This is a genomic window from Streptomyces sp. AHU1 (assembly GCF_045343905.1).
GTDB lineage: Bacteria > Actinomycetota > Actinomycetes > Streptomycetales > Streptomycetaceae > Streptomyces > Streptomyces triticiradicis.
Window position 1 is genome coordinate 7,251,678 of sequence record NZ_CP174283.1, and the last position, 461,373, is coordinate 7,713,050.

Annotated in this window: 364 protein-coding genes, 4 tRNA genes, 8 pseudogenes and 1 riboswitch (2 of these 377 running past the window's edge); of the genes and pseudogenes, 212 read left to right on the plus strand and 164 right to left on the minus strand. The window is 72.1% G+C overall.

What is annotated here, in order from left to right; genetic code table 11:
- Together ACICHK_RS32145 and ACICHK_RS32150 are read right to left on the minus strand one after the other, a co-directional pair.
- Positions 1–227 carry the 5' portion of a helix-turn-helix transcriptional regulator gene (locus ACICHK_RS32145; protein ID WP_151473022.1) on the minus strand. It extends 637 nt beyond the left edge of the window, so the window shows 227 of its 864 coding nt (coding positions 1–227); its start codon is at positions 225–227; its stop codon lies beyond the left edge, outside the window.
- A gap of 168 nt (positions 228–395) precedes the next feature.
- A complete protein-coding gene (locus tag ACICHK_RS32150) occupies positions 396–1,232 on the minus strand; it encodes a helix-turn-helix domain-containing protein (protein ID WP_151473021.1) in 837 nt (278 codons plus the stop codon).
- Between the two features lie 488 nt (positions 1,233–1,720).
- Between ACICHK_RS32150 and ACICHK_RS32155 the strand changes: the two genes are divergently transcribed.
- Both ACICHK_RS32155 and ACICHK_RS32160 read left to right on the plus strand, forming a co-directional pair.
- Positions 1,721–2,026, plus strand: a complete 306-nt coding sequence (locus tag ACICHK_RS32155) for a 4a-hydroxytetrahydrobiopterin dehydratase (RefSeq protein WP_406839623.1) — start codon at positions 1,721–1,723, stop codon at positions 2,024–2,026.
- Between the two features lie 5 nt (positions 2,027–2,031).
- Positions 2,032–2,748 carry a class I SAM-dependent methyltransferase gene (locus ACICHK_RS32160; RefSeq protein WP_406839624.1) on the plus strand — a complete coding sequence of 239 codons (717 nt, stop codon included), beginning with the start codon at positions 2,032–2,034 and terminating at the stop codon, positions 2,746–2,748.
- A 37-nt stretch (positions 2,749–2,785) separates the two neighbouring features.
- Here ACICHK_RS32160 and ACICHK_RS32165 read toward each other — a convergent pair whose 3' ends face one another.
- Both ACICHK_RS32165 and ACICHK_RS32170 read right to left on the minus strand, forming a co-directional pair.
- On the minus strand, positions 2,786–3,277 hold the full coding sequence (locus ACICHK_RS32165; RefSeq protein ID WP_406839625.1) for a hypothetical protein: 492 nt from the start codon (positions 3,275–3,277) through the stop codon (positions 2,786–2,788).
- Positions 3,274–3,789 (minus strand): hypothetical protein, encoded by a 516-nt coding sequence (locus ACICHK_RS32170; RefSeq protein ID WP_406839626.1) that lies wholly within the window; start codon positions 3,787–3,789, stop codon positions 3,274–3,276. The genes ACICHK_RS32165 and ACICHK_RS32170 overlap by 4 nt, the downstream gene beginning before the upstream one ends.
- A gap of 39 nt (positions 3,790–3,828) precedes the next feature.
- Between ACICHK_RS32170 and ACICHK_RS32175 the strand changes: the two genes are divergently transcribed.
- Positions 3,829–4,773, plus strand: a complete 945-nt coding sequence (locus tag ACICHK_RS32175; RefSeq protein WP_406839627.1) for a helix-turn-helix transcriptional regulator — start codon at positions 3,829–3,831, stop codon at positions 4,771–4,773.
- Positions 4,774–4,899: 126 nt separating this feature from the next.
- Positions 4,900–5,244, plus strand: a complete 345-nt coding sequence (locus ACICHK_RS32180; RefSeq protein WP_406839628.1) for a hypothetical protein — start codon at positions 4,900–4,902, stop codon at positions 5,242–5,244.
- Between the two features lie 182 nt (positions 5,245–5,426).
- Here ACICHK_RS32180 and ACICHK_RS32185 read toward each other — a convergent pair whose 3' ends face one another.
- The 3 genes from ACICHK_RS32185 to ACICHK_RS32195 form a co-directional block, all read right to left on the minus strand.
- The gene (locus tag ACICHK_RS32185) at positions 5,427–5,984 is read right to left on the minus strand and encodes a hypothetical protein (protein ID WP_406839629.1); all 558 of its coding nucleotides are present in this window, start codon (positions 5,982–5,984) and stop codon (positions 5,427–5,429) included.
- A 180-nt stretch (positions 5,985–6,164) separates the two neighbouring features.
- On the minus strand, positions 6,165–8,846 hold the full coding sequence (locus tag ACICHK_RS32190; RefSeq protein WP_406839630.1) for a cellulose binding domain-containing protein: 2,682 nt from the start codon (positions 8,844–8,846) through the stop codon (positions 6,165–6,167).
- A gap of 140 nt (positions 8,847–8,986) precedes the next feature.
- A complete protein-coding gene (locus ACICHK_RS32195) occupies positions 8,987–11,911 on the minus strand; it encodes a glycoside hydrolase family 48 protein (RefSeq protein WP_406839631.1) in 2,925 nt (974 codons plus the stop codon).
- Positions 11,912–12,166: 255 nt separating this feature from the next.
- Between ACICHK_RS32195 and ACICHK_RS32200 the strand changes: the two genes are divergently transcribed.
- The 3 genes from ACICHK_RS32200 to ACICHK_RS32210 all read left to right on the plus strand — a co-directional run bounded on the left by ACICHK_RS32200 (position 12,167) and on the right by ACICHK_RS32210 (position 15,786).
- Positions 12,167–13,660, plus strand: coding sequence for a cellulase family glycosylhydrolase (locus ACICHK_RS32200; protein WP_406839632.1), 1,494 nt, complete (start codon positions 12,167–12,169; stop codon positions 13,658–13,660).
- A 342-nt stretch (positions 13,661–14,002) separates the two neighbouring features.
- Positions 14,003–14,956 (plus strand): class I SAM-dependent methyltransferase, encoded by a 954-nt coding sequence (locus ACICHK_RS32205; RefSeq protein ID WP_406839633.1) that lies wholly within the window; start codon positions 14,003–14,005, stop codon positions 14,954–14,956.
- Between the two features lie 128 nt (positions 14,957–15,084).
- Positions 15,085–15,786 (plus strand): SDR family oxidoreductase, encoded by a 702-nt coding sequence (locus ACICHK_RS32210; RefSeq protein WP_406839634.1) that lies wholly within the window; start codon positions 15,085–15,087, stop codon positions 15,784–15,786.
- A 51-nt stretch (positions 15,787–15,837) separates the two neighbouring features.
- Here the strand turns inward: ACICHK_RS32210 and ACICHK_RS32215 are convergent, their stop codons facing one another.
- From ACICHK_RS32215 to ACICHK_RS32230, 4 genes are all read right to left on the minus strand, one after another.
- Positions 15,838–16,533: a glycoside hydrolase family 75 protein gene (locus ACICHK_RS32215; RefSeq protein ID WP_406839635.1), complete on the minus strand. Its 696-nt coding sequence runs from the start codon at positions 16,531–16,533 to the stop codon at positions 15,838–15,840.
- 209 nt (positions 16,534–16,742) lie between these two features.
- Positions 16,743–17,534, minus strand: a complete 792-nt coding sequence (locus ACICHK_RS32220) for an aldo/keto reductase (RefSeq protein ID WP_151473052.1) — start codon at positions 17,532–17,534, stop codon at positions 16,743–16,745.
- A 295-nt stretch (positions 17,535–17,829) separates the two neighbouring features.
- Complete coding sequence (locus ACICHK_RS32225) at positions 17,830–19,656, minus strand: AMP-dependent synthetase/ligase (protein WP_406839636.1); 1,827 nt, start codon at positions 19,654–19,656, stop codon at positions 17,830–17,832.
- Positions 19,657–19,983: 327 nt separating this feature from the next.
- Positions 19,984–20,856 (minus strand): LysR substrate-binding domain-containing protein, encoded by an 873-nt coding sequence (locus ACICHK_RS32230; protein ID WP_406839637.1) that lies wholly within the window; start codon positions 20,854–20,856, stop codon positions 19,984–19,986.
- 144 nt (positions 20,857–21,000) lie between these two features.
- Between ACICHK_RS32230 and ACICHK_RS32235 the strand changes: the two genes are divergently transcribed.
- On the plus strand, positions 21,001–22,131 hold the full coding sequence (locus tag ACICHK_RS32235; protein ID WP_406839638.1) for a bile acid:sodium symporter family protein: 1,131 nt from the start codon (positions 21,001–21,003) through the stop codon (positions 22,129–22,131).
- A gap of 76 nt (positions 22,132–22,207) precedes the next feature.
- Here the strand turns inward: ACICHK_RS32235 and ACICHK_RS32240 are convergent, their stop codons facing one another.
- Complete coding sequence (locus ACICHK_RS32240) at positions 22,208–24,205, minus strand: exo-alpha-sialidase (protein WP_406839639.1); 1,998 nt, start codon at positions 24,203–24,205, stop codon at positions 22,208–22,210.
- Positions 24,206–24,439: 234 nt separating this feature from the next.
- Between ACICHK_RS32240 and ACICHK_RS32245 the strand changes: the two genes are divergently transcribed.
- Positions 24,440–24,982 (plus strand): isochorismatase family protein, encoded by a 543-nt coding sequence (locus tag ACICHK_RS32245; RefSeq protein ID WP_406839640.1) that lies wholly within the window; start codon positions 24,440–24,442, stop codon positions 24,980–24,982.
- 133 nt (positions 24,983–25,115) lie between these two features.
- Here the strand turns inward: ACICHK_RS32245 and fdhD are convergent, their stop codons facing one another.
- A complete protein-coding gene (fdhD, locus tag ACICHK_RS32250) occupies positions 25,116–25,979 on the minus strand; it encodes a formate dehydrogenase accessory sulfurtransferase FdhD (RefSeq protein WP_406839641.1) in 864 nt (287 codons plus the stop codon).
- A gap of 172 nt (positions 25,980–26,151) precedes the next feature.
- The gene (locus tag ACICHK_RS32255) at positions 26,152–27,123 is read right to left on the minus strand and encodes a 2-dehydropantoate 2-reductase (RefSeq protein WP_406839642.1); all 972 of its coding nucleotides are present in this window, start codon (positions 27,121–27,123) and stop codon (positions 26,152–26,154) included.
- 212 nt (positions 27,124–27,335) lie between these two features.
- On the opposite strand from ACICHK_RS32255, the gene ACICHK_RS32260 reads away from it, so the two are divergent.
- The 4 genes from ACICHK_RS32260 (at position 27,336) to ACICHK_RS32275 (ending at position 30,715) form a co-directional block, all read left to right on the plus strand.
- Positions 27,336–28,667 carry an OFA family MFS transporter gene (locus ACICHK_RS32260; RefSeq protein WP_406839643.1) on the plus strand — a complete coding sequence of 444 codons (1,332 nt, stop codon included), beginning with the start codon at positions 27,336–27,338 and terminating at the stop codon, positions 28,665–28,667.
- Positions 28,636–28,770 carry a hypothetical protein gene (locus ACICHK_RS32265; protein WP_406839644.1) on the plus strand — a complete coding sequence of 45 codons (135 nt, stop codon included), beginning with the start codon at positions 28,636–28,638 and terminating at the stop codon, positions 28,768–28,770. Before ACICHK_RS32260 ends, ACICHK_RS32265 begins: the two co-directional genes overlap by 32 nt.
- Before the next feature lie 136 nt (positions 28,771–28,906).
- Positions 28,907–29,854, plus strand: coding sequence for a beta-ketoacyl-ACP synthase III (locus ACICHK_RS32270; protein WP_406839645.1), 948 nt, complete (start codon positions 28,907–28,909; stop codon positions 29,852–29,854).
- A gap of 186 nt (positions 29,855–30,040) precedes the next feature.
- Positions 30,041–30,715 (plus strand): GntR family transcriptional regulator, encoded by a 675-nt coding sequence (locus tag ACICHK_RS32275; RefSeq protein ID WP_192582686.1) that lies wholly within the window; start codon positions 30,041–30,043, stop codon positions 30,713–30,715.
- Here the strand turns inward: ACICHK_RS32275 and ACICHK_RS32280 are convergent, their stop codons facing one another.
- The 5 genes and pseudogenes from ACICHK_RS32280 to frc form a co-directional block, all read right to left on the minus strand.
- Positions 30,716–32,110, minus strand: coding sequence for a low temperature requirement protein A (locus ACICHK_RS32280; protein ID WP_406839646.1), 1,395 nt, complete (start codon positions 32,108–32,110; stop codon positions 30,716–30,718).
- A 239-nt stretch (positions 32,111–32,349) separates the two neighbouring features.
- Positions 32,350–32,735 (minus strand): annotated as a pseudogene (locus ACICHK_RS32285) (MFS transporter); the annotation flags it as partial.
- A gap of 32 nt (positions 32,736–32,767) precedes the next feature.
- Positions 32,768–34,159: an OFA family MFS transporter gene (locus ACICHK_RS32290; RefSeq protein ID WP_151472998.1), complete on the minus strand. Its 1,392-nt coding sequence runs from the start codon at positions 34,157–34,159 to the stop codon at positions 32,768–32,770.
- 124 nt (positions 34,160–34,283) lie between these two features.
- The gene (locus tag ACICHK_RS32295; protein WP_406839647.1) at positions 34,284–36,431 is read right to left on the minus strand and encodes an acetate--CoA ligase family protein; all 2,148 of its coding nucleotides are present in this window, start codon (positions 36,429–36,431) and stop codon (positions 34,284–34,286) included.
- Between the two features lies 1 nt (position 36,432).
- On the minus strand, positions 36,433–37,665 hold the full coding sequence (gene frc, locus ACICHK_RS32300; protein ID WP_406839648.1) for a formyl-CoA transferase: 1,233 nt from the start codon (positions 37,663–37,665) through the stop codon (positions 36,433–36,435).
- 166 nt (positions 37,666–37,831) lie between these two features.
- On the opposite strand from frc, the gene sucC reads away from it, so the two are divergent.
- The 3 genes from sucC to ACICHK_RS32315 all read left to right on the plus strand — a co-directional run bounded on the left by sucC (position 37,832) and on the right by ACICHK_RS32315 (position 41,701).
- Positions 37,832–38,962, plus strand: coding sequence for an ADP-forming succinate--CoA ligase subunit beta (gene sucC, locus ACICHK_RS32305; protein WP_151472995.1), 1,131 nt, complete (start codon positions 37,832–37,834; stop codon positions 38,960–38,962).
- An 11-nt stretch (positions 38,963–38,973) separates the two neighbouring features.
- Positions 38,974–39,912 carry a succinate--CoA ligase subunit alpha gene (gene sucD, locus ACICHK_RS32310; protein WP_151472994.1) on the plus strand — a complete coding sequence of 313 codons (939 nt, stop codon included), beginning with the start codon at positions 38,974–38,976 and terminating at the stop codon, positions 39,910–39,912.
- Between the two features lie 190 nt (positions 39,913–40,102).
- A complete protein-coding gene (locus tag ACICHK_RS32315; RefSeq protein ID WP_406839649.1) occupies positions 40,103–41,701 on the plus strand; it encodes an aldehyde dehydrogenase family protein in 1,599 nt (532 codons plus the stop codon).
- A gap of 79 nt (positions 41,702–41,780) precedes the next feature.
- Here the strand turns inward: ACICHK_RS32315 and ACICHK_RS32320 are convergent, their stop codons facing one another.
- Positions 41,781–43,115, minus strand: a complete 1,335-nt coding sequence (locus ACICHK_RS32320) for a DUF2254 domain-containing protein (RefSeq protein ID WP_406839650.1) — start codon at positions 43,113–43,115, stop codon at positions 41,781–41,783.
- A gap of 142 nt (positions 43,116–43,257) precedes the next feature.
- Between ACICHK_RS32320 and ACICHK_RS32325 the strand changes: the two genes are divergently transcribed.
- A tRNA-Leu gene (locus ACICHK_RS32325) sits at positions 43,258–43,342 on the plus strand.
- Between the two features lie 223 nt (positions 43,343–43,565).
- Here ACICHK_RS32325 and ACICHK_RS32330 read toward each other — a convergent pair.
- Positions 43,566–44,798: an Ig-like domain-containing protein gene (locus ACICHK_RS32330; RefSeq protein ID WP_406839651.1), complete on the minus strand. Its 1,233-nt coding sequence runs from the start codon at positions 44,796–44,798 to the stop codon at positions 43,566–43,568.
- Between the two features lie 274 nt (positions 44,799–45,072).
- On the opposite strand from ACICHK_RS32330, the gene ACICHK_RS32335 reads away from it, so the two are divergent.
- Positions 45,073–45,867 carry an SGNH/GDSL hydrolase family protein gene (locus tag ACICHK_RS32335; RefSeq protein ID WP_406839652.1) on the plus strand — a complete coding sequence of 265 codons (795 nt, stop codon included), beginning with the start codon at positions 45,073–45,075 and terminating at the stop codon, positions 45,865–45,867.
- 112 nt (positions 45,868–45,979) lie between these two features.
- On the plus strand, positions 45,980–48,778 hold the full coding sequence (locus ACICHK_RS32340; RefSeq protein WP_406839653.1) for a SpoIIE family protein phosphatase: 2,799 nt from the start codon (positions 45,980–45,982) through the stop codon (positions 48,776–48,778).
- A gap of 54 nt (positions 48,779–48,832) precedes the next feature.
- On the opposite strand, the gene ACICHK_RS32345 is transcribed toward ACICHK_RS32340, so the two are convergent.
- Positions 48,833–49,714 (minus strand): ABC transporter substrate-binding protein, encoded by an 882-nt coding sequence (locus ACICHK_RS32345; protein ID WP_406839654.1) that lies wholly within the window; start codon positions 49,712–49,714, stop codon positions 48,833–48,835.
- Positions 49,715–50,034: 320 nt separating this feature from the next.
- On the opposite strand from ACICHK_RS32345, the gene ACICHK_RS32350 reads away from it, so the two are divergent.
- The gene (locus tag ACICHK_RS32350) at positions 50,035–50,853 is read left to right on the plus strand and encodes an acyl-CoA dehydrogenase family protein (RefSeq protein ID WP_406839655.1); all 819 of its coding nucleotides are present in this window, start codon (positions 50,035–50,037) and stop codon (positions 50,851–50,853) included.
- A gap of 47 nt (positions 50,854–50,900) precedes the next feature.
- Here the strand turns inward: ACICHK_RS32350 and ACICHK_RS32355 are convergent, their stop codons facing one another.
- Positions 50,901–51,590, minus strand: a complete 690-nt coding sequence (locus tag ACICHK_RS32355) for a GntR family transcriptional regulator (RefSeq protein ID WP_406839656.1) — start codon at positions 51,588–51,590, stop codon at positions 50,901–50,903.
- A gap of 316 nt (positions 51,591–51,906) precedes the next feature.
- Between ACICHK_RS32355 and ACICHK_RS32360 the strand changes: the two genes are divergently transcribed.
- From ACICHK_RS32360 to oxc, 5 genes are read left to right on the plus strand one after another with little or no spacing between them, the layout of a single operon-like run.
- Positions 51,907–52,386 carry an NAD(P)H-dependent oxidoreductase subunit E gene (locus ACICHK_RS32360; protein ID WP_406839657.1) on the plus strand — a complete coding sequence of 160 codons (480 nt, stop codon included), beginning with the start codon at positions 51,907–51,909 and terminating at the stop codon, positions 52,384–52,386.
- Entirely contained in the window at positions 52,383–54,002 is a 1,620-nt protein-coding gene (locus ACICHK_RS32365; protein WP_406839658.1) for a formate dehydrogenase beta subunit, read from the plus strand. The genes ACICHK_RS32360 and ACICHK_RS32365 overlap by 4 nt, the downstream gene beginning before the upstream one ends.
- Positions 53,999–56,869 carry a formate dehydrogenase subunit alpha gene (gene fdhF, locus ACICHK_RS32370; RefSeq protein ID WP_406839659.1) on the plus strand — a complete coding sequence of 957 codons (2,871 nt, stop codon included), beginning with the start codon at positions 53,999–54,001 and terminating at the stop codon, positions 56,867–56,869. The genes ACICHK_RS32365 and fdhF overlap by 4 nt, the downstream gene beginning before the upstream one ends.
- Before the next feature lies 1 nt (position 56,870).
- Positions 56,871–57,134 (plus strand): formate dehydrogenase subunit delta, encoded by a 264-nt coding sequence (locus ACICHK_RS32375; protein WP_406839660.1) that lies wholly within the window; start codon positions 56,871–56,873, stop codon positions 57,132–57,134.
- Positions 57,135–57,166: 32 nt separating this feature from the next.
- A complete protein-coding gene (oxc, locus tag ACICHK_RS32380; RefSeq protein ID WP_406839661.1) occupies positions 57,167–58,921 on the plus strand; it encodes an oxalyl-CoA decarboxylase in 1,755 nt (584 codons plus the stop codon).
- Positions 58,922–58,964: 43 nt separating this feature from the next.
- Here oxc and ACICHK_RS32385 read toward each other — a convergent pair whose 3' ends face one another.
- Positions 58,965–59,432 (minus strand): hypothetical protein, encoded by a 468-nt coding sequence (locus tag ACICHK_RS32385; RefSeq protein WP_406839662.1) that lies wholly within the window; start codon positions 59,430–59,432, stop codon positions 58,965–58,967.
- A 128-nt stretch (positions 59,433–59,560) separates the two neighbouring features.
- Between ACICHK_RS32385 and ACICHK_RS32390 the strand changes: the two genes are divergently transcribed.
- Complete coding sequence (locus tag ACICHK_RS32390) at positions 59,561–59,962, plus strand: hypothetical protein (protein ID WP_406839663.1); 402 nt, start codon at positions 59,561–59,563, stop codon at positions 59,960–59,962.
- A 19-nt stretch (positions 59,963–59,981) separates the two neighbouring features.
- Here ACICHK_RS32390 and ACICHK_RS32395 read toward each other — a convergent pair whose 3' ends face one another.
- Positions 59,982–61,601, minus strand: a complete 1,620-nt coding sequence (locus ACICHK_RS32395; protein WP_406839664.1) for an aromatic amino acid ammonia-lyase — start codon at positions 61,599–61,601, stop codon at positions 59,982–59,984.
- A gap of 67 nt (positions 61,602–61,668) precedes the next feature.
- The gene (locus ACICHK_RS32400) at positions 61,669–62,628 is read right to left on the minus strand and encodes a glycine betaine ABC transporter substrate-binding protein (RefSeq protein ID WP_406839665.1); all 960 of its coding nucleotides are present in this window, start codon (positions 62,626–62,628) and stop codon (positions 61,669–61,671) included.
- A 342-nt stretch (positions 62,629–62,970) separates the two neighbouring features.
- Between ACICHK_RS32400 and ACICHK_RS32405 the strand changes: the two genes are divergently transcribed.
- The 4 genes from ACICHK_RS32405 to ACICHK_RS32420 all read left to right on the plus strand — a co-directional run bounded on the left by ACICHK_RS32405 (position 62,971) and on the right by ACICHK_RS32420 (position 67,091).
- A complete protein-coding gene (locus ACICHK_RS32405) occupies positions 62,971–65,526 on the plus strand; it encodes an ATP-binding protein (RefSeq protein ID WP_406839666.1) in 2,556 nt (851 codons plus the stop codon).
- Positions 65,527–65,528: 2 nt separating this feature from the next.
- Positions 65,529–66,002: a roadblock/LC7 domain-containing protein gene (locus ACICHK_RS32410; protein WP_103552553.1), complete on the plus strand. Its 474-nt coding sequence runs from the start codon at positions 65,529–65,531 to the stop codon at positions 66,000–66,002.
- A 95-nt stretch (positions 66,003–66,097) separates the two neighbouring features.
- Complete coding sequence (locus tag ACICHK_RS32415; protein WP_151472980.1) at positions 66,098–66,529, plus strand: DUF742 domain-containing protein; 432 nt, start codon at positions 66,098–66,100, stop codon at positions 66,527–66,529.
- Positions 66,480–67,091, plus strand: a complete 612-nt coding sequence (locus ACICHK_RS32420; protein ID WP_151472979.1) for an ATP/GTP-binding protein — start codon at positions 66,480–66,482, stop codon at positions 67,089–67,091. The genes ACICHK_RS32415 and ACICHK_RS32420 overlap by 50 nt, the downstream gene beginning before the upstream one ends.
- A gap of 110 nt (positions 67,092–67,201) precedes the next feature.
- On the opposite strand, the gene ACICHK_RS32425 is transcribed toward ACICHK_RS32420, so the two are convergent.
- From ACICHK_RS32425 to ACICHK_RS32440, 4 genes are all read right to left on the minus strand, one after another.
- On the minus strand, positions 67,202–67,876 hold the full coding sequence (locus ACICHK_RS32425; RefSeq protein WP_406839667.1) for an ABC transporter permease: 675 nt from the start codon (positions 67,874–67,876) through the stop codon (positions 67,202–67,204).
- A complete protein-coding gene (locus ACICHK_RS32430) occupies positions 67,873–68,583 on the minus strand; it encodes an ABC transporter permease (RefSeq protein WP_406839668.1) in 711 nt (236 codons plus the stop codon). The genes ACICHK_RS32425 and ACICHK_RS32430 overlap by 4 nt, the downstream gene beginning before the upstream one ends.
- Positions 68,580–69,716 (minus strand): ABC transporter ATP-binding protein, encoded by a 1,137-nt coding sequence (locus ACICHK_RS32435; protein ID WP_406839669.1) that lies wholly within the window; start codon positions 69,714–69,716, stop codon positions 68,580–68,582. The genes ACICHK_RS32430 and ACICHK_RS32435 overlap by 4 nt, the downstream gene beginning before the upstream one ends.
- 204 nt (positions 69,717–69,920) lie before the next feature.
- Entirely contained in the window at positions 69,921–70,736 is an 816-nt protein-coding gene (locus ACICHK_RS32440; RefSeq protein ID WP_406839670.1) for a CDP-alcohol phosphatidyltransferase family protein, read from the minus strand.
- 108 nt (positions 70,737–70,844) lie between these two features.
- Between ACICHK_RS32440 and ACICHK_RS32445 the strand changes: the two genes are divergently transcribed.
- The 5 genes and pseudogenes from ACICHK_RS32445 to ACICHK_RS32465 all read left to right on the plus strand — a co-directional run.
- Positions 70,845–71,825: a zinc-binding alcohol dehydrogenase gene (locus ACICHK_RS32445; protein ID WP_406839671.1), complete on the plus strand. Its 981-nt coding sequence runs from the start codon at positions 70,845–70,847 to the stop codon at positions 71,823–71,825.
- 137 nt (positions 71,826–71,962) lie between these two features.
- A complete protein-coding gene (locus ACICHK_RS32450) occupies positions 71,963–72,361 on the plus strand; it encodes a 6-carboxytetrahydropterin synthase (RefSeq protein ID WP_151472973.1) in 399 nt (132 codons plus the stop codon).
- Positions 72,358–73,581: a glycosyltransferase family 4 protein gene (locus tag ACICHK_RS32455; RefSeq protein ID WP_406839672.1), complete on the plus strand. Its 1,224-nt coding sequence runs from the start codon at positions 72,358–72,360 to the stop codon at positions 73,579–73,581. The genes ACICHK_RS32450 and ACICHK_RS32455 overlap by 4 nt, the downstream gene beginning before the upstream one ends.
- Complete coding sequence (locus ACICHK_RS32460; RefSeq protein ID WP_406841375.1) at positions 73,509–74,510, plus strand: class I SAM-dependent methyltransferase; 1,002 nt, start codon at positions 73,509–73,511, stop codon at positions 74,508–74,510. The genes ACICHK_RS32455 and ACICHK_RS32460 overlap by 73 nt, the downstream gene beginning before the upstream one ends.
- Positions 74,511–74,800: 290 nt before the next feature.
- Positions 74,801–75,526, plus strand: a pseudogene (locus tag ACICHK_RS32465) (lysylphosphatidylglycerol synthase transmembrane domain-containing protein); the annotation flags it as partial.
- A 137-nt stretch (positions 75,527–75,663) separates the two neighbouring features.
- Here the strand turns inward: ACICHK_RS32465 and ACICHK_RS32470 are convergent.
- Entirely contained in the window at positions 75,664–76,428 is a 765-nt protein-coding gene (locus ACICHK_RS32470; RefSeq protein ID WP_192582684.1) for a creatininase family protein, read from the minus strand.
- Positions 76,429–76,466: 38 nt separating this feature from the next.
- Here ACICHK_RS32470 and ribA point away from each other — a divergent pair, with 38 nt between their 5' ends.
- The gene (ribA, locus tag ACICHK_RS32475; RefSeq protein ID WP_151472970.1) at positions 76,467–77,174 is read left to right on the plus strand and encodes a GTP cyclohydrolase II; all 708 of its coding nucleotides are present in this window, start codon (positions 76,467–76,469) and stop codon (positions 77,172–77,174) included.
- A gap of 171 nt (positions 77,175–77,345) precedes the next feature.
- Here the strand turns inward: ribA and ACICHK_RS32480 are convergent, their stop codons facing one another.
- Genes ACICHK_RS32480 through ACICHK_RS32490 form a run of 3 tightly spaced genes read right to left on the minus strand, consistent with a single transcriptional unit; the run spans position 77,346 to position 80,611 of the window.
- Positions 77,346–78,572, minus strand: a complete 1,227-nt coding sequence (locus ACICHK_RS32480) for a serine hydrolase domain-containing protein (protein WP_406839673.1) — start codon at positions 78,570–78,572, stop codon at positions 77,346–77,348.
- 30 nt (positions 78,573–78,602) lie between these two features.
- Positions 78,603–80,033 (minus strand): MFS transporter, encoded by a 1,431-nt coding sequence (locus ACICHK_RS32485; RefSeq protein WP_406839674.1) that lies wholly within the window; start codon positions 80,031–80,033, stop codon positions 78,603–78,605.
- Positions 80,030–80,611: a TetR/AcrR family transcriptional regulator gene (locus tag ACICHK_RS32490; protein WP_406839675.1), complete on the minus strand. Its 582-nt coding sequence runs from the start codon at positions 80,609–80,611 to the stop codon at positions 80,030–80,032. Before ACICHK_RS32490 ends, ACICHK_RS32485 begins: the two co-directional genes overlap by 4 nt.
- 73 nt (positions 80,612–80,684) lie before the next feature.
- On the opposite strand from ACICHK_RS32490, the gene ACICHK_RS32495 reads away from it, so the two are divergent.
- A complete protein-coding gene (locus ACICHK_RS32495) occupies positions 80,685–81,122 on the plus strand; it encodes a PPOX class F420-dependent oxidoreductase (RefSeq protein ID WP_406839676.1) in 438 nt (145 codons plus the stop codon).
- Between the two features lie 131 nt (positions 81,123–81,253).
- Here the strand turns inward: ACICHK_RS32495 and ACICHK_RS32500 are convergent, their stop codons facing one another.
- Positions 81,254–83,524 (minus strand): Dyp-type peroxidase, encoded by a 2,271-nt coding sequence (locus ACICHK_RS32500; protein ID WP_406839677.1) that lies wholly within the window; start codon positions 83,522–83,524, stop codon positions 81,254–81,256.
- A 330-nt stretch (positions 83,525–83,854) separates the two neighbouring features.
- Here ACICHK_RS32500 and ACICHK_RS32505 point away from each other — a divergent pair, with 330 nt between their 5' ends.
- Positions 83,855–85,756, plus strand: coding sequence for a galactose oxidase-like domain-containing protein (locus tag ACICHK_RS32505; RefSeq protein WP_406839678.1), 1,902 nt, complete (start codon positions 83,855–83,857; stop codon positions 85,754–85,756).
- 10 nt (positions 85,757–85,766) lie between these two features.
- Here ACICHK_RS32505 and ACICHK_RS32510 read toward each other — a convergent pair whose 3' ends face one another.
- The 8 genes from ACICHK_RS32510 to ACICHK_RS32545 form a co-directional block, all read right to left on the minus strand.
- A complete protein-coding gene (locus ACICHK_RS32510) occupies positions 85,767–86,222 on the minus strand; it encodes a tellurite resistance TerB family protein (RefSeq protein ID WP_406839679.1) in 456 nt (151 codons plus the stop codon).
- A gap of 193 nt (positions 86,223–86,415) precedes the next feature.
- A complete protein-coding gene (gene gnd / locus ACICHK_RS32515; protein WP_151472964.1) occupies positions 86,416–87,294 on the minus strand; it encodes a phosphogluconate dehydrogenase (NAD(+)-dependent, decarboxylating) in 879 nt (292 codons plus the stop codon).
- 7 nt (positions 87,295–87,301) lie between these two features.
- Entirely contained in the window at positions 87,302–88,951 is a 1,650-nt protein-coding gene (pgi, locus tag ACICHK_RS32520; protein WP_406839680.1) for a glucose-6-phosphate isomerase, read from the minus strand.
- On the minus strand, positions 88,944–89,879 hold the full coding sequence (opcA, locus tag ACICHK_RS32525; protein WP_406839681.1) for a glucose-6-phosphate dehydrogenase assembly protein OpcA: 936 nt from the start codon (positions 89,877–89,879) through the stop codon (positions 88,944–88,946). Before opcA ends, pgi begins: the two co-directional genes overlap by 8 nt.
- Positions 89,876–91,486 (minus strand): glucose-6-phosphate dehydrogenase, encoded by a 1,611-nt coding sequence (gene zwf / locus ACICHK_RS32530; protein ID WP_406841376.1) that lies wholly within the window; start codon positions 91,484–91,486, stop codon positions 89,876–89,878. Before zwf ends, opcA begins: the two co-directional genes overlap by 4 nt.
- A 257-nt stretch (positions 91,487–91,743) precedes the next feature.
- The gene (gene tal, locus ACICHK_RS32535; protein WP_406839682.1) at positions 91,744–92,913 is read right to left on the minus strand and encodes a transaldolase; all 1,170 of its coding nucleotides are present in this window, start codon (positions 92,911–92,913) and stop codon (positions 91,744–91,746) included.
- A gap of 595 nt (positions 92,914–93,508) precedes the next feature.
- A complete protein-coding gene (locus tag ACICHK_RS32540; RefSeq protein ID WP_406839683.1) occupies positions 93,509–94,918 on the minus strand; it encodes a glycoside hydrolase family 16 protein in 1,410 nt (469 codons plus the stop codon).
- 240 nt (positions 94,919–95,158) lie between these two features.
- Positions 95,159–96,454, minus strand: a complete 1,296-nt coding sequence (locus ACICHK_RS32545) for an Ig-like domain-containing protein (protein ID WP_406839684.1) — start codon at positions 96,452–96,454, stop codon at positions 95,159–95,161.
- 324 nt (positions 96,455–96,778) lie between these two features.
- Between ACICHK_RS32545 and ACICHK_RS32550 the strand changes: the two genes are divergently transcribed.
- Positions 96,779–99,475: an FAD/NAD(P)-binding protein gene (locus ACICHK_RS32550; RefSeq protein WP_406839685.1), complete on the plus strand. Its 2,697-nt coding sequence runs from the start codon at positions 96,779–96,781 to the stop codon at positions 99,473–99,475.
- A 503-nt stretch (positions 99,476–99,978) separates the two neighbouring features.
- Here ACICHK_RS32550 and ACICHK_RS32555 read toward each other — a convergent pair.
- The 3 genes and pseudogenes from ACICHK_RS32555 to ACICHK_RS32565 all read right to left on the minus strand — a co-directional run.
- The gene (locus tag ACICHK_RS32555) at positions 99,979–100,746 is read right to left on the minus strand and encodes an IclR family transcriptional regulator (protein ID WP_406839686.1); all 768 of its coding nucleotides are present in this window, start codon (positions 100,744–100,746) and stop codon (positions 99,979–99,981) included.
- A gap of 350 nt (positions 100,747–101,096) precedes the next feature.
- Positions 101,097–101,543 (minus strand): annotated as a pseudogene (locus tag ACICHK_RS32560) (hypothetical protein); the annotation flags it as partial.
- Positions 101,539–102,009, minus strand: a pseudogene (locus tag ACICHK_RS32565) (histidinol-phosphatase); the annotation flags it as partial. The pseudogenes ACICHK_RS32560 and ACICHK_RS32565, both read right to left, overlap by 5 nt.
- 316 nt (positions 102,010–102,325) lie before the next feature.
- On the opposite strand from ACICHK_RS32565, the gene ACICHK_RS32570 reads away from it, so the two are divergent.
- From ACICHK_RS32570 to ACICHK_RS32585, 4 genes are all read left to right on the plus strand, one after another.
- Positions 102,326–103,663 (plus strand): 6-phospho-beta-glucosidase, encoded by a 1,338-nt coding sequence (locus ACICHK_RS32570; RefSeq protein ID WP_406839687.1) that lies wholly within the window; start codon positions 102,326–102,328, stop codon positions 103,661–103,663.
- 199 nt (positions 103,664–103,862) lie between these two features.
- Complete coding sequence (locus ACICHK_RS32575; protein ID WP_406839688.1) at positions 103,863–104,804, plus strand: ABC transporter ATP-binding protein; 942 nt, start codon at positions 103,863–103,865, stop codon at positions 104,802–104,804.
- Entirely contained in the window at positions 104,801–106,186 is a 1,386-nt protein-coding gene (locus tag ACICHK_RS32580; RefSeq protein WP_406839689.1) for an ABC transporter permease, read from the plus strand. Before ACICHK_RS32575 ends, ACICHK_RS32580 begins: the two co-directional genes overlap by 4 nt.
- 4 nt (positions 106,187–106,190) lie before the next feature.
- Positions 106,191–108,947, plus strand: coding sequence for an alkaline phosphatase family protein (locus tag ACICHK_RS32585; protein ID WP_406839690.1), 2,757 nt, complete (start codon positions 106,191–106,193; stop codon positions 108,945–108,947).
- A 101-nt stretch (positions 108,948–109,048) separates the two neighbouring features.
- Here the strand turns inward: ACICHK_RS32585 and ACICHK_RS32590 are convergent, their stop codons facing one another.
- Both ACICHK_RS32590 and ACICHK_RS32595 read right to left on the minus strand, forming a co-directional pair.
- Positions 109,049–110,731, minus strand: coding sequence for a carbohydrate binding domain-containing protein (locus tag ACICHK_RS32590; protein WP_406839691.1), 1,683 nt, complete (start codon positions 110,729–110,731; stop codon positions 109,049–109,051).
- Positions 110,732–110,866: 135 nt separating this feature from the next.
- Complete coding sequence (locus tag ACICHK_RS32595) at positions 110,867–112,066, minus strand: ATP-grasp domain-containing protein (protein WP_406839692.1); 1,200 nt, start codon at positions 112,064–112,066, stop codon at positions 110,867–110,869.
- Positions 112,067–112,317: 251 nt separating this feature from the next.
- Between ACICHK_RS32595 and ACICHK_RS32600 the strand changes: the two genes are divergently transcribed.
- Positions 112,318–113,226: a metallophosphoesterase family protein gene (locus ACICHK_RS32600; RefSeq protein ID WP_406839693.1), complete on the plus strand. Its 909-nt coding sequence runs from the start codon at positions 112,318–112,320 to the stop codon at positions 113,224–113,226.
- Positions 113,174–113,917 carry a 4'-phosphopantetheinyl transferase gene (locus tag ACICHK_RS32605; RefSeq protein WP_406839694.1) on the plus strand — a complete coding sequence of 248 codons (744 nt, stop codon included), beginning with the start codon at positions 113,174–113,176 and terminating at the stop codon, positions 113,915–113,917. The genes ACICHK_RS32600 and ACICHK_RS32605 overlap by 53 nt, the downstream gene beginning before the upstream one ends.
- A 46-nt stretch (positions 113,918–113,963) precedes the next feature.
- Here ACICHK_RS32605 and ACICHK_RS32610 read toward each other — a convergent pair whose 3' ends face one another.
- Positions 113,964–114,200, minus strand: coding sequence for a hypothetical protein (locus tag ACICHK_RS32610; protein WP_151471208.1), 237 nt, complete (start codon positions 114,198–114,200; stop codon positions 113,964–113,966).
- 230 nt (positions 114,201–114,430) lie between these two features.
- On the opposite strand from ACICHK_RS32610, the gene ACICHK_RS32615 reads away from it, so the two are divergent.
- Complete coding sequence (locus tag ACICHK_RS32615) at positions 114,431–115,474, plus strand: alpha/beta fold hydrolase (protein ID WP_406839695.1); 1,044 nt, start codon at positions 114,431–114,433, stop codon at positions 115,472–115,474.
- A 48-nt stretch (positions 115,475–115,522) separates the two neighbouring features.
- Here the strand turns inward: ACICHK_RS32615 and ACICHK_RS32620 are convergent, their stop codons facing one another.
- Genes ACICHK_RS32620 through ACICHK_RS32630 form a run of 3 tightly spaced genes read right to left on the minus strand, consistent with a single transcriptional unit; the run spans position 115,523 to position 117,982 of the window.
- A complete protein-coding gene (locus tag ACICHK_RS32620) occupies positions 115,523–116,749 on the minus strand; it encodes an MAB_1171c family putative transporter (RefSeq protein WP_151471206.1) in 1,227 nt (408 codons plus the stop codon).
- A 13-nt stretch (positions 116,750–116,762) separates the two neighbouring features.
- Entirely contained in the window at positions 116,763–117,293 is a 531-nt protein-coding gene (locus tag ACICHK_RS32625; RefSeq protein WP_406839696.1) for a toxin-antitoxin system, toxin component, read from the minus strand.
- Positions 117,294–117,325: 32 nt separating this feature from the next.
- Entirely contained in the window at positions 117,326–117,982 is a 657-nt protein-coding gene (locus tag ACICHK_RS32630) for a helix-turn-helix domain-containing protein (protein WP_406839697.1), read from the minus strand.
- 269 nt (positions 117,983–118,251) lie between these two features.
- Here ACICHK_RS32630 and ACICHK_RS32635 point away from each other — a divergent pair, with 269 nt between their 5' ends.
- Positions 118,252–118,911, plus strand: coding sequence for a hypothetical protein (locus ACICHK_RS32635; protein ID WP_406839698.1), 660 nt, complete (start codon positions 118,252–118,254; stop codon positions 118,909–118,911).
- A gap of 28 nt (positions 118,912–118,939) precedes the next feature.
- Here ACICHK_RS32635 and ACICHK_RS32640 read toward each other — a convergent pair whose 3' ends face one another.
- Together ACICHK_RS32640 and ACICHK_RS32645 are read right to left on the minus strand one after the other, a co-directional pair.
- Positions 118,940–119,719 (minus strand): hypothetical protein, encoded by a 780-nt coding sequence (locus ACICHK_RS32640; protein ID WP_406839699.1) that lies wholly within the window; start codon positions 119,717–119,719, stop codon positions 118,940–118,942.
- Entirely contained in the window at positions 119,676–120,494 is an 819-nt protein-coding gene (locus ACICHK_RS32645; protein WP_406839700.1) for a FadR/GntR family transcriptional regulator, read from the minus strand. Before ACICHK_RS32645 ends, ACICHK_RS32640 begins: the two co-directional genes overlap by 44 nt.
- Before the next feature lie 122 nt (positions 120,495–120,616).
- Between ACICHK_RS32645 and ACICHK_RS32650 the strand changes: the two genes are divergently transcribed.
- Genes ACICHK_RS32650 through ACICHK_RS32665 form a run of 4 tightly spaced genes read left to right on the plus strand, consistent with a single transcriptional unit; the run spans position 120,617 to position 124,654 of the window.
- Complete coding sequence (locus ACICHK_RS32650; protein WP_406839701.1) at positions 120,617–121,690, plus strand: ABC transporter ATP-binding protein; 1,074 nt, start codon at positions 120,617–120,619, stop codon at positions 121,688–121,690.
- 31 nt (positions 121,691–121,721) lie between these two features.
- Entirely contained in the window at positions 121,722–122,930 is a 1,209-nt protein-coding gene (locus ACICHK_RS32655; RefSeq protein WP_406839702.1) for an ABC transporter substrate-binding protein, read from the plus strand.
- 7 nt (positions 122,931–122,937) lie between these two features.
- The gene (locus tag ACICHK_RS32660; protein ID WP_406839703.1) at positions 122,938–123,828 is read left to right on the plus strand and encodes an ABC transporter permease; all 891 of its coding nucleotides are present in this window, start codon (positions 122,938–122,940) and stop codon (positions 123,826–123,828) included.
- A 10-nt stretch (positions 123,829–123,838) separates the two neighbouring features.
- Complete coding sequence (locus ACICHK_RS32665) at positions 123,839–124,654, plus strand: ABC transporter permease (RefSeq protein WP_151471197.1); 816 nt, start codon at positions 123,839–123,841, stop codon at positions 124,652–124,654.
- Between the two features lie 100 nt (positions 124,655–124,754).
- On the opposite strand, the gene ACICHK_RS32670 is transcribed toward ACICHK_RS32665, so the two are convergent.
- The 4 genes from ACICHK_RS32670 to ACICHK_RS32685 form a co-directional block, all read right to left on the minus strand.
- Entirely contained in the window at positions 124,755–125,537 is a 783-nt protein-coding gene (locus tag ACICHK_RS32670) for an ABC transporter permease (RefSeq protein WP_151471196.1), read from the minus strand.
- Positions 125,534–126,526 carry an ATP-binding cassette domain-containing protein gene (locus tag ACICHK_RS32675; protein WP_406841377.1) on the minus strand — a complete coding sequence of 331 codons (993 nt, stop codon included), beginning with the start codon at positions 126,524–126,526 and terminating at the stop codon, positions 125,534–125,536. Before ACICHK_RS32675 ends, ACICHK_RS32670 begins: the two co-directional genes overlap by 4 nt.
- A 301-nt stretch (positions 126,527–126,827) precedes the next feature.
- A complete protein-coding gene (locus tag ACICHK_RS32680) occupies positions 126,828–127,670 on the minus strand; it encodes a hypothetical protein (RefSeq protein WP_151471195.1) in 843 nt (280 codons plus the stop codon).
- Positions 127,671–127,773: 103 nt separating this feature from the next.
- Positions 127,774–128,292 carry a toxin-antitoxin system HicB family antitoxin gene (locus ACICHK_RS32685; protein ID WP_406839704.1) on the minus strand — a complete coding sequence of 173 codons (519 nt, stop codon included), beginning with the start codon at positions 128,290–128,292 and terminating at the stop codon, positions 127,774–127,776.
- A gap of 393 nt (positions 128,293–128,685) precedes the next feature.
- Between ACICHK_RS32685 and ACICHK_RS32690 the strand changes: the two genes are divergently transcribed.
- From ACICHK_RS32690 to ACICHK_RS32740, 11 genes are all read left to right on the plus strand, one after another.
- The gene (locus ACICHK_RS32690) at positions 128,686–129,837 is read left to right on the plus strand and encodes an NAD(P)/FAD-dependent oxidoreductase (protein ID WP_406839705.1); all 1,152 of its coding nucleotides are present in this window, start codon (positions 128,686–128,688) and stop codon (positions 129,835–129,837) included.
- Positions 129,834–130,133, plus strand: coding sequence for a (2Fe-2S)-binding protein (locus tag ACICHK_RS32695; RefSeq protein WP_151471192.1), 300 nt, complete (start codon positions 129,834–129,836; stop codon positions 130,131–130,133). Before ACICHK_RS32690 ends, ACICHK_RS32695 begins: the two co-directional genes overlap by 4 nt.
- Positions 130,126–131,580, plus strand: coding sequence for an FAD-dependent oxidoreductase (locus ACICHK_RS32700; protein WP_406839706.1), 1,455 nt, complete (start codon positions 130,126–130,128; stop codon positions 131,578–131,580). Before ACICHK_RS32695 ends, ACICHK_RS32700 begins: the two co-directional genes overlap by 8 nt.
- A gap of 59 nt (positions 131,581–131,639) precedes the next feature.
- Positions 131,640–132,542, plus strand: a complete 903-nt coding sequence (locus tag ACICHK_RS32705; RefSeq protein ID WP_406839707.1) for a dihydrodipicolinate synthase family protein — start codon at positions 131,640–131,642, stop codon at positions 132,540–132,542.
- A 260-nt stretch (positions 132,543–132,802) separates the two neighbouring features.
- Positions 132,803–133,804, plus strand: a complete 1,002-nt coding sequence (locus ACICHK_RS32710; RefSeq protein WP_406839708.1) for a proline racemase family protein — start codon at positions 132,803–132,805, stop codon at positions 133,802–133,804.
- 118 nt (positions 133,805–133,922) lie between these two features.
- On the plus strand, positions 133,923–134,612 hold the full coding sequence (locus ACICHK_RS32715) for a GntR family transcriptional regulator (RefSeq protein WP_406839709.1): 690 nt from the start codon (positions 133,923–133,925) through the stop codon (positions 134,610–134,612).
- Positions 134,613–134,742: 130 nt separating this feature from the next.
- Positions 134,743–135,741, plus strand: a complete 999-nt coding sequence (locus tag ACICHK_RS32720) for a LacI family DNA-binding transcriptional regulator (protein ID WP_406839710.1) — start codon at positions 134,743–134,745, stop codon at positions 135,739–135,741.
- A gap of 240 nt (positions 135,742–135,981) precedes the next feature.
- Positions 135,982–137,334, plus strand: a complete 1,353-nt coding sequence (locus ACICHK_RS32725) for an ABC transporter substrate-binding protein (RefSeq protein WP_406839711.1) — start codon at positions 135,982–135,984, stop codon at positions 137,332–137,334.
- Between the two features lie 8 nt (positions 137,335–137,342).
- A complete protein-coding gene (locus ACICHK_RS32730; RefSeq protein WP_406839712.1) occupies positions 137,343–138,314 on the plus strand; it encodes a carbohydrate ABC transporter permease in 972 nt (323 codons plus the stop codon).
- Positions 138,311–139,186 carry a carbohydrate ABC transporter permease gene (locus ACICHK_RS32735; RefSeq protein WP_406839713.1) on the plus strand — a complete coding sequence of 292 codons (876 nt, stop codon included), beginning with the start codon at positions 138,311–138,313 and terminating at the stop codon, positions 139,184–139,186. The genes ACICHK_RS32730 and ACICHK_RS32735 overlap by 4 nt, the downstream gene beginning before the upstream one ends.
- Positions 139,187–139,225: 39 nt before the next feature.
- A complete protein-coding gene (locus ACICHK_RS32740) occupies positions 139,226–140,827 on the plus strand; it encodes a glycoside hydrolase family 13 protein (protein ID WP_406839714.1) in 1,602 nt (533 codons plus the stop codon).
- Positions 140,828–140,863: 36 nt separating this feature from the next.
- Here ACICHK_RS32740 and ACICHK_RS32745 read toward each other — a convergent pair whose 3' ends face one another.
- From ACICHK_RS32745 to ACICHK_RS32760, 4 genes are read right to left on the minus strand one after another with little or no spacing between them, the layout of a single operon-like run.
- Complete coding sequence (locus ACICHK_RS32745) at positions 140,864–141,673, minus strand: ABC transporter ATP-binding protein (RefSeq protein ID WP_406839715.1); 810 nt, start codon at positions 141,671–141,673, stop codon at positions 140,864–140,866.
- 23 nt (positions 141,674–141,696) lie between these two features.
- Complete coding sequence (locus ACICHK_RS32750; protein WP_406839716.1) at positions 141,697–142,515, minus strand: ABC transporter permease; 819 nt, start codon at positions 142,513–142,515, stop codon at positions 141,697–141,699.
- On the minus strand, positions 142,512–143,321 hold the full coding sequence (locus ACICHK_RS32755; RefSeq protein ID WP_406839717.1) for an ABC transporter permease: 810 nt from the start codon (positions 143,319–143,321) through the stop codon (positions 142,512–142,514). Before ACICHK_RS32755 ends, ACICHK_RS32750 begins: the two co-directional genes overlap by 4 nt.
- Positions 143,318–144,289: an ABC transporter substrate-binding protein gene (locus ACICHK_RS32760; RefSeq protein WP_406839718.1), complete on the minus strand. Its 972-nt coding sequence runs from the start codon at positions 144,287–144,289 to the stop codon at positions 143,318–143,320. The genes ACICHK_RS32755 and ACICHK_RS32760 overlap by 4 nt, the downstream gene beginning before the upstream one ends.
- Positions 144,290–144,474: 185 nt before the next feature.
- Here ACICHK_RS32760 and ACICHK_RS32765 point away from each other — a divergent pair, with 185 nt between their 5' ends.
- The gene (locus ACICHK_RS32765; RefSeq protein ID WP_406839719.1) at positions 144,475–145,290 is read left to right on the plus strand and encodes an IclR family transcriptional regulator C-terminal domain-containing protein; all 816 of its coding nucleotides are present in this window, start codon (positions 144,475–144,477) and stop codon (positions 145,288–145,290) included.
- On the opposite strand, the gene ACICHK_RS32770 is transcribed toward ACICHK_RS32765, so the two are convergent.
- From ACICHK_RS32770 to ACICHK_RS32780, 3 genes are all read right to left on the minus strand, one after another.
- Positions 145,241–146,194 carry a PDR/VanB family oxidoreductase gene (locus ACICHK_RS32770; RefSeq protein WP_406839720.1) on the minus strand — a complete coding sequence of 318 codons (954 nt, stop codon included), beginning with the start codon at positions 146,192–146,194 and terminating at the stop codon, positions 145,241–145,243. The two genes, ACICHK_RS32765 and ACICHK_RS32770, sit on opposite strands and share 50 nt — an antisense overlap.
- Entirely contained in the window at positions 146,191–147,255 is a 1,065-nt protein-coding gene (locus ACICHK_RS32775; protein ID WP_406839721.1) for a Rieske 2Fe-2S domain-containing protein, read from the minus strand. Before ACICHK_RS32775 ends, ACICHK_RS32770 begins: the two co-directional genes overlap by 4 nt.
- A 178-nt stretch (positions 147,256–147,433) precedes the next feature.
- On the minus strand, positions 147,434–150,265 hold the full coding sequence (locus tag ACICHK_RS32780; protein ID WP_406839722.1) for a hypothetical protein: 2,832 nt from the start codon (positions 150,263–150,265) through the stop codon (positions 147,434–147,436).
- Between the two features lie 359 nt (positions 150,266–150,624).
- Here ACICHK_RS32780 and ACICHK_RS32785 point away from each other — a divergent pair, with 359 nt between their 5' ends.
- The 3 genes from ACICHK_RS32785 (at position 150,625) to ACICHK_RS32795 (ending at position 154,227) form a co-directional block, all read left to right on the plus strand.
- Positions 150,625–151,086: a DUF3592 domain-containing protein gene (locus ACICHK_RS32785; protein ID WP_406839723.1), complete on the plus strand. Its 462-nt coding sequence runs from the start codon at positions 150,625–150,627 to the stop codon at positions 151,084–151,086.
- Between the two features lie 197 nt (positions 151,087–151,283).
- Positions 151,284–153,335 carry a phosphocholine-specific phospholipase C gene (locus ACICHK_RS32790; protein ID WP_406839724.1) on the plus strand — a complete coding sequence of 684 codons (2,052 nt, stop codon included), beginning with the start codon at positions 151,284–151,286 and terminating at the stop codon, positions 153,333–153,335.
- Positions 153,336–153,387: 52 nt separating this feature from the next.
- A complete protein-coding gene (locus ACICHK_RS32795; protein WP_406839725.1) occupies positions 153,388–154,227 on the plus strand; it encodes a phospholipid scramblase-related protein in 840 nt (279 codons plus the stop codon).
- A gap of 122 nt (positions 154,228–154,349) precedes the next feature.
- On the opposite strand, the gene ACICHK_RS32800 is transcribed toward ACICHK_RS32795, so the two are convergent.
- Positions 154,350–155,297: a hypothetical protein gene (locus ACICHK_RS32800; protein WP_406839726.1), complete on the minus strand. Its 948-nt coding sequence runs from the start codon at positions 155,295–155,297 to the stop codon at positions 154,350–154,352.
- The gene (locus ACICHK_RS32805; RefSeq protein ID WP_406839727.1) at positions 155,294–156,178 is read right to left on the minus strand and encodes a phosphatase PAP2 family protein; all 885 of its coding nucleotides are present in this window, start codon (positions 156,176–156,178) and stop codon (positions 155,294–155,296) included. Before ACICHK_RS32805 ends, ACICHK_RS32800 begins: the two co-directional genes overlap by 4 nt.
- A gap of 263 nt (positions 156,179–156,441) precedes the next feature.
- Between ACICHK_RS32805 and ACICHK_RS32810 the strand changes: the two genes are divergently transcribed.
- Complete coding sequence (locus tag ACICHK_RS32810; RefSeq protein WP_151471131.1) at positions 156,442–157,059, plus strand: TetR/AcrR family transcriptional regulator; 618 nt, start codon at positions 156,442–156,444, stop codon at positions 157,057–157,059.
- A gap of 196 nt (positions 157,060–157,255) precedes the next feature.
- Here the strand turns inward: ACICHK_RS32810 and ACICHK_RS32815 are convergent, their stop codons facing one another.
- Entirely contained in the window at positions 157,256–158,263 is a 1,008-nt protein-coding gene (locus tag ACICHK_RS32815) for a DUF2510 domain-containing protein (RefSeq protein ID WP_406839728.1), read from the minus strand.
- A gap of 642 nt (positions 158,264–158,905) precedes the next feature.
- Here ACICHK_RS32815 and ACICHK_RS32820 point away from each other — a divergent pair.
- On the plus strand, positions 158,906–161,572 hold the full coding sequence (locus ACICHK_RS32820) for an ATP-binding protein (protein ID WP_406839729.1): 2,667 nt from the start codon (positions 158,906–158,908) through the stop codon (positions 161,570–161,572).
- Positions 161,573–161,902: 330 nt separating this feature from the next.
- On the opposite strand, the gene pcaD is transcribed toward ACICHK_RS32820, so the two are convergent.
- From pcaD to ACICHK_RS32855, 7 genes are read right to left on the minus strand one after another with little or no spacing between them, the layout of a single operon-like run.
- Entirely contained in the window at positions 161,903–163,054 is a 1,152-nt protein-coding gene (pcaD, locus tag ACICHK_RS32825) for a 3-oxoadipate enol-lactonase (protein WP_406839730.1), read from the minus strand.
- Complete coding sequence (gene pcaB / locus ACICHK_RS32830; protein ID WP_406839731.1) at positions 163,051–164,400, minus strand: 3-carboxy-cis,cis-muconate cycloisomerase; 1,350 nt, start codon at positions 164,398–164,400, stop codon at positions 163,051–163,053. The genes pcaD and pcaB overlap by 4 nt, the downstream gene beginning before the upstream one ends.
- Positions 164,397–165,002 (minus strand): protocatechuate 3,4-dioxygenase subunit alpha, encoded by a 606-nt coding sequence (pcaG, locus tag ACICHK_RS32835; protein WP_406839732.1) that lies wholly within the window; start codon positions 165,000–165,002, stop codon positions 164,397–164,399. The genes pcaB and pcaG overlap by 4 nt, the downstream gene beginning before the upstream one ends.
- Positions 164,999–165,766: a protocatechuate 3,4-dioxygenase subunit beta gene (gene pcaH, locus ACICHK_RS32840; RefSeq protein WP_406839733.1), complete on the minus strand. Its 768-nt coding sequence runs from the start codon at positions 165,764–165,766 to the stop codon at positions 164,999–165,001. Before pcaH ends, pcaG begins: the two co-directional genes overlap by 4 nt.
- A 10-nt stretch (positions 165,767–165,776) precedes the next feature.
- Positions 165,777–165,902, minus strand: coding sequence for a hypothetical protein (locus tag ACICHK_RS32845; protein ID WP_406839734.1), 126 nt, complete (start codon positions 165,900–165,902; stop codon positions 165,777–165,779).
- Complete coding sequence (locus ACICHK_RS32850) at positions 165,899–166,546, minus strand: 3-oxoacid CoA-transferase subunit B (protein ID WP_406839735.1); 648 nt, start codon at positions 166,544–166,546, stop codon at positions 165,899–165,901. Before ACICHK_RS32850 ends, ACICHK_RS32845 begins: the two co-directional genes overlap by 4 nt.
- A complete protein-coding gene (locus ACICHK_RS32855) occupies positions 166,546–167,328 on the minus strand; it encodes a CoA transferase subunit A (protein WP_151471124.1) in 783 nt (260 codons plus the stop codon). Before ACICHK_RS32855 ends, ACICHK_RS32850 begins: the two co-directional genes overlap by 1 nt.
- Positions 167,329–167,577: 249 nt before the next feature.
- Between ACICHK_RS32855 and ACICHK_RS32860 the strand changes: the two genes are divergently transcribed.
- Complete coding sequence (locus ACICHK_RS32860; RefSeq protein ID WP_406839736.1) at positions 167,578–168,042, plus strand: MarR family winged helix-turn-helix transcriptional regulator; 465 nt, start codon at positions 167,578–167,580, stop codon at positions 168,040–168,042.
- A gap of 20 nt (positions 168,043–168,062) precedes the next feature.
- On the opposite strand, the gene ACICHK_RS32865 is transcribed toward ACICHK_RS32860, so the two are convergent.
- Complete coding sequence (locus ACICHK_RS32865) at positions 168,063–169,058, minus strand: DUF3048 domain-containing protein (protein WP_406839737.1); 996 nt, start codon at positions 169,056–169,058, stop codon at positions 168,063–168,065.
- A gap of 204 nt (positions 169,059–169,262) precedes the next feature.
- Complete coding sequence (locus ACICHK_RS32870; protein WP_406839738.1) at positions 169,263–170,333, minus strand: ATP-dependent DNA ligase; 1,071 nt, start codon at positions 170,331–170,333, stop codon at positions 169,263–169,265.
- A gap of 327 nt (positions 170,334–170,660) precedes the next feature.
- On the opposite strand from ACICHK_RS32870, the gene ACICHK_RS32875 reads away from it, so the two are divergent.
- From ACICHK_RS32875 to ACICHK_RS32895, 5 genes are all read left to right on the plus strand, one after another.
- Positions 170,661–171,239 carry a hypothetical protein gene (locus ACICHK_RS32875; RefSeq protein WP_406839739.1) on the plus strand — a complete coding sequence of 193 codons (579 nt, stop codon included), beginning with the start codon at positions 170,661–170,663 and terminating at the stop codon, positions 171,237–171,239.
- A 286-nt stretch (positions 171,240–171,525) separates the two neighbouring features.
- A complete protein-coding gene (locus ACICHK_RS32880; RefSeq protein WP_406839740.1) occupies positions 171,526–172,086 on the plus strand; it encodes a suppressor of fused domain protein in 561 nt (186 codons plus the stop codon).
- 200 nt (positions 172,087–172,286) lie between these two features.
- Positions 172,287–172,550: a hypothetical protein gene (locus ACICHK_RS32885; RefSeq protein ID WP_406839741.1), complete on the plus strand. Its 264-nt coding sequence runs from the start codon at positions 172,287–172,289 to the stop codon at positions 172,548–172,550.
- A 253-nt stretch (positions 172,551–172,803) separates the two neighbouring features.
- Entirely contained in the window at positions 172,804–173,835 is a 1,032-nt protein-coding gene (ligD, locus tag ACICHK_RS32890) for a non-homologous end-joining DNA ligase (RefSeq protein WP_406839742.1), read from the plus strand.
- A gap of 248 nt (positions 173,836–174,083) precedes the next feature.
- Positions 174,084–175,121 (plus strand): LacI family DNA-binding transcriptional regulator, encoded by a 1,038-nt coding sequence (locus ACICHK_RS32895; RefSeq protein WP_406839743.1) that lies wholly within the window; start codon positions 174,084–174,086, stop codon positions 175,119–175,121.
- Positions 175,122–175,212: 91 nt separating this feature from the next.
- Here ACICHK_RS32895 and ACICHK_RS32900 read toward each other — a convergent pair whose 3' ends face one another.
- On the minus strand, positions 175,213–176,004 hold the full coding sequence (locus ACICHK_RS32900; protein ID WP_406839744.1) for a VOC family protein: 792 nt from the start codon (positions 176,002–176,004) through the stop codon (positions 175,213–175,215).
- A 270-nt stretch (positions 176,005–176,274) separates the two neighbouring features.
- On the opposite strand from ACICHK_RS32900, the gene ACICHK_RS32905 reads away from it, so the two are divergent.
- Positions 176,275–176,520 carry a WhiB family transcriptional regulator gene (locus ACICHK_RS32905; protein WP_192582514.1) on the plus strand — a complete coding sequence of 82 codons (246 nt, stop codon included), beginning with the start codon at positions 176,275–176,277 and terminating at the stop codon, positions 176,518–176,520.
- Between the two features lie 208 nt (positions 176,521–176,728).
- The gene (locus ACICHK_RS32910) at positions 176,729–177,943 is read left to right on the plus strand and encodes an esterase/lipase family protein (protein WP_406839745.1); all 1,215 of its coding nucleotides are present in this window, start codon (positions 176,729–176,731) and stop codon (positions 177,941–177,943) included.
- A 126-nt stretch (positions 177,944–178,069) separates the two neighbouring features.
- Here the strand turns inward: ACICHK_RS32910 and ACICHK_RS32915 are convergent, their stop codons facing one another.
- The 3 genes from ACICHK_RS32915 to ACICHK_RS32925 all read right to left on the minus strand — a co-directional run bounded on the left by ACICHK_RS32915 (position 178,070) and on the right by ACICHK_RS32925 (position 181,814).
- The gene (locus ACICHK_RS32915; protein WP_406839746.1) at positions 178,070–179,047 is read right to left on the minus strand and encodes an acyl-ACP desaturase; all 978 of its coding nucleotides are present in this window, start codon (positions 179,045–179,047) and stop codon (positions 178,070–178,072) included.
- A gap of 211 nt (positions 179,048–179,258) precedes the next feature.
- Positions 179,259–180,035 carry a dimethylargininase gene (gene ddaH / locus ACICHK_RS32920; RefSeq protein ID WP_406839747.1) on the minus strand — a complete coding sequence of 259 codons (777 nt, stop codon included), beginning with the start codon at positions 180,033–180,035 and terminating at the stop codon, positions 179,259–179,261.
- Between the two features lie 144 nt (positions 180,036–180,179).
- A complete protein-coding gene (locus ACICHK_RS32925) occupies positions 180,180–181,814 on the minus strand; it encodes an ABC-F family ATP-binding cassette domain-containing protein (protein WP_406839748.1) in 1,635 nt (544 codons plus the stop codon).
- A 302-nt stretch (positions 181,815–182,116) separates the two neighbouring features.
- Between ACICHK_RS32925 and ACICHK_RS32930 the strand changes: the two genes are divergently transcribed.
- Together ACICHK_RS32930 and ACICHK_RS32935 are read left to right on the plus strand one after the other, a co-directional pair.
- On the plus strand, positions 182,117–182,803 hold the full coding sequence (locus ACICHK_RS32930; protein WP_406839749.1) for a GPP34 family phosphoprotein: 687 nt from the start codon (positions 182,117–182,119) through the stop codon (positions 182,801–182,803).
- 125 nt (positions 182,804–182,928) lie between these two features.
- Positions 182,929–183,765 (plus strand): isocitrate lyase/phosphoenolpyruvate mutase family protein, encoded by an 837-nt coding sequence (locus tag ACICHK_RS32935; RefSeq protein WP_406839750.1) that lies wholly within the window; start codon positions 182,929–182,931, stop codon positions 183,763–183,765.
- 16 nt (positions 183,766–183,781) lie between these two features.
- On the opposite strand, the gene ACICHK_RS32940 is transcribed toward ACICHK_RS32935, so the two are convergent.
- Positions 183,782–184,198 (minus strand): SsgA family sporulation/cell division regulator, encoded by a 417-nt coding sequence (locus ACICHK_RS32940; RefSeq protein ID WP_103551277.1) that lies wholly within the window; start codon positions 184,196–184,198, stop codon positions 183,782–183,784.
- Between the two features lie 298 nt (positions 184,199–184,496).
- Between ACICHK_RS32940 and ACICHK_RS32945 the strand changes: the two genes are divergently transcribed.
- Positions 184,497–185,603, plus strand: a complete 1,107-nt coding sequence (locus ACICHK_RS32945) for a WD40/YVTN/BNR-like repeat-containing protein (protein WP_406839751.1) — start codon at positions 184,497–184,499, stop codon at positions 185,601–185,603.
- Between the two features lie 36 nt (positions 185,604–185,639).
- Here the strand turns inward: ACICHK_RS32945 and ACICHK_RS32950 are convergent, their stop codons facing one another.
- Complete coding sequence (locus ACICHK_RS32950; protein ID WP_406839752.1) at positions 185,640–185,936, minus strand: YciI family protein; 297 nt, start codon at positions 185,934–185,936, stop codon at positions 185,640–185,642.
- A 210-nt stretch (positions 185,937–186,146) separates the two neighbouring features.
- On the opposite strand from ACICHK_RS32950, the gene ACICHK_RS32955 reads away from it, so the two are divergent.
- Together ACICHK_RS32955 and mmpA are read left to right on the plus strand one after the other, a co-directional pair.
- Complete coding sequence (locus tag ACICHK_RS32955; protein WP_406839753.1) at positions 186,147–186,836, plus strand: endonuclease V; 690 nt, start codon at positions 186,147–186,149, stop codon at positions 186,834–186,836.
- Positions 186,837–186,938: 102 nt separating this feature from the next.
- Positions 186,939–187,085 carry a morphogenic membrane protein MmpA gene (mmpA, locus tag ACICHK_RS32960; RefSeq protein WP_406839754.1) on the plus strand — a complete coding sequence of 49 codons (147 nt, stop codon included), beginning with the start codon at positions 186,939–186,941 and terminating at the stop codon, positions 187,083–187,085.
- 111 nt (positions 187,086–187,196) lie between these two features.
- Here mmpA and ACICHK_RS32965 read toward each other — a convergent pair whose 3' ends face one another.
- Positions 187,197–188,369 (minus strand): saccharopine dehydrogenase family protein, encoded by a 1,173-nt coding sequence (locus ACICHK_RS32965; protein ID WP_406839755.1) that lies wholly within the window; start codon positions 188,367–188,369, stop codon positions 187,197–187,199.
- 432 nt (positions 188,370–188,801) lie between these two features.
- Between ACICHK_RS32965 and ACICHK_RS32970 the strand changes: the two genes are divergently transcribed.
- The 4 genes from ACICHK_RS32970 (at position 188,802) to ACICHK_RS32985 (ending at position 194,667) form a co-directional block, all read left to right on the plus strand.
- Positions 188,802–189,938: a CaiB/BaiF CoA transferase family protein gene (locus tag ACICHK_RS32970; RefSeq protein WP_406839756.1), complete on the plus strand. Its 1,137-nt coding sequence runs from the start codon at positions 188,802–188,804 to the stop codon at positions 189,936–189,938.
- 118 nt (positions 189,939–190,056) lie between these two features.
- Positions 190,057–191,199, plus strand: coding sequence for an acyl-CoA dehydrogenase family protein (locus ACICHK_RS32975; RefSeq protein ID WP_406839757.1), 1,143 nt, complete (start codon positions 190,057–190,059; stop codon positions 191,197–191,199).
- A gap of 22 nt (positions 191,200–191,221) precedes the next feature.
- Entirely contained in the window at positions 191,222–192,436 is a 1,215-nt protein-coding gene (locus tag ACICHK_RS32980) for an acetyl-CoA C-acetyltransferase (protein WP_151471100.1), read from the plus strand.
- 38 nt (positions 192,437–192,474) lie between these two features.
- A complete protein-coding gene (locus ACICHK_RS32985) occupies positions 192,475–194,667 on the plus strand; it encodes a 3-hydroxyacyl-CoA dehydrogenase NAD-binding domain-containing protein (protein WP_406839758.1) in 2,193 nt (730 codons plus the stop codon).
- A gap of 194 nt (positions 194,668–194,861) precedes the next feature.
- Here the strand turns inward: ACICHK_RS32985 and ACICHK_RS32990 are convergent, their stop codons facing one another.
- Positions 194,862–195,560 (minus strand): MerR family transcriptional regulator, encoded by a 699-nt coding sequence (locus tag ACICHK_RS32990; RefSeq protein ID WP_406839759.1) that lies wholly within the window; start codon positions 195,558–195,560, stop codon positions 194,862–194,864.
- 152 nt (positions 195,561–195,712) lie between these two features.
- On the opposite strand from ACICHK_RS32990, the gene ACICHK_RS32995 reads away from it, so the two are divergent.
- Both ACICHK_RS32995 and ACICHK_RS33000 read left to right on the plus strand, forming a co-directional pair.
- Positions 195,713–196,192 (plus strand): macro domain-containing protein, encoded by a 480-nt coding sequence (locus ACICHK_RS32995; RefSeq protein ID WP_406839760.1) that lies wholly within the window; start codon positions 195,713–195,715, stop codon positions 196,190–196,192.
- Between the two features lie 118 nt (positions 196,193–196,310).
- On the plus strand, positions 196,311–197,234 hold the full coding sequence (locus ACICHK_RS33000; RefSeq protein ID WP_406839761.1) for an adenosine kinase: 924 nt from the start codon (positions 196,311–196,313) through the stop codon (positions 197,232–197,234).
- 70 nt (positions 197,235–197,304) lie between these two features.
- Here the strand turns inward: ACICHK_RS33000 and ACICHK_RS33005 are convergent, their stop codons facing one another.
- The gene (locus ACICHK_RS33005) at positions 197,305–198,825 is read right to left on the minus strand and encodes a M1 family metallopeptidase (RefSeq protein ID WP_406839762.1); all 1,521 of its coding nucleotides are present in this window, start codon (positions 198,823–198,825) and stop codon (positions 197,305–197,307) included.
- 182 nt (positions 198,826–199,007) lie between these two features.
- On the opposite strand from ACICHK_RS33005, the gene ACICHK_RS33010 reads away from it, so the two are divergent.
- A complete protein-coding gene (locus ACICHK_RS33010) occupies positions 199,008–200,975 on the plus strand; it encodes a Xaa-Pro dipeptidyl-peptidase (RefSeq protein WP_406839763.1) in 1,968 nt (655 codons plus the stop codon).
- 56 nt (positions 200,976–201,031) lie between these two features.
- Here the strand turns inward: ACICHK_RS33010 and ACICHK_RS33015 are convergent, their stop codons facing one another.
- Complete coding sequence (locus ACICHK_RS33015) at positions 201,032–201,994, minus strand: FAD-dependent oxidoreductase (protein WP_406839764.1); 963 nt, start codon at positions 201,992–201,994, stop codon at positions 201,032–201,034.
- Between the two features lie 66 nt (positions 201,995–202,060).
- Here ACICHK_RS33015 and ACICHK_RS33020 point away from each other — a divergent pair.
- Positions 202,061–202,546 (plus strand): annotated as a pseudogene (locus ACICHK_RS33020) (oxidoreductase); the annotation flags it as partial.
- A 243-nt stretch (positions 202,547–202,789) separates the two neighbouring features.
- A complete protein-coding gene (locus ACICHK_RS33025) occupies positions 202,790–204,430 on the plus strand; it encodes an ABC-F family ATP-binding cassette domain-containing protein (protein WP_406839765.1) in 1,641 nt (546 codons plus the stop codon).
- A gap of 118 nt (positions 204,431–204,548) precedes the next feature.
- Here the strand turns inward: ACICHK_RS33025 and ACICHK_RS33030 are convergent, their stop codons facing one another.
- Positions 204,549–206,945 (minus strand): Tex family protein, encoded by a 2,397-nt coding sequence (locus ACICHK_RS33030; RefSeq protein ID WP_406839766.1) that lies wholly within the window; start codon positions 206,943–206,945, stop codon positions 204,549–204,551.
- A 166-nt stretch (positions 206,946–207,111) separates the two neighbouring features.
- Complete coding sequence (locus ACICHK_RS33035; protein WP_406839767.1) at positions 207,112–207,978, minus strand: SCO6745 family protein; 867 nt, start codon at positions 207,976–207,978, stop codon at positions 207,112–207,114.
- 112 nt (positions 207,979–208,090) lie between these two features.
- Between ACICHK_RS33035 and ACICHK_RS33040 the strand changes: the two genes are divergently transcribed.
- Both ACICHK_RS33040 and ACICHK_RS33045 read left to right on the plus strand, forming a co-directional pair.
- A complete protein-coding gene (locus tag ACICHK_RS33040; RefSeq protein ID WP_406839768.1) occupies positions 208,091–209,044 on the plus strand; it encodes a GlxA family transcriptional regulator in 954 nt (317 codons plus the stop codon).
- A gap of 96 nt (positions 209,045–209,140) precedes the next feature.
- The gene (locus ACICHK_RS33045; RefSeq protein WP_406839769.1) at positions 209,141–209,776 is read left to right on the plus strand and encodes a DJ-1/PfpI family protein; all 636 of its coding nucleotides are present in this window, start codon (positions 209,141–209,143) and stop codon (positions 209,774–209,776) included.
- A gap of 42 nt (positions 209,777–209,818) precedes the next feature.
- On the opposite strand, the gene ACICHK_RS33050 is transcribed toward ACICHK_RS33045, so the two are convergent.
- Positions 209,819–210,562 (minus strand): enoyl-CoA hydratase/isomerase family protein, encoded by a 744-nt coding sequence (locus ACICHK_RS33050; RefSeq protein ID WP_406839770.1) that lies wholly within the window; start codon positions 210,560–210,562, stop codon positions 209,819–209,821.
- Positions 210,563–210,861: 299 nt separating this feature from the next.
- Between ACICHK_RS33050 and ACICHK_RS33055 the strand changes: the two genes are divergently transcribed.
- A complete protein-coding gene (locus ACICHK_RS33055) occupies positions 210,862–211,362 on the plus strand; it encodes an ATP-binding protein (RefSeq protein ID WP_406841378.1) in 501 nt (166 codons plus the stop codon).
- A 17-nt stretch (positions 211,363–211,379) separates the two neighbouring features.
- Here the strand turns inward: ACICHK_RS33055 and idi are convergent, their stop codons facing one another.
- The 4 genes from idi to galE form a co-directional block, all read right to left on the minus strand.
- Complete coding sequence (idi, locus tag ACICHK_RS33060; protein ID WP_151474845.1) at positions 211,380–211,973, minus strand: isopentenyl-diphosphate Delta-isomerase; 594 nt, start codon at positions 211,971–211,973, stop codon at positions 211,380–211,382.
- A 123-nt stretch (positions 211,974–212,096) separates the two neighbouring features.
- Positions 212,097–212,627 (minus strand): GNAT family N-acetyltransferase, encoded by a 531-nt coding sequence (locus ACICHK_RS33065; protein ID WP_151474844.1) that lies wholly within the window; start codon positions 212,625–212,627, stop codon positions 212,097–212,099.
- 224 nt (positions 212,628–212,851) lie between these two features.
- Positions 212,852–213,790, minus strand: coding sequence for a cation diffusion facilitator family transporter (locus tag ACICHK_RS33070; protein WP_151474843.1), 939 nt, complete (start codon positions 213,788–213,790; stop codon positions 212,852–212,854).
- A 131-nt stretch (positions 213,791–213,921) separates the two neighbouring features.
- Complete coding sequence (gene galE, locus ACICHK_RS33075) at positions 213,922–214,902, minus strand: UDP-glucose 4-epimerase GalE (RefSeq protein WP_406839771.1); 981 nt, start codon at positions 214,900–214,902, stop codon at positions 213,922–213,924.
- A gap of 319 nt (positions 214,903–215,221) precedes the next feature.
- Between galE and ACICHK_RS33080 the strand changes: the two genes are divergently transcribed.
- From ACICHK_RS33080 to ACICHK_RS33175, 20 genes are all read left to right on the plus strand, one after another.
- Complete coding sequence (locus tag ACICHK_RS33080; RefSeq protein WP_406841379.1) at positions 215,222–217,018, plus strand: DUF5941 domain-containing protein; 1,797 nt, start codon at positions 215,222–215,224, stop codon at positions 217,016–217,018.
- Positions 217,015–217,767, plus strand: a complete 753-nt coding sequence (locus tag ACICHK_RS33085; RefSeq protein ID WP_103549041.1) for a sugar phosphate nucleotidyltransferase — start codon at positions 217,015–217,017, stop codon at positions 217,765–217,767. Before ACICHK_RS33080 ends, ACICHK_RS33085 begins: the two co-directional genes overlap by 4 nt.
- Entirely contained in the window at positions 217,755–218,816 is a 1,062-nt protein-coding gene (locus ACICHK_RS33090; protein WP_151474841.1) for an iron-containing alcohol dehydrogenase family protein, read from the plus strand. Before ACICHK_RS33085 ends, ACICHK_RS33090 begins: the two co-directional genes overlap by 13 nt.
- Complete coding sequence (locus ACICHK_RS33095; protein WP_103549122.1) at positions 218,794–219,573, plus strand: CDP-alcohol phosphatidyltransferase family protein; 780 nt, start codon at positions 218,794–218,796, stop codon at positions 219,571–219,573. Before ACICHK_RS33090 ends, ACICHK_RS33095 begins: the two co-directional genes overlap by 23 nt.
- Positions 219,570–220,454, plus strand: a complete 885-nt coding sequence (locus tag ACICHK_RS33100) for a glycosyltransferase family 2 protein (protein ID WP_151474840.1) — start codon at positions 219,570–219,572, stop codon at positions 220,452–220,454. The genes ACICHK_RS33095 and ACICHK_RS33100 overlap by 4 nt, the downstream gene beginning before the upstream one ends.
- 126 nt (positions 220,455–220,580) lie before the next feature.
- Positions 220,581–221,477 carry an ABC transporter permease gene (locus ACICHK_RS33105; RefSeq protein ID WP_406841380.1) on the plus strand — a complete coding sequence of 299 codons (897 nt, stop codon included), beginning with the start codon at positions 220,581–220,583 and terminating at the stop codon, positions 221,475–221,477.
- Positions 221,470–222,249 carry an ABC transporter ATP-binding protein gene (locus tag ACICHK_RS33110; protein ID WP_406839772.1) on the plus strand — a complete coding sequence of 260 codons (780 nt, stop codon included), beginning with the start codon at positions 221,470–221,472 and terminating at the stop codon, positions 222,247–222,249. The genes ACICHK_RS33105 and ACICHK_RS33110 overlap by 8 nt, the downstream gene beginning before the upstream one ends.
- Before the next feature lie 358 nt (positions 222,250–222,607).
- Entirely contained in the window at positions 222,608–223,510 is a 903-nt protein-coding gene (gene hpnC / locus ACICHK_RS33115) for a squalene synthase HpnC (protein WP_406839773.1), read from the plus strand.
- On the plus strand, positions 223,507–224,457 hold the full coding sequence (hpnD, locus tag ACICHK_RS33120) for a presqualene diphosphate synthase HpnD (RefSeq protein WP_406839774.1): 951 nt from the start codon (positions 223,507–223,509) through the stop codon (positions 224,455–224,457). Before hpnC ends, hpnD begins: the two co-directional genes overlap by 4 nt.
- Positions 224,457–224,594, plus strand: coding sequence for a DUF6380 family protein (locus ACICHK_RS33125; protein WP_225861054.1), 138 nt, complete (start codon positions 224,457–224,459; stop codon positions 224,592–224,594). The genes hpnD and ACICHK_RS33125 overlap by 1 nt, the downstream gene beginning before the upstream one ends.
- Complete coding sequence (hpnE, locus tag ACICHK_RS33130; RefSeq protein WP_406839775.1) at positions 224,594–226,000, plus strand: hydroxysqualene dehydroxylase HpnE; 1,407 nt, start codon at positions 224,594–224,596, stop codon at positions 225,998–226,000. Before ACICHK_RS33125 ends, hpnE begins: the two co-directional genes overlap by 1 nt.
- Positions 226,001–226,059: 59 nt before the next feature.
- Positions 226,060–227,127 carry a polyprenyl synthetase family protein gene (locus ACICHK_RS33135; protein ID WP_406839776.1) on the plus strand — a complete coding sequence of 356 codons (1,068 nt, stop codon included), beginning with the start codon at positions 226,060–226,062 and terminating at the stop codon, positions 227,125–227,127.
- Between the two features lie 152 nt (positions 227,128–227,279).
- Positions 227,280–229,283, plus strand: a complete 2,004-nt coding sequence (gene shc, locus ACICHK_RS33140) for a squalene--hopene cyclase (RefSeq protein ID WP_151474833.1) — start codon at positions 227,280–227,282, stop codon at positions 229,281–229,283.
- Complete coding sequence (locus ACICHK_RS33145; RefSeq protein WP_151474832.1) at positions 229,283–229,924, plus strand: 1-hydroxy-2-methyl-2-butenyl 4-diphosphate reductase; 642 nt, start codon at positions 229,283–229,285, stop codon at positions 229,922–229,924. Before shc ends, ACICHK_RS33145 begins: the two co-directional genes overlap by 1 nt.
- A 5-nt stretch (positions 229,925–229,929) precedes the next feature.
- Complete coding sequence (hpnH, locus tag ACICHK_RS33150) at positions 229,930–230,952, plus strand: adenosyl-hopene transferase HpnH (protein WP_151474831.1); 1,023 nt, start codon at positions 229,930–229,932, stop codon at positions 230,950–230,952.
- 4 nt (positions 230,953–230,956) lie between these two features.
- Positions 230,957–232,114 (plus strand): flavodoxin-dependent (E)-4-hydroxy-3-methylbut-2-enyl-diphosphate synthase, encoded by a 1,158-nt coding sequence (gene ispG / locus ACICHK_RS33155; protein WP_406839777.1) that lies wholly within the window; start codon positions 230,957–230,959, stop codon positions 232,112–232,114.
- A gap of 27 nt (positions 232,115–232,141) precedes the next feature.
- Positions 232,142–234,094 (plus strand): 1-deoxy-D-xylulose-5-phosphate synthase, encoded by a 1,953-nt coding sequence (gene dxs / locus ACICHK_RS33160; protein ID WP_151472956.1) that lies wholly within the window; start codon positions 232,142–232,144, stop codon positions 234,092–234,094.
- Complete coding sequence (locus tag ACICHK_RS33165; RefSeq protein ID WP_406839778.1) at positions 234,091–235,491, plus strand: aspartate aminotransferase family protein; 1,401 nt, start codon at positions 234,091–234,093, stop codon at positions 235,489–235,491. The genes dxs and ACICHK_RS33165 overlap by 4 nt, the downstream gene beginning before the upstream one ends.
- Before the next feature lie 123 nt (positions 235,492–235,614).
- Entirely contained in the window at positions 235,615–236,253 is a 639-nt protein-coding gene (locus ACICHK_RS33170) for a helix-turn-helix domain-containing protein (RefSeq protein ID WP_151472954.1), read from the plus strand.
- A 23-nt stretch (positions 236,254–236,276) separates the two neighbouring features.
- Positions 236,277–236,393, plus strand: a complete 117-nt coding sequence (locus ACICHK_RS33175; protein ID WP_037618597.1) for a DUF6126 family protein — start codon at positions 236,277–236,279, stop codon at positions 236,391–236,393.
- A 38-nt stretch (positions 236,394–236,431) separates the two neighbouring features.
- Here ACICHK_RS33175 and ACICHK_RS33180 read toward each other — a convergent pair whose 3' ends face one another.
- Positions 236,432–237,229 carry a tyrosine-protein phosphatase gene (locus tag ACICHK_RS33180; protein WP_406839779.1) on the minus strand — a complete coding sequence of 266 codons (798 nt, stop codon included), beginning with the start codon at positions 237,227–237,229 and terminating at the stop codon, positions 236,432–236,434.
- A 640-nt stretch (positions 237,230–237,869) separates the two neighbouring features.
- Positions 237,870–238,027: riboswitch (cyclic di-AMP (ydaO/yuaA leader) on the plus strand.
- Between the two features lie 4 nt (positions 238,028–238,031).
- Here ACICHK_RS33180 and ACICHK_RS33185 point away from each other — a divergent pair.
- Both ACICHK_RS33185 and ACICHK_RS33190 read left to right on the plus strand, forming a co-directional pair.
- Positions 238,032–238,955 (plus strand): peptidoglycan DD-metalloendopeptidase family protein, encoded by a 924-nt coding sequence (locus tag ACICHK_RS33185; protein WP_406839780.1) that lies wholly within the window; start codon positions 238,032–238,034, stop codon positions 238,953–238,955.
- Between the two features lie 270 nt (positions 238,956–239,225).
- Positions 239,226–240,011 (plus strand): SGNH/GDSL hydrolase family protein, encoded by a 786-nt coding sequence (locus tag ACICHK_RS33190; protein WP_406841381.1) that lies wholly within the window; start codon positions 239,226–239,228, stop codon positions 240,009–240,011.
- Positions 240,012–240,120: 109 nt separating this feature from the next.
- Here the strand turns inward: ACICHK_RS33190 and ACICHK_RS33195 are convergent, their stop codons facing one another.
- The 4 genes from ACICHK_RS33195 to ACICHK_RS33210 all read right to left on the minus strand — a co-directional run bounded on the left by ACICHK_RS33195 (position 240,121) and on the right by ACICHK_RS33210 (position 244,214).
- Positions 240,121–240,741, minus strand: a complete 621-nt coding sequence (locus ACICHK_RS33195; RefSeq protein ID WP_406839781.1) for a TetR/AcrR family transcriptional regulator — start codon at positions 240,739–240,741, stop codon at positions 240,121–240,123.
- Between the two features lie 101 nt (positions 240,742–240,842).
- Positions 240,843–241,262 (minus strand): hypothetical protein, encoded by a 420-nt coding sequence (locus ACICHK_RS33200; RefSeq protein WP_151472950.1) that lies wholly within the window; start codon positions 241,260–241,262, stop codon positions 240,843–240,845.
- Positions 241,263–241,416: 154 nt separating this feature from the next.
- Positions 241,417–242,598 (minus strand): Glu/Leu/Phe/Val dehydrogenase dimerization domain-containing protein, encoded by a 1,182-nt coding sequence (locus ACICHK_RS33205; RefSeq protein WP_406839782.1) that lies wholly within the window; start codon positions 242,596–242,598, stop codon positions 241,417–241,419.
- Positions 242,595–244,214 (minus strand): 5-guanidino-2-oxopentanoate decarboxylase, encoded by a 1,620-nt coding sequence (locus ACICHK_RS33210; protein ID WP_406839783.1) that lies wholly within the window; start codon positions 244,212–244,214, stop codon positions 242,595–242,597. Before ACICHK_RS33210 ends, ACICHK_RS33205 begins: the two co-directional genes overlap by 4 nt.
- A gap of 412 nt (positions 244,215–244,626) precedes the next feature.
- Here ACICHK_RS33210 and ACICHK_RS33215 point away from each other — a divergent pair, with 412 nt between their 5' ends.
- From ACICHK_RS33215 to ACICHK_RS33290, 16 genes are all read left to right on the plus strand, one after another.
- On the plus strand, positions 244,627–245,844 hold the full coding sequence (locus tag ACICHK_RS33215; protein WP_406839784.1) for an MBL fold metallo-hydrolase: 1,218 nt from the start codon (positions 244,627–244,629) through the stop codon (positions 245,842–245,844).
- A 348-nt stretch (positions 245,845–246,192) separates the two neighbouring features.
- Positions 246,193–248,280: an ATP-binding protein gene (locus ACICHK_RS33220; RefSeq protein WP_406839785.1), complete on the plus strand. Its 2,088-nt coding sequence runs from the start codon at positions 246,193–246,195 to the stop codon at positions 248,278–248,280.
- Positions 248,281–248,342: 62 nt separating this feature from the next.
- Positions 248,343–248,777: a roadblock/LC7 domain-containing protein gene (locus tag ACICHK_RS33225; protein WP_151472946.1), complete on the plus strand. Its 435-nt coding sequence runs from the start codon at positions 248,343–248,345 to the stop codon at positions 248,775–248,777.
- A gap of 2 nt (positions 248,778–248,779) precedes the next feature.
- On the plus strand, positions 248,780–249,151 hold the full coding sequence (locus ACICHK_RS33230) for a DUF742 domain-containing protein (RefSeq protein WP_406839786.1): 372 nt from the start codon (positions 248,780–248,782) through the stop codon (positions 249,149–249,151).
- Entirely contained in the window at positions 249,129–249,728 is a 600-nt protein-coding gene (locus ACICHK_RS33235) for a GTP-binding protein (RefSeq protein WP_406839787.1), read from the plus strand. The genes ACICHK_RS33230 and ACICHK_RS33235 overlap by 23 nt, the downstream gene beginning before the upstream one ends.
- The gene (locus ACICHK_RS33240; protein WP_406839788.1) at positions 249,725–250,312 is read left to right on the plus strand and encodes a GAF domain-containing protein; all 588 of its coding nucleotides are present in this window, start codon (positions 249,725–249,727) and stop codon (positions 250,310–250,312) included. Before ACICHK_RS33235 ends, ACICHK_RS33240 begins: the two co-directional genes overlap by 4 nt.
- A gap of 398 nt (positions 250,313–250,710) precedes the next feature.
- Positions 250,711–251,739, plus strand: coding sequence for an L-threonine 3-dehydrogenase (tdh, locus tag ACICHK_RS33245; RefSeq protein WP_406839789.1), 1,029 nt, complete (start codon positions 250,711–250,713; stop codon positions 251,737–251,739).
- Positions 251,740–251,757: 18 nt separating this feature from the next.
- Complete coding sequence (locus ACICHK_RS33250) at positions 251,758–252,978, plus strand: glycine C-acetyltransferase (protein WP_406841382.1); 1,221 nt, start codon at positions 251,758–251,760, stop codon at positions 252,976–252,978.
- A gap of 79 nt (positions 252,979–253,057) precedes the next feature.
- A complete protein-coding gene (locus ACICHK_RS33255) occupies positions 253,058–253,963 on the plus strand; it encodes a LysR family transcriptional regulator (protein WP_151472940.1) in 906 nt (301 codons plus the stop codon).
- Positions 253,964–254,000: 37 nt separating this feature from the next.
- Positions 254,001–254,573 carry a helix-turn-helix domain-containing protein gene (locus ACICHK_RS33260; RefSeq protein WP_406839790.1) on the plus strand — a complete coding sequence of 191 codons (573 nt, stop codon included), beginning with the start codon at positions 254,001–254,003 and terminating at the stop codon, positions 254,571–254,573.
- Entirely contained in the window at positions 254,573–255,103 is a 531-nt protein-coding gene (locus tag ACICHK_RS33265) for an N-acetyltransferase family protein (RefSeq protein ID WP_406841383.1), read from the plus strand. The genes ACICHK_RS33260 and ACICHK_RS33265 overlap by 1 nt, the downstream gene beginning before the upstream one ends.
- Positions 255,104–255,153: 50 nt before the next feature.
- The gene (locus ACICHK_RS33270) at positions 255,154–255,513 is read left to right on the plus strand and encodes an MmcQ/YjbR family DNA-binding protein (RefSeq protein WP_151472938.1); all 360 of its coding nucleotides are present in this window, start codon (positions 255,154–255,156) and stop codon (positions 255,511–255,513) included.
- A gap of 129 nt (positions 255,514–255,642) precedes the next feature.
- Positions 255,643–257,148, plus strand: a complete 1,506-nt coding sequence (locus ACICHK_RS33275; protein ID WP_406839791.1) for an MFS transporter — start codon at positions 255,643–255,645, stop codon at positions 257,146–257,148.
- A 57-nt stretch (positions 257,149–257,205) separates the two neighbouring features.
- A tRNA-Pro gene (locus ACICHK_RS33280) sits at positions 257,206–257,279 on the plus strand.
- Positions 257,280–257,712: 433 nt separating this feature from the next.
- Positions 257,713–258,720, plus strand: coding sequence for an NAD-dependent epimerase/dehydratase family protein (locus ACICHK_RS33285; RefSeq protein ID WP_406841384.1), 1,008 nt, complete (start codon positions 257,713–257,715; stop codon positions 258,718–258,720).
- Positions 258,717–260,288 carry an amino acid adenylation domain-containing protein gene (locus ACICHK_RS33290; RefSeq protein WP_406839792.1) on the plus strand — a complete coding sequence of 524 codons (1,572 nt, stop codon included), beginning with the start codon at positions 258,717–258,719 and terminating at the stop codon, positions 260,286–260,288. The genes ACICHK_RS33285 and ACICHK_RS33290 overlap by 4 nt, the downstream gene beginning before the upstream one ends.
- A 73-nt stretch (positions 260,289–260,361) precedes the next feature.
- On the opposite strand, the gene ACICHK_RS33295 is transcribed toward ACICHK_RS33290, so the two are convergent.
- Positions 260,362–261,066 (minus strand): thioesterase II family protein, encoded by a 705-nt coding sequence (locus tag ACICHK_RS33295; protein WP_406839793.1) that lies wholly within the window; start codon positions 261,064–261,066, stop codon positions 260,362–260,364.
- Positions 261,067–261,103: 37 nt separating this feature from the next.
- Positions 261,104–264,256 carry an amino acid adenylation domain-containing protein gene (locus ACICHK_RS33300; RefSeq protein WP_406839794.1) on the minus strand — a complete coding sequence of 1,051 codons (3,153 nt, stop codon included), beginning with the start codon at positions 264,254–264,256 and terminating at the stop codon, positions 261,104–261,106.
- A gap of 424 nt (positions 264,257–264,680) precedes the next feature.
- Here ACICHK_RS33300 and ACICHK_RS33305 point away from each other — a divergent pair, with 424 nt between their 5' ends.
- The 13 genes from ACICHK_RS33305 (at position 264,681) to ACICHK_RS33365 (ending at position 285,903) form a co-directional block, all read left to right on the plus strand.
- Positions 264,681–264,908 carry a phosphopantetheine-binding protein gene (locus ACICHK_RS33305; protein ID WP_151472933.1) on the plus strand — a complete coding sequence of 76 codons (228 nt, stop codon included), beginning with the start codon at positions 264,681–264,683 and terminating at the stop codon, positions 264,906–264,908.
- Positions 264,901–268,026 (plus strand): non-ribosomal peptide synthetase, encoded by a 3,126-nt coding sequence (locus ACICHK_RS33310; RefSeq protein WP_406839795.1) that lies wholly within the window; start codon positions 264,901–264,903, stop codon positions 268,024–268,026. The genes ACICHK_RS33305 and ACICHK_RS33310 overlap by 8 nt, the downstream gene beginning before the upstream one ends.
- The gene (locus ACICHK_RS33315; protein WP_406839796.1) at positions 268,023–271,067 is read left to right on the plus strand and encodes a type I polyketide synthase; all 3,045 of its coding nucleotides are present in this window, start codon (positions 268,023–268,025) and stop codon (positions 271,065–271,067) included. The genes ACICHK_RS33310 and ACICHK_RS33315 overlap by 4 nt, the downstream gene beginning before the upstream one ends.
- Complete coding sequence (locus tag ACICHK_RS33320) at positions 271,060–272,181, plus strand: MupA/Atu3671 family FMN-dependent luciferase-like monooxygenase (RefSeq protein WP_406839797.1); 1,122 nt, start codon at positions 271,060–271,062, stop codon at positions 272,179–272,181. Before ACICHK_RS33315 ends, ACICHK_RS33320 begins: the two co-directional genes overlap by 8 nt.
- A complete protein-coding gene (locus ACICHK_RS33325) occupies positions 272,178–275,291 on the plus strand; it encodes a condensation domain-containing protein (protein ID WP_406839798.1) in 3,114 nt (1,037 codons plus the stop codon). Before ACICHK_RS33320 ends, ACICHK_RS33325 begins: the two co-directional genes overlap by 4 nt.
- On the plus strand, positions 275,288–276,613 hold the full coding sequence (locus tag ACICHK_RS33330; protein ID WP_406839799.1) for an MFS transporter: 1,326 nt from the start codon (positions 275,288–275,290) through the stop codon (positions 276,611–276,613). Before ACICHK_RS33325 ends, ACICHK_RS33330 begins: the two co-directional genes overlap by 4 nt.
- Positions 276,610–277,458, plus strand: coding sequence for an SDR family oxidoreductase (locus ACICHK_RS33335; RefSeq protein WP_406839800.1), 849 nt, complete (start codon positions 276,610–276,612; stop codon positions 277,456–277,458). Before ACICHK_RS33330 ends, ACICHK_RS33335 begins: the two co-directional genes overlap by 4 nt.
- 5 nt (positions 277,459–277,463) lie before the next feature.
- The gene (locus tag ACICHK_RS33340) at positions 277,464–278,741 is read left to right on the plus strand and encodes a condensation domain-containing protein (protein WP_406839801.1); all 1,278 of its coding nucleotides are present in this window, start codon (positions 277,464–277,466) and stop codon (positions 278,739–278,741) included.
- Positions 278,738–279,430, plus strand: coding sequence for a thioesterase II family protein (locus tag ACICHK_RS33345; RefSeq protein WP_406839802.1), 693 nt, complete (start codon positions 278,738–278,740; stop codon positions 279,428–279,430). Before ACICHK_RS33340 ends, ACICHK_RS33345 begins: the two co-directional genes overlap by 4 nt.
- Positions 279,427–280,842, plus strand: coding sequence for a serine hydroxymethyltransferase (gene glyA, locus ACICHK_RS33350; RefSeq protein ID WP_406839803.1), 1,416 nt, complete (start codon positions 279,427–279,429; stop codon positions 280,840–280,842). Before ACICHK_RS33345 ends, glyA begins: the two co-directional genes overlap by 4 nt.
- Positions 280,839–283,262, plus strand: coding sequence for a non-ribosomal peptide synthetase (locus ACICHK_RS33355; RefSeq protein WP_406839804.1), 2,424 nt, complete (start codon positions 280,839–280,841; stop codon positions 283,260–283,262). Before glyA ends, ACICHK_RS33355 begins: the two co-directional genes overlap by 4 nt.
- A gap of 78 nt (positions 283,263–283,340) precedes the next feature.
- Complete coding sequence (locus ACICHK_RS33360) at positions 283,341–283,859, plus strand: flavin reductase family protein (RefSeq protein WP_406839805.1); 519 nt, start codon at positions 283,341–283,343, stop codon at positions 283,857–283,859.
- 226 nt (positions 283,860–284,085) lie between these two features.
- Positions 284,086–285,903, plus strand: coding sequence for an ABC transporter ATP-binding protein (locus ACICHK_RS33365; protein WP_406839806.1), 1,818 nt, complete (start codon positions 284,086–284,088; stop codon positions 285,901–285,903).
- Between the two features lie 37 nt (positions 285,904–285,940).
- On the opposite strand, the gene ACICHK_RS33370 is transcribed toward ACICHK_RS33365, so the two are convergent.
- The 3 genes from ACICHK_RS33370 to ACICHK_RS33380 form a co-directional block, all read right to left on the minus strand.
- The gene (locus ACICHK_RS33370) at positions 285,941–287,677 is read right to left on the minus strand and encodes a GAF domain-containing protein (RefSeq protein WP_406839807.1); all 1,737 of its coding nucleotides are present in this window, start codon (positions 287,675–287,677) and stop codon (positions 285,941–285,943) included.
- 203 nt (positions 287,678–287,880) lie between these two features.
- Positions 287,881–288,603: a CBS domain-containing protein gene (locus ACICHK_RS33375; RefSeq protein WP_406839808.1), complete on the minus strand. Its 723-nt coding sequence runs from the start codon at positions 288,601–288,603 to the stop codon at positions 287,881–287,883.
- 125 nt (positions 288,604–288,728) lie between these two features.
- Entirely contained in the window at positions 288,729–289,544 is an 816-nt protein-coding gene (locus ACICHK_RS33380) for an SAM-dependent methyltransferase (protein ID WP_406839809.1), read from the minus strand.
- Positions 289,545–289,866: 322 nt separating this feature from the next.
- Here ACICHK_RS33380 and ACICHK_RS33385 point away from each other — a divergent pair, with 322 nt between their 5' ends.
- Together ACICHK_RS33385 and ACICHK_RS33390 are read left to right on the plus strand one after the other, a co-directional pair.
- The gene (locus ACICHK_RS33385) at positions 289,867–291,054 is read left to right on the plus strand and encodes a thiolase family protein (protein ID WP_151472918.1); all 1,188 of its coding nucleotides are present in this window, start codon (positions 289,867–289,869) and stop codon (positions 291,052–291,054) included.
- Positions 291,055–291,190: 136 nt separating this feature from the next.
- Complete coding sequence (locus tag ACICHK_RS33390; protein WP_406839810.1) at positions 291,191–291,964, plus strand: sulfite exporter TauE/SafE family protein; 774 nt, start codon at positions 291,191–291,193, stop codon at positions 291,962–291,964.
- Positions 291,965–292,006: 42 nt separating this feature from the next.
- On the opposite strand, the gene ACICHK_RS33395 is transcribed toward ACICHK_RS33390, so the two are convergent.
- From ACICHK_RS33395 to ACICHK_RS33405, 3 genes are all read right to left on the minus strand, one after another.
- Positions 292,007–294,094 carry an MDR family MFS transporter gene (locus ACICHK_RS33395; protein ID WP_406839811.1) on the minus strand — a complete coding sequence of 696 codons (2,088 nt, stop codon included), beginning with the start codon at positions 294,092–294,094 and terminating at the stop codon, positions 292,007–292,009.
- Positions 294,095–294,170: 76 nt separating this feature from the next.
- Positions 294,171–294,941: a precorrin-6A synthase (deacetylating) gene (gene cobF / locus ACICHK_RS33400; RefSeq protein WP_406839812.1), complete on the minus strand. Its 771-nt coding sequence runs from the start codon at positions 294,939–294,941 to the stop codon at positions 294,171–294,173.
- A 133-nt stretch (positions 294,942–295,074) separates the two neighbouring features.
- The gene (locus ACICHK_RS33405; RefSeq protein WP_406839813.1) at positions 295,075–295,599 is read right to left on the minus strand and encodes a DUF309 domain-containing protein; all 525 of its coding nucleotides are present in this window, start codon (positions 295,597–295,599) and stop codon (positions 295,075–295,077) included.
- A 100-nt stretch (positions 295,600–295,699) separates the two neighbouring features.
- Between ACICHK_RS33405 and ACICHK_RS33410 the strand changes: the two genes are divergently transcribed.
- A tRNA-Pro gene (locus tag ACICHK_RS33410) sits at positions 295,700–295,773 on the plus strand.
- A gap of 223 nt (positions 295,774–295,996) precedes the next feature.
- On the plus strand, positions 295,997–296,698 hold the full coding sequence (locus ACICHK_RS33415; RefSeq protein ID WP_406839814.1) for a 2-phosphosulfolactate phosphatase: 702 nt from the start codon (positions 295,997–295,999) through the stop codon (positions 296,696–296,698).
- Between the two features lie 56 nt (positions 296,699–296,754).
- Here ACICHK_RS33415 and ACICHK_RS33420 read toward each other — a convergent pair whose 3' ends face one another.
- A complete protein-coding gene (locus tag ACICHK_RS33420; RefSeq protein ID WP_192582675.1) occupies positions 296,755–297,291 on the minus strand; it encodes an NUDIX hydrolase family protein in 537 nt (178 codons plus the stop codon).
- 231 nt (positions 297,292–297,522) lie between these two features.
- On the opposite strand from ACICHK_RS33420, the pseudogene ACICHK_RS33425 reads away from it, so the two are divergent.
- The 5 genes and pseudogenes from ACICHK_RS33425 to ACICHK_RS33445 all read left to right on the plus strand — a co-directional run bounded on the left by ACICHK_RS33425 (position 297,523) and on the right by ACICHK_RS33445 (position 301,909).
- Positions 297,523–298,399 (plus strand): annotated as a pseudogene (locus ACICHK_RS33425) (zinc ribbon domain-containing protein).
- Positions 298,396–299,478: a maleylacetate reductase gene (locus ACICHK_RS33430; protein WP_406839815.1), complete on the plus strand. Its 1,083-nt coding sequence runs from the start codon at positions 298,396–298,398 to the stop codon at positions 299,476–299,478. Before ACICHK_RS33425 ends, ACICHK_RS33430 begins: the two are co-directional and overlap by 4 nt.
- 328 nt (positions 299,479–299,806) lie before the next feature.
- Positions 299,807–300,574, plus strand: coding sequence for an NPP1 family protein (locus ACICHK_RS33435; protein WP_406839816.1), 768 nt, complete (start codon positions 299,807–299,809; stop codon positions 300,572–300,574).
- A gap of 123 nt (positions 300,575–300,697) precedes the next feature.
- Positions 300,698–300,771, plus strand: a tRNA-Pro gene (locus ACICHK_RS33440).
- 304 nt (positions 300,772–301,075) lie between these two features.
- Positions 301,076–301,909 carry an ATP-grasp domain-containing protein gene (locus ACICHK_RS33445; protein WP_406839817.1) on the plus strand — a complete coding sequence of 278 codons (834 nt, stop codon included), beginning with the start codon at positions 301,076–301,078 and terminating at the stop codon, positions 301,907–301,909.
- Positions 301,910–302,032: 123 nt separating this feature from the next.
- On the opposite strand, the gene ACICHK_RS33450 is transcribed toward ACICHK_RS33445, so the two are convergent.
- Complete coding sequence (locus ACICHK_RS33450) at positions 302,033–303,700, minus strand: FAD-dependent oxidoreductase (protein ID WP_406839818.1); 1,668 nt, start codon at positions 303,698–303,700, stop codon at positions 302,033–302,035.
- A 233-nt stretch (positions 303,701–303,933) separates the two neighbouring features.
- Between ACICHK_RS33450 and ACICHK_RS33455 the strand changes: the two genes are divergently transcribed.
- The 7 genes from ACICHK_RS33455 (at position 303,934) to ACICHK_RS33485 (ending at position 309,248) form a co-directional block, all read left to right on the plus strand.
- Positions 303,934–305,055: a SchA/CurD-like domain-containing protein gene (locus ACICHK_RS33455; RefSeq protein WP_406839819.1), complete on the plus strand. Its 1,122-nt coding sequence runs from the start codon at positions 303,934–303,936 to the stop codon at positions 305,053–305,055.
- A 65-nt stretch (positions 305,056–305,120) separates the two neighbouring features.
- The gene (locus tag ACICHK_RS33460; protein ID WP_151472908.1) at positions 305,121–305,603 is read left to right on the plus strand and encodes a cupin domain-containing protein; all 483 of its coding nucleotides are present in this window, start codon (positions 305,121–305,123) and stop codon (positions 305,601–305,603) included.
- Positions 305,600–306,868, plus strand: coding sequence for a beta-ketoacyl-[acyl-carrier-protein] synthase family protein (locus tag ACICHK_RS33465; protein WP_406839820.1), 1,269 nt, complete (start codon positions 305,600–305,602; stop codon positions 306,866–306,868). Before ACICHK_RS33460 ends, ACICHK_RS33465 begins: the two co-directional genes overlap by 4 nt.
- Positions 306,865–308,112: a ketosynthase chain-length factor gene (locus tag ACICHK_RS33470; RefSeq protein ID WP_406839821.1), complete on the plus strand. Its 1,248-nt coding sequence runs from the start codon at positions 306,865–306,867 to the stop codon at positions 308,110–308,112. Before ACICHK_RS33465 ends, ACICHK_RS33470 begins: the two co-directional genes overlap by 4 nt.
- A 29-nt stretch (positions 308,113–308,141) precedes the next feature.
- Complete coding sequence (locus ACICHK_RS33475) at positions 308,142–308,402, plus strand: phosphopantetheine-binding protein (RefSeq protein ID WP_406839822.1); 261 nt, start codon at positions 308,142–308,144, stop codon at positions 308,400–308,402.
- A gap of 2 nt (positions 308,403–308,404) precedes the next feature.
- Positions 308,405–308,884: an SRPBCC family protein gene (locus ACICHK_RS33480; protein ID WP_151472904.1), complete on the plus strand. Its 480-nt coding sequence runs from the start codon at positions 308,405–308,407 to the stop codon at positions 308,882–308,884.
- Positions 308,885–308,915: 31 nt separating this feature from the next.
- Positions 308,916–309,248, plus strand: a complete 333-nt coding sequence (locus ACICHK_RS33485; RefSeq protein WP_151472903.1) for a TcmI family type II polyketide cyclase — start codon at positions 308,916–308,918, stop codon at positions 309,246–309,248.
- An 86-nt stretch (positions 309,249–309,334) separates the two neighbouring features.
- Here ACICHK_RS33485 and ACICHK_RS33490 read toward each other — a convergent pair whose 3' ends face one another.
- The 3 genes from ACICHK_RS33490 to ACICHK_RS33500 form a co-directional block, all read right to left on the minus strand.
- The gene (locus tag ACICHK_RS33490; RefSeq protein WP_151472902.1) at positions 309,335–310,363 is read right to left on the minus strand and encodes a methyltransferase; all 1,029 of its coding nucleotides are present in this window, start codon (positions 310,361–310,363) and stop codon (positions 309,335–309,337) included.
- Positions 310,364–310,517: 154 nt separating this feature from the next.
- On the minus strand, positions 310,518–311,579 hold the full coding sequence (locus tag ACICHK_RS33495; RefSeq protein WP_151472901.1) for a nitrous oxide reductase family maturation protein NosD: 1,062 nt from the start codon (positions 311,577–311,579) through the stop codon (positions 310,518–310,520).
- A gap of 175 nt (positions 311,580–311,754) precedes the next feature.
- Complete coding sequence (locus ACICHK_RS33500; RefSeq protein WP_406839823.1) at positions 311,755–313,974, minus strand: NADP-dependent isocitrate dehydrogenase; 2,220 nt, start codon at positions 313,972–313,974, stop codon at positions 311,755–311,757.
- A 339-nt stretch (positions 313,975–314,313) separates the two neighbouring features.
- On the opposite strand from ACICHK_RS33500, the gene ACICHK_RS33505 reads away from it, so the two are divergent.
- On the plus strand, positions 314,314–315,867 hold the full coding sequence (locus ACICHK_RS33505; RefSeq protein ID WP_406841385.1) for a M1 family metallopeptidase: 1,554 nt from the start codon (positions 314,314–314,316) through the stop codon (positions 315,865–315,867).
- Positions 315,868–315,930: 63 nt separating this feature from the next.
- On the opposite strand, the gene ACICHK_RS33510 is transcribed toward ACICHK_RS33505, so the two are convergent.
- The 3 genes from ACICHK_RS33510 to ACICHK_RS33520 all read right to left on the minus strand — a co-directional run bounded on the left by ACICHK_RS33510 (position 315,931) and on the right by ACICHK_RS33520 (position 319,360).
- On the minus strand, positions 315,931–317,016 hold the full coding sequence (locus tag ACICHK_RS33510) for a mechanosensitive ion channel family protein (protein ID WP_406839824.1): 1,086 nt from the start codon (positions 317,014–317,016) through the stop codon (positions 315,931–315,933).
- A 463-nt stretch (positions 317,017–317,479) separates the two neighbouring features.
- Complete coding sequence (locus ACICHK_RS33515) at positions 317,480–318,244, minus strand: crotonase/enoyl-CoA hydratase family protein (RefSeq protein ID WP_406839825.1); 765 nt, start codon at positions 318,242–318,244, stop codon at positions 317,480–317,482.
- Between the two features lie 123 nt (positions 318,245–318,367).
- Positions 318,368–319,360, minus strand: coding sequence for a YbhN family protein (locus ACICHK_RS33520; protein WP_406839826.1), 993 nt, complete (start codon positions 319,358–319,360; stop codon positions 318,368–318,370).
- A gap of 240 nt (positions 319,361–319,600) precedes the next feature.
- Between ACICHK_RS33520 and ACICHK_RS33525 the strand changes: the two genes are divergently transcribed.
- The 3 genes from ACICHK_RS33525 to ACICHK_RS33535 all read left to right on the plus strand — a co-directional run bounded on the left by ACICHK_RS33525 (position 319,601) and on the right by ACICHK_RS33535 (position 325,127).
- A complete protein-coding gene (locus tag ACICHK_RS33525) occupies positions 319,601–321,502 on the plus strand; it encodes an ABC transporter ATP-binding protein (protein WP_406841386.1) in 1,902 nt (633 codons plus the stop codon).
- A gap of 527 nt (positions 321,503–322,029) precedes the next feature.
- Positions 322,030–324,138 (plus strand): glucose PTS transporter subunit IIA, encoded by a 2,109-nt coding sequence (locus ACICHK_RS33530; RefSeq protein ID WP_406839827.1) that lies wholly within the window; start codon positions 322,030–322,032, stop codon positions 324,136–324,138.
- A gap of 113 nt (positions 324,139–324,251) precedes the next feature.
- A complete protein-coding gene (locus ACICHK_RS33535) occupies positions 324,252–325,127 on the plus strand; it encodes a PRD domain-containing protein (protein WP_406839828.1) in 876 nt (291 codons plus the stop codon).
- 93 nt (positions 325,128–325,220) lie between these two features.
- Here the strand turns inward: ACICHK_RS33535 and ACICHK_RS33540 are convergent, their stop codons facing one another.
- Positions 325,221–325,706 carry a VOC family protein gene (locus tag ACICHK_RS33540; protein WP_406839829.1) on the minus strand — a complete coding sequence of 162 codons (486 nt, stop codon included), beginning with the start codon at positions 325,704–325,706 and terminating at the stop codon, positions 325,221–325,223.
- A gap of 62 nt (positions 325,707–325,768) precedes the next feature.
- The gene (locus ACICHK_RS33545; RefSeq protein WP_406839830.1) at positions 325,769–326,236 is read right to left on the minus strand and encodes an ATP-binding protein; all 468 of its coding nucleotides are present in this window, start codon (positions 326,234–326,236) and stop codon (positions 325,769–325,771) included.
- 167 nt (positions 326,237–326,403) lie between these two features.
- Between ACICHK_RS33545 and ACICHK_RS33550 the strand changes: the two genes are divergently transcribed.
- The 8 genes from ACICHK_RS33550 (at position 326,404) to ACICHK_RS33585 (ending at position 334,858) form a co-directional block, all read left to right on the plus strand.
- Positions 326,404–327,255, plus strand: a complete 852-nt coding sequence (locus ACICHK_RS33550; RefSeq protein WP_406839831.1) for a Scr1 family TA system antitoxin-like transcriptional regulator — start codon at positions 326,404–326,406, stop codon at positions 327,253–327,255.
- Entirely contained in the window at positions 327,252–327,437 is a 186-nt protein-coding gene (locus ACICHK_RS33555; protein WP_406839832.1) for a DUF397 domain-containing protein, read from the plus strand. The genes ACICHK_RS33550 and ACICHK_RS33555 overlap by 4 nt, the downstream gene beginning before the upstream one ends.
- A gap of 156 nt (positions 327,438–327,593) precedes the next feature.
- Positions 327,594–328,421, plus strand: coding sequence for an FAD binding domain-containing protein (locus ACICHK_RS33560; RefSeq protein WP_406839833.1), 828 nt, complete (start codon positions 327,594–327,596; stop codon positions 328,419–328,421).
- Complete coding sequence (locus tag ACICHK_RS33565) at positions 328,418–331,135, plus strand: molybdopterin-dependent oxidoreductase (protein WP_406839834.1); 2,718 nt, start codon at positions 328,418–328,420, stop codon at positions 331,133–331,135. Before ACICHK_RS33560 ends, ACICHK_RS33565 begins: the two co-directional genes overlap by 4 nt.
- A gap of 6 nt (positions 331,136–331,141) precedes the next feature.
- Positions 331,142–332,116 carry an antibiotic biosynthesis monooxygenase gene (locus tag ACICHK_RS33570; protein WP_406839835.1) on the plus strand — a complete coding sequence of 325 codons (975 nt, stop codon included), beginning with the start codon at positions 331,142–331,144 and terminating at the stop codon, positions 332,114–332,116.
- 257 nt (positions 332,117–332,373) lie between these two features.
- The gene (locus ACICHK_RS33575; protein WP_406839836.1) at positions 332,374–333,234 is read left to right on the plus strand and encodes a helix-turn-helix domain-containing protein; all 861 of its coding nucleotides are present in this window, start codon (positions 332,374–332,376) and stop codon (positions 333,232–333,234) included.
- A 212-nt stretch (positions 333,235–333,446) separates the two neighbouring features.
- Complete coding sequence (locus ACICHK_RS33580; RefSeq protein ID WP_406839837.1) at positions 333,447–333,845, plus strand: hypothetical protein; 399 nt, start codon at positions 333,447–333,449, stop codon at positions 333,843–333,845.
- Positions 333,846–333,958: 113 nt separating this feature from the next.
- A complete protein-coding gene (locus ACICHK_RS33585; RefSeq protein ID WP_406839838.1) occupies positions 333,959–334,858 on the plus strand; it encodes a hypothetical protein in 900 nt (299 codons plus the stop codon).
- A 69-nt stretch (positions 334,859–334,927) separates the two neighbouring features.
- Here ACICHK_RS33585 and ACICHK_RS33590 read toward each other — a convergent pair whose 3' ends face one another.
- Positions 334,928–335,851, minus strand: coding sequence for a DUF2690 domain-containing protein (locus ACICHK_RS33590; protein ID WP_406839839.1), 924 nt, complete (start codon positions 335,849–335,851; stop codon positions 334,928–334,930).
- Between the two features lie 609 nt (positions 335,852–336,460).
- Between ACICHK_RS33590 and ACICHK_RS33595 the strand changes: the two genes are divergently transcribed.
- Positions 336,461–336,796 carry a DUF5132 domain-containing protein gene (locus ACICHK_RS33595; RefSeq protein WP_406839840.1) on the plus strand — a complete coding sequence of 112 codons (336 nt, stop codon included), beginning with the start codon at positions 336,461–336,463 and terminating at the stop codon, positions 336,794–336,796.
- Positions 336,797–337,034: 238 nt separating this feature from the next.
- A complete protein-coding gene (locus ACICHK_RS33600) occupies positions 337,035–339,290 on the plus strand; it encodes an ATP-binding cassette domain-containing protein (protein ID WP_406839841.1) in 2,256 nt (751 codons plus the stop codon).
- 117 nt (positions 339,291–339,407) lie between these two features.
- Here ACICHK_RS33600 and ACICHK_RS33605 read toward each other — a convergent pair whose 3' ends face one another.
- Positions 339,408–340,577 carry an acyl-CoA dehydrogenase family protein gene (locus ACICHK_RS33605; protein WP_151472880.1) on the minus strand — a complete coding sequence of 390 codons (1,170 nt, stop codon included), beginning with the start codon at positions 340,575–340,577 and terminating at the stop codon, positions 339,408–339,410.
- A gap of 804 nt (positions 340,578–341,381) precedes the next feature.
- On the opposite strand from ACICHK_RS33605, the gene ACICHK_RS33610 reads away from it, so the two are divergent.
- The 7 genes from ACICHK_RS33610 (at position 341,382) to ACICHK_RS33640 (ending at position 369,041) form a co-directional block, all read left to right on the plus strand.
- Positions 341,382–341,714 (plus strand): DUF5132 domain-containing protein, encoded by a 333-nt coding sequence (locus ACICHK_RS33610; RefSeq protein WP_406839842.1) that lies wholly within the window; start codon positions 341,382–341,384, stop codon positions 341,712–341,714.
- A gap of 217 nt (positions 341,715–341,931) precedes the next feature.
- Entirely contained in the window at positions 341,932–342,435 is a 504-nt protein-coding gene (locus tag ACICHK_RS33615; protein WP_406839843.1) for a hypothetical protein, read from the plus strand.
- Between the two features lie 120 nt (positions 342,436–342,555).
- On the plus strand, positions 342,556–366,570 hold the full coding sequence (locus ACICHK_RS33620) for a non-ribosomal peptide synthase/polyketide synthase (RefSeq protein ID WP_406839844.1): 24,015 nt from the start codon (positions 342,556–342,558) through the stop codon (positions 366,568–366,570).
- 3 nt (positions 366,571–366,573) lie between these two features.
- Entirely contained in the window at positions 366,574–366,789 is a 216-nt protein-coding gene (locus tag ACICHK_RS33625) for an MbtH family protein (RefSeq protein WP_151473767.1), read from the plus strand.
- Between the two features lie 11 nt (positions 366,790–366,800).
- On the plus strand, positions 366,801–368,048 hold the full coding sequence (locus ACICHK_RS33630; protein ID WP_406839845.1) for a cytochrome P450: 1,248 nt from the start codon (positions 366,801–366,803) through the stop codon (positions 368,046–368,048).
- Positions 368,049–368,076: 28 nt separating this feature from the next.
- Positions 368,077–368,820, plus strand: a complete 744-nt coding sequence (locus ACICHK_RS33635) for an SRPBCC domain-containing protein (protein WP_406839846.1) — start codon at positions 368,077–368,079, stop codon at positions 368,818–368,820.
- 32 nt (positions 368,821–368,852) lie between these two features.
- Positions 368,853–369,041, plus strand: a complete 189-nt coding sequence (locus ACICHK_RS33640; RefSeq protein ID WP_103551730.1) for a hypothetical protein — start codon at positions 368,853–368,855, stop codon at positions 369,039–369,041.
- A gap of 31 nt (positions 369,042–369,072) precedes the next feature.
- Here the strand turns inward: ACICHK_RS33640 and ACICHK_RS33645 are convergent, their stop codons facing one another.
- The gene (locus ACICHK_RS33645; protein WP_406839847.1) at positions 369,073–370,437 is read right to left on the minus strand and encodes an NAD(P)/FAD-dependent oxidoreductase; all 1,365 of its coding nucleotides are present in this window, start codon (positions 370,435–370,437) and stop codon (positions 369,073–369,075) included.
- A 260-nt stretch (positions 370,438–370,697) separates the two neighbouring features.
- On the opposite strand from ACICHK_RS33645, the gene ACICHK_RS33650 reads away from it, so the two are divergent.
- From ACICHK_RS33650 to ACICHK_RS33675, 6 genes are all read left to right on the plus strand, one after another.
- A complete protein-coding gene (locus tag ACICHK_RS33650) occupies positions 370,698–372,437 on the plus strand; it encodes a DUF885 domain-containing protein (protein ID WP_406839848.1) in 1,740 nt (579 codons plus the stop codon).
- A gap of 190 nt (positions 372,438–372,627) precedes the next feature.
- Positions 372,628–373,005: a DUF5132 domain-containing protein gene (locus tag ACICHK_RS33655; RefSeq protein WP_406839849.1), complete on the plus strand. Its 378-nt coding sequence runs from the start codon at positions 372,628–372,630 to the stop codon at positions 373,003–373,005.
- Between the two features lie 114 nt (positions 373,006–373,119).
- Complete coding sequence (locus ACICHK_RS33660; protein WP_406839850.1) at positions 373,120–373,311, plus strand: hypothetical protein; 192 nt, start codon at positions 373,120–373,122, stop codon at positions 373,309–373,311.
- Positions 373,308–374,075, plus strand: a complete 768-nt coding sequence (locus ACICHK_RS33665; protein ID WP_406839851.1) for a thioesterase II family protein — start codon at positions 373,308–373,310, stop codon at positions 374,073–374,075. Before ACICHK_RS33660 ends, ACICHK_RS33665 begins: the two co-directional genes overlap by 4 nt.
- A 149-nt stretch (positions 374,076–374,224) precedes the next feature.
- Positions 374,225–375,367 carry an alpha/beta fold hydrolase gene (locus tag ACICHK_RS33670; protein WP_406839852.1) on the plus strand — a complete coding sequence of 381 codons (1,143 nt, stop codon included), beginning with the start codon at positions 374,225–374,227 and terminating at the stop codon, positions 375,365–375,367.
- Between the two features lie 105 nt (positions 375,368–375,472).
- Positions 375,473–375,829 carry a DUF5132 domain-containing protein gene (locus tag ACICHK_RS33675; RefSeq protein ID WP_406839853.1) on the plus strand — a complete coding sequence of 119 codons (357 nt, stop codon included), beginning with the start codon at positions 375,473–375,475 and terminating at the stop codon, positions 375,827–375,829.
- 126 nt (positions 375,830–375,955) lie between these two features.
- On the opposite strand, the gene ACICHK_RS33680 is transcribed toward ACICHK_RS33675, so the two are convergent.
- The 5 genes from ACICHK_RS33680 to ACICHK_RS33700 form a co-directional block, all read right to left on the minus strand.
- Positions 375,956–377,176 (minus strand): metallophosphoesterase, encoded by a 1,221-nt coding sequence (locus ACICHK_RS33680; protein ID WP_406839854.1) that lies wholly within the window; start codon positions 377,174–377,176, stop codon positions 375,956–375,958.
- A 231-nt stretch (positions 377,177–377,407) separates the two neighbouring features.
- Positions 377,408–378,424: a hypothetical protein gene (locus ACICHK_RS33685; RefSeq protein WP_406839855.1), complete on the minus strand. Its 1,017-nt coding sequence runs from the start codon at positions 378,422–378,424 to the stop codon at positions 377,408–377,410.
- Complete coding sequence (gene fxsT, locus ACICHK_RS33690) at positions 378,417–382,421, minus strand: FxSxx-COOH system tetratricopeptide repeat protein (protein ID WP_406839856.1); 4,005 nt, start codon at positions 382,419–382,421, stop codon at positions 378,417–378,419. Before fxsT ends, ACICHK_RS33685 begins: the two co-directional genes overlap by 8 nt.
- A gap of 16 nt (positions 382,422–382,437) precedes the next feature.
- A complete protein-coding gene (gene fsxC / locus ACICHK_RS33695; protein WP_406839857.1) occupies positions 382,438–383,748 on the minus strand; it encodes an FxsC protein in 1,311 nt (436 codons plus the stop codon).
- A 257-nt stretch (positions 383,749–384,005) separates the two neighbouring features.
- A complete protein-coding gene (locus ACICHK_RS33700) occupies positions 384,006–385,127 on the minus strand; it encodes an FxsB family cyclophane-forming radical SAM/SPASM peptide maturase (protein ID WP_406839858.1) in 1,122 nt (373 codons plus the stop codon).
- 331 nt (positions 385,128–385,458) lie between these two features.
- On the opposite strand from ACICHK_RS33700, the gene ACICHK_RS33705 reads away from it, so the two are divergent.
- A complete protein-coding gene (locus ACICHK_RS33705) occupies positions 385,459–386,532 on the plus strand; it encodes a toll/interleukin-1 receptor domain-containing protein (protein WP_406839859.1) in 1,074 nt (357 codons plus the stop codon).
- A gap of 41 nt (positions 386,533–386,573) precedes the next feature.
- Here the strand turns inward: ACICHK_RS33705 and ACICHK_RS33710 are convergent, their stop codons facing one another.
- The 13 genes from ACICHK_RS33710 to xylB all read right to left on the minus strand — a co-directional run bounded on the left by ACICHK_RS33710 (position 386,574) and on the right by xylB (position 403,432).
- Positions 386,574–387,023, minus strand: coding sequence for a hypothetical protein (locus ACICHK_RS33710; protein WP_151473752.1), 450 nt, complete (start codon positions 387,021–387,023; stop codon positions 386,574–386,576).
- A 552-nt stretch (positions 387,024–387,575) separates the two neighbouring features.
- Complete coding sequence (locus ACICHK_RS33715) at positions 387,576–388,457, minus strand: ABC transporter permease (RefSeq protein ID WP_406839860.1); 882 nt, start codon at positions 388,455–388,457, stop codon at positions 387,576–387,578.
- Positions 388,454–389,566 (minus strand): ATP-binding cassette domain-containing protein, encoded by a 1,113-nt coding sequence (locus ACICHK_RS33720; RefSeq protein ID WP_406839861.1) that lies wholly within the window; start codon positions 389,564–389,566, stop codon positions 388,454–388,456. The genes ACICHK_RS33715 and ACICHK_RS33720 overlap by 4 nt, the downstream gene beginning before the upstream one ends.
- A gap of 107 nt (positions 389,567–389,673) precedes the next feature.
- Positions 389,674–389,829, minus strand: a complete 156-nt coding sequence (locus ACICHK_RS33725; RefSeq protein WP_192582752.1) for a VenA family class IV lanthipeptide — start codon at positions 389,827–389,829, stop codon at positions 389,674–389,676.
- Between the two features lie 46 nt (positions 389,830–389,875).
- Positions 389,876–392,548, minus strand: a complete 2,673-nt coding sequence (lanL, locus tag ACICHK_RS33730) for a class IV lanthionine synthetase LanL (RefSeq protein WP_406839862.1) — start codon at positions 392,546–392,548, stop codon at positions 389,876–389,878.
- 707 nt (positions 392,549–393,255) lie between these two features.
- Positions 393,256–393,675: a contact-dependent growth inhibition system immunity protein gene (locus tag ACICHK_RS33735; protein WP_406839863.1), complete on the minus strand. Its 420-nt coding sequence runs from the start codon at positions 393,673–393,675 to the stop codon at positions 393,256–393,258.
- Positions 393,676–394,108: 433 nt separating this feature from the next.
- A complete protein-coding gene (adh, locus tag ACICHK_RS33740) occupies positions 394,109–395,632 on the minus strand; it encodes an aldehyde dehydrogenase (protein ID WP_406839864.1) in 1,524 nt (507 codons plus the stop codon).
- 134 nt (positions 395,633–395,766) lie between these two features.
- The gene (locus ACICHK_RS33745) at positions 395,767–397,068 is read right to left on the minus strand and encodes a GAF domain-containing protein (RefSeq protein WP_406839865.1); all 1,302 of its coding nucleotides are present in this window, start codon (positions 397,066–397,068) and stop codon (positions 395,767–395,769) included.
- 135 nt (positions 397,069–397,203) lie between these two features.
- Complete coding sequence (locus ACICHK_RS33750) at positions 397,204–397,803, minus strand: N-acetylmuramoyl-L-alanine amidase (protein ID WP_406839866.1); 600 nt, start codon at positions 397,801–397,803, stop codon at positions 397,204–397,206.
- A 119-nt stretch (positions 397,804–397,922) separates the two neighbouring features.
- Positions 397,923–398,936 (minus strand): acetamidase/formamidase family protein, encoded by a 1,014-nt coding sequence (locus tag ACICHK_RS33755; RefSeq protein ID WP_406839867.1) that lies wholly within the window; start codon positions 398,934–398,936, stop codon positions 397,923–397,925.
- Complete coding sequence (locus tag ACICHK_RS33760) at positions 398,933–400,417, minus strand: APC family permease (protein ID WP_406839868.1); 1,485 nt, start codon at positions 400,415–400,417, stop codon at positions 398,933–398,935. Before ACICHK_RS33760 ends, ACICHK_RS33755 begins: the two co-directional genes overlap by 4 nt.
- Positions 400,418–400,639: 222 nt before the next feature.
- Positions 400,640–401,848, minus strand: a complete 1,209-nt coding sequence (locus tag ACICHK_RS33765) for an ROK family protein (RefSeq protein ID WP_406839869.1) — start codon at positions 401,846–401,848, stop codon at positions 400,640–400,642.
- 138 nt (positions 401,849–401,986) lie between these two features.
- The gene (gene xylB / locus ACICHK_RS33770) at positions 401,987–403,432 is read right to left on the minus strand and encodes a xylulokinase (protein ID WP_406839870.1); all 1,446 of its coding nucleotides are present in this window, start codon (positions 403,430–403,432) and stop codon (positions 401,987–401,989) included.
- A 198-nt stretch (positions 403,433–403,630) separates the two neighbouring features.
- On the opposite strand from xylB, the gene xylA reads away from it, so the two are divergent.
- Entirely contained in the window at positions 403,631–404,797 is a 1,167-nt protein-coding gene (gene xylA, locus ACICHK_RS33775) for a xylose isomerase (RefSeq protein ID WP_406839871.1), read from the plus strand.
- Positions 404,798–405,387: 590 nt separating this feature from the next.
- Positions 405,388–405,981 carry a hypothetical protein gene (locus tag ACICHK_RS33780; RefSeq protein ID WP_406839872.1) on the plus strand — a complete coding sequence of 198 codons (594 nt, stop codon included), beginning with the start codon at positions 405,388–405,390 and terminating at the stop codon, positions 405,979–405,981.
- Positions 405,982–406,045: 64 nt separating this feature from the next.
- On the opposite strand, the gene ACICHK_RS33785 is transcribed toward ACICHK_RS33780, so the two are convergent.
- On the minus strand, positions 406,046–407,389 hold the full coding sequence (locus tag ACICHK_RS33785; RefSeq protein ID WP_406839873.1) for an esterase-like activity of phytase family protein: 1,344 nt from the start codon (positions 407,387–407,389) through the stop codon (positions 406,046–406,048).
- Between the two features lie 422 nt (positions 407,390–407,811).
- Between ACICHK_RS33785 and ACICHK_RS33790 the strand changes: the two genes are divergently transcribed.
- The gene (locus ACICHK_RS33790) at positions 407,812–407,994 is read left to right on the plus strand and encodes a hypothetical protein (protein ID WP_151473737.1); all 183 of its coding nucleotides are present in this window, start codon (positions 407,812–407,814) and stop codon (positions 407,992–407,994) included.
- 124 nt (positions 407,995–408,118) lie between these two features.
- On the opposite strand, the gene ACICHK_RS33795 is transcribed toward ACICHK_RS33790, so the two are convergent.
- The 3 genes from ACICHK_RS33795 to ACICHK_RS33805 all read right to left on the minus strand — a co-directional run bounded on the left by ACICHK_RS33795 (position 408,119) and on the right by ACICHK_RS33805 (position 410,079).
- Positions 408,119–408,985: a hypothetical protein gene (locus tag ACICHK_RS33795; protein WP_151473736.1), complete on the minus strand. Its 867-nt coding sequence runs from the start codon at positions 408,983–408,985 to the stop codon at positions 408,119–408,121.
- Between the two features lie 133 nt (positions 408,986–409,118).
- Positions 409,119–409,436 (minus strand): hypothetical protein, encoded by a 318-nt coding sequence (locus ACICHK_RS33800; RefSeq protein ID WP_151473735.1) that lies wholly within the window; start codon positions 409,434–409,436, stop codon positions 409,119–409,121.
- Between the two features lie 109 nt (positions 409,437–409,545).
- Positions 409,546–410,079: a PadR family transcriptional regulator gene (locus ACICHK_RS33805; protein WP_151473734.1), complete on the minus strand. Its 534-nt coding sequence runs from the start codon at positions 410,077–410,079 to the stop codon at positions 409,546–409,548.
- A 109-nt stretch (positions 410,080–410,188) separates the two neighbouring features.
- Here ACICHK_RS33805 and ACICHK_RS33810 point away from each other — a divergent pair, with 109 nt between their 5' ends.
- Positions 410,189–410,947: an alpha/beta fold hydrolase gene (locus tag ACICHK_RS33810; protein ID WP_406839874.1), complete on the plus strand. Its 759-nt coding sequence runs from the start codon at positions 410,189–410,191 to the stop codon at positions 410,945–410,947.
- A 27-nt stretch (positions 410,948–410,974) separates the two neighbouring features.
- Here ACICHK_RS33810 and ACICHK_RS33815 read toward each other — a convergent pair whose 3' ends face one another.
- Positions 410,975–411,574 carry a class I SAM-dependent methyltransferase gene (locus tag ACICHK_RS33815; RefSeq protein WP_406839875.1) on the minus strand — a complete coding sequence of 200 codons (600 nt, stop codon included), beginning with the start codon at positions 411,572–411,574 and terminating at the stop codon, positions 410,975–410,977.
- Positions 411,575–411,726: 152 nt separating this feature from the next.
- Between ACICHK_RS33815 and ACICHK_RS33820 the strand changes: the two genes are divergently transcribed.
- The 7 genes from ACICHK_RS33820 to ACICHK_RS33850 all read left to right on the plus strand — a co-directional run bounded on the left by ACICHK_RS33820 (position 411,727) and on the right by ACICHK_RS33850 (position 418,419).
- Positions 411,727–412,500 carry an MHYT domain-containing protein gene (locus ACICHK_RS33820; protein WP_406839876.1) on the plus strand — a complete coding sequence of 258 codons (774 nt, stop codon included), beginning with the start codon at positions 411,727–411,729 and terminating at the stop codon, positions 412,498–412,500.
- 61 nt (positions 412,501–412,561) lie between these two features.
- Positions 412,562–415,114: a nitrate- and nitrite sensing domain-containing protein gene (locus tag ACICHK_RS33825; RefSeq protein WP_406839877.1), complete on the plus strand. Its 2,553-nt coding sequence runs from the start codon at positions 412,562–412,564 to the stop codon at positions 415,112–415,114.
- A complete protein-coding gene (locus ACICHK_RS33830) occupies positions 415,111–415,548 on the plus strand; it encodes a roadblock/LC7 domain-containing protein (protein WP_151473729.1) in 438 nt (145 codons plus the stop codon). Before ACICHK_RS33825 ends, ACICHK_RS33830 begins: the two co-directional genes overlap by 4 nt.
- 19 nt (positions 415,549–415,567) lie before the next feature.
- Complete coding sequence (locus ACICHK_RS33835; protein WP_406839878.1) at positions 415,568–415,981, plus strand: DUF742 domain-containing protein; 414 nt, start codon at positions 415,568–415,570, stop codon at positions 415,979–415,981.
- Between the two features lie 201 nt (positions 415,982–416,182).
- A complete protein-coding gene (locus ACICHK_RS33840) occupies positions 416,183–416,788 on the plus strand; it encodes an ATP/GTP-binding protein (protein WP_151473727.1) in 606 nt (201 codons plus the stop codon).
- A gap of 169 nt (positions 416,789–416,957) precedes the next feature.
- Positions 416,958–417,371, plus strand: a complete 414-nt coding sequence (locus tag ACICHK_RS33845; RefSeq protein WP_151473726.1) for a roadblock/LC7 domain-containing protein — start codon at positions 416,958–416,960, stop codon at positions 417,369–417,371.
- A gap of 127 nt (positions 417,372–417,498) precedes the next feature.
- Positions 417,499–418,419 carry a DUF6397 family protein gene (locus tag ACICHK_RS33850; protein WP_406839879.1) on the plus strand — a complete coding sequence of 307 codons (921 nt, stop codon included), beginning with the start codon at positions 417,499–417,501 and terminating at the stop codon, positions 418,417–418,419.
- On the opposite strand, the gene ACICHK_RS33855 is transcribed toward ACICHK_RS33850, so the two are convergent.
- Positions 418,406–419,272 carry an acyl-CoA thioesterase gene (locus tag ACICHK_RS33855; protein WP_406839880.1) on the minus strand — a complete coding sequence of 289 codons (867 nt, stop codon included), beginning with the start codon at positions 419,270–419,272 and terminating at the stop codon, positions 418,406–418,408. The genes ACICHK_RS33850 and ACICHK_RS33855 overlap by 14 nt on opposite strands.
- 19 nt (positions 419,273–419,291) lie before the next feature.
- Complete coding sequence (locus tag ACICHK_RS33860; RefSeq protein ID WP_151473642.1) at positions 419,292–421,805, minus strand: RNA helicase; 2,514 nt, start codon at positions 421,803–421,805, stop codon at positions 419,292–419,294.
- A 145-nt stretch (positions 421,806–421,950) separates the two neighbouring features.
- On the opposite strand from ACICHK_RS33860, the gene ACICHK_RS33865 reads away from it, so the two are divergent.
- Positions 421,951–422,745: a metal-dependent hydrolase gene (locus tag ACICHK_RS33865; protein ID WP_406839881.1), complete on the plus strand. Its 795-nt coding sequence runs from the start codon at positions 421,951–421,953 to the stop codon at positions 422,743–422,745.
- Between the two features lie 215 nt (positions 422,746–422,960).
- Here the strand turns inward: ACICHK_RS33865 and ACICHK_RS33870 are convergent, their stop codons facing one another.
- From ACICHK_RS33870 to ACICHK_RS33885, 4 genes are all read right to left on the minus strand, one after another.
- Positions 422,961–423,236, minus strand: coding sequence for a type B 50S ribosomal protein L31 (locus ACICHK_RS33870; RefSeq protein WP_151473640.1), 276 nt, complete (start codon positions 423,234–423,236; stop codon positions 422,961–422,963).
- 36 nt (positions 423,237–423,272) lie between these two features.
- On the minus strand, positions 423,273–423,743 hold the full coding sequence (locus ACICHK_RS33875) for a DUF5709 domain-containing protein (protein ID WP_406839882.1): 471 nt from the start codon (positions 423,741–423,743) through the stop codon (positions 423,273–423,275).
- Between the two features lie 470 nt (positions 423,744–424,213).
- On the minus strand, positions 424,214–426,085 hold the full coding sequence (locus ACICHK_RS33880) for an ABC transporter ATP-binding protein (RefSeq protein ID WP_406839883.1): 1,872 nt from the start codon (positions 426,083–426,085) through the stop codon (positions 424,214–424,216).
- Positions 426,082–427,950, minus strand: coding sequence for an ABC transporter ATP-binding protein (locus ACICHK_RS33885; protein WP_406839884.1), 1,869 nt, complete (start codon positions 427,948–427,950; stop codon positions 426,082–426,084). Before ACICHK_RS33885 ends, ACICHK_RS33880 begins: the two co-directional genes overlap by 4 nt.
- A gap of 259 nt (positions 427,951–428,209) precedes the next feature.
- Between ACICHK_RS33885 and ACICHK_RS33890 the strand changes: the two genes are divergently transcribed.
- Entirely contained in the window at positions 428,210–428,917 is a 708-nt protein-coding gene (locus tag ACICHK_RS33890; RefSeq protein ID WP_406841387.1) for a L,D-transpeptidase family protein, read from the plus strand.
- A 97-nt stretch (positions 428,918–429,014) separates the two neighbouring features.
- A pseudogene (locus ACICHK_RS33895) lies at positions 429,015–430,664 on the plus strand (peptide-N4-asparagine amidase).
- A gap of 110 nt (positions 430,665–430,774) precedes the next feature.
- Here ACICHK_RS33895 and ACICHK_RS33900 read toward each other — a convergent pair.
- Positions 430,775–433,720, minus strand: coding sequence for an FAD-binding and (Fe-S)-binding domain-containing protein (locus ACICHK_RS33900; RefSeq protein ID WP_406839885.1), 2,946 nt, complete (start codon positions 433,718–433,720; stop codon positions 430,775–430,777).
- 83 nt (positions 433,721–433,803) lie between these two features.
- Positions 433,804–434,259, minus strand: coding sequence for a MarR family winged helix-turn-helix transcriptional regulator (locus ACICHK_RS33905; protein WP_151473634.1), 456 nt, complete (start codon positions 434,257–434,259; stop codon positions 433,804–433,806).
- Between the two features lie 114 nt (positions 434,260–434,373).
- Between ACICHK_RS33905 and ACICHK_RS33910 the strand changes: the two genes are divergently transcribed.
- Together ACICHK_RS33910 and mltG are read left to right on the plus strand one after the other, a co-directional pair.
- Complete coding sequence (locus ACICHK_RS33910; RefSeq protein ID WP_406839886.1) at positions 434,374–436,173, plus strand: ABC transporter ATP-binding protein; 1,800 nt, start codon at positions 434,374–434,376, stop codon at positions 436,171–436,173.
- A gap of 44 nt (positions 436,174–436,217) precedes the next feature.
- Positions 436,218–437,072, plus strand: a pseudogene (gene mltG / locus ACICHK_RS33915) (endolytic transglycosylase MltG); the annotation flags it as partial.
- Between the two features lie 192 nt (positions 437,073–437,264).
- Here the strand turns inward: mltG and ACICHK_RS33920 are convergent.
- Positions 437,265–438,353 (minus strand): NAD(P)-binding domain-containing protein, encoded by a 1,089-nt coding sequence (locus ACICHK_RS33920; protein WP_406839887.1) that lies wholly within the window; start codon positions 438,351–438,353, stop codon positions 437,265–437,267.
- A gap of 220 nt (positions 438,354–438,573) precedes the next feature.
- On the opposite strand from ACICHK_RS33920, the gene ACICHK_RS33925 reads away from it, so the two are divergent.
- The gene (locus ACICHK_RS33925; protein ID WP_406839888.1) at positions 438,574–438,996 is read left to right on the plus strand and encodes a secondary thiamine-phosphate synthase enzyme YjbQ; all 423 of its coding nucleotides are present in this window, start codon (positions 438,574–438,576) and stop codon (positions 438,994–438,996) included.
- Positions 438,997–439,052: 56 nt separating this feature from the next.
- Here ACICHK_RS33925 and ACICHK_RS33930 read toward each other — a convergent pair whose 3' ends face one another.
- From ACICHK_RS33930 to ACICHK_RS33945, 4 genes are all read right to left on the minus strand, one after another.
- Positions 439,053–440,636 (minus strand): multicopper oxidase family protein, encoded by a 1,584-nt coding sequence (locus ACICHK_RS33930; protein ID WP_406839889.1) that lies wholly within the window; start codon positions 440,634–440,636, stop codon positions 439,053–439,055.
- 63 nt (positions 440,637–440,699) lie between these two features.
- Positions 440,700–440,960, minus strand: a complete 261-nt coding sequence (locus ACICHK_RS33935) for a hypothetical protein (protein WP_406839890.1) — start codon at positions 440,958–440,960, stop codon at positions 440,700–440,702.
- Positions 440,961–441,069: 109 nt separating this feature from the next.
- Positions 441,070–442,821 carry a SpoIIE family protein phosphatase gene (locus ACICHK_RS33940; RefSeq protein WP_406839891.1) on the minus strand — a complete coding sequence of 584 codons (1,752 nt, stop codon included), beginning with the start codon at positions 442,819–442,821 and terminating at the stop codon, positions 441,070–441,072.
- A gap of 52 nt (positions 442,822–442,873) precedes the next feature.
- A complete protein-coding gene (locus ACICHK_RS33945; RefSeq protein ID WP_151473627.1) occupies positions 442,874–443,554 on the minus strand; it encodes a class I SAM-dependent methyltransferase in 681 nt (226 codons plus the stop codon).
- Positions 443,555–444,264: 710 nt separating this feature from the next.
- On the opposite strand from ACICHK_RS33945, the gene ACICHK_RS33950 reads away from it, so the two are divergent.
- A complete protein-coding gene (locus ACICHK_RS33950; protein WP_406839892.1) occupies positions 444,265–444,894 on the plus strand; it encodes a dihydrofolate reductase family protein in 630 nt (209 codons plus the stop codon).
- A 117-nt stretch (positions 444,895–445,011) separates the two neighbouring features.
- Here ACICHK_RS33950 and ACICHK_RS33955 read toward each other — a convergent pair whose 3' ends face one another.
- Positions 445,012–445,488: an Lrp/AsnC family transcriptional regulator gene (locus tag ACICHK_RS33955; protein WP_151473625.1), complete on the minus strand. Its 477-nt coding sequence runs from the start codon at positions 445,486–445,488 to the stop codon at positions 445,012–445,014.
- 239 nt (positions 445,489–445,727) lie between these two features.
- Here ACICHK_RS33955 and ACICHK_RS33960 point away from each other — a divergent pair, with 239 nt between their 5' ends.
- Together ACICHK_RS33960 and ACICHK_RS33965 are read left to right on the plus strand one after the other, a co-directional pair.
- Entirely contained in the window at positions 445,728–447,227 is a 1,500-nt protein-coding gene (locus ACICHK_RS33960; RefSeq protein WP_151473624.1) for an FUSC family protein, read from the plus strand.
- Positions 447,228–447,655: 428 nt separating this feature from the next.
- Positions 447,656–448,699, plus strand: coding sequence for a lactonase family protein (locus ACICHK_RS33965; protein ID WP_406841388.1), 1,044 nt, complete (start codon positions 447,656–447,658; stop codon positions 448,697–448,699).
- A gap of 133 nt (positions 448,700–448,832) precedes the next feature.
- Here ACICHK_RS33965 and ACICHK_RS33970 read toward each other — a convergent pair whose 3' ends face one another.
- The 3 genes from ACICHK_RS33970 to ACICHK_RS33980 all read right to left on the minus strand — a co-directional run bounded on the left by ACICHK_RS33970 (position 448,833) and on the right by ACICHK_RS33980 (position 451,654).
- Positions 448,833–449,753 carry a sirohydrochlorin chelatase gene (locus ACICHK_RS33970; protein WP_151473622.1) on the minus strand — a complete coding sequence of 307 codons (921 nt, stop codon included), beginning with the start codon at positions 449,751–449,753 and terminating at the stop codon, positions 448,833–448,835.
- A gap of 129 nt (positions 449,754–449,882) precedes the next feature.
- On the minus strand, positions 449,883–450,980 hold the full coding sequence (locus tag ACICHK_RS33975) for an N-acetylglucosamine kinase (protein ID WP_406839893.1): 1,098 nt from the start codon (positions 450,978–450,980) through the stop codon (positions 449,883–449,885).
- Positions 450,977–451,654, minus strand: coding sequence for a uracil-DNA glycosylase (locus tag ACICHK_RS33980; RefSeq protein WP_406839894.1), 678 nt, complete (start codon positions 451,652–451,654; stop codon positions 450,977–450,979). The genes ACICHK_RS33975 and ACICHK_RS33980 overlap by 4 nt, the downstream gene beginning before the upstream one ends.
- An 869-nt stretch (positions 451,655–452,523) precedes the next feature.
- Here ACICHK_RS33980 and ACICHK_RS33985 point away from each other — a divergent pair.
- From ACICHK_RS33985 to ACICHK_RS33995, 3 genes are all read left to right on the plus strand, one after another.
- Positions 452,524–453,093 (plus strand): ArsR/SmtB family transcription factor, encoded by a 570-nt coding sequence (locus ACICHK_RS33985; protein ID WP_406839895.1) that lies wholly within the window; start codon positions 452,524–452,526, stop codon positions 453,091–453,093.
- A gap of 131 nt (positions 453,094–453,224) precedes the next feature.
- Entirely contained in the window at positions 453,225–453,623 is a 399-nt protein-coding gene (locus ACICHK_RS33990; RefSeq protein ID WP_406839896.1) for a peptidase inhibitor family I36 protein, read from the plus strand.
- 151 nt (positions 453,624–453,774) lie between these two features.
- Positions 453,775–454,749: a hypothetical protein gene (locus ACICHK_RS33995; protein WP_406839897.1), complete on the plus strand. Its 975-nt coding sequence runs from the start codon at positions 453,775–453,777 to the stop codon at positions 454,747–454,749.
- Between the two features lie 25 nt (positions 454,750–454,774).
- Here the strand turns inward: ACICHK_RS33995 and ACICHK_RS34000 are convergent, their stop codons facing one another.
- Entirely contained in the window at positions 454,775–455,860 is a 1,086-nt protein-coding gene (locus ACICHK_RS34000) for a WD40/YVTN/BNR-like repeat-containing protein (RefSeq protein ID WP_406839898.1), read from the minus strand.
- A gap of 283 nt (positions 455,861–456,143) precedes the next feature.
- On the opposite strand from ACICHK_RS34000, the gene ACICHK_RS34005 reads away from it, so the two are divergent.
- Positions 456,144–456,722, plus strand: a complete 579-nt coding sequence (locus ACICHK_RS34005) for a hypothetical protein (RefSeq protein ID WP_406839899.1) — start codon at positions 456,144–456,146, stop codon at positions 456,720–456,722.
- 302 nt (positions 456,723–457,024) lie between these two features.
- Here the strand turns inward: ACICHK_RS34005 and ACICHK_RS34010 are convergent, their stop codons facing one another.
- From ACICHK_RS34010 to ACICHK_RS34020, 3 genes are all read right to left on the minus strand, one after another.
- Entirely contained in the window at positions 457,025–459,082 is a 2,058-nt protein-coding gene (locus ACICHK_RS34010) for a HEAT repeat domain-containing protein (protein WP_406839900.1), read from the minus strand.
- Positions 459,083–459,308: 226 nt separating this feature from the next.
- Positions 459,309–461,162 carry a phosphatidylglycerol lysyltransferase domain-containing protein gene (locus tag ACICHK_RS34015; RefSeq protein ID WP_406839901.1) on the minus strand — a complete coding sequence of 618 codons (1,854 nt, stop codon included), beginning with the start codon at positions 461,160–461,162 and terminating at the stop codon, positions 459,309–459,311.
- 186 nt (positions 461,163–461,348) lie between these two features.
- Positions 461,349–461,373: the end of a hypothetical protein gene (locus ACICHK_RS34020; RefSeq protein ID WP_406839902.1), read on the minus strand. It continues 326 nt past the right edge of the window; the window shows 25 of its 351 coding nt (coding positions 327–351); its start codon lies off the right edge, out of view; its stop codon occupies positions 461,349–461,351.

Below are 461,373 nucleotides of genomic sequence, written 5' to 3' on the forward strand. Positions count from 1 at the left end.
AAGGTCTCGGCCTCGTCGTCGGCGACCCCGTACGTGGTCAGCAGGACCTGGACGTAGGGGATCTTGAGGGCGACCTCGGCCGTCTCCATCCGCCGCACCGTCGCCGGAGCGACCCGCAGGACACGCGCCGCCTCCTCCCGCTTCAGACCCGCGGCCTCGCGCAGTTCCTGCAGCCGTCGCCCCAGGACCACCTGCCCCACCGTGGGTGCCGGCCGCCGCTCGCTCACGCCAAGCCTCCCCACGCGCCGAAGTATGCGTGCAGTGTGCCATGTCCGCGCGAAACCATCATCGTTTGGCCTCAACCCATGTACACCGAGGGCGATATGACACACCGTCGACGAAAGGCGTGACGAATGCCGTGACGAATGCCGTGACGAATGTCGTCACCAATGCCGTCACGAACGCAGTGAATGGAGGTACTTGACCGTCGCCGGGTCCGCGGGGAGGAACGTCTCGATGGCCAGCTCGGAGACCGTCACGTCCATCGGGGTGTTGAACGTGGAGATGGACGAGATGAACGACAGCACCCGCCCCTCGTGCTCGATCCGCATCGGGAGCGCGAAGTGAGGAGCGGGTCCCGACGGCTCGTCGTCCGCCTCCCTGTCCCGGTCCGGGACCGGATACGCCGCCACCTCCTCGTACAGCGCGCGCAGCGGCCGGGAACGGCGCAGCGCGATCTGCCGCTCCATCTGGGCGAGCAGATGGTCCCGCCACGTGCGCAGATTGAGGATGCGCGGCGCCAGGCCCTCCGGATGGAGGGTCAGCCGCATCGCGTTCAGCGGTGGTTCGAGGAGCCGCTCCGGGACGCCGTCCAACAGCATGAAGACGCCACGGTTCGCGGCGAGGACGCCGTACGTCGCGTCGACCACCAGCGCCGGGTACGGCTCGTAGCCCTGGATCAGCCGCTCCATGCCATCGCGCAGCGCGTCCATCGAGGGGTCGTCGAGCGGGGTCTCCGTGTAGTGCGGGGCGTAACCCGCCGCGAGCAGCAGCGCGTTGCGCTCCCGGACCGGGACGTCGAGGTGTTCGGCGAGCCGCAGCACCATCTCCTCGCTGGGGCGGGAGCGGCCCGTCTCGATGAAGCTGATGTGCCGGGCCGAGGAGTCCGCGCGCAGGGCCAGCTCCAGCTGGCTGACCCGCCGTTGCTCGCGCCAGCCGCGCAGCAGCGGCCCGACCCCCTTGTCGGCGGCGGCACTCGGGACGGAGGCGGGACCGGACGAGAGGATGCTCATGCCACGACCGTAACCGAGGACGTGGATCCGGGGCCGCTCCACGCTCACGCTCCTGGCGGACGACCGTACGGCGGAGTACGTACGGGGCGAAGCCGGCCGGCACGGCGCCGGCCGGCCTGCGAAGGCGTCGGCTCGCCGGTCGGCGGAGCGGCCGGACCCGCGGTCCGGACCCGCCGCCCGGCCGAGGACGCCGCCGACCACGTCCGCCGACCCCATCCGGCGACCGTCCCCCGGTCCCACCGTCCTCCGGTCCCACCGTCGGCCGCCCCGCTGTGGCGGCCCGTCACCGGCGAGGCGTCCCGGTCCCCGGCCGGAGGGGCGCCCCGTTCGGCCGCCGCAGGTCAGCCGCCTCGCCGCGTGCGCCCTGCCGAGGGGTGGCGGCTGTGGCAGGCTGGGCGAAGGGCCCGCTTCGGTCGCCTCCGCCGCCGGTCCGCCCCGGCGCCGCACCACCCCGCACCCCTCACCCGCCGTACGAAGGGATCACACCCATGGCCGTCGAACCGCTGGAGTCCGAGGAGATCGAGGCACGGCTGGCGGAGCTGCCCGGCTGGTCGCTGGACGGCGACCGGCTCGCCCGTACCTACCGGCTCGGCACCCACTTCGCGGCGACCGCGATGGTCGTGCACATCTCCCAGGTGCAGGAGGAGCTCGGCCACCACTCCGACCTCACCCTCGGCTACAACACGATCGCCCTCACCGTGAACACCCACAGCGTCGGCGGCGCCGTCACCGCACTCGACTTCGACCTCGCCCGCAGGGTCGAGGAGCTCGCGCCGGGACACGGGGCGAGCTGATCCCCGTGCTGGACTACGACAAGGAAGCCGACCGGTACGACGCGACGAGGGGCGGCGAACCACGGGCCGCCGCGGCCGCCGCCGCCGTGCTCGCGCTGGTCCCCCTGGGCGCCCGGGGCCTGCTCGACATGGCCTGCGGCACCGGCACCGTGACGAGCAGGCTCACCGCCGGGCGACCGGGGCTGAGGGTGACGGGAGTGGACGCGGCCCACGGCATGACACGCCGGGCGGCGGAGCGCGTCCCGGGAGCCGTCGTCCGCGCCGACGCCCGTCGGCTTCCCTTCCCGGCGCACTCGTTCGACGCCGTGAGCGCCGTCTGGCTGCTCCATCTGCTGGACGACGCGCGCCCCGTCGTCGCCGAGGCCGCGCGCGTCCTGCGCCCCGGCGGTGTGTTCGTCACCACCGTCGACAAGGCCGCGGCCCACCACGTCGGCAGCGACATCGACGCGTTGACCGCGGACTGCCGCGCCGGCCACGCCGAGGACGCGGCCGAGCGCGTCACCCGGTACGCCGCCGGACACGGCCTGGTCCCGGGCGGCACGGCCCTCTTCCGCGGCCACGGCCAGGGCAGCACCCCGCGCCGCGTGGCCCAGTACATCCGCAGCGGCCGGCTCTACGCGGCCGGCGGACCCCGGCTGGCCGAGCGCGTCGAGACCCTGCCGGGACCCGATGTCCCGCGCCGCGAACCGGACTTCACCCTGCTCGCCTTCCGCAGGGCCTGATCCGGAGCCTCGGCGCCCGTCCCCGGCCGCCCCGGTGTCAGGCCGTCCGGCGGCGCGTGAAATCCATCGTCCAGTTGGACAGCCAGGTGTTCCCCCCGTCCAGCGAGAACGCCTGCTCCCAGCGGGCCGTCGTCCCCGAGATCCCCGACCAGACGAACCGCACCCGCACGTCCTTCCCGTCGTGGGTGTCGTCGCCGTGGAACTCGCCGCGCCCGTCCGGTCCGAACCGCCCGAGCACGGGCGGGAACAGCCGGCCGCTGCGGCTGGACGACCAGTTCAGCGACCACCGCTCGGTCTCCACGTCGAAGAGCCGCAGCGTCAGTCCCGTCCACCCCTGGTCCGGTACGTCGATCTCGTCGATGTTCGCCGCACCGCCGAACAGGCTCCAGCAACGGCTGACCGCGGGGAACTCCTCCCAGCCGCTCTCCGGATCGAGGAAGTCGGTACGACGGCGGTTGACGACGTCCCACTCTCCGTGGAGGAAGTCGAAGCCGTGCGCGGCCGAGGTGTTGTCGCGGACGTCGTTCATGTGCGGTCCCCCGTGGTTCCTTCGGGCAGCGAGTCGGCCAAGTAGGCGTCGAGGTCGGGTACTTCGGGGGCGAGCAGATGCCGTACCCAGGCGTCCCGCTCGTGCAGGACCGGCGGCAGCTCCCAGACGCAGCCGATCCACGGGCGTTCCGTGACGACGAAGTTCGCCGGGTCCCGGTCGGGGCAGCCGAGCACCGGCTGGCCCGCGGCGGCGCCCCGGAAGTGCAGGACGTTGTCCCAGACCCAGCTGTAGGCGTTGAGGTAGGCGCTGCCGTCGGCGCCCCGGTGCAGGACGGCGAACGTGGCGGGCGGGGTGCCGTCCGGCTCGGGGAGCAGCCGCGGCAGCATCGCGTACGCCGCCCGTTCGATCTCCGGTTCGATGCCGGCCGGGTCCGCGGTCACGTGGTACCGCTTGACGTGCCGTCCCGCCACCTCGATGGGCGGCGGCACGGTCAGGAGTTTCTCCTTGAAGGCCCCGGAGGCCGTGGAAGGCGGGGAGGTGGCTGAAGTCATGGCAGGACGCTAGGCCCGCTTCACTGACATCCTGTGTCAGTGAAGTCCAGCCGTCTCGTCTCGATCCTCCTGCTGCTCCAGACCCGCGGCAGACTCACCGCCGCCCAGCTCGCCGAGGAACTGGAGGTGTCGGTCCGGACGGTGTACCGCGACGTCGAGGCGCTGAGCGCGGCCGGCGTTCCGCTGTACGGCGACGCGGGGCACGCGGGCGGCTACCGGCTGCTCGACGGCTACCGCACCCGGCTCACCGGCCTCACCACCGAGGAGGCCGAGGCGCTGTTCCTCACCGGCGTGCCCGGACCCGCCGCCGAACTCGGACTGGGCTCCGTGCTCGCCGCGGCCCGGCTCAAGGTGCGTGCCGCCCTTCCGCGCGAACTGCGCGAGCACGCGGACCGGGTGAGCGGCCGCTTCCACCTGGACGCGCCGGGCTGGTACGCGGACGCCGACGAGACCCCCTACCTCACCGCGGTCGCCGACGCGGTCTGGAACGGCCGGGTCCTCGACGTCCGTTACCGCCGCTGGCGCGAACCGACCGACGTGGAACGCCGTCTGGAACCGTACGGGCTCGTCCTGAAGGCGGGGCGCTGGTACGTCGTCGCCGGACCGGGGCCGCGCACGTTCCGGGTGGACCAGATCCTCGAACTGGACGTGCCAGGAACGGAGTTCACCCGGCCCGAGGGATTCGACCTGGCGGCGTACTGGACGGCGTACCAGCGGGAGTTCCACGAGCGGCTGCACCGGGACGAGGCGGTCGTGCGGATCGCGCCCGGAACCCTTCCGGACGGTCCCGTCGGTCGAGCCGCGGCGGCCGACGGCACCGCGGACGAGGACGGTTGGATCCGTGTCACCGTCCCCGTGGAATCCCTGGACCGGGCCCATGACGACTTCCTGCGGCTCGGAACGGCCGTCGAGGTCCTGGAACCGCCCGAACTGCGCGCCCGCGTCGCGGAGACCGTCGCCGAGCTGGCCCGCAGATACGCGTAGGGACGTCCGGAGGCCTTCCACGTTCGGGTGACACTCGGCCGAGTGACGCCCGGCCGATCCGTGCGTCCGGCCGATGCGCCGCCGCTAGCGTCCGGACCCCGACACCGCGTCGCTCCCGGGGGATCCATGCGCAGCTCCGTCACCGCTCTGCTCGCCACCGCCGGGCTCGCGCTCGCCGGCTGCTCCGGCCTCGGCGGCGACAGCGGGCCCGCCGCCGGGACGCGCGCCTCCGCGGAGGCCGCCGCACGGGCCCACCGCGCGTGCGTGAACGCCTGGGTCGGGGTGATGTCGGCGGACGACTACGACGCCGGCGAGAGCGACGGCTCCAGGCCCCGTGCGTGTGACCGGCTGCCGGACCAGCTGAAGATGTTCTCGGAGGCCGAGCTGGAGCGGGCCACGCGGAACCGGAGGTCCGTGGACGCCTGCGTCGCGGACCCTTCGTGCGAGTCCTGGCCGCTGACATCGCCCTGACGGGCCGGGCACCTCCGGGCCGGCGCTCCGAAGGCGTTGTCAGTGGTCCCCGTTACGCTGATCCCATCAGGCATTCAACGACGAACAAGTCGGGGATGCTGCTGAAGCCCCGCCCTGGCGTGATGCACCGGGGCGGGGCTCGCTGCTGCCGGGAGCCGCCGTGCCCGTTCTCCGCCGGACCGTCAGCTGTACGTCCAGCGCCACCCGCCGGAGCGGTACGCGCACGTGATCCTGGTGCCGCCCGCGGTGGTCGTGCTGGCGCCGTGGTCGCTGTTGCGGCAGTACTGACCGGCCGAGTAGCAGTTGCCCGCGTTGGAGGTGATCGAGCAGGTGCCGACACTGGTTCCGGAGCCGCCGCTGCCACCGGAACCGCTGCCACCGGAACCGCTGTTGGAGGCGGCTCGCGCGGTGACGGTGACCCTCACCTTCACCTTGACCGTCTTCGTCGCGGTCACCGTCGGCGCCGGCTCCGGCTCGGCGGTGGCCGTCGCCGTCGCGGTCGCCGTGGTGGTGACGGTGGGGGCGGGCCGCACCTTCTCGGCCGCGGCCTTCGTGGTGGCGGTCTTCTGCCCGCCGTCGCCGCTGTCACTGCCGCCGGCGCCGACACCGAGGAAGAAGGCGAACGCGATCGACGGCAGCACGTAGCGCTTGCGCGCCCAACGGGGCCGGCCCGGCTGCGGTTCCGGTCCGGTCGGCACGGGCTGCCGCCCGTATCCGGACGGCGGCTGGCTGTACGACATGGTCCCCCCAAGGGATGGTTCGTGGTGGGGTGACGATATCGAGATGTGTGAAGGAAGTGTGAGTGGAGAGTGAAGGGGGTGACGCAGTTGTGATCATCTTGGGGGTCCGGCCGCTCGGGGCGCGTGTCCGCCGGCCGTACGCCTGGCCGGACACGCGCCCCGAGACGGTGAGGCGGGGGCTCAACTCACCGCACAGGTGCGGTCCCCCATCTTGAAGGCCGCCGGTTTCGTGTTCGTCCCCGTCCAGCTCCCGGTGAAGCCGAAGCCGACCGTCGAACCCGCCGCGACGTTCGCGTTCCAGCCGAGGTTCCTGGCGCTCACCGCCGCGCCCGACTGGGTGTGGTCGGCGTTCCAGAGCTGCGTGATCTTCTGGCCGTCGGCGAAGGACCAGTTCAGTGTCCAGCCGGCCCAGGCGGCGGAGCCGGTGTTGGTGAGGGACACGTCGGCCTGGAAGCCGCCCTGCCACTGGTTCGTGATCCTGTACGTCACCGAGCAGGCCCCGGTCGGCGGCGTCGGGTCCGTACCGCCGCCGCCGTCACCGCCCCCGCTGTCCGACGTGTCGCCGTAGACGATCCCGCGCCCGTTCGTCGCGACGTACACGCGCCCGTAGACCCGCGGGTCCCCGGTGACGGCCGCGCCGGTCCAACCCCACTGGTGGGCGTCGTCGTTGATACGGGTCCAGCTCGCGCCCTTGTCCGTCGAGCGGAAGATCCCGCGGACGCCCCCGATCTTCGCGCTGGTGTAGAGCGTTTGATAGGACGCGCCGGTCGCCGCCTTGCCGAAGCCGATCGTGTCGGCCTGGTCGACGTTCGACAGCTTGGTGAAGGTCGCGCCGGAGTCCGTCGAGTGCCACAGCCCGTACGCGCCGTCGCTCGCGCCGCCCGCCAGCCACACGTCGCCCTTCGTGCCGGGCAGCGCCTTGAAGCGGACGCCGTCCCCGGCCGGCAGGTTGGCGGCCGCGGACGCCGTGAAGGTCGCCCCGCCGTCCGAACTGACGTAGAACCTGCCCGACTTGAAGCCGTAGAAGGTCTTGGGGTCGACCCGGTCCGACTCGACGATCGCGCCGGCGGGGATGCCCGCGGACGCCGACCACGACGTACCGAACCCGGTGGTGTACTGCACTCCGGTGCCCGCCGGGCTCCATACGAAGCGGCCGCCGTCCGAGGCCGCGGCGACCGTACCGCCGCCGGTGACACCCGAAGGGTCGCTGCCCGCGAACCAGTTGGCGCCGTTGTCCGTCGAGAAGCCGATGTGCGGACCGGAGTCGAGGTCGCCGACGCGCACCACCGTGTTCGGGTCGGTCTCGGCGTAGTCGAGGCTCGTCGTGCTGGTGAGGTTCGGCGAGGTGTACATCATCGAGGGGACCTTGGTCAGGTCCGTGTGCCGGAAACCGCCGATGTCGCCGAGCGCGCTGAGCAGGGGAGCGCCCGACGGGGGAGAGGCGAGGTCGTTGACGGCCGTCTCCTCCAGCCCCTGGACCATGGGCTTGACGGTGAACCGGCCACCGCTGTCCCAGTCGGTGAGGTTCTCGGTGCCGTAGACCGTCGCGCCCGTCCCGTACATCATCCGGGCCGAGTCGAACGGATCGATCTCCAGCCCCTCGGTCATCCAGCCCAGTTTGGGGGTCTGCTCGGGCGGCGAGGGATTCGCGCCGAAGGTCAGCCAGGGCACGGAGGAGACGTCCACCGTGTAGCGGTTCGAACGGTTCGGGTAGGAGGTGTAGTCCCACGCCTTCGTCCAGGTCCCGCCGCTGTCGGTGGACCGGAAGATCTGGGTGTCCGGCCACCAGGAGCTGTACGCCGTCGCCATCACGGTGCCCGGGTGCTGCCGGTCGACCGTCAGCCCGCTGAAGCCGTAGTAGGTGTCGGCCTCCGCCACCGGGCTGATGTTCGTCCACGTCCCCGTCCTCGTCGCGTACCGCCACACCTGGCCCTTGCCGCCGTCGTACGGGCCGCCCTTGTCGCTGTAGGCGAGATAGAGGTGGCCGTTCACCGCGTCGAGGACGCCCTTGTGGGCGAGGTAGCCGGTCGGCTGGCCCGCGAGCCGCGACCAGGTCGTCCCGCCGTCCGTCGAGCGGTAGACCGCGTTGTCCTTGTCGGCGACCCCCACGTAGACGGTCTGCGTGGCGTTTCCCCGGGTGCCGGTCGACTCGTCGAAGGTGACCCAGACGACGCCCTGGTTGTCGGAGGCGTAGCCGCTGGTGTCGGTGGGGTCCTGGACGTAGTTGCCCGGGTTGGGGAACGCCGTCACCTGTGACCAGCTCGCGCCGGAGTCCGTGGAGCGCCACAGGCCCTTGCCGCTGGGCGCGCCGAGGTAGAGCACGCTGTTCTTGTTCGGGTCGACGGCCAGCCGCTCGCCCATGCCCCGTCCGGGCATGTTGCCGCCCAGCTTGAAGGGCAGGTCGGCCTTCCGCCAGCTCGCCCCGCGGTCCGAGGAGCGCAGGACGGCTCCGTTCGTCGGGTCCCAGCCGTTGGTGTACGTGCCGACAGCCGCGTACACCCTGTCCGGGTCGACGGAGTCGGAGGCGAGGCTGACGACGCCGGTGTGGCCCCACTCGTTCCAGCCGACCGAGTCGAGCAGCGGGGTCCAGCTCTTCGTCGCCTGGACCCAGCGGTAGGCGCCGCCGATGTCGGTGCGGGCGTAGGCGAGGTTCTTCTCGGAACGGTTGAAGACGATGCCGGGGACGAAGCCGCCGCCGTCGATCCGGGCGTTCTTCCAGGTGTACGTGTCGGCCGCGACCGTTGCCGTGGGGGTGCTCGCGGCCGCCGCCCGGGGGGTGCTCGCGGCCAGTGCGGGCGGGGTGCCGGCCGACAGCCCGGCGGCGAGGGCGAGTACGGCCGTGAGGATGCGTGTTCTTCGCACGGGGGAGTCCTCTCCGGTGCACAGGAGGAGTGGGGGAGGGAGCAAGTGACGGCCGGGCGGCCCTCAGTGCGGTGAGGGACCGCCCGGCCGGTGGCCCTGCCGTCAGGGACAGGACCGCGTACCCGGAGCCACAGCGGGGACTATTCGAGAAGCTCCGCGTACGAGCCCATGGCGAGGGCGATGTCCGCCTGCGCCCAGAACCGGTGGTACGTGAAGGAGGGCGCGGCGCCGCCCGCCAGATAGGCCTGGATCTTCGACCAGGCCGGGTCGTTCTTGTAGAAGGACCGCAGCGAGGCGAAGGTGGAGGAGGAGTTGACCGCGTCGCCGTTGGGCATGGTGCCGCTGAAGGTGCTCGGCACGTACACGCTGTCGTTGAAGCGGTTGTAGTCGGCGCGGGTCTCCGGGACGGCTATGCCGAGGGCGTCCTGGTAGTTGTTCCACATGCCGTCCAGGAGCGCCTTGGCCGTCGTCTTCGCCTGGGTGTTGCCGGACTTGGCGGCGTAGTACGACAGGGTCTTGGCGTACGCGGCGGCCACGCCCACGTCGTTCGTGTAGTCGGCGACGGTCACGTGGAGTCCGCTGTTGGAGCCGGGACTCGACGCGTTCCAGGTGTCCGGGGCGCCGGACCACTGGAGGGTGGAGGGGATCCGGTAGGTGCCGTCGGGGTTGATCGTGGTCTTGGACAGCGCCCAGGCGACCCACTTGTCGAGGACCGTCTTGGCGTTCGCGTTCCCCGTCTGCTGGTAGTACTCGGCGACCCGTTCCATGGACCACGCCTGGAAGCCGAACCACTGGTTGGACGGCGGGTCGTGGTACACCGGCTGCTGGTCGTAGTACATGCCGTAGAAGGTCGGCGTCCCGGTGGGAGGCGTCGCGTAACGGCCCGCCCAGCTGTTGGTCGCGCCGCCCGCGATGGCGCCCTCGCTCGACTGGAGCCAGCGGTAGAACTCCAGCTGCCGGGTCAGCGAGGTGGCCCAGTCCGAGGCGCCCGTCGCCGACTTGGGCTTCAGGTCGGCGTTGGTGCTGAGCGCGTAGGCGGCCAGCGGGTTCTGGTAGCCGCCGTGGGTGTGGCTGGAGCCGATGCGCCAGGCCCAGCCCGCCGAGGTGTCGGTCGCGCCGCCCCAGGCGTAGTACCAGGAGAGCAGGTAGTGCGAGGCGTCCTTGCCGGTGCCCGCGGCGCAGGCCGAGGGGCCGACGCAGTTGCCTATTTTCTTGAAGTACTTGTCGTACATGGCGTAGCGGAGGTAGTCGCCCATCTTCGCCGCCTTGCCGACGGTCGCCGACACGTCGGCGCTCCTGCCCTGGGCCTTGGCCCACACGTCGGCCCAGTACGCGGCCTGCACCGCACGCGCGTCGGCGTCCGGGGCGTCCGTGTACTTCCACTGCTTGGCGTACGAGGAGTCCCCGGTGAACAGGTCCAGGTAGCCGTTCTTGCCGCCGTACTTGAAGGCGTCGCAGGTCGGCTGCGGCACCGTCTCCCACACCGACTCCTGCGCGCCGCGCTGGAAGGTGTTGATGTACGACGGACCCGTGGCGGTCGGGCCGGCCTCGCACTTGCCGGGCTCGTTGCCGTAGCCGTAGGTGTTGTCCACGTCCTGCAGCCAGTGCATTCCGTACACGTCGTCCGTGCCGTACGCGCTCTTCAGCTCGCCGGCGATCGGGTCCGTGCCGACGGAGACACCGGTGTCGAGCTTGGCCGGGTACTCGTTCGGGGTGTCCAGCTCGGGCGCGTAGGTGGCCGGCTTGGACGCGTTGTAGAAGGAGTTGGTCGGCTGGTCGGCGTGCGTGGGGATCATGTACGTCTCCATGGTCGACCACGCGGCGTTGAACTTCGACCAGTCGCCGGTGACCTTCCCGTACATCGCCTGGAGCCAGATCAGATAGCTGTACGCCTCGGAGGTCGTCTCATGGCCCTGGTCCGGCGCCTCCACGATCAGCGTCTCCACCGAGTGGTAGGGGATGCCCTCGGGGGAGAAGTAGCCGTTCGCCGGGTTGGTGATCTTGCCGTAGAGGTCCAGGAAGCGCGCGTCGTACGTCTTCGTCGCGGCCAGTTCCGTCACAGTGACGGTCGCCTTGGTCTGACCGGTCGCCGAGGCCGTGAAGGTCGCGGATCCGGTGCCCGAGGCGTCGGCGGTGATCGTCACCGTCTGGGCGGTGTTCCAGTTGGACGGGGTGAAGACCAGACTCGAACCGCCGGTCACGGACAGCCCCGTGTTGCCGTCCGTGCGGGCCACCGCCACCGTCACGTTGGCGCTCGGCTGGGTCGAGAGCTTGACCGCGAACGTCCCCGACTTGCCTTGTTGCACGCCGAGTTGGGTCGGCGATGCGACGATCGCCGGCCCCGAGGCGACCGTGATGCCGACGGGGGTGGAGTCCGCCGACGCACCCAGGCTGTCGTACGCCTTCGCGACGATGGAGTGGGCGCCGACGGCGAGCCCCGACGCCGACAGCGTGTACGGCGAGCTGGTGTCGGTGCCGAGCAGGGTCGTGTCGTCGTAGAACTCGACCTTCGAGACGGTCGCCCCGTCGGCCGCCGCCGCGGTCGCGGCCAGCGGGACGGGATCGCCCTGGGTGTAGACGGCGCCCGCCGCGGGGCTGGTCAGCACGGTGATCGGCGGCTGGTGCGCCCCGGTGCAGGTGGTGCCGTTGACGGCGTAGGACGCGGGGGCGGTGTTGGTGCCGCTGTAGGTGAACTGCGCGCCGGTGGTCACGGCGGTACCGGCGCCGATCGTCCCGTTCCAGGAGGCGTTCTTCACGGTGACCGTCTTGCCGGACTGGGACCAGGTGCCGTTCCAGCCGTTGGTGAGGGTCTGGTTGCCCGTGTAGGCGTACGTCAGGGTCCAGCCGTTGATGGCGTCGGTACCCCGGTTGGTGATCGTCAGATCTGCGGTGAAGCCGGAGCCCCAGTCGTTGGTCTTGTAGTCGACGCTGCACTGGACCGTGGCCGCGCGTGCGGGAGTCGTACCGGTCGCCAGAGTCGCGAGCGGGAGGGCGAGTGCCGCCACCACGGCGGTCCACAACCGCCTTGACCTGCGACGGAGTCTCCATCGAGAGCTGGGATCCATGGTGCTGGTTCCTCCTTGCGGCTCGGAGAATGGGGGGAGGAGCAACAAGCCTTGAACCAGTGGGAGCGCTCCCATATTGGAGAGGGGGGTGTGGGCGGTCAAGGTGCTTGAAGAGTCGAAATGATTCGATAGATCGACTGTGCGACTCCTCTGGGCAACGACGGCGCTTGGCGCTAGCTTCATCCGCACCAGTGGGAGCGGTTCCATCAGTCGACGCGTCCGTCACGGCGCGCCAGAGCTGCAAGGAGTCGCTTCATGCGTCACCCCCCTCGTTTGTCTCTCCTGGTGATCGGCGCCGCGGTCGCCCTCGTGGGCACGGCCGTCGCGCCGGTCGTCACGGCCTCGGGAGCAACTCCCGCGTGCACGGTGGAGTACTCGGTCACCGGCCAGTGGGACACCGGCTTCCAGGGCGCCGTGAAGATCACCAACAACATGGCCGCGCTGAGCGGTTGGAGTCTCGGCTTCGACTTCCCGAACGGCCAGAAGGTCACCCAGGGCTGGAACGCCAAGTGGTCCCAGTCCGGTACGACGGTCACCGCCGCGAACGAGAGCTGGAACGGCCCGCTCGCGAGCGGCGCGAGCGTCAGCGCCGGGTTCCTCGCGTCCTGGTCGGGAAGCAACGCGGTGCCGACGGCCTTCCGGCTCAACGGCACCACCTGCAACGTGGACACCCAGCCGACGCCCACGCCCACCCCCACCGATCCGCCTCCGTCCGGCGGCGGGGCGCCGGAACTGCACGTCTCGGGCAACAAGCTGGTCGACTCCGCGGGAGCCACCCGCAGGATGCTCGGCGTCAACCGCTCCGGCGGCGAGTTCATGTGCGTCCAGGGCTACGGCTTCTTCGACGGTCCCGTCGACGACGCCTCCGTCAAGGCGATCGCCGACTGGAAGGCCAACACGGTCCGCATCCCGCTGAACGAGGAGTGCTGGCTGGGTCTTTCCAACATCAAGCCCGAGTACGCCGGTGCCAACTACATCGCCGCGGTCAAGGACCTGGTGGCCAAGGTCGAGGCGCACGGCATGACACCGCTCGTCGAACTGCACTGGACCCACGGCCAGTACACCGGCAACTCGGCGGGCTGCTCCGACGTGCACGCCACCTGCCAGAAACCGATGCCCGACGCGCAGTACACGCCCTCCTTCTGGGCCTCGGTCGCGAACACCTTCAAGGACGACCCGGCCGTCGCCTTCGACCTGTTCAACGAGCCCTACCCGGACCGCGCGACCTCCACGACCACCCAGGCGTGGACCTGCTGGCGCGACGGCGGCACCTGCCCCGGCATCTCCTACGAGGTCGCCGGGATGCAGGACCTGGTCGACGCGGTACGCGGCGCCGGCGCCAAGAACCTGATCCTGGCCGGCGGTCTCGCGTACTCCAACGACCTGAGCCAGTGGCTGACGTACAGGCCCAGTGATCCGACGGGCAATCTCGTCGCCGCGTACCACGTCTACAACTTCAACACCTGCGCGAGCGAGAGCTGCTGGAACGCGACGCTCGCTCCCGTCGCCGCCCAGGTCCCCCTGGTGGCGGGCGAGATCGGGGAGAACACCTGCTCCCACTCGTTCACCGACACCGTCATGAAGTGGTTCGACGACCGGGACCTGTCCTACCTCGGCTGGACCTGGAACACCTGGGACTGCTCCTCCGGCCCGTCGCTGATCTCGAACTACGACGGAACTCCGACCTCCTACGGCATGGGGCTGCGCGACCACCTGCGCGCCCTCGACGGACAGGGAACCCGCACATGAGCCGTGCACGAACAGCCCTTCTCGGGGCACTCGCCCTGATCGCCGCGGGAACGGGCGGAGCCGCCGCCGACATCGGCAGCCGCGCCACCGCCACCGTGACCGGCTGAGCGGGTGCGGTCCGCCGGGGGCGGCTCCCCTTCCCCGGCCCCTGGCGGACCGCGCACCACCGATGAACGGTCCCCGGCCTTTCCGCGGGCGCGTCCGGTTCTCCGGCGGCGCCCGCTCCGCCGTCCGTTCTCGCCGCTCGTTTTACCGTCCGTTTTTGCCGTTCGAGCAACATGGCTGGCTGTTTCCGGGAGTGGCGGCGCAGGCTGTCCTCATCCCGAGAGAGAGGCTTGTCCCATGGCACAGGACCACGACCACGACAGCGGCCCGGCGCACCACCAGGGCGGGGCGCACGACCACGGCCACCACCACGGCCCCGCGCAGGGCCACGGGCACGGTGACTCCCACACCCACATGGACTTCTCCGAGATGCTGCCCATGCTGGTGCAGGAGGCGGAGCTGTTCGCCCCGGCGTACGTCCAGGCGGCCGAGTGGCTGCGGGAGCAGCGGCCCGATCCGGGGCTGATCGTGGACGCGGGAAGCGGTCCCGGAGTCATCTCCGGTCTGTTCGCCGAGAAGTTCCCCGGCGCGCGGATCGTCGCGGTGGACGGTGCCGAGCCCCTGCTGACGGAGGCCCGCGCCCGTGCCGAGCGGCTCGGCTTCGCCGACCGCTTCAGCACGATCGAGGCCGAACTCTCCGAGGGAGTGGGCGACCTGGAGTACCCCGCGGACCTGTTGTGGGCGAGCAGGTCGCTGCACCACGTCGGCGACCAGCGGGCCGCGCTCACGGGCTTCGTCCGGAGCCTGGCCCCCGGCGGCACCCTCGCCCTGCTGGAGGGTGGTCTGCCCACGCGTTTCCTCCCGCGCGACACCGGCATCGGCCGGCCCGGCCTGGAGGCCCGTATCGACGCGGTGCACGACGAGTGGTTCACCCGCATGCGGACCGAGCTGCCCGGATCGGTGGCGGAGACGGAGGACTGGCCCGCCCTGCTCGCCTCCGTCGGCCTGCGCCACACGGCGACCCGCACCTTCCTGCTCGACCTCCCCGCCCCGGTCTCGGACGAGGCCCGCGCCTTCGCCGTCACCGCCCTCACGCGCAGGCGCGAGGGTCTCGCCGAAGGGCTCGACGCCGAGGACCTCGCCACGCTCGACCGGCTCCTCGACCCGGACGACAAGGCGAGCGTGCACCACCGTCCGGACGTGTTCGTCCTGACGGCGATGACGGTGTACGTGGGGGTCAAGCCGGAGTAGTCCCGGTGCGGGTCCTCCGGCCGCGAGGGCGGTCGGCGGGCCTTGACATGGAGTGCGCTCCAAGTGATGAACTCCCGGAGTTCGAAGCACAGTTGGCCCACACGGGCCGGACACTCCGGGGGTACACCATGACCGAATCCGCTGTCGCGCTCATCACCGGAGGCGGAACCGGCATCGGAGCCGCGGTCGCCCGCCGGCTGCTCGACGCCGGGCACCGGGTGGCCGTCACCGGTCGCGGAGGGGAGCGGCTGAACGCCTTCGCCGAGGAACTCGGCCACCCCGAAGGGCTGTTGACGATCGTCGGGCACGCCGCCGAGTACGACCAGGTGCGGGCCGCGGTCGAGGCGACGCTCAAGGAGTTCGGGCGGATCGACACCGTCGTCGCCAACGCCGGTTTCGCCACCCACGACACGGTCGCGGAGGGGGACCCGGCCGGCTGGTCCGAGATGGTGCTGACCAATGTGCTGGGGCCCGCGCTGCTCATCAGGGCCTCCATCGACGCGCTGAAGGAGTCACGCGGCCGCATCGTCCTGATCGGCAGTGTCGCCGGGCACGTGAACACGCCCGGCAACATCTACGGCGCGACCAAGTGGGCGGTGACCGGGCTCGCCGAGAACACCAGGCGCCAGGTCACCGAGTACGGCGTGGGCGTGACGCTGGTCTCGCCCGGCCGGGTGGAGACCCCGTTCTGGGACAGCTACGGCAGCCTCCCGCCGGGGCAGCTCCTGACGGCGGACCAGCTCGCCGACTCGATCGTCTGGGCGGTCGGGCAGCCGGCGGGTGTCGACGTGAACACGGTCGTCGTCCGCCCGATCGGCCAGCCCGTCTGATCCGCGCCGGGCGGAGAGGGACGGGAGCTCCCGTCCCTCTCCGCCCGGTCCTCAGTTATTGGCGAGGAACTGCCTGGCCAGCGAGTCCCCGAGGGACACGGCCGCGCTGTGGCTCTCGATGGGGGACACCTGGGAGTTCTTGAACAATATGTACGTCACGCCGCTGTCGGCCCCGCCCGTCTCCGGGTCCGGGTCGATGCCGAGCGCGTTCGCGGTGGCGTACGACGCCTCGCCGATGATCTTCGTCGGTCCGGTGTCGCCGACCACCGCGTACTCGACCTTGCCGTTGTAGACGACGGCGACCACACCGCCGCCCTTGATCCCCGAACTCGTGTACTTCCAGATGCTGCTGGAGCTCGGCACGACGACGTAGGGCAGCGAGTCGGCGCGCAGCGCCCGGCCGTCGGACTGGTGGAAGGCGGTGTCGTCCTGGAACCAGGGGTCGGTGTCGGCGTTGCACTTGGCGGTGACCTGGCCGTCGCAGTCGACGTCCATGTCGGCCTTCCAGAACACGGCGCCGTTCTTGCCGCAGACGGGGACCGTGGCCGAGGTCTCGTCGTCCGTTTTGTACTTGCCGTTCGAGATCTGCGAACAGGACGTCACCTTGGCGAGGAGGGCGGACGCGCTGACGGAACCCTCCTGTGCCGAGCGGGGTGCGGTGGCGCCGGAGGCGTCGGCGGGGAGCGCGGCGAGGGCGAGCAGTGCCGCTCCGAGGGCTGCGGGCAGGGTCAATGTTCGAGTGCGCACTGTGGGGGAACCCTTCTGTTAGGAAACTTTCCTTACCGGGTTGCGTCCAAAGTGGCCCCGCTTGCATGACCACGTCAAGGCTCGGGCGCGAATTGGTCCGGTCCAAGAGCGCGAAAAAGCCGCCGGCCCGGATGCGGTGAGCATCCGGGCCGACGGCTTCGGCGCCGGTCGAACGTGGCCGGACCGGTGCCGGACGTGACGGAGGAGGGTCAGCCGATGTCGAACACGGCCGGGTCGGGCCCGATCCGGCGGTCCTCGTTCAGGGCCGAGATCGCCGCGATGTCCTCGGTGTCCAGCGAGAAGTCGAAGACGTCGATGTTCTCCTTGATCCGGGCCGGGGTCACGGACTTGGGGATCACGACGTTGCCCAGCTGGAGGTGCCAGCGCAGGACGATCTGGGCCGGGGAGCGGCCGTGCTTCTGGGCGATGGCGATGATCGCCGGGACCTCCAGGAGCCCCTTGCCCTGGCCCAGCGGCGACCAGGCCTCGGTCGCGATGCCCTGCTCGGCGTGGAACTCGCGGGCCGCGCGCTGCTGGAGGTGGGGGTGCAGCTCGATCTGGTTGACGGCCGGGACGACGGACGTCTCGTCGATCAGCCTCGCCAGGTGCTCCGGCAGGAAGTTCGAGGTGCCGATGGCCTTGGCGCGGCCGTCGGCGTAGATCTTCTCGAAGGCCTTGAACGTGTCGACGTAACGGTCCCGGGACGGTGTCGGCCAGTGGATCAGGTACAGGTCGACGTACTCCAGGCCGAGCTTGTCCAGCGAGGCGTCGAAGGCGCGCAGCGTGGAGTCGTACCCCTGGTCGCTGTTCCAGAGCTTGGTGGTGACGAAGAGCTCCTCGCGGGCGATGCCGGAGGCGTTCACGGCCTTGCCGGTGCCCTCCTCGTTGCCGTAGATCGCCGCTGTGTCGATGCTGCGGTACCCGGATTCCAGCGCGGTGGCGACCGCTCGCTCCGCTTCGTCGTCCGGCACCTGCCACACGCCGAAGCCCAGCTGCGGCATCTCGACGCCGTTGTTCAGGATGATCGGGGGGACCTTGCTCACGAGCTCTCGATCCTTCAGTCGTCGGATGGTCTTCGTATCGTCAACGATCACGGGCCGTGATGCATTCCTGACCGGGCTCCGGGCGCGGAGAATCGAAGATTGGCTGAAATAGTCCGATCAATCGCGCGGTCCTTTGCGCCGGAGACCGATCCGGGTCTCCACGCGCCGCTCCGGGGCCCGCCCGCGACTACGTCCGGTGCGCGCCCGCTCCGGGGCCCGCCCTGTACGCGCCCGCTCCCCGGTCCGTCCCGGTCTACGTCCGGTACAGCGCCTCGACCTCCGCCGAGTACGCCTTCTCGATCGCCCTGCGCTTCAGCTTCAGCGACGGCGTCAGCAGGCCGTGCTCCTCGGTGAACTGGTTGGCCAGGATCCGGAACGTGCGGATCGACTCGGCCTGCGAGACCAGCGTGTTCGCGGCGACCACGGCACGCCGCACCTCGGTCTCCAGATCGGGATCGCGCACCAGGTCGCCGGCGGACAGCGACGGCTTGCCGCGCATCTGGAGCCAGTGCTCGACGGCCTCGGAGTCGAGGGTGACGAGCGCGGCGATGTACGGCCGGTCGTTGCCGACCACGATGCACTGCGCGACCAGCGGATGGTCGCGCACCCGCTCCTCCAGGGCGCCCGGCGAGACGCTCTTGCCGCCGGAGGTCACCAGGATCTCCTTCTTGCGCCCGGTGATCGTGAGGTAGCCGTCCTCGTCCAGGGACCCGAGGTCGCCGGTGGCGAGCCAGCCGTCGTGCAGGGTGGCGTCGGTGGCCTTGTCGTTGTTCAGGTAGCCCTGGAACACGTTGCCGCCGTTCAGCCAGATCTCGCCGTCGTCCGCGATGTGCACGGTGGTGCCGGGGATCGCCTGGCCGACGGTGCCGAACCGGGTGCGCTCGGGCGGGTTGGCGGTGGCGGCGGCGGTGGACTCGGTGAGCCCGTATCCCTCGTAGACGGTGATGCCCGCGCCCGCGAAGAACAGCCCGAGCCGCCGGTCCATCGCGGAGCCGCCGGACATCGCGTGCCGGACCCGGCCGCCCATCGCGGCCCGCACCTTGGAGAAGACGAGCTTGTCGAGGACCTGGTGCTGCATGCGCAGGCTCGCCGAGGGGCCGGGGCCGGTGCCCCAGGCCTTGGCCTCGACGGCCTCCGCGTAGCGCACGGCGACGTCCACGGCCTTCTCGAAGGGGCCTGCCTTGCCCTCCCTCTCGGCCTTGCGGCGCGCGGAGTTGAAGACCTTCTCGAAGATGTACGGCACGGCCAGGAAGAAGGTGGGCCGGAACGCGGCGAGGTCCGGCAGCAGGGCGGACGCGTTCAGCTGGGGCTGGTGCCCGAACTTGACCCTCCCGCGGAACGCGGCGATCTGCACCATCCGCCCGAAGACGTGCGCGAGCGGCAGGAACAGCAGGGTGCTCGCCTCGTCGCCGCGCTTGGAGTGGAAGACGGGCTCCCAGCGCGCGATGACGGTGTCCGCCTCGAACATGAAGTTCCCGTGCGAGATGACACAGCCCTTGGGGCGTCCCGTCGTGCCCGAGGTGTAGATGATCGTCGCGATCGATTCGGGGGTGACGGCGCGGCGGTGCCGGTGGACCACCTCGTCGTCGAGGTGCGCGCCCGCCTCGTACAGCTCGTGCACCGCGCCCACGTCGAGCTGCCACAGCTTGTGCAGCTGGGGCAGCCGGTCGACGACCGTGGCGATGGTCATGGCGTGGTCCTCGTGCTCCACCATGACGGCCGACACCTGCGCGTCGTGCAGCATCCAGAAGACCTGCTCGGCGGAGGACGTGGGGTAGATGGGCACGACCTGGGCGCCGATCGTCCACAGGGCGAAGTCGAAGAGGGTCCACTCGTAGCGGGTGCGGCACATGATGGCGACCCGGTCGTTGAAGCGGATTCCCTGCGCCAGCATGCCCTTGGCGAGCGCCAGGACCTCGTCCCGGAACTCGGCCGAGGTGACGTCGCGCCACTGTCCCCGCTCGTCCTTGCGGCCGAGGGCGACGTGGAGCGGGTCCACCCGGGCGTACTCGAACACGGCGTCGGCCAGGCCGCCCACCGGCGGCGCCGACGCCAACGGGGGGTTGGTGAACTCTCGCAATCCCGCTCCTCGTGGCCTCCGCACAGCGCCGTGAAAGCTACCCCACCGTGTGAGCGGACGGGAGGGGGTCCGAACCGCCGGGGGGCGCGGCGTCCGCACAGGTCAACCGCATAAATGCCCGCACAAGGGGAAGGGTCGGACAGAATTTCCTACGGTTCCGTAGGTTTCGATTCCTTAATCTCCACGGAATCGCTACGACCCGGCGCTAGGATCCGGGCGCTTCGGGGAGCTGATTCGGAATTTCTCGTTCCGGGCGGTTCGGCCGCCGGAGCCGGGTGACCCGGCTCCGGGTTCCCAGGGCTTGTCGGACAGGCCCTGACGAGCTCGTCAGTCCCGCCGCCCCCGGTGCAGACGGTCCCCGCCCGCGAGGATTGCCGTCGCGAGCGCGTCCGCGGCACCCTGTGCGGACGGCCGACGGCGGCCGTGCACCAGTACGAAGTCGACCTCGCCGAGCTCCGGGAGCCCGGCCCGTTCCGGCACCCGGACCAGGCCGGGCGGCACGAGTCCCCGCGAGTGGGCCATCACGCCGAGGCCCGCGCGGGCCGCCGCGATCAGGCCGTTGAGGCTGCCGCTGGTGCACGCGACGCGCCACGGGCGGCCCTGGCGCTCCAGCGCCTCGAGGGCGAGCGCGCGGGTGATGCCCGGGGGCGGGTAGACGATCAGCGGGACCGGGCGGTCCGGGTCGAGCCGCAGCCGCCGGGCGCCGATCCACACGAGACGGTCGTGCCAGACGAGCTCGCCGCGCGGGTCCTCGGGCCGCCGCTTCGCCAGCACCAGGTCGAGGTGCCCGGCGGCGAGCTGTTCGTGGAGGGTGCCGGACAGCTCGACCGTCAGCTCCAGGTCCACCTCGGGGTGGTCGGTGCGGAACCTCTCCAGGATCTCCGGCAGCCGGGTCAGCACGAAGTCCTCGGACGCGCCGAAGCGCAGCCGGCCCCGCAGCCGTGTCCCGGTGAAGAACGCCGCCGCCTGCTCCTGGACCTCCAGGATCCGGCGTGCGAACCCGAGCATCGCCTCACCGTCCTCGGTGAGCTCGACGGAGTGGGTGTCGCGGGAGAAGAACTGCCGTCCCGCGGTGTCCTCCAGCCGGCGCACGTGCTGGCTGACCGTGGACTGGCGCACCCCCAGCCGCCGGGCGGCCTGAGTGAAGCTCAGCGTCTGGGCCACCGCGAGGAACGTCCGCAGCTGGGAAGGGTCGTACACGCCCCCACGTTATCGCGATACGTGATGACAGTCAGAGCGGTATGACGGATTCCCGATCGCGGTCCGGGAGAGGACGATGGAGAGGGCACGATCCGCCGACGAGGACCAGACGCACCGAACCGAGCAACCGAGCAGTGGAGCACCGTGAAACGCCTGCAGTGGCCGAGCTGGATGCCGGTCGACCCCTATGTCCTGCTGCTGCTCGGGACGGTGGGCCTCGCCGCCCTGTTCCCCGCGAGCGGTACGGCGGCGGACGTCGTCTCGGGCGCGTCCACGGCGGCCATCGCCTTCCTCTTCTTCCTGTACGGCGCACGCCTGTCCACCCGTGAGGCGCTGGACGGCCTCAAGCACTGGCGGCTGCACGGTACGGTCCTGATCTGCACCTTCGTGGCCTTCCCGCTGCTCGGTCTCGCCGCCCGCGGCCTGGAGCCGGCGTTCCTGACGCACGACCTCTACACCGGCCTGCTCTTCCTCACGCTCGTCCCCTCGACCATCCAGTCGTCGATCGCCTTCACCTCGATCGCCCGCGGCAACGTCCCCGCCGCCATCTGCGCGGGCTCCTTCTCCTCGCTCGCGGGCATCGTCGTCACCCCGTTGCTCGCCGCCCTCCTCCTCGGCGGCAGCGGCAGCGGTTTCTCCACGGACTCGCTCGTCAAGATCGTGCTGCAACTGCTGGTGCCGTTCCTGGCCGGACAGCTGCTGCGCCCCTGGATCGGCGCGTTCATCACCCGCCACAAGAAGGTCCTCGGCCTCGTCGACCGCGGTTCGATCCTGCTCGTCGTCTACACCGCCTTCAGCGAGGGCATGGTGCAGGGCATCTGGAGCCAGGTCAGCGCCGTCCGGCTGGCGGGACTCCTCGTCGTCGAGGCGCTGCTGCTCGGCGTGATGCTCGCCCTGACCTGGTACGGCGCGAAGGCCCTGCGCTTCGGCCGGGAGGACCGGATCGCCATCCAGTTCGCCGGGTCCAAGAAGTCGCTCGCCTCGGGCCTGCCCATGGCCGGAGTCCTGTTCGGCGCGCACGCCTCCCTCGCCGTGCTCCCGCTGATGCTCTTCCACCAGATGCAGCTCATGGTGTGCGCGGTGATCGCCAGACGCCGGGCCCGCGATCCCGAGGCGACCGGCCTGCCCGGTGGCCCGGACGGGCGGGCCGGCACCGGGGGCGCGACGGGAGCGGGCGGCGGCGCCGGAACGACCGGGGGAGCGGCCCGGGCCGGCGGCCCCGCCCGCTCCCCCGGAACCCGGGTCGCCCCGGCAGTGACGACGGCGGGCCGCTGACCGTGTCCGGCGGCTCACCCGACGGCGCGCCCGCGCTCGCCGGGGCGCCGGCCGCCGTCACCGGCGGACCCCGCCCCTAAGGCTTGTCGCTCACCCGGTCGAGGGGGAGCCACAGCACCGTGTCCGGGGTGACCTTCCGCGAGGGCGGCGCCGACAGCTCCTCGTCGCTCAACGCGCGGTCGTGGACCCGCACCTCGTCGATCGCCCCGGTGAAGTACGCCCGGCTGTCCATCCGCTGGCCGATGTGCACACCGAACGGCGAGTTCCGGCTCACCGATCCGGGCACGTCCGCCGCGCTGACCGTCGTCCCGTCGAGGAACAGGGTGAGCTGTCCGCCGCCGCGGCGCAGCGCCAGATGGTGCCACCGGCCGTCGTTGAAGGAGCCGGTGGTGCGCACGAACGCCGTGGCCGGGGGCGACGCGCCGTTCCTGGTGGTGATGAGCCCGGTGATCCGGTCGGACGCCGGCTCCCCGCGCAGCCACACCTGCGGCTGGCTCGTGCCGATCCCGCCCATCCACAGCAGCGGCTGCTCACCGCTGGTGGCCGTGTAGCGGAACCACAGGGACACCGTGAAGTCCTTCGTCCCCAGTGGCAGCCGGTCCTGGTACGGCAGCCGTACGGCGTCGTCGGTGCCGTCGAACTCCAGCGCGCCGCCGAGGACGCCGGAGGTCTCGCCCGGGCCGCCGAGGACCGCCGCCCGCCGGGTGAACGGAGCGAGGTCGGCCGTCGTCGGGTCGGGGCCCCGGCGCGGCTGGAGCCAGTCCTCGGTGAAGCGGGCGAAGCGGATCTCGTCGCGCGCGTCGACCGCGCCGCCCTCGTACAGCAGGCCCACGGTGTCGCCGTCGACGCGCACCAGGTCGGAGTAGCCGGACCAGTCGGTGGTGACGACCGTGCCCCGGTCGACGCTGTCCCAGGTGCGTCCGCCGTCGTAGGAGGAGCGGATCGCCATGGTCCGGCGGCGGTCGGGGTCGGCGGGGCAGGAGAGCAGGATCCGGTCGCCGACGCGCAGGGTCGAGCCCTGGACCTGGGGCGCGTAGAGGTCCGGGAGGTCACGGAAGGGGGAGAGGAAGCTGTCGCCGCCGTCCCTGCTGACCGCCTGGGCACGGTGGCCGAGGTCGGTGCCGTCCTGCTCGCGCCCGCTGACCAGGACCGACCCGTCGGTGCGCTCGGTGAGCGTCATCTCGGACGGCTTCTGCCGGAAGGTGCCGTCGGCCGCGATCGGCCAGGAGTCCGTGGCCCCGATGTCCCAGTGGTCGCCGCCGTCGTCGCTGGTGATGAGGGCGGCGTTGTTGGCGGTGACCCGGGTGCCGTCCCAGGTCTCGGTGTTGACGGCGAAGACGAGCCGTCCCGCGTGCCGGCCGCGGGTGAGCTGGATGCCGTGCACCGGGCCGGTGGCGTACCAGGAGTTCCAGTTCGGGGGCAGGATCTCGTCGCTCAGGTCACGCGGCCGCGACCAGGAGAGGCCGTCGTCGTCGCTGTACTGGAGGTGCGGGGTGCGGTCGCAGGGCACCGAACAGCCCGCGCTGTCGGTGCGGCCCGTGTTGTAGGTCTCCGCCAGGACGATCCGGCCGGTCTCGCGGTCCACGACCGGGGTGGGGTTGCCGTGGGTGTCCCCGTTCCCCTCGTTGACGACCTGGAGCGGGCTCCAGGTGCGCCCTCCGTCGGTGGAGCGCTTCACCACGATGTCGATGTCGGCCGCGTCACCGCAGTTGAGGACGCGGCCCTCGGCGAAGGCCAGCAGTGTTCCCTCCGTCGTCCGGACGACGGAGGGGATGCGGAAGCAGGCGTAGCCCGGATCCTGGGAAGCCTTGAACAGCACCTGCTGCTCGAACTCGCCGCTCGCGGCGACCGGTTCGGCCCGTGCCGTGCCCGGGAGCGCGACCAGCGCGGCGATGCTCAGGGCGGCCGTCAGGGCGGCTTCGAGACGGATGCGGGTGCGGGTGCGGGGGCCCGGCCGGGTGACCGGGGCGGGTCCCGGCCGGGCGGGAGGAACGGCTCGCGGACGCGCGCGCGAGCCGTGTCCGGGGAGGGTGGCGAAGGTGGATCTCAGACGGCTGCAAAGGCGTGACGGCATGGTGCGACCTGCCCTTCGTACGGCGGCTGGGCAATCCGGATTCTCTGGACATCCCACGTCCAACGTTCGCGCCGCAGAGGCTACTTGGGCCTCCGTGCACCCCACAAGGAGCATGTGGTGGTCGTGTTCGCGCCAGAATTCGCGCGTCTGTGCGCCCGCTCGGCGAAGAATGTCCCGAGGGCTCGCCGGTCCGCATCTCCGGTACCGACGGTCGCTGCGGGATAACGTTCCGTCATGACCGCACCCCGAGCCGAACTCCGTCCCGCCCTCGACCCGGCGCGCACCGCCCTCGTGCTCGTCGATCTGATGGAGCGCATCGTGGCGTTGCCCCTGGAGCCGTACAAGGGGACCGAAGTCCTCTCCGCGGCGGAGGAGTTGGCGGCGTCCTTCCGGAAGGCGGGTGCGCTCGTCGTGCTCGTCCGGGTCGAGCGGCCGGGAGTCGCGGAGCAGCCGCCCGGCAGCGGACTGGTGGACGGGCTCCTCGTGGAGGGGGATCTGGAGATCGTGAAGCGGACGACCGGAGGCTTCCAGGGCACCGGCCTCGACGAGCGGCTGCGCGAACACGGGGTCTCCACCCTGGTGTTCGGGGGGATCGCCACCAACCTCGGGGTCGAGTCGACCGCGCGCGCCGCCGACGACCTCGGCTACCGGCTCGTCTTCGTGGAGGACGCGATGGCCGCGTTCACCTCCGCCGAGCACGACGCCTCGGTCCGCCTGGACTTCCCGCGCTTCGGCACGGTCGTGACCGCCGGTGAGGTGCGCTTCTCGGAGCGGTGAACCCCCGGCGCGGGCGAGGTCCGTCGCGCACGGAGGGGCGGTGGTGGCCCGGGGCCGAGGCGGGGCCCCCTCCGGCGCAGGGGGCGCTCCCCGCCGTCCGGGGCCCCCGCCGCCGTGCCGCGGGGAGCCGGTGTCAGCCCTGGACGGCCGTGGCCCGCAGGGTGACGCGGTGCTCGCCCGCGTACACGTTCATGTTGGAGCCGCGCAGGAAGCCGACCAGGGTCAGACCGGTCTCCGCCGCCAGATCGACGGCCAGGGACGACGGGGCGGAGACCGCCGCCAGCATCGGGATGCCCGCCATCACCGCCTTCTGCGCCAGCTCGAAGGAGGCCCGGCCGGAGACCAGCAGGACCGTCCGGGAGAGCGGGAGCGTCCCGTCCTGCAGGGCCCGGCCGACCAGTTTGTCGACCGCGTTGTGCCGGCCCACGTCCTCGCGTATGTCGACCAGTTCACCCTCCTCGGTGAACAGTGCCGCCGCGTGCAGGCCCCCGGTCCGGTCGAAGACCCGCTGGGCCGCGCGCAGCCGCTCGGGGAGGCTCGCGAGCAGATCGGGTTCCAGCCGCACCGGGGGAGCGGTGCCGCCCTGCGTGTCGTCGATGGTCCAGCGGGCCGTCGTACGGACCGCGTCCAGACTGGCCTTGCCGCACAGACCGCACGACGACGTCGTGTACACGTTGCGTTCGAGCGTGATGTCGGGGACGACGACCCCGGGCGCCGTCCGCACGTCGACGACGTTGTACGAGTTGGAGCCGTCCACCGTGGCGCCCGCGCAGTACACGATGTTCTGCAGCTCGTCGGCCCGGCCCAGCACCCCTTCGCTCACCAGGAAGCCCGCGGCCAGCGCGAAGTCGTCGCCCGGGGTGCGCATGGTGATCGCCAGCGGCTTGCCGTTGAGCCGGATCTCCAGCGGCTCCTCGGCGACGAGCGTGTCCGGGCGGGTGCTCACGGCCCCGTCCCGGATGCGGATCACCTTGCGTCGTTCCGTGACTCGTCCCATGTCCTGATCAGTCCCGCTTCCGTACGTGCGGCCGGCCGGATCGGCCCTTCAACCGGCGGTTGCCGTTCGGGTCACCCGGAGTGTGGCGCGGGGATGACCTTCACGTCCTCATTGTCCTGCACCCGCGGAGCGGGCCGCGTGACGCCTCGGCGGGCGGCGGCCCGCCCCGCGCTCAGGCCGCCGTCCGCAGCGCGAGCAGGTCCGAGATGGCGTACACGGTCCGCAGCGTCGGCACCGGCACTGCGGTGATCTCCGCCAGTTCCACGACGGCCGCGAGCAGCACGTCGAGTTCCAGCGGTTTGCCGCGCTCCAGGTCCTGGAGCGTGGAGGTGCGGTGGTCGCCGACCCGCTCGGCACCCGCGAGGCGCCGTTCGATCGACACCCCCACCTCGCAGCCGAGGGACCGGGCGACGGCCAGCGTCTCGGTCATCATGATCTCGATGACCTCGCGCGTTCCGCCGTGCAGGCACATCTGCCGCATCGTGGCGCGGGCCAGCGCGCTGATCGGGTTGAAGGAGATGTTGCCGAGCAGCTTGAGCCAGATGTCATTGCGCAGCTCCGGTTCGACGGGGCATTTCAGCCCGCCTTCCCGCATGGCGTCGCTGAACACCCGGCAGCGCGCCGAGACGGACCGGTCGGGCTCCCCGACGGAGAACCGGGTGCCCTCGAGGTGACGGACGACGCCCGGTCCCTCCAGTTCGGTCGCGGCGTACACGACGCAGCCGACCGCCCGCTCCGGCGCCAGCACCGCGCTGACCGCGCCGCCCGGGTCCACGCTCTCCACCCGGTGGCCGTCGTGGGGTCCGCCGTGCCGGTGGAAGTACCACCAGGGGATGCCGTTCTGGGCGGCGACCACCGCCGTGGTGGCGCCCAGCAGGGGCTCGATCAGCGGCCCGCACGCCGCGTACGAGTTGGCCTTCAGGCCGAGGAAGACGTAGTCGACCGGACCGATGTCGGCCGGGTCGTCGGTGGCGTGGGCCCGCGCGGTGAAGTCCCCGCGCGGGCTGATGACGTGGACGCCGTGCCGCCTCATGGCTTCCAGGTGCGGTCCACGGGCGACGAGGTGCACGTCGGCGCCCGCGCGGTGCAGAGCGGCGCCGACGTAGGCGCCGATCGCACCGGCGCCGAGAACTGCGACTCTCACTGTGTGGCGCTCCGTTCGGTCGAGGGTACCGAGGAACTGCCGAACTCTGTCGACGAAATATTGTCTACAGGATGGAGCAGGGGCCGACAAGGGGGTGGGCGGACCGGTCCGGTGACCGTTCGTCGCACCAGGAATACCGCTCACCGCATACGGTCGACGGGTCGTGTCACGGCGCTTCACAGCCGGGCGGCCGCTTCCTATCGTCCCGGATCATGAGCCCTCCCGTCGCACCGCCCGGTTGGAGCCGCTGGCTCGTCCCGCCCGCCGCCCTGTCGGTCCACCTCTCCATAGGCCAGGCCTACGCCTGGAGCGTCTTCAAGCCGCCGCTCGAATCCGCGCTCGGTCTCAGCGGAACGCAGAGCGCTCTGCCCTTCCAGCTCGCCATCGTGATGCTCGGCCTGTCGGCCGCGTTCGGCGGCACCCTCGTCGAGCGCAACGGTCCGCGCTGGGCCATGACCGTCGCCCTCGTCTGCTTCTCCTCCGGCTTCCTCGTCTCCGCGCTCGGCGCGGCCACCGAGCAGTACTGGCTGATCGTCCTCGGCTACGGCTTCATCGGCGGCACGGGCCTCGGCATCGGCTACATCTCACCCGTCTCCACGCTGATCAAGTGGTTCCCGGACCGGCCCGGAACGGCCACCGGCATCGCGATCATGGGTTTCGGCGGCGGCGCCCTGATCGCCTCGCCCTGGTCCGCCCAGATGCTGAAGTCGTTCGGTTCCGACTCCTCCGGGATCGCGCTCGCCTTCCTCGTGCACGGGCTGTCGTACGCCGTGTTCATGACGCTCGGCGTGCTGCTGGTGCGGGTGCCGCGCGGCGAGAGGCCGGCCGCGTCGGGCCCGAGCGCGCTCGACGGCGTCCAGGTCTCCGCCCGCAGCGCCGTCCGCACCCCGCAGTTCTGGTGCCTCTGGATCATTCTGTGCATGAACGTCACCGCGGGCATCGGCATCCTGGAGAAGGCCGCGCCGATGATCACGGACTTCTTCGCGGACGGCTCCACCCCGGTCACCGCCTCCGCGGCCGCCGGATTCGTCGCCCTGCTCTCCGCCGCCAACATGGCGGGCCGCATCGGCTGGTCCTCGACCTCCGACCTGATCGGACGCAAGAACATCTACCGGGTCTACCTCGGGGTCGGCGCCCTGATGTACGCGCTCATCGCCTGGCTCGGGGACTCCTCGAAACCGCTGTTCGTCCTGAGCGCGCTGGTGATCCTCTCCTTCTACGGCGGAGGCTTCGCCACGGTCCCGGCGTACCTGAAGGACCTGTTCGGCACCTACCAGGTCGGCGCCATCCACGGCCGGCTGCTCACCGCCTGGTCCACCGCGGGCGTCCTCGGACCGCTGATCGTGAACCGGATCGCCGACCACCAGGAGGCGGCGGGCAGACACGGCTCGTCCCTGTACGGACTGTCGTTCCTGATCATGATCGGGCTGCTCGCCGTCGGCTTCGTCGCCAACGAGTTCGTGCGCCCCGTGCACGTCCGCCACCACGTTCCCGCGCCGAGGGAGGCCGCCGATGTCGCACGACAGCAGCCCGAGTCCGCCTGACCGGCGGGCCCTGATCGTCCTCGCCTGGCTGTGGGTGGGCGCACCCCTGTGCTACGGCGTCTACGAGCTCGCACAGAAGGCCGCTCAACTGTTCTCCGGGTAGGTGTTCGGACGTCCCAAGGTCTGACAGAAGCCGACAAGCCTGGCGCCGCAATCCTGTGGCTTCACCTGCCGTCGTACTGGTGAGTCATTGATCAGACTGGTGGATCCCGCTACCCGAGGCACGAGGGGGACCACCCATGAACGGCACACGGATCGCCGCCGTCGGCCATTACCAGCCCGCCAAGGTACTCACCAACGAGGACCTGGCGGGCATGGTCGACACCAGTGACGAATGGATCCGGAGCCGCGTGGGCATCCGGACCCGCCATGTCGCCGGACCCGACGAACCGGTCGACGAGCTGGCCGCGCACGCCGCCGCCAAGGCGCTCGCCTCGGCCGGTCTGACGCCCGGCGACATCGACCTCGTCCTCGTCGCCACCTCCACGGCCGTCGACCGCTCCCCGAACATGGCCGCCCGCGTCGCCGCCCGCCTCGGCATCCCCTCGCCGGCCGCGATGGACGTCAACGTCGTCTGCGCCGGGTTCACCCACGCCCTCGCCACCGCCGACCACGCCGTGCGCGCCGGTGCCGCGACCCGGGCGCTCGTCATCGGCGCCGACAAGATGACCGACGTGACGGACTGGACCGACCGCACCACGTGCGTCCTCGTCGGGGACGGCGCGGGGGCCGCCGTGGTCGAGGCCTGCCCCGCGGACGAGGAGCCGGGCATCGGGCCCGTGCTGTGGGGCTCGGTGCCGGAGATGGGGCACGCGGTGCGCATCGAGGGCACCCCCTCGCGGTTCGCGCAGGAGGGGCAGAGCGTCTACCGCTGGGCCACCACACAGCTCCCGCCGATCGCCCGGAAGGCCTGCGAGCGCGCCGGCCTCGCGCCCGAGGACCTCGCCGGAGTCGTCCTGCACCAGGCCAACCTGCGCATCATCGAGCCGCTCGCCCTGAAGATCGGCGCGGTGAACGCCGTCGTCGCGCGCGATGTCGTCGACTCCGGCAACACCTCCGCCGCCAGCATCCCGCTCGCCTTCTCCAAGCTCGTCGAGCGCGGAGAGGTCTCCGCCGGCGATCCCGTCCTGCTGTTCGGCTTCGGCGGCAACCTCTCCTACGCCGGACAGGTCGTCCGCTGTCCGTGAGCCGCACCGGGCCGCCCGCCCGCTGTCCGTGAGGCGGCCGAGCCGCTCGTCCGCCTCCGCCTCCCCGGGTGTGACAAGGCCGACTCCCCCGTCTGCCTGGCGTTTGTGCGCCGTAGACTGTAGGCGAAAGACAATGGATGACCGACTTTCCTATCGCGGCGACGACGCCGCCCAGGAGGGACCGTGATGTTGTCGACAGGACTGCCTCAGGGAGCGGTACCGAGGCTGGAGCGGCCCGGCCCGCTCCGTGACCGCGTCTACGAGGCGCTGCTCGAACTCATCACCACCCGTGCCCTGAAGCCGGGCCAGCACCTCGTGGAGAGCGAACTCGCCGGTCATCTCGGAGTGTCCCGGCAGCCCGTGCGGGAAGCCCTCCAGCGGCTGAGCACCGAGGGCTGGGTCGATCTGCGGCCCGCCCAGGGCGCGTTCGTGCACGAGCCGACCGAGGAGGAGGCCGACCAGCTCCTCACGGTCCGTACGCTCCTGGAGGCCGAAGCGGCCCGGCTCGCCGCCGCCAACGCGGGCACCGCCGCCATCGGCGCGCTCGAGGACCTGTGCGCCGAGGGCGAGCGGGCGGTCGCCGCCGACGACGTCGACGCCGCGGTCGCGACGAACGCGCGACTGCACGCCAAGGTCATGGAACTCGCCGGGAACACGGTCCTCGCCGAACTCGCCGCGCAGGTCGACCGCCGGGTCCGCTGGTACTACACGCCGGTGGCCCGGCAGCGCGGCCGCCAGTCCTGGATCGAACACCGCGAGCTGATCGCCGCGATAGCGGAACGCGACGAACAGCGGGCCACCGACGTCATGCGGGCCCACACCGAACACACGCGGAAGATGTACCACGACCGCGAGAAGTAGTCACCCGGCGGACGGCGCCCCGTCCCCGGGGACGGGGCGGGCGGGTGACCGGCGGGCCTCCACGCCGAGCATCACCACCAACACCGCGACCAGCGCGAGCAGTTCGGCGACCGCCGAGAGCCGGACGCCGAGCAGCGCGGTGGCCGCCGCGACGGGCACGGCGACCGCGCGGAACGTCACCGGCCCCAGCCGCAGCACCGAGCGGAACGCCACGTCCCCGGCGAGGAACAGCGCGACCCCGCCCGCGAGCGCCAGCGCCGGACCGGTGCCCGACTGCTCGGTGAGATGGCCGAGCGTCTTCTTCACCCCGGCCGCGCAGTAGGCGATGCCGAGGAGCATGGGCAGGAAGGCGTAGTAGTACGCGTTCATGGCCAGACGCCAGCGACGGTCCGGCGCCGCCGCCGTGAACGCGGCCTCCGCGGCGTGCTCGTCGCGTACGAAGTACGTCCACCACAGGGCCCCGGCCAGCGCGAGCGCGAGGAAGGCGCCGGCGAACAGGTCCGCGGTGAGCGGCCGGTCCCCGATCCCGATGCCGATCGCGATGACGGACTCGCCGAACGCGACGATGAGCAGCAGCCCGTGCCGCTCGACGAAGTGGGCCGGGTCGAGCGCGCCCAACTGCGCGCGCAGCACCGCGGCGTCACGCCCGCCCCGCCGCCTGGCCCCGTGCTCGGCGAAGAACGGTGTCACGAACTGCAGGACCAGCGCCAGCAGCCACAGCCCGTCGGCGCGGAGGCCGTCGAACAGCCCCGCCGCCGTGACGGCCAGCGCCGCCAGCGAGTTGGGCACCGCGTACCAGATGACGTCGCGGCCGTGGCCGCGGGTGTAGAGCGCGCTGTGCACGAGGACGACGCCGAGGAAGCCCAGACCGAAGACCACGCCGCCGTCGTCGAAGGCGCGCGGGACGGCCAGGGCGCACACCAGGAACGCGCCCATGCCCAGCAGCAACAGGATCCGCCGTGAAGGCCGGTCGGGCGGAACCTGGTTGGTGAGGTACGCGTACGCGCCGTACATCCAGAACAGCACCACGAAGATCAGCGCGACGCGGGCCGCCGTCGCGAACGACAGGTCGGCGGTGAGCAGCACGGTGAGCTGCGTGAGGGTGAACACGAAGACGAGGTCGAAGAAGAGCTCCAGGGTACTGACCCGCCGCCCGGCCCCGTCCCCCGCCGGAGCCCCGGCCGGATGCCCGGCCCCGTGCGCGGGCGGGGCCGCGGGTCCGCCGTCCGGCGGGGGTGCCGCCTCGCGCGCACGCGGGATCCCGGCTCCGTCACCCGGTGGGCGTGCCGTCCCGGTCGGTGTTCTCCGGGCCGCCGTGCCGGCGTCCCCGGGCTCCGCCGGCCGCGTCGGTCCGGCCGGCGGCGTGTGCCCCGCCTCGTTCTCTGCTCTGCTCATGTGTCCCCCCGTGACAGACGGTCCCGGAGATCGTATGCGGCCCTTCCGCCCGGGGAGCGGGCATTTCACCCGCCGGTCCACGGGGGCGCGCGGAAGCGGCCCTCCCCGCCGGGGCGCGAGGAGGGCCGCCACCCCGTTCGGGCCGCGGACGGTCAACTCCCGTACTGGGTAATGGATACGGGGTACGGGGTACGGGGTGCGGGCAACGGGCCGCCCGTGTCGGCGCGGCCCGTGGGCGCTCAGCCGACCGGCTGTGGCCGTGGCGCCGAGGTGTCCGCGGTGCTGCGCCCCGGCTGCCGCAGCAGCAGGGCGATCGCGGCCGCCACCATGGAGACGCCGCTGGCCAGCGCGTAGGCGCCGTCGTAGCCCCAGGCGGCGACCACCATCGAACCGAGCCCGCCGCCGAACCCGGAGAGGAAGGCGAAGAACAGGAACTGCGCCTCGTTGTGGATGCCGCTGGCCCAGATCACGCCGAACTGCGCGAGCCCGAGGACCACGATGACGAAGACCAGGGTCTGCCTGCGCCCCCAGGTGTCGGACAGCCGGCCCACCACCCCCGGCCCACACCGTTGACGACCGCCATCACCCCCATCGACGAGGCCGCCACCAGCGGACCGAAGCCCACCGGCGGGTCCTCCGCCGCGACGGGTTCCGCCGTCATGACGCCGTCTCCTCGCCGAGCGGGTGCGGATTGGGAACGATGCCCCGGGCGCGGGGCCGGTCCGGTGCCTTGAGGAACAGGGCCAGTACGGCGGAGGCCAGACCGATGGACCCGGCGAGCACGAAGGCGCCGTGGTAGTCCCACGCGTCGACGACGACCGCCCCCAGGCCGGAACCCACGAGGCCCGAGATCAGCTTCGAGCTGTAGACCATCCCGTAGTTGGAGGCGTTGTTGTTCTCGCCGAAGTAGTCCGCCGTCATGGCCGCGAACAGCGGGAAGATCGCGCCGCCGCCGAAACCGGAGACCATGGAGCAGAACAGGAAGAACGGCATGCTGCCCATCTGGCCGGAGACCAGCACGCCGAACTGGGCGGAACCGAGCACCAGACACACGATGATCAGCGTGTGGCGCCGCCCGACCCGGTCGGAGATCCAGCCGATGACCCCGCGCCCGGTGCCGTTGACGATGGCCTTCAGCGACATCGCCGTGGCCACGATCCCGCCCGCGAAGCCCATGTCCTTGCCGAAGGGGACCTGGAAGGCGATGCCGAAGATGTTGATGCCGGCCGTGCACAGCAGACAGAACCACATCATCCACAGAACAGGTGTACGCGCGGCCTCCTTCGGGGTGTACTGCTTCGGCGCCGGCGGGTTCTTCTCCAGCGCCCGCCGGACCTTGGGGTCGTCCGGCACCTTCAGCGGGTCCACGTCCGGCGGCCACCAGCCCTTCGGCGGGTCCTTGAAGAACCAGCCGGCCGCCGCGACCACGGTGCAGCAGAGCAGACCGACGCCCACCAGGACGCCCCGGTAGTTGCCCAGGTCCATGTACGAGGTGAACAGGAAGACGAAGGGCACGGACCCGTAGGCGAAACCGCCGTTGACGAAGCCCGTCTTGCCGCCCTTGCGCTCCGGATACCACTTGCCGACCATGTTCACGCAGGTCGCGTAGACGAGACCCGCCCCGATGCCGCTGCACATGCCGAAGCCGAGATAGGCGACCACGACGTGCGGCGCGAACGCCAGGGACACATAGCCGAGCAGGGTGCCGAGCGCGCCCAGCAGCATCGCCGTACGGGCGGGGAGCCTGCCGCTCTCGCGCAGCTGCCCGGCCGGGAAGGCCACGGCCGCCTGGAAGAACACCCAGACGCCCATCAGCCAGAAGATGTGTCCGCTGCTCCACAGGTGGGCCTCGTGGAGCGTGTCCTCCGCGGACGTGAACGCGTACTCGGCGGAGCTGATGCCCAGCATGCCCGCCCAGGGCAGGAAGACCATCCAGGCGCGTTTGCGGCCCATGATGTCGATGTCTCTCTCGCCGACGCGGTACACGCGTCCGTGCCGGTCCTTCACCTCTCGATGAGGCACCGGAGTCGAGTAGCCGGTGGTTGTCATGTCGATCGAGATCCCCTTGCGTCGAAAGAACGAGTCAGCGCCCCCTGCCACATGCCTTTCGTGCGTCCGTGGGTCCCGGGCCGGCCGACGGACGCACCGCCGGCCGGCCCCGCGCGTCCTCATGTCATGGGCGGCCTCCCAACAGTCCTGCCGCGCGGGCCCAGCGGTACTTCGCGCCGAGGACGGCCACCGGCATCTCGGTCGTGTACGGGTAGGCCACGACCCCCCGCTCGTACAGGTACCGGCACGCCTCCTCGACCTCGACGTCGCCCGCGAGCGACGCCACCACGGGCTTCTCGACGCCGCGTTCGCGGAATTCGGCCACCACGCGCGCGGTGAGCTCGGCGAAGACCATGGGAGGGGTCACGATCGTGTGCCAGTAGCCGAGGACGAGCGCGTGGACGCGCGGGTCCTGCAGGCCGAGCCGGATCGTCGCCTCGTACGTCGACGGCGGCTCCCCGCCCGTGATGTCCACCGGGTTGCCCGCCGCCCCGAAGGGCGGGATGAACTCCCGGAAGGCGGCGTCGAGATCCGGGGGGATCTCCATCAGGGACAGTCCGTTGTCGGTCACCGCGTCGGACAGCAGGACGCCGCTGCCGCCCGCGCCGGTGATGATCACGACGTTGTCGCCCCGGGGAGCGGGCAGCACCGGCAGGGCGCGCGCGTACTCCAGCATGTCGTTCAGCCCGGGGGCCCTGATGACCCCGGCCTGCCGGAGGACGTCGTCGTACACGGCGTCGTCGCCCGCGAGGGCTCCGGTGTGCGAGCCCGCGGCCCGCGCGCCGGCGGCGGTCCGCCCGGCCTTCAGGACGACGACGGGCTTCTTCGGGACCGTGGCGCGGGCCGCCTCCACGAAGGCGCGGCCGTCCTTGAGGTCCTCCAGGTGCATGGCGACGCACCGGGTGTGCGGGTCCTCGCCGAACCAGGTGAGCAGGTCGTCCTCGTCCAGGTCCGCCTTGTTGCCGAGCCCGACGATCGCCGACACCCCCGTCCTCGTGGTCCGCGCGAACCCGAGGACGGCCATGCCGATCCCGCCGGACTGCGAGGTGAGCGCGACACCGCCCTTCACGTCGTACGGGGTGCAGAACGTGGCGCACACGTCCTGCCAGGTCGAGTAGTAGCCGTAGATGTTCGGGCCGAGCAGCCGGACGCCGTACCGCTCGCCGATGGCCGTGATCTCGTCCTGGAGCCCCTGTTCGCCGGTCTCCGCGAACCCGGAGGGGATCAGGACCGCGTTGGGGATGTTCTTGCGTCCCACCTCCTCCAGGACCCGTGCCACCGCCCGGGCGGGGACGGCGAACACCGCGACGTCCACCTCGCCGGGGATGTCCGCGACGCTCGCGTAGGCCTTGCGCCCCTGGATGTCGTCGGCCTTGGGGTTCACCGGATGGATCTCGCCCGCGAAGCCCCCGTCGACCAGGTTGCGCAGCACCGCGTGACCGATCTTGCCCGGCACGTCCGAGGCGCCGATCACGGCGATCGACCGCGGCCGCATCAGCCGGTCCACGGAGGCGAGGATCTCGTCCCGGGTGTACCGGCGCCGCGCGGGCGGGGCGCTCGCGCCGAGGATCACGCGGATGTCCGCCGCGACGGCGCCGTCCGGGCCCGCGATCACCGGGTTGAGGTCCACCTCCGCGATCTCGGGGAAGTCCGTGACGAGTTCGGAGACCCGGCGGATCTGCTCGGCGAGGGCGGTCCGGTCCACCGCGGGCCCGCCGCGCACCCCGTGCAGGACCGGTGCCGAGCGGATCGAGCCGAGCATCGACAGCGCCTCGTCGGCGTCCACGGGAGCGAGCCGGAAGGTGACGTCCTTCAGTACTTCGACGAGCACACCGCCGAGCCCGAAGGCGACGACCTTCCCGAAGGTCGGGTCGGTCACCGCGCCGACGATGACCTCCTGCCCCGGCGGGACCAGCTCCTGCACCTGGACGCCGTGGATCCGGGCGCGCTCGTCGTACGCGCGGGCGTTCCCGACGACCGTCCGGAAGGCCGCCCGTACGTCCGCCTCCCCCTCGACGCCGACCAGCACCCCGCCCGCATCGGTCTTGTGCAGGATGTCGGGGGAGACGATCTTCATCACCACGGGGCCGCCGAAGCGTTCCGCGTGGGCCACCGCCTCGTCCTCGTCGCGGGCCAGCTCCTCGCCGGGCACGGCGATCCCGTAGGCGTCGGCGATCTCCTTGCCCTCCGGCGCCGTCAGCGCGGTGCGCCCCTGGCGCCGGACGCCGTCCAGCAGCGCCCGTACCCGCGCCACCCGGTCCCGTGCCGCCATCTCAGATCACCCCACCCTGCTTGAGAAGCCGCAGTTCCTCGTCTCCGAGGCCGAGTTCGCCGATGTAGATCTCCTCGTTGTGCTCGCCGAGCAGCGGGGAGGCGGTGATGTCGACGGGGGAGTCGGAGAGTTTGAGCGGGCTGCCGACGGTGACGTAGGAGCCGCGCTCGGGGTGCTCGACCTCGACGACCATGCCGTCGGCCACGAGCGAGGCGTCCTCGATGATCTCCTTGGTGGACAGGATCGGTCCGCACGGGATGTTCTCGGCGTTGAGCTGTTCCAGCACCTGCCACTTGGGCAGGGTGGTGGTCCATTCCTCGATGAGCTGGAACATCTTGGTGAGCCTCGGCAGCCGGGCCCCCGGGGTGGACCAGCCGGGGTCGTCGGCCAGTTCGGGGCGGCCGATCAGCCGGGTGATCGGCTTCCAGCCGGCGGGCTGGACGATGACGTAGACGTAGTCGTTGGGGCCGCCGGGCGCACACTTGACGGCCCAGCCGGGCTGACCGCCGCCGGAGGCGTTGCCCGAGCGCGGGACCTCGTCGCCGAAGTCCTCGTTGGGGTACTCGGCGAGCGGCCCGTGGGCCAGGCGCTGCTGGTCGCGCAGCTTGACCCGGCACAGGTTGAGGACGGCGTGCTGCATGGCCACGTTGACGCGCTGGCCGCGTCCGGTGCGGGTGCGCTGGAGCAGCGCGGCCAGGACGGCGGCGACGGCGTGGACGCCGGTGCCGGAGTCGCCGATCTGGGCGCCGGTGGCCAGGGGCGGGCCGTCCTCGAACCCGGTGGTGGCCATGGAGCCCCCCATGGCCTGCGCGACCACCTCGTACGCCTTGAAGTCGGTGTAGGGGCCGTCCCCGAAGCCCTTGATGGAGGCGTAGACGATCCGCGGGTTGATCTCGCGGATGCGGTCCCAGGTGAAGCCCATGCGGTCGATCGCTCCGGGGCCGAAGTTCTCCACCATGACGTCGGAGCGGCGGATCAGCTCGGTCAGGAGCTGTTTGCCGCGCTCGGTCTTGGTGTTGAGGGTGATGCTGCGCTTGTTGCTGTTGAGCATGGTGAAGTAGAGGGAATCGGCGTCCGGGACGTCCCGCAGCTGGGTGCGGGTGATGTCGCCGGCCGGCGCCTCGAGCTTGACCACGTCGGCGCCGAGCCATGCCATCAACTGGGTCGCCGAGGGACCGGACTGAACGTGCGTCATGTCCAGGACCCGGATGCCTTCGAGAGCCTTGGTCGTCACAGGTCACCTCACTTGTCCGTTGCCTTGAGCCGCCCCGGTGGAGCCGGCGGTGGGCCAGGTTCGGCACATTGCATACAGTCGACGAATACTGTATGAAGATTGTTATCCCGCATCCGATGGGTGATGTCCAGGGGTCGTGCACCACTTTCAGGACAGGAGCCGGAACGTGGACCTGTACGAACATCAGGCGCGGCAGCTCTTCGAGGAACACGGCATCCCGGTGCCGCGCGCCGAGGTCACCGACTCGCCCGGCGCCGCGCGCGACATCGCCCGCCGGCTCGGCGGCCGGGTCGTAGTCAAGGCCCAGGTCAAGACCGGCGGACGGGGCAAGGCGGGCGGGGTGCGGCCGGCCGAGGACCCCGCCGCCGCCGAACGCACGGCACGCGAGATCCTCTCCATGAACATCAAGGGCCACCCGGTCCGCACCGTCATGCTCGCCCAACCCGTCGACATCGAGAGCGAGTTCTACGTCTCGTACGTCCTCGACCGCGCCGCCGGACGCTTCCTCGCGATCGCCTCCGCCGAGGGCGGCACCGAGATCGAGGAGGTGGCCGCGTCCCGGCCGGAGGCGGTGGCGCGCGTCCCCGTCGACCCTGCGGAGGGCGTCACCCCGCGGAAGGCCGCCGAGATCGTCCGGGCGGCCGGACTGCCGCCGCGGACCGCCGACATCCTCGTGCGGCTCTGGCAGGTGCTCACGCGCGAGGACGCCCTCCTCGTCGAGGTGAACCCCCTCGTCCGCACCGCCCGGGGGCAGCTCGTGGCCCTGGACGGCAAGGTCACCCTCGACGACAACGCCCGCTTCCGCCGGGCGCGTCGGGCGGAACGGAGGACCGAGCACGACGACCCGCTGGAAGCCGCGGCCGCCGCCAAGGGCCTCAACTACGTGAAACTGGACGGCGAGGTCGGGGTCGTCGGCAACGGCGCGGGCCTCGTGATGTCGACGCTCGACGTCGTCGCCGGCAGCGGTGCCCGCCCCGCCAACTTCCTCGACATCGGCGGCGGAGCCTCCGCGCGGATCATGTCCGACGGACTGTCCGTCGTCCTGTCCGACCCCGACGTGCGGTCCGTCCTCGTCAACGTCTTCGGCGGCATCACCGCCTGCGACGCGGTCGCCGACGGCATCGTCGCGGCCCTGGACGCCGTACGGCCGACCAAGCCGCTCGTGGTCCGCCTCGACGGCAACAACGCGGCCCGGGGGCGCGCCGTCCTCGGCGAGAGGGCGCACCCCCTGGTGCACCAGGCCGCCACCATGGACGACGCCGCCCGTCTCGCCGCCCGACTGGCCCACATCAGCTGAAGGAGCGGGACATGGCCGTCTTTCTCACCGAGGAGTCCAAGGTCCTCGTCCAGGGCATGACCGGCGCCGAGGGCATGCGGCACACCCGGCGCATGCTCGCCGCCGGCACCGACGTCGTCGGCGGCGTCAATCCGCGCAAGGCCGGCCTGGACGTGGAGTTCGACGTCGCCGGCCCCGGGGGCCGGGGAGGCGCCCCGCGCACCGTCCCCGTCTTCGGGTCGGTGCGCGAGGGGATCGAGGCGACGGGGGCCGACGTGAGCGTCGTGTTCGTGCCGCCCCCCTTCACCCGCGCGGCCGTGCGGGAGGCCGCCGACGCCGGGATCGCGCTCGCCGTCGTCATCACCGAGGGCGTCCCCGTCCACGACTCCGTCGCCCTCTGCGCGCACGCCGCCGCCCGGGGCACCCGCGTCATCGGCCCCAACTGCCCCGGCGTCATCTCCCCCGGACGGTCGAACGCGGGCATCGTCCCCGCCGACATCACCGGACCCGGACCGATCGGCCTGGTCTCCAAGTCCGGCACCCTCACCTACCAGCTCATGCACGAACTGAAGGACATCGGCTTCTCGACCTGCGTGGGCATCGGCGGGGACCCCGTCGTCGGCACCTCCCACATCGACTGTCTGGCGGCCTTCGAGGAGGACCCCGCCACCGAGCTGATCGTCCTCATCGGGGAGATCGGAGGCGACGCCGAGGAGCGGGCCGCCGCGTACGTACGCGATCACGTCACCAAGCCCGTCGTCGGCTACATCGCCGGGTTCACCGCCCCCGAGGGCCGGACCATGGGGCACGCCGGCGCCATCGTCTCCGGCTCCTCGGGCACCGCCCGGGCCAAGAAGAAGGCCCTGGAGGCGGCCGGGGTGCGGGTCGGCGAGACCCCGGCCGAGACGGCACGGCTGGTCCTGGCACGGCTGGCGGAGCGGGCAGTCCCGAGTGATGTCACCCATAGTTGATGCGAGGTCGCTTCCGGAAGCCGCCGGACCTCCCTGCGTTCCTCACGCGCGTGACGACCGTTCGCGGCGGCCGTTCGCGCCGGCCTGTGCGGCACGCACGTGACGACCGTTCGCGCCGGCCCGTGCGGCCTGCCGTCCGGCAGGACCCGGGCTCCCCGCCCCCGACCGTGCACCGAGAGCGGAGACACGCATGACGACCCCCGGCCCCACCCCTCCCGAACCCGCGCCACCCCGCCCCGGCCCCCGCACTCCCACCCCCCTCGTCCTCAAGTCCGGCACGTCCTGGGCCGACGCCTGGCGCCGCTGCCTCGCCGTCGCCCCCGAGGCGTTCCGCGACGACCGGGTGCTCAACCTCTGGAACTCCGGCTGGCGGCCGGACGGCCGGGCACTGCCCGCCACCAGCCCCGTCGACGGCGGCCCCGTCGCGGGACCCCCTCGGCTCGACGGCGCCACCGCCAAGAGCGCCGTCCGCGCCGCGCTCGACCAGCACCGCGCCTGGCGCCACGTGCCCCTCGCCGAACGCCGGGCCCGCGTGGCGGCGGCCCTCGACGCCCTCGCCGAACACCGTGAGCTGCTCGCCCTCCTGCTGGTCTGGGAGATCGGCAAGCCCTGGCGGCAGGCCCGGGCCGACGTGGACCGCGCGATCGACGGCGTGCGCTGGTACGTCGACGGCATCGAGCCCATGGTGGAGGGCCGGACCCCGCTCGACGGGCCCGTCTCCAACATCGCCAGCTGGAACTACCCGATGAGCGTCCTCGTCCACGCGATGCTCGTGCAGGCGCTGGCGGGCAACGCGGTCATCGCCAAGACCCCGACCGACGGCGGGGTCGCCTGTCTCACCCTGGCCTCGGCGCTCGCCGTACGCGAAGGCGTCCCCCTCACCCTGGTCAGCGGCAGCGGGGGCGAGCTGTCGGAGGCGCTCGTGCGCGCGCCCGAGATCGGCTGCGTCTCCTTCGTCGGCGGCCGGGACACCGGCGCCGCCGTGGCCACCGCCGTCGCCGACCTGGGCAAGCGCCATGTCCTCGAACAGGAGGGGCTCAACACCTGGGGCGTCTGGAACCACACCGACTGGGACGCGCTGACGGCGGTGATCCCCAAGCTCTTCGACTACGGCAAGCAGCGCTGCACCGCCTACCCGCGCTTCGTCGTCCAGCGGACGCTGTTCGACGACTTCCTCGCCGCCTACCTCCCGGCCGTCCGCACCCTGCGCACCGGCCATCCGCTCGCCGTCGAGCACCCCGACGACCCCCACCCCGCGCTGGACTTCGGCCCGGTCATCAACGCGGCCAAGGCCAAGGAACTGGACGACCAGGTCACCGAGGCCATCGACCGGGGCGCCGTCCCGCTGTACCGGGGCAAGCCGTCCGACGCCCGCTTCCTGCCCGGCCAGGACACGACGGCGTACGTCCGGCCCGTCACGCTCCTCAATCCGCCCCCCTCCTCACCGCTGCACCACGCGGAACCCTTCGGCCCGGTCGACACCATCGTCCTGGTCGACACCGAGGCCGAACTGCTCGCCGCGATGAACGCGTCGAACGGCGCGCTGGTCGCCACGCTGTCCACGGACGACGAGGCGACGTACGCCCGGCTGGCCCCCCAGATCCGCGCGTTCAAGGTCGGCCACGGCAGGCCCCGCTCCCGGGGCGACCGCGACGAACTGTTCGGTGGCTTCGGGGCGTCGTGGCGCGGAGCGTTCGTGGGCGGCGAACTCCTGGTCCGGGCCGTGACCCAGGGCCCGGCAGGGGAGCGGCTGCCGGGGAACTTCCCGGACTACCACCTGATGCCGTGAGCCGGGCGGCCCCATGAGCCGGGCGGCCCCGTGAGCCCGGTGGACCCGTGAGCAGGCCGGTCAGCCGATGTCCGGCCGGTCAGCCGATGCCCTGCCGGTCCGGCCGCAGGGCGAAGGCGCGGTCCGAGGCCTCGGACACCGAGCGTTCCACGGCCTCGACGAGGAGCGCCCGGTGCCGGAGCAGCGGCTCGCGCCGGTCGGCGGGAGCGATCGCGGCGAGGTCGTCGAACCCCGCGACGAGCCGCCGGGTGACCTGCGGGGTGCCCACCGCGCAGCCCCGGATCTCCGCGAACCCGAGGTCGACCAGCTCCGTCCACCCCGGTACGGGCTGCACCAGCCGCACGTTCCCGCGCCGGTCGCGATGGAGCGCCGGGTCGAGCGGCCGGCCGGCGACGGCGGCCAGGAACTGCACGATGCGGTCGATCGCCTGCACGGCCGTGGTCGGGTCGTTGATCGCGGCCGACAGCGCCCGCAGCCCGATGTCGGACAGTTGGCGCAGCCCGAACGCGAAGTCCTGGTGGAAGGTGCGGTCCACCCCGACGGACACGGCGCGGCTCAGCGACCGCCCCGCCGGTGCGGGACCTCCGTGCACGGCGAACAGCGGCGTGCCCGGTACGACGAAGTCCCCGATCCGCGGGAGCAGCCGCAGCACGACACCCTCCTGCCGGGCCGCCCGCACCAGCCGGGCGATGTCGACGTCCCGCAGGATCCCGGCCCGCCCGTGGTGGACGACCCGGGCGGTCTCGGGCCCGAGCGCCGCCTCCTCCTCGCCGGTCGAGCGGCCCACGGGCATGCGCGCGACGGCCTTGAACGCCTCGCGGGTGATGCGGTCGATGACATGGCTGATGCGCATGAGCCGCAGGGTCTGGTTCACGTACAGCACGAAGAGCAGGAGGCTCAGTCCCAGCATCGTGAGCGTCAGGACCGACTGGACCAGCGGGATCGAGGTCACGTACCGCGCCTCGGCATGTCCCTCGTACGAGGTCAGGACCAGCAGGGACAGCAGGAACGTGGAGAGGAACACGGCGAAGGTGGCCTTGGTGATCCGGCTCCGGACGAAGATCCGCACCACGCGCGGACTGAACTGCCCGCTCGCCATCTGCACGGCGACCAGCGAGATGCTGAAGACCACGCCGATGAAGGTCATCATCGCCGAGCTGACCACGGTCACCACGGCCTTCGCGTCGTCGGCCAGCCCCAGCATGTCGTCGAGGGTGTCGTAGTCGCGCTCCGCGCGCAGCGCGTCGACGATCGCGGTGTCGATCTCGGTCGCCACCGCCCACACCACGAACACCAGCACCATGGCCGCGGTGGGCGCGAACCAGAACGTGTCCCGCAGGTGCTCCCGCCACGGCGACAGCGCCCGCGGCAGCCGCCCTTCGCGCAGACCACCGGTAGTCATCCAGTCACCCATGGTGAGACTGTAGGCGCACCCCCACCACGCTCCGCGGACCCGCTCCGGGGGCCCGGATACGCAGGTGAAAGGCACTCCGAAACCTTGGTATTGTTGTCCATGTCGCCGCGGGGAACACCCCCGGCCAGGCGGCAGACACCTTGTCCGGGTGGCGGAATGGCAGACGCGCTAGCTTGAGGTGCTAGTGCCCTTTATCGGGCGTGGGGGTTCAAGTCCCCCCTCGGACACTTCTGACAGCGGTACACGACGAGGACCCCGACCTGACGGTCGAGGTCCTCGTGGCGTTTTCGCGACCGCCCGGGGCCGAAGGGGCTCTCCTGGGCGAGGTCCGTCCGGGCTTCCCCGGTGCCGTCGGGGGCGGCCGGCGGTGTGCCGGCCGCCCCCGACGGCAGGGGCGCGGGTCAGGGGCGCGGTTTCACGCGCGCGAGCGATCGCGTGAGGGGCGCGGCCTCAGCCGGACGTGCCGCCCGAGACCCACTCGCTCCACGGCATGTTCCAGTCGCCGAAGCCGTTGCCCGGAGCCACCGTGGTCTTGTCCGCGGAGTTCTTGACGACCACGACGTCGCCGACCATCGAGTTGTCGAAGAACCAGGCGGCGGGCTGCTTGGCGTCGCCGGCGTTCCTGACGTCCTTCAGGCCGACGCATCCGTGGCTGGTGTTGACCTTGCCGAAGACCGAGTCGGCACCCCAGTAGTTGCCGTGGATGAACGTGCCCGAGTCGGTGAGGCGCATGGCGTGCGGTACGGCCTCGATGTCGTACGAGGGCTTGCCGTCCTTCTCCGTGAGGCCGACGGTCGCGCCGTTCATGCGGATGTGCCGGAACTTCTCGGAGATGACCATCCGGCCGTTGTACGTCGGGTGCTCCGCGCTGCCGGACGAGATCGGGATGGTCTTGATCGTCTTGCCGTTCCGCACGACGGTCATCTGCTTCGTCTTCGCGTCGACGGTGCTGATCTGGCTCCGGCCGATCTTGAACGTGGCCGTCTGCTGGACGCCGTCGAGGCCGACCTTGACGGTGACGGTGGAGCCGGGCTTCCAGTAGTTCTCGGGGCGGAAGTCCAGACGGCTGCCGTTGAGCCAGTGGCCGACGACCTGCTGGCCGCTGCTGGAGCTGACCTGGATCTTCGACTCCACGGCGGCCTTGTCGGCGATCGCCTTGTCGAAGGTGAAGCTCACCGGCATGCCCACGCCGACGGTCGAGCCGTTCTGGGGGGAGAGGTGCCCGAGGAGGTCGTTGGCCGGGGAGACCGTGGAGATCGCGGCGTTCTCGGTCGCGGAGCGGCCCTTCGCGTCCACGGCCTCCGCGGCGATCTGGTACCGGGTGGCCTGCTTCAGCGGGCCGTTCGGCTTCCAGGACGTGCCGTCCGCCGACAGGGTGCCCGGAACCTCGGTGCCGGTCGCGACGGCGGTCATGGTCACCTTGGTGAGCCTGCCGTCGCTGACGGTGACGTTCACGGAGCCGTCGATCCCGACGCCGTGGACCCCGTCCCCGGGCGCGATCTTTATTCGGGCGTCGGAGGCGTCCTGGTCGTCCGCCTGAGTCGTCGGATCCGCCTGGGCCTGTGGTCCTGGGGGAGTCGCGGTGTCGTTGGTCGCCGCGTAGCTGGTACCGCCGAGCGCCGTGAGTGCGAGTGCGCCGGCCGTGGCCGTCAGCCCGATGCGTCGCTTGCGTGCCGTGATCAAACGCTTCTCCCATGCCGCTGGTCGGTGGATCCCTGGAGCCGGTCGCCGAGAGGTCGATCGGCCCCAAAGAAGCATCTTTGTCTATTTGTCTGCCTTTGTGGGGTGTTTGTGGTGGGTTTCACGCCGCGGCGTGAGCCCTGACCTGCCGCCCGCGCGTGTTTCCGTGACGTCAAACGTGATGTTGAATACGGAAACAGTTTTGACATGAACACTTCCGTAAAGTGGTTGCCGGTTGTACCAAATGAGGGCCAGCTTTCCCGCTCAGGGAGGTCCTGTGAGACGCGTCAAACTGAGATCCACCCTTGTCGCCTTCGGTCTCGCGATGATGTCCGGCCTGGTGCTGGCCGGTCCTGCGCACGCCGCCGGACCGGCCTACGTCGCACTGGGTGACTCGTACTCGGCCGGCAACGGCGCGGGGAACTACGACAGTTCGAGCGGAGGCTGCCACCGCAGCCTCAGTGCCTACCCCTACCTGTGGAAGAACGCCCACGCACCGTCCTCGTTCGCCGACACCTCCTGCTCGGGCGCGGTCACCACGGACGTGACGAACAGCCAGCTCGCTCCCCTGAACTCCTCCACCGGCCTCGTCTCCCTCACGATCGGCGGCAACGACGCCGGCTTCTCGGACGTCATGACGACCTGCGTGACCGGCTCGGACGCCGACTGCGTCAACCGCGTGAACACGGCCGAGAACTACGCCCGGAACACGCTCCCCGCCCGCCTGGACGCCACCTACGACGCCATCCGCGCCAAGGCGCCCAACGCCAAGGTGGTCGTTCTCGGCTATCCGCACATGTATACGCTCGACGTCTTCTGCGTCGGCCTGAGCGCCACCAAGCACAGCAAGATCGACGAGGCTTCGGACGTCATCGACGGCGTCATCGCCGCTCGTGCCGCCGCCCACGGCTTCGTCTTCGGAGACGTCCGCACCGCGTTCGGCGGCCATGAGCTGTGCTCCGGCGACGACTGGCTGCACTCCCTGGTGGTCTCGCCGGGCTGGGAGTCGTACCACCCCACCGCCACCGGCCACGCCAGTGGCTACTACCCCGTCCTCAACGCCAACAGCTGACCTCCCCCGGGGGCGGGCCGGCCCGGCTCGTCCCCGGACCTCCGGGGCCTGGGACCCGGGGGCCGGTCCATCCTGGGCCGCGCCCGCCGGGCAGGTCACTGATACTGAGAAAATGGGCAAACTTGGGCGATACGTCCCGATTGGCCGACGGGGTGACCGCGTGCCGCCGAAGGCCGGACCGGCGAAAGCCGGTCCGAAGGCCCATCGCCGGTCGACCGGCCGGCGTGCCTGGTCGCGGCTGACTCCGCGCAGCGTCGCCGGTCAGGTCTTCCTGCTGCAACTGGTGGTCGTCCTGCTGCTCATCGCCACCGCCGTGGTGGCGCTCGTGATCCAGGACCGCAACCGCGCGATCCAGGAGGCCGGCGACCGGTCCCTGGCTGTGGCCGAGACGTTCGCGAACGCCCCGGGCACCGCGGAGGCGATGCAGAGCAAGAACCCGACGGCGGCACTCCAGCCGCACGCCGAGGTGGTGCGCAAGAAGACCGGCGTCGACTACGTGGTCGCACTGAGCCCCTACGGCTTCCGGTGGACCCACCCGGACCCGGACCAGATCGGGAAGCACGTCTCCACCTCCTACGGCGCGGCGCTCGGGGGCGAGCCCCACCAGACCACGTTCGACAGCAGTCTGGGCAAGGCGGTCGACTCGACGGTGGCCGTCTTCGACGAGAAGGGGGACGCCGTCGGCCTCGTCACCGTGGGGGTCACGGTGGACAAGGTGACCAGCGCGGTGCAGCACCAACTGCCGGTGATCTTCGCCGCCGGCGGTGTCGCGCTGGTGTTGGCCGCGGGAGGCGCGGCCCTGGTCAGCGGGCGTCTGCGGCGCCAGACCGGGGGCCTGGGGCCGGTGGAGATGACCCGCATGTACGAGCACCACGACGCGGTGCTGCACGCGGTCCGTGAAGGCGTGCTCATCCTGGACGGTGACGGACGGCTGCTGCTGGTCAACGACGAGGCGAGGCGGCTGCTCGCCCTGCCGCCGGAGGCCGAGGGCAGGCCGGTCACCGGACTCGGGCTGAGCCCGGACCTGGCCGGGCTGCTGGGATCGGGCCGGGAGGCCACGGACCAGGTCTTCCTGGCCGGGGACGTCCTGCTCGCGGTCAACGTGCGGCCGGTCGGCGCGAAGGGGGGCAGCGTGGCCACCCTGCGGGACACCACGGAGCTGCGCGCCCTCGCGGGCCGGGCGGACGTGGCGGGCGGGCGCCTGCGACTGCTCTACGAGGCCAGCACGCGGATCGGCACCACCCTCGACGTGAAGCGCACCGCCGAGGAACTGACCGAGGTGGCGGTCCCGCGCTTCGCCGACTTCGCCACCGTCGAACTGGTGGAGCCCGTGCTGCGCGGTGGCGAACCGAGGGGGGAGAGCATGGAGATGCACCGCACGGCGGTCGAGGGCATCCGGGACGACGCGCCCCTCCGTTCCGTCGGGACGCGCATGCACTACGTGCCCGAGAACCCCGTGACCCTCGGCATGACCACCGGCCGGCCGGTCCTGGTGGCCGAACTCGCCACGGCCGACGGGTGGCGGACCCAGGACCCGGAGCGGGCCCGGGAGGTCGTCGAATACGGCATCCACTCCATGATCTCGGTGCCGCTCCGGGCGCGCGGCCAGTTGCTGGGGGTCGTGGAGTTCTGGCGCTCGGAGCAGCCCCCCTTCGAGCTGGACGACCTGTCCCCCGCCGAGGAGCTCGCCGCCCGGGCGGCCGTGTGCATCGACAACGCGCGCCGCTACACCCGCGAGCACATCACGGCCGTCACCCTCCAGCGCAGCCTGCTGCCCGGCGTGCTCCCCGAACTGTCCGCCCTGGAGGTCGGACACCGGTACCTGCCCGCCCAGGCGGGAGTGGGCGGTGACTGGTACGACGTCATCCCGCTGCCGGGTGCCCGGGTGGCCCTGGTGGTCGGCGACGTCGTCGGACACGGACTGCACGCCGCCGCGACGATGGGCCGCCTGAGGACGGCGGTGCACAACTTCGCCGCCCTCGACCTGCCCCCGGACGAGATCCTCGGGCACCTGGACGACCTGATCGCCCGGATCGACGAGGACGCGGCGGCCGAGGCCGTCACCGGGGCCACCTGCCTGTACGCGGTCTACGACCCCGTCTCCGGCCGGTGCGTTCTCGCCCGGGCCGGTCATCCCGGTCCGGCGCTGGTCTCCCCCGACGGCTCCGTGACCTTCCCCGACATCCCCGTCTCCCCGCCACTGGGCGTGGGAGGAGGCCTGCCGGTCGAGACGGCGGAACTCGTGCTGGCCGCCGACAGCCGGCTGGTCCTCTACACCGACGGCCTGGTCGAGGCCCGCGGCCGGGACATCGACGCCGGCCTCGACATGCTGAAGGAGGCACTCGCCCATACGGACGGCGCCGCCCCGGACGAAACGTGCCGGGCGGTGCTCGACGCGATGCTGCGCACCAGGTCGAGCGACGACGTCGCCCTGCTCGTCGCACGCACCCGGCTGCTCGACCCGGACCAGGTCGCGGAGTGGGAGGTGCCCGACGACCCCGCGGCCGTCTCCGGGATCCGCGCCGAGGCCACCCGCAGGCTGGAGGCCTGGGGGCTCGGCGAGGCCGCCTTCACGATGGAGCTGATCCTCAGCGAACTGGTGACGAACGCCATCCGGTACGGAGGGAGCCCCATCGGTCTGCGGCTGCTGCGCGACCGCGACAGCCTGTTCTGCGAGGTCGCCGACGGCACCAGCACCTCCCCGCACCTGCGCCGCGCGGCCATCACCGACGAGGGGGGCCGAGGTCTGTTCCTCGTCGCGCAGATGTCCCGCCGCTGGGGGACCCGGTACACCGACCGAGGAAAGATCATCTGGGCCGAGCAGGCGCTCGACGCCGGAGCCGCCGGGGACCTGAGCGGTCTCCTGCTGGCGGACCTGGACCTGGACCTGGACATGGACATGGACCTGTGAAGCGGGACGGACGGGAACCGGACCGCTGCCCGCCCCGGAGCGCGCCCGGGGTGTTCAGGAACCGTCGTCGACGGTGAAGTACGGGATCTTGGCCGGGTCCTGGCCGAAGGCGGACCCGAGATAGACGGCCGACAGCTTGGCGAGGGTCCCGTCGTCGATCAGCTGCTTGATGACCCGGTCCAGCTCCTTCTTGTTCGACGACCCCTTCGGGTACAGGGCGCCGTAACCCTGGTCGGTCCTGTACTGGCCCACGATCCGCACCCTGCCCTCCCGCTTCTGGGGGTACGCCAGCAGGATCGTCGTGTCGTGCACGACGGCGTCGATCTGCCCCTTCTCCAGCGCCGTGACCATGTCCGGGTCGTTGGGGAAGGCGGTGACGGGCTTGGTCGGCTTGAGGCGGTTCCTGACGAACTCCTCGCCCGTGGTGCCCTCGGCCACTCCGATGCGGACGTCCCGGATGTTGCTCTCGTCGATCTTCTCGTCGTCCCTGATCAGCACTCCCAGGGTCGAGGAGAGGTAGGGCGGGGAGAAGGCGGCGACCTTGCTCCGCTCCGGGGTGATCGTGATCTGCGCCAGGGCCAGGTCGAAGTCCTCGGTCTTCCCGGAGACGACCTCCGGGAAGGGGGCGTTCTCCACCTTCACCCGGTCGAGTCCGGACCGGTAGGCGATGTTGGCGGCCATGCAGTACTCGTAGCCGCTCTTGATGGAGTCCGGTGTGTCGCCGCCGTTCCACCAGCCGGGCGCGGGCAGGGTCGTCTTCACCGTGAGGGCATCCGCCGTCATGGGGGACAGGTGGAACTCCCCACGGTGTCCCGAGACGTCGCAGTCGCCGTAGTGGACCTTCGACGACTTCGAGGCGTCCTCGTCACAAGCCGATGTCGCGACGATGAGCGCCACGCTGACAGCCAGAGAGACGATCGCTGCCGCGGCGCGCATCATTGCACCTCCGGTAGGGGCGTACTCCTTGAGTCACCATAAATCACCCCAGGCCATAGGACTGCCGGAGCCACGAGGGAGGACTCCGGGGTGTCTTTCCGGGGGCGTGCCGTTCAGATGCCGCCGGCATGTGCGGTGGCCGCTTCCGCGGCATCGTCCTCGACGTCACCGCCGGGCCGTCGGTGTGCCGAGCCGTCGTCCGGCGTCGGGAGGGCGGTTCTCCCGGATTCGTCCGCGCAGCCCTCTGGTGCGCCTCGTGAGCGAGCTGCATACTGTATGCAGTTTTCATGGGTAGTTGTTCGCGAGGAGGGTGGCACCCCGTGTCCTACCGCACCGCTCTCTCCGTCGTTCTGGCCGAAGTCGTGGCGCCCGCGGCCGAACAGGCCGTCCGGGAAGGCAGGTTTCCCCGGGACGCCGTGTCGGCGTTGGGTCGCGCCGGGCTGCTCGGCCTCACCGTCTCCTCCGGCTCCGGCGGCGGGCTCGGGCTGCCGGAGGCCGTCGACGTGGTCGCGCGGACCGCGCGCGTCTGCCCGGCGACCGCCGCCGTGCTCGCGTCCCACTTCGCGGCGGTCGCCGCCATCGAGTCCTGCGGTGGTTCCTGGGTGCGCGAGGAGGTCGCCGCCGGGCGGCACCTCGTGAGCCTCGCGCTGGACGAGGGTTCGTACGAGAAGCCGTACGGGAGGTCCTCCTCGGTCGCCGCGCGCTTCGCCGACGTGGTCGCGCTGCGGGGCCGCAAGCGGCAGGTGGTCGCGGCGGGCGAGGCCGACAGCTACCTCTGGTCCTCCCGGCCGCTCGCCGGACCGGACGGGCTGACGCTGTGGGTCGTTCCGGCGCGGGCCCCGGAGCTGTTCGTCCCCGCCCGGCCCGGCGGGGGAGGGCCCAGGGGCAGCGGGACCTCCACCCTGTACGCGGACCCGGTGCTCGTTCCCGCCGACGTGATGCTCGGGCGGGACGGCGGAGGGCTCGACGTCCTGCTGCGCCGTGTACGGCCGTGGCTGCTGGAGCTGGGGGCCGCCGTCGACGGCGCGCTCCCCGGATCCGTCGCCGGGGCCCCCGGGCCCGGGGGCGAAGAGCCGCGGTCCGGTCCTGACGTCCTTCGGCCGGAGGGCGGGGAGCTCAGGCCCGCCCCCGCCGCGTGACCCGGCGGGCGGTGTGCGTGACGAGTCCCGTGCGGGAGACCCCTCGGTCAGTCCTGGCCCGTCCCGGCGGCGAGCTGCTTGAGGTAGAAGCCGGTGGTGCGCTCGGTGTGCCTGCGCATGACATCGCCGGCGCGCTCGGAGTCGCCCTTGGCGATGGCCCTGATCAGCTGGGCGTGTTCGTTCCAGGCTTCCTTGCCCCGGGGTCGCGCGATCGGCGTGTAGTACCAGCGCACCTTCTGACCGACCCCCGCGATCAGTTCGGCCAGTACGGCGTTGCCGGCGACGGAGGTGATGAAGGCGTGCAGCGCGGTGTTGGCCGCGACCAGCCGCTCGACGTCGCTCGCGGCGAGGGCGTCGACACCCTCCTGGTGCAGCTCCCAGAGCCGCTCGACGTCCGCGGGCTTCGCCTGCCGGGCGGCGAGTTGGGCCGAGTAGGTCTCGAGGACCGCGCGGACGCCGAGGAGTTGGGCGGCCTCCTCCTCGGTGGGGGAGTGGACGAAGGCCCCCTGGGCGGGGCGCAGATCGACCCAGCCGTCGGTCTGGAGCCGCTGCAACGCCTCGCGCACGGGCTGGCGGCTGACCCCGAGGTGTTCGGCGAGTTCGGCCTCGACGAGGTGCTGGCCGGGCTTGAGGGAGCCGTTGACGATCAGTTCGGTCAGGGCGTCGTACACCGCCTGCCGCAGCGGTGCGGGGCGGGCGACGCGCCGGGTCGCCGCGGCCGCGAGTGCCTCACGCATGGGAGCCCCGTTCCGCCACCGGACCCCGCGGGGCCGACGGCTCTGCCTAGAGGTGGCCGCCGAGAGGGTCGCCGACGGCCGCGTCAGGATACAGGTTTTCGTATGCAGGACGGTGGGGCGACGGGAGGTGATCCCGGGGCCTGCAGGGGGTGTGCCACCTGCTCGCGGGTCGCCGGGGGGCTCGCGCCGGAGGCCGATTCCCGCATGGGAGAGGGGAGTTGATTCAGATTGAGTTCTGTATACAGAAGCCTGTATGGGGTAGTCTCGGTCTCCGCGAGCAGCGCCGGGGACCCGAACCAGGGAAGGCGGAGCGATCATGACGGTCGGCGTGGGTGACGGGAACGTCGAGGGCGTGGTGCGCCGGGCGGCGGCCGCCCACCGGGATCAGCGCGGTGCGCTCCTGCCCGTACTCCACGCCGTGCAGGCGGAGTTGGGCTGTGTGCCGCGGGAGGCGATCGCCGTGCTCGCCGACGAGTTCAACCTCTCCCGGGCCGACGTCCATGGAGTGGTGACCTTCTACCACGACTTCCGCCGGGAGCCGGCGGGCCGCACCCTCGTCCGCATCTGCCGGGCCGAGGCCTGCCAGGCGCTCGGCGCCGAGCGCCTGGTGACCTACGCCCGCGAGGCCGGACTGGCCCCCGGGGAGACCGGTGCGGACGGCGCCGTCACCGTCGAGCAGGTCTTCTGCCTCGGCAACTGCGCCCTGGGCCCGTCGGTGGAGGCGGACGGACGGCTGTACGGACGCGTCGACCCGGCCCGGCTCGGCGCGCTCCTCGACGGGAGGGCATCGTCATGAGCGACGAGGGCGCGGTACCCCCCGCCGTCACCGTCTACGTCCCCCGCGACTCGGCGGCCCGGTCCGTCGGCGCGGACGAGGTCGCGGACGCCCTGCGACGGGCCGCCGTACGGGGCGACTTCGCCCTCGACGTCGTACGCAACGGATCACGCGGCATGCTCTGGCTGGAACCCCTCGTCGAGGTGGCGACCCCGCACGGCCGCGTCGGATACGGGCCCGTGGCCCCGTCCGACGTGGAGGACCTGCTCGCCTCCGGCATGCTCGACGGCGCCGGCCATCCCCTGCGGCTCGGTGCGGTGGACCGGCTTCCCTGGCTGGCCCGGCAGAACCGGGTCACCTTCGCCCGCGTCGGCGTCACCGACCCGCTGTCCCCGGACGACTACGTGGCACACGGCGGCCTCGCCGGACTGCGCGCCGCGCTGGAGCGGGAGCCCGCGGACGTGGTCGCCGAGGTCACCGCCTCCGGCCTGCGCGGCAGAGGCGGCGCGGGCTTCCCGGCGGGCGTCAAATGGAAGACCGTCCTCGACTGCGCCGACGGCCTCAAGTTCGTCTGCTGCAACGCCGACGAGGGCGACAGCGGCACCTTCGCCGACCGCATGGTCATGGAGGGTGACCCGTTCCTGCTCATCGAGGGCATGACCATCGCCGCGCACGCGGTCGGGGCGAGCGAGGGATACCTCTACATCCGCTCGGAGTACCCGGACGCGGTGGCCACCGTGCGGGCCGCGATCGGCGTCGCCCGCGAGCAGGGATGGCTCGGCAGGAACATCCTCGGCTCCGGGCTCGACTTCGACCTGCACGTCCGGGTCGGCGGCGGCGCGTACATCTGCGGCGAGGAGACCTCCATGCTGGAGAGCCTGGAGGGCAGGCGCGGCACGGTCCGCGCCAAACCGCCGATCCCGGCGGTCGAGGGCCTGTTCGGCAGACCGACCGTCGTCAACAACGTGCTCACCCTCGCGACGGTCCCCGTCGTGCTCGCGTCCGGCGCGCGGGCCTACGCCGACCTCGGTGTCGGACGCTCGCGCGGCACCCAGGTCTTCCAGCTCGGCGGCAACATCGCGCGCGGCGGCATCGTCGAGACCGCGTTCGGCGTCACCCTGCGCGAACTGGTCGAGGACTACGGCGGCGGCACGTTCTCCGGCCGCCCGGTGCGCACGGCGCAGGTCGGCGGACCGCTCGGCGCCTATCTGCCCCCGTCGATGTTCGACCTGCCGATGGACTACGAGGCCTTCGCGGAGGCCGGCGCGATGGTCGGCCACGGAGGCGTCGTCGTCTTCGACGACACCGTCGACATGGCCGCCCAGGCCCGCTTCGCGATGGAGTTCTGCGCCGCCGAGTCCTGCGGCAAGTGCACCCCGTGCAGGGTCGGTTCGGTACGCGGTGTCGAGGTCATCGACAAGATCGTGGCCGGCCGGCACCGGGACGAGAACCTGGCGCTCCTGGAAGACCTGTGCGACCTGATGACCGACGGTTCGCTGTGCGCGATGGGCGGGCTGACCCCGATGCCCGTACGCAGCGCCCTCACCCATTTCCCCGACGACTTCCTCGCCCGCGGATCCGACCCGGGGGCCGACTCCCGGCGGGCCGGCGGCGCGAGGGGGGAGGGCACGTCATGACCCTGCTGAAGGAACCCGACTTCGGAACCCCGGAACGTCCCGGCGAGGCCACGGTCTCGGTGGAGGTCGACGGGCTGGCGGTGACCGTCCCCGAGGGCACCTCGGTGATGCGCGCCGCCGCGCTCGCCGGCGTCGACATCCCCAAGCTGTGCGCCACCGACAGCCTGGAACCGTTCGGCTCCTGCCGGCTGTGCGTGGTGGAGATCGACGGACGGCGGGGCACCCCGGCCTCCTGCACCACCCCGGTGACGGACGGGATGTCGGTGCGGACCCAGACACCCAAGGTGGAGAAGCTCCGTCAGGGCGTCATGGAGCTGTACATCTCCGACCACCCGCTCGACTGCCTCACCTGCCCCGCCAACGGCGACTGCGAACTGCAGGACATGGCAGGCGTGGTGGGCCTGCGCCAGGTGCGCTACGGCTACGAGGGCGAGAACCACCTCGACGCGGAGAAGGACACCTCCAACCCGTACTTCGACTTCGACCCCGCCAAGTGCATCGCCTGCTCCCGCTGCGTACGCGCCTGCGGCGAGGTCCAGGGCACCTTCGCGCTCACCATCGAGGGACGCGGCTTCGACTCCAAGGTCTCGCCCGGCGCCGCCGAGACGTTCATGGACTCCGAGTGCGTCTCCTGCGGGGCCTGCGTCCAGGCCTGTCCGACCTCCACGCTCCAGGAGAAGTCGGTGGTCGAACTCGGCATGCCGACCCGGTCGGTGGTCACCACCTGCGCCTACTGCGGGGTCGGCTGCTCCTTCAAGGCCGAGCTGCGCGGCGCCGAACTCGTCCGCATGGTGCCGTACAAGGACGGCGGCGCCAACGAGGGCCACTCCTGCGTGAAGGGCCGCTTCGCCTTCGGCTACGCCACCCACCCCGACCGGGTGCTGAAGCCGATGGTCCGCGACGCGGTCACCGATCCCTGGCGCGAGGTCGAGTGGGACGAGGCCATCGGCACGGTCGCGCGCCGGATGCGGGACATCCAGCGCCGGCACGGGCCGGGTGCGATCGGCGCGATCTCCTCGTCGCGGTGCACCAACGAGGAGGTGTACGTCGTCCAGAAGATGGTGCGGGCCGCGTTCGGCAACAACAACGTGGACACCTGCGCCCGCGTCTGCCACTCCCCGACGGGATACGGACTCAAGCAGACCTTCGGCGAGTCGGCCGGCACCCAGGACTTCCGCTCCGTGGCCGAGGCCGACGTCATCATGGTGATCGGCGCCAACCCCACCGACGGACACCCGGTGTTCGCCTCCCGGATGAAGCGGCGCCTGCGCGAGGGCGCGCGGCTGATCGTCGTCGACCCCCGCCGCATCGACCTGGTGCGCTCCCCGCACGTCGAGGCCGCGCACCACCTCCAGCTGCGGCCCAGCACCAATGTCGCCGTCGTCAACGCCATGGCCCACGTGGTCGTCACCGAGGGTCTCGTCGACCGCGCCTTCGTGGACGGCCGGTGCGAAGGGTTCGACGAATGGGCGGAGTTCGTCGCGCGGCCCGAGAACAGTCCCGAGGCCACCGAGGGGATCAGCGGCGTCCCCGCGGGCCAACTGCGCGCCGCCGCACGGCTGTACGCGACCGCGCCCAACGGCGCCATCTACTACGGTCTCGGCGTCACCGAGCACAGCCAGGGCTCGACCATGGTGATGGGAATGGCCAACCTCGCGATGGCCTGCGGCAACATCGGCCGCGACGGTGTCGGCGTCAACCCCCTGCGCGGGCAGAACAACGTCCAGGGCTCCTGCGACATGGGCTCCTTCCCGCACGAACTGCCCGGCTACCGCCATGTGTCCGACGACGCCGTCCGCGAGGTGTTCGAGAACCTGTGGGGCGGCACCCTCCTCGCCGAACCCGGGCTGCGCATCCCCAACATGTTCGACGCCGCGATCGACGGGACGTTCCGCGGCCTGTTCGTGCACGGCGAGGACATCGCCCAGTCCGACCCCAACCTCCAGCACGTCACCGCCGCCCTCGAAGCGATGGAACTCGTCGTCGTGCAGGACCTGTTCCTCAACGAGACGGCCAAGTTCGCACACGTCTTCCTGCCCGGTGCCTCCTTTCTGGAGAAGGACGGCACCTTCACCAACGCCGAACGCCGGATCAACCGGGTGCGCGCGGTGATGAGGCCGAGGACGGGCAGGCACGAGTGGCAGATCGTGTGCGACATCGCCACCGCCATGGGCTACCCGATGGCGTACGACCATCCCTCCGCGATCATGGACGAGATCGCCGCGGTGACCCCGACGTTCACCGGAGTGTCCTTCGGCCTGCTCGACAAACTGGGCAGCGTGCAGTGGCCGTGCAACGCCACCGCCCCCGAGGGGACGCCGGTCATGCACGTCGACGAGTTCGTGCGCGGCAAGGGGCGGTTCGTCGTCACCGCGTACGTGCCGACCAACGAGCGCAGCACCCGCCGCTTCCCGCTGGTGCTCACCACCGGGCGCGTCCTCAGCCAGTACAACGTCGGCGCGCAGACCCGGCGCACCGGCAACGTCGCCTGGCACCCCGAGGACGTCCTGGAACTGCACCCGCACGACGCCGAGGTCCGCGGCATCACCGACGGCGCGCTGGTGACGCTGGCCAGCCGGGTCGGACGGACGACGCTGCGGGCGGAGATCTCCGACCGGATGCCGGCCGGCGTCGTCCACACCACGTTCCACCATCCCGTGACCGGAGCCAACGTGGTGACCACCGAGAACTCGGACTGGGCGACCAACTGCCCCGAGTACAAGGTGACCGCCGTCCAGGTCGGACTCGCCCGTCCGCCGGAGAACGGCGACGGGACACCGGAACGGGCCGCGGGCGAGCCTGCCGGACGGGCCGCGGACGAGACACGGGAACCGGCGGCCGGCGACTTCCTCACGGCGGTGGACTGACATGACGGCGACCGTGCCCCCGGAGCGCCGTATGGCCAACGACATCGCAGCCAACCTCGGACACCTGCCCGAGGAGGCGGCCGCCGAGGCCGTCGCGGGTCACATCGGCCGCTTCTGGGACCCCCGCATGCGCTCCCGGCTCCTCGCGTACGCCGCCGGGGGAGCCGAGGGGCTGCACCCGCTGGTGATCGCCGCGGTACGGCTCCTGCACGGGTCCGGGACGCGGGAGAGCGGGCCGCGGAAGGCGAGAGAGGAACGACCGTGACGACAGGACCTGCCCAAGGAGGAGCCCGGACCATGACCACCACCTCGACGCCGGAGACCACGGCGGACGCCGTCGCGAAGACCGAGCTCACCGACGGGTACCACCTGGTCGTCGACGCGCTGCGGATGAACGACGTCGACACGATCTACGGGGTCGTCGGCATCCCGATCACCGACCTGGCCCGCCTCGCGCAGGCGCGGGGCATCCGCTACATCGGCTTCCGGCACGAGAGCAACGCGGGTCACGCGGCCGCGGCCGCCGGCTTCCTCACCAAGAAGCCCGGCATCTGTCTGACCGTGTCCGCGCCCGGATTCCTCAACGGTCTGGTCGCCCTGGCCAACGCCACCACCAACTGCTTCCCCATGGTGCAGATCTCCGGCTCCAGCGAGCGGCACCTGGTCGACCTCAGGCAGGGCGACTACGAGGAGATGGACCAGCTCGCCGCCGCGCAGCCGTTCTGCAAGGCCGCCTACCGGGTGAGCCGTGTGGAGGACATCGGCAGAGGCATCGCCCGCGCCCTGCGCACCGCGGTCTCGGGACGGCCCGGCGGGGTGTACCTCGACATCCCCGCCGCGGTGCTCGGCTCCGTCATGGACGCGGAGGAGGGCGCGGGGACGCTGAGCCGTCTCGTCGACCCGGCGCCGCGCCAGTTCCCCGGGCCCGAGGCGGTGGACCGCGCCGTCGAACTGCTGGCGGGCGCCGAACGGCCGCTGCTGGTGCTCGGCAAGGGAGCCGCGTACGCGCGGGCCGACGACCGCGTCCGCGAGTTCGTGGAGTCCACGGGCATCCCGTTCATCCCCATGTCGATGGCCAAGGGCCTGCTGCCCGACGACCATCCGCAGTCGGCGGCCACCGCCCGTTCGCTGGCCCTGAAGAGGGCCGACGTCGTGATGCTCGTCGGCGCCCGCCTCAACTGGCTGCTGAACCACGGCCGGGCACCGCAGTGGAACCCCGGCGCCCGGTTCGTCCACGTCGACATCGAGGCCCGGGAGATGGACAGCAACCAGCCCGTCGCGGCCCCGCTCGTCGGGGACATCGAGTCGGTGCTGGAGGCGATCGCCGAGCGCGCCAAGCCCGGCCGGATCACGGCCCCCGCCGCCTGGCGCGCGGAGCTGGGCGCGCGGTCGGCGCAGAACGTGGCGAAGATGGCGGAGCGGCTGCGGGCCGACCCGCACCCCATGCAGTTCATGGGCGCCCTGAAGGCCGTACGCGACGTGGTGTGCGAACACCCGGAGACGTACATCGTCAACGAGGGTGCCAACGCCCTGGACATCGCGCGCAACGTCATCGACATGCACGTACCGCGGCACCGCCTCGACAGCGGCACCTGGGGGGTCATGGGCATCGGCATGGGCTACGCGATCGCCGCCGCCGTCGAGAGCGGCGGCGACCCGGTCGTCGCCGTGGAGGGCGACAGCGCCTTCGGGTTCAGCGGCATGGAGCTGGAGACGATCTGCCGGTACGGGCTGCCCGTCGTCACGGTCGTCATGAACAACGGCGGTGTCTACCGCGGCGACGACGTCAACCCCCTCGGCGACGCGCCCTCCCCGACCACCCTCATGTCCACGGCCCGCCACGACCGGATGATCGAGGCGTTCGGCGGCAAGGGCTACCGCGCGACCACGCCCGCCGAGGTCACCGCGGCCCTCACCGAGGCCCTGGCCTCCGGCGGCCCGGCCCTCATCGACTGCGTCATCGACCCCTCCGCCGGAACGGAGAGCGGCCACATCGCCCACCTGAACCCGAAGGGGATCACGGGAGGCACCATCGTGCCGCCCAGGAAGTGAGCCCCGAACTCCACGGCGACCGGGGCAGGAAGGTGCCTGCCTGTCAGTCGTCCAGGCCGGCGCAGAGGGTGCTCACCTTCTCGTGGGCCGCCACCGCCTCGGCGCCCTTCACGTCGAAGGTCTGCAGACGTCTGGTGACGTCCTGGAAGGCCTTGTCCAGGGTGCTGTAACGGCGGTCCAGTTGGGCTGCCGACTGGGCCAGGGCGGCGGCCCCGCCGGCGCGGACGAAGTAGGCCTTGGAGGTCTCGTCGTCACTGTAGGCCTTGCTCAACGCCGGAACCCGGCTCCACGCCTGGCAGGCGCCCGCCGCATCGGCCGCCGCGTCGTCCGGGCCGGTCCCGGACGCCGTGTTGTCCGGGCCGGCCCACAGGAGCCAGCCCAGGCCGATGCCCGCACCGGCGGCGACGACGGCAGCCCCCAACGGCGCGATCCACCGGGAGGGGGCACGACGACCGGTGGCGGCGGTCGGCGGGGTGGACGGAGGAGGCGGTACGGAAGCAGAAGCAGCCATCGGAACGACTTCCTTCGGTATGCGAGGAGGCGACATCGTCACGTCAACCGGCAGCCAGTGAAACATTTCTGTCGTCGGTCGTGCTGCCGGAACCGGATGTCGTGACGTCGGCGTGGGATCGTTTCGCGGTGACCGATATCGCTGCCGGAACGACCGCGTCGGGGCGACCCGACGACCGCATACCGTCCGTGCTCCGCTTCGCGACGGAGATCGTGGCTTGGGTGGCCGCCCCCTGGGCCCTGGCCGACCGTTCGTGGCTGCTCGCCGTGGCCTCCGTGGTGCTGCTCATCGGTCTGCCGACGGTCTTCTCGACGCCGGGGGACAAGGCCAACGTCATCGTGGCAGTTCCCGGTTGGGTAACCGTGCTGCTGGTGCTGGTCCAACTCGTCGCGGCTGTCGTGTTCTCGTGGCTCGCCTGGCCTGCCTGGGCGGCGGTCCCGGTCACCCTGCTGGCCGTCGCGACCTGTGTGACGGAGCGTCGGCGCTGGAAGTGGCTGTGCCGGGAAGGAAGTTCCGGCCCGATGTCCTGAATCCTGGCCCCGCGGGCCCTCACGCGTCGCCGGTGAGTCCGGCGAACTCGTCGAGCAGGGCCGCGGCCACGGTCACGTCGTCCGTGAGGGGACGGTCCCGCATGTCCGGGTCCAGGGCCGCCGCCGCGCGGAGGTAGGCGCGGCCCGCCGGGGTGCCGGGCGCGGGCGGAGTGCCCCGCAAGCGCAACGCCCTTACGGCGGACACGAGTTCGCAGGCCAGGACCAGCCGGTAGGGCCCTGCCGCTCGGAGCGACTTGCGGGCGGCCTGGGTCGCGAAGGTCGCCGCCTCCTCCATGCCCCGGGACAGCACCACGTGCCCGAGCGAGGCCGGGCCGGCGCACGCCTGGATCTCGGCGAGGGCGGAGGCGGCACTGTACTCCAGGATCATCATTCCGGACCCGGCCGAGGCGGCGTCGGCCAAGTAGGAGCGCAGTCCGGTCAGTTCGGGACGGCCGAGGGCGGACAGCCGGGCCGCCGAGAGCCGTGCCGTACCGAGCACGGCGAGGCCCAGCTGGTCGAGCGCGAGGGTGAGCGGCGCGGTGAAGAAGCCGCCGTGGTGCCGTGCGAAGGGGGTCCCCGTGATCTCGTCCCAGCCGATGAGGGGGTTCTCGGTGGCGGAGTTGAGGTCGATCGACAGCACCCGCTCCAGGCCGGACCACGCTTCCATCGCGGGGCCGTGGGCCTGCGGGAAGCAGCGGAAGCCGAAGGGGTCCTGCACCCGTGCCGGCGCCCGGCCCGGCGCATCGGGCAGGGCCGTTCCGTCCCCGGCCGTCACGCCGAGCAGCCCCCGGACGCGGGCCGCCGCCCGTGCGGTCGCCGGGTGCGCGTGGGCCGCGTGGACCTCGGGTGCGTACGGTTCGAGGGAGCCGTCCACCGCGTAGAGGGAGAGCGCGGCCACGACATGCGCGGCGCGCAAGGGCACCCCGAGGTCGTGCCAGGCGAGCGCGGACTGCCCCAGCGTGAGGGCGTTGCTGCTCAACAGGGCCAGCGCGTCACCGCGCCGCAGGGCGAGGCGCTCGGGGAGCGGACGCCCGGGCGGCAGGTCGTCGGCGAAGCGGTTTCCGGAGGCCGCCGGGTCCCGGGTCCAGGTGTCGTGGCCGAACAGCGCGAGCCCGAGCTGGGCCAGCGCCGTCAGATCGCCGGTGCCCACGGATCCGTACTCGGGGACCCGGGGATGCACTCCCGCCCGGAGCGCCCCCGCGACGGCCGTCGCGATCTCGGGGCCCGACCCCGAGCCCCCGGCGAGGAGCTGGTTGGTCCGCACCACCATCATCGCGCGGACCTGGCGTGCCGGCAGGGCGTCTCCCGCGCCGCCCGCGTGGCTCAGCAGCAGCCGCAGGTCGTGGCCCGCGCCGTCGTGTTCTTCGACGGCCAGTCCCCGGTGCGCTCCCACACCGGTGCTGCGGCCGTAGACGCGGGTCCCCTCCGCCGCCAGCCGGTCGGCCGCCCGCCGGGTGTGTTCCATGGCCGCGAGTGCCACCGGGGACAGGGCGGGCGGCTCCGCTCCGTCGGCGATCCTGGCCACCGTGGCGGCGTCGAGCCCCCGGCCGTCGAGGAGCGCGCCGGGTGACGCGCCCGCCGGGGCCGGGTGTTCGGTGACCGGACCACCGATGGCGGTGTCGGCCGTGCGCTCGAGCATGCCGGACGTTCTCTCTCCTCGGCCGTGTGCCGTCGCCCTCCCGGCGAGGACGGCGACGGCACCGGTGTCAGCTCAGTCCCGCCGAGGCCAGCCAGTTCTTGGCCACGTCCAGCGGGTCCTTGTCGCCGTTCTGCACGTCGCCGTTGAGCTTCACCAGGGTTTCGGTGTCGAGCTTCGCCGAGACGTCGTTGAGGACGGAGACCCCGGCCGCGGGCAGACCGCTCCGGTAGGTCAGCGGAGTCACGTTCTCGAACCCGAACAGGTTCTTCGGGTCCTGCAGCACGACGAACTTGTTCTTGCCGATCCCGGGGTCCGTCGTGAAGACGTCCGCGGCCTGGATGTTGTTCTTCTGCAGCGCCGCCACGGTGAGCGGGCCGCCGGCGTCCAGCGCCTTGAAGCTCTTGAAATCGAGACCGTACGACGACTTCAGGCCCTTCAGGCCCTGCTGCCGGGTCTGGAACTCCGGAGATCCCCCGAGGACCAGGTCCTTCGCCACGCCGGAGAGGTCACCGATGGTCGACTTGTCCGTGAGGTTGTACTTCTTGGCCGTGGCCTCGTTCAGGGCGATCGCGTCCTTGTCCTGCGCCTGGGACGAGACCAGCAGGGAGAGCTTCGGGTCGAGCTTGGCCGAGATGGCCTGGTTGGTCTCGTCGGCGGACTGCGGGGCGGCCTTGGCGTCCAGGTAGGCGAGCAGAGCGCCGTTGTACTCCGGGAGGACCGTGATCGTACCGTTCTTGATCAGACCGTACGTGACCTCGCGGGTGCCGATGTTCAGCTTGTAACTGACCTTGATGCCCTTGGACTTGAGGGCCTCGCCGTAGATGTCGGCGAGCAGGATGCTCTCGGGGAAGTTGTTGGAACCGACGACGACCGTACCGGCCTTGGCGGTGTCGCCCTTCAACGGGTCCTTGCCGTCGGAGCTGTCGGAGGAGCCGCAGCCCGTCAGCGCGGCAGCGGCCACAACCAGCAGGGAAACGGCGGAAGTCGAGGAGGATCGAATGCTTCTGGCGATGGTCACGTTGGTCATCCAGACTTGGCAATCGGTGGGGCGATGGTGACTGGCGGGTGCGGGCGACGGACCTGACGATCCAATCGAGCCGCCTCAACCACCGTCAAGACACGAATAGATCACTGATGGGGACCGTACAGCTTCAGCCCGTAGGCGCAACGTGACCGAAACGGGCGCGAATCAGGCGTCTTCACGAGGCACTTTTCGGTTGATCATGGCCGCACTCTGACGGCAGCCGCTAGGGTTGGCCGCGTCGAGGGCCCCCTTCCACTTGTCGGCCCGATCGCGTTCGCTCGTGACCACTGATCCATACAGGCCTGTTTTCGGGCTTCCAACGGGGAATGAAGTCAAGGAGGTTGGGTGCCCGCGCACAGAAAAGCCCCCTCGGAGCAGCCGTCCACGGCTCTCGGGACCGGCCGGACACCATCTCTGCTGGACCGTTGGCCCTTCCGCCGGAAACTCAACGTTCTGGTGATCGTGCCGCTCGCGGTCATCTCCGTGATGCTCACCTACGCCGTCTCCGACGAGATCGGCCGGGCCCGGTCCGCCGCCGACACCGCCCGGCTCGTGCGCGACAGCACGCAGGTGGCGAAACTCATCGACGCCGTACAGACCGAGCACCGGCAGGCACTCCTGGTCTCCCTGCGCTACGAGGCCGCGGGCTCGGGGAAGAGCGCGCCGGACACCGCCGCCTACCTGGCCGCGCAGGACAGGGTCGGTGCCCGCGTCAAAGAGGTCCGGGCCGTCTACGGCGACCGGCTGCCCGACGGCGAGGCCCAGGCACTGAAGGAACTCGAAGGCCTGGACAGCCTCCGTGAGACCGTCGAACAGGGGCCGATACCCGCCGACAACATCGACCCGGCGTACGGATCGGTGATCGAGGGCCTCATCGACGGCCTCGGTCTCGGCCGCTCGGGCGGCGAGTCCTCCGCCTCCGCGGGCAGCCTGCTCGACGCGCTGCTGCGCGCCGACACCGCCCACGCCTCCTTCGAGACCAGCGTGTTCGCCGCCCGCACCCGTGACGCCAACGCGCTCATCGAGTTCACCGCCGCCGTCGGCGACTACGACCAGTACACCTACCAGGCCGACCGGTTCACCCGGTTCGCCGGTCCGGAACAGGGCACCGACCTCGCGGGGATCGAGCACAGCCCGTACCAGAGCGTCATCGCCCAGCACTGGGCCGCGCTCCAGGTCGACCCCGGAGCGCTGGTCGCCGAGAACGCGGCACAGCTGCGGACCGCGCTCGACGAGGCGCTGCGTGCGAGTCCCACGTACGAGAGGCAGGCCGAGAACCGGCTGAAGATCGTCCAGTCGTTGATCGACGGGATCGCCGGGAACGCCCAGTCCGCCTCGAACGCCGCCTGGTGGCGGGTGGTCTGGCTGGTCGCCGGCATTCTGACCGCCTTCGCGGCCTGGTTGCTGTTCTCCGTGCTGATCCGGCGCTCCGTGGTGCGGACCGTACGCACCCTCACGGCGGCGGCCCAGCACGTGGCCGGTGCCGCGAAGAGCGAGCTCGCCCGCGTCGCGGACGACGACGCCGACGACGCGGGCCCGCCGCGGCTGGAGGCCGTTCCCGTGCCGGTGCGCGACGAGATCGGTGAACTCGCCGAGGCCTTCAACCAGGTTCAGGTCACCGCCGGCGCGCTGCTGGAACGCCAGGTCGTCAGCCGCCGCAACATCGCCGAGATGTTCGGCAACGTCGGCCGCCGGGTCAGCAACCTGACGGCCCGCCAACTCGCCCTGATCGACTCGGTGGAGCGCGGCGAGACCGACCCCGAGGTGCTGGACCGGCTCTACCGCATCGACCACATCGCCGTCCGCCTCCAGCGCAACGCCGACAGCCTCATGCTGCTCGCGGGGATCAGCGAGACCGGTCTCAACACCGAACCGATGCGGCTCAGCAATCTCGTCCGCGCCGCGCTCGGCCAGATCGAGGGCTACCAGCGCGTCACCCCGCACGCCGAGGGCGACGTCACCGTCGTCCCCGACATCGTCGGCGACCTGACCCTGATGCTCGCCGAACTCCTGGAGAACGCCGTGATGTTCTCCCCGGCGACCAGCGGCGTCGAAGTCGTCCTGCGGCCCCGCCACCAGGGGGGCGGAGCCCTCGTCGAGATCATCGACCACGGACTCGGGATGAGCGCCGAGCGGCTGGAGCAGGAGAACGCCCGGCTGATCCGGCGCGAGCGCCTCGACCTGGCGCCGACGGAGGTCCTCGGGCTGTTCGTGGTCGGCGGTCTGTCCCGGCGCTGGGGCATCGAGGTCGCCCTGTCCCGCACTCCGGGCGGCGGCGTCACCGCCACCGTCGCGGTGCCCGCGAGCCACCTCGTGCCCGGCGACCCGGTGTCCACCGCGGCGCGGGCCCCGCGGATCGAGCCGCCCGCGCGCCGCTCCGGCCCGGGTGAGCCGCGCAGGGCGCGGGTCGAGGCGCCGCCCGGACCCGCGGGCCTGCCCCGAAGGGTGCCCGCGCGGCCCCGGACCGCCGAGTCCCCGGGCCACGCCCGCCGTTCGGAGGCGACGGACACCGGCGCCGAGCACGCGACGACGCACGGCGGTACCCGGCCCGGCGCCGGATCCGAGCCGGCGCCCACCGGCCCGGGGCGCACCGGTGAGGCCGGTCCGCTGCGCCGCAGGGTGCGCGGCGCGACCCTGTCGGCCGCCACCGCGTCGAGCCGGCTGCCCCGTCCCACCGAACCCCCCACCCACCGCAGGCCGCCCTCCTGGCAGCCCACGGACGCCGAGGCGGCGCGCTCCGAACTCGACGAGTTCGAGGCCGCCGTCCTGCGGGCCGAACGCGAGAGCGCGGCCGAGAACCGTTCGACCGCGGGGCCCGGGCCGGGCGGCAGACCCGGCGGCCCGGCCCGGACCGACATCCCGAACAGAAGACCCTCTTCCCCGGAAGGCATGAGTACGTGACCATGTGGACAGGCGGGCCGGAATCCCGGACAGCGGAAGCAGCGGCGGACGTGAAGACCGCCGCTGCCGACTTCAACTGGCTGCTCAACCGATTCGCCACCGAGACGGCCGGGGTCGTCGACGTGATCGGTGTCTCCTCCGACGGACTGCTCATCGCGGTCTCCCAGCAACGCGGCCAGGCCGACTCCGAGCGGCTCGCGGCGATCGTCTCCGGAATCACCAGCCTCGCCATGGGGGCCTCCGGCAACTACGGCCTCGGGGGCCTCAACAAGGTCATCATCGACCTGGAGGAAGGACACGTGCTGGTGTCCGCCCTCGGCGCCGGAGCGGTGCTCGGAGTGGTCGCCTCGAAGGAGGCGAAGCTCGGCAACATCGCCTACGAGATGACCCTCTTCGCCAACCGGGCCGGTGCGGTGCTCAGCCCGCAACTGGTGATGGAACTGAAGAGGACCGTGGGCATCGCACCGGCCGGCTGATGTCCGACGGCGCGTCACATGACCGGTGACGCGCGGTTTTCCGACGGTGCGCCATATGACCGGTGACGCGCGCAGAGGTGAAGGGGGAGGACGTGATGACGTCCGGCGAGCCATTGGCCGGCGACGGCGCCGAACGGGGAGTGGAGCGCCCCGCCTCGGTCGTCCGGCCGTTCCTGTTGACCGCGGGGCGGATCGCCGGCGGGGACAGTCTGGTACCGCCGATACCGATCGAGACACAGGTGGTCGCCACCGACAGGGGGCTGGCGGCACTGGACCGCTTCGTCTTCGACCAGCACCGCGACATCATCACGGTCTGCCGGGAGCCGCAGTCGCTCGCGGAGATCGCGGCGAGACTGAGGATGCACCTGAACGTGGTCCGGGTGCTTGCCGACGATCTGCGCGCCGACGGCCAACTGACCCTGTACGCGCCGCAGGCCCGTTCCAACCGTGATGTCACTGTTCTGCGAAGGGTGATCGATGGTCTCCGAGCTGTCCCCGACTCCCGGGGCGCGATCCGTGAGGGATGACGACGGGCGTCCCCGGCCGCCGCTGCCGGTGAAGATGGTGATCGCGGGCGGCTTCGGGGTGGGCAAGACCACGACGGTGGGGGCCATCTCCGAGATCGAGCCGCTGACCACCGAGGCGTCCATCACCTCGGTCGCCGCCGGTGTCGACGACCTCACCCAGACGCCGGAGAAGGTGACGACGACCGTCGCCATGGACTTCGGCTGCGTCACCCTCGACCCGACCCTGAAGCTCTATCTGTTCGGCACCCCCGGCCAGGAGCGGTTCGGGTTCATGTGGGACGACCTCGTCGAGGGCGCGCTCGGCGGGCTCGTCATCGTCGACACCCGGCGGCTCGACGACTGCTACGCGGCCGTCGACTACTTCGAACACCGCCAGATCCCCTTCGCGGTGGCCGTCAACGCCTTCGACGGCAAGGTCGAGCACGACCTGGACGACGTACGGTGGGCCCTCGACGTCGCCGACCACGTGCCGCTGACCGTGTTCGACGCACGCGACCGGGGGTCCGTGCGGGACGCGTTGCTCGTCGTCCTCGAACACGCCCTGGCCAGGGCCGAGGGCTGAGGGCTGGGGGCTGAGCGCCCCGTCCGGGGAGCGCCCCGGACGAGGCGGCCGGGAACGAGGACGGGGACGGCCCGGAGGCCGTCCCCGTCGGACCGTCCGTCCGTGTGGCCCTACGCGGTCCGGCGTCTGCGTACTCCCGGGGAGACCGCCACCCGGCCCACCGCCCAGAACAGCAGGAGGGCGAGCAGCGCGAGGACGGCCGTGAGGGCGGCTCCGCCGACCACCTTCTCGTAGTCGTGCTGGTACAGGCCGTCCAGGATGTACCGGCCCACACCGCCGAGGGAGACGTAGGCCGCGATCGTGGCCGTCGAGACGATCTGGACCGTCGCCGAGCGCAGCCCGCTGAGGATCAGCGGCAGCGCCGCCGGGACCTCGACCTGGAACAGGATCCGCGCCTCCGGCATGCCCATGCCGCGTGCGGCGTCGACGGGGGAGGGGTCCACGGTGCGGATCGCCTCGTAGGTGGTGACGAGGACCGGCGGGATCGCCAGCACCACGAGCGGGATCATCACCGGCACGATGCCGAGGCCCAGCCAGAAGAACATCAGGACCAGGAGCCCGAAGGTCGGCAGCGCCCGTGCCCCGGCGGCCAGGAAGGCCAGCGTGTTGCCGCCGCGCCGGGTGTGCCCGGTGACCAGACCGACCGGAAGGCCGATGGCCGAGGCGATCGCGAGGGCCGCGGCCGTGTACTGGACGTGCTCCCACACGCGTTGCGGGATGCCGTCGCGGCCGTGCCAGTGCGAGCCGTCGCTGAAGAAGGACTGCATGAAGTTCAGTACGTTCACGAGGCGCCCTCCGCGGTGTGCGCGACGGGGTCCGCGGGAGTGGCGCCGGAGCGCCCGGCGGCGCGGCCGGACGGCGGCTGCCAGGGGGTGAGGACCCGACGGAGCAGGACCAGCAGGGCGTCGATCACGATCGCGAGGACGGCGGTGGTGACCACCGAGGTCACCGCGAGCCGGGGGCGGCCGTACAACTGGGCGGTGGTCAGCAGGTTTCCGAGCCCGCCCTGGTTGCCGATCAGCGCGCCGACGCTGACCAGGCTGATGCTGGAGGCCGTGGCCACCCGCAGTCCGGCCATGATCGCCGGTACGGCGATGGGCAGTTGGACCTGGAAGTAGCGGCGCGCGGGACCGATGCCCATCGCCGTGGCGGCGGCGTTCGTCTCCTCGGGGACGGAACGGATCCCGTCGACGACCGCCGGGACGAGCACGACCAGGCTGTACAGGCACAGCGGGATCATCACCGTCAGCTGGGTCAGCCCGGTGTAGTCGATGAGCACGACGAAGAAGGCGATCGAGGGGATCGCGTAGAGCACGGTCGAGGTCCACAGGAGGGGCGCGTAGAGCCAGCCGTGACGGACGCACAACAGGCCGACCGGCAGCGCCAGCAGGAGCCCGGCCAGCACGGGGACGAGCGCCTCCTGCAGGTGGACGGCGATCAGACCGCCGTAGCTGTGCTGGAGGTCGCTCGGTATGTCGAAGAACCCGTTCATCGCCCGGCCTTCACCGCCGGCGCCTCCTGCGGGGCGTCCGCCGCCCGCCGCCGGGCCGACCGGATCGCCGCGGCCACCGTCTCCTGCCCGGCGACCCCGAGGACCTTCCCGGAACCGTCGACGCCGACGGCCTGTCCGGTCGGCGACAGCACGGTCCGGTCCAGGGCGACCCGCAGCGAGTCACGGCCCACCTCGAAGACCGGGCCGTACGGTTCGAGGGCCTCGACGTCCCCGTCCCAGCTTCCGGGGTCGGCCCAGCCGAGCGGCCTGCCGTCGGCGTCGGTCACCAGGACGGGCGCCCCCTCGGGCGCGCGCCCGGACATCTCCCGCCGGTCGGAGCCGACGGGGAAGACCCGGGAGCGGTCGAGTTCCAGATCGCGGGTGGACAGGAACGACAGACCGCGGATGCCCCGGTCGGAGCCGAGGAACTCCTCGACGAACGGATCGGCCGGTGACGAGAGGATCTCGTCGGGGGCCGCGAACTGGGCGAGTCTGCCGCCGGTGCGCAGCACGGCGATCCTGTCGCCGATGGTGATCGCCTCGTCCATGTCGTGGGTGACGAAGACGATGGCCTTGCCCAGTTCGCCCTGGATGCGCAGCAACTCCTCCTGCAGACCCCGGCGTACGACCGGGTCGACCGCGGAGAACGGCTCGTCCATGAGCAGGATCGGCGGGTCGGCCGCCAACGCGCGGGCGACACCGACCCGTTGCTGCTGACCCCCGGAGAGCTGGTACGGATAGCGGCGGGCCATGGCCGGGTCGAGGCCGACCCGCTCCATCAGTTCCGCCGCGCGCTCGCGGGCGCGCTGCTTGGACCAGCCGAGCAGCCGGGGCACGGTGGCGATGTTGTCGAGGACCGTCCGGTGCTGGAAGAGGCCGGCGTTCTGGATGACGTAACCCATGGAGCGGCGCAGGGTGTTGACCGGGCGGCTGCGGACGTCCTCGCCGTCGACGCGGATCGTGCCGCTGCTCGGCTCGATCATGCGGTTGATCATGCGGAGCGTGGTGGTCTTGCCGCAGCCCGAGGGTCCGACGAGAACGGTGATGGAGCGGTCCGGTATCTGGAGGGACAGGCGATCGACGGCCACCGTGCCGTCGGCGTATCGCTTGCTGACATCTTCGATGGCTATCAAGCGTCGAAACCCTTCGGGAACGGCCTTGCCCGCGCGTGGCGCGATCACGTGCACGAGGGTGCGTAGTCTAATCAGTCGATGTCCGTTCCCGGCCATGACAGATCGTGAACATCGTGCGTAGCCCGCTGTCTCCGGGACCGTGACCCGCCGCCGTTCGGTGCCGGCGGGGAGACGGTCCGTGGGTGCCGCGCTCGCCCCGGGGGGTCAGCCCTCCGAGCCCGCGGAGGCCGCGCCCACGCTGACCAGTTCCCGCGACGGCACGCGCTCGTGGAGCTCGCGGTTCTCCACGGTGCGCTCCGCGGGCCCCTGCCCGTTCCGCCGCCACAGCCACAGGATGTCGCGGCCGAACGACCACACGAGCAGCGCGAGCGCCGTCAGCACGGCCGCGAGGTTCATGTCGTACGGCAGGAGACCGGAGCCCGCGACCAGCAGGATGACGCCCTGCAGGGCCGCCACCGTCTTGCGCGCCATGCTCGGCGGCAGCTCGCCGTTCAGCCACGGCAGCACCCGGGCGGCGGCGACGAACGCGTACCGCATCGTGCCGATCAGCAGCACCCACGGACCGAGCGACATCCCGACGTACACGCTCAGCACGAGGATCAGGAACGCGTCCACCTCCATGTCGAAGCGGGCGCCCAGGGCCGAGGACGTGCCGGTCCGCCGGGCGACCTTGCCGTCGACGCCGTCGAGGATCAGGGCGACCGCCGTCAGACCGACCAGCAGGCTCACCGGCGGCGAGCTCTCGAAGGAGTCCGCGACCAGCGCGGTGACGCCGCCGACCAGGATCGAGCGGCCGAGCGTGACCCGGTTGGCGGGTCCGAAGGAGCGGGGCTGCGTGCGCCGCAGGGCGCGGGTGAGCACCGCCCAGGTGGCGAACGCGAACACCAGGCCGGACAGCCACCCCGCGGGCCCCATCCCGATCGCCGTGCCCAGCAGGGCCAGGACCAGGAGCTGCACGCCGGCTCCCACCATGGTCTCCTGCTGGGGGAGCCTTGCGCCGTACATGTTGTTCAGGGCCACCGCAGATCCTCCGGCCGAATGACAGATTCGATCAACGCCGCGTACCGTGTGCGCGACTTGTCACTGCTCCGTACGTGAAGATCTGCTGAATCGTTCAGGGGGACGCTCATGGAACTCACAGCTCGCGCCTTCTGGCTCTCCTCGCCGGGCCACGGCGAGATCCGTGACGTCACCCTCAACGCGCCTGGGGAGGGCGAGGTACTGGTCCGTACCCTCTACTCGGGAGTCAGCAGGGGCACCGAGACCCTGGTGTTCCGCGGGGGAGTGCCGGAGAACCAGCACGCCTCGATGCGCGCGCCGTTCCAGGACGGGGATTTCCCCGCACCCGTGAAATACGGCTATCTGAGTGTCGGCCGAGTGGAGGAAGGCCCCGCGCACCTGCTCGGGCGCACGGTCTTCTGCCTCTACCCGCACCAGACGCGCTACGTCGTCCCGGCGAGCGCCGTGACCGTCGTGCCCGAGTCGGTGCCCGCCTCCCGCGCCGTCCTCGCCGGCACCGTCGAGACCGCGGTGAACGCCCTGTGGGACGCCACCCCGCTGATCGGCGACCGGATCGCCGTGGTCGGCGGCGGCATGGTCGGCTGCTCGGTGGCGGCCCTGCTCGCCCGCTTCCCCGGGGTGCGCGTCCAGCTCGTCGACGCCGATCCGGCGCGCGGTGACATCGCCCGCGCGCTCGGCGTCGATTTCGCGCTCCCCGAGGAGGCCGAGGGCGGGCGCGACCTCGTCGTGCACGCGAGCGCCACCGAGGCCGGGCTGGACCTCTCCCTCGGTCTGCTCGCCCACGAGGGGACCGTCATCGAGCTGAGCTGGTACGGGGACCGCCGGGTCGCCCTGCCGCTCGGGGAGGCGTTCCATTCGCGCCGGCTGACCCTGCGCAGCAGCCAGGTGGGTTCCGTCTCCTCCTCCGCCCGGGCCGGAAGGACGTACGCCGACCGGCTGGCGCTGGCCCTCGAACTCCTCGCCGAACCGGCCTTCGACGCCCTGATCACCGGCGAGTGTTCCTTCGGGGAACTCCCCGACGTGATGGGGAAACTCGCCTCCGGATCGATACCCGCCCTGTGTCACCGAGTCGCCTACGAAGAGGTTTGAGCCGTCGAGAACCGGCCTGACCTCCACGGACTCCGAAGAAAGGGCGACACGCGGCTGAACAAGGTGAACCGGGCAGCCGTACTACACGACGTGATCCCGGCAGGGGATCAGACGCACCGCACCTGGAGGGTCGTCCGTTGTTCAGCATCACCGTCCGCGATCACCTGATGATCGCCCACAGCTTCCGTGGCGAGGTCTTCGGACCCGCGCAGCGCCTCCACGGGGCGACGTTCCTGGTGGACGCCACCTTCCGTCGCCCCGAGCTGGACGACGACAACATCGTCGTCGACATCGGACTGGCCACGCAGGAGCTCGGCGCCGTCGTGAGCGAGTTGAACTACCGCAATCTCGACAGCGAGCCGGACTTCAAGGACACCAACACCTCGACCGAGTTCCTGGCGAAGGTGATCGCCGACCGGCTCGCCGACCGGGTGCACGCCGGAGGCCTCGGCGAGGGAGCCCGCGGCCTCACCGGGATCACCGTCACCCTGCACGAGTCGCACATCGCCTGGGCGAGTTACGAGCGTGACCTGTGACCGACGTGACCCTCGACAAGGCGTCCCCGCTGTCCGGCCGTGCCGCGCGGGCCGCCGGATCCGGTGCCCTGAACTACGTGCCCGTGCAGAACGCGGCTCTCAAGAACGCCGAGATCATCCCCATGTCCCTGCGCACCGTGCACTTCGTCATGCCGGGCGGCGTCGACGACCCGGCCACGCCGAGCGGCGGCAACGCCTACGACCGCCGGCTCTGCCTCGACCTGCCCGGCTTCGGCTGGCAGGTCGAGCGGCACGTCCTCGACGGCGAGTGGCCCCGCCCCGGCGCGAACGCCCGTACGGAGCTCGCCCGGACCCTGGCCGACCTGCCCGACGGCACGGTCGTCCTCCTCGACGGGATCGTCGCCTGCGGAGTCCCCGAGATCGTCGCCCCCGAGGCCGACCGGCTGCGTCTCGTCGTCCTCGTCCACCTGCCGCTCGGCGACGAGACGGGCCTGGAGCCCGCCGTGGCCGCCGAGCTGGACGCCCTGGAACGTACGACCCTGCGGGCCGTTCCGGCCGTCGTGGCCACCAGCGAATGGGCCGTCCGCCGGCTCGTCGCCCACCACGGCCTCGCCCCCGACCGGGTCCACGCCGCCGCGCCCGGCGCCGACATCGCCCCGCTCGCCTCCGGCACCGACGGCGTCTCACGGCTGCTGTGCGTCGCCTCGGTCACGCCGCGCAAGGGCCAGCACCGGCTCATCGAGGCCCTCGCCACCGTCACCGACCTGCCCTGGAGCTGCGTCTGCGTCGGCGGCCTCGGCCAGGACCCGGCCTACGTCGACCACCTGCGCGGCCTGATCGCCAAGTACGGCCTCGGCGACCGGCTGCACCTCGCCGGCCCCCGGGCCGGTGCCGAACTCGACGCCACCTACGCCGCCGCCGACCTCATGGTCCTCACCTCCTACGCGGAGACCTACGGCATGGCCGTCACCGAGGCCCTGGCCCGCGGCATCCCCGTGCTCGCCACGGACGTCGGCGGTGTGTCCGAGGCCGTCGGACGCGCCCCCGACGGCGGGGTGCCCGGCATCCTCGTGCCCCCGGAGGCCCCGGCGGCACTCGCCGCCGAGCTGCGCGGCTGGTTCGGCGAGGCCGACGTGCGCCGCCGGCTGAAGGCCGCCGCCCGCGGACGGCGCGCCGCGCTCGACGGCTGGGCGACCACCGCGCGCAGTCTGGCCGGGGTGCTCGGCCGGCTGCCCCAGGAACCCCGGAGGGCGGCGTGAGTACCGCGACGACCCCCACGAGCGGGCCGGACTCCGGCATCCCCGAGGAGAAGGTGAGGACGGGCGTGCCCGGTCAGCGTGTCGGGGACCCCGACACCGAAGAGGTGCGCTACGCGCCCCAGTGGCTCCAGCTGCGCGAACCGGCCGACGCCGCCGCGCGGGCGGTCGACCTGCTCGACCCGCTGCGCATCCGGCTGGCCAACCGGCCCGTGCGCGGCGGACTCGCCATCCACGACCTCGGCTGCGGCACCGGCTCCATGGGCCGCTGGCTGGCGCCCCGGCTCGACGGTGCCCAGCACTGGATCCTGCACGACCGGGACCCGTACCTGCTGCACTTCGCCACCGTCGGGGCGCCCAAGGCCGCGGCCGACGGCAGCCACGTCGACGTCACCACCCAGCGCGGTGACATCGGGCGGCTGACCGCGGACGCCCTGGCCGGTGCCTCCCTGGTGACCGCCTCGGCGCTGCTCGACGTGCTCACCGCCGAGGAGATCGACCAGCTCGCGGCGGCCTGCGCCGGAGCGGGCGTGCCCGCCCTGCTGACGCTGTCCGTCGCCGGCCGGGTCGACCTCACCCCGGCCGACCCGCTGGACGCCGAGATCACCGAGGCGTTCAACGCCCACCAGCGGCGTGGTGAACTGCTCGGTCCGGACGCGATCACCGTGGCCTGCGAGGCGTTCGCCCGTCACGACGCGACCGTCCGGGTGCATCCGAGCCCCTGGCGGCTCGGCCCCGGCGAGGCCGAGCTCACCGCGGAGTGGCTGCGCGGCTGGGTCGGCGCGGCGGTGGAACAGCGCCCCGAGCTGGCGGAACGCGCGGAGGCGTATCTGGAGTCCCGGCTGGCCGCGTGCGCCGCGGGCGAGCTGCGGGTGGTCGTCCACCACAGCGACGTGCTGGCGCTGCCCCACCCGGTCGGGGGTGCGGCGTGAGCGCGGGCCTGGAGACGCCGGTCACGGCCGCCGCCCTGGTGGCCGTGGACCCGGACCTCGACGGCCCGCACCTGAACGACCCCGCGGAGTCCGGCGCGTCCGCCTCGCGGACGCCGGGCCCCGCGGGCACCGGGCCGGGGTCCGCCCCGGCCGGGGACCCCGGGAGCCCCACGGCCGACGGAACCTCACGGGCCCGGCGCGTGTCCGGCCGGGTCCGCAAGCACCTCGGCACCGCCGCCGGCGTCCTCATCCTCGGAGTGCTGCTCTGGCGGCTGGGTACCGGGGTGTTCATGGACGGGCTGCGGCGGATCGACGGGACCACGCTCGCGGTGGCGATCGGGATCGGGCTGCTCACCACGGTGTTCAGCGCCTGGCGGTGGTGCCTGGTCGCGCGGGAACTGCGCATCGAACTCCCGCTGGGCGCGGCCGTCGCGGACTACTACCGCGCGCTGTTCCTGAACGCCGCGCTGCCCGGCGGGGTCCTCGGCGACGTGCACCGGGCGGTGCGGCACGGGCAGAGCGCCGGTGACATCGGCCGGGGCGTGCGCTCCGTGGTGCTCGAACGCACCGCGGGACAGGCCGTGCTGGTGGCCGTCGGCGCGGTGGTGCTGCTCACCCAGCCGTCGCCCGTGCTCGCGCAGGCCCGCGAGGCCGCCCTGGTCCTCACGGCCGTCGCGGTGTGCGGCGCGGGGGCGTTCGCCGTCGTCCGCGGATGGCGGGGCCCTTCGGGGGCCGGACGGTACGGAGCCGTGCGCGGCGCGCTCGTCGAGGCGCGGGGCGCCCTGCTGGCCCGGCGCAGCTGGCCCGGCGTGGCGCTCTCGTCGGTCCTGGTGCTCGCCGGGCACCTCGCGATGTTCGTGCTCGCCGCCCGGGACGCCGGATCCGACGCGTCGGTCGCCCGGCTGGTGCCCCTGGCCGTGCTGGCCCTGCTGGCCATGGGACTTCCGCTGAACGTCGGCGGGTGGGGCCCCCGCGAGGGCGCCACCGCCTGGGCGTTCGGCGCCGCCGGGCTCGGCGCCGGCACGGGCCTGACCGTCGCGGTGATCTACGGGGTGCTCAGCTTCGCGGCGGCCCTGCCCGGCGCCGTGGTCCTGGTCGTCCGGTGGGGTGCGGCGCTCCGGCGCCCCCGCGAGGAGAGCGCGGGAGGGCTCGATCAGTGCAGCGTCTCGGACGTCACCAAGGAGAAATACGCTCCGAAGGCCTCGGTCAGCCCGGCGAGGAGTTCCTTCCCCTTCTCGGCACCGGCCATCGAGGGACGCCCGATGACCCCGGACTCGGTATAGGCCGACATGCCGAGGGTGAGCAGATGCCGGCGGTCGTCGGCGACGAAATCGGAGGCCTCATAACCGTCTTTGACGCATTCCGGATGGGCATGCAGGAGAATGGACGTCTCGATTTCTCCCGCGTGCATATCAGTGAGCAACGACGTCTGCACACCGGCCCGTTCGCACGCTCCTTCCCAGTCCTCCATGGCAGGGAAAAGCGCCATGCGCGTACCGGTGCCCGCGGATTCCTGGACCACATTGCCCAGCACGTAATTTCCTCCGTGCCCGTTCACCACGACCAGGGTGTCGACGCCCGACCGCCGCAACGAAGCGGCGATGTCCCGGACGACGGCGTACAGCGTGACGGCGGAAATGCTGACGGTGCCCGGCCAGTCCGCGTGCTCGTGCGAGCAGGAGATCGTCACCGGAGGAAGGAGATGCACCGGATAGGCGGCCGCGATCTCCCGCGCGATGGCGCACGCCACCAGTGTGTCGGTCGTCAGGGGCAGGTGGGCGCCGTGCTGTTCGAGGCTGCCGACGGGAAGGACGGCGACCTGGCGGGCGACACCGGACCCCCGCTCGCGGACATCCTCCGTGGTGTCCAGTGACAGCAGACCACCCGACACCATCACACGTGTTCCCGAACTACTCATCTCTCACGGCCCTTTCGACTCTGCTTAGGAACCAGATCATGACAGATAATTTTGGCGAGCTCGGCGGGAATGCCCCCCTCACAGGTGTCGAACGCGTCGTGATTGCCCCGCTGCCCACCGTGCACGGCGATTTCCACGCGGTCGGTTACCTCGACCACGACCTCGGTGAGGAACAAGTCGTCCTCGTGTACGGCGACTTGGACACCCTCGGAAAGGGGGACGTCCTGACCCGGCTGCATTCCGAATGCCTCACCGGCGATTCCTTCGGATCGCAGCACTGCGAGTGCGGCCCCCAGCTCACCGCCTCGCTGCAGGCCATCGTGGCCGAGGGCCGCGGCGTCCTCGTCTACCTGCGGGGCCACGAGGGCCGGGGCATCGGCCTGCTCGCCAAGCTCAAGGCGATGAAGCTCCAGGCGGAGGGGCTCGACACCGTCGAGGCGAACGTCGCCCTCGGGCTGCCGGTGGACGCCCGCGACTACCGGGTGGCGGCCCAGATGCTGCACGACCTCGGCGTACGGTCCGTCCGACTGCTGTCGAACAACCCGCGCAAGCGCGAGTCGCTGCAGCACCACGGCATCGAGGTCGCCGAGCAGGTGCCGCTCCTGATACCGCCGTGCGAGGACAACCTCACCTACCTGCTGACCAAGCGGGAGCGCCTCGACCACTACCTGCCCCACCTGGACGGCGAGGAATGGGCGAAGGCCATCTTCGCCGGGGAGGCGAAGACGGTCGTCACCGAGGAATGACGGAAGAGGCCGCCGGAAGCGGGACGGCGGAAGAGACGGCGGAAGAGGAATTACGGGAGAGGGGCGTACGGTCCCGGGGCTGTGCGAACCAGGGCCCCGGACCGGCCCCGCCCCGTGCGGTCACCGCATGTCCGAGGACGCCCGGCAGAACCGGGCGCGCCCTCGTACCGGTCAGGACCGTACCGCCTCGTGCACCAGCCGCTTGAGGTCGGGGAAGACCGAGTGCGAACCCTTCGGGCGCAGTTGGCTCAGGAACTGCACGGTCAGATCGCGCCGCGGGTCGACCCAGAAGGTCGTGGTGGCCACCCCGCTCCAGCCGAACGCGCCCTCACCGGACGGCGCCCGGGTGACGGCCGGGTCCACCACGACGGAGACGCCCAGGCCGAAACCGAGACCCGCGTTGCCGGGTTCCTGGTGGACCGGGCTGCCGAAGGAACGCCGGTCGGCGTTGCCGGGCAGCTGGTTGGCCGTCATCAGGTCCACGGTCGAGGGACGCAGCAGCCGGGTCCCGTCGAGTTCGCCGCGGCGCCGGAGCATCTCCATGAAGCGGTGGTAGTCGTGGGCCGTGGCGACCATTCCCCCGCTGCCGGACAGGAAGCGGGGCCGGCCGCGCAGCGGGAGACCGGCGATCGGGACGAGTCCGCCCTCGTCGTCCTCCCCGTACAACTCGGCGAGTCTTCCCGCCTGTTCGTCCGTGACCTGGAAACCGGCGTCCGTCATCCCGAGCGGCCCGAGGACGCGCCGGTGGAGGAAGTCGTCGAGGTCCTGGCCGGACACCACCTCGATGACGCGGCCGAGGACGTTGGTGGCCACCGAGTAGTTCCACCGGGTGCCCGGCTCGAACTGGAGCGGCAGCCGGGCGTACACCTCGCACGTCCCGGCCAGGTCGGCGCCCGGTGCCACCGAGGACTCGACCCCGGCGTCCCGGTAGAGCGCGTCGACGGGATGCGCGTGGTAGAAGCCGAAGGTCAGACCCGCGGTGTGGGTCAGCAAGTGCCTCACCAGGATGGGCTGTTCAGCGGGCCGGGTCCTCGTGCCGGGCCCCGACCCGCCGACGTACACCCGTGGTTCGGCGAAGGCGGGAAGGAAGTCGGCCACCGGGTCGTCGAGCCCGAGGCGGCCCTCTTCGAACAGCATGAGCGCGGCGACCGAGGTGACCGGTTTGGTCATGGAGTAGATCCGCCACAACGTGTCGCTCTCCACCGGGAGTTCCGCCGCACGGTCACGCCGGCCGTACGTGGTGAGGTGGGCGACCTGCCCGTGCCGGGCGACGGAGACCAGGAAGCCGGGCAGCCGGCCGTCGTCGACCAGAGCGGCGAAGTGCCGGTCGAGTCGGTCCAGCGCCCCGGGGTCGAGACCCACGGCTCCCGGCTCGACCTCCTGTCGCAGATGTCCCATGGTTCTCCTTCGGGCTGCGGCTCTTGTCCCTCATCGTCCCAAACGTTCCGGTGATGCGTCGGCCGGGCTCGGCCCGGTGGTGCTCACGGGGTCCTCGTACCCCGGAAGCCCCAGGGCGAGCAGGGCCGCCGTCGCGGAGAACACCGCGAGGACGGTCAGCGGGGGACCGACGCCGGCGCCGGGCGTCAGTGACATCAGCGTGGCCGCCACCGCGATCCCCAGCGTGGGTCCGATGTTCATCGCCGTCTGCTGCAGCCCGCCCGCCACACCGGCCGACGCCTTGGGGGCGTGCCGCACGGCGACCGCCGTCGTGGTCACCATCACGGTGACGAAACCGGCGCCCAGCAGCAGGAAGGCGCAGCCGATCGGCAAGGCCGTGGACCCCGGTCCGAGCCGGGCCAGGAGCAGGATGCCGAGCGTGAGGACGAGCGCTCCGGCCACGACGGTCCGGCGCGGGCCGAACCTGCGCATGAGCACGGCGGCGAGGGGAGCGCCGAGCACCATCATCACACCGGCCGGCAGCGCCCGCAGGCCGGCTTCCTGCGGGTCGAGGCCCAGGATCCGCTGGAGGAACCAGCTGGCGGCGAACAGGGTGCCGAGCAGGGCGGCGGACACGGTGACCAGGATGCCGAGCGCCGCGCCGATGGTCGCCGAGCCGAGGATCTCGGGCGGCACCAGGGGGCTCGCGGCCCGGCGCTGGCGGCGCCCGAACGCGATGCCGGCGGCGGCCACCACGGCCGGACCGGCCGCGGTCGTCGCCGTCCAGCCGGTCCCGGGCACGGCGACCAGCGTGTGCACCAGGGCGACCAGGGCGACGGTGAGCAGACAGGCGCCCGGCACGTCGAGGCCGTCGGCCGCCGAGGTGCGGCCGGTCCGGGGCCCCGGGGCGGCCGGGGTCCGGACGGCGAGCGCCGCCACGCCCATCGCGAGGGCGGGCGGGACGTTGAGGAAGAAGACGGACCGCCAGCCGAAGAGGTCGACCAGGGCGCCGCCGAGCAGCGGACCCGCGGCCGCGGCGATACCGATGGCGCTCGCCCGCAGCGCGACGGGAGGCCCCAGCCGGTCGGGCGGGTACGCGGCGCGCAGCATGCCGAGCGTGGCCGGCTGCAGCAGCGCGCCGAAGACGCCCTGGGCGACCCGCAGCGCGATCACCCAGCCGATCCCGGGCGCGAGGCCGATCCCGGCCGAGGCCGCGCCGAATCCCAGGATGCCGAGCGCGAAGACCCGCTGGTGCCCGTGGCGGTCCCCGAGGCGCCCCGCGAACACCAGCAGGCCCGCCACCGCGATGAGATATCCGGTGCTGGTCCACTGGACCTGCGCGAACGAGGCGCCCAGGTCGGCCCCCAGCGCGGGCTGCGCGACGGTGAGGACCGTGCCGTCGAGGGCGACGATCACGGCACCGACGACGCTGCTCGCGAGGGTGACCGCGCGGTGCGCCCTCCCCGGAGCCGTGGCCGTCATCGTTCCTCCGGTCCGAGGTGCGCGTCGAGCGCCGCGATCAGCAGAGGAGCGTGGTCGCCGGCGTCCGTGGCGAGCTTCAGGCTTCCCCAGCCCCACAGCTGGGCGATGCCGTGCAGGTTCGCCCACAGGGCACCGGCGAGGATCCGGGCGTCGGCCTCCGGGCGTACCCGGCCGACGAGGTCCACCAGCGTCGCGAACATCGGCAGACTGGTCTCGCGGAGCCCCAGCCGGTTGCTCTCCAGCAGGTCGTGACGGAACATCAGCTCGTACATGCCGCGCTGGGACAGCGCGAAGTCCAGGTAGACCTCCGCCAGGGCGGTGAGGCGGGCGCGGGGACCGGTTCCCGTGTCGGCGACCGCCTTCGCCGCGCGGTTCTGGAGGTCGGCGAAGCCGCGCCGCGCGATGGCGGACAGCAACTCCACATGGGTCGGGAAGTAGCGGCGCGGAGCGCCGTGCGAGACCCCGGCCCGCCGGGCGATCTCCCGCAGCGTCAGCGCCTGCGCCCCCTCCGCCGTCACGAGTTCGACTCCGACGTCGATCAGCCGGGCCCGTAGGCCGGTGGCGTCCGGATCATTCATAGACACTGTCTACCAGTCGGGAGTAGACAGTGTCTACGGGATGACGTGACGCAGCCGGAGCGTTGACGCGGATATGACCGACGAAGAGAACCAGGACGCACTGCTGAAGCTGCTCTCCGAACACAAGGGCGGGGTGATCGTCACCCTCAAGAAGGACGGACGGCCCCAGCTGTCGAACGTCAGCCACATGTACTACCCCGACGAGGGGATCATCCGGGTGTCGCTCACCGACGACCGCGCCAAGACCCGCAATCTGCGCCGGGACCCGCGGGCCTCGTACCACGTGACCAGCGCGGACCGGTGGGCGTACACGGTCGTCGAGGGGACGGCCGAGCTGACGCCCGTCGCGGAGGATCCGCACGACGCGACCGTGGAGGAACTCGTCCGGGTCTACCGGGACGTCCTCGGCGAACACCCCGACTGGGACGAGTACCGCGCGGCGATGGTTCGCGACGGCCGCCTGGTGCTGAGGCTGCACGTCGAGCGGGCGTACGGAATCCCCGGGCGCTGATACGGAGTCCCCCGACGCCCGGGCCGTGACGCGCCGCGCGGAGTCACGGCCCGGGGGGTGCCGCGGACGCGAGCGTTTCGGGTGGTGCGGGCGGCCCCGGTCGCCCGGGACGCCCGCACCACCGGCAGGCCTCAGCCGGTCAGGGACTTCCACAGCGTGATCGGGCGGTCCTCGACCGTGATCTGGTCGGGGTGTCCGTGACCGTCCGCGATGCAGATGATCCGGTATTTCTGCTGGTGGAACACCCAGAACAGGCTCAGCCCGTTGATGCGCTGCATGTCCGGTACAGCGAGGAACTCGTCCACGCGGGAGACGCCGGCCAGCGACTGCCACAGACCGAGCGAACGGTCGCCGCGCTCGATGACGTCGTTGTGCGTGGAGCCGTCGGCGATCGAGATCAGCCGGTAGACCTGCTGCCCCAGGGAGGAGTGGAAGAGCCAGTAGTAGCTCTTCCCGTTGACGCGCTGCATGTCGGGCACCGGCAGGAAGGCGTCGGCCTGCTCGATTCCGTTGAGCGAGGCCCAGGCCGAGATCGGCCGGTCGGGCCGGTCGACGGCGCCCGCCGCCTCGGGGTCGAGTCCGGACTCGGCCCCGTCGGCGATCGAGATCAGCCGGTAGACCTGGCGGCCCTCGACGGTGTGGAACAGCCAGTACCGGCTCCGGCCGCCCACCCGCTGCTCGTCCGGCACCGGCAGGATCGCGTCCACCTTCGACACGCCGAGGTAGCACGGCCAGGTGGCCAGGGGCCGGTCGGGGCGCTCGACGACGTCCTTGTGCTCGTCGCCGTCGGCGATGGAGATGGTGCGGCAGACCGGTCCGCCGCCGCCGGTCCCGTAGGCCCAGTACCAGCTCTTGCCGTCGTCCCGCTGGCGGTCGGGAATCGGGAGGAAGGCATCGGTCGGCCGGACGGTGTCCGGGAGCTTGTCGGTCAGGCGGCCCTCGCCCAGCAGCCGCAGGGTGGTGAGCGAGGGGACGAAGGCGTAGACCGAGCCCTCGGTGGTGACGAACTGATGGAAGCTCAGCTCGGTCGTCGCGCCGGGACTTTCGAAGTTGACCTTGCCGGTGGGGCCGACCCCAGGGTCGGGGCCGGGCTTCATGGGGCGGTTCGGCGGGAAGTCGACGTTGTTGATCCAGCTCTTCTGGATGAACTCGAACTGCTCGACGAGGTCGGACTGGTAGCAGACGAAGAGCAGTCCGCGCGGGTGGTCGGGGCCGCCCGGGCCGTCCGAGGCCGGGTCGAAGGGCGCACCGTAGGGGGCGCCGCGGCGGATGATCCGGCGCCGGTCCATGACCGGGTTCTCGGGGAGCGGCTCCGTGCCGGGCTCCCCCTGCAGGCCGTCCCGGGGATTGGTCTTGCGCAGGTGGGAGAAGAGCGGGGTGGTGAACCCCTCCGGGTCGTTGCGGTAGCCGAAGTCGTTGTCCTGGCCCGCGAGGGCGTTGTCCGGCATGTCGGCGTGCGGGCACTTGGCGACAGGCGTGCCCGAGCGCCAGCGGCCCACCAGGCGGGCGGCCAGCCATTCGGTGGTCGCCTCGTCCGGCACCACCTTGGCCTTCCGCAGGACCTTCAGCTGCGCGGTGACCTGGGCCCACCAGCCCGGCACGTCCTGAGCGAGCCGGCGCACCACCTGGAAGCTTCCGTTGGCGGCCCACTCGGGCATCTCGTCGTACGGGATCCCGCCGACCCGGTCGTGCCCGATGACGAACTCGCCGGGCGGGATCAGCCGGGTGCCCGGGTGGTCCTTGACGTACTCCGGCCGCTTCGGGTCGGGCTCGTCGAAGCCGATCACCCCCGGCTCGCTGACCCCGTCCTTGAAACCGAAGTGTTCCTTTCCGCGGCGGGTGCCCGGCAGCGTGGCGCCGTTCTGCTGGAAGACGATCACGATCTTGGCCTGCGCGGCCGCCTCGCGCTGGGCGGTCAGCGCGTCCTGGAGCCCCTCGGCGGTGTCGGAGGCGATGGTGACCACGGCGTGCACGGTCTGGCCCTTGCCGTCCCCGAACAGCCAGTTCTCGGGTGAGCTGTCGCCGGTGTCGCCCAGCGAGCGCTTGTGGGACCCCTCCTTGAACGCCTCCAGGGTGCCGCCCTTGCGTACCGAGGGCAGGGGATCCTTGCCGCCCACGAGGACCTTCAGACCCTCGTAGGTGAAGCTGACGTTCGTCCAGGTGGCCTTCAGTGTGTGCGGGTCGTCGCCGCCGGTGGCCTGTCTGGCCTTGCTGAACGCCGCGTTGAAGGTGGCCACCTGTCTGGTGGTGGAGATCTGGGACGCGAGCCGCTTCACCCAGGTACGGGCCCTCGCGGGGTCCTCGAACTTGAGGAAGAGCAGCGCCATGCGGTCCTTCTTGAAGCCCGCGATCACGTCGCCCTGGATGTCGTCGCTGTCACGCAGCCTGGTCTCTTCTGTCACGTTTCCTCCTTGACAGCCGCATATGCCATGTAATGATCACAGTAATCGCGCCGCTACGCCATGTGATCGACGGAGAAGTGGGGTATCGCCGGACGGGCCTGTCGGCAGGTGTGTGCCGCGATGTAAAACCCTTGTCCCGTACGGGTCCTGACTCGTTCGGCTGTCGGAAGATCACCCGCCCGCCCGGCATCGCGCGACAGCGGGCGACCGAGCCGCGAACACTGTGCGTAGTCATGTGCCCGCGTCATGTGCCCACCGTCGAGCCGGTGACACGGCGCGGCCGCGATGCCACCGCCGCGCACCCTGCGCCCCTCTCTCGCAAGGAGTCCCATGTCCCGTAGGAACCTGACCGGGCCGTCGTCCAGAAGGATGCTGTCCGCGACGATCTCCGCGTGTGCCGTCTCCGCGCTGACACTCGCCGTGCTGTCCTCCGGCCCGGCCGCCGCCCACGGGCACGGCGGTGACGCCCCCTCGGCCGACCGGGCGAAGGCGGACCCGGACGAGGCGAAAGTCATCGGCCAGGAGCACGCCGAGGAACACGCCATGACCAGGAAGGCCGTCAGGGCCGTCGGCGAGTACCCGCAGACCACCCGCACCGAGCGGCTCAAGGCGCTCGCGGCCTCCCAGGCCAAGGCCAACGCGGACTTCGACGCGCTGGACTCCGGCCGGTTCCGGGAGTACTTCCAGTCCCCGGACTTCGCCGCGCACATCGCGATGCTGCCCACCGGCAAGGTGCTGCTGTTCTCCTTCGAGCGCATCGAGACCAACCCCCAGAAGGAGCCGGCCCCGACCGACACCATCGGCAAGGAGAACGCGGGCCGCGCCTACCTGTGGGATCCGGCCAAGGGCACGGGAGCGGACTCGTTCACCAAGGTCACACCGCCCGTGATCGACATGCCGGACGGGCTCAACCAGCCCCGTCCCGCGCCGTTCTTCTGCGCCGGCCACTCCTTCCTGCCCAACGGGATGCTCGGCGTCTTCGGCGGCAACCTCGGCGGCAACGGCGGCAGCGGCGCCAAGCTCTCCCTGGTGTTCGACCCGTGGGAGGAGAAGTGGTACCAGAACCAGGACATGGTGGTCGGCCGGTGGTACCCGTCGGTGGTGACCGGCGCGGACGGGCGGCAGCTGATCATGTCCGGCCAGTCGGAGCTCGGCTGGGGCACCCCCACCTCGATCGTCGAGCGCTTCCCCGCCCTGAACAAGCCGGTGCCCACGGCCAAGACGGACAAACCGGAGGGCTGGGCGCCGGAACTGTTCAAGGCCGACGCCCCGTTCAAGCGGGACTACCCGCACCTCTTCTCACTGCGTGACGGCAAGATCTACGGCCTGGGCCGGGACCACGACCAGCAGTGGAAGTTCGATCCCACCACCGAGACCCGGACGGAGCTGGCACCCCGGCCGGACGGCATGCCGCGCAACTACGGGTCCGCCGTGCCGCTCCCCGCCGGCTTCAAGGGCCCGGACTCGCTGCTGGTGCTCGGCGGGGACCGGAACGACCCGAACACCTATCAGCTGGTGGGCGGTCAGTGGAGCAAGGAGAAGGCGAGGGCCTTCGGCCGCACCCAGGACGACACCCTGCTCATGCCGGACGGGACCCTGATGACCGTCAACGGCGCCTTCGACATCCGCGACTACGGCAACGGCCCGTACAACCCCAACGCGGACCTGAAGTACCGCCAGATCGAACTGCGCGACGAGAAGGGCAACTGGAAGCTCGGCCCGGCCCAGCGGCTGCCGCGCGGCTACCACTCCAACGCCGTGGTGCTCCCGGACGGCCGGGTGATGGTCACCGGTGACGAGCTCCAGCAGCTCGCCAACGACCCCGACATCAAGGACGACATGAACGGCAGCATCGAGATCTACGAGCCGGCCTACCTCCAGCAGGGCGGCCGTCCCCACCTCGGCACCGTGTTCAACCCGTCCGTCGGGTACAACGAGAAGATCACGGTGAGCAGCAACACCGCCGCCGACGTCACCCGCGCCGTCCTGCTGGCACCGACCACCGCGACCCACTCGCTCAACACCAGCCAGCGCCACCTCGACCTGCGGATCAAGAGCCGCAGCGGCAGCTTCATCGAACTGCAGGCACCTCCGTCGGCCAACGCCGCCCCGCCCGGCTACTACATGCTCTTCCTCCTCAACGAGGAGGGCGTCCCCAGCACCGCCGGCTGGGTTCAGCTCAAGCCGGCCTCCGGCGGCCAGACCCGGGGGTCGGGCCACCACCCGCGGTGACCGCCCGGCTCTAAAGGTCGAACTCGTGCGGGGGCAGGTCGAGCGTGAAGCACGCCTCCCGCACGACGGCCTGCTCGGTCTTGTCGAAGTCGCCGTCGGCACCGCCGATGACGATGCCGATCTGGATGACGGCGCGTGCCTCGGCGGGCTTCTTCTTCGCCTTGGCGATCTCCTGGAGAACGCCGACCTTGCCGAAGGCGAAGTCGGCGGTCAGCTTGTTCAGGTTGTCGTCGAAACGACGCTGCAGGTCCATGGCGTCGAAGTTCTGCAGCACCTCGTTCGTGGCGATGAGCTGGGCCACGCGCTGTCGCTCGGACGGGTCGATCGTGCCGTCCGCGGCGGCGACGAGCGCGCACATCGCCATGCTCGCGTCGCGGAAGGCACCGCTCTTGAGATCGTTCTTCTTCGCCACGAGCTGGGTCTGCATCGTCGACGCGGATTCCTTGATGCGGTCCCACAGGGCCATGAGAACTCCATATGTCGTCAGGAGTCCGGTCCGCCCCAGCGGGCGGACCGGTGCTCCTCGGCTTCTACGGCAGCAGTGTTTCTACGGCAACAGTGTGGAAACTAGCGGACCGTGACGGAAGTTCCCGGTTGATTCCACGCGACGATCACCGGATCGCCGCGCACCCGGCCGGGCCGGGCCCGGTGGAGGGGCCCTACTTCGCCGACTCGACGGCGTGGCCGCCGAACTGGTTGCGCAGCGCCGCGATCATCTTCATCTGCGGCGAGTCGTCCTGCCGCGAGGCGAAGCGGGCGAAGAGCGACGCGGTGATCGCGGGCAGCGGCACCGCGTGGTCGATGGCCGCCTCCACGGTCCACCGGCCCTCGCCGGAGTCCTGCGCGTAGCCGCGCAGCTTGTCCAGGTGCTCGTCCTCGTCCAGCGCGTTGACGGCGAGGTCGAGCAGCCAGGACCGGATGACCGTGCCCTCCTGCCAGGACCGGAAGACCTCGCGCACGTCCGTGACGGAGTCGACCTTCTCGAGCAGCTCCCAGCCCTCGGCGTAGGCCTGCATCATGGCGTACTCGATGCCGTTGTGGACCATCTTGGAGAAGTGGCCCGCGCCGACCTTGCCGGCGTGCACGAAGCCGAAGTCGCCCTCGGGCTTGAGCGCGTCGAAGACGGGCTGCACCTTGGCGATGTTCTCGGCGTCGCCGCCGACCATCAGCGCGTAGCCGTTCTCCAGGCCCCACACGCCGCCCGAGACGCCGGCGTCGACGAAGCCGATGCCCTTGGCCGCCAGCTCCTCGGCGTGCTTCTCGTCGTCCGTCCAGCGGGAGTTGCCGCCGTCCACGACCGTGTCGCCGGCCTCCAGCAGGTCACCGAGTTCGTCGATGACGGTCTGGGTGGGGGCGCCGGCCGGCACCATCACCCAGACCACACGCGGGCCTTCGAGGCTGCTCACGAGTTCGGCGAGGCTGTGCACGTCGGCGAGGTCCGGATTACGGTCGTAGCCGACGACGGTGTGGCCGGCGCGGCGTATGCGCTCGCGCATGTTGCCACCCATCTTGCCGAGACCGATGAGTCCGAGCTGCATTGTCAGTTCACTTCTTCCGGAGAGTGCGGTAAGCGGCCACGAGCGCGGCCGTGGAGGGATCGAGTCCGGGTACGTCGGCGCCTTCGGTCAGGGCGGGTTCGACGCGCTTGGCGAGTACCTTGCCGAGTTCGACGCCCCACTGGTCGAAGGAGTCGATGTTCCAGATCGCGCCCTGGACGAACACCTTGTGCTCGTAGAGGGCGATGAGCTGGCCGAGGACCGAGGGGGTCAGCTCGGCGGCGAGGATCGTGGTCGTGGGGTGGTTGCCCTCGAACGTCTTGTGCGGCACCAGTTCCTCGGGCACGCCCTCGGCACGGACCTCCTCGGGGGTCTTGCCGAAGGCCAGCGCCTGCGTCTGCGCGAAGAAGTTCGCCATCAGCAGGTCGTGCTGGGCCGCGAGCCGGTCGCTCAGTTCACCGACCGGGTTGACGAAGCCGATGAAGTCGGCGGGGATCAGCTTGGTGCCCTGGTGGATGAGCTGGTAGTAGGCGTGCTGGCCGTTGGTGCCGGGCGTGCCCCACACCACCGGGCCGGTCTGCCACTGGACCGGGTCGCCGTCGCGGTCCACGGACTTGCCGTTGGACTCCATGTCCAGCTGCTGGAGGTAGGCGGTGAACTTCGACAGGTAGTGCGAGTACGGCAGCACCGCGTGCGACTGCGCGTCGTGGAAGTTGCCGTACCAGACACCCAGCAGCCCAAGCAGCAGGGGCGCGTTGGCTTCGGCGGGGGCGGTGCGGAAGTGCTCGTCGACCAGGTGGAACCCGTCGAGCATCTCCCGGAACCGCTCCGGGCCGATCGCGATCATCAGCGCCAGGCCGATCGCCGAGTCGTAGGAGTAGCGCCCGCCGACCCAGTCCCAGAACTCGAACATGTTCGCCGTGTCGATGCCGAAGTCCGACACCTTCTGCGCGTTCGTCGACAGGGCCACGAAGTGCTTGGCGACCGCTTCCTGACCGGCCTTCAGACCGGTCAGCAGCCACTCGCGCGCGGAGGTGGCGTTGGTGATGGTCTCGATGGTGGTGAACGTCTTGGAGGCGATGACGAACAGCGTCTCCGCCGGGTCCAGGTCCCGTACCGCCTCGTGCAGGTCCGCGCCGTCCACGTTCGAGACGAACCGCACGGTCAGTGAGCGGTCGGTGAAGGAGCGCAGCGCCTCGTAGGCCATCGCCGGGCCCAGGTCGGAGCCGCCGATGCCGACGTTGACGACGTTCTTGATGCGCCTGCCGGTGTGTCCGGTCCACTCACCCGAACGGACCCGTCCGGCGAAGTCCGCCATCTTGTCCAGGACCGCGTGCACGGCCGGCACCACGTTCTGTCCGTCGACCTCGACCACCGCCTCCCGCGGCGCCCGCAGCGCGGTGTGCAGCACCGCCCGGTCCTCGGTCACGTTGATCTTCTCGCCCCGGAACATCGCGTCCCGCAACCCGAACACATCCGTGGCGACGGCGAGTTCCTGGAGCAGGGCCAGGGTCTCGTCCGTGATCAGGTGCTTGGAGTAGTCGATCCGCAGATCGCCGACCTGCACGGCGTAGCGCTCGGCGCGCGCGGGGTCGGCGGCGAACAGGTCGCGCAGGCGCGGGTCGCGCATCGTGATCGCGCGGTGGTTCTCCAGGGCCGTCCACTCCGGACGGCGTACGGGCTTGGGGTACTCAGACATGACGGGGGTTCTCCTTGGGGGCCTCGCCGCGCAGGGCGACGGCGTACATCTCGTCCGCGTCGAGGCGGCGCAGTTCCTCGGCGATCAACTGGGAGGTGGAACGCACCTTCAGCGCGAGGGTGCGGGAGGGCTGACCGGGCAGGGACAGGGTGGCCAGCGGACCCTCGGGGCGGTCGATGACGATCTCGCCGCTCTCGGTGCCGAGCCGGACGGCGGTCACCACGGGGCCCGCGGTGACGACCCGTTCGGTCCTGACCCGGAGGCGGGCCTCCAGCCAGCGGGCCAGCAGTTCGGCGCTCGGGTTCTGCGCCTCGCTCTCGACGGTCGCCGAGATCACCTTCGCACGGGCCTGGTCGAGCGCCGCCGCCAGCATGGAACGCCAGGGCGTGAGCCGGGTCCAGGCCAGGTCGGTGTCGCCCGGGGCGTACGAGGCGGCGCGGACCTCCAACGCCACGAGCGGTTCCTCGACGGCGTACATGTCGGTGATCCGGCGCTGCGCGAGGGCGCCCAGCGGGTCCTTGACCGGGGTGTCGGGCGCGTCCACCGGCCACCAGACGACGACGGGGGCGTCCGGCAGCAGCAGCGGCAGGACCACCGAGTCGGCGTGGTCGGAGACCTCGCCGTACGTCCTCAGGACGACCGTCTCGCCGGTGCCCGCGTCGGAGCCGACGCGCACCTCGGCGTCCAGGCGCGAGTGGGTGCGGTCGCGCGGGGTGCGGGCGACGCGCTTGATGACGACCAGGGTCCGTGAGGGGTGTTCACGGGAGGCCTCCTCGGCCGCCTTGATCGAGTCGTACGCGTTCTCCTCGTCGGTGACGATGACCATCGTCAGGACCATGCCCACGGCGGGGGTGCCGATGGCACGGCGCCCCCGTACGAGCGCCTTGTTGATCTTGCTTGCCGTGGTGTCGGTCAGGTCGATCTTCATGGCCTGCGCCAGCTCCGTCCGTCTCGTGCGAGCATCTCGTCGGCTTCCTCGGGGCCCCAGCTGCCCGAGGGGTACTGCGCGGGAGTGCCGTGACTCTCCCAGTACCCCTCGATCGGGTCGAGGATCTTCCAGGACTCTTCCACCTCCTGGTGACGGGGGAAGAGATTGGCGTCGCCGAGCAGGACATCCAGGATCAGCCGTTCGTACGCCTCGGGGCTGGACTCGGTGAACGACTCGCCGTACGCGAAGTCCATGGTGACGTCCCGGATCTCCATCGAGGTACCCGGCACCTTCGATCCGAAGCGCACGGTCATGCCCTCGTCGGGCTGGACGCGGACGACGATCGCGTTGGCGCCGAGTTCCTCGGTGGCCGTGGAGCCGAACGGGGAGTGCGGGGCGCGCTGGAAGACCACCGCGATCTCCGTGACGCGTCGGCCGAGGCGCTTGCCGGTCCTGAGGTAGAACGGGACGCCGGCCCAACGGCGGTTGTCCACCTGGAGCTTGACGGCCGCGTAGGTGTCGGTCGTCGAGGCGGGGTCGATGCCGTCCTCCTGGAGATAGCCGCGCACCTTCGCGCCGCCCTGCCATCCCGCCGCGTACTGGCCGCGCACGGTGTGCTCGCCCAGGTCCTCGGGCAGCCTGACGGCCTTGAGGACCTTGAGCTTCTCGGCGAGCAGGGACTCGGCGTCGAAGGCGGCCGGTTCCTCCATGGCGGTCAGCGCCATCAGCTGCAGCAGGTGGTTCTGGATGACGTCCCGGGCGGAGCCGATGCCGTCGTAGTAGCCGGCCCGGCCGCCGATGCCGATGTCCTCGGCCATCGTGATCTGCACGTGGTCGACGTACGACCGGTTCCAGACGGGTTCGTACATCTGGTTGGCGAAGCGCAGCGCCAGGATGTTCTGGACGGTCTCCTTGCCCAGGTAGTGGTCGATGCGGAACACCTGGTCCGGGTCGAACACGTCGTGCACGATCCGGTTCAGCTCGCGGGCGCTCGCCAGGTCGCGGCCGAACGGCTTCTCGATGACCGCGCGTCGCCAGGACCCCTCGGGAGCCCGCGCGAGCCCGTGCCTCTTGAGCTGCCGCACCACCTTCGGGAAGAACTTCGGCGGTACGGAGAGGTAGAAGGCGTAGTTGCCGCTGGTTCCCCGGGACGCGTCCAACTCGTCCACGGCCGAACGCAGTTGCTTGAACGCGGTGTCGTCGTCGAAGTCGCCGGGGATGAACCGCATGCCCTCGGCGAGCTGCTGCCAGACCTCCTCGCGGAACTCGGTCCGCGCGTGCTCGCGCACCGAGTCGTGCACGACCTGCGCGAAGTCCTGGTCCTCCCAGTCGCGGCGGGCGAACCCGAGGAGCGAGAAGCCGGGCGGCAGCAGACCCCGGTTGGCGAGGTCGTACACGGCGGGCATCAGCTTCTTGCGGGACAGGTCGCCGGTGACGCCGAAGACGACCAGACCGGAGGGGCCCGCGATCCGGGGGAGCCGGCGGTCGCGCGGGTCGCGCAACGGATTGTCCCAGTCGGCCGCCGCGCCGAGCGCGTCGGCGAGTTCCTCGGACGCCGATCGGTGGACCGCGTCGGTGTGGTCCTCGGTGGCCGAGTCGCCGTGCATGCCGGCGTCGTCCTCGGACGCCGGGGCGTCGTGCGTGTCGGCTTCGTCCTCGGTGGCCGGGGCGTCGTGTGTGTCGGTGTGGTCCTCGGTGGCCGAGACGCCGTGCGTCTCGGCGTGTGCCTCGGGTGTCGGGACGCCGAGCGTCTCGGCGAGGACCCCGGGTGTCAGACCGCCCTGTTCCACGGCCGCGTCACCGGATCCCTGCGGCGTGGTGGCCGCGTCCTGCGCGCCACCTTCGGGAAGCTCCTCACCCTCGCTCATTCCCCCTCGGCTCCCTTGCCCCGCAGGGAGGCCGCCACCGCTTCGAGGAGGTCCTCCCAGGCCGCCTCGAACTTCGAGACGCCCTCGTCCTCCAGCTGTCCGACGACCTCGTCGTAGGAGATCCCGAGCGCCTCGACCGCGGCCAGGTCGGCCCGGGCCGCGTCGTAACGGTCGGTCACCGTGTCGCCCTGGATGTCGCCGTGGTCGGCGGTGGCGTTCAGCGTCCCCTCCGGCATGGTGTTGACCGTGCCCGGCGCCACCAGCTCGTCGACGTACAGGGTGTCCTTGTACGCGGGGTCCTTGACGCCGGTGGAGGCCCACAGGGGGCGCTGCTTCTGCGCGCCGTGGGCGGCGAGGGCCGTCCAGCGGGCGTCACCCCGCGCCGTGCCGTCGGCGGTGCCGAACACGTTCTCGTACGCCTCGTAGGCCAGACGGGCGTTGGCGAGCGCCGCCCTGCCCCTGAGCGCGAGGGCGTCGTCCGAGCCGTTCTTCGCGAGCCGCTCGTCGATCTCGCTGTCGACGCGGGAGACGAAGAAGGAGGCGACGGAGTGGATGCCGGCGAGGTCGATGCCCGCGGCCAGCGCCCGCTCCAGGCCCGCGAGATAGGCGTCCACGACCTCGCGGTAGCGCTCCAGCGAGAAGATCAGCGTGACGTTGACGCTGATGCCGAGGCCGACGACCTCGGTGATCGCCGGGAGGCCGGCCTTCGTCGCCGGGATCTTGATCATCACGTTCGGGCGGTCGACGAGCCAGGCGAGCTGCTCGGCCTCGGCGACGGTCGCGGCGGTGCGGTGCGCCAGCCGGGGGTCGACCTCGATGGAGACCCGGCCGTCCCGGCCCCCGGTCGCCTCGAACACCGGGCGCAGGACGTCGGCGGCGGCGCGCACGTCCGCGGTCGTCATCATGCGGACGGCCTCCTCGACCGTCACCCCGCGCAGGGCGAGGTCGGCGAGCTGCCGCTCGTACCCCTCCCCGGAGCCGATGGCGGCCTGGAAGATGGACGGGTTGGTGGTCACGCCCACCACGTGTCGCGTCGCGACGAGTTCGGCCAGGCCGCCGGATTCGATCCGCTTGCGGGAGAGGTCGTCGAGCCATACGGAGACGCCTTCGCCGGAGAGGCGCTCCAGGGGTACCGCGGTCGCGGTCGCTTCGGTCACAGTGATCATCTTCTTTCGTGCGGACGGATCAACCGCGCGGGGCGGCCGAGGATTCCCGCGCGGGCCTTCACGGACGGCGGCACGCCACGAACCCGGGTTCGTGGCGTGCCGCGTCACCTTCTGAAAGAGCGTGTACGCCGCCGGAGCCGGGCTCGTCACGGTCCCGGGCCGGCCGCCGCCGGTCGTCCGCGCGGCGTCGGCCGCCGACGGACGCGCGATTTCGCGGGCGTGACGGTCGAGCCCGGTCCAGACGGATCCGTCGGGGCCCTGCGTACTCATCTTCAAGAAGTCCTTACGGAAAGCGCTGCATCCCGGCTTGTTCATTCAAGTCTAAAAGTCAGACTTTAGCTGGGGAAAGCGCCCTCGCTTCAGCCGGGGGAAGGTGTCCGTGTGTCGGCTTCCGGCGAAAGCGGGACACAAGGTGCCGTGGCGAGTCGGCACGAGAAGGAGATGGGGGACATGGGGGACATGACGGGTGTGAGGGACGTGGAGGGCATGACCGCCGGTGGTCTTCCGGGCCGAACCACGCCGAGCGGGGCGGACCTCGTGGGTCCGCCCCGCTCGGCCGGGTCGTGTCACGGGTGACCGGGCCCCGGTCCGCCCGTCAGTGACCGAAGTCGAACCAGTTGACGTTCACGAAGTCCGCGGGCTGTCCGCTGGTGAAGGTCAGATAGACGTCATGGGTTCCGGTCACGGAGCTCATGTTCGCGGGCACGGTCCTCCAGGACTGCCAGCCCCCGGTGTTGGCCAGCGCGAAACTGGCGACCGGTGTGCTCGTGCGGCTGTCGAGGCGCACCTCGACCAGGCCGCTGACCCCGCCCGCCGCGCCGCTCGCGACCCGGCCGTGGAACTGGGTGGCCGCCGAGGAGCCGAAGTTGACGCCCTTGTACACCGCGTAGTCGCCGTTCGCGATGGTGCCGATGTCCTGGCCGCCGCCGGTGTCCGTGGTGGTCTCGGTGACGACGCCGCTCTGGCTGTCGTAGGACTCGGCCTGGATGGCGCTGTAGGCGTCACGGTTGCCGGTGGGCGGGGGAGTGGTGCCGCCGCCACCGCCGCCGCTGCCGGCCGCCGAGAGCACCTGGACGTAGTCGACGACCATCGGGTGACCCGGCTCCGTGCCGCCGTCCGGGCCGCCGCCGAAGGCGCCCGGGAAGCCGCCGCCCATCGCGACGTTCAGGATGATGAAGTAGCCGTGGTTGGTGGCGTTCGCCCAGGTGGTCGCGTCGACCTGGTTCGCCTTCACCGTGTGGAAGTTGACGCCGTCGAGGTAGAAGCGGACCTCCTCGGGGCTCGTCGACCTGTCCCACTCCATCGCGTAGGTGTGGAAACCGGCCTGGCAGGTCGTCCCGGTACAGGGCGTGTTGTTGCCGATGCCGCTGGTCTCGTTGCACGGACCGCCCGGGTTGGTGCCGCAGTGCATCGTGGCCCACTCGGTGTTGAGGCCCTGGACGTTCTCCATGATGTCCAGCTCGCCGACGCCCGGCCAGTTCTGGTAGTTGCCCCGGTAGGGCGCGCCCAGCGCCCAGAAGGCGGGCCAGTAGCCCTTGGCGGCGGCGCCGGTCACGTTCGGCATCTGCAGCCGCGCCTCCATGCGCAGCTTGCCCCCGGCGGGGGGCTCGAAGTCGGTGCGCCTGGTCTCGATGCGGCCCGAGGTCCAGTTGCCCGAGGCGTCGCGGCGCGGGGTGATCAGCAGGTTGCCGTTGCCGTCCAGGGCCACGTTGCTGGTGCTGGAGGTCATCGTCTCGACCTCGCCGGTACCGAAGTTGGCCGGCCCGCCGGGATAGCTGGTGCCCGTCGTGTACTGCCAGTTGGTGGTGTTGACGCCACTCCCCGCGGCCCCGGTGAAGTCGTCGAGGAAGACCTGGGACCAGCCGGTGGGGGGTGTGGGGGCGGACGCGTTGGCGGGGAGGGTCGCCGCGGTCGCGGCGGCCGCCGCCAGGCTCAGCGTGCCGAGCACGGCGACGAGCGCGCGCCGGACGGAGCCGCGTCTGGACGTGCCGGAAGTTTCTCTCATGGGTGTGCCTCTTCGCGTACGGAGTGTGGGGTGCGCGGGTGGTGTGAGAGCGCTCCCACGAAATTTGAGAGCGCTCTCACCAGAGGTGCGCGGCCAATGTGCTCTCTGTCACTCCGGTCGTCAAGAGGTGAAGCCGAGAAAGTCCTTTGTCCGTATGGGAGTTCACGCCGTGAAGGAAGGAAGAAGAGCCGATGAGCGCGCTGCGGCGGGCAGTTGAAGTTCGTTCGACTGGCGTGGCCCTCAAAGGGCGCTGCCGGCCTTCCAGTCGGCCCACGACAGGTTCCAGCCGTTCAGTCCGTTCGACGCTTCGACGGTCCGCTCGCCCGAGTTCTCGACGACCACCACGTCGCCGGGCATCGAACTCCCGTAGAACCGGTGGCCCGGCGCGGAGCTGTCGTGCGCGCCCTTCGTGTCGCGCAGTCCGATGCAGCCGTGGCTGGTGTTGCTGCCGCCGAACACCGAGGGCGCGGCCCAGTAGTTGCCGTGGATGAAGGTGCCCGAGGTGGTCAGGCGCTGGGCGTGCGGCACGTCCGCGATGTCGTACTCGTCGCCGAGCCCGACCGTCGAGGACTCCATCCGGGTCTCCTCGAACCGCTCGCTGATCACCATGATCCCGGACCACGTGGTGTGGGCCGCGGAGCCGCCGCTGACGGGGTAGGTGGCGAGGACGGTCCCGTCCCGCTCGACCGTCATGGTCTTCTTCGCGAGGTCGACGGTGCTCACCTGGCGGCGGCCGATGTGGAAGGTGACGTCCTTGGACTGGACGCCGTGGACGCCGTCCGCGCCCTCGACGTCCCTGAGGCGCAGACTCAGTGTGATCCTCGTGCCCGCCGCCCAGTACTCGGCGGGGCGGAAGTCGAGCCGGGTGTTCCCGAACCAGTGGCCGACCACTTCGACGGCCGGCTCCGCCGTCACCGTGACGGCCTTTTCCACGGCGGCCCGGTCCGTCACGGCGTGGGTGAAGTTGATCGACACGGGCATGCCGACGCCGGAGGTCGAATTCGCCTCGGGCGTGAAATAGCCGGCGAACGTCTCGCCCGGGGGCTTCGTGACGAACGTCGACGTGTGCTCCGCGGCGCCCGCCGCTTTCACGGTGACCGTGTATTTCGTGCCCGAGTACGGATTCCTGTCCGAGACCCAGCGCGTGCGGCCCTCGTCGAAGGATCCGGCCAGAGTGGAACCGTCGTTGCCCGACACCTCGACCGTCGACAGCGCCCCGTCCGTCACGGAGACCACGACCGGATCGGTGAAGTCGGCCCTCTTCGTGCCGTCGGCGGGGGAGACGGTGACCGTCGGCGTCCTCACCTGCGCCTTCGCCTTCGTCCCGGTCCCGGTGCCGTCGGTCGCCGCGGTGTCCTTCCCCTCGGTGGCGTCCGCCGGGCCGCCGCATCCGCTCAGCGCGAGGGCCGGTACGGCGGTGCCGAACGCCGAGAGGACCCCCCGCCGTGACCAGGCCCGACGTCCCGGACCCGGTGGCACCCGCCCCGGCTCCCGGGGTGCGGACCGGGGACGGTTCGATATCTCAGGGACGCCCACGGAACGCCTTTCCTCGGTTCTTTCGTTCACCACCGCTCGGGGTGCATCCTGCGGGACTTCCCTGGGTTGATTCTTTGAATCCGGCCGCCCTCGCCTGAGATTCCGGTGAAGACGTCCGGGGAGACGGCCTGAATCCACGGTTGCCGGGCCGCCCCGGATTATGAACAGAGTATGAAGCGTCTGTTTGATCCCTGAGTTCCTCCGTGAGATCCACGAGAACTCGACGAGAGCCCGCTTCCGGGAGTCCCGACCAGGCTCCCGGCCGCGGGAACGAAGGAGCGGTCCCGCTCGCCGGAACCGAGCCGACCCACGCCGGAGGCATCCGTGAACCCAGCCCGTGAGCGGCACACCGTGGCGATCGTCGGGGCGGGCGCCGCCGGCACGCTCACCGCCGTGCAGCTGTGCGAGACGGCGACCCGCCGTCGTACCCCCCTCGGTCTCGTCCTGATCGACCCCGCTCCCGAAGCCGGACGCGGCGGCGCGTACGCCACCACCGATCCCCGGCACCGGCTGAACGTGCCCGCGGGAGGCATGAGTTGCTACCCCGACGATCCCGGCCACTTCACCCGATGGCTGTGCCGGCACGGCGAACCGACCGTCAGGGGAACCGACTTCGCCACCCGCTACCGGTACGGCGCCTATCTCGCCGACACCCTGGCCCGGGCGATCGTCCACGCCCACGGCACCGTCGCCGTACGCCGGCTGCGCACCAGGGCGCAGGCCTGTGCACCCGCCCCGGACGGGAGGCTGGAACTGCGGCTCCTCGACGGGGACGTCCTCGTGGCCGACGGCGTGGTCCTCGCCACCGGACCGGCCGCCCCGACCGGCGGCTGGGCCCCGCCCCGGCTCCGCGCCTGCGAACGCTTCATCGGCTCGCCCTGGGCTCCGGGAGCCCTCGACGGACCGCTCGCCGAACCGGCCGACGGCGCGGTCGACGACGTCCTCCTGGTGGGTACGGGGCTCACCGCGGTCGACCTCGCGCTCACCCTCGGCCGTCCCGGACGCACCGTGCACGCACTCTCCCGCACCGGTCTGCTGCCGCAGCCGCACGCGCTGAGCCCGGCGCCGGAGATGGCCGCGCCCGAAGGACTCGACGCGCCGACCCTGCCCACGCTGCGCCGGACCGTCTACCGCCACATCGGCCGGGCCGTGCGCGCCCACGGCGACTGGCGTCCCGCGCTCGACAGCCTGCGCCCGCACACCGCCCGCCTGTGGCGCAGCCTCACACCCGAGGAACGCACCGCCTTCCTGCGGCGCGAGGGCGCGCTCTGGAACACCCACCGGCACCGGATGGCACCGACGACGGCCGAGTCGCTGGACCGCGCCCGCACGGCCCGGCGCCTGCGCGTGCGCACCGGCACGGTCGCCGACGCCGTCGTCCGGCCCGACGGCTCGGTACTGCTCACGCTCGCCGACGGGGGCCGCATCGATGCCGGCTGGGTGATCGACTGCACCGGACCGGGACCGCGCCCCGAAGACCCGCTGTGGCGCTCGCTGTTCGGCGCGGGCGCCGCCGTGCCCGGCCCGCTCGGCCTGGGCGTGGCGACCCGCGACGGCCGGCTCCTCGACGCCGGGGGCGGGACAGGGCTCCCGGTGTTCACCCTCGGCGCCCCGCGCCGCGGTGAACTGTGGGAGACCACCGCCGTCCCCGAGATCCGCGTCCAGGCCGCGGACCTGGCCGAACAACTGCTCGCGCCCCTGGCACCGCGACGGCGCCCCGGGCGCCGCCGACCGCTCGACGCGCACGGGCTCCCGCTGTCCACCCACGCCGAGGCGGCCGCCGCCCACCGCACCGGCCTCGAACGGGTCCTCAAGGTCAGGGCCGGCGCCGAGGACGCCTTCGCGCGGGCCGTCGCCCTCGACCCCGGCTTCGCGCTCGGGCACGCGGCCCTCGCCCTGCTCGGCCACGAGTGCGGTGCCGACGTCGACGTACCGCGGGCGCTGGCCGAGGCGCGGCGCTGCGCGCGGGAGAGGGCCGACGCGCGCGAGCGGTCCTTCGTCGACGTGGTGTCCCGCCGCGTGCACGGCCGGAGCCGCGGCGACGGTGCCCGTGCCCTGCTCGGGCACCTGGCCGCGTACCCCGCCGACGCGCTGGCGCTCGCGGCGGCCGTGCCCACCATCGCCTTCTCCGGCATCGACGACCTCGACACGGGATACGCGCTGAACCTGGTCGAGCGTTCCTCGCCCGCCTACGACGGCCACTGGTTCCCGGCCTCGCTCCTCGCCTTCCTGCGCCAGGACCAGGGCCGCCACGAGGAGGCGGCCGAACTGGCCGGGCGCGCGCTGGCCGCCGAGCCCGCCTCCGGACACGCCGTGCACGCGCTCGCCCACGTCCACTACGAGTCCGGCGCCCACGAGAAGGGCCGCGACTGGCTGGACGCCTGGGTGTCCGGGCACGGACGGGGTGCCGTCCACCGGGCCCACTTCTCCTGGCACGCCGCCCTGCACGAACTGGCCCTGGACGATCCCGCGGCCGTCCGCAGGCGCTGGTTCGCGCAGCTCGCGCCGGGGCGGGTGACCGGGGTACGCGCCCTGGTCGACTCGGGGTCGCTGCTGTGGCGGGCCCGGCTGAGCGACAGCTGGCGGGGGCGGGTGCCGGCGACGGACGTGCTCGACAGCGTCGCCCGTGAGACCGTGGAACGCCCCGCGACCGCCTTCACCGCGCTGCACGCCGCCGTCGCGCTCACCGCCGCCGGTGATCTCGCGGCACTGCGCCGGCTGCGCGACCACGCCGCGGGCGCCGACGCGGTGCAGCGCGAGGTCGTCGTCCCGCTGTGCGAGGCCCTCGCCGCCCTCGTCGAGGAGCGCTTCCACGAGGCCGCCCGGGGTCTGGACGCGCTCCTGCCGGTCCTCGGCCGGGTCGGCGGCAGCGCGGCCCAGCGCGAGGTCGTCGAGGAGACACTGCTGTACGCCCTGGTCGCGGCGGGCCGCTGCGAGGCGGCCCGCCGCCTCCTGGACACCCGGCTCGACCGCGGCCACGCACCCCGGGACCGCCGCCTGTTGGCGGCACTGACCGGCTGAAGGGGGCGCGTGACGGGCCGGGCGGGCCGGACAGACCGGACGGACCGCCGAGCACGCTCGCGTGACGTCGTCTTCGACGGGCCTGTCCGGGTGGGCCGGCGCCCGTCCCCTGGCGGGTGCCGGCCCGCTGCGGCCACTGCGCCCACCGCGGCCAGCCGGTGCCGGACGGTGCCGGACGGCCGTGCTCGGCGGTGTCCCGGTCGGCGTGCGGGACCGTGTGGCGGACGGCGGACGGCGTCGGACCGTCGTGGCCGGGCGAGTCGCGGACCGCCTCGGCCGACGGCCCGGACCGTTTCCGTTTCCGTTCTCGGCCCCGGACCGTCCCGGTCCCGGACCGTCTCGGTCCCGGACCGTCTCGGTCCCGGACCGTCTCGGTCCCGGACCGTCCCGGTCCCGGACCGTCCCGGTCCCGGACCGTCTCGGTCCCGGACCGTCTCGGTCCCGGACCGTCCCGTTCCCGGCGCAGGGATCGGCCCCGGGGGCCGGGCCGTGTCCACGTTCGCTCAGGCAGGCGGGTCCGCCCGTGCCGCCGGGGGCCGGCCGAGGGCGCGGGAGATTCCGAGGGCCGCCAGTCGCACGGCCGGGACCAGCACCGCCACCCGGGACCCGGCCCAGGGCACCACGAGTGACACGGCCGCGACGACCGAGCCGTCCGCGCCACGCACCGGCGCGGCCACCGACAGGGCGTCGTCGGTGACCTGACGGCTGCTCACCGCCACTCCCGTACGCCTGACCTCGGCCAGGACGCGGCGCAGCCGAACCGGATCGGTGATCGTGTACGGGGTGTACGCGGCCAACGGCCCGGCGCAGTAGGCGTCCTGGAACTCGGGCCGGGCGTGCGCGAGCAGCGCGAGCCCGACGCCCGTCGCGTGCAGCGGCCAGCGGGCGCCCACCTGGATGCGTACGCCGACCGACGAACGCCCCGAGATCCACTCGGTGTAGACGACCTCGGCACCGTCCCGGACCGCCAACTGCACGTTCTCGTGCGTCGCCTCGTACAGGTCCTCCAGGTACGGCAGGGCGATCTGGCGCAGCGCGGGGCCGCGCGGGGCGAGTGCCGCGAGCTCCCACAGGCGCAGGCCCACGTGGTAGGCGCCGTTCGCGTCCCGTTCCAGCGCGCCCCACCCGGTGAGCGCGGCCACCAGCCGGTGGGCGGTGGTGAGGCTGAGGCCGGCCCGGCGGCTGATGTCCGTCAAGGACAGCGCCGTGTGCTCCTGGTCGAAGGCGGCGAGCACGGCGAGGAGGCGGCCGGGAGCGGACGGGGCGGTCACGGGTCCGGCCCGACGGCCGGTGTCCACGGGCGGGCCGCGCGTCCACGGCTCCTCGGCGGTGGCGTGCCCGGTCCTCGGGAGTGTTCCGCGGCGCGCTGTCGACCTGCCATGACCGGCTCCCTGCGGGCCGACCCCGGACGGGGCCGTCCGGGCGTGGGGACCCACCATGCCGCACAGGCCGGACGGCGGCAATCGCCGGCACCGGCCGTGGTCACGCCCTCCACGGGCGCCCGGCCGTACCGTTCGCGTACCGGGCCGGGCGGAGACGGACGGCGGTGGGAACCCGCCGCCGTCCTGCCGGTCCCGTCGCGTCCGATGTCCGGTGCCCGGCGGCTCCCGCGCGGCTCAGGTCACTTCAGCCGGTACGCGTACACGGTCGTGGCGACGGAGCACACGCCGGGCTGGACCACCTCGGCGCGCAGGGTCCCGCTCGCCGGGTCGTAGTCCACGCCCTCCGCCTCGTACGTGCCGTCGGTGCAGATGCTCCGCTGCGGCAGGGCGAAGAGGCTGGTGACGTGTCCTGTGACCGGACGGCCGTCCACGGGCCGGTCCAGATCGACCTGGAGCAGCGGCCGGTCCTCGGGGAAGAGGGTGCGCGAGCCGTCGTCCGAGGCGCAGAGCAGCCGGGTGCCGTCGACGAAGTCGCAGCCCTGGATGTCGCGGACGGGCTTGTCGAGGGTGATCTGCCCGGCCTGGGGCAGGGCGCCCCCGGTGGGCGGGGTCGACGGGTTGAGCCGCGGCGCGGGAAAGACCTGGAGCCGGTTCTGGTCGCCCCACTCGCCGGACACCAGCCACCTCGTGCGGGCCCGGCGCGGCGAACACGGTGGCGTGCTCGACACCCGGGATGTACCACTCGAGCCCCTGGAAGATCAGCTGGCGCGGGTTCGCGGCACGCGCCCTCAGGATCTCCTCGTGCTCCAGACGGGCTCCGTAGGAGGCGTGCCCGAAGTCGGAGTGTTCGTTGAAGACCATCCAGTCGAGGCCGTACTCGGCTCCCGCCCGGGCGAGTTGGGAGAACGTGTACTTGGCGTCGTGGCTGTAGACGGAGTGGATGTGATGGTCGCCCACGAGGTAGGCGAGGCGCGGGTCGTCGCCGTGACCTCTTCCGGACGCCGCCGCGGGCGTGCCGAGCGAGCCGACCGCGAAGGCCGCTCCGAACAGGCCCGCGCCCCGCAGCAGTCCGCGCCGCGACAGGCCCTGCGGATCGAGCGCGGCGGGGGAGACGGACGGGTCGGCCCAGACGGGCAGCCGCTGCTCGGTCATGGTCGTGTCGGTCCCTCGGTCGGCGGGGCGTGGACGACGGGACGGGACGGCGCGCCCGGCCGATCGTCTGTCGTGCACGCGTTGGAGAATGGCGCGGTCCAAGGACCGCCGGATGAAACCGCACTGAAGCCCCCCGGGGGCGGATTGATGGCGGCCCGGTGGCCGGCGGGGCCGGGAACCCGACGTGGTGCGACGGACCGGCACCCGCGCGATGGCAGGCTGATCCCTGGAAGACAGGGGTGGACCGGGCGGTCGCGGCGCGCTTCCCCCGCCGCGCGGCCCGTGTCCCCGTACGGACTGCGAAGGTGGTACTTGCGTGAGGCTGACCATTCTGGGCGGCGGCGGATTCCGCGTTCCGCTCGTGTACGGAGCGCTCCTCGGGGACCGGGCCGAGGGCCGCGTCACCCGGGTCGTGCTGCACGACCTGGACGCGGGACGGCTCTCGGCCGTGGCCCGTGTCCTCGCCGAGCAGGCGGCCGGGGACCCGGACGCACCGGAGGTGGCCGTCACCACCGACCTCGACGAGGCCCTGCGCGGCGCCGACTTCGTCTTCTCCGCGATCCGCGTCGGCGGCCTGGAGGGGCGCGCGGCGGACGAGCGGGTCGCCCTCGCCCAGGACGTCCTCGGCCAGGAGACGGTCGGTGCCGGCGGCATCGCGTACGGCCTGCGCACCGTGCCCGTCGCCGTGGACATCGCGCGGCGGGTGGCCCGGCTCGCGCCCGACGCCTGGGTCATCAACTTCACCAACCCGGCCGGACTGGTCACCGAGGCCATGTCCCGCCACCTCGGCGACCGGGTGATCGGCATCTGCGACTCGCCGGTCGGCCTCGGGCGCCGGATCGCCAAGGTCCTCGGCGCGAATCCGCGCGAGGCGTGGATCGACTACGTCGGGCTCAACCACCTCGGCTGGGTGCGCGGCCTGCGCGTCGCCGGCCGCGACGAACTCCCGCGCCTGCTCGCCGACCCCGCTCTGCTCGGCTCCTTCGAGGAGGGCCGGCTCTTCGGCCCCGAGTGGCTCCAGTCGCTGGGCGCCGTCCCCAACGAGTACCTGCACTACTACTACTTCAACCGCGAGACCGTACGCGCCTACCAGCGGGCCGAGAAGACGCGCGGTGCCTTCCTGCGCGACCAGCAGGCCGGTTTCTACGAGGAGATGACGCGCCCGGACGCGGCGGCCCTGACCGCGTGGGAGCGCACCCGGGCCGAGCGCGAGGCCACGTACATGGCGGAGAACCGGGACGCCGCCGGTGCCGGGGAGCGCGAGGAGGACGACCTCTCCGGCGGCTACGAGAAGGTGGCGCTCGCCCTGATGCGGGCCATCGCCCGCGACGAACGCACCACCCTGATCCTCAACGTCCGCAACCGCGGCACGCTGGGCGTCCTCGACGCCGAGGCGGTCGTCGAGGTGCCGTGCCTGGTGGACGCCAACGGGGCGCACCCGGTCGCCGCCGCCCCGCTGCCGGGGCACGCCACCGGACTGGTGTGCGCGGTCAAGGCGGTGGAGCGGGAGGTGCTCTCCGCCGCCGAGTCGGGCTCCCGTGCGACGGCGGTGAAGGCCTTCGCCCTGCACCCGCTCGTCGACTCGGTCGCCGTGGCGCGCGCGCTCGTCGACGGCTACACGGCCGTGCACCCGGGTCTCGCCTATCTGACGTAGGGCCGGATCGAGCCGAAATCGGCGCACGCGGGGGCTGCCCGGTTACCTCCCGGTGACCACCGGTTTGCACACCGGACTTGCCGACGCCTTGACGCTCCGTTCCCTGCGTGTTCAGCCATTCGCCCGCGCCCGCGTTGTGTAACGTCCCTATGGTCCCTGAGTGCTTCGAGTGCGCCGAGTGCTTCGGAGGAAGGAACTCATGGACAGACCTCTCGCCGTCCGGGCCCGTGGGATCACCAAGTGCTTCGGGGACGTCGTGGCACTCGACGGCGTCGACCTGGACGTGGCGCGGGGTCAGATCCACGGCCTGGTCGGACCGAACGGCGCCGGCAAGACGACCCTGCTCGGCCTGCTGCTGGGACTGGCCGTCGCCGACGAAGGCCGCCTGGAGATCCTCGGCACCCGGATCGGACGGGCGCTCGCCGCCCCCGACGGCGTCGCCGGCTTCGTCGACGGTCCCGGCCTCTACCCCTCGCTCACCGCCCGGCAGAACCTCGCCGCCCTGGCCGCGCTGCGTGGCCGGAGCGCGCGGGCGGCCGGGGTCGACGACGTGCTCGATCAGGTCGGGCTCACCGACGTCGCCGACGACCCGGCCCGCGGATACTCCCTCGGCATGCGTCAGCGGCTCGGCCTCGCCGCCGCCCTGCTCACCGGGCCCCGGCTGCTCGTGCTCGACGAACCGTCCAACGGCCTCGATCCGGCGGGCAAACGCCATGTGCACGGTGTCCTCGACCGGCTCGCCGGGAACGGGACCGCGGTCGTCCTCTCCAGCCATCGCATGGACGACCTCCAGGCCCTGTGCTCCGAGGTCACCATCCTCGCGACCGGACGGGCCGTCTTCTCCGGCCCGCTGAGCAAGCTGGCCGCGGAGAACCGTGAACTCGACTACCGGCTGCTCACCTCCGACCCGGTGGCCGCCCGCCCGCTGGCGCTCGCCACGGCCGGGATCCGGGTCGTCGACGACGCCGTACCGCGGCACGACACCGACGTGCTGGTCGTGCGCGCGCTGGTGCCCGCCGTGGACGAACTGGTGGCGCGGCTCGTGGGCGCCGGCATCGCGCTGCGCGAGCTCGCCCCCGTGGTGTCGCCCCTCGAAGCCGCGTTCCTCGCCCTCACCGAACAGAAGGAGACCGGCGGATGACCGCGACCGTCGCCGAGGACGCCGGCCCCGGGGCACACGGACCGGACCAGGACGCCGCCGCGGTCCCCCGTGTCCCGGTCGCCCGCGTCTACCGCTTCGAACTGGTCAAACTCGTCTCGCAGTGGCGGATCCGCCTGCTGGTCCTCGCCTGCTGGACCGTGCCGGGGCTGTTCGTCGCCGCGGTCGGCCAGCAGAGCACGCTTCCCGTCGACACCCTCTTCGGACGCTGGATGCACGCCACGGGGTGGGCCGGGCCGCTGGTCGTGCTCGGCTTCGCCGGCACCTGGGCGCTCCCGCTGCTGACCTCGGTCGTCGCCGGTGACGTGTTCGCCTCCGAGGACCGGCTCGGCACCTGGCGCCATCTGCTCGTGGCGGTCCGGTCACCGCGCCGGATCTTCGCCGCGAAGGCACTGGCGGGCCTCACGGTCCTCCTCCTGCTCGTGGCCGGACTGGTCGCCTCCAGTTCGGCCGGCGGGGTCGTCGCGATCGGTGACCGGCCGCTCGTCGGCCTCGACGGCCACCTGCTGACACCGGCGGACGCCGCCGGCAGGGTCCTGCTCGCCTGGGTCTGCGTCCTCGCCCCGACCCTGGCCCTCGCCGCCGTGGGACTGCTCGGGTCCGTCGCTCTGGGACGGTCCCCGATGGGACTGCTGCTGCCCGCGCTCGTCGCGCTCGCGATGCAGCTCGCCCAGATGATGCCGCTGCCCGTCGCCGTGCGTCTCGCCCTGCCCGGCTACGCCTTCATCGCCTGGAGCGGTCTGTTCACCAGCCCCGCCCAGCTGGGCCCGCTCCTGATCGGGATCGCGGTCAGCCTGCTGTGGGCGGTGACCGCGACCGTGTCGGCCTTCCTGCTCTTCCTGCGGCGGGACTTCACCTCCGCGGCCCACGACGGTCCGGGCCGCGGCGCGGTCACCGCCGGAGTCCTGCCGCTCGTCGCCCTGGCCGCCGTGACGGCCGTGGCCGTCACCGCCGCCACGGGGGCCACGGGCTCGGGGATCGAACAGGACAAGGTGCAGCGCTCGGCCGCGACGGCGTTCGCCCACCTCTACCGGCTGCAGACCCGTCAGCTCAACCGCCCGGCCGTCACGGAGGCGCAGCTGAAGGTCACGGCGGACTGCGACAAGGGCAGCGTCAAGGTCGCGGCCGAGGGGCCGGGCAACGACTGGCGCTGTGTCGTCTCCTGGCACCTTCCCGGCGTCGACGCCGTGGGGACGGCCGTCTACCAGCTCGACATCACCCCGGACGGGCGGTTCATGGCCGACGGCGACGGACCGAAGGAGGTGAACGGCTACTTCCTGGTCCGCACCCCGACCGGGGACGCACCGAACCCGCTGTGGCAGTTCGACGGCGACGTCGACCTGCTCGCCACCTCGAAGGGATGACCCCATGCAGGTAACGCGTCGCCGACGGAGTGAGCGGAAGGGGCGTCCGGGTCCGTTCGGCAGACACACCGGAAGACGGATACCCCTGGTGACGACGGGCATCACCGTGCTCGCGCTCGTCGCCACCGGAGCCGCGTACGCCCAGACGCACCAGTTCGGCACCGACCGGGTGGGCCAGGTCACCGACCGCGGCCAGGTCGTCTCCAGCGACCAGTACATCGCCCCGTACGGCGACCGGCTCGTCGTCCAGAACGGGAAGATCATGTCGTCCTCGGTCAGCCCGGACGGCACCCACCTCGCGGCCTCGGTCACCGACGGCGGCAGCGCCCTGGCGATCGTCGACCTGAAGAGCTGGAAGGTGCAGCAGCTCGTCGGCAGCTCGGCGTCGTCCGTACCGCGCATCAGCGGCAACAGCGTGGGGCAGGAAGGCCCGACGTACTCGCCCGACGGCTCGCAGCTCTGGCTGGGCCAGACCGACGGCTACACCCGGTTCACGGTGAACGCGGACGGCGGTGTCACCGCCCCGGTGTCCGTCCCGATCGCCGCGGACGGGGCCAAGCACGCGCTCGTGGGCGCGGCGGTGTTCTCCTCCGACGGCACCACCGTGTACTCGGCCGTGAACGGACAGAACCGGGTGGTCGCCATCGACGCGGCCACCGGGACCGTCCGGCAGAGCTGGAACGTGGGCAACGCCCCGCGCGGCCTGGCCGAGGTGGGCGGCAAGCTCTACGTCAGCAACGAGGGCGGGCGCCCGGCCCAGCCGGGCGACACCACGCTCAACTCGTACAACACCCAGGTGCCCGCGGACCCGGTCACCGCGGCCACCACGACCGGCACCGTCAGCGTCATCGACCTGGGGGACCCGGCCGCGGCCGTCAGGAGCATCCCGGTCGGACTGCACCCGACCGCCCTCTACGCCAAGGGCGGGGCCCTGTTCGTCACCAACACCGCCACCAACGACGTCTCGGTCATCGACACCGGCAAGGACAAGGTCGTCCAGACCATCGCGACCCAGCCGTGGCCCGAGGCGTCGGTCGGCTACGAGCCCGACGCGGTGACGCTCACCGACGACGGCCGGCTGCTGGTGACGCTCGGCCGCGCCAACGCCGTGGCCGTGTACCGGTACCGGTCCCCGCAGGATCCGGTCCGCTACGTCGGCCTGCTCCCGACGGACTACTTCCCCGCGGAGATCGCCGCCGTCGGCAAGGACGTCGTGGTCTCCAACACCCGTGGCGTCGACGCCCGCCGGGTCGTCACCACCGCCGGGCACGGCACCCACGACACGACGTCGAGCCTGCAGCGGTTCACCCTCCCCGACGACAGCGTCGTCCGGGCGCAGACGGCCAAGGTCTTCCGGCAGAACGGCTGGACCCCCGGTTCGGTCGTCCGGACCAAGGGCAAGAGCCGTGCGAAGCCCGTCCCCGTCCCGCTGCGGCTCGGCGAACCCTCGACGATCAAACACGTCTTCCTGATCGTCAAGGAGAACCGCACCTACGACCAGATCCTGGGGGACGTCCCGGAGGGCGACGGCGACCCGTCGCTCGCGCAGTTCGGCGAGAACGTGACGCCGAACCAGCACGCGCTGGCCCGGCAGTTCGGGCTGTACGACAACACGTACGACATCGGCACGAACTCCGCCGAGGGCCACAACTGGCTGATGCAGGCGGACGATCCGGAGTACACCGAGTCCTCGGCCGGTGAGTACGCGCGCAGTTACGACACCGAGGACGACGCGCTCGGACACCAGCGGACCGGCTTCCTGTGGACCGGCGCGCAGGCGGCGGGCAACTCGGTCCGGGACTTCGGCGAGTTCCACCAGTTCCTCACCAAGCCGGCGGACGCGAGCTGGCAGAACCTGTACTGCGACTCCAGGAACATGGCGTCGACGGGCCAGGACACCGCGTACACACTGAACTCGTCCTCGCCGATCCCGTCGCTCAACGACGTGTCCGTGCACGGCTTCCCGAAGTACGACACCAGCATCCCGGACATCTACCGGGCGGAGATCTGGAAGCGCGACTTCGAGCGGAACGGGCCGGCGAACCTGAACATGTTCTGGCTCTCCAGCGACCACACCGGCGGTCCGGCGAGCGCGGCCGCCCAGGTGGCGGACAACGACCTCGCGACCGGCAGGATCGTCGACGAGATCTCGCACAGCACGTACTGGAAGGACTCGGCGGTCTTCGTCGTCGAGGACGACTCACAGGCCGGTCTCGACCACGTCGACGGCCACCGTGCCCCGGTCCAGATCATCAGCCCCTGGGCCCGGCGCGGCATCGTCGACAGCCACTACTACTCGCAGATCACGCTGATCCGGACCATCGAGCAGATCCTCGGCATCCACCCCATGAACCAGAAGGACAGCGCGGCCACTCCGATGCGCGCCGCCTTCACCCGGCACCCCGACTTCACGCCGTTCACGGCGCTGCCCAACCGGACCTCGCTGACCGACGGCCTCAAGACCCCGCCGTCCTGCGGCCTGGACACTCCGGCGCCCCCGAATCCCGCCGCGGCGCCCGTGCCGTCGTCGAAGGTGCCGGCGGACAAGAAGGCGCTCGCGGCGAAGTGGGACACCTGGAAGTCGCACCAGCGGCTCACCGGGCCCAACGCCGTTCCCGACTTCGCCAACCCCGCGCAGATGAACCACTTCACGTGGTACCAGGCGCACGGGTGGACCGAGCCGTATCCCGGTGAGCACAAGATCTTCGCGCCCCGGGACGTGCCCGGCGCCTACCTCCCGTCGTCGGAGTCCGACGGCTGACGACCGGCCGCCGGACGGCGGCGGCCGGTGCCCGAGCACGACGCGGCGGGCCGCCCGGATGTTCCGGGCGGCCCGTCGTGTCTCGGTGTTCCCCGCCGTCGTCAGCCCGTGAAGCCGGCCGTGATCGACGTGAACTGCCAGGTGCTCTGGCTGATGCCGGAGCAGTTGCTCACCACGCCGCCCCCGGGGCAGGACCGGTCGCGGTTGACCGACCAGTAGGCGAGCCGGGCGATGTGGTGGGAGTTGGCCCAGTCACGGATCGAGGTCCAGATCGCCGGGGTCGTGTTCTCCTGCTGGTCGGACAGCCCGTTCATGCCGGAGATGCCGATGTGGGAGTAGGCCGTGGCGTCGTCCCAGCCGAAGGTCGACTTCAGCTTGGTCTTCAGCCCCTCGGTGGCGTTGACCGTGTTGCCGTACATGTCGGAGCCGCCGCCGAAGTCGAACGGCATGATGGTGAAGACGTCGATGTTGGCGTTCAGGGACTGCGCCTGCTCGATGAGCCGGTTGCCGTAGTAGGTCGGGCCGGTCGTCGAGGTGCCGAAGGTGACGATCGTCTTCAGGCCGGGGTTGTTGGCCTTGACGGTCTTCAGCGCGGTCAGGATCCTCGCCTGGACGGCCTCGTTCTCGAACTCGTCGGTGTTCTCGATGTCCATGTCGACCGCCTTGAGGCCGTAGGCGTCGATCACCTTCTGCAGCGCACCGGCGAGCGCGCTCGCCGAGGAGCAGTTGGCGCCGAGCTTGCTGCCCTGCCAGCCGCCGAACGACGGGACGATGTCACCGCCCGCGGAACGGATCTGGTTGATGGCGGTCTGGTCGACGCCGCCGGTCAGCGCCCGGCTGCCGTCCCAGGCGGGGTTGCAGCCGCCGGAGTCGAGGACGAACGCCATCGTGAACCACTTGATCCCGGTCGCGCTCATCACCGTGGTCGGGTTCGGGGGGTCGCCCCAGCCCTCGTACAGGTACGGAGCGGCCTGCTTGAAGCCGGTGCCGCCCCCGCCGCCCGCGCTCGTGGTGACACTCACGGAGTTGGAGGCCCCGGAGGTGTTCCCGGCCGCGTCGCGCGCCTTGACGGTGAACGTGTACGCGGTGCTCGCGGACAGCCCGCTGACCGTGCCGCTCGTGCCGGACACGGTGAGCACCTTGCCGGCCCCGCTGTAGACGTCGTACGCCGTGACGCCGACGTTGTCGCTCGACGCGCCCCACGACAGGGACACGCTGGAGGAGGTCTTGCCGGTGGAGGTCAGGTTGGTGGGCGCGGTCGGCGCCTGGGTGTCGCTGCCGCCACCGCCGCCGGGACCGTCGAGGCTGATGTCGTCGGCGTAGTAGGTGCCTTGCGCGTACCAGCCGTGGACGTAGATCTTGGCGCTGGTCTGCGAGGCGCCGGTGGTGAAGGACACGGCGAGCCGGCTGTACGCCGACGGGGACGTCGTCCAGGTCGAGGCGCCGCCGTCCACGCCGAGGTAGACGTAGTTGCCGCGCACCCAGCCGGAGAGGCTGTACGTCGTGTTCGGCTGGACCGGGACGGTCTGGACGCACTGGGCGTTGTCGCTCGAACTCGCCGCCCCCGCGAGGGCCTTGGAGCCCCCGTGCACGGGGCTGGAGACGACCGAACCCAGATTGCCGGAACAGGACCAGGGGGAGAGGCCCCCGGTCTCGAAGCCGGGATTGGTCAGGATGTTGGCCGCCTCGGCCGTACCCGGCAGGGCGACCGCGCCGGCGAGGGCCAGCGCGGCCGTGCCCAGCAGGGCGAGGAAACGGTGTCTGGAACGTCTGAGCATGGTCATGCGCACGCGATCTCCCTGGGGATATGGGGGTGTTCGGGAGTGCAAGAGGTGCGCAACCAAGTTGGTATGGACCAATCCCGCTGTCAAGACACCGTGCGGGAATTGGTCCAGACCGGTAAAGGGGGGCGGGTCCGGCTAGGCGGGGGCGATCGCCGCGTTGGCGGGTGCGGTGACGGGCGCGGTGGTCCGGGCGGGAACGGCGGGGGCGGTCGCCTCGACGGGCGCGGGCTGCGCGGCGCCGGGCTCCGTGGCCTGCGCCGGCATCGCGGACAGGGTGGGCGTGCCCGAGCCGGTCCGCTGTGCCGGCAGCGGCACCGGGCGCAGCGGACGCGGCCCGGCGACCACCGTGTAGTCCGGTCCGAGGAACGGCGGGACCAGCTCGCCCGTCTCCTCGCCCAGCGCCAACTGCACAGCGGCCCAAGGGGCGTTGACCCCGCACTGGGCGATCTGGTGCAGCCCGCCCGCCGGACGGGTGTTCACGTCCATCAGCACCGGCTCGTCGCCGTGCATACGGAACTGGATGTTGGACAGATAGTGCAGCCCGAACGCCTCCGCGAGCAGCCGGGCGGGCTCGATCCACGCGTCGTCGAGGGTGAATCCGCGCCGCCGGCCGTTCTTCGTGCGGCCGATGGCCATGCGGACGCGGCCGTCCGGTCCGGTGAGGCAGTCCACCGACACCTCCGGCTGTCCGAGGTGCGGCATCACCAGCCAGTCGACGGGCTCCGCGGCCGTGCGCAGCGCCTCCACCACCAGGTCCAGCGGCACGTACGCGCTCGGGAAGCCGTTGAGGTGCATGAGCGAGAAGGGGGTACGGGTGATCACCCGGAAGCCCACTCCGCCCGCCCCGGCCGCCGGCTTGAAGCAGGCCCGCTGACCCGCTCCCTCCAACTCCTCGACCGCCGTGACGAGTTCCTCGACCGTGCGCACCCGGTACCACGGGGGAACCGGAATGCCCACGGCCTCCACGGCCTGGTACGCGACGGCCTTGTCGCGGAAGACCGCGACCGCCTCCGCCGGCGGCGCCAGCAGCGCCGTGCCGAGGGCCGCGAACTCGGCGCGCTGCGCCACGATCGCGTCCTGGTGCAGGACCGGCACGAACACGTCGACGGAACGGCGTGCGCACATGTCGAGCGCGTACTCGACGTAGGCGCGCGGCGACAGGCCCTCGGGCTCCATCTCGGCGGTGTCGGCGGCGGCCAGCACGGGGGAGTCGGCGTCACCGTGGGTGGCGTGGATCTCGACCGCGCGGTGCTGCGGATTGTTCCGCAGCTGATCCATGAAGAACACGTTCTCCGCGTACGTGCGGTTGAGCCAGACGCGTACGCGAGAGCCCATGCGAGCCACCATTCAGGGTTCGCGGGCACGGCGGAGCGGGCCGGGCCCGGCCAGGGGTAGGGGAGGTACACCGAGCCGTCGCACGCGAGGGAGAATTCGAGCGGTGGTGTAGGGGCGATCATAAGGCTCGCGGGACCCCGATGCTGCTACGGGGATGTTACGGATCCGCCGAACCGCCCGCCGGGGGCTCCTTGTACGAGGGCGGTCACATGTGTTGTCGTGTCGGTATTCGTTCTCTACGGGGGTGGCGCGTGCGGCCGACAGACGACGGTGCCGGAAATCTGCTGGCCGTCAGCGACTTACACATCGGCTACGCCGAGAACCGTGCCCTGGTCGAGAACATGCGCCCGGAGTCGGACGAGGACTGGCTCCTGGTGGCCGGTGACATCGGTGAGATCGTCGACGACGTCCGGTGGACCCTCGAGACGCTCGGCGCCCGCTTCCGGAAGGTCGTCTGGGTGCCGGGCAACCACGAACTGTGGACCCATCCCAAGGACCCGGTCCAGCTGCGCGGCGTGGCCCGCTACGAGCATCTGGTGTCCCTGTGCCGGGAGTTGGGCGTCATCACCCCCGAGGACCCCTACCCCGTCTGGAACGGGCCGGGCGGCCCCGCCGTCGTCGCGCCGCTCTTCCTGCTCTACGACTACTCCTTCCTGCCGCAGGGCTGCGCCACCAAGGAGGAGGGGCTCGCGTACGCCCACGGGACCGGCATCGTGTGCGCGGACGAGTACCTGCTGCACCCCGACCCGTACCCGAGCCGCGAGGCCTGGTGCCGGGCCCGGGTGGCCGAGACCGAGCGCAGACTCGCCGCGGTTCCCGACGGGCTGCCGGTCATCCCGGTGAACCACTACCCCCTGGACCGCCACCCGATGGACGTCCTGTGGCACCCCGAGTTCGCCATGTGGTGCGGTACGGCGGCGACCGCCGACTGGCACCGCAGGTTCCGCGTCGAAACCATGGTCTACGGGCATCTGCACATCCCCCGGACCACCTGGCACGAGGGTGTCCGGTTCGAGGAGGTGTCGGTGGGCTATCCGCGAGAATGGCGTAGGCGACCGGGACCGCCCGGCACGCTGCGCCGCATTCTGCCGATGGAGGTCAAAGCCGGTGATGGAGGAACTGCTTCCGGAGTCGGTGGTGGCCGTGGAGAGCCACGGTGACGACGGGGCCGGGGACGCGAGTCTGTACCCCGAGGAACTGGCGGTCGTGAGCCGGGCCGTGGGAAAGCGGCGCCGTGAGTTCGCCTCCGTGCGCGTCTGCGCCCGGCGCGCCATGGAGAAGCTGGGCGTGGCCCCCGCGCCCGTGCTGCCGGGCGAACGCGGGGCCCCGCAGTGGCCGGCCGGGGTCATCGGCAGCATGACGCACTGCGAGGGGTACGCCGCCGCCGCGCTCGCCCGGGCCGGCGATCTGGCCTCCCTCGGCATCGACGCCGAACCCCATCTGCCGCTCCCCGAAGGCGTCCTGGAGACCATCGCCCTGCCCGCCGAGTCGGCCCGCCTGGAGCGCCTCGGCGCCCGGACGTCCGCCGTGCACTGGGACCGGCTGCTGTTCAGCGCCAAGGAAGCGGTCTACAAGGCGTGGTTCCCGCTCACCGGCAAGTGGCTCGACTTCTCCGAGGCGGACATAGACCTCTTCCTCGAACCGACACCCGCCGCCGACGGCCTCTCGGGAGGCCTGCGCGCCCGGCTCCTGGTCCCGGGGCCCGTGGTGGACGGCGTCCTCGTCCAGGCCTTCGAGGGGCGCTGGGCCGTCCGGCACGGGCTGCTCGCGACGGTGGTCACGGTCCCGTGGTCCGGGTCCGGCCCGGCCGCCGGGCCGACGCGCGAAGGGGACGGGGGCACGGCCGGCTGAGACCCCGCGCGGTCCCCGCGCGGCCGTCGTCCCGCTCCCGGACCTCTCACGTCCTGCCGGGTACCGGGTTCCAGGAGTGCAGCAGTTCGAAGAACGCGTCCTCGTTGCCCGCGAGGCCCGCCGCCTTCAGGGCCTGTTCCGTCTCGGCGAGGACGGCGGGCGGGACCACGGGTGGCCCACCCCCGTCCGGCGGGGCGTCGAATGCCGCTCGTACCGTCCCGAGGAGGCGGAGGTAGGCCTGTACGGCGGCGCGTTCACGGTCGGTCAGTACGGCGGTCGGCATCGGACGGCTCTCCCCGGTCGGCTGGTCGTGACACTGGTCCTGGTCCCAGCTTGCCGTCCGCCACTGACAATCCGGTTCCGGTCCGCGGAGGTTCGCCCGCTTAGCGGAGATGAAACCTCATGGAAACCCCAGGTGGAACAGGAGCCCTACGCTGGAGGGGAGAACCGGGGCCGCCTGCCGGACAGCCCCGGAGCCGCCCGTGCGGCGGCCTGGGAACGGGAGGTCGGCCCGTGGTCGACGTACAGCCTCGGCAGCCGCGGCGCACCCCGCGGCTGCGTTCGGTCGGTGACGGAGAACTGAGCCTGCGCCACCGTGTCGTGCACGGCTACCGGCGTGCTTACCGGATGGCGGGAGAGGGGCCGGCGCTCGTCCTGATCCACGGCATCGGGGACTCCTCCGCGACCTGGGCGGAGCTGATCCCCGACCTCGCCCGCACCCATACCGTGATCGCGCCCGACCTGCTCGGCCACGGCGCGTCCGACAGACCGCGCGCCGACTACTCGGTGGCCGCCTACGCCAACGGCGTGCGGGATCTGCTGGGCACGCTCGACATCGAGTCCGCCACGCTGGTCGGGCATTCGCTGGGCGGGGGAGTGGCGATGCAGTTCGCCTACCAGTTCCCCGAGCGGACCGAGCGGCTGATCCTGGTCAGTTCGGGCGGTGTCGGCGGCGAGGTCAACCCGGTCCTGCGCGCCGTGTCGCTGCCGGGCGCGCATCTGCTGCTGTCCATGCTGCAACTGCCCGGCATGCGGCTGCACGTGGGTCTCTTCCTGCGGCTGATGCGTCTGCTCGACACCGATCTGGCGCGGGACGCGCCGGAGTTGGTGAACCTCGTGGACGCGCTGCCCGACGGGACCTCGCGCAGCGCCTTCATCCGGACCCTGCGGGCCGTGGTCGACTGGCGCGGCCAGGCGGTCACCATGCTCGACCGCTGCTATCTCACCGAGGGCATGCCCACCATGCTGCTCTGGGGCAGCCGGGACAGCGTGGTGCCGGTACGGCACGCCCACGGGGCCCACGAGGCCATGCCGGGCAGCCGCCTGGAGATCTTCGAGGGGGCGGGGCACTTCCCCTTCCACAGCGATCCGGCACGCTTCCTGGCCCTGGTCGAGGAGTTCACGGCCACCACGGCTCCGGCCGACTGGAGCCGTGAGAAGTGGCGGGAACTGCTGCGCGCCGGGCGTCCGGGCACGGCGGCGGGGCAGCCCGACACCGCCCGGAGCCGCGCGGTGGAGAGGGAACTGCGCGAGGCCAGCGAGCGCAGCGCGACCTGAGGTCCCGGCCCGGGGCGCCGCCCGTGTCCTGCCGGGGCGCCGGAGGGGTCACCCCGTTCGTTCGCGGGTGTCGTGGCCCCCTCCGGCCGGTGCCCGGCAGCGCGCCGCCGCGACGACGGGCGAACGGCGCAGGGCGATGGACATGCGCACGAGATCGCGCTGCCCGTCGGTGTGCGCGAACGTGGACCCGGCCGAGGGCGGTGCGTCCGCCGTCTCCGCCGAACTGATGACGCGCCCCTCCGGGTCGGCGGCCCTGGCCCGCACCGCGACCGTCACCATCGCGGCGTCCGCCTCGGCCTGTGCCTCGGCGGCGGAGGAGCCCGCCGCGACCGCGGCGCCGTACGCCCGGGAACGCACCTCGGAGTCGAAGTAGGGGTAGAGGCTCAGCATGCCGTCATGGATGTCGGACTCCCTCTGGGTGACCTGGAGTTCGGCGGACGACCACCAGGACATCCGCACCGCGCGGTCCTCCGGTACGGAGACCGGCTTCAGTTCGCGCCACAGGGGCCCGAGCCTGCGGTAGGTCGACCAGGTGTTCCAGCTGTCCTCGACGCGCCGCCAGGCAAGGGGGAGGCAGAAGCCGACGGCGGTGATCTGAGCCCCCACCGAGGCCAGCATCGGGGCCGTGTTGGTGCTGAGGCCGTCCAGGTCCATGCCGTTCCAGCGGGCGACCACCGCGGTGAACTTGGCAGCGGAGTAGGGGATGTTGCACAGCGCCCCGAAAGCGATGACCACCAGCCCGGCACGCAGCCGGCCGCGCACCTCGATCGCCCATCGCCAGCACATGACGTTCATCGCGACACCGGCGACGGTGAGCGAGGCGAGGTACAGGACGATCATCTCGCGGATGAAGGGAGTGTTGGCGTAGTAGGTGTCGAGGTCGCGCAGCCGTTCCTCGGAGGCGTCCCCGAGGGCGAACAGGACGATCAGCGCCACGCCGACCACGGTGTATCCGAGGATCCAGCGGCGGGAGAGCCGCCGGGTCACCTCGGGCGGTCCGCCGCGCCAGTTGATGATCAGCACCAGGCACGAGGCACTGTAGGCGCTCAGCAGACAGTAGACGAGGGGGGCCGAGACGTTGGGTATCCCGGTGATGTCGTTGACCGCGGCGATGGTCGGCGGGGCGGCGAAGAGGAACACCAGGCCCGCGAGGGCGAGGAGCGCGCCCACGGAGCGCAGCAGCGGGTCGCGCCAGCCGCGCAGCAGCGCGGGCCCCTTGAACGCGATCGCCGCGCCCATGGCGACGGCCGGGATGTAGTAGCTCGATCCGTCCATGGCCCCGGGTCCTTCAGCCCCGTGGCCCGCGACAGCCCAGGGAGGCTTCGATGCGGCCGGCCAGACCGTGCCGCTGCACCGGGCCGCGCAGCGAGGAACCGGCCAGCCAGGTGCGGCACTTGCTGGCGAGCAGGAGGCCGAAGCTCTCGGCCTCCTGCTCGTCGGCGAGGTCGAAGCGGGTCCGCGCGGCCACTTTCAGGACGGTGTCCTGGAGGTCCGCGCCGTCGCTGAGTAAGCGTGCCGCGACGGCCGTGCCGTCGACGTGATGGCTGCAGTGCCCGGCCTTCATGTGCCACAGCTCGTGGCCGAGGATGACCAACTGGTGGTCGGGGGCGGTGCGTTCCTCGATGACGACCAGATCCTGTTCGGCCATGTCGAGCCACAGTCCGCTGGCGGTGCCGGGCGGGAAGGCGGCCGTACGGAACTGGACGGGACGGCCGCGGCGCCGGCTCATCGCGCCGCACAGCGCGGTGTAGAGGTCGGTGGGTGCCGCCGGCGCCGGGAGCGAGAGCTCCGAGACCAGCTCGCCGCACAGACGGCGCATTTCCCTTCCGATGCCCACTGATCTCCCCCGGCTCACGACTCTGGCCGTTTGACGCTCTCCAGGAGCATGTCCAGCCATTCCGCGACCTTGTCGCGGTGCTGGTCGGTGGGCAACTGCGCGGCCCGCCAGGCGATTCCGCGGACGCCGTGGTCGAGGAGCAGCCGCTCGAGCGGGTCGTGGGCGGCCGAGGCCGCGGCGCGCTCGCGGTCGGCGAGCCGTTGCAGGAGTTCCTGTTCCGACCGCTGGAGGGCGCCCACGAGCGCTTCGGAGTCCTCCGCGGTGAGGAATCCGGCGTGCACCCGGAAGAAGCGCTGGATGGCGTCGCAGTGCTCCATGGTGGGGCGCCGGTCGCCGTTGATGAGGGCGCCCGCCTGCTGGCGCGACATGCCGGCACCGTCCGCTATCTCCTGCTGCGTGTAGCGGCGGCCGTTGGGCTTGAGCCGGGTGCGGCGCAGCAGGTCCAGACGCTGCAGGAAGCGTGCCTGCAGGTCGGGTTCTCCGGCGGGGCGGCCGCTCAGCAGGGCCTTCGCCACGGGTTCGGGGACGCCGGACTCGGCCGACAGCCGCCGGACGTCGAAGACCTCGGCGTGCGGCACGCCGAGCCGGTCGGCGAGCGCGGTGACCCTGGCCACGACGGCCTGCAGCAGAACCGTCGCCGTGGCGAACGGAACCTCGAAGCCATCCGTCACCGACAGATCTCCTACGTCTCTCTCAGGTGGCTCTCACGAAATTCGGGAACCATGTGGACACGAGGGTCAGGAACCATCCCGGCGGAAAGACCGGGGACCAACCGGAGCCTAGCCCGTCGCTCGAACTCACATCCAGGTCTCGCCACAACTGTGGCGAGATTCAGCCGTCAACGAGCGCCAAATGCCACGATAGTTGACACGCCCGCGCCCCGGGTACCAGGATCGGGGCGCCGCGTGAAGGCCGCAGAGGCAAGAGGGGTGACCTCCCGATGGCGTACCAGGCAGGAAGGCAGCGGTCCCAGCCGCGACCTGTCCCCGAGAGTCTCGAAGCACAGGCGTACCTCCAGGACTACGCCACGCTGCTCGAGGCCGTCCCCTTCCCCTCCGTCGTCTTCGACCACCGCTGGGACGTCGTGCTGTCCAACGCCGCGTTCGAGACACTTTTCGGCGGGGTCGGCGCGCATCCGACCGCCATGCCGGGCGACAACTTCCTGCGCTTCGTCCTGTTCCACCCGGACGCGGGGTCGGTCCTCGGTGAGCACGAGTCGAGCTGGTGCCTGCCGATGCTCGCGCACTTCGCGGCGGCGGTGGAGCGCAACGGCCAGGACCGCGGACTCCAGTCGATCCGCCGGGACATCGCCCAGGACCCGATCATGGACGCCGCCTACCGGCACGGCCTGCCGCACTGGATCCGGGCGGTCGGACCGCGCGGGGTCGAGCACGACGGCGCCGTGCGCCCGCTGGTCCACCCCGATCCCCGCTGGGGCAGCACGAACTGCCGGATCGTCGACGACACCCCCCGGACCTTGCGGGACATGGGCTATTCGCGGATGACCCTGGTGCTGCGCGAGGCGGTCCGGCCGGTCACGGGCGGCCCGTGCAGGACGCGCAGGACGCGCAACGGCACGGCGGAGCTTCGCGCGGTGTGACGCGCGTTGACCCGTCGGCGCGACCCGTTCAGCCGGCCGGCATCACGAGGACGAGGGGCACCCCGTCGCAGGGGACGAGCCGCATGTCCCCGTGGCGCGTGCTCCGGGCCGCCGCCAGCACGGCCGCGAAGTCGGGCCCCTTGGTGAGCGATCCTGCCAGATGGGCGGGGTCGGCGGACGCGGCCACCCGGCCCCGCGCGTTCACCAGGTAGGCGGCTCCGGGCAGCCGCTGGAGGAGCGGGACGACCGCGCCCTCGAAGTGCCGCAGATACACGTCGGCCGCCGCGACCCCCACGAAGCGGCCCTCCAGGTGGACCGGCGCGGACAGCGTCAGGCTGTACTCGTCGGAGCAGAGGTAGTCGACGTAGGGCCCGGCGACCGCGCGCTGCCCCGTGTCGCGGGGGAGGGCGAACCAGTCCCAGTGCGTGTAGTCCGAGTACGCGGAGTGGGCCGGATCGAGGTCGAGCAGCAGTGGCCGCAGGCTCCCGTCGGAGCCCTGCTGCCACCATTCCAGCCACGCCGGTACGTCACCGAGCAGTCCCGGCGCGGCCACGAACCCGGCGCCCGACACCAGTTCCTGCCGGGTGAGCCGCAGGTGCAGCCCCGGGCGCAGCGCCGCCAGGTCCGCCGTCGCGGGGCGGCGGCCCCCGGCGGCGACGCGGGCGAGCAGCGCGGTCGCGTCGGCCCGGGTCTCGGCGACCGCGTCGAACACGGCCTCCAGCGTGCAGCGGACCTGCGCGGCGACGGCCGCCTCGGCGGAGACGTCAAGCGTCGCCGTCGCGCCGGCCGGTCCGGGGCTCCTGCGCACGGTTGCCCTCCAGTGGACGCGGACCTGACACGGCACGGGGCATCTGGAGGCGCAGGGTGATGAGCCGCGCCGTCGAGTCCACCACGCACCGCTCGGCCAGTGTTCTGGCCGATTCGTGCGCCCCATCTTGCACGGCCGAGATTACGGAGCGATGACGGTCCGCGACTTCTTCACGATATTCGTCGTCCCCGAGCACCAGGCACATCAGCGCCCCCACCTCCGTCTGGAGCACGACCTGCTCGCGCGTCAGCCGGGCGGACTGCGCCGCCGCGGCGAGTTCGACGTGGAAGCGACCGTAGATGCGGCTGCGGGCGGCGGCGTCCTCGGCGGAGGACAGGTCGTCCAGGGTGCGCCGCAGCGCCTTGAGGTCGTCCGGTTCGGTCCGCTGCGCCGCGAGCCGGGCCGCTGCTCCGGACAGGGCCGCCCAGTGGTCGCCCAGGTCGCGCAGTTCCTCGGTGCTCCAGCCGGCCAGCCGGGCCAGCAGCCGTTCCTCGCCAGGGGCTTCGGGGAGCGAGACGAAGCTGCCGCCACCGCGCCCCCGCCGCGTGGTGACCAGACCCTGCTGCCTCAGGGCCATGAGGGCCTCGCGCAGGGTCACCGTGGACACGCCGAGCTGCCCGGCCAGCTCCATCTCGCCCGGCAGTTGCTCCCCGTCGGCGAGCAGGCCCAGCTCGATGGCGTCGCCGATCCGGTGCACGACCGTCTCGACGCGCGCGCGGTTGTCCACGGGAGTGAAGACGGCTCTGCGGACGCCGTCGCCCCTGTGTTGCTTCACGGTCACCACCTTGTGCGTTGACTCAACCTTTACTCTAAGGGGGTCTTGAGGTTTGAACTATGGCTTCATATCTTTCCGGTCAGTGTTGCAACGCACCACCGCACCAGAAAGGTTCCCCGCCCATGGAGGCAAAGGCGATCCGGCTCCAGGGCCTGCGCAAGGCGTTCGGCGAGACGACCGCCGTGGCCGGAGTCGATCTGGAGATAGCCGACGGCGAGTTCTTCTCGATGCTCGGCCCGTCCGGCTCGGGCAAGACGACCGTGCTGCGGATGATCGCCGGGTTCGAGAGCCCTACCGAGGGCCGGATCGAACTGGCCGGCCAGGAGGTCACCGGTCTCGCGCCCTTCGAACGCGACGTGCACACGGTCTTCCAGGACTACGCCCTGTTCCCCCACATGACCGTCGAGGAGAACGTCGCCTACGGCCTCAAGGTCCGCAAGGTGCCCAAGGCCGAGCGGCTGGTCCGGGCCCGCAAGGCGCTCGTCGACGTGCGCCTCGAAGGGTTCGGCCGGCGCCGTCCGGCCCAGCTCTCCGGCGGCCAGCGCCAGCGCGTCGCCCTCGCCAGGGCTCTGGTCGGCCGCCCCAGCGTCCTGCTCCTCGACGAACCCCTCGGCGCCCTCGACCTCAAGCTGCGCGAGCAGATGCAGGTCGAGCTCAAGGCGATCCAGCGCGAGGTCGGCATCACCTTCGTGTTCGTCACCCACGACCAGGAGGAGGCCCTGACGATGAGCGACCGCGTCGCCGTCTTCAACCGGGGCCGCATCGAGCAGGTGGGCACTCCGGCCGAGATCTACGAGCGTCCCGCCACCGCGTTCGTCGCGGGCTTCGTCGGCACGTCCAACCTGCTCGACGGACAGTCGGCCCAGCAGATCGTCGGTGCCCCGGGCACCTACAGCATCCGGCCCGAGAAGATCCGCGTGCTCGAGGAGTCCGCGGAGCGCACCGAGCCCACCGAGTCCACCGATGCCGGTGCGGCCGCCGACCCGGAGCACTCCACCGCCACCGGCACCGTCGCCGAGGTCGTCTATCTCGGCGACGCCACCCGCTTCCTGGTGGACCTCGACGCGGGCGGCCGCCTCACCGCGCTCCAGCAGAACCTGGAGACCTCCTCCGAGGACGTCGCCGCCCTGCGCGGCACCCGGGTCCGGCTCCGGTGGCACCGCCGCCACGCCGTCCAGGTCCCCGACCCCCGCTGACCTCCCCGCCCAGTTCCCCGTCACGTCACGTATGGAGTACGCCGTGCGCCTCACCCCAACCCTCAAGGCCGCCGCCGCCGTCGCGGTGCTCCTCGCCGCCACCGCCTGCGGATCGTCCGGTACGGGCTCCTCCGCGTCCACCGGCCTCAACCCGCCCGACCTCAAGGCGCAGTCGAAGCTCGGCAAGACCGAGGGGCAGGTCAACCTGGTCGCCTGGGCCGGCTACGTCGAGGACGGCTCCAACGACCCGAAGGTCGACTGGGTCTCCGACTTCGAGAAGCAGACCGGCTGCCAGGTCAACTCCAAGGTGGCCGCCAGCTCCGACGAGATGGTCAAGCTGATGAAGACCGGCCAGTACGACGCGGTCTCCGCCTCCGGGGACGCCTCCCTGCGCCTCATCGCCTCGGGTGACGCGGCCCCGGTCAACACCGCCCTCGTACCGAACTACAAGAACGTCTTCAGCGGCCTGAAGAAGGGCGCCTGGAACTCCGTCAAGGGCCAGATGTACGGCATCCCGCACGGCCGGGGCGCCAACCTCCTGATGTACAACACCCAGAAGGTCACCCCCGCCCCCACCTCATGGTCCGCGGTCTTCGACGACGCCCCGGCGAACAAGGGCCACGTCACCGCGTACGACTCGCCGATCTACATCGCCGACGCGGCGCTCTACCTGAAGTCGGCCAGGCCCGAGCTGAAGATCAAGGACCCCTACGCGCTCGACCAGAAGCAGTTCGACGCGGCCGTCGACCTGCTGAAGAAGCAGAACGCGAACGTGGGGGAGTACTGGAGCGACTACCTCAAGGAGATCTCCGCCTTCAAGAGCGGTGACTCCGTGGTCGGCACCACCTGGCAGGTCATCGCCAACCTCGCGGCCGGTGAGGGCGCGAAGGTGAAGGCCGTGGTGCCCGAGGAGGGTTCCACGGGCTGGTCCGACACCTGGATGGTCTCCGCCGAGGCCAAGCACCCCAACTGCGCCTACAAGTGGATGGACTGGATCATCTCGCCGAAGGTGAACGCCCAGGTGGCCGAGTACTTCGGTGAGGCACCCGCCAACTCCGAGGCGTGCCGGTACACCAGTGACAAGTCCTTCTGCGACACCTTCCACGCCACCGACGAGGGCTACTGGAAGAACATCGCCTTCTGGAACACGCCCATCGAGCAGTGCCTCGACGGCCGCACCGACGTCAAGTGCGTTCCGTACGCGAAGTGGGTCCAGGCCTGGACCGAGATCAAGGGCTGACCGGACGATGACCACCACCGCGCAGGCCGCCGGACGCTCCCCCGTCCGGCGGCTCGCCGGGACCCTGCACCGGCGCCCCCGGCTGCGGCTGTCCCTGCTGCTGACCGCACCCCTGCTCTGGCTGGCGGTGCTCTATCTCGGCTCGCTGGCCGTCCTGTTCGTCTCCGCGTTCTGGACGACGGACTCCTTCACCTCCGAGGTGGTGAAGGTCTGGTCGACCGACAACTTCCACCAGCTGTTCACCCTGCCCGTGTACCGGCAGGTGATCCTGCGCAGCGTCGGCGTCGCCCTCGCGGTCACCGTCCTGTGCGCGGTGATCGCCTTCCCGGTCGCCTTCTACACGGCCCGCATCGCCAAGCCCGCGCGGCGCCCGCTGCTCGTCGTCGCCATCCTCACGCCGCTGTGGGCGAGTTACCTCGTCAAGGTGTACGCCTGGCGGCTGATCCTCTCCCAAGGAGGCCTCGCCGACTGGGCGTTGAAGCCCCTGGGACTGAGCGGACCCGGGTACGGACTGGTGGCCGCGGTCATCGCGCTGACCTACCTCTGGCTGCCGTACATGATCCTGCCGATCCACACCGCGCTGGAGCAGCTGCCCGCCAACCTGCTGGACGCCTCGGCGGACCTGGGGGCCGGCGCGAGCCGCACCTTCCGGTCGGTGGTCCTGCCGATGGTGCTCCCCTCCGTGGCCGCCGGCTCGGTCTTCACCTTCTCGCTCAGCCTCGGCGACTACATCACCGTGCAGATCGTCGGCGGCAAGAGCCAGCTCATCGGCAACGTCGTCTACTCCAACATCGAACTGAACCTGCCCATGGCCGCCGCGCTCGGCACGGTCCCCGTCGTGGTCATCGTGGTGTACCTCCTCGCGATGCGCCGCACGGGCGCCCTGAGCAGTCTCTGAGGAGCCCGCTGTGCAACTCTCCCGTCCCGCGCGCATCGCGCTGCGCGTCGCCGCCGGGCTCGGCTTCGCGTTCATCTACGTGCCGCTCGCGCTCGTCCTGGTCAACTCCTTCAACCGGGACCGCAGCGCGAGCTGGCCGCCGTCCGGGCTCACCCTCCACTGGTGGTCGGTCGCCTGGGAGAACGAGGGCGCCCGCGCGGCCCTGTGGGTCTCGGTCAAGGCCGGCCTCGGCGCCACGGCGATCGCCCTGGTGCTCGGCACGCTGATCGCGTTCGCGGTCGCCCGCCACCGGTTCTTCGGCCGGGACACCGTCTCCTTCGTGGTCGTCCTGCCGATCGCGCTGCCCGGCATCGTCACGGGCATCGCGCTCAACTCGGCGTTCAGCACGGTGCTCGAACCGCTCGGCGTCGGACTCGGCATGTTCACCGTGATCGTCGGCCACGCGACCTTCTGCATCGTCGTCGTCTTCAACAACGTCGTGGCGCGACTGCGCCGTACGTCCGGGACGTACGAGGAAGCGGCGATGGACCTGGGCGCGGACACCTTCCGGGCCTTCGTCGACGTCACCTTCCCGCTGGTGCGCTCGGCGCTGGTGGCCGGCGGACTGCTCGCCTTCGCGCTCTCCTTCGACGAGATCGTCGTGACGACGTTCACGGCCGGACCCGGCATCGAGACCCTGCCGATCTGGATCTTCAACAACATGACCCGGCCCCAGCAGGCGCCGGTCGTGAACGTCGTGGCCGCCGTGCTCGTCCTGCTCTCGGTGATCCCGATCTACGCGGCGCAGCGGCTGTCCGCGGACACGGCCACCGGGAGCCGGATCTGACGGCCCCGAACCGCCCCCGCCGGAAGGCCGGCCGGCACCGTCGAGGGGCGGCCGGGTCCGTCGTGCACGGACTCCGGCCGCCCCTCGCGGGCGGGCTCCGTCAGCGCTTGGTGGTGCTGTTGAACAGCGAACGCGACCAGAGGTAGCCCACCAGGCTGATGCCGGCGCACCAGGCGAGCGAGATCCAGCCGTTGTCACCGATCGCCGAGCCGGAGAGCAGACCGCGCAGCGTCTCGGTCATCGGGGTGAACGGCTGGTTCTGCGCGAACCAGCGAAGGCCCGGGGACATCGAGTCGGCCGGCACGAAGGCGGAGCCCAGGAACGGCAGGAACTGCACCAGCAGCGGCTTGTTGCTCGCGGACTCGACGGTCTTGGAGATCAGGCCGAGCGCCGCCGAGAGCCAGGTCACCGCGAACGCGACGGCCGTGAGGAGACCGGCGGCGGCGAGCCATTCGAGCGGGCTCGCGTCCGACCGGAAGCCGATGGCGAGCGCGAAGGCGACGACCAGGACCATGCTCACCATCGTCTGGACGACGCTGCCGACGACATGGCCCGTCATGAACGAGGAGCGGGTGATGTTCATGGTGCGGAAGCGGTTGATGATGCCTTCCGTCATGTCCGAGCAGACCGCGATCGAGGTCGACATCGCCCCGGCCGCCACCCCCATGACGATGACGCCGGGGGTCAGGTACTCCAGGTAGGCGTCCCGGCCGCCGCCCATTCCGGCGCCGAGCGAGTCCCCGAAGGCGTACACGAACAGCAGCAGCATCAGGATCGGCATCATGGCGGCGCCGAGCGACACGCTCGGGTAGCGGACCGCGTGCTTGAGGTTGCGCCGCAGCATCGTCATCGAGTCGTGCACGGCGTAGGTGAGGGTGCTCATCGTGAGTTCTCCTTGACGTGGAGCGGGGTGCCGACGGCGCCGTCGCCGGTCAGGGCGAGGAACACGTCGTCGAGGTCGGGGGTGTGCACGGAGAGGTCGGCGGTTCCGATGCCGGCGGCGTCGAGCCGGTCGAGCAGGACGCGCAGCGCGTCGAGGCCGGCGTCGCCCGCCACCCGCAAGGCCAAGTTCTCCTCGTCGGTGGCCGCTCCGGGGAAGACGGCGACCGCTCGCTCGTAGTCGGCGGCCTCGGTGAACCGCAGGCGGACGTGGCCGCCGGGGATCTGCGCCTTGAGCTGCTCCGCCGTGCCCTCGGCCACGATCCGGCCCTTGTCGAGCACGGCGATGCGGTCGGCCAGCTGGTCGGCCTCTTCGAGGTACTGGGTGGTGAGGAACACGGTGGTGCCGCCCGCGACCAGGGAACGCACCGTGTCCCACATGGTGCGGCGGCTGCGGGGGTCGAGCCCGGTCGTCGGCTCGTCCAGGAAGATCACCTGGGGGTCGCCGACGAGCGTCATGGCGAGGTCCAGCCGACGCCGCATCCCGCCGGAGAAGGTCGCGGCCCGCTTGTCGGCGACGTCCGCGATGTCGAACCGCTGGAGCAACTCCCCGGCGCGGGACCGCCCTTCACGCTTGCCGAGGCGCAGCAGGTCGGCCATGAGGATCAGGTTCTCCTCGGCCGTGAGCAGGTCGTCGAGGGCGGAGAACTGCCCGGTGACGCCGATCGCGGCGCGCACGCCGTCGGGCGAGGCGGCGATGTCGTGGCCCGCGACCTGGGCCTGCCCGCCGTCGGCGGCGACGAGTGTGGACAGGATCTGCACGGTGGTGGTCTTGCCGGCGCCGTTCGGCCCGAGCAGCGCGAAGACGGAGCCGGCCGGGATGCGCAGATCGATGCCGTCGAGCACGGTCTTGTCGCCGTACGCCTTGCGCAGACCGACGGCGGAGACGGCGGCGGGGGCCTGCGGTCCGTCACCCCTTCTGGGCGTGGGCATGACAGATGAAGACATGGGCTCTCCCGTTCGGAGGCTGGGTGATGGAGGTGCTGGAAGAAAAGAGGGGGAGGTGGAGGAAGCGCGGGGCGCTGGGGCGGGGCGGAGGCCGCAACGGGCGCCGCGAGAGGAGCTGCCGGGGGAGCCGCGACAGGGCCCAGGAGCCCGAGAGACGGGGCCGCGGGGGAGCGGCCCCGAGAAGAGGGGCGGCGGCTCGTGGAGGGAGGGGCGGCGGCTCGGGGAGGGGGCCGGTGACGGAGTGGTGGCGTCGGTGGCGGGGAGGGTCAGGACTTGACGAGGAGGGTCAGGACTTGGCGCGGACGATGTCGATGTTGCCCCAGTTGCTCCGCGCCCGGACCGAGACGGTGCCCTCGGTCCGCTCCGGGGCCTCGGACTCGGTGAGCAGGTTGCGCACCTGCCCGCGGTTGGAGCTGACGTCGAGCCAGGCGGCGACGCCCGCGCGGACACCGACCTCGATGGAGCCGTTGGACGTCTCCAACAGGATCTCCCCGCGGGCGACTTCGCCGACGCGCACGTGCCCGTTGGTCGTGGTGCCGGTGACGGAGGATCCGGCGCGCGTGATGTCGATGCCCCCGTTCGTGCTGCTCGTCCGCGTCTCGCCGGTGACCGTGCCCACGGTCGTGGTGCCGTGCGCGTTCTTCAGGACGGCGGGGCCGTCGATGGTGCCGACGCGCACGTTGCCGGTGCTGCTGGTGATCTCCGCCGGGCCCTCGACCCGGTCCACGGTGACCAGGCCGTGGGACACGGTCAGGGTCAGCGGGCCGGTGGTGTCGAGGCGGACGTCCCCGGCCGAGGTCTTCACCCGGACCTCGCCGAGCCGTCCCTCACCGAACATCTGGGCCCAGGAGCCCGACATGTCGACCTGGGAGCCGGCCGGCAGGCCGACCGTCACGTCGACGAGACCGCTGGGGCCGACGAGGGGCCGGTGCTTGGTCCTGACCGTCAGGACGCCGCCCGCGTACACGACCTCGGTCTGCTCCGCGGCGCGCACGTCCTTGTCCCGCTTCGGGTCGCGCGGCAGCACCTCGACGACCGTGTCGGCGCGGTCGCCGGCGGTGAGACGGATGGAACCGGCGGCCACCTCGGCCGTGACCGAGATGGGCTGGGGAGTGTCGAAAGAAGGCATGGCTGTCCCGTCCTCTTGAGTCTGCGGACCGTCCCCGCAGGTGGGGGCGGTGTGGGTGAAGTGGTGCGGGTGATGTGGCGCCGGTGACGGGGCGCGGATGCCGCTAGCGCACCCAGCCCGTGAAGCTCTGTCCGACCGTGCGGACCCTGCCCGTCGTGCGGGGCCGCGTTCCGCCGTCGACCGCGGCCGACACGGCCCGCACCAGCCACGCGTTGACCGACAGGCCCTCCTGGTTCGCGGCCTCCTCGGCACGCGCCTTGAGATGGGCCGGCAGACGCAGGTTGACGCGCGCGGTGCCACCCTCGTCGCCCTCGGCGGGCGGCTGCGCCCTGACCGGTTCGACAGGTGCCTCCACAACTTCCGTGGTGCCGGAGTAGGAGGGAGGCGGTGTCACGACGAAATCGGGGTCCAGTCCCCGCAGCCGTACGTCGACCGAGCCGGGGGCGAGCTCGCGGGTGATCTCGTCCATCGCGGCGGAGAGCACGTTGAGCATGGTCAGACGTGTCGCCGACTCCAGCGGAGCGGTGAGCCGCTCGGCCAACTGCCGAGCTTCGTCCCCGCCGGCTTCGGCGGCCACCGCGAGTTCGTGGCGCAGGCTGTCGACATACGGAGTGAGGTCCATGACAACATCGTGGCACCACTGTGGTGCCACATGCAAGCCCGAGTGGCACCTCTTGGCGGCAAGCGCCTGCCGGAATGAGCCTGACCTGCGGAAATGAGAGACAGGATTTCTGGCTCGGAATGGTGCCACATATGCCTGCGCACCAAGGGTGCGTGGCTGGTGGTGTCGGATGGCGCCATGTGGCACCGGATGGCGCCGAGTGATGCCACGCGGCACCATGTTGTGCCACGAGGGGGTCGGAGGGCGCGCGCATCCAGGCGAAGGGCCGCCGCGTACTTCGGAGGCGGAGGTGGCACGCCATCGATGGCCGACTCCCGGCCGACTTCCGCCCGACTCCTGGGGATTCCTGTCCGACTCGGGGACGGGGACTGCGGTATGTGACATAGTACTGGCGTGAGTCAGCCTGTTACCTGCGATGTCGTGGTCGTCGGAGCCGGAATGGTGGGTGCGGCCTGTGCCCTGTACGCGGCTCGCGAGGGGTTCGACGTCGCCGTGGTGGACCGGGGCCCGGTGGCCGGGGGGACGACCGGCGCGGGCGAGGGGAACCTGCTCGTCTCCGACAAGGCGCCCGGACCCGAACTCGACCTCGCCCTGCTCTCCGGGCGCCTGTGGGCCGACCTCGCCGAGGAGTACGCGCGGGCGGTCGAGTACGAGGCCAAGGGTGGGGTCGTCGTGGCGTCCACCCCCGAGGGCCTGACCGCGCTGGAGACGTTCGCGGCGGGCCAGCGGGCGGCCGGCGTGCTGGCCGAACCGGTCGCCGCCGATCGACTGCGCGATCTGGAACCGTACCTGGCGCCGGGGCTCGCCGGCGCCGTCCGCTACCCGCAGGACACCCAGGTGATGCCCGCCCTCGCCGCCGCGCACCTCCTGCGGGCGTCGGGCGCGCGGCTGCTGACCGGGCACACCGTGACCGAGGTGCTGCGCGGGAAGGACGGCTCGGTCCGCGGGGTGCGCACCGACCGGGGCGAGCTGCACGCGCCCGCCGTCGTCAACGCGGCCGGAACGTGGGGCGGCGCGGTGGCCTCGCTCGCGGGCGTCACCCTTCCCGTGCTGCCCCGCAGGGGATTCGTCCTGGTCACCGAGCCCCTGCCGCGCCGGGTGCGGCACAAGGTGTACGCGGCGGACTACGTGGCCGACGTCGCCAGCGACTCGGCCGCCCTCCAGACGTCACCGGTGGTGGAGGGGACCGCCGCCGGTCCCGTCCTGATCGGCGCGAGCCGGGAACGGGTCGGCTTCGACCGGTCCTTCTCGCTGCCCGTCGTCCGGGAGCTGGCCGTCGGAGCCACCCGGCTCTTCCCGTTCCTCGCGCGGGTGCGCGCCCTGCGGACCTACCTCGGCTTCCGGCCCTACCTGCCCGACCATCTGCCCGCCGTCGGCCCCGACCCCCGGGCGCCCGGTCTCTTCCACGCCTGCGGGCACGAGGGGGCCGGCATCGGACTGTCCACCGGCACCGGGTGGTTGATCGCGCAGGTCCTGGCGGGCAGGACACCGGACCTCGACCTCACGCCGTTCCGGCCCGACCGCTTCCCCGAGGAGGCCGTGTGAACCCCCTGGACCTCGTACGGGCCGAGCCCGGGCCCGCCTTCACCGTCACCCTCGACGGCCGGACGATCGACGTGCTGCCCGGCCGGACCGTCGCCGCCGCGCTGTGGGCCGAGGGCGTGACCTCGTGGCGCAGCACCCGCGACACCGGGCGCCCCCGAGGGGTCTTCTGCGGCATCGGCGTCTGCTTCGACTGTCTCGTCACGGTCAACGACCGTCCCAACCAGCGGGCCTGCCTGGTCCGGCTCGCCCCCGGCGACGCGATCCGCACGCAGGAGGGCACCGGTCACGATGACTGACGGACCCCACCGCCTCGCGGTGATCGGCGCGGGGCCGGCCGGTCTCGCCGCCTGCCTGGCCGCGGCGGCGCGCGGTGTCCGCGTGACCCTGATCGATGCGGCCCCGGCGGCGGGCGGACAGTTCTACCGCCGCCCCGCGAGCGGCCTCGGCGCCCGGCGGCCCTCGGCCCTGCACCACCGGTGGAGCACGTGGGAGCGCCTGGAGCAGGGGCTCGCGGCACACCTGGAGGCGGGCACGGTCGAGCACCTGCCGGACCACCACGTCTGGACGGTCGAGCGGACGGGTCGGGCACCCGGCGCCGGACCGGGATTCACCGTCCACGCGCTCATCGGCCCGCTCCAGGAGCACTCCGTCGCCGTGCGGGCCGACGCCGTGCTCCTGGCCACCGGGGGATACGAGAAGGTGCTGCCCTTCCCCGGCTGGACCCTGCCCGGGGTCGTGACCGCCGGCGGGGCCCAGGCCATGCTCAAGGGCGGTCTCGTCGTGCCCGGCCGCAGAGCCGTCGTCGCGGGGAGCGGACCACTGCTGCTTCCCGTCGCGACCGGACTCGCGGCCGCCGGGGTCGAGGTCGCGGCGCTCGTGGAGTCCCTCGACCCCCGGAGGCTGGCGCGCGCGGCCGGGGCGCTGGCGTCCGCCCCCGGCAAAGCCGCCGAGGGAGCCCGGTACGCGGCCCGTCTACTCCGCCGTCGTGTCCCGTTCCTCCCGCGGCACACCGTCGTCGAGGCCGAGGGCGAGGGGCGTCTCGAAGCCGTCACCGTCGCCGCGCTCGGCCCCGACGGGCGGGTGCGGCCCGGGACGGAGCGGCGGATCCCGTGCGAGGCGCTCGCCGTCGGGCACGGGATGATCCCGCACACCGACCTCGCCGAGGCGCTCGGCTGTCGCGTCGACGGGGTGAACGTCTCCGTGGACGACGAACAGCGCACCGACGTACCCGGCGTCTGGGCCGCGGGGGAGACCACGGGCATCGGCGGGGCCGAACTGGCCCTGGCCGAGGGGCATATCGCGGGCCGGTCGGCGGCCGCCCGGCTGCACGGCACCGCACCCGACCCCGCCGCCCGGGCCGCACGGGTCCGGACGCGAACGCGCCGTTTCGCGGCGACGCTCGAAACGATGTACCGACCGCCCCTTCACTGGGCCGACCAGGTCACCGACGACACCGTCGTGTGCCGCTGCGAGGAGGTCACGGCAGGCCGCGTCCGCGAGGCCGTCACCGACCTCGGCGCGGGCGACCTGCGGACGGTCAAACTGCTCACCCGCGCGGGAATGGGATGGTGCCAGGGCCGGATCTGCGAACCCGCCGTCGCCGGACTCGCCGGCTGCGAACAGACGCCCGCGCGAAGGATGCTGGCCCGACCGGTACCACTCGGCGAACTCGCCTCCGCGGGTGCGGACAACGGCTGCGACGACCGCCCGCCCGGCGGGAGTCCCCCGTCGGCTCACCCATGACCCGGCTCGCCGGGACGCACAGTGCAATGTCACACCCTACCGAGAGCGAGGAACACCTCATGACCGTCACCCCCGGCAGCCACCGTCCCTGGCACGGAGTCCTCGTCGCCACCGCGCTCCCGCTGAACGACGACCTCTCGATCGACCACGGCCGCTACGCCGAACACTGCGCCTGGCTCGTCGAGAACGGCTGCGACGGCGTCGTGCCCAACGGGTCCCTCGGCGAGTACCAGGTGCTCACCCCCGAGGAGCGGACCTCGGTCGTCGAGACCGCCGTCGCCGCGGTCGGCGGGTCCCGGGTGATGCCGGGTGTCGCCGCGTACGGCTCGGCCGAGGCCCGCCGCTGGGCCGAGCAGGCCAGGGACGCGGGCTGCGGTGCCGTGATGCTGCTGCCGCCCAACGCGTACCGCGCCGACGAGCGTTCCGTCCTCGCGCACTACGAGGAGGTCTCCCGGGCGGGCCTGCCGGTCGTCGCCTACAACAACCCCGTCGACACCAAGGTCGACCTGGTGCCCGAACTCCTCGCGCGACTGCACGCGGCCGGCTTCGTCCAAGGCGTCAAGGAGTTCTCCGGTGACGTACGCCGGGCCTACCGCATCGCCGAACTCGCGCCGGAACTGGACCTGTTGATCGGCGCCGACGACGTCCTGCTCGAACTCGCCGTGGCGGGCGCCAAGGGCTGGGTGGCCGGCTACCCGAACGCGCTGCCCCGGGCGGGCGTCGAGCTGTACCGCGCCGCCGTCGCGGGCGACCTCGACACGGCGGGCAAGCTCTACCGGCAGCTGCACCCGCTGCTGCGCTGGGACTCCCGGGTCGAGTTCGTCCAGGCCATCAAGCTGTCCATGGACGTCGTCGGCCGCCACGGCGGCCCGGTGCGCCCGCCGCGCGTCCCGCTGCTGCCCGAGCAGGAGGCCGCCGTGCGCCTGGCCACGGAACGGGCCGTCGCCGCAGGACTCGCCTGAGCCGCCACCGCCCCTCCCGCAGCCCCGCGCCTGACCCCCATCGGTCAAAGCCCACGGCGCCGGCCAGGACGCACCCGCAGCCGGGTACGCGCGGGAGGGGACGTGCCGGTACATCGGATGCCCGCATCCGGACGGATCATCACCCGCGTCCACTTCGCCACCCCGCTGAGATCCGTCCGGATGCGGGCGGATGTACCGGCGCGGCCCCGACCCACCCACCGGCCGACACCGCCCCCGCCCCCCGAGGAGCCAGGAGCCCCATGCGCAGCAAACTCGTCCTGCACGCCGTCGACTCGCACACCGAGGGCATGCCGACCCGGGTGATCACCGGCGGGATCGGCACGGTCCCCGGCGCGACCATGAACGAGCGGCGGCTGTACTTCCGCGAGCACCGCGACGACATCAAGCAGCTCCTGATGAACGAGCCGCGCGGTCACGCGGCGATGAGCGGGGCGATCCTCCAGCCGCCCACCCGCCCGGACTGCGACTACGGCGTGATCTACATCGAGGTGTCGGGCTATCTGCCGATGTGCGGACACGGCACGATCGGGGTGGCGACCGTGCTGGTGGAGACCGGCATGGTCGAGGTCGTCGAGCCCGTCACCACGATCCGGCTCGACACCCCGGCCGGTCTCGTCGTCGCCGAGGTCGCCGTGGAGGACGGCGCGGCCAGGGAGGTCACGCTCAGGAACGTGCCCTCCTTCGCCGTCGGCCTCGACCGCGAGGCGACCCTCGCCGACGGGCGCACGGTGACGTACGACCTGGCCTACGGCGGGAACTTCTACGCCATCCTGCCGCTGGAGCGGTTCGGCCTGCCCTTCGACCGCTCCCGCAAGGACGAGATCCTGGCGGCCGGACTCGCGCTCATGGACGCGGTCAACGCCGACGGCGGGCCCGTGCACCCCGAGGACCCGTCCATCCGGGGCTGCCACCACGTCCACCTGTACGCACCCGGGGCGACGGCCCGTTTCTCACGGCACGCGATGGCGATCCACCCCGGCTGGTTCGACCGCTCTCCCTGCGGTACGGGCACCAGCGCGCGCATGGCCCAGCTCCACGCCCGGGGCGAACTCCCGCTGGACACCGAGTTCGTGAACGAGTCCTTCATCGGGACGCGGTTCACCGGACGACTGCTCGGCACCACCGAGGTCGCCGGACTCCCCGCCGTGCTGCCCAGCTTCACCGGGCGCGCGTGGATCACGGGAACCGCCCAGTACCTGCTCGACCCTACGGACCCGTTCCCGGCCGGGTTCGTCCTGTGAGCGGTCCCGTGCCGGGCCGTGGATACTGGAGCCCCGGTAACACGTGACATGGCACTCCGCCACGGTGCGGCAGGACGAGGGCGCACCGAGGCACCGAGGCCCGTACGAGGAGACCCCGATGGCCGCCCAGCGCAGCAGCGCACCCCCAGCCGCTCCCGACCTGCCCGCGCTGGGCGGCAGGCGGAGCAGCTACCGCGAGCGCGTGGCCGACGCGCTGCGCGCCGCGCTGATCGCGGGAGAGCTGCGGCCCGGCGAGGTCTACTCGGCGCCCACGCTCGCGGCCCGGTTCGGCGTCTCGGCGACGCCGGTCCGCGAGGCCATGCTCGACCTGGCCAAGGAAGGGCTGGTCGACACGGTCCCGAACAAGGGGTTCCGGGTCACGGCCGTCTCGGAGAAGCAGCTCGACGAATACACCCACGTCCGCTCGCTCATCGAGATCCCCACGGTCGTGGGCCTGGCCGCCACGGCGGACCCCGTCTCGCTGGAGGCACTGCGCCCGGCCGCCCGGGAGATCGTGACCGCGGCGGCGGCCGGCGACCTCATCGCCTATGTGGAGGCGGACAGCCGCTTCCACCTCGGTCTGCTGGCCCTCGCGGGCAACTCCCATCTGGTCGAGGTCGTCGGCGACCTGCGCAAGCGTTCGCGCCTGTACGGGCTCGACGCGCTGGTCCGGGCGGGCCGCCTGGAGGAATCGGCGCGGGAGCACCTGGAACTGCTCGACGCGCTCCTGGAGCGCGACGAACGCGCCGTGCGCGCGGTGATGACCCGCCACCTCGGCCATGTCCGCGGACTGTGGGCCGCTCCCTGAGGGAGCGGCCGCGGTGAGCGCCCGGCCTCCGATCCCGTTCCTGTGAACCGGAACCGAAACCAGAACGGAAACCGGAACCAGCCGAAGCCTTACGCAAGCAACTTACATTTCTTGCGCTATTCTTGCGTGCATGACGCGACGACTTGCTCAGGTGGCGAAGAAGGTCGGGGTCAGCGAGGCCACGGTCAGCCGGGTGCTCAACGGCAAGCCGGGTGTCTCCGACTCCACTCGGCAGGCGGTCCTCTCCGCCCTGGACGTCCTCGGCTACGAGCGGCCGACCCAGCTGCGCGGCGAGCGCGCGCGGCTCGTCGGGCTCGTCCTGCCCGAGCTGCAGAACCCGATCTTCCCGGCCTTCGCCGAGGTGATCGGCGGAGCGCTCGCCCAGCTCGGCCTCACCCCGGTGCTGTGCACCCAGACCAAGGGCGGGGTCTCCGAGGCCGACTACGTGGACCTGCTGCTCCAGCAGCAGGTCTCCGGCGTGGTGTTCGCCGGCGGTCTGTACGCGCAGGCCGACGCGCCGCACGACCACTACCGCGAACTCGCGGACCGCAACATTCCGGTGGTGCTGGTCAACGCGGCCATCGAGCACCTCGGCTTCCCGTGCGTCTCCTGCGACGACGCCGTGGCCGTCGAGCAGGCCTGGCGCCATCTCGCCTCGCTCGGCCACGAACGGATCGGCCTCGTCCTGGGCCCCGGCGACCACATGCCCTCGGGCCGCAAGCTCGCGGCGGCGCGCGCCCTCGCGCCGGATCTGCCCGACGAACGGGTGGCGCGGGCGATGTTCTCGCTGGAGGGCGGCCAGGCGGCGGCCACCAGGCTGCTCGACCAGGGGGTCACCGGCATCATCTGCGCCAGCGACCCGCTCGCGCTCGGCGCCGTGCGAGCCGCCCGCCGCAGGGGGCTCGGCGTCCCCGGCGAGGTCTCGGTCGTCGGGTACGACGACTCGGCGTTCATGAACTGCACCGAACCCCCGCTGACCACGGTCCGCCAGCCCATCGAGGCCATGGGGCGCGCCGCGGTGGAACTGCTGAACGCGCAGATCGGCGGCAGCAGCGTGACTCCCGAGGAGCTGCTGTTCGAGCCGGAACTGGTGGTGCGCGGGTCGACCGCGCAGGCGCCCCGGGACTGAGCCGCGCGACCGGGGCGGCCTGCGCCGCCGTGCCGGGACCGGTGACCGATGTGCCGTACCGGGGTCGTTGACTCCGGTACGCAACCACCTGCCGTGAAGATCCTTGATCGCTGTCAAATAATTACAGATTCTGCGCGACATCTTGCGGACCGATGTCGACGGTGCTTGAGTGTGCGGCGCCAGAACACGGCGGCAAGCCCGCCGTGGGCCTTCCTCGCTCCAGCCCGAAGGGGTCCACCAATGAGAAGTACCGGGTTCCGCCGTAGCTTCGTCATGCTCATGGCGTCCTCCGTCGCGTTCACCGCCGCCGCGTGCGGTTCGAGCGGCGACGACGATGCGGCCGACGGAAAGACCCGCATCACCGTCAACTGCGAGCCGCCGAAGAGCGCCAAGACCGACCGCTCGTTCTTCGACGCCGACGTCGCGGCCTTCGAGAAGGCCAACCCGGACATCGACGTCGTCACCCACGACGCGTTCCCGTGCCAGGACCCCAAGACCTTCGACGCCAAGCTGGCCGGAGGCCAGATGGAGGACGTGTTCTACACGTACTTCACCGACGCCAAGCACGTCGTCGACGTCAACCAGGCCGCCGACATCACGAGTTACGTCAAGGACCTCAAGAGCTACGGCACCATCCAGCAGCAGCTGCGCGACATCTACACCGTCGACGGCAAGATCTACGGCGTCCCGCGCACCGGCTACTCGATGGGCCTCATCTACAACAAGGCGCTGTTCAAGAAGGCCGGCCTCGACCCCGACAAGCCCCCGGCCACCTGGGAGGAACTGCGCGCGGACGCCAAGAAGATCGCCGCGCTCGGCAAGGGCACCGTCGGTTACGCCGACTACAGCGCCCAGAACCAGGGCGGCTGGCACTTCACCGCCGAGGTCTACTCCCAGGGCGGGAACGTCGTCTCCGAGGACGGCAAGAAGGCGACCGTCGACACCCCCGAGGGCAAGGCGGTCCTGCAGAACCTGAAGGACATGCGCTGGAGCGACGACTCCATGGGCAGCAAGCAGCTGCTGGTCATCAACGACGTCCAGCAGATGATGGGCTCCGGCAAGCTCGGCATGTACCTCTCCGCGCCCGACAACATCCCGATCCTCGTCAAGGAGAAGGGCGGGAACTACAACGACCTGGCCCTGGCCCCGATGCCCGGCGGCAAGGGGACGCTCATCGGCGGCGACGGCTACATGTTCAACAAGAAGGACACCCCGGCCCAGATCAAGGCCGGCCTCAAGTGGCTCGACCACATGTTCCTGACCCCCGGCAAGGGCTTCCTCGGCGACTACGCCCGCGCCAAGCAGAACAATGCGCCCGTCGGCCTGCCCGAGCCGCGCCTGTTCACCGGCGCCGCGGACGCCAAGGACCAGCAGGTCAAGAAGGCCAACGCCAACGTGCCCGTGGAGAACTACCAGGCCTTCCTCGACGGCAACCAGAGCCTGCAGATGAAGATCGAGCCCCCGCAGGCCCAGCAGATCTACTCCGTCCTGGACGCCGCCGTGTCCGCGGTCCTCACCAAGAAGGACGCCGACGTCGACCAGCTCCTGAAGGACGCCTCCGGCAAGATCGACTCCATCCTGGCCCGGAGCTGACACCGTTCATGAAGACCGCATCGAAGCCCCCCGCAGTGCTCCCTCCGGCCGCCGTCGGCGCGCCGGAGGCGCCGCGGTCGGCCGGGCGCCGGACCGGGGGATCATCGCACCGGCGCCTGGCCGACCAGTTCCGCGCCTACGCCTTCCTGGCCGGCGGCCTGCTCTGCTTCGCCCTGTTCTCCTGGTACCCGGCGATCCGCGCCGTCGTGATCGCCTTCCAGAAGTACACGCCCGGCAGCGGCGGCGAGTGGGTCGGCACCGCCAACTTCACCCGGGTCTTCCACGACCCCGAGTTCACCGCAGCCTGGCGCAACACCCTCACCTTCACCGTCCTCGCCCTGCTCATCGGCTTCGCCGTCCCGTTCGTGACGGCGCTGGTCCTGAACGAACTGCGGCACGCCAAGGCGTTCTTCAGAGTCGTGGTCTATCTGCCGGTGATGATCCCGCCGGTGGTCAGCGCCCTGCTGTGGAAGTGGTTCTACGATCCCGGGGCCGGCCTCGCCAACGAGGCGCTGCGCGCACTGCACCTGCCGACCTCCAACTGGTCCAACGGCGCCGACACCGCCCTCGTCTCGCTGGTGATCGTCGCCACCTGGGCCAACCTCGGCGGCACCGTCCTCATCTACCTCGCCGCGCTCCAGAGCATCCCCGGCGAGCTGTACGAGGCGGCCGAACTGGACGGCGCGAGCCTGCTCCAGCGCATCCGCCACGTGACGATCCCCCAGACGCGCTTCATCATCCTCATGCTGATGCTGCTTCAGATCATCGCCACCATGCAGGTGTTCACCGAACCCTTCGTGATCACCGGCGGCGGTCCCGAGGACAGGACCGTCACGGTGCTCTACCTGATCTACAAGTACGCCTTCCTCTACAACGACTTCGGCGGAGCCTGCGCGCTGAGCGTCATGCTGCTCGTCCTGCTCAGCGCCTTCTCCGCCCTCTACCTGCGGCTGACCCGCTCCGAAGGGGAGGACGCGTGAGCACCCGCACCCTGATCTCTCCGCTCACCCTGGCCCGCCCCCGCGGCAGGGCCCTCTACTGGACCGTCTTCGGCGGCGTCGTCCTGCTCTTCGCGCTGGCCTTCCTCTTCCCCGTCTACTGGATGGTGACCGGCGCCATGAAGTCGCCGGACGAGGTCACGCGCACCCCGCCCACGCTCGTGCCGGAACACTGGCACCTGAGCGGTTACACCGACGCGTGGGACCTGATGGACCTGCCCACCCACCTGTGGAACACCGTCGTCCAGGCGACGGGAGCCTGGCTGCTCCAGCTCGTCTTCTGCACGGCCGCCGCCTACGCCCTGTCCAAACTGAGGCCGGCCTTCGGCAAGGTGATCCTCGGCGGGATCCTCGCCACCCTGATGGTCCCGGCACAGGCCCTGGTCGTCCCGAAGTACCTGACCGTCGCCGACCTGCCCGTCCTGCACACCAGCCTGCTCAACTCCCCGCTCGGCATCTGGCTGCCCGCCGTCGCCAACGCCTTCAACCTCTATCTCCTCAAGCGCTTCTTCGACCAGATCCCGCGTGACGTCCTGGAGGCCGCCGAGATCGACGGCGCCGGGAAACTGCGCACCCTGTGGTCGATCGTGCTGCCGATGTCCCGGCCCGTCCTCGGAGTCGTGTCGATCTTCGCCCTGGTCGCCGTCTGGCAGGACTTCCTCTGGCCGCTGATGGTCTTCTCCGACACCGACAAGCAGCCCATCAGCGTGGCGCTCGTCCAGCTGTCGCAGAACATCCAGCTGACCGTGCTCATCGCCGCGATGGTGATCGCCAGCATCCCCATGGTCGTGATGTTCCTGGTGTTCCAGCGGCACATCATCGCCGGGATCAGCGCGGGCAGCACCAAGGGCTGACGCCCGTACCCGACCTCCTCGAACGAAAGGCAACGCACCGTGGGACAGCCCCGCCCTGCCCGAAATCAGTCCGCGTGGTGGCGTTCCGCCGTCATCTACCAGGTGTACGTCCGCAGCTTCGCGGACGGCGACGGCGACGGCACCGGCGACCTCGCGGGCGTCCGCGCCAGACTCCCGTACCTCGCCGAACTCGGCGTGGACGCGCTGTGGTTCAACCCCTGGTACCTCTCGCCCCTGGCCGACGGCGGCTACGACGTCGCCGACTACCGCACCATCGACCCGGCCTTCGGGACGCTCGCCGAGGCCGAGAAGCTCATCGCCGAGGCCCGCGAACTGGGCATCCGCACGCTCGTCGACATCGTCCCGAACCACGTCTCCGACCAGCACCCCTGGTTCCGGGCGGCGCTGGTCGGCGGCCCGGAGCGCGAGCTGTTCCACTTCCGCCCCGGACGCGGCGAGCACGGCGAACTCCCGCCCAACGACTGGCCGTCCCAGTTCGCCGGCTCCACCGAACCGGTGTGGACCCGGCTGCCCGACGGCGACTGGTACCTCCACCTCTTCACCCCCCAGCAGCCCGACCTCAACTGGGCGCACCCGGCCGTCCGCCGGGAGCACGAGGAGATCCTGCGCTTCTGGTTCGAGCGGGGAGTGGCGGGCGTGCGCATCGATTCGGCCGCGCTGCTGGCCAAGGACCCGGACCTGCCCGACTTCGTCGAGGGCCGCGACCCGAACCCCTACGTCGACCGCGACGAGCTCCATGACATCTACCGCTCCTGGAGGACGGTCGCCGACGCCCACGACGGCATCTTCGTCGGCGAGGTCTGGCTCCCCGACTCCGAGCGCTTCGCCCGCTATCTGCGCCCCGACGAACTGCACACCGCCTTCAACTTCTCCTTCCTGTCGTGCCCCTGGGACGCCGGACGGCTGCGCACCTCCATCGACGAGACCCTCGCCGAGCACGCCCCCGTCGGCGCTCCCGCCACCTGGGTGCTGTGCAACCACGACGTGACCCGCACGGTCACCCGCTACGGCCGCGCCGAAACCGGCTTCGACTTCACCGCCAAGGCCTTCGGCACCCCCACCGACCTCGCTCTCGGCACCCGCCGGGCCCGGGCCGCGGCGCTGCTCTCGCTCGCCCTGCCCGGCTCCGTGTACCTCTACCAGGGCGAGGAACTCGGCCTGCCCGAGGTGGAGTTGCCACGCGAGAGCATCCAGGACCCGATGTATTCGCGCTCCGGCGGCACCGACCCGGGCCGCGACGGCTGCCGGGTCCCGCTGCCCTGGGCGGCGGACGAACCGTACGCCGGATTCGGCGGGGAGCCCTGGCTCCCGCAGCCCGCCGACTGGCCCGCGTACGCCGCCGACCGCCAGGCGGACGACCCCGGCTCCATGCTGAGCCTCTACCGTGCCGCGCTCCGCCTCCGTCACACCGAACCGGGCTTCGGCGACGGCCCGCTCGACTGGCTCCCCGCACCCGAGGGCGTCCTCGCCCTCACCCGCGCGGACGGTCTGCTCTGCGTCGTCAATCTGTCCGACGGCCCGGTCGCACTGCCCGGGCACTCCCGGCTCCTGCTCCACAGCGACCCGTTGACCGCCGACGGACTGCTTCCCCCCGACACGGCCGTCTGGCTGCGCGCCTGACCGGGACCGCACCGCACGGCGCCCTCCCCGCGGGCCTCACCGAGGCGGAGGCGCGTCCTCGACGACCGGCTCCCCGCGTTTCGCCGCCTGGATCTGCTCGTACACACGGGTCCGCAACTCGGCGAAGCGCGGGGCCGCCCGGGTGCGCAACTGGTCCCGCTCCCCGGGAAGATCGATCTTCAGCTGCTCCCGGACGACGGTGGGGGAGGCCGTCAGGACCAGGACCCGCTCGCCGAGGTACACGGCCTCGTCGATGTCATGGGTCACGAACAGGACGGTGATCCCGCGCTGCCGCCACAGCCGGCGCACCAGATCCTCCAGATCGGCGCGGGTCTGCGCGTCGACCGCCGCGAACGGCTCGTCCATGAGCAGGACTTCGGGCTCGTACGCCAGGGCACGGGCGATCGCGACCCGCTGCTGCATCCCGCCCGAGAGCTGCCACGGATAGGCTCCCGCGGCATCGGCCAGACCGACGGACTCCAGCGCGTCGGCGACCAGTTCCCCGCGCCTCGCCCTGCTCAGCCTCTTCTGCCGCAGCGGGAGTTCGACGTTCTCGCCGACCCTCATCCAGGGGAACAGACTGCGCCCGTACTCCTGGAACACGAACGCCATGCCCGGCGGCGGACCGCTCACCCGCCGGCCCCCGAGCAGCACCTCGCCCGACGTCGGCGCCAGCAGACCGGCCATGCACTTCAGCAGCGTGGTCTTGCCGCAGCCCGACGGGCCCACCAGACAGACGAGTTCACCCGCGTCCACCGTGAAGGTGAGGTCGCGGACCGCCTCCACCCGGCGCCCCGACCCCTCGTAGACCTTCCGCAGGCCGGATACGACCAAAGACGCGTGCATGGACCGCCCTTTCGCGAGCGACGTCACGGGGACCGCCTGGAGGCGTCGCGCAGACCGTGGTACCAGCCGAGGACCCGGCGCTCGACCAGCTGGAAGAGCACCGAGAGGAGAAAACCGAGCAGACCGAGGACGAGGATCCCGGTCCACATGTCCGGGATCGCGAAGCCGCGCTGGAACTGCACGATGGTGAAGCCGAGTCCGTTGCTGGCCGCGAACATCTCGCTGATGACCATCAGGATGATGCCGATGGACAGCGCCTGGCGCAGGCCCGCGAAGATCTGCGGGCTCGCCGCCGGCAGGACGACGGACCGGATCCGGGCCGGTCCCGTGATGCCGTACGAGCGGGCCGTCTCGGACATCACGGAGTCGACGGCGCGCACGCCCTCGATCGTGTTGAGCAGGACCGGCCACACACAGCCGCTCGCGATCACGACGATCTTCATCGTGTCCCCGATGCCCGCGAACAGCATGATGACCGGAACGAGGACGGGCGGCGGTACCGCCCGCAGGAACTCCAGGACCGGTTCGCACACGGCCCGCACCTTCCGGTACGAGCCGACGACCGTGCCGAGGCCGATCCCCACCACGGCGGCCGACGTGTAGCCGGCGAGCAGCCGCAGCAGGCTGGGCAGCAGGTCGGCGCGGAGCCGCGCGCGGGTCCAGACGTCGGGGAAGGTCCGCAGGATCGTGCGCAGCGGCGGCCAGTAGACGTCGGTGCTGTCGTCCGAGGCGAACCACCACACGACGAACAGCAGGGCGGGGAGCGCGACGACGAACAGCGCGCGCAGCAGGCGGCCTCCCCACGCGCCCGGCCTCCTCCGCCCGGCGGGGACGTCCGTCACACCGTCACCTCCCCGCGCACCGACTGGTGCCAGGCCAGCGCGTACCGTTCCACCGACCGCGCGGCCGTGTTGATGAGCAGCCCGAGCAGACCCGTGACCACGATCAGCGCGTACAGCTCGGGCACCGCCTGCGAGGTCTGGGCGACCGCGATGCGCGCGCCCAGTCCCGGTGCCCCGATGACGAGTTCGGCGGTCACCGTGAGGATGAGCGCGACCGCCGCGGCGAGCCGGACGCCGGTCATGACGTACGGCAGCGCGGTCGGCCACAGCACATGGCGGATCCGGGCCCAGGTGCCGAGCCCGTACGAGCGTGCGGTCTCCTCCGCCACCGGGTCGACGTCCCGCACCCCGTACATGACCTGGACGAGGACCTGCCAGAAGGACGCGTACACGACCAGCAGGAGCACCGACCTCAGTTCGGTGCCGTAGAGCAGGACGGCCAGCGGGATCAGGGCCACGGAGGGGATGGGCCGCAGGAACTCGATCGTCGAGGCGGTCGCCTCGCGCAGATACGGCACGACCGAGACGACCACCCCCACCACGATGCCCGCGCCGACGGCGATCGCGAGGCCCAGCGCCCAGCCCGTGAGGGTGTCGCCGAGATCCGTCCAGAAGGCGCTGTCGGTGGTCTCGTCGCCGAGGGCCCGCGCGATCCGGCTGGTCGGCGGGAAGAACTGCTCCTTGACGATGCCGAGCCGCGGCACCGCCTCGCCGAGGGCGAGGAAGGCCGCGAGCCCGGCGGCGCCCAGTGCGGCGTTCACGGCCCGCCCGGAGGGGCCGCCGCCGCGCGGTGACGTGGGTTTCACGGCAGCAGCTCGTCCAGATCGGGCGTCGACTTGAAGAGCCCGTCCTGCTCGCCCAGCTTCTCCAGCGCCTCGATCGAGGACCGGTTCGGCTCGGCCGGCCACTTCGGCAGGGTCACCTTCGCCAGTACGGCCGCGGGGATCGTGGTGTACGTGGTGACGATCTGCCGCACCTCGTCCGGGTGCGCGTCGGCGTAGGCGAGGGATTCCGCGGTCGCCTCCTGGAACTTCTTCACCACGTCGGGGTGCTGCTGCGCGTACTGGTTCGAGGTGAAGTACAGGGCGACGGTGAGGTTCTTCGCCACGTCGACCAGGGAGGAGGCGATCTCGGTCGCGCCCTGGCCCTTGACGGTGGCGAGCGCGGGCTCGACCACCATCGCGGCGTCGATCCGACCGCTGTCCAGCGCCGCGGGCATCTGGTCGAAGGCGAGCTCGACGAACTTCACCGCGGACGGATCACCGCCCGCCTTGCGCACCGACTCGCGCACGGCCGTCTCGTTGATGTTCTTCAGCGTGTTGACGGCGACCTTCTTGCCCTCCAGGTCCTTCGCCGACTTGATCGCGCTGCCCTTCTTCACCGTGATGGCACCGAAGTCCGCGCCCGCCGCGCCCGTCGAGGCGACGCCGTTCGCGATGGCCTTCACGGGAACGTCGTTGGACTGGGCGATCATCAGCGAGGTCACGTTGGAGAACCCGAACTGGAACTGGCCCGAGACGACACCCGGGACGATCGCCGCGCCGCCCTGCGCGGCCGTCATCGACAGGGTCAGTCCGTGCTTCTTGTAGAAGCCCTTCTTCTGACCCAGATAGACGGGGGCGACGTCGACGATGGGGATGACCCCCAGCTTGACCTCGGTGGTGCCGCCGGACGAGGAGTTCTTGTCCGAGGCGCCACCGCCGTCCGACGAACCGCAGGCCGACGCGGCGACCAGTAAGGCTCCGACCGCGATCCCGGCGAGCAGACGACGCATGGCTCCTCCTGTGCAGACGAGAGTGTTCCGACAGGGCGTGCGCACACCGCACAATGGTGCTCAGCGCGAAGGTAGAACCCTGTCCGTGCCGGGTCAATGGCCTTGGCTGACAATATTGTTGACAGTTATCGAAGTGTGCCCCGTCCCGTACGGAGAGCACTCCGTGTGTCCCCCTGGAGGCGACGATGCCTGCAGCAGACCGAGCTCCCCACTTCGTCCGCTCCTTCGAACGAGGACTCGCCGTCCTCCGCGTCTTCGGCGCCGACCGGCCGGAACTGACGCTCAGTGAGGTCGCCCGCGGCTGCGACCTGACCCGCGCGGCGGCGCGCCGCTTCCTGCTGACCCTGGTCGACCTCGGCTACGTCCACACGGACGGCCGCGTCTTCCGGCTCACCCCGCGCGTGCTGGAACTCGGCTACGCCTATCTCTCCGGTTTCACCCTCCCGGAGATCGCCCAGTCCCATCTGGAGCAACTCGCCGAACAGGTCGGGGAGTCGAGCTCGCTCTGTGTTCTCGACGGCGACGACATCGTGTACGTGGCACGGGTCCCGACCCGGCGCATCATGACGGCGGCGATCACCGTCGGCACCCGCTTCCCGGCCCATGTCACCTCGGTCGGCCGGGTGATCCTCGCGCACCTCACGGACGACGAGATCGACACCCGGCTGCGGCGGGCCGATCTGCGCCCCCTGACCGCGCGCACGATCGTCGCGCCGGACCTGCTGAGAGCGGAACTGGCCCGGGCGCGGCGCCAGGGATACGCCGTCGTCGACCAGGAGCTGGAGGAGGGGCTGCGCTCGGTCGCCGCCCCGGTGCGCGACCGGGACGGCGACGTGGTGGCGGCCGTGAACATCCCGGTGCACGCCAGCCGCAACAGCCTCGAATCCGTCCGCCGCGACCTGCTTCCCCATCTGCTGGAGACGGTCGCGCGGATCGAGCGGGACCTGGCGGTCACAGATCCAGGACGAGCCGTTCCCCGAGACAGCGGGACACACAGATGAGCATGGTCCCGCCCGCCTCCCGCTCCGCGTCCGTGAGCACCGAGTCCCGGTGGTCCGGGGCCCCTTCGATCACGTCCGTCTCGCAGGTCCCGCACGTGCCCTCGGCGCAGGAGTGGAGGACCTCGACACCGGCGGCGCGCACGGTGTCGAGGACCGAGACGCCGGGGGCGACGGTGAGCGTCCGCCCCGACCGCTCCAGGACCACCTCGAACTCCCGCTCCCCGTCCGCCCTTTGCTCCCTCGGCCGGAACCGCTCGACGCGCAGCAGGGCGGCCGGACAGCGCTCCTCCATCGCGTCCAGCAACGGTCCGGGGCCGCAGCAGTAGACGAGGGTGTCCTCAAAGACCCCGGCCAGTGCGGAGGACAGGTCGAGGTCTCCGGTCTCGTCCCGGGGAGCGAGGGTGACCCGGTCCCCGTAGCGCCCCAACTCCCCGGTGAACGCCATGGAGCCGCGGGTCCGGCCGCCGTACAGCAGGGTCCACCCGGCGCCCGCCGCCTCGGCCGCGGCGAGCATCGGCAGGATCGGGGTGATGCCGATCCCGCCCGCCACGAAGCGGTAGCGCGGGGCGGGCACGAGCGCGAAGCGGTTGCGCGGGCCCCGGACCCGCACCCTGTCGCCCACGCCCAGCCGCTCGTGCACGTAGGCCGATCCGCCCCGCCCGTCCGGCTCGCGCAGCACCGCGATCCGCCACGCCCCCCGGTCCGCCGGATCACCGCACAGGGAGTACTGCCGCTCCAGGCCCGGCCCGAGCACGACGTCGATGTGGGCACCCGGCTCCCAGGGAGGGAGTCCGGCGCCGAGCGGATGCCGCAGGATCAGGGCGAGCACACCGTCGGCGACGAGTTCCCGGCGCTCGACGACGAGTTCGGCCTCGTACGGGGCCTCGCCGGCGGAACCGGTCACCGCACCCTCTCCACCGGCTTGTCGCCCTCCTCGACCAGCCGGGCCAGGATGCGCCGGGCCGCGAGGCCCCCGGCGTCGATGCCGACGCTCAGCTCCTGGTAGCCGGTGCGCTCGGAGGCGAGGGCCCGCTGGAGGAGGTTGAGCGCGTCGACGTCCTGCATCACGACGGTGTGGTTCAAGTCCCGCATGAAAGAGCTGACTTCGTCGTCCGATCGGGCGAAGTCGCGCGAGACCGCCCAGAAGTCGTACACCTCGCCCGCGCCGGACGGTGTGATGGCGTACGTGATCTCGGTGTGGAAGGCGTTCGGGTCACTGCCGTCCGCCTCCGGCAGCACACCGGCCGGCGCGACCCTGCTGTGCAGCAGGTAGAGGCACGGCGCGTGGTACTCGATGTCCTGCCAGCGGGTGATCCGGCCCCGGACGCCGGTCGACCGGGCGTAGAAGGGAGGGCATTCGGCGTCGTCCATGTGCCGGGAGACGCGCACGACACCGGCTTCCTCGTCCACCTCGGTGGTGATCGGCGTCTCGGCGACCTCGGGCGTGCCGATGTAGCCCCCGTGCAGGTACGTCTCGTGCGAGAGGTCGAGGAGGTTGTCGACGAGGAGCCCGTAGTCCGCGTCGACGGGTTCCATGCCGCTGACCGTCGTCCAGTCGGGCGAGTCCATGTGCGGTGCGCGCGGCACGGACCCCGGGTCCGCGAGCGCGGGGTCGCCGATCCAGACCCAGACGAACAGGTCCTGCTCGACGACCGGGTAGGAGGCGACACGGGCGGTCCGTGGTATCCGCTTCTGCCCCGGCACGTACACGCACGTGCCGGCCCTGTCGTAGGTGAACCCGTGATAGCCGCACACGATCCGGTCACCGTCGAGACGGCTCTCCGAGAGCGGGAAACGCCGGTGCACACACCGGTCGGACAGCGCGACGGCCGCCCCGTCCTCCTCGGCCCGGTAGAGCACGAGCGGTTCACCGAGGACCGTCCGGCCGAGGAGCTCGCGCCCGACCTCGTAGGTGTAGGCGGCGACGTACCACTGGTTGCGGGCGAAGGCGGTGGTGTGCGGCATGGCGTTCCCGTCCCTGAGAGCGGGGCTCCACCGCCCCGCGTGCCGTGGTCGCCCTCAGGGTCGTGACGTTCGCGGCGGGCGGGCAAGACGGCTTCCGCCGGGCGGAAGGATTCCGGGAAGTGGCCTTTCAGGGGCGGAAGTTCACGCGATGGATCTCTGCCCCTGACATGACCGGACATCAGGACGCGGGATCCACGGGGCAGTCGAAGCGGTCACCGGGACCCCAGTGCGTGGCGTTCCGCGCACCCTGGGAGAGCACTCCGCAGGTCAGGTCCGTGAGTTTGTCGCCCGCGTTCGTGATCTCACGGACGTGGATCTCCTTGTTCGGCGGGTAGTGGTGATCGCTGTCCAGGGTGATGACACCGGATTCCCCCACGTAGTTCTGGATGCCGGGATCCTGGAGGTGGTTGACGAGCGCCCGGGGCGAGAAGCCCGGGTCGTTGGTGACGAGGTCGTTCATGGCCTCGGAGAGGATCTCGACGGCGTCGTAGCCGAGAGCGGCGTCGTTCTCGGCGGACAGGTGGTAAGCCGCGTCGAACGTCTCCGCGAAGGAACCCTCGGGGTCCGGGAGACTGAACTGGTTGTAGAAGAGCTTCAGCGCGTCGTACTTCTGACGCATGAGCTCCGGATGCAGGACCACGTCCGGAGCCGGACTCTCGGCCAGCACCGGAACGGGGGAGACGCGGGCCCGGCATGCCTGGGTCGTCTGCATCGCCTTGAAGAGGTCCTCCATGACGCTGGACCGGCCCGCGTACAGGACGAAGCCGTTGGTGCGGTGGACGAGTGTGCAGACGGTGCCGGCGATGCCCCGGGTGGCGCGCCCGTTCTCCATCTCGCCGTACTTCACGAGATGCACCGGCCCGGTCGAGCGGTAGGAGGCGTCGAACCGGTGGGCGAGGTCGGCGCTGAAGTAGGTGTCCTTGGGGTCGTAGACGACGACGGCCGCCGGACCGGAGCCGTCGGCGGCCGGGCTCGTCAGGGCCTGCAACTGGGGCGAGTTGCGGGCGAAGGCGGTCATGACCGCGGCGATGCGGGCGTCCACCGGGGAGAGCTGGAAGTAGGACGAGGGGGAGTCGCCGTCGACCATGCGCTGACCCGAGACGCCGGTCCCGAGGACCGTGATGCCCTGGCCCCCCAGTTCGATCGCGGCCTGCTGGGACTCCGGGCGGCTCTGGTGGAGTCCCATGACGGCCGCGATGTGGTCCCGCTCCGCCCGGTCGATGATCATCTGCGCGACGTCCACGCCACTGGTGTTGGCCGTGTTGAGGCCACCGCTCGACCCGTAGTGGAAGTACTCCCCGGCGTTGGCGACGAGCAGGCGCACGGGTACCTGGGCCTTGCGGTGGCTGCCGTTGACGTCCTCCTGCGCGAGCAGCGCGCCGCGCAGGGTCTGGAAGCCGATGGGAGCGGTGCGCTTGGACTCCGAGCCGACGCTGAGCGGGGCGAAGAAGACGATCGTGCGGTACGGCTTGTCCGTGTCCACCTGCGCGTTCTGGTGGCCGAGGATCTTCTCCAGGTCCCTGAGGTCGTCCGCGTACTCGCCGTGGGCCAGGTCGCAGCCGTCGTTGCCGTCGGTCAGACCGACGACCTCACCGTTGTCCACGTGGCGGCAGGAGTCCGCGGCACCGCCGTCGGTGACGAGCTCCGTCAGCGCCCGGGACAGGACGACGAGGCCTGCGCACAGCACCGCGACGGCGGTGGCGGCGGCCACCGGGCGCCACCAGTCGCGGACGCGGGGACGACGGAAGTCCATGGCGGCCGGTTGAGGCACGTCGGCCACCGCGGTGCCCTCGCCCGCGGCGCGCGGCACGGTCAGCACATGCACCGGATCGGTGCTGCGGCCGGAGATCGCCGCCGAGAACAGCGCGGTCACCTCATGGCCCGTCGGGTGTGCGCCGAAGCCGTCCCGCTGTGCCGGCACCGTCCGGGTGGGCGGACTCGTGGCGTACGGGGGGAGCGCGCCGGTGGCGGCGCCCAGCACCAGCAGCGGACTGCTCCCGATGTCGCGGGAGACGGCGGCGTACGTGTCCAGGACCTCGCGGCACGCGGACCCGGGGCCGCCCACGGTGGGCAGGAGCACCACGAAGGGCCATGCGCGCCGGGGACGGAGGCGGCTCCACGCACGGGGCCGGGCCGCCCTGGCCAGGTCGCGGATCAGCGCGGTGAGGAGGATCTCGCGGACCAGCCCCTCGTCGCGTGACGCCACGGTTCCCGGGGGTCGTGCCGCCTCCTGCGCCAGGGCGAGCCGGTGGCTCACCCGCAGGTGGACCGCCGCCTTGAGGAAGCTCCGGCCGGGCAGGTCCAGCATCCGGCTGACCCACACGTGACGCCGGTCGAGGCGCATGCCGTACCAGCGGCGCCACGACCAGGCGGCCACGATGTCCAGCAGGCGAAAGGGGGCGCCCCACCATCCGTCGGTGATCTCGCGCAGCTGTGTGAGCGGGAAGTCCTCGTGGAGCTTTCGGGTGTACGCCTCGCTCAGCACCCGTCGCAGGGCGCGGCGCTGCGCCTCCGCTTCCCTCTCCTGGACATCGGCCCGCAGCACCGCCAGCAGGGTGTCGAACTCGGGCAGCCGCAGTGTGCCGGCCCCCGTCGGCACGGAGTCCTTCAGCTGCTGGGCCACGTTCTCCAGTAGGAGCACGTGCGGCCCGTCCGACTGTCCTTCGGCCGGCTCCGGCCACACGTCGCCGACCACCGCGTGCGGGGCGAAGCTGGTGACCGAGGCATCGGCCCCCGCCGGGGAGGACTTCAGGTGCCTCATGTAGTCCAGCACGAGTCCGGCGAGCTCCGGATCCGGTTCGGCGCGGCCGGTGACCGTGCCGCCGTCCCGCATCCGGGCCAGCAGGAGGGCCGGGAGCCGGTGCTCACGGGACCTGATCCGGCGGGACGGCCCGGCCCGGCGGTCGGCGAGGTGCGGGTCGAGCACCCGGACGAGCCAGTGGAAGTCGGCGGACGCGGTCCGGATTCGCTCGGTCCGGATTCGCTCGTCGTCGGGAGATGGATGCGGCAAGAGGAACCTCCAACTGGCATATGTCGAGGGAGCGTTGTGCGAGCCTATGGACGGAATGCGCGGTACGGCGGCTTTGCCGCTAGTCGACCGCTAATGAAACGGCGTGTGCGCAGTGCATTCGGATTGAGATCACCGCGCGCCGCCTTCCTCGTCCCGGCCGGATGCACGGATCACTCCGTGGCCGGACTCGTCCGCGTCTCCGATGCCGTCCTCGTCATGGCCACCTCAGGCATCGTGGTAACCGTCGACGGTTCGGAGGTTCCGACGGAACGCGGGCGGCCCGGCACCCGTCTTGGCGCGCAGGGCCTCCGCGGGGCCCGACGCACCGTCAGTACCACCTGCACAGCAAGGAATCACGAATGATGCTCGTCGCCGTCGTCGTCGTTCTCCTGTCCGCGATCGTGATCACCCCGATCGCCGTGGGTGTCATGGCGGTCAGAAAGGTCCGCTGGCGGACGCGGGCGCAGCGGCACGGCCTGCGCACCGAGGGCAGATGCATACGGGTCGAGACGGTGCGGCGCTCGGGCGGCGGGTACGCCACCTCGACGCGGCGCTACTTCCTCTTCGAGTTCATCACCCACGAGGGCCGACAGGTCCGCTTCGAGGACGCCGCTCCGAACACCACCGTCCCGGGTGACGTCCTGACCGTCTCCTACCTTCCGGAGTACCCGGAGCGGGCCACGGTCGCCTTGCCCGGCGACCGGACGGCCCAGCGGGAACTCGGCTGCCTTCTGGTGTTCCTCGGCTTCGCCCTGGTCATCGCGCTGGTCGTCGCCGGTGTCATGGCGGGCGTGCTCTCCCTCTTCGCGGCCGGCGCCTGAGGTCTGCCGCTCGCGTCGGGCCGGTCCGGCCCTCGGTCCCCCGTGGTATGGCCGGAACCGTTCGTCTCACGTACCGCCGACCTTCACGCGAGCGACAGAGGACCCTTTCCTGACGTTCGGTGCGCTTGGAAAACTCCCTCGCGCACGTTCCGTCAATCTCCGGCCGAAGGGCCCGTCAGGACAAGAGGTCACCGCTCATGTCTCAAGTGAATCGGCGCCGGTTTTTCCAACTCGCCGGTGGAACAGCGGCGTTCACCGCGCTGTCCGGCAGCGTCCAGCGCGCGGCGGCTCTGCCCGCACATCGCCGTTCGGGCACGATCGAGGATGTCGAGCACATCGTCGTCCTGATGCAGGAGAACCGTTCGTTCGACCATTACTTCGGCTCGATGAGAGGCGTCCGGGGTTTCGGCGACCCGCGTCCGGCCACCACGGCGGGCACCAAACCGGTCTGGTACCAGTCGGACGGCACCAAGGACGTGCTCCCCTTCCACCCGGAGGCGGACGACCTCGGTCTCGCGTTCCTCAAGGACCTCCCGCACGGCTGGAGCGACGGACACGCCGCGTTCGACAAGGGCAGGTACGACAAGTGGGTGCCCGCCAAGTCGGCCACGACGATGGCCTATCTGACGCGTGAGGACATCCCGTTCCACTACGCGCTGGCCGACGCCTTCACCGTCTGCGACGCCTACCACTGCTCGTTCATCGGCTCCACGGACCCCAACCGCTACTACATGTGGACGGGGTACACGGGCAACGACGGCAAGGGCGGCGGCCCGGTCCTCGGCAACGACGAGGCGGGGTACGGCTGGACGACGTACCCGGAGCGGCTGGAGGCGGCCGGCATCTCCTGGAAGGTGTACCAGGACGTCGGCGACGGGCTGGACGCGAACGGCTCCTGGGGCTGGATCCCCGACGCCTACCGGGGCAACTACGGCGACAACTCGCTGCTGTACTTCAACCAGTGCCGCGACGCCCGGCCGGGCGACCCGCTGTACGACAAGGCCCGCACCGGCACCGACGCACGCAAGGGCGAGGGCTTCTTCGACCGGCTCCGGGCCGACGTGCGGGGCGGCACGCTGCCGCAGATCTCCTGGATCGTCGCCCCCGAGGCGTTCTCGGAACACCCCAACTGGCCCGCCAACTACGGTGCCTGGTACATCTCCCAGGTGCTGGACGCGCTCACCTCCGACCCCGAGGTGTGGAGCCGGACGGCGCTGTTCATCACGTACGACGAGAACGACGGCTTCTTCGACCACCTGGTGCCGCCCTTCCCGCCGCAGTCGCCGGCGCAGGGCAGGTCCACGGTCGACGTCGGCCCGGACCTGTTCGCGGGCGACGCGAGCCATGCCGCGGGACCGTACGGACTGGGCCAGCGGGTGCCGATGCTCGTCGTCTCGCCCTGGAGCAAGGGCGGTTACGTCTGCTCCGAGACGTTCGACCACACCTCGATCCTCCGGTTCATGGAAGCCCGGTTCGGGGTGCGCGAGCCCAACATCTCGCCCTGGCGGCGCGCCGTCTGCGGCGACCTCACCGCCGCCTTCGACTTCGCGCGCAAGGACACCGGGCCGGTCGCGCTGCCCGCCACCGACGGCTACCGGCCGCCGGACGGCGGCCGCCACCCCGACTACGTGCCGACCCCGCCCGCGAACCCCGCCCTGCCCCGGCAGGAGCGCGGCTCGCGCCCGACCCGCCCGCTCAAGTACGCGCCCCACGTGGACGGTTCGGCGGACACCGCGGCCGGCACGTTCACGCTGACCTTCGGCTCCGGCGCCGAGGCCGGCGCGGCCTTCCTCGTCACCTCCGGCAACCGCACGGACGGCCCCTGGACGTACACCACCGAAGCGGGCAGAACCATCTCGGACACCTGGAACTCCGCTTATTCCGGAGGATCGTACGATCTCACGGTGCACGGTCCGAACGGCTTCCTGCGCACCTTCAAGGGCGCGGGCAGGACCCCGGGAGTCGAGGTCACCGCCCGTCACACCGGCTGTGACGTGGAGCTCACCCTCGTGAACAAGGGTGCCGCCGCGGCGACGCTCACGCTCACGAACGGCTACGGCGGACGGCCCCGGGTCTTCCGGGTCAAGGCGGGCGCGACCGTGAAGCACACGGTGGACCTGCGGGCGAGCGCCCGCTGGTACGACCTGAGCGTCGTCTGCGACGGTTTGGCGGGATTCCTGCGGCGATTCGCCGGACATGTCGAGAACGGCCGGCCCGGTGTCAGCGACCCCGCCCTCGGTACCGTCTGACGGGTCCCCAACTGACCGTTGATTTCCGGCCATGTCACGGTAGGGTGCCCCGGTGACCACACATTCGAACACTCCTGCGGGCTGGTATCCGGACCCGAACGGGAAGCCTCAGACGCAGCGTTACTGGGACGGCTCGCAGTGGACCGACCAGGAGGCTCCGGCCGCGCAGCAGGTGCCGCACCAGGGCCCGCCGCCGCAGCAGGCGTTCCCGCAGCAGGCGGGCGCGCCCGACCCGCGCGTCCAGAGCCAGGTGCAGCAGCAGGCCGGGGTGGCCCCGAGCGGTGCCGGCGGCGGCACGCTGTTCACCGAGCCGGTCCTGGTGGTGAACCAGAAGGCCAAGCTGATCGAGCTGACCAACGAGTACAAGGTCATGGACCAGCAGGGCAATCCGGTCGGCTCGGTCGTCCAGGTCGGACAGGGCGTGTTCAGGAAGATCCTGCGCTTCGTCTCCAGCCTCGACCAGTTCCTGACGCACAAGCTGGAGATCCGTGACGCGCACGGCGTGCCGCAGCTGCTGCTCACGCGCCCCGCGAAGATATTCAAGTCGCGGGTGGTCGTGACGCGTCCGGACGGCTCGCCCGTCGGCGAGATCGTGCAGCAGAACATGATCGGCAAGATCAACTTCGCGATCAACGTCGACGGCCAGAAGGTCGGCGCGATCAAGGCGGAGAACTGGCGCGCCTGGAACTTCGCGATCGTCGACCACGCGGACAACGAGGTGGCCCGGATCACGAAGACCTGGGAAGGCCTCGCCAAGACGCTGTTCACGACCGCGGACAACTACGTCCTGCAGATCCACTTCCAGCTGCCCGAGCCGCTGCTGAGCCTCGTCGTCGCGACGGCGCTGACCGTCGACACGGCGCTCAAGCAGGACGCCCGCGGGCTGGGCTGACCGGCTCCGGTCGTGAGGAAGGGCGGTCGCGGATCTCTCCGCGGCCGCCCTTCCCGTTCGCCCCGCCCGTCTCCCGTTCGCCCCGCCCGTCTTGCGGGCGGCCGCGGTTCCCTGCGGTGAGGTCAGCCGGCCCGGGCCGGGCCGACAGGCACCGGCGAGGGTTCGTACGCCGCCGGTCCGGTCTCCAGCGCCAGCACCGCGGCGACCGGGTGATCGTCGTCCGCCAAGCCGTCCGGGGGAGCGGCCCGCCCGGGTGCCGGACGGGACAGCGTCATCACGCCCCACGCGGCGGTCGAGGCTCCCGCGAGCGCGAGCAGCAGGCCCGCCACGCCGCCCCGGAGGTGCTCGTCGAGCAGGGACAGCCCGATCACCGCCGCGGCCAGCGGGTTGGCGAGCGTCACAACGGCCAGCGGGGCGCCGAGTCCGCCCTGGTAAGCGGTCTGTGACAACAGCAGCCCGCCCGCCGAGAAGGCCGCCACGAGCAGGGCCACCACGACGACCCGAGCGCTGAGCGGCGAGCCCGAACGGTCCGTCGCGGCCACCGTCACGGTCTGGGTGAGGGCCGACGCCACGCCCGAGGCGAACCCGGAGGCCGTCGCGTGCCGCAGTCCCGGCCGGGCCCCGCGCGCCAGTCCGCCGATGACCGCGGCGGTCGTTCCTGCGACGGCGAGCGCCTGCGGCAGGCTCAGCGCCTCGTCCGGCGCGGTCCCGGACGCCGTGACGAGCAGCGCGGCCAGGCCTGTCAGGGTGAGTGCCGTGCCGCGCCACTCGGCCGCGCCGACCCGCCGTCCGGCGACCCGCGCGCCCAGCGGGACGGCGGCCACGAGCGTGAGCGCCCCGAGCGGCTGGACCAGGGTGAGCGTTCCGTACTTGAGGGCGGCCACGTGCAGCAGCGCGGCCGAGGCGTTCAGCGTCACCGACCACCACCAGGCGCCCTGGGCCAGCAGGCGCAGCGTGCCCGTGTCCGGGCCGGCCGACCGGGCGGCGAGCCGTTCCTGCGCGACGGCCGCGGAGGCGTAGGCGACGGAGGAGAAGAGGGACAGGGCGACGGCGACGAGCGTCGGGTTCACCGTCCCGCTCCCACGAGTTCGGGCAGATCCCGTACGGGCGTCCCGGCGGGTTCGTGGCCCCGGCGCCGTCCCGGGGCGGTCGCCGTCCGGTACGGCGGGTGGACCACGGCGAGGGCGACGCAGAGCAGCCCGGTCGCCACGACCGCGTCGAGCCAGTAGTGGTTCGCGGTGCCGACGATCACCAGCAGGGTGAGCAGGGGATGCAGCAGCCACAGCGCGCGCAGGCGTGACCGGGTCGCGGTGATCAGGCCGATCGCGACCATCAGGGCCCAGCCGAAGTGCAGCGACGGCATCGCCGCGAACTGGTTCGCCAGGGTGTCGGCGGCCGGGTGCGCGCCGTACACGGTGGGCCCGTAGACCTGGCCGGTGTCGACGAGACCCGTCCCCGCGAGCAGCCGCGGCGGCGCGAGCGGAAACACGAGGTGCCCGGCCAGCGCGGCGGCCGTGACCAGGGCGAGGACCCTGCGCGCCCACACGTAGTGCGCGGGGCGCCGCAGGTAGAGCCAGACCAGGAAGGCGACGGTGGCCGGGAAGTGGACCGTCGCGTAGTAGGCGTTCGCGAGGTGGACGAGCGTGTCGCTGTGCAGCAGCGCGCCCTGTACGGCGCCCTCGCCCGGCAGGTGCAGGGACCGCTCCCAGCCCCAGACGCGGTGCGCGTCGGCGAAGGCCTCGTCGGTGCGGCCGGCTGCCGCCAGGCGGCCGGCCTTGTAGACGACGAAGAGCCCGGCGACGAGCAGCAGCTCCCGCAATAGTGGCGGGCGCGCCGCGGTGTCGTCCGGGCGCGCGTGCGGGCGCCCGGACGCGGGTGCGGCCGCGTCGGGCGGCTTCGGTTCTGACGCGGACCCGGATGCGGGATCCGCGGGCTCGGTTCGGGAATCCATCCCCGGCCCCCTTGTCGACGGTCTGGTCTCGTGAGGTGCGCGGTGAGCCCGGGACAGGACCCGTTCGGCTCCCCCGCGGGGGGAGGGGCGGGCCCTGTCCGAGGCTCATCGATACGGCAGTGTACCGATACGGTCGTGTACCGATACGCAGGTGTACCGATACGCTTTTGTATCGATACGGTTGCGTACCGGTACCCTCGCGTATCGATTACACTGGGCGCAAGACCGCACCGGCACGGCCGGATCGAGCGAGGAGAAGCGCCATGACGTCGCAGGCCGCGGACGGACCGGAGACGGTCGCTGCCTCGCGCCGCTCCAAGATCACGCCCGAGCGTGAGCAGGAGTTCTACGACGCCGTGCTCGAACAGATCCGGGAATGCGGCTACGAGGCGCTCACCATGGAGGGCGTCGCCGCCAGCACGCGGTGCAGCAAGTCCACGCTCTACCGGCAGTGGAAGACGAAGCCCCAGTTCGTGGCCGCCGCGCTGCGCAACAACCGCTGCCCGCGGTTCACGGGGATCGACACCGGCTCGCTCGCCGGAGACCTGCGCGCGGCGGCCAGGGCCGCGGGCGAGTGGTCGGCCAGGGACAGCACACAGTTGCTGCAGGGCCTCGGCAATGCCGTGATGCAGGACAAGGAGCTCCAGCAGGCGCTCCGCGACGCACTCGTCGAACCCGAGGTCGCCGAGCTGCGGCAGATGATCGGCCGCGGTGTCGAGCGCGGCGAGGTCGACGCCGGCCATCCCGCGCTGGAGTTCATCCCGGCCCAGATGCTCGGCGTCCTGAGGGTGCGCCCCCTGCTGGACGGCCAGTACGCGGACGCGGCGTACCTCACACGGTTCGTGGAGGCCGTCGTGCTGCCGGCGCTCGGCCTCACCTGAGTCTCAGGCCGCCGTCCGTGGGATGACCGGACGTCGGCCTGTACCGCGCCGCACCGTGGGGACGGGGGCGGCGCGCACCCCCGGCCGGGTGGGATTCTCCTTGAGCGGAGGGGAGTTCCACCCGGCCGGTCCATTTCCGCCGGGCCGGTCCATTTCCGCCCGGGGCCGGGCGGGGCGGGGGCGCGAGAGGGGCGTCCTAGACGTTCTGCCCGTTGCCGCCCGCTCCGGGCGCCGCCTTGATGCCCTTGGTGATCGTGTCGATGACCGACTGCCGGGGGGCCTCGGAGCTGACGTCGACGCCGAACCGGACGACGACCAGCGAGGCGGGGTCCGCGGGGGAGGGGAAGGCGAGCGACTCGACGTAACCGTCGTCGCCCTTGCTCGTCACGACCTTCCAGCGCACCAGGTAGCCCTTCTCGCCGGCCACCGTGACCGCCTTCGAGGCGAGCTCCGTGTGCGAGGTGATCGAGCCGTAGCCCTTGCCGTACGACTCGGTGGCGTTCTTGGAGATGTCCTCCTTGGCCGCCCCCTCCGCCGTCGTGGACTTCAGCTTCTGCGCCTTCGCGGAGGCCGAGTAGGCGCCGCCGCGCTGGCAGTCCTGCGAGGTGTCGCCGGGGCACTTGTAGGTGTCCTTCGTGGACACGGAAGCCGTGCCCGCGCCGTTCCGGCCGGTCCAGCCGTCCGGCACCGGGATGCTGATGCCGTTGTAGACGTCCGTGGCGTAGCCGGGGTCGATCTCAGGCAGGCCGGACCCGCCGGGGGCCGGGGTCTGCCCGCCGGAACCGCCGGAGCCGTCCGAGCCGCCCGGTCCGCCGGGCGCTCCGTCCGGGCCGCGCTCCTGGCCGCCGCCGGGTCCCCCCGGACCGCCCTGGCCGCCCGGCCCGGTGGTGCCCGGGGAGGCCGCGCTGCCACCGCGACCGTCATCGCTGGTCAGCGCGTAGACACCGCCGCCGATGCCCGCGAGGACGGCGACAGCCGCCGCGACCGCTATGCCCGTGCGCAGCCCGCGCCGCGGGCCGCTCGGGGCGTACGCCGGATAGGGACCGGCCCCCGCCGGGTATGCCGGGGGACCCCATGCGGCCGCCGACCCGACGGGGCGGACCTGGTCCGTCCATGCCTTACCGTCCCACCAGCGCTCGGTGGCGGGAGCGTCACTTGTCTGCCCGGGGTCGGGATACCAGCCGGGGGGAGTCACCTGCGTCATGGGCCCACCGTATGAGTCCCGGGTGAAAGGCTGATGAGAGGGTTCCCCCCGGAGCCCGCCGGGAGGTGCCCGCGGCCCTCCCGCAACCTGACGCGTGCATGTGGACGGGTGGGGGGGCGCCCCGGGCCGGGCCGTGATCGGGACCGCCCCGCCCGCCGTCTCGCCCGGACGGATGAAGAACGCCAGTACCAGGAGTGCGCACGCCCCGCGCGTCGCCCGGACCAGTCCGGGCGACGCGCGGATGAGGGGCGGACCGGGACGACCGTCGTGGGCGGTGGGTCCGAAGGGCCCGACGGGACGTCCGCGGCGTCCTCGGGCGGGGCTCGGCGAAGCCGCTGAGGAGGAGGGCGTGCAGGTCACGGCCGTGCGCGGGGGCGCTCGTGCCGGTTCTTCCCGAGGGGCGCGCGGGCCGGCCGGCCACGGTCCGGCGCTGCGGACGGGGAAGGAAAATTACCTTCATTTTTCCGGTAGTTGACTGTGCGTCACTTCCCTTCGGGGCCGCGGGGTGTTCGGCGGTTCCGCCATCGCGGGACCGCCTTCACCCGTCCCGGCAACTGGTGCCGGGTCCCGCCTCCGTCGCGGCTTCCAGGAGGCTAGGCTCGTTGCAGTTACGTCATTCGGGCGACCTGGGGAGGTAACGGGATGACGGAGGCACGGCCAGGAGCGGCCGCCTCGGCTTCCCTGTGGGAGCGTGACGAGGAGGTCGCCGCTCTCGAAGAGGCGATCACCGCGCTGCGCGCGGACTCCGCGACGTCGGGCACCCTGCTGGTGCTCAGCGGAGAGGCGGGTCTCGGCAAGACCGCCCTCCTCGCCGAGGCGCGCAGGATCGCGGAGAGCAACGGCTGTGCCGTGTGGTCGGCGCGCGGCGGCGAGACCGTCACGTCCGTCCCCTTCAACGTCGTACGGCAGTTGCTCCAGCCGGCCCTCCTCTCGCTGCTTCCGGAGGAGGCGCGCGAATACCTGGGCGACTGGTACGACATCGCCGGACCCGCCCTCGGCATCGCCGAACCGGGTGACCGGCTGCCCGACCCGCAGGGCGTCTGCGACGGTCTGGTCGCCGCGGTGCGCCGGCTCGCGAAGCGGGAGTGGCCGCTCGTGCTGCTCATCGACGACGCGCACTGGGCCGACCAGGAGACCCTGCGCTGGCTCGCCGCGTTCGCCGAGCGCCTGGACGACCTGTCCGTCCTCGTCGTGATGGCCCGCAGGCCCGGTGGCGTCAGCGGCGAGAGCGCCCGGCTGCTCGACGCGGTGGCCGCCGCGGGCCGGCCGGTCTCCACCCTGACCGCGCTGACCCCGGCCGCCACCGAGGGGCTCACCCGCGCCACGCTCGGGGAACACGCCGACGCGCCGTTCTGCCGCGAGGTGTGGGCGGTCACCGGCGGCAACCCGTACGAGACCGTCGAACTGCTCGCCAAGGTCCAGGACAGCGAACTGGACCCGGTCGAGGGCTCGGCCGCCGAGCTGCGCGACCTGAACCGCTCCGCCCGCGGCCGCGGACTCGTCGCCCGCCTGGAAGGCCTCGGCATCGACGCCACCCGGTTCGCCTGGGCGGCCGCCATCCTCGGCACCGGCATCTCCCTCGACCTCGCCGCCCAACTCGCCGGAATGCCGGACGACGAGGCCTCCCGCTGCGCCGAACTGCTGGGCGCCGCGCGCATCCTGACCGCGGTCGGATCCACGAACGGGCAACAGGCGGACGGCGAGCTGGAGTTCGTGCACCCCCTGATCGCGACGGCGGTCTACCGCTCGATCCCGGACGCCCTGCGAACGGCGATGCACGGTCAGGCGGCCTGGGCGGTGACCGAGTCCGGACGCGGCGCGGCCGCGGCCTCCCGCCACCTCCTCGAAGTGCACCCGGACGACGACCCCGAACTCGTCGAGCAGATGCGCGAAGCCGCCCGCGAACACCTCGCCGTCGGCGCCCCGGACGCGGCCCGGCGCTGCCTGGAACGGGCGTTGAAGGAACCTCCGCTGCCCGAGGTGCACGCACGGGTCCTCTACGAACTGGGCTGCGCCACGCTCCTGACCGCGCCGGCCAAGACCATCGGCCATCTCCGGGCCGCGCTGGAGAGGCCCGGACTCCAGGACGCCGAACGGGTCGACGCCGTCTTCCGGCTCTCCCAGGCGCTGCTGCACAACAACCAGCTGGACGAGGCCGTCCGCACGGTCGACGCCGAGGCCGAGCGGCTGGAGCCCGGACCCGCCCGGATGCGGCTCCAGGCCGTGCACTACATGTGGGAGGGCATCCACGCGGGCGAGGAGCGCGCCGGACACTCCACCGGTCTCGCCGAACTCGTCACGACCTGCACGGGACGCGACAACTCCGAGCGGGCGCTCCTCATACTGCGCGGCTTCGACGCGATGACCCGAGGCGAGAACGCCGAGGAGGTCGTCGAACTCTGCGACCGGGCCCTCGTCAACGGACGCCTCGCACCCGGACTCGCCTGGACCGACACCGAGTGGGGCGTCGAACTCCTGCTGATGCTGGGCAGCGCGTACGCCTACACGGACCGGCTGGACCGCGCCGAGAGCCTGTTCAGCGAGGCACTGCACGCCTATGTGAAGGCGGGCTGGAGCGGCGGTCACCTCTCCCTGGCCAACGCCTACCTCGGACTCGCCCTGCGCCGGCGGGGCCGTCTCGCCGACGCCGAGCACTACCAGCGCGAGTCGCTGCGCCTCGCGGAACGGGTCGGCCGTGGACTGCCCCTGTACTGGTCGGCGACCTCCGGGCTCATCGACACCCTGCTGGCCCGCGGACACCTCCAGGAGGCGGCGGAGATCGCCGAGCGCTACGGCTTCGCGCCCCCGTACCCCACCACGATCGTCCTGCCCGACACTCGCTCGGTGCGCGGCCGTCTGCTGCTCGCCACCGGCCGGGCCAAGGAGGGCGTCAACGAACTGGAGGCGGCGGAGAAGGCCGCGGCGGCCCGCGGCCACCACAACCCGGTGCTCGCGCCCTGGGCCGTCGACCTCGCGAGGGCGCTCGCCAACGAGGACCCGGCACGCGCCGCCTCCCTGGCAGGCGACGCCCGCCGCCAGGCCGAGCGGTTCGGCACCGACACGGCGATCGGCGAGGCCCTGCGGTGCGCCGCCGCCCTCGAGACCGGACAGCGCGCGGTCCGGCTGGCGGCCCAGGCGGTCACCTACCTGGAGGCCTCTCCCTGCCAGTACGAACACGCGGCGGCCCGCGTCGAGTACGGCATCGTGTCCCGCTCGGTGACGGAACTGAACAAGGGCCTCACCCTGGCGCGCACCTGCGGCGCGGACGGTCTGGCGGCGAAGGCGGAGGCGGCGCTGGCGGGTCTGTAGCACGCGGCCGGCGGCCCGCCCTCCGCGGCGAGCCGACCGCCGCCGCCGCCGTCCGGCACCGGTCCACATCCACGGGCGTCCGGTCCCGGGCCGCGTCCCGGGGCGGACCCGAGCCGGGCCACGGCTTCGGGCGTACCTCGGGTCGGACCACACCTGTCTTCGTGCCGGTGGTCGGGGCAGCTCCGGGTGGACCCGGGCCGGGACGGACCTCCGGGCGGACCCGGGGCGGTCGGTGCCGTCACGGTCGGGACGCCCGAGGCGTCGGAACGCGCACCGCGCCGCCCTCACCCGCCGGTGGGCCGCCCGCGGGCGGAGCCCCCTCGCCGGGGGTCAGTCCGGCGCGTGCGACGGGGAGCCGTCGCCGTCCGCGGTCTCCTCCGCCAGCACCCGCTGCGCCACCGCGAACGCCGCATTGGCGGCCGGCACACCGCAGTAGACCGCGGTCTGCAGCAGCACCGCGCCGATCTCCTCCGGAGTGAGCCCGCCCCGCCGGGCCGCCCGGACGTGCATCGCCAGCTCGTCGTGGTGGCCGTGCGCCACCAGCGCGGTCAGCGTGATCATGCTGCGCTCGCGGCGGGTCAGTGTCGTGTCGGTCCAGATCTCGCCCCAGGCGTAGCGCGAGATGAAGTCCTGGAACCGGGCCGTGAACGGGCTCTGGCGCGCCTGGGCACGGTCCACGTGCGCGTCGCCGAGAACCTGACGGCGTACCTCCATGCCGCGCCGGGCGTCCCCCGAGAAGTGCGCCCGCAGGGCCGTCAGCACGGCCTCTGGACACTGCGCGGACGCCAGGTGCGAGGCGCCCGGGATCTCCACGAGCGTCGCGCCCCGCACCGCGTCCGCGATCTCCCGCAGATGCGCGGGTGGCGTCGCGGGGTCCTCGCGCCCGGCGATCAGCAGCGTCGGGACGGTGATCGACGCCAGCCGGTCCCGGATGTCGAACGCGGCCAGGGCGTCGCAACAGGCGGCGTACGCACCTGGGTCGGCGTCGCGGTGGTCCTCGACCAGCTCCGGCACGGTGAAACCGGCGGTGAACCAGCGGGCGTCGGCGGTCGCGACGACGGGCCCGAGGCCCTCGCGGCGCACCAGTTCGGCCCGTTCCTCCCACGGCTTCGCCCCGCCGAAGTGGGCCGAGGAGCAGATGACGGCGAGGGAGGAGAGCCGCTCGGGGTGGTGGACCGCCAGGTGCAGGCCCACCGCTCCGCCCAACGACACACCCGCGTACGCGAAACGCCCGATGCCCAGGGAGTCGGCCAGCTCCAGCACGAGCGCGGCCAGGTCGGCGACCGTCACCCCGGGGCCGATCGCACCGGCCGGTGAGCCGCCGTGCCCGGGGAGGTTCCAGCGCACCACCCGGTGGCTCGTGGACAGTTCGGGGGCGGTCCTGTCCCACAGGGCGTACGACGTACCGAGCGAGGGCCCGAGGAGCAGCGGGGGAGCGGTGGGGGATCCCTCGGCGCGATGGGTGAGCAGGTTCGCGGTCAACGTCGCTCCAGAGCACGGTCGGTGAGGACTCCGGCGGAGCCCGTGTAGCGGGTCGGGTCGGTGAGGTCCGCGAGGCCGGCGCCCGGGAGGTCCCCGAGGAGGGGCTCTTCGCCGAGCACGTCCGCGAGGGGACGGCGCTCGGCGACGGCCCGCTCGGCGGCCCGCGTCAGCAGCTCCTTGGCGCGCGCCCGGCCCAGGACCGGGGCGAGTTCGGCGGCCAGCCGTTCTGAGACGATCAACCCATGGGTGAGGCCCAGGTGTTCGCGCATGGCCCCGGTGTCGACCCGCAGGCCCTCGGTCAGTCCGGCCGCGTCGCGGGCCGCCCCGCCGGTCAGCCGGAGCAGATCGCGCAGGGGCTCCCACTCCGCGTGCCAGGCCCCGGCCGGCCGTTCGTCCTCGGCCGCCAGCGCACCGTACAGCGTCGCCGCGAGCAGCGGGGCGCGCCGGGCGGCGGAGGCCACGAGGGTGGCCCTGACCGGGTTCGCCTTGTGCGGCATCGCGGACGACCCGCCGCCGGACCCCTCGGCCAGCTCGGCGATCTCCGTGCGCGAGAGGGTGAGCACGTCGACGGCCGTCTTGCCGAGCGCGCCCGCCGTGAACGCCAGCGCTCCGGCCAGGTCCGCGATCGGCGTGCGCAGGGTGTGCCAGGGCAACACGGGCTCGGCGAGGCCCAGTTCGCGGGCGTACGCGGCGGTCAGGGCCCGGGTGTCGTCCGCCCCGAAGGCGGTGAAGGCGGCCAGGGTGCCCGCCGCGCCGCCCAGTTGGGCGGGCAGGGAGGCCCGGACGGCGCGCAGCCGGTCCCTGGCGTCGAGGACCAGCGACCGCCACCCCGCGGCCTTCAGCCCGAAGGTCGTCGGCACCGCGTGCTGGGTGAGCGTGCGGCCGGGCAGAACGGTGTCCCGGTGCTCCGCGGCGAGCCGGGCGAGGCTGCGCCCGGTCCGTTCCAGGTCGGCCAGGATCAGGTCCAGGGTGCGGGCCGCGACGAGCATGGTGGCCGAGTCGAGGATGTCCTGGCTCGTCGCGCCCCGGTGGACGTACGGGCCGAACCCGGCGCCGACGGCTGCCGTCAGGTCCGCGACCAGGGGAATCACCGGGTTGCCGCCGCTTCGGGCGCGCAGCGCGATCGACGCGACGTCGAAGTCCGCGCCGTCGGCGGCGAGCGTCACCGCCGACGCCGCCTCGGCCGGGACCAGACCCAGTGACGCCTGGGCCCGGGTCAGCGCGGCCTCCGCGTCGAGCAGGGCCCGCAGATACGCGGTGTCGCTCGTCGCGGCCGAGGCCGGGGAGCCCGCCCGGCCGGGGGCGAGCAGACCGGCGTCGGCCGCGACGGGGTCGGCGGCCGTCACCGGAACTCCAGGAAGACCGTCTCGCCCTCGCCCTGGAGGCGGATGTCGAAACGGTACGTCCGCATCGCGCCCGTGCCCGTGCCCGTGCCCGCGGTCGCGGTCGCGGTCGCGGTCGCGATCAGCGTGGCGCGCCGCTCGTCCGGCAGCGCGTCGAGCAGAGGGTCCGGGCCGTCGGCCAGATAGGCACGGGTGAACAGATGGTGCGTCAGACCGCGGGCGAACACGCACACGCCGATGTACGGCGCCCCGGCGTTCCCCGGCGGCAGCGTGCGCAGCGCGTAGTGCCCGTCGGCGTCGGTGGCGACCCGGCCGAAACCGGTGAAGTCGACGCCGTTGCGGCCGAGGAAGCCTCCCGTGGACGGGTCGCGGCGCAGGGAGCCGGGGGCGCCCGTCAGCGAGCCGTCGGGCGCGGCCTGCCAGAAGTCGAGCAGCGCGTCGGGGACCGGCGCGCCCGCCCCGTCGAGCACGTGGCCGTGCAGGGTGATCGTGTCGGGGTGACCGGGCGGCGCGATGTCGCCGCCGCCCGGGAACGGCAGCGCGTGGCCGTAGAAGGGGCCGATGGTGTGGGCGGGGGTGGGGAGCGGTCGACCGGTGGCGCTCATCGGCCTTCCTCGATCCAGGTGGCGGAGGGGCCGTCGAGGACGATGTCCCACGCGTAGCCCAGGGAGAACTCGGGCCGCGAGAGGCCGTGGTCGTACACGGCGACCAGCCGCTCGCGGGCCGCCTCGTCCGTCACGGACCGCAGGATCGGGTCGTGGCGGAAGAGCGGGTCGCCGGGGAAGTACATCTGGGTGACCAGCCGCTGGGTGAACGCGGTGCCGAAGACCGAGAAGTGGATGTGCGCGGGCCGCCAGGCGTTGGTGTGATTGCCCCAGGGATACGGTCCGGGCTTCACCGTGGTGAACGTGTACCGCCCCTGATCGTCCGTCAGGGTCCGTCCCACACCGGTGAAGTTGGGGTCGAGCGGGGCGGGGTGCTGCTCGCGCAGATGGGCGTACCGTCCCGCGGCGTTGGCCTGCCAGATCTCGATGAGCTGGCCGCGCACCGGGCGGCCCGCGCGGTCGAGCAGCCGGCCCGAGACGGTGATCCGTTCGCCGATCGGCTCGCCCCGGTGCTGCAGGGTGAGGTCGTTGTCGATCTCGGTGATGTCGGTGACACCGAAGACCGGGCCCGACAGCTCGACCGTCTCCGGGTCGCCGCTCACGGCGACCAGCGGCTGCTTCGGGTGGCGCAGCCGTGAACTGCGGTACGGGGGGTAGTCGCGCGCGGGGTGGTGCCGTACGGGCGCGCCGCCGGCCACCGCCTTGTCGTACGCGTCCTGGAGATCCTTGATCTCGGCGTCGATCTCCGCCTGGGTGAGGGCCATGGTCGGGTTCCTAGGGTTCGAGGGCGAGGGGTTCGCGGACGGTGCGGGCCGCCGGGCGGTCGGGGCGGACGGCGGCCGGCGAGCCGCCGCACCTGACGACGGGCGTCCGGACGGCGACGACGCGGACGTCCTTCACGGTCCGGTCCCCTCCGGGACGACGATGTCGGCCGCGGTCGCCGCCGCGATGCCGGCGGCGGTCACACCCGGCGCGGTCTCCACCAGCACCAGCCCTTCGGCGGTGACGTCGAGGACACCCAGGTCGGTGATGATCCGGTTCACACAGGCCTTCCCGGTGAGCGGCAGCTCGCACGCGCGCAGGATCTTGGGCGAGCCGTCCTTGGCGGTGTGGGTCATGACGACGATGACCTTCCGGGCCCCGTGGACGAGGTCCATCGCGCCGCCGATACCGGTGATCAGCTTGCCGGGGACGGCCCAGTTGGCGAGGTCGCCGCCGGCCGACACCTGCATCGCGCCCAGCACCGCGACGTCGATGTGCCCGCCGCGGATCATCCCGAAGGACAGCGCGGAGTCGAAGTACGAGGCGCCCGGCAGGACCGTGACGGTCTCCTTGCCCGCGTTGATCAGGTCGGGGTCGACCTGGTCCTCGGCCGGGTAGGGGCCGGTGCCCAGGATGCCGTTCTCCGACTCCAGGATCACCTCGACACCCGGGGGGAGGTGGTTGGGGATCAGCGTCGGCAGGCCGATGCCGAGGTTCACGTACTGGCCGTCCGTCAGCTCCCGCGCGGCGCGGGCGGCCATCTCCTCCCTGCTCCAGGCCATCAGCCGTTCACCGTCCCGTCCGCCGCGGACGCCGAGACCGTCCGCTTCTCGATCATCTTGGCGTCCGCCTGCTCGCGGGTCAGGGCCACGACGCGCTGCACGAAGATGCCCGGCAGGTGCACCGCGTCCGGATCGATGCCGCCCGGCTCCACGAGCTCCTCGACCTCGGCGATCGTCACCCGGCCGGCCATCGCGGCGAGCGGGTTGAAGTTCCGGGAAGACTTGTTGAAGACGAGGTTGCCGTGCCGGTCGCCCTTCGCGGCCCGTACCAGCGCGAAGTCGGTGCGGATGCCGTGCTCCAGCACGTACGGGACGCCGTCGAACTCGCGCACCTCCTTCGGCGGGGAGGCCAGCGCGACGCCGCCCCGGCCGTCGTACCGCCACGGCAGCCCGCCCTCGGCGACCTGCGTGCCGACCCCCGCAGGTGTGTAGAAGGCGGGGATCCCGGCGCCGCCGGCGCGCAGCCGCTCGGCCAGCGTGCCCTGCGGGATCATCTCGACCTCCAGCTCCCCGGCCAGGTACTGCCGGGCGAACTCCTTGTTGGCGCCGATGTACGAGCCGGTGACCCGGGCGATGCGTCCGGCGGCGAGCAGGGTCGCGAGCCCCGAGTCCATGGCCCCGCAGTTGTTGGAGACGACCCCGAGCCCCCGGACACCACGCTCGTGGAGGGCCCCGATCAGCACGTTCGGTACGCCGCTGAGGCCGAATCCGCCGACCGCCAGTGTCGCGCCGTCCGGTACATCGGCCACCGCCCCAAGTGCCGTGGCGACCACCTTGTCCATCCGCGAAGCCCCATCTCTCCCGAGTGTCCGGCGCCCCGAATTAATCAGGGCACTGATTAATTTCTGAGGTGCCGGACACGCTGCCACCCGGGATTCGGTCCGTCAAGACTCTGGATGGGCGAGCTGGCACGGGTGGTCGGTAAGGTCCAGGGGGGCGGGACAGCCGTCGGGAGGTGAAGGTATTGTTCAGTGCACCAACGAATTCGGACCCATCGGCGCGCACGCGCGTACCGGACCCGAGGAGCGCACATGGCCGCGGTGGACCTCTCCACCCACCCCGGGCACCTGGCCCGGAGACTGCAGCAGGCGCACCACCTGCTGTGGAACACGATGGTCTCCGAGGAGATCACCTCACCCCAGTTCGCGGTCCTGAACGCGCTCGTCGCCGAGCCCGGCCTCGACCAGCGCACGGTGGGGGAGCGGGTGGGGCTCGACCGGTCCACGATCGCCGAGGTCATCAGCCGGCTCGGGCGCCGCGCGCTCCTCGACAAGGTGCGCGACCCGCAGGACGGACGGCGCTTCCTGCTCCGCCTCACGGACGACGGGCTGCGCGTCCACCGCAAGCTGACCGTGCGCACCGCGCGCATGAACCAGGTCTTCCTGGCTCCCCTCTCCGCCGAGGAACAGGACCTCTTCCTCGACCTCGTCCAACGGGTCTCGGACGCCGCCGAGGGGCTCCGCAATCCCCCGGAACCCCTCCGCGCGCAGCACTGAGGGGTTCCGGCCGGGGGCGCTCACGCCTTGGCGAGGACCACCCACACCTGGCCCGGCGCGAAGTTCATCGGCGCGCCGTCCGGGGTGGTGAACCGTGTGCCGTCGGCCGCCGCGGAGCGGGTCCAGTTCGCGTCGAAGGCGCGGCCGTCGCGCAGCACCCGGGCCGTGCCCGAGCCCACCGACTCCGTGAACGGCGTGTTGTTGCCGAGGACGTCGTGGTACTTCGACGCGCGTATCTTCACGTACTGGATGACCACCGTCGCCGGAGCCACCGTCCTGCCGTCGGTCGTCACCGTCGGGGTGCCGTCCATGGCCACCAGCCAGCGCCCGCGGTCGGCGGACCAGGTGAAGGTGAAGCGGGCCGACGGGAAGCGGACCGTGCGGGAGGTCTCGGGGGTGCCGCCCTCGGGTGCCGGACCGAAACGGAAGCCCGTGGTCAGCGCGGCCTCCCCGGGCGCGGAGTCCATCAGCCGCCGCGGACGCAGATACAGATTGTGCGGCGCGGCCTTGCCCGTGCCCCGGTACCAGGCGCCGGGCACCTTCCCCGCCGGCTCGGGATCCAGCGGGGCGTCGTCGATCAGCGGCAGCAGTTTGCGCTGGGCCCCGGAGAAGGCGAGCGTCGGCTCGTGGAACTGTCCCAGCAGTTCGAGATCCGACTCGCGGGCACTGCGCACCGGCCCGACGGCGTCGGGCAGGGTGCTCGCGAAGACCGCCATCAGCCGGCTCAGCCCGCCCTCGACCTGCTCCGCGTAGACCACGTCCGCCGCGTCGAGGCCCGTCTGGGGGCGGGCGGCGGGTGCGTTGTCGATCTTCACCGCGAGCACCGGACCGGCGGTCGCCGTGCCGCTCTCGCTCTCGCTCGGGCTCGAACTCGGGCTCATGCTCTGCCCCGGAGACCGGCCGTCGTCGGCCGCTCCGCCCCCCGAGGTGCAGCCCGACAGCAGGGAGCCCGTCACCGTGGCGGCCAGCAGTGCCGCCGTCCACGCGCCCCGCCGCGTCCGCACCGTCTCTCGCATGCCCACCGTGCCACCTGTCCCGTGCCATCGATTGTGCGTTCAACAGTTCATCGATGGTCATACCCGATCGTTTCTGATTGTGTGCGGAGGGTGGACCGACCGGATCGGCGTGACGGTCCGTGCGGGATCGAACAGGGGTGCGGAGACGGTGGTTCCGTGCCCGAACCGAACGGGCGCCGAGGGAGCGGTTCCGTGCCCGGCGCGTCAGCCCGGCGGCCCCAGGATCTCCGCGAGGTCGTAGCCGACCGGCTCCTCCAGTTGTCCGTACGTGCAGCTCTCGGCGGTGCGGTCGGGGCGCCATCGGCGGAAGCGGGCCGTGTGGCGGAACCGGACGCCGTTCTCCATGTGGTCGTACGCCACCTCGGCCACCCGCTCGGGCCGGACCGGAACCCAGGACGGGTCCTTCTTCGCCGCCCACCTGCTCGGCGCCCCCGGCAGCCGGGCCGACTCGTGCGCCGACTCCCGCGCCCAGGCCGCCCACGGATGCCCGGCCACGTCCTTCAGCCGCGAGGGCTCCAACTCCTCCACCAGTTCCGCCCGCCGCCTCATCGTGAACGCGGCGCTCACGCCCACGTGCTGGAGCACGCCCGCGGTGTCGTACAGGCCGAGCAGCAGCGACCCGACGACCGGTCCGCTCCTGTGGAAGCGGTAACCGGCGACGACCACGTCCGCCGTCCGCTCGTGCTTGATCTTGTACATGGCCCGCTCGTCCCGCAGGTACGGCAACGTGAGGGGCTTCGCCACGACCCCGTCGAGCCCCGCTCCCTCGTACCGCTCGAACCACCGCTGCGCCACCTCGCGGTCCGTGGTCGCGGGCGCCACGTGCACCGGCGCCGTCACCCCGGACAGCGTCTTCACCAGCAGCGCGCGCCGGTCGCCCAGCGGTGCGTCGAGCAGTGACGTGTCGGCCAGCGCCAGCATGTCGAAGGCCACGAAGGAGGCGGGGTTCCTCTCGGCCAGCGTCCGCACCCGTGAGTCCGCGGGATGGATCCGCTCGGTGAGCGCGTCGAAGTCGAGCCGCCCCTGCCTGGCGATCAGGATCTCCCCGTCCATCACGCAGCGCTCCGGCAGCCGCTCCCGCAGCGCCTCGACGAGTTCCGGGAAGTACCTGGTCAGCGGCTTGCCGGTGCGACTGCCGAGCTCCGTCTCGGCGCCGTCCCGGAACACGATGGTCCGGAAGCCGTCCCACTTCGCCTCGTAGTGCATGTCCGGCGGGATCTTCGCCACGGCCCTGGCGAGCATCGGCTTCACGGGCGGCATCACCGGCAGATCCATACTTCGACTCTAAGAGCCGTCCATGACGTCCGCGCGCCGCGCGGTTCGTCCGGCAGACGCCGTTCTTCCTGCGCTTTTGCCGTCGCCTGACGGGCGGGACCACGAGACGGGCGCGGGACGGCCGCCCCCGTCCGCCACGGTCGGCCACGGCTCGACGGCCGTCTCCGACGTCTGCGGCCGCTGCGCCGACGACACGGCCGACCGTGTCGTTCCCGTCAGCAGGGACGGCGGACTTCGCTCCCGGATCACAGGACGGCCATACGGCCCCCGGGGTGCCCCTCGACGACGGATGATGCCCCTTCAGCATCCGCAGTCCTCGGGGGGACCATGCGCACCCGTACCGCCATCGCCACCGTTTTCCTGCTCGCCTTCGCCACCGCTTGCTCCGGGAGCGGCGAGGCCGCGAAGCCCGGCACGTCGAAGGCCGCCGGGAAGAGTGCCGCGGCGAAGCCCGGCCCGAGCCCGAGCCCGAAGGGGCCTCTCGCGTTCGGCGCGCCGTTCACCGTCACGACCGACGGAGCCACGATGGCGACGACCGTCCTCCGGTACGAGCAGGGGAAGTTCCACTCCCGGCGGTCCGCCGACGAGGAGTTCGGCACGACCGGGTACACGTGGGCCGTCGTCGAGATCAAGGGATGCCTGAAGAGCGGCTTCGCCGTGGTCACCCGCAACACGTGGGCGCTCGAGTACGCCGACGGAACGCGGATCAAGCCGAGCCGCGTGACGTACGGCGACTTCCCGAAGCCGGAGTATCCCCGCATGGCGACGGTGAACGCGGGTGAGTGCGTGCACGGGAAGACCGTGTTCGCGGTGCCGGCGAACCAGCGGCCCGAGCGGGTGCTGCACACCTCGGAGAAGTTCGAGAAACTGGAGACGCTGGCGGAGTGGGCGGTACCGAAGGCGTAGCCGACGCCTCCACGCGCCACACTGGGTGCCATCACTCCGGGCATCCGCAGGTCGGAGCCCACACATCGCGTCCCTCGTGCGGTCGGAGGCCGCCTTCAACGGACGGGGGCCGACCGCAACCTGTACGTTCTTCGGCCGCTTGACGGTGAGGGGCGGCCGAGGTGGTGCTCGTTGCTCGACCTGGCTCGCCCCGATCTCGCTGCCACCGTTACTGTCCGGGGATCATCGGTCATCGCCGGGCCTGACGGGCCCAGAGGTCGGACGGGAGAACCTGGTGCCGGAACCCATGGACCACTTCGAGAGCAGGCCGGGGAGGATGATCGGTGCCTGGTCCCCGCCTGCGGGTGCCGTGCAGGGCACCCCTCAGGTGGCGTGTTTCCGTGAGGGTCGGCTCTCAGGGGCCCAGGCGTTCGCGACGGTCGGCCTTTCCCGAACTCCGCTGTGGCATCCGGCTTCGGATCGTCACTTCCACTTGGAACTGTTGGCCTGTGAGAACGCCGGCCGCGCCGCTGGCTATGGGCACTTCCCCGACGTGCTGGAATACGTCGTCGGGCAGTTGATGGCGAGCGGCCAAGCGATTCTCCGTGGCGACGTGGTGCCGCTTCCCGCTCCGCTGCCCGGGGGAACCATGACGTCCCTCTACGCGGGGCTGCCCGTCTACTTCGACGACGACTTCTTCTCGGTGACCATCGAGAACGGTAGTGATGTCGCGATCGTCTGGCTCGTCCCCATCACGGATCAGGAGACCTCCTTCATCCGCGAGAAGGGCTGGCGGGCATTCGAAGACGCACTCGTTCGCCAGGATCCTGACCTCCTCGACCCCGCCCGTCCCCAGCTCGACCTGTAAGCCGGGACGGATGGAGGGGCCCGTCAGAGAGTGCGCAGCAGCGGGACGATGTCGGTGCGGTGGCGGGGCATGGCCGGCCGCCACCACGGACGATGCCCTGCTCGAACAGCCGGCGAAGAGGCCGACCGCCTCGGCGAGGACAGCCGGGGAGCGGGCCGCCGCGCAGGCCCTCGTCGAGGAAGGGACGATCCGCGCCCGTCGTGGGGTGCTGGGCGCGCTCGGCCTCCTGGACGTGCCCGGCGGAGGCGAACGTTCAGCGGGAGGGGCTGACGGGCCGGGTCTATTGCCTCGGCCTGGACGAGGAGCAGCGGGCGTTCCTCGGTCTGGTCCCGTCGATGGTGGGCATCGGGCACGTCCCCCTGGCCGCGGTGTCCGATCTCGGCGAGCGGCGCCTGGCGGTGACGCTGCGGGCGGTCGCACGGCTCGCGGGCAACGACACCCCGGCGGTGGGCATGCGGCTCTGAACTCCGGCACCCGAGCCGACGCCGACCTGTGCGACGTGTCCGTGTCCGCGCCCGGCACCGTCCACGATCCGATCGGCGGGTCGAAGCACCCCGGCTGGTGATCGCCGGCCGGTGCCGGAGGCCCACGGACGTGGTGGGCCGCGCCCGGCCCGTGTCCGGCGGAATCCGCGCGGAACCGCATGCCGGTTCCGCGCGGCGGCACGGGCGTCCGCCCGGTGTGCGGGGGCCGCGTGCCGCGCCTACCGTGGCTCGCATGGGCGATGCGGTGGAACTCGAAGCGGCGGGCAGGAGCGTCCGTCTGTCCAGCCCGGACAAGGTCTTCTTCCCGGAGCGCGGCTTCACGAAGCTGGACCTCGCCCGGTACTACCTCGCCGTCGGCGACGGCATCCTGCGCGCCCTGCGCGACCGCCCCACCACGCTGGAGCGCTACCCCGACGGGGTGACCGGCGAGTCCTTCTTCCAGAAGCACGCGCCCAAGAACATGCCCGACTGGATCCCGACCGCCCGCATCACCTTCCCCAGCGGCCGCGACGCCGACGAGATGTGCCCCACCGAGCAGGCCGCCGTGCTGTGGGCCGCGCAGTTCGGCACGCTCACCTTCCACCCGTGGCCGGTCCGCCGCGACGACGTCGACAGCCCCGACGAACTGCGCATCGACCTCGACCCGCAGCCCGGCACGGACTACGCCGACGCGGTGCGCGCCGCCCACGAACTGCGCGAGGTCCTGCACGACTACGGCGGTCTGCGGGGCTGGCCCAAGACCTCCGGAGGCCGCGGGCTGCACGTCTTCGTGCCGATCCGGCCGCGCTGGACCTTCACCCAGGTGCGCCGGGCCGCCATCGCGGTCGGCCGCGAGCTCGAACGCCGCATGCCCGACCGGGTCACCGTCGCGTGGTGGAAGGAGGAAAGGGGCGAAAAGGTGTTCGTGGACTACAACCAGAACGCCCGGGACCGCACCATGGCCTCGGCCTACTCCGTACGACCCCGCCCGCACGCCCCGGTCTCCGCGCCCCTGCGCTGGGACGAGGTGGAGGACGCCAGACCCCGGGACTTCGACCTGGCGACCATGCCGGGGCGCTTCGCCGAACTCGGGGACGTGCACGCCGACATGGACGACCACGCCTTCTCCCTGGAGGCACTGCTGGAACTCGCCGACCGTGACGAGCACGACCACGGCCTCGGCGACCTCCCGTACCCGCCCGACTACCCGAAGATGCCGGGCGAGCCCAAGCGGGTGCAGCCGAGCAGGGCGAGACACGAGGAGGCCCGGCCGCCGGGCGACTGATCGGCTCGACCTCGGACGGATGCGCGTCGGGGAGGATCACCCGCGGTCGGACGGACGCGCGTCCGGGAGGATCACCCATGGGCGGTCGGGTCGGGCGGCCCGGCCCCGGCGGGGCGGGCAGGTGATCTCTCCGCCAAAATGCCCTCGAACGTGACCGGTTCGTGTCGATCCCGTTGATCGAGGAGCGCTCTCACCGGGCGGGCGGTCATGGTTATCCTGATCCGCATCCGCAGAGGAGGTGCCCTGAGGTGACCGGGACAGTGTCGCGCCCCACGCTGGAGGCCGTGGCCGCGCGGGCCGGGGTCTCCCGGGCCACCGTGTCGCGGGTCGTGAACGGTGGGGACGGGGTCCGCGAGCCGCTCGTCGAGCGCGTGCGCCAGGCCGTCGAAGAACTCGGGTACGTTCCCAACCAGGCCGCCCGCAGCCTCGTCACCCGGCGCCACGACGCGGTCGCCGTCGTGATCGCCGAGCCGGAGACCAGGGTCTTCGCCGACCCCTTCTTCGCGCTCCAGCTCCGTGGCATCAGCAAGGAACTGACCGCCCACGACTCCCAGTTGGTGCTGCTGCTCACGGAGGGCCGCGACGACCACGTCCGCGTCGCCCGCTATCTCGCCGGCGGCCACGTCGACGGCGCGCTCGTCTTCTCGCTGCACCTCGACGACCCGCTGCCCGGACTGATCCACGGCGCGGGCGTGCCGACCGTGTTCGGCGGTCGGCCCGGCTGGGGCGAGGGCGTCCGTGAGGCGGTCTACGTCGACTGCGACAACCGCGGCGGAGCCCGTCAGGCCGTTCGCCACCTCCTCGGTCTCGGACGGACCCGCATCGCCCACATCACCGGAGCCCTCGACCAGACGTCCGCGGTCGACCGGCTGGACGGCTACCGGGACGTCATGGCCGACGCCGATCCGGCGCTCGTCGCCCAGGGCGACTTCACTCCCGCGGGCGGCGAACGCGCGATGCGGGAGCTGCTGGAGCGCCGCCCCGACGTGGACGCGGTGTTCGTGGCGAACGACCTGTCGGCCCTCGGCGCGCTGCGCGTACTGCGTGAGCGCGGACGGCGGGTGCCCGAGGACGTGGCCGTGATCGGCTTCGACGACATGCTGCCGATCGCCGAACAGGCGGATCCGCCGCTGACGACGGTGCGTCAGGAAATAGAGGAGATGGGCCGGTTGATGGCCCGGCTGCTGATCCGTGGACTGGGGGACGGGGCCGGCACGGAGGGCCCGGTGCCCGAGTCCTCCGGAGTGGTCCTGCCGACGACGGTGGTACGACGGGCCTCCGCGTAGGGGCGGCCGTCCCCGGCGTCGGCCCAGGGGCGCCGAGGGTGGCCGCGACCGGGAGTGACCGTCGTGCGACGGGGGCCTGCCGGCCGGGACGTCAGCTCTGTTGCGGTGCGCTCTTGATCACCGCGAAGCGTGCGCCGTACGGATCGGTGAGCTTGGCCATGCGGCCGACGCCCTCCAGGTCCGTGGCGGGCATACGGACCGCACCCCCGAGTTCCTGGGCCCCGGCCACCACGGCGTCCGTGTCGGGGACCTCGATGTACGGCAGCCAGTACGCGCCGGTCCTCGCCTCGACCGGGTCGTCGGCGAGCGGCATCAGACCGCCGAACACGCCCTCCTCCTCGGTCCCCGCGGGGCTGACGCAGGTGTAGATCCCGCCCGGGAACGAGACCGCCGAGGTCTCCCACCCGAAGACCGAGTTGTAGAACGCGGCGGCCGCCATGATGTCCGGGGTGACGAGCTCGACCCAGCACAGGGAACCCGGGTCGCCGGCCATGCCCAGCCCCTCGGTCCGGCCGGGCTGCCAGACGCCGAAGGGCACCCCCGCCCGGTCGGCGAACACGGCCATGTGTCCCTCGCCCATCACGTCCATGGGCGGCACGAGCACCGTGCCCTTGGCCTGCTCGACCGCCTTGGAGGTGGCTTCGGCGTCGGCGGTCCGGAAGTAGACGTTCCAGGACGGCGGGCCCTGCTCGGGGGCGATCCGCATGCCCCCGGCCACGGTCTTGCCGTCGAGCTGGAAGAAGCCGTAGCCGTCGGCGTCGGGTCCCGCCGACCGGAACCGCCAGCCGAAGACGCCTTCGTAGAACGCGATGGCACCCTCGATGTCGGACGTGCCGACGTCCAGCCAGTTCGGGGCGCCGTCGATGAAGCGGGTGGTGAGCATGGCCGCCCTCCTTCGAGGGGTCTCGCTGCCGTTGGGGACCACTCTTCCACCACCCACTGACAATCGTCGCGGAGAGGGGCAAATCGCCTGGACCGGCGGTGCTCGCCGTTCCGAGGGTCTGCCGTGATTCCGGTCGTGGCCGTGTTTTCCCGCGCGCCGCCGTGCCCGGGACCTCCCGCGAGGCCATCATCGAAGCCGCCGGGAGCCTCGGGACGTGGCGTTGATCCCGCGTTGAGCGAACGTTTTTCCCCGCGGGGCACGCTCATGGTCATGTACTCGGAAACCATCACTCCGTCCGACCTCGCCTGGCAGGAGCAGGCGTTGTGCGCGCAGACGGGGGCGGACTTCTTCTTTCCCGAGCCGGGCAGCTCGGTGCGCGACGCGAAGCGCATCTGCGGGATGTGCGCGATGCGGTCCGCGTGCCTCGACTACGCGCTGAGCAACGACGAACGCTTCGGCGTGTGGGGCGGGCTCTCCGAGAAGGAGCGTCTCGGCCTGCGGCGCGCCCTGGAGTGACACGCCCCCGGGCCGCGGCCGGTCCTGACGGCCCTCTTCGCAGGTCGGTGCCGCTCTCCCGTGCCGATCCCGCCCGATCGCCCTGGTTGCCCTGATCGCGCTGATCACATGGCTCATCGGGGTGAGCGGTATGTCATATGTGCATGGAATATTACAAATGTGCGCATGACGTCCTCTGACCGTTGTCACCGACATCGAAAGGGACGTCATGGCCGACAACAAGGCCGACAAAGTCAGGAAAGCCGCGAGGTCCATCGGACTCGTGGCTCCGGTGGGGAAGCCCGCACCCGCGCAGGCTCCTCCGGCCGACGAGGAATGGGAGCTCCCGGGCGGCAGCGCCCGGGTGTACTACGGGGAGGGCCAGAAGGGTGTGGTCCGGCCGGTCGTCCTGGCCGACGGGTTCGACCTGGGCCCGACCGATTTCGACTGGCTGTGGGACGGGCTGGAGAACGGCAGGTTCCCGTTCAACAGCGAACTGCGGCGGCGGGGGCGCACGCTGGTCCTCGTCGGGTTCGACGAGCGCAGCGAGTCGATCCTGCGCAACGCCGAGACGATGATGGCCGCGATCATGCGCACCGGCGCGGAGCAGCTCGGAGACACCCGGCTGCTCGTCGGTGGGTTCAGCATGGGCGGGCTGGTCGCCCGGTACGCGCTGGCGAGGATGGAACTGCAGCGCATCGACCACCGGGTCGGCTGCTACGTGTCGTTCGACAGCCCGCACCGGGGCGCGTGGGTGCCGATCGGGCTCCAGGCGTTCGCACACCACATCGCCCCCGTCGACGACACCTACCTGAGGCAGATCTGCAGTCCGGCCGCCCAGCAGACACTCTGGCGTTATCTGGACAGCGTCGACGGCACGCCGAGGGAGAGCCCGCTGCGCACGGAGTTCAAGGAGGAGCTGCAGAAGGTGGGCGGCTGGCCGCGCATCCCGCGCCTGATCGGGGTGTCCAGCGGACGCGGTGACGGCGTGGGCAACGGGGTGCGTGCCGGGGCGAAGGCGCTGACCTGCGCCGGGCCGATCTTCGAGGGCACGTACTTCCTCGCCCAGCCGCAGGGCGAGGCCGCTGAGGTGGCCGTGCTCGACGGCGCCTTCGGCGGACCGCACACGATCACCACGAGCGGGTTCCCCGAACTGGACGGCGCGCCCGGCGGGACGCTCGAGTCGTTCGGCATCATCGGGGACGCGCTCGCCTCGGTCAACGAGAACGTCGACATCGTCCACCGGTCCGTCTGCTTCGTCCCGTCGGTCAGCGCGGTCTCCATCCGTGACCTGGACCGGCAGGAGGACCTGTACATCAACATCGACCAGCTGCCCCCGGAGGAGTCCGAGCTCGACGACTTCATGCTCTCGCAGGACAACGACCCGCACACCCTCATGACGGAGGACATCGGGAAGTGGGTCCTGGACCGGCTGCCCGACTAGTACGGCCCGACCGGTACGACCCGGAACGGAGCCGCCCGTGTACGGCCAGTCACCTGGGACGCGCACGGGCGGCAGCCTGCCGGCGAGGCGGCACCCAGGAGGTCGCCGCCTCGCCCGCGGGCGGGGCTACGCGGTGGCGCGGGCCGCCATCCGGGCCTTGCGGGCGGCGAGCTTCTCGTCGAACTTCGAGGCTTCGGCGTCGAGGCCGCCCATGAAGAAGCCGAGCTCCTCCTGGGCCTTGAGGCCCTCGGGGCCGAGGCCGCCGATCTCCAGGACCTTGAGGTGGCGCAGCACCGGCTGGAGCACGTCGTCGTGGTGGATGCGCAGGTTGTAGACCTCGCCGATGGCCATCTGCGCGGCCATGCGCTCGAAGCCGGGCATGCCGTGACCGGGCATCCGGAAGTTGACGACGACGTCACGGCACGCCTGCATGGTCAGGTCGGGGGCGAGCTCGAACGCGGCCTTCAGGAGGTTGCGGTAGAAGACCATGTGCAGGTTCTCGTCGGTCGCGATGCGCGCCAGCATGCGGTCGCAGACCGGGTCGCCCGACTGGTGACCGGTGTTGCGGTGCGAGATGCGGGTCGCGAGCTCCTGGAAGGCGACGTACGCGACCGAGTGCAGCATCGAGTGGCGGTTGTCCGACTCGAAGCCCTCGCTCATGTGCTGCATGCGGAAGGCCTCGAGCTTGTCCGGGTCGACCGCGCGCGAGGCGAGCAGGTAGTCGCGCATCACGATGCCGTGCCGGCCCTCCTCCGCCGTCCAGCGGTGCACCCAGGTGCCCCAGGCGCCGTCACGGCCGAAGAGGGACGCGATCTCGTGGTGGTAGCTCGGGAGGTTGTCCTCGGTGAGCAGGTTGACGACGAGCGCGATCCGGCCGATCTCGGTGACCTTGGACTGCTCCTTGTCCCAGGCCTCGCCGTCCTCGAACTGCCCCGGGAAGTTGCGGGCGTCGCTGAAGGGCACGTACTCGTGCGGCATCCAGTCCTTGGCCACCTTCAGATGGCGGTTCAGCTCCGTCTCGACGACTTCCTCCAGCGCGTACAGCAGGCGAGCGTCGGTCCAGGCTGCTGCCGGGCTACCGAGGTCGGGAGAAGTGATCGTCACGGGTGCTCCAGGGGGACGGGACAACGAGCGAAGAACTTAACCTACGGCATCGTAGGCTACGTCTCCGTAGGTTACGTCTCCGTAGGTTAAGGAACCCGTAAAGATCGCTGATCAGCGGTGTTACGGGCGAGAGTCCGCGCTTCCCCGGCGCATGCCGGAGAGACCCGGGGCGTCGTGGGTCCTGGGCCGTCCGGATGACTCGTTCACTCGTTCAGACGTACAGCTCCCGAAGCCTCACCGAGAGACATGTCACACAGCCTTCGAGCTTCTCGAACTCGCCGATGTCCACCACGACCGGTTCGTGGCCGAGGTCGGCGAGCAGCTCCGCGGTCTTCGGGGCGGACGAGGCCATCAGCAGCCTGCTGCCGCCCAGGAGCACCACGTGCGCCCCGGACTCCTCCGGCACCGCCAGGAAGCGGGGGAAGAGGGAAGGGGTGTCCACCAGCGGCTCGTGGCCGATCACCGTGCCGTCGGGCAGCGCGGTGACCGCCGACTTCAGGTGCAGCACCTTGCTGACGGGGACCGCGACGACCCGCGCCCCGAGCGGTTCGAAGACCGCGCGCAGCTGCTGGATCCCGGCCGCGTTCGTGCGGCCGCCGCGGCCCACGTAGATCGTGTCGCCCACCTTCAGGACGTCGCCCCCGTCGAGGGTGCCCGGATCCCAGATCCAGTTCACCGAGCAGCCGAGGCGTGCCACGGCCTCCTCCACCCCCGGGGTCTCGGCGCGGCGGGACTCGGCGCCCGGACGGGTGATGAGGGCGACGTTGCGGAAGACGACGACGGCGTCCTCGACGAACACCGAGTCCGGGCAGTCCTCGACCGGGTCCACCTCCACGGTCTCCCAGTCGTGCGCGCGCAGCGCCTCGGTGTACGCCTCCCACTGCTCGACCGCGAGACCGGTGTCCACTGCCCGGCGTTCCACGTGCGTCACCAGCCCCTCGGCGAGGCGGGGGCCGGGCCTGCGGACGAGCGCTTTCTGACTGGGCACGGGCGGGTCTCCGAATCGGCCGGGGGTGTCGGCGCAACATCATGCAGTGCCCTCCGCGCGCGCAAAAGCCCCGCGTGCGAAAGCCCCCGGCCCGTACGCCGGGCACCGCCCACCCCCGACGCTAGGCGGCCCCCGCGTCCCGCACTATGAGGAATACCCGACAGTTTCCGGAGCGATTTCTTTCAGTTCTCCTCCTTCCAGCAGCAGCCGTCGCGTGATGCCGATCGACTCCAGGAACGGCATGTCGTGGCTGGCGACGATCAGGGCCCCTTCGTACGACTCCAGGGCCGTGGTGAGCTGGCGGACGCTCGCCATGTCGAGGTTGTTCGTCGGCTCGTCGAGCATCAGCAGCTGCGGGGCGGGGTCGGCCAGCATCAGCGCCGCGAGCGCCGCGCGGAAACGCTCGCCGCCGGAGAGCGTCGCCGCCGTCTGGTCGGCCTTCGCCCCCTTGAACAGGAAGCGGGCGAGACGGGCCCTGATCCGGTTGTCGGTGGCGGCCGGCGCGTACCGGGCCACGTTCTCGGCGACGCTCAGGGAGTCGTCCAGGACGTCGAGCCGCTGCGGCAAAAAGCGCAGGGGCACATGGGTCCGCGCCTCGCCGGACACGGTCTCCAGCTCCCCGGCGATCGTGCGCAGGAGCGTCGTCTTGCCCGCTCCGTTGCGTCCGACGAGCGCGACGCGTTCGGGCCCGCGAAGATCGAACACGCCGTTCACCCGCGAGCCGTGCTGCAGCTCCAGCCGGTCGAGGGTGAGGACGGTGCGCCCCGGCGGTACGGCCGTGTACGGCAGGTCGATCCGGATCAGATCGTCGTCGCGTACGGCCTCCACCGCCTCGTCGAGACGCTCCTTCGCCTCGCTGAGCCTTCCCTCGTGCATGATGCGGTGCTTGCCCGCGGACTCCTGCGCCGCCCGCTTGCGCGCCCCCATGACGATCTTCGGCTCGCGCTTCTGCTCGTACATCTTCTGCCCGTACCGCTTGCGCCGGGCCAACTTGAGCTGAGCGTCGATCAGTTCGCGTTTCTGTTTCTTCAGATCGGACTCGGCGACGCGCACCATGCGCTCCGCCGCCTCCTGTTCGGCGGCGAGTGCCTCCTCGTACGCGGAGAAGTTCCCGCCGTACCAGGTGACCTCGCCGGAGTGCAGATCGGCGATCTGGTCGGCCAGGTCGAGGAGTTCGCGGTCGTGGCTGACCACGATCATCACCCCGGACCAGGCCTCCACGGCCGCGTACAGCCGCCGTCGCGCGTACAGGTCGAGGTTGTTGGTGGGTTCGTCGAGCAGCAGTACGTCGGGTCGGCGCAGCAGGAGCGCGGCCAGCCGCAGCAGCACCGACTCGCCGCCGGACACCTCGCCGATCGTGCGGTCCAGGTCGATGTGTCCGAGACCGAGTTCGCCGAGGGTCGCGCGGGCCCGTTCCTCGACGTCCCAGTCGTCGCCGACGACGTCGAAGTGCTCCTCGGCCACGTCGCCCGACTCGATCGCGTGCAGGGCGGCGCGGACCGCGCGGATGCCGAGGGCCTCGTCGACCCGCAGCGTGGTGTCGAGCGTGACGTTCTGCGGCAGGTGACCGACCTCGCCGGCGACCTTGACGGTGCCGTCGGCCGGGGTGAGCTGTCCGGAGATCAGCTTCAACAGGGTTGATTTGCCCGACCCGTTGAGGCCGACGAGTCCGGTGATGCCGGGGCCGAAGGCGGCCTGGAGACCGTCGAAGACCTCGGTGCCGTCGGGCCAGGCGAAGGACAGGGACGTGCAGGTGATGGAGGTGGGGGACGTTGACATGAGGGCCTCGCGATTGCTGGATGCGGTCGGGGGTACGCGTACGGGACACCGCGAGGCGACGACGATCCAGTTCGGAGGAGAGCGAGAAGAAGGCTCCGCACCCGGGGACGGCTCGAACGCCGAGGTCGCACGCTGCGCACACACGGGTCCGACGGGACCAGCCGGGTGTGACGCGGTGTCTCAGACCTCAGACGAGCAACGTCCTTCTCCAATCGACGGCAACAGAACCGCTATACACCGTAGGGGCGGTCCCGAGGACTGTCAAAGGATTAACGCGCCCCCCGACGAACCGAGGAGACCTCGTGCCGAACGGCTCGCTCTCGTTGCCCGCCCGGCTCTACCTCCTGGCGTGGGACACCACGAAACGGAGGATCACCGGATCCACCCACCTGCACCACCTGGTGCGCGCCGGCGCCCTCACCGAACTCGCCCAGCGCGGGCTGCTCGTCGACGACGACGGCATCGTCACCCCCGTCCACCCCGACTCCCGGACGGGGGACGTCGTGCTGGACGGGCTGCTGGAACTCGTGTCGGAGTCGCGGCCCCGGAGGTGGAAGTCGTGGGTCACCTGCCGGGCCCGGGTCACCCTGGACGCGGTACGCGCCCAGCTCGCGGCCGAGGGGTACCTGCGGGCGGAGAAGAAGCGGGTCCTCGGGATCTTCCCGTCCGTCGAGTACGAGCTGGACCGGGTGCCCGCGGTCGAGGCCCTGCGCACGGACGCGCGCGAGGTCCTGGAGGGACCGGTGCCCGTCGCCGACGTCGGTGACCGTGACGCGGCCCTCGTCGCCCTGGCCGCCGCGGCCGAACTCCGCACCTTCGCGTCGTCCGGGGAACGCAAGCTCCACAGGGCCCGCATCGACGAACTCGCCGAACGCGGGGGCGCGGCGGCGCCCGCGCTGAGGAAGGTCGTCCAGGACGTCCGTACGGCGGTGGCCGTGGCGGCCGCGACGGCCGCCTCCACGACCACGGCGGCGACCACGGCGAACTGAACGGCGTGGCCGGGGCGAGCCGGACGGGTGTGGCCGAGGAGCACCCCCGAGGCGGCGGCACGCCTTCACGTACATGTCGGATTCCTGCCAGCTCCCGTCGTACCGGCCGTGCTTGGGTTGACCCCATGACCGACATCGAGCGACTTCGCGCATCCGCCCTCGCCTTCCGCGCCCTGCACGTGCCGGGCCGTCCCCTCGTCCTGGTGAACGCCTGGGACGCGGTGACCGCCCGCATCGTCGAAGAGTCCGGCGCCGCGGCGGTGGCGACGACCAGCGCGGGACTCGCCTGGGCCCTGGGCGCGGCGGACGGGGACCGGCTGGACAGGGAGGACGCGCTCGCGGCCGTCGCGCGGATCACCTCGGTGGTCCGGGTTCCGGTCAGCGCGGACATCGAGAACGGGTACGCGTCCGACGCCGAGGGCGTGGGGGACACCGTCCGCGCGGTGCTCGCGGCGGGGGCGGTGGGCGTGAACCTCGAGGACGCCCTCTACGAGGAGGGCGCCGGGCCGCTGCGTCCGCTGAAGGAGCAGGCGGAGCGCGTCGCGGCGGCGCGCGCGGCCGCCGACGCGGCCGGGGTGCCGCTGTTCGTCAACGCCCGCATCGACACCTTCCTGCGCGGCGCGGGCGGGGTGGAGGAGACCCTGGAGCGGGCCGCCGCCTTCCTGGCCGCGGGAGCCGACGGCGTCTTCGTACCCGGAACCGTCGATCCGGCGACCGTGAAGGCGCTCGTCGAGGGCATCGACGGTCCCCTGAACATCCTGGTGGGTCCCGGGGCGCCGTCCGTCGAGGAGCTGGCCGAGCTCGGCGTGGCCCGGATCAGCGCGGGTTCGAGCGTCGCGTCCGCCGCGCACGCCCTGGTCCGGCGTGCCGCGCGGGAGCTGCTGGACACGGGGACCTACGAGACCCTGGACGGCGGGTTCGAGTACATGGGCCTCAACGCCCTGATGGCGCGCGCCGACTGACGGCACCCGCGCCGATTCAGCAGGTGCCCCGCATGAGTTCCGCCAGATCGTGGTCCAGGTCCACCTGGAGGTGCTCCAGACCGACCGGCACCAACTCGGTGGTCTGCCGGAGGAAGTTCCGCACCTCACCGGAGCGGACGTGGACCACGGCGGTGCCCTCGGGGGCGTGGAACTCCAGCACGGTGCGGTCGAATCCGTACGGCCGCACCCGCACGTCGCCGTGCCCCACCGCGTCCTCGAGCCCCGACACGAGCAGTTCGCGGGCGAAGGTCCAGCAGACCTCGACGCCCTCGAGCGTGGCGGGGGCGGGAAACGTCATGCGGACAGCGAACGGATCGGTCCGGTCGTAGTGCAGCGTGGCCGGGATGCTCGGCATCCGCGGCGCGGCGGCGACGAGGCGGGCCTCTACGGGCTGCTCGATGGCGGTGGACAACGCCTTGCTCCCTTGTGACGGCTGAACGGACTCCGGACGGATGAAGCCGGTCAATTGAAGAGACGGAAGAATGACCCGGCGCGTGCACCTGTGGACCGAGTGACCTCTGTCACCGAGGCCATGCACCGGGAGATCAACTTTCTCCGATCGTGGTGGTCCCTTTCCGTTCCGCGCTCACCCGACACCGAGGAGGACACCCAGGTGGCCCCGAGGGTTGCAGTCGACCGCCATGTGGACACCAATGGGGGAACGGAGGCCGTCTGGACGCCGCCGGGGGAGTGCACTAGCTTCGCCCGCCATGAGGAGCTCGGGAAAGACGGGACGCACGGGCCGGAGGATCGGCGTGGGACCCGCGGCGGCCGCGCTCGCCGCGGCGCTCGTGGTGGCCGCGCCGGCGGTGGCGGCGCCCGCACCGGCACACGACAAGGCGCAGGCCCCGCGCTGGGCGCTCAAGGACAGCGGTACGGACGCCCGTTTCCGCGGACTGTCGGCGGTCGGCAGGGACACCGCGTGGGTGGCCGGTTCGAAGGGCACCGTGCTGCGCACCACCGACGGCGGCGCGCTCTGGCGGAACGTCTCGCCGCCCGGCGCCGGGGACCTGGAGTTCCGTGACGTCGAGGCGTTCGACGCGCGGCGTGCCGTGGTCCTGGCCATCGGCGAGGGGGAGGCGTCCCGCGTCTACCGGACCGAGGACGGCGGCACCACCTGGACCGAGTCCTTCCGCAACACCGACGCCAAGGCCTTCTACGACTGCCTCACCTTCCTCGACCGGCGGCACGGCCTGGCCGTGAGCGACCCGGTGGACGGCAGGTTCCGCATCCTGTCGACCAGCGACGGCGGCCGTTCCTGGAAGGTGCTGCCCGGCGACGGGATGCCCGCCGCCGAGGACGGCGAGGCGGGCTTCGCCGCGAGCGGCCAGTGTCTGGTCGGTTCGGGGCCCCGCGACGTGTGGCTGGCCACGGGAGGCGGCGCGACCGCGCGCGTGCTGCACTCCGCCGACCGCGGACTGACCTGGACCGCCACCGGCACGCCGGTCCCCGCGGGCGATCCGGCGCGCGGCGTCTTCGCCCTCGCGTTCCGCGACCGTACGCACGGACTCGCGGTGGGCGGCGACTACCGTGCCGACCAGGCCTCACCGCGGGCCGCGGCGGTCACCCCCGACGGCGGCCGCACCTGGACCACCGCCGACCGGCCCCCGCCCGCCTACCGCTCCGGTGTCACCTGGCTTCCGCACAGCCGCGCCGCCGCCCTCGCGGTCGGTCCCACCGGCACCGACCTGACCATCGACGGCGGCCGCACCTGGCGCACCCTCGACACCGGCTCGTACGACACCGTGGACTGCACCCCGGACCTGAGCTGCTGGGCCTCCGGCGAGAAGGGCCGGATCGCCCGGCTGGAGCGCTGAACCGGGCCGGTCGCGCGGGACGCGGGGCGAGGGGCCTCAGCCGGGGGTCTCGCGATAGCGCTCCAGGCCCGGGGCCGTCTTCGTCGCCACGAACTCGGTGACGCGGTACGCGCACACGCCCGCGGTGACGAACGGGTCGCCCGCGGCGATCTCCTCGATCCGCGCCCGGTCGTCCGCGACGGCCAGGATCACGCCTCCGTCGCGGGGGTTCTTGCGCCCCGAGGCGAGGAAGGTCCCTGCCGCGTACTGCTCGTCGAGCCAGGCGACATGGGCCTCCAGGACGGCGTCGACGGCTTCGAGTGGCGCGGTGTAGGACAGCTCCAGTACGAACATGATCGCGAGCTTACCCCCGGCCGCCCCGCCGCCAGCCCGCCCCGGTCCCGCGACGGCGGTCGCGCAAGTCCCTCGCGCCGCAACCCGGTTGGGCCGCCGGAACCCCTCACCCCGCCTCCGGCCCCGGCCCGTGTGTCCGGCGGGAGCGTCCGTGGGCGGACCGCCCCGCGTGGGTCCGGGCGAGCGGCGGCCCGTAGGCTCGTTCCCACCATGACGACCGTGAGGATTCCCGCGGGCTGGCCCGCCACCGAGGAACAGGCCCGCGCCGTGCAGGACGAGTTGCGCGAGCGGGTGGTGCTCGACGAGCCGGGCCCGCCGCCCGGCACCGGTCGCGTCACGGGTGTCGACGTCGCGTACGACGACGAGCGCGATGTCGTCGTCGCGGCGGCCGTCGTCCTCGACGCGGCGACCCACGAGGTGGTGGCGGAGGCCACCGCCGTCGGCCGGGTCTCCTTCCCGTACGTCCCCGGGCTGCTCGCCTTCCGCGAGATCCCGACCGTCATGGCCGCGCTCGACGCCCTGCCCTGCCCGCCCGGCCTGGTCGTCTGCGACGGGTACGGGCTCGCCCACCCACGCCGTTTCGGCCTCGCCAGCCACCTCGGCGTCCTCACCGGGCTCCCCACGATCGGGGTCGCCAAGAACCCGTTCACCTTCTCCTACGAGGAGCCCGGCGTCCGGCGCGGCAGCGCCTCACCGCTGCTCGCGGGCACCGACGAGGTGGGCCGCGCGCTGCGCACCCAGGACGGGACCAAGCCCGTGTTCGTGTCCGTCGGCCACCGCGTGGACCTCGGCAACGCCTGCGCCCACACCCTCGCGCTCACCCCGAAGTACCGTCTGCCGGAGACCACCCGCCGGGCGGACTCCCTGTGCAGACGGGCTCTCCGGCAGGCGACCTCCTGATCCCGTCCACCCGTCCCCGTCCACACCGTCTGCGCGTGTGAGTACGGCTTCTGAGTACCCGTACGGATGTACGGCCGTGCCGCGCCCGGCAGGCTGATCCGCATGACGACGTACCACGCACCGAAGCCCGCCGCCGAACCCTCCCGGCCCGCCGGGCGCGCGGTGACGGCCGCGCTGGTCCTCGCCGTCCCGGCCGGCCTCGCCTGGGCGGCCGGGATCATCTACACGGTGTTCGCCTGGGCGTCGTGAGGACCGCCCGACCCGCACGGTCACACCCGAGCCCCACGACCGCGCCCGTCACCGACGGGCACACCCGGCCGCCGGCGCCCCCACGCCCGCCCCATGACCCGGACGGCCGCCCTAGCGCACCGCCGCCACCCGGAAGGTGATCCCGGCCGCGCTCAGCCGTTCCAGCAGTGCGTCGCCCATCGCCACCACCGGGGTGACCTGGCCGGACGTCTTCGGCAGCTCGTCGAGGGCCAGGGACAGGGCGGACTCCGCGAGCATCTTCGCGGTCTCGCCGTAGCCGGGGTCGCCGCCCGAGACCTCGGTGTACACGCGCCGGCCGCCGCCCTCGCCGACGAAGCGCACCGAGAACCAGCTCTTCGCACGGCGTTCGGCGTCCGGCCCCTCACCCGGCTTGATCCGGTCGGACAGCCAGCGGCGCGCGGGCGGCAGCTGGGCGGCGGCGAAGAGCACGCTCACCCCGGCGACCCCGCCGAGGGCGACGGGCAGCCGCTCGACGGCCGCGTAGTGGCGGTAGCGGAAGTCCGGCCCGTACCGCGCCAGGGCCCGCGCCGAGCGCTGCACCACCTGGGCGTCGATCGTGGGCAGCGGCAGGGCCCACGCCCCGACCTCCTTGGCGAACCGCGGCGCGCCCAGGGGGGCTTCCACCCGCCGGTCCATCAGGCGCGGTTCGTGGTACCTGCGCTCCCGCGCGGCGGCGAGCATGTGCCGGCCGCGCGCGAACTGGTTGAGGGCGGAGGCGAAGGTGCCGCCCGAGAACATCGCCCGGGAGCGCACGAATCCCTCCACCCGCAGCGGCACGTCCTCCGGGAGCTGCTTGACGGTGAAGTAGGCGCCCAGGTCGTGCGGGACGGAGTCGAAGCCGCAGGCGTGGACGAGCCGCGCGCCCGTCTCCCGCGCGCGTGCGTCGTGCCGGACGTACATCAGGTCCACGAACTCGGGCTCGCCGGTCAGGTCCAGATAGTCGGTCCCGGCGTCCGCGCAGGCGGCCACCAGGTCCTCCCCGTAGGTGATGTACGGCCCCACGGTCGAGGCCACCACGCGCGCCTGTCCGGCGAGCTCGCGCACCGAGTCCGGGTCCGTCACATCGGCCCGCAGCACGCCGGGCGCGCCGCCGAGCCGCTCCCGCAGCCGTTCCAGCTTCCCGGTGCTGCGTCCGGCGATCGCCCACCGCAGCCCCTCGGGAGCGTGAGCGGCCAGATACTCCGCGGTGAGCTCCCCGACGAACCCCGTGGCTCCGAAGAGCACGATGTCGTACGCGCGGTCCGGCTCGATAAGCCTGCTCATGACACCCTCCACCACTGTGGGCTGCGCCCGGACGTGCCGTCCCGCGCCACGTCGTGCGCGAAGCGCCGTTGTCGGTGGCTGAGGCTAGCGTGAGGTGGCGACAGTCGGACGACGAGGTCGCACGAACAGGCCGGAGGCAGCCGTGGCCGTGTCGGAAAACGCGCTGAAAAAGTGGCAGAAGGTGCGTGGGCCCACGTCCGGCCCGCCCGGCGCCCCGCGGGAGTTGCCCCGGGGCGGGGTGACGCCGCTCCCGGGACCGTCCCCGCTCCCGGGACCGTCTCCGACCCCGGGACCGTCTCCGACCCCGAGATCGTCCCCGACTCCGATCCCGGAATTTGACTAAGCGCTTGCTCGTCAGGGGCTTGCCCGGAGTGGAACACGTTCTTAACATCACTGATGTCACATCAGTGGTGTCACAGTGCTGGGGGCTTGATGACAGCGGCAGGAACGCCGGGGCACGGTCCCCTCGCCGGAGTGCGCGTGGTCGAACTGGCGGGCATCGGGCCCGGCCCGTTCGCCGCCATGCTGCTCGCCGACCTCGGAGCGGACGTGGTCCGGGTGGACCGGCCCGGCGGCGCCGGGATCGGGGTCGACCCGGCCCGCGACATCGTCAACCGCAACAAGCGGTCCGTGATCGTCGACCTCAAGGCCGAGGACGGCGCGTCCCGCGTCCTCGATCTGGCCGAACGGGCCGACATCCTGATCGAGGGCTACCGGCCCGGCGTGGCCGAGCGCCTCGGTGTGGGCCCCGAGGACTGCCGTGCCCGCAACCCGCGGCTCGTCTACGGCAGGATGACCGGATGGGGCCAGGAAGGCCCGCTCGCCCACCGCGCCGGTCACGACATCGCCTACATCGCGATCACCGGAACCCTCGGGATGATCGGCGAGCCGGGCAGGCCGCCGGCGGTCCCCGCGAACCTCCTCGGCGACTACGCGGGCGGCTCGCTCTACCTCGTCGTCGGCGTCCTCGCCGCCCTGAACCACGCGCGCGCGACCGGCGCCGGACAGGTCGTGGACGCGGCCATCGTCGACGGCACCGCGCACCTCTCGACGATGATCCACGGCATGATCGCCGCGGGCGGCTGGCAGGACCGGCGCGCCGCCAACCTCCTCGACGGCGGCTGCCCGTACTACGGGACCTACGAGACCGCCGACGGCCGGTACATGGCCGTGGGCCCCCTGGAGCAGCGGTTCTACGACGAGTTCACCGAACTGCTCGGCATCCCCGGACTCGGCCCCGCCCACAAGGACCCGGCGCGCTGGGAGGAACTGCGCGGGGCGGTCGCCGAGCGCTTCAGGACCCGTACGAGGGACGAGTGGACCGCCGTCTTCGAGGGCACCGACGCCTGCGTGGCGCCGGTCCTGTCCTTGCGCGAGGCGCCCGGGCACCCGCACCTCGCCGCCCGGGGCACCTTCGTCGACCACGGCGGCGTCACCCAGCCCGCCCCCGCGCCGCGCTTCTCGGTCACCCCCACCGCGGTCCGCGGCGGCCCCGCCCTGCCGGGCGCCGACACCGCGGACGTCGCCCGCGACTGGGACGTGCCCCGGCCGGCGAAGGACGGCTGCTGATGGAACCCCGCCGGCCGCTCGTCCCCGGCGCCTCCCCGGCGCCCGCCCGTACCGGCAGAAGCCCCCGCACCGCCCTCCACGAGGGCCTCCGCACCCACTCCAGGAAGGCGTTCCCCGCATGAAGCGGCAGATCTTCACCGCCGAGCACGACGCGTTCCGCGAGACCGTGCGCACCTTCCTCGCCAAGGAGGTGCTGCCCCACTACGAGCAGTGGGAGAAGGACGGCATCGTCTCCCGGGACGCCTGGCGCGCGGCCGGCCGGCAGGGCCTCCTCGGCCTCGCCGTGCCCGAGGAGTACGGAGGCGGCGGCAACACCGACTTCCGCTACAGCGCGGTGCTCGCCGAGGAGTTCACGCGCGCGGGAGCGGCCGGGCTCGCCCTCGGGCTGCACAACGACATCATCGGCCCGTACCTGACGGACCTCGCCACCGAGGAGCAGAAGCGGCGCTGGCTGCCCGGCTTCTGCGACGGTTCGATCATCACCGCGATCGCGATGACCGAGCCCGGCGCCGGCTCCGACCTCCAGGGCATCAAGACGCACGCGGAGGACAAGGGCGACCACTACCTGCTCAACGGCTCCAAGACCTTCATCTCCAACGGCATCCTCGCCGACCTGGTGATCGTGGTCGCCAGGACCACCCCCGAGGGCGGCGCGCACGGACTGTCGCTGCTCGTCGTCGAGCGGGGCGCGGAGGGCTTCGAGCGCGGCCGCAACCTCGACAAGATCGGCCAGAAGTCGCAGGACACCGCCGAGTTGTTCTTCAACGACGTCCGCGTCCCCAAGGAGAACCTGCTCGGCACGCTCAACGGCGCGTTCGTCCACCTGATGACCAACCTCGCGCAGGAGCGCATGGGCATCGCCGTCGCCGCCATCGCCGGGGCCGAACACCTGCTGGAGATCACCACCGCGTACGTGAAGGAGCGCGAGGCGTTCGGGCGGCCGCTCGCGAAACTCCAGCACATCCGCTTCGAGATAGCCGAGATGGCCACCGAGTGCGCCGTCACCCGCACCTTCCTCGACCGCTGCATCGTCGACCACTCGGACGGCGAACTCGACGCGGTGCACGCCTCCATGGCGAAGTGGTGGGCGACCGAGCTGCAGAAGCGGGTCGCCGACCGCTGTCTCCAACTGCACGGCGGCTACGGCTACATGACGGAGTACCGGGTCGCACGGGCCTTCACCGACGGCCGCATCCAGACCATCTACGGCGGGACGACCGAGATCATGAAAGAGATCATCGGCCGCTCCCTGCTCGGCTGAACCCTCATCGAAAGGCTTACCAGTGAGCACCGAAGCGTACGTGTACGACGCGATCCGCACCCCGCGCGGTCGCGGCAAGCAGAACGGCTCCCTGCACGGAACCAAGCCCATCGACCTGGTGGTCGGGCTCATCCACGAGGTGCAGCGGCGCTTCCCGGGCCTCGACCCGGCCGCCGTCGACGACATCGTGCTCGGTGTCGTCGGCCCCGTCGGCGACCAGGGCTCCGACATCGCCCGGATCGCGGCCATCGCCGCCGGACTGCCCGACACGGTGGCCGGCGTCCAGGAGAACCGCTTCTGCGCCTCAGGCCTCGAAGCGGTCAACATGGCCGCGATGAAGGTCCGTTCGGGCTGGGAGGACCTCGTCCTCGCGGGCGGCGTCGAGTCGATGTCGCGCGTGCCGATGGCCTCGGACGGCGGCGCCTGGTTCGCCGACCCGATGACCAACCTGGCCACCAACTTCGTGCCGCAGGGCATCGGCGCCGACCTCATCGCCACGATCGAGGGCTTCTCCCGCCGCGACGTCGACGAGTACGCGGCCCTGTCCCAGGAGCGCGCGGCCACCGCCGTGAAGGAGGGCCGCTTCGAGCGGTCCGTCGTCCCCGTCAAGGACCGCGGCGGTCTCACGGTCCTCGACCACGACGAGTTCCTGCGCCCCGGCACCACCGCCGACTCGCTGGCGAAGCTCAAGCCGTCCTTCGCGGACATCGGCGAACTGGGCGGCTTCGACGCGGTCGCGCTCCAGAAGTACCACTGGGTCGAGAAGATCGACCACGTCCACCACGCGGGCAACTCCTCCGGCATCGTGGACGGCGCCTCGCTGGTCGCCATCGGCTCCAAGGAGGTCGGCGAGCGCTACGGCCTGACCCCGCGCGCGCGGATCGTCTCCGCCGCCGTGTCCGGCTCCGAGCCGACCATCATGCTCACCGGTCCCGCGCCCGCCGCCCGCAAGGCGCTCGCCAAGGCCGGTCTGACCATCGACGACATCGACCTCGTCGAGATCAACGAGGCCTTCGCGGCCGTCGTCCTGCGCTTCGTGAAGGACATGGGCCTGTCGCTGGACAAGGTCAACGTCAACGGCGGCGCCATCGCGCTCGGCCACCCCCTCGGCGCCACCGGCGCGATGATCCTCGGCACCCTCGTCGACGAACTGGAGCGCCAGGACAAGCGGTACGGCCTCGCCACCCTGTGCGTGGGCGGCGGCATGGGCATCGCCACGATCGTCGAACGCGTCTGACCTCCCCAACGGATCAAGGATCTACGGAGCATCCCCTGATGAGCACTGAGCCCACCACCATCCGCTGGGAACAGGACGAGACCGGCGTCGTCACCCTCGTCCTCGACGACCCCAACCAGTCCGCCAACACCATGAACGCGGCGTTCCGCGCCTCCCTCGCCGCGGTCACCGACCGGCTGGAGGCCGAGAAGGACTCGATCCGGGGCGTCATCTTCACCTCCGCCAAGAAGACCTTCTTCGCGGGCGGCGACCTGCGCGACCTCATCCGGGTCACCCCCGAGACCGCCCAGGACCTCTTCGACGGCGGCCTCGCCATCAAGCGCGACCTGCGCCGCATCGAGACCCTGGGCAAGCCGGTCGTCGCCGCCATCAACGGCGCGGCCCTGGGCGGCGGCTTCGAGCTCGCCCTCGCCTGCCACCACCGCGTCGCCCTCGACACCTCCGGCACCAAGATCGGCTGCCCCGAGGTCACGCTCGGCCTGCTCCCCGGAGGCGGCGGTGTCGTCCGCACCGTGCGGCTGCTGGGCATCGCCGACGCGCTGCTGAAGGTCCTCCTCCAGGGCACGCAGTACAACGCGACGCGCGCCCGGGACAACGGCCTCGTCCACGAGGTGGCCGCCACCCCCGAGGAACTGCTCGCCAAGGCCCGCGCGTTCATCGACGCCAACCCCGAGTCGCAGCAGCCCTGGGACAAGCCCGGCTACCGCATCCCCGGCGGCACCCCGTCGAACCCGAAGTTCGCGGCCAACCTGCCCGCCTTCCCGGCCAACCTGCGCAAGCAGACGAACGGCGCGCCCTACCCGGCGCCGCGCAACATCCTCGCGGCGGCCGTCGAGGGCTCCCAGGTCGACTTCGAGACGGCCCAGGTCATCGAGGCCCGCTACTTCGTCGAGCTGGCCGCCGGCCAGACCTCGAAGAACATGATCCAGGCGTTCTTCTTCGACCTCCAGGCCGTCAACTCCGGCGCCAACCGCCCCAAGGGCATCGAGCCGCGCCCGGTCACCAAGGTCGCCGTCCTCGGCGCCGGGATGATGGGCGCGGGCATCGCCTACTCGTGCGCCCTCGCGGGCATCGAGGTCGTCCTCAAGGACGTCTCGGCCGACGCGGCGGACAAGGGCAAGGCGTACTCCGAGAAGCTCTGCGCCAAGGCGGTGGCCCGGGGCCGTACGACCCAGGAGAAGGCGGACGCGCTCCTCGCCAGGATCACGCCCACCGCCGACCCGAACGACCTCGCGGGCTGCGACGCCGTCATCGAGGCGGTCTTCGAGGACACCTCGCTCAAGCACAAGGTGTTCCAGGAGATCCAGGACATCGTCGAGCCCGACGCCCTGCTCTGCTCCAACACCTCCACCCTGCCGATCACCGCGCTCGCCGAGGGCGTCGAGCGGCAGGAGGACTTCATCGGGCTGCACTTCTTCTCGCCCGTCGACAAGATGCCGCTCGTGGAGATCATCAAGGGCGAGCGCACCGGCGACGAGGCGCTGGCCCGCGCCTTCGACCTGGTCCGCCAGATCAGGAAGACCCCGATCGTCGTCAACGACTCGCGCGGCTTCTTCACCTCCCGGGTCATCGGGCACTTCATCAACGAGGGTGTCGCGATGGTCGGCGAGGGCATCGAGCCCGCCTCCGTCGAGCAGGCCGCCGCCCAGGCCGGCTACCCGGCGAAGGTCCTCTCCCTCATGGACGAGCTGACCCTCACCCTGCCGCGCAAGATCCGCAAGGAGTCGAAGCAGGCCGTCGAGGAGGCGGGCGGCACCTGGCAGACCCACCCCGCCGAGGCCGTCATCGACCGCATGGTCGACGAGTTCGAGCGCCCCGGACGCAGCGGGGGAGCGGGCTTCTACGAGTACGGCGAGGACGGCAAGCGGGGTCTCCTGTGGCCCGGTCTGCGCGAGCACTTCACGAAGCCGGGGCACGAGATCCCGTTCGAGGACATGAAGGAGCGCATGCTCTTCTCCGAGGCGCTGGACACCGTCCGGCTCCTGGAGGAAGGCGTCCTGACCTCGGTGGCCGACGCCAACATCGGCTCCATCCTCGGCATCGGCTTCCCGGGCTGGACCGGCGGTGTCCTGCAGTACATCAACGGCTACGAGGGTGCGACCGGCACGGGACCGGCCGCGTTCACGGCCCGCGCGCGGGAACTCGCCGAGCGCTACGGCGACCGCTTCCTGCCGCCGGCGCTGCTCGTCGAGAAGGCGGAGAAGGGCGAGCGGTTCACCGACGCGTCCTGACCGGACCGTCCGCGCCGGGGCGCACCCGCGCCCCGGCGCACCCATGCCGTGCGCATCCATGCCGCGCGCATCAGTGCCCGGCGCGTTCGGGCTTCCGCGCACCCGCACCCCGCGCGTTCGTGCCCCGCGCACCTGGGCCTCGCGCACCCGTCCCCGACCGCGCCGGGACGCCCCTCAACGAGGGCGCCCCGGCGTCAGGACTCCTTGAGCCACTCCCGCAGCTCGTCCTTCAGCGAGCGCTGGAACGCGGTCAGCAGCGCCTGCACCACCAGCGGCTGCATGTGCGCCGACAGCGACTTCACGGCCGCCACGGACTCCTGCCCGTCCACGGCGTCGCGGAACAGGCCGGACAGCTCGCGGGCCGCCGCGCGCGCGTGCTCCAGCAGGACGGTCCGCGCGGCGAGGAGGGACTCGTCCGCGATCGGCACGTCCAGGAGCTCCAGGCCGAGCTTCAGCAGCCCGGGGTCCAGCCGGACGGGGTCCCCCGTCCCCTCGATCACGCTCATCGCGGCGAGCCGCTCCAGGTCCGCGTCACCGAGGGCCCGCCCGGCCCGGCGTTCCAGTTCCTCCCGGGTCACCTCCTCCGTCGCGTCGGGGGCCCAGGAGGCCACCACGGCGCGGTGGATGGCGAGATCGCGTGCGCTCAGGTCGGGCGGCAACCGCGTCAGGTGCCGCTCGATCGCGGCCAGCGTCATGCCCTGGCGCTGCAGCTCCTCGATGAGCGCGAGCCGGGCCAGGTGCTCCTGGCTGTAGTGGCCCACCCGACGGGGGCCGATCACGGGCGGCGGCAGCAGGCCCCTGGCGCTGTAGAAGCGGACGGTACGGACCGTGACGCCCGCCCGCGCGGCCAGCTCGTCGACCGTGAGTGCCGACTCTCCGGTGTCCGTCGTCATGGCAGGTCCTCGCCTCTCGCGTCGTGCGGCGCCCGCCCCTGGTGACCGCTGACGGCGCGGTGCAACAGTATTGCTGTCCCACCAGTGTTGTGAAAGTTCTCGCCGGCCGCCGGGCCGGCGCCGTTGTCAGTGGCGGCCTCTACGGTGGGGGCATGCCGGAGATCAGGTACGTCCGCGGTGACGCCACCGCTCCCTCGGTCAAAGGGGTCAAGCTGATAGCCCACGTGTGCAACGACATCGGGGGCTGGGGCAAGGGCTTCGTGCTGGCCCTCTCCCGCCGCTGGCCGGAGCCGGAGGCCGCGTACCGCGCCTGGCACCGCGGCCGCGCGGGCAACGACTTCGGCCTGGGCGCGGCCCAGTTCGTCCAGGTCGAGCCGTACGTGTGGGTGGCGAACCTGGTGGGCCAGCGGGGGATACGCACAGGGAGCAAGGGCGTGCCCGTGCGCTACGAGGCCGTCGACGCCTCGCTCGCGCTGCTGGCGGACAAGGCCGTCGAGCTCGGGGCCTCCGTGCACATGCCGCGCATCGGATGCGGTCTGGCCGGCGGCACCTGGTCGCGCGTGGAGCCCCTGGTCACCGAGCGGCTCGTGCGCCGCGGTCTGTCGGTGACCGTGTACGACTACGGCGACTGACCGGTGCGCGGAGGTTCCGGGACGACGACCGACAGAATTTGCGCAAGTTTCTGCAAGCCCTTGCTGTGATCGTCGGGAGCCTGGTTGACTCGACTGCCCGCGTCCGAGAGGGAGAGTCATGAGCCGCGACATCGACGTCCTCGTCCTCGGCGGTGCGGGGGTGGACACCATCGTCCACGTCCCCGAACTGCCGCTGCCCTATGCCGACAGCTACATGATCCAACCGGGCATCGAGACCCGCGCCGGGCAGACCGGCGACTTCGTCGCGCTGGGCCTGCACAGCCTCGGCCTGCGCACCCACCACCTCGACCTGCTCGGCGACGACCCCGAGGGCGACCTCGTGCGCGCCCTGCACCGCGACCGGGGCATCCCGCTCACCGAGGTCCACCAGTCCTCGGGCACCAAGCGCGCGGTCAACCTCGTCGGCCCCGACGGACGCAGGCTGTCCCTGTACGACATCAGCAGGGGAAGGGAGGAGGACCGGTTGCCCGAGCGGACGGTGCGGGACCTGGCCGCGTCGAGCCGGCACGCCCATGTGTCCATCACCCACCCCTGTGCCTTCGCCCTGCCGATCCTCCGGAAGGCCGGGGTGACCATCTCGACCGACCTGCACGACTGGGACGGCGAGAACCCGTACCAGGAGGCTTTCGCGTACACCGCCGACATCGTGTTCGTCTCCACCACCCGCCTCCCCGACCACGAGCGCACCATGCGGAAGATCATGGAGAACGGCCGGGCCGAGATCGTCGTCGCCACGGCCGGTGCCGAGGGCGCGTACGTGCTGTACGACGGCGAGGTGACCCACGTGCCCGCGGTCCCGCTCCTCACCCCCGTCGTCGACTCGAACGGCGCCGGGGACTCCTTCGCCGCGGGCTTCCTCTACGGCCGTCTGGCCGGCGAACCCGTCGAGCGCTGTGCCCTGTACGGCGCTGTGGCCGGCGCCTACGCCTGCACGGTGCCCGCGACCCGCGCCGACGCCATCAGCCGCGCCCAGCTCCTCGACCAGGTGCCCGAGCCGGAGGCGCCGGCCGCCGCCCGCTGAGCCTGCGCCGGAGGAGCGGCCGACGCGGCGCCGGAACCGCCCGCCCCGGCCGGGGCGGGCGGCACGAGCCTCAGCGGGAGTGGACCGAGCCTCGGCCGGAGTGGACCGAGTCCGTGGCGGCGATCTTCTTCCAGGACTTCGGCCGGGCGACGGCGCCCTTCGCGGCCCGGGCGGGGGCGAGCCCCGCGTTCCGCGCCGCGGGCGCCGCCGGCTTCGAGGGCTGGAACAGCCAGGTGTCGAAGAAGGAGGCGAGCGACGTGCCCGACACCTGCTCGGCGTACTTCCGGAAGTCGTCGACCGACGCGTTCCCGTACGCGTGCTCCTTCGGCCACCCCTTCAGGACGGCGAAGAAGGCGTCGTCCCCGACCCGGTTGCGCAGCGCCTGCACCGCCAGCGCGCCCCGGTCGTACACCGCGATGTCGAACTGGTCGTCGGGCCCCGGGTCGCCGGGCGCCACCGTCCAGAAGGCGTCGTCCGCCGGGTGCGAGGCGTACACGTAGTCCGCGAGCTCCTGTGCCGTGCCCTCGCCCTCGTGCTCCGACCACAGCCACTGCGCGTACCGCGCGAAGCCCTCGTTGATCCAGATGTCCTTCCAGCCCTTGAGCGACACGTCGTCGCCGAACCACTGGTGCGCCAGCTCGTGCACGACGACGGAGGTGTTGGAGCCGTTCGCGAACTGCCGCGGGCTGTAGTACACCCGGGTCTGGGTCTCCAGCGCGTACCCGGTGGTGGTGTTGGGGACGTACCCGCCGGCACTGCTGAAGGGATACGGCCCGAAATAGCCGCTCAGCCAGTCGACCAGCTCTCCCGTGCGCTCGACACTGGCGCGCGCCGCGCCGTCGTTGTCGCCGAGGTCCTTGCTGTAGGCGTTGACGACCGGGACGCCGCCGTCGGACGTTCCGGTCGTGATGTCGAACTTCCCGACCGCGAGCGTGGTCAGATACGTGGCCTGCGGCTTGTTCGACCGCCAGTTCCAGCGGGTCCAGCCGAGCCGCGAACTCGTCGACTGCAGGGTGCCGTTGGAGATCGCCTGGGTGCCGTCCGGGACCGCCACCGACACGTCGTAGGTCGCCTTGTCGAGCGGGTGGTCGTTGCTCGGATACCACCACCACGCCGACTCGGGCTCGTCCGCCGCGACCGCCCCGTCCGGGGTGCGGTGCCAGGTCGAGAAGCCGTACGCGCTCTTCGTGGACGGCACTCCGCTGTAGCGGACGACGACGGTGGCCGACGTCCCCTTGGCGAGCGGCTTCGCCGGCGTGATCTCCAGCTCGTGCTCGCCCGACCTGGCGAACGACGCCTTCGCGCCGTTGACCCGGACCTCGCTCACATCGAGCAGGAAGTCCAGGTCGAACCGGGACAGGTCCTGCGTGGTGGTCGCCAGGAGGGTGGCCGTGCCCTCCAGTTCGTCCGTCGTCGGCTGGTACGTGAGCCTCAGATCGTAGTGCGAGACGTCGTATCCGCCGTTGCCGTAGGCCGGGTAGTAGGGGTCGCCGATGCCCGGTGCTCCCGGGGCGTAGCTCGCCGCCGAGGCCGGGATCGCCAGCAGCAGGGAGGCGGCGAGGGCGCCCGGGGCGATGAGTCTGCGGTGCACGTCGAGCTCCAAGTCGTGGGGGCATGAAGTCGGTTCGGAGCCTATTCAGCCCCTGTGGTCCCGGTCATGTCCACGGCCACCCCTGTCACACGATCGCCATTCGGCCGACATGAGCCGTCCGGTCCCGAGGGTCCGTCAGAGACCCTCTGTCGCACGGGAGTCGGCCGGGGTACGTTCCGCGCATGCCGAAATCAGTGAGCCGCACGCGCTTCATGACCTGGAGACCGCTCGCGACGGCGGCCGTCGCCGCCCTGATGGCCGCCTTCCTCGTCCCGGCCGCCGCACACGGCGCCCCGAGGGAGAGCACCCCGGTCTATTCGTACGAGAACGCGATCCGTGAGTCCGTCTGGGTGGACACCGGGCTCGACGGCGACGATGACGGGAAGCACGACCGCGTGGCCGTCGACATCGTCCGGCCGCGCGAACCCGCCCGCCAGGGACGCAGGATCCCCGTCATCATGGACGCCAGCCCGTACTACTCCTGCTGCGGGCGCGGCAACGAGAGCCAGAAGAAGACGTACGACGCCGACGGCCACGTCGTCGGGATGCCGCTGTTCTACGACAACTACTTCGTGCCGCGCGGCTACGCCTTCGTCGGGGTCGACCTCGCCGGCACCAACCGCTCCGACGGCTGCGTCGACGTCGGCGGCCGCTCCGACGTCCGGTCCGCCAAGGCGGTGATCGACTGGCTGAACGGCCGCGCCAGGGGATACACCAGCCGCACCGGCACCACGACGGCCCGAGCGACCTGGACCGACGGCAGGACCGGCATGATCGGCAAGAGCTGGGACGGCACCATCGCCAACGGCGTCGCCGCCACCGGCGTCGAGGGCCTGAGGACCATCGTGCCGATCAGCGCCATCTCCTCCTGGTACGACTACTACTTCGCCAAGGGCGCCCCGCTCTACGACTCGGGGCCCGACTGGCTGTCCGACTACGTCGACAGCCCCGACGCCCGCGCCAAGTGCGCGGCGGTGCAGCGGAAGCTGGTCGACGGCGCTCCGCGCACCGGCGACTGGACGTCGCTGTGGACCGAGCGCGACTACGTCAAGGACGCCGCGAAGGTGAGGGCCAGCGTCTTCCTCGTGCACGGCATGCAGGACCTCAACGTGCGCACCAAGAACTTCGGCCAGTGGTGGGACGCCCTCGCCAGGAACGGCGTCGAGCGCAAGATCTGGCTCTCCCAGACCGGCCACGTCGACCCCTTCGACTTCCGTCGCGCCGCCTGGGTCGAGACCCTGCACCGCTGGTTCGACCACGAACTCCTCGGCTACGACAACGGCATCGACCGCGAGCCCATGGCCGACGTCGAACGCCACCCCGACCAGTGGAGCACCTCCGCCCTCTGGCCGCCCCGCACCACGGGCGCCACGATCCTGCGTCCGGGCGCGGGCGCGCAACCGGGAGTCGGCACCCTCGGGCTCGCCCGCCGGTCCGGGAGCGAGACCTTCACCGACGACCCGGGACGTGGCGAGACCGACTGGGCCGCGGACATCGACCGGTCCACCCCCGACAAGGCCGGCTTCGCCACCGGGCCGCTCACCCGCGACCTGCGGCTCTCCGGCTCCTCGAGGGTGACGGTCACCGCCACGCCGACCACCCCGACGGCCCACCTCTCGGCGGTGCTCGTCGACCTCGGCCCGGACACCGTCCGCGACTACGCGGGACCGGGCGAGGGCATCACCACCCTCACCGACCGCACCTGCTGGGGAGCGAGCACGGCCGGCGACAGCTCCTGCTACAAGGTGACCGGGGCGGCCAGGACGGACGTCGGTCGGACCGTCGTCAGCCGCGGCTGGGCCGACCTCGGCGACTACGCCTGGGACAAGGGGGGCAAGGGCGTCGCGCTCACCCCGGGCAAGGCGTACACGATCACCCTGGACCTGGCGGCCACGGACCACGTGGTCCCGAAGGGGCACCGGCTCGCGCTGATCGTCGCGGGCACCGACAAGGACCTCATCGACCCTCCCGCCGACACCCCCACCCTGACCATCGACCTGTCCCGTACCTCGGCGCGGGTGCCCCTGGTGGGCGGCACGAAGGCGTTCGAGCGGGCGACGGCGGGCTCCACGGCGGCCCCGGCCGCGTCCGTCCTCGACGGCGTGCGCGCGCCCCGCGCCGCGCTCCGGATCCCGGGGGAGACCCACTGACCCGCTGAGCCTCCGGGTCCTCGACGCGGACCGTCGCGGACCGTCGCGGACGGAGTTCAGGCGGAGGCGGCCGGACCGACCAGTCCGGCCGCCTCCCGCGCGCATCCCCACGCCACGGTGACCCCGGCGCCCCCGTGCCCGTAGTTGTGCACCAGCACCCGTCCGTCCGGCCGGACCTCGCGTTCCAGCCGGACCGTCTCGCGCACCGGCCGCAGCCCCACCCGGTGGCCGAGCACCCGGGCTCCGGCGAGCTCGGGGCGCAGTGCCGCGCACCGTTCGACGATCCGCGCCGCCACCTCCGGATCGGGAACCCGCGACCAGTCGTCGTCGTCCGTGGTGCCGCCGAGGACCACCCGGTCCGGGTGCGGGAAGACGTACGTCGTCGTCCCGGCCACCGGGTCCGTCGAGACGAGCCACTCACGGATCCCGGGGTTCTCGACGATCACGAGCTGCCCGCGCACGGGACGTACGGCCGGATCCGGTACGAGACCGCGGGCGCCGAGGCCCGCGCAGTTCACGACGACCGGCGCGTCCGGCTCCGCGAGGTCCGTCGCCGTGCGTTCCTCCACCGTCCCGCCCGCCCGCAGGAACCGCTCTCGCAGATGGCGTAGGTGCACGGGCATGTCGATCAGCGGCAGCCGCGCCCGCAGCGCGGTCCCCGGGTACTCCCCGGCCGTCGCCGCGCGCAGCCCGGGCACCCGGGCCGCCCACGACCCGAGTCCGTCCAGCCGCGTCTCGCCCATGACCCCCTCGACCAGGCGTACGCCACTCGCCTCGGGCCGCGCCGCCAGCTCCTCGTACACGCCGAGGGACACGAGCGCCCACTCGCGGGCCAGGGCCTCGGGCGCGATGCGGTACGGCCACCACAGCGCACCCGCAACGGCCGAGGTGGTCCGCTCGGCGGGCTCCCGCGTCCACACCCGCACCCGCAGGCCGGTCTCGGCCAGCACCACGGCCGTCGTCAGGCCGACGACCCCGCTGCCGACCACGATCACATCAACGCTCCCGGGCTTCTCCATGCCGGGACGTTAGCGGAACACGCCACGCGGTGGTCTCGTCACTCTCCGTCCTGAGATACTCGTGGCATGCCCTCCGAGTACACCACCTTCGGCCTGGCACCGGCGATGCGTGCCGGTGGGGCCCTCACCGACAGTGACCGTCAAGCGCCCCGGGGCTTCGTCGACTTCGTCGTCGACGGGCGCCCGCTGCTGCTCCGGCTCTCCGGCCTCGACACGGTGTCCCCGCTCGCCTCCGACGTGCCGCCCGCGATCTTCGCCGCGCAGGTGCGCGGCCTTCTCCTGGAGGCGGCCGCCCCGCTCGACGGGGGCAGGTACGTCATCTACGGCTGTCCCGAGTGCGAGAGCGTCGAGTGCGGTGCCGTCACCGCGGTCGTCGAGAGGGACGGCGACGACTACGTCTGGCGGGACTTCGCCTGGCAGACCGGCGAGCGGGCCGACCTGGAACGCAACGGCTACCACGGCACGGGACCGTTCCGCTTCCGCGGCCCCGAGTACCGCGGCGCCCTGAACTCCCTGCTCGGCGGAGTACCGCGGACCGGCCGCCACCGGATCCCGCCGGAGGCCGGGGACGCCAGGGAGGGGGCGTTCACCGTGGCCCGGACGCCGAAGGGCGCCCTGACGGAACCGGTGACCCACCGGCGGGCCCGCTGACCGGGCCAGCCGGTGTCCCGCGGGTGGCCCGTCGACTCCGCGGCCCCGCGGTTCCGGAGCCCGCCGCCGGGCGGCCGGGGCGCCGTGGAGCGTGGGGATCCACGGTGAGAGGGGCCGTGGCGGGCCGTTAGGATCGGCCCCCTGATGACTGCCACCCTCGTCGCCAAGAACCTCACCGCCGGACACGGCGACCGCGCTCTCTTCTCCGGACTCGACCTCGTCGTCGCGCCCGGCGACGTGATCGGGCTCGTCGGCGCCAACGGCGCGGGCAAGTCCACGCTGCTGCGGCTGCTCGCCGGTCTCCTCGCCCCGGAACAGGGCGAACTGCGGCTCTCCCCGCCCTCCGCGACCGTCGGGCACCTGCCCCAGGAGCCGGAGCGCCGGGAGGGCGAGACCGTACGGGACTTCCTCGCGCGCCGGACGGGTGTCGACGAGGCCCAGCGGGTGATGGACGCGGCGACGCAGGCGCTCGTCGACGGGGCGCCCGGCGCGGACGACGCGTACGCGACCAGCCTGGAGCGCTGGCTCGACCTCGGCGGCGCCGACCTGGACGAACGTGCCGAGGAAGTCGCCGACTCCCTGGGGCTCGGCGTCGGCCTCGACCAGCCGATGACCTCCCTGTCCGGCGGCCAGGCGGCCCGGGCCGGACTCGCCTCCCTCCTGCTCTCCCGCTACGACGTCTTCCTCCTCGACGAGCCCACCAACGACCTCGACCTGGACGGTCTGGAGCGCCTCGAACGCTTCGTCTCCGGCCTGCGCGCCGGGACCGTCGTCGTCAGCCACGACCGCGAGTTCCTCACCCGCACGGTCACCAAGGTCCTCGAACTCGACCTGGCCCAGCAGCAGATCACGCTGTACGGCGGCGGCTACGAGGCCTATCTGGAGGAGCGCGAGACCGCCCGACGGCACGCCCGCGAGGACTACGAGGAGTACGCCGACAAGCGCTCCGCCCTCGAAGGCCGCGCCCAGATGCAGCGGGGCTGGATGGACAAGGGCGTCAAGAACGCGCGGCGCAAGGCGGGCAACGACAACGACAAGATCGGCCGCAAGTTCCGCAGCGAGGCCAGCGAGAAGCAGGCCGCGAAGGCCCGGCAGACGCAGCGCATGATCGAGCGCCTCGACGTCGTCGAGGAGCCCCGCAAGGAGTGGGAGCTGCGCATGGAGATCGCGGCCGCTCCGCGGTCGGGCGCGGTGGTCGCCACGCTGCGCGACGCCGAGGTGCGGCGCGGGGACTACACCTTCGGTCCGGCGACGCTCCAGATCGACTGGGCGGACCGGGTGGCCGTCACCGGCGCGAACGGCGCCGGCAAGTCGACCCTGCTGGGCGCGCTGCTCGGCCGGGTCCCGCTGTCCTCCGGGCACGCCACACTCGGCTCCGGTGTGGTCGTCGGCGAGGTGGACCAGGCCCGCAAGCTCTTCCACGGCCCCGAGTCGCTGCTGGAGGCGTTCGGCGCGGCCGTCCCGGACACGGAACCCGCCGAAGTCCGCACGCTGCTGGCCAAGTTCGGCCTCAAGGCGGACCACGTCCTGCGTCCGGCGGCCACGCTCTCCCCGGGCGAGCGCACCCGCTCCGCGCTGGCACTGCTCCAGGGCCGGGGCGTCAACCTGCTGGTCCTGGACGAGCCGACGAACCACCTCGACCTGCCGGCCATCGAGCAGCTGGAATCGGCCCTGGACTCCTACGAGGGCACGCTCCTGCTGGTCACCCACGACCGTCGCATGCTGGACGCGGTCCGCACGACCCGCCGCCTGGAGGTTGCGGACGGCAAGGTGACGGAGCGCTGAGCTTCCGGCCCGTACACGTGGGCCGCGCCTTCGGCCCGTACACGTGAGCCGGGTCTTCGGCCCGGAACGGGAAGGGGGTGGCGGCCACCGATCGGTGGCCGCCACCCCTTCCCGTGTGTCAGCTCCGGCCGCGCTCGGGGCCGGTCAGGCCCGCGCGGCGCAGGGCGTCGGCCATGGCGCTGTTCGCCGGCGGCGGGGCCTGCCGGGAGCCGCCCCCGGCGCCACCGCCCGGACCGCCGCCGCGGCCCTGGCGCTGCTGCTGGCCGCGCTGCTGGGGCGGCCGTCCGCCCCGCTGCCGGTCGCGACCGCCGCCGCCCTCGGCCGCCGGGGCCGCCGCCTCGTCGTCCAGCCGCAGCGTCAGCGAGATCCGCTTGCGCGGGACGTCGATGTCCAGCACCTTCACCTTGACGATGTCACCGGGCTTCACGACGTCCCGCGGGTCCTTGACGAAGGTCTTGGACATCGCGGAGACGTGCACGAGCCCGTCCTGGTGGACGCCGATGTCCACGAACGCGCCGAACGCGGCCACGTTCGTGACGACCCCCTCCAGGACCATCCCGGCCGCCACGTCGGAGATCTTCTCCACGCCCTCCTTGAAGGTGGCCGTCTTGAAGGCGGGCCGCGGGTCGCGCCCCGGCTTCTCCAGCTCCTTGAGGATGTCCGTGACGGTCGGCAGACCGAAGGTCTCGTCGACGAAGTCGGCCGGCCGCAGCGAGCGCAGCACACTCGTGTTGCCGATCAGCGACGCGACCTCGCCGCCCGCCGTCTTCACCATCCGCCGCACCACGGGGTACGCCTCGGGGTGCACGCTGGACGCGTCCAGCGGGTCGCTGCCGCCCCGGATCCGCAGGAAGCCCGCGCACTGCTCGTACGCCTTGGGGCCGAGCCGGGCCACCTTCTTGAGAGCCGTGCGGGAGGTGAAGGGGCCGTTGGCGTCGCGGTGCGCCACGATGTTCTCCGCGAGGCCGGAGGTGATGCCGGAGACCCGGGCCAGCAGTGGTGCGGAGGCGGTGTTCACGTCCACGCCCACGCCGTTCACACAGTCCTCGACCACCGCGTCGAGCGAACGGGACAGCTTCACCTCGGACAGGTCGTGCTGGTACTGCCCGACACCGATCGACTTCGGGTCGATCTTCACCAGCTCGGCCAGCGGGTCCTGGAGCCGGCGCGCGATGGAGACGGCGCCGCGCAGCGACACGTCCATGTCGGGCAGCTCCTGCGAGGCGAACGCGGACGCCGAGTACACCGACGCGCCCGCCTCCGACACCATGACCTTGGTGAGCTTCAGCTCCGGGTGCTTGGTGATCAGTTCACCGGCGAGCTTGTCGGTCTCGCGGGAGGCCGTGCCGTTGCCGATCGCGACCAGCTCGACCGCGTGCTCCTTGGCCAGCCGGGCGAGCTTCGCGACGGCCTCGTCCCACCGGTTGGCCGGGACGTGCGGGTGGATGACGTCCGTGGCGACGACCTTGCCGGTCGCGTCGACGACGGCGACCTTCACACCCGTACGGAAACCGGGGTCCAGCCCCAGCGTCGCGCGCGTGCCGGCCGGGGCGGCGAGCAGCAGGTCCCGCAGGTTCGCCGCGAAGACGTCCACCGCCTCGTCCTCGGCGGCGGTGCGCAGCCTGAGGCGCACGTCGATGCCGAGGTGCACGAGGATGCGGGTGCGCCAGGCCCAGCGGGCGGTGTCCGTCAGCCACTTGTCGCCGGGGCGGCCGCGGTCGGCGATCCCGAAGCGGTGGGCGACGATCCCCTCGTACGAGGAGGGCCCCTCGGTGGGCTCCTCCGGCTCCAGGACGAGATCGAGGACCTCCTCCTTCTCGCCGCGCAGCATGGCGAGGACCCGGTGCGAGGGCAGCGCCTTGAAGGGCTCGGCGAAGTCGAAGTAGTCGGCGAACTTGGCGCCCGCCTCCTCCTTGCCCTCGCGCACCTTGGCGGCCAGCCGCCCGCGCACCCACATGCGCTCGCGCAGCTCGCCGATCAGGTCGGCGTCCTCGGAGAACCGCTCGGTGAGGATCGCGCGGGCGCCGTCCAGGGCGGCCTGCGGGTCGGCGACGCCCTTGTCGGCGTCGACGAAGGCCGCGGCCGCGGCCAGGGGATCCACCGACGGGTCGCCGAGCAGGCCCTCGGCCAGCGGCTCGAGGCCCGCCTCGCGCGCGATCTGCGCCTTGGTGCGCCGCTTGGGCTTGAACGGCAGATAGACGTCCTCGAGGCGCGCCTTGGTCTCGGCGCCCCTGATCTGCGCCTCCAGCTCGGGGCTGAGCTTGCCCTGCTCGCGCACCGAGTCGAGGATCGCGGTCCGCCGGTCCTCCAGCTCCCGCAGATAGCGCAGCCGCTCCTCGAGGGTGCGCAGCTGCGCATCGTCGAGCATCTCGGTCGCTTCCTTGCGGTAGCGGGCGATGAAGGGAACCGTCGAACCGCCGTCGAGCAAGTCGACGGCGGCCTTGACCTGCCGCTCCCGTACGCCGAGTTCTTCGGCGATCCTGCCTTCGATGGACCCTACGAGGGGTGTCGTCACGATCCCGTACCGCCTTCTCCACTGAGGTTGCGCGGCAATTGTGGCAGGTGACGCCGACATCGGGGGCCCAGGGCGGTACTCCGGGGGGCCGCGTGCCGCGGCCCGGCCCGGTCCGCGCCGCGGACGCCCCCTCCCGGCCGGCGTGGTCCGGAGGGGGCCGGACCGCTCACTCCTTGCCGACCATTCCCTCCGGGAACGCGCCCGCGGCGAGCGCCGTCATCAGCACGCCCCTCGCGATCTCGGTGAGCCGCTCGACCCCGGCGGCGCCCAGGTGCTCGTAGGGAGCACGGTCGAGGCGGTCCGTCCGGTCCTCGACGTCCCGGCGCAGCTCCGCGCCGGCCGGCGTCAGCTCGCCGTCCGCGTCGAGCAGCCCGCGCTCGCGCAGCCGCCCGGACGCCGCCTCCCAGTCCTGCCGGGACCAGCCGCGGGTGCCCAGCGCCCACCGGGGCGCCATGCCCTTGCCGGTCGCGGTGTGGCTCACCAGGGCCTCCACCGGGTCGAGCCCGGCGTCGAGCAGGACCGCGAGGTGACCGTCGCCCCGGTGCTCGCGCAGCAGGGTGGCCGCGTGCCAGAGCGCCAGGTGCGGGGCCTCGGGCACGGGAAGGTCCGCGTGCGCGGCGTACAGCGGGCGGGCGGTGCGGGTGCAGGCCTCGGCCGCGCGCAGGGCGAGCTTCGCGGCCTCGGCCACCTCCCCGGAGGCGATGACGTCCTCGCCGAGCAGCCGCCGGAGCGTCGCGTCCACGGCGCGCAGACGCGCCGCGAGCACCGCCTCCGGAGACGCGGTCCGCCACACGGCGGGCACGTGCCCGGCGACCAGTTCGTGCCGGAAGTTGAAGAACGTCGCCGTCACCGTGCCCGCGCCGACCGCGCCCATCGCGGCGGCCCGCACCGCGAAGTACGCGGCCCGTTCGTCCTCGATGCCGACCGCGGCCAGCTCACGGCCTAGATCGGGCGAGAAGTAGTGCGTCGAGTGCAGCGGATTGAGGACGTTGTGGCAGCGTCGGCCGGCGCGCTCCGGCAGGGGAGGGGTCATGCCCCGCACATTACCGACTGGTTGGTATGCCGTGAACCCCCGGATCCGCCATGGCAGGAAAGGTGGGGTTCTCGTCATTGCCGCCATCCGCGCACCGGCCGAGAATCGAGACATGCGAACGGTCCTGATCGTCCTCTTCGACGGCGTGCAGAGCCTCGACGTCACCGGTCCGCTGGAGGTGTTCGCGGGCGCCGAGAGCTACCGCGGCGGCTCGTACGGCATCCGCACGGCCTCCCCGGACGGCGCCCCGGTCCGCTCCTCCAGCGGTCTCGTCCTGGTCCCCGACCGGGCGCTCGCCGACGCGCCGGTCCCGCACACCCTGCTGGTCCCCGGCGGCAGCGGGACCCGGCGCCCGGACCCCGGCCTGATCGGCTGGCTGCGCGACCACGGCCCGCGCGCCGAGCGCCTGGTCTCGGTGTGCACCGGCGCCGCCCTGCTCGCGGCGGCGGGCCTGCTCGACGGCCGGCGGGCGACGACCCACTGGGCCCACTGCGACCGGCTCGCCCGTGACCACCCCGCGGTCACGGTCGATCCCGACCCCATCTACGTCCGCGACGGGAACGTGTCCACCTCGGCGGGCGTCACCTCCGGCATCGACCTGGCCCTCGCCCTCGTGGAGGAGGACCTGGGCCGTGACGCCGCCCTGACCATCGCCCGCCATCTCGTCGTCTTCCTCCGGCGACCGGGCAACCAGGCGCAGTTCAGCGCCCAGCTCGCCGCCCAGACCGCGCGGCGCGAACCGCTGCGCGAGGTCCAGCGGTGGATCTCGGAGCACCCCGGTGACGACCTGAGCGTCGAGGCGCTCGCGGTCCGCGCCCGGCTCTCGCCGCGCCACTTCGCCCGTGCCTTCCGCACGGAGACGGGCACGACGCCCGGCCGGTACGTCGAGCGGGTACGGCTCGAACACGCCCGCCGTCTCCTGGAGGACACCACGGACGGCGTCGAAGAGGTCGCCCGGACCTGTGGCTACGGCACGCCCGAGGCCATGCGCCGCGCCTTCGTGAAGCTCCTCGGCTCGGCACCGGCCGAGTACCGGCGCCGCTTCCGGCCGGCCGCCACCGGCTGACGGCCCCGGGCCTCGCCCCGCCGCCCCGCGCGGGCCGCCTCCCGGCGCCCGCTCCCCCTGAAACCCGCAGTACGCCCCTTCGCCGAAAGGACCCCGATGCAGATCGCCATCGTCCTCTACGACCGCTTCACCGCCCTGGACGCCGTGGGCCCGTACGAGACCCTCGGCCGGCTGCCGGACGCGGACACCGTCTTCGTCGCCGAGCGCACCGGCCCGGTCCGCTCCGACACCGGCCGGCTCGCGCTGACCGCGGACAGGAGCCTCGCGGAGGTGCCGCACCCGGACGTCGTGGTGGTACCGGGAGGGCCGGGCCAGAGCGACCAGATGGACAACCCGGTCCTGCTCGACTGGCTGCGGACCGCCGACGCCACCAGCCTCTGGACGACCTCGGTGTGCACCGGCTCCCTGCTGCTCGCCGCGGCGGGGCTCCTGGACGGCCGCCGAGCCACCTCCCACTGGCTGGCCCTCGGGCAGCTGGAGCGGTTCGGGGCCCGGCCCACGGGGGAGCGGGTCGTGTTCGACGGCAGGTACGTGACCTCGGCCGGTGTCTCCTCCGGCATCGACATGGGCCTCGCCCTGCTCGGCCGGATCGCCGGGGACGAACACGCCCAGGCCGTCCAGCTGTTGACGGAGTACGACCCGCAGCCGCCCTATGACGCCGGCTCCCCGGAGAAGGCGCCGGCGCACCTCGTCGAGGAGTTCCGGAACAAGAGCCGCTTCATCCTGACGTAGACGCGCGGACCCCCGGTACCGCCCACCGCGTCCCGGGAGCCCTCAGGGAGTCCAGGTGAAGCGCGGCTGCCTGCGCTCGAGGAAGGCGGCGACGCCCTCCGCGGTGTCGCCGCCGGTGCGTGCCGCCCGCGCCCAGTGGGCGTCACGGTCGGTGCGCCCGTTCACGAACTCCTTCGCCGCCGCCTGCGTCAGCAGCGAGCGCGCGGCCAGGACGCGGGTGAACTCCGCCACCCGCTTGTCGAGTTCGCCCTCGGGCAGCACCTCGTCCACCAGGCCGGTGCGCAGCGCGCGCTCGGTGTCGATCAACTCACCCGAGAACAGCAGGTACTTGGCGGCGGACGGCCCCACCAGTGCCGCCAGCCTCCGGGTGGAGGAAGCCGGATAGACGATGCCGAGCTTCGCCGGGGTCACCCCGAACAACGAGCCCTCCTGGGCGAACCGCAGATCGCAGGCGGCCGCGAGCTGGGACCCGCCGCCCACGCAGTAGCCCCGGATCGCGGCCAGTGTCGGCTTCGGGAACGCGGCGAGGGCCTCCTCGGCGAGCACGGCGAGGCCCTGCGCCTCGGCCGGCGACTCCCGCAGCGTCGAGATGTCGGCCCCGGCGCAGAACGTGCCGCCCTCGCCGGTGAGCACGAGCGCGTGCACGTCGGCGCGTGCGCCCAGCTCCTCCAGCAGGGGCGGCAGCGCCCGCCACATCGGTGTCGTCATGGCGTTCCGCTTGGCGGGGTGGTGGATGACGACGGTGGCGACCCCGTCGCCGACGTGGTGCAACAGCTGCGGCTCCATACGCCGGATGCTATCCGCACCGGCGGACCGGTTTCCGATCATGCTCCGGGACCGCCTCACGGGTGGAGGGGCCGTGCGGAACGGACCGGGTCAGCAGATGGGGCAAACCCGTACAACCCGAATAGTTTCGGAAGGCGATGCAAAAGTGGCAAGGGTTGTCGTAGAAACGACTTTATTTGGCATCGGTGATCAGAAATCGGCGATAATTGCTGACTTCTGTTCAGTCAACCGGTACGGACCGGCGCATTACCAACACTCGACGTGTGGTGACAATCGAGCGCAAGGGTGGCGACCGGACGATGGAGAACCTCGGGCGGGGGTCCGACCCGAGCCCCGAAGGCGGAGTCGTGACTCCCGACGTCAGATCGCCGGGACCGCTGCCGTACGAGGGGGTGTGGCGGTTCACCGCGGCCGCCGTCGACGCCTCGGTGCCGCAGGCGCGGCACGCCGTCCGCGATCTGCTGGTCCGCCAGGCGGTGCCGGTCTCGGACGATGTCGTTCAGGGACTGCTGTTGATCGTCTCCGAACTGGTCACGAACGCCGTCAAGCACGCGGCACTTCTGTCGCCGATGCTCGCCGTGGAGGTCGCGGTCGGCGCCGACTGGGTGCGGGTGTCCGTCGAGGACGACCACCCCTACCGCCCGACCGCCCTGGAGGCCGACCACGGCCAGACCGGCGGCCGGGGCCTGCTGCTGGTGCGCGAGATCACCAGGGAGTTCGGCGGAGGCTGCGACGTCGAGTACACCGCCAACGGCGGCAAGGTGATCTGGGCCGCCCTGCCGCTCGCTCCGGGCCTCTGAGCGTCCGGCGGACCGGGCTACCAGCCCGCGGACGGACCCGTCAGCTCCCGCATCGCCGGACGGGCCGCGTCCAGCACCGTCATGAACCATGCCGAGAAGGGTTCCTTCGCGTGCCGCTCCGCCAGTTCGGCCGCGGTCACGAAGGCCGTCGAGCCGACCTCCTCCGGATCGGGCCGCGGCGCGGACTGCACCATCCCGACGAACAGGTGGTTGTACTCCTGCTCCACCAGGCCCGAGTCCGGGTCCGGGTGGTTGTAGCGGACCGTGCCCGCCTCGGCGAGCAGCGTCGGCGACACCCCGAGCTCCTCGTACGTCCGCCGGGCCGCCGCCGCGAAGGGAGCCTCGCCCGGGTAGGGGTGGCCGCAGCAGGTGTTCGACCAGACACCGGGGGAGTGGTACTTGCCGAGCGCGCGCTGCTGCAGCAGCAGCCGGCCGTGTTCGTCGAAGAGGAACACCGAGAACGCCCTGTGCAGCTGTCCCGGGGCCTGATGGGCCGCGAGCTTCTCCGCCGTGCCGATCGTGTTGCCGTCCTCGTCGACCAGCTCCAGCAAGATCGCTTCAGCGGTGCCGTTCGACGAACTGTGCGTCGCGGTGGCAGGTGTGATCGGCATGCCCATCCTTCGCATCGGTTTTCCAGCCCCAAGTCTGCCGTACGAAACCGGCACTCCCGGCACTTCGTGACTCTCCGCATGTCCCGCCCCGGACGCCGGGGCGGGACACGCGGCTGACGTGGGTCAGACGCCGAAAGCGGCCGGATACCTGATCGTGCCCGGCGCCACCGGCACGGAACCGTCGAGGACGAGGGCCATCAGGTGTTCGGACGGCACGTCGAAACCGGCCCGGATGCCGTGGTCGGCCGCGGGCCCGAAGCCGAACCTCGGGTAGTACCCGGGATGCCCGAGCACGAGGACGAGCCCCTCGCCCCGCGCGCGTGCCGCCTCCAGCACCGCGCGGACGACGGCCGATCCGGCGCCCTTGCGATGCAGGTCGGGACGGACGGCCACCGGCGCCAGCGCGGCCGCCGGGACGTCGTCGACATGACAGCGGGTGATCAGGGCGTACGCCGCGATCGTGCCGTCCGGTGCCTCGGCGACGTACGACAGGCCGGGCAGCCAGGCCCCGGGATCGGCGCGGAGCGCGTCCACCAGATCGGCCTCCTCCGCCCGGTCGAAGGCGGCGGCGGTCACGGCGTGCACCTCGGCGAGGTCGGCGGAGGTCTCCTGGCGGGTGTGCCAGACGGTGCTGTGCGCTGTGTGGTCGGTCACTGTGGAAACCCTCGGGTGATGGGCCCGGCCGACGCGTCGAGGGAAACGGCGGGTCAGCCCCGGGCCCGGGAGACGGGGACACCGAAGTCGCTGCGCACGGCAGCGCCGGCCACGGCCGTCATCGACCCACCTCCTTGGGTCCCCGCCACGCTAGCAGCGCCCGCCCGGCGCCGCCTCCGGATTTCCCCGCGCCGGCCGCGCCCGGCGCCGGGCGCCGGGGCCCCTCAGTGGCAGAGCTTCGCCTCGTGCTCAGCGTGGCCGCTCGGCTCCAGCTGGAACGTGCAGTGCTCGACGTCGAAGTGGATCCCCAGGCAGCCCTGGAGCTCGTGCAGCATCTTCTCGTGGCCGATCGCGTTCAGGACGTCGGAGCTGACGACCACGTGCGCGGAGAGCACCGGCATGCCGGAGGTGATGGTCCAGGCGTGCAGGTCGTGGATGTCCTCGACCCCGTCGAGGGCCAGGATGTGGGCGCGCACCTCCGCCATGTCGACCCCCTTGGGCGCCGCCTCCAGCAGCACGTCGAGCGTCTCCTGGAGCAGCTTCCAGGCGCGGGGGACGATCATCAGCGCGATGGCGATCGAGGCGATCGGGTCGGCGGCCTGCCAGCCGGTGGTCATGATCACCACGGCGGCGACGATGACCGCCGCCGAGCCCAGCGCGTCCGCCGCGACCTCCAGGAAGGCGCCGCGCACGTTCAGGCTGTCCTTCTGCCCGCGCATCAGCAGCGTCAGCGAGACGGTGTTGGCGACCAGGCCGAACACACCGAACGCGATCGTCAGCCCGCCGTGGGTGTCCGCGGGCGTGATGAAGCGCCGGACGGCCTCGATCAGCACGTAGCCGCCGACGACGAACAGCAGCAGACAGTTGGCGAGCGCGGCGAGGATCTCGGCCCGCGCGTACCCGAAGGTGCGCTTCTCGCTCGGCGGACGCGCCGCGAAGTGGATCGCGAGCAGGGCCATGCCCAGCCCCAGCGCGTCCGTCGCCATGTGTGCCGCGTCCGCGACGAGCGCGAGCGAATCGGCGAGGAGACCGCCGAAGATCTCGACGACCATGACGGTGAGCGTGATCGCCAGCGCGACCCGTAGCCTCCCGCGGTACGCGGCCGTCGCCGTACCGGCCGGGGGAGCGCCGTGCGCGTGCCCGTGGTCGTGCCCAGCCCCCATGAAAGCCGCCTCCTGTGTTCCGCTCGGTCGTGTCAGTCAACTACGGGCGGGGGGTATCGGGCAACGCGGCACTGAACACCGTTGTCATATGCTCTGACCTGCGGAAACGATCCGCAGGTCAGAGCGTCGGGTCAGGCGCCGGTGATCTCCGGGTGGTGCAGCAGCCAGCCCTGCCAGGCCGACTCCACCATCTCGCGCACCTCCCGTCGCGCGCTCCAGCCCAGCTCGTCGGCGGCCAGGGCGGCCGAGGCGACCGCGCGGGGGGCGTCGCCGGGGCGGCGCGGTTCGACGAGGGGCCGCACGGTGTTCCCGGTGACCTCGGCGACGAGCGCCATGAGCTCCCGTACGGAGACGCCCTCGCTCCGGCCGATGTTCACCGTCAGGTCACCGCCCGCCCCGTCCGTCAGCCGCCGGGCCGCCGCGAGGTGCGCCTCGGCGAGGTCGGCGACGTGGATGTAGTCGCGTACGCAGGTGCCGTCCGGCGTCGGGTAGTCGTCGCCGAAGATCCGCGGGGCCTCGCCGCGGGTGAGGCGGTCGAACACCATCGGGACGATGTTGAAGATCCCGGTGTCGGCGAGCTCCGGCGAGGCCGTGCCCGCCACGTTGAAGTAGCGCAGGCACACCGTGGCGATGCCGTGCGCCCGTCCGGCCGCCCGCACCAGCCACTCGCCGGCGAGCTTCGTCTCGCCGTAGGGGCTCATCGGGGCACAGGGGGTGTCCTCCGTGATGAGGTCCACATCGGGGTTGCCGTAGACGGCCGCCGACGAGGAGAAGACGAACCGCTTGACGCCCGCTCCGGCCACCGCCTCCAGGAGCGTCGCGAGGCCGCCCACGTTCTCCTGGTAGTAGCGCGTCGGATCGGCCACGGACTCGCCGACCTGCTTGCGGGCGGCGAGGTGCACCACGCCCGTGATCCCGTACTCGGCCAGGACCCGCTTGAGCAGATCACCGTCCAGCGACGACCCCTGGACGAGGGGAATGCTCTCCGGGAGCCGGTCCGGCATCCCGGCGGACAGGTCGTCGAGGGCGACGACGCGCTCCCCGGCCTCCGCCATCGCCCGTGCCACGTGTGCCCCGATGTATCCGGCTCCGCCTGTGATCAGCCATGTCATGGACGCTCACCCTATGCGGGGCCGGCACCGGGTCCGGCCCGACCCGCTCCCGCGGCGGGCGGAGTGCCGTACGTCATGCCGGGAATGTTCCGGTCCGTGGAGCCGCGCTTGTGACCCGGGCCCGGGATCCCCGATGATGACCGCGGCACCCGCCGGACAAAATCGGCTGATCGGGCCGTGAACGGGTGGTGAACACCCGCTTCCGTTCATCGGATAGCCTCTGCCGACATGCCGCCGGGGCCGCCGCCGTGGACCGGGGGCCATCCCATCACGCACACGCCGGACGCCAGGTCGCGCCGGCACCCAGGGAGTGAGTTCGCTGCCGACCGCCATTCTCACCGGCCAGCCGGTCCCCGGGTCGTCGCTCGACGGCGATCTGCGGTCGCTCGGCTTCGACGTGCGTCTCGCGTCCGACGCGGGCGAGACCGAGGCCCTGCTCGCCGCCGTGCCGGCGGACGAGCGGGTCGCCGTCGTGGACGCCCGTTTCGTCGGGCACGTGCACGCCCTGCGCCTCGGTCTGACCGACCCGCGTTTCGCGGCCTCCGCCCTTCCCGGCGCCGTGTGCGTGCAGCCGGAGGCCCGGCGTGCCCTGACCCGCGCCGTGACCCGGGAGAGCGTGGCCGCGGGCAACGCCGCCGCGGCCCCGGAGGACCTCGTCGAACGCCTCGGCGAGGCGCTCGACGAGGACGGCCTCGCCGTGTACCGCCCCGAGCTCGGCACCCTCGTCGCCGCGGTCCCCGCGGATCCGCAGGAGCGCAACGGCGTCCGGCAGTCCGTCCTGGCCGTCGACGACGAGGCGGTACGGCTGCGCAGCGCGGTCAAGGCCCGCGACGGCTTCTTCACCACGTACTGCATCAGCCCGTACTCGCGCTACATCGCCCGCTGGTGCGCCCGCCGCGGCCTGACCCCGAACCAGGTCACCACCGCCTCCCTGGTCACCGCGCTGATCGCCGCGGGCTGCGCCGCCACCGGCACCCGCGCCGGCTTCGTCGCGGCCGGTCTGCTGCTGCTGTTCTCCTTCGTCCTGGACTGCACGGACGGACAGCTCGCCCGCTACTCCCTGCAGTACTCGACGCTGGGCGCCTGGCTGGACGCGACCTTCGACCGCGCCAAGGAGTACGCCTACTACGCGGGACTCGCGCTCGGCGCGGCCCGCGGCGGCGACGACGTGTGGGCGCTCGCGCTCGGCGCGATGATCCTCCAGACCTGCCGGCACGTCGTGGACTTCTCCTTCAACGAGGCCAACCACGACGCCACGGCCAACACCAGCCCCACCGCGGCCCTCTCGGACAAGCTCGACAGCGTCGGCTGGACGGTCTGGGTGCGCCGGATGATAGTCCTGCCCATCGGCGAACGATGGGCGATGATCGCCGTCCTGACGGCGCTGACGACCCCCCGTATCACCTTCTACGCGCTGCTCGCCGGCTGCGCCTTCGCGGCCACCTACACCACGGCGGGCCGGGTGCTGCGCTCGCTCACCCGCAAGGCGAGCCGTACGGACCGCGCCGCCGGGGCGCTGGTGGACCTCACCGACTCCGGCGCGCTCGCCGAGTACCTGACCCGCTTCACGGGCCGCCTCCCGCGCGTCGCCCCGGCCGTGGTCGCCCTCGTCGCCGGAGCGGTCGTCGTGACATGCGCCGCACTCGCCCCGTACGGCGGCTGGCTGCCCGTGCTCGGCGCCGCCGTGTACGTCCTGCTGTCGCCGGCGGCCCTGCTCAGGCCGCTCAAGGGCGCCCTGGACTGGCTGGTCCCGCCGTTCTACCGCGCGGCCGAGTACCTCACCGTTCTGGCACTGGCGGTCAACGCCGGGATGAACGGAGTGCTTCCCGCGGCTTTCGGCCTGGTGGCCGCCGTCGCCTACCATCACTACGACACGGTGTACCGCATTCGCGGAAACGCCGGAGCCCCCCCGCACTGGCTGGTGCGGGCGATCGGCGGGCACGAAGGCAGGACGCTGTTGGTCACCGTCCTGGCCGCGCTGCTCACCGCCGCACAGTTCAAGGTCGCGCTCACGGTGCTCGCCGTGGCCGTGGCGCTGCTGGTGCTCATCGAGAGCATCCGCTTCTGGGTGTCCTCCGGGGCACCCGCCGTACACGACGAAGGAGAACCTGCATGATCGGCCTTGTGCTGGCGGCCGGCGCCGGACGGCGTCTGCGTCCCTACACCGACACCCTTCCCAAGGCGCTCGTGCCGGTCGGTCCCGAGGGCGCGGAGGACTCCCTCACGGTCCTGGACCTGACCCTCGGCAACTTCGCCGAGATCGGTCTGACCGAGGTCGGCATCATCGTCGGCTACCGCAAGGAAGCCGTCTACGACCGCAAGGCGGCCCTCGAGGAGAAGTACGGCCTCAAGATCACGCTGATCGACAACGACAAGGCCGAGGAGTGGAACAACGCCTACTCCCTGTGGTGCGGACGTGACGCCCTCAAGGACGGCGTGATACTCGCCAACGGCGACACCGTGCACCCGGTCTCCGTCGAGCGGACGCTGCTCGCCGCCCGCGGCGAGGGCAAGAAGATCATCCTCGCGCTGGACACGGTGAAGAAGCTCGCCGACGAGGAGATGAAGGTCGTCGTGGACCCCGAGAAGGGCGTCCAGAAGATCACCAAGCTCATGGACCCGGCCGAGGCCACCGGTGAGTACATCGGTGTGACCCTCATCGAGGGCGCCGCCGCCGACGAGCTCGCCGACGCGCTGAAGACCGTGTGGGAGACCGACCCGCAGCAGTTCTACGAGCACGGCTACCAGGAGCTCGTCAACCGCGGTTTCAAGATCGACGTCGCGCCCATCGGCGACGTCAAGTGGGTCGAGATCGACAACCACGACGACCTCGCCAAGGGACGTGAGATCGCGTGCCAGTACTGACGAGGCTCATCCCCTCGCCGGTCGTCGTCGACATCCGTCCGGGTGCCCTGGACGATCTGGCGGGAGTGCTCAGCGACGAGCGCATCTCGCACTCGGGCAAGCTGGCCATAGCGGTCAGCAACGGCTCCGGGGCCCGGCTGCGCGAGCGGCTCGCCCCGGCGCTGCCGGGAGCCACCTGGTACGAGGTCGGTGGCGGCACGCTCGACGACGCGATCCGGCTGGCCGGTGACATGAAGTCCGGGCACTACGACGCGGTCGTGGGACTCGGCGGAGGCAAGATCATCGACTGCGCGAAGTTCGCCGCGGCGCGGGTCGGGCTTCCCCTGGTCGCGGTGCCCACGAACCTCGCGCACGACGGTCTGTGCTCGCCGGTCGCCACCCTCGACAACGACGCGGGCCGCGGCTCGTACGGCGTGCCGAACCCGATCGCCGTGGTCATCGACCTCGACGTGATCCGTGACGCGCCGGTCCGGTTCGTCCGGGCGGGCATCGGCGACGCGATCTCCAACATCAACGCGATCGCCGACTGGGAGCTGGCCAACCGCGTCACCGGCGAGAAGATCGACGGACTGGCCGCCGCCATGGCGCGCCAGGCGGGCGAGGCCGTGCTCAGGCACCCCGGGGGTGTCGGCGACAACGACTTCCTCCAGGTCCTAGCCGAGGCGCTCGTCCTCACCGGTATCGCGATGTCGATCTCGGGCGACTCCCGGCCGGCCTCCGGCTCCTGCCACGAGATCAACCACGCCTTCGACATCCTCTTCCCCCAGCGCGCGGCGAGCCACGGCGAGCAGTGCGGTCTGGGCGCGGCCTTCGCGATGTACCTGCGCGGGGCCCACGAGGACGCGGCGTTCATGGCCGAGGTACTGCGGCGGCACGGGCTGCCGGTGCTGCCCGAGGAGATCGGTTTCACCGTGGACGAGTTCGTGCAGGTCGTGGAGTTCGCTCCGCGGACCCGGCCCGGCCGCTACACGGTCCTCGAACACCTCGACCTGAAAACCCACCAGATCAAGGACATCTACTCCGACTATGCCAAGGCCATCGGTAGCTGAACTCCGCCCGGTCGTTCATCCCCCGGGGGTGAAGGACCGGCGCAGCGGTGAGCACTGGGCGGGACGTCTGTACATGCGGGAGATCTCGCTGCGCTGCGACCGCTACCTGGTGAACACCAGGATCACGCCCAACCAGCTCACGTACCTGATGACCCTCTGCGGCGTGCTCGCGGCCCCGGCCCTGCTGGTGCCGGGGATCGCGGGCGCGGTGCTCGGTGTGGTGATGGTCCAGCTCTATCTGCTGCTCGACTGTGTCGACGGCGAGATAGCGCGCTGGAAGAAGCAGTACTCGCTCGGCGGGGTCTATCTCGACCGGGTCGGCGCCTACCTCACCGACGCGGCCGTCCTCGTCGGTCTCGGCCTGCGCGCCGCGGACCTGTGGGGCGGCGGCCGCGTCGACTGGCTGTGGGCCTTCCTCGGCACGCTGGCCGCCCTCGGGGCGATCCTGGTCAAGGCGGAGACCGACCTCGTCGGCGTCGCCCGTCACCAGGGCGGGCTGCCGCCGGTGAAGGAATCCGCGTCCGAGCCCCGTTCGTCGGGGGTGGCGCTGGCCCGCAGGGCCGCCGCGGCGCTCAAGTTCCACCGGCTGATCCTCGGCATCGAGGCGTCCCTGCTGATCCTGCTCCTGGCCGTCGTGGACCAGATCAGGGGCGACCTGTTCTTCACCAGGCTCGGCACCGCCGTGCTCGCCGGCATCGCGCTCCTGCAGACCGTGCTGCACCTGGTGTCCATCCTCGCTTCGAGCAGGCTCAAATGAGTACGGCGACCAGGGTCGGCGCGGTGATCATCACCATGGGCAACCGCCCCGACGAGCTCAGGGCCCTGCTCGACTCCGTCGCCAAGCAGGACGGCGACCGCGTCGAGGTGGTCGTGGTCGGCAACGGCTCGCCCGTACCGGACGTCCCCGCGGGTGTCCGGACGGTCGAGCTGCCGGAGAACCTCGGCATCCCCGGCGGCCGCAACGTGGGCATCGAGGCCTTCGGCCCCGGTGGCACCGACGTGGACGTCCTCCTCTTCCTGGACGACGACGGCCTGCTGGCCCGCCACGACACCGCGGAGCTGTGCCGCCGGGCCTTCGCCGACGACCCCGAGCTCGGCATCATCAGCTTCCGCATCGCCGACCCCGACACCGGTGAGACCCAGCGCCGCCACGTCCCGAGGCTGCGCGCCGCCGACCCGATGCGCTCCTCGCGCGTCACCACGTTCCTCGGCGGTGCCAACGCGGTCCGCACGAAGGTCCTCGCCGAGGTCGGCGGGCTCCCGGACGCCTTCTTCTACGCCCATGAGGAGACCGACCTCGCCTGGCGGGCCCTCGACGCCGGCTGGATGATCGACTACCGCTCCGACATGGTGCTGTACCACCCGACGACCGCCCCCTCGCGGCACGCGGTGTACCACCGGATGGTGGCCCGCAACCGCGTCTGGCTCGCCCGCCGGAACCTCCCCGCGCCGCTCGTCCCGGTCTACCTCGGCGTCTGGATGCTCCTGACGCTGCTGCGCCGCCCCTCGCGGGCCGCTCTGCGGGCCTGGTTCGGCGGATTCGGGGAAGGCTGGAGGAGTCCGTGCGGACCGAGGCGCCCCATGAAGTGGCGCACGGTGTGGCGGCTGACCCGACTGGGCCGGCCTCCGGTCATCTGACAAGCTCGTTCCTGGGAGCACCCGGACACCACCCGGTCCCGGCTCATGCCGGTGCCCGGCCGGCCGTGCGCCTCTCGAAGACGAAAGTTTCCTCTTGTGAGTACGACGCATGACGGCGGCATCGCGGTGAGCGACCGGCCTTCGCCCGACGACGGGCTGTCCGCGGCAGACCTGGCCGCCAAGTACGGCCTCGCGGTCAGCGGCGCCCGTCCGGGACTGGTCGAGTACGTCCGCCAGCTGTGGAGCCGGCGGCACTTCATCCTCGCCTTCTCGCAGGCCAAGCTCACCGCCCAGTACAGCCAGGCCAAGCTGGGCCAGCTCTGGCAGGTGGTGACGCCGCTGCTCAACGCGGCGGTCTACTACCTGATCTTCGGGCTGATCCTGCAGGCCAACAAGGGTCTGTCGCACGACGTGTACATCCCGTTCCTGGTGACCGGCGTCTTCGTGTTCACCTTCACGCAGAGCTCGGTCATGGCGGGTGTGCGGGCGATCTCCGGCAACCTGGGGCTGGTGCGCGCGCTGCACTTCCCGCGCGCCTCACTGCCAGTGTCCTTCGCCCTCCAGCAGCTCCAGCAGCTGCTCTTCTCGATGCTCGTGCTGTTCGTCGTGGCGATCGCCTTCGGCAGCTACCCGGGCCTGTCCTGGCTGCTGATCGTCCCGGTGCTGTTCCTCCAGTTCCTGTTCAACACCGGCCTCGCGCTGATCGTGGCGAGGATGGGCGCCAAGACGCCCGACCTCGCCCAGCTGATGCCGTTCATCATGCGCACGTGGATGTACGCCTCCGGTGTCATGTTCTCCATCAGCACCATGCTCGCCGGCCGCCCCGAGTGGATCGCCCGGGTGCTCCAGGCGAACCCGGCCGCCGTCTACATGGACCTGATGCGCTTCGCGCTCATCGACGGCTACGGCTCCTCCAATCTGCCCCCGCACGTGTGGGCCATCGCCGTCTTCTGGGCCGTGGTCACGGCCGTCGGCGGCTTCGTCTACTTCTGGAAGGCTGAGGAGAGGTACGGCCGTGGCTGAGCTCGAGAAGAGGTCGCACATTCCGACCGTCATCGCGGACGAACTGCACATCGTCTACCGCGTGAACGGCGCCAAGACCGGCAAGGGCAGCGCCACCGCCGCCCTCAGCCGCATCCTCAAGCGCGGTGAGGAACGCGGTGTGCGCAAGGTGCACGCCGTCAAGGGCGTCTCCTTCACCGCCTACCGGGGCGAGGCCATCGGCCTGATCGGTTCGAACGGCTCCGGCAAGTCCACGCTCCTGAGGGCCATCGCCGGTCTGCTCCCCGCGGAGAAGGGCAAGGTCTACACCGACGGCCAGCCCTCGCTGCTCGGTGTGAACGCGGCCCTGATGAACGACCTCACCGGCGAGCGGAACGTCATCCTGGGCGGCCTCGCCATGGGCATGTCCCGCGAGCAGATCAAGGAGCGCTACCAGGAGATCGTCGACTTCTCGGGCATCAACGAGAAGGGCGACTTCATCACCCTGCCGATGCGGACCTACTCCTCCGGCATGGCGGCCCGGCTGCGCTTCTCCATCGCCGCGGCCAAGGACCACGACGTCCTCATGATCGACGAGGCCCTCGCCACCGGCGACCGCTCCTTCCAGAAGCGCTCCGAGGCACGCATCCGCGAGCTGCGCAAGAGCGCGGGCACGGTGTTCCTGGTCAGCCACAACAACAAGTCGATCCGCGACACCTGCGACCGCGTGCTGTGGCTGGAGCGCGGCGAGCTGCGCATGGACGGCCCGACCGAGGACGTCCTCAAGGAGTACGAGAAGTTCACGGGCAAGTAGCCCGGTTTGCCCAGGGCCTCGCCGGAACCCTCCGGCGAGGCCCTGCGTCTGCAAAGGAAACGCCAACTCCCGTCGGCATGAGGAATCTTGACGCCAATCGGTGTGTTGTTGTGATGTGCAGGACACCCCGGCGGAGTGTGCCGCGTTGTACAACGTAAGCTGTACCGGTGCTGAATCGCGTCAAGTAGGGCGATAATACGCGACATCCGGCACCGTCACGCCGAGCGGATCTATGGGCGGCGTGTCCGAAATGGGCAGGGTTGGGTCGGCAGTGTAGAACGGGAGATGTGACGGCAATGGCTACGGTGACTCTCCAGCTCCGCGATGCGTGCGCCGTCCTCGCGGCGGGCGGCGAGCGGTGACCCAAGCCGGGACGGCCCGCACCGGCGATCCGGAGCGCGGCACCCTCGACAAGGCCGCGGACGAGAACTTTCCCGTGGCCCCGTTCTTCCTGCCCAGGGCCTGGCGCGACGACCTCATGGCCGTGTACGGCTTCGCCCGTCTCGTGGACGACATCGGTGACGGCGATCTCGCCCCCGGCGGCGCCGACGCCCGCCTCCTCGGCGTGCCGTCCGCGGACGCCGACGACCGCCTGGTCCTGCTCGACGCCCTCGAAGCCGATCTTCACCGTGTGTTCGACTCGACCCCGCGCCATCCCCTGATGCGCCGGCTGCAGCCCACGGTCCGCCGCGCGGGCCTGACCCCCGAGCCCTTCCTCGGCCTGATCGCGGCCAACCGCCAGGACCAGCTCGTCAAGCGCTACGAGACCTGGGACGACCTGCTCGCCTACTGCGAACTGTCCGCGAACCCCGTCGGCCGCCTGGTCCTCTCCGTCACCGGGACGTCCACGCCCGAGCGGGTCCGCCGCTCCGACGCGGTGTGCACGGGGCTCCAGATCGTCGAGCACCTCCAGGACGTGGCCGAGGACCTCGGCCGTGACCGTGTCTACCTGCCCGCGGAGGACATGAAGCGCTTCCACGTGGTGGAGGCGGATCTCGCCGTTCCCACAGCAGGCGCATCGGTGCGAGCACTGGTTGCATACGAAGCAGAACGCGCCTCGAACCTCCTGAATGAAGGCACCCCCCTCGTGGGTAGCGTCCACGGCAGGCTGAAACTGCTGCTCGCGGGATTCGTCGCGGGGGGGAAGGCGGCGGTCCGCGCGATCGCCGCCGCCGAATACGACGTACTTCCCGGCCCGCCCAAGCCCGGCAAGCTCCAGCTGCTGCGCGAGGTGGGAGTGACTCTGCGAGGAGAGGGGTGATCCGGACCGTGGAGTCGGAACAGCACGTGTCCGCACCGGTACTCGCCGCGTACAGCTACTGCGAGGCGGTGACCGGTCAGCAGGCCCGTAATTTCGCGTACGGCATCAGGCTCCTGCCGACGTCCAAGCGTCGCGCGATGTCGGCGCTCTACGCGTTCTCCCGGCGTGTCGACGACATCGGCGACGGCACGCTGGCACCGGACGTGAAGGCGGCGCGCCTGGAGGAGACCCGGGCGCTGCTCGCCCGTGTCCGCGCGGGCGAGGTCGCCGAGGACGACACCGACCCGGTCGCGGTCGCCCTCGGCCACACCGCCGAGTACTTCCCGGTACCCCTCGGGGGCCTGGACGAGCTCATCGACGGCGTGCTGATGGACGTGCGCGGCGAGACGTACGAGACCTGGGACGACCTGAAGGTCTACTGCCGGTGCGTGGCCGGAGCGATCGGACGGCTCTCGCTCGGGGTGTTCGGCACCGAGCCGGGGGCGCGGGGCGCCGAACGGGCGCCGGAGTACGCCGACACGCTCGGGCTCGCGCTCCAGCTCACCAACATCCTGCGGGACGTCCGCGAGGACGCCGAGGGCGGGCGTACCTATCTGCCCGCCGACGACCTGGCCAAGTTCGGCTGCTCGGCCGGGTTCGACGGGCCGACCCCGCCGCAGGGCTCCGACTTCGCGGGCCTCGTGCACTTCGAGGTGCGGCGGGCGCGTGCCCTGTTCGCGGAGGGCTACCGGCTGCTGCCCATGCTGGACCGGCGCAGCGGTGCCTGTGTCGCGGCCATGGCGGGCATCTACCGGCGCCTCCTCGACCGCATCGAACGCGAGCCGGAGGCCGTGCTGCGCGGCCGGGTGTCCCTGCCGGGGCGCGAGAAGGCGTACGTCGCCGTGCGCGGCCTCTCCGGTCTCGACGCCCGGCACGTCTCCCGCCGTACGGTCCGGAGGCGTGTCTGATGGAGGAGAGGGACCGAGGCGGCGCGGCCGGCGAGAAACGGCAGGCAACCCTCCGGAGCCGGGGGGCGTCCCTGACTGCGACGGCCTGCCGTGAATCGTTCAACCATCACGGTGCGGCCGCAGGGGAGGGTGCGTGATGAGCGAGGCCGAGTCCACGGACGATCCCGGCCGGGCCACCGCCGTGGTGATCGGCGGCGGGCTCGCCGGGATCACCGCCGCGCTCGCGCTGGCCGACTCCGGGCTGCGGGTGACGCTGCTGGAGGGCCGGCCGCGCCTCGGCGGCCTCGCGTTCTCCTTCCGGCGCGGCGACCTCACCGTGGACAACGGCCAGCACGTCTTCCTGCGCTGCTGCACCGCCTACCGCTGGTTCCTCGACCGCGTCGACGCGACCGCGCTCGCTCCCCTGCAGGATCGTCTCGACGTGCCCGTTCTCGACCTGGGGGCACCTTCGGGACGACGGCTGGGCAGGATCGGGCGCAGCGCGCTGCCCGTTCCGCTGCACCTGGCGCGCAGCCTCGCGACGTACCAGCACCTCTCGCTCGCCGAGCGTGCCAAAGTCGGCCGTGCCGCGCTCGCGCTCAAGGGCCTGGACCTCACCGATCCGGCACTCGACGCGCAGAACTTCGGCGACTGGCTCGCCGGGCACGGTCAGTCACGACGTGCCGTCGAAGCACTGTGGGACCTCGTGGGGGTCGCCACCCTCAACGCGGTGGCCCAGGACTCCTCGCTCGGGCTCGCCGCGATGGTGTTCAAGACGGGTCTGCTGTCCGACCCGGGCGCGGCCGACATCGGCTGGGCGCGCGTCCCGCTGGGCGAACTGCACGACACCCTGGCCCGCAAGGCGCTCGACTCCGCGGGCGTACGTACCGAGATCCGTACACGCGTCACCTCCGTCTCCCCTTACGAGAACGGCCGTTGGAGCGTTCAGGTTCCCGGCGAGCGCATCGAGGCCGACACCGTCGTGCTCGCCGTGCCCCAGCGCGAGGCGCACGACCTGCTGCCCCAGGGAGCGCTCGACGCCCCCGAGCGGCTGCTGGACATCGGCACCGCGCCGATCCTCAACATCCACGTCGTCTACGACCGCACGGTCCTGACCGCGCCCTTCTTCGCGGCCCTCGGCTCCCCGGTGCAGTGGGTCTTCGACCGCACCGAGGCCTCGGGGCTGCGGGAGGGGCAGTACCTCGCGCTGTCGCAGTCGGCCGCGCAGGACGAGATCGACGAGCCCGTCGCCGTGCTCCGGGAGCGGTACCTGCCGGAGCTGGAGCGGCTGCTGCCCGGTGCGCGCGGCGCCGGGGTGAAGGACTTCTTCGTGACCCGGGAGCGCACCGCGACGTTCGCCCCCGCCCCGGGCGTCGGGCGGCTGCGGCCCGGCACCCGTACCAAGGCCCCCGGCCTGTACCTGGCCGGAGCGTGGACCGCCACAGGGTGGCCCGCGACCATGGAGAGTGCGGTTCGCAGTGGAGTCGGTGCGGCTGACGCCGCGCTGGGCGCCCTGGGCCGGCCCCGCGACCACCTCCTCGGACTCTTCGAGGAGGCGGCATGACGCTCGACCGGAGCATGGCAGGCCCCCGCACCCCCGGTATTGCAACAAGAGGAGAGATTGTGCCCACTGTGCCCCCGGCCGAAGCGGCTGCCGACGCGGTGGACGTGACCGCGCTCCTGGAGCGCGGCCGGACCCTGGCCACCCCGGTGCTCAAGGCGGCCGTCGACCGCCTGGCGCCGCCCATGGACACCGTCGCCGCCTACCACTTCGGCTGGATCGACGCCCAGGGCAACCCCGCGGACGGCGACGGCGGCAAGGCGGTGCGTCCCGCGCTCGCCGTGCTCTCCGCGCAGGCCGCCGGCGCCGCCCCCGAGGTGGGCGTTCCCGGCGCCGTCGCCGTCGAACTGGTGCACAACTTCTCGCTGCTGCACGACGACCTGATGGACGGCGACGAACAGCGCCGTCACCGTGACACCGTCTGGAAGGTGCACGGCCCCGCCCAGGCGATCCTGGTCGGCGACGCCTTGTTCGCGCTGGCCAACGAGGTCCTGCTGGAGCTCGGCACCGTCGAGGCCGGCCGGGCCGCCCGCCGTCTGACCACCGCCACCCGGGCCCTCATCGACGGCCAGGCCCAGGACATCTCCTACGAGCACCGCGACCGCGTCAGCGTCGAGGAGTGCCTGGAGATGGAGGGCAACAAGACCGGCGCCCTGCTCGCCTGCGCCTGCTCCATCGGCGCGGTCCTCGGCGGCGCCGACGACCTCACCGCCGACACCCTGGAGCGCTACGGCTACCACCTCGGCCTCGCCTTCCAGGCCATCGACGACCTCCTCGGCATCTGGGGCGACCCGGAGGCCACGGGGAAGCAGACTTGGAGCGACCTGCGCCAGCGCAAGAAGTCCCTGCCGGTCGTGGCCGCGCTCGCCGCGGGCGGCCCCGCCTCCCGGCGGCTCGGCGACCTGCTCGCCGAGGACGCCAAGGCCAGCGACTTCGAGAACTTCTCCGAGGAGGAGTTCGCGGCGCGCGCCGCGCTCATCGAGGAGGCGGGCGGCCGCGAGTGGACCGCCCAGGAGGCTCGCCGCCAGCACGCGATCGCCCTCGAGGCCCTGGACGCCGTGCCGATGCCCGAGCAGGTGCGCGCCCAGCTCGTGGCGCTCGCCGATTTCGTCGTCGTGCGGAAGAGATGATCGTTATCGGTCGAATAAACCTCGCGTAGTCGCCGGCCGGTGCCTTCCCCGAGCTTCGAACCTCGTTCGAGCGGGGGGATGTCCATCCGAACGAACGCACCGGCCGACGGCGGACCCACAGCAGAGACACACCACTGCACGAAGGGGAAGCCATGACAGCGACGACCGACGGAAGCACCGGGGCACTTCCTCCCCGCGCTGCCTCGGCCAGCGAAAGCGAGCACGAGACGACTCCCGAGGCGGCCGGGACAGTCGAGACCCGAGACGCCGCCACGCGCGCCATGGAGCGCGCCACGGACTTCCTGCTCGCGCGGCAGGACGCCGAGGGCTGGTGGAAGGGCGACCTCGAGACGAACGTCACCATGGACGCCGAGGACCTGCTGCTCCGCCAGTTCCTGGGGATCCGTGACGAGCCGACCACCCGCGGCGCGGCGCTGTTCATCCGCGGCGAGCAGCGCGAGGACGGCACCTGGGCCTCGTTCTACGGCGGTCCGGGCGAACTGTCCACCACCATCGAGGCGTACGTCGCCCTGCGGCTGGCCGGGGACTCCCCGGACGACGCCCACATGGCGAGGGCGGCCGCGTGGATCCGCGAGCGCGGAGGCATCGCCGCGGCCCGCGTCTTCACCCGGATCTGGCTCGCCCTCTTCGGCTGGTGGAAGTGGGACGACCTCCCCGAACTCCCGCCGGAGCTCATCTACCTGCCGAAGTGGATGCCGCTGAACATCTACGACTTCGGATGCTGGGCGCGGCAGACGATCGTGCCGCTCACCATCGTCTCGGCGAAGCGTCCGGTGCGGCCCGCGCCGTTCCCGCTGGACGAACTGCACACCGACGCCCGTCGCCCCAGCCCGGTCAGGCCCCTCGCCCCCGCGACCAGTTGGGACGGCTTCTTCCAGCGTCTGGACAAGGCCCTGCACCAGTACCGCAGGGTCGCGCCGCGCGCGCTGCGCAGAGCGGCGATGAACACGGCGGGCCGCTGGATCATCGAGCGCCAGGAGAACGACGGCTGCTGGGGAGGCATCCAGCCCCCGGCCGTCTACTCGGTCATCGCCCTGCACCTGCTCGGCTACGACCTCGAACACCCGGTGATGCGCGAGGGACTGGCCTCGCTAAACCGTTTCGCCGTATGGCGCGACGACGGCGCCCGGATGATCGAGGCCTGCCAGTCGCCGGTGTGGGACACCTGTCTGGCGACCATCGCGCTGGCCGACGCGGGCGTGCCCGCCGATCACCCCCAGCTCGTCAAGGCCGTGGACTGGATGCTCGGGGAGGAGATCGTCCGGCCCGGCGACTGGTCGGTCAAGCGGCCCCAACTTCCCCCGGGTGGTTGGGCGTTCGAGTTCCACAACGACAACTACCCCGACATCGACGACACCGCCGAGGTCGTCCTCGCACTGCGTCGCGTCCGGCACCACGACCCGGACCGCGTCGAGAACGCCATCGGGCGCGGGGTCCGCTGGAATCTCGGCATGCAGTCCAAGGACGGCGGCTGGGGCGCGTTCGACGTCGACAACACCAGCCCCTTCCCCAACCGGCTGCCGTTCTGCGACTTCGGGGAGGTGATCGACCCGCCTTCCGCGGACGTCACGGCGCACGTGGTGGAGATGCTGGCGGTCGAGGGGCTCACGCACGACCCGCGCACCCGCCGGGGCGTCGAGTGGCTGCTCTCCCACCAGGAGCCGAACGGCTCCTGGTTCGGGCGCTGGGGCGTCAACTACGTCTACGGAACGGGGTCGGTGGTCCCGGCGCTCGTGGCGGCGGGACTGCCCGGCTCGCACCCGGCGATCCGCCGGGCGGTCGCCTGGCTGGAGTCCGTGCAGAACGAGGACGGCGGCTGGGGCGAGGACCTGCGCTCCTACGACGACACCGCCGGCTGGAGCGGACGCGGCGCCTCGACCGCCTCCCAGACCGGCTGGGCGCTGCTCGCCCTGCTGGCCGCGGGCGAGCGCGACTCCAAGGCCGTCGAGCGGGGGGTGGTCTGGCTCGCGGAGACCCAGCTGCCCGACGGAACCTGGGACGAGCCGTACTTCACGGGGACCGGCTTCCCGTGGGACTTCTCGATCAACTACCACCTCTACCGCCAGGTCTTCCCGCTCACCGCGCTCGGCCGCTACGTCCACGGCGAGCCCTTCTCCGCGGCCGAGGGGGGCTGATGGACAGGCTGCCCGCCCCGGACCCGCTCCTGATCGCCTGCGCGCTCGGCATCGAGCACCTCGCCCTGCGCAGCGGCGACCGGAGCGGCGCCGGCGGGCCGGTCACCGTCCTGCGCACCGGCATGGGGCCCCGGGCCGCGGACCGGTCGGTCACCCGGGCGCTCGCCGACCCGGCGCTGGCCACGGCGGCCGTGCTGGCCACCGGCTTCTGCGCGGGGCTGGCCCCGGGCATGCACCCCGGTGACCTGGTCGTGGCCGAGGAGACCCGGGACCCGGCCGGCACCACACCGTGCGTGGGCACCGATCTGCTGGTCAAGGAACTCGTCCGTGCCGTGCCGGGCCGCACCGTCCACACGGGGCCGCTCACCGGCTCCGATCACGTGGTCCGCGGGCACGAGCGCTCCGCCCTGCTCGCCACCGGCGCCATCGCCGTCGACATGGAGTCGGCGGCCACGCTGCTCGGCGCCGTCCGCCCGGGGCCCCGTCCCGTTGCGGCCGTCCGGGTGGTCGTGGATGCTCCAGAACATGAACTCGTCCGAATCGGCACGTTCCGCGGTGGAATATCAGCCTTCCGCGTTCTTCGTGCCGTGCTTCCCGCTTTTTTCGAATGGCACCGTTCTTTGTCGCTCCCTCGGAGGTGAGCCGTATGGCCATGCCGCTTCGGCAGTCCATGAAGGTCGCTGCGTACCTGTTTGAACAGAAGCTCAGGAAGCGGGACAAGTTCGCCCTGCTCGTCGAACTGGAGCCGCTCTTCGCGTGCAACCTCGCGTGCGAGGGCTGCGGCAAGATCCAGCACCCCGCCGGTGTGCTCAAGCAGCGCATGCCGGTCGCCCAGGCCGTGGGCGCGGTCCTCGAATCCGGTGCGCCGATGGTGTCCATCGCCGGCGGCGAGCCACTGATGCACCCTCAGATCGACGAGATCGTACGGCAGTTGGTGGCGAAGAAGAAGTTCGTCTTCCTCTGCACCAACGCCATGCTGATGCGCAAGAAGATGGACAAGTTCAAGCCCTCGCCGTACTTCGCCTGGGCCGTGCACATCGACGGGCTGCGCGAGCGGCACGACGAGTCCGTCGCGAAGGAAGGCGTCTTCGACGAGGCCGTCGAGGCGATCAAGGAGGCCAAGCGGCGCGGCTTCCGGGTCACCACGAACTCGACCTTCTTCAACACCGACACCCCGCAGACCGTCATCGAGGTGCTGAACTACCTCAACGACGACCTGAAGGTCGACGAGATGATGCTCTCGCCCGCCTACGCCTACGAGAAGGCCCCCGACCAGGAGCACTTCCTCGGCGTCCAGCAGACCCGGGAACTGTTCAAGAAGGCCTTCGCGGGCGGCAACCGGCGCCGCTGGAGGCTCAACCAGAGCCCGCTGTTCCTGGACTTCCTGGAGGGCAAGATCGACTTCCCGTGCACCGCGTGGGCGATCCCGAGCTACTCGCTCTTCGGCTGGCAGCGGCCCTGCTACCTGATGAGCGACGGGTACGTGCAGACGTACCGGCAGCTCCTGGAGGAGACCGACTGGGACTCCTACGGCCGCGGCAAGGACGACCGGTGCGCCAACTGCATGGCGCACTGCGGCTACGAGCCGACCGCGGTCCTCGCCACCATGGGCTCCCTCAAGGAGTCGATCCGCGCCGCCCGCGAGACCTTCACGGAAAGCCGCGGGTGATGTCATGACCGCCGTTTCCCTGGGCCTCCCGGAGGTACCGGTCCGGCCGATCGCGGAGCGCCGCGTGTCGCGGCGGATCCAGGTCGGGACCGTGGCCGTGGGCGGAGACGCACCCGTCTCGGTGCAGTCGATGACGACCACGCGCACGTCGGACATCGGCGCCACGCTCCAGCAGATCGCCGAGCTGACCGCGTCGGGCTGTCAGATCGTGCGGGTCGCCTGTCCCACGCAGGACGACGCGGACGCGCTCGCCACGATCGCCAAGAAGTCGCAGATCCCGGTGATCGCGGACATCCATTTCCAGCCGAAGTACGTGTTCGCCGCGATCGAGGCCGGCTGTGCGGCGGTCCGTGTCAACCCCGGCAACATCAAGCAGTTCGACGACCAGGTCAAGGAGATCGCGCGGGCCGCCAAGGACACCGGCACCCCGATCCGCATCGGCGTCAACGCGGGTTCGCTCGACAAGCGGCTGCTGCAGAAGTACGGCAAGGCGACGCCCGAGGCGCTGGTGGAGTCCGCGCTGTGGGAGGCCTCCCTCTTCGAGGAGCACGACTTCCACGACATCAAGATCTCGGTCAAGCACAACGACCCGGTCGTCATGGTCAACGCCTACCGGCAGCTCGCCGCCGCCTGCGACTACCCGCTGCACCTCGGTGTCACCGAGGCCGGACCCGCCTTCCAGGGCACCATCAAGTCGGCCGTGGCCTTCGGTGCCCTGCTCTCCGAGGGCATCGGCGACACCATCCGCGTCTCCCTCTCGGCCCCGCCGGTCGAGGAGGTCAAGGTCGGCCTGCAGATCCTCCAGTCGCTGAACCTCCGCCAGCGCGGCCTGGAGATCGTCTCCTGCCCGTCCTGCGGCCGCGCCCAGGTCGACGTCTACAAGCTGGCCGACGAGGTCACCGCCGGCCTCACCGGCATGGAGGTCCCGCTCCGCGTCGCCGTCATGGGCTGTGTCGTCAACGGTCCCGGCGAGGCCCGCGAGGCCGACCTCGGCGTCGCCTCCGGCAACGGCAAGGGGCAGATCTTCGTCAAGGGCGAGGTCATCAAGACCGTCCCCGAGTCGAAGATCGTCGAGACCCTCATCGACGAGGCGATGAAGCTCGCCGAACAGATGGAGAACGACGGCGTCGCGTCCGGGCAACCGGCCGTCACCGTGAGCTGATCAGCACGGACCGAGAGGGGGCCCGACGTGACGATTCTGGAGAACATCCGGGGACCACGCGACCTGAAGGCGCTGTCCGAGGCGGAAATCGGTGAACTGGCGGAAGAGGTGAGGGAGTTCCTGGTGCACGCGGTCGCCAGGACCGGCGGACACCTCGGACCCAACCTGGGAGTGGTGGAGCTGTCCATCGCCCTCCACCGGGTCTTCGAGTCACCGGTCGACCGCATCCTGTGGGACACCGGCCATCAGAGCTACGTGCACAAGATGCTGACGGGACGTCAGGACTTCTCCAAGCTGCGCGGCAAGGGCGGCCTGTCCGGCTATCCCTCCCGCGAGGAGTCCGAGCACGACGTCATCGAGAACAGTCACGCCTCCACGGCGCTCGGCTGGGCGGACGGGCTCGCCAAGGCCCGGCAGGTGCAGGGCGGCAAGGGCCACGTCGTCGCGGTCATCGGCGACGGCGCGCTGACCGGCGGCATGGCGTGGGAGGCGCTGAACAACATCGCCGCGGCCAAGGACCGGCCGCTGATCATCGTCGTCAACGACAACGAACGCTCCTACGCCCCCACCATCGGCGGGCTCGCGAACCATCTCGCGACCCTGCGGACGACCGACAGCTACGAGCAGGTCCTCGCCTGGGGCAAGGAGGTCCTGCTGCGCACCCCCCTGGTCGGCAACACCATCTACGAGTCGCTGCACGGCGCGAAGAAGGGCTTCAAGGACGCCTTCGCGCCCCAGGGCATGTTCGAGGACCTGGGGCTCAAGTACGTCGGTCCGATCGACGGGCACGACGTGAGAGCCGTGGAGTCCGCGCTGCGCCGCGCCAAACGCTTCCACGGTCCGGTGCTCGTCCACTGTCTGACGGAGAAGGGGCGCGGCTACGAACCCGCGCTCGCGCACGAGGAGGACCACTTCCACACGGTCGGGGTGATGGACCCGCTCACCTGCGAACCCCTCGTACCGTCCAACGGCCCTTCCTGGACCTCCGTGTTCGGAGACGAGATCGTCAGGATCGGCGAGGAGCGCGCGGACGTCGTGGCCATCACGGCGGCCATGCTGCATCCCGTCGGACTCGGGAAGTTCGCCGAGAGGTTCCCCGACCGGGTGTGGGACGTCGGCATCGCCGAGCAGCACGCCACGGTGTCCGCGGCCGGACTCGCGACCGGCGGCCTGCACCCCGTCGTCGCCGTGTACGCGACCTTCCTCAACCGGGCCTTCGACCAGCTCCTCATGGACGTCGCCCTGCACCGCTGCGGCGTGACCTTCGTCCTCGACCGGGCCGGGGTCACCGGTGTCGACGGCGCCTCGCACAACGGCATGTGGGACATGTCGGTCCTCCAGGTCGTGCCCGGTCTCAGGATCGCCGCGCCGCGCGACGCCGACCAGCTGAGGGCCCAGCTGCGGGAGGCGGTCGCCGTGGACGACGCGCCGACCCTGATCCGCTTCCCGAAGGAGTCGGTCGGGCCGGTGGTCCCCGCCGTGGACCGTGTGGGCGGCGTCGACGTCCTGCACCGCGGCGAGCGCCCCGAGGTCCTGCTCGTCGCGGTCGGCGTGATGGCCCCGGTCTGCCTCCAGACCGCCGACCTGCTGGAGTCCCGCGGCATCGGCTGCACCGTCGTCGACCCGCGCTGGGTCAAGCCCGTCGACCCGGAGCTGCCCGGTCTCGCCGCCGGGCACCGGCTCGTCGCCGTCGTCGAGGACAACAGCCGGTCCTCGGGCGTCGGCGCGGCCGTGGCGCTGGCCCTCGGGGACGCCGAGGTCGACGTGCCCGTGCGGCGGTTCGGCATCCCCGAGCAGTTCCTCGCGCACGCCAAACGGTCCGAGGTGCTCGCCGACATCGGGCTCACGCCCGTGGAGATCGCCGGCCGGATCAGCGCCTCCCTGGCCGTCCGGGACGAACGGGCCAAGGCCGCCCACGAGCTGACCGAGGCCGCCGACCGGCCGGCCGAGGACGAGTCGTCCAAGGAGAAACAGGAATGACCGACCCTGCCCCGAAGGGCGAGTTCGACCTCGGCGCGCTCCTCGCCGAGCGCGGAGCCGAGCGCTACGAGCTGCACACGAAGTACCTGAACCACCAGCTCCCGCGCATGCTGCACACCATCGGCTTCGACAAGGTCTACGAGCGCGCCGAGGGCGCCCACTTCTGGGACGCGGACGGCAACGACTACCTCGACATGCTCGCCGGCTTCGGGGTGATGGGCCTCGGCCGCCACCACCCCGTCGTCCGGCAGGCGCTGCACGACGTCCTCGACGCCTCGCTCGCCGACCTCACCCGCTTCGACTGCCAGCCGCTGCCCGGACTGCTGGCCGAGAAGCTGCTCACCCACAGTCCGCACCTGGACCGGGTGTTCTTCGGCAACAGCGGCACGGAGGCCGTCGAGACCGCGCTGAAGTTCGCCCGGTACGCCACGGGCAGGCCGAGGATCCTGTACTGCTCGCACGCCTTCCACGGGCTGACCACCGGCTCCCTGTCGGTCAACGGCGAGGACGGCTTCCGCGACGGCTTCGCACCGCTGCTGCCCGACACGGCCGTGCGGCTCGGGGACCTCGACGCCCTGGCGAGGGAGCTGAGGAAGGGCGACGTCGCCGCGCTCATCGTGGAGCCGATCCAGGGCAAGGGCGTCCACGAGTCCCCGCCTGGATATCTGCGCGCCGCCCAGGAACTCCTGCACCGGCACAAGGCCCTGCTCATCGCGGACGAGGTGCAGACCGGCCTCGGCCGGACCGGGGACTTCTACGCCCATCAGCACGAGGACGGGGTCGAACCCGACCTGGTGTGCGTGGCCAAGGCGCTCTCCGGCGGCTACGTCCCGGTGGGCGCGACCATCGGAAAGGACTGGATCTTCAAGAAGGTCTACTCCTCCATGGACCGGGTCCTCGTGCACTCGGCGAGCTTCGGCTCCAACGCGCAGGCCATGGCGGCGGGCCTCGCCGTGCTCTCCGTGATGGAGAACGAGCAGACCGTCGCCCACGCGCGGATCACCGGCGAACTGCTGAAGTCCCGGCTGGCGGCCCTGGTCGACCGGTACGAGCTGCTCAGCGAGGTGCGCGGCCGGGGCCTGATGATCGGCATCGAGTTCGGCCGGCCCGCGTCCCTCAAGCTGCGCAGCCGCTGGACCATGCTGCAGGCCGCGCGCAAGGGTCTGTTCGCGCAGATGGTCGTCGTGCCGCTGCTCCAGCGGCACCGCATCCTCACCCAGGTCTCCGGCGACCACCTGGAGGTGATCAAGCTGATCCCGCCGCTGGTCGTCGACGAGCGGGACGTCGACCGGTTCGTGGAGGCCTTCACCGCGGTGATGGAGGACGCGCACAACGGCGGCGGGCTGATGTGGGACTTCGGGAAGACGCTGGTGAAGCAGGCGGTGGCGAACCGCTGAGGGCCGCGTGCGGCGCGGCGGCCCGCGGAGGACGGGTCCCGTCGGACGCGCCGCGCGCACCGAGACTTTTGCCTCTGGGGCAAGGAAATTGCCTCGGAGGTAATTGTTTGGCTCAATGGTCCCATGAGCCCTGCCGAACCGGGGGCGGCCGACGAGCCGTCCGCCGAACTGCACGCCGTGGCGCCCCGGCTCCGCACCCTGCGCCGCGGTGCCTCCCTCACGCTGGAGGCCGCCGCCCGTGCCGCCGGACTCTCGCCCGCCCATCTCTCCCGCCTGGAGACCGGGCAGCGCCAGCCCTCGCTGCCGATGCTGCTCACGCTGGCCCGTGTCTACGGTACGACGGTCTCCGAACTGCTCGGCGAGGCGGTCCCCGACCGTGACGCGATCGTGCGGGCCGCCGACATGGAGCCGGCCCCGGCGGGCGGCTGGACCTACTGGCAGGCGGGCTCCGCGGGCCGCGGGATGCAGGCGCTGCGCGTGCGCGTCCCGTACGGGTCGCAGGGCGACATCGTGCGTGTCCATCCGGGCGAGGAGTGGCTGTACGTCCTCCAGGGGCGGCTCAGCCTGCGCCTCGGGGACACCGCGCACGTCCTCGCGCCCGGGGACAGCGCCCATTTCGACTCGCTGACCCCGCACCGCATCGCCGCCGCCGAGCGCGGCGGAGCCGAGCTCCTCTTCGTGCACACCCTGTTGCAGAGCCCCGTCGCCGCGCTGTGCCTCGGCACGGCGACGGGCCACCCCACCCCGGGAGAGACGTCATGACCGAACCCACGCCCCGCCGGTCCATGGAGGACAGGTTCCCGCGCGCCCTGTGGGTGCGGCTGATCATCTACGTCGCCGTCGGCCACCTCTTCGCGGCCTTCATCTACCTGCTCTTCACGCTGGGCGCGCAGAACCAGTAGGGGCCCGGCCCGGCGGGGGCCCGGCCCCGGCGCGCGGCTCAGTCCAGGAGCCGCGCGCGCAGGCGCTCCCGCAGCTCCGGCGTCAGCCCCAGCCCCTGCTCCAGATAGGCCTCGACGCCGCCCCAGGTGGCCTCGATCGTCTCGAACGCGGCCGTCAGGTACTCGGCGCGCGCGTCGAACAGCGGGCTGAGCAGTTCCATCACCTCGGGGGAGTAGGCGCCGGCCGAGGAACCGTTGCGGTGCACCTTGTAACGGCGGTGCGTGGCGTTCGACTCCAGGTAGTCGGCCACGATCGCCTCGCGCTCGACGCCGAGGGCGAGCAGGGTGACCGCGATGGACAGCCCGGCGCGGTCCTTGCCCGCCGCGCAGTGCATCAGCGCGGGCACGCTGTCGTCGGCCAGGGCGTGCAGCACCTGGGAGTGCTCGGCCGTGCGCTCCTTGATGATCGTGCGGTAGGAGTTGATCATCCGGTTCGCGGCCTTGCCGTCGCCGAGGATCCCGCGGAGCTGGTCGATCTCGCCGTCGCGGACCATCTTCCAGAACTCGCTGCCGTCCGCCGGGTCGCTCAGCGGGAGGTTCACGTTCCGCACGCCCGGCAGTTCGACGTCCGGGCCCTCCAGCTTCTGGTCCGCGGCATTGCGGAAGTCGAAGATCGTGTGGAGTCCCAGGGAGGCGAGGAACGCGGCGTCCTCCTCCGTGGCGTGCGCGAGGTGACCGCTGCGGAACAGGTGCCCGTAGCGCACCCGCCGGCCGTCCGTGGTGGGCAGTCCGCCCACGTCGCGGAAGTTGCGCACTCCGCCGAGCTCGGGCTCGGTCGACGGGATCTGCTGCGTCACGGGGTTCCTCCCATTCGGCCTCCGGCGTCGCCGGAACGGACTCGGCGCCGCTCGTCGGCGGTTGTGCCGGCTCGCGCTCTCGACGATACGACATGGGTTCCTCGGGCAATGAGTTGTCCACAGGCGCCGGCTCGCGGTCGGGACGCACCCGGTGACGCCGTCCCGGAGGCTCACGCGATCGAATTCACGTTCGATTTAAAGGGGGCTCCGATCGCGGGACCGGATCGAGCGGGTGGTGCGGGCGAATCTCCCTGAAGTGGGGCATTTAGAGCACCGTTTCGAGTGCCTCTCTGCCTGGAGAGTCGAATGCGTCGGTTATCCGCTCGCGTCGCATCTGGTCGTTCTGTCCGAATAGGCACCTTCATTACAACTGGCCCTGGAATAAGGGCCGCTGGGATGAGTCGCGTGAGGAGCGTCATATTCGTGACGATGCGTTGCCGCCCTCGCTTCTCAACGCACCATTTTTTCCAGACGGATTGGGAGGCCCGGAAGATCGTCGTTCCACGGAGGGTGACGGTGATCTCGGCATGGATCAAGAAAGACGAGCGCACAGAAACCGCCCATAGTTGTCGACGCGCTCTCATGTCGCCTACGTTCTGCCTCAATCCGGACGGACGCCCAATCCTGCCGCCGCCCGGAGTCCGCACACTCACCCGTACACGGCAGGAGCGGGGGACCCACAGGTTCCGTGCCTGGTCCGGTTCCCGGAACAGGCTTGGGGTACAGCCGCGCAGCGACGCGGCCGGGCATCTCCAGCCCGCACCCGACAGCTCACCCCGCAGGCGCCGGAGAGGAATCCGCCATGCCCGCGAAGGGTAAGCATCGCCGTCCCAAGTCCCCTCGTTTCAGCCGCTCGATCGCCGTGGCCGGAACCGGTGGCGCCGCACTCGCGCTGCCCCTGATGGGAGCCACGGGCGCCCACGCCGCGACCCAGGCCACCGCCGTCGCGCACCACGTCGAGAAGGCCCCGGCCGCCGCCCCCGCCGAGAAGGCGGCTCCGGCCACCACGACGAAGACGTACGCGGTGAGGTCCGGCGACTACCTCTCGAAGATCGCCGACGAGCAGAACGTCAGCGGCGGCTGGAAGAAGATCTACTCCGACAACCGCTCCGCCATCGGCGGCGACCCGTCGCTGATCCACCCCGGTCTGAAGCTGTCGCTCGGCGGGAAGGCCCACGCGGCCGCCCACTCGGCCACGCACACGTCCGCCAAGGCGGCCACTTCGGCGAAGCCCGCCCAGGAGGCCACTCCGGCGAAGCCCGCCCAGGAGACCCCGGCCGCAGGCGCAACCGCCTCCGCTTCCGCCGACAGCTCCTCCGGCTACACCCTGCCGGTCGGCGGCAGCTCCGTCGGCACCGGCTACAAGGTGGCGGGCAGCATGTGGTCCAGCGGCTACCACACGGGCGTGGACTTCGTGATCCCGACCGGCACCACGATCAAGTCCATCGCCGCGGGCACCGTCGTCTCCGCGGGCTGGGGCGGCGCCTACGGCAACCAGGTCGTCATCCAGCACGCCGACGGCAAGTACTCCCAGTACGCCCACATGTCGTCGCTGTCCGTCTCCGCCGGGCAGACCGTGACCGAGGGGCAGCAGATAGGCCTCTCCGGCGCGACCGGCAACGTGACCGGACCGCACCTGCACTTCGAGATCCGCACCACGCCGGACTACGGTTCCGACGTCGACCCGGTCGCGTACCTGCGCTCGCACGGTGTCGCGGTGGGCTGACCCCCCGTCTCCTGCTCCTGACGGCAGGAAAATGTCCGAAGGCCGGACCCCACGATCCCCGGGGTCCGGCCTTCGGTGGTCCCGCGGCACGGGCTTCCGGGTGATCGCTGCCTCAACATCCCTGATGCGAGCCTTATTCCGGAGTTGACCAACGCTTGGCGAGTGGCTTATCTCACCGTCAGTCAACCCTTCCCTACGGTCGCGTAGCTCACATCGAAAGGTGAATCATGGCTCGACGTGGCAGACGATTCGAAGAGTGACAACAGATCAGTGATCGGGTCGTACGTGGCGGTGGGGGACAGCTTCACCGAGGGCGTCGGCGACCCTGGGCCCGACGGGGCGTTCGTCGGCTGGGCCGACCGGTTCGCCGTACTTCTCGCGGACCGCAGGCCCGAAGGCGACTTCGACTACACCAATCTCGCGGTGCGCGGCAAACTGCTCGACCAGATCGTCGAGACCCAGCTCCAGCGGGCCAAGGAACTCGGCCCGGACCTGGTCTCGTTCTGCGCCGGCGGCAACGACATCATCCGCCCCGGCACCGACCCCGACGAGGTCGCGGAGCGCTTCGAGCGCGCGGTCGCCGACCTCACCTCCGCCGTCGGCACCGTCATGGTGACCACCGGCTTCGACACCCGTGGCGTCCCCGTGCTCAAGCACCTGCGCGGCAAGATCGCCACCTACAACGGACACGTGCGGGCCATCGCGGACCGCTACGGCTGTCCCGTCCTCGACCTCTGGTCGCTGAAGACGGTCCAGGACCGGCGGGCCTGGGACGGCGACCGGCTGCACCTCTCGCCCGAGGGGCACACCCGGGTGGCGCTCCGCGCCGGACAGGTGCTCGGCCTCGAGGTCCCCGCCGATCCGGACCAGCCCTGGCCGCCCCTCCCGCCGCGCGGCACGCTGGAGGTGCGCCGCGACAACATCCAGTGGGCGCGCGAATACCTGGTCCCGTGGATCGGACGCCGGCTGCGCGGCGAGTCCTCGGGCGATCACATCTCGGCCAAGGGCGCCCTCTCACCGGACGACATCAAGCTGCGCATCGAGGCTGTCGCCTGATCCGGGCGACGTCGTCCCGAGGGTCTGCGCGACCGGAGCGGGCGAGGACGACGAGTGCGGGGCCGAAGACCTCGGCCCCGCACTCGCGCGTCTGCGGGCCGTGTCCGGCCTAGCGCACCGCCGCCATCAACGCCTCGCGCTCCAGGCCCAGTTCGCGGGCGAGGGCCTCGTCCACCCATTCCTGGGTCCGCGCCCGTGAGACCGCTCCGGAGTACGCCGTCATCTGGACGGCCAGTCCGTCCAGCAGCGCCGTGAGCCTGAGGACCGCGCCCGCCGGGTCCGGGCAGCGGAACTCGTCGGCGGCCACCCCCTCCGCGATCACCTCGGTCATCGCGGCCTTCCACTGCCGGTCGAGATCGCGGGTGACCTCGCGCAGCGCGGGCTCGCGCAGGGCGACCGCCCAGCCCTCGATCCACAGGCGCCAGCCCTTCGCCTGCCCCGTCGGGGCGTACCAGCGCACGGCGGCCCGAAGGCGTCGCAGCGCCGTCGTACGGCGGCCGAGCAGCTTGCGCAGATGGGCGAGGTCGTCCTCGGCGGCGTGGGTGAACGCGGCGGCGACCAGCTTCTCCTTCGTCGAGAAGTGGTACAGCACCAGCGCGTTGCTCACGCCGAGCGCCGAGGCCACGTCGGCGATCCGTACCGCCGCCACGCCCCGCGCCTCGATCTGTTCGACGGCGGCCCGCAGCAACTCCCCGCGCCGCTCCGCCACGCTCAACCGGACTCTCGCCACGCGGCAACCCTACACAGCCCTTTCGGGGGAGGCCCGGCAGCGGTCGACGTCCTTCCCGGCGTCCCGTCCGGTCCGCCCCCGCGAGGACACCCCGCCCGCCCTCAGTCGACGAACTGGTAGTCGGCCTTGATGCGGCCCTCCCCGTCCAGGACGAGGAACTCCAGCCCGCCACCCGTGACCCGCCCCTCCCCGGTGTGGAAGGACTCCCAGCGGAACGTGACCACGTCGTCCAGCTCGCGAGCGGGCTCTCCGATCCTGAAGACGTACGTCCCCGGGGCCACGAACTCCTCGAAGGCGCGTGTCACGCGCGCGTGCAGCTCGGCGTGACCCCGGGCCTCCAGCGCGGCGGTGCCGAAGCCGAGGGACACGGCCCTGTCGTGCATCTCCTGCGGGGGACGCAGGAGATGCACGCCGTCCTCGGCCCACAGCTCCCGCACGGTCGCGCGGCGGACCGCGGGGTCGGGTTCGTTCCAGACGCCGATGTAGCGCTCGATCAGGTCCTGCGCGTCGGTGGCGGACATGGTGCTCCTCGTACGGGTCGGTGCGCGCTCTCGCGCGGTTCCTGTGACGTCACCGACTCTGCTCCGGTCCGGCCCGCCCCTCAATTCCCGCCAGGGAATCGCCGTACCCGGCGCGGCTCCCCTCCCGGAGCGGACGCCCGGTGGCCCCGCCCCCTCAGCGGTACCAGCCGAACCGCTCCGCGATGACCGGCAGCCGGTCGGTGACGATGGCGTGGGCGGCGGCGCGCGGGGTCGTTCCGTCGGCCTCCGCGCGCGCGAGCGTCCGGTCGATCAGGGCGCGCATGGAGCGCCGGGTGTGGGCGAACGCCTCGTCCGCGTCGGCGCCGATGTCGCCGAACAGGGTCCACCACCACCAGGCGTTCGTACCGGAGTTGACCACGACGTCCGGCAGGACGGTGATCCCGCGCGAGGCGAGCAGTTCCTCCGCGTCCGCCAGGACGGGCATGTTGGCCGCCTCGACGATCCAACGGGCCTTGATCTCCCGCTGGTTCGCCGTATCGATCGCGTACGAGACCGCGGCGGGCACCAGTACCTCCGCGTCGACGGACAGCCAGGCGTCACCGGGGAGTTCGTGGTCGGCCGGGCGCAGCACCGCGCGGTCGACGGTCCCGTACGCGTCCCGTGCCGCGAGCAGCGCCTCGACGTCGAGGCCGTCCGGGTTCACGACGGTTCCCTTGACGTCGGCGACGGCCACGATCCTGAGTCCCGCGCGCGCGAGGAAGCGCGCGGTGGCCCCGCCCATGGTGCCGAGCCCCTGCACGGAGACACGCGTTCCCGCGTACGGGGTCCCGGCCCGGTCCAGGGCGGCGAGCACCGACTCGGCGACCCCGCAGCCGCCGACCAGTTCGTCGAGGCCGATGCCGTCCACCTCGACCGCGAAGGCGTCCGCGAGGCGCGCGCGGGCCGCCGCCTCGTCGTCGAGCAGCGGGTACACGGCCTGGATGGACGAGACGAGGCCGGCCTCCTCCGCGGCCCGGTCGACCAGGTCCTGGCTGAGCCCGAGATCCTCACCGGTGGTCCAGAAGGACTCGATGTAGGGGCGCATGGCGCGCAGGTAGCGCACCAGCAGGCCGTACGCCTCCGGGTCCTGGGGGTCGCAGTCGATCCCGCCCTTGGCGCCGCCCAGCGGGACGTACCGGCCCTCCGGGTTGTAGTGCAGGGCTTCCTTCATGGTCATGCCGCGGGCGAGCCCGGCGACCTCCTCCAGCGTGCAGCCGGGCCGCATCCGCAGACCGCCGCTGGAGACGCCCCGTACGAGCCGGTCGACGACGAGGAACCCCGGACGGCCGGTGACGTGGTCCGTCCAGGTGAGCGTCATCAGAGGGGCGGCGGTCATGGGGTCTCCTCGGGGACGGCGATCAGGGTGGGGCCGGGGGTGCGCAGTGCCTCGGCGAGCGCGGCGCTCAGCTCGTCCGGGCCGTACGCGTGCGTGCCCTGTCCTCCGTAGGCGCGGGCCAGGGCGGGCAGGTCGACCGGAGCGAGGTCGACGGCCGTCGGCGTGTCGCCCCGGGCTGCCATCTCGTCGCGGATCTCCCCGTAGCCGCCGTTGTCGAAGACCACGACGGGCAGCGGGAGGCGGAGCTGTGCCGCGGTCGCCAGCTCCTGCACGGTGAACTGGAGGCCGCCGTCCCCGCTGAGCGCCACCACCTCGCGGCCGGGGCACGCCGCCTTGGCTCCGATCGCCGCGGGCAGTGCGTAGCCGAGCGTGCCGTAGCCGGTCGGATGAAGATAGCGGCCCGCGGGTCCGAGCGGGAGGTGGGGAAGCGCTCCGTAGTAGCAGCACTGGGCGCTGTCCGAGGTGATCACGGCGTCCTCGGGGAGGACGGAACGGATCGCCCGCAGGTACGGGATCCAGCGGGCGTCGCGTCCGGCGGTCCCGGCGTTCCGCGCGGCCCGCAGCGCTCCGGCCCGCCGGACGGGGTCCTCCGCCGGCACGCGCGCGTGCCGGTGTGTGCCGGCGGGCTCCCGGACCGCGGCGAGCAGGGCCGCCAGGGAGAGCCGCGCGTCGCCGACGACGGCGATGTCCGCGGCGAGGCCCGCGTACATCTGGTCCGGGTCCAGGTCCACGCGGACCAGCGTGCCGTTCAGGGCGGGCGGCGCGGACCAGAAGTCGGACTCGGCGAGCTCGGTGCCCACGGCGAGCACGGCGTCGCGCTCCGTGAGCCAGTCCCGGACCGGGGGACTGGGCAGCGACACGCCGAGGGCCAGCGGATGGGTCTCCGGGACGATCCCCTTGCCGTTGGCCGTGGTGAGGACGGGAGCGCCCAGTTCCTCGGCGAGGGCCAGGGCCGGGACGGCCGCGCCGCGCGCCCCGCCGCCGAGCACGAGTGCCGGACGGCGGGCGTCGAGCAGCGCTTCGGCTGCCCGCTCCAGGGCGGGGGGAGCCGGGGCGCGGGGAGTGACGGGAGGGGCGACGCGGACGGGGCCGGTCTCCTCGGCGGCCTCCAGCAGATCGAGCGGGATCTCGATGTGCGCGGGCCGCGGCCGGCCGGTGCGGAAGAGGGTGAAGGCGCGTGCCACCGCCGTGTCGATCTCGGCGACCGAGGACACGCGGTGGCTGAACGCGGCCACGCCCCGCAGGGCCTCCGTCTGGCTGCGCGTCTCGTGCAGCAGGCCGGTGGCGAGCCGCGGGTGGCGCAGGGGCACGCCGGGGGAGACGACGAGCAGCGGCACGCTGTCCGAGTAGGCCTGGCCGACGGCGGCCGCCGCGTTCAGCAGGGCGGGTCCGGTCGTGGTGATCACGACGCCGGGGCGCCCGGTCACGCGCGCGTAGCCGTCGGCGGCGTATCCGGCGCCCTGTTCGTGGCGCGTCAGGACGTGCCGGACGCCGTACGCGGACAGGTGGCGGTAGATCTCCAGGTTGTGCGTACCGGGGATGCCGAAGACCCGGGTCACGGCGTGTGCGGACAGCGCGCGGACCAGGGCCTCGCCGCCGGTGAGCGTCTCGCCCATCACAGGCCCCGTGTGACGGCGCGCCGCACGGCGCCCGAGGCGCCCTCGGACGGCGCCGGTTCGGCGGGGAGGTCGGACACGGTGTCTCCAGACGTGGACGGGCCGGCACGGCCGCCGGGCCGCCGGGACGAATACCTGACTACTGAACCATGGGTCAGTATCGGAACGGGTGCCGGGTCGTGTCAACGCACCGGATCGACCGTCGCCGGAGGTGCCGGGACGGTCCGTCGGCGGTCACCGGGGCGCCGTGACGCCCGGAAACGCCCGCCCGGAGCGGAAGAAGCGGGGGTGCGGCGGGGTTGAGCAGTTACGGGCCCGGGATCACGGACGTCGCGCTGTGACCCGGGCGCCCCGGCGCTGTCGGGGGCGACGACCATAATGAAAGCCTGACCGACTCCATCTGGAGGTATCCGTGACCGGTTTCCGTACCCTGAGCTCCGGGCTCCGCGCGCTGCGGCCCGCCGCCTTCGGCGCGGATCCGGCCGGTGCGCGCATGCGGCGCATCCGCAACTCGCCGAACTTCGCGGACGGGGTCTTCCAGAACCCGGAGAGCGCCCGCACCCGCCCCGACGGCTCGATGGTGGAGTTCGCCAAGGTCTACTTCCGCAGCGAGGAGCGCGCCCACCGCTCCCCGGCCGGGACCGTGCCGGTGCACGCGACGACCCTCGCCGACCTGGCCGGGCCCGCCGCGACCGGGCTGCGGCTCACCTGGATGGGGCACTCCAGCGTCCTCGCCGAGATCGACGGCCACCGGGTGCTGTTCGACCCGGTCTGGGGCGAGCGCTGCTCCCCGTTCGCCTTCGCCGGTCCCAGGCGCCTGCACCCGGTGCCCCTGCCGCTGGCCGAGCTCGGCCCGGTGGACGTCGTGGTGATCTCGCACGACCACTACGACCACCTCGACATGCCCACGATCAAGGCGCTGGGCGGAACGGACGCGGTGTTCGCCGTGCCGCTCGGCGTCGGAGCCCACCTGGAGCACTGGGGCGTCCCGGAGGGCCGCATCCGCGAGCTGGACTGGAACGAGTCGACCCGGGTCGGCGGGATCACCCTGACGGCGACACCGGCGCGCCACTTCTGCGGGCGCGGTCTGCGCAACACCCAGCACACCCTCTGGGCCTCCTGGGTCGCCGAGGGCGAGGCGCACCGGATCTACCACAGCGGCGACACCGGCTACTTCCAGGGCTTCAAGGAGATCGGCGCCGCCCACGGCCCGTTCGACGCCACAATGATCCAGATCGGTGCATACAGCGACTTCTGGCCTGATATTCATATGACGCCTCAGGAGGGCATGCGCTCCCACCTGGACCTCCAGGGCGGGCGGCCCGCCGGGGTGATGCTGCCGATCCACTGGGGGACGTTCAACCTGGCCACCCACGCCTGGTCCGACCCGGGCGAGGGCACCCTGGCCGCCGCCCGCGCGGTGGGAGCGCGCGTCGCGCTGCCCCGCCCCGGTGAGCCCTTCGAACCCACGGCCGAGACCGTCCCCTCCGAGCCCTGGTGGCGTGGTGCGGCCCGTGCGCCGAAGGGCGGCTGGCCGGCCTTCGAGGAGGCCGTCGCCGACACGCCGGGTGACATCGCCGACGGCTCGACGGAGGACACCGGAGAGCCCGAGGCGGTGCCCGCGGGCTGATCCGCCGACCCCTGACGAGGGCCGGAGAGCGAAACGCTCTCCGGCCCTCGCTGTTTGCTTGCGACCGCTTCCGACCAGCTCCGATCGGATCCGGAGCCTGCCGTGAACGCGTGTCCGGCGGTGTTATCGGTCAGTCGTGCGATGCCTCATACCAGAGCGGGACGCTACCCGGGGGAGTTTGTCAACAGCCCACCGCACATGACGCGTTGGCGACTACTGTCAGTTGCCGACGGGCGACGCAGGGCCGTTTTTTTCGGCTCTCTCGACCGGCACCGCGATGGCACACGCCCGAGTCGCGCAGACCCGCGGGAGCTCCACGCCCCCGACGCATCCAGTACGAGGACGCAGATGTCTCACCTCCGCGCACCGGCCGCACGCGCAGACCGCCGTGAGGGCGGGCGGCACGGTCGGCCGGCCCCCCGCGCCACCCTCGCACCCCCCGAGACGCACCTGCGGCCCCAGCTGCTGCGCCTCGCCGTCCTGCCGCCGACCGCCGTGGCCCTCAGCGCGTGCGCCGCCGTACTGTTCACCGTCCGCTCCACCGGCGCCCGGCCCGGCCCCGCCCTGTGGGCCGTCCTCGCCGGAGCGGCGGGCGTGGCCCTGGCCGGCATCCTGATCGCCGCCGTGGCCGCCGACCGCGCCGCCGCGTCCGTACGGGAACGCATAGGAGCCCTGCGCCGCACGAGCGCCCGCACCGAGACCGATCTGCTCGCCGTCGTCGAGGGGCTGCGCCGCGGCGAGGACCCGCCCGCGCGCAGCACGCGCCGCCGTCTTCCCGTGGACGCCGACGACTTCGAGCTGCTCGCCGCCGACCTCTCCCGCGCCCACGACGGCGCCGTCGCGGCCGTCGTGCAGGCCTCGCAGCTCTCCAGCCAGGCGGGCAGCGAACAGAAGGTCGAGGTCTTCGTCAACCTGGCCCGGCGCCTGCAGTCCCTCGTGCACCGCGAGATCTCCATCCTCGACGACCTGGAGAACGAGATCGAGGACCCGGAGCTCCTCAAGGGGCTCTTCCACGTCGACCACCTGGCCACCCGCATCAGACGCCACGCCGAGAACCTGGCCGTGCTCGGCGGCGCCGTCTCGCGCCGCCAGTGGAGCAACCCCGTCTCCATGACCGAGGTGCTGCGCTCCGCGATCGCCGAGGTCGAGCAGTACTCACGGGTCAAGCTGGTGCCCCCGACCGAGGGCACCCTGCGCGGTCACGCGGTCGCCGACGTCATCCACCTGCTCGCCGAACTCGTCGAGAACGCCACCTTGTTCTCCGCCCCGCACACCCAGGTGCTGCTGCGCGTCGACCACGTCACCTCGGGGCTGGCCATCGAGGTGGAGGACCGGGGACTCGGCATGCAGGCGGCCGAACAGGACCGGATGAACGCCCTGCTCGCCGACCCGGACCAGGTCAACGTCGCCGGTCTGCTCCAGGACGGGCGCATCGGCCTGTTCGTCGTCTCGCAGCTCGCCCGCCGGCACGGCATCCAGGTACGGCTCCAGAGCAACATCTACGGCGGCGTCCAGGCCGTACTCGTGGTCCCGCAGGGGCTGTTGGGCTCACGGCCGGGCCCCGCCGAGGACGGCGGCACGATCCAGGCGCCGCCGCACGGCACGGACGCCGGGCACCGGCCGGCCCTCGGCCCCGGGGCCGCGCAGCCGCCGTCGGCGCGGGTCCCGGTGGATCCCGGTGGCCGTCCGACGGCTCCCGTGCCCCGGCAGTCGCCGCGGGAGCCGGTGCCCGAACAGGTGCGGGGGACGCGGACACCCTCGCGCGTCATGCCGGGCACGCCGGCCGGGAGGCACGGCGACGCCACGCCGCTCCCGGTGCGCGGTACCCGTTCCGAGCGGCCCAACCCGGCCGAGGCCGTACCCGGCATCCGTCCCGAGGACCGGCTCGCCGCCGCCGGGAACGCGGTCGTGCCCTCCGCACCGCGCGCCGGTGTCGTACGCGGCACCATGGGCAAGCCCAACCTGCCCAGGCGGCGCGCCCAGGAGCACATCGTCCCGCAGCTGCGCGAAGGACAGGCGCCCCGCCCGGACACGGAGCACCTCGTCGGGCACGACCCGGGTCTCATGGCGGCGTTCCAGCGCGGGATCGGGCTCGCGGAGGCCGCCCACGCGGAGTCGGCGGACCGGGAGCGGCCGGAGCCGGACCGGGGCCCGTCGCCGACGGCCCGGCAGGCCGCCCCGGCGTCGTTCCCGGACCGGGCGCGCCTGGAGGCGCCACCCGGCGACGGCGTGGTTCGGACCCGCGGGGAACTGCCCGCGGGCGCCTCCGCCGGCGGAGGCGACCTCCTGGACGCCTCCCCGGGGGACGGCACACCGGCGGCCCGCCCGGACGCGGCGCGCGCGGCGCACGCGCAGGCACCCCGAGGAGCCCACGACCTCGCGCCCGGCCACGACGACCGCGTCATCCGGCACGACGGGAGCACACCGGCCGGATGACGACCCCCGCACCCCTGCCCACCGCTCCCGCAGACCTTCGTACCTCAAGGAGTCGATCCCCCATGGCGAGCGATGCGCCGACCGGCCACGTGTCCGACCTCGACTGGCTGATGAGCGGCCTGGTCCAGCGCGTACCCCACACCACGAGCGCGGTACTGCTCTCCAGCGACGGGCTCGTGAAGTCGGTCCACGGCCTCGACCCGGACAGCGCCGACCACATGGCGGCGCTCGCCTGCGGCCTCTACGCCCTCGGGCGCAGCGCGGGTGTGCGTTTCGGGGACGGCGGCGAGGTGCGCCAGGTCGTGGTCGAACTCGACTCGACCCTGCTGTTCGTCTCCACGGCGGGTTCCGGCACCTGCCTCGCCGTGCTCGCGGGCCGCGAGGCCGACGCGGCCGTCCTCGGCTACGAGATGGCGATGCTGGTCAAGAGCGTCCGGCCCTATCTGGTCACCCCACCCCGGCGGCACGCCGTCGAACCTCCGGCGATGAGGTCTTGAGGGTGGCCGCGGCCGGCGACGGGCCCTGGCTCGACGACGCGGCGGGACGCCTGGTGCGCCCCTACACCGTCAGCGGCGGCCGGACCCGGCCGAGTACCACGCTCGACCTCATCTCCCAGGTCATGGCCACGGGAGCCACCCCCCTCGGCCACCTCGGCCCCGAGCACGGCCAGGCGCTCGAACGCTGCCGGGTGCCCGTCTCGGTCGCGGAGGTCGCCGCCCATCTGAAGCTGCCGGCGGCTGTCACCAAGGTGCTGCTGTCGGACCTCGTCGACTGCGGGGCGCTGACCACGAAGCCCCCTCGGTTCCACCACAACCCCACTGACCGATCCCTTCTGGAGGCAGTGCTCGATGGATTACGACGACAGCTCTGACCCCTTCCCCACCGCGCTGAAGATCCTGGTGGCGGGAGGGTTCGGCGTCGGCAAGACGACGTTCGTCGGCGCGGTGAGCGAGATCGCGCCGCTCAGCACGGAGGAACTGCTGACCACGGTCAGCGCCTCGACCGACAGGCTCGACGGGATCGAGAACAAGGTCGAGACGACCGTGGCGATGGACTTCGGCCGCATAACCCTGGATCAGGAGCACGTGCTCTACCTGTTCGGCACACCCGGGCAGGAGCGGTTCTGGTTCATGTGGGACGAGCTCTCCGACGGCGCGCTCGGCGCGGTGGTCCTCGCCGACACACGCCGCCTGGAGGACTGCTTCGCGGCCGTCGATTTCTTCGAACAGCGCGGTCTCGCGTTCGTCGTCGCGGTCAACGAGTTCGACGGCTCGTACCGCTACGACCCGGCCGAGGTGCGCGCCGCCATCGATCTCGACCCCCGGATCCCCGTCGTGTGCTGCGACGCCCGGATCTCCAGCTCGGGGGTGCAGACCCTGCTCACCCTGGTCCGTCACCTCCTCGCCCACGCGCCCGTCCACTCCCCGAGCCATGGAGCCCGTACATGAGCCACGAGCCGTCGCGGCCGGCCGGCCGTCTGCTGCTGACGCCCCAGGACAAGGACGCTCCGGCCCGGGTGCGACGGCTGCGCGGGCTGGGCCTTGGGGAGCGCTCCGAGCCCGCCCTCGACGCCTTCGCGGACCGCCTCGCGCACGTGGCCTCGGTGCCGTACTCGATGGTCAACTTCATCGACGAGCGACAGCAGTTCTTCGCGGGTCTGCACACCCCGGACGGCGGAGCCAGGGGCGTCGGCCCCCTGGCCGACGCGGCCGGGAACGAGTTCGAGCTGAGCCGCTACATGGCCCGGGACCACGGCTTCTGCCCGCATGTGGTGGTGCGCCGCAAGGCGCTCGTCCTGGAGGACGTCTGCGACTACCCGCGCTTCGCCGGGAACCCGGTCGTCGACGGGTTCGGCGTCCGTTCCTACCTCGGCGCCCCGCTGCTCGACCGCAGTGGCATCGCCCTCGGCACGATCTGCGTCGTGGACACCGAGCCGCGCCCGTGGGGGAGGGCGGGCCTGGAGACCATCAAGGCGCTGGCGGCCGAGCTGACCGGGCAGCTCGAACGGCGGGAAGAGGTCCACGGGATCTGACGACGCGCCGGGGCGCGGGTGCGGACTTGTCGGCCGCCCGGGACCCATCCTTTGACTCATGCCGGGATCCCTTCTCGAGGTATGTGATCTCGAGGTATGTGACGAGCCCCCGTGGAACGGGGGTCGCGCGTGTCCACGTAGTCGTGCCTGATGCCACCGTCCCCCTCCTCACCTCTTCGCCCCTCCGTCCTCCCGGCCGCTCCGCCGACCCGGCGACCGGCCCCGGGACGGTGCGGAAGAACGCGGGCGTGAAGGAAAGCTGGGGCCGCGCTTAAGAAATCCTCGATGGACCCGGGGCGCCGTCGTACGGCAGATTCCTGGGTGAACTCACCCCTCTCCCCGGTACGGGACCGCTTCGGCGTGTCCGCTCCCGGGCCGCACGCACAGGAGCCGTACGAGTGAAGGCGCTGGTCAAGGAGAAGGCGGAGCCCGGACTCTGGCTCAAGGACGTCCCGGAGCCCGAGGCCGGCCCCGGCGACGTGCTGATCAAGGTCCTCAGGACCGGGATCTGCGGCACCGACCTGCACATCCGCAACTGGGACGGCTGGGCGCAGCAGACGATCAAGACGCCCCTCGTGCTCGGCCACGAGTTCGTCGGCGAGGTCGTCGAGACCGGCCGCGACGTCACCGACATCAACGTCGGCGACCGCGTCAGCGGCGAGGGCCACCTGGTCTGCGGCAAGTGCCGCAACTGTCTCGCCGGACGGCGCCACCTCTGCCGTGCCACCGTGGGTCTCGGCGTCGGCCGCGACGGCGCGTTCGCCGAGTACGTCGTGCTGCCCGCCACCAACGTGTGGGTGCACCGCGTCCCGGTCGACCTCGACGTCGCCGCGATCTTCGACCCGTTCGGCAACGCCGTCCACACCGCGCTGTCCTTCCCGCTGGTCGGTGAGGACGTCCTGATCACGGGCGCCGGTCCGATCGGCCTGATGGCCGCCGCCGTGGCCCGTCACGCGGGCGCCCGCAACGTCGTGATCACCGACGTCAGCGAGGAGCGCCTGGAGCTGGCCCGCAAAATCGGCGTCAGCCTCGCCCTCAACGTCGCGGGCTCGACGATCGCCGACGGACAGCGCACCCTCGGCCTGCGCGAGGGCTTCGACATCGGCCTGGAGATGTCCGGCCGCCCCGAGGCGATGCGCGACATGATCGCCAACATGACCCACGGCGGGCGGATCGCGATGCTGGGTCTGCCGTCCCAGGAGTTCCCGGTCGACTGGGCCCGGATCGTGACCTCCATGATCACGATCAAGGGCATCTACGGCCGCGAGATGTTCGAGACCTGGTACGCGATGTCGGTCCTCCTGGAGAGCGGCCTCGACCTCATGCCCGTGATCACCGGCCGGTACGGGTTCCGGGACTACGAGGCGGCGTTCGACGACGCGGCAGGCGGCCGCGGCGGCAAGGTCATTCTCGACTGGACCCTCTGAGGACTTAAGGAACTGATGATGTTCGACTCCGTCCGTGACGACCTGCGCACCACCCTCGACGAGATCCGCGCCGCCGGGCTGTACAAGCCCGAGCGGGTCATCGGCACCCCGCAGTCCGCGACCGTGACCGTCACCGCGGGCGGCCGCCCTTGGGGGTCCCCCCGGCCGGAGGCTGGGGGAGAGGTCCTCAACTTCTGCGCGAACAACTACCTCGGTCTGGCCGACCACCCCGAGGTCGTCGCCGCCGCCCACGCGGCGCTCGACCGCTGGGGCTACGGCATGGCCTCCGTGCGCTTCATCTGCGGTACGCAGGAGGTGCACAAGGAGCTGGAGGCGCGGCTGTCCGCGTTCCTGGGCCAGGAGGACACGATCCTCTACTCCTCCTGCTTCGACGCCAACGGCGGTGTCTTCGAGACCCTCCTCGGCGCCGAGGACGCGGTCATCTCCGACGCCCTCAACCACGCCTCGATCATCGACGGCATCCGGCTGTCCAAGGCACGCCGCTTCCGGTACGCCAACCGCGACATGGCCGACCTGGAGGCGCAGCTCAAGGAGGCCTCCGGCGCGCGCCGCCGTCTGATCGTCACCGACGGCGTGTTCTCGATGGACGGCTACGTCGCCCCGCTCCAGGAGATCTGCGACCTCGCGGACCGCTACGACGCCATGGTCATGGTCGACGACTCGCACGCGGTGGGCTTCGTCGGACCCGGCGGCCGGGGCACCCCCGAGCTGCACGGGGTCATGGACCGCGTCGACATCATCACCGGCACCCTGGGCAAGGCCCTCGGCGGGGCCTCCGGCGGTTACGTCGCCGCCCGCGCCGAGATCGTCGCCCTGCTGCGCCAGCGCTCCCGCCCGTACCTCTTCTCGAACACGCTCGCCCCGGTGATCGCCGCGGCCTCGCTGAAGGTCCTCGACCTGCTGGAGTCCGCCGACGACCTGCGCGTGCGGCTCGCGGAGAACACCGCGCTGTTCCGCTCCCGGATGACCGAGGAGGGCTTCGACATCCTCCCCGGCGACCACGCGATCGCCCCGGTCATGATCGGTGACGCCTCCGTCGCCGGCCGCATGGCCGAGCTGCTCCTGGAACGCGGCGTGTACGTGATCGGGTTCTCGTACCCGGTCGTCCCGCAGGGCGCGGCACGTATCCGTGTCCAGCTCTCCGCGGGGCACTCCACCGAGGACGTGAACCGGGCCGTGGACGCCTTCGTGGCGGCGCGGGCCGAACTCGCCGCCTGACGGAGGGTGCGCCCCCGCGCCGGGGGCGCACACCGGCCGGATGGCCGGAAAACGCGTGTGACCTGAGAGAATCGGTCGCATGATCGAAGCACGGCGGCTCCACATCCTCCGTGCGGTGGCCGACCACCGCACGGTGACCGCGGCGGCCGCCGCGCTCTATCTCACCCCCTCGGCGGTCTCGCAGCAGCTGACCGCCCTGGAGCAGGAGACGGGCCACCGGCTCGTCGAGCGGGGCGCCAAGGGGGTGCGGCTGACGCCCGCCGGTGAGATCCTGCTCGGCCACACCAACGCCGTACTGGCCCAACTGGAGCGCGCGGAGGCTGAGTTGGCGGCGTACAGCTCGGGTTCCGCCGGTACGGTCACCGTGGCCTCCTTCGCGACCGGCATCGGCCTGGTGGTGGCCCCGGCCCTGGCCCGCCTCGCCGTCACCTCGCCCGGCATCCTCGTCCGCGTCCAGGACGCCGAGGGCGACGCCAGCCTCCCGATGGTGCTCGACCGGCAGGTCGACATCGCGGTGGCCGTCGAGTACCGGGGCGCCCCGGACGCGGACGATCCGCGTCTGACGCACGTCCCGCTCTACGCCGAGCCCTTCGACGCGGTCGTCCCCGTCACCCACCGGCTGGCCGACGCCGACGAGGTCCCCCTCGCCGAGCTGGCCAAGGATCCGTGGATCGGCCCCTACCCGGGCAACCCCTGTCACGACGTGGTCGTCCTGGCCTGTGAGAACGCCGGATTCCAGCCACGCCTCGAACACTCCTCGGACGACTTCCGCGCCGTCGTCGCCCTCGCCTCCGCGGACGCGGGCGTCGCCCTGGTGCCGCGCTCGGCGCTGCGGGGCATGGACCTCACGGGCGTGGTCGTGCGCCCCGTGGACGGGGTCGCCCCCACCCGCCGCGTCTTCGCCGCGGTGCGCCGCGGCGCCGAGGACCACCCGCTGATCCGGCCCGTACTGGAGGCGCTGACGCGGGCGGCCACGGTCGACTGAGTCCTCCCGTTCTCATATCTGGGATATGATCCCGGATATGGGAGAAGATGACAGCGCCACGGTCGACGCCCGGCTCGGGGCGCGACTGGCCGAGCTGAGGGCCGAACGCGGCTGGACCCTGGGCGAACTGGCGGAGCGCAGCGGGATCAGCCGATCGACCCTCTCCCGTGCGGAGCGTGCCGAGATCAGTCCCACGGCCTCCCTGCTGAACCGCCTCTGCCATGTCTACGGGAGGACCATGTCGCAGCTGCTCAGCGAGGTCGAGCGGGAATCCGCGCTCCTGGTCCGCGCCGCCGACCAGACGGTCTGGACGGACCGGGCCTCCGGGTTCGTCCGGCGGTCGGTGTCGCCGCCGCATCCGGGACTGCGCGGTGAACTGGTCGAGGGACGGCTCGCGGCCGGCGCGGACATCGCGTACGACCGGCCCCCTGTCCCCGGCCTGGAACAGCACATCTGGGTCCTCGGCGGACGGCTCGACGTGACCGCGCAGGACGTCGAGCACCGGCTGGGTGCCGGCGACTGCCTGAGGCTGCGCGTCTGGGGGCCGACCCGCTTCCACTGCCCCGGACCCGACGACGTGCGGTACGCGCTGGCGGTGGTGCTGCCGTGATCACCGTCTCGCGTCTCACCGCGGCCGGACTCCACGACGTGGCCGACGAGTTGGCGGACCTGCTCACCGACACCGTGGACGGCGGCGCCTCGATCGGGTTCCTCGCGCCGCTCGGCCGCGCGGCGGCCCTGGCCTGGTGGCAGGAGCGCGCGGACGCGGTCGCGGCCGGGCACCACGCGGTCTGGGTGGCCCACGTCGGCGGCCGGCTGCTCGGCACGATCGCCCTGGCCCTCCCGGACAAGCCCAACAGCCGCCACCGCGCCGAACTCGTCAAGCTGATGGTCCACCGGAACGGCCGCGGACAGGGTGTCGCCCGTACGCTCCTCGCGACCGTGGAGACGGAGGCGGCCGCCGCCGGAATCACCCTCCTCCACCTGGACACCGAGACCGGCAGCCCCGCCGAGTCGCTGTACGTCTCGGCGGGCTGGACCCGGGTCGGGGCGATACCGGACTACGCGGCGGCACCGTCGGGCGAACTGCGCCCGACGACGATCTTCTACAAGCGGCTGGTGCCGCCGGTCCGCCGCTGACGTCGTGCTTCGCCGCGTCGATGTCAGTGCCGTTGGCTACCGTGCGTCTCATGCCGGATGCCGAAGACGTACGCCGTATCGCCCTTTCCCTGCCGGACACGACGGAGAAGATCGCCTGGAGCATGCCCACCTTCCGCGTGGCGGGAAAGATGTTCGCCACGCTGCCCGAGGCGGAGACCTCCATCGCCGTGCGGTGCCCGAAGGAGGAGCGCGACGAGCTGGTCCTGGCCGAGCCGGAGAAGTTCTGGGTGGCCGGCCACGAGGCGGGTTTCGCCTGGGTCCGGGCCCGGCTCGCCGCCCTGGAGGACGACGACGAACTCCACGCCATCCTCGCCGACTCCTGGCGCCAGGCGGCCCCGCCCCGACTCGTCGACGCCCACCCCGAGCTGGGCCTGCCGTCCGCCGACTGAAACGCCCCCTGCGCCGTCGGTGCCCCGTGGCATGATCCGGACCGGGAGTGATCCGGGAGCGGGGAACGAAGCGCGGGGCGGGCGGCTTCGTGGGGGAGCCGCCGGGACAGGGGGAGGGGCGCGAACGGGATGACCGTGACGTCATCGGACGAGCAGCCACCGGACGGAGAACCGTCGGACCGTACGGCCAAGATCCTCACGACGGACGCGTGCGCCGCGGGCGGCGGGGGGCGGGCCACGGACGGGGGCTCCGCCGGGGGCGTCCCGACCGTGCGCCGCGGCGGGCCGCCGGGAGCACCGGGCCCGGACCCCACCCGCTCCGGCCCCGTCGCCGAGCGGCCGCCCCGGCCCGTCTGGTCGCGGGACTTCGCCCTGTTCTTCGTCGCGCGCGCCCTCGCCCGGCTCGGCGAGACCATGCTGCCGGTGGCCCTCGCCGCGGGACTGCTGCGGTACGGGTACGGAGTCGGGGCCGTCGGCCTCGCCATGGCCGCGTCGGCCGCCCCCTTCGCCGGACTGGTCGTCTTCGGCGGAGTGATCGCCGACCGGTTCAGCACCCGGAGACTGATGATCGGCGCCGACCTCGTGCGGCTCGTGGCCCAGTCGATCGCCGCCGCCCTCTTCTTCACCGGCCATGTGGTCCTCTGGCAGATCTGCGTGATCGGCGCGGTCAACGGCGTGGCCGGCGCCGTCTTCCAGCCCGGCGTCGCCAGCACCGTGCCGCGCCTGGCCTCCGACATACAGGGAGCCAACGGCGCCATCCGTATCGCCGAGTCCGCCGCCCAGCTCGCCGGCCCCGCCCTGGCGGGACTGCTGGTCGCGTTCGCCTCCGCCGGAGGGGTCTTCGTCGCCCACGCCGGGACCTTCGCGCTGAGCGCCCTGTGCCTCCTGCTGCTCCGCCTGCCCCCGGCCGCCCCGGGAAGCCGGAACCACGGCGGCGGTTTCCGGGCCGACCTCGCCGAAGGGTGGCGGGAGTTCAGATCCCGCACCTGGCTGTGGGCCGTCATCGCGATCTGGTGCGTCTACATGATCTCGGTCTGGGGCCCGACCGTCCCCCTGGTCGCGACCGAGGTGGTGCAGCGGCACGGACCGCGCGCCTACGGGCTGGTCAACTCCGCCCTCGGCGCGGGCACGGTCGTCGGCGGGCTCCTCGCGCTGCGGCTGCGTCCGCGCCGCATGCTGCGCGCCGGTTCCGTCGCCCTGGTGACCTTCGCCTGCTTCCCCGCGTCCGTGGGGGCGGGATGCGGCGTGCCCGCCGTGTCGGCGGCCGCGGTGATCGCCGGAGCGGGCACGTCGTTCTGGGGCGTGATGTGGGCGACCAGCGTGCAGACGCAGGTCGCGCCCGACGTCCTCAACCGCATCCACGCCTACGACGTCGCGGGCTCCCTGGCGATGATGCCCGTCGGCCAGGCGCTCGCGGGGCCCGCCGCCTCGACCCTCGGCGCCGACAACGTCCTCCTCGTGGCCGGTGTCATGTCCCTCGTCGTCTGCGTGGCCCTGCTCTCGGTGCCCGCGATACGCGACCTGGTACGGGCCGACGGCCCCGCGCCCCTGTCGCGGAACACCGCCGGCGCACCGCTCGGACAGGCCCGCCGGCCACCCGGCCCGCGCACAACGGGTGCGCGACCACCGGCATGAGTGCGGTATTGTTTCCGTGCGCGTCCAGCCAGGGGAAACACCAGGTCAGACGGGCATCGGGACGTGGCGCAGCTTGGTAGCGCACTTGACTGGGGGTCAAGGGGTCGCAGGTTCAAATCCTGTCGTCCCGACTTTGAGAAGTCGCAGGTCAGGGGCCGCTTCAGAGGAGATCTGAAGCGGCCCCTCGACCGTTCCCGGGGACGTGGTCCGACCCGCGCCGACGACGGCTGTTGAACGCTCGTGCCCGTCGACGCGGCCGGAGGGCTCGGTGAGGACCCGGTGAGGTCCAGGACGCTTCCGGTCCGGGGGCGTGATCGGCTCGCGGAGGTGTTCGCCGAGTCGGACCGCCGCGCCCGCCCGGTCCGAACCCGGTGCGCCACCGCCGCACGCGGCAACCGAATGTTCACGCCGCGCCCCCGTACCGGTCGCCCCGGATGCCCGACCCGTCGACTCGTCAGCCCCGGGGAATTGGGCGACAGGGCCGCCCTGGAGCGGTTGCGGGAATCCTGATTCCTTGTCAAGCGGCGGCAGTTGAGTGATCATGTTGGAATGAGGATTCTCGTCATGGGCGGCTCGGTATTCCTGGGGCAAGCCCTTGTGCAGGAAGCAATCGACCGCGGCCATAGCTTATCCGTCTTCAATCGAGGAAAGTCCGGACCGGACATCGAGGGAGCGGAGAACCTTCACGGCGACCGGGAGAATTCCGCTGATCTGGAGGCCCTTGCCGCCGCGGGGCCATGGGACGCGGTCATTGACACCAGTGGTTTCCATCCCCGTACCGTCGGGCAATCGGCCGACGCGCTCAGCGCGCACGCGGAAACGTATCTGTTCGTATCGTCCTTCCACGTCTACTCCGACTGGCCCGCCGGGCCCGTAAGTGAGGATTCCGCGCGCCATGCCTGTCCGCCGGACGCGGCCGTGGACGACGTGCCGGGCAATGCGCTGAAGGCAGGGTGCGAGCGGGCTGTCGAGAAGTACTTCGAGGGTGATGTCCTCATCCTCAACCCCGGGCTGATCGTGGGCCCGCGCGAGACTCCCGGGCGGCTCCTGTGGTGGCTGGAGCGCATGGCGCGCGGCGGTGACGTCCTCGCGCCGGGGCGGGCCGACCGGACGATCCAGTTCATCGACGCCCGGGACGTCGCGGCGTTCGCCCTGGACCTGCTGGAGGCGGGTGCCGCCGGGCACTACCTGGTCACCGGCCCCGAGGACACCACGACCCTCGGGGAACTGCTGGAGCTGTGCGCCCAGGTGACCGGGGCCGGGGCCCGACCGGTGTGGATCGACGAGGAGTTGCTCGCGGACCACGAGGTGGGAGCCTGGACCGAGCTGCCGTTCTGGGCGACGGAGCAGCCCGCCATGGCGGGCGCCTGGGCCGCTTCCCCCGCCAAGGCGGTCGACGCCGGACTGCGGTGCCGCCCGATCGGCGAGACGGTCGCGGACACCTGGGAGTGGCTGCGCGAGCGCGGCCCGTCCGAGACGCCCTACCGGCAGGGCGACATCGTGCTGGGGATCGATCCGGAGAAGGAGCGCGGAGTGCTTCGCGCGTGGCAGGCGAAGGCGGGCACCCGATGACCGGACGAGAGCAGGGAACCCCGCGCGAACTGCACGAATGGTTCGCCGCGTCGGCACGCGAGCACGGCGGTCTCACCGCCCTGGAGGCCGGCGGCGAGCGGCTGACCTACCGGGAACTGGACGACCTGGCCGCGGCGCTGGCCGGAGAGATCCTCACCCTGTGCGGCGGCCGTGCCCCGCGCCGGGTGGGCCTGACGACCGCGCCGAACGTGCTGACGTACGCGGCGGCTCTGGCGGTGCTGCGCCTGGGCGCGGCCGTGGTCCCGCTCAACACGTCCTTCCCCCCGGCCCGGCTGGTCACCATCGCGCGGACCGCCGGCCTGGAACTGCACCTGACCGACCGCGCCCCGGTTCCCGAGGGTCCGGAGATACCGGCCCTGCTCCTGTCCGAGGACCTCCTGGCCCGGCTGCGCGGCAAGGACGCGGCCCCGGGCCCGCTGCCCCCGGTCGAGGTGTCGCCGGAGGACATCGCGTACGTGCTGTTCACCTCGGGCTCCACCGGTACTCCCAAGGGCGTGCCGATCGCGCACCGCGGCATGGACGCCTTCCTGCGGTACGTCATCGACCGCTACGCGCTCGGGCCCGGCTGCCGGATGGCCCAGAACAGCGGCCTGGCCTTCGACGCGTCCGTCCTCGAGATGTTCGGGGCCTGGGGCTCGGGCGCCACGCTGGTCGTGCCGCCGCGGGCCGAACTCCCCAAGCCCGCGCGGTTCGTGGCCCGTGAGGGGATCACGCACTGGTTCTCGGTACCGTCCGTGATCACGATGGCCGCCCTGACCGGAGGACTCGCTCCCGGTTCGATGCAGTCGCTGCGCTGGACCCTCTTCGGTGGTGAGCAGCTCACGGTGCAGCAGGCGAGGGCATGGCGCACCGCCGCACCGCACAGCGTCATCGAGAACGTGTACGGGCCGACCGAGCTGACCATCCTCTCGTCGCAGTACCGGCTGCCGGAAAGGACGGAGGACTGGCCGGACACGGCCAACGGAACCCTTCCCATCGGTGAGGTCTACCCCCACCTCGACCATCAGGTGGTGGACGAGGAGGGCCGGCCCTCCGACGTGGGAGAGCTGCGGCTGCGCGGCGTACAGCGGTTCGCCGGTTACCTCGACGAGAAGGACAACCGGGGGCGGTTCCTGGACGCCTCGGGGCGCCCGGTGGAGACCGCCGGACGGTACGTGCCGGACGAGAAGCACTGGTACCGCACCGGTGACCTGGTCCAGGTGCTGGAGGGCGGGACCCTGGTGCACCTCGGACGGCTCGACCAGCAGGTCAAGATCATGGGCCAGCGGGTGGAGATCGGCGAGACCGAGGCGGTGCTGCGGGAACAGGACGCCATCGGCCACGTGGCGGTGGTGGCCATGCGCGACGAGGACGGGCAGACCCGGCTGGAGGCCGCGTACACCGGTACGGCCCGGCCGGCCGGTGATCTCCGGCAGGCGCTCTCGGCACGCCTGCCGCGGTACATGGTGCCGCACAGGTTCACGCACCTGGCCGAGCTGCCGCTGAACCACAACGGAAAGCTGGACCGCCGGGTGCTGGCGGAGCGACTGGCCGCGATCCGGAACTGAACCGGGCGGCACGTCGAAAGGGCCGATGGGAACCGGTCGGGAACCCATCGGCCCTTTCGGGCGTCGCGGACCGTCAGCCGTGGTCGGCCAGCAGCGTGCCGAGCGTCTTCCAGAGCAGCGGCCAGTCCTCGGTGAAGTACATGTGGCCGCCCGGCACGTCCACCATCCGCGCTCCGGAGGAGGTGTGCTCCGCCCAGCGGGCCGCGTCCTCGTGGCGCACCAAGTCGTCCTGAGTGCCGCGCAGGACGCTCACCGGCATCGTCAACGGGGGGCCCGGAGCCGGTACGTAGGCGTCCTGGACCGCCAGGTCGGCACGGAGCGCGGGGAGCAGCAGTTCCCGCAACTCCGGTTCGTGCCATGCCTCGTGGTCGTATCCGACCAGGTCGCGCAGCCGGGCGACGAACGCGTCGTCGTCCAGCGGGGCGCCGTCCATCCTGGGACGGTCGACGTCGGGCGCCGCGGCCCCGCTGACCAGCACGTGTTCCGGCAGCGGTGCTCCGTCGGAGGCGAGCAGCCGGACCGTCTCGTACGCGAGCAGCGCGCCGAAGCTGTGCCCGAAGACGGCGAACGGACCGGTCCCGGCCGCTTCGCGGATCTGGTCGGCGCACACGCGCGCGGCGTCCGCCATGGTGGTGCAGGGTTCCTGGACGAACCACTCGTCCCGCCCGGGAAGCTGTACCGGGACGACGCGGAACGGCAGGTCGGGCTGGTTCTGCCAGGGGCGGAAGACTCCCGCTCCGCCTCCGGCGTAGGGCAGGCACATGAGGGAGAGCGTCATCGCGGACTCCAGGGGTGCGAGGAGAGGGGGACGGAGGTCACCGGCGGGCCCAGCGGCCGAGGGCCTGGGCGCGGCGCGCACCGCGCTGCGTTCCGGTCGGCACGTCGGCCGGGGCGGGGATCCGGACCGCGCCGACGGGGGCCGGGGCGTCGTCCGGGGCCGCGTCGTCGAGGGTGTCCAGGAACCCGGCCAGCCCACGCGCGGTCGTGTGGCGGAACAGGTCCGCCGCGTGCAGCCGGGGATGGCGTGCCCGCAGCAGGGTGAGCACCCGCAGGATGCCGGAGGAGGTGCCGCCGAGTTCGAAGAAGGTGGCCCCGGTGTCGGTGACCGGTTCGCCCAGGACGCGCTCCCACACCTCCACGACCGCGCCGGCGGACGTCCCCGGCAGTGACGGCACCGCGGACTGGGCCGCCTCGGCACTCGCGGCGGCCCAGTCGGCGAGGACCCGCCGGTCCAGCTTGCCGTTGGGAGAGCGGGGCAGGTCGGCCACCCCGAGCCATGCGGTGGGCAGCATGGCCCCGGTGAGCCAGTCGGCCGTGCCGCGCCGCAGTTCCGCCGCGACGGCGGCGGGCAGCGGGCGGGGCCGGAGACCGGCCGCGGGGTCGTCCTCCCGTACGAGGAAGGCGACGACGCCGGTGCGGTCCGGCAGCGGTGCGACGGCGGCGTCCTGGACGCCGGGACGCCGGCGCAGCGTGGTCTCGATCTCCCCGGCCTCGATGCGCTGGCCGAGCACCTTGACCTGCTCGTCCGCCCGGTGCAGGAACTTGAGCCCGACGCCGGGGGTGAAGGACACCACGTCGCCGCTGCGGTAGCCGGTGATGCCACCGGCCCCGGGCAGCGCGGGGAAGCGCTCGGTGGTCAGGCCCGGGCGCCGCCAGTAGCCGTCGCCCACGCCGGTGCCGGAGATCAGCAGGTCGCCGGGGCAGCCCGGCGGCAGATCGCGGCCGTGCGCGTCCACGACGTGGCAGCGCACGCCCGGCAGCGGCAGGCCGATGTGCACGGGAGCACCCGGGGTGACCCGCCACAGCGTGGTGTACACCGTGGCCTCGGTCGGTCCGTACCCGTTCAGGACCGGACCGGGAACGAGACCGGCGAGGTCGTCGGCGAGGTCGGAGGCGAGCGGCTCGCCTCCGACCAGGAGAGCGCCGAGCCGGCCGAGGAACGCGCGGCCCTCCTGGGAGGCGGTGTGCAGCCGGGCGGCGGACGGGGTGCACTGGTAGAACGCGCCGTCGGGGTCCGGTACGTCCTGGAGCACCGTGCGGTGGCTGGTCAGGTGCAGGGTGCGGCCGCTGGTCAGGGGCCAGACCAGCTCGATGAGACTGATGTCGAAGGACGGGCTGGTGCCCGCCAGGACGACCGCGGGGCCCCCGGCGAACTCGGCGTCGAAGGCCGTGAACAGGGCGCACAGGTTGTCGTGGCGGATGACGGCACCCTTGGGGTGGCCCGTGGAACCAGAGGTGTACATGACGTACGCGGGGGCGTCGGCGGCGACCTCCGGCCAGGCCGCCGGCTCCGGTGCGGAGGAGTCCGGGGCCAGCGTCGGCAGGTCGGGCAGCAGGGGGGCCCGGGCGATCAGCGCGGCGGGCTCGACGTCCCGCAGGACGTAGCGCAGCCGTTCGTCCGGGTGGTCGGGGTCGAGCGGTACGTACGCGGCGCCCGCCCACCAGGTGGCCAGGACCGCGACGACCAGGTCCGGGGACCGGTCCAGGTGGATGGCGACCCGGTCACCCGGGCCCACGCCCGCCGCGAGAAGGGCCGCCCCCAGGGCCCGGGCGCGGCCGGTCACGCCGGCGTAGTCCAGCTCGATCCCGCCGGCGCGGACGGCCGCGGCCGCCGGGGCCCGGTCCGCCCGGCTCTGGACGACGCGGTGCACCGGTTCGGCGGCCGCGCCGACCGGTGCGCCGGTGAGCGCCGCGAGTTCGGCGCGCTCGGGCGCGCCGAGGAGGTCGCACGTGGTCAGCGGCCGGGCGTCCGGCGCGGTCAGAGCGCCGAGGGCGGTGACGAGGTGGTCGAGGAAGCGATCCGCGGCGCCCGGGTCGAGGGCCGCGCGGGGATGGGCCACGACCAGGTGCTCCCCGCCATCGGGAGCGTGCAGCAGGGTGACGCTCAGGTCGTACTCGACCTGGTCGGACCCCGGGGGGTCCATCCGCCACCGCAGACCCGATGCGTCGACCGTCTCGGTGAACAACTCGCCCTGTGTGCACATCAGTTGTGTGAAGGGCTTGCGGTCGGGGTGCCGTGGCGCGCCGGTCACGGCCAGGATCTCCTCCAGCGGCAGTTCCGCGTGCTCGACCGCGTCGAGGAGGGCTTCCAGGGTCCGGTCGAGCAGGCTCTCGGTGGTGGCACCGGCCAGGTCGACACGGATCGGGATGGTGTTCTGCAGACAGCCGACGGCCGAGATGCCCTGGGTGTCCCGCTCGGCTCCGCTCACGGTGGCGACCACCATGTCGTCGGTGCCGCCGTACCACCCCGCGACCCAGGCCAGCGCGCTCATCACCTGGGTGAAGGGACTCGCCCCGGTCTCCGCCGCGCGTCGGCGCATCCGGTCCACGAGGGCCTCGGGCAGCCGTGCGGCGACCGACGCGCGGGCCCGGTCCGCGCCGGGCACGAGCTGCGGAAGCGAGCAGTTCTCCGGTGCCTGGTCGAGCGTGGTGGCCCAGAACTTCCGTAAGACGTCCTGCCGTTCGGCGGACAGGACGCCCTGCGGCGCCTCGGCGTCGGCGAGGCTGTCCGGGCCCGACCCGTGAGCGGTGGTCAGCGAGGCCAGCAGGGCCGGGGCGGAACCGTCGTCGAAGACGCCGTGGTGCACCGAGAAGAGCAGGTGGGCCCGGTCGGCGCGGTGCAGCACGGTGATACGGCACAGGGGCGCGCCGGCGTGGTCGAACGGCGCGGCGAGCGCGGTCAGGTGGTGTTCGAGGGTCCTGTGTGCCGCCTCCTCGTCCTCCGGCAGGGGGTGCACGTCGACCGGCACCCCGGACACCGGGTGGAGGTGCTGGACCAGACCCTCCGGCTCCATGCGCAGGGAGACGCGCAGGGCCGGCTGCGCGCGCAGGACGGCACGCACCGTCGCGAGCAGCCGGTCGATGTCCACCGTTCCGGAGGCGGTCAGGCGATGCACGATGGCGGGCCGGGGCTGCTGCATGTCGAGCACGAAGAAGCGGAGCTGCCCGGGAGTAGCGGGATTCTGCATTCGGCGTCCTTATTCGGTCGACTGCAAGAATTTTCGGATCGTAAGTGGAATCGCGAGAAGTCGTCAAGATCCACCAGGGCGTAATTGGCCCGACGGAATGGCGGTCACAACATCGACACACTTCGTGGATCGGCTTCACGAAAATGTCAGAAAAAACGGGCGAACTCTGCCGGGATGTGGGAGTTTTGCCCCTTTTGTTCTCGTTACCCTTCCGGGCCGCCGAAAACACCTGGGTAAATCAGGACGGTGGCTGATTCCCGTCGCTTTGCTTCTTGATTTTTCTGGTTGACAGTTCCGTTCCGTTGTGGAGATGATCTTCCTTGTTCTCGCGGCCACCAGGCTGCAGTCACCGTCGAGAGTCATTGGTTGGTGATGTTCTGTGTCGGGAGAAGCGTTATTCGATGGCGTAACGGGAGGGCCTGCGATGCGGGTATCCACGGAAGAGCTCGCCGTACTCTGGAAAGAAATGCTCGGTGATGAAGCCGATCTGAATACAGGGTTTATAGCCAATGGCGGGGACTCGCTGAAGGCGGTGCTGTTGGCCGACCGAATATTCAAGCTGACCGGGCAGGAGCTCGACTACCTGGAGATCCTGGAAGCCCCGGACGCGGCCACCCTCTTCCGGACCGTCCTCGCCGGCGGCCGTGACTAGAGGGCCGGAGGTGCTGCCCCTCACCCCGGGACAGTGCGACCTGTACGCGGCGGACCGCAGCGCGGAGGACCCGGCCACGTACAACTCCGCCCTGTTCCTGCGTGTCGACGGCACCCTCGACGAGGCCGCCCTCCGCACCAGGTTCGCCGAACTGCTCGCCGCCCACCCGTTATTGGGCTCACGGGTGACGGAGGACCAAGGCCGGCTGGTGTTCGTTCCGGGCCGCCGCCCTCCGAAACTGTTCGTCGCCGACGCACCCGTCGACCCCGACGGACCGCTCGCCCGGGCCCGTCTGCGCCGGGAAGCGCTGCGGCCGTTCGACCTCGACGAGGGCCCCCTGCTGCGCGTCGTCCTGGTCCGCCACAGCCCCCGCACCGCTCACCTCTGCCTGACGGCCCATCACCTGATCGTGGACGAGACGTCCATGGCGGTGCTCGCCCAGTGGCTGCTCGGTGACGCGCCCGGCCTCCCGGCCGAATCCTTCGCGCAGTGGTCCCTCGGCAGGCACGAACTGCCGCCCGAGCGGCGGGAGCGGGCCGCCGAGCTCGCCCGCCGACTCCGGCCCGGTGTGTCCGCCGCACTGGAATGGGCCCGCACCCCCGGGCCGGAGCCCGCCGGACCTTCCGGCGCGGTGCCCCTGCTGATCCGCGACGCGGTGTGGGACGCCGCGGGCGGACTGGCGACCGAACTCGGCATCACCCGGCACTCGCTGGTCCTCGCCGCCGCCGGCCTGGTCCTGAGCCGGAACAGCGCCACCGCCCGCCCCGTGCTCGGCACCACCGTCTCCCGCCGCACACCACGCCACGCGACCGCCGTCGGCTACTTCAGTGCCACGGTGCCGGTGCCGCTGGAGACCGACAGCGACCAGACCGTGACCGACTATCTGCGCGGCTCCCACCAGCGGGCCATGACCGCCTACCGGGACGCCGACCTGCCCCTGTCGACGGTACTGCCGCCCTCGGACCGCGCCGGTCTCTCCCTGGTCGTCGTCCCCTGCCGCACCCTGCCCGACATCGTCACGCCCGAGCTGACGGCGACTTCGCTGCCGGACCCCGGCTTCGGCCCGGCCCAGTTCCCCCTCGCCCTCTACGTCCGGCAGGACCTCGGCGGTGAGCGGCGCGGCCTGCTGCGGCACAGGGCGACCGAGGTGGACACCGCCGCGGCCACCCGCTTCTGCCGCCAACTGGAGACCACCCTCGCTGCCATGGCCCAGAACCCGAGCGCCCCCCTCGCGCGCCTCTCCACCGTCCCCGCGACCGAACCGGCCGGTCCCGCCGGGCCGTCGTCCGGCGACACCGTCACGGCCGGTGCCGACCTCGCCTCGCTCTTCGCCGAGCAGGCCGCTCGTCTGCCCGACCACGTCGCCGTCAGTTGTGAGAAGCAGCGCCTGACCTATCGCGAGCTCGACGACCGCGCCACCGCGGTCGCCCGGTCGCTGGCCGAGGCCGGGGTGCGCGCGGGGGACCGGGTCGGCGTGTGCATGCACCGCGGCACGGACCTGGTCGTCGCGCTGCTCGCGGTGCTCAAGGCCGGCGCCGCCTACGTACCCCTCAACCCGGACTACCCGCGCGAACGGCTCGCCTTCGTCGCCGAGGACACCGGTCTCACCACGGCCGTGACCGACTGCGACCCGGACCTGCTGCCGTCGCACCTGACCCTGCTGCCCGCCGACGCCACGCCCGCCCGGACCGACACCCCGCTGCCCGGACCCGACCCGGAACGGGTGGCCTACGTCATCCACACCTCCGGCTCCACCGGCACCCCCAAGGGGGTCCTGGTACGGCACCACAACGTCGCCGCCCTGCTGGCCGCGACGGCCGGTCCGGAAGGATTCGGGTTCGGGGAGGAGGACGTCTGGTCGCTCTTCCACTCCTTCGCCTTCGACTTCTCCGTCTGGGAGATCTGGGGCTGCCTGCTGACCGGCGGCCGTCTGGTCGTCGTACCGCACTGGATCGCCCGTGACCCGGAAGGCTTCCACGCCCTCCTCGCCGCCGAACGCGTCACCGTGCTCAACCAGACCCCGTCGGCGTTCGCACAGCTCCTGGCCGCGGACGCGGCCTCGGCGGACGACCTCTTCGTCCGTCTGCTGATCTTCGGCGGTGAACCGCTCGACCCGCGGATGCTGCTGCCCTGGATGGACCGCTATCCGGAGCGGACCTGCCGGGTGGTCAACATGTACGGCATCACCGAGACCACCGTGCACTGCACGTGGCGCGACCTGACCCGGGCGGACGCCCTCTCCGGGACGCGCTCGGTGGGATCCGCCCTGCCCGGGTGGCGGCTGTACGTGCTGGACGAGGAGGGCCGCCAGGTGGCCCCCGGAGTCCCCGGCGAGATCCACGTCGCGGGCAGCGGCGTCAGCGCCGGGTACCTCAACCGGCCCGGACTGACCGCCGAACGCTTCGTACCCGGCAGCTCCGTCGGACTCCCGGAAGAGGTGCTCTACCGGTCGGGCGACCGGGGCCGGCTCCTGCCGGACGGCCAACTGGAGCACCTGGGACGGCTCGACGACCAGGTCAAGATCCGGGGCCACCGCATCGAGCTCGGCGAGATCGGCGGAGCGCTCCTGGCACACGCCGCCGTCACCGGAGCCGCGGCCGTCGTCCGGGACGCCCACGACGCGGCCACCGCGCGGATCGACGCCTACTTCGTCGGCACCGACGCCGCGCCGGACCTCGCGGAACTGCGCCGGTGGCTCGCCGCCAGGCTGCCCTCGCACATGCTGCCCGCGACCCTCACCCCCGTGCCGTCGCTGCCGCTGACCGTCAACGGAAAGCTCGACCCGAGCCGGCTGCCCGAACCGGCGCGGGGCAACGACACCGCTCCGCCGCAGGAGACCACCGGCACCGGCCGCCCGGCCGCCCCGGGCGAACCCGTGGCCGCCGACCGGCTCGCCCGGGTGTGGCAGGAACTCCTCGGCGTCCCGGTGGGGCCCGACGACAACTTCTTCGAGCTGGGCGGCAATTCACTGCTCGCGGTCCGGCTCAACACCCTGCAGCGTACGGCCGGATTCCCGGGTTCCCAGCTCAAGCACATATTCCGCAACCCGACCCCGCGCCGCCTCGCGGCGATCATCGGCCCGCCCTCCGGCGGGCGGGCCAACCAGGAGGAAGCGTGAGCGAGTACAGCCAGGACCACGACCCCGGTACGGTCTCGGAGGACACGGACGCCGTCGCCGTCGTCGGCATGTCCCTGCGTGTGCCCGGCAGTACGGATCTCGGCGGTTTCTGGAAGTCGATCACCGACGGTGTCGTCTCCCTGCGGGCCGACGCGCCCGAGGGCGGTCTGCGCGCGGGACAGATCGACCGGTTCGACCGGTTCGACGCCGACCTGTTCGGCATGCTGCCCGCCCAGGCGGCGGCGACCGACCCGCAGCACCGCGTCCTCACCGAAGTGGCCTGGCAGGCCCTGGAGGACGCCGGCATCGACCCCGAACGCGCCACGGGCCGCATCGGAGTGTTCGTCGGGTGCGGCAGCGAGACGTACTACCGCGACCACGTGCTCAAGGACGAGAAGACGGTGCGCGTCCTCGGCACCGAACAGATCGCCCTGGGCAACTCACGGGACTTCCTCGCCACCGGCCTGGCGTACCGGCTCGGCCTGACCGGCCCCGCCATCACGGTCCAGACCGCCTGCTCCACCTCCCTCGTCGCCGTCCACCAGGCGATCCGCAGCCTGCTCACCTACGAGTGCGACATCGCGATCGCGGGCGGAGCCACGGTCCACCTCGACGAGGAGCAGGGCTACGTCTTCGCCGAGGGCGGCATCACCTCGCCCGACGGCCGGTGCCGCGCCTTCACCGAGGGCACGGCCGGGACGGTGCCGTCCAGCGGCGCCGGGATCGTGGTGCTGCGCCGGGCCTCCGACCTGCCCGGAACCGGTGAGAACGCCCGCGCCCACCTGCTGGGCAGCGCCGTCAACAACGACGGTGCCGCCCGCATGAGCCCCACCGCGCCCAGCCCGCAGGGCCAGGCCGACGTCCTGCGCGAGGCCCTGGCCGTCGCGGGGCTGGAACCCGTCGACGTCGGCTACGTCGAGACGCACGGCACCGGCACGACCCTGGGCGACCAGGTCGAACTCGCCGCCCTGGCCGAGGTGTACGGCAGACGGCCGGCGGACTCGGGCCTGGCCCTGGGCGCGGTGAAGCCGAACATCGGGCACTGCGACTCGGCGGCCGGCGTCATCGGCCTGATCAAGGCGGTCCTCGCGGTCGAGACGGGCGTGGTGCCGCCGACCCCGTCCCAGCCCGGCGACGGCCCCGACGTGGAGCTGGGCTCCGCGTCCTTCGAACTGCCCCGTGCCTCCCGTCCCTGGCCCGACGACCGGCCCCGTACCGCGGGCGTCAGCTCGTTCGGGCTCGGCGGCACCAACTGCCACGTACTGCTGACCGCCGCGCCCCGGCCCACCGGCTCGGCCGGGCACGCGCCGGCGGCACGGCGGGAGCCCCACCTCGCCGTGCTGTCCGCGGCCACCCCGGAAGCCCTCCAGCGCAAGGCCCGCGACCTGGCGGCGTGGCTCGACGGCGACGGCGCCGAGGTTCCGCTGGGCGAGCTCACCGGAACCCTGTGGCACCACCGCAAGGCGTTGCCCGAGCGGTGGGCGACCGCCCTGCCCGCCGACCCCGCCGAGGCCCGTGACCACCTCGTCGCCGCACTGACCGCACTGACCGGGAACGACAGCCGTCGAGCCCAGACCGCGCCGCGGCTCGCCGCCGTGCTGCCCGGCCAGGGCGTCCCGCTCGCCGGTGCGGGAGCCGGGCTCGCCGCCGTGGACGACGGCTTCGCGGCGGACCTGGCCGAACTCGCCGCCGAGGTGAGCCGGGCCGGTGGTCCCGACCTCTCCGACGCCCGGAACTGGCCGGCCGACGACCCCCGCCTGCTCGACACCGCCGTGGTCCAGCCGCTGCTGCTGGTCCTCGGCCTCGCGGGCCTGCGCCACGCCGAACGGCACGGCCTCGTCCCGGAGCTGCTGCTCGGACACAGCGTCGGCGAACTGACCGCGGCTGCTCACGCGGGTGTCTTCTCCGTGCCCGACGCGGTGGCCGCCGTCGTGCGGCGCGGGAGGCTGATGGCCTCGGCGGAGCCCGGGACGATGACCGCGGTGCGCACCGGAGAGGAGACCGCCGTACGGCTCGCGGCCGGCCTGGAGGTCGACGTCTGCGTGCTCAACGGGCCGGACAACACCGTCTGCGGCGGCCCCGAGGAGGCGCTGGCCGCCTTCGAGGGACGCTGCGCCGAGGAGGGCATCCGCACCACGCGCCTGCCGGTCACCCGCGCCGGTCACTCACGCGCGATGGCCGGTGCGGCCAAGGAGTTCGAGGAGTTCGTCGCCACCCTGACGCTCTCGGTACCCGCCGTGCCCATCGTCTCCGGACTCACCGGCGCACTGCTCACCGACGCCCAGGCGGTCGACCCGGCCCACTGGGGAAGCCAGTTGAGCAGCCCGGTCCGCTTCACCGACGCGGTCACCGCACTGCTCGAAGCAGCCCCGGACAGCGTCCTCGGCCTGCACCGGTCGCACGCGGCCACCGCGGAGGTCCGTCGGGCGGCCCTCGCCGCACGGCGCGACCTCCACGTCGTCGACGCGGCGGGCCGTGCCGGCGCGGACGAGACCGCCGACTGGTACGGCGCCCTGGCGGCGCTGTGGACCGCGGGTCACACACCGGCCGGACCCGCGCGGCCCGCCCGCGTCGTGGCAGTGCCGGCCTACCCCTTCGCCGACCAGCGGCACTGGGTGGCGGCCCCGGAGCCCGGGCCCCTCGAAGCCCGCCCGGCCGGTGTGCCCGCGCCGGACCTGATCCCCGCGGCCGACGAGGCAGGCCCCGTCACCGCGGCCACCGGGGAGCCGGCCGAGGAGGCGTCGACGGCCGAAGCCGTCCGGACCCTCTGGCAGGACACCTTCGGCATCGCCGAACTGCGGTCCGAGGACAACTTCTTCGACCTCGGCGGCACGTCCTTGCACGCCGCCCACCTGGTCAGCGTCGTCAACGACGCCCTCCTGGTGGAGATCCGGCTCCAGGACCTGTACGAGAACTCCTCCCTCGCCGGGTTCATCGCCCGGGCCGAGGCACTCGCCGCCGAGCGCGACGACGCCGCCCTGCTGCGGCTGCTGGAGGAGATCGAGAGCGAGAGCGAGGAGGGGCGGACCAGCCATGAGTGATCTTTCCGCGCGCCTTGGCGCGCTGACCCCGGAACAGCGGCGCCAGCTGAGTGCGGGGCTGCGCGCCCAGCGCGCCGAACAGCGGCGGGGCCCGGTGGAGCTCTCCGGGAAGCTGCGCCGCAGTCTCTACTTCTTCGCCAGCGCCGACCACGCCGACGCCGCCGCCTACTACGCGTTCGTCCTGGAGGCGGCAGCCGCCGCCGACGCGGCGGGCCAGCACGCCGTGTGGTTCCCGGAGCGGCACTTCGTCGAGTTCGGCGGCTTCTCGCCGAACCCGTCGGTCCTGGCCGCCGCGGTCGCCGCCCGCACCAGCACCATCCGTATCCGCGCCGGCAGTGTGGCCGCCCCGCTGCACCACGCCGCCCGCGTGGCCGAGGAGTGGGCGGTCGTGGACGGTCTCTCCGGCGGGCGTGTCGGCCTCTCCTTCGGCAGCGGCTGGCACCCGGACGACTTCGCCCTGGCCCGCGAGGACTACCAGGACCGGCGCGAGGTCACCGGCCGCACCATCGAGGACATCCGTGCCCTCTGGCGCGGCGAGACCCTGCCGTACCCGTCCACCGCGGGCACCACGACCCAGGTGCTGACCCGCCCCCGGCCCGTCCAGCCCGAGCTGCCCGTCTGGCTCACCGCCACCGGCACCCCGCAGACGTTCGTCACCGCCGCCCGGGTCGGATACGGGGTGGCGACCGCGCTCCTCGGGCAGACGATGCCCGCCCTGCGCGAGAACATCGCCCGCTACCGGCAGGCGTGGAAGGACGCCGGTCATCCCGGCGAGGGCGACGTCGTCGTCATGGCACACGCGTACGTCAGCGACCGGCCGGACCTGGAGGACTTCCTCCGCCCGGCCATGCACTCCTACCTGCGGTCCTTCCGCAAACAGACCGGGAGCAGCGACGAACTCGTCCTGCTGGAGAGCGCCTACCTGGACTTCCTGACCGGTCCCTCGCTCCTCGGCAGCCCGGACAAGGCCCTGGCCGTCCTGGCCGACCTGACCGAGGCGGGCGCCGACGAGGTGGGCTGCCTGATCGACTTCGGGCTGCCGGCCTCCGACGTCCTGGACGCACTGCCCGCCCTCTTCCGCCTTGGTGTCCCGGCCGTCGGGAGGACCGTATGAGCACCCCCGCAGACCAGCGGCTGACGGCCCGGCTCGCCCGGCTCAGCCCCGCCCAGCGCGCCGCGCTCACCAGCCGGCTCGCCGCCCGCAACGGTCCGGTACTGCGTCCGAGGCCGGGGCCCCGGGACCGGTTCCCGCTCGGCATGGACCAGGAACGCCTCTGGATCCTCGACCAGCTCGACCCGGGGACCACCACCTACACCCTCGGCTACGGGCTCCGCGTACGCGGGGCTTTCGACCGGGATCTCTTCCGGCGCGCCGCGGACGCCCTGGTGAGCCGCCACGAACTGCTGCGCTCCGGAGCCGAGGCCGAGGACGGCCGTCCCTTCCTGCGGGTGCACCCCGACCGGCGGGCGGACCTCGGCTTCACCGACCTGACGCGCGACGACACCACCGAGGTACCGGCCGACGAGATCGAGGCGCGCCGGCAGGAGTTCATCGCCGAGCAGGTCCGCCGTCCCTTCGACCTGGCCGCCGACCCGGTCCTGCGCCTCGCGGTCGCCAAGGTGGCCGAGGACGACCACCAGATCGTCGAGACGATGCCGCACTCGTTCGTCGACCAGTGGTCGTACGTGCGCCTCAACGAGGAACTCCTCGAGCACTACCGGGCGCTCGCCGAGGGCCGTCCGCCGCGCGTGGCCGAGATGCCGGTCCAGTTCGGTGACTGGGCGCACTGGCAACGGGAACGTTTCGCGGGCCCGCACGGCGCCCGCCACCGGGAGTTCTGGCGGACCTTCCTGGACGGCGTGCCCCAGCGTCTCGCGCTGCCCTATGACCACAGCCCCGACACCACCGACCACAGCGGCGAGCACTACAACTTCACGCTCGACGGCACGGTCGCCGAGGCGTTCTTCCGGTACGCGAGGGAGGCCCGCACCACCCCCGCCACGGCGATGACCGCCGTCTACGCCGCGCTGCTGTACGAAGTCACCGGCCAGCGTGACCTGATCATCGGCATTCCCACCTCCACCCGGAACGAGCCGGAGGCGGAGCCGCTGATCGGGTTCCTGCTGACCAGCGTCCCCCTGCGGATCAGGCTGCCGGAGAACCCGGCGCCCAAGGACGTGCTCGCGGCCGTCGCGAGCTCCGCCGCGGCCGTGGCCGACCACAGGGAAGTGCCCTTCGGGGAGATCGTCGAGGCCGCCGCCCCGGACCGCTCCACCAACCAGTACCCGCTGCTCCAGACCATGCTGGTGCAACTCGACCTCGACGACTCGCAGATCCTCGAACTCCCGGGTGCCGAGGTGTACGCCAACGCCGTGCCCGAGGGCATCTCCACCATGGACCTGACGACGGCCTGGTGGCGGGTCGGGACGACCGTCTACGGACGCATCGAGTACCGCACGGCACTGTTCGAGCACGCCACCGTCGCCGCCATGGCCGACCGCCTGCTCCAGCTCATCGAGCAGTTCACCCGGTACCCCGACGAGCCGCTGCGGCGGCCCTCCCCGGCGCTGCCCGTGCCGCCCGCACCGCTGCTCGGCGGCAGCACCACGCCCGGCGAGGCCGCGGCCGGACCGGCCGCGGCCGAGACCCTCGCCCGGGTCACCACGGCCTGGTGCGATGTGCTGGGCGTCGAATCGGCCGATCCCGAGGCGGTGTTCTTCACCAGCGGCGGGACCTCGCTGCTCGCCGTCCGGCTCGCCCACAGGCTGCGCGGCGACGGCTTCACCGTCACCCTCAAGGACGTCTTCACCCACCCCACCCCGGCCGGACTCGCCCAGGTCCTCGCCTCCCGCAGCGGCACTCCGGCGGACCGTGCGCCGGTCCCGCCCGTCGGGCCGCTCGGTCCCGAGCAGGAGATGCTCCTCGGCCGGGGCCTGTCCCGGGTGGAGGACTTCTCGCACAGCCACGTCCTCACCGCGGCCGGCCCGCTGGATCCCGAACGTCTGCGACGGGCGGCCGAGGACGTGGTGCGCTCCCATCCGGCGCTGACCACCGCCGTGCGCCCCGACGACACCCTCGGCGCCCGGCTCGTGCCCGGCGCGGACTGGCACTGGTCGGCGGAACCGGCCGGAACCGACCCGCGACAGGTGGTGGCCGCCCAGCGGGCCCGCTTCGACCGCGGAGCCGGGCCGCTGTTCGCCGTCAGCCACCTGCCCGGCGTCCCCGGCGAGGCCGACCGGGTCGTCATCGGCGCGAGCCACCTCGTCATCGACGGGATGTCCTGGGGCATCGTCATCGCCGACCTGGCCGCCGCCTACCGGGGTGAGCCGTTGGCCGCCGAACGTGCCGGCCACGCCGAACACGCGGCCGTCGTGAGGAGTCTGGACCCGGCACCGCACGCCGGGTACTGGCGGGCGCAGTCGGGCGGCGCGGGTCCGTACCGCTGGCGTCTGGACGGTCCCAACACCTATTCCGGTGAGCGGTCGTTCGAGGTGTCGCTGCCCCTGCCCCCGGACGGGTACGGCGCACTGCAGGCGGCGGCCCTCACCGCCGTCGCCCGCGCGCTGCGCCCCTGGGCGTCCCAGGACCAGCCGTCGGTGTGGCTGATCGGCCTGGGCCGCGACCCGCTGGCCGCGCTGCCCGACTGGGACCCGGACCGGGCCGTCGGGTTCTACTCGGCCGCCCACCCCTTCCGGGTGCCCCTCACCGGCGGTCCGGCCGAGGACGACCTGCGCGCCACGGTCACCGCGCTGCGCGGCATCCCCGACTCCGGCAAGACGTTCGGGCTGCTGGGATGTGCCGCCGAACCCGGCCTGCGCGCGGAGTTCGCGGCCCTGGAACGGCCCCGGGTCATCGTGAACCACCTCGGTGAGCTGACGGACCCGGTCGACGGTTCGACCGGCCCCTTCATCGCCTCGGCGCAGACCGCCGCGACCGGCAACGCCGAGGTGGAGCGGGAGGTGGACGTGGACGTCGCGGTCGGAGTGCGCGACGGCCACGCCGTCCTGCGCTGGCTGTTCAACCCGGACGCGGTGGACGCCGCCGCCGTCCACGAGGCCGCCGCGGCCACCGTCCGTGAACTGCGCGACCTGCTCGCGGGGGAGCGGCGGACCGGGCTCCCGGACGGCCTTCCAGGTGTGACCGGAGTGACCGAGGAAAGCATGGAACGTCTCTTCGCACGGCTCAGCCGGGAGCGACGGGACCGGCAGGGAGAACAGACATGACCGAGCCCGCCGTAACGGCCGCGCCGCGCCGCGGCCCCCTCGTGGCCCTGCTGACGGCCCAGTACCTGTCGGCCTTCGGCAACGCCATCACGATCGTGACGGTGCCGCTGTTCGTCCTGCACACCACCGGATCGACCGCCACCACCGGTCTCGCCGGGTTCATCGGCGCGCTGCCGCTGATCTTCGCGGGCGCCGTCGGCGGTGTCCTGGTCGACCGGTTCGGCGGACGCGTGCTGAGCGTGCTGTCCGACCTCGCGGCCGGAATCCTGGTCCTGCTCGTACCGCTGCTGGACGCCACCACGGGGCTGCCGATCCCGCTGCTGCTCGCCCTCCTGTTCGTCCGCACGGTCGTGGCGACCCCCGCCACCGCCGCCCGGATGGCGCTGCTCAAGCCCGTCATCGAAGGCGCCGGGGCACGGCTGGAGAGCGTGAACTCCTGGTACCAGGCGGCACCCCGGCTCGGCCTGGTGGCCGGCGCGCCCCTGGCCGGCGTGCTGATCGCGGCGACCGGTTCGGCCGTCGGCATGTACGTCGACGCCGCGACCTTCCTCGTCGCCGCCGTGCTCGTCGCCTTCGCGGTGCCGGTCGCCGAGCCCAAGAGGCCCCAGGGCGGCGCGGCGGCCGGGCCCGGCTTCTTCGGCCAGCTCCGCGAAGGCGCGGCACTGGTCAGGACGATGCCGGTGATCGGGGCGATGACCGCCTTCGTCGTCGTCACCAACTTCCTCGACGACGCCTTCACCCCGCTCTTCCTGCCGGTGTACGCCCAGGAGGTGCTGCACAGCAGCGCGGCCATGGGCTGGTTCCTCGGCGCGGTCGGCATCGGTGCCATCGTCGGCACCTTCCTGTACGGCCCCGCCAGCCGGAACATACTGTCCAACCGCCGGTACACCCTGTTCGGCTGCTTCGCGGTGGTCGCCGTACTGCGCATGACGCTCTACCTCGAGCCCGGTGCCGTCGGCGTGACGGTGATCTGCTTCCTGGTCGGTGTGGCCGGCGGACCGCTCAACCCGATGCTCTCGACGATCATGCTGGAGCGGGTCCCCGAGGACCTGCGCGGCCGGGTCTTCGGCCTCACCGGAGCCATGGCCCTCACCTCCGCCCCGCTCGGCGTGCTGACCGCCGGATGGCTGGTGGACCTGGCCGGCCTGCGCGTCCCGATGCTCTGCTTCTCCCTCGTCTACCTCGTCCTGATCGCCGTCAGCTGGCGGTGGCCCGCCCTGCGCGCCATGGACGAGCGGCCCGGTACCGGCGACGCGGGGGACGAGGCCGCGCCCGGCACGGATCCGGGGCCCCGGCTGGACGAGGAGGCGAGCGCCCGATGACCGCGGAACACCCGGCCGACGGCACCCTCGAAGGGCGCACGGCCGTGATCACGGGCGCCGCGCGCGGCGCCGGACGGGCCTGCGCGCTCGCCTTCGCCGCCCAGGGCGCGGACCTGGTCCTGCTGGACGTGGCCGCCAGGATTCCCGGCGTCCCCTACCCGATGGGCTCCGAGAGCCAGCTCGCCCACACCGCCGACGCCTGCCGCCGCCTGGGTGCCGACGTGCTCACCGCCGCCGTCGACGTCCGGGACCTCGCGGCCCTGACCGAGCTGCGCGAGCGGACGCACGACCGCTTCGGCGCGCCGCACGTGCTCGTCAACAACGCGGGCATCGTGGCGCCCTCGGGGCTGCCGGTGCACGAGACGGCGGAGGAGGACTGGCAGCTCATGGTGGACATCGACCTCGGGGGCGCCTGGCGCGCCACCAAGGTGTTCGCCCCCGCCATGGTCGAACGCCGCTCCGGTTCGATCGTCAACATCGCGTCCACCGCGGGTCTGGTGGGCTACCGCAACTTCGCCGGGTACGTCGCGGCCAAGCACGGGCTGGTCGGCCTGACCAAGGCCAGTGCCCTGGACTACGCCTCGTACGGAGTGCGCGTCAACGCGGTGTGCCCCGGCAACATCCGGGACGAGCCGGCGATGGACGGCCGGATGCTCTCCGAGGTGGCCCGGGCGCTCGACGTCCCGGCTGCCGAGCACGAGGAGCTGTTCACCGCCGACCAGCCGATGAACACGCTGGTGGACCCGGCCGACGTGGCGGAGGCCGCGCTCTGGCTGGCCGGCGACGGCTCCCGCCGTGTCACCGGCACCACCCTGACCGTCGACGCCGGCTACTCGGTCCGGTGACGCCCGTGGACACCTCCGGCCCGCTCCACGCCGAACGGCGTGCCGCCACCGCGACCGAACGCCAGTTCTGGTTCGCCGAGCGGATCGCACCGGGCTCACCCGCCTGGCGCGTGCTCAGCACCGTGCGCATCGACGGCCCACCGGACCGGGAGGCACTCGCCGCCGCAGCGGCGCGGGTGGTCGCCCGGCACCCCGCGCTGCGGTCGGTCTTCGCCCCCGCGGACGGGGAGCTGTGGTGCGCGACGGTACCGCCCGCCGAACCGCCGCTGCTCGAACTCCCGCCGGGCACCGCCTTCGACGCGGCCGCCCGCGAACTGGCCCGCACCGGGCTCCTCGACCCCGGCACCGGCCACCACGTGGTGCTCGCGCTCACCGAGGACCCGGGCGACGCCCCCGGCGCCACCCTGTACGTCCTCACCCACCACCTCGTGTACGACGGACTGTCCCACGAGGTGTTCACCGCCGACCTCGCGCGGGCCCACGCCCGCGTCGTCGCCGGGGAGCCCGAACCCGCCCCGCTCGCCCGTCCCGTCCCCCGGCCTCCGGACGCCGTCCGGCGCGACGAACTCTCCGCCTACTGGCGGACGGCGCTCGACGGCGTGCCCGATCTGCCGGGGGACGACGACGGTCCGACCCAGCGGGAGCTCGCCCGGACCGAGCCCCACGGCCACGTCGTCCGGTTCCCCGACGGGGTGGGCGCCGCGGTGCGGGAGGCGGCCAGGCGCCTGGCCTGTCCACCGTTCGCCGTGCTGCTCACGGCGTACGCCCAGGCCCTGTACGACCTGTGCGGCGCCGAGGACTTCTGCATCGGCACCCCGGTGTCGACCCGGACCCCGGACCTGGAGGACGCGATCGGCTGCCTGCTGACCACACTGCCGGTGCGGATACGGCTGCCCGCCGCGGCCGACGCGTGCGAGCGCACGTGGACGACGTTCACCGACGGTCTGTTCCACATGGACCTCCCGCAGGACGACCTGGTCCGTGCCGTGCGCACCCGTCCCGGCCGCCGCATGCCCCTCTACCAGGCCCTGTTCGCGTACGAGAGCTGGCCGCGTCCCGTGCACGACGCGGGCCCGGTCCGGATGCGGACCGAGCCCGTGACCCCGCTCGGCACCCAGGCCGAGGTCCTGTTCCAGTTGAACGAGCTGCCCGGCCGGCGCCTGGAGGGGATGCTCCAGGCCCCCGCCGGCGGGTTCTGGGCGGGATGCCTGGCGAAGCTGTCGGACGCCATCGAGCACCGGCTCGCCCTGCTCACGAACACCACCGAGGAGATCGCCAGATGACACTAGTGATGTGTCTGCCGTACGCGGGAGCCGGTGCCGGCGTCTACCGCTCCTGGAAGGCCCTGGCCACCGACCGCGCTCGGGCCGTACCCATCCAACTACCGGGCCGGGAAGAGGAGTTCTCCCGGCCCCGCTACACCTCGTTCCCCGAGTGCGTCGCCGACGTCACCCGCCGCGTCACCGAGGCCGCGGCCGGCGAACCCTTCGCCGTCTTCGGCCACAGCTTCGGCGGGCTGATCGCCTACGAGGTCACGCGCCATCTGTACGAGACCGGAGGACCGCTGCCCGAGCGGCTGATCGTCAGCGGCACGCGCAGTCCCCGCCACCGCGGTTACTCGGGCCTCAGCGACGACGACGACGAGGCCGTCGACCGGCTGAAGCAGGACAGCCTGCGCGGTTTCGAGGCGCTCGACCACCCTGAACTGCGCGCCATCCTGCTGCCGACGCTCCGCTCCGACGCCCGGCTGCTGGAGCAGTACGGCGACTACCGGCCCGAGGTGTGCGACCCGCTGCCGGTCCCGCTCACCGCTCTGCGCGGTGTGTCGGACACCCTGGCCACCCCGGAGGGGGTCGCCGACTGGAAGACCTTCACCACCGAGGACTACGCGGAGTACGAGATGCCCGGCGGCCATCTCTACCTGCTGGACTCCATGCCGGAACTGTGGCGCCTGATCGAGGAGCAGCTATGACCGTTGCCCACCTGCCCCCGCTTCCGGCCGCACCGGAACACGGCCAGGACCGGCTCGCCCACGCGGGACTGGCCGAACTGCGCCGGGAGGACCCGGAACTGGCGGACCTGCTCGACGCGGAGGTCCACGACCAGGACACCACCCTGGCGATGATCGCGTCGGCCAGCATCGCCGCCCCGTCCGTCCTCGCCGCGAGCGGCTCCGCGCTGTCCAACGTCACCGCCGAGGGCTACCCCGGCGCCCGCTACCACCCCGGCGCGGTCAACTTCGACGAGGTCGAACGGCTCGCCGTGCACCGCGCCAAGGCCCTGTTCGGGGCGCGGTACGCCAACGTCCAGCCGCACTCGTGCTCCTCCGCCAACCTCGCCGTGCTCGCCGCCCTCGTGCCGCCCGGCGGCACCCTGCTGGGTCTCGGCCTCGACGCCGGCGGCCACCTCACGCACGGCTCCCCGGCCTCGGTGACCGGACGGCACTACGAGGCCGTGCACTACGGCCTCGACAGGAACGGCCTGATCGACTTCGAGCACGTCGCCGAACTCGCCCTCGAACACCGCCCCACCGTGCTGATCGCCGGCGCCAGCGCCTACCCCCGGACCCTGGACTTCGCCCGCTTCCGGGAGATCGCCGACTCGGTCGGCGCCTACCTGCTGGCCGACATCTCGCACATCGCGGGCCTGGTCGCGGCCGGTGAGCACCCCAGCCCCGTCGACCACGCGCACATCACCACGACCAGCACCTACAAGCAGCTCGGCGGCCCGCGCGGCGGAATCATCCTCAGCGGTCGTGACCACCGGGCCCCGGGCCCCGACGGGCGCACTCCGCTGGACCGCCTGATGCAGCGGGCCGTCTTCCCGCAGACCCAGGGCACCCCCGCTCCCGCGTCGATCGCCGCCAAGGCCCGGGCGTTCGCGCTCGCCACCGAACCCCTGTTCACCCGCACCGCGCGGCTGACCGTCTCCGGCGCCCGCGCGCTCGCCGCCGAACTGGCACGCCTGGGGCACCAGGTGCTCACCGGCGGGACAGACAACCACATGGTCCTGATCGACCTCCGCGCCAGCCGGCTCACCGGAGTCGTCGCCGAACGGGCCCTGGAGGAATGCGGCATCCTCGTCAACCGCAACCGCATACCGGACGACACCCGGCCGCCCCTGGTCACGAGCGGCGTCCGGCTGGGCTGCAACATCCTCGCCCAGCGCGGTATGGGTCCGGAGCACATGCGGGAGTGCGCGGAACTCCTGCACGCCGTCCTGACCGCCACCACACCGCTGAGCGACACCGAGTACCGCATCGACCCCCACCAGCGCGTCCATCTCCGCGAGCGGGTAAGGGCGTTGTGCGCTCGCCACCCCCTGCCGCACGCGACCGCCCGGGCCGACGACCCCGGTGCCCTCCGGACAGGAGCCTCCCTGTGAGCCCAGACATCGTGACCGCCGATGCCCCGGTCGCCTGGCCCGCCGTGCTCGTCCCGGCCGACCGGCCGCGCCGCGCCGGTGCCGACCCCCGCGCGACCGGCCTGGTCCGGGGCACCCTGGCCGTGCGGGAGGACGGAGCGGTGGCCCACGACCTGCTCGTCGCCTGCTTCGCGGCACTGCTGTACCGCCTCACCGGCCAGGAACTGATCGCGATCGCCACTCCCGACGGCATCACCGGACATGCCGTCGCCGCGGACTCCAGCACGGCCGACCTGGTGGCCGGCCGTACTCCCGTGACCCCCACCGCGGACGCGGGCACACCCCTGGTGGCGGTCGCCCACGGCGCCGGACCGCAGGACGTCCCGCCGTTCGAGCTGCACCTCGCCCTGGACCGGCAGGACGGCGAATGGACCGCTGAACTGCGTTACGACGAGCGGCTGTTCACTTCCGACACGGCCGGTCGCCTCCTCTCTCGGCTGCGCATCCTGACGGAGAGCGCCCTCCAGGAGCCGCACGCACCGGTTTCCCGGCTCGCCCTGCTCACCGCCGAGGAGACGCACCGGGTCCTGACCGAGTGGAACGACACGTCGGCCGACCTGCCGCACGGCACCTGTCTGCACACGGCGTTCGAGGAGCGGGCCGCGGCCGACCCCGGGGCGCCCGCCGTCGTCCACGACGCCCGCACCTGGTCCTACGGGGAGGTCAACGCCGCCGCCAACCGGCTGGCCCACCGCCTCCGGCAGGCCGGCGTGGGCCCCGACGTACGGGTCGGACTGTGCCTGGAGCGCTCCGCCACCCTGCTCTCCGCCGTACTGGGCATCCTCAAGGCAGGCGGCGCCTACGTGCCCCTCGACCCGGACTACCCCGCCCAGCGGCTGACCACCATGCTGGAGGGCACCTCCTGCGCCGTCGTCGTCACCGACCGGCTCCGGGCCACGGTGCTGCCCGCCCCGTCGCCCGGCACCGAACGGCTGGTCGTCCTGGCCGACGGACTCCTCGACGGTACGGCGCCGGAACTCGCGGACCAGCCGGAGACCGACCCCGGTGGGACCGCGGGCCCGGACGACCTGTGCTACGTCATCCACACTTCCGGCTCGACAGGCCTGCCCAAGCCCATCGCGCTACGCCACCGCGGTGTCGTGAACAACCTGGCCGACCTCAACTCCCGCTACGGCGTGAGCCCTTCGGACCGTGTCCTCGCCCTGTCCTCGCCGAGCTTCGACATGTCGGTCTACGAATTCCTCGGCATCACCGCGGCCGGCGGGACCGTGGTGGTGCCCGAGGCGGACCGCGCCAAGGACGTGGCGTACTGGGCCCAGCTCTTCGCCCGGTACGACGTCACCGTCTGGAACTCCGCCCCGGCCCTGCTGGAACTGCTCACGGAGCACCTGGAGCACACCGGTGGCGCGGTTCTGGCCCGGCTGCGGCTGGTCATGCTCGGAGGCGACTGGGTCCCGGTGTCCCTGCCCGACCGGGTCCGGGCGTTCGCCCCCGACGTCCGCTTCATCGTCCTCGGCGGGGCCACCGAGGCGTCGATCCACTCCACCCTCTACGAAGTCGTGGAGACCGACCCCACCTGGACGAGCATCCCCTACGGCCGGCCCATGGCCAACCAGCGCGCCTACGTCCTCGACGACGTGGCGCAGCCGGTCCCGCCCGGTGTCGTCGGCGAACTCCACCTGGCCGGCACCGGGCTGGCCCGCGGCTACCTGGAGCGCCCGGACCTGACGGCCGAACGATTCCTGGACTGGTCGTACGGTGATGTGCGCGACCGCCTCTACCGGACCGGGGACCTCGCCCGCTGGCGCCCGGACGGTGTTCTGGAGCTCCTCGGCCGCAAGGACTTCCAGGTCAAGCTGCACGGGCTGCGCGTCGAACTGGGCGAGATCGAGGCCGTGTTGCGTGCCCATCCCGCCGTGCGGGAGGCCGTCGTCACGGCTCGGGAGGACGCCGGCGGCGGCCGGCAACTGGTCGGTCACGCCGTCACCCACCCCGGTCCGGCGCCGCGCCCCGACGAACTGCGCGCGTACCTGGCCAAGGCGCTGCCCTCGTACATGGTGCCCGCCGCGGTGCTCGTCCTGGACGAACTGCCCCTCAACGTCAACGGCAAGCTCGACCGCAAGGCCCTCGGCGCCCTCGCCCCCGCCCCGGACGAACCGGGCCCCGGCACGGCGGCCACCGAGGCTCCGGTCGGTGCCTGGGAGGAGTACGTGGCCGCGGTGTGGCAGGACGTCCTGCGCGTCGACGCGGTCGGCCGCGACGACGACTTCTTCGCGCTGGGGGGCGACTCCATGTCCGCCCTGCGCTGCCTGACCCGCATCGGCAACGGCCTGCGCTGGCCCGACCTGTTCCGCCGTCCGACGGTCCGCGGGCTCGCCGAGCACCTCACCGCCGCCGGTTCCACGCCGCCGTCCGCCTGACGCGTGCCGGCCCGGTTCCCACCCGGTGGACCGGGCCGGCACGCCCGCTTCCCCGCACACGTCCTTGGAGGAGAAACCGTGACGGTTCACACCGGCACCGACGCGCTGCCGCTCACCGCCGAGGCGTTCCGATCCGTCTTCCGTCACCACGCGGCGGGTGTCGCCGTGGTGACGGCGCACGTCGGCAGACCGGCCGGCTTCACCGCGACCTCGCTCTCCTCCGTGGCCGCGGTCCCGCCCACCGTCTCGTTCTCCATGAGCACGTCCTCGTCGAGCTGGCCCGTCTTCCAGGACGCCTCCCACGTCGGGGTGCACATCCTCGCGGAGAGCCAGCGGGACCTCGCGGCGACCTTCGCCACCACCGGATCGGACCGCTTCGCCGCGCCCACCCGCTGGCGGCGGGGCCCGTGGGGGGTCCCGGTGCTCGACGGGGTGCTGGCATGGCTGGTGTGCCGGGTCGAGACGACCGTCCCCGCGGGGGAGCACCGGCTGATCGTCGCACGTGCCGTCGCGGCGGAGCCCCGCCCCGGCGGGCGCCCGCTGCTGTACCACGACCGCGCGTACGCCCGGCTGGGCGACGGGGAACCCCGGACGTGATGCCGAACGGCCCTGTCGGCACGATGCCTCCTGATCCCTCGGCCGAGCGCGTACGGCCCTCCGGGACGGGCCGGTGGCCGAGAAAAACGCTTGGACCGCGTGGCCGCCGTCACGGGACGATGTAGTCCCTGGCCCGCCATATCCGGACATCGACGTCCTGGTGAACCACGGACGGCGTGGACCGCGGACGGCGCGGCGGGCCGCCGTACGACGACACAGGGCTGTGATGGCATCTCCTGAATCGCGCAAGGCACTGCCGGGCAGGGGCCCGGTGCTCCTCGCACTCCGCTACTACGGAAGGGAGCTGCGCAGACTCCGGTGGCTGACCGTGACCGGCATGCTGATGCCGGCGCTGGGCAACATCGGCATCAGCTACGTCGCGCCGCTCGTCGTGGCGAAGCTCGTCGGCCGTATCGCGGCCGACGGCAGCGGTGTCTCCGTCGGCGCCGCGCTGCCCTACGTCCTCGTCTTCGGCGGTGTCCTGCTCCTCGCGGAGGCGTTCTGGCGCCTCGGCCTGCACTGTCTGAACCGCCTGGACGCGCTCGGCATCGAGCGGCTGTACGTGATCGGCATGGACGAACTGTTCGCCAAGGACGCCTCGTTCTTCCACGACAACTTCGCCGGCTCGCTGACCAAGCGGGTGCTGAGCTTCGCCTCCCGGTTCGAGGAGTTCGTCGACACGATGACGTTCCAGGTCATCGGCAGCCTCGTGCCGCTCCTCTTCGGGTCGGTGGTGCTGTGGCGCTACGAACCGCTGCTCGTCGTCGGGCTCCTGGTGATGATCGCCGTGACGGCGGTGTGCGTGGTGCCGCTCATCCGCCGCCGCCAGGCGCTCGTCGACCAGCGGGAGGAGGCGATCGCCCGGGTCTCGGGCCATGTCGCGGACAGCCTGATGAACATGGACACCGTCCGGGCCTTCGCCGCCGAGGAGCGCGAGGCGGCGGAACACCGCTCCCGGGTCGCGGCGTCGCGGCGGCTCACCCTGCGGTCGTGGGACTACGGCAACCTGCGCATCGACACGTTCGTCGCGCCGATGTCCGTCCTGACCAACGCGCTCGGCCTGCTGCTCGCGATCACGCTCGGCGGGGGCGGGCACGGTGTGGAGGCGGTCGTGGTCGCCTTCACGTACTACGCCAACGCGACCCGGATCATGTTCGAGTTCAACCAGATCTACCGGCGCCTGGAAAGCGCGATGACGGAGGCGGCCCAGTTCACCGAGCTGCTGATGACACCGCCGACCGTGCTGGACCCCGTCGCTCCGGAGCCCCTGCGGCCCCGCGCCGCCGACGTCCGCTTCGAACAGGTGACCTTCACCCACGGCGGCGCGAAGCCGCTCTTCACCGGGCTCGAACTGGCCGTCCCCAGCGGAGCGAAGATCGGTCTGGTCGGCCGCTCGGGCGGGGGGAAGACCACGCTCACCCGGCTGCTGCTGCGGATGACGGACATCGACGGCGGCCGCATCCTGATCGGCGGCCAGGACATCAGCAGACTGCGCCAGGCCGATCTGCGCAGTCTGATCGCCTACGTGCCGCAGGACCCGGCGATGTTCCACCGCACGCTGCGGGACAACATCGCCTTCGCCCGCCCGGACGCCACCGAGGAGGAGATCCGCCGGGCCGCCGAGGCGGCCCACGTGACGGAGTTCGCGGACGCCCTGCCGGACGGTTTCGCGACCATGGTCGGAGAGCGCGGCATCAAGCTGTCCGGCGGCCAGCGCCAGCGGGTCGCCCTCGCCCGCGCGATCCTGCGCGACGCGCCGATCCTGCTGCTCGACGAGGCGACCAGCGCCCTGGACTCGGAGAGCGAGATCCTCGTCCAGTCGGCGCTGTGGCGTCTCATGGAGCGGCGCACCGCGCTCGTGGTGGCGCACCGGCTGAGCACGGTCGCCGGCATGGACCGGCTCGTCGTCCTCGACCGCGGGAAGATCGTCGAACAGGGCACGCACCAGGAGCTGCTCGCGTCGGAGGGCGCCTACGCGAAGCTGTGGCGCCACCAGTCCGGCGGCTTCATCGACGACAGTCCCGCCCCGGCCGACCAGCACTGAACACGAGCGGGCCGGGGGGCGCCGGGGACGACGCGGGTCAGGCCGGGTCGTCGTGGTGCAGCGGCACCGTCCACTCCAGGACGGTGCCGCTCGGCTCGTTGGCCGTCAGGGCGCAACTGCCGCCGAGGTGCTCGGCGCGGGTGCTGATGTTGCCGAGGCCGCTGCTGCGGGTGACGTCGGGGCCGATGCCGCGGCCGTTGTCCGCCACCCGCAGCCGCAGCGTGTCGGCGGTGACCTCGGCGGTGACCTCCACGGCCGTGGCACGGGCGTGCCGGGCCGTGTTGGACAGGGCCTCGCGCAGGACCGCGAGCACGTGTTCCCGCTGCTCGTCGGAGACGTCGGTGTCCAGCAGCCCGCTCATGCGCAGCGCGGGGGCGAAGCCGAGCGTCTCGGCCGCGCGGCCCACCTCGGTGACGAGCCGGGCGCGCAGACCGGCGGTGGCGTCCGACCGGTCGCTCTCCCGCAGGGCGTAGATCGTCGAGCGTACGACCTTGATCGTGTCGTCGAGGTCGTCCACCACCCGCTGGACGCGTTCGGCCACCTCGGGCCGGTCGGTGAGCCGGTTGAGGACCGACTGCAGGCTGAGCCCGCCCGCGAAGAGCCGCTGGATGGCCAGGTCGTGCAGGTCGCGCGCGATGCGGTCACGGTCGTTGAGCACGAGCAGCTGTTCCGCGTCGCGGCGGTGCTCGGCGATCTCCAGGGCCAGCGCCGCGTGGCCGGCGAACCCGGCGATCATGTCGATGGTGGCGTCGGGGAACGCGGGGCCGCCCTGCCGGTTCGCGACCTGGAGCACGCCCCGCACCCGTTCCTGGGTGCCGAGCGGGATCACGAACGCCGGGCCGAGATCGAGGACCGACGCGCTGCCCGTCCCGGTGCGCGGGTCCTGGCTGAGCGAGGGGCTGACGATCCTCTCGCCCGAGGCGTACACCTTGGCCGCCAGACTCGTCCCGTCGGGCAGGGTCAGCCCCCGCACCCGCTCGGCGTCGAGCCCTTCGGCGGACTCGATGACCAGGTCCGTGGTCCCGGTCAGCGGCAGTGCCAGCGTGACCAGATCCGCGTCGGACAGCTCCCGGACCGTCGCCGTGAACGCGTGCAGGACGTCGACCGGATCGGCGCCCGACAGCAGGGTGCGGGTCAGCTCGCTGCTCGCGGCCAGCCAGCGCTCGCGGCGCCGGGCGTCGTCGTACAGCCTGGCGTTGTCGATGGCCACACCGGCCGCCGCGCCGAGCGTGCGCAGCACCGCCTCGTCCTCGGCGTCGAACTCGGTGCCGCCGTGCTTCTCCGTGAGGTACAGGTTGCCGAAGACCTTGTCGCGGACCTGCACGGGCGTGCCGAGGAACGTGGTCATCGGGGGGTGGCCGGGCGGGAATCCGACGGAGTCCGGGTGGTCGCTCAGGACGGGGAGCCGCAGCGCGTGCGGCTCGCGGATGAGCAGGCCGAGGATGCCCTCTCCCCGGGGGTAGTGACCGATGCGGGCGATGGTCTCCTCGTCGATGCCCACCGTGATGAACTGCTTGATGCCGCCCTCGTCGCCGAGGACGCCGAGCGCCCCGTAGCGGCAGTCGACGAGCTGCACCGCGGACTCCACTATCTGCCGCAGGACCACGTCGAGGTCCAGATCGCTGCCTATCGCGAGAACCGCCTCGAGAAGGGTGTGCACCCGGTTCTGGGTGCCGCGCACACGCTGCACCTGCTCCTGCAGGTCCTCCAGCAGTGCATCCAGCCGGAACTGCGGGGCCGTCGGCTCCTCCGGAAGGTGTGCGCTCTGGTCCATTCGAGATCCCCTCCACTTGCCGCCCGTCGAAGCCATGATGCCCGACCGCCCGTGCCCGCGGTCGGGCACCTGCTCGGATCGCGGCGGCGGCTTCGGGGACGGAAAGGGGAGGAACAGGTGCGGAAGGGGCCGGGAGAGGGCGTGGGCGGCCCGTGACGGCCGGGTTCTGGGGCGTTCGTACGTCCCGGCCGCCCGGGCGCGGCTCAGTGTCCGGCCATCCACCGGGGGTCGGTCAGCTGTGCGGCGTGCCGCTCGGCGGGGCGGGTGTCGTCGACGCGGAACGTCAGAGCGCTCATGACCCCGACGACACCGTCGACCCGCCAGGTCAGCCGGATCGCCTCCGGGATCTGGCTGCGGTGCTGCAGCTGCCCCTCCAGCGTCACCACGCCGTCGCCGACCGAGACGGTCACGGCGTGCGGCGGCAGCGACAGCGCGTGCACCAGCACGTCGTCGGCGACCTCCCGGCGGATCTCCTCGTCCGTCCGCAGGAAGACCCGCAGCAGGTCGCGGCGGGTGGCGATCCCGATCAGCCGGTCCTCCTCGTCCACCACCGGCAGCCGCTCGACGCGATGACGCTCCATGACCCGGGCGGCATCGGCGACCCGCTGCTCCGGATGCACGGTGATCGCGGGCGTCGACATCAGCTGCTCCACGGTCGTGGCGCGGGCGCCCCTGGTCCGGGCGGCCGTCGCGCCGCACGCCGTCCGCCGCCTGCGCCGCAGCACGCCTCCCCGGCCGGGCCGGGCCGCCTGCAGACGCAGCAGGTCGGTCTCCGAGATCACGCCCACGACCTTGTCGTCGTCGTCCACGACCGGCAGTCCGCTGATCCGGTACCGGTCCAGCAATCGGGCCACGTCCTTGTAGGACATCTCCCGGTGCGCCCCGACGACCTCGCTGGTCATCACCTGCCCGACGATGAGGGTCATCTCGCCATCTCGCTTCCTGCTCCGACGGCTTCCCAGTGTTCCCCTCCGGCACCCCTGGGGGCAGGGGCCGACCGTCCCGGCCGACAGGGCCAAGTGCCCGGGCCGAACATCCTCGGCCCCGGCACTCACCGGCTCTTGAGGCCGACCCCGCCGTACAGCGACACCGGCCCGTCGCCGATCGGGGTCTCGCCCTCCGCGAGTTCGGGACGCCAGTCCTTCACCGGGACGACACCGGGCTCGACCAGGTCGAGACCCTCGAAGAAACGGCTCACCCCGGCGTGCGAGCGGCCCACCAGGGTGACACCGCCGCGCGCGTACGCCTCGATGCCCCGCCGGACCTCCTCCGGCTCGAAGTCGGCGGTCATCGCGGACAGCGACAGGAAGCTGCCCGGCGCCAGCGCGTCGACCAGGGTCCCGACCAGCTCGTACGCGCCGCTGTCGTCGGCGACGAAATGCATCAGCGCGATCAGCGACAGGGCCACGGGACGGTCGAGGTCGAGCACGCGCGCGGCCTCGTCGAGGATCTTCCGCGGCTCGCGCACGTCCGCGTGGACGTACTCCGTCACCCCCTCGTCGGTGCCGCGCAGCAGCGCCTCGGCGTGGGCGAGGACGATCGGGTCGTTGTCGACGTACACCACCCGAGCGTCCGGGGCGGTGCTCTGCGCGATCTGGTGGAGATTGGGCTCGGTGGGAATGCCGGTGCCGATGTCCAGGAACTGGCGGATTCCCGCCGTACGGACCAGATGGCGGGTGGCGCGCTGCATGAACCAGCGGTTGCTGCGCGCGGCCCGTTTGGCCCCGGGGTCACGCGCCGTGATCTGCTGCCCGAGCCGTTCGTCCACCGGGTAGTTGTCCTTGCCGCCCAGGTACCAGTCGTACACCCGTGCCGGATGCGGCCTGCTGGTGTCGATCCCGTCCGCGGCGGACTCCGTCCCCGTCATACGACAACTCCCCGTTCCGCCGGTCCTGTTCACCCCGTCGGCCCAGGTCCGGCGGAGGTGCGCGAGCAGTCTGCCATCCGCGCGGGGGACGGAGCGGAGGGCCGTCGGTCTTCGGCCACCGGCCCGGCCGCCCCGGCCGTGGGGCGATCCCGTACGGACCCGGGCGCTCGGGACGGATGGACGGATACCGGCCGCGGGGGATCTTCCCAAGGGTGCGGTGCGGGGTTATAGTCCGAAACTAGCAGTGCTAATTAATGTCGGCGCTGGCTCGTCCTCATCACCGTCCGGCGTCCGTTCGCCGGTGTCCGTCAGGAGTCCTGTCGTGCGTCCCGTCCACTTCGCGGCCGCCCGCCGCACGCCCATCGGCAAGCTGCGCGGTGCCCTGTCCTCCGTGCGGCCCGACGACCTCGCCGCCGGCGTCATCCGCGGCCTGGTCGCGGAGGTGCCCACCCTGGACCCGGCCCGCGTCGACGACGTCTACTGGGGCGCGGCCAACCAGGCCGGCGAGGACAACCGCAACGTCGCCCGGATGGCCGCGCTGCTCGCCGGACTGCCCGACACCGTGCCCGGCGCCACCGTCAACCGGCTCTGCGCCTCCGGCCTCGAAGCCGTCACGGCGGCGGCCCGCGCCATCGCCTCCGGCGAGGCCGACATCGTGCTCGCCGGAGGCTCCGAGTCGATGAGCCGCGCCCCCTTCGTGCTGCCCCGCCCGGACGAGGCGCTGCCGCACCGCATCGAGACCGTCGACACCCGGCTCGGCTGGCGGCTGGTCAACCCGGCGATGAAGGACCTGCACGGCGTCCTGTCCATGGGGGAGACCGCGGAAGAGGTCGCCGGGCGGTACGGCGTCTCGCGCGAACGGCAGGACGCGTTCGCGCTCCGCAGCCACCAGCGTGCGGCGGACGCCCGCAAGAACGGGTGGTTCGACGCCGAACTGCTTCCCGTCGAGCGCCCCGACGGAGTGGTCGTCGACAGCGACGAATGCGTGCGGGAGGACACCTCGCTCGACAAGCTGGCCCGACTCAAGCCGGTGTTCCGCGCCGGCGGAACGGTCACCGCGGGCAACGCCTCGCCGATGAACGACGGCGCCGCCGGCGTGCTGCTCGTCAGCGAGGAGGCCCTGAACGAGCTCGGCCTCGAATCGCTCGGACGGTACGTCGCCGGGGCCTCGGCCGGTGTCGGTCCCGACGTGATGGGCATCGGCCCGGTGCCCGCGACCCGCAAGGCGCTCGGACGCGTCGGCTGGACCGTCGCCGACATCCAGGAGGCCGAGTTCAACGAGGCGTTCGCCGCCCAGGCCCTCGCCTGCGTGGACCAGCTCGGCATCGACCCGGACCTCGTCAACCCGACCGGCGGCGCCATCGCTCTCGGCCACCCGCTCGGCGCCTCGGGAGCCCGCATCCTCACCACCCTGCTGCACCGCATGCGCCGCACGGGCGCCGAGCGCGGCCTGGCCACGATGTGCGTCGGCGTGGGGCAGGGCAGCGCGGTGCTGGTGGAGCGCCGCTGACGGTCCCGGACCCCGCTCGCGGGTCCCGTGCGTGAGGGGCGTCACGGCCGAGGAACGCCGTCCGCCCCTCGCGCGAACCCGCCCGGCGGCCCCTCGGCACCCGGGCGAGAAGCGTGGGCATAGCATCGGCCCCCGCATGAACACGATGACGCTCTGGCACATATCCCCGGGGGAGTTCGCCGCTCTCGCCGCCGCGGCTCTGCTCGTCGGCTTCTCCAAGACCGCCGTCAGCGGCGCCAACACGGTCAGCCTGGCGGTCTTCGCCGCCGTACTGCCCGCCCGCGCCTCGACGGGAGTCCTGCTTCCCCTGCTGATCGTCGGCGACGTGCTCGCCGTCGTCACCTACCGGCGCCACGCCCACTGGCCCACGCTGTGGCGGCTGTTCCCGGCGGTCGCCGCCGGTGTCGTCCTCGGCACGCTGTTCCTGGTGTGGGCCGACGACGCCGTCGTACGGGCCTCGATCGGCGCGACCCTGCTGCTGATGACCGGGATCACGCTGTGGCGCCGCCGGGCCGCCGTCCAGGACGACGAACCGGACGCGGTCGTGACCCGCGCGGGCCGCGTCAAGGCACGTTCCTACGGGGTCCTCGGCGGCTTCACCACCATGGTCGCCAACGCGGGCGGCCCGGTGATGTCGATGTACCTCCTCTCGGCGGGCTTCCGCAAGCTCGGCTTCCTCGGCACCTCCGCCTTCTTCTTCCTCATCGTCAACGTCTCCAAGCTGCCGTTCAGCGCGGGCCTCGGTCTGATCGACGGCCGTTCGCTGCTGCTGGACGCGGCCCTGGCCGTGTTCGTCGTGCCGGGGGCGTTCATCGGGAAGTGGGCGGTGAAGCGCATCAACCAGCTGCTCTTCGAACGACTGGTGATCGTGGCGACGGTGGTGGGCGGAGTGCAGCTCCTGCTCCCCTGACCCCGCCCCTGGACTTCCGCCGCCCGCGCCCCGGCGGCCCGGTCAGCTCGTCGTGACCGACGCCGGTTCCGGGGGCCGGCCGGACTGCAGGCCCTGCGTCAGGTCCTCGACCAGCAGCCGCTTGGCGATCGTGTCGACGGCGGCGCGCAGTTCCGTGCCGGACGGGCGGCCGAGATCCTGTTCGACCTGCCCGGCGAGCCAGCGGCCCCAGGCCTCGCTGATCACCCGGGCCTCACGCTCGCCCGCCGCCGTGTGCGAGAACAGCGATCCGTGCCGGGTCAGATACCCCTCCTCGACCATGCGCTCGAAGACCGGGACGAGCACCTCGGGCGGCAGCCGGCGCCGGGCGGCGATCAGCGCCAGGTTGGCGTGACCGACCATGCGGGTGAACAGCTCCACCTGCATCACGGCCCAGGCGCCCGCCACGTCCAGCCGGGTGTCGGACTCGGAGACGATCCGGCGCGCGGTGTCCAGCTCCGTGGCGCCGATGATCTTCCCGACCGAGAACTCCAGCAGCCGCTGGGAGTCCGCGGTGGACGGTGACGCGAACCCCTCGCCCATGTCCGTCGACCCCATGCGCGCGCTGTCGCGCAGCTCCACCTGCTTGAGGAACAGCGCCACGACGAAGCCGAGGAGCGCGACCGGGACCGTCCACAGGAACACCGTGTGCAAGGTGTCGGCGTACGCGTCGACGATGGGCGCGGCCGCCCTCGGCGGCAGCCGGTGCAGCCCCTCCGGGCTCTGCGCGGCCCGGGCGATGACGGCGGGCGGGGCCGCGCCCGTCGCGGCGGCCGCCCTGACGCCGTCGGTCAGGTTGGGCTTCAGCGCGTTGGTGTAGATCGTGCCGAAGACCGCCGTGCCGAACGAACTGCCCAGCGTACGGAAGAAGGTGACCCCGGACGTCGCGGTGCCGAGGTCGGTGTACTCGACGGTGTTCTGCACCGCGATCGTCAGCACCTGCATGCACAGCCCGATCCCGGTGCCGAGCACGAACATGTACAGGGACTCCAGCCACGCCCCGGTGCCGGGCCCCATGAGGGACATCAGATAGAGCCCGACCGCCATCACCAGGGAACCGACGATCGGGAAGATCCGGTACCGCCCGGTCTTGCTGACCACGTTGCCGCTGAAGACCGACGCGATGAGCAGCCCCGCCACCAGCGGCAGCGTGCGCACCCCGGAGACGGTGGCCGAGTCCCCGTCGACGTACTGCAGATAGGTCGGCAGATACGTCATCGCGCCGAGCATCGCGAAGCCCACGATGAAGCTCAGGATCGAGCAGACCGAGAAGACCGGGTTCGAGAACAGCCGCATCGGCAGCATCGGTTCGGCGGCACGGGTCTCCACCAGGCAGAACAGGCCGAGCGCGACCAGACCGCCGACGAAGAGCCCGATGATGACCGGCGATCCCCAGGCGTACTCGTTGCCGCCCCAGCTCGTCGCCAGGATCAGGGCGCTGGACCCCACCGCGACCAGGGCGATGCCCAGATAGTCGATGACCGGCCGGGTCACCGACTTCACCACGGGAATGGTGCGCGCCGCCGCGATCACCACGAGGATCGCGAGGGGCACGTTGACGTAGAACGCCCAGCGCCAGGTCAGATGGTCCGTGAACAGCCCGCCGAGCAGCGGCCCGATGACGGTGGCCACACCGAAGACGGCACCGATCGCGCCCTGGTACTTGCCCCGCTCGCGCAGCGGGATGACATCGGCGATCAGCGCCATGGAGGTCACCATCAGACCGCCCGCGCCGATGCCCTGCAGACCCCGCCAGGCGATCAGCAGCGACATGTTCGTGGCGAGCCCGCACAGGAACGACCCCGTGATGAAGATGACCGCCGACGCCTGGAAGACCACCTTGCGGCCGAACAGGTCGCCGAACTTGCCGACCAGTACGGTCGCCACGGTCTCCGCCAGCAGATACGCGGTCACCACCCAGGACATGTGCGCGGCGCCGCCCAGATCCGACACGATCGTCGGCAGCGCGGTGCCCACGATCGTCTGGTCCAGGGCGGCGAGCAGCAGACCCAGCGAGATCGTCGCGAAGACGATGTTGCGGCGGCGGTTGTCCAGCACCGGCGGTCCGGGCGCCCCCGCCGGGGCCGGCGCGGTGTCCTCGGTGATCGTCACAGTCGCCACCCTCACACCGGTGGGCCCCCCGTGCATGCGGGGCGACCCGCCCGGTGTACGGACCGGCCGGGAGTCCTCAGCTCCCCGGATTCCTGCGCAGCAGATAGGTGTCCATGATCCATCCCTTGCGCTCCCGGGCCTCGGCGCGCAGATCCTCGATGAGGGGTGCGACTTCGGCCAGGGGACCGGAGACGAGGATCTCGTCCGGGGTGCCGATGTAGGCGCCCCAGTAGATGTCGATGTCCTCGTCCGTGTACCGCCGGAACGTCTGGTGGGCGTCGAGCATCACGACCACGTCGTCCACCCCGTCCGGGAAGCCCTCCGCCAGGCGCCGCCCGGTGGTGATCTGCACGGGCCGGGCGACCCGGTTCAGCCCCGTGCGGTGCCGGGCGACGAGCGCCGAGACACTGCTGATCCCGGGTATCACCTCGTACGAGAACGCCACCGCGCCCCGGTCCAGGATCTCCTCCAGGATGCCGAGGGTGCTGTCGTACAGGGCGGGGTCGCCCCACACCAGGAACGCGCCGCTCTCGTCCTCGCCCAGCTCCTCGGTGATCAGCCGTTCGTAGATGGCGGCGCGGGCGCTGCGCCAGTCCCCGACGGCGGGGGAGTACGCCGGGCCGCCCGCGGTCCGGTCCCGGTCCGGGTCGCGCGCCTCGACCAGGCGGTACCCGCCCTCGGGCATGTGCGCGTCGAGGATGTCGCGGCGCAGCTGGACGAGGTCCGACTTCACCTCGCCCTTGTCCAGGATGAAGAACACGTCCGTGCTCCTCAGCGCCCTGACCGCCTGCAGCGTGAGCTGATCGGGGTCGCCCGCTCCGATGCCGATGACATGAATCTTTCGCACACCGAGAGTCTGCCGTACGCCACGGACGGTGGACGCACCGGCCGGACCCGGGCTCCGTACCCGCGGGCGGCGGACGTGTCCGGCCGGTCCCCGGCCGGCGCGCGCCCGGGTGCCGGCCCCGGGTCCGCCGTCGTCAGACCGTCCGTCCGCGCAGCCGTGGCGACGCCTCCGCCGCGTCCACCCGCCCGCCGTCGCGCTCCACGACGGCCGCCAGCCCCCCGGCCCAGCGGGTGATCTCCGCGAGGTCCAGGTCGTACGGCCGCGGCCGCCCGGTCGCCGACGTCCACTCCTCGACCGTCCCGGCACCGCGCCGCAGCAGCCGCGCGCCGCCCGTCGCGTTCCCCCGCGCCGCGTGGGTGAGCCCCACGGCGAGCTGGGCGAGCCCCCGCCAGAGCCCGCGCTCGTCCGCGGGGCCGGACTTCCAGGCGTCCTCGAAGACCTCGTGCGCGTGGAACGGCCTGCCCGCGTCCAGCAGGGTCTGCGCCTCGGTGACCGTCTCCCCGGGACGGCGCACGACGCCCTCAGGCGCCCGCTCCACCCCGGCCTCGCCGTACGGCAGCGGACGCCCCAGTCCGTCGCGGGGCCGGGCGTTCCGGGCCCGCCCCTCGGCGTCGCGATCGCGTCCGTCGGCTCGCCGTGTCTCGGATGTCCCGGTCATACGCCGATTGTCGCGTGCCGCCGTCCCCCTGCGGAACAGCCTCCGGAGTGGGGTAAAGTTCTGTTCGCACGATCACGCGGGTCACCGCGGGTGAGGGCACCGGGACGTGGCGCAGCTTGGTAGCGCACTTGACTGGGGGTCAAGGGGTCGCAGGTTCAAATCCTGTCGTCCCGACTTGCTCGACGCAGGTCGCAGGCCGTTTCCGCTCAGGCGGAAGCGGCCTTTTCCGTTGTTCCGGGAGGTGCCAGTGCTGGCGTCGGGTCCTGGGCCGGGGCCCGCACGGGCGTACGCCGGTCCCGGGCCGCGCGCCCCGGCCCCGATCCGGGCCCCGGAGTCACTGGTGTGATACGGGTCACCCGCCCGGCCTTCCGGGCCGGTCGTGCGCGATCATGACCGGATGGACGCCCGTTTCCTCGGCATCGCCGAGCTGGCCGAGACCCCGTCCGTGGCGGTCGTGGTCGACGTCATGCGCGCCTTCACGGTGGCCGCATGGGCCTTCGCCCGGGGAGCGGAGAAGATCGTTCTCGCCGGGTCCCTGGACGAGGCGCTGGCGCTCAAGGCCCGCCACCCGGACTGGGTGGCGCTCAAGGACGGGCCGCCCGCTCCCGGCTTCGACACCGTCAACTCGCCGGGCCTGCTGCGCTCCCTCGACCTCGGCGGACGGACCGTGGTGCAGAAGACCACGGCGGGGACGGTCGGCGCCCTCGCGGTCGAGGACGCGTCCCTGGTGCTGTGCGCGGGCTTCGTGGTGGCGGAGGCGACGGCCGGGGTCCTGCGGGCGCGCGGGTGCGACAGCGTCACGTTCGTGGTCACCGGCGAGGACGGGCGCGCCGACGAGGACCTGGCGTGCGCCCAGTACATCGCCCACAGGGCCGCCGGGGCCGATACGGACGCGACCGGGTTCCTCCGCCGCGCCGCCGGCTCGCGCGCCGCCGTCGAACTGGCGACGGGTGTGCGCGAGGGAGTCCATCCCGATGACGTCGCACTCTGCCTCGAGCTCGACCGGTTCCCCTTCGCCATGGCGGCCGCCCCGGAGGACTCGCTCATGGTCCTGCGCCCGTATGCCGCGGCCGCTCCGGCCGACGGCGTACCGGTCTGACCGCCGGCGGGATCGCTCCCGCCCGCGACGTCCGGGGGCGCTCCACGGGCTCCCGCTCAGGCGATGCGTCCGACGTACGCCAGCGCCTGCCGCAGCAGGACGCCGTGACCGCCCGGCATGTCGTCCGTGACCACGGGGGACGCGGCCTCCTCCGGACTGAACCAGACCAGGTCCAGGGCGTCCTGCCGGGGGCGGCAGTCGCCGGTGACCGGCACGATGTACGCCAGGGACACGGCGTGCTGACGCGGGTCGTGGAACGGCGTGACACCGAGCGTCGGGAAGTACTCCGCGACGGTGAAGGGCTGCAGGGAGGCCGGGATCCGGGGGAGGGCCACCGGACCGAGGTCCTTCTCCAGGTGGCGCAGCAGGGCGTCGCGGACCCGCTCGTGGTGCAGTACCCGGCCCGAGACGAGGGAGCGGCTGACCGTTCCGTCCGGACCGATGCCGAGCAGGAGCCCGACGTGGGTGACTTCGCCGTTGTCGTCGACGCGCACCGGTACGGCCTCGACGTACAGGATCGGCATGCGGGCGCGGGCCGATTCCAGTTCGTCGCGGGACAGCCAGCCGGGCGTGGTTTCGGTCAAGTCAGACATTGCTTGATCATACTTTCCGTGCGTCCGCTGCGGGCGTGATGCTCCAGGTCAACGATGCCCCACCGAAAGGGTCATTGTGTGTTTTTCGGTTTCGGCCACGACGTTCCGGCCCCGGGGCCGGACACGGGGCCGGACACGGGGCGGAGGCCCGCCGGCCCGGGGCGGTGCGCCCCGGCGGCCTCGTAGCCTGGGCACGCTCGGCAGGACGACCGGCTCTACCACGGGAGCGGCATGGCCAGGGAATTCACCACCGGGATCACCGAAGCGGTCGTCGACAGTTTCGCGGACACGGCCGATCCGAGGCTGCGTGAACTGCTCGGCTCGCTCACCCGCCATCTGCACGCCTTCGTCCGCGAGACCCGGCCGGGGTGATCACTCGCACGGGTGATGTCGGTCGATGGTGTGCGCGGTCGGGGAACGTGTTGGCTAGGTTCATGGTCATGGCGCGGTTTCGGACGTATCCGACGAGTGGGCAGGCGGGCGTCATGCTCGGCCTCTGCGCGCACGCCCGGTACGTCTGGAACCTTGCCGCCGCCCTGCACCGGTCTGCGCTGCAGTGTCTGCTGGGGGCACCTCCCACGCCCTTGGGGCAGTGGGGGAGGATCGACAAGAACTCGCGCGAGAGCCAAGCCGAGTTCGTCTGTTCCTCCTGCGGCTTCACCCGCAACGCCGACACCAACGCAGCAGTCAATGTCGCGGCAGGACAGGGCGGGATCCCCCGCCCCCGGCGAACAGCCGGTGCCGGAGGGGTGACAACGGCCACCAGCCGTTCGAACACCCGTGAACCCCAGCCCGTACGGGCTGGAATCCCCCTCTTTTCAAGAGGGGGAGGATGTCAAGTGGCCCGCTCACCCGTGCCCGATCCCCGTCGACGGTCCGGTCGGCGCCCTGCTCGGGGGCACCGGCCGCCACCCCTGGCGCCCCGCCCGCATCCACGCACGTCTTCGTGGCGGGCGGCCCCTATCTGGACTCCGACGCCGTCTTCGCCGTGAAGCAGAGCCTCGTCCGGGACTTCGCCGAGACCGACGACCCCGCGCTGGCGCGGGAGTTCGGTGTCGCGAACCCCTTCAGACACGCCCGTTTCGACCTCGTACTGGAGCCGGCATGACCACCCCGCTCGACTTCACCCACGAGACCCGGCCCGTCCGGGTCGTCTTCCGGTCCGGGGCCTCGGTGACCGCGACGCCCGGGGAGGTCGCGCGGCTCGCGCTGCACCGGGTGCTCGTCGTGTGCGGCGGCCGGGGGACGGAGGCCGCGCGCGCGGTGGCGGCCGCGCTCGGCGACAGTTGCGCGGGGGTCCACTCCGGTGCCCGGATGCACGTACCCGTCGAGGTCGCCGACGAGGCCGTCGAGGTGGCGCGGGCCGTGGGCGCCGACGGGTGCGTCGCCGTCGGCGGCGGCAGCGCGATCGGCCTCGGCAAGGCGATCGCGCTGCGCACCGGCCTGCCGCTGATCGCCGTGCCCTCCACCTACTCGGGCTCCGAGATGACGTCCGTGTGGGGCCTGACCGAGCAGGGGGTCAAACGCACCGGACGCGACTCCTCCGTCCAGCCGCGCTGCGTCGTCTACGACCCCGACCTCACCCTCGGCCTCCCGGTCCCGCTCTCGGTGACCAGCGGGGTCAACGCCCTCGCGCACGCGGTCGAGGCGCTGTACGCCCCCGACGCCTCCCCGCTGGTCTCCCTGATGGCGCAGGAGGGCGCCCGGGCGATGGCCGGCGCGCTTCCCGGTGTGGCCGCGGACCCCGCTGATCAGGGGGCGCGCGGCCGGGCCCTCTACGGCGCCTGGCTCTGCGGTTCCTGCCTCGGTGCGACGACCATGGGCCTGCACCACAAGCTGTGCCACGTCCTCGGCGGCACCTTCGGCCTGCCGCACGCCGAGACCCACACCGTGCTGCTCCCGTACACCCTCGCCCACAACGCGCCCGCCGCGCCGGAGGCGGTCTCCGCCCTGGCCCGGGCCCTGGACACCGACGACGTCCCCCGCGCCCTCCGGGAGCTCGCGGTCCGCCTCGGCGCTCCCCGTACGCTCGCCGAACTCGGCATGGAGGAGGCCGGTTTGGCCCGTGCGGCGACCCAGGTGGCCGCCGAGTCCTTCCCCAACCCCCGTGAGGTCACCGCGAACGGCGTCCTCGGACTGCTGACGGCCGCCTACGAGGGCTGGGAGCCGCGGAGCGAGGAGGCGTAGCGACGACGGCCTCGCGGCGGCGAGGGGCCGGGTCCGCGGACCCGGCCCCTTTCGTGTGGCGGCGATCGGGCCGCGGGCAAGGGGAGCCGGGCTCCGCGTGAGGTGCTGAACCCTCCAACCGGCTTTCACCCCCTGCTTGTTGACGGATCCTCCGGGGTCCTCGATCCTCCAACGGGTCGCCGCTTCCCGCCCGTTGGGGGATCCTTCACCGCTCCGATACCCGCGGCCTCTGGTGTTTTTCCCGCGCGCCCGGAAGGCTGACCTGGGCATGCCAAGACGACCGCCTGGTCTGCCCCGCCCCCACGCCGCGGTCGATCTGGAGGAAGCAGTGACAGCAAGCTCGCGGGCCCGCAGGGTCTCGCTCGTCCTCGGCAGCGCCGTCGCGCTGGTCGTCGCCTTCCCGGGCAGCGCCCTCGCCGACCCGCCCACGGCCCTGCCCGGCAACGCGGACGCACTGGAGAGCACGTTCCAGCCGGCCTTCGACTACGACACCGACGGCTGTTACCCGACCCCCGCCATCGGACCCGACGGGACGATCAACCCCGGACTCAAGCCCTCCGGGGCCCTGAACGGCCACTGCCGCGACTCCTGGGACCTCGACAACACCAACGGGTACTCCCGGGAGAAGTGCAACAACGGCTGGTGCGCCATCATCTACGGCCTCTACATGGAGAAGGACCAGGCCGTCGTCGGCAGCGGCCTCGGCGGGCACCGCAACGACTGGGAGCACGTCGTGGTGTGGGTCCAGGACAACCAGGCCAAGTACGTCTCCACGTCCGCCCACGGCAACTTCGACATCTACACCCGGGACCAGATCCGCTGGGACGGGAACCACCCCAAGGTCGTCTACCACAAGGACGGCATCGGCACGCACTGCTTCCGGCCCGCCAACACCAACGACGAGCCGCCGGAGAACCACAAGCACACCTGGCAGTTCCCCACCCTGGTCGGCTGGAACGGCTACCCCGCCGGACTGCGCGACAAGCTGACCTCGTACGACTTCGGCAGTGCCCACTTCGGCCTCAGGGACGACAGCTTCAGCTCCCACCTGTCGAAGGCCAAGCCGGCGGGCATCGCCTTCGACCCCAACGCCTGACCGGCCCCACCCGGGGACACCGTCCCGTTGCGCTGCGGCGATGACCCTGTGTGTGCGGCCGTCCACCGGTGTGCGGTAAGGTTCGGGTGCGCGAACACGCGGGCGACCGCGGGTGAGACGCATCGGGACGTGGCGCAGCTTGGTAGCGCACTTGACTGGGGGTCAAGGGGTCGCAGGTTCAAATCCTGTCGTCCCGACCGGGGTTCGCCCCGTTGTCGGAGGTCGGAGGCCGTTTCCCCGTTCACGGGGAAACGGCCTCCGGCGTGTTCCGGGGACCGCTCCCGCATCCGTCCTGCGCCGGGCGTCGTCCCGGGGAGCGTCGTCCGTGGGCGAGCGGCCCCGTCGGTGTGGTGGATATCCGCTGGCCCCGGCGGCCGAGGCGTGGCTACGGTGGGCGGCCGACCACATCGGAGGGGAAACGGCGATGACCGAGGCGGAGACGGCGACGACGCCGTGGCGTCCGGCCGGCCCGGAGGCCGTCCACGCGGTCCGGACCGAGCGGTGAACGCCCCGGCGCGGGCGGTGCTCCTCACCACGGCCCAGGAGACCAGCACCGCCCTGCTCATCGCGGAAGCGGCCCGGCGGCGCGGTCTGGAGCACGTCGTCCTGGACGGTCCGGACGTGGTGGACGCCCTGGCCGGGCGCGCCGTGCACTGGTACGGCGGGCCGCTGGCGGCGGACCGGGTCGCCGCTCGGCTGGGCCTGGGGCTGCTGGAGCCGGCCGACGCCTGGCTCGCCGAGCTGCCCGAGGAGTTCACCGGCCGACGGATCACGCTGACCACGCTCTCGCAGGCGTGGAGCGCCGGCCGCCCGCTGTTCGTCAAACCACCGAGCGACAAGCAGTTCCCCGCGGCCGTCTACGCCGACGGCACCCGGCTGCCGCGCGAAGGCGAGCGGATCGGCCCCGGCACCCCGGTGCTGGTCTCGGAGGTGGTGACCTTCGCCGTCGAGTACCGGCTGTTCGTCCTGGACGGGCGCGTCACCACGGGCAGCCGCTACGCCCGCTTCGGGCGGCTCGACGTCGCGGCGCTGGAAGGGGACCCCGCCGAGCGGGAGGTCCGTGCGTTCACCGACACGCTCCTGCACGGTCGGCGGGGCTCGCTGCCCAGCGCCGTGGTCGTCGACGTCGGCCTCAGCCAGGACCCCGACACCGGTGGCGAACGGTGGGCGGTGGTGGAGGCGAACATGCCCTGGTTCGCCCACGGCTACGCGGCCGATCCCGACCGGGTCCTGGAGGTCGTCCTGCGAGCCGCCGGCCCACGGGACCTGGTCGCCCCCGGCGATCGCGGGTTCCTGCGCACCGTGTCCGCCCCGGCCGGAGCGCCCGACGTCTGAGGGGAAGGCCGCCCCGTGCACGGGGCGGCCGACGTCATGGCCGGAGGCCGTACCGGAACTCCGGTACGGCCTCCGGCCGTTCTCCCGCGCGGACCGCGCGGACCGCCGCCCGCGAAGGGCGGGTCAGGCCAGGTCCAGCAGGGCGGTCAGGGCCTTCCGCAGAGTCGTCCGGGGGTCCTTGGCCGGTCCCTCGGACCGCCAGGCGACGAAGCCGTCGGGGCGCACCAGCACGGCGCCCTCCGCGCTCACGCCGTGGACCTGTGCCCAGTCCGCGTCGCCCGCGGGCACCAGGTCCGCCTCGGGCCCGCCGCCGATCCGGTACGAGTCGAGCGGGACGGACAGCTGCCGGGCCGTGTCCTTCGCCGCCGCGTGCCAGGCGCCGGAGCCGTCCGCCGAGCTCAGCAGCACCATGGAACGCTCGTACAGATCGAGCGTGGAGATCCGGGAGCCCGCGCGGGTCAGCCACATGTGCGGCGCCCGGCTCCCCGGCTCGCCCGTCAGCCGTACGCCCTCGGGCACGACCGGAGCGGCCGTGTCGGCGCCGAGGACCGCGCCGCGCGGGTAGCGGTAGGCGAGCGCCACGTTGAGGATCCCGCCCTTCCTGCCGCCGGGACCGCCCTGCCCGAGCGCCGCGGGCTCCGGGGTGTACCCCGGGTGGCTGTGCTCGACCGAACGCGACGAGGCGCGGGCGCTCGTCGCCTCCGCGACCGGCCGGCGCTCGGCGTCGTAGGACTCCAGCAGGCCCGGGCCGGCCCAGCCCGCCAGCACCGCGGACAGCTTCCAGGCGAGGTTGTGGGCGTCCTGGATACCGGTGTTGGAGCCGAACGCCCCCGTCGGGGACATCTCGTGGGCCGAGTCGCCGGCCAGGAACACCCGTCCCCGCGCGTACCGTTCGGCGACCCGCTCGGCCGCGTGCCAGGCCGCCCGGCCGGTGATCTCCACGTCGAGATCCGGCACGCCCACGGCCCGCCGGATGTGCTCCACGCACCGCTCGTCGGTGAACTCCTCCAGGGTTTCCCCGTGTTCGGGGTGCCAGGGAGCGTGGAAGACCCAGTGCTGCTCGTTGTCGACGGGCAGCAGCGCCCCGTCGGCCGCCGGATCGGTCAGGTAGCAGACGATGAACCGGCGGTCGCCGACGACCTCGGCGAGACCGCGCGAGGTGAACGTCAGGCTCACGTTGTGGAACAGGTCGCCGGGACCCGTCTGACCGATGCGGAGCGCGTCACGGACGGGGCTGCGCGGACCGTCCGCGGCGACGAGGTAGTCGGCGCGGATCGTCGTGTGCTCACCGGTCTCCCGGCTCTTGACCTTCGCCGTCACCCCGTCGGAGTCCTGTTCGAAGGACATCAGCTCGGTCGAGAACCGCAGGTCGCCGCCCAGCTCCCGGGCGCTCCTCAGCAGCACCGGTTCGAGGTCGTTCTGGCTGCACAGGCACCACGCCCCCGGGCTGAAGCGGGCCAGCCCGCCGCCGGGGTCGATCTCCTTGAACAGCCACTCCCCGGCGTCGCCCACCAGGGTCGGCGTCTGCAGGATGCCGTGGTTGTCCGCGAGGACCGACGCCGCCTCCTCGATGCGCCGCTGCACGCCGGCCGCCCGGAAGATCTCCATGGTGCGCACGTTGTTGCCGCGCCCGCGCGGGTGCATCGAGGTGCCCGCGTGCTTCTCGACCAGGACGTGCGGTACCCCGAGGCGCCCCAGGAACAGCGAGGTCGAGAGGCCCACCAGTGAGCCGCCGACGATGAGGACGGGCGTGTGGAGACCGTTCTCGCCGGCCTCTTCGAATCGGTTCATCGCTTGCCTCCGGCGCCGTCTGGGGCGCGAGTCAGGGATGGGATGCAGATTCCATGCCCGGTGCGGGCCCCTTCGCACGGCAGGGGCACCCGGATGGCGCGCGGTTCACCCGCCTGACCCGCGAGGCTCGCGGAGTCCCGGGCGCGCGGCAACGATCAGCACATGGCGGCCCCGGCGTTTCGGATACCGCGGTCGTTCCTGACTTCCGTGACGAAAAGGAGAGGTGTGCCGCAATGTCCAACTCGGGACGTATCGCGCAGTCGGCCTTCGACGGCTCGAAGCTTCGGGTGATCCTGCTGCTCGACCTGTACGAAGGCGCCCAGCAGCAGTTCCTCGACGCCTACGAACTCATGCGCAACCAGGTCGCCTCGGTCCCCGGTCACATCAGTGACCAGCTCTGCCAGTCGATCGAGAACCCCTCGCAGTGGCTCATCACCAGCGAGTGGGAGAGCGCCCCGCCCTTCCTCGCCTGGGTCAACAGCGAGGAGCACGTCGAGACCGTCCGGCCCATGCACAGCTGCGTCCGCGACACCCGGTCGATGCGCTACAGCATCCTCCGCGAGACCAGCCCCGCCGAACAGCAAACCCCCGAGCCGGCCAGGCCCCGCCAGGTCGAGGCCCGCGTGGGCACCGGAGTGGCGCGCCACGCCCTCACCTTCACCGTCAAGCCGGGATCCGAGTCGAAGGTCGCGGAGATCCTGGCCGGGTACCAGTCGCCCCAGGCCCAGGTCGACGACACCACTCGGCTGCGCCGCACCTCGCTGTTCATGCACGGCAACCGCGTCGTGCGGGCCGTGGAGGTCGAGGGCGACCTCCTCGCCGCGCTGCGCCACGTGTCGCGCCAGCCCGAGGTGCGGGCGGTCGAGGAGGCCATCAACCCCTACCTGGAGCAGGACCGGGACCTGAGCGACCCCGAGTCGGCGCGGGTCTTCTTCACCCGTGCGGCGCTCCCCGCCGTGCACCACGTGGTCTCCGGTGACGAGGAACCCGCGAAGGTGACCCGGCACGCGCTGTTCTACCCGGCCCGCAAGGGCTGCGGGATGGAACTGGCCCGGCTGCTCGCCCACCAGGACGAGGCCGCGGCCGACGACCCGGCGAGCCCGGTGTACAGCAGCACCGTCTTCCAGCGCGACGACATCGTGGTGCGGCTCATCGACATCACCGGCGACCTCGACCTCGACCCCGTCGCCTCCCTCGGCCTCAAGGGAGCGGGGAAGGCGGCCGAGCTGGAGCGGCTCCTCGACGGCGCCGCGATCGGCGTCGAGGGCTCCCTGGAGACGGAACGCAACATCAACCGCCTCCTGTCGCACGCCGACATGCTGCCCGTCACCGACCGGAGCTCGGGTCCCTCCTGACGGACCGCCGCAGCCCGCGTCCCCGGACGTCGTCCGACGTCCTCGCCACACCCGGAGGTTCAAGCATGATCCAGCACCACCCACGCATCGTGGACCTGAGCGAGACGGAGCCCAACCGCAGGCGCGGAGGAGACGTCCGGGCCCTGCTCACACCCGCCACGGTGGGGTCCACCAGCGGTTTCATGGGGATGGCCGTCATCCAGCCCGGCGAGCGCATCGCCGAGCACTACCACCCGTACTCCGAGGAGTTCGTGTACGTCGTCAGTGGCGCCCTCGAAGTGGACTTGGACGGTGAGGCGTTCGCGCTCCGGCCCGACCAGGGGCTGCTGATCCCGATCGACATGCGGCACCGCTTCCGCAACGTCGGCGACGAGGAGGCCCGCATGGTCTTCCACCTCGGCCCGCTCGCTCCGCGCCCGAGCCTCGGCCACGTCGACACGGAGGCCACCGACGACTCCGTGCCGAGCCCCGAGTTCATGACGGCCGTGCCCCACCTGTCCGCGCCGGACCACGGACAGCCGTCCGAACGAAGCGGGGCCATAAAGTGACGCGGCGGGTGGCTGTCACCGGCATCGGTGTGGTCGCTCCGGGAGGCATCGGGACGAAGGCGTTCTGGGACCTCCTCGAAGGCGGCCGCACCGCGACCCGGGGCATAACGCTCTTCGACCCGGCGGGCCTGCGCTCGCGCATAGCCGCCGAATGCGACTTCGACCCGCTCGCACACGGCCTGGACCCGGAGCTGATCGAACACGTCGACCGGTACATCCAGTTCGCCGTGGTCGCGGCCGGGGAGGCCGTCCGCGACTCCGGCCTCGACCCGGACCGGGAGGACCCCTGGCGCGTGGGGGTCTCCCTGGGCAGCGCCGTCGGTGGCACCACCCGTCTGGAACACGACTACGTGCAGGTCAGCGAGTCGGGCCGGCGGTGGGACGTGGACCACCGCGCGGCCGATCCGAAACTCCACCTCGCGTTCGCGCCCAGCACGCTCGCCTCGGTCGTCGCCGAACAGTTCGGGGCGCAGGGGCCGGTCCAGACCGTCTCCACCGGGTGCACCTCCGGACTCGACGCGGTCGGGTACGCCTTCCACACCATCGAGGAGGGCCGGGCCGACGTCTGCATAGCCGGGGCGTCCGACTCGCCGATATCCCCGATCACGATGGCCTGCTTCGACGCCATCAAGGCCACGTCGCCCGACAACGACGACGCCGAACACGCCTCCCGGCCCTTCGACGCCAACCGCAACGGCTTCGTCATGGGCGAGGGCGCGGCCGTACTCGTCCTGGAGGAGTACGAGCACGCACGGGCCCGCGGCGCGCACGTCTACTGCGAGATCGGCGGCTACGCCACCTACGGCAACGCCTACCACATGACCGGCCTGACCAGCGAGGGCCTGGAGATGTCCCGGGCCATCGACAGCACCCTCGACCAGGCCCGCCTCGACCCCACGCGCATCGACTACGTCAACGCGCACGGCTCCGGCACCCGGCAGAACGACCGGCACGAGACCGCCGCGGTCAAACGGTCCCTGGGCGAGCACGCCCACCGGACGCCGATGAGCTCCATCAAATCCATGGTGGGCCACTCGCTGGGCGCGATCGGCGCGATCGAGGTCGTCGCCTGCGTCCTCGCCCTGAAGCACCAGGTGGTGCCGCCCACGGCGAACTACGAGACCCCCGACCCCGAGTGCGACCTGGACTACGTGCCGCGCACCGCCCGCCCCCGGAAGCTCGGGAACGTGCTCTCCGTCGGCAGCGGGTTCGGCGGATTCCAGTCCGCGGTGCTCCTGACCGGGCCGGCTGGGAGGACACGATGAGCACTCAGCGCCCCCGCGAGGCGGCCATCACCGGCATCGGCGTCATCGCCCCCAACGGACTGCGCGCCGACGCCTACTGGAAGTCCGTCAGGGAAGGCCTCAGCGTCCTGGACGGCATCACCCGCGAGGGATGCGGACACCTGCCGCTGCGCGTCGCCGGTGAGGTACGGGCCTTCGACGCCGCCGACCTCATCGAGGAGCGCTTCCTCGTCCAGACCGACCGCTTCAGCCACTTCGCGATGGCCGCGACCGTCCTCGCCCTCGACGACGCGGGCCTCGGAGCGACCGGCCCCGAGGACGCGTACGACGTCGGCGTGGTCACCGCCGCCGGATCCGGCGGCGGCGAGTTCGGCCAGCGCGAACTGCAGAAACTGTGGGGCCAGGGCTCCAAGTTCGTCGGCCCCTACCAGTCCATCGCCTGGTTCTACGCCGCCAGCACCGGCCAGATCTCCATCCGCGGCGGTTTCAAGGGGCCGTGCGGAGTCGTCGCGAGCGACGAGGCCGGGGGACTGGACGCCGTCGCGCACGCCGCCCGCGGTGTGCGGCGCGGCACCCGGGCGATGGTCGTCGGCGCCGCGGAGGCGCCGCTCGCCCCGTACTCGATGGTCTGCCAGCTCGGCTACCCCGAGCTCAGCACCGTCGAGGATCCCCGCCGCGCCTACCGCCCCTTCACCGAGGGAGCCTCGGGTTTCGTGCCCGCGGAAGGCGGCGCCATGCTCGTCGTCGAGGACGAGCGGCGTGCCCGCGAGAGGGGCGCGGAGGTCCGGGCCCTCGTGGCCGGACACGCGGCCACCTTCACCGGGGCCTCGCGGTGGGAGCGGTCACGGGAAGGGCTCGCCCACGCGATCCGGGGCGCCCTCGACGAGGCCGGCTGCGCCCCGGAGGAGATCGACGTCGTCTTCGCCGACGCCCTCGGCGTCCCGGCCGCCGACCGCGCCGAGGCCCTGGCCATCGCCGACGCCCTGGGAGCGCACGGCACCAGGGTCCCCGTCACGGCCCCCAAGACGGGCATCGGACGGGCCTACTGCGGGGCACCCCTGCTGGACACCGCGGCCGCCGTCCTCGCGATGGAGCACGGCCAGATCCCCCCCACCCCCAACGTGTTCGACGTCTGCCACGACCTCGACCTGGTGACGTCGGACGCCCGACCCGCCGAACTGCGCACGGCCCTGGTCCTCAGCAGGGGCCTCATGGGGTCCAACGCGGCCCTGGTCGTGCGACGCGGCGGTGACCACGCCCGGTAGCCCGGGCCGCACGTGAGGAGAACAACCGCATGATCACCACCGAAGTGACCGTCGACGAACTCGCCGCGCTCATGAAGAAGGCCGCCGGGATCACCGTCGACCCCCGCGAACTCGCGCAGTCCCTCGACGCGCCGTTCGGCACCCTCGGACTCGACTCGCTCGGTCTGCTCGGCATCGTCGGCGAGCTGGAGAACCGGTACAGCCGGCCCCTGCCCCCCGACGCGGAGCGCTGCAAGACCCCGCGGGAGTTCCTCGACCTCGTCAACGACACCCTCAAGGCTGGAGCCTGAAAGTGGCCGGACACACCGAGAACAGCATCGTCATCGATGCCCCGCTCGACCTCGTGTGGGATATCACCAACGACATCGAGAACTGGCCGCGGCTCTTCAGCGAGTACGCGTCCCTCGAAGTCCTGACCCGCGACGGCGACACCACCACCTTCCGCCTCACCATGCACCCGGACGAGAACGGCAAGGTGTGGAGCTGGGTCTCGCAGCGCACCGTCGACCGTCCCGGGCGGACCGTGCGGGCGCGCCGCGTCGAGACGGGACCGTTCGCGCACATGAACATCCGCTGGGAGTACGAGGAGACCCCGGCCGGCACCCACATGCGCTGGGTGCAGGACTTCGCGATGAAGCCCGACGCCCCGGTCGACGACGCCTGGATGACGGACAACATCAACCGCAACTCCGTCACGCAGATGGCCCTCATTCGGGACCGGATCGAGCAGGCCGCCCGTGAGCGGCGCAGCCCCGCCGCCGTGCCCCGCTGACCGCCGGACGCGGCACAGGAAAGGACACCCGATGCACCACGCCCTGATCGTCGCCCGCATGGCACCCGACTCGGCCCCGGCGATCTCCGAGGTGTTCGCCGCCTCCGACCGGGGTGAGCTCCCGCACCTCATCGGGGTGAGCCGGCGCAGCCTCTTCCAGTTCGGTGATGTGTACCTGCACCTCATCGAATCGGAACGGGACCCGGGGCCCGCCATCGCGAAGGTGGCCGGACACCCCGAGTTCCGGAGCGTCAGCGAGGAACTGTCGGCGTACGTCAGCGCGTACGACCCGCAGACCTGGCGCAGTCCCAAGGACGCCATGGCGCACTGCTTCTACCGCTGGGAGCGGGACACCGCCTCCTGAGCGGACACCGTGACACGACCCGAGGCCGCCGGCTCCGCGACGAAGCGGAACCGGCGGCCTCGGGTCGTGCTCCTCGCGCCGCCCGGTCAGCCGGGAACGGTGCACTCGAAGGCGTGCAGATAGGGGTTCACCGGGCGGATCTCGCCGATGACCAGGCCCGCCGCCGTGAGCCGGTCGACCATGCTCTGCCGGGTGTGCTTGGCACCGCCGACGTTGAGAAGCAGCAGCAGGTCCATGGCCGTCGTGAACCTCATCGACGGGGTGTCGTCCACGAGGTTCTCGATGACGACGACCCGGGCACCGGGCCGGGCCGCCGCGCGGACGTTCGCGAGCGCCCTGCGGGTGCTCTCGTCGTCCCACTCCAGGATGTTCTTGATGATGTACACGTCCGCCTGGACGGGGATGTCCTCACGGCAGTCCCCGGCCACGATCCGCACCCGGCCGGCCAGCGCACCGCCCTCGCGCAGCCGGGGATCGGCGTTCTCCACCACGCCCGGCAGGTCGAGCAGGGTGGCGTGGATGCCGGGGTGCTTCTCCAGCAGACTGGCCACGACGTGACCCTGGCCGCCGCCGATGTCGGCGACCGACTTCACGCCCCGCAGGTCCAGCAGCTTCGCCACGTCCTGGGCGGACTGCGAACTGGACGTCGTCATGGCCCGGTTGAAGACGTGGGCGGACTCGGGGGCGTCCTCGTTGAGGTACGGGAAGAACTCCTTGCCGTACACCTTCTCGAAGACGTTGCCGCCGTCGCGGACCGCCTCGTCGAGCTTCGGCCAGACGTTCCACGTCCACGGTTCGGTGCACCACAGGGCGATGTAGCGCAGGCTGTTCGGGTCGTCCTCGCGCAGCAGCCGGGACATCTCGGTGTGCGCGAACGTGCCGTCGGGGCGCTCGGCGAAGACGCCCTGGCAGGACAGGGCGCGCAGCAGCCGGCGCAGGGTCCCCGGCTGGGTCTTCACCGCGGCGGCCAGGTCCTCCGCGCTCATGGGGACGTCGTCCAGGGCGTCCGCCACGCCCAGCCGGGCGGCGGCGCGTACGGCGGCGGCGCGGGCCGCGCCGAAGACGAGTTCCCTCAGCTGCATCGACGGCGGGGGACTCTGTTCGACAGTCGTCATTCAATGCCTCGTTTCTGATGTCGTGCCCCCGCGGGGAGACCGGACCGGTCCGTACGGGGGCGGACCGGTCCGGGCGGGGGGAGGGCGGGGGTGTACGGAGGGAGGACCGGGTTGTACGGGGGCGCGTACCCGGCCGGGCGGACGGGCCGGGACCTCAGCACATCCCGGCGGGCTCGGAGACCTTGCAGGAGTTGCCCCGGAACGTGTTGCCCTTGCCGGCGGTGTCGCGGTTGGCGATGTCGGAGGGGCCGTTGCGCAGCACCACGTTGTCGCGCACCTCGTTGCGCTCGCTGAGCGCGCCCACGAAGCTCTTGAAGAGCACGATGCCGCCCGACAGCGGGGACGTGCCCACGTTGTCCTCGACCCTGTTGTGCGTCACCCGCGTGTCCTCCGCGCCGGTGAGGACGATCCCCGAGCCCTGCAGGGCGGGCAGCCGGGGGGTCTTGGGACAGGACTTGTTGTTGGCGTGGATGTAGTTGTCGCGGACGGACAGGTTCCCGACGCGCGGCTTGTTCTCGTCGCCCACGACGAACACCGCGGTGCAGTTGCCGGTGGCCTCGTTGCGGGCGACGGTCAGGTTCCGTACGCGGCGGACCGTGATGCCGATCCGGTTGCCGCTCATCAGGTTGTGGGCGACCACCGTTCCCAGGGTGTCGCGGGCTCCTTCCTCGGTGGTGACCGTGTTGGAGACGAACAGGCCGGCGTCGCCGTTGTCCTTCGCGGTGTTGCGGACGAACCTGGTCCGCACGGACCTCTCCTCGGCGATGCCCCACTGGCCGTTCTTCTCGGCGGTCACCCGGCGCACCGTCAGCCCGTCGGTCCCGGTCGCCCACAGGCCCTGCTTGGCGAAGCCCCTGATGGTCAGGGAGGCGACGGTGACGCCGCGGACGCGCTTGCTGTCGGTCCCGGTCACGCAGATGCCGTTGCCCGCCTTGGCGCAGGCGTCGGTGGCGGCCGTGTTCGGCACGATGACGGTGGACCTGGCGCTCGCGCCCCGCAGGGTCACGTCCCGCGTGGTGATGGTGACGCTCTCGCGGTAGGTGCCGGGGGCGACGACGACGGTGTCACCCGCGCGCGCCGAGTCCACGGCCTTCTGGATGGATTCACCCGGGCGTACCAGGTGCACGGACGGGCGGTCGGAGGGCAGGGCCGCGCCCACTCCCGATGCCACGACGACCGCCGTGCACGCGAGGTAGGCCATCTGTTGTCTGGTCATGGGCCGAAGCTATGAACGGGTGTTCCGCCCCGCCACCGCTGATCGCCCAGGTGGCCCGTCGCGTCACCGTGACGCGCCGGGAGGACCTCACGACGGCGCCGCCCCGGCCGGAGGATCCGGCCGGGGCGGCGCGTGCGGAGCTGTGCCCGTGGGTGGTGCGGGGTGACGCGGTGGATCAGGCGAGGGTCGCCAGCGTCTCGTTCCAGGTGGCGGAGGGGCGCATGACCTTCGCGGCCTTGGCCGGGTCGGGCTGGTAGTAGCCGCCGATGTCGGCCGGGTTGCCCTGGACCGCGTTCAGCTCGCCGACGATCGTCTGCTCCTGCGCGGTCAGCGCCTCGGCGAACGGGGCGAACGCCTTGGCGAGGTCCGCGTCGTCGGTCTGCCGCGCCAGCTCCTGCGCCCAGTACAGGGACAGGTAGAAGTGGCTGCCGCGGTTGTCGATGCCGCCGACGCGACGGGTCGGGGACTTGTCCTCCTCGAGGAAGGTCGCCGTGGCGCGGTCGAGGGTGTCGGCGAGGACCTGGGCGCGGGCGTTGCCGGTGGTCTTCGCGAACTGCTCGAAGGACGGCACCAGCGCGAAGAACTCGCCGAGCGAGTCCCAGCGCAGGTAGTTCTCCTTGACCAGCTGCTGGACGTGCTTGGGCGCGGAGCCGCCGGCGCCCGTCTCGAACAGGCCGCCGCCCGCCATCAGCGGGACGACCGACAGCATCTTGGCGCTGGTGCCCAGCTCCAGGATCGGGAACAGGTCGGTCAGGTAGTCGCGCAGCACGTTGCCGGTCACCGAGATGGTGTTCTCGCCGCGGCGGATGCGCTCGACGGAGAGCTTGGTGGCCTCGACGGGGGCGAGGACGCGGATGTCCAGGCCCTCGGTGTCGTGCTCCGGCAGGTACTGCTGGACCTTGGCGATCAGGTTGGCGTCGTGGGCGCGGGTCTCGTCCAGCCAGAACACGGCCGGGTCGCCGGTGGCGCGGGCGCGGGTGACGGCGAGCTTCACCCAGTCCTTGATCGGGGCGTCCTTGGTCTGGCAGGCGCGGAAGATGTCGCCGGCGGAGACCGTCTGCTCCAGGACGGCGTTGCCGGCCTCGTCGACCAGGCGGACCGTGCCGGTGGTCTGGATCTCGAAGGTCTTGTCGTGGCTGCCGTACTCCTCGGCCTTCTGCGCCATGAGGCCGACGTTCGGGACCGAGCCCATGGTCGACGGGTCGTAGGCGCCGTTGGCGCGGCAGTCCTCGATCACGGCCTGGTAGACGCCGGAGTAGGAGGAGTCCGGCAGCACCGCGAGGGTGTCGGCCTCCTGGCCGTCCGGGCCCCACATGTGGCCGGAGGTGCGGATCATGGCCGGCATCGAGGCGTCGACGATGACGTCGGACGGCACGTGCAGGTTGGTGATGCCCTTGTCGGAGTCGACCATCGCGAGGGCCGGGCCCTCGGCGAGCTCGGCGTCGAAGGACGCCTTGATCTCGGCACCCTCCGGAAGCGCCTCCAGGCCCTTGAAGATGCCGCCCAGACCGTCGTTCGGGGTCAGACCGGCGGCGGCGAGCGTCTCGCCGTGTGTCGCGAACGTCTTCGGGAAGAAGGCGCGCACCACGTGACCGAAGACGATCGGGTCGGAGACCTTCATCATCGTGGCCTTGAGGTGCACCGAGAACAGCACGCCCTCGGCCTTGGCGCGGGCGATCTGCTCGGTGAGGAACTCGCGCAGCGGGGCGACGTGCATCACGGACGCGTCCACGACCTCGCCCGCGAGGACGGGTACGGACTCGCGCAGCACGGTGGTCGAGCCGTCGTCACCGACCAGCTCGATGCGCAGCGCGCCGGCCTCGGAGATCACCACGGACTTCTCGGTGGAGCGGAAGTCGTCGACGCCCATGGTGGCGACGTTCGTCTTCGACTCGGACGACCACGCGCCCATGCGGTGCGGGTGGGTCTTGGCGTAGTTCTTGACCGACGCGGGGGCGCGGCGGTCGGAGTTGCCCTCGCGCAGGACCGGGTTCACGGCGCTGCCCTTGACCTTGTCGTACCGGGCGCGGATGTCGCGCTCCTCGTCCGACTTCGGGTCGTCCGGGTAGTCCGGAAGGGCGTAGCCCTGCGCCTGGAGCTCGGCGACCGCGGCCTTGAGCTGGGGGATCGACGCCGAGATGTTCGGCAGCTTGATGATGTTCGCGCCGGGCGTCTTGGCCAGCTCACCGAGCTCGGACAGGGCGTCCGCGATGCGCTGGTCCTCCTGGAGGAACTCCGGGAAGAGGGCGATGATGCGCCCGGCCAGCGAGATGTCACGGGTCTCCACAGTGACACCCGCCTGAGAGGCGTACGCCTGGACCACCGGCAGGAACGAATACGTCGCCAGGGCCGGGGCCTCGTCAGTGTGCGTGTAAATGATGGTCGAGTCAGTCACCGGGTGCTCCGCTCCACGTCTGCAACATTGCTCGACATCAAGATATCTCGTGAGCGCCCCCGGCTCGACAGGGGTCCGTTCCGCGTCGGACCGGGAGGGACGGAAAACGGCCGCGGGCGCCGGATCGGCCCTTTCGGGGCGAAACGCCCGGAGCGGACACCTCCGGTGCCCGTCCGACTCGCGGGTGTGAACGTGCGGTCCGAAGTGAAAACGCCAAGTGCCCGTCGGAAGCAACCAGTTGGCCCGCTCAGCCGTACATGAGAGTGATCGCGCACCTGATCGCGCACCTGGTCTCGCGGCGGACCCCCCGGCCCTCCGTCGCCCGAACGAAAGCGAATGATGAGATATCGCACCAGAGTGACGGCCCCCGCGGCCGCGCTGCTCGGTACCGCCGCCGCCCTTGCCGTCGCCCCCACCGCCTCGGCCCGGCCGCTGGACGCGAAGCCGGACCAGGGCACCCCGGGCGCGGAGACCCTCGGTGACTCCGTCTACCCGGCCCTCGGGAACGACGGCTACCGCGTCGAGGCGTACCACCTCGACTTCGCCTACGACGCCACGACCCGTCTGGTCGACGCCAAGGCGACCCTGAGGATCAAGGCGACCCAGGACCTCTCGCGCTTCTCGCTCGACGCGCTCGGCCTGGACGTGCGCGCGGTGAAGGTCGGAGGCGTGGCCGCCACCTTCGAGCAGGTGGACGAGAAGCTGCGGATCACTCCGGCGCGGACCTTGCCGAAGCACTGCGCCACCGCGGTCTGCGTCGAGTACGGCGCCGACCCGGCCAAGACGCTGCCGTACACCGCCTGGGTGCCCACCCCCGACGGATTCGCCATCTGTCCCCAGCCGAACGCGGCGCACACCGTCTTCCCGTGCAACGACCACCCGACGGACAAGGCGGACTTCAGCTTCCGCGTCACCGTGCCGAACACCCTGCGCGGTGTCGCGAACGGCTCGCTGGTCCGCACGGAGCAGCTCGACGGCGGCCGGACCGCGTACACGTACCGCTCGGCCGACCCGATAGCCACCGAACTGGTGCAGATCACCGTCGGCGACTACGTCGTCAAGGAGCGGCAGGGCCCGCACGGGCTGGGGCTGCGGGACGTCGTCCCGACGGCGCGGGCCGCCGCGCTGGAGCCGGCGCTCGCGCTCACCCCCGGTCTCGTCGACTGGCTGGAGCAGCGGCTCGGCGCCTACCCGTTCGAGACGTACGGGCTGCTGCCCTGCAACAACGACGCCTCGAACGCCTTCGACTTCACGGGCCTGGAGACCCAGACGCTCACGCTCTACAAGCCGAACTTCCTGCTCCAGGAGGAGAAGAAGATCGGCTCGCACATGATGCACGAGCTGGTGCACTCCTACTTCGGCAACAGCGTCAGCCCCGCCAACTGGGCCGACCTGTGGATCAACGAGGGTCACGCGGACTTCTACGGGCTGCTCTACCGCTACGAGCGCGGCTGGGCCGACTCGCTCGGCCTGACCACCATGGAAGCCCGGATGAAGGACACGTACGCCAAGGGCGACCAGTGGCGTCAGTCCTCCGGCCCCGTCGCCGCGCCGAACGCCGTCAACCTCTTCGACAACCAGCGCTACCTGGGCGGAGTCCTGGTCCTGTACGCGCTGCGCGAGCTGGTCGGCGAGGACGTCTTCCACCGCATCGAGCGCACCTTCCTGGACCGGTACCGCAACGGCGCGGCGACCACCGCCGACTACATCGCGGTCGCCACGGAGATCTCCGGAACGGACCAGTCCGGCTTCCTGAACGACTGGCTGTACGGGACGAAGACCCCGCGCATGCCGAACCACCCGGACTGGACGGTCACCCCGGTGGTGTCGAGCCTGGTCGCGCCGCGTCACCGCGCGCCCGGCCACTACCCGGACTCGACCGCCACGCTCTGACCGGGCGGGCGGGAAGACGAAGAAGGGGGCCGGCGGAGTGTTCCGCCGGCCCCCGGCCCGTTCTCAGGGCCGCTTCGCGGCCTCGCGCTGATGGGGTATGACCGTCTCCACGAGCCCCGCGCCGCCGGGCTGGAGCGCGACCGTCCGGGCGGGCGACGGGATCCGGATGCCCTCGTCCCGGTAGCGCTTGTGCAGGCGCTTGATGAACTCGTGCTTGATCCGGTACTGGTCGCTGAACTCGCCCACGCCGAGGATCACGGTGAGACCGATGCGCGAGTCGCCGAAGGTGTGGAAGCGCACGGCGGGTTCGTGCTCCGGGACGGCGCCGTCGATCCCGGTCATCACCTGGGCGACGACCTCGTTCGTGACCCGCTCGACGTGGTCGAGGTCGCTGTCGTAACCGACGCCGACCTGCACCAGCAGCGTCATCTTCTGCTCGGGCCGGGTGAAGTTGGTCATGTTGGTGCCCGAGAGCTGGGCGTTGGGGATGATGACCAGGTTGTTGGAGAGCTGACGGACCGTGGTGTTGCGCCAGTTGATGTCGACGACGTAGCCCTCCTCCCCGCTGCTCAGCCGGATGTAGTCGCCCGGCTGGATCGTCTTCGAGGCGAGGATGTGCACGCCCGCGAAGAGGTTGGCGAGGGTGTCCTGGAGCGCGAGGGCGACGGCGAGACCGCCCACGCCCAGGGCCGTCAGCAGGGGCGCGATGGAGATCCCCAGGGTCTGCAGGACGATCAGGAGGCCGATCGCCATCACCACGACCCGGGTGATGTTGACGAAGATGGTGGCCGAGCCGGCGACGCCCGAACGGGACTGGGTCACCGACTGGACCAGCCCGGTGATCAGCCGGGCCGCGGTGATGGTCGCGACCAGGATGAGCAGGACGGTCAGCGACCGGTTGACGGTCTTGCCGACCGGCGCGGTCAGCGGAAGCACCGCGGCCGCCGCGGCGACGCCTCCGGCCACCGCCGACCACGGCACGAAGGCGCGCAGCGCGTCCACCATGATGTCGTCACCGCTCCAGCGGGTGCGCTCGGCGTGCTTGCCCAGCCAGCGCAGCAGCATCCGCAGCAGGAACGCCGCCAGCAGCCCGGCCGCCACGGCTATTCCGGCGATCATCAGGTCGTCCAGGGTGACGGAGCGCTTCATCGATGACCTCCTCGCGGGCCGCGACCGGGGTGAGGGCCCGCGGGCCGAATGTGCTGTGTCGTCACTTGCCACCTGCTCGAATCCGGGAACGCGCGATCATGCCCGGACGGGTGTTCGTCGTCCGGGGAGACCGCTCATCCTGCCGCATCCGCCTGCCACTCCGTCACCAGCCCTGCGGAGAACATCCCTTGACGCCCCGATCCGGCCACCATGACGCACCCGCAGCCGGGATCCGGCGCGAGGGGCCGTGCCGGTGCCCGCAGCCGGGGTCCGGAGCGAGACCGTGCCGGTGCCCGCAGCCGGGGTCCGGCGCGAGGGGCCGTGCCGGTACATCACATGCCCGTCGCCACCGACGGTCACCTCTCACCCGACGGCGACGGGCGGATGTACCGGCACGGCCCCGACCCACCCACCGGACCGGAACCGCGGGACCGCGGTCCCGCCACACACCCGCCCGCCGGTGTCACACCTCGCCGAAGGCGCCGTGCCGCCCCGCGCCGGAGGCGAAGCGGGCCGCGCCCTCCATGCTCTCCTCCAGCACGGCCGTGCCGTGACGGAGCTCGGCCCGCATGGCCTCCTCCTCGGCCAGACCCTCCTGGTCGAGGACCGAGGCGCGGTCGCTGCGCAGACAGGCCTGCGGGAAACCGGCGATCTCGGCGGCCAGCCGCTCCGCCTCGGCGCGGGCCCGGCCGGCCGGGACGAGACGGTTGGCGAGCCCCATCGCGTACGCCTCCCGGGCGGTGACCGGACGGCCGGTGAGGATCATGTCCATCGCCCGGCTCGTGCCGATGAGCCGGGGCAGCCGTACCGTGCCCCCGTCGATCAGCGGCACGCCCCAGCGGCGGCAGAACACCCCGAAGACGGCGTCCTCCTCGGCGACCCGCAGATCGCACCAGAGCGCCAGCTCCAGACCGCCGGCCACGGCGTGCCCCGCGACCGCGGCGATCACCGGCTTGGTCAGGCGCAGCCGGGTGGGCCCCATCGGCCCGTCACCCTCCTCGGCGACCTCGTTCCCCCGCTCGGTGCCGATGGCCTTGAGGTCCGCGCCCGCGCAGAAGGTGCCGCCCTCGCCCCAGAGCACGGCGACGCGCGCCGTCTCGTCGGCCTCGAACTCACGGAACGCGTCAGCGAGTTCGGCCGCCGTCGGCCCGTCCACCGCGTTGCGGGCCGCGGGCCGGGAGAGGACGACGGTGGTGACGTGACCCTGACGTTCGCTCCGGACCGGCATCGCGCTGTCCCCTTCCGCGGCCGGCGCGCCACACCGCACGCCGTGGTTACCCATCGGTATCACGGCGTGCGCCGGAACGCACGACCCGGGGCGGACGGCCCGGAGCGGCCGGGCCGGGCCGGCTCAGATCACCTTCCAGCGGACCAGGGCACCCAGCGTGAGCGCCCCCGGCAGCAGCGGCACCCACACCGTGATGATCCGGTACGCCAGCACGACCGCGGTCGCCACGGCCACCGGGCCGCCCGCCGCGACCAGGGCCACGACCAGGGCGGCCTCCACCGAACCGAGCCCGCCGGGCGTCGGCACCATCGCGACCGCGATCGTCGCCGCCAGGTAGGCGATCATCATGTGCGTGGGGGACACCGGCAGGCCCAGCGCCCGTCCCACCGAGGCCAGTCCGGCGGCCTGGAGCAGCGGGAAGGCGAGCGAGCCGCCCCACAGGGCGAGGGCCCGGGACGGGCGGGTGTGCACCGAGCGGGCCTCCCCGAAGGCGGTGCGCAGGAAGGAGAACACGGCCGCGCGCAGCCGTCGTACGAGGGCGAGCACCGCCAGCGCCGCGCACAGGGCCAGGGCGGCACCGAGCAGCAGGGGGCCGACCGCGCCGTCCGGGACCAGACCGTCGATCCGGAGTGCCCCGGGGAACGCGATCAGCAGACCGAGGAGCAGGGCCGTCCGGGCGACGGCCTCGGCCAGCAGGTACAGCGCGAGCGCGGCCGACGAGCGGGCCAGCGGCACCCCGCACACCGTCATGAACCGCAGGTTGACCGCCCCGGCGCCGAGTCCCGTCGGCAGCAGGTGGTTCGCCGCGCCCGCGGCGAACTGCGTGGCGAGCAGCCGCCGCGCGGGCAGCCGCTCCATGACCGCGCCCTGACGGGTCACGGCCGCGGCCACCCAGGTCAGACAGGTCGCGCCCGCCGCGGCGACGAGCCAGGGCCACTCGGCCGACCTCAGCTGACCGAAACCCTCGGCCAGCACGGACCGGTGGCGCACGGCCACCACGAGGACCAGCGCGAGCGGGAGCAGGCACAGGACCGGCCGGACGGCGGGCCGCAGGGCGAGGAGGCGGGGGAGGCGGGGGAGCCGGGGCAGCGCCCGGGGGAGTCGTACGGCTGTCACATCGGGAGAGGTTTTCCGCACCGCGCCAACGTGAGGTTGCGGGCGCGGGGACGGCGGCTGACACGCCGGGCAAGGCGCGGGAGGGGCGGCCCCCGGGTGCCCGGCACCGGTACCGGTGTGGAGGGCGGTACGGAGGGCGGTGCCGCCCCCGGCCCCGGCGGGGTGCCGCCCGCGGGTGTGCTCCCGCCCGGATCGCTTGACCTCAACAAAGCTTGAGGTCCTACTGTCTCTTCCATGAGCATGGAGACCACAGCCTGGACACAGTTGCACAGTGTCATGAACGCCCAACAGGAGCGTCGTCCCTTCGACCGCGCGACGCTGCGCCGCATCGCCGTCTTCGCCCGTCCGCACCGCCGCCGTATCGCGCAGTTCGTCCTCCTCAGTGTGGTGACCGCGCTGCTGGCCGTCGCGACGCCGGTGCTCGCGGGGCACGTCGTGGACACCATCGTGGCCCACGGGGACGAGAGCACCGTCGTCCGTCTTTCCGTGCTCATCGCCGTCATCGCGGTCGCCGAGGCGGCGTTCGGGATCCTGGGCCGCTGGCTCTCGTCGACGCTCGGCGAGGGACTCATCCTCGATCTGCGGACGGCTGTCTTCGATCATGTGCAGCGCATGCCGGTCGCGTTCTTCACACGTACACGTACGGGCGCGCTCGTCAGTCGACTCAACAACGACGTGATCGGCGCCCAGCGCGCGTTCAGCAACACCCTGTCCGGAGTCGTCAGCAATCTGGTGACCCTGCTGCTCACGCTGGTCGTGATGCTCACCCTGTCCTGGCAGATCACCCTGCTCGCGCTGGTCCTGCTGCCGGTGTTCGTGATCCCCGCCCGGCGCATGGGCAGCCGTATGGCGAAGCTCCAGCGGGAGGCCGCGGACCTCAACGCCGCCATGGGCACCCGGATGACCGAGCGCTTCTCCGCCCCCGGCGCCACCCTCGTCAAGCTCTTCGGGCGGCCCGGGGAGGAGTCCGCCGAGTTCGCGGCGCGCGCCCGGCGGGTGCGGGACATCGGGGTCCGTACGGCGATGGCCCAGTCCGCCTTCATCACCGCCCTCACCCTGGTGTCGGCCCTGGCGCTCGCCCTCGTCTACGGGCTCGGCGGCTGGTTCGCCCTGCGGGGCACCCTGGAGCCGGGCGCCGTCGTCTCGCTCGCGCTGCTGCTCACCCGGCTGTACGCGCCGCTCACCTCGCTCGCCGGGGCGCGCGTCGAGGTCATGAGCGCCCTGGTCAGCTTCGAGCGCGTCTTCGAGGTGCTCGACCTGAAGCCGCTCATCGAGGAGAAGCCGGAGCCCCGCACGGTCCCGGACGGACCCGTGTCCGTCGAGTTCGAGGACGTCCGCTTCGCCTACCCCTCCGCCGACAAGGTCTCCCTCGCCTCCCTGGAGGAGGTCGCCGCCCTCGACACCCGGGGCGGCGACGAGGTCCTGCACGGCATCTCCTTCCGCGCCGAACCCGGCCGGACCGTCGCCCTCGTCGGCTCCTCCGGTGCCGGGAAGTCGACCATCGCGCAACTGCTGCCGCGGCTGTACGACACCGACGCCGGGGCCGTGCGGATCGGCGGCGTCGACGTCCGCGAACTCAGCGCCGCGTCGATGCGCGCGACCCTCGGCATGGTCACCCAGGACGGGCACCTCTTCCACGACTCCGTCCGCGAGAACCTGCTCCTCGCCCGGCCGGACGCGACCGAGGACGACCTGTGGGACGTGCTGCGCCGCGCCCGTCTCGACGAACTCGTACGGTCCCTGCCCGACGGCCTCGACACCGTGGTCGGCGAGCGCGGCTACCGGCTCTCCGGAGGCGAGCGCCAGCGCATGACCATCGCCCGGCTGCTGCTCGCCCGCCAGCGCGTCGTCATCCTCGACGAGGCCACCGCCCATCTCGACAACACCTCGGAGGCGGCCGTACAGGAGGCACTCGCCGAAGCGCTGGAGGGCCGCACCGCCGTCGTGATCGCGCACCGGCTGTCGACGGTACGGGCGGCCGACCTGATCCTGGTCGTCGAGGCGGGCCGGATCGTGGAGCGGGGCACCCACGAGGACCTGCTCGCGGCGGACGGGCGCTACGCGGAGCTGTACCGGACACAGTTCCGGACCGGCCGCCAGGACGACGCGCAGGTCCCGGTCACGGCGGACGCGATGCCGTAGGCGGCGCACGCCCCGGCCGGACCGGACGCCGCGTGGACGGCGGCCGTCGTCTGCGGCGCGCTGCTGCTCCTGGCGGCCGCGGGGGTCCCGGTGGCGCGCTCCGTGGCACGTCGCCGCGGTGTCGTGCCGCGCTGAGACGACCCCGGTGAGACGGTCCACGGCGTCGGCGGGCGGGCGGCCTGCTGTGGTGAGCGTCACGAACCTCGCCCGTTTACCCGGCGGGACGGCCCCTCATAAAGCCTCAAAGCATCCCTGACCTGCGCATACGGAGGCGGGGGCCGGGTTTCGGAGGCGCTTTGTGCCGCCGTACCCGCTGCTATAGTCGTAGACGATCGATCTCGATCGCAGGATTGTTACTCCCTATGGACGCCATCGTCGTCGCCCCGTGCGACGCGGCGGAGGCGCCCGGCTGAGGGAGGCAAGGCCTGGGTGGCGCCCCGTGCGCTGCCCGGGCCTTTTTTGTTGCCTCGGTCCTGTGCGTGAGAGGTCGTGGACCGATGCAGTATCGCAAGAAACAGGGATGCAGCATGAACACACCCACCACCGGGACGCTCGCGGAGAATATTCTCCGCGGTGTCGGCGGACCCGAGAACGTCGAGAGCCTCACGCACTGCGCGACGCGGCTGCGCTTCCAGCTCCATGACGGCAAGAAGGTCGACCAGGCCGCGCTCGACGCCCTCTCCGGCGTCATGGGCACCGTGCCCCAGTCCGGCGACCGCTTCCAGATCGTGATCGGCGGAGCCGTCGCGGGCGTCTACTCCGACATCATGAACCTGCCGTCGATGAGCGGCGGCGGCACGCCCGCCCCGAAGTCCGACGCCGACGTCAAGGCGGAGGCCCGCGCCAAGGGCCGCGGCCGCTACGCCTGGCTCGACAACTTCTTCGAGTACCTCTCGGACTCGTTCCGGCCGCTCCTGGGCGTGCTGCTCGGTGCCTCGCTGATCATCGCGATCGCCTCCATGCTCGACGCCTTCGGCGTCGTCGACTTCCGGTCCGCGGACAAGTCCGCCAGCTGGGTCTTCGTCGACGCGATGTGGCGATCGGTGCTGTACTTCCTGCCGATCATGGTCGCCTACAACGCGGCCAAGAAGCTGAAGATCGACCCGTGGATCGGTGCCACCGTGATGGCCGCGGTGATGACCCCGAACTTCACGGGCATGATCGGGTCCAAGACCCCCGGTGTCGAGACCCACGTCAACCACACGCTGGGCACCTCGGAGTCCGTGGCGCACGTCTTCGGGCTGCCGATGCAGCTCAACGACTACGGCGGCCAGGTGTTCGTGCCGCTGCTGATGGTCGCGCTGCTCGCCGTGGTCTACAAGGGCCTGAAGCGGATCTTCCCCGAGAACGTCCAGATGGTCTTCGTGCCGTTCTTCAGCATGCTGATCATGATCCCGCTGACCGCCTTCCTCATCGGCCCCATCGGCGTCTGGGCCGGCAACGGCCTCGGCACGGGTCTGTCCTGGCTGAACGGCCACGCCCCGATCGTCTTCGCGATCGTCATCCCGATGCTGTACCCCTTCCTGGTGCCGCTGGGTCTGCACTGGCCGCTGAACGCGCTCATGCTCGTCAACATCAACACCCTCGGGTACGACTTCATCCAGGGCCCCATGGGCACGTGGAACTTCGCCTGCTTCGGCGCCACCGCCGGTGTCCTGCTGCTCTCGATCCGTCACCGTGAGAAGGACATGCGTCAGACCGCCACCGGCGCCCTGGCCGCGGGTCTGCTCGGCGGTATCTCGGAGCCCTCGCTGTACGGCATCCACCTGCGCTTCAAGAGGATCTACCCGCGCATGCTGGTCGGCTGCCTCGTGGGCGGTGTGATCATCGGCATCCTGGGCGGCGTGAACACCGACGCCTTCGCCTTCACCTCGCTGCTGACCATCCCGGTCTTCGACCCGATGATCAAGTACATCATCGCGATCTCGGTGGCCTTCTTCACCTCGATGGCGCTCGTCTACTTCTCCGACTACCGCACCAAGGAGGAGCGCATCGAGGCCAACGCCGAGCGTGACGCGGCCGAGGCCGCCGCCCGCGGTGAGGTCACCGTCCCCGCTCAGGCCGCACCGGCCGACGACCGTGAGCTCGTCGCCGTCGGCGCCACGGCCGCCGCCACCACCGCCGGTGCCACGGCCGGCACCACCGCCGGTACCACCGGCACGGCCGGCGCCCCCGCCGGCAAGAGCCTCGAACTCGCGGCACCGGTCGCGGGCCGTGTGGTCGGTCTCGGCGAGGTCGAGGACCCGGTCTTCGCCTCCCGTGCGCTCGGCGAGGGCGTGGGCATCGAGCCCACCGACGGCCGTGTCGTCGCCCCGGTCGCCGGTGAGCTGATCACCGTCGCCAACACGGGCCACGCCTTCGGCATCCGCACCGAGGACGGCGTCGAGGTGCTCGTCCACGTCGGCATCGACACGGTGCAGATGAAGGGCGAAGGGTTCGACGTGCGCGTCGAGTCCGGCCAGAAGGTCTCCGTCGGCGACCTCCTCGCCGAGGTCGACTTCGACGCCGTGCGCGCCGCGAAGCACCCGACCGTCACCCTCGTGACCGTCCTCAACACCGCGGACATGGGCTCGGTCGAGCCGCACACCGGGCAGGACGTCGTCGCGGGCGCCCCTGTGGTGACCGTACGGCGGTGACGACCCGCTCTCGATCAGGCGCGCGCACGCTTCCCGGGAAGGGGGGGCGTGCGCGCGCCGCGTCGGTTGGGGAGAGGATGGACACGGACAGAGAACAGAGAGGAGGACCGGCGGTGAAGGCTGTGCGAGTGCTCAACAACAACGTGGTCCTCGCGCGCGACGAGAACGACCAGCCGGTCATCCTCACCGGGCGCGGCATCGGCTTCAGCTCCCAGCAGGGCAAGCCCGTCGACACCACGCTGGTCGAGCGCGTCTTCGTCCCGGCCGAAGACCGCGGCACCGCCTCCGGCTCCGGCTCCGACGCCGACTGCCTGGCCGAGGCCCTCGCCCTCATCAGCGAGGAGGTCCTGCAGGCCGTCGTGACCGCCCTCGGCGACGTCGGCATCGAGGGGCGCGAGTCCACTCGCCCCACCCTCGCCATCGCCATCGCCGACCACATCGCCGGCGCGCTGGAGCGGGCCGCGCAAGGCATCGTCATCGAGTACCCGCTGCGTCCCGAGGTGCAGACCCTCTACGCCGCGGAGTACGCCCAGGCGCGGCTCCTGCTGGCGGCCATCAACAAGTACGTGACCCCGCAGCTGGATGCCTCCGAGGCGACCGCGCTCGCGCTGCACCTGGTCAACGCGGGCTTCGTCTCGGGCGACCTGTCCTTCACGTACACGATGACCGGGGTCATCCAGCAGATGCTCGCCGTCGTGCGGGAGCGCTACGGGGTGGACGTCTCCCACGAGTCCATGAACGTGGCCCGGTTCATCACCCACGTGCGCTACCTCTTCGTGCGGATCCAGCAGCACCAGCAGCTGACGGGCCAGGAGTCCACGATCGGCAAGGGCATCCGCGAGCACTACCCGGAGGCGACCCACACCGCGCAGCAGCTGGCGACGATCGTCGAACTGCGTCTGGGACGGAACCTGAGCGAGGACGAGGTCTCCTACCTGGCGCTCCACGTGGCCCGCATGACCATGGAGGCCGACGCCGTGGTCGCGTGAGACCCGGCCGGCATCCGCGCCTTCCCCCTCCCCCCCCGGCGGTACGGCCGGGGAGAGGAAGGACCGGCTCCACGGGCCGGTCCCGTGGCCGGGTCACCCGGCGGCGGACAGGCGGCGACGGAGTTCCTCCTCCGGGACGTCCTCCAGATGGGTCAGGAATATCCACAGGTGACCCGAGGGGTCCTTGAGGATGACGGTGCGGTCCCCGTGGAACGTGTCCGTCGGCGGCTGGAGGATCTCGGCTCCGGCCGCCTCCGCGCGCTCCGCCAGGCCGTCGACGTCCGGCACGAAGACGTGCAGCGCGACGGACGTGCCCCCGCCGAGCGAGGCCGGTGCGGCGAAGGAGCCGGTTCCCGCCCCGTCCGCGCCCACGTCGCCCAGCATCAGCGCGGACCGTCCGACGGTGATCTCGGCGTGCAGGATTCCGCCGTCCGGACCGCCGATCCTGAAGTCCTCACGGGCGCCGAACGCCCGCTGGTAGAAGTCGATCGCCGCGGCGGCGTCGTCGACCATGATGTGCGGGACCACGGCATAGCGGTAACGGTCGGGGATCTCGACGCCGACTGCGAGCTCGGCCATGACGAACCTCCTTGAACGACACCGCCGGTCGGTTCCCGCGGCTCTGGATCGAACCTAGAAGCTCAAGATTGGTTGAGGTCAAGCGTCGTCGGCCGTTCCCGGTGCTGGTCGATCTCCGCCCAGACGGTCTTGCCCGAGGGCGGGCGGGGGTCCGTGCCCCAGCGGTCGGCCAGTACGTCGACGAGGAGGAGACCACGACCCGACTCGGCGTCCGCGGCTCGTTCCGGAGGGATCGCCGGACGGCACTCGCCCCGGGTGTCGCTCACCGCGATGCGCAGGGTCCCGGCCGCGTTGTCCAGCGTCAGCGCCAGCAGGAAGTCACGCCCCTGGAGGCGGCCGTGCAGCGCCGCGTTCGACGCCAGCTCCGCGACGACGTGCTCCGCCCGCTCGACGGCTCCGGGCGCCATCTCCCAGGCGGTCAGACGCTCCATGGCCAGGAGGCGGGCGAGGCGGGCGCCGCGACGCGTGGAGGAGAGCTGCTGGGCGAACGTGACGACGGTGTCGGTGAGCTGGGGAGGTGCGGCGTTCATGGGGCCACGGTGGCGGGCGTGCGGGTGCGTGCACCAGGGATACGGCCCGTACGCTGCGTCAGCGTACGGACGCGTTCGGTGGACGGTACGGGGCTCTCGCCGTCACTGTGGGTGCTGTCGATCGCGGGGACGCGGCACGGTACGTACGCACCTGGAGGTGGCCGCGTATGACGGACAGCAGTGACGGGACGGCGTGTGACGGGGAGCGCGAGCCCGGCCCCTCCGACAGTCTGCGGACCTTCGGGGCCGTCGTCCAGGCCCTGCGCGAGCACGCCGGACTCAGCAGGGCGGACTTCGGGGCGCGGGTCCGGTTCTCCAAACACACCGTGGAGTCGGTGGAGTTGGGGCGGCGCATGCCCGACGAGTCGTTCGTGGAACGGGCGGAGGAGGCGCTGGGGAACACGGGGGCGCTGCGGAAGGCCGCAGGGCATCTGACGCGCGGGGAGGCGGGGTTGGCGACCTGGTTCCGACGGTGGGCCCGGCTGGAGAAGGTTGCGGTGAGCCTGTGCACGTACGAGTGCCGGTTGGTGCCGGGGCTGTTGCAGTCGGAGGGGTATGCGCGGGCGGTGTTCGAGGGGACGATTCCGGTGGTCACCGACGGGGTGCTGGAGGCCTTGCTCGCTGTTCGGCTGGAAAGGCAGCGGATGCTGTGCGAGCGACCCACCGTGCCATTCAGCTTCATCGTCGAGGAGCATGTGTTCTGGAGAGGGTTCGGGAACGTGGAGCAGATGCGGGCGCTGCTTGACCACGTACTGGAACGCAGCGCACCGCGCAACGTGACGCTCCAAGTCGTTCCGTTGCGCGCAGGGTTGCATGCGTGTCTGGATGGCCCCGTGCAGCTGCTTGAGACACCGGAGCATCGACGGCTCGCCTACTCGGAAGGGCAGCAAAACGGACGTCTGATCTCCGACCCGAAAGATGTGAGTCTGCTCTACCAGCGCTATGACAAACTGCGCTCGCAGGCCTTGAGCCCCGAAGAGTCGCGGGGCCTGCTGGAGAGACTGCGAGGAGAGCTATGAGTGCGACCGAACTCGCCTGGTTCAAGTCCAGCTACAGCGGCAGCCAGGGCGACAGCTGCGTGGAGGTCGCCCTCACCGAACACGCCGTCCACGTACGGGACTCCAAGGACGTGACCCGCCCCGGCCTCGCCGTCGGACAGGCCGGATGGGCGCGCTTCGTGAGGTTCGTGACGGAAGGCTGAGGGGCGGACCCGCGGTCGCGGGATCGTCGGTCGGTCACTGGCTGCGACCGCTTCGCGAACCGGGCCGCCGTACGCATACTGCGATAAACTGGGTCAAGACCGTCCGGGCCCGTCGATCCTCAACGGCCGTCCCGTCGTTCCCCCTAGGTCGTTCTCATGGACCTCAACACCATCACCGAAGTGGTCCGGCGGCCGTCCGAGCGGCCGGGCGCGGACTGGCGCGAGGGTGACGCCTGGCTCGCGGGGGGAACGTGGCTCTATTCCGTGGAGCAGCCGGACCTGCGACGGCTGGTCGACCTGACGGCGTTGCCCTGGGAGCCCCTCGTCCCGACGGGCGACGGCCTGGAGATCGGCGCCACCTGCACCGTCCGTGACCTGTACGCCTTCCCCCGGCCCGAGCACTGGACCGCCGGAATCCTCTTCCAAAAGAGCTGTGAGGCGTTCCTGTCCTCCTTCAAGGTCTGGAACGCGGCGACCGTCGGCGGCAACATCTGCATGTCCCTGCCCGCCGGCCCGATGATCACGCTGACGGTCGCGCTGGAGGCGCGGTACGAACTGTGGGCGCCCGACGGCTCCGTGCGCTTCGTCGACGCCCTCGACTTCGTCACCGGCGACCACCGCAACGTCCTTACGCCCGGGGAGATCCTGAGGCGCGTCACCGTTCCGGAGCACGCGCTGCGCGGACGCACCGCGCACCGCCGCTTCACGCTGACCCGGCTCGGCCGTTCGACGGTGTTCCTCGTCGGCACGCAACGGCCGGGCGGGAACGACCTGTTGCTCACGATCACCGCCGGGACCGTACGGCCGGTCCGCCTCGCCTTCGACTCCCTGCCCGACGCCCGGACCCTGCGGCAGAGCGTCGACGCCGTGCCCAACGACGTCTGGTTCGACGATCCCAACGGAACCCCCGACCACCGACGGCACCTGACACGGCACTTCGCCGAGGAGATCCGCCGCGAACTCACGGCCGGTGACCTGGCATGAACCACCTCGTGAACGGCAGGGAATTCGACCGGGAGCCGGCCCCCGGCCAGTGCCTGCGCACCTTCCTGCGCGAACTCGGCCACTTCGGCGTCAAGAAGGGGTGCGACGCGGGCGACTGCGGCGCCTGCACGGTGTGGCTGGACGGCTCACCGGTACACAGCTGCATCACCCCCGCGTTCCGCGCGGACGGCCATGAGGTGACCACGATCGAGGGCCTCGGACGGCCCGGCGCCCCGCACCCCGTGCAGCGGCGGTTCGAGGAGGCCCCGGGGTTCCAGTGCGGGTTCTGCACCGCGGGAATGATCATGACGTCGGCGACCTTCACCGAGGAGCAGAAGGCCGACCTGCCACGGGCGTTGAAGGGCAACCTCTGCCGCTGCACCGGATACCGGGCGATCGAGGACGCCGTGAAGGGCGTCGGCGCGGTGGAGACGGCGCCACCGGGCAAGGCCGTCGGGACGAGCGCCGGAGCGCCCGCGGGCCACGACGTGGTGACGGGCCGTGCCGAGTTCACCATGGACACCTCCATGGAGGGCATGCTGCACCTCAAGGTGCTCCACTCGCCCCACGCGCACGCCCGGATCCTCTCCGTCGACAAGAGCGCCGCCCTCGCGGTGCCCGGCGTGCACCGGGTCTACACCTGGCAGGACGTGCCCCGCAGGCGCTTCACCACGGCGCTCCACACCGACCACCTGGTCGACCCGGACGACACCGTCGTCCTCGACGACACGGTGCGCTTCACCGGCCAGCGCGTCGCCGCGGTCCTGGCCGACACGGTCGGGGCGGCCGAGGAGGGCTGCCGGCGTCTCGCGGTCGAGTACGAGGTGCTGCCGGCGGTGTTCGACCCCGACGCGGCGATGACCGACGAGGCGCCCCAACTGCACGGCTCGCACGATCCGTTCGTCCGTGACCCCGCCCACAACATCCTGCTCGAACTCCACTCGCACGTGGGCGACGTCGACGCGGGATTCGCGGCGGCCGACGTGATCCACGAGGGCACGTACTTCTCACCGCGGGTGCAGCACGCGCATCTGGAGACCCACGGCTCGATCGCCTGGACGCAGGACGGCCGGCTGAACGTCCGCACCAGTTCGCAGTCGCCGTCGATCGCCAAGGTCAAACTGGAGTACCTCTTCGCGCTGAGGCCCGACCAGGTGAGGGTGTTCTGCAAGCGCGTCGGCGGCGGGTTCGGCGGCAAGCAGGAGATGATCACGGAGGACCTGGCGGCGCTCGCCGCCCTGGACACCGGACGGCCCGTCTGCCTGGAGTTCACCCGCGAGGAGGAGTTCACCACGGCCTCGCCGCGGCATCCGATGACCCTGACGGTCAAGCTCGGCGCGAAGGCCGACGGAACCCTCACCGCCCTCCAGGTCCGCAACGTGTCGAACACCGGGGCCTACGGCAACCACGGCGGCGAGACCCTGTACGCGGGCGGAGCCGCCGTCATGATCTACCGCTGCCCCAACAAGAAGTACGACGCCTGCTCCGTCTACACGAACACCGTGCCGAGCGGGGCGCTGCGCGGCTACGGGATGACGCAGCCGGCGTTCGCGGTGGAGTCGGCGATGGACGAACTGGCCCGCGCCCTCCACCTCGACCCGCTGGAACTGCGCCGGCGCAACATCGTGCGACCGGGTGAGCCCCTGGTCGCCCTGCACGACGGCCCCGACGACGTGATCTTCACCGACGACGGACTCGCCACGTGCCTCGACCTGGTGGGCGACGCCCTGGCCCGTACGGCCGGCCGGCCGCCCCCCGGCCCGCAGTGGCTCGTCGGAACCGGCGTGGCGAGCTCGCTGCACGAGACCGCGCCCCCGACGGAACACATCTCCGAGGCCTGGGTCACGCTCGGCGACGATCTCGTCTACGAACTGGCCGTCGGAACGGTCGAGTTCGGGGAGGGAACCTCCACGGCCCACGTCCAGATCGCGGCCGACCAGCTGGGCACGACGCCGTCGCGGATCCGGCTGGTGCAGTCCGACACCGACCGCACGGGCTTCGACACCGGTGCCTTCGCGAGCGCGGGCCTCTTCGTGGCGGGCAACGCGGTCCTGCGCGCGGCGGGTGCCGTGCGCGACCGCGTCCTGGAGTTCGCCGCGGCACACACGGGCGTCCACGTCGTGATGTGCGCGATGGACGACGACGGTGTCGTCTGCGGGGACCGGCGGGTGCCGCTGGCCGAACTCGTCGCGCTGGCCCGAAAGCGCGGGATCCGCTTCCGGGCCGCGCGCAAGGCGTACGGCTCTCCCCGGAGCGTCACCTCCAACACCCAGGGGTTCCGGGTCGCCGTGCACCGCGTGACGGGCGAGATACGGATCCTGCACAGCGTGCAGGCCGCGGACGCGGGGACGGTCGTCAACCCGGCGCAGGTGCGGGGACAGATCGAGGGCGGTGTCGCCCAGGGGATCGGCTTCGCGCTGACCGAGAACCACCACGTCGACGACGACGGCGCCATGGTCAACCCGAACCTCCGCAACTACCGCATCCCCGCCTTCGCCGACGTCCCCCGCACCGAGGTGCTCCTGGTGGGCTCGACGGACTCGGTGGGGCCCGCGCGGGCCAAGGGGATGGCCGAGTGCTGCATCAACCCGGTCGCCCCCGCGCTCGCGAACGCGGTGCACGACGCCACCGGCGTCCGCTACCGCGCGCTGCCGCTGACCCCGGAACGCGTCTACGGCCGGCTCCCCACGGAGCAGTCGGTGCCGACGGGCTGAGCCACCATGAACGCCGGAAGGAACACGGCCGCCACGGTGACGGCGATCATCGGCCAGAAGGTCCTGCCCGGCAAGGACCGGGAGTTCGAGTCGTGGCAGGAGGGAGTCAACACCGCGGCCGCCCGCTACCCCGGCTTCCTCGGCGCCGAGATCTCCCCGCCGACACCGCTGCAACCCGACTGGGTCGTCGTGTACCGCTTCGACTCGGTGGCGCACCTGCAGGCGTGGACCAACAGCGGGACCAGACAGACGCATCTCGACGCCGGTGCGCAGTACTTCGACGGCCCGGCGACCCAGCAGGTGGTCAGCAGCGGCCCCCAGCCACCGGATCCGCTGGTCACCGTGGTGATCACCCACCACGTCCCGCCGAACCGGATCGACGACTTCCTCGACTGGCAGCGCCGCATGGTCCAGGAGGAGAGCAGGTTCGAGGGGTTCCGCGGGACGGAGCTCTTCCGTCCCGTCGAGGGGCTCCAGGAGGAATGGACCACGCTGTACCGCTACGACAGCGCCGAACACCTCGACGCCTGGCTGACCTCGCCCGAGCGGCAGGAGATCCTGGCCGAGGGCGAGAAGTTCAGCGACTTCACGATGCGCACGATCGACAACTCGTTCGGCAGCTGGTTCGCCTTCGAGGAGAACGGCAAGGAGGCACCGCCACCGCCCTCCGAGACCAGGACCGCCCTCGCCGTCTGGGTCGGCCTGTACCCGACCGTCGTCCTGCTGACGCTCGTTCTGTCCCCGCTGCACATGCCGCTCTGGATCGGCCTGCTCGTGGGCAACCTGCTGTCGAGCTTCGTCATGAGCTTCCTGACCATGCCCTACTACGTGAACCCGCTGCTCGGGCGATGGCTGCGGCCGCCCCCGGAGGAACCGGCGGCGAGGAACAACCTGCGCGGCCTCGGCGTCGTCGCCGGGACGATGGTCTTCTGGGCCGTCGTCTTCTACCTCGTCACGGTCCGGGTGTGGACGCTGCCTTGACCGGTGACCGGTGACCGGTGACCGGTGAACAGCGGCCGTGCGAACGGCCGTCGTCCGGGAGGTCCGTTCGCCCGGAAACAGGGCACACCACCGCGGACACCGGTCCGACCGCCGTGGGACGCCTCCGCATCCGCCCAGGTCACGGCCTTGGGACATCCCTGAACGTCCCTGGGACGCCGATGACTCTGGCGCCCGTCCCGCCTCCGGTCCGACAGTCGTGACCGCTCCGGGAAAGACCCGGTTCAGGAAGGACCACGGTGAGACGTCGAGTGTGCCCCGCGGGCACCTGTGAGCGGACGTACGCGCGGCCGCACGCCGCACTGCGTCCGGGGGTGCACAGCTACCGGGGGTTCCGGGTGACCCACGGAGAACCCCGGCAACGGCTGGTCGTTCCGCGGGGGACGGTGTCCTTGGTGGTCGGTTTCGGGCCCGGACTGGAACCGGGCGGGCCGGTGGGCGGCCACGACGGGAAGGCCGTCCGTCCCACCACGTCGCTGGCGACCGGTCTGCACACACGGGCTCGGCACTTCGGGCACCGAGGGGCCCTGCACGGCGTCGAGATCACCCTCGCACCCTGGACCGCGCACCAGCTCTTCGGCGTGTCCATGAGCGACCTGACGGACACCGTGATCGACCCGGCCGACGTACTCGGGCGTGATTTCGAGGAGTTGACCGAGGCGCTGCGCGACACCACGGACTGGCCGGACCGTTTCGCACTGCTCGACTCGGCTCTGGCCCGCTGGACCGAGTCCGTGCGCGGGGGCAGGCCGCCCGCCGGCGAACTGCTGGAGGCCTGGGACCTCCTGGTCCGTACCGGAGGAACCATCTCCGTACGGGACCTGGCGGCGGCCACCGGCTGGAGCTGGCGCCATCTGGAGACCCTCTTCCGGCGGCAGTTCGGCCTCACCCCCAAACGCCTCGCGCGGATCATCCGGCTCCGCCGCGCCCTGCGGCTGCTCACGACCGGGAACACCCCCGCCGACACCGCGTACGCCTGCGGCTTCTCCGACCAGGCCCACCTCACCAACGAGTTCACCGCCCTGCTCGGCATGCCGCCGCGCCGCTTCCTGGCCGCCCGCGGCACCGCATGGCGGTCGAGCCACTGGGTGGCGGGATGAACAGCCGCATATGGCAGTGAGCCGCACGGCGGACGGGGCGCGGGGAGGACCCCGGCCGCGGGGAGGACGGGCCGCAGGGCGGCAGGGCAGTCGACCGGCTCCGCGATTTTCTCCAATCCCCGTGCGCCCGCCGCTTGCGAGGGTGATCCCACGCAGCCCGGCCGGGCTGTCCCGCGCGGTTCCGTGGACCGCAGACCCGAAGGAACGTCTCGATGAAGAAGGCTCTGGCCACCCTGGCCATCGTGGGCGCCGCCGCCTCGTCCGTGCTCGCGCTCGCCCCGGCCGCCTCGGCCGACTCGTGCGCGCGCACCAACCTCACCACCGGCTACCGCGGGTACTGGAGCACCGCCTACAAGTCGTCCACCAGCGGCTGCCACGACCTCAACGTCGTCATGGCCTCGGCCCCCGGCGGAGCCTCGGGCGACTACTACGCCGGCATGTACGTCAACTCCTCCGGCAGCTGGACCTTCGGCTCGCGCGGCTACGTCTACATCCCGAACGGGACGTACGCGGTCAACAAGTACATCCTGGTGAGCGACCTCACCAACGGCCGTGAGTTCGGCGTGGCCGCCTACAACAACGCCGGCGGCGCGGTGACGATCGCCCACTGACGCACCGCGGCCGCGAACGCCGGCCGCTCGTCGTTCTCGTGCCCGTCCGCCCGGCTGCCCGTCCGGCGGCCGGGCACGGGAGTTCCCACCCGTGTTCCGGAGGTACGCCGACCATGCCCCACCCCGACCAGCGCGTGCGCACCGTCCGCCGGCTGGCCCCGGTGCTGCTCCTGGGCCTCGCCCTGCCCGCACTGAGCGCGTGCGCGGGCGGTGAGGGGGACCGGCCTCCCGTGTCCGGGCACGCCGCTCCGGCGGCCCGGCCCGTCACCGTGACGCACGCGATGCCGTCGGACATCACCGACGTGGTCCTTCCCGCGAGCGGTACGGACAGCCGGTGGACCCAGGGCCTCGACGCGCTCCCGCGCCAGGCCGCCGACGAGGTGACCCGCCGGTGCGTCGCGTCCCACGGCGCGGCGATGCCCGCGCAGCCCCCGGTCAGCTTCATCCGCTACTCCGACGTACCCGACCTGGGCTTCATAGCCGGGCACGGCTTCGACGCCGTCCCGGTCCCCGGCGCCTCGGACGCCGCCCCCGCCGCCGGTTCCCCGGCCGCCGCGGCGGCCTCGGGGCCCGACGCCACGCAGCGCACGTGTCTGACCCGGGGCGCGACCGCGGCCGCCGACTTCCGGAAGTCGTACCTGTCCCTGCAGAACCAGTGGTGGCAGGCGATCACCTCGCTGAAGTCCTCTCCCGAGGCGTCCGCCGCCTTCGGCGGGTTCAGCGACTGCCTGGCCCGGCACGAGGTGCGGGCCAAGGACGAGAGCGCCTTCTTCGACCTCGTCGACGAGCGCCTGCAGGCGGGGGACACGAAGGGCAACCGCTCCCTGGGTGCCACGTACGCGGCCTGCATGAAGCCCGTCGAGAGCGCCCGCGTACCGCTCCGCGAGCGCCTCAGGGACGGCTTCCGCAAGGAGCACCGCGAGGAGATCGAGAAGATGCGTTCGGAACTGCCGCGCGAGATCCGGGAACTGGAGCAGCGCTACGGCATCCGCATCTCCTTCCCGGCCCCCTGAACCCGGCCCCCTGAACCCGGCCCCCCTCCCCGGGTCGTCGTCCCCGGGGAGGGGGGGAGGGGGAGGGCCTCAGTGAGAGCTGGGCACCGGCATGTGGCGGGTGCACTCACGGGCGCCGCCCTTCGGCAGGGTGCCGCAGGCCCACGCGGTCATCCGGCCCGTCACCGAGACCATCGGCGAGTAGACGTCGTTGCCCCAGTGCACGGGCGTGGCGAAGCTGACGCCCGCGGAGTTGTCCGCGTCCACGATCGCGCTCTTGCTGGCGTACGTGATGCGCCCCCAGGCGGCGGCGCAGGCCTTGCTGTAGCGGAGCTCGATGACCATGTTCTTGTTCCTGGTCAGTGCCAGTGTCTGGCCGTCCAGGGCGCAGTTCGTGGTCACCGGGCTCTTGCCGCTGCAGCCCTCCGCCTTGCACTTCGGTGTGGGCGGCTCCGCGGACCCCGCCGCGGCGGACGGTTTGGGGGAGGCGGCGGGGGTGCCGTGGGAGTCCCCGTCGGTGACGAGCACGGCGGCGACGGACACCGCGGCGCCGAGCAGGCACAGCGCGCCGACGAGCAGCAGCCGTCGCCGGCCGGCCGACCGCTGCCGAAGGGATGCGGGGGCGCCGGCCTCCGTGCCGTCCTCGCCGTCCTCGTCGGAACGGGCGTCCTCGGAGCCGTCGGCCGGAACCGGCACGCCGTCGGTCCGGACTCCGTCCGTACCGGTCTCGTCCGTACCGGCCTCGTCCGTACGGGCCCCATCGGCCCGCTCCCAGAGGGCGAGCAGCCGCTCGGGATCCTGTTCCAGGGCCTCGGCCAGGCTTTCGACAGCCGCGCGCGGAGGGAACTGCTTGCCGTTGATCCAGCGTTCCCAGGAGGACTTCGCGTAGTGCGTACGCGCGCCCAGCCTGGCGTAGCTGAGCCCCGAAGCCTGCTTGACCGCCAGCAGTTCCGCGCGCAGCGCTTCAGCCGGGTCGTCTGGAGAAAGTCCCTGGGGAGGATGCTCCGAAGCCATCGTCCACTGCCCCACGTTCCATCGGCGGAGCCCGCCGCACGGACGAGGGCAGCGTCATACCGCAGCACCATGCCCCCCGTCCTCAGTCCGGTGCTCCACGGTTTCTGAGAATTTCGCACACTTTATCGCACGGACGTTCTCTGAATGTCCGTGCTCGGACGGCGAGTCGGAGGAACGCGGACGCCTCCGACGCCTCGCCGCCCAGCCGTTGGCGCATGCCCGGGCGGGCGCGGAGGGTGCCGCCCGGCCCAAGCCGTCGTCGATCGTACACGGGGGCCGTCGCCCGATATCCGAACACGATGGTTATCGGAACATAGGAAAATCGATTCGGAGAGTCGTCCGGTGAGCGCGCGTACGGTAATTCCTGTTTCCGGGAAGTTCGGCGGCACTCGCATGAGTGAAACAGACCCAGGTGATTTGGCCTCGATGGGCGTGGCTCGGCTACGGTGATGGAAGAGCGGGTACTGGGCCTCATCGGCAAGGAATGCGACCGGCAGGGAAATCGTAAATTCCGAGGACGGGTTCTCCTGTCCGCCGGTCGTGCGCCGCTCGGGCGTTCGGGGCATCCGAAATGCCTGTCATACGTATGCGTGGAGAGAATGGAGCGTCATGCCCCCCGTAGTACCGCCCTTCCTGGTCGGCCTCATCGCCGCGCCGCTGGCCAAGCGTCTCTTCAAGCCGCTGATGCGCGGCCTCGTCAAGACGTCCGTGGGGATCGCCCTCGAGGTGAAGAGGGCGACCCATGAGGCCGGGGAGAACATCCACGACCTCGCGGCCGAGGTGACCGCCGAGATGGTGGCGGCGCAGATCGCCGCTGGTGACGGCCAGGGGGCCGCCGAGAGCAGGGGCCCGAACGGCGGGAAGGGCGAGGCCGCCGCCCGGTCCGAGGGCGAGGCGAGGACTCCGAAGATCCGTGCGACCGCCGGTGTCGGCAAGGCGGACTGACGGTTCGTCCGGCGCCCGGGGTCGCCGCCCGGGCGCATATTCCGGTCGGGGCCGAAGGAATACGCCCCGGCCGTAGTCGGTCGTAGAATTTCCGATCGCGCCGCTTTCCCTGGAATTTCCATTCCGTCGCATTGGTCCGTCGTGCTCGTGGCGGCATGTGCGACCTCCTCAACAGGTGATCGTAAAAATGTCATCTCTGCTGGATGTTGCAGCCGGACGCCATTCCACGGATTTGGACGTGCGTCCGCGTTCGGTCATTTCGGGACGCCAGCGCTGGGACGTCAAACCGGTTCTCGGACGGCCGCAGGCGGCCGAAGTCCTCGCCGCGGTCCTGCGACGCGTCCCCGGGATCACCGAAGCACAGGCCAGCCCGGTCACCGGCGGGCTCCTCGTCCGGCACGACGCGCGGGTGAGGGGCGCGGACGTCGGCCGACTCGTCCGCAGGGCCGTCGCCCTGGTCATGGCGGGCTCGGCCGGGGCGCGGCGTCCGGCTCCGGCGCGGCCCGCCGCCGGGCCGGCGCCGCGCACGGACCGGGGCGTCGCGGGCCCCGTGCTCGCCGTCGGGGGCGGGGTGGTGGCCGGCCTCGCCCTGATCCGCGGGGCGTCGCTGGGCAAGCAGCTGGTGGCGCTGGGCGGAGTGGCGGTGGCGACCGGGATCGTCGTCCGGAAGGCATGGCGCAGAACGGCCGACGCTACCCGGGACCTGCCCGGAGCCGGAACCGTAGCCGGAGCCGGACGCCACCCCCTGCTGGAGATCGTCGGACCGCACCGCCGACGTCTCTGGCGCGCGTCCGCGCTGTCGGTCGCCTGCCAGGTCTCGGAGATGGCGCTCGGCACCTTCCTCGGCTGGACCGCGCTGGTCCTCATCAAGGGGCGGGCCGCACCGCTCGTCCGTTTCGGTCTGACGACCGCGTCCGCCCAACTCTGGGGCCTGGCAGGGCTGGTGGCCGTCGCCTGTGCCGCCGTGGCGGGTCTCTCGTACTCCTCGAACCTCCAGTGGCGCCGGCTCGGCCAGGACGTCGAGCACGACTGGCGCAACCGGACGTACGCCCATGTGCAGCACCTCGAACTACGGCACCTGGAGGGCGAGCGGACCACCCGGATCGCCGGCGCGCTCACCGACGACGTCCGTCAACTGGGCACCTTCTTCGCCGGCTCGGCGGGCGACCTGCTGCAACTGGGCACCAGCCTGGCCCTCCTGGTGCCGCTGTTCCTGCTGATGGCACCACAGATCGCCTGGATCGCGTTCCTGCCCATCCCGGTCATCGCCTGGCTCTCGTTCCACTACCAGGACAAGGTCGCGGCCGACTACGCCGTCTCCGGCGAGGACCGGGCCAGACTGCACAGCCAGCTGGTGAACACCCTGGAGGCCGGCGCCACCGTCAAGAGCTTCTGCACCGAGGACTACGAGGCCGAGCGCATCGACCGGCTGAGCGGGGAGGCGCAGGAGAGCAGCCGGCGGACCGACCGCAGCACGATCCGCCACGTCGAGACCGTCCGGGTCTGCACGACCAGCTCGATGGCCGGCACCCTGCTGATCGGCGGCCGGGCGGTGCTCAACGGCAGCCTGCCGTTCGAGGTGTTCAGCCCGCTGATCGGACTGCCCCAGATGGTGATGGTGCGGATGAACCGGCTCGGCGGCATCGTCGACCAGTACCAGCGCACGATCACCTCCTACGGCCGGGTCCGGCGGCTGCGCGCCCTGCCCGCCGAGACCGACGGCACCGGCGGACCGCTCGACGCCGAAGAGGTGCGCGGGGAGATCGTCCTCGACGGGGTCACCTTCGCCTACCCCGGTCGGCCACCGGCGCTGGAGGACCTCTCGCTGACCGTCCCCGCCGGGCAGGTCACCGCCCTCGTCGGCGCCACCGGCTCCGGCAAGACGACGATCGCCAAGCTGCTGATGCGCTTCCAGGACGCGGACTTCGGCAGCGTGCGGCTCGACGGGCGGGACGTGCGCGACCTGTCGCGGCACGACCTGCGCCACGCCATCGGCTTCGTCGCCCAGGACCCGTTCCTCTTCGACGGCACCGTCGCCGACAACATCCGGTACGGCAGCTTCGGCGCCTCCGACGAAGCGGTGGTCCAGGCGGCCACGAAGGCCGAGGCGCACACCTTCGTCGCGACGCTGCCGGACGGTTACGAGACGGTGATCGGTGAACGCGGCGCCGCGCTCTCCGGCGGCCAGCGGCAGCGGATCGCGCTGGCGCGCGCGATCCTCAAGGACGCGCCGGTCGTCATCCTCGACGAGGCCACCTCCGCCGTGGACAACGAGACCGAGGCCGCCATCCAGCGCACGCTCCGCGTCTTCGCGGCCGACCGGACGATGCTGATCATCGCCCACCGGCTCTCCACGGTCCGCCACGCCGACCGGATCTACGTCATGGACAAGGGCGGGGTCGTGGCCGAGCAGGGAACCCACGACGAACTCCTCGCCCAGCACGGGCTCTACGCGTCCCTCTGGCGGCTCCAGGCCGGCGAACTCGCCGCCTGACCGCGGCCGCCGCGCGGGAGCTCCGGAAGGGACTAGCCGGTGGAGCTCCCGCGCGGCATGCCGTTCGAGACGGCGGACGATCCGCGGCCGCAGAGCCGGGTTCAGGCAGAGCCGGGCTCAGGGGGACAGGGCGAGGTCACCGCTGTTGGACCTGGCGAGCGACCGTCCGATGATCATGCGCTGGATCTGGTTCGTGCCTTCGAAGATCTGCGTCACCTTGGCCTCGCGCATGTACCGCTCGACCGGGAACTCGCGCGTGTAGCCGACCCCGCCGAGCACCTGCACCGCATCGGTGGTGACCCGCATCGCGTTGTCGGTCGCGACGAGCTTCGCGACCGACGCCTCACGGCTGAACGGCAGCCCCGCGTCCTTCAACCGGGCGGCATGCAGGGTCGCGGCGCGCGCCGAGACGACCGCGGCCTCCATGTCGGCGAGCAGGAACGCGACTCCCTGGTGGTCGATGATGCGTGATCCGAACGTCTCCCGGTCGCGTGCGTAGGCGATCGCGCGGTCGAGAGCGCCCTGGGCGAGACCGACCGCGACGGCCGCGATACCGAGACGGCCGGAATCCAGGCTCGCGAGGGCGATGCGCAGGCCCTCGCCCTCGGCACCGATACGCCGCTCGACGGGGACACGGACGTCCCGGAGCACCATGGTCGTCGTCGCGGACCCGGTCAGGCCCATCTTCCGTTCGGGCACGTCGGCGGTGAGGCCCTCGGTGTCGGCCGGGATCATGAAGCACGAGATGCCCGTGCGGTCCTCCGAGGTGCGGGCCATGAGCTTGTAGTAGTCCGCGTGGCCGCCATGGGTCGTCCAGGCCTTCGCGCCGTTGAGGACGTAGTGATCGCCGTCCAGACGGGCCCGGGTCCGCATCGCGGCCGGGTCCGAGCCCGCGTGCGGCTCCGAGAGGCAGTAGGCGCCCAGCAGTTCGCCGCCGAGCATCGCGGGCAGCCACTCCCGCTTCTGCTCCTCGGTACCCGTCGTCGCCAGGCCGAAGCACGACAGCACGTGCACGGAGACACCCACGCCGACCGAGGCCCACACGGACGCGATCTCTTCGACGACCTGCAGGTACACCTCGTAGGACAGACCGCCGCCGCCGTACGCCTCGGGGTACGGCAGACCGAGCAGGCCGACGTGCCCGAGGAGCCTGAAGACGTCGCGCGGGAACGCCCCGTTCGCCTCGTCGGCGTCCACCCGCGACGCCAGTTCGTCGGCCGCCAGCTTCCGGACCAGCCTGATGAGGTCGAGGGACTCCTCGTTCGGCAACAGACGACGCGCGCTCATGGCACCTTCCAGCTGTCGGGGCGGAACATCGTTCAGGGACGTCTGCGCGCCGAGGCGCCGCGGGGCGCCCTTCACGGGCAGACGTCGAAACGCTTGGGCGGGTATCGATCTCCGGCCGGTCAGGAGCGCCCGAAGGCGGCCGGTGCTGGTCTGTGCTGGCCGGTGGTGACCTTTCGCAGCCGGAGAGGAACACCGCGACGATCACATCGGCAAGCCGGTCGAGCCGGACAAGGATGGTGATCCCACTGGCTGATCAGTCGCCTTCTGCCGCTTGACGCTCCAGCGGCACTCTGGCGTTTTCCCTGTTCAGAGGCAGGTCTGAGTGAGTGTAGTGGGCTGTGGGACACCTTGCGCTTTCTTTCCCGGCCCACCCCTCGATCGTGTACAGCCGCCGCCGGGCAGCGGCCGGCGGCCTCCCCGCAGGACGCGGATCACCGCTCCGCCTCGTGTACGGCCCTGGTGGTGTCACGAAAGCGATCACCGGTAATAGGTAAATTGGAAAAATAATTTGCCTGGTATGTGTGCCTGCCGCAATCCGTAACGGCCGGGGACCCGGATAGCACCCGCATGAGTGAAACCCGCCGAGACGATTTGGTCTTGATGGACATGACTGGACTACGGTGACCGAAGAGCGGACGGTGTACCCCATCGACGAGGAATTCGACCCGGCGACGAGGCCGGCACGATCATCGAGAATTCCGTAAATGGATGCTTCAGCCTTCCCTCTTCCCTGCTGTGCGTGCTCCGGGGTCTCCATGTCCTGGGTCCCCTGTCATGCGTCCGTGTAGAGAGGTCTGGAGCATCATGCCGCCCGTCGTCCCGCCGTTTCTGATCGGTCTCGTCGTCGCGCCACTGGCCAAGCTTCTCCTCGAACCGCTGGTGCGCGGTGTCGTCAAGACGTCCGTCGACGTCGCCATGGAGATGAAGAAGGCGGCCCATGAGGCCGGGGAGAACATCCAGGACCTCGCGGCCGAGATGGCCGCCGACGTGGTGGCGGCGCAGATCGCCTCCGGCTACGGCCGCCGGCTCCCCGAGGGCGCGGCCCCGAGCGGCGAGAAGGGCGAGACCGCCGACCGGACCGAGGGCGAGGCCGGAACTCCGAAGGGCCGCGCGACCGCCGGCGCCGGAAGGGCGTAGCGACGCCCTGACCCGCGGCCCGGCCCGCCGTCCGGGCGCGTTTTCCCGCCGGTTTCGGAAGACGAGCCCTCGCGGAGACGCGGCCGTGGGCCTTTCGGTCATGTCTCCGCCCCTTTTCGGACTTTCCGCTCCGTCGCAGTAATCCGCCGTGCGCCGAATTCGGCCGTATTTGTCGGCGGAATTAACCGTGACCTCCGCAAAACAGGTGATCGTACGCATGTCATCGTTACTGGGTGCCGAAGCCGGATTCCGCCCCGCGGAATGGGACGCGAGCCCGTGCCCGGTCGCTCCGGGCCGCCGGTGCCGGGACGTCGAGCCGGTGCCCGAACGGACCCGCACGGCCGTGGTGCCCGCCGCCGTGCCGCGCCGCGTTCCCGGGATCCCCGAGGCTCGGACCGCCCTGCTCACCGACGGAGTGCTCGTCGGGCACGACGCGTCGGCCGGGGTGTGGAACGAGAACGTCCTCGACGGGGCCACCTCCGCCGTGGACGACGGGACCGGGCCCCAGGCCGTCGGCCGGCGCACGCTCCGCGTCCTCGCGGCCGACCGGACGATGCCGGCCGTCGCCCCCCGGCTCTTCACGGTCCGCCGCGCCGGCCGGATCCACGTCATAGACGAGGACGGCGTCGTCGCCGAACAGGGGACCCACGACGAAGTCCTCGCCCGGCAAGGACTCCACGCGTCCCTCCGGCGGCTCCAGGCCGGCGAACCCGCTGCCTGACCGCGACCGCCGCGCCCCGACCGCCGACCTGTGACGTCACCGCGGTCGGCTCCTCACGGGCGCGCACCGCGCACACTCCTCCCCCCCCACTCCTCCCCCCACTCATGGAGGTATCCCCCCATGTCCCGTCGCGACGGCGGCTCCCTTCCCCTGACAGCGGCCCAGCGCGAGATCTGGCTCGCCGAGCAGAGTTCTCGGACGCCGATCCCGGGCTACCGCGTCGGCGAGTGCCTGGAGATCCACGGGCCGGTGGACCGGGAGCTGTTCGAGACCGCGCTGCGCCGGGTGGTCGACGAGGTCGACGCCCTGCACGTGACCTTCGTCGACGACGGCGAGGGCCCGCGCCAGGTCCTCCGGGAGAGCTGGGACTGGGCCCCGGCCCACCTCGACCTCAGCGGGGAGCCCGACCCCCGGGCGGCGGCCCTGGAGTGGATGGAACGGGACCTGCTGCGCCCGCTGGACCTCGCCCGTGACCCGCTGTTCGGCCACGCGCTGATCAAGGCGTCGCCGACGGAGTACCTCTGGTACCTGAACTACCACCACGTGGTGCTGGACGCGATCAGCAGCTCCATGCTCCGGCAGCGGGTCGGCGAGGTGTACTCGGCACTGGCCGGGGGCGGCGCCGTACCGCCCTGCCCGTTCGGCCCGCTGCGGGACCTGGTCGACAGCGACGCCGCCTACCGCGCCTCCGCCGACTTCGCCGCCGACCGCGCCCACTGGACCGGACGCTTCGCCGACCTGCCCGCCCCGACCCGGCTCACCGACACCGCCGCGACCGACCCGCACCGCGCCCTCCGGCTGGCCGGGGAGCGGGAACTGCGCCGCCCGGACGCCCTGCGGGCGGCGGCGGGACGCTGCGGCGTCCGGTGGTCCCGGCTGGTGGTCGCGGCGACGGCGCTCTACGCCCACCGGCTGACCGGCGACCAGGACGTGGTGCTCGCCCTGCCCGTCACCGCCCGCCGGGGCGCCGACCGCGACCTGACGGCGGTGCCGGGCACGATGTCCAACGTGGTGCCGCTGCGGCTGACGGTGCGGCCGGACATGCCGTGGCGCGAACTCGTCGCACAGGCGGCGCGGGAGGTCGAGACGGCCGTCGCGCACGAGCGCTACCGCAGCGAGGACCTGCTGCGGGACCTCGGCGCCTCCGGCGGCATCGGGACGGCGTTCCCGCTGATCGTCAACATCATGGCCTTCAACTCCAGGCCGAGCTTCGCCGGACATCCGGCCGACGTGCACCACTTCGTGTCCGGGTCGACCACCGACATCGCCGTCTGGGTCTTCGACTACCGGGACGGCAACCCGCCGCTGCTCCGGCTGCACGGCTCGCCGCAGACGTACGGCGACGACGACCTCGCCGCCCACCAAGAACGGCTGCTCGCGCTCCTCGACACCCTCGCGGACTGCGATCCGGACGAGCCGGTGGGCCGGATCGAACTGCTCACCACCGAGGAGCGCCGCGAGCTGACGGAGCTCGGCGCCGGGCCGGTGACACCGGTCCCGGCCGCGAGCCTGCCGGAGCTGTTCCGGGAGCACGTCCGGGCGACTCCGGACCTGGCCGCGCTGGTGTGCGGCGACCTCTCGCTGACGTACGCGGAGCTGGACGCGCGGGCCAACCGGCTGGCGCACGCCCTGATCGCCCGGGGCGCGGGCCCCGAGCGGCTGGTGGCGGTGGCCCTGCCGCGCTCGGCGGAGCTGGTGGTGGCGGTCCTCGCGGTGCTGAAGACCGGGGCCGCGTACGTCCCGGTCGACCCCGAGTACCCGGCCGCCCGGATCGCTTACCTGCTCGACGACGCCCGGCCGGCCCTGGTGGTCACCGACTCCCGCGGCGGGGACCGCATGCCGCAGGGCGGGCCCGCCGACCGGCTGGTGCTCGACGCCCCGGAGACGGCCGCCCTGCTGGCGGGTTGCCCGGCGGCCGACCCGATGGTGGCCGTCGACCCGTGCCTCCCCGCGTACGTCATCCACACCTCCGGCTCCACCGGCCGGCCCAAGGGCGTGCTGGCGACCCACGGCGGTCTGCTCGACCTGCTCACCGACCTCCTGCAGGTGCACCTCGCGCCGGTGCTGGAGGAGCGGCCGCGGCTGCGGGTGGCGCTGACCACCTCGGTGTCCTTCGACGCGTCCTGGAACCAGCTGCTCGCCCTGTTCGGGGGCCACGAGCTGCACGTCCTGGAGCACGCGACCTGGACCGACCCCGACGCCTTCGTCGACTACGCGGCGCGCCACGGACTGGACTACATCGAAGCCACCCCGTCCTACCTCCACGTGCTCGTCTCCCACGGGCTGCTGAGTGACCCGCGGTGGCGTCCCGCGCTGGTCGCGGCGGGCGGCGAGGCCGTCCCGGAGCGGCTGTGGGAGCGACTGCGGGCGGCGGAGGGAGTGTCCTGCCTCAACCTCTACGGACCGTCCGAGTGCACCGTCAACTCGGTGGTCGCGCCGCTGGGTTCGAGCCCGCGCCCGGTGATCGGCCGACCGGTCACCAACACCCGGCTGTACGTGCTCGACGGCGCCCTGCGGCCGCTGCCGACCGGTGCGGCGGGCGAGCTGTACATCGCGGGCGCGGGGCTGGCCCGGGGGTACCTGAACCGGCCGGGGCCGACCGCCGGGCGGTTCGTCGCGGACCCGTTCGGTCCGGGCGGCTCGCGCATGTACCGCACCGGGGACCTGGTGCGCTGGGACGAGGCCGGGAACCTGGAGTTCCTCGGCCGCACCGACGACCAGGTCAAGCTCCGCGGCTTCCGCATCGAGCTCGGCGAGATCGAGGCCGTCCTCGCCGAGCACCCGGGGGTCGCCCGGGCCGCCGTGGTGGTGCGCACCGAGGACGAGCCCCGGCTGGTCGCCTACGCGGTGCCCGAGCCCGGCGCCGGCGTGACCGACACCGCCCTGCGCGACCACCTGCGGGACCGGCTGCCCCGGCAGATGGTGCCGGCCGCGTACGTGCTGCTGGACGCGCTGCCGCTGACCCCGAACGGCAAGCTCGACCGGCGGGCCCTGCCGGCCCCCGGGCGACAGCCCGTCGCGCCGGGCCGCGCACCGCGCACCGCGACCGAGCACCTGCTCGTCGGGCTGTTCGCCGAGGTGCTCGGGGTGTCCGAGCCCGGCCCCGACGACAGCTTCTTCGACCTCGGCGGGCACTCGCTGCTGGCCACCCGGCTGGTCGCCCGGGTCCGCTCGGTCCTCGGCGTGGAGCTGCGGCTCGGCGACCTGTTCGACGCGCCGACGCCGGCGGAACTGGCGGCGGCCGTGGACGTCGCGGGACGGGCGCGTCCGGCGCTGGGGCGGCGCGAGCGGCCGGAGACCGTCCCGCTGTCCTTCGCGCAGCGACGGCTGTGGTTCCTGCACCGCATGGAGGGCCCGAGCGCCACCTACAACATCCCGCTGACCCTGCGGCTGTCCGGGAGCCTGGACCAAGGGGCCCTGGAATCCGCCCTGGCGGACGTGGTCGAGCGGCACGAGAGCCTGCGCACCGTCTTCCCGACGGCCGACGGGGTGCCGTGCCAGCGGGTGCTGGACCCGGAGGAGGTGCGGCCGCGGCTGCGGGTGACCGAGCTCGGCGAACGCGAGCTGCCGGAGCGGCTGGCGCGGGCGGCCCGGTACGGCTTCGACCTCGCCGGGGAGCCGCCGCTGCACGTCGAACTCTTCCGGCTCGCGGACGAGGAGCACGTACTGCTGCTGGTGGTGCACCACATCGCCGGCGACGGCTGGTCGACGGGGCCGCTCTCACGGGACCTCACGGCCGCCTACGCGGCCCGCGCCGAGGGCGGGAAGCCGGAGTGGTCGCCGCTGCCGGTCCAGTACGCCGACTACGCCCTCTGGCAGCGCGAGCTGCTCGGCGACGGCTCGGACCCGGACAGCCTGTTGAGCAATCAACTCGCTTACTGGCGTGAACAGTTGGCGGGACTTCCGGAGCAGGTGGAGCTGCCGTTCGACCGTCCTCGGCCGGTCGCGATGTCCTACCGGGGCGCCCACCTGCCGGTGCGGATCGACGCCGAGCTGCACCAGGGGCTGCGGACGCTCGCCCGTGACGGCGGGGCCAGCCTCTTCATGGTGCTCCAGGCCGGGCTGGCCGCCCTGCTGGGCAAGCTGGGCGCGGGCACCGACGTACCCGTGGGCACGCCGATCGCCGGACGCACCGACGAGGCCGCGGACGACCTGGTCGGCTTCTTCGTCAACACCCTGGTGCTGCGCGCCGACCTCTCCGGCGACCCGTCGTTCACCGAACTGCTGGGCCGGGTCCGGGCCGACGCGCTGGCCGCGTACGCGCACCAGGACGTGCCGTTCGAGCACCTGGTGGAGGCGCTCAACCCGACCCGCACACTGGCCCACCACCCGCTGTTCCAGACCATGCTCGCCCTGCAGAACGCGCCGCTCGGCACGTTCGACCTGCCGGGGCTGCGGGTGACGGCCGACCTGGTCCACACCGGGACGGCCAAGTGCGACCTGACCTTCGTCCTGGCCGAACAACCCGGCGAGGACGGCCTGACGGGCGTCGTGGAGTACAGCACCGACCTGTTCGACGAGGTCACCGTGACCGGGATCGTCGAGCGGTGGCTGCGGCTGCTGCGCGCCGTCGTCGCCGACCCCGGCCGCAGGATCGGCCGGGTGGACGTGCTGTCCGCCGACGAGCTCCGCGCGCTGCTCCCGGCGCCCACCGGCCGGAGCGGGGAGCCGTCGGAGAGCGGCCCGACCGCGCTGTTCGAGCGGCAGGTACGGGCGAACCCGGCCGCCGTCGCCCTCACGGACGGCGAAGTCGCCCTGACCTACGGCGAGTTGAACGCCCGCGCGAACCGGCTCGCGCACGCCCTGATCGACCGGGGGGTGGGCCCGGAGCAGCGCGTGGCGCTGGCCCTGCCGCGCTCGGCGGATCAGGTCGTGGCGGTGCTCGCCGTGCTGAAGGCGGGCGGCGCCTACCTCCCGGTGGACCCGGAGTACCCGGCCGCCCGGATCGCCTACCTGCTCCGGGACGCCCGGCCCGCGCTCCTCGTGACCACGAGCCGGACCGGCGACCTGCCGGGCGCGGAGGCGGTGGACCGGCTGCTGCTGGACACCGCCGACCTGGACGGGCTGCCGGACACGGACCCGGAGGTCCCGCTCGACCCCGGCCACGCCGCCTACGTCATCTACACCTCCGGCTCCACCGGCGACCCCAAGGGCGTGGTGGTCACGCACCGGAACGTGGTGCGGCTGTTCGGCACCACCGAGGAGCTGTTCCGCTTCTCCGCCGAGGACGTCTGGACCCTCTTCCACTCCTACGCCTTCGACTTCTCGGTGTGGGAGCTGTGGGGCCCGCTGCTGCACGGCGGCCGGCTGGTGGTCGTGGACCACGAGACCAGCCGCTCGCCCGGCCGCTTCCTGGAGCTCCTCGCCCGCGAGCGGGTGACCGTGCTCAACCAGACGCCGTCCGCGTTCTACCAGCTGATGCAGGCGGACGCCGAGCACCCGCGCGAACTCGCGCTGCGCACGGTGGTGTTCGGCGGCGAGGCGCTGGAGCACGCCCGGCTGGCGAGCTGGTACGAGCGGCACCCGGACGACGCGCCGCTGCTGGTCAACATGTACGGCATCACCGAGACCACGGTGCACGTCACGTACGCGGCGCTCGACCGGTCCGGCGGTGCCGCGGGCGGAATCGGCACGGCCATCGGGGACCTGCGGACGTACGTGCTGGACGCCCATCTGCGGCCGGTGGCCCCGGGCGTGCCCGGCGAGCTGTACGTCGCGGGCGCCGGCCTGGCGCGCGGTTACCTGAACCGGCCCGGTCTGACCGCCGGGCGCTTCGTGGCCGACCCGTTCGGACCGCCGGGATCGCGGATGTACCGCAGCGGCGACGTGGTGCGCCGCGCGGCGGACCACGGCCTGCACTACGTCGGCCGGGCCGACCAGCAGGTCAAGGTGCGCGGCTTCCGGATCGAGCTCGGCGAGATCGAGGCGGCGCTGGCCGCGCACCCCGGCGTCGCCCAGGTCGCCGTCCTGGCCCGGCAGGACCGGGCCGACGACACCCGGCTGGTCGCCTACCCGGTGCCGGCCGCGGGCGACGCGCCGAGTCCGGCCGAACTGCGCGCGTACCTGCGCGAGCGGTTGCCGGAACACATGGTGCCGTCGGCGTTCGTCGTGCTGGACGCGCTGCCGCTGACCGCCAACGGCAAGCTGGACCACCGGGCCCTGCCCGCCCCCGACCTCGCCCCGGCGGCCGGCGCCCGCGCGCCGCGCACCCCGCAGGAGCAGATCCTGTGCGAGCTGTTCGCCGAGGTCCTGGGCGTGGCGTCGGCCGGTGTCGAGGACGGCTTCTTCGACCTGGGCGGGCACTCGCTGCTGGCCACCCGCCTGGCCGCCCGGATCCGCGCCACGCTCGGCGTGGAGATGCCGCTGCGCACCCTGTTCGAGGCGCCGACCCCGGCCGGACTGGCCGCCGCCCTGGTGGCGGCCGGACCGGCGCAGGCCGCCCTGGCGCGGCGCGAGCGCCCCGAGACGGTCCCGCTGTCGTTCGCGCAGCGGCGGCTGTGGTTCCTGCACCAGCTGGAGGGCGCGAGCGCGAACTACCACATCTCCCTGGCCTGGCGCCTGTCCGGGGAGCTGGACCGGCGGGCCCTGGAGGCCGCCGTGGCGGACGTGACGGCCCGGCACGAGAGCCTGCGCACCGTCTTCCCGGCGGTGGACGGCGTGCCGTACCAGCGGGTGCTGGACACCGTGGCGGCCCGGCCGCGGCTGCTCGTGAGCCGGACCGCCGAGGCCGGGCTGCCGGCCGCCCTGGCGCGGGCGAAGGCCCGTCCGTTCGACCTGGCGGTCGACGTGCCGCTGCGTGTCGAGCTGTTCGAGCTGGCGGCGGACGAGCACGTGTTCCAGGTGGTGCTCCACCACATCGCCGGCGACGGCTGGTCGCTGGGCCCGCTCGCACAGGACCTGACCGCCGCCTACACGGCGCGCAGCCAGGGCGAGGAGCCGCGGTGGGCGCCGCTGCCGGTGCAGTACGCCGACTACACCCTGTGGCAGCACGAGCTGCTGGGCGACGGGGCCGACGAGGAGAGCCTTTTCGCCCGCCAGGCGGCCTACTGGACGGAGGCGCTGGCCGGTCTGCCCGAGCAGCTCCAGCTGCCCGGCGACCGCCCTCGCCCGGCGGTCGCCTCGCACCGGGGCGGTTCCGTGCGCGCCGGGCTGGACGCCGAGCTGCACCGCGGGCTGCGCGAGCTCGCCCGCGCCCACGGCACCAGTCTGTTCATGGTGCTCCAGGCAGGGCTGGCGGCGCTGCTGAGCAAGCTCGGCGCGGGCGACGACATCCCGGTCGGCAGCCCGGTCGCGGGCCGGACCGACCAGGCGCAGGACGAGCTGGTCGGCTACTTCGTCAACACCCTGGTCTTCCGTACCGACACCTCGGGCGATCCGACGTTCGCCGAACTGCTGGGCCGGGTCCGGGACACCGCGCTGGCCGGGTACGCCCACCAGGACCTGCCGTTCGAATACCTGGTCGAGGCCCTCAACCCGGTCCGGTCGCTGGCGCACCATCCGCTGTTCCAGGTCATGCTGGTGCTGCAGAACGCGCCCCGGGCCGACTTCGCGCCGCCCGGGCTGCGTGTCGCCGACGTGCCGTCGGCGTCGACCACCGCCAAGCTGGACCTGATCTTCACGATGTCCGAGCGGCACGCCGAGGACGGCTCCCCGGAGGGGATCGACGGGTCCGTCGAGTACACCGCCGACCTGTACGACCCGGCCACCGTCGAGACGATGTTCGAGCGGTGGGTCCGGCTGCTCCGCGCGGCGGTCGCCGACCCGCGGCGGCGGCTCAGCCGGTTCGGCCTGCTCACCGCCGAGGAGCGCGGTGAGCTGACGGCGCTGGGCACCGGCCCGGCGGCGCACGCCTTCACCGAGAGCCTGCCGGAGCTGTTCCGGGACCGGGTGCGCGCGACTCCGGACGTCCTCGCGCTGGTGGGACCGGAGGCGTCGCTGACGTACGCGGAGCTGGACGCGCGGGCGAACCGGCTGGCGCACGCGCTGATCGCGCGGGGCGCGGGTCCTGAGCGGCTGGTGGCGGTGGCCCTGCCGAGGTCGGCCGGGCTGGTGGTGGCGATCCTCGCGGTGCTGAAGACCGGTGCCGCGTACGTCCCGGTCGACCCGGAGTACCCGGCCGCGCGGATCGCGTTCATGCTCGACGACGCCCGGCCGGTCCTGGTGGTGACCGACGCCCGTACGCGGGACCGGCTGCCGGAGACCGGTTCCGCCGGACGGCTGGTGACCGACGACCCGGCGACGGCCGCGCTGGTGGCGGCGTGCCCGGCGACGGACCCCGCGGTGCCCGTCGACCGGGACCACCCGGTCTACGTCATCTACACCTCCGGTTCCACCGGCAGGCCCAAGGGCGTGGTGGTGACGCACGGCGGCCTGCGCAACCTGTTCGCCGGCCAGGGTCCGCTGATGTTCCGGACGGGGGAGCGGCTGCGGATGGGGCTGACCACGTCGGTGTCGTTCGACGCCTCCTGCGACCAGATGCTCGCCCTGTACGCGGGCCACGAGCTGCACGTCCTGGACGAGGCGACCTGGTCCGACCCGGACGCCTACCTCGAGTACGCCGCGCGGGCCGGTCTCGACACCGTCGGCGGCACCCCGTCCTACCTGCAAGTCCTCGTCGCGCACGGCCTGCTGGACCACCCGCGGTGGCGTCCGTCGCTGATCGGGCTGGGCGGGGAGGCCGTTCCGGAGCGGTTGTGGGAGCGGCTGCGGGCGGCCGACGGGGTGTTCTCCCTGAACTACTACGGGCCGTCCGAGTGCACGGTGGACTCGGTCGTCGCGCCGCTGGGGTCGAGCCCGCGTCCGGTGATCGGCCGGCCGATCGGGGGCGTCCGGCTGCACGTGCTCGACGCCGCGCTGCGGCCGGTGCCCGCGGGTGTGCCGGGTGAGCTGTACATCGCCGGTGCGTGCCTGGCACGCGGCTATCTGAACCGGCCGGGACTGACCGCGGGACGGTTCGTGGCGGATCCGTTCGGGCCGGCCGGTACGAGGATGTACCGCACCGGGGACCTGGTGCGCTGGGGTTCGGACCGGAACCTGGAGTTCCTCGGCCGTACCGACGACCAGGTCAAGGTCCGGGGATTCCGGATCGAGCTCGGCGAGATCGAGGCGGCACTGGCGGAACACCCGCGGGTCGCGGGGGCCGCCGTGACCGTCCGGCAGGACCGGGAGGGGGACACCCGCCTGGTCGCCTACCTGGTGCCCGCCACCGGAGCGGAGCTCCGGCCGGAGGACCTGCGGGCGCGCCTGCGCGAGCGGCTGCCCGACCACATGGTGCCCGCCGTGTTCGTCTCCCTCGACGCCCTGCCGCTGAACGCCAACGGCAAACTCGACCGGCGCGCCCTGCCCGAGCCCGAAACCGCCGTGGCGCCGTCCGGCCGGGCCCCGCACACTCCCCAGGAGCAGGTGCTGGCCGGGCTGTTCGCCGAGGTGCTGGGTGTGCCCCGGGTCGGCGTCGACGACAGCTTCTTCGACCTGGGCGGGCACTCCCTGCTGGCCACCCGCCTGGTGGCCCGGGTCCGGGCGACCCTGGGCGTGGAACTGGCACTGCGGACCCTGTTCCGCAACCCGACCGTGGCCGGGCTGGCCGCCGGTCTGGACGGCGCGGACCGGGCCCGGCCCGCCCTGAAGCGGGCGGAGCGGCCCATGGGGGCACCTTCGGCCGAAGGCCCAGGGAGGGTGCCGTTGTCGTCCGCCCAGCGGAGGCTGTGGTTCCTGCGCCAGCTGGAGGACGCCGCCTCGGTCTACAACATGCCGCTCGCGTGGCGGCTCACGGGACCACTGGACCTGGCGGCCCTGGAGGCGGCGCTGGGTGACGTCGTCGACCGGCACGAAACCCTGCGCACGGTTTTCCCGGCCGTGGACGGCGTGCCCCACCAGCGGGTGCTGGCCACCGGAGAGGCGCGCCCGAGGCTGCCGGTCACCCCGGCCGACGAGACGGACCTGCCGGAACTGCTGACGGGGGCCGCGGCGCGCGGATTCGACCTCGCGGCCGAACCGCCGCTGCGCGCCGAGGTGTTCGAGGTCTCGGCGGACGAGCACGTGCTGCTGCTGGTGATGCACCACATCGCCGGTGACGGCTGGTCGCTGGGCCCGCTGGCCGCCGACCTGGCCACCGCGTACGCGGCGCGCCGCCAGGGCGAGGAGCCGCGGTGGGCGCCGCTGCCGGTGCAGTACGCCGACTACACCCTGTGGCAGCACGAGCTGCTCGGCGACCCGGCCGACCGGGACAGCCTGTTCGCTCGCCAACAGGCCTATTGGACCGAGCGGTTGGCGAACCTGCCGGAGCAGATCCGGCTCCCCGCCGACCGCCTCCGCCCCGCGGCCCCCTCCTACTCCGGCGGCCACCTCGCGATCGAACTGGACGCCGGACTGCACGCCGGTCTCGTCCGGCTCGGCCGGGAACACGGCGCCAGCGTGTACATGGTGCTGCAGGCCGCCCTGGCGTCGCTGCTGGACAAGCTCGGAGCGGGTACCGACATCCCGGTCGGCAGCCTGATCGCGGGCCGGACCGACCAGGCCCTGGACGACCTCGTCGGATTCTTCGTCAACACCCTGGTGCTCCGCACGGACACCGGCGGCGACCCGACCTTCGCCGAGCTGCTCGGCCGGGTCCGGGAGACCGCGCTGGCCGCCTACGCGCACCAGGACCTGCCGTTCGAGCACGTCGTCGAGGCCCTCAACCCGTCCCGGTCGCTCGCCCGTCAGCCGCTGTTCCAGGTGCTGCTCGCGCTGCAGAACGTGCCCCGCACCGAGTTCGCGCTGAGCGGCCTGGGCGCCGAGATCGTCCTGGTGCGGACGCCCACGGCGATGTTCGACCTCGGCTTCCACCTGCTGGAGCGCGGCGGCACCGGCGGCCCGGCCGAGGGCATCGTCGGGCGGGTCGAGTACAGCACCGACCTCTTCGACCCCGCCACGGTGGAGGCCCTGGTCGCCCGGTGGCTGCGGCTGCTGGCGTCGGTGGTCGCCGAGCCGGACCGGCCGCTGAGCCGGATCGACGTCCTCACCGCCGAGGAGCGGCACGAGCTGCTGGCCGTACGCAACGACACCGCGCGTCCGGTGCCCGCCGCCACCCTGCCCGCCCTGTTCGAGGCGCGGGTCCGGGCGATCCCGGAGGCCCCGGCGGTGGTGTTCGAGGACACCGTGCTGACCTACCGGGAGCTGAACCGCAGGGCCAACCGCCTGGCGCACGCGCTGATCGCGCGAGGGGTGGGGCCGGAGCGGGTCGTGGCCCTGCGGCTGCCGCGCTCCGCCGAGCTGTCGGTCGCCGTCCTCGCCGTGCTCAAGACGGGCGCGGCGTACCTCCCGGTCGACCCGGACTACCCGGCCGCCCGTATCGCGTACATGCTCCAGGACTCCCGCCCGGCCGTCGTGCTCGACGACCTCGCGGCCGTCACACCGCACGGGGACCTGCCGGAGCACGACCCGGCCGTCGCCGTGGACCCGCGCCACCCGGCCTACGTCATCTACACCTCCGGCTCCACCGGCCGGCCCAAGGCCGTGGTGATGCCCGCCGCCGGGCTGCTGAACCTGCTGGCGTGGCACCACGGGTCCGTCGGCGGCGAACCCGGCACGCGCACTGCGCAGTTCACCGCGATCAGCTTCGACGTCTCGGTGCAGGAGACGCTCTCCGCGCTGCTGTACGGCAAGACCCTCGTGGTGCCGACCGAGGAGCAGCGCCGCAGCGCCGAACTGTTCGCCCGCTGGCTGGACCGGCACGGGGTCGAGGAGCTGTTCGCGCCCAACCTGGTGGTCGAGGCGCTGGCCGAGGCCGCCGAGGAGGCCGGTCTCGAACTGCCGAGCCTGCGGCTGGTCGCCCAGGCCGGTGAGGCGATGCGCCTCGGCGGTGCCGTGCGCCGCTTCCAGGCCCGGCGGCCGGGCCGGGAACTGCACAACCACTACGGGCCCGCCGAGACCCATGTGATCACCGCCTACCCGCTGCCGGCCGACCCCGCCGACTGCCCGCTGCCGGTACCGATCGGCCGACCGATCGCCAACTGCCGTGCGTACGTGCTCGATTCCGCCCTGCGGCCGGTCGCCCCCGGAGTACTGGGCGAGCTGTACCTCGCCGGAACGGGCCTCGCCCGCGGCTACCTGAACCGGCCCGGGCTCACCGCCACCCGGTTCGTCGCCGACCCCTACGGTCCGGCCGGCGCGCTGATGTACCGCACCGGTGACCTGGTGCGCTGGCGGGCCGACCGGGAGCTGGAGTTCGCGGGCCGGGTGGACCACCAGGTGAAGATCCGCGGGTTCCGGGTCGAACCGGGCGAGATCGAGGCCGAGTTGACCACGCACCCGGGGGTCGCCCAGGTCGCGGTGCTCGCCCGGGAGGACCGGCTCGTCGGGTACGTGGTGCCCACGGCCGGGACCGGGACGACCGCGGCGGCGCTGGCGGCGTACCTGCGCGACCGGGTGCCGGACCACCTGGTGCCGTCCGCGTTCGTGCTGCTCGACGCCCTGCCGCTGACGCCGAACGGGAAGCTGGACCGGGCCGCGCTGCCCGCGCCGGAGCCGGTGACCACGGCCACCACGGGCCGGGCGCCGCGCACTCCGCAGGAGCAGATCCTGTGCGAGCTGTTCGCCGAGGTGCTGGGGGTGCCGCGGGTCGGGGTCGACGACGGCTTCTTCGACCTGGGCGGGCACTCCCTGCTCGCCACCCGGCTGGTCTCGCGCGTCCGGGCGACCCTCGGCGTCGAGCTGGAGCTGCGCGGTCTGTTCCGGGCGCCGACGCCCGCCGGGATCGCGGCCGGGCTGCACGAAGCCGGCACCGCGCGGCAGGCCCTGGTACCCCGGCCCCGCCCCGAACCGATGCCGCTGTCGTTCGCCCAGCGCAGGCTCTGGTTCCTCCAGCAGTTCGGGGCGCCGAGCGCCACGTACCACATGCCGCTCGCCCTGCGGCTGTCCGGCGACCTCGACCGGGCCGCGCTGAGCGCCGCGCTCGCGGACGTGGTCGCCCGGCACGAGACCCTGCGCACGGTCTTCCCGCACACCGCCGGAGTCCCTTACCAGCGGGTGCTGGACGCCGCCGAGGCCGCCGTCCCGCTGACCGTGCGCGCGGCCGGCGAGGCGGAGGTGACCGCCCTGCTGCGCGAGGCGGCGGTACGGGCGTTCGACCTGACCTCGGAAGCACCGCTGCGGGCGGAGCTGTTCGCGCTCGCGCCGGACGAGCACGTGCTGCTGCTGGTGATGCACCACATCGCCGGTGACGGCTGGTCCATGGGCCCGCTCGCCCGTGACCTGGCCACCGCCTACACCGCCCGGCGGACCGGCGGGACTCCGGCCTGGCCGCCGCTGCCGGTGACCTACGGCGACTACACCCTGTGGCAGCACGAGATCCTCGGCGACGAGCACGACACGGACAGCGTGTTCGCCCGCCAGGTCACCCACTGGACCGAGGCGCTGGCCGGGCTGCCCGAGCAGCTGCGGCTGCCCGCCGACCGGCCGCGCCCGGCCACCATGTCGTACGGCGGCGACCTGCTGGAACTGCGGATCGACGCCGAACTGCACGCGTCGCTGGTGGAGTTGGCGCGACGCTCCGGTGCCACCCTGTTCATGGTGCTGCAGGCGGCGCTGGCGGCGCTGTACACGCGGCTGGGCGCGGGCACGGACATCCCGATCGGGTCCCCGATCGCGGGGCGCACCGACGAGGCGCTGGACGATCTGGTCGGCTTCTTCATCAACACGCTGGTGCTGCGCACCGACACCAGCGGCGATCCGACGTTCGCGGAGCTGCTGGGGCGGGTGCGGGAGACGGCGCTGTCGGCGTACGCGCACCAGGACGTGCCGTTCGAGCAGCTGGTGGAGGCGCTGAACCCGTCCCGCTCGCTGTCCCACCACCCGCTGTACCAGACCGGGCTGGTGGTGCAGAACGCACCGGGCGGCGACTTCGAGCTGCCGGGCCTGAAGGTCTCCGGGGTGACCGTGCTCACCGGGACCGCGCGGCTCGACCTGACCTTCGGGTTCGCGGAGGAGCACGGGTCCGACGGCGCGCCCGCGGGGCTCAGCGGTGCGGTCGAGTACAGCACCGACCTGTTCGACCGCTCGACGGTCGAGGCCCTGGTCGCCCGGTGGACCAGGCTGCTGGCCGCGGTCGCCGCCGCGCCCGACCGGCCGATCGGCGGGATCGACCTGCTCTCCGACGGGGAGCGCCGCGAGCTGCTGCCCGCCGCCGAGGGCGGGGCGGCCGGGGTGAGCCTGCCGGAGCTGTTCGCGGCGCAGGTGGCGGCGACGCCGGACGCGGTCGCGCTGGTCCGCGGTGATGTCGAGTTGACGTACCGTCAACTGGATGGCTGGGCGAACCGGTTCGCGCACGCGCTGATCGCGCGGGGGGTCGGGCCGGAGCAGGTCGTGGCGGTGGCGTTGCCGCGTTCGGTGGAGTCCGTGGTGGCGGTCCTGGGTGTGCTGAAGGCCGGGGCCGCGTACCTGCCGGTGGATCCGGCGTACCCGGCGGCGCGGATCGCGTACATGCTGGACGACGCCCGGCCCACGGTGGTGATCGACGACCCGGCGACGGTGACCGAGGTGTCCGCCTGGCCGGACACCGACCCCGCGGTCGCGGTCGACGTCCGGCATCCGGCCTACGTGATCTACACCTCGGGCTCGACCGGCCGCCCCAAGGGCGTCGTGGTGAGCCACGCGGGCGTGTCGGGCCTGGTGGCGGCGCAGATCGAGCGGCTCGGCGTGGCGCCGGGCAGCCGGGTGCTCCAGTTCGCCTCGCCCAGCTTCGACGCGTCCTTCTGGGACCTGTGCGGTGCCGTGCTCACCGGCGCCGCGCTCGTCCTGGCCCCGGCCGAGGCCCCGCTGGAGGCACTGACCGACCGCAAGCTCGGCATCACCCACGTGACGCTCCCGCCGTCGGCCCTGGCCGCGGTGGAGAGCGCCGACCTCACGGCCACCACCCTGGTGGTGGCGGGTGAGGCCTGCGCGCCGGAGCTGGTGGACCGCTGGGCACCGGGCCGCCGGATGATCAACGCGTACGGTCCGACGGAGACGACGGTGTGCGCGACCATGAGCGAGCCCCTCTCGCCGGGGTCGGGCGTGCCGCCGATCGGCCGCCCGGTCGCGGGCTTCCGGGTGTACGTCCTCGACGAGCGGCTGCGCGTCGTGCCGCCGGGGGTGACGGGGGAGCTGTACGTCGCCGGTCCCGGTCTGGCGCGCGGCTACCTGAACCGTCCGGGTCTGACGGCGGGGCGGTTCGTCGCCTGCCCGTTCGGTCCGGCGGGTGCGCGGATGTACCGCACGGGCGACCTGGTGCGCCGACGGACCGACGGTCGGCTGGAGTACGTCGGCCGTACCGATGACCAGGTGAAGGTGCGCGGCTTCCGGGTCGAACTCGGCGAGGTCGAGGCGGCGCTGGCCGAGCACCCCGCCGTCGCCCAGGCCGCCGTCCTCGCCCGGGACGACCGGCTCGTCGGCTACGTCGCGGCCCGTCCCGGCACGGCTTCCCCCAGCCTCCGGCCGGGGGGAACCCCAAGCCCCGCGGAGCTGGCGGCGTACCTGCGTGACCGGCTGCCCGACTACCTGGTACCGGCCGTCTTCGTCGTGCTGGACGCGCTGCCGCTGACGCCGAACGGGAAGCTGGACCGGGCGGCGCTGCCCGCCTCCGCTCCCGACCCCGGCCCGGCCGGGAGGTCGCCGCGCACTCCGCAGGAGCAGATCCTGTGCGAGCTGTTCGCCGAGGTGCTGGGCGTGCCCCGGGTCGGGGTCGACGACGACTTCTTCGACCTGGGCGGACATTCCCTGCTCGCCACCCGGCTGGCCGCGCGGGTGCGCTCGGTGCTCGGCGTGGAGCTGGGGCTGCGCGCGCTGTTCCTGGCGCCCACCGTGGCGGGCCTGGCCGGGGAACTGGCCGGAGCCGGCCACGCCCGCCCGGCACTGACCACGCACGAGCGGCCGGAGGCCGTGCCGCTGTCGTTCGCGCAGCGTCGGCTCTGGTTCCTGCACCGCATGGACGCCGCCGCCGCGACCTACCACATCCCGCTGGCGCTCCAGCTGACCGGAACGCTCGACCGGGCGGCGCTGGACGAGGCGCTGGCCGACGTGGTGGCCCGGCACGAGAGCCTGCGGACGGTCTTCCCGGAGGCCGACGGCGTACCGTGCCAGCGCGTCCTGGACCCGGCCGAGGCCCGGCCCCGGGCGGGGCTGACCGAGGTGTCGGAGGCCGAACTCTTCGATCGACTCGCCGAGTTCGCCCGACGGCCCTTCGACCTGGAGGCCGAAGCACCCCTGCGGGCGGAGCTGTTCGCACTCGCGCCGGACGAGCACGTACTGCTGCTGGTGATGCACCACATCGCCGGTGACGGCTGGTCCACCGGCCCGCTGGCGCGCGACCTGGCCGAGGCGTACGCCGCCCGGTGCGAGGGCCGCGCGCCGCACCGGCCGGCCCTGCCGGTGCAGTACGCGGACTACACGCTGTGGCAGCGCGATCTGCTCGGCGACCCCGCCGATCCGCAGAGCCGGTTCGCCGAGCAGCTCGACTACTGGAAGCGTCAGCTGTCCGACCTGCCGGAGCTGCTCCGGCTGCCCGCCGACCGGCCGAGGCCGGCCGTCGCGGGCCGGCACGGGGACCACGTCGGCCTGGAGCTGAGCCCCGAACTGCACGCCGCTCTGGTGGAGTTGGCCCGAAAGTCGGGCGCGAGCCTGTTCATGGTGCTGCAGGCGGCGCTGGCGGCGCTGTACACGCGGCTGGGCGCGGGCACGGACATCCCGATCGGGTCCCCGATCGCGGGGCGCACCGACGAGGCGCTGGACGATCTGGTCGGCTTCTTCGTGAACACGCTGGTGCTGCGCACCGACACGAGCGGCGACCCGAGTTTCGCCGAACTGCTGGACCGGGTGCGGGAGACGGCGCTGTCGGCGTACGCGCACCAGGACGTGCCGTTCGAGCAGCTGGTGGAGGTGCTGAACCCGTCCCGCTCGCTGTCCCACCACCCGCTGTTCCAGACCATCCTCGCCGTGCAGAACGCCCCGATGGGCCGGTTCTCGCTGCCCGGCCTGGACGTCACCACCTACGCGGTGGCCACCGGGACCGCCAAGTTCGACCTCGGTGTGAGCCTCGTCGAACAGTTCGCTCCGGACGGCCGCCCGGCGGGGATCGCCGGCGCGGTGGAGTACGCCACCGACCTGTTCGACCGCTCGACGGTCGAGGCGCTCGCCGGGCGCTGGACGCGCCTCCTGGAGGCGGTCACCGCCGACCCGGACCGGCCGATCGGCGGGATCGAGCTCCTCGACGCCGACGAGCGGCACCGTCTGCTGGAGCGGGGCAACGCGACCGCTCGGGAGGTGGCGGCCGTCCCCGTGCCGCAGGCGTTCGCGGCGCAGGTGGCGGCGACGCCGGACGCGGTCGCGCTGGTCCGTGGCGATGTCGAGTTGACGTACCGTCAACTCGATGGCTGGGCGAACCGGTTCGCGCACGCGCTGATCGCGCGGGGGGTCGGGCCGGAGCAGGTCGTGGCGGTGGCGTTGCCGCGTTCGGTGGAGTCCGTGGTGGCGGTCCTGGGCGTGTTGAAGGCCGGGGCCGCGTACCTGCCGGTGGATCCGGCGTACCCGGCGGCGCGGATCGCGTACATGCTGGACGACGCCCGGCCGGCCCTGATGGTCGACGACCCGGCGCTGGTGACCGAGGTGTCCGCCTGGCCGGACACCGACCCCGCGGTCGCGCTCGACGTCCGGCATCCGGCCTACGTGATCTACACCTCGGGCTCGACGGGCCGTCCCAAGGGCGTCGTGGTCGGCCACGGCGGCGTCGCGAGCCTGGTCGCCGCACAGATCGAGCGCTTCGCGATCGAACCCGACAGCCGGGTGCTCCAGTTCGCCTCGCCCAGCTTCGACGCCTCGGTGTCGGAGATCTACACCGCGCTGCTGCGCGGCGCGGCCCTGGTGCTGCCCCCGACGGCGGACCCGGTGGCCGCGCTGGCCGACCGGGACCTCGCGGTCACCCACGTGACCGTGCCCCCGTCCGTCCTCGCCGCCGTACCGGAGGGATCGGTCCTGGCGTCGACGCTGGTGGTGGCGGGTGAGGCCTGCGCGCCGGAGCTGGTGGACCGCTGGGCACCGGGCCGCCGGATGATCAACGCGTACGGTCCGACGGAGACGACGGTGTGCGCGACCATGAGCGACCCGCTCTCGCCGGGGTCGGACGTGCCGCCGATCGGCCGCCCGATCGCCAACGCCCGGGTGTACGTGCTGGACGACCGGCTGCGGCCGGTGCCGACGGGCGTGGCGGGGGAGCTGTACGTCGCGGGCGCGGGACTGGCCCGCGGCTACCTGAACCGGCCGGGCCTGACGGCCGGGCGGTTCGTCGCCTGCCCGTTCGGAACCGGTGAGCGCATGTACCGCACCGGGGACCTGGTGCGCTGGCGCAACTGGGGGCACCCCCGGCCGGAGGCTGGGGGAAGTCAGTTGGAGTACGTCGGCCGGGCCGACGACCAGGTGAAGGTGCGCGGCTTCCGCGTCGAGCCCGGCGAGGTCGAGGCGGCGCTGGCCGAGCACCCCGCCGTCGCCCGGGCCGCCGTCCTCGCCCAGGACGACCGGCTCGTCGGCTACGTCGTCCCGCGCCAGGACGAGGCCCGGGACAGCGGACTGGAAGCGGACCACGTGGGCGAGTGGCAGGACATCTACGACGCCCTGCCCATCACCCCCGAGGAAGCCGGCTTCGGCCAGAACTTCGTCGGCTGGAACAGCAGTTACGACGCGAGCCCGATCCCGGTCGAGCAGATGCGGGAGTGGCGGGACGCCACCGTGGCCCGCATCCTGGCCCTGCGCCCCCGCCGGGTGCTGGAGGTCGGCGTCGGCACCGGACTGCTGCTCTCGGGGATCGCGCCGCACTGCGAGAGCTACTGGGCGACGGACTTCTCCGCCACGGCGGTCGACGCGCTGACCGCGCAGGTCGCCCGGCGGAACGACCTGACCGGCCGCGTCGTGCTGGAGACCCGTCCGGCGCACGACACCGACGGCCTGCCGGCCGGGCGGTTCGACACCGTCGTGATCAACTCGGTGGTGCAGTACTTCCCGTCCGCCGACTACCTCGCGGACGTGATCGGGAAGCTGATGCGGCTGCTCGCCCCCGGCGGGGCGCTCTTCGTCGGCGACGTCCGCAACCTGCGGCTGCTGCGCCCGCTGGCCACCGCGGTCCAGCTGCACCGCACCGGTGCCGACGGCGACCTCGCCATGGTGCGCCGCGCGGTGGAGCAGGCCGTCAGGGTGGAGAAGGAACTCCTGGTAGACCCGGACTTCTTCACCGTCCTGCGCGAGCGCGGCACGGACATCGGCGCGGTGGCCGTGGAGGTCAAGAGCGGCCGCCACCACAACGAACTGACCCGCTACCGCTACGACGTGACGCTGCACAAGGCCCCGGTCGTTCCGGCGGCCCCGGACCGGACGACCGAGCTGGAGTGGGGGCGGCAGGTCGCCGGGCTCGACGAACTGCGCGAGCTGCTCGCCGGGCCGCCCGCGGACGTGCTGCGGATCACCGGGGTGCCCAACCGCCGGGTGCAGCGCGAGGCCGCCCTGGCCCGGGCGGTGCAGGACGACGACGGCTCGCTCACCGAGCTGCTGGAGCGGCTGCACGGCCCGCAGGAGAGCGAACTGCCCGACCCGGAGGACTTCCGGGCCCTCGGGCGGGAGTTCGACCGCTGGGTGGGCGTCACCTGGTCGGCCGGCGCGGCCGACGCCGTGGACGTCGTCTTCGCCGGCCCGGGGGCGCGGTACCGCTCCCCGGTCGAGCCGTACCGGCCGGCCCGGACCGCCGACAGGCCGCTGTCGTCGCTGACCAACCGTCCGACCGGCAGCCGGGGCACCGGCGCCCTCATCGGCGAACTCCGTGAATGGCTGCGCGGGCGACTGCCCGACTACCTGATCCCGTCGGCGTTCGTGGCGCTGGAGACGTTGCCGCTGACGGCGAGCGGCAAGCTCGACCGCCGCGCGCTGCCCGCGCCCGACCTCGGCCCGGCCGCGGCCGGGCGGGCACCGCGCACCCCGCAGGAACAGCTCCTCGCCGGGCTGTTCGCCGAGGTGCTCGGCCTGGCCCGGGTCGGCGTCGAGGACAGCTTCTTCGACCTGGGCGGACACTCGCTGCTGGCGACCCGTCTGGCATCCCGCGTCCGGGCGGCCCTCGGCGCGGAGCTCGAGGTCCGGACGCTGTTCGAGACGCCCACCGTGGCCGGCCTGGCGGCCCGCCTCGACGGCTCCGGCACGGCGCGGCCCGCGCTGACCGCCCGGCCGCGAGCCGACCTCGTGGAGTTGTCCTTCGCCCAGCGCCGCCTGTGGTTCCTGCACCGGATGGACGGGCCGAGCGCCACCTACAACATGCCGCTCGCGCTGAACCTGACCGGTGAACTCGACCGCCCGGCCCTGCGCGCCGCCCTCGCGGACGTGATCGCCCGGCACGAGAGCCTGCGCACGGTCTTCCGCGAGACGGACGGCGTGCCGTACCAGATCGTGCTGAGCGCTTCGCGGGCGTACCCGGAGCTGCCCGTGGTCGAGCTCGACGAGAGCCTGCTGACCGAGCGGCTGGCACGGACGGCACGGCGTGGCTTCGACCTGGCCGCCGAGCCGCCGGTCCGGGCGGAGCTGTACGCGCTCGCGCCCGACCGGCACGTGCTGCTGGTCGTGGTGCACCACATCGCCGCCGACGGCTGGTCGATGGGGCCGCTCTCCGGCGACCTCGCGGCCGCCTACACGGCGCGCTGCCGGGGCGAGGAGCCGCGGTGGGCCCCGCTGCCGGTGCAGTACGCGGACTACACGCTGTGGCAGCGCGACCTGCTCGGCAGCGCCGCCGACCCGGACAGCCTGTTCGCCCGGCAACTGGCCTACTGGAAGGACGAGCTGGCGGGAATCCCGCAGCAGGTACAGCTGCCCGCCGACCGGCCCCGGCCGCCGGTGGCCTCCCAGCGGGGCGGCCGGGTCGTGGTCGGACTGGACCCCGAACTGCACCGGGCACTGCGGGACCTGGCCGCCGAGCGCGGCGCCAGCATGTTCATGGTGCTCCAGGCCGGACTCGCCGCGCTGCTCACCCGGCTCGGCGCCGGCACGGACATCCCCGTGGGCAGTCCGATCGCCGGCCGTACCGACCAGGCGCTGGACGAGCTCGTCGGCTTCTTCGTCAACACCCTGGTGCTGCGCACCGACACCAGCGGCGACCCCGGCTTCGCCGAACTGGTCGGCCGGGTGCGGCAGAAGGCGCTCGCCGCGTACGACCACCAGGACGTGCCGTTCGAGTACCTGGTCGAGGTGGTCAACCCGGCCCGGTCGCTGTCGCACCACCCGCTGTTCCAGATCATGCTGGCCCTGCAGAACGCGCCGGTGGGCGAGTTCGCGCTGCCGGGACTGGAGACCGCCCACCTGGAGGCGTCGACCGGGACCTCGCGGGTCGACCTGACGTTCAGCCTGGCCGAGCGGTTCCGCCCGGACGGCGATCCCGACGGCCTGGTCGGCGCGGTGGAGTACGCCACCGACCTGTTCGAACCGGCCACCGTGGAGCTGCTGTTCGAGCGCTGGGCACGGCTGCTGCGCGCGGCGGTCGCCGACCCCGGCCGGCCGATCAGCCGGATCGACGTCATGTCGGGCGAGGAACGCCGCCGGCTGGTGTCCCGGTCCACCGGCGCCGCGTCCGAACTGCCCGAGGCCGCGCTGCCGGAGCTGTTCGCCCGTCAGGTGCGCGCCACCCCGGACGCGCCGGCCGTCGTGGCGGGCGCCACCGAGCTGACCTACCGCGAACTCGACCGGCGGTCCAACCGCCTCGCACGGGCACTGGTCCGCCGGGGCGTACGGCCGGAGACACCGGTCGCGGTGCTGCTGGACCGCTCGGCGGACCTGGTCGTGGCGCTCCTGGCGATCATCAAGGCGGGCGGCGCCTACGCGCCCCTCGACGCGCGCTTCCCGCAGTCCCGGATCGACCTGATCCTCCGGGAGGCCGGGGCCGCGCTGGTGCTCACCGAGGAGGTGCTGGCCGCGCTGATCGACGGCGAACCCGACTCGTCCGACGTCGGAGTACGCTGCGACCAGCGGCAGTCGGCGTACGTGATGTACACCTCCGGCTCGACCGGCCGGCCGAAGGGCGTGGTCGTCACCCACCGCGACGTGGTGGGCCTCGCGCTCACCCCCGAGTACCGCGGCGGCGGACACGAGCGGGTGCTGATGCACTCCCCGACCGCCTTCGACCTCTCGACCTACGAACTGTGGGTACCGCTCCTCAACGGCGGCCGGATCGTGGTCGCACCGCCCGAGCGGCTCGACCTCGACCTGCTGCAGCACACGATCAGCACGCACGGGGTGACCGGGCTGTGGCTGACGGCCGGCCTGTTCCGCCTGGTCGCCGAGGAGCGGCCGGGTCTGCTCGCGGGGGTCCGCGAGGTGTGGACCGGCGGTGACGTGGTCTCCCCGGCCGCCGTCGCCCGGGTGCTGGAGGCCTGCCCCGGCATCGAGGTGGTCAACGGCTACGGGCCCACCGAGGCCACGACCCTGGCCACCCGCCACCCGGTGCACGGCCTCCCCGAGAACGCCGCGACCGTGCCGATCGGCGGACCGATGGCGAACATGCGCGCCTACGTGCTCGACGAGCGCCTGCGCCCGGTGCCCACGGGCCTGGTCGGCGAGCTGTACCTCGCGGGGACGGGAGTGGCCCGCGGCTACCTCGGCCGGCCCGGTCTGACGGCGGAGCGCTTCACCGCCGACCCGTACGGACCGCCCGGGAGCCGGATGTACCGCACCGGCGACCTGGCGTGGTGGCCCGCCGAGGGCACCCTGGAGTTCGCCGGACGGACCGACCACCAGGTCAAGCTCCGCGGCCTCAGGATCGAGCCCGGCGAGATCGAGGCGATCCTCGCGGGCTGCCCGGGCGTCGCCCAGGCGGCCGTCGTCGCCCGCGAGGACCGGCCCGGCGACAAGAGGCTCGTCGCCTACCTGGTGCCCACCCCCGAGGGCGCGCCCGAGGCGGCCGAGCTCTCCGGGCGACTGCGCCGTGACCTGCCCGACTACATGGTGCCGTCGGCGTTCGTCACCCTGGACGCACTGCCGCTGACCGCCAACGGCAAGCTGGACCGGGCCGCCCTGCCCGCCCCCGAGTACGGGACGACGGGCACCGGCCGCGGCCCCCGGACGCCGCGGGAGCAGCTGCTGTGCGACCTCTTCGCCGAGGTGCTCGGCCGGGAACAGGTGCGCATCGACGACAACTTCTTCGATCTGGGCGGGCACTCGCTGCTGGCCGCCCGCCTGGCCTCCCGCGTCCGCGAGACCCTCGGACTGGAGCTCGGCCTGCGCATGCTCTTCGAGGCGCCGACCGTGGCCGGTCTCAGCGAGCGCCTGGTCATGGACGACCCCGCCGACGCGCTGGACGTGGTGCTGCCCCTGCGCTCGACCGGGACCGGCACACCGCTGTTCTGCGTCCACCCCGGTGGCGGCATCAGCTGGTCGTACAGCGGACTGCTGAACCACATCGGTCCCCAGCACCCGGTCTACGCGATCCAGGCGCGCGGCCTCGGCCGCCCCGAACCCCTGCCGACGTCCGTCGAGGAGATGGCGGCCGACTACGCCGACCAGATCCGCAAGATCCAGCCCGAGGGCCCGTACCTGCTGCTCGGCTGGTCCGCCGGCGGGCTGATCGCCCACGCGCTCGCCTGCGAACTGCAGGCCCGCGGCGAGCGGACCGGGCTGCTGGCCATCCTCGACGCCTACCCGGTGAAGGACGTGAAGTTCGAGGAGATGCCCGTGCCCACCGAGCGGGACGTGCTCGTCGGCGTGCTCGACGTCGACCCGGACGAACTGGGCGACCGGGAACTGACCTACGCCGAGGTCGCCGAGGTCCTGAACCGGCGGGGCAGCGCGCTGCAGGGCCTGACCGAGCAGCAGATCGAGGTCATCGTCCACATCATGATCAACAACGCGAGACTGGCGGTCGACTTCGTCCCCGCCCGCTTCGACGGCGACCTGCTGCTGTTCAACTCGACGATCGACCGCGACGGGGACGACGCCGGGCCCGCGACCTGGCGCCCGTACATCGCGGGCCGGATCGAATCGCACGAGATCACCACCCGGCACAACCGGATGACCGAAGCCGGCTCGCTGGCCCAGATCGGCCCGATCCTGGCCGCCCGCCTCGCCGAGGCCACCGGTGACACCACCCTTTCCCACCAGGAGGACTGACCCATGACCAACCCGTTCGAGGACCAGGACGGCACCTTCCTCGTGCTCGTCAACGACGAGAACCAGCACTCGCTGTGGCCGCGGTTCGCGGACGTCCCCGACGGCTGGAGCGTCTCCCACGGCCCCGACACCCACGCGGCCTGCCTGGAGTACGTCGAGCGGAACTGGACCGACATGCGGCCCAGGAGCCTCGCCGACGCCATGAACGCCCAGCGGTAGCGCGGCCCGCAGTGACACTGACCGAAACCACCGGTGGGGCCCGCGACAGCGTGGGCCCCGCCCGGCCCGACGACCTCGCCGCGGCCCTGCTCACGCCCGAGGCCCGCCGGGACCCGTACCCCTTCTACGCCCGCATGCGCCGCGAGGACCCGGTCCACCGCAGCGCCCAGGGCATCTGGTACCTCACCCGGTACGCCGACGTCGAGGCGGCCCTGGGCGACCTCAGGCTGTCCAACGACCGGGACCGGATGACCCGCGCCTACACCGCGCTCGGCGGCGACCTCAAGGCCTTCAGCCGGCTCACCGACCGGCTCGGCCGGGTGATGACCAACACCGACCCGCCGGACCACGCCCGGCTGCGCAAACTGGCCAACCGTGCCTTCACCGCCCGGCGCGTCGAAGCCCTGCGCGAGGGCATCCAGCGGATCGTCGACCGGCTCGTCGACGAGGCGGTCGACGCCGGGCCGGCCATGGACCTGATCGAGGCGGTCGCCTGCCCGCTGCCGATGTCCGTCGTCTGCGAGCTCTTCGGCATCCCGCCCGAGGACGTCCCGCAGGTCAAGACCTGGTTCAACCGCTTCGGCCGGATCAGCGAGGACATCGACAAGTCCGAGGCGGCGATCGAGCAGTACGAGGAGTACCTCGCCCGGCTCGTCCGCCGACGCCGGGCCGACCCGGGCGACGACCTCATCAGCGCCCTGGTCGCCACCCAGGCGCAGGACGACCGCCTCACCGACTCCGAACTGCTGTCCACCTGCTTCGTCCTGATCACCGCCGGCGACGAGACCACCACCCACCTGGTCGGGAACGCCGTCCTCGCCCTGCTGCGCCACCCCGACCAGCTGGCCCGGCTGCGCGAGGACCCGGCGCTGATCCGTACGGCCGTCGACGAGCTCGCCCGCTACGACACGCCGACCCAGGCGATCGTCCGGGTCGTCGCCGAGGACGTCGAGATCGGCGGGCGGACGCTGCGCGAGGGCGAACTGGCCTACCTGTTCCTCGCCGCGACCAACCGGGACCCCGAGCGCTTCGAGGACCCCGACCGGCTCGACCTGACCCGCCCGGGCAACCGGCACCTCAGCTTCGGCAACGGCCCGCACTTCTGCCTCGGCGGCCCGCTGGCCAAGCTCCAGGCGGAGGTGGCCGTCGGCACGCTGATCCGCCGGCTCCCGCACCTGCGGCTCGCCGACGAGGCCGCCCTCGACTGGCGGCCCAACCCGCTGCAACGGCGGCTCACCGCGCTTCCGCTCACCTACTGACACGAACGACGACGAAGGAGCACCGACCATGGCCAAAGAGCTCGAGGTCCGCCGGGAACAGGACCTGCCCGCCACGCCCGAACAGGTCTGGGACGCGGTCGCCACCGGCGCCGGCAACCTCGGCTGGCTGTACCCGATGGAGGTCGAACCGCGCGTCGGCGGAAAGGCCACGCGCGGCGACAGCACCGTCGTGGCGTGGGAGCCGCCGCACCACTTCGCGGTCCGGGCGACCCAGGACGGCGGGTTCTCCAACACGCTCACCTACCACATCGAGCCGGCCGACGGCGGCACGAGCCACCTGCGGATGGGGATCCACTGGGTGCACACGGGCGTCGTCGACGACGCCTGGAACTGGGACACCAAGGCGGACGCGGCCGAGAAGCACGTCGACTTCTACCAGCACTCCCTCCCCGAGTACCTGCGGCACTTCGCCGGCCGCCCCGCCGTCTACGTCAGGGCGATCCGCCCCGAAGCCACCACCGACCCGGCCGACTTCGCCGCCCTGCGCCGACGCCTCGGCCTCGCCGACGACACGGCCGTCGGCGACCGGCTCCCGCTCGACCTCCCGGGTACGGACGGCGGCCCGACGGAGGTGGTCGTGGACTGGCTGAGCCCCGACTTCCTCGGCCTGCGGGGCCCGGACGCGCTGTACCGGTTCTTCAACGGCAGCTCCTGGAACGTGCCGATCTGGCTGGGCCACCACCTGTTCGCCGAGGACACGGACGAGGAACTGGCCACCAAGGCCTGGAACACCTGGCTCAACGGCGCCTGACCCCGCCGCACGACACGATCGAAGGACCTCTGGTGGAAACACTGCTCTACGCCGCCGAACTCGTCCGGGAGGACGGCGCCTACAAACTCGTGGTGCAGGACGTGGTGCGGGACACGGTCCAGGTCACCCCGGTCCCCGAATCCGCGGTGGCCAGGCTTCCGGTCTTCCTGTCCGTGCTGAGCTCCAAGCTCGGCCCGGCGTCGGCGGGCGGTCGCCGGTAGACCGCTTCCGGCCCCGCACCCCTGCCGGGCGTCAGCCCAGGACCGTCCTGGAGGCGGCGCCCTCGGCCGGGGGCCGCTTGCGGGAGAAGGCACCCAGGTCGACGACGAGACCGGTGTGCTCCCCCGTGTACCGCAACGGATCGCGGTCGTGGTCGTGGCCGGCCTCGACACGGTCGACCAGGACGGCGAGGAACCGGCCCGCCAGGGGAGCGTTCTTGAACTGGTTGCCGCTCGTGCCCATGGCGACGTAGAAGCCGGGCAGATCGGTGCGGTCGTAGACGGGGGACCAGTCGTCGGCGACGTCGTAGACACCGGCGACGCCGGTCGGCCGGTTCGGGACGCCGAGGAGCGGGAACCGGCGTGCGGCCCGGGTCACCTGGGTCTCGAACCGGGCGGGCGTCGGGCGCGGGTCGCACGCGTCGGGATCGTCGAGCCACTCCCGGGGATCGCAGGCGGGCAGGGTGCTGCCGACGAGGAGGTGTCCGCCGAAGGGGCGCAGATAGGTCCCGAGGTCGACGTCGGCCACGATCGGACCGGTCCCGGTCCTAGTCCCGGTGCCGCTGGGGCCCGGGGCGGTCCCGTCGCCCCGACCGGCCGGCGCGGCCACCTGATGGACCTCCTGGCGCAGCGGGCGCACCCCGACGGTGAACTCGGCCCCGACCCCGGCCGTCCGGTTGAACCCGCCCGACCAGGGCCCGGCGGCGTTGACCACCACCGGTGCCGTGATCGCGGTGCCGTCGGAGAGCCGGACGCCCGCCACCCGGTCCCCGTCGCGCAGCACCCCGACGACCGCGCGCCGGAAGAGGAAACGCACCCCGGCGCGGGCCGCCGCGTCCGCGAGGTTCTGCGCCGCGAGCCGGGGGTCGTCGACGAAGCCCGCGTCGGGGGTGAACAGCGCGCCGAGCTCCCCCTCCGGGCCGGCGAAGAAGGCGTCGTCGAGCAGGGACCGGGGAGGCCCGTAGCGTCCGGCGTCGATACCGGGGACCCGGCTGCGCAGCGTCGCGGCGTCCCAGCGCTCGTACGGGACACCGGCACGCTCGAACAGCGCCGTGACCTCGGACGTCCCGGAGCCCGGCGCGTCGAGGAGCACCGCCCCGGTCCGCCGGAACGACGCCAGACCGGGGCCGCGCGCGGTGCCCAGGTGCTCCGCCCACCGTGTCCAGCAGTGCCGGGACTCCCAGGCGGTGGCGACACCGTCCCAGGCCGAGTAGTTGAAACGGATGATCGCGCTCGACGCGCTGGTGGATCCGTGGCCGGCACCACCGGACTTGTCGACGACCACGACGCGCCGACCGGTGCGCGCCAGCTCCAGTGCCACCGCGGCACCGATCACACCGGCCCCCACGACGACCGCGTCCGCGCCGGACAAAGGCGTGTCCGCCGCCCCGGCCGTCATGACGGCCGGTCCCCGGCGGTGTGCGTCGACGGCACGCCGCCGCCGCGACCGGCCGCCACGACCGGCCGGGGCCCGGGAGACGACACGGTTCGGCGGCACATGGCGCTCATCGTGCCACCGTGATCGACGGTGTCGGCCGGGCCTTCCCGGGGCGGCCGACGACGCGCCGGACGATTTCCCCCGTCCGGCCGAGGCCGTCCGACGCGCGGTGCGCGGCCCTGTTGCTGACGCTGCGTCACCTCGAAGCGCACACTGACGGCATGGTCATCAATCCAGGGGGCTCCCCGGACGGCCCGACGGCGCGGGAGATCGACCGGCTCGCGGCCTCGTACTGGGACTTCCTGCTCGCACGCGAGCCGTCGCTGCGCACGCGCCGCGGGCTGCCGGTCGAGTCGCTGCCGGGGGTGTCCGCCGCGGAGGCCGACGAGCGCGCCGGGTTCGCGGCAGGGGTGCTGAGCCGGCTGGACGCGCTGCGGCCAAAGGAGCGGTCCGGTCCCGCCGCCGACACGGCGGGCTTCCTGCGGGCGCTGGCCGAACAGGAGGCGGAGGCGGGACGCTTCCACTGGCTCACCCCCACCGCCACCCCGTACCAGCTCTTCCGTCTCCAGCAGTACGGCGACACCGTCTTCCGCCCGTTCCGCTTCGAGCACCGGGCCGACGCGGAACGGTACGTGACCCTCGTACAGGACCTGGCCCGCTGTGTCGCGACGATCGGTGACAAGGCCGCCGGGCAGGCGGCGCGGGGCTTCCACGTCCACGCTCCGGCCCTGACCGGTGTCCGCACCACGCTCATCCGTCTGCGGGAGTCGACGGCACGGTACGTCCGGGCGGACGCCGGGCGGCTCACCCGGCTCGGCGCGGCGAGCCGGGGTCATCTGCGCGAGGCGGTGGAGCGGCTCGTGGCCACCGAACTGGAGCCGGCGTTCGACCGCCTCGTCGCCCTCGTGGGCGACCCGGACTACCTCCGGCGGGCGCCGGGAGCGGTCGGCTGGGCCCGCTACCCGGAGGGCGAGGCGGCGTACCGGGCCTTCGTCAGAACGTACACGTCCGGCGCCACACCGCCCGAACGCCTCCACGAACTCGGCCGGGAGCACTGCCGCGAACTCGGCGAGCGGATGCGGGAGATGCGCGGCACGCTCGGTTTCACGGGGACGGAGGCGGAGTTCAACGAACGGCTCGCGACCGAACCGCGCCTGTACGCCGCCACCCCGGAGGAGGTCGAGGCCCGCTACCGGGGACACCTCGACCGCCTCACGCCGCTGCTGCCGCGCTGGTTCGCGGTCCTGCCCCGCGCCCCCTACGGCGTGGCCCGCCTCGACCCGGCGCTGGAGGGGTCGATGACGTTCGGCTACTACGAACCGCCGACCGCCACGCAACCGGTGGGGCGCTACCGCTACAACGCCTCGGACCTGGCGCACCGGTCACTGCTCGGCGCGGCCGCGCTGATCTACCACGAGCTCTCGCCCGGACACCACTTCCACCTCGCCCGCCAGGCCGAGAACACCGCGCTGCCCGACCTGCGACGCGAACTGACGGCCTTCAGCGGGTTCGAGGAGGGCTGGGCGGAGTACGCGGCGGGCCTCGGCTGGGAGATGGGGCTGTACGACGACCCGTGGGACGCGTACGGACGGCTGGCCCATGAGCGGTTCACCGCGCAGCGCCTCGTCGTCGACACCGGCCTCAACCTCGGGACGATGACACTGGAGGAGGCGCGCACCTTCATGCGCGCCCACGCGGCGGCCGAGTCCGAAGGGCAGATCACGACCGAGCTGTTGCGCTACGCGACCGACCTGCCGGGGCAGGCGCTGACGTACCGGGCGGGTCACGCGGAGTTCACGGCACTGCGGGCGGCGTGCGAACGCGACGCCGGCGCCGCGTTCGACGTGCGCGCCTTCCACGAGACCGTGCTGGCCGGCGGCACACTGCCGTTTCCCGCCCTGCGCCGACGGGTGGAGAGGGAGCTGAACGGTTTCCAGGGGAAGGCCGCCCTACTCGAATGAGTGAAGGACACAGGGGAATTCGCAGCCGCTTGTCCGGCCTCGGATACTCTCTGTGATGGAAGGTGTGAGTCCGTCGGCGCGCAGTGCGCCCGTCTCGTCGAATTCTCTCCCCTTCGCCTCACGTTTCGCCGTTCACTTCACCGTTGTTTTCCGTCGCCATCTTTTCGGCAGAAGAGAAGGATGTTGTGCCATGCCGCCTGTAGTACCTCCTTTCCTGATCGGCCTGATCGCCGCGTCCCTGGTGAAGAGGCTGGGCAAGCCCTTGGTGCGAGGGCTCGTCAAAACGTCGGTGAGCCTGGGGATCGAGGTCAAGCGCGCCGTCCACGAAGCGGGCGAGGGAATCCAGGACCTCGCCGCCGAGACGACCGCCGAAGTGCTCGCGGTCCAGACGGCACAAGGGGCCGGGCACGGCGCCGGCGCCCCGGAGCCGGAGGACAGCGCCGCGGACCGGTCCGAAGCGGCCACCGGGCCGGCGCCCGCGGAGGCCCGCGAGGGGCGGGCCGGCGGTCGGGACAAGTCCGCGGGCAAGGCCCGTGGCGGCAGTCCGGTCGCCGCCAAGGCGCGCTGAGTCCGCTTCACCATTTCACTCGGGCGAGCGGGCGAAGGGGCGAGCGGGCGAGCGGGCGAAGGGCATGGCCAAGAAGGCGAAACGAAGACGACACCCTGATGGAGAACAGGTCAGATGTCTGCGACCGGAACCCTTCTGTATTCCGCGGAACTCATCCAGGAAGGCGGTGCCTACAAACTCGTGGTGACCGATCGTCTGCGCCACACCGTGCAGACCGCGTACGTGTCCAGGAGGGCGGTGGAACAGCTTCCCGCCTTCCTCTCCAAGCTCGACTCCCCGCACCAGGGCGGAATCCGTCGGCGATGACGGCCACCGACGCGAGGAAATGGTTCCGTGTCCACCGGCGTACGGCGGACCCCAGGATCCGACTGGTGTGCTTCCCGCACGCCGGCGGCACGGCACAGCTGTTCCACGGCTGGCCCGCGCTGCTGCCGGCGGACGTCGAGGTGCTCGCCGTGCGGTACCCCGGCCGCCAGGACCGGCTCGCGGAAGCCTGCATCGAGGACATGGCCACCCTGGCCGACACGATCGAGGACGCACTGCGGCCCTGGCTCGACCGGCCGCTGGCGCTCTTCGGGCACAGCATGGGCGCCTGCGTCGCCTACGAGGTGGCCCTGCGGCTGGAGGCCCGCGGCATCGTCCCCGAGCACCTGCTCGTCTCCGCGCACGAAGCCCCCCACCGGGCCGGACGCGCCGCGCTGCACGACGCCGACGACGAAACCCTGATCACCCATGTCCGGCACCTCGGAGACCTGCACTCGGAGGCCTACGACATCCCGGAACTGCGCGACCTGCTGCTGCCCGCCCTCCGTTCGGACTACCGGCTGCTCGAGGGCTACCACCCCCCGGCTCCGGCTCCGGTCAAGGCGCCGATCACCGCGTACGTCGGCCAGGACGACCGGAGTTGTGCGCTCGACGGGGTCCTCGCCTGGTCCGGCCTCACCGGCCCCGGCTCCTTCGAACTGTGCCCGTTCCCCGGGGACCACTTCTACCTCGTGGACCGGGAGGCCGAAGTGGTTGCGGACGTGGCAGCACGTCTCGCGCGCGTGTGGGGCTCCGGTCGGGCCTGACGGCGGCCGCCCGACCGGCCGCGACGGAAGGCGGGGCCCGGCACCGCGCATGGCGCCCGCGGGGTTACCGGGAGACGATGGTCGTACCGGGCGCTGAGACGTGCGGTGTCCCCGGCAGCGGCCGCGAAGGCCGGGACGGAGAGGGAACCATGCGACCGGGAACACGTGCCGCCGACGCGATACTCCGGCCGCTCAGCCGGGACTGGGCCGGGCCGGTCGTCGCCCTGCTGCCGGCGGCCGCGGGTGCGTGGTGCGTCACCCGGGGGACCGGCCGGCGGATTCTCGGCGGTGCGCTGTGGGCCGGGGCCCTCGCACTCGGTCTCGGGTCGTTCCGCCATCTCGTGCACGTGGCCCGGGTACGGGTGAGGTATCCGCCACCCGGACGCATGGTCGACGTGGGCGGCCACCGCATGCATGTCCTGGCCGAGGGGGACGCCGGACCGAGGCCCACGGTGGTCTGGATGCCGGGCGGCCATGCCGGCGGGTACGCCATGTACCAACTGCACGAGCTGGCGCGGGAACGGATGCGTTCGGTCCTGGTGGACCGCCCGGGAGCCGGCTGGAGCGACCCGGGCCCGTTCCCGCGCACGACGGCGGCGGAAGCCGTCGAACTGCTCACGGCGCTGGAGCGGGCCGGTGAGAAGGGGCCCTACGTCTTCGCGGGGCACTCGTTCGGGGGGCTGCTCATGGCCAACGCCGCCAGGCGCCGTCCCGACCTGGTGGCCGGTCTGGTGCTGCTCGATCCGACCCCGCCCGATGCCGTCGCCTTCGGCCCGGCGCTTCCGGGCATGCGACGTGCCCCGAGGGACCAGACCGTCCTCGCGCTGCGCCACCTCTTCGGCCTCCACCCCCTCGCGGACAAGGGGGAGGCGCGCACCCCCGAGGACCCGGCGCGGGTCCTCGCCATGATCGAGCTCAGGACCAGGGCGAACTGCGCCGCGGCCTCGATCCTGCGAGAGCTGTCGCCGGAGGGCATCACCAGGGACGGCTGGCAGACGGCCGTGCACGACGGTGAACTCGGCTCGCTGCCCCTCCTCCTCGTGGCGCCACGCGATCTGACGGGCGGTGACGAGATCTTCGACGCGGTCGACGATCCGGAGGAGAGCGCCCGGGTGCGGCACTTCTTCCTCACCGTGAGAGAACGGTTCCTCGCGGCCTCCAGCAGGAGCCGGAGGGTCTACACCCCGGAGGGAACCGGCCACGACTTCCCGGACCGCGTACCCGATTTCGTCGTGCGGGTGGTGGACTCCCTGCTGGACCGGTGCGGGCCGGACGCGCCGGAGCCGCTCTGATCCCGTCGCGCGGCCACGGTCCGCTCCGGCGGGCTTCCGTCCGAACGAATGAACAGCGTCGGCGCCCACGGGCGTATCGGCCGAGGTCCGACTACCGTGTTTTCGGTGGGGGCGGAATTCCTGTCCAGGGCTGTCGGCCAGACGGTATCGGCACATGTGGCGGCGGCAGTCGTGTTGTGTACACAAGAAGAGGGTTCACACATGCTCCCTGCAGTTCCTCCCTTCCTCGTCGGCATGCTGGCGGCTCCTCTGGTCAAAAGAGTGGCGAAACCGCTGGTGCGAGGCGTCATCAAGACCTCGGTCGGCCTGACCTTCGAAGTCAGGCGTGCGGTCATCGAGGCCGGGGAGGAGATCCAGGGCCTCACCGCCGAAGTGGCTGCCGAGAAGCTGGCGAGTTCGGCTCGCACACATGGTGTGAAGCTCGACGGTGAGATGACGGCGCACGGGGCCGCGGTCGGCTGAAGACCGCCGACCTCGCCCCCCGCCGAGGAACCCCGGCCGAAGCCGGCCGGGCCCGGTGGTCGTCCGCCGGCTCCGTACTCATCGGCTCGTGGACGGCTCCGAGCCGATGTGCCGGCCCACCCAGTGCTACGACGAGGTGGACGGGCGCGGGGAGCGGAGCACGAGCAGGGTGATCTCGCTGGGGGCGAAGACACGGAACGGCGGGCCCCAGAAGCCGGTGCCGCGACTGGTGTAGAGGAGGGTGCGGTCGCCGTGCCGGCTCAGGCCGGCGACGGCGGGCTGGTCGATCCGGACCAGGTGGTGGAAGGGCCAGATCTGGCCGCCGTGGGTGTGGCCGGAGAGCTGGAGGTCGACGCCCCCGGCCGCGGCCCGGTCCACGAACTTCGGCTGGTGCGCGAGGAGCAGGACGGGCAGGTCGGGGTCGGCGCCGTCCAGGGCCCCGGCGAGGTGGGCGCGGTGGCCCGCCAGACCGGAGGACTCGGCGGTGACGTCGTCCACGCCGGCGACCACGAGGGTGTCGCCTCCGCGTTCGAGCAGCAGATGGCGGTTGCGCAGCGGCTCCCAGTCCAGTTCGTCCATCAGGTCGACCCAGCCCTGGGCCTCGCTGTAGTACTCGTGGTTGCCGGTGACGTACACGCGGGCCCGGGTGGCCCGGACGGTACCGAGCGGGGCGGCCTGGGCGCGGCGGCGTTCGGCCGTGCCGTCCGCGATGTCGCCGGTGTGGCAGACCAGATCGGCCTCCAGGGTGTTCACCATCTCGCACACCCGTGCCGACCAGCGGGCGCGATCGAGCGGTCCGTAGTGGGTGTCGGTGATGAGGGCGACGCGGAGGCCGTCCAGCCCGGCACCCAGCCGCGGGAGTTCCACGTCGAGCCGGCGCACGCGTGGCACGCGGCGGGCTTCCGCGTGCCCCCAGGAGAGGAGTGCGGCGGTCACGCCGAGGACGGCCCAGGTGACGATCCGGGCCCGGTCCTGCCCCTCGCCGACGCCGGCCACGGTCAGGGCGATCCGCAAGAGGACGCCGAGCAGAACGGACCAGGTGAACAGGACCCAGCCGGTGCCCAGCAGGATGCCGCCGACGACCGCCGCCCAGTCCTGCTGGTGCCGGCCGTGGCCGCGCACCATCGCGAGCGGCATACCGACGAGGCCGAGGACGAACAGGGCCGTGCCGGCCGACGTGACGGGCAGCGGCCAGTGCTGGCCGCCGTACAGGAGCACCCAGCAGGGCACGGTCCACAGCAGGACGGGGGCGATCAGGGGGATGTAGCGCATCAGGAGGTGCAGCCGGCTCCGCGGCGGTTCCTGCGCCTCACTGCCGGCGGGCCGGGTGTTGCTGGTGTCGGTCACGCTTCCCCCTCTGACCAGGCTGCCATCTCGCGCACTGTATCCGGTCGTCCTCGGGCGACCGGACGGGCGTTCACGGACGCGGTCCCTGGGGGCGTTCATGGAGCGGCTCCGGGAGACGAAGGGTTCTCCTCGGGACGGCGGGACTCCGTCGCGCTCGATCCGCTGCGCCGTTTCGGCGTCAGCGGCGCGGACGTCGTCCGTCGTGGCGAAGTGCCCGGCGACCCGACTCCGTCATTCGCTCGCCAGCTCCCTCCCGAGCCACTCGATGTGCCGGTCCGCCTCCGCGAGGTGCGACTGGTCCAGCGACACGCCCAGGAGGTAGCAGTGTTCGCGCAACTGCTGGAAGTACACGGCCCCACGCTCGATGTTCAGGACGATCTGGCGCATCTCCCCTTCGAGCAGGGCGTTGAGGGACGTGTTCATCCGGCCCGTGACTCCCGGCAGCAACTGGCCCAGCAGGGAGTACCTGTCGCGCCGTTGCTGAGCGGTGGAGGAGCCGAGGAAACTCCGCACGGCAGGGTCGGCGAAGATGTCGACCGTGCAGGTCGGTGCTCCACCGGTGTAGTAGGCCAGATAGTGCAGCCCGTGGACGCCGAGAGCCTCGCACATCAGGTCGGTGGTGGCGGTAGGGACGTCGTCCGCGCCCGCGGCTTGGTCGACCGTGTACGCGGTGCCTTCGGCGGCCTTCCCGGCAGTCTCCGGCCGGTCCGTGTCCGTCGCCCCGTACGTGGGCGATGGCGTCGGGTCGGCGGACGGCGGTTCGCGCCGGGCGTACCTGCTCGGATAGGAGCGGTGGGCACCCAGGTGGTGACTCAGGGACGGCCGCAGATCGACGATCCCTTCGGCCAGGCGGGGAATCAGTTCGCCCAGCAGGTCCGCGCGCGTGACGCAGCACAGATGGCTCTCCGCCGCGACGGAGTGATAGAGGAGCGCTCCGGTGGGCACATGGACCACCGTGCGTATGGGTGAACCGGTCCGGAGTTCGGCGAAATCAGATGCCAGTTCCTCAAGTATGTAGAAGAGCTGACGGCCGGAGCGTTCAAGCCGGTGCGATATCGCCTCGGCAGGACTCTCGTCCGGTGGTTCCGGTATTTCGGCACTGAACATCTTCGCCCGGTCCCGATGGTAGAAGGCGAGATGCGTCAGACCGCACGACTCCAGTATCTGCCTCAGCTGCGTCTCGAATTCGCCCATCTTCTGCCGCCCCCTTTCCGGATCGCGCTCCGCCGCCGTGGAAGGATCAGACACCCTGCACCTCCAGATCGGCACCGACCCGTTGGTAGGGATCGGCCAGCAGTGCCCTGGCGAGCCCGTGGTCCCTCGGCAGGTGTTCGGCGACCTTGCGCTTGAGGAGTGGTTCCAGTTCGCCGTCGACCGGCAGCGGGGAGGAGCACAGGTTCGCCAGGGCGGTCAGCGTGACCGGATGGTTCGGGCCCCACGCGGACTCCTCCTTGCAGCCGTCGTAGATGTCCCGGTCCTCGACGGTCACTTCGGCGGCGGACAGGTCACCGAGCGCCGCCAGGCAGTTGTTCTGGTTCATCCGCGCGACCAGGGTGTACCGGTGCTTGCGGTGGAACGCGTCCTTCAACTGGAGGAACGCCTTGCCCGCGTGTTCGTTCGCCTCGTCCGGCTCACCGGCGACGAGCAGGTAGAGGGCGAGGTTGTTGCGGCAGATGGCGGTGAAGGGGTGGTCCTCGCCGTACACGTCGACGTAGTGGCCCAGGACGTCCCGGGCGTATGCCACGGCGTCGGCGGTTCTGTCCTGCGCGTGCAGACCGATGGCCAGCGACAGCCTGCAGGCCATCGTCCGGGGGTGTTTCTCCCCCCACTGCTCGCGGTAGGCGACGTACGCGTCCTTGAGCAGCGGCAGACCGTGCTGCACGTCTCCTTGGCGCACCATGGTCATGCTCAGGCTGGCGACCGCGCCCAACACGTGCTGGGCGCCGGGGTCCAGGAGTCGGTGCAGCTCATCGCGGGCCCTGGTCAGATAGAGCTCGGACTGGGCCAGGTCGCCCAACTCCCGTTGGTAGGTGCCGAGGTGGGCGTACGACACCCACCGTTTGGGGTCGGAGGCCTTGTCGGGCGCGCCCTCGCGCTGTTCGTGGGCGTCCCGCTCCTGGCGGATGGCGGCCGGGACCGACTCGACGTAGAACTTGGAGAGGGCGAGGTTGTGGGAGGCGGCGAGTGTTCCGTTGGCGTCTTCGCCGATGGCTGCCCGCAACCTCGAGAAGGTCGTCTGGTCCTCCTCGAACGCCTTCTTGAACTGGCCCGCGGCACGTAGGTCCGCGGCGTAACCGCGGCGCGCCAGCAGGACGTCGGCCTCGGTGTGCTTCTCCCTGACCAGATGGGCGACGGCGTGACTGGTGAGTGCGAGCGCCGTACGGTGGTCGCCGAGGAGCCGGCAGGCCGCTCCGAGCTGTGACTCCATGCGCAGCACCATGAGGTGCTCGGGACCCAGGGTCTCCCGCCAGCGCTCCAGGACGTGTTCGCCGAGTTCGCGGGCGCCCCTCAGGTCGTTCGACATCCAGCGGTGGTACACCTGGCTCACCAACCAGGCGTGGACCTTCGGCTCGGTGCTGTCCACGGCACCGGAGACGATGACATGCCGGTCGAGCTCCGCGAAGGTGTCGTGGTGCTTCGGCAGGTGTCGTTCCAGGTCGTTGGGGACCATCGAGGCGAGGACCTGCTGCGCTTCGGAGCGGGTGGAGATCCGCTCCTCTTCCGACATCCAGCCGCGTACCAGGTCCTGGACGACACGGTGGACGCGAAGTGTCCGGGAGGACAGGTCCTGGACCGCGAGCGCCTGTTCGCGGAGGAGGTTGAGATGGTGGAACAGGGTGAAGGCGGAGCCGCTGAGTTCGGGGTCGAGCGGCTTCAGCAGCTCCACCATGTCCTTCGACCGGACGATGTCCATGCCCACGCCGTTCGGTGACAGGAAGGCGCACAGCTCCAGGAGCCGGGCGGCGGCCGGGGATCTGTCCCGCAAGTCGTCGTAGGCGATCCGGCAGACCTGGACGAAGGCCTGGTAGTCGGACGGCAGCGACTTCGGGGGAGTGGTCAGGACGCTGTCGAGCGCGTCGATGTAAGGGTCGATGTCCTCGGGGCAGGTACGCAGCGCTGCCGCGGCCGCCTCCTCCGCGATCGGCAGGTGCCCCAGCCGTTCGGCGAGCCGCCGCAGCTCTTCGTCGGCGAGTCCGGGCAGCCGCTGGCCGAGCAGAGCCAGGCTCTCCTCGGGAGTGAAGGCCATGACGTCGTGCGTCGTGTACTCCGGGGTCCAGTCCATGGCGTTCGAGGTGATCAGGACATGACCCGTGCCGCCGGTCGGGATGTACTCCTCGACCGACTGCTGGTTCGCCGCGCCCTCGAAGACGAGCAGCCACCGGCGCAGTCGGGGATGACGGCCCACCCGCAGGTCCTCGAGCAGCGCGCGCCAGTCCTCACCCGTGGGCGAGCCGTCGCCGCTGGTGTCGAGAGCCTGCGCCAGCTCGGCGAGGGAGGCCTGGACACTCGCCGCGGACGTGGCCGGTACCCGCCACACGAGGTCGTACTGCGAGGCGAACTGGTGGGCGTACTCCAGGGCGATCTGCCGCTTGCCGGTGCCGATCAGACCGCGCAGCACCTGGGGCGGGGAGCAGCTCGCGCCGGAGCAGTCGAAGCCTTGACGCAGCGCGTCGAGTTGTTCGGTCCGCCCGACGAACCCGGCGTTGCGCCTGGGCATGTTCCAGACCGCGGGCTGGAGGCCGGGGAAGCGCGGCCCGGACCAGGAGGGCTCCGGTTCGGTGCCGGCGAGCAGTCCGAAGTGGCCGAGCAGTTCCTGGCGGGCCGCATCCTCGTTCTGGCCGTCCAGCGTGATGGTGTCCTGCGGGGCGAACTCGAAGTGCGGCGCGAGCCGCGCCGGGCTGACCCGGACGCCGACGATCCGCTGGTCCCCGGGTGCCCGGCCCACGGGTGCGCCGGTGGCCAGGCGCGCCACGGTCTCGCCGACCTGCGTCCCCGCCAGGTGCGGCGAGAGCAGGGCGAGTACGTAAGTGGTGTCGGGCAGTGTGTCGTCGGACCGCTCCGCGGGCGGGACGATCTGCATGCGGGTCGGCCGCAGGAGTTCGCCGATCCAGTCGGCCCACAGCTGGTCGTTGGGCGCGTGCAGCAGGGTGACCGTGCTGGGCTCCGCGTCCAACTCGGCCTGGGAGCGCTCGTGCTGCTCCAGGAGCCGGCGGTAGGAGCGGGATTCGGTGGGCGACGGCGGCCGGAGGTCGCCTATCTCACCGTCGGTGATGTGATCGACGAGACGCACGTACGCCTCGACGATGCTGCCGCTGACCCGCGGATCCTCGCGCATCACCGCGAGTTCCTCGCCGTACGTGTAGTAGGGCACGTACGGCACTCTCATCTGGCCCCAGTAGGCGGCGAGTTCGTCCTCGTTCCCGATGCCGACATACGTGTCGAGGGTCTGTCGCGCTTCGCGGAAGCGCTGGTCCAGCCTGTCCCGTTCGTTCTGGTCGACCCGCATCTGGACGAAGTGCAGCTTGGTGTTCCTGCCCTGTCGGCGGATCAGCTCGGCGATCTTGCGGGCGCCTTGGATGGCCTGCGGGTTCATGGTGAGGGCGATGACGACCTCGTCGGGCAGGGCGAGCGTGCAGATCCTGGCGCCGTCGGAGAATCCGGTGCGGCTGTCGATCAGGACGTAGTCGTAGTCGCTGTCGCGCAGGCGCGTGCGCAGGGCCTCCAGGAAGTCCTTGCCGTCGTCGCTGGTGTGGAACGCACTCCAGTTGAAGGCGGCCAGCCGGTCGGCGTAGCCCTCGTCCACCCGCCCCGGACCCATGTAGTGGAGCCGGCCGCCGTTGGGAAACCGGTGGTCCAGATCGACCTGGTAGCGCTCGAAGTCGGTGTGCTGCGGGTGCAGCGACCTCAGATCGTCCGGGATCTCGTCCGGTACGGCGGCGGCCGCGTCGGCGAACGCGGAGAACATCTCCAGTACGCCGTTGGACTGGCTGAGGTCGGAGAACGGGAGGAACGCGCCGTAATAGAGATGCAGATCAGGCGCTTCCAGGTCCCAGTCGATGACCAGCACCGACTTGCCCTTGCTGGCGATGATCCAGGCGGCGTTCGCCAGGGCCATGGTGCGGCCGGCCCCGCCCTTGAACGAGTAGAAGGTGACGATTTTCGCGGGACGCGACGAGCCCGGGGGATCCGCGGACCCTCCGGGGTCGGACGGACCCGCCGTTCCCGTGGTACCTGTGGTACTCATCCCCCGCCTCATGCCCTCAGCTCGGGCCCAGCGACTCGCCGGGCATTGTGCTCAGTACCGGGGGCCAGGGGTTCGCCGCGCGTCTGAGCCAGCCGACCCGCTCCCGCTGTCTGCGGCTGCGCCGGTCGTCCGGGCTCTCGATCATCAGCTCACCCGTTCTGGCCCGGGTGCCTCCTGTGTCGTCCTGGGTGCGGGTGCGGGAATCGGCCATGACGGCCACCACGATGTGCGCGAGCGCGTCCCGGCTGCCCGCCTCGTGATGGGCCGCGCCGAGCATACGTGCCGGCGTCCGGGAGACGGCCTCCCGTAACCGCCCCGCGTGGGCCATGCTCTCCTCGTCGGACCGGGCGAGCACGACCACGACGGCGGCCACTCGAGCCCGGGAGCGCGCGATCCGCTCCCACAGCGGGCGGAACGCTGGATCGCCTGTCAGCCAGGGGTCGACCACGAGGAGGACCGTCGTGGACTCGTCGATGCCGTCGGGAAACGGGTCCGCCGGGCCGGACGCCGCCACCGTCAGCCTCCCGCCCCCGCAGGCCCGCAGCGCCCATCCGACGGTGGATGCCACGGTCTCCTCGCTGTGAAGGTGGAAGGGACGCCACTCCTCGGCGGACTGTCCGTAGCCGTCGACCCGCTCGCGAAGATCTCGCATCCGGTCCGCTGTGCCGGCCATCAGCAAGAGCGTGACGTTCCGGTCGGCACGGTCGGAAGCCGGCATCGGCCCCGCTGACGGCGGGGGTTCCGGGACGGGCGGCCGCGTGCGAACCGCCGCGCGGTTCGGGCCGAACCGCGCGGCCACGTCGTGTCCTTCCGCCTCCGACATGACCGGTGGCGGCGATGCGGCGGCCCGCATCAGACGTGTGGCGACGCGACGGACGATCATTTGGTAGCGGTCCCGTTCGTCCGGGTCCTGCTGGAGGCCCAGCGTGCCGGGGCCTTGATACTCCTCGTCGACGATATGCCGTACAGCGGTGACGGGACGGGGCAGGACCAGTCCGTCCGGACGCCACACGACGCCGACCAGCGAGTCAGGGCGCTCACCGGTGCGCCGCATACGGCGGTCCACGCGCTCGGTGAAGATGGACCACTCCTTGGCGCACTGCGGGTCGTCCACGTACTGCGCGGAGTAGAGGACCAGGAGGGCCCGGCAGTCCAGAACCGCGGGATCGGGCCCCGCGGCGGGCTCGGGATGCTTCAGCCGGCCCTCGGCGGAAGCCGTGCGGCCCAGCACGCTGTAGATCTCGTTCTGGACGTCGATGTGGAACCGTTGAACCGGTCCTCTGTCACCGGTCGAGCTTGCGTAGCTGATGAAGAACAACGGCCCCATCGCATCCCCCCAAGGGCCTGCCTCCTGCTGCAACCACGGCTCGGACCCCACCCATAGACCCACTTCGACGTGAAGTGCACAGGCGTGATTCCGTTGTGCGTCCCCCCACACCAATTGCCTCTATGCTAGGAGGCTTTGCCCGTCCGGCGCCCCCGAAAACCCGACATTGGCCGTTCTCTCACCTGAAAGAGTGCGCGCCATCGGGCATGCGCGCTGGTGACCGCCGCTTTCCGGTCGCGCTTTCCGGTAAATCGCGATCAGTGATCCGTCCAAAGCTCGATGTGTCGGATGAGGGACGAGATGTCCTCGCAGTAGACGGAGGGGTTGTCGAAGCCCCGGCCGCGCCCGAAGCGGTGAGCGCGCAGTCCACCGCCGCAGACGTGTACCAGAGGGCACTCCTGGCACACACGGCACAGCGACCCCACGCCGTACTCCGGCGCACAGGCGAGATCCAGCACACCGTCGAAGGAGTGGCTGAATACCGTGCCGCCCGCGGCACCCGCCCCCTCCGCGACCGCGTTGAGGGACTCCGTCCAGGTGAGGGTTCCGTCCGTCTCGATCGCCACGGCCGCCGCCGGCAGGGTGCCCAGCACCTCGCTGCTGCTTCCGCCGTCGTACCGGGACAGGGAGTCGACCGACTCGAAGAGCCGGATGCGCATGGGCCGCCCGGTCTCCCGCCACCGGTCGTGGACGGCGCGCAGCCAACTTCCGTACGGTGTCCCGCCGCCGCCCGCGCCGGGCGGCGGATGATCCCAGGTCCCGTGCGGCAGAAGGAAGTCGGCGGCGGGCGGACGATGGGCGGCAAGGGCGTCGAAGGTGCGCACCGGATCGTTCGCCGGGTCGATGGTGCACAGCAGGCCACCGAACAGCGGCCGGTAACGGGCGCTTCCCAGCAGGCCGAGCGCCGCGCTCACCTTCGCGTGGCTCCCCCGGCGCGGACCGGTGCCCGGGCCGCGCCGGTGCCGGTCGTGCGCCTCGGCGTAGCCGTCCAGGCTCACTCCCACCCGTACGTCCAGTCCCAGCAGCAGGTCCAGGAGCGCCTCGGTGAGCAGTGTCCCGTTGGTCTGGACGACGAAGTCGGCTTCGGCTCCCGCCCCGCGCACGGCCCGGCGGACCGCCGTGGTGAACTCGGCGATCACCTGGGCGCCGGCGAGCAGCGGTTCTCCTCCGTGCAGAAGGACGCGGACCCGCTCGGGACGGTGTCTCCGCACATGTTCCGCGATGCGCGACACGAGCCGCTCCCGGACCGGGGCGGGCATGATCCGGGGGCGGGCCCGCCATCCAGAGTCGCGCAACTCGTATACGTAGCAGTAGTCGCAGGAGAGGTTGCACCGGCTGCTCAGCTTGACGATGAACTGGTCGAACGCCCGCAGCGTCACCCGACCGTCATCAGTGACCGATATGTGAGGCTCTGGCCAATGATTGAGGGGTGGTGCGGAATCGTCCCAAGTGGGCCCCTGAGGCCTGTTCCGGGCGGCTCTCGATGACGTACTGTCAAGTCTCGGCGAGGCTGCCTTCATCCGACCCCCGATCGTTGCTCAGGGGTCGGCCCGGCACACGCCGAAGGCACGGACGGCGTGGCGATGCGAATGTCCCCCGTGCAGCTTACGAGGAGCAGCCGGTGTTCCATGAGCGGTCAACTGGCCAACGTCAAAGCTTAGTTGGCGTGACTTCGACCGCTGCCGGGCGCGGGGAACAGAGGAGTTACGCATGGCCGACGACTTCGTCACGAGTTACGCAGCCGAAGAGAACCTGGCCTATGCGACACGATTCCACCAAGATCTCATAGCCGCCGTGGCGCGTACCAAGGGACGTGCGATCGAGGCGGCCATGTGCTGCGGCGGGCAGGGCGACGCCAACCACCCGCTGGTCGCCCGGGCCCAGGTCCTCGTCGCCCTGTGCTCGCGGGCCTACTACGCCGACCCCGGGTGCGGCGGCGACTGGGCGGTCTTCGAACACCGGCTGAGCCTCGTGCCGGTGCAGTTCCGCCCCGCCGTCCCGCCGGCCCGAGTCCTGGTGCGCTGGCAGCCGGCCGCCCCGCCCAGCGGCATGCCGCTCGCCCCCATCATGAGCGGTGAGGTCACCGACAGCTACGCTTGCAAGGGCGTCTACGGCATCATCCGCGAGGAGGGCTTCAGCTCCCGGGCCTACCGTGACGCCCTCGTGGAGATCGCCGCGACCGTCTGTGCCGGACAGGCGGGCAGTCCGCCCGTCGTGTCCGCCGGTGAACTGCCGCGCCTGGCGCTCCCGTTCCCGCGCGGCGGCCGCGGTCCGCGGTCCAAGGTGCCGTCCCCGCGGACGCCGCAGGAGGTTCCGGGCAGACCGCGCGTGTTCCTTTCGTACGCCCACGAGGAGGACGGCGGCGTCCACCAGAAGAGGGTCAAGGCCCTGTACCAGCGGTTGCACTCCGAGGGGATCGACGCGGACATGGACACGGCCGCACACGAAAGAGGACCCCAGCACTGGACGAGATGGATGCGCAAGCACTACAAGGAGGCGGACTTCGTCATCGTGATCGTCTCACCGGCCTACAAGCGCCGTGCCGAGCACGAGGAGGTCCAGGGCAAGGGGGACGGGGTGGGATTCGAGGCGGACTACATCCTCGAGGAGCGCAGGAAGAACCGCGACTGGTACCGGCGCATCCTGGTGGTGTCCTTCCCCGAGCACGGCGAAGAGCACGTGCCCGACTTCCTGGCCGGCGTGACTCTCTACACCCTGGACCCCGAGACCGGAGAAGGGGACCTGGAGAGCCTGATCGACTACGTCAAAGGCGAGGCCCGCTGAGCGCCGGGACCCGGCCGGTGAGAACTCCGCGGGGTCGGCCGTCACAGGCTGACGGCGGCCAGCGCGACGTCTGCGACCAGCAGGGCGCCGTAGAAAAGCTGAAGCGTCGTGGAGAACGTCGCCCCTAACCAGCTGATCCGCCCGAGATAGGGCCCCACATCCATCGAGAGCGTCTCCACCTCGTTCTCCGGGCGCCGTACGTCGTCGTACAGGTACCGGAAGAGGCGTTCCTGGCGCAGGAACATTCCGTCCAGGGACCAGAAGCACGCCAGCGGCACCAGCCCGCTCACGGCCACCTGCCAGCTCTGCTGGCTGGAGGCGACGGCGAAGATTCCGGCCGCCAGGCTCAGTGCCCACCCTTTGACGAGAAACGACTGGTTCGACAGCCGGGTGATGACGGCCTGGAGGAACTCCAGGTGTTTGAGCCGGTCGTCGCCCAGGGATTCCGGACCGTGCGCGGTACCCGAACTCGCTTCGCCCAGCGTGGTCATCAGTCCCCCCGGTGATGTGGTGGCCTCATCCTAGGGAGCGTGACGCGGGGATCACTAGTGCCGCCGCTGCACGAGGCGGCGGTGTTCTCGCGGCTCCGGCGCGCCGACACCGCCGCAGGGTGCGGCGGAGCCTGCGCAGCGGCACGTGCTGTCGCCTTGACCGCGGAGCGCGGGTGCTCCGTCGGTTGCCCGGAGCCCGGGCAGGCCTCCGGGCAACCGACTCCGGGCTCTAGGCCCTGTCGTCAAATTCCCGTCGTCCGTCCGCAGGGCAGACGGGAATTTGACGACAGGGCCTAGGAGAAGCCGAGCTTCTTGGGCGAGTGGCTGACCAGAAGGTTCTTCGCCGGCCGAATACGCCGACGGGACACCTCCGCTCGCGCGGAGCCGAGTTCGGTATCAGGAACCGCACCGCGACCGAGCGTCGGCCTTCGCGGCCGTACGGGGCGACCGGATCGGGCGGACGGTTCTCGCCGTGGCGGACGGGCGCGCGTCTGTCGGACCAGGCGGGAAGCTCTCGGAGGGCCTGGACTTTTTCGGCCCCGCGTCCGGGTGTCATTCGGGGCGGCTGAAGCGGTGGGCGGCCCAGAGCAGGGCCACGACTCCGGTGGCCAGCAGGAGAGCGCCTTCCAGGAGCAGGGGAGGGCGCAGGCCGGACCACTCGATGCCCACGGTGGCTGCCTGGTCCGGTACCCGTAGCGCGATGCAGCGGCGGAGCAGGTCCACTCCGTAGGCGAGCGGATTGACGGCGGCCAGCGCATGGGCCCAGCCCGGCAGGTTCTCCAGCGGGAAGAAGCCGCCGGAGAGGAACAGCAGCGGCATCATCACCAGGCCGAGCAGCATGTGGAAGATCTCGGGCCGGTCCAGGCTCACGGCCAGCGACAGGGACAGGGCCGTGACCGTGAAGGAGGCCAGGACCATGCCGGCGAGGAGCAGTGCCAGCAGGAGCGGGTCGTAGGGCAGGCCGACGGCGCCGGCCAGGCCGAGCAGGACGGCGCCCTGGACCGTGGAGACGATGGTGCCGCCGGCGCAGCTTCCGAGGAGGAGGGTGGGCCGGCCGACCGGGGCCATCAGGAGTTCGCGCAGGTAGCCGCTCTGCCGGTCGGTGATCAGGCGGACACCGACGATGACGGCCGGCGCCTGTACCGTCATCATCAGCATGCCCGGGAAGAGGTACGTCTGGTAGCCGGTACCCAGCGAGGAGTTCGGGATCAGGGCGGCCAGACCACCCCCCAGGACGAAGAGGTAGAGCACCGGCTGGAGCAGCATCAGGGCGGTGTGGACGGGCTGGGCCGCCAGGCGCAGCAGATCGCGGTGGACCAGGGCGTGGACCGCGCGCAGTTCGTGACGCAGGCGGTGCCTCGGCTCACGGCCGGAGGCGCCAGGGGCATCAGGGGTGTCGGAGGCGTCCGAGGCCGGCGGAGCGGGTGCGGTCACGGGGTCTCCTCTGTCGCCGGGACGGTCGTGCCCGGAACCGAGGCGGCCGGTTCCCGGTGGGAGCGGGGGGTGTGGATGCTGCGGCCGGTGTGGTGGAAGAAGACGTCGTCGAGCGTCGGCGGGGTCGCGGACGCGGCGTGCACCGCGATGCCGTGTGCTTCCAGTGCCGCGCACAGCCGGGGGATCCAGGCGCTGCCGTCGGGCACCCGCAGGGACACTCCTTCGGTTTCCAGGGTGACGGCGAGGCCCGGCGGCGCGGTCCGGCCCACGACCTGTCGTGCTGCCGCGTCGTCGCCGGTGCGCAGCACCACCCGGTCCTCCCCGATCGCGGCCTTCAGCGCGAGGGGCGTGCCCTGGGCCACGAGCCGGCCGTGGTCGAGGATGCCGAGGCGGTCGCAGTTCTCCGCCTCCTCCAGGTAGTGGGTGGTGACGAAGAGCGTGCAGCCGTGCCGGTCGCGCAGTGCGCGCAGGTGCTCCCAGACCTGGGCGCGGGCGTGCGGGTCGAGTCCGGTGGTCGGCTCGTCGAGGAACAGCATCCGGGGCGCGTGCAGCAGACCACGGGCGAGCTCCAGGCGGCGACGCATGCCTCCGGACAGGGTGCGCACCGGGGAACACCGCCGGTCGGCCAGCCCGACCGTCTCGAGCGTCTCGGTGACGCGCAGGCGGGCGTGGCGGCGGCGCAGTCCGTAGAGACGGGCGTGGATGTACAGGTTCTGTTCGGCCGTCAGGTCCGGGTCCAGGGCACTGTGCTGGAAGAGCATCCCGACCGCTCTCCGTACCTGGTCCGGCCGGCTGAGCACGTCGGCGCCCGCCACCGTGGCCTGTCCGGCGGTGGGGCGGGCCAGCGCGCACAGCAGGGCGAGGGTGGTGGACTTGCCCGCGCCGTTGGGGCCGAGGAAGGCGAAGGTCTCGCCCCTGCGCACGTCCAGGTCCAGGCCGCGGACGGCGTGGGTGGTGGTCCCGTCCGGGCCCGGGTAGCTCTTGACCAGACCGCGCGCGCTGATGGCGTACACCGGCCGGGCGGAGGACCGCGTGGCTTCCGGGTCCGTGAGGGTGGTGGTCAGGGGGGTTGCCCGGGTGCGAGCGTCGTCACCGGCGTGTGGCTGCATGGTCGGGTCCTCGTCGACGGGGGTGTCCTCCGCAGGCCTGCCGGCCGCAGCGGCCTTGGCTCCGGCCGGTGGCCGCCCGAGGGCGGCCACCGGCCGGAGGAACTCGGTCAGGCGCAGCTGACGCCCACACAGACGGTGTTGAGCAGCGTCAGCACCCCGACGCAGGCGCACGTTCCGGAGAACGATGCTCCGTCGAAGTCGACCGGGTCGGTCTCGGGAAGGGCGTGCAGGTGGGCCAGCAGCTCGAGGGCCTGGTTCTCCATGACATTCTCCTTCTGTGAGCGGTTGCGACAGGGGATTTCCTGTCGCTCAGCCCGGCTGCTGGACAGTCCAGTGCCGGGAGTCGGTGTGGCGGATCCTCAGGAGGAACGCCAGGATTCCTGCGGAGCCGTCGCTCCAGCTCGTCGAGACGTCCCCGTACTCGTTGGAGAAGACGACGTGGCTGTCGCGGTGGGCCCGTTCGGAGACGATGAGGCGGGCCAGGTCATCGGCCATCGCCCGGTAGGCGGGATCCCCGGTGGCGTCGGCCATGTCGAGGAGGAAGTCGCCGTTCCCGGCCAGCCCGTGACACTGGGCGAGGGGGGCGCGGGAGGCGCGCTCCACGACGGCGTGCGTGGCGCCGCGTGCCAGATCGCCGAACCGCTCGTCGCCGGTCCGCTGCCAGAGGCGGACCAGGAAGGAGCCGATGCCCGCCGAACCGTGGCACCAGTACGGGGCTGTGGGCAGGTCCGTGGCCTGGGCCGGCCACTGGGCCGCCCGGCCGACCGTCACGGCGTTGGCCACCAGGTGCTCTCCCGCCGCCACGGCCAGCTCCAGGTGCTCCGGCCGGTCGGAGACGGCCGCGGCGGTGAGGAGGAAGCTGCCGATGCCGGACGTTCCGTGCGCGAAGCCCAGATAGCGTTTGCCGGCCTCTTCGGAAACGGCTTCCGCGGGGACGGGCCAGCTCACGCCGGACGGCTCGGGCTGAGCGGCGGCGGCCAGCCGGTCGGCCGCGTCGACGACCAGCTCGGCCAGGCGCGGGTCACCGCTGCGGTGCCACAGGTGGGCGGCGGCGAGCCCACTGCCCGCGCAGCCGTGGGTGATGTCGTGACTGGGCGTCGGCTCCAGTGGAGCCAGTGCCAGGGCCAACGCGTGGTCCGTGAGCGTGCGGTCGTCGATGGCACGTCCGGCGTCGTACAGCGCCCAGGCGATTCCGCGGCCGCCGAAGTGCAGGCCCGGGCGGATGGAGCGGGTGCCGGTACGGGCGGCGATCCAGTTGCCCGCGGTGGAGAGCAGATCCGGCAGACGTGGGTCGCCGGTGAGCTCGAAGTACCGGGTCAGGACCGCCAGTACACCTGCCGCACCCTGCTGCACGGTGCAGGGGTCGGTCTCCCCGGCCAGGGTGGACACGGGCCACAGCCGGCGGTCGTCGGCCGGGGTCATGGAATCGACGAGGTGGTTCACCATCCCGGTGACCGCCATCTGCGTCACGTCGTCCGGTTCGTCGGTCCGCACCGGTCCGGCGGCGGGGTGTCTCGGCCGCGCCAGGTCCGTCTCGCGGAGAGCCGCACGAGCCCTGGCGAGGTCCCAGCGTTCGCCGGGATCGTCCTTCATCAGCCCGAGGATCATCTCCGGCAGGCCGTCCGGCAGGCGCAGCGTTCCGGCGCAGGCGGCCAGCCACTCGGCGAACCGCTGCTCGGCAGGCCTGGTGGCCGGCTCCTCGGGCAGCAGATTCGGTACCTTCCCGCTGAGCACGAAGCACACGGTGGCGCCGAGGCTGTAGTAGTCGGCCGTCGGGGAGACGGGAGCGTCCGCCAAGCGCTCGGGGGCGCTGAAGCCGGGGGTCCCCACTTTGGTCGGGAGCATGATGTCGTCCTTCAGGACGGCGAGCTCCAGGTCGATGAGGCGCAGTTCTCCGTCGGGGCGGACCATGACATTGCCGGGCGTGAAGTCCCGCAGTACGCAGCCGTGGGCGTGGGCCTCCGCGACCAGGTCGATCAGACGCCCGACCTGGTCGAGCGCGTCCGCTCGGTAGCGTTCGCTGCCGACGTCGCGGAAGCGCTCGGCGACCCAGGTACGCAGGGGCACGCCCGGCACTTCCTCCTGGGCGAGGAACAGGTGCCCGCCTGTCTCGAACATCGCGAGCGGCTCCGGTGCCAGTCCCGTGCCCTTGAGTTTCTCCAGCGTCCTGGCCTCGGCCCGCAGCCAGTCACGGATGTCGGAGCCGGCCGCGTCGCCCTCGACGTGCGGCCGAGCCTCCTTGATCACTACGGGTGCGTCGGTGGTGACGTCGGTCCCCCGGTAGACGCCGCCCTTGTTGGTGTGCCGGATCGCTTCCCGGACCGAGAACCGGCCGCCGAGCACCACCCGGCTCCGCGCCGCCTTCTCCTGTTGTGGTGGAAGCGGCACCGAGGCGGGGAAGGGGCTGACCGCCCACGGGGGAGGGGAGTACTGCCCGGTGCGCTTGTCCTCCACGGGATTGCCGTCGGGGTCCTCGATGAACCACACCAGCAGGCCTTGGTCCGACAGCCGCCGCCGGCCGACGAAGGCGCCGTAGCGGTAGTGCACCAGACTGTGCGGGGCGTACGGCTGGTCGGACAGGATCCGGGGGCCGGCCAGTCCCGCCGTGGCCTTGTGCAGTGCCAACGCGATCCGGGCCGCGTCGCCGTCGGAGGGCGGGTATACGGTGATGAACTTGCCGGAACTTCCCCGCGGTGTGGCACGGGAGTTGAGCGCGCTCACCTGCTCGAGCGACTGGACGAACTTGAATGCCGCCTCCTCGCGCAGCAGCACGTCCAGGGCCTTCACGAGGACTTCTGGCGCGGAGGCGGCAGTCGCGGACACGTGCAGTTTCCAGCCCTGTCGGCGTTGTACGCCGGACCGGCATGTGAGGCGGCACCACATCTCGTCTGCATCGGTCGTCCAACGCGCGCCCGTACCTGTGGCTTGCAGCGCCTGGTGGAGCAGGCTTTTCAGGTCGACTTCGATTGCGTGGCTCGTCATGCGTGTCCCTCCCAACGGTGAGAACCGCTGATTGGAATATTCCTTCATCAAGGAGAAACGCACAATACGTGCCAGGCGGAATTCGCTCTGTTCGGCGGGCGTGCGGTGTTATCGCGACGATGGGCGGCGCAGTCCGGCGTGAATAGGGAGCGCATATGTCGGGTCGAAAATGCTCCGCCTGTTCGGTGGAATGGCCACTTGTGCTAGAAAGAACAAACAGCTGAGGCTCATTCGTTCTAGAACGGGGATTGGCGGCCCGGATTCGGGGAAGCCGAGGTGACACGTCGACCCCGGCTTCCCCAGCAGTTCCATTCTATTTCATGGTGATGGGCGCCGTGCCCACCTTTACCGTCAATTAATCCCTGATTTTGGTCGAGCGGCGGATCGAACGCGAATGGCGACCGTGGGAAAGGTGAATGCTGTCGGTGCGTGCCGCCGTAGCGCACCCCCGCCCTTCAATTCCGCAATATAATAATACGAATCAATGATGGATGGGCGACGGATCCGCGACCCTACTCGTGTACTCATTGCCGTGTTCGGTGTACAGGCGACGCACGGGCGGTTCGGGCCAGGGATGACTCCACCGGGCGCCTCTGCCGGCGGGTTGCATGCCGACCGGCCTACATCGGCCCCGCTGCCACCGAATTCGGCCGGCGTCCGCCGGTAGGTGGAGTGCCTCCCTCCTCCTGGGCTTCCGCGGCTCACTGTCAGGCATCGTCCCCGGGCAGGGCCGAGGGGAACGCGTCGATCTCCTGGCGGACGTAGCGCGAGACGTCGGTCAGGACGGCGACGGTTTCCTTGAGTTCGTGAGCCGGCTCAGGAGCGGTGGCCCATGCCTCCGGCTTTCTGGTGACGACCGCGTACAGCAGGTCGTCGTCGAACCAGCCACCCTCCGCCTGCTGCGGTGCGGTGTCCCGCAGGATCTCCACGGCCAGGGGCAGGAGCCAGGGCAGCCCCACGTCCTGTCCGGTCAGCCGGGCCGGCTCGTGCGGCTCCAGGGCCGCGGCCGGTCGACGCCGCAGCTCGTACACGTTCCGGACCATGGGGGTCGTGTCCGCGGGAGGAGTCGGCCGGTGCAGGCCCTCCAACTCCTCGAGGGAGCGACCACGGTCGAAGTCTTCGGGCACCGTCGGGTCCTCTCGTGCCCCGCATCCGTCGGCGCGGAGGCTTGACTCCTGGAGCGCGTCTCTGCGTCCGCGTCGTTCAGGGTACGGATCGGCGTCATCCGCGGCTGCTCTCACCCGTGGCCGATGGACTTCAGGAAGCGGTTCAGCCGTTCGAGTTCGGCAATGGCGTCCTTTGGGGTTGCCGTCCGCACGGTAGCCGTACGCGCGGCGGCGTCGTCGGTCTCCGGGAACGGGCGTCCGGCCGCGCGGCGGGGACTCCGGTGGACGCCACCGGGACGGCCCGCTCCCGACCGGTTCCCCGCCGTTGGCGAGGGCGGCATCCCCGCGGCACAGCGGTCGGCCGGTTCGCTCGAGGGCGGGCGAACCGCCTCATCGAGCGAGCGAAAGGCGCCTGACAGGTGAGGAACCAGGTCAGGCGCCTTTTGTTGTGCGCCTAGAAGAAGCCCAGCTTCTTCGGGGAGTAGGACACCAGGAGGTTCTTCGTCTGCTGGTAGTGCTCCAGCATCATCTTGTGGGTCTCGCGGCCGATGCCGGACTGCTTGTAGCCCCCGAATGCGGCATGTGCCGGATATGCGTGGTAACAGTTCGTCCAGACGCGGCCGGCCTGGATGGAACGTCCCGCCCGGTAGGCCGTGTTGACGTCCCGTGTCCACACGCCGGCGCCGAGCCCGTACAGGGTGTCGTTCGCGATCTTGATGGCGTCGTCGAAATCGTCGAAGGACGTCACCGAGACGACCGGGCCGAAGATCTCCTCCTGGAAGATCCGCATCCGGTTGTCGCCCTCGAAGATCGTCGGCTGGACGTAGTAACCGCCCTTCAACTCTCCGTCGTGCTCGATGCGTTCACCGCCGGTGAGCACCTTGGCGCCCTCCTGCCGGCCGATGTCCAGATAGGAGAGGATCTTCTCCAGCTGGTCGTTGGACGCCTGCGCGCCGATCATCGTGTCCGTGTCGAGCGGGTTGCCAGGCTTGATGAGCTCGGTGCGGGCGACCGCCGCCTCCATGAACTCGCGGTAGTGGCCGCGCTGGACGAGGGCGCGTGAAGGGCACGTGCACACCTCGCCCTGGTTGAGCGCGAACATCGTGAAGCCCTCGAGCGCCTTGTCGCGGAAGTCGTCGTTCTGCGCCCACACGTCGTCGAAGAAGATGTTCGGCGACTTGCCGCCCAGCTCCAGCGTCACCGGCTTGATGTTCTCCGAGGCGTACTGCATGATCAGCCGCCCCGTGGTGGTCTCGCCCGTGAACGCGACCTTCGCCACCCGCGCGCTGGAGGCCAGCGGCTTGCCCGCCTCCACGCCGAAGCCGTTGACGATGTTCACCACACCCGGCGGGATCAGGTCCGCGATCAGGCTCATCCAGTAGTGGATGGACGCCGGCGTCTGCTCGGCCGGCTTGATGACGACCGCGTTGCCCGCCGCCAGCGCCGGAGCGAGCTTCCACACCGCCATCAGAATGGGGAAGTTCCACGGGATGATCTGCGCGACCACGCCCAGCGGCTCGTGGAAGTGGTACGCGACGGTGTCGTCGTCGACCTCGCTCAGCGAACCCTCCTGAGCGCGGATCGCCCCCGCGAAATAGCGGAAGTGGTCGATCGCGAGCGGGATGTCGGCCGCCAGCGTCTCACGGACCGGCTTGCCGTTCTCCCAGGTCTCCGCGACCGCCAGCTTCTCCAGGTTCGCCTCCATCCGGTCGGCGATCTTGAGCAGGATGTCGGCGCGCGCGGTCACGGAGGTGCGCCCCCACGCGGGTGCCGCCGCGTGCGCCGCGTCCAGCGCGCGTTCCACGTCCTCGGCGGTGCCGCGCGCGACCTCGGTGAACGGCTGCCCGTTCACCGGGCTCGGGTTCTCGAAGTACTGCCCGCGAGCCGGCGCGACGTACTCCCCGCCGATGAAGTGGTCGTAACGCGCCTGGTAGGAGACGATCGCGCCTTCGCTGCCGGGCGCCGCGTATCGGGTCATGCTGGTTGCCTCCCGGAGAAGCGCTGCCCGCCGTCGGGCAGCTCTCGCCGCGAGGCTAGGAACCCGGACGTTGCAACGACGTTGCGCGCTCGGAACCGCTGCCCCGCCCTGCGGGCGGGCCGCACCCCACCGCGTCAGCGAGACTGCGGTCGCGCACGGCCGGTGCGTGCGGCACCCGTCCATCCGGCCTGTGCGCCCTGCTCGGACTCCAGCTCCGCCACGCGCGCGTGTACGGTCGCCGCCGGGCGCAGCGCCGACAACGCCCGCCAGACGTCGAGGTCGTCCTCGCCCCACGGCGCTCGGGCCCAGTCGGCCAGCAGGTCGGGGTCCCGCCGGGCGATGATCGCCGTCCGCAGCCCGTCGGCGAGCCGTCGCCGCAGCCGTACCACCGCCGGTGCCGTCGAACCCGGCAGCAGCGGACCGGCGTACACCGCCGCGGCCGCCGTCACCGCGCCGGTGCCGAGCCGCCGCTCCACCACCGCCACATCGGACTCGACCGGCCGGGTGAGCCGGTAGGGACGCGAACCCAGCAGTTCCGGACCGAGGATCCTGCGCAGCCGTGCCAGCTCGGCCCGCAGGGTCACCGGCGTCACCGACTCGTCCTCGTACAGGGCGCACTGCAACTCGTCGCCCGTCAGACCTTCCGGATGCCGGGCCAGCAGCACGAGGATCTCGCTGTGCCGACGGCTGAGCCTGATCTTCCTTCCGTCCGAGACCAGTTGGGCCTCGTCACGCCCCAGGGCGGTCAGTTCGAGGGAGTCGGCCATGGCCCGAGGCGGCGCGAGCAGCGCCAGTTGGGCCTCGGCGGCCCGCGCCACCGCCTGGACGAAGCCGAGGCTGTGCGGATGCGCGAGCCCGTCCCCGCCGGTGATGTCCACCGCGCCGAGCACTCGTCCGGTGCGCGGATCGTGCACGGGGGCCGCCGCGCAGGTCCAGGGCTGCACACGCCGGATGAAGTGCTCGGCCGCGAACACCTGCACCGGACGGTCGACGGCGACCGCCGTGCCCGGGGCGTTCGTTCCGACCGCCGACTCCGACCACCGTGCGCCCGGCACGAAGTTCATCCGTCCGGCCTGTCGTCGTGTTCCCGGGTGGCCCTCGACCCACAGGAGTCTGCCCTGCGCGTCGCACACGGCCAGCAGGTGCTCCCCGTCCGCCGCGAACGTTCCCATGAGCTCCCGGAACAGCGGCATCACCCGTGCGAGCGGATGCTCCGCCCGGTAGGAACCGAGTTCCCCGTCCGTGAGTTCCACCCTCGCGGCGCCCTCCGGCACGACGCCCGCCCGCGCCGACCGCCGCCAGGATTCCGCCACCACGGCACGCACCGGCCGCGACACCGTGCCGCCCTCGGTGAACGACTCGTACGCGCGGCGCAGCAGCCGACCCCGCTCGGCGGGATCGGTCCCCGGTTCCAGGGCCACCCAAGGATCGGTCAACTCGGCCTCCCGGAAGGCGATGCGACTGGGCCCATCGTCACTCCGGGAGCGGGCCTGGACAACCCGTGTGACGTTCCCCTTCCGCCCGGTGCCTCGCGGCCTGCCCGTTCTGGCCGCAGCGAGGCCCGCCCCAGGTCAGGCGAAGTTGACGAGCCTGATGTAGCGCGTCCAGTCCCAGTTCGGCCCGGGATCGGTGTGATCGGTGCCCGGTACCTCGCGGTGTCCGAGGATGTGGGCGCGGTCCTTGGGAATGCCGTACCGGTCGCAGACCGCGGCGGTGAGCCTGGCCGACTCCTCGTAGAGGGCGTCGGTGAAGTAGGCGGGCCGGTCGATCCAGCCCTCGTGCTCGATTCCGATGCTTCTGGTGTTGTAGTCCCAGTTGCCCGCGTGCCAGGCGACGTCGCGCTCCCTCACGCACTGGGTGACATGGCCGTCGGCCGAGCGCACGAGGTAGTGCGCGGACACTTTCTTCTGCGGATTCTGGAAGATGGACAGGGTCGTGACGTACGAGGCCTGGGTGACGTGAATGATCACGTAGTCGAGCTCGTAGCTGTAGGGGCGGTCGGAGGCCGTGTAGTTGGAGCCGGTCGCCGGAATCCACTCGGCGCCCGGATAGTCGACGGCCGCCGGCTGCGCGGTCGCCCGCGCATCGGGGAGCAACGCGTAGGGGAGGGCCGCGAGGGCTGCGCCCTTGAGCAGCCGTCGTCGGCTGGGTAACGGCTGTGCTCGCTCCATGGGGTTGGCCTTTCGTCGGTGGGGGTGGGCCGTGAACCCGCGGCCCGGATCCGGGCAGGTCGAAGCGGGTGCCGGAAGCGGAGGGCCGGGCCGGGGCCTGCCGCACGTGGGCCTCGTGGTCAGCGCCGCAACGCCGCGGCCGTCTCGCGCAGTTGGGCGTGCAGTCCGCGATGAGTCTCACGCGCGGGCAGCCATTCCTTGCGCAGCTTGGCGACGCACGTGTAGTTGGTGTCGCAGACGTTCGCGAGCGGAGACTCGACCGTCTGCGTCGCGAACTGGTACGCGTCCAGCTCGCTGAACCCGTAGTCGCGCACCAGCCACTGCACGAGGTCGAGCTGGGATATCCGGAAGGCGTCCTCCAGCGGGCGTGTCGAGCCGGTCGAGATGATGTGGGTGTCGGACTCGATGCGCGGCCAGGGGGTGGCGACTCCCTTCAGGAGTTCGACGATCACCACCGTGTTCATCGCGCACTCGACCGCGACCCCGCAGGTCTCTCCCTCACCCTGGCGCGCGTGTCCGTCGCCCAGGCTGAGCAGGGCGCCTTCGACGTTCACCCCGAGATAGCAGGTCACTCCGGCCCGCATCTCCGGTGTGTCCATGTTCCCGCCGTGCGCGTCGGGCACCAGCGCGGAGCGCACCTCCAGGTTCGCGGGCGCCACACCCACGGTGCCGTGCATCGGATCCATCGGCAGCTCGATCCGGATGTCGCCGTCCCGTGCGCTGAACAGCGCGGTCCGGCGCTCCCGGTCGAGCTGCCAGATCCACACCGTCTCCGGCAGCGGTGGCTGCAGGGACGCCGTGGTGTGGGTGGAGGTCAGGGCGCCGAAGAGGGGGACCGTCGTCGAAGCCGCCCAGTCGCGGGCCGGCTCGATCGAGACGAAGTGGACCGCGACCGTGTCGCCCGGCTCCGCTCCCTCGACATGGAAGGGGCCGGTCTGCGGATTGAGGAAGGGGAACTCGCAGACCTCGGACACCAAGTCCTTCTCGGAGCGCACCCGTCCGGCGAAGCAGTCCTCGGTGTACAGATCGAGCACGGTGCCCGGCGCGATGCGTGCCACGGGTGGTGCGCCGCCGAACGTCCAGGCGAACTCGCCCGGCACCGGGCGCACGGTCAGGATCCTGGGGTCGCTCATGGCTGCACGGCTCCGCTCTGCGAAGGGGCGGGGGGCGAGGTCTCGTCGAGGTGGACACGGGCGGTCTCGGCTATGCGCTCCGGGTGGCGACGCAGCAGGAAGACCAATATCACGGCCCCGGCCGACATCCAGGCACCCACGACCGGCCCGGCGTACGACACCGGCGCGGTCAGTCCGGTCACGAAGTCGAAGACCGGCAGACCCGCGGCGGTGAGCAGCGCGGGCACGAAGGCGACGATGCCGAGCAGCGGGAACACCAGATGCCGGACGGGGGCGAACAACTCGCGTCCGCGGCGCAGGAAGTAGCCCGCACAGGCGAGATCGACCACGATGTACACGCCGATCACCACGGTGACGATCACCGTCGCGAGGAGCAGGAACGCGGTCACCGGGTCGTACGCGAGACCGAGCCCCAGCATGACGGCCACGGTCACGGCGCACTGCACGGCCACCCCGGCCGCGGGGGAGCGGTGTCTCGGGTGCACACGGGCGAAGAGCGCGGGAAGGACGCGGATCCGGGCCAGAGCGAAGGCCGTTCGCGTGGAGACGGTGGCGCACGCGTTGGCGTTGGCGATCGTCGAGTTGACCACCGCGAGGAACACGAGCACCCAGAACAGCCCGAAGGAAGCGCGCGCCACGCCTTCCCACGACGCGGCGCCGGAGGCTCCGAACCCGGCGAACCGGTCGGGACCGAAGTACACCGACATGGCGTACGTCGTCAGGACGTAGACGAGTCCGATGGCCAGCGCCGCGCCGAGGACGGCCCGGTGCATCGTGCGGCGCGGGTCCCTGGTCTCCTCCGCGAGCGGAGCCGCCGCCTCGAACCCGGCGAAGGCGAGCACGGTGTACACCGATCCCGCGAACACGCCACTGATCCCGCCGTGGCCTTCGGCCGTGTGGGAGGCCCCGAACACCGACAGCGTGTTGTCCCCGCCGGCTCTGGCGATCAGCCAGACCGCGAAGACGAGGAAGACCAGCACTTCGAAGACGCCGAGAACGGTGCCGAACCGGGCCGAGGCGCGGACTCCCCGATAGCCCGCCACCGCGATGACCACCGCGCCCGCGAGCGACCAGGGCCACCAGAGGCCGTCCGGGTACGAGGACCATTCCTGGTGCAGCGTGCCCGCCGTCGTGAATCCGAGCTGAAGGAGGAGCAGCGGCGGCACCAGCGCCTCGACGAACACGTAGCCCCAGCCCACGAGGAATCCGGCGGACGGATGCAGTCCCCGCGCCGTGTAGGTGGCCACCGAACCCGCGGAGGGCATCTCGCGTGCCAGCTCGGCCACGCACGACGCGGTGAACAGACAGGCCACCAGCGCTATCAGCACCGCCAGGGGCAGGCTGCCGCCCGCGAACGCCGCTCCGGACGGGATGGACGCGGCGACCGCCGCCGCCGGCGCCATCGCCGTGATGCTCTGGAACAGGACCTCGCGCAGGCCGATCGCCTCACGCCGCAGACCCGGAACCGCCTCCTCCGACATCTGAATCCCCCGATCCGACCGGAACACAGCCGCCGGCAGGACGGCTGCGCCTCGCGTGAATCACGGTACGGCGCTTGCCGGTTGGGCAGGAAGAGCCAGACGCGAGTCCGTGGACGGCCCGCGGAATGTGGACAACCCGATCACCCGCACGGGGGAACGTCCTGCGGGTGACGGCGGGTTTTCCGAAGGACTGCTTCGCCCACCGTGCCCCGTGCGTCGCGCCTACGACCGTCCGGCCACCGCCGCCGGGTCGTCGAGCACCCCGCGTACCACCGAATGCGCCGCACCCAGCAGCGGGCCCTCGGATCCCAGGCGGGAAACGGACACGGGGCAGGCGGGACCCGCCGTGCGCCGCGCCAACTCGCCCTCCAGCGAAGGGAGCAGCCAGGGCGCGAGCCCGGCGAGGGCCCCGCCCAGCACGACCGTCTCCGGGTCCAGCAGGTTGACCGCCCCGGTCAGGGCGATGCCGAGCGCGGTTCCGGCGTCACGCAGGGCACGGCGTACGTCCGGGTCACCGTCGGCGGCGCGCCGGGACAGCAGCCCGACCCGGTCCTCACCCGGTTCGAGCCCGGCGGCGCGCAGAACCGCCTCCTCGCCCGCGTACTGTTCGAGGCACCCCCGTCCGCCGCACGGGCACTCCGGTCCCTCCGGGCGCACCGGGACATGCCCCAACTCGCCCGCGAAACCACGGGTCCCGCGCAGCAGCCGCCCGTCCACGAGCACCGCGGCACCGATGCCGATCTCCGCGGACACGTGCAGGAAGTCACGAGGTGCCGCGTCCCCGAGCCAGAGTTCCGCGAGCCCGCCGAAGTTGGCTTCGTTGTCCACGGTCAGGGGCCACTCGGCGGGCAGCAGTTCGCCGAGGTCGGTGTCGTGCCAGTCGAGGTTCGGGGCCTGGACCACGGTCCGGGCGTCCCGTGCCACGAGTCCGGGGACGGCGACGGCGAGGCCGGCGGGCCACAGGCCTTCCCGGTCGGCCTCGGCGACGACCTGGCGCACCAGCGCCGTCAGTTCCTGGATCACGGGCCCGGCCGGCCGGCCGCGGTTCGTGCCGTGGCGCACGGCGCGGGCCCGCACGGCGCCCCGGAGGTCGACCGCGCACACCGCGAGATGGTCGACGCCCACCTCCGCGCCGATCCCGGCGGGACCGTGCCCGCTGACGGTGAGCGCCGAGCCGGGCCGCCCCACCCTGCCCGGCCGCTCGGGCCCCAGCTCTTCGAGGAGCCCCGTGCGGATCAGCTCGTCGACCAGGGTGGACACGGCCGCCCGCGTCAGACCGATGCGGGAGGCGACGGCGGCACGCGACAACGGCCCCTCGTCGCTGACGGTGTGCATGACCCGGGAGAGGTTGCGGCGGCGCATGCCCTGCTGGGTGTCGGGCAGTCGCCGGCCGGAGCCGGCCGGGTGGGCCTCGTGCAGCGGTGCGGTCATGCTTCCGTCGATCCTCGTCCGGCCGGTCCCGTCGGCCTGTCTCGGTGCCCGCCCCACCGGCCGGCCCCGGCCGGTGCCGCCCGCACGGGACGTCACTCGTGAGAGCCGGTCACGCCGGGGCGGCACGGTCGGTCCTGATCAGTTCCTGTTCGGCTCCCGCTCGAACAGCGGAGCCGCGTCGGAGAGTACCCCGGTGATCCGCGCGAGCGTCTCCTCGTCCCGTTCCACGGCGTCGAGCACCGGCCCGCGGGCGGTGCCCCAGCGCCGGGCGACCGCGGCCGGGTCCTCACCCGTCAGCAGGCCCGCCGCCTGGGCGGCGGCGCCGAGTGCGACCAGTTCCCTGGCCTCGGGCACCTGGACGGGCCGGCCCGAGAGCCGGCGCACGGTCTGCTGCCAGGCCTTGCCCCGCGCCCCGCCGCCGATCAGCAGCAACGGCGCCGAACGGTCGGCGTCCGCGTCCAGTACCAAGTCGAGGGCGCCCAGCAGGGAGTGCACGGCACCGTCGTACGCGGCCTGGAGCAACTGCCCGCCCGTCGTGTCGTGCCTGAGCCCGTGCAGCAGTCCCGAGGCGTGCGGCAGGTTCGGTGTCCGTTCCCCGTCCAGATAGGGGAGGAACGTCACTGAGGAGCCGGCCTCGACGGCCTCGCGGTCGAGACCGAGCAGCGCGGCGAACCGGTCGACGGCCAGCGTGCAGTTCAGTGTGCAGGCCAGGGGGAGCCAGCCGCCGTGCGCGTCCGCGAATCCCGCCACCGTGCCGGTCGGGTCGGCCGGACGGTGCGTCGAGACGGCGTACACGGTCCCCGAGGTGCCGAGGCTGACCACCGGGGTGCCGGGGCGCAGCCCGAGGCCGAGCGCGGCGGCCGCGTTGTCCCCGGTTCCGGCCGCCACCAGGGTGCCCCGGGAGAACGGCAGCTCACCCCTGGCGTGCACCGTCCCGGCCACCTCGCCCGGCCGGACGACGCGGGGGAGCAGGGCGGGGTCGAGACCGATGTGGGCGAGCACCTCTTCGTCGTACGCCTCGCTCCCGGAGGCCCACCACCCGGTGCCCGAGGCGTCGCCGCGGTCGGTGGTGCCCTGTCCGGTGAGCCGTTCGGTGAGGTAGTCGTGGGGCAGCCGGACCGCCGCCGTCGCCCGGACGGCGTCCGGCTCGTGCTCGGCGAGCCAGGCCCATTTCGTGGCCGTGAAGGACGCGGCCGGCACACTGCCGGTCCGCTCGGCCCAGGCCTTCGGGCCGCCGAGTTCTTCGACCAGCCGACGGGCCTGCGGCGCCGAGCGCACGTCGTTCCACAACAGGGCGGGTCGTACGGGTTCGCCGTGCGCGTCGAGCGTCACGAGCCCGTGCTGCTGCCCGCCGATCGACACCGCCGCCGCCTCGTGGGCGGCGTCTCCGCACTGGCGCAGGGCTTCGCACAGCGCGTCCCACCACTGACGGGGGTCGCTCTCGCGGCCCGCCCCGGTGGAGACGGTGTGCGGCGCCTGTCCGCTCGCCACCACCTGTCCCGTCGACGCGTCGACGACCAGGGCCTTGGTGGACTGGGTGGACGAGTCCACCCCGACGACGAGCGGACCCTCGGCTGCTGACATCGGGCTCTCCCTCTTCCGCGGCTCCGCGGGATCTGTGCTGGTCACGGGGGTTTTCGGACCGCCACGGTCCGGATCCCGCAGTTCGTCCCTGGATCGATGTGACCAGGTTTCCTACTTCGTCTCTTCCCAGAGATGCGTCCGCATACTAATTTGTAAACCGCCATGACGAAATAGTCGGAGCTAGCAAGGAGCCGCGGCATGAACTACCAGCCCACCCCCGAGGACAGGTTCACCTTCGGCCTGTGGACCGTCGGCTGGCAGGGAAGGGACCCGTTCGGCGACGCCACCCGGCGCGCCCTGGACCCGGTCGAGACCGTCCAGCGACTGGCCGAGCTCGGTGCTTACGGAGTGACCTTCCACGACGACGACCTGATCCCCTTCGGGTCCTCGGACGGTGAGCGCGAGTCGCACGTCAAGCGGTTCAGGCAGACCCTGGACGCCACCGGCCTCAAGGTGCCGATGGCCACCACCAACCTGTTCACGCACCCCGTCTTCAAGGACGGCGCGTTCACCTCGAACGACCGCGACGTGCGTCGCTACGCGCTGCGCAAGACCGTCCGCAACATCGACCTGGCGGTCGAGCTCGGCGCCGAGACGTACGTCGCCTGGGGCGGCCGTGAAGGAGCCGAGTCCGGTGCCGCCAAGGACGTACGTGTCGCTCTCGACCGCATGAAGGAGGCCTTCGACCTCCTCGGTGAGTACGTGACCTCGCAGGGCTACGACCTGAGGTTCGCGATCGAGCCCAAGCCGAACGAGCCCCGCGGCGACATCCTGCTCCCCACCGTCGGCCACGCCCTCGCCTTCATCGAGCGCCTGGAGCGCCCGGAGCTGTACGGCGTCAACCCGGAGGTCGGCCACGAGCAGATGGCCGGACTGAACTTCCCGCACGGCATCGCGCAGGCCCTGTGGGCGGGCAAGCTCTTCCACATCGACCTCAACGGCCAGTCCGGCATCAAGTACGACCAGGACCTGCGCTTTGGCGCGGGCGACCTGCGCGCCGCGTTCTGGCTGGTCGACCTCCTGGAGAGCGCCGGTTACGCGGGTCCGAAGCACTTCGACTTCAAGCCGCCGCGCACCGAGGACTTCGACGGCGTGTGGGCGTCGGCGGCGGGCTGCATGCGCAACTACCTGATCCTGCGCGAGCGCGCGGCGGCGTTCCGCGCCGACCCCGAGGTCCAGGCGGCCCTGCGCGCCTCGCGTCTGCACGAGCTGGCGCAGCCCACCGCGGAGGACGGCCTCGCGGGGCTGCTCGCCGACCGGACCGCCTTCGAGGACTTCGACGTCGAGGCCGCGGCCGCGCGTGGCATGGCCTTCGAGCAGCTGGACCAGCTGGCGATGGACCACCTCCTGGGCGCGCGCGGCTGATCGGACCGCCTTCGAGGGTCCGGACCCGCCTTCCGGCGGGTCCGGCCCGCCCTCCGCGGCGGCCGCTCTTCGCGCGGAAATTCCGGAATCGTGCGATCCACGGCATGAGTCCGTATCAACTTCCGCGCGAGGGTCGCGCGATGACCGGATTCGAGGCGACTCTGGACGGTATGGCCATGCCGCCCGAACCGCCTCAGCATCCACGGTCGCAGAGAGAAACGCACCCTTCCGAGGGCAACGTTCAAGGCCCGCGTCCGAGCGGGTACGGTCCTCCGTCATCCGGGGGATACGGCCCACCGTCGTCGGGTGGCTACGGGCCTCCGTCGTCGGGTGGCTACGGGCCTCCGCCCTCCGGCGGATACGGGCCTCCACCGGATGGGTTCGGCCCTCCCCGGGGAGGCGACGGCTCTTCCTCAGGGGTCTACGGTTCGGCGGAGCAAGGCGGCGGCCGGCCTCCCGGGCAGAGCGGTGGGGGATGGCCGCCGCCTCCGCCGTCCGGACCACCGCCAGGACCATCGCCCGGACCGCCGGGCGGGCCCGGCGGTCGTCCTGGAGGGCGGCGTCACAACAGCCTGCTCCTCGTCATCGCGGTGATCGTCGGTGTCGGCGTGATCGTCGTCGTGGCCATGACGGCCGCGGGCGGCGGCGGCAAGGACAAGAAGTCCCCCACCGAGAGCACCGGGCGGTCGCCGAGCTCCTCGCCGGGTCTCCCGTCCGGATTTCCGTCGCTTCCCTCGAGCCTGCCCACTGTCGTGCCGTCGTTCCCCACGGACCTGCCCACCGGGCTCGTGCCCAGCGACCTGCGGTCCCTCTTCCCGTCCCTCGCGGACGACGAGGTGCCCTACTACATGCTCCGGAAGGGCGATTGTTTCGACACGGACGACGCCGAGCCCGGACAGGCCGCCAAGCGCGAGTGCACCCGGCCGCACGACGCCGAGGTCGTGACGGTCACCGAACTCGACGGCACCTACACGACGGACGCGGCCCTCAAGAAAGCCGCGTCCGCGCTGTGCGCGTCCCCCCTGGAACGGAAGGCGGCCGGCCAGGCCGCGGGCACGGTGCGCGAGACACTCGTGCAGTACCCGGACACCGGGACCTACGGGACCGGCATCGACAAGGTCACGTGCAGCCTGGCCGCGGACATGGGCGAGGGCGGCCACAAGCTCACCGGACCGCTGAAGTGAGCGGCACGCGTGCGTGGCCGCTGTCCGTGTCCACACACGCGTGCCGCTCCGAAGGGTTCCGGGATCAGATACCGCGCGGCAGCCGCACGTAGGTGACGGTCGTCTCGATACCGCTGTCCACGAGCCGTCCCCGCGCGTCGAAGGCGCCGGCCCCGTCGGTCATCCCGAAGTCGTTGTCGTTGATGAGGGCGAGAGTGTCGTGGTCCACGCGCGCGACGCCCTCGATCTTGCCGGGCACCCCCGCGACGGTCCCCAGGTCGACGACCAGACGCTTCGCCAGCACCGGGACACCCGCCGACGCCAGGTCGTCCAGCTGCTCCAGCGAGGGCGACGTGGTGTCGGCGTCCCACGGGCCGCCGAGGATGTCCGCGTCCCGGGTGAGCCGTACCGACTGCAGACGGGCCGCCTTGTCGGTGCGCTCCTCGACAAGCAGCTGGTTCCCGCCGACGGCCACCACGGAGGAGATCTTCAGCTCGGACGTGTCGTCCTCGCTCGGGTCGACCACGTTCACCGGGTCGAACCGGTACGGGTACTCGGCGGTCACGGCGCGCTTCCTGGGAGAGAAGCGCAGCAGCCGCGTGTTCCGCGACGCGTCGCCCGCGTTCCCGTCGGGCAGCGAGAGAGGGCTCTGCAGCGCCATCACCAGGTCACCGTCGGGGAGCTGGGCGAGCCCTTCGAGACCGCGGTTGGTCTTGCGGTGGAGCAGGACGGCGGGCAGCGCCTCGACGACCGGGTAGTCCGTGCCGGTCAGGCCGAGACCCTTGGGGACGTAGCGTGCGAGGACCTTCCCGCGCGCGGAGACGTGGACCAGCGAGGGACTGTACTCGTCGACGAGCCAGAACGAGCCGTCCTTCGCCCGCACGATGCCCTCGGTGTCCAGGCCGTTCGGGTTGTACGCGAGGGGGGTCTGCGCGTCGTAGGAGTACGGTGCCTCGTCGCGCCCCGCCTGGTCGGACAGTCCGGTGACCGGCTTCCCCGACGATGTGGTGATCGGGATCGAGTCGATCACCTTCACGGTGTCACCGCACACCCGGATCTTCACGATCGCCGGATCGAAGCCGGGAACCGGGAACGTACGGCGCTTCTTGCCGTCCACCTTGATCTGGCCGTTGGGCCCCCGGTCGGTGACCGTCCAGAACTCGCCCTTGCGTCCGGCCGGGTAGATGTCGCTGCCGATCCCGCCGAGATCGACACCACGGTCGTCGGCCACCGTGCCGGGCAGCAGCGCGTTGCTGAACGCGCCGAGGGGGATGTCTCCGAGCGTCGCGGTGTGCGTCACCCGCGGCTGCGCGGGTCCGGACGCAGCGTCCGCGGCGCCGGCCGTCACGAAGGCGGCCAGCACGGCGAGCGGCACGCCCAGGGCAACGGATCGGTGGACGTGGCGCTTGCCGTCGACATGCGGGGACATCAGGCCTCCTGGGACACAAGTTCGTTGACAGCGCACAGAGTTGGCCCCGGCGCCTAACGGTTTGCGACGTGCGGGTGAACGCCGCGCGTCGACCAGTCATCGGGTCTTCCCGGCCGTGGCGAGGGCGGTCGGCGGGATGTCGCCGTCGGCTTCGCGGGTCCGGTGGCCCGCGTTGTCCGCGCGTTGTCCGGAGTCGGGCGTGCCTCGAGCGGAGCCCGGAGCCCGGACTCGTCGGTTCCGGCAGCAGGTCCCGTGTTCCGCGTCCCCGGGGCCTGTGTCCGGTGCACGAGGTCGCCGGGGGCTTCTCGGGGTTGACTAGGGGGCGCGCGTCAGGGATGTATCAGGGTCGCGGTCCGGAACCGTGGGTCACGGGGACCCGTTCTCAGGACAGAGAGCGGCAGCAGCCGCGGAGGAGGCGACACATGTCGAAGAACGCGAAGATCGCCGCAGGAGGTGTGGCGGTCGGCCTGATTCTGTTGATCTGGCTGCCCTGGTGGGCCGCCTTCCTGATCGTGCTGGGAGTCCCGGCGGCCGCGTATCTGGCGCTGGACCCCTCGCAGCGGCGCAGGCTGCGCCGTGTCACCCGCAAGGAACTCGGTCGCTGAGGGGCGACCGCCGACGGCGATCCGTCCACGGCCGTCCCTCCGCTCGCCGTGGCCGGTGACCGGAGGGACCGAAGCGGGGACCGGCCGAGGGCCGCGTCACCGGGATTCCGTGTGACGCGGTCGCTCAGCTGGGGCGGACCGCCATCTTGTCCAGGGCCTCCAGGAGGCCGGGCAGCTCCGGTCCGCGGCCGACGGGCAGGACCTCGCCGGGCTCCTCGTCGAGCAGGATGAACGCGATGTCGTCGGTCCTGGCGACGAGTGACCAGCCGGGGCCGTCGGCGCGCAGGGTACGGGCGTCGCCCGTGGCGAAGGACGAGCGGACACGGCCCAGCGGAGGCGGTGCGTCCACGTACGAGCGGGCCTCGGCGAGAACCCGGCGGATGCCGGCACGGTTCACGGCCTTCTCGTCCTCGCCCTCCTTCTCGTCCTGACTCCGGGAGTCCTGGGCGTCGCCAGGAGCGTCCTCGGCACCCTCCGAGGGGGCGAACTCGCCGTCGTCGATCTGCTCGCGCCACACCGCCCACTGGAGCGCGATCTCGTCCGCGCCGAGGCGCCGCTGGGCCGGTCCCCAGGTGGTGGTGTCCGGCGGGCTGAGCGGAGGCCGGTCCGTGAGTTCGGCCGACGGGTCGTGCGGAGCCGGCACCCCGGGGGTCGAGACGGCCACCTCGAGGGGCCAGCCGGGCAGCGCGGCGACGACCGTCCGCTCGTCCGGCGACAGCTCGTGCTCCATCCCGCAGTCCCAGGACGCGATGGCGACGGCGACCAGGGAAACGTCGTCGATGACGACGGTCCAGCGCGCGCCCTGCCCGTCCTGGCCGAGCACCAGCCCGTACCCCTCCGCGAGGGGCGCCAGGCCGAGCGTCGCGCAGGCCTCCGGGTAGTCGTCACCGAGCACGCTGGGGAACTTCGCCGGCGTCAGCAGCACCGCCGTCAGCACGTACAGCGCGTCGTCGTCCCCGGTGGCGACGGCGTCTTCGTCCGTCCCGGCCATTCCAGCCTCCCGATCGCTTCATCTGTCGGCGCACCCTAAGCGACCGGGAGGCACTTGTCACGGGCCCGAAACCCGTGCGGAGCTGCAGCTACCAGGCCGGACGGGGGCGAAACGCCCCCATGGGTCCGACCGGTCAGGCCGCGGGCAGTCCGAGCAGGGTACGGGCGACCGCCTGCGGTGACTCGTCGCGTTCCCGGGCGAGAGCGACAACGGCCCGGCAGGCCAGCTCGTTCACCCCGAACGACAGCGCCTCGGGCGACACCCAGGCGGCTGCCTCGTCGATCTGTTCCTGATCGTCCTCCGCGCACGCGGCCACGTACACCGCGGCCGCCTCGAACAGGTTGTATGTGCGCTTTCTCTCCTTCCGGGCCGTCTCCCGCGAGGGGCTTCCGGGCTGTTCGGCCGTGGTCCTGCGTCCGATCGAACGGAGTCTGCCGAATATGCCGGACATCCGGTCACCATCCCCTCGTGATCGCTGATCGTACGGTTGCTGCTACTCAACGTAGAGATGGAGTCGCGGCGGCAGAAGAGGGGCGGCCCGGTGAAGCGGAACCCCCGTCTCAGTGGCCGGCCGCGTCGAGCGAGTCGAGGGTGGTCCGCAACCAGGTCAGTTCGGCCTGGCTCGTGGCCCGCGCGATGGTGAGGATGCCGCGCCGGAAGGGGTCGTCCAGCTCCTCGGCCCGCAGCGGCCGGTCGCCGTCGTAGAAGAAGCTCGCGGGCTCCTCCAGGAAGGCCAGTCTGCGACGCAGTACGGCGGCCTGTGCCCCGGGATCCCGCAGATGCCGGAGGAAGGCGAGCACCGTGAACCAGCGGTTCTCGTCCGTGATGTCCCGCTGCGACGGCTGCGCGAGCCTGCGGCTCAGTTCGCGCCCGCCCTCCTCCGTGAGCGTCAGGACATGACGAGGGGCGGCCACGGAGCCGGGCTGTGTGGCCCGTTCCAGCAGCCGCGCGTTCTCCAGCCGCTTGATCGCGGGGTACAGCGTGCTCTCCGCCACCGGCTTCACGTGCCCCGTCAGCGCGGTGATGCGCTTGCGCAGCTCGTAGCCGTGCAAAGGGGCGTCGTACAGAAATCCGAGGATGGCCAGTTCCAGCATGTCCACATTCTGTCGCACCACCGCTGTACATCGCTTCATGGATACCTCGGAACCGATGTATTCTCCTGGAGCTGTGAGGAACGAAGGAACGGCGGCAGGGGAGAGCGGTATGCGGCAGACCGAGTTCGACGGCAGGGGAAGCATGATCCGCTGGACGGAGGTGGCGGGCGGTGGACCCGCGCGCGTGTACGTGCACGGTCTGGGGTCGGCCTCGACGGTCTACAACGCCCACATCGCGGCCCGGCCCGAACTGGCGGGCCGGCGCACCCTGTTCGTCGACCTGCCCGGCCACGGCATCAGCGACCGGCCCGCCGGCTTCGGTTACGGCCTGGAGGACCACGCCACGGCCCTGGCGGCAGTCCTGGACGCGGCCCGTGTCGCCGGGGCGGAACTCGTCGCACACAGCATGGGAGGCTCCGTCGCCGTCGTGCTCGCCCACCGCCGTCCCGAACTCGTCTCCCGGCTCGTCCTCGTGGAGGCCAATCTCGATCCGCACCCCACGATCACCGCGGGCAGCAGCGGCATCGCCTCCTACGGGGAGGACGACTACGTCGAGAACGGCGGGCACGCGCGTGTGCTCGAAAAGGTCGGCCACCCCTGGGCCGCGACCATGCGTCTGGCCGATCCACGCGCCCTGCACCGGTCGGCGACGGGACTCGTCCGGGGCACCACCCCGACGATGCGGCAGATGCTCGTCGGGCTGACGATGGAGCGCGTCTACCTCCAGGGCGAGCTCAGTGGCGAACTGTCCGGCTCCGAAGCCCTGGAAGCGGCAGGGGTGCGTGTCGTGACCGTGCCGGGTGCCGGACACAACATCATGTTCGACAACGCCGACGTGTTCGCGGCGGCCGTCGCCGGAACGGCCTGACGGCCGGTCGCCGGATCCGGCCGACGGTCATCCCCGGCGTACGGCCAGCGCGAGGAAGCGGGCGTCCTCGTCCGTGTACGAGGTCATGTCCCAGCCCGAAGCGGCCAGCAGGGGGCCCAGGTTGCGCTCGGCGCGCAGGTCGTCCGGAGTGATCCGCCGGCCCTGCCGGGCCGCGAGCGCAGCCCGGCCGATCGGATGGAAGAGGGCCAGCGTGCCGCCGGGCCGTACCACCCGGGCCAACTCCGCCAGATTCTCGGCCGGGTTCGGCAGGTGCGCGACGAGCCCGGCCGCGAACACCGCGTCCAGCGACTCCGCGCGCAGCGGCAGCGCGGTGACATCGGCCAGCAGCAGCTGTCCTTCGCCGCCCCGTCCGGCCCGGACCGCGGCCTCCAGCATGGCCGGGGTCAGATCGGCCCCGACGACCACGCCGGTGCCGCCGACGGCCGCTCGCAGCGGAGGCAGGGCGCGCCCGGTGCCGCAGCCCGCGTCGAGCACGCGGTCACCCGCGCGCAACCGCATGCGTGCCACGGCGGCCGCGTACGCGGGCCCGTCATCGGGGAAACGGCTGTCCCAGTCGGCGGCGCGCGTGCCGAAGAACTCCTGGACGTGTGTGTGGTCATCGCTCATGAGCCGCATGATCTCTCACCGACACGAAGGACGGCGCGGTGCACACGTTCGAGCCCGACGCGATCGCGCGGGCGCACCTCTTCGTCACTTTGCGGCAGCTTTCGAAACGCGCCCCCGTCGTGCGCCCCGGTGCGCACTAGCATCCCGGGGCCATGGGACATATGGACCACGCCGCCTTCGGCTGGCTGACCCCCGTACTGTCGTACGCGATGGCCTGCACGGGCTCCGCACTGGGGCTGCGCTGCACGGTCCGCGCGCTCGACGCCACCGGACGGTCGCGCCGCAACTGGCTGCTCACGGCGGCCTCCGCGATCGGCACGGGCATCTGGACGATGCACTTCGTCGCGATGCTGGGCTTCGGTGTCACCGGCACGGAGATCCGCTACGACGTGCCCTGGACGATCTTCAGTCTGCTGGTCGCCATGGCCGTCGTCGGCGCGGGTCTCTTCGCCGTCGCCTACGGCCGTGACCGGCGCCGCGCGCTCGTCCTCGGCGGGCTCACCGCCGGGTTCGGCATCGTGAGCATGCACTACCTGGGCATGGCGGCGCTGCGACTGCACGGCCGGGTGCGCTACGACCCGGCACTCGTCGTCCTCTCCGTCGTCATTGGCGTGATCGCGGCGACCGCCGCCCTGTGGGCCGCGCTCTCCATCAGGTCCCCCGCGGCGGTCGCCGTCGCCTCCCTCGTCATGGGCGGCGCGGTGAGCAGCATGCACTACACCGGCATGGCGGCCGTGAGCGTGCGGGTCAGCCCCTCGGGCGATGCGCTGTCCGGCGCCACGGCGATGCAGTTCATCTTCCCCCTCGCCGTCGGTCTCGGGTCCTACCTCTTCCTGACGGCGGCGTTCGTCGCGCTGTCCCCGATGCCCGGCCGAACCGAAGCGTCCGTGCCGGCCCGGCGGCCGGCCGAGGGCGTCGCCCGCTGACGCCCGTCCCGAGCCGCGCGACCCGGACAGCACGCCCCGAACCTCTCCGATCGAGGAGGCCATGCGTACACCCCGCAGGACCACCACAGCCGGCGCCCGGCCATCGCCCCCGCCGCGTGGCCGCCGCGCGCACGCGGGCCCGCCGGCCGACGAGAGCGCGGACATCGGAGACCTCCTCGCCGGACCTTCGCCGGGAGCGCGCACGGGACGGTGGCGCGTCCGGCCCCGTACCGTCCGGGCCAAGATCGTCAGCCTGCTGATGGTGCCCATCGTCTCCTTGCTCGCGCTGTGGGCCCACGCCACCGTGAGCACGGCGCAGGACGTCGCGCGGCTGCGGCAGTCGCAGCGCGTGGACTCGACGGTCCGCACCCCCGTCGACGCCGCGGTCGCGGCACTCCAGGCCGAACGGGCGGAAGCCGTCCGCTACGCGACCCGTCCCGCCACGGTGTCACCGGGTGACTTCAAGGACCTCTCACGACTCACCGACCGCGCCGTGGCGAAGCTCCGCCTCGGAGACCACCACACCGTCGCCGACGGTGCGGACCTGCCCACCGGGGTCGCCGGGCGCCTCGCCGCCTTCATCGCCGACACGGAGCGACTGCGGTCGCTGCGCACCGGCGTACTGGACCGCAGGACCGGATGGGGCGAGACGTACGAGGAGTACACCAGGACCATCTCGACGGCGTTCGGTGTCGACGGAGCGCTCACCGGTGTCTCCGGCGCGGGCATGCGCTCCGACGCACGCGTCCTGCTGGAGTTCTCCCGGGCGGGGGAGGCGCTGGCCCAGGAGGACGCCGTGCTCGGCGGGGCCAGGCTCGCCGGGACCCTCGACGGTGAGCGGCTACGCCTGTTCACGGGGGCCGTGAACACCCGCCGCACCCTGACGGACGCCGCGGCACCGGACCTCGGCGGGCCCGCACGAACCGCGTGGAACGACCTCGTGGAGGGGAGCGCGTACGGCGACGTGCGCGCCGTCGAGGACAAGGTGCTCCTCTCTCGTCCCGGAGCCAAGGCCCTCGAAGCCGCGCCGGAAGCCGTCTGGAGCATCGCTCACGAACGGGTGAGCGACGGAATGCGGACGGTCGGGGCCGACGCGGACCGTGGTGCCCCGGACGCGGCCGACCCGCTCGGGCGCGCCCTGCTCACCCCGGCCGGTGCCGCGGTCCTCCTCGGTCTCGCCGCCGTCATCGCCTCGCTGATCATCTCCGTGCGCATCGGACGCGACCTCGTCGTCGAACTCGTGGGACTGCGTGACGGAGCCCTGGACGTCGCCCGCCGAAAACTCCCCGAGGCCATGCGCAGACTGCGCGCCGGCGAGGCGGTCGACGTGGACGACGAGGCTCCGCGGGGACGGCCCTCGGAGGACGAGACCGGACAGGTCGCCCAGGCGCTGAACACCGTGCACAGAGCGGCCCTGCACGCGGCGGTCGAGCGCGCGGAGCTGGCCGGCGGTATCTCCGGGGTCTTCGTCAATCTCGCCCGGCGCAGCCAGGTACTCGTGCACCGCCAGCTGAACCTGCTGGACGCCATGGAGCGCAGGTCCGAGGACCCTGACGAGCTGAGCGACCTGTTCCGGCTCGACCACCTCACCACGCGGATGCGGCGCCACGCGGAGAGCCTCATCATCCTCTCCGGAGCCGCGCCCGGACGGGCGTGGCGAAGGCCCGTCCCGCTCACGAACGTGGTCCGGGCGGCGGTCTCCGAAGTCGAGGACTACGCGCGCGTGGAGGTACGGCGCCTCCCCGAGACGGCCGTGGTCGGCGGAGCGGTCGCCGACGTCACCCATCTCCTGGCGGAACTCGTCGAGAACGCCGCCCAGTTCTCGCCCCCGCACACCAGGGTGCGGATCACCGGCGAACCGGTCGCGAACGGCTACGCGATCGAGGTCGAGGACCGGGGACTGGGCATGGGCAAGGAGAGGATCGCCGAGGCCAACCTGCGCATCGAACGGTCCGCGGCACTCGAGCTGTACGACAGCGACCGGCTGGGCCTCTTCGTGGTCAGCAGACTCTCGGCCCGGCACGGCGTCAAGGTGCGCCTGCAGCCGTCGCCCTACGGGGGGACGACCGCGGTCGTGCTGCTGCCCACGGCGCTGCTGCACGACGGCCCGGCGGAACGGTCCCCTCGCGAGGCCGACGCGGACGGGCCGCTGGAAAGAGAGTACGCGCGCGTGCCGGTGACCGTCGAGCCCGACGTCGTCCGGGCCGTCGAGGAGCGGCCCGCGCTGGTCCCACCGCGGCCGAGCGCTTCCGAGGAACGGGCGAACGGATCACGGGGGACACCGCCCCCGGTGGACGGTCCGAAGGGGACAGTGCCTTCGGGGACCGCTCCGCTCCGCCTGCACCGTCCCCAGGAGGGCTCCGCGGGCTCCGGCGGACTTCCGCGCCGGGTCCGCCAGGCGAACCTCGTCCCCCAACTGCGGGAACAGCGCCCCGAGGAGACGGCGGAACCCCCGGCGCCCCCGGCGGAGGACGAGCGCACACCCGAACTCGTACGGGCGCGCATGGCCGCGTACCGGGCCGGCTGGGCACGCGGCGGCGGCCGGTCACCCGGTACCGGCGCGACTCCCGGCCCCGAAGCGGTCAGTGACAGCAGCGAAGGAGACCCCTCATGATCCAGGACCCGAGCACGGACAGCGGCCGGCGGTCCGGCGAACTCGACTGGCTGCTGGACGACATGGTGCTGCGCGTGACCGAAGTACGGCACGCCGTCGTCCTGTCGAACGACGGACTGGCGGTGGGCGCGTCCACCGGTCTGCGGCGCGAGGACGCCGAACACCTCGCGGCCGTCGCCTCCGGATTCCACAGTCTGGCCAAGGGAGCGGGACGCCATTTCGGCGCGGGCGGGGTGCGCCAGACGATGGTGGAGATGGACGAGGGCTTCCTGTTCGTGGCGGCGGCGGGGGACGGTTCGTGCCTCGCCGTCCTGACCGCCGTCACCGCCGACATCGGGCTCGTGGCGTACGAGATGGCGCTTCTGGTCAAGCGGGTCGGCGAGCATCTCCACGCCCCGCCCCGGGTCACCGCGCAGCCGCCCGCGGCAGGATGACCGAGGACGGCCCGCACCGATGACCGAGGACACGCCGGGCACCCCGCCACGGCCGGGCAGCCAGTGGTACGACCAGGAGGCGGGACCGCTCGTCCGCCCCTACGCCGTGACGGGCGGCCGCACCAGAGCCGGTCCGGCCGGGGCGCACTTGGACCTGATCGCCCTGGTCACGCTCGACAGGGCGGTGGCAGGAGCCGACGAGGACACCTCGCTCGGCCCGGAGCACCGGACCCTGATCGAACTGTGCCGTGCCGAGACCCTGTCGGTCGCCGAACTGGCCGCGGGCACCGGTCTTCCCGTGGGCGTGGTCAGAGTGCTTCTGGGCGACCTCCTGGAACGCGGCCGCGTCACCGTCAGCCGCCCGGTGCCGCCCGCGCACCTGCCCGACGAGCGAATCCTCCGCGAGGTGATCGAGGGGCTGAGGGCGCTCTAGCCGATCCGTACCGGTCGGAGCCACGGCCCTTCGCGTTCACTCCTGGGCACGGAACGGGCGCGTTCCGGCCGCAAGGGGTGATGTGTGGTCCAACCGCGTCCGACGCGGCCCTGGTTGTCATGATGCTGGCTTCGCGCTCCCGCACCGACGCACCGATGCACCGATGCCGGCAGTCGCCGGCACTCCCGAGAGAAGTGATCGATGGTCTTCGAGAACTCCGACGCCACGGGTGGCGACCCGACCGCCCTGGCGCTGAAGATACTGGTCGCCGGAGGGTTCGGCGTGGGGAAGACCACCTTGGTGGGCGCGGTCAGCGAGATCCGGCCGCTGCGTACCGAGGAGCTGCTGAGCGAGGCCGGGCAGTCGGTCGACGACATCGGCGGCGTGGGCCAGAAGATCACCACGACGGTGGCCATGGACTTCGGCCGCATCACCATCCGGTCCGGTCTGTCGCTCTATCTCTTCGGAACACCCGGCCAGGACCGCTTCTGGTTCCTGTGGGACGAGTTGTCGACGGGCGCCCTGGGCGCCGTCGTCCTCGCCGACACCCGACGGCTCGAGGACTGCTTCCCGGCGGTGGACTACTTCGAGCACCGCCGGATCCCCTTCGTGGTGGCCGTCAACCGCTTCCCGGACGCCCGCGCGTACGAGGCCCAGGACGTCTCCCGCGCCCTCGACCTCGACGACGGGACACCGGTCGTCCTCTGTGACGCCCGCGATCGCGATTCCGGGAAGGAGGTGCTGATCCGGCTCGTCGAACACGCGGGGAGGGTGTACACCGCCCGGCTGCTCGAATCCGTCGGCTGAGGCCGCCCGCCGTCCGCGTCGGCTCGTCCGGCTTTCCCGGGGGTGCGCCCGCCCTCGGCCATCTTCTCTGCCATGCCTCCCGTCCGCCTTGCCCGGACGGCGGCTGTGGGGAAGGCTTGCTGGTCGAATCCTCCGGCCAGGGGGGAACGGCACACGGGGAGACCGGATCATGGATCAGAACACGGGACTCGGCTGGCTGCTCGACGACCTCACCGAGCGCGTCGAGCACGTTCGGCACGCGTTGGTGCTGTCCAACGACGGGCTGGTGACGGGCGCGAGCACGGGACTGCGGCGCGAGGACGCGGAACACCTCGCCGCGGTGTCGTCGGGACTGCACAGCCTGGCCAAGGGCTCCGGACGCCATTTCGGCGCCGGGCAGGTACGGCAGACGATGGTCGAGTTCGACGACGCGGTGCTCTTCGTCACCGCGGCCGGTACGGGCAGTTGCCTGTCCGTGCTCAGCGGGGCGGAAGCGGACATCGGCCAGGTCGCCTATGAGATGACGTTGCTGGTGAACCGCGTCGGCGAACACCTTCGCGTGGACGCCCGACAGCCGGAAGGCAAGCCCGCTTCGGAGTTCTGACCTGCTGATACGTCGCAGTGGCTGAGGTTTTCCACAGGCCCGCCGCGATGTCCGACGAGCCGGATACGGTTTTTCCCTGGGCGAGCGCACACCGGCGCGAGCCTTCCGCACCACGGGGGAGACCATCATGTCCGGGACCACTGTCACGCAGTCCGCCACCTTCCCGCTCAGCCGGGCCGCACGGGAACTGGAGCTCAGGCGAGGCGAGTTCGACCTGGCCCTGCATCTCGGCTGTGTGCGCTCGGTTCCCGACGAGGGAGGCGGGGGACACCGGATCACCCGCGAGGAGATCGACCGGGTGCGAGCGGAAGCCGGCTTCCCGGATGCGCTGCGCGCACGGGTGAAGGCCGTCGGCACCACGGAGGGCGCCGCTCTCATGGGTGTCACGACCACCCGGTTCACCCGCCTCGCCCGCCTGGGACTGGTGGTGCCGGTCAAATTTTATTTGAACCGCTACCGAGCCGTCGTGTGGCTCTACCTCGCCGAGGAACTGAGGCAGTTCGCGGCCGACGAGCAGAACGCGCCGCTGCTGAGCGGCCGGACACCCGAAAGCCTCCGGGACCAGCTGGGCGAAGGCCTGGACCTTCGTCCCCGCAACTGGCGTGGCCGCCACCTGGGGTTCCTGCTGAGGCGGACCGAGGATCCCTGGGCCCGTGCCGCGGTGGTGGCGTCCCTGCTCGACCCCGTCCACGTGGCCGAGATCGTCAAGGATCCCTACGAGCGCTCCCATCTCGACCGCCTTCGGCCCGCGCCTGTTTCACAGGCCGCGCCGGACTCGCCGGGGGCCCGCATCGCCGAACGCATCACGACGGCGGACGACCCGGACGAGATCGGCTGGCTCAGGGCAGATCTGGGGCAGAGCGTTCTGGAAGCCAGGGAGGACCGCCCCGCGCCCCGCCCGGCACCGGCCGGTCCTCCGCGCGCGGTGCGAGAACGCCTCCCCGCCTCTGAGGGCCTGATCGCACCGCCGGAGTCCGCGCGGCCACGGAGGCTGCTCACATGGCTGCGCCGAAGGAGCCCGGACGCACGCCCGCCTACAGCGCTCTGAACAACCCCTCCTGCACGACCGAGACGAGCAGGCGTCCTTCGCGGTCGTAGATGCGCCCGCGGGCCAGACCCCGGCCGCCCGTCGCGATCGGTGACTCCTGGTCGTACAGGAACCACTCGTCCGCGCGGAACGGCCGGTGGAACCACATGGCGTGGTCCAGCGAGGCCATGTCGAAGCCGCGCGGTCCCCACAGCGGTTCCACCGGGATGCGGACCGCGTCCAGAAGAGTCATGTCGCTCGCGTAGGTGAGAGCGCAGGTGTGCACGAGCGGGTCGTCGCCCAGCGGTCCGACGGCGCGCATCCACACAGCGCTGCGCGGCTCGGCGTCCTTGGTCTCCTCGGGCGTCCAGCGCAGCCGGTCCACATAACGGATGTCGAACGGCTGACGCCGCGCCATGCGCTCCAGTGCTTCGGGCAGAGCGCCCAGATGCTCCTTGATCTCCTGCGTCACCGTCGGCAGGGACTCGGGGTCCGGCACCTCACGGGCCGGCGGCAGCTGGTGCTCGAAGCTCCCTTCCTCGGGCTTGTGAAAGGAGGCGGTCAGATTGAAGATCGTGCGGCCCTGCTGCACCGCGGTGACCCGGCGCGTGGTGAACGACCGCCCGTCCCGCACCCGTTCGACCTGGTACACGATCGGGACGCCCGGCCGGCCCGGCCGCAGGAAGTACGCGTGCAACGAGTGCACCGGCCGGTCGCCCTCGGTGGTGCGGCCCGCGGCGACCAGCGCCTGGCCCGCCACCTGGCCGCCGAAGACCCGCTGCAGCGACTCCTCCGGGCTGCGCCCGCGGAAGATGTTGACCTCGATCTGCTCCAGGTCGAGCAGGTCGACGAGCCTTTCGGCCGGGTTCGTCATCGGTGGGGTTCTCCTGTGCTCACAGCTGTCCGACATCGGTGACCTTGACGACGGCACGGCCCTCCGCGTCCGAGGCCGTGAGGTCGACCTCCGCGCTGATGCCCCAGTCGTGATCGCCGTTCGGGTCCGCGAAGGTCTGCCGGACGCGCCACAGGCCGTTCTGCGGCTCCTCCACGATCGAGAGCAGCTTGGGGCCACGGGCGTCGGGACCGGTACCGAGGTCCTCGTACTCGTCCCAGTACTTGTCCATCGCCTCGCCCCACGCGTCGGCGTCCCAGCCGGAGTCGCCGTCCATCTCGCCGAGTTCGTCGACGTTGTCCAGAGCGGCCAGCTCGACCCTGCGGAACATCGCGTTGCGGACGAGCACACGGAAGGCGCGGGCGTTGGAGGTGACCGGCTTGACCTGGTCGGCCTTCTCCTGGGCCTCCTCGGCCGTCATCACCTCGGGGTTGGCGAGCTGTTCCCACTCGTCGAGGAGGCTGGAGTCGACCTGCCGCACCATCTCTCCGAGCCAGGCGATCAGATCCTCCAGGTCCTCGGACTTGAGGTCGTCCGGGACGGTGTGCTCAAGGGCCTTGTAGGCGCTGGCCAGGTAGCGCAGGACGATGCCCTCGGTGCGGGCGAGCTCGTAGAAGGATACGAACTCGGTGAAGGACATGGCCCGTTCGTACATGTCACGGATGACGGACTTCGGCGACAGCGGGTGGTCGCCGACCCACGGATGGCTCTTGCGGTAGGTGTTGTACGCGTGGAAGAGCAGTTCCTCCAGCGGCTTGGGGTACGACACCTCCTGGAGCCGCTCCATGCGCTCCTCGTACTCGACGCCGTCGGACTTCATCGCGGCCACGGCTTCGCCCCGGGCCTTGTTCTGCTGGGCCGCGAGGATCTGCCGCGGTTCGTCCAGGGTGGACTCCACCACGGACACCATGTCCAGGGCGTACGACGGGGAATCGGGGTCCAGCAGATCGAACGCGGCGAGCGCGAACGTCGACAGGGGCTGGTTGAGCGCGAAGTCCTGCTGGAGGTCGACGGTCAGCCGCACGATGCGACCGGTCGGGTCGGGCTCGTCGAGCTTCTCCACGATGCCGCCGTCGAGGAGCGAACGGTAGATCGCGATGGCCCGGCGGATGTGCCGCAGCTGCTGCTTGCGCGGCTCGTGGTTGTCCTCCAGCAGATGCCGCATCGCCTCGAAGGCGTTGCCGGGCCGTGCGATCACCGAGAGCAGCATCGTGTGGGTCACGCGGAAGCGCGAGGTCAGCGGCTCGGGGTCGGAGGCGATCAGCTTCTCGAAGGTGCTGTCCGTCCAGCCGACGAAGCCCTCGGGCGCCTTCTTGCGCACGACCTTGCGGCGCTTCTTCGGGTCGTCGCCCGCCTTGGCGAGCGACTTCTCGTTCTCGATGACGTGCTCCGGCGCCTGAGCGACGACGTAGCCGGCCGTGTCGAAGCCCGCGCGTCCGGCCCGGCCGGCGATCTGGTGGAACTCGCGGGCGCGCAGCGTGCGCACCCGGGTCCCGTCGTACTTCGTCAGCGCGGTGAACAGCACCGTGCGGATGGGGACGTTGACGCCGACACCGAGGGTGTCCGTGCCGCAGATGACCTTCAGGAGACCGGCCTGCGCCAGCTTCTCCACCAGCCGCCGGTACTTGGGCAGCATGCCGGCGTGGTGCACACCGATCCCGTGGCGCACGTAGCGGGAGAGATTGCGGCCGAACTTGGTGGTGAACCGGAAGTTGCCGATCAGCTCGGCGATCTGGTCCTTCTCCTCGCGCGTGCACATGTTGATGCTCATCAGCGCCTGCGCCCGCTCCACGGCCTGCGCCTGGGTGAAGTGCACGATGTAGACCGGGGCCTGCTTGGTGGCGAGCAGTTCGGTGAGCGTCTCCGTCAGCGGAGTGAGCACGTACTCGTAGGACAGCGGGACGGGCCGGGTCGCCGAGCGGACCACCGCCGTGGGGCGGCCGGTGCGGCGGGTGAGATCCTTCTCGAACATCGAGACGTCACCGAGCGTCGCCGACATCAGGATGAACTGCGCCTGCGGAAGTTCCAGGATCGGGATCTGCCAGGCCCAGCCCCGGTCGCCCTCGGCGTAGAAGTGGAACTCGTCCATGACGACCTGACCGACGTCGGCGTGCTTGCCGTCCCGCAGCGCGATCGACGCGAGGACCTCGGCGGTGCAGCAGATCACCGGAGCGTCGGCGTTCACGGAGGCGTCGCCGGTGAGCATGCCGACGTTCTCGGTGCCGAACATCTTGCACAGCTCGAAGAACTTCTCCGAGACGAGTGCCTTGATCGGCGCCGTGTAGAAGGTGACCTCGTCCCGGGCGAGCGCGGCGAAGTGCGCTCCCGCGGCGATCATGCTCTTGCCCGAGCCGGTGGGGGTCGAGACGATCACGTTCGCACCCGAGACCACTTCGATCAGCGCCTCCTCCTGATGGGGGTAGAGCGTGATGCCGCGTTCTCCGGCCCACGACTCGAAGGCTTCGTAGAGGGCGTCGGGGTCCGTGGTCTGCGGCAGCTGATCGATAAGGGTCACGCCCCCATCTTGCCTGTCGATACACGTGATGGGGGAATCGGATGTCCGGGGGAAGATCACGCCCGTTACGCTGTGGCGCCGGTGACGCGTCAGCGCGCACGGGCAACTGGACAGCGTCACAGGAGAAATGGGGCAGGGAACGGCCATGATGGGACCAGCACACTCACTGTCGGGGGCCGCGGCCTGGCTGGGCGTCGGAGCGGCGGCTGCCGCGGCCGGCCACGCCATGCCCTGGCCGGTCCTGCTCGTCGGTGCCCTGATCTGCGCGGGCGCCGCTCTCGCCCCGGATCTGGACCACCACGCCGCCACCATCTCGAACGCCTTCGGACCGGTGTCGAAAAGGCTGTGCGAGATCGTCGACAAACTCTCCTACGCCGCCTACAAGAGCACCAGGAAGCCGGGCGACCCCCGGCGCAGCGGCGGTCACCGCACGCTGACGCACACCTGGGTGTGGGCGGTGGCGGTCGGATCGGGCACGGCGGTGCTGGCGATCACCTGCGGTCGCTGGGCGGTCCTCGGGATCCTCTTCGTGCACATGGTGCTCGCCATCGAGGGGCTGCTGTGGCGGGCCGCCCGCGGTTCGAGCAGCAACGTCCTGGTCTGGCTGCTCGCCGCGACGAGCTCGTGGATCCTCGCGCAGACCCTGGACAAGCCGGGCAACGGCTCGGACTGGCTGTTCACGGCGCCGGGCCAGGAGTACCTCTGGCTCGGGCTGCCGGTCATCCTCGGCGCCCTGGTGCACGACATAGGGGACGCGCTGACGGTGTCGGGCTGCCCGATCCTGTGGCCCATCCCGATCGGCCGCAAGCGCTGGTATCCCGTGGGCCCGCCCAAGGCGATGCGCTTTCGCGCGGGAAGCTGGGTCGAGCTCAAGGTCCTGACCCCGGTGTTCATGGTGCTGGGCGCCGTGGGCTGTGCCGCCGCGCTGAACTTCATCTGAGTCCGGCGGTTCCCCGGCCGCACCGGCGCGCGGCCGCTCCCCGGCCGCACCGGTGCCCCTTGCCTCCCGGGCCGTCCTGGAGTCCGGCGTCGCCCTTCTCGCCGGCCGGTACCGGGCGGCCGGCGTCCGTGGGGGCTGTGCGCCGCCGCGGTCGCGTCGGGGGTCAGGTCCGGGCGGTGGGACGTCCTTCGCGTGGCGGAGGGCACCCGCCGTGCTCAGCCGTCCTTCCCCGCGCCGGACGCCTGCTCCCCGCCACCGAAACGCCGCTCGAACCGGGCGACACGGCCTTCCGAGTCCACCGTGCGGGCCTCGCCCGTGTAGAAGGGATGGCTCTCGGAGGAGATCTCGACGTCCACGACCGGGTAGGTCTCGCCGTCGTCCCAGTCGATGGTCCTCTCGCTCTTCGCGGTGGAGCGCGTGAGGAAGGCGTAGCCGGCGGCGCGGTCGCGGAAGACCACGGGGCGGTAGTCGGGCTGCTTGTCCTGCTGCATGGCGATTCCTCGGGGGAGGTGCGGGACGCGTGCCGGTCAGCCGGACACGGCGTCCTCGTCGACGATGTGCATCGCGGCTTCCTCCGCCGAGGCCGCGGCGCCGTCGATGCCGATGTCCGTGGCGACGAGCCCGCTCTCCTCGTCCTCGTGCGCGCCTTCGTTCGGAGCCACCAGACGGCCGGAGCGGAGGGCGCCCACCTCGTTGTCGAGGGGCTCTCCGTCGGTGTCGTCGCAGTCGCCGATGCCGTCCCCGTCGGATTCGGCGATGTCGGGCAGCTCGTCGGCGAGGCGCTGGTCCAAGGTCTCGCCCGCCCGGCGTTCCGAGGCGGTCACACCGCGGTGCTCCACCGCCCACGGCCGCTCCGGCGGGGACCAGCCGCGGTCCAGGGGGTCACTCACGCCGTCCGCGACCAGTGTGTCCTCGGCGTCGAGCAGCCCCGCGTCGTCCTGTACCTCGGATCCGTCGGGCTGGTAGACGTCGTCTCCCCATCCGTCGGCGCTGTCCACGGGTACCTCCAGGGGGTGCGGACGGGACCGGAGCCGCCGTGTTCGACGGCGGGCGCGCGGGCCCGAGGGCACAGGCGTCGCTCCGCGCGAACCGGGTGGTTCCCGGGAGTCCCCCGAGCGGGTGCCCACGTCCAGCCTTCCACCCCCCTTCGGCACCGCGCAACGCCACAGGGGCCGACCAGCAGCGCCGCACGGGCCGACGTCGGACCCGCCCGGCCTCTCGCGCGATGCGCCGAGGACGGCCAGGACCCCTCATCCGGCGAGCGGCGAAACCTCGTCGGCCGAGGTCGCCGTCGGGACCGGTCGCCGTCGGCACCTACCGTTGGGCCGCGGGAGGACACCGGAGCACCACACGGAGCGGACGGGCGTGCGCCGGCCCGCCCGGCAGTGAACGCGGGAGCGGACCGATACGCGGTGAGCGCGGGCACCGTCCGGAGCGACGCCGGCAGCATCGCCCCGGCCGGGGCCGCTCACCCGTGCCAGGACCTCCACAGCGCCGCGTACGCGCCGTCCGCCGAGACCAGTTGCTCATGACTGCCGAGTTCGCTGATGCGGCCGTTCTCGACGACGGCGATGACGTCCGCGTCATGGGCGGTGTGGAGGCGGTGGGCGATGGCGACGACGGTGCGGCCGTCGAGAACGCGGGCCAGCGAACGTTCCAGATGGCGGGCCGCCCGCGGATCCAGGAGCGAGGTCGCCTCGTCCAGGACCAGGGTGTGCGGGTCGGCCAGGACCAGCCGGGCCAGCGCGATCTGCTGGGCCTGGGCCGGAGTGAGCGCGAACCCGCCCGAGCCGACCTCGGTGTCCAGACCGTCGTCCAGCGCCCGTGCCCAGCCGGTCGCGTCGACCGCGCCGAGTGCCGCCCAGAGGCGGGCGTCGACGGAGGCGGTGCCCTCGCCCGGAGCCTTTGCCGGAGTCCGCTCCTGCTCCTCGGCCCCCTCCTGCTCCTCGTCCTCGTCCTTGTACTGCCGGGAGCGGGGGACGGCGAGCAGCAGGTTGTCGCGCAGGGAGCCCACGAACACGTGGTGCTCCTGGTTGACCAGCGCCACATGCGCGCGGACCTCCTCCGCGGGCATCCGGGACAGCTCGGCGCCGCCGAGGGTGATCCGGCCGTCCCGGGGCGCGTAGATCCCGGCGAGCAGCCTGCCCAGCGTGGACTTGCCCGCGCCGGACGGACCGACCAGGGCGAGCCGGGTGCCGGGCGGCACCGCCAGGGAGACCTCCCGCAGCACGTCCACGCCCGCGCGGTAGCCGAAGCGCACCCGGTCCGCGTGGACGTCACGTCCGTCCGGAGCCACGGCCGGGTCGCCCGCCTCCGGCTGGATCTCCCGGACGCCCACCAGCCGCGCCAGCGAGACCTGGGCGACCTGGAGCTCGTCGTACCAGCGCAGGATCAGCCCCACCGGGTCGACGAGCATCTGGGCGATCAGCGCACCCGTCGTCAGCTGGCCCACCCCGATCCAGCCCTGGAGGGTGAGGCACCCGCCGATCATCAGGACCGAGCAGAGCACCGTCACATGCGTGATGTTGACGACCGGGAAGAGGACCGACCGCAGCCAGAGCGTGTAGCGTTCCCACGCGGTCCATTCCCGGATCCGGCGGTCCGACAGCGCGATGCGGCTCCCGCCCAGACGGTGCGCCTCGACGGTGCGCCCGGCGTCGACCGTCTCGGCGAGGACGGCGGCGACGGCGGCGTACCCGGCCGCCTCCGACCGGTAGGCGGCCGGTGCCCGTTTGAAGTACCAGCGGCAGCCCACCACCAGCAGCGGAACGGCGACCAGCACGGCGGGAGCGAGCACCGGGGCGGTCACGGCGAGTCCACCGAGCAGCAGCGCCGCCCACACCACACCGATGGCCAGCTGCGGCACGGCCTCGCGCATCGCGTTGGCGAGCCGGTCGATGTCGGTGGTGATGCGGGACAGCAGGTCGCCGGTCCCGGCCCGCTCCAGGACGCCGGGCGGCAGACCGACCGACCGTACGAGGAAGTCCTCGCGCAGATCGGCCAGCATCCGCTCGCCGAGCACGGCACCGCGCAGCCGCACCTGCCGTACGAACACCGCCTGGACGATGAGCGCGACGACGAACAGGGCGATGGTGGTCCCCAGATGGAGGTCGCGCGCGTGGTCCGAGACGCGTTCGACGACCGAGCCCAGCAGATAGGGCCCGGCCATCGAGGCCACGACGGCCACGGCGTTGACGGCGACCAGGAGCAGGAAGGCCCTGCGGTGCCGCCGGAACAGCTCGGTCACGTAGGCGCGTACGGTCGCGGGCGCGCCGACGGGCAGCGTGTTCGCCGTCGTCGGGGCGGCCGGGTCGTACGCCGGTGGCACCACGCCGATCATGCGGTCTCCTCGATCTCTTCCAGTACGCCGTCGAGAACGGCCTCGTCGTCCGAGGCCACCCCGCCGGGAACGGTCCGGTCCCGGGCTTCGCCGGCGGCCTCCTCCCCGGTCTCCCGGGTCACCACGTCCCGGTACCGCGGTTCGCCGTGCACCAGTTCGCGGTGCGTGCCGACCGCGACGACCTCGCCCTCGCTGACCAGGACGACCCGGTCCGCGTGGTCCAGGAGCAGTGGTGAGGAGGTGAAGACCACGGTGGTGCGCCCGGCGCGCAAGGAGCGCACTCCGTCGGCGATCCGGGCCTCGGTGTGCGAGTCGACCGCGGACGTCGGCTCGTCCAGGACGAGAACCTCCGGGTCCGTGATCAGGGACCGGGCCAGCGCGAGCCGCTGGCGCTGGCCCCCGGACAGGGAGCGCCCGCGTTCCGTGACGCGCGCGTCCATCGGGTCCTCGGTGTCGAGCGAGCCCTGGGTGAGCGCGTCCAGCACGTCGCCGCACTGCGCGGCGGACAGGGCCGCCTCGGCGCTCACGAGACCCGACGCGGGCACGTCGAGCAGTTCGCGCAGGGAGCCGGACAGCAGTACCGGGTCCTTGTCCTGGACGAGGACGGCGGTGCGGGCGCACTCCAGGGGCAGCTCGTCCAGCGGTACGCCCCCGAGGACCACCGAGGTGCTCTTCGGGCCGCTTTCGCCAAGAGCCTCCTCGCCCGGCCCGGAGGCGTGGCCGCCGAGCCGTTCGGCCAGCAGCCCCGCCGCGTCCGGGTCCCCGCACACCACGGCGGTGAGCCGGCCGGCAGGAGCCAGCAGACCGGTCACCGGGTCGTACAGATCGCCGCCCGGCACCTCCGCGGCGAGCGAGCCGGCGCTGTCCACGGTCCGTTCCAGGGACAGCACCCGGGCCGCTCGCCTGGCGGAGGGACGCGAGAAGGAATAAGCCATCGCGATCTCTTCGAAATGCCGCAAAGGGTATGTGAGCAGCATGACGGCGCTGTACACGGTGACGAGTTCACCGACCTCGATCCGGCCGTCCCGGGCCAGCTGCACACCGCGCCAGACGACGGCGATCATCAGCAGACCGGGCAGGAGCACCTGGATCGCCGAGATCAGCGACCACATGCGCGCGCTGCGCACGGCGGCCCGGCGGACCTCCTGTGAGGCACGGCGGTAGCGGTCGAGGAAGAGCTCCTCGCCGCCGATGCCGCGCAGCACCCGCAGGCCCGCCACGGTGTCGGAGGCCAGCTCGGTGGCACGGCCCGCCTTCTCCCGTTGGAAGTCGGCGCGCCGGGTGGCACGGGGCAGCAACGGCAGTACGGCCACCGCCAGCACGGGTACGCCCACGGCGACGATCACGCCCAGGGCCGGCTGGTAGACGGCAAGCGCCGCGCAGACCACCACGACCGTCACGGCGGCCGCCGAGAACCGGGACACGGCCTCCACGAACCAGCCGATCTTCTCGACGTCGCCGGTGGAGACCGCGACCACCTCGCCCGCCGCGACGCGCCGTGTCAGCGCGGAGCCCAGCAGCGCGGTTCTGCGGGCCAGCAGTTGCTGGACGCGCGCGGCCGCGGTGATCCAGTTGGTGACCGCGGTGCGGTGCAGCATGAGTTCGCCCAGGGCGATGCACGCGCCGCACCCCGCCATCAGGGCGCCGGTCAGGGCGAGCCGGGTGCCGGAGCGGTCGACGACGGACTGGACGGCCAGACCGACGCAGAACGGCAGTGCGGAGACGGCCAGGAAGTGCAGCAGGCCCCAGGCCAGGGCCTTGAGCTGTCCGCCGAGCTGATTCCGCCCGAGCCACCACAGGAATCGGGGACCTGAGTGCGCGTCGGGCACACCCGGGTCGGGATACGGAAGGTCTTGGATCTGCATGACGTCCCAGTGGCTCGTGTCAGGAGATGGAGGGAGTTCCGGATTTAGGCAGCCGTCCGGCCGCGGGGCCGACAGCAAACCGTGAAAGGTTCGCGTCGCAGCGTGGTCGAAGGCAAACGGTTTTCCGCCCCGGCGCGGGGAACCGGCCCGGAGCGACCGCGCCCGGCCGGGACGGGAGGGGAGGGCGATCCGTCCGGTGCGCAGTGCGAGGATGGACGGCATGCGAAAGAACGGTGCGATGCGTACGGGGCTCGCGGCCATGGTCTGCGGAGCCGTCGCCGTCACCCTCTCGGCCTGCGGTGGCCCGGGGGGCGGAGGCGGGAGCGGCGCGAAGAGCCATGCGGGAGGCCGGGGCGAGGCCGCCCGTACGAGTGCGCCCGCCGACCCGACACGCATCCCCGATGTGGGTGACCGGATCCAGCGGCAGATCCCCTCGAACTCCCGTCAGGTCCTGGCGGTGTACGGCGAGGGCAAGGACTCCGCGGACTCCACGGTCGTGCTGTACACGAAGTCCGGTACGGCCTGGGAGAAGACGCGCAGCTGGGCCGCGCACAACGGGAAGAAGGGCTGGACCACGGACCACCACGAGGGCGACAAGCGCAGCCCCGTCGGCGTGTTCACCCTCAGCGACGCCGGTGGCGTGCTCGACGATCCGGGCGCCCGGCTGCCGTACACGCAGTCGGGGAGTTTCCAGGCACCGCACTACTGGGCGAAGTCGCACTGGCACGACTTCGACTACGTCATCGCCATCGACTACAACCGCCTCAAGGGCAGTCCGCCGAACGACCCGACCCGTCCCCTGGGGCAGAGCAAGGGCGGCAGCATCTGGTTGCACATGGACCACGGCAGCGGTACGTCGGCGTGCGTGAGCGTGTCCAAGCCGGCCATGGAGTACCTCCTGCGCACACTCGATCCGGAACGGCATCCCGTGGTGGTGATGGGGGACAAGGCGGACCTGAAGGCCTAGCGGGCCGAAGTCCCGGCCCGGACGTCGAGTCCCGGAGCGGTGCCCGGAGAAGGGTGCGCCATTGCGGTCGGCCCGGCCGCCCCGTAGAACACCGCACATGAGTAGACCGGTCATCATGTCCATGCTCGCCGGAGTGATCCTCGTGGCGGGCGCCCTCCTCGGGGCGGGCCCGGCTCCGGCGGCCACCGCGTCCGTCGCGGCTCATACGTCCGGAGCTTTAGGCGCGCCTGTCGCCGGACCGGCCGACGTGCCCGCCGAGTTCGGCAGCGACTGGCACGACCCCGTCACCGCCGCCCCACCCGTCGGCAGGCCGTCCGGGACGTCCTGCGAAGTGACGCTCGCCGAGGCGCGGTTCCGCGACTTCACGCCCTACACGGGCACGTACACCCCGCCGTCTGGCTGCGGCGACCGCTGGAGCAAGGTCGTGCTCCGGCTCGAAGGCAAGGTCAAGGGGCGCCAGTTCGACCGACTCGGCTATCTGCACGTCGGAGGGGTGGAGATCCTCCGCACCTCCACCCCGGAGCCGTCGCCCGACGGCATCGAATGGTCCGTCGAGACGGACGTGACGCGTTACAGCGACACGTTCCGGCGGATCCAGGACGTCGAGATGCTGATCGGGAACGTCGTCGACGACACCTACACCGGAGTTCTCGACGTCAAGGCCACCTTGACGTTCTACACGGGCAGGCCCGCCGTGACCCCCGACCGCGTCCTGACCCTCCGGAACGGCACCCTGACCACGCCGCGCAACAGCGAGCGCGTGATCGCCGAGGTGTACGCGACCGGGTCCGGCGGCGGCTGCGAGGAGGTCTGGTACCTGACGGTCCCGGGTGAGGCGCCGTATTCCTGCAAGGCGGGCGACGGCCCCTACCGCGAGGTGCAGATCAAGGTCGACGGCCGACTCGCGGGAATCGCCGCACCGTTCCCGACCGTGTGGACCGGCGGCTGGTCCAACCCCTTCCTCTGGTACGTGATTCCGGGGCCCCGCGCCTTCGCCGTCAAGCCCATCGAGTACGACCTGACCCCGTTCGCCGGGCTGCTCGACGACGGGCGTCCGCACCGGATCGACGTCTCCGTCGTCGGCGTTCCCGAGGGGCAGTCCGGCTGGAGCCTGCCCGTCAACGTGCTCGTCCGGCAGGACGCGAAGCGCTCCCGCCTGAGCGGTGCGCTCGTCCGGGCCGAGGCGGGCGACCTCACCGACGCGTCCACGTACACGCCGGGTTCGCGGCACCGGGTCGACACCGAGGGAAGGCACCGGCTGACGGTCTCCGGATACCTCGACACCTCACACGGCCGGGTGCTGACGACCGTCGACCGCACCCTCGTGAACGGTTCCACGCACCGCTGGACCGAAGGTGAGGACACCGACGGCCTCGAGGCGACGTGGACCGACGACGAGGTGGTGACCGTCGACGGACGCGGACCCGCCACGACGACGCACACCCGGCGCACGTACACGATGGACGGCACGACGACCCTCGGCGCGGACGACCGGTTGCGGACCGTGCTGACGCTCGGCGACCGGGCCGTCGTGACCGCGGCGTCCGGCGGCCGGCCCGCCACGCGGTCACGGCTCGACGACACCTACACGGGCGACGCGACGTACACGGCCGGTGTGCCGCGCGACCAGCGGCACGCGGTCGCCACGACGAGCGAGCGCTAACGCCTCCGCGGTCCGGCCGGCTGTTACGACCGCTCCCTGGTCACCGTGCAGGGGGTGCTCACCCGGGACCGCGCCGGCTGCTGAGCCCCGCCGCCCGCGGCGCACCCGGTGTCGCGGGCGGCGCCCGGCCCGCGCCGACGAGCCGGGCGGCCCGGGCGAGGAGGTGAAGCGGACACGGCCGGTGTCCGGCCGGGTCACCGGGGCCGGCCGGCCCGCCCGGCACCCGGGCGGGTCGCGTGCTCCAGCGCCAGGAGGGCGGAGCGGTAGCCGCGGCCCGTCGCGTGCTCCATGCCCACCTCGCACATGCGGTTGGCCGACAGATGCGCGTCGAAGTCGCGGGAGGTCACGAACGCCGCCTCCTCGCGGGTGGCCGACTCGGTGAGTTCCCGGTGGAGCATGCCGCGGTCGCCCGCGAAGCCGCAGCACCTGGCGTCGTCGGGCACCACCACCTCGTCCGCGCACGCCTCGGCCACCGCGCGCAACTGCGCCTCGTCGCCCAGGTGCCGCATGGAACAGGTCGGGTGGAGCACCGCGGAGCCGAGAGTGCGGTGCACGGTGAGGTGGGGGAGGAGCTCCTCCGCCGCCCACACGAGTGAGTCGACGACCCGCAGCCCGGCGTGCAACTCCTTGTTGTCGTCGGTCAGATACGGAACGACCTCGCGCGCGATGCCCAGAGTGCACGACGACGCGTCCACGACGAGCGGCAGTCTGCCGCCGGCGGTCCAGCCCCAGGCCGCCTCGACGACGCGGTTGGCCATCACGGCGTTGCCCGCGTCGTACCCCTTGGAGTGCCAGATCGTCGCGCAGCAGGTTCCCCGCACATCGTCCGGGATCCACACCGGCCTTCCCGCCCGCGCGGAGACCGCGACGACGGCCCGCGCGAGCGACACGTCCCCCGGGCCGCCGAAGACGCGGTTGACGCAGGCCGGGTAATAGACGGCGACGGCCCCCACGCGTGCGGTGCGGGGCATCGTGGAGTCGGCGGCTTCCGGCATCCGCGGCAGCCACTCGGGCACGAGATCGGGGCGTACGGCCGTGCGGACCGCCCGCGTCACGGTGTTCACCCGCCGGTCGCCGATCCGGTGCGCGGCGGCGACGGCCAGCCGGGCGGAGGCTTCGAGCACGCGGAAGTGCCGCGCGGCGAGCGCGGCCGCCTTCTCCTCGCGCGGCGAGTGCCGGGCGTGGCGGAGCGTCTTCATCAGGGCGCCCGTGTCGATGCCGACCGGGCAGGCCGGCCCGCAGCTCGAGTCGCCCGCGCAGGTGTCCACGGCGTCGTGTCCGTATGCCTCCAGGAGCCCGTTCTCCACCGGGGAACCGTAGGGCTGGCGCATCATCTCGCGACGCAGCACGATCCGCTGCCGCGGTGTCGTTGTCACGTCCCGGCTGGGGCAGACCGGTTCGCAGAAGCCGCACTCGATGCAGGGGTCGGCGATCGCCTCGACGCGGGGGATCGTCTTCAGGCCCCTCACGTGCGCCCGCGGGTCGCGGTCGAGCACGACGCGCGGTGCGAGCACGCCGTCCGGATCGATCAGCCGTTTCGTGCGCCACATCAACTCCGTCGCCCGGGGCCCCCATTCGAGCTCCAGGAAGGGCGCGATGTTGCGTCCGGTGGCGTGTTCGGCCTTCAGTGAGCCGTCGAAGCGTTCGACGGTGAGCCGGCAGAACGCGTCCATGAAGGCGGCGTAGCGTTCCACGTCGGCCGGCCTGGACGCGTCGAAGGCCAGCAGGAAGTGCAGATTGCCGTGGGCGGCGTGGCCCGCGACGGCGGCGTCGAAGCCGTGCCGGGTCTGGAGCTCCAGCAGCGCCTCGCAGGCCTCGGCGAGCCGCTCGGGCGGTACCGCGAAGTCCTCCGTGATCAGTGTCGTCCCGGACGGACGAGCGCCGCCGACCGCCGCCACGAACGCCTTGCGGGCCTTCCAGTACCCGGCGACGGTACGCCCGTCACGGGTGAGGGAGTTCGTCACCGAGGGCACGGGCGACACCAGGGGGAGCCCTTCCAGCACCGCGCGGGCCCTTTCCTCGTACACCTCCTGCGCGGCCTCGTCCGGGGCGCGGAACTCGACGAGCAGTGCGGCCGTCGGACCCGGCAGAGCGGCCCAGTCCCCGGGCACGCCCTCGACGGCCACCGAGGCGCGCAGGGTGTTGCCGTCCATCAGCTCGACGGCCGAGGCGCCCGCGGCGGTGAGCGGGGGCACGGCGGCGGCCGCGGCCGGGAGCGAGCCGAAGAAGAGCAGCGCGGCCGAGACCCGGCGGTCCAGCGGAAGGGTGTCGAGGACGACCTCCGAGATGAATCCGAAGGTGCCCTGCGAGCCGACCATCAGGCCGCGCAGGATCCCGACGGGCGTCGAGCCGTCGAGGAAGGCGTCCAGGCGGTAGCCGTTGGTGTTCTTGATCGCGTACTTGGCGCGGATGCGCCGGACCAGTCCGGCGTCCGCCTCGATCTCCGCCTTGAGCTCCATGAGTCCGGCGCACAGGGCCGGTTCCGCCCGCGCCAGCCGCTCGTCGGCGTCCGGTTCGGCCGTGTCCACGACCGTGCCGGTCGGCAGCACGAACGTCAGCGAGGCGAGGGTGACGTACGCGTTGCGGGTGGTGCCCGCCGTCATGCCGGAGGCGTTGTTCGCGACGACACCGCCGACCGTGCAGGCGACCGCGCTGGCCGGATCGGGGCCGAGCACGCGCCCGTGCCGGGCGAGCGCGGCGTTGACGCGGGCGACGGTCGTGCCCGGAGCGATCCGGACCCGTGCTCCGCCGTCGAGGATCTCGACGCCCGTCCAGTGCCGGCGGACGTCGACGAGGACGTCCTCGCCCTGCGCCTGGCCGTTGAGCGAGGTCCCGGCCGCCCGGAACACCACCTCGCGGCCCTTGCCGTGGGCGTACGAGAGCACGGCCGAGACGTCGTCGACGTCCTCGGGGACCACGACGACCCGCGGCACGAAGCGGTAGGGGCTGGCGTCGGAGGCGTAGCGCACGAGGTCGGAGACCCCGGTCAGCACCTTGTCGGCGCCGAGCAGGGCGACCAGGTCGCCGCGCAAGGGCTCGGGAGTGCCCCCGGCCCGGTCCTCGGGGACCCGGTCGGCCGCCGGGGCTCCCGGGCGCGCGCGGGGACGCAGCTTGGCGGGGTCGGGCTCCAGCAGGGGCATCGCGGACCACTCCTCACACGCTCGTGGCGGCCGCGGGCGCCGCGCCGAGCCGCCTCAGCGGAGGCGCACCGTCCCGAGCCCGCTCAGCAGCGGTGCTCCACCCTCGGCATGCCGTCGACCAAGGTGTCCAGCAGCCCGCCGAGCACCTCGCGCTGCTCGTCCGTCAATGGAGCCAGGATCTCCTCCGCGGCGCCGCGGCGCGCGGCGCGCAGCTCCCGCAGCGCCTTGCGCCCCTCGTCCGTGACCTCGATACGGATCACCCGGCGGTTGGTGGGATCGGGCACCCGGCGCACCCTGCCGCTCGCCTCCAGGCCGTCGACCAGCGTGGTCACGGCACGGGGCACCACTTCGAGGCGCTCCGCGAGATCGGCCATACGGGGCGGTGAGGCGTAGTGCGCGAGGGTGCGCAGCAGCCGCGACTGGGCGGGGGTGATGCCCAGCTCGCGCTGCTCCAGATGGCGCTTCTGGATGCGGTGCACGCGGCGCGTCAGACGCAGCAGCTGCTCGGCGAGCAGACCGTCGGCATCGGGGGTGGTCATGCGGGAACAATATCAGGATGCCGTTCATTGTGAGTATAGGTAACAATGAGCTGGGGTCCGGCGGTCGTCGGATCCTCATCGACGTCCCTGTCGTCCCGTCTCCCTAGGAGTCCATTGCGTCCCGAACAGTCCACCTGGAGCCCGCCACCCGTCGACAAGGAACAGCCACGGCAGGTGCGCCGCATCCTGAGTCTCTTCCGGCCCTACCGCGGCCGCCTCGCGATCGTCGGCCTGCTGGTCGGCGCCGCGTCCCTCGTGGGCGTCGCCACGCCCTTCCTGCTGAAGGCGATCCTGGACACCGCGATCCCCCAGGGGCGTACGGGTCTGCTGACCCTGCTGGCGCTCGGCATGATCGCGAGCGCCGTCCTGAGCGGCGTCTTCGGCGTCCTGCAGACGCTGATCTCCACGACCGTCGGCCAGCGCGTGATGCACGATCTGCGCACGGCGGTCTACGGCCGCCTCCAGCGCATGTCGCTCGCCTTCTTCACCAGGACGCGCACGGGCGAGGTCCAGTCCCGCATCGCCAATGACATCGGCGGCATGCAGGCGACCGTCACGTCCACCGCCACCTCGCTGGTCTCCAACCTCACCAGCGTGATCGCCACGATCGTCGCGATGGTGGCCCTGGACTGGCGCCTGACCGTCGTCTCGCTGCTTCTGCTGCCGGTCTTCGTGTGGATCAGCCGCCGGGTCGGCGACGAACGCAAGAAGATCACCACCCAGCGCCAGAAGCAGATGGCGGCGATGGCCGCCACCGTCACCGAATCGCTCTCCGTCAGCGGCATCCTGCTCGGACGCACCATGGGCCGGTCCGACTCGCTGACGAAGTCCTTCGCGGAGGAGTCCGAAGGCCTGGTCGACCTCGAGGTGAGGTCGAACATGGCGGGACGCTGGCGCATGTCCGTCATCGGCATCGTCATGGCCGGCATGCCCGCCGTCATCTACTGGACCGCGGGCGTGGCCCTCGAACTCGGCGGCCCCTCCATATCGATCGGCACGCTGGTCGCCTTCGTCTCGCTCCAGCAGGGCCTGTTCCGGCCGACGGTCAGCCTGTTGTCCACCGGTGTACAGATCCAGACCTCGCTCGCGCTGTTCCAGCGCATCTTCGAGTACCTGGACCTGCCCATCGACATCACCGAACCCGAGAACCCCGTCCACCTCGACCAGGTCAAGGGCGAGATCCGCTTCGAGGACGTCGAGTTCCGCTACGACGACAAGGGCGCCCCGATCCTCGAAGGCATCGACATCACCGTCCCGGCCGGAGGCAGCCTCGCCGTCGTCGGGCCGACCGGCTCCGGCAAGTCGACGCTCAGCTATCTGGTGCCCCGGCTGTACGACGTCACGGGCGGACGCGTGACCCTCGACGGGGTCGACGTCCGGGACCTGGACTTCGACACCCTCGCGCGCGCGGTCGGCGTCGTCTCCCAGGAGACGTACCTCTTCCACGCCTCGGTCGCCGAGAACCTGCGCTTCGCCAAGCCGGACGCCACCGACGAGGAACTGCACGCGGCCGCGCGGGCGGCCCAGATCCACGACCACATCGCGTCGCTGCCCGACGGGTACGACACGGTCGTGGGCGAACGCGGTCACCGGTTCTCCGGCGGCGAGAAGCAGCGCCTCGCCATCGCCCGCACGATCCTGCGCGACCCGCCCGTGCTCATCCTCGACGAGGCGACCAGCGCCCTGGACACCCGCACCGAACACGCCGTCCAGGAGGCCATCGACGCCCTGTCGGCCAACCGCACCACGCTCACCATCGCGCACCGGCTGTCCACGATCCGGAGCGCCGACCAGATCGTCGTCCTCGACTCGGGCCGCGCGGTCGAACGCGGTACGCACGAGGAACTGCTGGCGGGGGAGGGGCGTTATGCCGCGCTCGTCCATCGGGACGCCCAACTTGAGCCGACAGGATGACGATATGTCGGGTTTGTCGGTGATGGCGCGTTACCGTGCCCGTTATGCAGACGAACACTCCGCCACGGAGCACGATCCGACTGACGCGCCGGGGCCGAGTCGCCCTCATCGCGACCGGCGCCGTCGTGGCGGCCACCGCCGTGGCGGTGCCGCTGCTGAGCGCGGGGGGCGACGACGCGCGCCCGACATCGCTCGTCGTTCCGGAGGGCTGGCGCTCCGGACAGGTCTACGCGGCCGTCGACAAGGCCCTGCGGGTTCCCGCAGGCACCACCAAGAAGTCCCTGGCGAAAGCCCACCTCAAGCTTCCGATGGACGCCAGGGGCAACCCCGAGGGCTATCTCTTCCCGGCGACGTACCCGATCGGCGAGAAGGCGACCCCGGAGTCCCTGCTGACGTCCATGGTCGACACCGCGAACAAGAAGTTCAACGGGGCGCCGGTCGCCGCGGGCGCGCAGCGCAGCGCGACGAACGTCTACCAGGCCGTCACCATCGCGAGCATCGTGCAGGCGGAGGCGGCGACCGAGGCGGACATGGGCAAGGTGGCCAGGGTCATCCACAACCGCCTGGAGCGCGGTATGCCGTTGCAGATGGACTCCACCATCAACTACGCGCTGAACCGCTCCACCCTGAACACCAGTGAGGCGGACACGAGGCTCGACAGCCCGTACAACTCCTACCGGCGCATGGGCCTGCCGCCCACGCCGATCGCCAACCCCGGCGAGGAGGCGCTGCGCGCCGCGATCAACCCGCCCCCGGGAGACTGGCTGTACTTCGTCACGGTCAAGCCGGGCGACACGCGTTTCACGGCCAGCTACGAGCAACACCAGCGCGACGTGGCCGAGTTCAACCAGCGACACCACAAGAGCGCGCCCCCCGCCGCCTCTTCCGCGCCCCCTCGGGAGTCCTCTCCCACGGCCCTTCGGACGGCCTCTCCCGCGGCCCCTCGGACGGCCTCCCCCGCGGTCACCTCCGTGGCTCCTCCCACGGTGTCTCCCGCGGTTTCCGCCGCTGTCACACCCGTCGCCACACCGGCTGCCACGTCGGCCGTCACTCCCACGGCCATTCCCACGAACTGAGAGGCGTACGGGGCGTCACACGGCGACCGGAGCGGTCGCCAGCAGCCGCTTGACCTCCCGTACGGCGGCCCGGCCCGCCCGGTTGGCGCCGACGGTGCTCGCTGAGGGTCCGTAGCCGACCAGGTGGATCCGCGGATCGGCGACCGCGCGCGTTCCCTCGACACGGATGCCGCCGCCCCGTTCGCGCAGCCGCAGCGGCGCCAGATGGTCGATGGCGGCACGGAAACCGGTCGCCCACAGGATCACGTCGGCGTCCACGCGACGCCCGTCCGCCCATTCCACGCCGTCCGGGGTGATCCGGTCGAACATCGGCAGCCGGTCCAGCACGCCGTCGGCCAGCGCCCGCCGGATCGCGTCGTTCAGCGGCAGGCCGGTGACCGAGACCACGCTCCGCGGCACGAGCCCCTGCCGGACCCGCTCCTCGACGAGGGCGACGGCGGCCCGCCCGAACTCCTCGGTGAAGGGGCCCTCGCGGAAGACCGGAGGGCGCCGGGTGACCCAGGTGGTCGCGGCCGCACGCTCGGAGATCTCCATCAGGTGCTGGGTGCCGGAGGCGCCGCCGCCCACGACGACCACGCGCCGCCCGGCGAACCATTCGGGGCCCGGGTACTGCGCCGTGTGCAACTGCCGCCCGCGGAAGGTCTCCTGGCCCGGATAGCGTGGCCAGAACGGACGGTCCCAGGTACCCGTCGCGTTGATCAGCGCCCGCGTCGACCAGGTGCCGGCGCCGGTCTCCACGAGCAGCCGCCCGTCGGCCCCCTCCCGGACCGCCCTGACGTCGACCGGCCTGCGCACCCGCAGGTCGAAGGCGCGCTCGTACGCGGCGAAGTACTCCGGGACGACCTCGGAGGACGGGCGGTCGGGGTCGGCGTCCGTGAGGTCCATGCCGGGCAGGGAGTGCATCCCGTGCACCTTGCCGTACGTCAGTGACGGCCAGCGGAACTGCCAGGCGCCGCCCGGGCGCGGGGCGTGGTCGAGCACGACGAAGTCCCGCTCGGGCTCGAAGCCCGTGCGCCGCAGGTGGTAGGCGGCGGACAGGCCGGCCTGACCGGCTCCGACGACGACCACATCGACCTCACGCGTGCTCACCCCGGTGTTGTTCACGCTTCTACGAACCGGACAGGGGCCCGGGATCTTCCCGTCGGACACCCGGCTGTGAGCCATCCGACGGACCCGTGCCACCGTGAGCCCCCCGACGGAGACCTGTGCCACCGTGAGCCGCCCAGCGGACTCGTGCCGGAAGCCGTCGGCGGCCGGTCGTCCGCGACCGGCCCCGGTGCCGTCGTCACAGGCCGGTCTCCGGCGCATGGGAGAGGATTGAGGCATGTCCGATGCCTTCACCACGCAGGTCCTGCACATCTCCTCCGGTTCGTCGGAGGCGGTCGTCGATCTCACCCGCGACTGCGAGGCCTTCCTCCGCGAGGTCGCGGCGGGCCGCGACGGCCTCCTGAACGTCTTCGTCCCGCACGCCACCGCCGGGATCGCCATCATCGAGACCGGCGCCGGCAGCGACGACGACCTCCTGACCACCCTGCACTCCCTGCTCCCCGCGGACGACCGCTGGCAGCACCGTCACGGCAGCCCCGGGCACGGCCGCGACCACGTCCTCCCCGCCATCGTCCCGCCGCACGCGACCCTGCCGGTGGTGGACGGGGCCCTGGAGCTGGGGACATGGCAGTCGGTGTGCCTCGTGGACACGAACCGGGACAACCCCAACCGCGAGGTGCGGCTGAGTTTCCTCGGCTGAGCGGCCGGCCCGGGGCTCCGTGGGCCCGGGGTTCCGTGGACCCGAGTCCCGCAGGGTCAGGCCCCGTAGGCCACGAGCGCCATCATCCCGGCCTCGCTGTGGTAGGCGTTGTGGCAGTGCAGCATCCACTGTCCGGGGTTGTCGGCGTCGAATGCGACGGACATCTTCGACCTGGGCAGCACGATGGCCGTGTCCTTGCGCGGGCCGGTGTCGCCGAGTTGGTAGGTGTGGCCGTGCAGGTGCATCGGGTGCCACATGTTCGTGGCGTTGACGAAGTCGAGCCGGACCCGTCGGCCCTCCTGGACGAGCAGCGGGTCCGAGGTCGGATCGTTCATGTCGAACCGGTGGCCGTTGAGGGCCCAGTCGTAGGCGCCCATGCTGCCGGTCAGTTTGACGCGGAGGACCTGGTCGGGTTCCTTCGCCTCCAGCCGCACGCCGTCGCTCGCGCGCAGCTGTCCGGCCGTCACCGTCCGCCCGTCCAGTTCGCCCGGCCGCACGGCCGGGTCCGGCAGGCTCCCCGATCCGGTCCGCACCATGGCCATGCCGCTGACGTCCTTGCCCTCGGCGAGCGCGACGAGCGGGAAGACGCCGTCGTCGAGGGTGACCAGTACGTCGTACCGCTCGCCCATGGCGACCAGCAGGGTGTCGACCTCCTCGTGCTCGACGGGGAAGCCGTCCGTGTGGGTGATGGTCAGCCTGTGGCCGCCGAGCGCCACCCGGTACGCGGTGTCGGCACCCGCGTTGATGATCCTGAGGCGGACACGACTGCCGTGCTTGCCGCTGTAGACGGCCGGGTCGGTCGGCACGCGTCCGTTGATCAGGTGGTACGGGTAGTTCACGTCCCCGGCGTCGCGGCCGAGCAGAGGGCCGGCGGTACCGCCGAGCCGGAACCGCGTCGGCGCGCCTTCGCCGGAGGGCGCCGACGCGGACGGGGACGTCGGCATGGACGGATGCCGCGAGGACGCCGGCCGCCCCGATCCGTCACCCTTCATGTTCATCCCGGACATGCCGTGGCTGAGCTCGGCGAAGACGTCGTCGGGGGTACCGGTCACGCCGTCGAGCCAGTCGTCGAGGACGACGACCCATTCGTCGTCGTACGACAGCGGCTCCCTGGGATCCTCGATGATCAGCGGCGCGTACATGGCGCGGTCGACCTGGACGCCCACGTGCGGGTGGAAGAAGTACGTGCCGGGTTTGTCGGCGACGAAGCGGTACGTGAAGTTGGATCCGGCCCGCACCGGGGCCTGCGTGACCGGCGGTACGCCGTCCATGTCGCCGCGCAGCGAGATGCCGTGCCAGTGGATGGACGTCGTGGTGGCGCCGGGCAGCTGGTTGGACAGTTCGGCGGCGATCGTGTCGCCGGCGGAGATGCGGATCTCCTTGCCGGGGACCTGGCCGCCGAAGGCCCAGGAGTTGACCCGGACGCCGCCGCCCAGGTCGAGGGTGGCGGGCGCGGCGGTCACGTTGAGGCTGTGGACCCTGCCCGTACCGCTGCGCTTCTTCTCCACGCGGGCGACCTGGGAGCCGGAAGGGCTGAGGAGGGAGGGGGTGTTGGAGACGTCCTTGCCGCAGGCGGAGAGCAGGCCGGTGCCTGCCGCTCCCAGTCCGGCGAGGACGGTGCGACGGTTGATGCTGTTCACGAAGAGTCCTCTTCTCGATGCGCGACACGCGTTCCGGGGCGGTCCACACACGGCCGCACGGCGTCAGAGGACGCGGGAAGCCGTGGGGACGCGGCCTATGTGCGCGGTGGAGAGGGGGACGGACGCGGTGGAGAGGGGAACGCAGGGGCGGGCGGCCGACGCCGGCACGGCGCGCGGTGGGGCCGTCGGCATCGCTCCGGCGGCCGTGCCGGGGATCTCGTGACGGAGCCGCACCAGGGGCGCGGGGCGCGGTGCGGCGATCGGGCCGCGAACCCGGCGGGCGGCGCCGCCGAACCAGGCCCGGAGCAACTCTCGTACCGTCATCAGGGGCGTCCGCACTTCCCGCGAGCTGGGATCGCCACCATACCCCGCGCGGGTATGCGTGCCCCGGAACCGCCGATCGGGAATCAGCCGAATGCGGACCGGGCGGCCGCTACTTCGCCGGGATCTTCTGCTCGAACCAGACGACCTTGCCGCTGCTCACTCGTGTCGCGCCCCAGCGCAGGGCGAGTTGATTGACCAGGAAGAGGCCACGGCCGCTCTCGTCCCCGAGGCCGGCCTGCCGCAGCCGGGGCACCTGGGGCGAGTCGTCGGTCACCTCGCAGCGGAGCACGTCGGTGCGCAGCAGCCGCAGCGAGAGGGGCCGTGAGGCGAACCGCACGGCGTTCGTCACGATCTCGCTGACCATGAGTTCCGTCGGGTCGGCCAGGGACTCGAGACCCCAGCGGCGCAGGGCCCTGCGGGTCAGCCGGCGCGCCTGTCCCGCGGTCATCGGGTGCGGGGCCAGGTACCAGTAACCGACGCTGTCGGGAGGGAAGCCCTCGAACCGGGCGGTCAGCAGGGCGATGTCGTCGTCCCGGGTCCCCGGGCCCAGGGTGCCCAGTACGTGATCGCAGAGCACCTCCAGGGAGGTGAGCCCCCGGGCGGCGCCCTGGAGGCGGACCCGCAGTGCCTCGACGCCGCTCCCTATGTCCGTGTCACGGGACTCGACCAGTCCGTCGGTGTACAGCACCAGGGTCGCCCCGGCGGGCGCGGCCATCTCCACCGACTCGAAGACGACACCGCCGACGCCGATCGGGGCGCCGGGCGGGACCGCCAGGACCTCGGCCCGGCCGTCCTCGTGGAGCAGTACCGCGGGCGGGTGACCGGCGTTCGCCATCAGCAGGCGGTGCGAGATCGGGTCGTAGATCGCGTAGAGGCAGGTCGCGATGTGGTCGCTGCCCAGCCGCTGGGCCTGTTCGTCGAGGTGGTGCAGGACCTCCTCGGGCGGCAGGTCGAGGCCGGCGAGGGTCTGCACGATGGTGCGCAGCTGGCCCATGATCGCGGCGGAGGTCATGGAGTGGCCCATGACGTCGCCGACGATCAGCGCGACGCGGTTGCCGGGAAGCGGGATCGCGTCGTACCAGTCGCCGCCGACCTGGGCGGTCTTCGAGGCGGGCAGGTAACGGCTGGCCAGCCGGACGCCGGTGGGTTCGGGCAGCGAGGACGGGAGCATGGTGTGCTGGAGGGTGTCCGCCACGGCGGCCTCGTGGCCGTACATCACCGCCTTCTGGACCCCGAGCGCGGTGTGCGTCGCGAGCTGCGAGGCGACGAGCAGGTCGTCGTTGGTGAAGGCGGGGCGGTCCGCGCCCCGCAGCAGGACGACCGTGCCCATGACGTGATGGCTGCCGTGCAGGGGCGCGATGATCAGGCGATGGCCCGGCGGGAGCGCTCCCGCCGGACCGGTCCCCGCCACGAGCAGTTCGGTGACGGCGGGTGCGTTGCCGGGCGCGTCACCGAACGCGGGGCGCCCGTCCCGCAGCAGTTCGGCGAGCCGGCCGCCGCCGGCCGGCTGCACGCGCTCGGCGATCTCGGGGAGCGGCGGCGGGGGCGTGCCGGCGCGCGTCGGCGTCGCACGGTCGGCGCTGTGCAGTCGGAGCACGACGGGTGCCGCCGACCGCTCCGTGCCCACCGGCAGCGGATCGTCGAGATGGACGAAGACCGCGTCCGCGAACGCCGGTACGGCCGCCTGCCGCAGTTCCCGGAGCGTCTCGTCCAGATCCATCCCGCGGGCGATCCGCCGCGTCGCCACGTCGAGATACCTGAGGCGGTCGGTCTGCGGCACGAGGCCGTCCGCCACGGCGGCAGGCGGGAGGGGGCCCTGTGGCGCGGCGGTGCCCTTGTGGGGGGTGTGGTGCTCGGTCACGCGTTCTGTCCCGTCCGGTGGGTGCGCGGTCCGCGGCTCGGACTCCGCCTCCTCAGTCGCACCGCCTGCAGCACAGGAACACCTGTTCCTCGGGCGGGACGTCGGTCACCGCGGGGGCGTACGTGTACGAGGTCTCCTCGACGATCTCGAAGCCCGCCTCCTCGACGACCCTGTGCAGGTCCTCCCGCAGATAGCCCGAGACCCTGATCGTGTTCCCGAGGAACGGGATCGCGAAGTCGTCCACATCGGCCTCGACCATCGACAGGACGAACAGGCCGCCGGGGGCCAGCAGATGACGGACGGTCCGCAGGGCGAGGGGGATCTCCGCGCGCGGAAGCATCAGCAGCGAGAAGAAGGCGGAGACGGCGTCGAAACGGCCGAGGTCGCGCGGCCCGTCCGGGCGCAGGTCGGCGATGTCCAGCTGGTGGAACGTCGCGCCGGGGACGTAGGAGCTCGCGAGCTCCACCATGCCGCCGGAGAGGTCGACCCCCACCACCTCGAACCCCGCGTCCGCCATCTGGCGCGCGGTCGGCACCCCGGTGCCGCAGCCGAGGTCCAGGACCCGTGCCCCCTCGCCGAGCGATCCGATCAGCCACTCGCCCGCGGCGACCTGGCCTTCCTTGTGCGGAAAGGCTTCGTCGTAGCGGTCGCCGATGGCGTCGAAGGCTTCGGCCTGGCCCTTGCGGTCGAGCGGAAGGCTCTCGTAATCAGTCCCGTGATTGCTGTTGATCACGAAAGGAACCTTTCATGGGGGCGGGAAAAGCGGTCCGTAATGCGGATGAAAGCGGTCATGACGGGATCTCCGAGCTTTGCCGGTCGCTCAGGAGACGTCAATTCGAGACGATAGTCGTTCGGCGTCCGCCGGGATGCCCGAGTGACCGAATCCGTTCGACCGGCGGAACGGCTCCCGCGACGGCTTTCCGGCCGCTGGCAGCACCCGAACTCGCGCTGAGCGGAAGCGCGTTACCGGGTCGTCCGGTGCCGACACGGCTGGAATCCGCCCGCCGGAAACGAACGACCGGGACGGCCCGCGGCGCCAACTCGCCTTCGACGCACGTGACATGGCGAAGTCGGCTCCTCGTGCGCGGAGTCGGGGCCCGGTTCGACCGTTCGCCCGGCCTTCCGGTGCTGGACCCGGACGGGTGTCCGCGCGGCGGATCCCCTCGGCCCGAAGGCTCCGCCGAACCCGTACGGCCGGCGGCCTGTCTCCTCGATGCCGAAACGCCGCATTCATGGAAGGATCATGACGATCCCCGGACCCGGGCCCGGAACGGAGTCGCCACCTTCTTCGGCGGCCGGGTGAGCGGAGGGGACCCGGCGGGGCCGGTCGTGTCGCGTGGGGTGCGGGGCGATGCGGGGGACGCGGGAGAGGCTGTCGATTCCGGTCCGGCCCGTTCGACGTACGGGTGAGAGCGGGACACCACGAACACGAGGAGCACGGTCATGTCCAAGCTGCGTGTGCACAACCTCACCGTCTCGGTGGACGGGTACGCCGCCGGTCCCCGTCAGCGTCTCGAGCAGCCCCTCGGCGAGGGGTTCGGAAGCATGCACGAGTGGATGTTCGCGGCCATGCGCGACCTGGCCGACGGCAAGGGCGGGGTCGACGTCGAGTACGTGGAGCGCAGCAAGGAGAACATCGGCGCCACCATCATGGGCCGCAACATGTTCGGGCCCCAGCGCGGACCCTGGGAGGACGAGTCGTGGACGGGCTGGTGGGGCCCCAACCCTCCGTTCCATAACGACGTGTTCGTGCACACGCACCATCTGCGGCCCTCGGTCGTCATGGAGGGGGGAACGACCTTCCACTTCACCGACGAACCCGTGGAGGCGGTCCTCGCCCGTGCCGTCGAGGCGGCGGCGGGCAAGGACGTCCAGCTCGGGGGCGGAGCGGCCACCGTCCAGCAGTACCTGCGCGCGGGACTCGTCGACGAAATGCACTGCGCCGTCGTGCCGCGGCTCCTGTGCCGGGGAGAGCGCCTGTTCGACAACCTCGGGGACGGGATCGACGGCTACCGGGTGGCCGAGCTGGTCGGATCGCCGGCCGCGGCGCACGTCCGGCTGGTCCGCCGCTGACCCGACCGCTCGCCCGGCAGCCCCTCGGGAGGGGCGAGCCCGCCGCGGTGTCCGGCCCGCAGGGTCTCGCCCCCGATGGCCGCGAGGATGCCCGGGAGTGTTCCGCCCGCGGCGCCCTCAGCCCCGTGTCGTCCGTCCGATCGACTCCACCAGCGGCAGCAGCCGGTGCGGGACGCGTTCGCGCAGGGCCACCTCCGTCCGGGTGCGGACCACGCCGGGCAGACTGATCAGTGCCTGGATCACATCCTCCAGGTGGGCGTTGTCCCGCGCCGCGACCCGGGTGATCAGATCGCCGCCGCCGGTGATCGAGAACGCCTCGATGATCTCCGGTACGGCGGCGAGGGCGTCGCCCACGTCGTCCAGGTGGCCCTGGGTGACCTCGATGTGCACGAACGCGAGCACGGGATGGCCGAGAGCCGCGGGGGACAGGGACGGGCCCGTACCGGTGATCACCCCGTCCCGCTCCAGCCGGTCGAGGCGGGCCTGGAGCGTGCCGCGGGCGATGCCGAGGACACGGGCGTATTCACGGACGCTGGTGCGCGGCTGCTCCAGGAGCAGCCGCAGGATGCGGGTGTCGAGCTCGTCCACGGGCATGGTCCGTTGGCCTCCTCGCGGCCGACAATGTTCACCTCCGACTGTACCAATGGCACAGTAGAAAACGCGCCGGTTGAGCCACTTCTGGGCTGCCGCGTACCTTGTCCGTATCGATGGCGCTGCGCAGCGCCGGACGGCAAGGACGCCGTACCGGACCCGCGGCGCCTTTCGCATGTGCGCCGCGCATGCCGGACTCTGTATCGAACGCGAAGTGGGGCGGGCCGCCTACGGTGAAGAAGATGTTCATGGCGCCGGATCCGGGACTGTTCCGGCTGCGGGTCTCGCTCCGGGCGGTCGCCGGGATCGGCCTCGCGGTCACCCTGTGCCAACTGACCGGGCTCTCGCTCTCCGCCTCGATCGCCGGCGGGCTCGCGGCGCTCCTCGCGCTGTTCACGGTCGGCGACCCGACCGTGCGCGGCCAGGCCGGCACCACCGCGCTGCTCCCCGTGGCCGGTTTCCCGGTCCTCGCGGCGGCGACCGCCCTGCACGGGACGCCACTGCTGCGGGACGCGACCTGGCTCGCCGTGGTCTTCGCCGGGGTGTGGGCCCGTCGCTTCGGCCCCCGCGGGCACGCGCTCGGCATCTTCGCGTTCATGATGTTCTTCACCACCCAGTTCCTGCACGCCGTGCCCGGCCAGCTTCCGCAGCTGTACGCCGCCGTCGCCCTGTCGCTCACGGCGTCCTCGGCCGTGCGGTTCGGCGCCTGGTGCATCGAGCGGCGCAGCCCGCTGCCCGCCGCGCCGTTGCCGCTGGAGGGGCGCGGGCTGGACCGCCCCGCCACCCGCCAGGCCTTCCAGGCGACGGCGGCCTGCGCCTTCGCGCTCGGCGCGGGCCAGTTGCTCTCGCACGACCGCTGGTACTGGGCCGTCGGCACCGCGTGGTGGATCTTCGTGAACACGGCCTCGCGCGGCGAGACGCTGGTCCGCGGCTTCCGGCGTGTCCTCGGCACGCTCACCGGCATCGTGGCCGGGCTCCTGATCGCCGTACCGCTGCACGGCGCGCCGGCGCCCACCGCCGCCCTCGTCGCGGTGAGCGTCTTCGGGATCTTCTACACGGCCGCCCCCTCGTACAGCTGGATGATGTTCTTCGTCACCGTCATGGCGGGTCTGCTCTACGGGCTGCTCGGCGTGCTGCACCCGGGACTGCTGGTCCTCCGGCTCGCCGAGACGGGCGTCGGCGCGCTTGGTGCCGCGCTCGCGGTCGCCCTCGTCCTGCCGATCACCACGCACACGGTCACCGACCGCTGGATCGAGCGCGCCCTGCACGCCGTGCACGGCTGCACCGCGGCGGCGGCCCGGCGGCTCGCGGGCGACGAGCGGGCCGACCCCGCACCGCTCGCGGGGGAGCTCGAAGCGCTTCTGGGGCGTGTGCGCATGGCTCTCGCCCCCCTCGTGCACCCGCTCAACCCGATGCTGCAGCGCAAGGAACGGGCCCGCGCGATCCTCGCCCTGCTGGACGACTGCGCCCGCGAGGTGCGGGGTCTCGCGGCCGTCGCCGCCGACCCGGACGCCTCGCACGACGCCCGCCTCACGGCGGCCTGCCGACGGGTCGAGACGGCCATGGAGTCCCTGGTCGGAGCCGTGCCGGGAGGCGCTCCGGCGGCCCACCACGACGTCCCCGGTCATCACCCCGGTGCCGAGCAGGCGCTCGTGCACCTGCACGGCCTGGAGCGGGCGCTCGTCGACATGGCGACACCGCTGCGCGGACCGGTACGCGACTCGCAGCTCGTCGGCGTCTGACGTCGGCGGAGCTTTTCCCGGCCCCCTGGAGCGCTGTCCGGCGCTCCAGGGGGCCGCTCTCGTTCCGGGGCCCGCTCGGGAGAGGGGGCCTGTCCGAAAGGTCCGCGGCGGGGGTGTGGAGGCCCGCCGGGCGGCCTCGGACCGGCCCCTGCCGCCTCTTTCCCCGGCGCGCGCCCGGGAAGCCCGTGGTGGCCGCCGTGCGGGCTCTGGGCACCCTCGTGACCTGCGTGTACCCGGTACGTACGTACTTGGGTTTCCGGCCGGCCCGGTCCCGAGTGCCCTGCCCCGCCCTGAGGACCGCGCGCACGAGGACCGGAACGGCCGCCGGGAACGAGCGCAGGGGCCGTCCCCGCCCCGGCTTTGGTCTAGACCGCAGCGCCGTGACTGCTACCGTCGCCCCGACGGCGCGGGATCGAGAGGGGACAGACGTGGCGGACGGCGGCAGGCGGCAGCGGGCGTTCATCGGATCGTTCACGGCGGCGGGAGGGCTCGGCGTCCTCACGGCGGCCGTGGATCCGGACAGCGGCGCGCTGACCGTCCTCGGCGCGGCCGACGACGTGCCCGACCCCTCGTACCTCGCCCTCGCGCCCGCGGGCGACGTCCTGTACGCGGTCAGCGAGACCGCCGAGGGCGCGGTGGCCGCCTTCCGGGTGCACGGCGACAAGCCGGAACTGACCGGTCCGCCGACCCGGACCGGCGGCAGCGGCCCCACCCACCTCAGTGTCCTCGACGGGCACGTCCTGACCGCGGACTACGGCTCGGGCAGCGTCAGCGCGGTACCCGTCCGCCCCGGCGGGGAACTGGCACCCGCCGCCTCCGGCGTGCTCCGGCACACCGGTTCCGGTCCGCACGCGCAGCGGCAGCGGGGCCCGCACGCCCATCAGGTGCAGCCCGATCCCACCGGCCGCTGGGCCGTCAGCGTCGACCTCGGCACGGACTCGGTCCGGGTGTGCGCCCTCGACGGCGGAACGCTCGCCCTGCACCGCGAGATCGCCCTGCGTCCCGGCTCGGGCCCGCGCCATCTCGCCTTCCACCCGGGGGGCGGGCACGCGTACGTCCTCAACGAGCTCGCCCCGACCCTCACCGTCTGCCGCTGGGACGCCGAGGAGGGCTCGCTGCGGCCCGTCGGCGAGGTCGCGGTGCTGTCCGCGGCCCCGGACGGCGATGCGTACCCCTCGGGCATCGTCGTCTCGCCCGACGGCCGTTTCGTGTGGACCGCCACCCGGGGCCGGGACACCGTCTCCGTGCTCGGCGTCGACGCGGCGGGCGAGGGGCTCACGCTCGTCGCCGAGGTGCCCTGCGGCGGAGCCTGGCCCCGCGCGCTGGCCCTCGACCCCTCGGGGCGGTTCCTGTACGCGGCCAACGAACGCTCCGGCGACGTGACCTGGTTCACCGTCGACCAGGACACCGGCGTTCCGCGCCGCGGCGGCTCGGTCGAGGCGCCCGCCGCGTCCTGCGTGGTCCTCGGCTGACCCGGCCCGCCCGGCCGCTCCCGGAGGGGGCCGTGCCGGGTGTGCCCCGCGCCCATGGGAAAGGGCCCCTCCTGGCTCAGGAGGGGCCCTTTCGACGTGCGGGCGGTACAGGTGGTGCGGGTGCGGCGGCCGACTAGAAGGCCGGCGCTCCCTGGGTCTGCGGCGGCGCGATGCCCAGTGCCGTCGTGTACTGGGCGAGCGCGAGCTTGCCGATCGCCGGGTACGGGCCGAGGGCCTCGGCGGCGCTGCAGCCGGCCTCCTTGGCGGCGGCGTCGAGCAGACCCGCGTCGAGCTCCGGACCGATCAGGTACGGGGCGAGCGCGAGCTGCTGCGAACCGGAGCCGCGCAGCTGCTCGGCGATGGCCGAGATGGAGCCCTCCTCGTCGAGAGCCGCCGCCATGACCGGCACGGCGAGCCGCGCGGCGAGCAGCATGCCGGTGATGCCGGCCGCCTGCACCGCGTCCTCGCCGCCGACGGTGGCGAGCACGATGCCGTCCGCGGCGGTCGCCACGGTGAACAGCCGGGCGCGGTCGGCGCGGGCCAGACCGGCCTCGGAGAGACGCACGTGCAGCGCCTCGGCGAGCAGCGGGTGCGGACCGAGGACATCGGTCAGCTCGGCCGCGACACGGCTTTCCATGACCGCCTGGCGGATGCGGCGCAGCAGGGCGTTGTCCGGACCGGCGAGCAGCGGGACAACGATGCCGACGGGGCCGTCGGGCTCGGAGACGTCGGAGCCGGCGGCGCGGGCCTGCTCGAAGCGCGCGGTGCGCTCCTCGGCGGCGTGGGTCAGCACGGACTGCAGCGTGGGGAACTCGTCGTCCCCGTCCAGGTAGCCGATGCGGGCGTCGAGGCCGGGGAGCTCGGAGCGGGCGATGCTCACGACCTCCTCGGCGAGGCTGCGCGTGGCGGCGCTGGGGGTGCCCGGCACCGCGAGGACGAGCGCGGGCGCGCCCTCGGGAGCCGCCAGGGGTTCCGGACGGCGGTGCCGCCCGGCTTGGCGGGGTCGCGGCATTCGTACTGGCAGGCCGGACGCGGGCCCAGTGGGGGAGCTCATGGCGCCGCATGTTACTTGTTTCTTGGGTTCCCCTGTTCGGGGAGGGTGCAGGTGAGCGGTATCCGTCCGCTTTTGTCTGATGGGTTACGTACCGGTCGGAAGTGATCGGTAATCGCGGACTTGTCGGGCCTACGGTGAATTCGGGTCATGGATCTGCCCGTACGGCTTTTCCGCGACCACGTACAGCATTCGTTCGTCCGGGGGCAGCGCGAGCCGGCCGTCGGCCAGGTCGGCCGCGATCCGGAGCGCGCCGTCGAGAGGGCCGCCCAGGGCCGATACGTGCCGGGCGTGCGGCAGCCGCCCGGCCAACTCCTCGGTCAGGGGGCCGAGGATCGCGGCGCCCATGTCGAACACGCCCCCGGTGAGGGCGAGGCGGGGCTCGCCGTCGGCCGGGCACACCGCGGCGGCCGACTCGGCCATGTGCCGTGCGGCGGTCCGCAGGATGCGCGAGGCCACGGGGTCGTTCCCGGCCTGTCCGGCGACCTCCGGGGCGAAGGAGGCGAGTACGGCGGCCCGGTCGGTGCGCGGGTACAGCAGGCCGGGCAGTCCCGGCACCGGCCCGAACACCTCCTCGGCCCGCGCCAGCAGCGCGGCCGAGCCCTCCGGGCGGCCGTCGAACGCGCGCAGGGCTGCCTCCAGGCCCGCGCGGCCGATCCACGCTCCGCCGCCGCAGTCGCCGAGCAGATGACCCCACCCGTCGGCCCTGTGCCACGACGTCAGGTCGGTGCCGATCGCGATCATGCCGGTGCCCGCCGCGATCACGGCACCCGCACGGACGCCCAGGGCGCCCGTGTACGCGGTCACGGCGTCGGCGGCCAGGGCGAGCCGCCGTACTCCCAGTTCACGTTCCAGGGCGGGCGGGAGCTCGTCGCGCAGTTCGTCGCCGAGCGTGGCCAGACCGGCCGCGCCGACGGCGACGGCCCCGAGCCGTTCGGCGCCCGCATCGGCCATCAACCGCCGTGCCATCGGCAGCAGTTGCTCCAGCAGATGTTCTGCCGAGATCCCGCGCGGACCGGTCCGGACGGGCTCCCTGGAGGTCAACGGCGCACCGAGCGGGGCCGGGTGGGGACGCGCCGGGGCTCCTCGGCGTACGGGAGGGCGGTCGTCGCCCGGCACCGCGTGCGCGGCGAGGGCCGCACGCAGCCCCGAGCCACCGGAGTCCACGGCGAGGACCACGGAAGGGCCCCGCCCGTCCCGCGTCCCGCCACGTACGCCGTCGGCCGTCACGGCAGGCGCCAGTCCACCGGCTCCGCCCCCTGCTTGGCCAGCAGATCGTTGGCGCGGCTGAAGGGACGCGAACCGAAGAAGCCGCGGTCGGCCGACATGGGCGAGGGGTGCGCGGATTCCACCGAGGGGAGACTGCCGAGCAGGGGGCGCAGATTGCGCGCGTCCCGGCCCCACAGGATGGACACCAGCGGCCGACCGCGCGCGGCCAGCGCCCGTATGGCCTGTTCCGTGACTTCTTCCCAGCCCTTGCCGCGGTGGGCCGCGGGGCTGCGGGGCGCCGTGGTCAGCGCCCTGTTGAGCAGCAGCACGCCCTGGTTCGCCCAGGGGGTGAGGTCACCGGTGGACGGCTGGGGAACTCCGAGGTCGGTGTTCAGTTCGCGGAAGATGTTGATCAGGCTGGGCGGCAGCGGACGCACCTCCGGGGCCACCGAGAACGACAGGCCCACGGCGTGCCCCGGGGTCGGGTAGGGGTCCTGGCCGACGATGAGGACGCGTACCTCGTCGAAGGGCTGCTGGAAGGCCCGCAGGACGTTCGCCCCGGACGGTAGATAGGTGCGCCCGGCGGCGATCTCCGCGCGCAGGAAGTCGCCCATCTGGGCGATCCGTCCGGCGACGGGTTCGAGGGCTTTCGCCCACCCCGGTTCGACGATCTCATGCAACGGTCGTGGTGCCACGGGCGTCACCCTACTGCCGTACACATGGCCGAGATCAAACCGGTGGCCGTCCCGCGACCGGAGATGACCGATTCGCCGTCGAATCGGTCATCTGCGGTCGCAAGACGCCCGCCGCGGCGGGTCGTTGGACCCGGTCCTGCCGACGGGTTCCGCTTCTGCGAACGGCTGAGCCGACGGTGTCCCGGCGGCATGGGCCGTTCGTACCTCTGACGCGTACGGCATTCCAGGTAGGCGCGGATACGCCGCGAGAAGTGGCCGACCCGGTCGCTCGAAACGTTGGCGGAAATTCAGCCACCCTCCCGATGGCGATGATGGTACGGGCCGATGAGAACCGGAATCGACGGCCGGGTCGGCGGGATTGGTGCACGCGGAATTGCGAGAAATTTTCTTGCGAGCCGGTCATTCCTGGTATAGACAATGACCGACGAGGCGCGGGGGGCTCGTGGAGGTGGGGGATGCTGAGGATTCATTTCACGACCGAAGATCTCTTGAAAACCAGAGTGGCCACGTCACCGGATCCCATGTGGGAACTGGTATTGAGCGTCTTCCGATTACGCAGGCGGCTGGCCGTGGCCCGGTACGAACCGTGGTACCAGCAGGTCAGGGCCGATGCGGCCCGCAGTGATCTGCTGCAGCGCATTCGGCTCATGCTGATGCCCATGATCCCGGCCTCGGGATATTTTCCGGACTTTCTGACTCCGGAGAACCGGCGGCACGGAGGAATCGAATCGATCATCGAAGCGGTGGCCGGAAGTCCCAGGAGCGTCCTGCGCGGTCAACTCGACCTCCTCGACCGAGGCCGGGGATCCGCGTGGATCGAGCGGTTGCACGAAGCGGATCCCGCGGCCCGAGAAGACTTGCGGAACCTCTTGAGGGACTATCACCGTATCGCCATCGCCCCTCACTGGAATGCGATCCGCAACACCGTCGAGGCGGACCGGGCCATTCGCGCCCGGGCCCTTCTCGACGGCGGGGTCCACGGGCTGCTGCACAGCTACCGGCCGCTGATGCGATGGGCGCCCCCCGTCCTGCACGTCCGGTATTCCGTCGATCAGACGCTCCACCTGAAGGGGCGAGGGCTGCTCCTGGCTCCGTCGCACTTCGGCCAGGGCCCCGCGAACTCGCTCGCCGATCCGGCCCTGCCGCCCGTCCTCGTCTATCCCGCCGGGTACGACAGGGCGGCGCCGGTGACGGTCCGGGCCCTGGGCCGGCTCATGGGCGGCACCCGTGCCTCCATCCTGATCGCCACCGAGACCGCGACCACGTCCGGGGAACTCGCGCGCCGGGTGGGCGTGTCCGCCGCGACGGTGAGCCACCATCTGTCCGCACTGCGCGCGGCGGGTCTTCTGAGCACCCTGCAGCGGGGCGAACTCATCCTGCACACCCGTACCTCCACCGGATCCGCCTTGGTCAACGCGGCTCACACCGCGGGCGCTTGATGCCGGAAACGTGGCCAGGTCCCCGGCCACCTGCGGGTTTCGACCGCGATGGAAAGGGGTGTCCCTCGACCGAACGCGCTGGCGAGTATGGCTGGCAGCCCGCATCCGTACCGGAAGGGATACGACACACCGTGAAGAACATACGTCGCTCGGCAGCCGTCGCAGCCGTCCTGGCCGCCGGTGCCACCGCCCTCACCGTCAGCCCCGCGTCGGCGGCCGACACGACCTGCTCCAGCGGATACGCCTGCATCTACTACCACCCCAACTACCAGGGGGCCTTCTTCAAGCAGTTCCCCAGCATCCCCAACTACTCCGGCTACACCTTCACGGCCAGCGCCAACGGCAGCGACGGCGCGGGCCAGGGAGTCCGGAACAACGCCGCCTCGGTGGACAACTGGGACTTCAACAACGCCTTCACCGTGTACTTCCACATCAACTACACCGGAGCGAGCCAGCGCTTCGCCGCGGGCGGCGGCGGAAACTTTAACAGCACGCTGCGCAACGAGAACGCCTCCGGAAAGTTCGGCTGACCCGGCGGGACGTCCCGACCGAGGTCCGTTCACCGCAGCCTCACGCAGGGGGTGCCCCGCTCCGCACACCGGGCGGGGCATCCCCCGCGCCCCGGCCGCACTCTCGGCCGTCCTTGCGCACCCACCCACCGCAACGAGGACACACCGGTTCATGACTTCGTCTCCCGCCTCCGGCCACCCGAAAGCCGCTGTCGTCCTGGCGACGGCCGCCGTGCTGCTGGCCGGGGGCTGCTCCTCGTCCTCGCCGTCGTCCTCCGGGCCTTCCCGGCCGAAGGGCGCGGCCGTCGCCATGCCGGAGGTCTCCTCCGTGCCGCGGCTGGTCACGGCGGCCGACCGGTCGCTGCCGATCGCCCCCTACCTCCTGAGCGACAGGCAGTCGGACGAGCTGACCGCAGCCCAGGCCGAGCTGACCGAACAGTGCATGACCCGGTTCGGGCTCCGCTACACGGCTCCCGCCCCGACCCCGGTGTTCCGGCCGAGGACCCCCACCCAGTTCCGGTACGGCGTGACCGACCCGAAGGCGGCGGCGGTCGACGGATTCGCCCCGGCCGGCAGCAGGACCGCCCCGACGGCCGCCGAGCCCGCGCCGCTGTCCGCGGAGATGACCCTCGTGCTGACGGGGACGAACGACCCGCACGTCAAACCCGGCTCCACCGAGGCCGGCGGTCAGGTCCACAAGGGCCGGAGGATCCCTGTCGGCGGATGCATCGGTGAGGCGCGGGCACGACTGCTCTCCGAAGGACCGGAAGCCGGGGGCGACGCGGAGCTCTCCAACGACATCAACATCGACAGCTTCGAGTCCTCGCGGAGGCATCCCCTGGTCAGAGCCGTGTTCGCCAAGTGGTCGCGGTGCATGAAGGACCGCGGCTTCTCCTACCCCGATCCGCTCGCGGCCACCGGCGACAGCGCCTGGCGCACGAGCACCGCGTCGGCGAAGGAGAAGACGGCGGCCCGCGCCGACGCGGACTGCAAGAAGCGGAACAACGTCGTCGGCGTCTGGTACGCGGTCGACGCCGCCCTGCAGCGGCAGGCGATCGAGAGGAACAGCGCGGCTCTGGCCAAGATCAAAAAGGCGATCGGCGCCCGGACGAGGATCGCGGCCGCCGTGCTCGCGGGATCAGGATGACGAGCCGCGCCGCTCCGGACGGCCCTCAGGCCAGGACCGCCGCGCGGACGCACAGGACGTCCGGCAGGTGCGAGGCGAGCTGCCGCCAGCTGTCGCCGTCGTCAGCCGACGCGTACACCTCGCCGTTGCGGTTGCCGAAGTACACGCCCGCCGGGTCCGCGTCGTCCGTGCACATCGCGTCGCGCAGCACCGTGCCGTAGTGGTCCTCGGAGGGCAGTCCCGCCGTCAGCGGTTCCCAGGTCGTGCCCGCGTCCTCCGTGCGGAAGACACGGCAGCGCCGGTCGGCCGGGACCCGGTCCGCGTCGGCGTTGATCGGGAAGACGTAGGCCGTGCCGCCGCGGTGCGGATGCGCCGCCACCGTGAACCCGAAGGTGGACGGAAGGTCCGCGCCGATGTCGGTCCACCGCCCGGCCCCGTCGTCGCTGCGGTACACCCCCCAGTGGTTCTGGAGGTAGAGCCGGTCCGGGTTCGCCGCGTCGCGCGCGACCTTGTGCACGCACTGTCCGAACTCCGGGTTCGGATCCGGCAGGAACACCGCGGAGACACCGGAGTTGGCGGGCTCCCAGCTCGCGCCGCCGTCGGCGGTGCGGAAGACCCCGGCCGTGGACACGGCGACCGTCACCGCCCGCGGGTCGCGCTCGTCGGTGAGGACGGTGTGCAGTCCCTCACCGCCACCTCCGGGGACCCACTTCGAGCGGGTGGGGTGTTCCCACAGGGGGCGGACGAGTTCGAAGGACTCGCCCCGGTCCTCCGAGCGGTACAGCGCGGCCGGCTCCGTCCCCGCGTACACCACGTCCGGTTCGGCGGCCGCCGGGTGCAACTGCCACACCCGCTCCAGTGAGGCGCCCGTCTCCTGGGGGAACTTGACCGCCGGCCGCGCGGGTTCGGTCCACGTGCGGCCCAGGTCGTCGGAGTGGAACACGGACGGGCCCCAGTGCGCGCTGTCCCCGCCGGCCAGCAGCCGCGGGCGGTCGCCCCGGGAGTCGATCGCGACCGAGTACACGGCCTGCGCGTTGAAGTACGGACTCTCGTCGAACTCCCAGGCGCCGCCGCGCCGTCGCCCGATGAAGAGACCCTTGCGGGTACCTACCGTGAGCAGTACGTCGGCCATGGCCGGACACCTCCGCGACGTCGTTGTCTGCGCTACGGGCCAGTCTGCACCCCGGCACTGACAGTCACCTCCCGGCCCGGCGTTCTCGCAGCTCGGGCGGGCCGCGCCGACGGTCGGCGGGGTCCGGTGGCGCCGTCCGCCGGGCGTTCGCGGGGTGCGCCCCGCGGCCCCGCCTCCTCGTGGCGGACGAGCCGGTGGGCACGGGGTGTGAGCATCGCGCGAAGCGCGCGCGTAAGGGAGGGAGATGTGGTGTGTCCGTGCGGTCGTGAGGAGGATGCCCTCGATGGCGGCGTTCCGTGGTCCGAAGGTCTGGCTGTGGCGCTGGCGGCGCAACCCGCTGCGGCGGCGAAGCGACGTCATGGAGGCCTGGATCATGCTCGCGGCCTGGGTGTTCACGGTGCTCGGCGGCGTGGTCACGGGCCTGGTGACCGTCCACGCCGTGGAGAACGGTCTCGCGCGGGAGCGCGCGGAGTGGCACGCCGTCCCCGCTCAGCTGATCGAGGACGCGCCGGACGCGGACACGACCGGGCCCGCCGGGCGCATCGTGTGGACGAAGGTCCGCTGGACGGCGCCGGACGGCACCCCTCGCTCCGGCCGGGTACGGGTCTCCGCGGGCATCCCGGCGGACACCCCGGTCCTGGTGTGGACCGACCCCGACGGGCGCCTCGTCAACCGGCCCACCGGCGTCGCCGTGGCCCGGCTGCGGGCCTGTCTGATGGGCGTCTTCGCGGGCGTGGGCGTGGGGGCCGTCCCCTTCGCCGCCTGCCGTCTTCTCCGCGGTCGGCTGGAACGCCGGCGCATGGACCGGTGGGACGAGGAGTGGGACCGGATCGGACCGTTGTGGGGCCGGACGGCGAGCTGAGCGGGCAGCCCGGGCCGCCGCCCGGTGCTCCTCCCCCCCCGCCACTCCGTTCTGGCCGCACTTCCGCGTCCCGCACCTCCGCGCCTCCGAGCCCCGCGCCCCTTCACGCCCCCGCACTTCCGCGTCCCCGTACTTCCGCGCCTCGCGCACCGCACCTCCGCGCCTCCGAGCCCCGCGCCCCTTCACGCCCCGCACTTCCGCGCCTCGCGCACCGCACCTCCGCGCCTTCGCGCACCGCACCTCTGTACTTCCGCCCCCGCACCTTCGTACCCCCGCACCGCTCGGGCCCCGGGGCACCTCCGTCAAGCGGCCTCCAGCACCGTCCGGCAGTCCCGCAGGAGCAATTCGTCGTCGAGCACGTCGTGGCTGCCGTGGCCGCCGGAACGTGCCCGGTGCCGCCGGGGCGAGGCCAGTTCCGCACGGACCAGGTCGTGGACGGGCGCGCCCGCGCCGCCCATCCGGACGAGGCACGCCGTGATGGTGCCCCGCGTGTACGGGTTCTGCCGCCAGGCGTCACGGAACACCGGCAGGACGGGGCGCGGATCTCCGCCGACGTCCCACAGGGCGCAGGCACCGGCCGTCCGCTCCCACACCTCGGAGGAGTCCGCCAGACGGCGCAGTTTCGGGAGCGCGGGTGCGGCCGCCGCCCCCGCGCGGCCGAGGGCCTCGGCCGCCGCCCGGCGACCGCCCGCGTTCCGCTCCGGGGCCAGCGCCCCGAGCAGCGCCGGAAGGACCGCCTCCACGTCCCCCTCCACGGACCGGAGCGCGTCGGCCGCCGTCACGGCGTTCTCGCCCGTCAGAAGTTCTCGCAGCGCCGGTGCGGCCTCCCCGGCCCGCGCCCCGAACGCGCCCAGCGTCCTGGCCGACGCCTTCACCAGGGCGTCCCGGGACCGCAGTTCGCGTGGTGTGCCGTGCAGCAGCCGCAGCACCTCCGGCACGGCCTCGGCGTACCGCAGCGCGCCGAGGCCGTACAGCAGCGGCGCGGCGCGGTCGTAGGTGTCCGGGGAGCCGAGCGGGACCTCGGCCAGCCGTTCCCGCAGCAGCGGAGCCAGGGGCGCCGCGGCCGGGCCCAGATGCCCGATCGTGTATCCGGTCTCGTTCGGCACGACCGGGTGGCGCAGCACTTCGGCGAGGTGCGGGACCGCCCGCGCGTCCCCGCACCTGGCGAGCGCCTTCAGGGGGCGGTCCAGTGTCGCCCTGCCGTGCCCCCGGAAGTCCGTCCCCGACTCCACGAGGGCGGTGAGCCGGTCGGCCGCCGGTGCCGCCAGGGTGAACAGGAACTCCAGGACGGACACCGCAGCGCCGCGCAACCGCTCCTCGTCCGAGCCGAGTTGCTCACCGATCAGCGCGACCGGCTCCTCGTACGCCGCCCGCCACTCACGGAACAACCCCGCCGACATCCAGACCGCGTTGCACCGGTCGGCCGTGTTCCGGCTGCTCAACTGGCCCTTGAGCAGGGCGATCCGGTCCGCGGTGCGGGCACCCAGCGCCTGGTGGAGCGTCCGCAGCAGCTGCGCGCCCTCTTCGTCCGCGGGGCGCATGCGGCGCAGACTGCCGATGAGGGTGTCGGAGGACGTCCGGACGGGCTCGTTGGGCGGCTGGATCCGCTGTGACCTGGTGTGGAGCAGGGCGACGACCGTGGGCACGAGGTCGGCGGGAAGCCGGTGGGGGGCGCACGAGGCGAGCTGCCCGAGCGCCGCGAGCCGCAGCCCGGGGTCGTGCGGGGCGCCGCACAGCGACACCAGACAGTCCACCGCGGGAGCCGCGGAGCCGGGGTGCAGCCGGGCGAGGAGCCCGAGCCCCTCGACCAGTGCCGGCCGGACGCCGTCCTCCGGCTCGTCCCGCAGCCGCTCCCTCAACAGGGCCAGGACGCGCGGCGGTTCGCCGTGGAAGCGGACGAGCGCCGACGGCGCGGCGCGGCGCACCTCGGGGTCCCCGTCCGTGACGAGGTCCAGGAAGACCGCGGCACCCGCCCGGACCGCCGCGTGCGCCATCGCGTGGTTGTCGTCCTCGTTGTCGTCCTCGAAGTCCTCGTCCTGGCCGTCTCCGGCCCCTTCCTCGTCGTCCCCGGAGGTGTCCCCGTCGTCCGATCCCCCGATGCTGGCGAGCAGTTCCACGATTCCGCCCCGGTCGGGGAGCCCCGCGTGTCCGGCGAGCGCGAAGAGGAAGGGGATGGACGCGAGCGTCGAGTCGTACACGTCACCCTGGTGGTGCACGGCTCCGTACATCCCGTCGAGCGCGGTCTCCCGCTCCTGGGGGAGCGGTGAGGCGAGCCCCCGCAGCAGCTCCGGCACGTCCGCGGCGCTTCCGTAGGCATGCTCCATCGAGGCCCAGTCGACGTCGTCGATCCCCCTGAACACGGTGTCCTCCCCATGCGTACGGCCATTGATCGCGAGTGTGCACCACGGCACTGACAGTGACGCCCGGGAACCGTCCCGTCGACGGCGCCGGTCCGGCCAACCGCCGGGCGGACGGCCGTTTTCCGACGGTCGGCCGGAGCGAGGACGCCGACGGCACGGCACGACCGGGGGAGGAGAGGGCCCCGTGCCGGGCGTTGCGACGGGGCGAACGTTGCCTGTCGCGGCACTAGGGCGTGGGACGGCCGGACCGGGCCGCGGGTGCCGCCGGGGGCGGTGCGGGGAGCCGCCGGTCCGGGTGCGCCGGGCGCCGGGCGGCGAACCGGGGCAGGGTCGGCGGGGCCAGGAAACCCTCCGCGCGGGCCGCGGCGATGCCGATGCGGGGAAGGTCGGCGCTCTTCTCGAAGAGGAGGTAGCGGGGCTCCCAGACCGGCCGGTACTTGGCGTTGGCCCGGTAGAGGGATTCGAGCTGCCACCAGCGCGAGAGGAACGTCAGCACCGAACACCACAGCCGCAGCACGGGTCCCGCGCCCAGCCGGGTGCCGCGCTCGAAGACGGACCGGAACATCGCGAAGTTCAGGGAGACCCGCTCGACGCCGAACTCCTCGGCGCGCAGCAGTAGTTCGATCACCATGAACTCCATGAGCCCGTTGTCGGAGTTCCGGTCACGGCGCATCAGGTCCAGTGAGAGCCCCCGCTCGCCCCACGGCACGAAACTCAGCACGGCCCGGGGTTCCCCGTCGCTGTCGTGGCACTCCAGCATCACGCACCGCCCGTCGGCGGGGTCTCCCAGCCGGCCGAGCGCCATGGAGAAACCGCGTTCGGTCGCACCGTCGCGCCACTGGTCCGCCTTGTCGGTCAGGGCGCCCATCTCGGCCTCGGGGATGTCCTCGTGCCGCCGTACGCGGACCGTGTAACCGGCGCGCCGGACGCGCTTGTGCGCCTGCCGGACGCCCCGCATGGCGCGCCCCTCCAGGGTGAAGTCGGACCGGTCCACGATCGCTTCGTCGCCGAGCTCCAGGGCGTCCAGGCCGTGCCGGGCGTAGACGGTCCCGGCCTCCTCGCCGGCGCCCATCACCGCGGGCGTCCACGCGTGCCGCCGCGCCTCCCGCAGCCACGCCTCGATCGCGCCGGGCCAGGCCTCCGGGTCGCCGATGGGGTCGCCGGACGCGAGGGTCACGCCGCCGCGGACGCCGTAGGCGATCGCCGCCTTGCCGCTCGGGGACCAGATGACCGCCTTGTCGCGGCGCAGCGCGAAGTAGCCGAGCGAGTCGCGTTCCCCGTGCCGGGCCAGCAGGGCCCGCAGCCGGGCCTCGTCCTCCTCGCCGAGGAGTTCGAGACCGCGCGGTGAACGGAAGCACGCGTACAGCACCAGCAGGAAGGTGGCGGCCATCAGGACGTTGACGAGGATGTCGACCCACCGGGGGGCGACGACCGTGTCGAACCGGTCGGCGAGCGGGCCGACGCTGATCCCGCGCAGCAGGGTGTACGCGATCCGGTCGCCCAGCGGTGTTCCCGGCACGCGGTTGGTGGCGCTGACGAGCAGGGTGCCGAGGGTGGCGCTGACGAGCAGGCCGCCCGCGCCGACGGCCAGCGCGAGACGCGGATTGGAGCGGTCCCCGACGGCGTGGAACTCCTTGCGCCCCAGCAGGAGGGCGACGACGAAGAGGGCGGTGAGCAGGGCCGAGATCCAGTTGAAGACGTGCCGTTGGTAGCGGTCCTGGGTCAACGCCACGGTGTAGAGCGCGAGGAGCGGCCCCGCGAGCAACAGGTTGAAGATCCACGCGGCCCGTTTGCGGCGCCGCATCACGAGCGCGAGGAACAGGGCCAGCGCCGCCGAGATCAGCCCGGCGGTGGCCAGGTAGGGGGTGAAGAACTCGCCTCCGTTGTGCTCGTGCACCTCTTCGCGGAACGGCAGCGAGATCACGGCGACGATGTTGAGGACGGCGAGCAGCCGCAGGTACCAGACCGTGGACGCGGCGGCCCGTGGCCGGATCCCGCCGTCCGCTCGTCCGGACCGGGTCCCGCGGCGCGGGTTCGCGTTCCGCTGTTCCGGGATGAGCACTGACTGTTGTGCGGACACCGTGGAGCATCACCTTGGGGGAGGCCGGGAGAACCGGTGGGGACAGAGGCCGGAACACTACATCCTGTAGGGAAGAGTGGGGGCATGGCCAGGCAGGAGCGGCGTGAGGAGGTAAGGAGCTGTTGAGAATGCGGACGCCGGTCCGGTCGCATCTGTCCGGCGGACGGGGCACCCGTCCCGGATTCCTCAGTGGCGGGGCGATGCCTCCCGG

Bases quoted from the DNA above. Each gene is read 5' to 3' on its own strand.
- ACICHK_RS33900 (WP_406839885.1), bottom strand. From the start codon at position 433,720: ATGCCCCTGCTGGAGCCCGACCCCGCCAAGCTGCGTCCCCGCGCGCGC.
- ACICHK_RS33240 (WP_406839788.1), top strand. From the start codon at position 249,725: ATGAGCCACGAGCCGTCGCGGCCGGCCGGCCGTCTGCTGCTGACGCCC.
- ACICHK_RS32820 (WP_406839729.1), top strand. From the start codon at position 158,906: ATGACGGAGGCACGGCCAGGAGCGGCCGCCTCGGCTTCCCTGTGGGAG.
- ACICHK_RS32865 (WP_406839737.1), bottom strand. From the start codon at position 169,058: ATGCGAGAGACGGTGCGGACGCGGCGGGGCGCGTGGACGGCGGCACTG.
- ACICHK_RS33260 (WP_406839790.1), top strand. From the start codon at position 254,001: ATGGGAGAAGATGACAGCGCCACGGTCGACGCCCGGCTCGGGGCGCGA.
- ACICHK_RS32490 (WP_406839675.1), bottom strand. From the start codon at position 80,611: ATGAATGATCCGGACGCCACCGGCCTACGGGCCCGGCTGATCGACGTC.
- ACICHK_RS32590 (WP_406839691.1), bottom strand. From the start codon at position 110,731: ATGACCATGCTCAGACGTTCCAGACACCGTTTCCTCGCCCTGCTGGGC.
- ACICHK_RS33540 (WP_406839829.1), bottom strand. From the start codon at position 325,706: ATGGCCGAGCTCGCAGTCGGCGTCGAGATCCCCGACCGTTACCGCTAT.
- ACICHK_RS32360 (WP_406839657.1), top strand. From the start codon at position 51,907: ATGACGGTCGGCGTGGGTGACGGGAACGTCGAGGGCGTGGTGCGCCGG.
- xylA (WP_406839871.1), top strand. From the start codon at position 403,631: ATGAACTACCAGCCCACCCCCGAGGACAGGTTCACCTTCGGCCTGTGG.
- ACICHK_RS32585 (WP_406839690.1), top strand. From the start codon at position 106,191: ATGCAGGTAACGCGTCGCCGACGGAGTGAGCGGAAGGGGCGTCCGGGT.
- ACICHK_RS32340 (WP_406839653.1), top strand. From the start codon at position 45,980: ATGGGCAAACTTGGGCGATACGTCCCGATTGGCCGACGGGGTGACCGC.
- hpnE (WP_406839775.1), top strand. From the start codon at position 224,594: ATGAGCGAGGCCGAGTCCACGGACGATCCCGGCCGGGCCACCGCCGTG.
- ACICHK_RS33430 (WP_406839815.1), top strand. From the start codon at position 298,396: ATGACCACCCCGCTCGACTTCACCCACGAGACCCGGCCCGTCCGGGTC.
- ACICHK_RS33145 (WP_151474832.1), top strand. From the start codon at position 229,283: ATGGACAGGCTGCCCGCCCCGGACCCGCTCCTGATCGCCTGCGCGCTC.
- ACICHK_RS33475 (WP_406839822.1), top strand. From the start codon at position 308,142: ATGATCACCACCGAAGTGACCGTCGACGAACTCGCCGCGCTCATGAAG.
- ACICHK_RS32860 (WP_406839736.1), top strand. From the start codon at position 167,578: ATGGCCGCGGTGGACCTCTCCACCCACCCCGGGCACCTGGCCCGGAGA.
- ACICHK_RS33840 (WP_151473727.1), top strand. From the start codon at position 416,183: ATGGTCTTCGAGAACTCCGACGCCACGGGTGGCGACCCGACCGCCCTG.
- ACICHK_RS32400 (WP_406839665.1), bottom strand. From the start codon at position 62,628: ATGACCAACGTGACCATCGCCAGAAGCATTCGATCCTCCTCGACTTCC.
- adh (WP_406839864.1), bottom strand. From the start codon at position 395,632: ATGACCCGATACGCGGCGCCCGGCAGCGAAGGCGCGATCGTCTCCTAC.
- ACICHK_RS32925 (WP_406839748.1), bottom strand. From the start codon at position 181,814: ATGTCAACGTCCCCCACCTCCATCACCTGCACGTCCCTGTCCTTCGCC.
- ACICHK_RS33865 (WP_406839881.1), top strand. From the start codon at position 421,951: ATGATGGGACCAGCACACTCACTGTCGGGGGCCGCGGCCTGGCTGGGC.
- ACICHK_RS32220 (WP_151473052.1), bottom strand. From the start codon at position 17,534: ATGCCGCAGCTGGGCTTCGGCGTGTGGCAGGTGCCGGACGACGAAGCG.
- ACICHK_RS33200 (WP_151472950.1), bottom strand. From the start codon at position 241,262: ATGTCCGCCACCGACGCGCAGGACCTGATCGAGCGCTACATCGGCGTC.
- ACICHK_RS32850 (WP_406839735.1), bottom strand. From the start codon at position 166,546: ATGGCCTGGAGCAGGGAGGAGATGGCCGCCCGCGCCGCGCGGGAGCTG.
- ACICHK_RS33415 (WP_406839814.1), top strand. From the start codon at position 295,997: ATGGACGCCCGTTTCCTCGGCATCGCCGAGCTGGCCGAGACCCCGTCC.
- ACICHK_RS33925 (WP_406839888.1), top strand. From the start codon at position 438,574: ATGTCCGATGCCTTCACCACGCAGGTCCTGCACATCTCCTCCGGTTCG.
- ACICHK_RS32715 (WP_406839709.1), top strand. From the start codon at position 133,923: ATGGCCGCCCAGCGCAGCAGCGCACCCCCAGCCGCTCCCGACCTGCCC.
- ACICHK_RS32730 (WP_406839712.1), top strand. From the start codon at position 137,343: ATGAAGACCGCATCGAAGCCCCCCGCAGTGCTCCCTCCGGCCGCCGTC.
- ACICHK_RS32480 (WP_406839673.1), bottom strand. From the start codon at position 78,572: ATGGGACATCTGCGACAGGAGGTCGAGCCGGGAGCCGTGGGTCTCGAC.
- ACICHK_RS33795 (WP_151473736.1), bottom strand. From the start codon at position 408,985: ATGGCCGGGACGGACGAAGACGCCGTCGCCACCGGGGACGACGACGCG.
- ACICHK_RS33530 (WP_406839827.1), top strand. From the start codon at position 322,030: ATGAACACACCCACCACCGGGACGCTCGCGGAGAATATTCTCCGCGGT.
- ACICHK_RS33085 (WP_103549041.1), top strand. From the start codon at position 217,015: ATGATCGGCCTTGTGCTGGCGGCCGGCGCCGGACGGCGTCTGCGTCCC.
- ACICHK_RS32660 (WP_406839703.1), top strand. From the start codon at position 122,938: ATGACCACCACCGCGCAGGCCGCCGGACGCTCCCCCGTCCGGCGGCTC.
- ACICHK_RS33820 (WP_406839876.1), top strand. From the start codon at position 411,727: ATGGGACATATGGACCACGCCGCCTTCGGCTGGCTGACCCCCGTACTG.
- ACICHK_RS32910 (WP_406839745.1), top strand. From the start codon at position 176,729: ATGGCCGACAACAAGGCCGACAAAGTCAGGAAAGCCGCGAGGTCCATC.
- ACICHK_RS32995 (WP_406839760.1), top strand. From the start codon at position 195,713: ATGCCGGAGATCAGGTACGTCCGCGGTGACGCCACCGCTCCCTCGGTC.
- ACICHK_RS32345 (WP_406839654.1), bottom strand. From the start codon at position 49,714: ATGCGCGCCGCGGCAGCGATCGTCTCTCTGGCTGTCAGCGTGGCGCTC.
- ACICHK_RS33000 (WP_406839761.1), top strand. From the start codon at position 196,311: ATGAGCCGCGACATCGACGTCCTCGTCCTCGGCGGTGCGGGGGTGGAC.
- ACICHK_RS32810 (WP_151471131.1), top strand. From the start codon at position 156,442: ATGACGTCGCAGGCCGCGGACGGACCGGAGACGGTCGCTGCCTCGCGC.
- ACICHK_RS33765 (WP_406839869.1), bottom strand. From the start codon at position 401,848: ATGACCGCACCGCTGCACGAGGCCCACCCGGCCGGCTCCGGCCGGCGA.
- ACICHK_RS32295 (WP_406839647.1), bottom strand. From the start codon at position 36,431: ATGGCGGCACGGGACCGGGTGGCGCGGGTACGGGCGCTGCTGGACGGC.
- ACICHK_RS32725 (WP_406839711.1), top strand. From the start codon at position 135,982: ATGAGAAGTACCGGGTTCCGCCGTAGCTTCGTCATGCTCATGGCGTCC.
- ACICHK_RS32430 (WP_406839668.1), bottom strand. From the start codon at position 68,583: ATGAACGGGTTCTTCGACATACCGAGCGACCTCCAGCACAGCTACGGC.
- ligD (WP_406839742.1), top strand. From the start codon at position 172,804: ATGGGCGATGCGGTGGAACTCGAAGCGGCGGGCAGGAGCGTCCGTCTG.
- ACICHK_RS33210 (WP_406839783.1), bottom strand. From the start codon at position 244,214: ATGGGCGAGACGCTCACCGGCGGCGAGGCCCTGGTCCGCGCGCTGTCC.
- ACICHK_RS33470 (WP_406839821.1), top strand. From the start codon at position 306,865: ATGAGCACTCAGCGCCCCCGCGAGGCGGCCATCACCGGCATCGGCGTC.
- ACICHK_RS32635 (WP_406839698.1), top strand. From the start codon at position 118,252: ATGGCGTACCAGGCAGGAAGGCAGCGGTCCCAGCCGCGACCTGTCCCC.
- ACICHK_RS32195 (WP_406839631.1), bottom strand. From the start codon at position 11,911: ATGGATCCCAGCTCTCGATGGAGACTCCGTCGCAGGTCAAGGCGGTTG.
- ribA (WP_151472970.1), top strand. From the start codon at position 76,467: ATGACAGATAATTTTGGCGAGCTCGGCGGGAATGCCCCCCTCACAGGT.
- ACICHK_RS32165 (WP_406839625.1), bottom strand. From the start codon at position 3,277: ATGAACGACGTCCGCGACAACACCTCGGCCGCGCACGGCTTCGACTTC.
- mmpA (WP_406839754.1), top strand. From the start codon at position 186,939: ATGACGACGTACCACGCACCGAAGCCCGCCGCCGAACCCTCCCGGCCC.
- ACICHK_RS32815 (WP_406839728.1), bottom strand. From the start codon at position 158,263: ATGACGCAGGTGACTCCCCCCGGCTGGTATCCCGACCCCGGGCAGACA.
- ACICHK_RS32420 (WP_151472979.1), top strand. From the start codon at position 66,480: ATGGTCTCCGAGCTGTCCCCGACTCCCGGGGCGCGATCCGTGAGGGAT.
- oxc (WP_406839661.1), top strand. From the start codon at position 57,167: ATGACCACCACCTCGACGCCGGAGACCACGGCGGACGCCGTCGCGAAG.
- ACICHK_RS32445 (WP_406839671.1), top strand. From the start codon at position 70,845: ATGGAACTCACAGCTCGCGCCTTCTGGCTCTCCTCGCCGGGCCACGGC.
- ACICHK_RS32685 (WP_406839704.1), bottom strand. From the start codon at position 128,292: ATGGACCTCACTCCGTATGTCGACAGCCTGCGCCACGAACTCGCGGTG.
- ACICHK_RS32180 (WP_406839628.1), top strand. From the start codon at position 4,900: ATGCGCAGCTCCGTCACCGCTCTGCTCGCCACCGCCGGGCTCGCGCTC.
- ACICHK_RS34000 (WP_406839898.1), bottom strand. From the start codon at position 455,860: ATGGCCGACGTACTGCTCACGGTAGGTACCCGCAAGGGTCTCTTCATC.
- ACICHK_RS33050 (WP_406839770.1), bottom strand. From the start codon at position 210,562: ATGGAGCCGCAGCTGTTGCACCACGTCGGCGACGGGGTCGCCACCGTC.
- ACICHK_RS32935 (WP_406839750.1), top strand. From the start codon at position 182,929: ATGACCGACATCGAGCGACTTCGCGCATCCGCCCTCGCCTTCCGCGCC.
- ACICHK_RS33790 (WP_151473737.1), top strand. From the start codon at position 407,812: ATGTCGAAGAACGCGAAGATCGCCGCAGGAGGTGTGGCGGTCGGCCTG.
- ACICHK_RS33815 (WP_406839875.1), bottom strand. From the start codon at position 411,574: ATGAGCGATGACCACACACACGTCCAGGAGTTCTTCGGCACGCGCGCC.
- ACICHK_RS33235 (WP_406839787.1), top strand. From the start codon at position 249,129: ATGGATTACGACGACAGCTCTGACCCCTTCCCCACCGCGCTGAAGATC.
- ACICHK_RS33850 (WP_406839879.1), top strand. From the start codon at position 417,499: ATGTCCGGGACCACTGTCACGCAGTCCGCCACCTTCCCGCTCAGCCGG.
- ACICHK_RS33545 (WP_406839830.1), bottom strand. From the start codon at position 326,236: ATGAACGCCGCACCTCCCCAGCTCACCGACACCGTCGTCACGTTCGCC.
- ACICHK_RS32580 (WP_406839689.1), top strand. From the start codon at position 104,801: ATGACCGCGACCGTCGCCGAGGACGCCGGCCCCGGGGCACACGGACCG.
- ACICHK_RS33785 (WP_406839873.1), bottom strand. From the start codon at position 407,389: ATGTCCCCGCATGTCGACGGCAAGCGCCACGTCCACCGATCCGTTGCC.
- ACICHK_RS32410 (WP_103552553.1), top strand. From the start codon at position 65,529: ATGTGGACAGGCGGGCCGGAATCCCGGACAGCGGAAGCAGCGGCGGAC.
- ACICHK_RS33625 (WP_151473767.1), top strand. From the start codon at position 366,574: ATGACCAACCCGTTCGAGGACCAGGACGGCACCTTCCTCGTGCTCGTC.
- ACICHK_RS33380 (WP_406839809.1), bottom strand. From the start codon at position 289,544: ATGACGGGGACGGAGTCCGCCGCGGACGGGATCGACACCAGCAGGCCG.
- ACICHK_RS32510 (WP_406839679.1), bottom strand. From the start codon at position 86,222: ATGGCCCTGTGGGACCGCATCAAGGAATCCGCGTCGACGATGCAGACC.
- ACICHK_RS33805 (WP_151473734.1), bottom strand. From the start codon at position 410,079: ATGCTGGAACTGGCCATCCTCGGATTTCTGTACGACGCCCCTTTGCAC.
- ACICHK_RS33325 (WP_406839798.1), top strand. From the start codon at position 272,178: ATGAGCACCCCCGCAGACCAGCGGCTGACGGCCCGGCTCGCCCGGCTC.
- ACICHK_RS33855 (WP_406839880.1), bottom strand. From the start codon at position 419,272: ATGACGAACCCGGCCGAAAGGCTCGTCGACCTGCTCGACCTGGAGCAG.
- ACICHK_RS33825 (WP_406839877.1), top strand. From the start codon at position 412,562: ATGCGTACACCCCGCAGGACCACCACAGCCGGCGCCCGGCCATCGCCC.
- gnd (WP_151472964.1), bottom strand. From the start codon at position 87,294: ATGCAGCTCGGACTCATCGGTCTCGGCAAGATGGGTGGCAACATGCGC.
- ACICHK_RS33285 (WP_406841384.1), top strand. From the start codon at position 257,713: ATGGGCGGCTCGGTATTCCTGGGGCAAGCCCTTGTGCAGGAAGCAATC.
- ACICHK_RS32625 (WP_406839696.1), bottom strand. From the start codon at position 117,293: ATGCGCCGTCTGTGCGGCGAGCTGGTCTCGGAGCTCTCGCTCCCGGCG.
- ACICHK_RS32745 (WP_406839715.1), bottom strand. From the start codon at position 141,673: ATGCACGCGTCTTTGGTCGTATCCGGCCTGCGGAAGGTCTACGAGGGG.
- ACICHK_RS33870 (WP_151473640.1), bottom strand. From the start codon at position 423,236: ATGCAGCAGGACAAGCAGCCCGACTACCGCCCCGTGGTCTTCCGCGAC.
- ACICHK_RS33015 (WP_406839764.1), bottom strand. From the start codon at position 201,994: ATGGAGAAGCCCGGGAGCGTTGATGTGATCGTGGTCGGCAGCGGGGTC.
- ACICHK_RS33100 (WP_151474840.1), top strand. From the start codon at position 219,570: ATGAGTACGGCGACCAGGGTCGGCGCGGTGATCATCACCATGGGCAAC.
- ACICHK_RS33225 (WP_151472946.1), top strand. From the start codon at position 248,343: ATGGCGAGCGATGCGCCGACCGGCCACGTGTCCGACCTCGACTGGCTG.
- ACICHK_RS33755 (WP_406839867.1), bottom strand. From the start codon at position 398,936: ATGAGCGACCCCAGGATCCTGACCGTGCGCCCGGTGCCGGGCGAGTTC.
- ACICHK_RS32875 (WP_406839739.1), top strand. From the start codon at position 170,661: ATGCGCACCCGTACCGCCATCGCCACCGTTTTCCTGCTCGCCTTCGCC.
- ACICHK_RS32170 (WP_406839626.1), bottom strand. From the start codon at position 3,789: ATGACTTCAGCCACCTCCCCGCCTTCCACGGCCTCCGGGGCCTTCAAG.
- fdhD (WP_406839641.1), bottom strand. From the start codon at position 25,979: ATGGGACGAGTCACGGAACGACGCAAGGTGATCCGCATCCGGGACGGG.
- ACICHK_RS33645 (WP_406839847.1), bottom strand. From the start codon at position 370,437: ATGACGGCCGGGGCGGCGGACACGCCTTTGTCCGGCGCGGACGCGGTC.
- ACICHK_RS32670 (WP_151471196.1), bottom strand. From the start codon at position 125,537: ATGAGCACCCTCACCTACGCCGTGCACGACTCGATGACGATGCTGCGG.
- galE (WP_406839771.1), bottom strand. From the start codon at position 214,902: ATGACATGGCTGATCACAGGCGGAGCCGGATACATCGGGGCACACGTG.
- ACICHK_RS32270 (WP_406839645.1), top strand. From the start codon at position 28,907: ATGAACGGCACACGGATCGCCGCCGTCGGCCATTACCAGCCCGCCAAG.
- glyA (WP_406839803.1), top strand. From the start codon at position 279,427: ATGACCGTTGCCCACCTGCCCCCGCTTCCGGCCGCACCGGAACACGGC.
- ACICHK_RS33905 (WP_151473634.1), bottom strand. From the start codon at position 434,259: ATGACCACCCCCGATGCCGACGGTCTGCTCGCCGAGCAGCTGCTGCGT.
- ACICHK_RS33025 (WP_406839765.1), top strand. From the start codon at position 202,790: ATGACTGCCACCCTCGTCGCCAAGAACCTCACCGCCGGACACGGCGAC.
- ACICHK_RS32385 (WP_406839662.1), bottom strand. From the start codon at position 59,432: ATGGCTGCTTCTGCTTCCGTACCGCCTCCTCCGTCCACCCCGCCGACC.
- ACICHK_RS32495 (WP_406839676.1), top strand. From the start codon at position 80,685: ATGACCGACGAAGAGAACCAGGACGCACTGCTGAAGCTGCTCTCCGAA.
- xylB (WP_406839870.1), bottom strand. From the start codon at position 403,432: ATGTCAGCAGCCGAGGGTCCGCTCGTCGTCGGGGTGGACTCGTCCACC.
- ACICHK_RS33955 (WP_151473625.1), bottom strand. From the start codon at position 445,488: ATGCCCGTGGACGAGCTCGACACCCGCATCCTGCGGCTGCTCCTGGAG.
- ACICHK_RS33585 (WP_406839838.1), top strand. From the start codon at position 333,959: ATGCCCCACCCCGACCAGCGCGTGCGCACCGTCCGCCGGCTGGCCCCG.
- ACICHK_RS32805 (WP_406839727.1), bottom strand. From the start codon at position 156,178: ATGGATTCCCGAACCGAGCCCGCGGATCCCGCATCCGGGTCCGCGTCA.
- ACICHK_RS33270 (WP_151472938.1), top strand. From the start codon at position 255,154: ATGCCGGATGCCGAAGACGTACGCCGTATCGCCCTTTCCCTGCCGGAC.
- ACICHK_RS32395 (WP_406839664.1), bottom strand. From the start codon at position 61,601: ATGCTCGAGCGCACGGCCGACACCGCCATCGGTGGTCCGGTCACCGAA.
- ACICHK_RS33710 (WP_151473752.1), bottom strand. From the start codon at position 387,023: ATGACCACGCTGGGCGAAGCGAGTTCGGGTACCGCGCACGGTCCGGAA.
- ACICHK_RS33845 (WP_151473726.1), top strand. From the start codon at position 416,958: ATGGATCAGAACACGGGACTCGGCTGGCTGCTCGACGACCTCACCGAG.
- tal (WP_406839682.1), bottom strand. From the start codon at position 92,913: ATGATCACTGTGACCGAAGCGACCGCGACCGCGGTACCCCTGGAGCGC.
- ACICHK_RS32540 (WP_406839683.1), bottom strand. From the start codon at position 94,918: ATGAGAGAAACTTCCGGCACGTCCAGACGCGGCTCCGTCCGGCGCGCG.
- ACICHK_RS32710 (WP_406839708.1), top strand. From the start codon at position 132,803: ATGCGCAGCAAACTCGTCCTGCACGCCGTCGACTCGCACACCGAGGGC.
- ACICHK_RS33370 (WP_406839807.1), bottom strand. From the start codon at position 287,677: ATGGACCAGAGCGCACACCTTCCGGAGGAGCCGACGGCCCCGCAGTTC.
- ACICHK_RS33250 (WP_406841382.1), top strand. From the start codon at position 251,758: ATGTTCGACTCCGTCCGTGACGACCTGCGCACCACCCTCGACGAGATC.
- ACICHK_RS33010 (WP_406839763.1), top strand. From the start codon at position 199,008: ATGCCGAAATCAGTGAGCCGCACGCGCTTCATGACCTGGAGACCGCTC.
- ACICHK_RS32620 (WP_151471206.1), bottom strand. From the start codon at position 116,749: ATGGACGGATCGAGCTACTACATCCCGGCCGTCGCCATGGGCGCGGCG.
- ACICHK_RS33045 (WP_406839769.1), top strand. From the start codon at position 209,141: ATGCAGATCGCCATCGTCCTCTACGACCGCTTCACCGCCCTGGACGCC.
- ACICHK_RS32950 (WP_406839752.1), bottom strand. From the start codon at position 185,936: ATGTTCGTACTGGAGCTGTCCTACACCGCGCCACTCGAAGCCGTCGAC.
- ACICHK_RS32775 (WP_406839721.1), bottom strand. From the start codon at position 147,255: ATGCCGCACACCACCGCCTTCGCCCGCAACCAGTGGTACGTCGCCGCC.
- ACICHK_RS33555 (WP_406839832.1), top strand. From the start codon at position 327,252: ATGAGTGCGACCGAACTCGCCTGGTTCAAGTCCAGCTACAGCGGCAGC.
- ACICHK_RS33275 (WP_406839791.1), top strand. From the start codon at position 255,643: ATGACCGTGACGTCATCGGACGAGCAGCCACCGGACGGAGAACCGTCG.
- pcaG (WP_406839732.1), bottom strand. From the start codon at position 165,002: ATGAGCGCCACCGGTCGACCGCTCCCCACCCCCGCCCACACCATCGGC.
- ACICHK_RS33670 (WP_406839852.1), top strand. From the start codon at position 374,225: ATGCGACCGGGAACACGTGCCGCCGACGCGATACTCCGGCCGCTCAGC.
- ACICHK_RS33365 (WP_406839806.1), top strand. From the start codon at position 284,086: ATGGCATCTCCTGAATCGCGCAAGGCACTGCCGGGCAGGGGCCCGGTG.
- ACICHK_RS33720 (WP_406839861.1), bottom strand. From the start codon at position 389,566: ATGCAGCCACACGCCGGTGACGACGCTCGCACCCGGGCAACCCCCCTG.
- ACICHK_RS33165 (WP_406839778.1), top strand. From the start codon at position 234,091: ATGACCGACCCTGCCCCGAAGGGCGAGTTCGACCTCGGCGCGCTCCTC.
- ACICHK_RS32315 (WP_406839649.1), top strand. From the start codon at position 40,103: ATGACGACCCCCGGCCCCACCCCTCCCGAACCCGCGCCACCCCGCCCC.
- ACICHK_RS33390 (WP_406839810.1), top strand. From the start codon at position 291,191: ATGAACACGATGACGCTCTGGCACATATCCCCGGGGGAGTTCGCCGCT.
- ACICHK_RS33835 (WP_406839878.1), top strand. From the start codon at position 415,568: ATGACCGAGGACACGCCGGGCACCCCGCCACGGCCGGGCAGCCAGTGG.
- ACICHK_RS33570 (WP_406839835.1), top strand. From the start codon at position 331,142: ATGAACGCCGGAAGGAACACGGCCGCCACGGTGACGGCGATCATCGGC.
- ACICHK_RS33560 (WP_406839833.1), top strand. From the start codon at position 327,594: ATGGACCTCAACACCATCACCGAAGTGGTCCGGCGGCCGTCCGAGCGG.
- ACICHK_RS33460 (WP_151472908.1), top strand. From the start codon at position 305,121: ATGATCCAGCACCACCCACGCATCGTGGACCTGAGCGAGACGGAGCCC.
- ACICHK_RS33550 (WP_406839831.1), top strand. From the start codon at position 326,404: ATGACGGACAGCAGTGACGGGACGGCGTGTGACGGGGAGCGCGAGCCC.
- ACICHK_RS32155 (WP_406839623.1), top strand. From the start codon at position 1,721: ATGGCCGTCGAACCGCTGGAGTCCGAGGAGATCGAGGCACGGCTGGCG.
- ACICHK_RS33580 (WP_406839837.1), top strand. From the start codon at position 333,447: ATGAAGAAGGCTCTGGCCACCCTGGCCATCGTGGGCGCCGCCGCCTCG.
- ACICHK_RS33505 (WP_406841385.1), top strand. From the start codon at position 314,314: ATGAGATATCGCACCAGAGTGACGGCCCCCGCGGCCGCGCTGCTCGGT.
- ACICHK_RS33750 (WP_406839866.1), bottom strand. From the start codon at position 397,803: ATGGAGCGAGCACAGCCGTTACCCAGCCGACGACGGCTGCTCAAGGGC.
- ispG (WP_406839777.1), top strand. From the start codon at position 230,957: ATGACCGCCGTTTCCCTGGGCCTCCCGGAGGTACCGGTCCGGCCGATC.
- ACICHK_RS32280 (WP_406839646.1), bottom strand. From the start codon at position 32,110: ATGAGCAGAGCAGAGAACGAGGCGGGGCACACGCCGCCGGCCGGACCG.
- ACICHK_RS32320 (WP_406839650.1), bottom strand. From the start codon at position 43,115: ATGGGTGACTGGATGACTACCGGTGGTCTGCGCGAAGGGCGGCTGCCG.
- ACICHK_RS33320 (WP_406839797.1), top strand. From the start codon at position 271,060: ATGAGTGATCTTTCCGCGCGCCTTGGCGCGCTGACCCCGGAACAGCGG.
- ACICHK_RS32505 (WP_406839678.1), top strand. From the start codon at position 83,855: ATGTCCCGTAGGAACCTGACCGGGCCGTCGTCCAGAAGGATGCTGTCC.
- ACICHK_RS33830 (WP_151473729.1), top strand. From the start codon at position 415,111: ATGATCCAGGACCCGAGCACGGACAGCGGCCGGCGGTCCGGCGAACTC.
- ACICHK_RS33055 (WP_406841378.1), top strand. From the start codon at position 210,862: ATGGAGAACCTCGGGCGGGGGTCCGACCCGAGCCCCGAAGGCGGAGTC.
- ACICHK_RS33725 (WP_192582752.1), bottom strand. From the start codon at position 389,829: ATGGAGAACCAGGCCCTCGAGCTGCTGGCCCACCTGCACGCCCTTCCC.
- ACICHK_RS33705 (WP_406839859.1), top strand. From the start codon at position 385,459: ATGGCCGACGACTTCGTCACGAGTTACGCAGCCGAAGAGAACCTGGCC.
- ACICHK_RS32990 (WP_406839759.1), bottom strand. From the start codon at position 195,560: ATGACGACGGACACCGGAGAGTCGGCACTCACGGTCGACGAGCTGGCC.
- ACICHK_RS33345 (WP_406839802.1), top strand. From the start codon at position 278,738: ATGACACTAGTGATGTGTCTGCCGTACGCGGGAGCCGGTGCCGGCGTC.
- ACICHK_RS33070 (WP_151474843.1), bottom strand. From the start codon at position 213,790: ATGGGGGCTGGGCACGACCACGGGCACGCGCACGGCGCTCCCCCGGCC.
- ACICHK_RS33890 (WP_406841387.1), top strand. From the start codon at position 428,210: ATGGTCTGCGGAGCCGTCGCCGTCACCCTCTCGGCCTGCGGTGGCCCG.
- ACICHK_RS32985 (WP_406839758.1), top strand. From the start codon at position 192,475: ATGAGCACTGAGCCCACCACCATCCGCTGGGAACAGGACGAGACCGGC.
- ACICHK_RS32900 (WP_406839744.1), bottom strand. From the start codon at position 176,004: ATGCTCACCACCCGCTTCATCGACGGCGCCCCGAACTGGCTGGACGTC.
- ACICHK_RS32375 (WP_406839660.1), top strand. From the start codon at position 56,871: ATGACGGCGACCGTGCCCCCGGAGCGCCGTATGGCCAACGACATCGCA.
- ACICHK_RS33335 (WP_406839800.1), top strand. From the start codon at position 276,610: ATGACCGCGGAACACCCGGCCGACGGCACCCTCGAAGGGCGCACGGCC.
- ACICHK_RS33810 (WP_406839874.1), top strand. From the start codon at position 410,189: ATGCGGCAGACCGAGTTCGACGGCAGGGGAAGCATGATCCGCTGGACG.
- ACICHK_RS33665 (WP_406839851.1), top strand. From the start codon at position 373,308: ATGACGGCCACCGACGCGAGGAAATGGTTCCGTGTCCACCGGCGTACG.
- ACICHK_RS33655 (WP_406839849.1), top strand. From the start codon at position 372,628: ATGCCGCCTGTAGTACCTCCTTTCCTGATCGGCCTGATCGCCGCGTCC.
- ACICHK_RS32275 (WP_192582686.1), top strand. From the start codon at position 30,041: ATGTTGTCGACAGGACTGCCTCAGGGAGCGGTACCGAGGCTGGAGCGG.
- ACICHK_RS33375 (WP_406839808.1), bottom strand. From the start codon at position 288,603: ATGACCCTCATCGTCGGGCAGGTGATGACCAGCGAGGTCGTCGGGGCG.
- ACICHK_RS32470 (WP_192582684.1), bottom strand. From the start codon at position 76,428: ATGAGTAGTTCGGGAACACGTGTGATGGTGTCGGGTGGTCTGCTGTCA.
- ACICHK_RS33330 (WP_406839799.1), top strand. From the start codon at position 275,288: ATGACCGAGCCCGCCGTAACGGCCGCGCCGCGCCGCGGCCCCCTCGTG.
- ACICHK_RS32675 (WP_406841377.1), bottom strand. From the start codon at position 126,526: ATGCCCACGCCCAGAAGGGGTGACGGACCGCAGGCCCCCGCCGCCGTC.
- ACICHK_RS33450 (WP_406839818.1), bottom strand. From the start codon at position 303,700: ATGAACCGATTCGAAGAGGCCGGCGAGAACGGTCTCCACACGCCCGTC.
- ACICHK_RS33095 (WP_103549122.1), top strand. From the start codon at position 218,794: ATGCCAAGGCCATCGGTAGCTGAACTCCGCCCGGTCGTTCATCCCCCG.
- ACICHK_RS32945 (WP_406839751.1), top strand. From the start codon at position 184,497: ATGAGGAGCTCGGGAAAGACGGGACGCACGGGCCGGAGGATCGGCGTG.
- pcaH (WP_406839733.1), bottom strand. From the start codon at position 165,766: ATGGCCCTCACCCAGGCGGAGATCGACGCCGAGATCAAGGATCTCCAG.
- ACICHK_RS32575 (WP_406839688.1), top strand. From the start codon at position 103,863: ATGGACAGACCTCTCGCCGTCCGGGCCCGTGGGATCACCAAGTGCTTC.
- ACICHK_RS33515 (WP_406839825.1), bottom strand. From the start codon at position 318,244: ATGCCGGTCCGGAGCGAACGTCAGGGTCACGTCACCACCGTCGTCCTC.
- ACICHK_RS33635 (WP_406839846.1), top strand. From the start codon at position 368,077: ATGGCCAAAGAGCTCGAGGTCCGCCGGGAACAGGACCTGCCCGCCACG.
- lanL (WP_406839862.1), bottom strand. From the start codon at position 392,548: ATGACGAGCCACGCAATCGAAGTCGACCTGAAAAGCCTGCTCCACCAG.
- ACICHK_RS32975 (WP_406839757.1), top strand. From the start codon at position 190,057: ATGAAGCGGCAGATCTTCACCGCCGAGCACGACGCGTTCCGCGAGACC.
- ACICHK_RS33595 (WP_406839840.1), top strand. From the start codon at position 336,461: ATGCCCCCCGTAGTACCGCCCTTCCTGGTCGGCCTCATCGCCGCGCCG.
- ACICHK_RS33455 (WP_406839819.1), top strand. From the start codon at position 303,934: ATGTCCAACTCGGGACGTATCGCGCAGTCGGCCTTCGACGGCTCGAAG.
- ACICHK_RS32880 (WP_406839740.1), top strand. From the start codon at position 171,526: ATGGACCACTTCGAGAGCAGGCCGGGGAGGATGATCGGTGCCTGGTCC.
- ACICHK_RS32210 (WP_406839634.1), top strand. From the start codon at position 15,085: ATGACCGAATCCGCTGTCGCGCTCATCACCGGAGGCGGAACCGGCATC.
- ACICHK_RS33255 (WP_151472940.1), top strand. From the start codon at position 253,058: ATGATCGAAGCACGGCGGCTCCACATCCTCCGTGCGGTGGCCGACCAC.
- ACICHK_RS33405 (WP_406839813.1), bottom strand. From the start codon at position 295,599: ATGACCGGGACATCCGAGACACGGCGAGCCGACGGACGCGATCGCGAC.
- ACICHK_RS33205 (WP_406839782.1), bottom strand. From the start codon at position 242,598: ATGACCGCCGCCCCTCTGATGACGCTCACCTGGACGGACCACGTCACC.
- ACICHK_RS32765 (WP_406839719.1), top strand. From the start codon at position 144,475: ATGCCTGCAGCAGACCGAGCTCCCCACTTCGTCCGCTCCTTCGAACGA.
- ACICHK_RS32955 (WP_406839753.1), top strand. From the start codon at position 186,147: ATGACGACCGTGAGGATTCCCGCGGGCTGGCCCGCCACCGAGGAACAG.
- ACICHK_RS33970 (WP_151473622.1), bottom strand. From the start codon at position 449,753: ATGAGCTCCCCCACTGGGCCCGCGTCCGGCCTGCCAGTACGAATGCCG.
- ACICHK_RS32970 (WP_406839756.1), top strand. From the start codon at position 188,802: ATGACAGCGGCAGGAACGCCGGGGCACGGTCCCCTCGCCGGAGTGCGC.
- ACICHK_RS33220 (WP_406839785.1), top strand. From the start codon at position 246,193: ATGTCTCACCTCCGCGCACCGGCCGCACGCGCAGACCGCCGTGAGGGC.
- ACICHK_RS32185 (WP_406839629.1), bottom strand. From the start codon at position 5,984: ATGTCGTACAGCCAGCCGCCGTCCGGATACGGGCGGCAGCCCGTGCCG.
- ACICHK_RS32855 (WP_151471124.1), bottom strand. From the start codon at position 167,328: ATGGACAAGGTGGTCGCCACGGCACTTGGGGCGGTGGCCGATGTACCG.
- ACICHK_RS33610 (WP_406839842.1), top strand. From the start codon at position 341,382: ATGCCGCCCGTCGTCCCGCCGTTTCTGATCGGTCTCGTCGTCGCGCCA.
- sucD (WP_151472994.1), top strand. From the start codon at position 38,974: ATGGCCGTCTTTCTCACCGAGGAGTCCAAGGTCCTCGTCCAGGGCATG.
- ACICHK_RS32290 (WP_151472998.1), bottom strand. From the start codon at position 34,159: ATGACAACCACCGGCTACTCGACTCCGGTGCCTCATCGAGAGGTGAAG.
- ACICHK_RS33660 (WP_406839850.1), top strand. From the start codon at position 373,120: ATGTCTGCGACCGGAACCCTTCTGTATTCCGCGGAACTCATCCAGGAA.
- ACICHK_RS33615 (WP_406839843.1), top strand. From the start codon at position 341,932: ATGTCATCGTTACTGGGTGCCGAAGCCGGATTCCGCCCCGCGGAATGG.
- ACICHK_RS32870 (WP_406839738.1), bottom strand. From the start codon at position 170,333: ATGGATCTGCCGGTGATGCCGCCCGTGAAGCCGATGCTCGCCAGGGCC.
- ACICHK_RS33170 (WP_151472954.1), top strand. From the start codon at position 235,615: ATGAGCCCTGCCGAACCGGGGGCGGCCGACGAGCCGTCCGCCGAACTG.
- ACICHK_RS33950 (WP_406839892.1), top strand. From the start codon at position 444,265: ATGTCCAAGCTGCGTGTGCACAACCTCACCGTCTCGGTGGACGGGTAC.
- ACICHK_RS33605 (WP_151472880.1), bottom strand. From the start codon at position 340,577: ATGAGCGCGCGTCGTCTGTTGCCGAACGAGGAGTCCCTCGACCTCATC.
- ACICHK_RS32200 (WP_406839632.1), top strand. From the start codon at position 12,167: ATGCGTCACCCCCCTCGTTTGTCTCTCCTGGTGATCGGCGCCGCGGTC.
- ACICHK_RS33800 (WP_151473735.1), bottom strand. From the start codon at position 409,436: ATGTCCGGCATATTCGGCAGACTCCGTTCGATCGGACGCAGGACCACG.
- ACICHK_RS33490 (WP_151472902.1), bottom strand. From the start codon at position 310,363: ATGACGACTGTCGAACAGAGTCCCCCGCCGTCGATGCAGCTGAGGGAA.
- ACICHK_RS32655 (WP_406839702.1), top strand. From the start codon at position 121,722: ATGGAGTACGCCGTGCGCCTCACCCCAACCCTCAAGGCCGCCGCCGCC.
- ACICHK_RS33295 (WP_406839793.1), bottom strand. From the start codon at position 261,066: ATGACGCTCTCCCTCATGTGCCTGCCCTACGCCGGAGGCGGAGCGGGA.
- ACICHK_RS33525 (WP_406841386.1), top strand. From the start codon at position 319,601: ATGGAGACCACAGCCTGGACACAGTTGCACAGTGTCATGAACGCCCAA.
- ACICHK_RS33960 (WP_151473624.1), top strand. From the start codon at position 445,728: ATGTTCATGGCGCCGGATCCGGGACTGTTCCGGCTGCGGGTCTCGCTC.
- ACICHK_RS32650 (WP_406839701.1), top strand. From the start codon at position 120,617: ATGGAGGCAAAGGCGATCCGGCTCCAGGGCCTGCGCAAGGCGTTCGGC.
- ACICHK_RS33565 (WP_406839834.1), top strand. From the start codon at position 328,418: ATGAACCACCTCGTGAACGGCAGGGAATTCGACCGGGAGCCGGCCCCC.
- ACICHK_RS33300 (WP_406839794.1), bottom strand. From the start codon at position 264,256: ATGCAGAATCCCGCTACTCCCGGGCAGCTCCGCTTCTTCGTGCTCGAC.
- ACICHK_RS32610 (WP_151471208.1), bottom strand. From the start codon at position 114,200: ATGCCGACCGCCGTACTGACCGACCGTGAACGCGCCGCCGTACAGGCC.
- ACICHK_RS32705 (WP_406839707.1), top strand. From the start codon at position 131,640: ATGACCGTCACCCCCGGCAGCCACCGTCCCTGGCACGGAGTCCTCGTC.
- ACICHK_RS33935 (WP_406839890.1), bottom strand. From the start codon at position 440,960: ATGACGGTACGAGAGTTGCTCCGGGCCTGGTTCGGCGGCGCCGCCCGC.
- ACICHK_RS32245 (WP_406839640.1), top strand. From the start codon at position 24,440: ATGACCGCACCCCGAGCCGAACTCCGTCCCGCCCTCGACCCGGCGCGC.
- ACICHK_RS33880 (WP_406839883.1), bottom strand. From the start codon at position 426,085: ATGATCGGCGTGGTGCCACCGGCGTACGACCCGGCCGCCCCGACGACG.
- zwf (WP_406841376.1), bottom strand. From the start codon at position 91,486: ATGCACGGCGACTCGGCCACCGAGGACCACACCGACGCGGTCCACCGA.
- ACICHK_RS32365 (WP_406839658.1), top strand. From the start codon at position 52,383: ATGAGCGACGAGGGCGCGGTACCCCCCGCCGTCACCGTCTACGTCCCC.
- ACICHK_RS32260 (WP_406839643.1), top strand. From the start codon at position 27,336: ATGAGCCCTCCCGTCGCACCGCCCGGTTGGAGCCGCTGGCTCGTCCCG.
- ACICHK_RS32700 (WP_406839706.1), top strand. From the start codon at position 130,126: ATGACTGACGGACCCCACCGCCTCGCGGTGATCGGCGCGGGGCCGGCC.
- ACICHK_RS33305 (WP_151472933.1), top strand. From the start codon at position 264,681: ATGCGGGTATCCACGGAAGAGCTCGCCGTACTCTGGAAAGAAATGCTC.
- fxsT (WP_406839856.1), bottom strand. From the start codon at position 382,421: ATGAGTACCACAGGTACCACGGGAACGGCGGGTCCGTCCGACCCCGGA.
- ACICHK_RS33125 (WP_225861054.1), top strand. From the start codon at position 224,457: ATGGAGGAGAGGGACCGAGGCGGCGCGGCCGGCGAGAAACGGCAGGCA.
- ACICHK_RS32265 (WP_406839644.1), top strand. From the start codon at position 28,636: ATGTCGCACGACAGCAGCCCGAGTCCGCCTGACCGGCGGGCCCTGATC.
- ACICHK_RS32240 (WP_406839639.1), bottom strand. From the start codon at position 24,205: ATGCCGTCACGCCTTTGCAGCCGTCTGAGATCCACCTTCGCCACCCTC.
- ACICHK_RS33040 (WP_406839768.1), top strand. From the start codon at position 208,091: ATGCGAACGGTCCTGATCGTCCTCTTCGACGGCGTGCAGAGCCTCGAC.
- ACICHK_RS32760 (WP_406839718.1), bottom strand. From the start codon at position 144,289: ATGCGTCGTCTGCTCGCCGGGATCGCGGTCGGAGCCTTACTGGTCGCC.
- ACICHK_RS32150 (WP_151473021.1), bottom strand. From the start codon at position 1,232: ATGAGCATCCTCTCGTCCGGTCCCGCCTCCGTCCCGAGTGCCGCCGCC.
- ACICHK_RS33620 (WP_406839844.1), top strand. From the start codon at position 342,556: ATGTCCCGTCGCGACGGCGGCTCCCTTCCCCTGACAGCGGCCCAGCGC.
- ACICHK_RS33035 (WP_406839767.1), bottom strand. From the start codon at position 207,978: ATGACCCCTCCCCTGCCGGAGCGCGCCGGCCGACGCTGCCACAACGTC.
- ACICHK_RS32680 (WP_151471195.1), bottom strand. From the start codon at position 127,670: ATGCCTTCTTTCGACACTCCCCAGCCCATCTCGGTCACGGCCGAGGTG.
- ACICHK_RS33885 (WP_406839884.1), bottom strand. From the start codon at position 427,950: ATGCAGATCCAAGACCTTCCGTATCCCGACCCGGGTGTGCCCGACGCG.
- ACICHK_RS33185 (WP_406839780.1), top strand. From the start codon at position 238,032: ATGCCCGCGAAGGGTAAGCATCGCCGTCCCAAGTCCCCTCGTTTCAGC.
- ACICHK_RS33995 (WP_406839897.1), top strand. From the start codon at position 453,775: ATGACTTCGTCTCCCGCCTCCGGCCACCCGAAAGCCGCTGTCGTCCTG.
- ACICHK_RS34005 (WP_406839899.1), top strand. From the start codon at position 456,144: ATGGCGGCGTTCCGTGGTCCGAAGGTCTGGCTGTGGCGCTGGCGGCGC.
- ACICHK_RS33420 (WP_192582675.1), bottom strand. From the start codon at position 297,291: ATGTCTGACTTGACCGAAACCACGCCCGGCTGGCTGTCCCGCGACGAA.
- ACICHK_RS32720 (WP_406839710.1), top strand. From the start codon at position 134,743: ATGACGCGACGACTTGCTCAGGTGGCGAAGAAGGTCGGGGTCAGCGAG.
- fsxC (WP_406839857.1), bottom strand. From the start codon at position 383,748: ATGGGGCCGTTGTTCTTCATCAGCTACGCAAGCTCGACCGGTGACAGA.
- idi (WP_151474845.1), bottom strand. From the start codon at position 211,973: ATGCCGATCACACCTGCCACCGCGACGCACAGTTCGTCGAACGGCACC.
- ACICHK_RS32905 (WP_192582514.1), top strand. From the start codon at position 176,275: ATGTACTCGGAAACCATCACTCCGTCCGACCTCGCCTGGCAGGAGCAG.
- ACICHK_RS33590 (WP_406839839.1), bottom strand. From the start codon at position 335,851: ATGGCTTCGGAGCATCCTCCCCAGGGACTTTCTCCAGACGACCCGGCT.
- ACICHK_RS32415 (WP_151472980.1), top strand. From the start codon at position 66,098: ATGACGTCCGGCGAGCCATTGGCCGGCGACGGCGCCGAACGGGGAGTG.
- ACICHK_RS33175 (WP_037618597.1), top strand. From the start codon at position 236,277: ATGGAGGACAGGTTCCCGCGCGCCCTGTGGGTGCGGCTGATCATCTAC.
- ACICHK_RS32595 (WP_406839692.1), bottom strand. From the start codon at position 112,066: ATGGGCTCTCGCGTACGCGTCTGGCTCAACCGCACGTACGCGGAGAAC.
- ACICHK_RS32785 (WP_406839723.1), top strand. From the start codon at position 150,625: ATGATGCTCGTCGCCGTCGTCGTCGTTCTCCTGTCCGCGATCGTGATC.
- ACICHK_RS33485 (WP_151472903.1), top strand. From the start codon at position 308,916: ATGCACCACGCCCTGATCGTCGCCCGCATGGCACCCGACTCGGCCCCG.
- ACICHK_RS32790 (WP_406839724.1), top strand. From the start codon at position 151,284: ATGTCTCAAGTGAATCGGCGCCGGTTTTTCCAACTCGCCGGTGGAACA.
- ACICHK_RS33495 (WP_151472901.1), bottom strand. From the start codon at position 311,579: ATGACCAGACAACAGATGGCCTACCTCGCGTGCACGGCGGTCGTCGTG.
- ACICHK_RS33290 (WP_406839792.1), top strand. From the start codon at position 258,717: ATGACCGGACGAGAGCAGGGAACCCCGCGCGAACTGCACGAATGGTTC.
- ACICHK_RS33510 (WP_406839824.1), bottom strand. From the start codon at position 317,016: ATGAAGCGCTCCGTCACCCTGGACGACCTGATGATCGCCGGAATAGCC.
- hpnH (WP_151474831.1), top strand. From the start codon at position 229,930: ATGGCCATGCCGCTTCGGCAGTCCATGAAGGTCGCTGCGTACCTGTTT.
- shc (WP_151474833.1), top strand. From the start codon at position 227,280: ATGACAGCGACGACCGACGGAAGCACCGGGGCACTTCCTCCCCGCGCT.
- ACICHK_RS32355 (WP_406839656.1), bottom strand. From the start codon at position 51,590: ATGCGTGAGGCACTCGCGGCCGCGGCGACCCGGCGCGTCGCCCGCCCC.
- ACICHK_RS32205 (WP_406839633.1), top strand. From the start codon at position 14,003: ATGGCACAGGACCACGACCACGACAGCGGCCCGGCGCACCACCAGGGC.
- ACICHK_RS33650 (WP_406839848.1), top strand. From the start codon at position 370,698: ATGGTCATCAATCCAGGGGGCTCCCCGGACGGCCCGACGGCGCGGGAG.
- pgi (WP_406839680.1), bottom strand. From the start codon at position 88,951: ATGTCTGAGTACCCCAAGCCCGTACGCCGTCCGGAGTGGACGGCCCTG.
- fdhF (WP_406839659.1), top strand. From the start codon at position 53,999: ATGACCCTGCTGAAGGAACCCGACTTCGGAACCCCGGAACGTCCCGGC.
- opcA (WP_406839681.1), bottom strand. From the start codon at position 89,879: ATGAAGATCGACCTGACCGACACCACGGCAAGCAAGATCAACAAGGCG.
- ACICHK_RS32965 (WP_406839755.1), bottom strand. From the start codon at position 188,369: ATGAGCAGGCTTATCGAGCCGGACCGCGCGTACGACATCGTGCTCTTC.
- ACICHK_RS33760 (WP_406839868.1), bottom strand. From the start codon at position 400,417: ATGTCGGAGGAGGCGGTTCCGGGTCTGCGGCGTGAGGCGATCGGCCTG.
- ACICHK_RS32485 (WP_406839674.1), bottom strand. From the start codon at position 80,033: ATGACGGCCACGGCTCCGGGGAGGGCGCACCGCGCGGTCACCCTCGCG.